Raw genomic sequence first — 461,373 nt, 5'->3', positions numbered from 1 at the left:
ACCTGACCATGCAGGGAGAAGCCGCACGCGCCGAGACTTTCTCGGTGGAATTCATTCCGTCTTCCCTGATGTCCGGCGATTGCGCCCGCCTCGCAAATCGTTCAGTGCCGTCGCTGCGGTTTACGTCGGCCGGCTTCTACCGCAACGGCATGTTCGAAGGGGATCCGAACGATGCGGCCTACCCCGGGAACCGGGTCGTCGCAGTGCAGTTGAGCAACGGTGCGCAAGCCGTGCAGGGAGCCAACTTTGGCGATCCAAGTACCCGGGGATATCTCACGTTCGAAGAAAGAACGCCACGACGCTTTACCGCCACGCTGAAACGCAAGCCGGGCGCGACAAATCAGCCGGGCCGGTTCCTTATCCCGGTCACGCTGGAAGCGTTTTATTACTGAACTGATGCGGGGCGGTGCCTGCCCCGTCAGATCAAGCCGCTTTCGTAGGCGTAGCGGATCAGTTCGGCACTGGACCGCACGTTCAGTTTCTTCATGGCGGTGTGCTTCTGCGACGACACGGTGCTGACGGACCGCGACAGGCGGTCCGAGATGGCCAGCAGTCCATGGCCGGCGGCGAACAGGCGCACCACTTCCATTTCCTTGGCCGTCAGTTCCGCCACCTTGGCTGACGGCGTTGCGCCGGCGTCATCCAGCAGGTGGCGCACGGTGGGCGAGCAATAGGCGCTGGGCAGTGTCTGCACATGGCGGCAAGCACGAAGCAGTTCGTCCATGCCGTCTTCCTTGCTGACAATGGCGCGCACGGATTCCTTCAATGCGCAGGCAAGGACGCCCGGGTGGGCCTGCGCCGTCAAGAGCACGATGTGCGCCGCAGCGGCTTGCCGCCGCACGCGTTTGAGCAAGGCCAGTCCGTCGATCGACCTGTCGTGACGACTCATGCTGAAGTCCATGACGATCATCTCGGAAGGCTGCTGCGCCAGCTTGTCGAGCAGGTCCTGGCCCGACAGGCATTCGTGCACAATGGTGTAGTCCTGCGCGCCGCGCAAGGCGCCGCTGACGGCTTGCAGGACCAAGGGGTGATCGTCAGCGATGGCGACGGTGGGTTTCATGTTGCGGGTCCAAAAGCATCGGGTGTGGCGGTTGTGGATGGCGGTCTGTCCTGGGACACATCGGCCAGCATGTCCTGCAGCGATGCGCATTGCGGTATCCACTTCACGAGCAACTGCGCCGCAGTCGCCTTGCGCATCGGCTTGAGGGCGTGTTCGTTCATGCCGGCTTCCAGCATGCGGGCGACCCTTTCGGCCGACGCGAATCCGGTCACCGCAATGATGGGCACCAGGCCGCCGGCACCGTCCAGCGCGCGAATGTGGCGGGTGGCTTCGACACCGTCCATTTCGGCCATGTCCACATCCATCATCACCAGGTCGAAGCGGCGTTCGCTGCAGTAGCGGACGGCGTCCAGGCCATGTTCGGCCAGGGTCACCTGGCAGCCCAGGCTTTCAAGCATCTTGCCCAGCACCAGCAGGTTCATCGGCATGTCATCGACGACCAGCACGGACACGTCCTGGCGCCCGAGCGGGGTGCCCGGGCGATCGTGATGGACCGCGCAGGTGTCGGTTTGCACGGCGGCCAGCGGCAAGGACATGCTGAAAGCGGCGCCTTGTCCAGGCTCGCTATGCACGGTAATCGTCCCTTGCATGAGACCCACCAAGGACGAGGAGATACTGAGTCCGAGGCCCCACCCTTTTACCCCAGGGCGCGAGCCAGGCCCGGTCACCTCGGTGACTCGTGAAAAGCGTTCGAACAGGGTCCGTTGCTGCGCCAGCGAGATTCCCGGACCATCGTCGATAACCGCCAGATCCAGCCACCCCCGGCCATCGGTGCGCCGGTAGCTGGCTCGTACAACGACGGTGCCGCGCATCATGACCTTGATCGCATTGCTGACCAGATTGACGATGATCTGGCGGACACGGCCGGCGTCGCCTGCCAGGCGCAACGGCACGGAATCATCGATGTCGCTGACCACGGAAATCGGCCGGCGGCGGATGGCGGCCGACGTCGACACGATCGACAGCCTGACCACTTCGCGCAGATCGAACGGCTGGACGGACAGCGGCACACGCCCTGCATTCAGGCGGGCGACGTCGAGCAGGTCACTGAGCAGCGTGAGCAGCATGCCGCTGGCGTCTCGCGCATTGGTCAGCAGCGTGTGCTGTTCCCGCTCGGACAATGTCGATTCAAGCGCGATGTCGAAATAGCCCACCACGCCCGACACGGCATTGCGAATTTCGTGGTTCAGGTTTTCCACGAAGGTGGCTTCGGCCTGCCGCGCCGCTTCGGCTTCTTTGCGCAGCGCATCCAGCGTGCGGTTGCGGCTGACCAATTCCTGGAAGTTGATCCAGTTCACACGCAGCATGATCAGGACGCTCCCGTTCATGAACAGGATCGCCCAGGCAAGCGTGCCGCCATCTTCGTGGCGCGCCATAAACGAGAAGTAGCAGCTCAGAAGGATCATGGGCCCGGCATAGACGGCGAACGCCCTGGGCACGGCCTGCAGCACGCCCGCCGCGCCCGCGCAGGTAAAGCAGGCGCAACCCATCAAGAAGCGCGTCCGCTCGAAATCGGCGCCGGGCAGGTAGATGATCATCAGCAACGCCCAGTACATGCCCAGGCAGAAGGCATTGATCGTCACCCGGTTCAGCACATGGTCGGTCCACCCGTCTGCGTCGGGATCGCCAGCACTCCCGAGCCAGAGGCGAGTGGGCATGATCTGCAGCAGCAGCATGAACAACGGAATGGGCGTGAGCTCGGCCCACGTGTAGTTCCCGTGCAGCACTGCGGCGGTGATGGTGCAGGCGCCCGTGTTGCCGATCCCGCTGATCGGCAATTGACGAAACACGTTCTGGGCCTGAGCAAGCTTCGACTCGTGCGGCATCAGGTCAACCACTCATCAGAGGTGACCCCGTCCTGCGGCACGACGTCCTTCGACAACACACTTTGCGGCACCCACTTTGCCAGCAGTTGCGCCGCGGTGGCCTTGCGCATGGGCTTGAGAGCGTGTTCGTTCATGCCGGCCGCCAGCATGCGGGCCACCTGTTCCGATGACGCAAAGCCGGTCACGGCAATGATGGGCACCAGCGCGCCTGCCCCGTCCAGCTTGCGGATATGACGGGTGGCTTCCATGCCGTTCATTTCCGCCATGTCCACGTCCATGAGCACCAGGTCGAAACGCTGCTCGCTGCAATAGCGCACGGCGTCCAGCCCGTGTTCCGCGCGCACCACCCGGCACCCCAGGCTTTCGAGCATCTTGCCCAGCACCAGCAGGTTCATCGGCATGTCGTCGACGATCAGCACGGACACATCCTGTCGGCCCAAGGTCGTGATGTGGGCATCGCGCAGGGCCGCGTCCACCGGAATCTCGGCGGGTGCGAGGGGTAAAGACAGGCTGAACGCCGCGCCGTGTCCGAGGGCGCTGCGTACCGTGATCGTTCCTTTCATGAGGCCGACCAGCGACGCCGAGATATTGAGGCCCAGTCCCCAGCCCGTGGTGCCGGCGCGCGATCCCGGACCGGCCAGTTCTGTGAGACGCGAAAATCGTTCGAACATTGCCTGCTGTTGCGCTAGAGGGATGCCGGGCCCGTCATCGATCACCGACAGGTCCAGGCATCCGCCGCCTTCGGTCAGCCGGTAGGACGCCTGGACGACCACGGTGCCCCGCGTCATGACCTTGATCGCATTGCTGACCAGGTTGACGATGATCTGGCGGACCCGTCCGCCGTCCCCCGCCAGGCGCAGCGGCACGGATTCATCGATCGCGCTGACGACCGAGATCGGGCGCCGGCGGATCGCTGCCGAGGTCGACACGATCGACAGCCGGACCACCTCGCGCAGGTCGAACGGCTGGATGGAAAGCGGCACCCGTCCCGCATTGAGCCGCGCCACATCCAGCAGGTCGCTGAGCAGCGTCAGCAACATGCTGCTGGCATCCCGCGCGTTGCTCATGAGCGTGCGCTGTTCGGCGTCGGACAGATTCGATTCGAGGGCAATGTCGAAGTAGCCGACGACGCCGGATACCGCGTTCCGGATCTCATGATTGAGGTTTTCAACGAACTTGGCTTCGGCCTGGCGCGCGGATTCGGCTTCTTTCCTGAGTGCATCCAGCGTGCGATTGCGGCTGACGAGTTCCTGGAAATTGAGCCAGTTGATGCGCAACATCCACAGCGCGCTCGAGTTCATGAGCACGACGACCATAGCAAGCGCGGCCTGCCCGGTGCCTTGCGCCGTGAAGGAAAAATAGCAGCTCAGAAAGATGAGGGGGCCTGCGTAAGCAGCGAACGCGCGCGGAATGGCTTGCAACACGCCGGCTGCCCCCGCACACAGAAAGCAGGCGCACACCATCAGGAACCGCACTTTTTCGAAATCGGTCGCCGGCAGGTACACGATCATCGCCGTGCCCCAGAACAGGCCCAGACACACCGAATCTTTCATGACCTGCTTGAGGACGATATCCGCCCATTGCGGATCGTCGTGCTCGTGCCGTCGACCCAGCAGCAGGCGCACAGGCGTGACTTGCAACACCATCATCGTGATCGGGAGCGGCGCAAGCTGCATCCACGTAAAGGTGCCGTACAAGACGATCACGGTAACGATGCAGGCGCCCAGGTTGCCGACGATACCCAGGGGTATCTGGCGAAACGCGTTCTGGGCTTGAGCGAGTTTGGACTCGTGCGGCATGGGTGTCGGAGCTTGGGAACCATGCAGGAAGCCGCCCAGTATAGGCAGCGGAACCTGATGGTTTGCCGGCCGATCGCCCGACGTGCGTAGAACTCCGGACCGGACTTCCGGCTATTGCAAAAACAGTTCCGCCACCACCTTTCGCAGCCACTGATTGGCCGGATCTTGATGGCTGCGTTCATGCCAGAACTGCTTGACCTCGAAACGCGGCACGTCGATCGGCAGCGGCAGCGTTTTCAAGCCGGGCATCGGCTTCATGTAGGCCATGACATAACTCGGCACGATGGCCAGCAGGTCGGTCTGCTGCACGATGCTGGGCACGACCATGAAGTGCGGCACGCGCAGGGCAATGCGGCGCTTCATGTTCTTGCTGGCCAGGTAGCGTTCGATCAGCGAGGTGGTGGAATGTTGTGCGCTGGCGTGGCTGTAGCGCGAGCCGGCCGGCTCGATCAACACGTGCGATTCGGCGGCGAATTGCTTCAGCGTCAGGCGCTTGCCAACGCGCGGGTGATCGGCGCGCGCCAGGCACACGTACGAGTCGTCGAACAGCCGCTGCTGGTAGAAGCCCGCCTGCAGGCTGGGCAGGAAACCCATGGCCAGGTCGGCGTTGCCGGCGATGAAGGCGTCGCGGTAGGACTCGCGGGGCAGTTGCAGTACGCGCAGGTTGGCGCCGGGGGCGATCTGCGACAGCCGCACGATCAGCTGGGGCAGGTAGACCAGTTCGCCAATGTCGCTGAGCAGCAGCTGGAAGGTGCGATCCGTGGTGGCGGGGTCGAAGTGGGTGACTCGGTTCAGGCCGGCCTGCATCAGCGCCAGCCCTTCGCGGATGGGCGTGTCGATCTGCAGTGCGTACGGCGTGGGTTCCATGCCGCCCGGCAAGCGGACGAACAGCGGGTCGCCCGTCAGTTTGCGCAGCCGGGTCAGTGCGTGGCTCATGGACGATTGCGACAGCCCCAGACGCAGCCCGGCACGGGTCACGTTGCGGTCCTGCATCAAGGCCTGGAAGGCGGTCAGCAGGTTCAGGTCCATATCGGTCACATCGATTTTGGTCATAGTGTGTATGAAGCGCTTCGATTGTTGAGCGTGCTCAGCGAATGGTACCTTGCGGAAAAATACAGCGCGACCGGAACACCGGTCGACCGCGCAAGGCCACCGAGGAGACACGATGCAATCAGGCCGATCCCCCATGCGATCCGCCATGGGCCGCAGTGACGCGACCACCATTACGGTGCAGGGACTGGACCTGTGTTCCGAAGTGCTGGGAACGCTGAACCTGGGCGATTTCGCCTTTCTGGAAATCACGGGCAAGCGGCCGGATGCGCACCAGTCCATCGTGTTCAACGCCATGCTGGCAACGCTGGTGGAACATGGCATGACGCCGATGGTGATGGCCGCGCGGCTGACCTACCTGGGCGCGCCGGAGTCGCTGCAGGCGGCGGTGGCTGCGGGGCTGTGCGGCATCGGCAGCACGTTTGCCGGCACCGCGGAAGGCGCGGCCAGGTTGCTGCAGGCGGCGTATGGAACCCCGGGTGGGCTGGCAGGCGGGCGGGTTGGTGGGGAGCCTGTCAGCCCCGCTCCTGGCGCGCCGGCCGACGGGGTCGACGCGGCCGACCAAGGGGTGATTCCCGGCAATGACGCCGCGGCTTCTGGTAACGCTACCCACGTCCTGGCCGCGCGCATCGTTTCCGAGCACCGCGCCGCGCGCCGCCCCATTCCCGGCCTGGGCCACAACCTGCACAAACCCGTGGACCCGCGCACCACGCGCCTGTTCGACCTGGCCAGGGAACATGGTCTGCATGGGCGTTATGTCGACTTGATGATCGCGATCTCGGCCGAGGCGGAACGTGCCGCGAACAAGCCGGGCCAGTTGCCTGTGAACGCGACGGGTGCGCTGGGCGCCTTGTGCTGCGAGCTGGCGATTCCGTGGCAGCTGTGCCGGGGGCTGGCGGTGATCGGTCGATCGATCGGTATCGTCGGCCATCTGGCCGAGGAGCTGCGCAATCCCATTGCGCGGACACTGTGGGAACGCACCGAGGCCGAGACCTCGGGCGTCGACGAGGCACCCGGAGGAGACCAACCATGAACCCCCTGTTCACCCAACGGCGGCGCGTGCTGCGCGCGGCCGCGATCGGACCGCTGTCCCGCATGGCGACCTTTGTGGCGCCGCTGTCGCTGACGCTGGCAACGCAGCCCGCATCGGCTGCCGAGACGTCCGCGGAAAGTGCGGCCGGAAACGCTGCGAGCACGGCCGGCAAGCCCGCCGACAAAACCTCCTGGCCCACGCGCCCGGTCCGCGTCATCGTCCCCTTCGCCCCCGCCGGCACCGTCGACATGCTGGCCCGGTATGTCGGCAACCAGATGCAGAAGCAGACCGGCCAGGCCTTCGTGATCGAAAACCGCCCCGGGGCGGGCGGCAATGTCGGCACAGAGCAGGCCGTACAGGCACCCGCCGATGGCTACACGCTGTTGGTCAGCGGCCTGCCGACGCATATTTTCAATCCTTTCCTGTACGCCAGGCTGCCGTTCGACCCGATGCGGGACCTGACGCACATTGCCATGCTGGCGTCGGCGCCGAACCTGCTGATTGTCAACCCGGCACTCGACATAAAGACGGTAGGCGAGCTGGTCGAGCGGGCACGCGCGCAGCCCGGCAAGATCAGCTTTTCATCCGCCGGCAATGGCACCAGCGGCCACTTGGCGGGCGAGCTGTTGCGGGGACAGGCCGGTGTTGCCGTCCAGCACGTGCCCTACAAGGGGCAGTCGGATGCGATCTCGGCCGTGGTGCGCGGTGACGTGGCGTTCGCGTTCGTGACGATTCCGGGCACGTTGGCGCTGGTCAACGACGGCCGCCTGCGCGCGATTGCCGTGACGAGCAAGACGCGCAGCAAGCTGGTGCCTGACGTGCCCACCGTGGCGCAAGCCGGCTACCCGGATTTCGAGGTGCTGGCCTGGTATTCGATGGCCGCGCCTGCCCGCACAACGCCCCAGGTGATCGACACCCTGGCCGCCACCATGACGCGCATTCTGGGCACCGACGAATCACGCGACTGGCTGGCTGCGCAAGGCCTGGAACCGAACGTGTTGACCAAGGATGCCTTCCTGGCCTACATGCGTGCCGAGACCGCCAAGTGGGGCCCGATCATCCGTGCCTCGGGCGCGGTCGCGAACTGAGCGGCCGCCATGCGTATTGTCGACCACACCATCTACCGCTACCGCCTGCCTTACGCGCGCGCCGTCAAATGGTCGGACATTGTCGAAGATGGCGCCGACTTTCTGCTGCTGCGCCTGACAGCGGATACCGGAAATGAAGGCGTCGCCGAAACCGTCCTGAAGCCGACCTGGAATGGCGCAAGCGCCAGCACGATGACCGCGGCACTGGAAGACGTGCTGCTGCCTTGGTTGAAGGACCAGGATGTGTCCGACCCGGCTGGAGTTGCGGCACGGCTGGCCATGATCCCCGGGCAGCAGGCGGCCTGCACGCTGCTGGACAACGCGTTGTGGGACTTGCGTGCCGCCTCGGCTCGCACACCGTTATGGCACTACCTGGGCGGGCGCGACACGGTGGACCTGTCATGGGTGCTAACGCGTCAGGCGCCGTCGCTGATGGTGCAAGAAGCAGAAGACGTCATCGCCCGCCATGGGTTCCGTGCCGTGAAGATCAAAGGCGGCCAGGGTCTCGACGTGGACGTACAGGCGGTGCGGGAGATTCGCAAAGCAGTGGGCGACGACGTGGCGCTGTATGTCGATGCGAACGGCGCCTATCCGTTGCACGCGGCGCAATCGTATGTGGACGCCATGACGGATGCGGGCGCAGCCCTGGTCGAAGACCCGAGCCCCTTGCATCCCGATGCGGCGTTTGAATCCCTGCAGGCGTCGCTGGCGTCCCCCGTCCTGGTCGACTTTGGCAATACCTGTCTGCGGGACACGGCCTTGTTCCTTGAACGCGGCGCGCGTGCGATTAGCCTGAAACCCGGGCGCTTTGGCCTGACGGCGACCCGGCAGATGGCCACCCTGGCCGCCGCGCACGACGCGTTGACGGTGGTCGGCATGTTCGGGGAAAGCGCGCTCGGCACCCTGACCGCACTCGCCCAGGCTGCGTGTCTGCCCGACAGCGCCCTGCCCGCCGAGACCACCTGGTACCTGGCCATGACGACGCAGATCGTGGACCTGCCCGCGGTCCGCGAGGGGCGCCTGCGCTTGCCGGCCGCCTGCGGGCTGGCGCAGCAGGTGGACTGGGACCGCCTGACTTCTTTGACACGATCTTAAGGACATACGCACCATGCAGCAGTTCGGGCTCAATGAAGACCAACGTCTGATCAGCGACGCCGTGCGTACGCTGGCCAAGGAAAAGTTTGCGCCGGGCGCGGCACAGGCCGACCGGAAGTACCGGCCCCCCGTCGAGAATCTGCAGGTGCTGGCCGAGCATGGCTACACCGGCCTGTTCCTGCCCGAAGCCTACGGCGGCGCCGGACTGGGCCTGATGGACACGGTGCTGGTCATCGAGCAACTGGCGCGGTCCTGCGCCAACACCGCCATCCTGTTTTCGTGCACGGATGGCGCCACGCCGCGTGCCCTGCTCCACCTGGGCAGCGATGCACATAAAGACCGCTATCTGCACCGGATCGCCAAGGGCGAAGTGCTGACGGCATGGAGCATGTCGGAAGCCAACGCCGGATCGGACGTGGGCAACGTGCAGACGCGGGCCGTGCAAGACGGAGACTATCTGGTGCTGAACGGCAGCAAGCTGTGGTGCACGGCCGCGCAGGTGGCAGACCTGTTCCTGGTGCTGGTCAGGCTGACGCCGGCGCCCGGGCTGGCGGGCGTGGGCGCCGTGCTGATCGACAAAGACACGCCGGGTTTCACCGTGAGCAAGCACCTGGATCTGCTGGGCTTGCGCGGCACCGGCATGGCCGAACTCGTGTTCCAGGACTGCCGCATTCCGGCCAGCAATCTGCTGTTGCCCGCGGGTGGCATGCGTCAGTTGTTCCAGGTGCTGGATGCGGATCGTATCGCTGGCAATCCGCCCATCTGCCTGGGCGTAGCCGAAGCCGCACTGGAACACATCACGGCGCATCTGCAGGAGCGCACGCAGTTCGGCAAACCGCTGGCCGAACAGCAGGGCCTGCAGTGGAAGCTGGCCGACATGGCAATCGATGTGGAAGCCGCGCGGGCCCTGCTCTATCGCGCTGCTGCCCGCGTCGATGCCGGCGAACCCAGCATTGTCGACACATCCATCACCAAGACCTATGTGAACCAGATGGCGGTGCGCGTCACCAACGAAGCCATGCAACTGGCTGGCGCCTACGGGCTGTCGGAAGAGTATCCGTACGAACGCCATTTCCGTGACGTGCGAGGCATGTCCATCGGCTACGGCACCACTGAAATCCACCGCAGTTCGATCGCCCGCGAACTGCTCAAAGGCAACTACGCATTCTGAGGATGCCCATGACTTCCGTATCAGCCGCTGCTGCATCAACGTCCGATGTATCGACTTCTGCTGTCTCTACCGTGACCGTCCCTGCTGGCGACGGGCAAACGTTCCAGGCCTACGTCAGCCGCCCCGCGCACCCGAACGGCCGCGCCATTGTCATCCTGCAGGAAATCTTTGGCGTGACCCATGCCATCCGCGAGGTGGCCGACCAGTACGCGGACGAGGGCTATCTGGCCCTGGCCCCCGACCTGTTCTGGCGCATTCGCCCGGGCATCGAACTGTCGCATTCGAAAGAAGACATCGCGCTGGCCTTCGACGCCTTGAAGCAGTTCGACGAGTCCCTGGCGGTGCAGGATATTGCGCTCGTGGTCGAGCATGTTCGTGACGAGCTTGGCGCCGATGCCCCGGTGGCCGTGCTGGGCATGTGTCTGGGTGGCAAGCTGGCCTATCTGTGCGCGGCGCGGATCGACGTCGATGCCGCCGTGTCGTTCTACGGTGTGGGCATCGAAAAGAATCTGGACGAAGCGGACAAGGTGTCCTGCCCCCTGCTTCTGCATATCGGTGCCAGAGACAACTATATCGACGCGATGGCGCGCGAGCAGATCGCCCACACGCTGGCCACGCGGCCCGGTGTCGACCTGCACGTGTACGAGCAGGCCGGCCATGGCTTCTACACGCGCGAAGCCTCAACGTCGCGCGAGACGGCGCATGCCCGCACCACGGCCTTCCTGGACGCCAGCCTGGGCAGCAGGCCATGAGCGGGGTGCAGACCTTTGACACGCTGGAGGTGGGCATGACGTGGCAGTGCGCGGCCCGCACGCTGACGGAAGCGGAATTGGCATGGTCCTGCATGAGCAGTGGCGACTGGCACCCCATCCATGCCGATGCCGCGTTTGCGGCCACGACGGCCGCCGGCCAGCGCATGTTCCAGGGCAGCTACGGCATCCACCTGGCGCTGGGCATGGCGACGCACCTGCCCGAACTGGGCGACTCGGTCATTGCTGCGCTGGGACTGAACGACTGGACCTTCCGTTCACCGCTGTTCGTCAATGACACGGTGCATGCTGAAGTCGAACTGACCGGCAAGCGCGAGACGCGTGACGGCGCGCGGGCCGTGATCGACCGCCGTGTGCGCCTCGTGAAGTCGACCGGCGACATCGCGCAGGAAGGAAAGATCTCTACGCTTATCCACCGACGGAGCGCTGCGACATGAATATGGGAGACGTGTTCATCCGGAACGCACAGTGTTTTGGCGATCATCCGGCCGTGCGCTTCGAAGGGCGAACCACGACCCATCGCGAGCTGTTCGGCCGTATCCGCCAAGTATTGAGCGCGCTCGAAAAGCGGGGGCTGAAGCGCCAGGATCGTATCGCGGTGCTGTCGCGCAACTGCGTCGAGTATCTGGAGATCTATGGCGCGGCGGCGGTGGGTGGACTGATAGGTGTCGGTATCAACTATCGCTTATCGCTGCCGGAACAGACTGTGATCCTGCAGGACGCGGACCCGGCGGTCGTCTTCTTTGAAGACTGCTATGCCGATCGCGTGGAAGCCCTGCGCGCCAGTCTGGATCCGTCGGTCATCTACGTGTGCATCAGTGGGCCCGATGGTGCAACGTTGGGGCACGCAAAGGCGTCTCGAAAGGGGCCGGACATGTCGGGAACAGGGATTTCACAGCCCGACACCTCGCCGTCCGAGACGGTTTGGTCCGAGACTTCCTGGTTCATGACCTACCCAGCGCTGCTGGCAGCGGGTGCCGACGAGTCCACCACCCTACGCGCTCGCGACGACGACACCTTCCTGTTGATCTACACCAGCGGCACCACGGGTCTGCCCAAGGGCGTGATGCTGGGCAGCGCCGGGCAGTTGGAGCAGACACGCTCACAAGCCATCTCGCATCTGGCCAGCCAGACGGACCGCATGCTGATCGTGATGCCCTTCTATCACATTGGCGGCCCGACCGAACTCTTTACTTACCTGATCACGGGCAGCACGATCGTGCTGCATCGGACCTTCGATGCGGTGCAGATCCTGGACAGCATTGCCGCCGAACGGTTGACCGTGGCACATCTGGCGCCCACCATGATCCAGATGCTGCTGGATGCGCTGACGCTCCATACGTGTGATCTGTCCTCGCTGCACACCATCGTCTACGCCTCAGCGCCGATGTCGGTCGCGCTGTCGCGGCGCGCGCGCGCGGCCTTCGGGCCGATCTTCATGCAGATCTACGGCATGACTGAAGTCGGCCTGGGCAGCGTGCTGCAGAAACATCAGCATGTGCTGGATGGCCCGGCCGATCAGGTCAAACGCCTGGCTTCTGCCGGACAGCCCTACTTCGATACCGACATGCGCATCGTGCGCGACGACTTCACCGAATGCGACGTGGGCGAAGTCGGCGACATCTGGGTACGTTCTCCCGCCTTGATGCAAGGGTACTGGCGGCGGCCCGACGCGACCGCGGCCGCGTTCCACGACGGCTTCCTGAAAACGGGCGACATGGGCTACTGGGACGATGACCACTTCCTCTTCATCGTGGACCGGCGCAAGGACATGATCGTGTCGGGCGGCGAAAACATCTATTCGCGTGAAGTGGAAGAAGCCCTGCTCATGCATCCGGCCGTGGCCGAGGCCGCCGTGATCGGCGTGCCCGATGCGCAATGGGGCGAATCCGTCATGGCAGTGGTGGTCTTGCGGCCCGGCGCCGAGCTGACCTTTGACGACGCCGTCACGCATTGCCGGTTACTGATCGCCAGCTACAAGAAGCCGAAGATCCTGCAGATCGTGGAGACCATGCCGCGGGTGGCGAGCACCAACAAGATCGACAAGAAAACCCTGCGCGAGCCGTATTGGCGCGACCAGAACCGACAGATCGCCTGAAGGCGACGACACTCGAGGAGACATCCATGCGTATTCCGCTTCGCGGCCTGGCGGCTGCTGCCCTATTCCCTGCCGCCCTGCTCCCTGCCCTGCTTGCCTTGCCCGCGCACGCCCAGACTGCTCAGTCGGCACAGACCCCTGCCCCCGCCTCGGCTTGGCCGGCCAAGCCGGTCCGCGTCATCGTCCCGTTTACCGCGGGGGGACTGACGGATGTGTTGATGCGCGGCATTGGCCAGGAACTGGGCCAGCAATGGGGCCAGGCAGTCATTGTCGAAAACCGGCCAGGGGCCAACACCATCATCGGCGCGGAGGCTGCCGCCAAGGCCGCGCCCGATGGCTACACGCTGCTGATGGCCAACGACCCTACCCTGTCCGCCAACCAGCAGCTGTACAAGAAGTTGCCGTATGACCCGGTCAACGACTTTGTACCGGTCATCAATCTGGTGGCGACCGAGGGCCTGCTGGTAGTGCGGGAAGACTTTCCGGGCAAGTCCGCGCAAGACCTGATCGAGCAGGCCAAGGCCCGGCCGGGCCAGGTCACCTATGGCACCTTTGGCCTGGGGAGCAAAGCGCACCTGGACGCGGAAGCGCTGGCCCGCGCGACCGGCGTCAAGTTCAACCACATTCCGTACAAGGGCGTGACCGAGGTCATGGCCGCGCTGTCGGGCGGGCAGATCGACTTCACGATTGCCGGTCCGCCCTCGGCCATTCCACTCGTCAAGGGCGGCAAGATCCGGGCGCTGGCCGTGGCCGCGACCCAGCGCCACCCGCTGTTCCCCGACGTGCCCACCTTTGCCGAGTCGGGCATTGCAGGCATGACGTCCAGTTCCTGGTTCGGGCTGGTCGCACCACGCGGAACGCCCGCGCCCATCGTCTCTAAAGTGGCGGCTGACATCTCACGCATCATCCGCCGTCCGGAGTTTCAGCAGCGCTACATTACGGGCGTGGGACTGACCGTGCTGGACATGGACCCGACCGCGTACGCGACGTTTCTGGACGGTGACCGCCGCAGGTATGCGGACCAGATCAAGGCGGCCGGCGTGTCGCTGGATTGATCACCAAAAAAAAAAGGCCTGCCCGGTTTCCCAGGCAGGCCTTTCTTGGTGATGCCTTCCGCGAATGGCAAGGCATCGGCTTCTTCATCGACATGGACCGACGCAGAACGCCGGCCCCTTCGGACTTAGAAGTTCAGCGCGCGCTTGTCGACCGCCAGAGCGGCTTCCTTGACGGCTTCGGACAGCGAAGGATGCGCATGGCAGATCCGGGCGATGTCTTCAGACGCAGCGCGGAATTCCATCGCAACCACGCACTCCGAAATCAGCTCGGAAGCTTGCGGGCCCACGATGTGCACGCCGAGGATTTCGTCGGTCGTGGCATCGGCCAGGATCTTCACCAGACCGGTCGTGTCACCCAACGCACGGGCGCGGCCGTTGGCCAGGAACGGGAAGGTACCAGCCTTGTAGGCACGGCCTTCGTTCTTGAGCGACTGTTCGGTCTGACCCACCCACGAGATTTCCGGGTTGGTGTAGATGACCCAAGGCACGGTGTTGAAGTTGACGTGACCGTGCTGGCCGGCGATACGCTCGGCCACGGCAACGCCTTCTTCTTCGGCCTTGTGCGCCAGCATCGGGCCGCGGACCACGTCACCGATTGCCCAGACGTTGGGCAGGCCGGTCTTGCAGTCGGCGTCGACTTCGACAAAGCCGCGCTCGTCCAGCTTCAGGCCCACGCCTTCGGCATTCAGGCCGGCGGTGTGTGGCACGCGGCCGATCGACACGATCAGCTTGTCCACCATCAGGGTTTGCGCAGCGCCGGCAGCGTCGGTGTAGTTGACCGTGATGGTGTCGCCCGACTGGATTTCGCCAATCTTCACGCCCATCGTGATCTTCAGACCTTGCTTGGTCAGCGCCTTGAAGGCTTCCTTGGCAACCTGTTCGTCGGCAGCGCCGAGGAAGGTTGGCATGGCTTCAAGAATGGTGACATCCGCACCCAGGCGGCGCCACACGCTGCCCATTTCCAGACCGATCACGCCCGCACCGATCACGCCCAGACGCTTTGGCACGTCGGGGATCGTCAGTGCGCCTTCGTTGGACAGGATCTGCTTTTCGTCGAAGGGCATGCCCGGGAAGGCGCGCGGGCTGGAGCCCGTTGCGACCACCACGTGCTTGCCGACCAGGTCTTCGGACGCATTGCCGGTGACCTTAATGGCCCAGCCGCCTTCGACCTGACCGGCAAATGCTGCCGTGCCATGGAAGAAGGTGACCTTGTTCTTCTTGAACAGGTACAGGATGCCGTCGTTGTTCTGCTTGACGACATTGTCCTTGCGACCCAGCAGCTTGGCCAGATCCAGACCCAGGCCTTCCACCTTGATGCCGTGATCGGCAAAGTGGTGACCGGCCTGTTCATAGTGCTCGGACGATTGCAGCAGCGCCTTGGACGGGATGCAGCCGACGTTGGTGCAGGTGCCGCCAGGAGCAGGACCGCCCTTGGCGTTGGACCATGCGTCGATACACGCGACCGACATGCCCAGCTGGGCTGCGCGGATCGCGGCGATGTAGCCGCCAGGGCCCGCGCCGATGACGACGACGTCGAATTGTTTAGCCATTATTCCGTGACTCCTCAGATGTCCAGCAGCAGACGCTGCGGATCTTCCAGGGCGTCCTTGATCGCGACCAGGGCCAGGACGGCTTCACGGCCGTCAATGATGCGGTGGTCATACGACAGGGCAAAGTAGTTCATCGGGCGGATGACGATCTGGCCCTTTTCGACCACGGCGCGTTCCTTGGTGGCGTGCACGCCCAGGATGGCCGATTGCGGCGGGTTGATGATCGGGGTCGACAGCATCGAACCGAACGTACCACCGTTCGAGATCGAGAACGTGCCACCGGTCAGGTCGTCCATGCCCAGCTTGCCGTCCTTGGCCTTCTGGCCGAATTCGGCGATCTTCTTTTCGATCTCGGCCAGGCTCAGCTGGTCGGCGTTGCGCAGGATCGGCACGACCAGGCCGCGCGGGCTGCCCACGGCGATACCGATGTCGAAGTAGCCGTGGTAGACGATGTCCTTGCCGTCGACCGACGCGTTGACGACCGGGTAGCGCTTCAGTGCGGCAACCACGGCCTTCACGAAGAACGACATGAAGCCCAGCTTGACGCCGTGATCCTTCTCGAACTTCTCTTTGTACTTGTTGCGCAAGTCGATGACGGCTTGCATGTTGATTTCGTTGAACGTGGTCAGAATCGCGTTTTCGGATTGCGATTGCAGCAGACGTTCGGCAACGCGGGCACGCAGACGGCTCATTGGCACGCGCTGTTCCGGACGGCCATTGACCAGCGTCGTGGCGTCGGCAACCGGAGCCTTCGGCGCGGCAGGCGCGGCCGGGGCAGCGGCAGGCGCCGAGGCGTTCAGGGCGTCGCCCTTGGTGATGCGGCCACCACGGCCCGAACCGTCGACCGATTCAGGCGCGATGCCCTTTTCGGCCAGCAGCTTGGCAGCGGCAGGCGATGGGATCGACCCGGCAGGTGCCGACGACGCAGCAGGTGCGGCGGCCGGTGCGGCAGCGGCAGCGGCAGGCGCGGCGGCAGCGGCTGCAGGAGCCGGTGCGGCAGCAGCCGGGGCGGCGCCAGCGGCGGCAGCGGTGTCGATCTTGGCCAGCAGTTCGCCCGAAGCGACGGTGCTGCCGTCAGCTTTCAGGATTTCGGTCAGCACGCCGGCCGACGGAGCCGGCACTTCGAGCACGACCTTGTCGGTTTCGATTTCGATCAGGATCTCGTCGACGGCAACGGCTTCGCCTGGCTTCTTCTTCCAGTTGAGCAGGGTGCCTTCGGACACGGATTCGGAGAATTGGGGGACTACAACGTCATGAACAGCCATTTCAGTATCTTCCGCAAAAATTATTCTGGTTTGCAATCAGGGCGAGGGGTGCCTGCGGGACTCGCACTTGGGCGAGCCCCGGTCATTCCTTACTTCGTGAGGAACACCCCTTTCATCTTGCCGAACGCCTGGTCCAGCAAAGCCTTGAGCTGCTCCTGGTGCTTGGCGTAGTAACCCACTGCCGGCGATGCCGATGCGGCACGGCCTGCGTAACCGAGCTTCTGACCGGTGGTCATGTTCTCGTACAGATGATGCTGTACGTAGAACCACGGACCCTGGTTTTGCGGCTCGTCCTGGCACCAGATGACGTCGGTCAGGCCGGGATACTTCTTCATTTCGGCAGCGACCATCTTGTGCGGGAACGGATACAGCTGTTCGACACGGGCGATCGCCACGTCGGTGGCGGCGCGTTCGGTGCGCGAGGCCATCAGGTCATAGTAGACCTTGCCCGAGCACAGCACGAGGCGCTTGACCTTCGAGGCGTCGAGCGTCTCGTCGGTTTCACCGATCAGGGTCTGGAAGCCACCCGACGTCAGGTCGGACAGCGGCGACGAGGCAGCCTTGTTACGCAGCAGCGCCTTCGGCGTCATGATGATCAGCGGCTTGCGGAACTGGCGGATCATCTGGCGACGCAGCACATGGAAGATCTGCGCTGCCGTGGTCGGCTGCACGACTTGCATGTTGTTGTCGGCGCAAAGCTGCAGGAAGCGTTCGATACGGCCCGACGAGTGTTCAGGACCCTGGCCTTCGTAGCCATGCGGCAGCATCAGCACGAGACCCGACTGACGGCCCCACTTGGCTTCGCCGGAGCTGATGAACTGGTCGATTACGACCTGGGCGCCGTTGGCGAAGTCGCCGAACTGGCCTTCCCAGCATACGAGCGTGTTCGGCTCGGCAGCAGAGTAGCCATATTCGAAGCCCATCACGGCTTCTTCGGACAGCAGCGAGTCGATCACGCGGAACGGAGCCTGCGCTTCGGACACGTTCTGCAGCGGCACGTAGACGCCTGCGTCCCAGCGCTCGCGCTTCTGGTCATGCAGGACAGCGTGGCGGTGCGTGAAGGTGCCGCGGCCCGAATCCTGACCGGTCAGACGCACCGGGTAACCCGATGACACCAGGCTGGCGAACGCCAGATGCTCGCCCATGCCCCAGTCGAGGTTCAGTTCGCCGCGCGCCATGGCGCGACGATCGTTCAGGACCTTTTCGACGATCGGATGGACCTTGAAGTCTTCCGGCACGGTCGTGATGCGTTCGCCCAGGCGCTTGAGTTCAGCCAGCGGCATGGCGGTGTCGCCCACGTCGGTCCACTTGCGGTTCAGGAACGGCGACCAGTCGACGGCGTACTTGTTCTTGTAGTTGGTCAGGACGGGGTCGACCGTGTGGCGGCCTTCGTCCATGGCGGCGCGGAAGTTCTTGACGAACTCGTCGCCCTCGCCTTCGGTCAGCACGCCTTGCGTGACCAGCTTGTCGGCGTACAGCTTGCGCGTGCCAGGATGCTGGCCGATGCGCTTGTACATCAGCGGCTGCGTCAGGGCAGGCGTATCTTGTTCGTTGTGACCCAGCTTGCGGAAGCAGACGATGTCGACCACGACGTCCTTGCCGAATTCGGCGCGGAAGTCCATGGCCATCTGCGTGGCGAACACGACGGCTTCAGGATCGTCGCCGTTCACATGGAACACGGGCGCTTCGATCATCTTGACGACGTCGGTGCAATACAGGGTCGAACGGGTGTCGCGGGGGTCGGACGTGGTGAAACCGATCTGGTTGTTGATGACCAGGTGCACCGTGCCGCCCGTGCCGTAGCCGCGGGTTTGCGCCAGGTTCAGCGTTTCCATCACGACGCCCTGGCCGATGAAGGCCGCGTCGCCGTGCACCAGCACCGGCAGCACTTCCTTGCCACCTTCCATGCCGCGGCGTTCCTGGCGGGCGCGGGCGCTGCCTTCGACGACGGGGTTGACGATTTCAAGGTGCGACGGGTTGAACGCGAGCGACAGGTGGACCGGGCCACCGCGCGTGGTGACGTCGCTCGAGAAGCCCTTGTGGTACTTCACGTCGCCGGCAGCCAGGCTGTCGTCGTTGTGCTTGCCTTCGAATTCGGCAAACAGGTCCTTGGGCATCTTGCCCAGGGTGTTCACCAGGACGTTCAGGCGGCCGCGGTGGGCCATGCCGATCACGATTTCCTGGATGCCGCGCGTGCCGGCATGCTGAATCAGTTCGTCCATCGACGCGATGAAGCTTTCGCCCCCTTCGAGGGAGAAACGCTTCTGGCCGACGTATTTGGTGTGGAGATAGCGCTCCAGGCCTTCGGCGGCGGTCAGGCGATCCAGGATGTGTTTCTTCTGGTCGACCGTGAACGACGGCGTGGCCTGGGTGCTTTCCAGGCGTTGCTGGATCCAGCGCTTGATGACCGGATCGGTGATGTGCATGAATTCGACACCGATGCTGCGGCAATACGTGTCGCGCAGCGCCTTCACGATCTGGCGGAGCGTCATGTGCTCGGCGGTCGTGAAGTAGGTGTTGGTGGCCGAGTAGACCTTGTCCATGTCCGCTTCGGTCAACCCGTAGAAGCTGGGCTCCAGTTCGGGAATGGCCGGACGTTCGGTGCGCTGCAGCGGGTCGAGATCGGCCCAGCGTGCACCCAGGAAACGGTACGCGGCAATGATCGATTGGACATGAACCTGCTTGGACGCGACGGCGAGGTCGGTGTCGGCAGCGCGCGGCAGAAAGCCATTGCTTCGAGCGCGTTGGGCAAACGATTCGACGACGGGGGCGTGAGCCTGATCGCGGGTCGATTCGTTACCGTCGACTGCTGGCATGTGCTGCAGCTGGTCGAAATACGTACGCCAGTTATCGGGGACCGATCCTGGGTTGTCGAGGTAGGCCTCGTAGAGCTCTTCTACGTAAGGCGCATTACCCCCAAACAGATACGAGGTACTGGATTCTTGTAGGCTGGACATGATGTGCGCTTCACCTTGCCGGGTGTTTCACCCGTTCGATGCAGGACGTACCTTCCGCGACACGGCTTTGCCGTTCAGCGGATAGCGAGTGCGGGCAGAAGGTGGTGGATGGGAAACCGTGGCCGTTCGCAACCCTAAGCAAGTCGCTCACGTGACGATTCTTTGTGGTCTTCGTAAACCGATCAAGAATAGCATTTAGTATTTGATACCGCACCTGCATACGCATCAAAAAACACCACTCTTGATAGAAAAAAAGGGTTGCCGAAGCAACCCTTTCAACTTACACCAAACTTACCGTGCGTTCAAATCCGCTACGTCACGAGCCGTTTCACCGGTGTACAACTGGCGAGGACGGCCGATCTTGTAGTCGGGATCCGAGATCATTTCGTTCCACTGGGCCACCCAGCCGACGGTGCGGGCCAGCGCGAAGATCGCGGTGAACAGCGAGGTCGGGATGCCGATGGCGCGCTGGACGATACCCGAGTAGAAGTCGACGTTCGGGTACAGCTTGCGCGACACGAAGTATTCGTCTTCCAGGGCGACCTTTTCCAGCGCCATGGCCAGCTTGAACAGCGGATCGTCTTGCAGACCGAGCGCTTCCAGGACTTCGCGGCAGGTCTCTTGCATGAGCTTGGCGCGGGGATCGTAGTTCTTGTAGACGCGGTGACCGAAGCCCATCAGCTTGACGCCCGACGACTTGTCCTTCACCTTGGCCACGAATTCCGGCAGCTTGTCGACGCCGCCCTGTGCCAGCAGCTCTTCGAGCATCTGCAGCGCGGCTTCGTTGGCGCCACCGTGCGCGGGGCCCCACAGGCACGCCACGCCGGCCGCGATCGCGGCGAACGGGTTGGTGCCCGACGAGCCGCACAGGCGGACGGTCGAGGTCGATGCGTTCTGCTCGTGTTCTGCGTGCAGGATGAAGATGCGGTCAAGCGCGCGCTCGACAACTTCGTTCACCACATACTCTTCGCAAGGATTGCCGAACATCATGCGCAGGAAGTTGGCCGTGTAGGACAGGTTGTTCTGCGGATAGATGAAAGGCTGGCCCACCGAATACTTGTACGCCATGGCGATCAGCGTCGGCATCTTGGCGATCAGACGGATCGACGAGATGTCGCGGTGTTCTTTCTTGGTGATGTCGAGCGAGTCGTGATAGAACGCCGACAGCGCGCCCACCAGACCGGTCAGCACCGCCATCGGGTGCGCGTCGCGGCGGAAGCCCTTCAGGAAGGTCTGCAGCTGCTCGTTCACCATGGTGTGATGGGTCACGAGGTGATCGAAGTCCGCCTTTTCCTTTTCGTCGGGCAGATCGCCCTTCATGATCAGGTGGCAGACTTCCAGGAAGTCGCACTTGACGGCCAATTGTTCGATCGGGTAGCCGCGATACAGCAGCTCGCCCTTGTCGCCGTCGATATAGGTAATGCTGGACGAGCACGAGGCGGTCGACATGAAACCGGGGTCAAACGTAAACATCCCGGTTTGTGCGTACAACTTGCGAATGTCGACGACGTCCGGACCCACCGTACCTTGATAAACCGGAAATTCGGCGCCCTGGCTCCCATCGGAGAAGGACAGGGTCGCTTTTTTATCGGATAGTTTCATCGGTAGTTCCTCGTCTTTGTCAGTGTTCAATTGTTCGGAAAGCTGCGGCTCAGACCTCGCGCAACCGCTTGATCAAGTCCAGCATGGCCGGCGTGGCCAGATCGCCTTCGGGCTCTTTTCGGCCCAGGAGGTAGTCCATCAACTCATTATCGGTTGCCTCGAGCAACTCGGTCAGCAGCGCGACGTCGACGTCGGTCAGCGTCTCTTCGTGGGCATCGAGGAACCGGGTAAGAATCAAATCATTTTCCAGCAGGCCGCGCCGGGCCCGCCAGCGCAGCCTTGCCCTGTCGTGCGGAGACAGTTGAATCGCCACGTCGTTACACCGCGCGCCGAACCAGCAGGTCCTTGATCTTGCCGATTGCCCGAGTCGGGTTCAGGCCCTTGGGACAGACGTCGACGCAGTTCATGATGGTGTGGCAGCGGAACAGACGGTACGGATCTTCCAGGTTGTCCAGACGTTCCCCGGTCGCTTCGTCGCGCGTGTCGGCCAGGAAACGGTAGGCCTGCAGCAGACCTGCCGGACCGACGAACTTGTCAGGATTCCACCAGAAGGACGGGCACGATGTCGAGCAGCACGCGCACAGGATGCACTCGTACAGGCCGTCCAGTTCTTCACGCGCTTCAGGCGACTGCAGGCGCTCCTTTTCAGGGGCCGGCGACGTGTTGATCAGGTAAGGCTTGACCGAGTGGTACTGGTTGAAGAAGTGCGTCATGTCCACGATCAGGTCGCGGATGACTGGCAGACCTGGAAGCGGCTTCAGCACGATAGGCTGCTTCAGTTCGCGCAGGTTGGTCGTGCAGGCCAGACCGTTCTTGCCATTGATGTTCATGGCGTCGGAACCGCACACGCCTTCGCGGCACGAACGGCGGAACGACAGGCTGTCATCGCCATCGTTCTTGATGCGCACCAGCGCATCCAGCAACATCTTGTCGGTCGGCTCGAGTTCGACTTCGAGCTTTTCCATGTAAGGACGCTCGTCCTTGTCCGGATCGTACCGGTAGATTTCAAACTTAACGATTCGCTTGGCACTCATGTGATGCTCCTGCTTGCTGCAGACCGGCGCCGGCTGTTGAGCCGGCCGCCGGGGGTGATACTGTCTGGTGAAGGCGGACCGGCCGCCCTCGTCGCTTTAGAACGTCCGGGCCTTGGGCGGGAAGCTTTCCACCGTCATCGGCTTCAGGTTGACCGGCTTGTAGTCCAGGCGGTTGCCTTCCGAATAGAACAGCGAGTGGCGCAGCCAATCCTGGTCGTTGCGTTCCGGGAAGTCGCGGTGCGCATGGGCGCCGCGGCTTTCGTTACGCGCAGCCGCCGACACGATGGTCGCCTTGGCCACTTCGATCAGGTTGTCCAGTTCCAGCGCTTCGACGCGTGCGGTGTTGAACACCTTCGAACGGTCTTTCAGGGCCACCGACTTGGCGCGTTCGGCCAGTTCGTTGATCTGGACGACGCCTTCGTCGAGCAATTCCTGCGTACGGAACACGCCGCAGTGATGCTGCATCGAGTTGCGGATGTCGTTGGCCACATGCTGGACACGTTCGCCCGTTGCACGGCCTTCGATCGCCGCCACGCGCGACAGCGTTGCGTCGGTGCCGTCGGCCGGCAGCGGCTTGTGGCTGCGGCTTTTCAGGTTCTGCGACACGATGTGGTTGCCCGACGCGCGGCCAAACACGACCAGGTCCAGCAGCGAGTTCGTGCCCAGGCGGTTCGCGCCGTGCACCGACACGCAGGCGCATTCGCCGATCGCGTACAGGCCGTTGACGATGGTGTTCGGGTTGCCGTCCTTCGGCACCACGACCTGGCCGAACACGTTCGTCGGGATACCGCCCATCTGGTAGTGGATGGTCGGGACCACGGGAATCGGTTCCTTGGTCGGGTCGACGTTCGCGAACTTGAGCGCGATTTCGGCGATCGACGGCAGACGCTTGTGGATCACGTCGGCGCCCAGGTGGTCGAGCTTGAGCAACACGTAGCTGCCGTCAGGACCCGCACCGCGGCCTTCCTTGATTTCCTGGTCCATGGAGCGCGACACGAAGTCACGCGGCGCCAGGTCTTTCAGGGTAGGCGCGTAACGTTCCATGAAACGTTCGCCGTCCTTGTTGAGCAGGATACCGCCCTCGCCCCGCACGCCTTCGGTGATCAGCACGCCCGCGCCGGCCACGCCGGTCGGGTGGAATTGCCAGAATTCCATGTCTTCGAGCGGCAGGCCCGCACGAGCCGCCATGCCCAGGCCGTCACCGGTGTTGATGAAGGCGTTGGTGGACGCAGCCCAGATCCGGCCGGCGCCGCCCGTGGCGAACACGGTCGTCTTGGCTTCAAAAATGTAGATCTCGCCCGTTTCCATTTCCAGCGCGGTGATACCGACCACGTCGCCTTCGGAGTCGCGGATCAGGTCCAGCGCCATCCATTCGACAAAGAACTGGGTGCGTGCGGCCACGTTGCGCTGATACAGCGTGTGGAGCAGCGCGTGGCCGGTACGGTCGGCCGCGGCACAGGCACGCTGCACGGGCTTTTCACCGAAGTTGGCGGTGTGGCCGCCGAACGGACGCTGATAGATGGTGCCGTCGGCGTTGCGGTCGAACGGCATGCCGAAGTGTTCGAGTTCGTACACGGCATTTGGCGCTTCGCGGCACATGAATTCGATCGCGTCCTGGTCGCCGAGCCAGTCGGAACCCTTGACGGTATCGAACATGTGCCAGAACCAGTTGTCTTCGCTCATGTTGCCGAGCGAGGCGCCGATACCGCCCTGGGCCGCCACGGTATGGGAGCGGGTGGGGAACACTTTGGAGAACACGGCCACGCTAAGGCCAGCCTGCGCCAGTTGCAGGGAGCAACGCATGCCGGACCCACCGGCTCCGACTACCACCACATCGAACTGGCGGCGCGGAAGGGTTGAATTGACAGCGACCACGACTCAGATTCTCCAGAGAATTTGTGCTGCGTAGACGGCAGAGCCGACCAGCCACAGAACGGTAAATGCCTGCAAGGTCAGACGCAGGCCAGCGTGCCGCACATAGTCCATCCAAATGTCCCGCATGCCAATCCAGACATGGTAGAACAGCGACAGGAAGGTCAGCATGGCGAGCACTTTGCCCAGCGGGAAATGCAAGACTTCAAAATTGAACAGGTGCACCCAGTTTTCGTAGGTGAACGCCGGCATCATCAGCGTGCCGATCCCCAGCACCAGCGTGTAGATGACCATCACAACCGCAGTCACGCGCTGGATGATCCATTCCTTGATGCCATAGTGCGCGCCGACGACCAGGCGTTTGCGACCGATATTTTCCGAGGCAGCCATCAGAACACTCCGAACAATTTGAGACCAAACACAGCAGTCAGCAGCAGGCTGACGGCGAAAACGATGGCGGCGCTACGTGCGGCGGATGCCTTTTCAAGGCCGATATGCACGTCGAGCAGCAGGTACCGGATGCCCGCACAGAAATGATGCAGGTAGGCCCAGATCAGGATCAGCAACACGACCTTGACGATCGGGTTGGTCGCGAACTCGGCGAAGTCGGCAAAGCCGATTTCGGAGATCAGGCTGCGTTCAAAGAACGGCAGCAGGATCAGCGGCAGCGCCAGGAACAGGAGAAAGCCCGTAATGCGGTGCAGGATGGACAGCTTGCCTGCCAGGGGCAGACGGTAGGTGGCCAGCTGACCAAACGTTAGATTGCGGAACTGCGGGCGGGGTTTTGCTGCAGAGTCGGACATCACGACCTCGGGGAAAGTAACCAAACCATGGAAAGAAACCTGTCTTAGACGCGGGGCGATCGGCAAGCCACTGCTGGCCTGATCCGCCCTGCCCCGCGGATATTCTTTTGTGCGCTCTTCTTGCTCCTTCTTTCTCCCGACTGTACCTCTGCGAGCAAGCTCGTTCAGTCTTAGAACAAACGTTCGGCCTTAGAACAGACCTAGCGATGTCCATACCGGATGAAATCCGAGAAACACGCTATTTTCCCACTTTCCGGGGGGTCGTATCAAATCAGGTCGATAAGGGGTTCAACTTAGGCTGTTTCTGTAGTGGTAATGCGTCGTCAGATACAGGCCGCGACGCATCTCGACAGGCCGGTCTTCGTAGGTAAACGACACCCGTTCGATTTGCAGCAACGGCGCGCCGGCCGCGACTTTCAACAGCGCGGCGTCGCTGTCCGCGGCAGCCACCGCGCGGATCTTTTCATCGGCGCGAATCATGCGCACGCCGAATTCGGTTTCAAACAGGCCATACATGGGACCCGTGTACTCAGCCAGACGTTCAGCGGTCAGCCCGCGAAATTGCGCGCCTGGCAAAAAGATTTCTTCGATCACGGCCGGCACGCTGTCGAACGACAGCACGCGGCGGATCTGGACGACGCTGTCGCCGCCTCGCAGGTCGAGCGTACGCGCGACTTCGGACGGCGCACGCATGCGGCGGCATTCAAGGAAACGGCTGTCGGACTGGACGGGTTCACCATCGTCGGGCGTCATCCGCAGGAAGCGGAAGCGCACACGGTCTTCATGATGGGTGGCGACGAAGGTGCCCTTGCCCTGGCGGCGCAGCAGCAGGTTTTCGGCTGCCAGCTCGTCGATGGCCTTGCGCACCGTGCCCTGGCTGACCTTGAAGCGCGACGCCAGGTCGAGTTCGCTCGGAATGGCTTCGCCCGGCTTCCATTCGCCGCGGTCCAGGCTTTGCACGATAAGACCCTTGATCTGCCGGTAGAGCGGGCTGAACGCCGCGCCGGGGGCGGGCGTGCCGGCGGCGGATGCCGCGACGGACGCGGCAGGCGGCGCCGCGGTCGCAGGCTCGGAGGCCGGGCGCGCAGCAGGCGTGGCAGGGGTTATCGACATGGGACGAATTGTGTCATGGCGCCGGGTGGAGTGTCCAACCGGAATACGGATTTACATCTTATGTCTTATATAAAACATAAGATATTTTATTGCTGGCACACATTCGAGTCCGTAAACTCGATGCCCGCCATCGCTTTTCGATGTCCACCCAGGGAACGGACCCGGCCGGCATCCTGCTTGCTACCGTTGGTATCGACCCAGACGTTCCGGCGCCCTTGATGCGGAGTTACACTTGGCGCCGCGTCATTCCCACTTATCTTCCGCTTCGGAGACATACATGACTAAGCCCGCAATGCGCGTTGCCGTGACCGGCGCTGCCGGACAAATCGGCTACGCCCTCCTGTTCCGCATCGCTTCCGGCGAAATGCTCGGCAAGGACCAGCCCGTTATCCTGCAATTGCTCGAGATCCCTGACGAAAAAGCACAGAAGGCGCTGAAGGGCGTCATCATGGAACTCGAAGATTGCGCGTTCCCGCTGCTCGAAGGCGTGACGGCGCACAGCGATCCGATGACCGCGTTCAAGGACGCCGACGTCGCACTGCTGGTGGGCGCCCGCCCGCGTGGCCCGGGAATGGAACGCAAGGACCTGCTGACCGTGAACGCGCAGATCTTCACGGCGCAAGGCAAGGCACTGAATGCCGTCGCCAGCCGCAACGTGAAGGTGCTGGTCGTGGGCAATCCCGCGAACACCAACGCCTACATCGCCATGAAGTCGGCGCCGGACCTGCCTGCGCGCAACTTCACCGCGATGCTGCGCCTGGATCACAACCGCGCCCTGTCGCAACTGGCTGCCCGTACCAACGTGGCCGTCGGCGACATCGAAAAGCTGATCGTCTGGGGCAACCACTCGCCCACGATGTACCCCGACTACCGTTTCGCCACCCTGGCCGGCAAGCCCGCCCTGTCGGTGCTGAACGATGACGCATGGAACCGCGACACCTTCATCCCGACCGTCGGCAAGCGCGGCGCGGCGATCATCGACGCGCGCGGCCTGTCGTCGGCAGCCTCGGCCGCCAACGCCGCCATCGACCACGTGCGTGACTGGGTTCTGGGCAGCAACGGCAAGTGGGTCACGATGGGTGTTCCGTCGGACGGCTCGTATGGTGTGCCGGAAGGCGTGATCTTCGGCGTGCCGGTCATCACCAAGAACGGCGAATACTCGGTCGTGAAAGACCTGGAAATCGACGCCTTCTCGCGCGAACGCATTGAGTTCACGCTGAAGGAACTGATGGAAGAGCGCGACGGCGTCAAGCATCTGCTCGGCTAATCAGGACACCAGCCCCATGACGCATCCCTCACAGGTGCTGCATGAATCCGGCCGGCAGCCTGTCGTGCTGCCGGTCTGCGATCACTATGCAGGCTCCGAAAAACTGATGACCAAAAGCCTCGCGCTGCAAGCCGAGGCCGGACCGGTCTTCGATGTCACCCTCGACTGTGAGGATGGGGCTGCCGTCGGACGGGAAGCCGAGCATGCCGAAATGGCTGCCCGGCTTGCCGCCAGCGACGCGAACCGGCACGGCCGTGTCGGCGCCCGCGTCCACGACGTGCATCACAAGGCATTCATCAACGATCTCGAAACCTTGATCGGGATCGCAGGCCACAAGCTGGCCTACATTACCGTACCCAAACTCAATTCCGCCCACGACGCCGCCAACGCCGTCGAGGCTATCGAACGCATTTCGAACGAAGCGGGCCTGACACGGCCGCTGTCCGTGCATGTGCTGATCGAAACCCATGGCGCGCTGCGCGAAGTGTTCCGTATCGCCGCGCACCCGCGGATCGAGTGCATTTCGTTCGGACTGATGGATTTCGTGTCGTCGCATCGCGGCGCGATTCCGGCCGACGCGCTGACGGCGCAAGGCCAGTTCGACCATCCCCTGATCGCGCGCGCCAAGCTGGAAATCAGCGCGGCCTGTCATGCGTATGGCAAGGTGCCGTCGCATAATGTCGTGACCGAACTCGATTCGCCCGACGTGCTGTCGCGCGCCGCGACCCGGGCCAGCCGCGAATTTGCCTATACGCGGATGTGGAGCATCCACCCCGCGCAGATCAACCCTATCGTGGCGGCGCTGTCGCCCAGCGCCGACGACATCCGGAATGCCGAACGCATCCTCATGGCCGCGCAGGACGCCGACTGGGGGCCGATCCGCGACGACGACGGATCGGGCAAGGGCCGGCTGCACGATCGGGCCAGCTATCGCTATTACTGGGACGTGCTTCGGCGCGCCCATGCGACCGGGGCGAACCTGTCGCCCGCGGCCACGCAACGTTTCTTTTCCTGAGCCCCGACGCGTGCGGTGATCCAGGGCGCGCGCGGGCCATGTTCCAATAGACGCAAGCAACAGGTTTCTTTCAACTGGGGTTACGGTCTTTCCATGGAGGCATTCATGCCGCACAACACATTCGATACGCTCAAAGACTTCAAGATCGGCAAGAAAACCGGTCAGTACTATTCGCTGCCCGCGCTTGGCCAGGCGCTCGGCATTGCCGTAGAACGCCTGCCGGTGTCGATCCGGATCGTGCTTGAAGCCGTGCTTCGCAACTGTGATGGCAAGAAAGTGACGGAAGACCATATCCGTGAACTGGCTGCCTGGAAGCCCAACGCCCCGCGCGAAGAAGAAATCCCGTTCGTGGTCGCCCGCGTCGTGCTGCAGGACTTTACCGGCGTGCCGCTGCTGGCCGACCTGGCCGCGATGCGCACCGTGGCCGCCAAGCAGGGCAAGAACGCCAAGTCGATCGAACCGCTGGTGCCAGTGGACCTGGTGGTCGACCACTCGGTCATGATCGACGAGTTCGGCAAGCCCAAGGCGCTGGACCTGAACATGAAGATCGAATTCACCCGCAACCAGGAACGCTACAAGTTCCTGAAGTGGGGCATGCAGGCATTCGACACCTTCGGTGTGGTGCCCCCGGGCTTTGGCATCGTCCACCAGGTCAACCTGGAATACCTGGCGCGCGGCGTGTTCAAGCGCGACAAGGTGTACTACCCCGATTCGCTGGTCGGCACCGACAGCCACACCACCATGATCAACGGCATTGGCGTCGTGGGCTGGGGCGTGGGCGGTATCGAAGCCGAAGCCGGCATGCTGGGCCAGCCGGTCTACATCCTGACCCCCGACGTGGTGGGTGTGGAACTGAAGGGCCAGCTGCGTGAAGGCGTGACCGCGACCGACCTGGTGCTGACCATTACCGAACTGCTGCGCAAGGAAAAAGTGGTCGGCAAGTTCGTGGAATTCTGTGGGGAAGGCACGACCAGCCTGAGCGTGACCGACCGCGCCACCATCGGCAACATGGCGCCGGAATATGGCGCGACCATGGGCTTCTTCCCGGTGGACGATCGCACCATCGAATTCTTCAAGGGCACCGGCCGCACGAAGGACGAAGTCGAGGCGCTGGAGGCCTATTTCCGCGCGCAGAACATGTACGGCGTGCCAGCGGCTGCCGACATTGATTTCACCAAGCTGATCACGCTGGACCTGTCGACCGTGACCCCGTCGCTGGCCGGCCCGAAGCGCCCGCAAGACCGGATCGAGCTGGGCAACGTCAAGAACACGTTTTCGGATCTGTTCAGCAAGTCGGCCGCCGAAAACGGGTTTTCGCAGCCGCCCGAAAAGCTCGACCAGGTCTTCAAGGCCGACAATGGCGTCGAACTGCAGAACGGCGACATCCTGATTGCCGCCATCACGTCGTGCACCAACACGTCCAACCCCAGCGTGATGCTGGCCGCCGGCCTGCTGGCCAAGAAGGCGGTGGAACGTGGCATGAAGGTGCGCAAGCACATCAAGACGTCGCTGGCGCCAGGATCGCGCGTGGTGACCGAATACCTGGAACGGGCCGGCCTGCTGCCCTACCTGGAAAAACTGGGCTTCAGCGTGGCGGCGTATGGCTGCACGACGTGTATCGGCAACGCCGGTGACATCGCGCCGGAATTCAACGAACTGATCTACCTGAACAACCTGGTGTGCGCGGCCGTGCTGTCGGGCAACCGGAACTTTGAAGCGCGGATCCATCCAAACATCAAGGCCAACTTCCTGGCGTCTCCTCCCCTGGTGCTGGCCTACGCCCTGGCCGGCACGATGAAGCGCGACCTGATGACCGAACCCGTGGGCAAGGGCAAGGACGGTGATGTGTGGCTGGGCGATATCTGGCCTACGTCGGACGAAATCAACGAAGTGATGAAGTACGCCATGGACCCGGCCGTGTTCCGCGCCAATTACGCGCAGGTCAAGGAGAACCCGGGCAAGCTGTGGGAGAAGATCAAGGGCGGCGAAGGCGACGTCTACGAATGGCCGGATTCGACCTACATTGCCGAACCCCCCTTCTTCGACAACTTCGAGATGGAACCCGCCCCGATGCCGGGCGTGAAAAACGCCCGCGCGCTGGGCGTGTTCGGCGACTCGATCACGACCGACCACATCTCGCCTGCCGGTTCGATCAAGGACACATCCCCCGCGGGCAAGTACCTGATCGCCAACGGCGTGCTCAAGCCCGACTTCAACAGCTACGGCGCCCGCCGCGGCAACCATGAAGTCATGATGCGCGGCACCTTTGCGAACGTGCGGATCAAGAACCTGATGATCCCGCCGAACGCCGACGGCAGCCGGGTCGAAGGCGGCATCACGCGCTTCCAGCCGGGCGGCGAAGAACTGTCGATCTATGACGCCGCCATGAAGTACATCTCGGAAGGCACGCAGACCGTGATCTTTGGTGGCGAGGAATACGGCACCGGATCGTCGCGCGACTGGGCGGCCAAGGGCACGCAGCTGCTGGGCGTCAAGGCGGTGATCGTGCGCAGCTTTGAACGTATCCACCGCAGCAACCTGGTGGGCATGGGTGTGCTGCCGCTGCAGTTCAAGGGCGAGGACTCGGTGCAGTCGCTGGGTATCACCGGCGAAGAGACGTACGACATTTCGGGCCTGGAAAACGGCATCCGTCCGCAAATGGATGTGACGCTGACCGTGCGCTGGGCCGATGGCCGCACGCGCGACGTGCCGCTGCTCTTGCGTATCGACACGCCGATCGAAGTCGACTACTACAATCACGGCGGCATCCTGCCGTTCGTGCTGCGTCAGTTGATGGCTGCGTAAGGGCACTGATCACTGCATGATCGTGACCACGTCGAGCATGCTTTGAACGTCAACGCAGGGCCGGACCGGCAGCAGGGTCCGACCTGCAGCAAGTCCGATCTTCCCCGCCGCCCGCTCTGGTGCCTTCAAGGTGCCGGGCCGGGCGGCGGTGTCGTTATGGCGAGTCGGGGTTTTCAGGAATTCACATGAATGTTTCGCGCTTCGACCTCGTGACGCTCGCCTTGTTCGTCGCCGTCGCCCGTCACGGCAGCATCTCGGCGGGCGCGCGGCAGGTGCATCTGGCGGTGGGCGCCGCCAGCCGGCGAATTGCCGACCTGGAAGCGGCCGTCAACGCGCCGCTGCTGTACCGGCGCGCGTCTGGGATCGAGTTGACCGAGCCCGGACAGGCCTGCCTGACCCATGCGCTGCGCATTCTGAAAGATGTGGAGCAGATGGCCGGGATGATGTCGGACTATTCATCGGGCGCGCGGGGCACGGTGCGGATCTGGGCGAACACGTCGTCGATCACGCAGTTCCTGCCGGATGACCTGTCGTCTTTCATGGTGGCGCACCCGGCCATCCGCATCGAGCTGGAAGAGCAGAACAGCAGCACGATCGTGGAAGCCGTGCTGGAGAATCGCGCGGACATCGGCATCTTTGCCGACCGGACGCAGGCGCAGGGCCTGGTCACCCTACCCTATCGCGATGACGAACTGGTGCTGATCGTGCCGCGCGGCCACGCCATGGCGCGCAAGACGTCGGTGCGGTTTGTCGAGACGCTGGACAGCGATTTTGTGAGCCTGCCCGAGGCCACGTCACTGGCCAATCGCCTGCTGGAAGAAAGCAGCCGGATCGAAAAACCGCTGCGCCTGCGGATCCAGGTGCGCAGCTTCGATGCGGTGTGCCGGATGGTGGCGGCCGGCATGGGGGTGGGCATCTTGCCGCGACTGGCGGTCGAACCGCACGTCCGGTCGATGCGGTTGAAGCTGGTGCCGCTGGAAGACACCTGGGCACGCCGCAGCCTGTTGCTGGGCGTGCGAGACCCGGACGCATTGACGGTGTCGGCGCGCCTGCTGCTGGGGCATCTGGAGGCATCTTGAAAGGCTCTGGCTGCATCGGGGGCGCTTCAAGGTGGCGGTCAGCTTGCGCTTACGTCGGGCAACGTTTGCATCGTGTCCTCCATATTTGTCTCAAACAAGTTCGCTACACTCGCTGGACATCGGCGCCAGGCGTCCGTCCAAGGCGGTTGCCTGTGCTGGCGGTTGTCCGTGCAGGGCTGTGGTCTATGCAGGGCTGTCGTCCGTGTTCGGCTGTCGTCCATCCGTAGTGGTCCGCGCCGTGTGAAGCGCAATGCCCACTCTTTCAGGAATCCGTAGTCATGCGTGGGACGTCCCCCTTATTTGCCTTCGTCTTGGTCGTGCTGCTTGGCGGCGCGCTGGCCGGTTGCGCCAGCCGCAAGACGTCGATGTACGACCACGAGGACTTCGATGAATCGTCGACCTACTCGCGGTCGTATGCAGCGCCTGCTGTGAAAGCATGCGAGTCCGCGCGCCGTGCACTGTTGAGCCAGGGATATTTGATCAATAAGGCGTCGACCGACGTGGTGGACGGCCGCAAGAGCTTCCAGCAAACGGCCGAGGCGCATGTCGAGATCGAATTCCATATCGTCTGCGCGCCCGACAGCGCGGATGGGACGTCGTCGAGCGTGTTCGTGAATGCCGTGCAGGACCGGTATACGCTCAAGAAGACGGCAAGCTCGGCCAGTTTGGGTGTAAGCATTCTGGGTTCGGTGTCGATGCCTTTCGGTACCAGCGATGATTCGATGGTGAAGGTGGGCAGCGAGACGATCGCCGCGCCCCGCTTCTACAACGGTTTTTTCGGCTTGCTGGAGCAGTATCTGGCGCCGATGCAGGGCCGCGCCGCAGCGCAAGCGGCGGAAGCGGCGGCGGCTGCCTCGGCCGCGGCGGCTCGTGCGCAGGCGCCGGTCCCGCAACCGGCAGGAGCGATCCCCGCCAGCGCCACACCGGGGGTGCAGACAGCGGCGCCGAAAGCGGCTGCGCCCCAGGCGACGGATGCTCGACCCGTCGAGTTGAAGCCGGTGGAACCGGCCGCCGCGGCGGCGAAGGCGGCGGAATTCAAGGCTGCGGAATCAAAGGCGGCGGAATCGACGGCTGCGGAATCGAAGGCTGCGGAGTCGAAAGCTGTGGAGTCGAAAGCTGTGGAGTCGAAAGCTGCGGAGCCGAAGGCGGCGGAGTCGAAAGCTGCGGAGCCGAAGGCGGCGGAGTCGAAGGCTGTGGAATCGAAGGCTGCGGAGTCGAAGTCAGATGTTCCTGCGAGCGCGCCGGGATCGTCTCCCGATGCCCTGCCCTCGGCACCCGCCTCCACCCCTGCCTCGATACCCGCTGCCCCCGCTGCCCAACCCTCCGCGCCTGTCGCCGACCCCGTCGCCCCTGGTGCCGCCCCTGGCCCCGATGTCCCAACCGCCAACTGACTCCCTTCCGGCCGACGAGACCTTTGCGGTGCGCGTCGAGCCGATGGATTGGCACTTTGATGCCAGGTCCGATGAGTCCCTGTTCGAGGCCGCGCGGCGGGCCGGCATCCGGCTGCCAACCTCGTGCCGCAACGGCACCTGCCGCGCGTGCATCAGCGTGCTGGTGGAAGGGTCGATCCGGTATCGGGTGGAGTGGCCGGGCCTGAGTTCCAGCGAGAAGGAAGAAGGCTATCTGCTGCCCTGCGTGGCCGTGGCGCAGTCGCCTTTGGTGATCGACGTGCCCGAGGCGGAACGGATCGAGCCGCGCTGAGTGGGTGTGGGCACGTCAATGCAGTAGCAATATGCCGCGGCTCAATGCCGCAACCAACTACGGCAGAGGGATGCCGCAGGTGGATGCCGCAGCCTGATGTCGCACGATATTGCCTTGGCTGGATGTCGTACGGCAACACCGCAGGTCAGTGCTGCGCGGCAAATGCGGTCGGCAATCCATAGGCAAACGCAGGTAGCGCCACGGTGCCGTGCACCTCTCCTGGAAACACCCGGAACTTGCTGCGCAGGCGATCGGGCGCCAGCGCGTCCAGCCGCGCCGACAGGTCGCGATCGCTGTCCACGGATCGGCGGCGGGCGGCGCGGGCGGCGCGTTCCGCGGCGTCGGGGGCACGCAACTGTTCGGGAGACAGCGCCTGTTCGAACTCCCCCACGGTCACGACGGTTGAAATGCGATGCGTCCCGCTCTTTACCTTGGCATTGAAGCCGGGTTCTTCGGTCAATACGTAGCGCCCGTTCCAGCCCAGCGACGGGCTGGACAGCAGGTAGGTCTGGAACATGTCTGGCCGGGTGAACATCGCGTGGACTGCCAGCAGGCCGCCATACGAATGCCCGTACAGCGCCTGCCGCTGCGCATCGATCCGGTAGCTTGCCTGGATCTGCGGCTTCAGTTCTTTTTCCAGGAAGTCCAGGAAATGGTCGGCGCCACCGTAGACGTCGTCGATAATCGGGCGGCCATCGGGCCGGCGTTCGACATCGGGCGACACGGGCGAGGCGGGCAGGTAGTCATAAGACCGGCGCGAATCGCCGGGGTAACCCACGCCGACGATGATGCCGGGCGTCATCGCGCCGTTTGACGTACGAATCAGGTGGTCGGCCAGCTTCACGCCCGGATTGAAGTAATCGTCGCCGTCCAGTACGTAGACAACCGGATAGCCTTCGGCGGGCGGCGGCGTCGTCGGCACTGCCACGCGGATCCGGTACTCCCCCATGGCGCGCGATTTGACGATGCGGTCGCTGGTCGGCGCCGCGGTGTAGATGGCCTGGCGGGACGGGCCCGGTCTGGCAATGGCCGCGGCGGCGCTGGCCGACGTAAAGACGGCAAATCTGTCAGCTGGGTCAGGATCGGACGGCGCGGCGCTTGGAGCGCTTGGCGCGCTTGGCGCGCTTGGCGTGGATAAGGCGACGGACCGCATGGCGGACGACGTGCCAGCGGGTCGGGTACCCGACGCGGCCTCAGCGCTCGTTGCCGGCGGCGCCACGCGCTGCGCCGTTTCGGCAGCCGCGGCGGCGGCGGTGGGAATACTGGCCAGCAGCACGGCGCCGCACGCAGCCAGGGCGAACGCCGCGGCGGGCCGGGCGGACAGGAAAACGGACATCATGGGGAAGTCTCCAACAGGCGGGGCGGCAGGCCGGCGCGCGCCGTCGCCTGCGGTTCAGCCAACAGCCTAGCCGGGATTCGTGCAAACCACTAGTGCGGTCATGTTGGAAACTGTGGCTCGGGTAAATCCCTGTCTTCGCGAATCGGGAAAGCCCGTTTGCCGAATCGGCGCTTCCGGGCATCACCGGCTGTCGGGCACACTGCAAGCCTGCCCGATAACGGAACACACCATGACCCGCCAAATCCTTGATGGCATCAAGATCATCGAATTAGGCCAGCTGATTGCCGGACCCTTCGCCGCCAAGACCCTTGCCGATTTCGGCGCGCAGGTCATCAAGATCGAACCGCCTGGCCAGGGCGACCCCCTGCGCAAGTGGCGTCTGCTGCATGAAGGCACGTCGGTCTGGTGGGAAGCGCAATCGCGCAGCAAGCAGTCCGTGTGTATCGACCTGCGCCAGGAAGACGGCCAGGAACTGGTGCGCACGCTGGCCGCCAGCGCGGATATCCTGATCGAGAACTTTCGTCCGGGCACGATGGAAAAGTGGGGCATGTCGTGGGAAGCCCTGCATGCGATCAATCCGCGTCTGATCATGCTGCGCGTGTCGGGCTACGGCCAGACCGGGCCCAAGCGTGACGAACCCGGGTTTGCCGCGATCGGCGAAGCCATGGCGGGCCTGCGCTATCTGACAGGTGAACCCGGCCGCCCGCCGGTGCGTGCCGGCCTGTCGCTGGGTGACACGATTGCCGGCCTGCACGGCGCGCTGGGCTTGCTGCTGGCCCTGTACGAACGCGACGCACGCGGCGGCGAAGGCCAGGTGATCGACGCGGCCCTATACGAAGGCCTGTTCAACCTGAGCGAGAGTCTGCTGCCGGAATATTCGGTGTTTGGCGCGGTGCGTCAGCCTGCGGGCGGCGCGCTGCCCGGCATTGCGCCGTCGAACGCCTACCGCTGCGGCGATGGCGAGTACATCCTGATCGCCGCGAATGGCGATGGCATCTTTATCCGCCTGATGCGCAAGATGGGCCGCCCCGACCTGGCCGACGATCCTGACCTGGCCCGCAATGACGGACGCGCATTGCGCTCGGTGGAACTGGATACCGCGATCGAAGCCTGGACCACCCAGCATGACAGTGGCGCCATCCTGGAAGCCTTGCGAGAAGCGCAGGTGCCGTCGGGCCGCATTTATACCGCGCGCGATATTGCCGAAGATCCGCACTATCGGGCGCGCGACATGATCGCCAAGATCACGGCAGCCAGCGGCATCGAGGTGGAAATGCCCGGCATCGTGCCAAGGCTGTCGGCCCATCCGGGCGCCATTCGCCATCGCGCCCCCACGCTGGGGGAACATACTGACCAGATCCTGCACGAAGCGGGCCTGTCGAACGACCAGATCGCGCTGCTGCGCAGCAAGGGAGTGATTGCATGAGCCAAGGACCGACCCGCATCGAAATGAACGAGGTGGCGCCGCGCGACGGGCTGCAGATCGAAAAACGCCAGGTGCCGACCGACGAGAAGATCGCCTTTATCGACGCCCTGTCGGCCTGCGGCTTCAAGCGCATCGAAGTGACCAGTTTCACGTCGGCCAAGGCCATCCCGGCGCTGGCCGATGCCGAGGCGGTCATGCAGCGCATCACCCGCCGCCCTGGCACGATCTACACCTGCCTGGTGCCGAACCTGCGCGGGCTGGAGCGGGCGCTGTCCAGCCGCGCCGACGAACTGAATCTGGTGATGTCGGTCAGCGAAACCCACAATCGCGCCAATCTGCGCATGACGCGCGACCAGTCGACCGCACAGTTGCTGGCCATGCTGGCCGAGGCCAGCAAGGCGGGCGTGGCCTGCACGGTGTCCCTGTCATGCACCTTCGGCTGCCCGTTTGAAGGTGACGTCGACCCTGCCGAAGTGCTGCGCCTGGCCCGGACCTTCGCCGACGCCGGCGCGGCCGGCATCACCTTGTGCGACACCACCGGCATGGCTTTCCCGACCCAGGTGGCGGCGATCTGCGACGAGGTGTCGCGCGCCCTGCCCCACGTGGCCATCACGGCCCACCTGCACAACACGCGCGGCATGGCCCTGGCCAACGCACTTGCCGCCTGGCAGGTCGGCGTCATGCGTTTCGACGCGGCAGCGGGTGGCCTGGGCGGCTGTCCGTACGCGCCCGGCGCCAGTGGCAACGTCAACACCGAAGAACTCGTGCACATGTTCGAGACCATGGGCGTCGACACCGGCGTCACGCTCACGCCCTTGCTTGACGTCGTGGCCGGCCTGCCGCAACTGGTGGAACGGCCTTTGTCCAACCAGTTGCTGTCGGCCGGACCGCGCCTGCGCACGCACCCCGCGCCGGCCTGGCTGGCGGACCACTTTGGCGCGGCGTGATCCCGCTTAGCCCTGTTTTTGACCGCTGACCACGAACGCTGACCACGACCGCTGACCTCGACCGTTGACCCCCCTGACCACTGACCCGGCCGCGGCACGCCACTTCGCAGAGCACTTTCGCCGCGCCACGCATCACCCACAACAATATCGGAGACTCTCCATGCTACGTACCCTGACCCCGCTCGCGCTTGCCGTTTCCTTCGCCGTGCTGGCCCCCACGGCCCACGCCGCCGACGCCGCCTTCCCGCAACGCCCGATCACCCTGATCGCCTCGGCGGCGGCCGGCGGCACGACCGATCTGGCGGCCCGCCTGATTGCCGAACCGCTGTCCAAAGCGCTGGGCCAGCCCGTTGTCGTTGAAAACCGCCCAGGCGCATCGGGTGGCATCGCCGCCCAGGCCGTGGCGCGCGCCAAGCCCGACGGCTACACCATGCTGCTGCAGTATTCCGGCTATCAGGTCATCACGCCCGCCGTGGTCAAGAACCTGACTTGGGACCCGATCAAGGACTTTGCACCCGTGGCCAACGTGCTGTCCGCGCCGCAGGTGATCGTGGTCAACGCCAACTTGCCGATCAAGACCCTGAAAGACCTGGTCAGCTACGCCAAGGCCAATCCGAACAAGCTGAACTACGCGTCGTCGGGCAACGGGTCGCTGCAACAGGTGGCCACCGAACTCCTCAAGATGCAGGCAGGCGTGGACATCACCCACGTGCCCTACAAGGGCACCGGTCCGGCGCTGACCGACCTGTTGAGCGGCGCAGTCGACCTGACCATCACCACCCCGCCGCCGCTGATGGGCCACATCCAGTCGGGCAAGCTGCGCGCGCTGGCCGTGACCGACACCAAACGCATCGAGAGCCTGAAGGACGTGCCGTCGGCGCCCGAAGCGGGTTTTCCTGACCTGGAAGTGTCGTCGTGGTTCGCCATGTACGCGCCGACCGGCACCCCGCAACCGGTGATCGACAAGGTGGCAGGCGAAATCGGCAAGATCATGGCCACCGACGCCTTCCGCAAGAAGGCGGCGGAACTGGGCGCCGAAGCCCGCTTCATGGGCCCGAAGGAGCTGGGCGCCTACACGCAAAGCGAGCTGACGCGTTGGGCGGCTGTGGTCAAAGCCGCCAACATCCAGGAATAGCCCGGTCATTCGGACGAGCCGCCGGGAGCCGGGTCCGGGACGGAGATACACTAGCGGGTTGTTATCCCCCGCAAGCGAATCAGATCCTCCATGGCCCGACCCCGCAACAAAACCAACGCCCGCTACACCCGTGACGCCGAACGGCTCGTCGCACTGTCGTTAGCCCTCAATGGCTCCGGCAGCCGTGTGGAAGACCGTTACTGGGAACGCGAGATCGAAACCCTGCTGGGCAAGCTGCTCCACGCCGGGCAGGACGGCGCGGTCGAAGCGGCGCTGGACGCGCTGCTGGAAACCGATGCGGGCGGCTACGAAATCCTGGTCGAACAGGCCGAGACGCTGTCCGAATCCACCTTCATGGAAAAGGATGGCGAGTCCTATGACGTGCTGCTGGTGGTCGCGCCCGTGGTGGCCTGGACGCGATTCACCATCCCGTCGGGCCGCATCCGCCAGGAATCGCTGGACGCGCTGAGCGCGCACCTGCATGGCCACATCCTGGCCGCCGACGTCCGCCTGGCGCTGGCGTCCGAACTCTACAGCGTGGACCAGATGCCCCGGTCGTTCAGCGCCACGCTGCAGTGGCTGACGCGCCTGGGCGCGCGGGCCCTGGAACTGCCCGTGCCGCGATCTACCCTGGCGTCGTCCGACGTACCCAATTTGTTGGCCGACACGCGTTATGTGGTGGGCGCCGTGGCGGTGCCGCGCGGCAAGCCGGTATTCCGCTGGCAGGAAGGCGTGGGCGCCGCTGGCCCGGCCGCGGCCACCACCGGCCGTGATGAATGCCTGGACGCCTGGGTCGCCCAGGCCACGCCCATCTTTGCGGACCTGCTGCCCGGTTGCGGCTTTGAATGCCTGTTGCCTGACGCCTATTACGTCAACAACCGTGAAGCCGACCGCCGGGTCCGCCCCTTGTCGATGCAGGCAGCCGTCAGCTGGATCGAAACGGCGCTGAACATGCCGCCCGCGCAGTTGCGGGCAGTGATTGCCGGCTGCGGCGAGACGGATATCGAGGAATATCGCGTGGGTTTCACCGCCCGCAACCGTAACGACGTGATCTACGGCGCGACGTGGCCGGTGTTCGGCCGGGACGACGATACCGAAGAGTCGCCCACCATTGAACAGATCGCCAGTATCCTGAAGGAACTGGGCGTGGATGACATCCGACGCCTGCCGGGCCTGATGCCGCTGGAATTCTGCGAAGACTGCGGCGCGCCCTACTTTCCGAATCCGCTGGGCGAGATGGTCCACGCCGAGCCGCCCGAAGAAGCGGATACGTCGCCGACGCATTTCCACTGATCGGGGCGCAGCACAGCGCCTCACGCGCCATCCCCGCAAAGCCATAAAAAAAGTCCGCATCGGCCAACGCCGTGCGGACTTTTGTATTGCCGGGCCGACCGGGCCTACCGGTCAGGCCGCTGGCTTGACCTTCGGCGCTTCGACTTCCAGCGGCTCTTCCACCCGCGACGCGTACCGGCGCGCCAGCACCGCGCACACCATCAGCTGCATCTGGTGGAACAGCATCATGGGCAGCACGATGGCGCCCACGGCGCCGCTCGAAAACAGCACCTTCGCCATCGGGATGCCCGAGGCCAGGCTCTTCTTGGATCCGCAGAACACGATGGTGATCTCGTCTTCTTTCGAGAAACCCAGCGCGCGGCTGATAAAGGTCGTGAACAGCAAGGCGATGAACAGGATGACGGCGCACACCGCCAGCAGACCGGCCAGCACCGTGCCCGACACCTGGCTCCACAGGCCACCCACCACGGCTTCACTGAAGGCGGTGTACACGACCAGCAGGATCGAGCCCTGGTCCACGTACTTGAGCATGGCGCGGTGCTTGGTGACCCAGCCGCCGATCCAGCGGCGCGCGATCTGGCCCAGCACAAAGGGCAGCAGCAGTTGCAGCAGGATCTTGCCGATGGCGTCGAACGACATGGCGTGCGTGCCGCTGGTTGTCAGGATCACGCTGACCAGCAGCGGCGTCAGGAAGATGCCCAGCAGGCTGGACGCCGACGCGCTGCAGATCGCGGCCGGGATATTGCCCCGCGCGATGGACGTGAGCGCAATCGCCGACTGCACCGTGGCCGGCAAGGCGCACAGGAACAGGATGCCGGTGTACAGCTCGGGCGTGACCATGGGCGACAGCAGCGGCTTGAGCGCCACGCCCAGCACCGGGAACATGGCGAACGTGCACAGGAAAATCAGGATGTGCAAGCGCCAGTGGGTGATGCCCGCCACGATGGCTTCGCGCGACAGCTTGGCGCCATGCAGAAAGAACAGCAGGCCGATGGCGATGTCGGTGATCCACTCGAACACGACCGCGGTCTGGCCGGAACAGGGAAGGAAACTGGCAATACACACGGTCGCCAACAGGCTGAGCGTGAAGTTGTCGGGAAGAAAGCGGGGACGGGTCATGGGAAGGTTCTGGGACGGGACAAGCGCACGCGGCGGATAGCCCGGTATTATCCCCCGATCACGCCTATACCGGAAACGTGGTTACCAAGAAAGCCCGGTGAACCCCGGGGTTATTGGTGCAAAACCGCAAACGATTCCCTGATAATCGGCGTTTGACATCCTGCGCAGTCTCTTAGCGCACGCCTCTTGACGGAGTAGTGAATGACGACACCCCGCGCCCAGCCGGCCCAGCAGCAACCGATCGAGGTCCATACCTGGCCAACGCCCAACGGCCACAAAGTGCACATCATGCTCGAAGAGTGCAAGCTGCCGTACACGGTCACGGCGGTCAACATCGGCGCGGGGGATCAGTTCAAGGAAGAATTCCTGGCGATCAGCCCGAACAACAAGATCCCGGCGATCATCGATCCGGAAGGTCCGGACGGCAAGCCGATTTCGCTGTTCGAATCCGGCGCTATCCTGCTGTATCTGGCAGGCAAGACCGGCAAGTTCCTGGGCAAGACCGACCGCGAACGCTACAACACGCTGCAGTGGCTGATGTTCCAGATGGGCGGCTTGGGTCCGATGCTGGGCCAGGCGCACCACTTTCGCATGTATTCCCCTGAAAAGATCGACTATGCGATCAACCGCTATACCAACGAGTCGCGCCGCCTGTACGGCGTGATGGACAAGCAGTTGTCGCAGCACGCCTTCCTGGCCGGGCGCAACTACACGATTGCCGACATGGCCTGCTGGCCCTGGACCCGGTCCCACGCCAACCAGGGCGTGGACCTGGCCGACTTCCCGAACGTCAAGCGCTGGTACGACGAGATCCAGAGCCGCCCGGCCGCCCAACGCGGCGTGGCGGTGCTGGCCGACCAGCGCAAGCCGCAGGATGCGACGTCATTCGAGAACATGTTCGGCAGCAAGCAGTACGAAAAGCGGTAACGCGCGGCGGCGGCAGGATCCCGCGACGAGCAGGTTTCGGATCACTGCCGGTCAGGCAGTAGCCTGAGCCTACTTCCCGGCGATCGCCGCGGGCGCCGCATACGCCTTCGACGCGTCGCGCACGAAGGACTGCACCGCTTGCACATACGCCGGCCCGCTGCGGCTGGCGTTCGAGTGCGACGCCCCTTCCACCTTGAGCAGACGGCGCAGATCGGGCGGCGCCGACGTGGCGGCCGCCAGCAACTGGTCGCTCATGGTGTGCGGAATGACCGAGTCGCTGGTGCCATGGATGATCAGCACCGGCGCCGTCACCCGCGACATCTTCTTTTTCGAATTGAAGTCCTGCGTCACCAGAATGGGCAGCCCGGGGATCCAGCCGTACTTGGTCGTCTGGACCATTTCACCGATGCTGGTAAAGCTGGATTCGACGATCAGGCCGGCAAACGGCGCGGCGGGCGTGGCCTGCGAGGCCAGTTCGACCGCCACGGCGCCCCCCAGGCTGTGGCCATACACAAACCGTTTGGACGGGTCCGGCTGGCGGCGCGCCAGTTCGAGCAGGGCGGCAGTCGCGTCTTCGTAGGCCGACGTTTCGGACGGCAGGATTTCGGTGGACTTGCCGAACCCCCGATAGTCGATCGCCAACACTGAAAAGCCCATGTCGGCCCAGCGTTCGATCCGGAACGCGCTGCCATTCAGGTTCCACCGCGATCCATGCAGATACAGCACGGCGGGGGCCTTGGGGTCGGGGTTCTGCCAATACCAGGCGTGGACTTTGTCGCCGCTGGCAAGAGCCAGGTCGAACTGGTCGGTGCCCGCCAGGGGCTCGCGATACCAGCTGCCGTCGGTGCGGGCTGGCGCGAATATCTTTTCGCGTTGCCACGTGTCCCAACTGGAGCAACCGGTGACGGCCGCAAGAAGGCTGCCAAGCGCGGCCAGGCTGCGCCAGAGAGGAAAGGATCGAGTCATGGACCGTCAGACCTGTGAACGCGGCCCGGGGTTCCAGGCCTAGACGAACAAACGCGACAACACGGGCAACAGGGCGACCATCAGCAATCCGCTGAAGATCATGAGCAGGCTCGCCATCACGCCGGTCTGCTCGGAATGTTCCCGCGCCTTGACCGTGCCCAGCGCATGCGCCGTGGCGCCGTAGCTGGCCCCGCGCGAAAGGGAAGACTTTCTTGGCAGCAGCGCCAGGATCAGTTCACCGGTAATGATGCCGGCCAGGCCGGTAAACACCACGAACATGGCCGTCATGTCGGCGCGGCCGCCCATCTGCGTGGCCATTTCCAGCGCGAACGGGGTGGACACCGACCGCAGCAGCAGGCTGTGCGCCACATCTGGCGGCAGTTCGAACACCTGCCCGAGCCCCCACGACGTGGACACCGCCACCGTCACGCCGATGACCGTGCCGGCCGCCAGCGCCATCCAGTGATCGCGGATCAGGGTGCGATGCTGGTAGATCGGCACCGCAAACGCCACGGTAGCCGGGCCCAGGAACCACAGCAGCCAGTGCGTATCGCTCAGGTAGGTATCGAACGGAATGCCGATCACCACCAGCGCCATCACGATCAGGGCCGGGGTCAGGATCACCGGGCTGAACAGCAGACGCGGATAGCGGCGGTACAGCTGCTTGTTCGCGAAGTACAGGGCAACCGTCAGCAGCACGCAGAAGGCTGCGAGCATCATGCCGGCTGCTCCTGCGGCGCGGCGGGCAGGCCGCGCCCTGGCCCGCCCCGGCGCACGATGGCCTCGACCGCAAATGCCGTCAGGAACATCACACAGGCATTCCCGATCACGATCAGCGCCATCAGTTTGACGCCGCTTTGCAGCAGCAGGTCCTGGTAGCGCACGATGGCGACCACGGCGGGGATGAAGAACAGGATCATTTCGGTCAGCAGCAACTGCGCGCCCAGCTTGACGCGGTCCACGCGCAGCACGCCTGAAAACAGCAGCGCCAGCACCACGCCCAGCCCGAGCACGCCACCCGACAACGGCAGATGCAGCAGGTGCACGACGACGTCGCACGCCCACCAGATGCCGATGAGCAATGCCACCTGAAAAACCATGTGGACTAGCCGGGTGAAAAACGTAGGGGTCATGCTGCTGCTCGATGAATGCGGTCTAGGGTTTTCCCTCAATATCGTCATTCTAGACACTGGTTTTGCATTAACAAAATGAATAATATGAATGGAAAACATTCCATGGCGGCATGAATGGACCTGCGTGAACTGCGGTATTTCCTGGAAGTGGTCAACCTGCAGAGCTACACGGCAGCCGCCGAGGCCCTGTTCGTGACCCAGCCCAACGTCAGCAAAATGATCAAGCAGATGGAAGCCGAGCTGGGCGCGCCCCTTCTGGTCAAGGAAGGCCGGCGGATTTCTCTGACTGACGCCGGCCGCGTGATCTACCAGCGCGGCCAGGAAATGCTGGCCATGCATGCGCAGATGCTGGCCGAAGTGGCCGACCTGGACCAATTGACCCATGGCGAACTGGTCATGGGCATTCCGCCCCTGTCCAACGGACTGCTGGCCCCGCTGATCGCCAGTTTTCATCGCAAATATCCCGGGATCGAACTCAAGCTGTTCGAAAAAGGGTCGCGCACGGTAGAAGACGAACTGCGTGCGGGCACGCTGGAAGTCGGCGCCATGCTGCTACCCGTGGACGACGAATTCGACACCCTGCCGATCTGCCGCTATCCGCTGCAGCTGATCGCACCCGCCGACTCGCCCTGGGCGGGCCGCACGTCCGTGCGGCTGGCCGATCTGGCGCAGGAACCGTTCATTTTCTATGGCGAAGGCTTCGTGCTGAACGAAGTGGTGCACGCGGCCTGCGTACGGGCCGGCTTCACGCCCAGGATCGCCGGGCGCAGCAGTCAGTGGGACTTTGTCGCCTCGATGGTGGAGGCGGGTGTCGGTATCGCCCTGCTGCCCGAGCTGTTCGGGATGCAGCTGAACCGGTCCCGCTTCGTGGTGCTGCCGATCGACTCGCCGCAGATCTGGTGGAATATGGTGCTGGCGTGGCGCAAGAACAAATACCTGTCGTTCGCCGCGCGGGCGTGGCTGGAACTGGCGCGTGAAGCGCTGGACGGGCCGGGCCTGAACATGGCGCCGGCCGGGCCGCGGGGATCGCCCCTGCAGGCCCCCTAGCCCGCGCCCCGCCCCGTCATCGGCGTTCCGCGGCGCGCTATCCTGGCGGCCGATGGTGCGTCGGGGGTCATCGTACGGTCGGGCCCTCTTTATCGGTCGCCCTTATCGCCTGAAAAGCTGCGGAGAAACCAATTGCGCGTGGATGTGTTCTGTCGGGTGGTCGACAATTTTGGCGATATCGGCGTCTGCTGGCGGCTGGCCCGGCAACTGACCGCCGAAGGCTGGCCGGTGCGGCTTTGGGTGGACGACCTGGCCTCGTTCGCCCGGCTGGAACGGCGCGTGTCGGCCCGGCTGCCGGTGCAGTCGGTCGATGGCGTCGACATCCTGCACTGGACCCTGCCCGCCCCCGACGTGGTGCCTCACGAGATCGTGATCGAAGCCTTTGCCTGCGATCCCCCGCCAGGCTTTGTCCACCGGATGCAGGACCTGGTGCAGCGGCCGATCTGGATCAACCTGGAATACCTGTCGGCGGAATCGTGGATCGACACCTGCCATGGTCTGCCGTCGCCGCAGCCCAACGGCATCGTCAAGACCTTCTTTTTTCCGGGATTTACCGAGACCAGCGGTGGACTGCTGCGCGAGCCCGGCCTGCTGGACGCCCGCAACGCCCTGCAGGCCGACTCGCAGGCGCAGGCGGATTTCCTGGCGCGTATCGGTGTGCCGCCGCGCCAGCCCGGCGAACGGCTGGTTACCCTGTTCTGCTATCCCGACGCTCCTGCCTCGGTCCTGGCGCAAGAACTGGCGAACGCCGACACGCCCACCCTGCTCGTCATTCCCGACGGCGTCGCCCCGTACCTGGGCGCCGGGCAGCGTGGGGCCTTGCGCATTGCGCGCATGCCCTTCGTTGCGCCCGCCGACTACGACCGCCTGCTGTGGTGCGCCGACCTGAACTTCGTGCGCGGAGAAGATTCCTTCATCCGCGCGCACTGGGCCGGCCGGCCCATGGTCTGGCACATCTACCCGCAGGACGACGCCGCGCATGTCGACAAGCTGTCGGCCTGGCTGGACCGCTGCGCCCTGCCCTCGCACGCCCACGACATCCACCTGGGCTGGAATGGCGAAACCACCCTGGAAGGGTTTGCCGAACAACTGCGCTACGCCCTGCAGCCGGAACCGTGGGCGGCCTGGGTGCAGCGCGCGCGCGGCTGGAGCGACGCCCTGGCCGTCCAGCCGGACCTGGTGGCGCGGCTGCGACGCCTGTGCCTGTCCCGGCGGCCGTGAAGCTGGCGGGGAGTCGTCACTCCGGGCTATACTTGTTGGCTTTTCGTGATTTCCAAGCCGCTCCTTGACTGACTACCTTGCGACGCTGGCTTGATACCAAATTCGACTTGGTCGACGGCTCCCCCCGCAGTCACTCTGCCCGGTCCTCCGGCACCGCGATGTTTACCGCAGAGCCCCGGGGCAGATCGTCAGAACCAGTCTCTCGCTAAGGTTGATTCAAGTATGAAAACCGCTCAGGAACTGCGCGTCGGCAACGTGATCATGGTCGGCCAGGAACCCCTGGTCGTGCAAAAGGCCGAATACAGCCGCTCGGGCCGCAACGGCTCGGTCGTCAAGTTCAAGCTGAAGAACCTCTTGTCCGCTTCGGCGTCCGAGACCGTCTTCAAGGCCGACGAAAAATTCGACGTCCTCGTGCTCGAGCGCAAGGAATGCACGTACTCGTATTTCGGTGACCCCATGTACGTCTTCATGGACTCCGAATACAACCAGTACGAAATCGAAGCCGACAGCATGGGCGACGCCCTGAACTACCTCGAAGAAGGCATGCCTGCCGAAGTGGTGTTCTACGAAGGCCGCGCTATCACCGTCGACCTGCCGAACATGCTCGTTCGCGAAATCATCTATACCGAACCGGCTGTCCGTGGCGACACGTCGGGCAAGGTCATGAAGCCTGCCAAGCTCGCTACCGGCTTCGAACTGCCCGTGCCGCTCTTCTGCGCCATCGGCGACAAGATCGAAATCGACACCCGCACTGCCGAATACCGCAGCCGCGTGAAGTGATCGACGGCGGGAGTCATCCCGCCAGCAAAAAAGGCCAGTGCGATGGGTTCGCACTGGCCTTTTTTTCGTCTGCGTGGAACGGGGCGTGTGTTGACCGTCGTGGGCTTCAGCCCACTTCGCGCTGCAGATACGCCCGCAACGCATCGGGCGGGATCGGCCGCGAAAACAGATAGCCCTGCCCCTTGTCACAGCCGCCCTCTGCCAGGCGCTCGGCCTGCCATTCGGATTCGATGCCTTCGGCCAGCACTTCACGATCGGCCGCGTGGCACAGCTCGATGATGGCATTGAGCACCTGCCACATCCGTTCGTCGCCATCTTTGGGCAGCAGGCTCTGGTCGATCTTGATCTTGTCGACTTCCAGCCGCGTCAGGTAGCTGAGCGACGAATAGCCGGTGCCAAAGTCGTCGATGGCCGTGCGCACGCCAATGTTGCGCATGTTGCGGATCGCCTCGATCGCCAGGGTCAGTTCGCTCATGGCGGCCGTCTCGGTAATCTCCAGTTCCAGCCGTGACGGCTTGAGCTTGGACGCATGCAGGGCGGCATCGATGGCGTCCAGCAGCCCCGGATCGCGGAACTGCACGGTGGACACGTTCACGCTCATGCGCATGGACGGGGGCATGTGTTCGGCCGCGAATCGTGTGGTCTCGGCAATCACCCACGCGCCGATCGGCACGATCAGGCCGTTCTGCTCGGCCATCGGAATGAACAGGTCAGGCGGCACGGGCGGGCGGCCCGGCGGATTCCAGCGCAGCAAGGCTTCGACCCCCGACGGCCGGCGCGACGGCAGCAGCACCTTGGGCTGGTACACCAGCGAAAATTCGTTGCGTTCCAGCGCACCCATCAGGGCCGTTTCGATCACCAGCAAATCTTGCGCGCGTCGCGCCATGTCGGGGTTGTAGACCCCCACCCAGCTTTCGCCCCCGGACGCGCGACGGGCCTGGCGCAGGGCCAGGTCGGCGGCGTGCATCAGCCCTTCGGCCTCGCGGATTTCACCGGCGGCCCACGCGACCCCTGCCATCGCGCGCGGCAGAATGCGGCGATCGCCCAGCACCACTTCCTTGCCCGTGATCGCCCACAGCAGTTCTTCGGCCTGGCTCATGGCGTGGCGCGCCGATCGCACGCCAGTCAGCGCGACCGCAAAACGGGCGCCGCCGATCCGGGCGATCCGGGTGGACTCGCCCGCCGCTGCCCGCAGGCGACCGGCGATCTCATGCAGCACCAGGTCGCCAAACGCATGTCCCAGCGCTTCGTTGATGGTGGCGAAGTCGGCCAGGTTGATGACGACCAACGCCAGCTCGGCATCTTCGCCCCGCGAGATCAGGCCATCCAGGTAGGAAAAGAAGAAGCGGTCGGTGGACAGCCCGGTCAGTTCGTCGCGGGCGGCTTGCTCCTGCAGCAGCTGCATGGCATTGGCCAGTTGCGACATATTGGTCACGACCACCACGAAGCCGCGAAAGTCGCTGGCATCGACCCGGTTGATATTGGCCAGCACTGAGAATTCGATGCCGTTGGTCCGTTTGGCGCGCAGCGGGTGCGTGCGCCCACTGACGGCGGGCTCCAGCGCCTCGCCACTGTGCCGCGCGTCGCCTGCCACGGGCCGCAGGGCGCCGGGCAGGACGTCGTTCAGGCACAGCGCCACCAGGGTGTCCTTGTCGCGCCCAAACAAGGCGCAGGCCACCGGGTTCACTGCACAGATGCGCCCGGCATCGTTCACCGCAAGCAGGCCTTCGCCAATGGCGTCAAGGAAGGTGACCGCGATGTTTTCCAGCATCGTATCTGGGCGTTCGTGGGCGTCGGAACGTCCTTGAGGGGACGAAGGGCTGGAACGAGTCAAGATATCAGCTTCAGGGCAGAAACGATTGGCGGCGAGTCAGGGGCCGCGCCCGTGCGACGCCAGGCGGCGTCGTCGGGTCCAGTACCCTAACGGCAGCGATGGCCGAGACTTGAGGGCACTGTAGAGCAAACCGAGAGTATTTGTGAGAATCAGGCAGCGGCCCGAGCGGCCAGCATGCACCACGACTCCATCGTCATGGCCATTTCCCCGTGCTGGTTCACCGCCGTCACCTTGGTCAGGATCGACCCCTGCCCCGGCTTGCTGCGCGACGGCCGCGTTTCCAGGATCTCGACCTGCACCGTCAAGGTATCGCCCGCGCGCACGGGCTTCTTCCAGCGGATGTCTTCCACGCCGGGCGAACCGATGCTGGCGCTTTCGAGCAGATAGGCATCGCACATCAGCCGCATGATGGCCGCGCAGGTGTGCCAGCCGCTGGCGATCAGCCCGCCGAACGGAGACGACGCCGCGGCCTGTTCGTCGACATGAAAGGATTGCGGGTCGTAGCGGGTGGCGAATTCGATGATGGCGGCGCTGTCCAGGGTCACCTGGCCGAGCGGCAGGATCTGGCCGACGGAAAAGTCTTCAAAGTAGAAACGGGGCATAGGTCGCTTATTGGAGGCGGTCGTCGTCGAACATCGCCGGGATGGGCGCCACGGCAATCCCCTCGTCGGTCAGGGACTGGCGTTCGTCGGCGGTCGCGACGCCGCGGATCGGACGTTCCGGCGCATCACCATGATGGATGCGGCGGGCTTCATCGGCAAACTGGGTGCCGACGTTTTCGGTATTGCGGATCACCTGCCGCAGGTGCTGCAGCATCTGCGCCTGCACGGCGGCAGACGGGGCCGCCCCGGCTGCGGGCGCCGATGAGGTGGCCTCAGGATGCGCCTGCGAAGGCGACGGCATCGGCGGCTTGCCTTCCCGCAGGCCCGACACATTCAGGCGCGGCGCCGACAGCTTCTTTTCGATGACGCCATTGCCGCACAGCGGGCAGGTGATCAGGCCCCGCGAATGCTGCGCGTCGTAATCTGCATGCGAGCCAAACCAGCCCTCGAACACGTGGCCTTGCGCGCACTGCAAATCGAAAACCTTGAGAGACATGAGGACGGTTGCGGGAAGTGTTGCGGCGAAAGCGCCATGGTAACGCAAGGCCGTCGCAGGGTCCTGCGGCGCACGCAAGGCGCGCGGGCCGCGGCGCCGTTCCCGATTCCCTTCCAGTCAGGGCGTGGCTGTCTCGGGAAGTGCCTGCCCCTGGAAGTGACAGCTGCGATTGCGGCCGGCATGCTTGGCGGCATACAGGGCCGCGTCCGCGCGCTTGACCAGATCGGCGGCGGACTGCCCGTCGGCCGGCGCCAGGCTGTACACGCCGATGCTGACCGTCATGACGCCTTCGGTGCCCTTGACATGGGGGATGCGCGCGTCATGGACGGCGCAGCGGATCTTTTCGGCAATGATCAGGGCGCCGTCGGTCGATGTCCGCGGCAGCAGCACGGCAAATTCCTCGCCGCCGTATCGCGCCGCCATGTCGCCCGGCCGCCGGATGCATTCCTGGATGATGCCCGCGATCGACTTCAGATAGACGTCGCCCTGCTGGTGCCCGTAATAGTCGTTCAGCGCCTTGAAGTGGTCCGCGTCGATCAGCAGCAAGGCCAGCTCGGTGCCATCGCGGATCGACCGCCGCCACTCGCGATCCAGCGTTTCGTCAAAGCGCCGGCGGTTGGCCAGGTTGGTCAAGGCATCGGTCGCGGCCATGGCCTGCAGCTGGGCGTTCGCTGCTTCCAGCGCCTGCTCGGCCTTCTTGCGGCCCGACACATCCCGCACATTCGAGATGTAGCTGGCGCCGTCGATGTCGCCGGACAGCCGGCGTACGCGCGCTTCCAGCCAGATCCATTCGCCATCACGATGCCGCGCCGGAAAGGTCAGCGTGGCGGGTGCGCTGTCGTCGGTATCCTGATCGTCCAGCACCATCAGGTGGTCCTTGTGGACGAAGTCGCTGATGCGCTTGCCTTCGATGTCGGCGGGCGTCCATCCCAGTACGTCCACGATGGCCGGCGAGATATAGCTCACCCGCCCATCCGCACCGCTCATCACGATGGTGTCCACCGAATTTTCAGCCAGCAGGCGGTATCGCCGTTCATTGCGGCTGGCGGCGCGCTCGGCCGCCACGCGCCGCTGCAATTCGCTGCGCAGCAGCCAGACCAGCACCACGGTGGCGATCAGGGACGCCGCCATGATCAGGCCGATGATCAGCGCCTTGACGTGCCAGGCTGCATAGATGTCCGACTGCGCCAGCCCGACCACCACGACCAATGGCAAGGTACCCACCGAATGGTAGGCATACAGGCGCGCCACGCCCGTCAGCCGCCCGGGCCCGTCGAAATGGCCGGTGGATCGAGTGGGATACTGGTTGAACAAAGCCACATTCTGCAGGCGCACGCCAAGCTCGCTGCTCGCTTCCGGAAAGCGGGCCATGATCGTGCCGTCCGATCGCATCAGCTTGAGTGACCCGGCGCTGCCCAGTTCCAGCTGATCGAACATCCGTTCCATGTGCGCAACCCGCATCGACCCGACCACCAGGCCGCCAAAGCTGCCGTCGTCCAGCGTGATGCGGCGCGCGACCGGAATCACCCACAGGCGCGTCAATTCGGAGTGGATGGGCGGCGCGATGTATAGCGCGTGCGATTGCGCATTGCGCAGTGCCTGGAAGTAGTCGCGCTGCGCCAGGTTGAGTTTGGGGCCGCGCGGCGTTGACGAGTTGTAGATGACGTCGCCCTTCGCATCCACGACCAGCACCGCCCCCAGGCCGCGGGTGTGATCGATGCGGTCGAACAGCACCAGGTGGCGCAGCTCGTCACTCAGTCCCTGGATGTCGGGCCGGCGCAGATTGTCGATCACGGCCTGCAGCGAAATGTCGATGCGTTCCACATCGCGCTCGATGTTGGTCGCAACCATCAGGGCCAGATTGGCCGACGCGTCGCGCGCGGCCTGGCCGGCATCCTGTCGCGTGCCATAGAGCGCCGACGCGGAAATCGCCGCGAAACACACGGCTAACAAGGTGCCCCACAGTGCTAACCAGCGCATGGACTGACGGTGCTGCTGCTTGGAGTGCAAGGGGGGCAACATCCTTGTGGGGGTGCCAGACCCTTGGGGTGAGGCGGGTGGGATCAGACGGTTTCGAGTGACGCGGGCGTTTCGATGGTTTCCGATACGCCGCGGATGGGGCGCAGGAAGCGGTCCAGCAGGCCACAGATATGCGGAGGATCGTCAAATGACGACGTCACCCAGCTGGGCGCGAGGCGCCCGCTGCGGTCCACCATCTTGAGCGGCCGGCTGGCGCGCTCGAACGCCCACCGTCCGTTCTCGGCGCCCAGGGGCTCCACGACGGTGACAAATGTGCCGATATTGCATTCCGAGCCAGGATGGCTGGAGACGATGACGGCCAGATCGCCAGGCTTGCAGTTCACCGATACACCTTTCGCTGAAACGGTCTAGTTGGGGGATTTGGTAACGAGATAATTTTATCTCATCCCGATGGATTAGGCTTCCCCCAACGTTCACCAGAGCGTTTCAAGGGGAAAGTCCTTGTATCGACGCCATTAAAGGATGAGTTCGAAAGGCTGAACGTTGTTGGCTGACAACGATGAGCCGACTACGACTGGTCACAACCCTGTCAGGACCCGGGGTTGCCAGCCGCGATGAGGTCGGCGTTGTCGCGCAAACGGTCCCGCAGCGCCATCATCAGCGGCGTCCATGCCGCCCGCGGCCGGCTGATCAGGATCCAGTCGCGCGGCGTATCAAGCGCCGTGAAGGGCAACGGTTTCAGGCGGTCTGCCATGCGGCGCAGAAACAGGTCGGGCACGAAGCACAACAAGTCGGTCTGGGCCACGATGGCCAGCGCGGCTTCGGTGTTGTGTTCGATCTCCAGGACGACAGTGGGCGCGGCCAGCCCTTGCGCGGCATAGTGCTGGTCGACCTGCGTGCGCGCGGCGCTGGCGCGGCTGGGCAGCGTCCAGCCGTAGGGAAGCAGGTCGTTCAGCGCCAGGTCTGTATTGCGCCGGCGCCGGACGGCGAATAGCGGATGGGTGGGGCTGGCGGCGACCACCAGCCGGTCGCCGCCGACGACGGTGGGTTCATCGGTGGATTCGTCGGTGGATTCTTCGGTAGGTTCGCCGGTGTGAGCGAGGGCGCGCGGCGCGGCATGGGGTGACCGCGCCCTCGCCTGCCCGGGATAGGCCGGCACGACCGCCAGATCGAGCAGCCCCTGCTGCAAGGCGCGCTCAAGATCGTCGGACTTGGCGATCTCGAGCTGGATGCGCAGTCCGGGCCGATGGCGCAGCAGGTCTGCCACCGCGCGCGGCGCCGTTCCTTCGGACGTCGCCTGGGTCAGCCCCAGCCGCAGCAGCCCGCTGTGTTGCGCACGGATGTCCCGTGCCGCCCGCAGCGCGGCGTCGTGCTGCGCGATCAATGGGCGGACGTGATCCAGGAACAGATGGCCGCTGGCGGTCGGCACCACGCCATGTGCGCCGCGTTCAAACAGCGGCATGCCAACGGCTTTTTCCAGCCGCTGGATCGTCTTGGACACGGCGGGCTGGCCCACTTGCAGGGCGGTGGCGGCGCGGCCGATGTGACCGTGGTCGACCACGGCCCGGAAGCACAGCAGGTCGGCATAGGCGAAGGCCATGAGACAGCTCTTTAAGTGAAATGCAGAGAAGGGCCCGCGACGGGTTCGCTGGAAGCACGCCAGGGCATCCGTGCCGGCCAGGATCGCTGGCCTGACAGAGCGCCGGAGCCCCCCTGCACGCGACAGTCCTGACCATAACGTCATTCCGGGCGGGAATCCATATCGGTGTAATGTGGAATGAACGGAGCCTGCCGCATCGTTTACTTTGTCTGGACACCCCTGTTTCCGGAGCTGCCCATGCCACCCAATATCGTTTTGATCCTTGCCGACAACCTGGGGTGGGGCGAACTGGGCTGCTATGGCGGCGGCGCCTTGCGGGGCGCGCCCACGCCGCGCATCGATGCCCTGGCCCGGCAAGGCATGCTGCTGCAGAATTTCAACGTGGAAAGTGACTGTGTGCCGACGCGGTCCGCGCTGATGACGGGCCGCCATCCCATCCGCACCGGCTGCCTGCAATCCGTGCCGCCCGGGCTTCCCCAGGGGCTGACCCGGTGGGAAGTCACGCTGGCGCAGGTGCTGTCGCAGGCAGGCTACGCCACCGGGCATTTCGGAAAATGGCATCTGGGCGACGTGGAAGGCCGCCTGCCGTCCGACCGGGGGTTCGACGAGTGGTACGGCATCCCCCGCACGACCGACGAAAGCCAGTTCACGTCCACCCTCGGGTTCGACCCCAGTGTGGTCGACACCCCGTACATCATGCAGGGGCGCGCAGGCGAAGCGTCGACGCAGGTGCAGGTGTACGACCTGGAAAGCCGCCGCGGCATTGACGAAACCCTGGTGGATCGCGCCATCGGCTTCATGCAGACCCATCATGCGGCAGCCACGCCCTTCTTCCTGTATCTGCCCCTGGTACACCTGCACTTCCCTACCCTGCCGCACCGGGACTTTGCCGGACGGACGGGTGCCGGGGACTTTGCCGATGCCATGGTCGAAATGGATTACCGCGTCGGCCAGATCGTGGACGAAGTCGACCGGTTGGGTATGGCGGATGACACGCTCTTCATTTTCTGCAGCGACAACGGTCCGGAATTTCGTGCGCCGTATCGCGGCACGGCGGGCCCCTGGCGCGGCACCTATCACACGGCCATGGAAGGGTCCCTGCGGGTGCCTTTCATTGCGCGGTGGCCCGGCAAGATCCCCGCCAATGTTGTCAGCAACGAGATCGTGCATGTGACGGATTTGTTCACGACGCTGGCCGCGGTGGCCGGCGCAACCCTCCCGGCCGATCGCCCGATCGATGGCGTCGACCAGTCGGATTTTTTGCTGGGCAGGCAGGCCAAGTCGGCACGCGAAGGTTTTCTGTTCTACATCAAGGGCGACCTGCGGGCGGCCAAATGGCGCGACTGGAAGCTGCACTTCTACTGGGAACCTGAAGTCAACGAAGGCAAGGGAAAGCTGGAGTCGCCCTACCTGTTCAACCTGACCCGCGACCCCAAGGAAGAGACCGACGTGCTGGTGTTCAACACGTGGGTGATGGGCCCGGTGCTGCGGATGATGCAGGGCTTCAACCAGAGCTGCGCCGCGCATCCGAACACGCCGCCAGGCAAGGCGGATGGATCATGACGACGGCCTTGTCCTCGCCCGCTGCACCGACCTTCTTCCACCGCTGGAGCACATGCATGAACGCCTCGAAGCCTGTTGTCCGCGCCGCCATGGCCTGCGCCGCGTTGCTGCTGGCGTTGCCGTCAGCCGGTGCGCTGGCCGCGTCCGCCGCCGACGCCGCGCCCTGGCCTGCTGCCAGGCCGATCACCTGGATCGTCGGCTTCCCGCCGGGCGGGTCGCTGGACGTGCTGACCCGCGTGGCCGCGCGCAAGCTGGCTGAAAAGACAGGCCAGAGCGTGGTCGTCGAAAATCGTCCGGGGGCATCGGGCCTGATTGCCTTGCAGGCCGCGGCGCGCGCCGCGCCCGACGCTTACACGCTCATCACCATCCCCGGGCCCCTGCTCTTCACGCAGCGCGTGCCGGAACTGGGCCGCGAACTGACCGCCGTCGCGTCGCTGGCCCAGGGCCCGATGGTGCTGGTGGGCCCGGCATCGAATGCGGCGTCCACCGTGCAGGAACTGATCGCCGACATGCGCAAGGACCCCAAGGCATGGAGCTACGCCAGTTCCGGCAACGGTACGTCGCAGCACCTGGCGGGCGAACTCTTCAACATGGCGGCGGGCACGGCCATGACGCACATCCCGTACAAGGGTGGCGGGCAGGCGGTGGCTGACGTGGTGGGTGGCCAGATTCCGCTGGCAATGCTGGGCGTCACGCCCGTCGTGCAGCAGATCAAGTCCGGCAAGCTCAAAGCCTACGCGGTGACCACCACGTACCGGATCGACAGTCTGCCCAACGTGCCGACCTTGCAGGAAGCCGGCTTGAAGGGGTACGACGCGTCGCAGTGGTACATCGTCGGCGCGCCGGCCGGCACACCCGTGGACCGGATCGAGCGCCTGAATCAGTGGATCACCGAGATTGCCGCCTCACCGGACATGAAACCGGCACTGGAAGCCAGCGGGTCGATCGCCGGGACCGGCAGTGCGCAGGCCGTCCATGATTTCGTGACGAAAGACCTGCAGAAATGGCGGAACCTGGCAGACAAGGCAAGGCTGGACCTGAACTGAACGATCGACGGGCGCAGATGGACTAAGCTGGGTGTTCTCACCTTCCCTGCTTTCTGGACCCACCATGCCTTTCGCTCATCATGAATGATCCCTTCAAAGACCCCGTCGAGCTGCGCCACTACCTGGTGATCATGTCCGCGTCGAAAGAAAGCGCGTCGACCGTGCAACGCGCCCTTCGCAACCTGCAGGAAAAAGTCGACAACCGGGCGGCGCCGTTGTGGATCGATTCACGTGGCGTCGGCGTGTTCGTTGCCAGTGATTTTCCTGCCTGCGACATCTACGCCTGCATGTTCGACGCGGCGGCCAAGACGGATTTCGAAGACGCGAAGGACGCGTTGATTGTCGAGCTGGGCAAGGATTGGCACGCCAAGAAAGACGGCAAGCCGGCCGACTGGCTGACGACGCATCTGGAAGCGCCAATGCCATCGCAGCGGGTTGCCAAACCCCGCCGCTGAAGAAGAAGTGGTGCGCCTGACCGGAGTCGAACCGGTACGCCTTGCGGCGGCGGATTTTCTTACCTGCTACAGCTCGCGCTGCCGGCGCCGCTGAACTGCCGCGATCGCCGTTTGGGGTCTGGACTTTGTCTTGACCATCGCCGGACCCGTCCGATAAGCATCGGTCACGCCCGACATTAGGCCCTCGCCGTCAAGTCTCTACACACGCCCAGCCGTTCGAAAACAAACGACCTGCTTGGCTCGGCGTTCCCGTGCCAGGGGTTCACCGAATTTGACGAGTTCTACTCCCGGCCTTTCGCCCGGGGCACTCCGCATTGCTGGAAGTCCGCTACGTCTACCTGTTTCGTCACAGGCGCACGGCGCGTATTGTCGCACAGCCCGGCGCGGCGTCCAGCGCCGCGCCGCGCCGGCGGCTCAAAGCCCGTAGGTATCGCGCAGCACGTTCTTCTGCACCTTGCCCATGGTGTTGCGCGGCAGCTCCTTGACCACGTGCAGCCGCTTGGGCACCTTGAAGTTGGCGATACGGGTCTTGAGCACTGCCAGCATGTCGGCTTCGACCAGGTCCGCGCCGGGCTTGGCCACGACCACGGCAACCACCGCTTCGCCGAAGTCCTTGTGCGGCACGCCGATCACCGCGCTTTCCAGCACGCCGGGCATGTCGTCGATCAGCGTCTCGATTTCCTTAGGGTAGACATTGAAGCCGCCTGAAATGATCAGGTCCTTGCTGCGGCCGACGATTGCCAGATAGTTGTCGGGCACCACCGCCCCTGCCCCGTCACCACCCCAGCGTCCCACGTCGCCCGTCTTGAACCAGCCGTCGGCCGTGAATTCCTGGGCGGTTTTTTCCGGCATGCGCCAGTAGCCCTTGAACACGTTCGGACCCTTGACCTGGATGTTGCCGATCTCGCCTGCCGCGCATTCCTGGTCGGCGTCGTTCACGACACGGACCGAGACGCCCGGCAGCGGCATGCCCACCGTGCCGCCGATCCGTTCGCCCAGCGACGCATCGTACGGATTCGAGACCAGCATGGCCGTTTCGCTCATGCCATACCGTTCCAGGATGGTGTGGCCGCTGCGTTCGCGGAAATCGTTGAATGTCTCCATCAACAATGGCGCCGAGCCGGACACGAACAGGCGCATGTTGCGGCACACCTCGCGGTTGAAGCCAGGCTCGTCCAGCAGGCGCACGTAGTAGGTGGGCACGCCCATCATCACGGTGCAGCGTGGCAATTCGCGCAGCGTGCGCGCCACGTCCAGCTTGGGCAGCCAGATCATCTTGGCGCCCGCCAGCAACGCGCCATGCGCGGCCACGAACAGGCCATGCACATGGAAGATCGGCAGCATGTGCAGCAACACGTCGTCGCTGCGCCAGCCCCAGAATTCGTGCAGCACCTTGGCATTGGAGGCCAGGTTGTCATGCGTCAGCATCGCGCCCTTGCTGCGGCCCGTGGTGCCTGACGTGTACAGGATCGCGGCCAGATCGTCATCGGTCACCGCGACGGTGTCGAAGCTGTCGGCATGCGTTTGCGCGGCGTCCAGCAGCGAGCCGGTGTGATCGTCATCCAGCGTGAAGACGTGGCCCGTGCCGGCCTTGGCCGCGGCTGCGCCGACCCATGCCAGATTCTTGCTGCTACACACGACCACCGACGGTTCGGCATCGCCCAAAAAGTAATCCACTTCGCTGGACTGGTAGGCCGTGTTGAGCGGCAGATATACATAGCCGGCGCGTAGGGTGGCCAGGTAGAGCATCAGCGCTTCGGGGGATTTTTCGACCTGCGCGGCCACGCGCGCGCCCTTGGGCAAGTCGAGCGCGGCAAGCAGGTTGGCGATGCGGGCCGTCATGGCGTCGACGTCCTGCCACGTGAAGTTCACCCCGTCATGGGCTTCGATGGACAGGCTTTGTCGGTCGGCGGGAAAGCCCGAGGACAGCAGGGAGTACAGGTTGCCGTTCATGGAGACGTCGCTATGAAAAGAGTCGGTGAAAGAATCATCAGAAAATGGGGAATCGCGAATGCCGATGCGTCGCATGGGGGCGCAGAGTTCGTCGATGCAAAGTCCGTCGATGCAGATCGTTGCCCACGATTCATCGCCCGGTAAACACGGGCGTGCGCCCGGCCAGGAAGGCGGCCACGCCTTCCACATGGTCGGCCGAATTCCAGTAGGCAAAACATTCGCGCCGTTCGGCCTCGGTCAATGGGGCGGGTTCCGGGCTCAATCGCCGCACGGTTTCCTTGTTGATACGGGCGGCCAAGGGAGCGCCGGCGCTGATCCGGTCCACGCAGCGCCGGGCCTCTTCCAGCAATGCGTCGTCATCGACGACACGAGTCAGCATGCCTTTGGAATACGCTTCATCGGCGCCCAGCAGGCGCCCTTCCAGCAGCAGTTCCAGCGTGACCGCGCGGCCCACCAACGCGAGCACACCTTGCATTTCGCCGGGCGCCATCGGGAAGCCCAGGCGATTGATCGGCACGCCGAAGCGCGATGATCTTGCGGCAATCCGCAAGTCGCAGTGCGCCGCAATCTCGAGCCCGCCGCCCACGCAGACGCCCTGGATCGCCGCCACCGTTGGATGCTTGCATTGCGCCACGGCCTGCAATGCCGGGGCCAGGATGGCGTCGTGGTAATGCAGCAGGCCATCCAGATCGCCGCGCTGGTCGGGAAATTCCGAGATATCGGCGCCCGCGGCAAAGTTGCCGTCCGCGCCCTGCAGCAGCACGCAGCGCAGGCTGTCGTCATCCGACAGATCGTCGAGCATGCGCCGCAACGTCAGCCACATTTCAATATTGAGCGCGTTCAATTTTCCCGGGTGGGACAAGGTGATCGTGGCGACAACCCCGTCGCGTGACAGCAGCACATCGCCGTGCGCAGGCGCGGCAGGCTGGCCTTGTGTTGCGGGCTGGGCCGTTGCCGCAGGCTCGGTCGTCGCTGCAGGCAAGGCCGTTGCGGCGGACGCCGCCTCGCCCGCCTCCCCTGGCTGCTGCAACGAGGTCGTCGTCATGCCGTCAGTCCGCCTTGACGCCGGCGTCTTGCGACACCTTGCGCCAGCGCTGCACTTCACTTTGCAGATAGGTCGCAAATTCCGGCTGCGTATACCGCGGCGTGTCGGACCCGTTGGCCAGCCACGTCTTTTTCAGTTCCGGCGTATCAAGCGCCTTGCGCAATTCCGCGCCCATGCGGTCGACGGCTTCTTTCGGGGTGCCCTTGGGCGCAAAAATGCCGTACCAGGTCGACACTTCATACCCGGGCAGCCCGGCTTCGCTTGCTGTCGGGACATCGGGGAACGCGGCCGACCGCTGGGGCGCCGCCACCGCGATCGCCTTGATCTTGCCGCTGCGGATGTGCTGCGCGCTGGATCCCAGGCCGTCGAACGCCAGGTTGACCTGATCGCCCATCAACGCCAGCAGCATGGGGCCGGCGCCGGTGTACGGCACGTGCGCCATGTCGGTCTTGGATTGCAGCTTGAACAATTCGCCCGCCAGATGGTGGGTCGTGCCATTGCCGGCCGAACCAAAGTTCAGCTTGCCCGGGTTGCTGCGCGCGTAGGCCACCATGCCTTTCAGATCCTTGAATGACGATGCCGGACTGGCAACGATCACCTGCGGCGGCTGGGCAACGACCGTGACCGGAATGAAGTCCTTTTCGATGTCATAGCTCAGCCCCTTGTAGAACGACGGCGCGATCGCATGGTGCGCGCTGCCCATGAAGAAGGTGTAGCCATCCGGCGCCGCGCGCGCGGCAATCGCCGCGCCCACCGTGCCCCCCGCCCCGCCACGATTGTCGACCACGACGGTATGGCCCAGCTGCGTGGACAACTGCTGCGCCAGCGGCCGCGCAAACGTGTCGGTGCCGCCACCGGCGGGAAAAGGAACGATCAGCACGACCGGTTTGGAAGGCCAGGCGTCGGCAGCAAAAGCCGGCCCCGCGCAGGCCAGACCGGCCAGTACTGCAACTACCGTCAAGCGTCGTGCCATGAGTGTCTCCTCGATGTCATCGGGTGGATGTCGGGCTGGCTTTGCCGCCAGTTTCCCTGTTGTGGTCATGCGGGATTCATGCGTGCTCCGCGGCAGCACCTCTGTGGGTCCTTGCCGCGAAAGGCTGCGCCATCGCGTCTGCCGTTACAGCAGGCGGGCGATCGCGCGGCTCATCTCCGGTTTACCGTAACCGAGTTTGCTGAGGTTTGCATCCAATTCGTCCAGGTCATACAGGTAGTTGACCATCATGGAGCAGGATTGGGCCTTGCCCTTCTTGGACAGGTCGGCGCCCCACACCAGCCGTTCGATCCGCGCGCCGTTGCCCAGGTGGAAACGCGCCACCGGGTCCACCGGCTGCCCGCCCGGGTTGCCATGCACCAGGTAGTGCGCCGCCAGCTTCAGCGCCAGGCTTTGCGTGTCGGCATCGTCGTTCTGCTGCAGCCGCGTCAACACCTGCGGTCCGGTCAACGCGCCAAGGTCTTCCTGCACGTCGGACGACTTGCGGCGTTTTTCCGCCAACTCCGTCAGGCGTTGTGCGGGCAGCTTCTTGAGCCAATCCGCAAAGCCCGGAATGGGCGAGAGCGTCGCAAATTTCTTGATCTTGGGCAGATCGCGGTTCAGCTCGTCAATCACCCGCTTGAGCAGGAAGTTGCCGAAGCTGACGCCGCGCAGTCCCGCCTGGGTGTTGGAGATCGAATAGAAAATCGCCCACCGCGCCTTGTCCAGGTCTTCGAGCGGCGCCGACTCATCCAGAATGCTTTGCACGCTGTCGGCCATCTCGGCGCAGAACGCAACCTCGACGAAGATCAACGGTTCGTTGGGGATCTGCGGATGGAAAAAGGCGTAGCAGCGCCGATCCGAATCCAGGCGGTTGCGCAGGTCGGTCCACGACGAAATCTCGTGCACCGCTTCATAGATCATCAGCTTTTCAAGCAAGGACGCGGGCGAATCCCACGTCATGCGCTGCAGTTCCAGCATGCCCACATCGAACCAGTGCGACAGCAATTCCTGCAGATCGGCATCCAGCGGCGCAATGCCCGGCAAGGCCTTGCGCCAGTGCAGCAGGTCCGCCCGCAGGCCCAGCAGGAAACGCAATCCGTCGGGCAAGGCATTCAAGCGCTTGAAGAAGCGGGTGCGGCCTTCGCTCAACAGCTTGGCCAGCGCCGCGCCTTCCGGCGTCGGGCCCGGTGCGGCAGGCGGCGTGTTGGCGATCTCGGTCAGCACTTCGATCATGGCGCGGCGGTGCACCGCGTCGGCAGCCTGGTATTGCTCCTGCCATGCCAAGGCCGACCGGTTGGCCGCCACGTCGGTCAATCGGGCCTGGAAACACGGGCGCAGCAGATTGCGCCACCGCGTCAGGTGCCGCGCAGCGACCGCGGGCGGGGCACTGGCCTCGGCCTTGGCGGCGCCGTCGGCCTTGGCCGCGCTGTCCTTCTTGCCCCACCATTTGCCCCACCGCGCCAGGATCGACTGTGGCGAAGGATCCGGCCCCGGCAGGTTGGCCGATGGACGGCTGTCGGTGTCGCCGGTGGTGTCCCGCACGGCGTCGCGAACGTTCTCGCTGTCGCGGGACATGTCCAGGGATTCGTTGGCACTCATGTCAGGCTTCCTCGGATAAGGGTTGAAAGGGGCGGCGGCGTCGTCATGCGCTGCGGGGCAGCGAGGCCATCAGGTCGGCAAAACGCTGGCCTTGCACGACGACATGGGCGCGGGCGCGTTCTGCGCTGGTCTCGGCATCGCCGGACAGCAGCGCATCGACCAGGCCGCCGTGTTCGTCATACGACGTGGCGATCCGGTCGCGCACCCGCAGTTGCAGGCGCCGATACGGGGCCAGCCGCCGGTGCAGCTTGGTGGCCTCTTCCGCCAGGAAATCGTTGTGACTGCCCAGGTAGACGGCGCGGTGGAAGGCTTCATTGAGGTAGTAGTAAGCGTCGGTGTCGCCCGCATCGCGCGAGGCCTTGCAGGCTTCATGCGCCGCCTGCAGCGCGGCCTGCTCAGACGGGCTCATGCGGCGCGCGGCAAGCCGGGCGCACATCGCTTCCATTTCCGCCATGACCTCGAACATCTCGACCAGGCGGTGCGGCCCGATCTGCGCGACCAGCGCACTGCGCCGGGGCCGCATGTCGACCAGACCCGCCGACGCCAGCTGGATCAGCGCTTCGCGGATCGGCGTGCGCGACACGCCAAAGCGCTGCGCCAGCACCGTCTCGTCCAGCGCATCGCCCGGCGACAGTTCACCAACGGCGATCAGTTCCTCGATCGTTTCGCGCAGACTTGCCGCGCGATTCTTTTCGACCAGCATGGGGCACCACCGCGTCTATCCAGTGAACAGATATTTTCACAAAGCGGTCGTGTATACAAGAACTTTATTGCCGTACACAAAGTAACCTGTTTGGATGAACCTTTGCCGGGGCGTGCCTTGCCGGCTTACGCAGGCGTGCTCTTTTGCAAGGTCTGCAGCAGCACGCGCGTTTCTGTCGGAATGGCGGTGGGAGTCTGCGTGGCTCGCTCCACATAGACGTGAACGTAATGGCCCTGCGCCGATGCCTGGACTTCATCATTGCGGAACACGCCCAGTTCGTAGCGCACGCTGCTGGTGCCCAGGTGCGCCACACGCAGGCCGATGGTGACGCGGTCGGGATAGCTGATGGACCGGTAATACTGGCATTGCGTCTCGACCACCAGGCCAACCACGGGGGATGACGCAATGTCGAGCACGCCGGCGTCGAGCATGTGGCGGTTCACCGCCGTATCAAAAAACGAGTAGTAGACGACGTTGTTCACATGGCCATAACCATCGTTGTCGCTCCAGCGGGTTTCCATTTCCAGGAAATGCACATAGTCGTCGCGTTGGGTGGGTGTGGCTTTCATGGGGCACCTTGAAGGGATATCCCCATCACTCTATCGGGCCGCGCGCCGCTGCGTCCAGAGCGTGACCGTAAGCATCAGCGACGTGGTCACCAGGACGGTGACCACACTCATGGCCATGCCCTGCCCCACGGACCCTTGTTCAAACTGCCGCCAGATGAACAAAGACACGGTCTGCACGCCGGTCGGCGCCAGCAGCAGGGACGCGACCAGTTCACGCGACGCCACGGCAAACACCAGCAACATGGCTGCCAACAAGGAAGGCGCCAACAAGGGCAACAGAATGCGGACCAGCGCCGTCACCGCGCCCGCGCCATGCACGCGCGCCGCGGCTTCCAGGCTGTCCCCGATCTGCTGCAGCGCGGCCTGCGCGTAACGCACCGGGTAGGGCAACAGCAGGCAGCAATAGGCCAGCAGCAGAATGCCCCAGGTGTTGTACGGCGTGGCCGGCCACCACTTCTGGTTCCATGCCAGGATCAGGCCAACGCCCACCACAATGCCCGGCAAGGTGTTTGGCAGCATGGCCAGGGCGTCCAGCAACACGCGCCCGCGCGTGCGGGTCTTGACGACGCAATAGGCCACCAGCAGGCCCAGCACGCCGGTCAGCAGTGCCGCGCCCAGCCCCAATGCCAGGCTGGTGCCGAGCGCCTGCATGGCGTCGCCGCCCGTCTGCGCGATGGCGCGAAAGTGCACCCACGACAGGTTGGACAGGGCCAGCCCCCCCGACAAGGTGCGGCTGAAGGCGGTGGCGACGATGGCGCACAAGGGCGCGACCGTGGCGACCAGGGCAACGAGGGCGAACAGTGCAGTCACCGGCAGACGCCAGGGACCCAAGGCCCGCAGTTCGACATCGATGGGCTTGCCGGTGGCGGTTTCGAACGTGCGCCCACGCATCAGGCGGCGCTGAAACATGAAGGCCAACATGGCCAGCGCAACCAGGATCAAGGACAGCGTCGATGCGCCCGGCAGGTCGATCGGCCATTCGGAAAAACGCCGTTCGATGCCCGTGACCAACACAAAGAATCCGGCATTGGCCGCCAGGGCCGCGGGCGTGCCGTACTCTTCGATCGCCATCGCGAACACCAGCAGCAGGCTGGCCGCAATACCCGGCGTGGCCAGCGGCAGGCTGATGCGCCAGAAGCAGCGCCACGCGCCGCCGCCGCAGACCCTGCCCACGTCGGCCAGCCGCGAGCCCGATGCCGCCATGCCCCGCGACACCGCAAAATAAACGACGGGCAGCACGTTCAGCGTCATGACGAACACCACGCCGCCAAACGAAAACAGCAGCGGCCCCGCGTGCACGCCCACCAGTTGCTGCACATAGCCACGCGGCTGCAGCAACATGATCCAGCCAAGGGCTGCAATGTAGGGCGGGATCATGAATGGCACCAGCAGCACCACGTCCCACACCCGCGCAAACGGCACGTTGAACAGACCACGCAGGGTGCCGAGCGGGATGCCGATCAGCGCCGCCAAGGCCACCACACACGCGCCAAGTTTGAGCGTGTTCAAGGTCAGCTCAAGCAATGCCGGATCGCCCAGGGTGCGGCCAAGATGGCCGAAGGGCTCGGTAAAGCGCCCCTGCGCCAACGCAGGAAAAATGGCCTGCAGAAAGACGAACGCGAGCGGCAGGGCCACCAGCACCGCCAGCGCTGCAATGGTGGCGCCCGTCAGGCCGAAGCTGGCACGGATCGCGGTGGTCCGGGTTGCCGTGGGCCGGGTTGCCTTGGGCTGGGTTGCCGCGGGCCGGGTTGCAGTCGTCCGGGTGGCAGCTTCCATTACTTGCGTTGATAGAGCGTCGAAAAGCGTTCGAGCAGCGCCTGGCGGCCCGCGCGATCGGCATCGTTTTCAGCCGGCAATGCCTTGATGTCCTTTACGCTCGGACGGCGCGACGGCACGTCGGTACGGGCCGGAACCAGGAAGGTGGCGGCGACGCGCGCCTGGCCTTCGTTCGACAGCACGAAGTCGATGAACCGTTTGGCGTCGGCCGCCGCCTTGCTGGATTTCAGGATCATCATGGGGCGGGCGGCGATCACCGTGCCGCTGCTCGGGAAGATGACTTCAATGGCCTCACCCGACGCCTGGCTGCCCAGCGCCACGTAATCCACTGCGCCAAACACCGCCGCCTTGGCCCCCTGCAGCACCGGGTTCATGGCCTGCGCGTTCGGGCCGGCAATCGCCATGCCATTGGCCTTCAGTGCACTGAAGAGTTTCCAGGCGGTGTCGTTTTGAGCGGCCTGCAGACCCGACAGCAGTTCCAGCGCCGTGCCCGACTGCGCCGGGTCGGGCATGTTGACCTTGTCCTTGAACGCGGGTTGCGTCAGGTCGTTCCAGTCTTTCGGACGCGGCGTGCCGCTTTGTGTGTTCCAGACAATGGCGAGCGCCGACAGCCCCTGCGCGACGTAGCTCGGTCCCTTGTAGGCGGCAGGCACCGTCGCTGCATTAGGGCTCACGTACGGCAGCAGCCAGCCGCGCTTGTCCAGGTCCAGCGCGCTGTCCCACGAAGCCGAGATCACGATGTCCGCACGCGGGTTGCCGGCCTCGGCTTCCAGCCGCGCCATGACCTTGCCGGTGTCGGCCTGGAACACATCCACGGTAATGCCAGTGGATTTCTTGAAGTCATCCGCCAGTTGCTTGGCGAGCCCGGCCGGGCCGGCGGTATAGACGGTCAGCGCGTTGGCGGCAGGGCTGGCTACGACGGCGCCCAGGGTCAGGCACAGGCCAAGCACGGAGTTGCGGATTTGCATGGGTGATCCAGAGGAAAGAGGGCTAATGATTTCGGGAAGGCGGTGCGGCCCTAGGCGGCCAGGGGGAACCAGCGCAGGCGCGTCCAGTCCAGTTCCAGCCCGATGGGCGCGTGCAGCGGCAAGCGGGCGTGGGTCAACAAAGCGAGTTCGATGCCGCCGGCTTCGGGGCCCACGCGCACCGTGGTGGCGTAATGGCCACTGCGGTAGCGCTGCGACATGACGGTGCCGCGTAGCGGCGCGGCGTCGGCCGGGCGCAGCGCGGAATGGGGGATGAAGAGATGGCCGCGGCCGGGGGCGTGCTGCGCTGGGTGCGCGGATGGGGATGCCTGTTCATGCCATCCTATGCCCGGCGGCGATAGCAATTCGATGCCATGGCCCAGCCGCCATCCGTTCGGGGTCCGCTCACCCGCCGCAACGGCGCCGAGCTTCAGGAACTCGGCCACGGCCAGCGAGGCCGGGTCGTTCATCAAGGCGTCGGGCGACGCCATCTGGTGGATGCGTCCCCCTCGCATCACCGCGACCGTATCGGCCAAGGTAAACGCTTCTTCATGGTCATGCGTGACATAGACGGCAGTGGTGCCCAGCTCGCGCAACAACGCGCCGATCTCGCCGCATAACGACTCGCGCAGATCGCGATCCAGGTTGGACAGCGGTTCGTCGAACAGCAGCAAGTGCGGCCGCGCAACGATCGCGCGGGCCAGGGCTACCCGCTGCTGCTGACCGCCCGACAGGCTTCCGGGTTGCCGTGCGTCGTAGCCCCCCAGGCCGACCAGGTCCAGCGCATGGGCCACCCGGGTAGTGGCTTCGCGGCGGCTCACGCCGCGCATCTCCAGCGGGAACGCAACGTTGCGGCCCACCGTCATATGGGGCCACAGCGCGTAGTCCTGGAACACCATGCCCAGGCCCCGTTTTTCCGGCGGCAGGAAATGGTTGGCATCGACAACGGTCTGGCCACCGATGGCAATGCGGCCTTCGGTCGGCCGCATCAGGCCCGCCAGCAGTTTCAGCAGCGTCGTCTTGCCGCAGCCCGACGGCCCAAGCAAGGCGAGCACGTGGCCCGCCGGCACGTCAAGATCGACCCGGTCAAGGACGGTATGGGAAGCGAAACGCTGCACCAGGCCGGCAATCGATACGGCGGCGCCGGTGGGAGTGGGAACGGGCATTGGGGCAGCAGTCAGGCGAACAGTCAAAGGGCGAAGATATCGGCTTGGGAAAGCTCCCCGGCGCGCCATGCGTCGCGGCAGTCGTTGGTGACAACGACGCCAGCACGGCGGCCTGATGAGCAGGCGCAGAGTCTAAGACGGTCAGATGACGGTTCCGTGACGGTCGGGGGTGAAGCCGACTCAGCCCTTCAGTTTTTCCTCGGCATCGCGAAACGCATCGCGCACGCCTTCTTCAATCACCGGGTGGTACACCGGCATCTGCAGAATGGTTGCCACCGTCAACTTCTGCTGCACAGCCCACGACAGCAGATGCGCGACATGTTCGGCCGCCGGGCACACGCCTTCTGCGCCCAGGAACCGTCCCGTCTTGCGATCCGCATACACCCGCAGCAGACCTTCATTCTTGAGCATGACGCGGCTGCGGCCCTGGTCCTTGAACGAGATCTCGCCAATCACGACCGCCTTCTCATCCACGTCCGAGAAACGCTCGCCCACCATCAACAGCGCCGGGTCGCTGAATACGATCGCCAGCGGCGCCCGCCGCAATCCCGGCTTTACCGCCGGGAATCGCGCAGCATTGACGCCGGCGATACGGCCCTCGTCAATCGCTTCGTGCAGCACCGGCGGATCCGAATCGTTGTCACCCGCAACGAATATCGGAAGCTTGCCGACCTGCATGGTGCGGCGGTTGTACGACGGGATGCCCTTGTCGCCCAGCCTGGCTGACGTCATCTCCAGACCCAGTTGCTTCACGTTTTGCGAACGCCCGATGGCCACCAGCACGAAGTCGAAGTTCTCGGTCGTCTTCCTGCCGTTCGGCTTTTTGAAGGTGATGTCCACCGAATCGCCCTTGCGGGTCTTTTCCAGCACCTTGGCATCGGTGTCCAGCGCAAAGGCCTGGCCGAATATCGAACATGCTTCGGTAATCACGGCGTCGTCCGTCAACGGTCCGATCTTTCCGCCCTCCCCGAACATGCGCACGCGCACGCCCAGACGGTGCAGGGCCTGCCCCAGCTCCAGGCCGATCACCCCGGTGCCAAAGACGGCCACGCTGCCGGGCAAGTCGGTCCAATCGAACACATCGTCATTGGTGACCGCGCGATCGCCCAGTGCCTTGAAGTCATCGGGAATGATGGAGGACGACCCGGTAGCCAGCACCACGGCACGCGCCTGGATCTCGGTGTGGCCATCGATGCTCAGCGTGTCGTGCGACACGAATCGCGCGTGTCCATGCACCTTGCGGGACGCCGGAATCTTGTCGACCTCTTCCACCGCCAGCGACACAAAACGGTCCCGTTCCTTGCGCACCCGGTTCATGACCGCCACGCCGTCGACCTTGACCTTTCCTGTCCGCACGCCAAACGCATCGGCACGGTGCGCAGCGTCCGCCGCGTCAGCCGCCGCAATCAGCAGCTTGGAAGGCATGCAGCCGACGCGTGCGCAGGTGGTTCCGTAAGGCCCGCTTTCGACCAGAATGACATTGGCGCCCTCTTCCCGGGCCGCGCGGAACGCAGACATGCCGGCCGTTCCCGCGCCAACCACCACCACATCCGCTTTCCTTCGTTTCATGCCGTGCCTTGAGAATGGTTGTTCATTCCGCAGTGTCCGGGAGACCCGCCACCACGTCCAACGCAAGGTGCAAGCAATTTTCTCGGCACGTGAGAGTGACCGTGGGAGGCAGTGAGTGTTGGCAAATGATCGTCATGCGTTTGACACGCATAATTTCGATTTGCTATAGTCTTGTTCTCGCAACGACGCGCACAAAACTGCAGCGCAAGCAGCAGTGGAAGAAAGCGGTCGTTGAAGCAGTGTGCAGTCGTAGTTTTGCAGTACGTAGTCATGGAGTACGTAGTCTTGCAGTATCCCAAGCGGGAGTAGCTCAGTTGGTAGAGCGCAACCTTGCCAAGGTTGAGGTCGCGAGTTCGAGCCTCGTCTCCCGCTCCAGTTTTGCAGTAAGCGTCTAGCAGTACAGAAGTACCCAAGCGGGAGTAGCTCAGTTGGTAGAGCGCAACCTTGCCAAGGTTGAGGTCGCGAGTTCGAGCCTCGTCTCCCGCTCCACATTCAGTAAGAAAAAGGAAGCTGTCCGCAGCTTCCTTTTTTTTCGTCCGGCGCCGGCGTCGCGCAGCGATTGCCAGGTCTTTCGCCAAAGCAGAGTCAACATTACCTTGCCAGCCGGCAATCCAGGACGCGAGTCCCCTCGCCCCGATACCCTCCGACCCCATCACGCATGAGCCTGCCAGCCGCCTCGCACGCGCCTGGCTCGGAAAAACGCGACCCGTCCAGCCCGCCCGGCGCAAAAATTGCTTACCTCGTCAGGTACTACCTAGTGACGAGTGACAATGACCCCTTCCCCTCGATGCATCGTAATTGGCGCGTCTGCCGGCGGCGTAGATGCCATTCTGAAGATCGCGGCACAGCTGGCGCCTGACTTTCCGGCGCCGATCCTGTGCGTGCAGCACATCGGCGCCCACCGCAGCCGCCTGGCCCAACTGATCAACTCCAAGGGCACGAACCATGCGCTGCCTGCGGTCGACGGCATGGTGCCGCTTCCTGGCACCATTTATGTCGCGCCGCCCGACCGGCACATGATCCTGGATGAACAAGGCGTCATCCGGCTATCCGCGGCAGCAAAGGAACATCATGCCCGTCCAGCGATCGACCCCCTCTTCCGTTCCGCCGCCCTGGTCTACGGGCCACGCGTCATTGGCGTCGTCCTTACCGGCCTGCTCGACGACGCCACCTCCGGCCTGCGCGCGATCAAACAACTCGGCGGCACCGCCGTCGTTCAGGATCCGTCGGACGCCTATGCGCCAAGCATGCCGGAGAGCGCGATCGCCAACGTCGATGTGGACCACATCGTGCCCCTGGAAGTCATGGCCGACCTGCTGCACCGCCTTGCCCAGCAACCGATTCCTTCAGTCGATGAAGCCGGCCTTGCAGAGGTACGGCAACGCATCCATGACGAGCATTCGATAGGTATGGAAGCCCCTACCTTGAAAAAACTCAAAGCGATCGGCGCACCGTCTACCTTCACCTGCCCGGATTGTGGCGGCGTCCTGTTCGAACTGCACGACAAACGCCGGTCCGCTATCGCTGTCACACCGGCCATGCCTTCAGCCTGCGAACGCTGGCCTACACGCAGGAACAGGTAACGGATCAGGCGCTATGGACCAGCCTGCGATCGCTGCAGGAAAAGGAGTCGATCTTGCGGCGGCTGGCGGAGGCCGACGACGGCACGTCAAGCACACTGGCGCACGACGCGCTGCGGGAAGCGGACGAATTGGCGGCGGCCGCATCGACCCTGCGCAAGCTCGTGGAGCATGCACCCCGACCGCAAAGTTACGATGAGCCGGCGGTGCAAGGCGCGGCGGAATATGCGGATGGGAATTCGAACGGCAGCGCGCAGGACTGATAAGGCTGCAGGTCCCTGCTGACGCCGGGCGCCTGAACGAATGCATTGACATATCGAATAATCTAGATATGATGACTGCATGGACCTGATCGACATCTTCAAAGCCCTTTCCAACCCGACACGCCTTCAAATCCTGCAAGGCTTGAAAGATCCTGCCAAGAACTTTCCCCCGCAGGACGAAGGTGACGTGCACACGGTCGGCGTCTGCGTCAGCAGCATCCAGGAAGGGATCGGGCTGTCGCAGTCGACCGTGTCCAGCTATCTGGCCACCCTGCAACGGGTGGGCCTGGTTGAAGTCCGGCGTATCGGTCAGTGGACCTATTACAAGCGGAACGAAGCCACGATCAGCGCCCTTGCCAAAGTCATCGGAAAAGAGCTCTGAAGTTTTTCCCCCGGTGTTTTTTTATCCCGTTATATCTAGTTATTTCGATATCCCTTTTTATCGATACAAGGAATCATCATGAAAGCCATGCAACTCACCGCCTTTGGCGGTCCGGAATCCTTCAAACTGAATGACGTCCCCAAGCCCGTGCCGCACGCGGGACAGGTGCTGGTTCGGGTGTACGCGACGTCCATCAACCCGTTGGACTACCAGGTCCGGCGCGGCGACTACGCGGACCTGGTCCCCCTGCCCGCCATTACCGGCCACGATGTGTCAGGCGTGGTCGAAGCCGTCGGCCCGGGCGTCACGAACTTCGTTCCCGGCGACGAAGTCTGGTACACCCCGCAGATCTTCAACGGCCCCGGCAGCTATGCGGAGTACCACGTAGCCGCCGACAGCATCATTGCCAAGAAGCCGGCCAGGCTCAGCCACCTTGAGGCCGCCAGCCTGACCTTGGTCGGCGGCACGGTCTGGGAAGCCTTGGTGGTGCGGGCAGCCCTCAGGGTCGGCGAAACCATCCTGATCCACGGCGGCGCCGGCGGCGTCGGCCACGTGGCAATCCAGGTCGCCAAGGCCATGGGCGCGAGGGTGTTCACCACCGTGCGTGAGTCCAACTTTGACTTCGCGCGGAGCTTTGGCGCCGACGTGGTGATCGACTACACGACAGAGGATTATGTGGACGTCATCATGCGGGAAACCGGGGGCCGTGGCGTGGACGTGGTGTTCGACACCATCGGCGGCACCACCCTCTCGCGCAGCGCCGATGCCCTGGCTCAATTGGGTCGCGTAGTGTCAATCGTGGACACCGCCCAGCCGCAAAACCTGATTCAGGCCTGGGGCAAGAACGCGAGCTACCACTTTGTCTTTACGCGGCAGAACCGTGGCAAGCTGGACGAGTTGAGCGCACTGGTCGAGCGGGGCCAACTGCGGCCGCACATTGGCGCCGTGTATTCGCTGGCCGACATTCCGCGTGCGCATGCGCGACTGGAAAGTCCCGACAACGGGCTGCAAGGGAAGATTGCGATCGCGGTGGATGCGTCGCTTGTTCCATAAGGGGGCGGACAACCACGCCGCCCCTCAAAGAAGACTCCAGCGCTTCACGGCGCTGGAGGCAACCACAGCGCTACACAGCGCCGGAAGCGCCTACAACGCTTCGCGGCTCAGGGCGAGCAGGATATGCTCGCCCACCATCTTGGCAAAAGCGTCAGGTTGCACGTCGGCGCCCTCGCGGCCCACCGTGAAGAACTCGCCAACATCGCCGGCGATGAACCTGAACTTTGGCGTGGCCTGGTACTGGATCTCGAGCACCTTGTGCAGGCACTCGCGATGCATGGCGCTTGCCGGTCGTTTCACCTCGAACACGATCGCGCCAATGATGCCCGCGTCGGTGCGACGCACCGCGAAACGCGTCGTGGCGGACACGGCAAAGGCCGTCGCCGCCAGGCCGCCTTCGCCCGTCCTGACGTAATACAGCCCGCATGCGGCTTGGGCCTTGACCCAGTCTTCTTTGGCGAACCGGTCGATCATCTCGGGGTACTGAAGACGGAGCTGATTCGCGATCCGCGCCTCTTCAACGAGCCGCTTCGCCTGGCCTTCGGTCACTAAGGTATGCATCGCGCTCTCCTGAGAAAAGAGGCAGCTTGGCATATTGGACGGCACTAATCAAACGCGCTTGGCGGGAACGATTTGGGTATAGCCGGCACGCTGTTTTCCCAGTGCAAGATGAGCCGAAAGCTCGTTGTGCCCGCTGTCCGGCGTGCGATCTTGAGAAATGGATTACCCCCCGAAACATTACTGTCGAGTTTCCTCATGCAAGGATGGTTGCTTCAAGGAGGAGACACGTGATGCCGACACGGCTATACGACCGATGGCCCTGCTATGTCGGCCAGCAAGTACGAATCGATTTGGCGCAAGGAACCGTAGAAGGAACGATGGTGGGCGTTCGGTCCATGTACCCACGCAACGACGACAAGCGCGGCATCGAACCGCCCTGGGCATTGTCAGACAGTGACGGCCACATTCACTACGTGGACCCGGATAACGACGGGCTGGACGTATTTGCCGATGGACTGCAAATATCGAAGGCACGACGCACAGTGATCGACAAGCCAAGGCGGTCCGTTGGAGAGCTGCTGAAGCGATCCAACGATGTGGTCGCAAATGCGCTGAGTCTGACGGCCCGACTGGTTGGTGCTCGATCGTGGCACCGACGGCCGACCCGCCGTAACTCACCTATGAACTGAACGGCATCAGCGCTGCAACCTACTCCGTGACGCCGTCGATCATGCGCCTGGCCTCGGCCAATGCCGCCATGTTGGCACTCAGCTCGGTCTCCTTCCTGCACACCACCGTGACCGATGCCTTGCCATCGCCAACAAACGTTGCAGACGCGGTCCACCCGGATGCGCTCGGGAATGCGCTGACATCAATCGGGCAATTTCGGTGCAGGGTCCGCATGGAGGCTTAGGGCGACTGGTAAGTGATGAGCAAGTGCTGAAGCATAACCCGGAACTGTATGGATATACAGTATTCACGTGCGGATTCAAACGTCCGCCTACGCTGGCAACGCGACGCCTGTGTGGACAGACTGGGCCGCAGCGGCTTCCGCCCAGGGACGATGTACGGCGGATCTCGGGGCGCCCCGCAGCGAACACGCGTGCATCAGCGCGGCCAGTGTCGCGGCAGGCGCGCCGGCCGAAGCGGGATGCGCACGGGGCGCCTGGTTGATGGCAAAACAACTTGTTGTGCGCGGCGCACCATTGCCAGGCCCGGCCGACAACGCGGAAATTTGGCGCTTCATGTCTCTGACCGAATGCGTGAACGCCTCAAACTCGGTGTCGTAGGTCTTGCGCGCCTCCGATTGCAACAGCGCAAGACCTCCATCCAGGCCGGCTTCTACCCGTGCAGTCCACCCATCCCGCACCTGACTGCAGTCGGTGACCGCAAGCCAATACCCTCGATAACTGATCTGCATATCGCCCCATTCATTCTTGGGCACAAGCTTATTGGTTGCCTGTTTCAGGAGGTTCACTAACTCTCACAGATCCTTGGTCGTGTTGTTGGAACAACAAGAAACCGTATACGAAGTGTGATCAGATGTGAACTGACGGCAGTTAGCCAGGCGCCACATCGCCTCGGGCCGCGCGACCCCAGACCGACTACAGCGACAGGCGCGCGGCCAGAGCCGCAAGCGTCATCAGCAAAACCGGAACGGTCAGCACCACCCCCACCCTGAAGTAGTACGCCCAACTGATGCGGATCTGCTTGCGCGCCAGCACGTGCAGCCAAAGCAGCGTCGCCAGACTGCCGATCGGCGTGATTTTCGGACCCAGATCGCTGCCAATCACATTGGCGTAGACCATGGCTTCCTTGATCACCCCACTCGCCTGACTTGCGTCGATGGACAGCGCCCCGATCAACACCGTCGGCATGTTGTTCATGATCGAAGACAGCACTGCGGCAATGACGCCAGTACCGACCGTTGCCATCCACAACCCCTGTCCGGCAAGCCAGGAAAGTGTTTGCGCCAGCGCATCGGTCAGGCCCGCATTGCGCAGGCCATACACGACCAGGTACATCCCAAGCGAAAAGATCACGATCTGCCACGGTGCACCGCGCAGGACCTTGGCTGTATCGATCACATGCCCACGCGCCGCAACGGCAAGAAGAATGGCCGCCCCGACCGAGGCCACCGCACTGACCGGCACACCCAATGGCTCCAGGCCAAAGAAGCCGACCAACAGCAGTCCCAGCACGCCCCAGCCGGCGCGAAAGGTCGCACGATCACGAATGGCCTTTGAAGGGGCCGCCAGTTGCGTGGCGTCGTATCGTGCCGGGATCGACGACCGGAAGTAGAGAAACAACACAAGCAATGTCGCCAGAACAGAGACGACGTTGACCGGCGCCATGACCGATGCATACCGGTTGAACCCAATCCCAAAGAAGTCGGCCGACACGATGTTGACCAGGTTGGATACGACCAACGGCAGGCTGGCTGTGTCGGCAATGAATCCTGCTGCCATCACGAAGGCCAGCGTGGCAGCGGCCGAGAAGCCGAGCGCTGACAGCATGGCGATCACGATCGGTGTCAGGATCAGCGCCGCGCCGTCATTAGCAAACAGGGCACTGACGGCGGCCCCCAATAACACGATCAGTGCGAACAGCGCGGGTCCCCTGCCCTTCCCCCACCGCGCCACGTGCAGGGCTGCCCATTCAAAGAAACCGGCTTCGTCAAGCAGCAGGCTGATGATGATGACGGCAATGAAGGTCGCGGTGGCGTTCCAGACGATGTCCCAGACGACAGGGATATCGGACAGCTGAATGACGCCGGACAGCAGGGCAACGATGGCCCCACCCAGTGCGCTCCAGCCGATGCCCAAGCCGCGAGGCTGCCAGATGACCAGGACAAGCGTGGCGACAAAGATGGCGAAGGCAAGGATCATGAGGTTTGACAGCGCTTCAGCCGTGGGTCAAGCCCGGGGAGCGCTCTGGGTATTGCAACACTGCTCTGCAACCGGCATGCACGGGTTGCCGCCACAACAGTTGTCAGTCAGGAATCCGATCAAGTCAGTCATGGTCTGATACTTCGCGGCGTATATGACAAAACGGCCTTCCTGCCGCGACTCCAACAGATCTGCGTGAACCAGTTCTTTGAGGTGAAAAGACAGGGACGATGGCGGCATGCCTGCCAACTCGGCCAGCTTGCCGGCAGCCAACCCTGCCGGACCGGCTTCGATAAGCATGCGATAGACCAGAAGGCGCGACTCGTTGCCGATGGCGGTGAGCGCTCTCGCTGCGGTTTTCATTTCCATATTTCTAGTATATTCGAATAAACGATTAATGAGGCAAGCGAAGCATGTCGTCCACCACGATTTACCACAACCCAAATTGCGAGACGTCGCGCAACACGTTGGCCCTGATTCGGAACGCCGGCATTGAGCCGGAAGTGATCGAATACCTGAAGACGCCCCCTGATCGGCACACTCTGGTCGCATTGATCCAACGCGCCGGCCTTACCGTTAGAGAGGCACTGCGCGAAAATGGAACGCCGTACCACGAGCTTGGCTTGGGCAATGAGGCCCTGACCGACGACATGCTGCTCGACGCCATGCTGGCGCATCCTATTCTTATCAATCGCCCTTTCGTCGTCACATCTAACGGCGTGTGCCTGAGCAGGCCGTCAGAAAGGGTTCTTGACATCCTTCCCACAGCGCAGCGTGGGGCGTTCACCAAGGAAGACGGGCAACCCGTCATTGACGCGCTAGGCAAGCGTATCGGCTGATACATGATTGGTCATTGAGGGCGGCGCAGTCTTATCGACGAAGCTATCGGCTGCATAGCAACAGTCATGAGCCCGCCTACCTGGCGATCGCTGCGTTCGCTGCATTCGCTGCACTGCCTACGCTGGCGTTCTGGCTTGCCGCCGCAGCCCATCACATCAGCCTGAAAAATCAACTTGGTACCTGCTATGAACAACTTCGCATCCGACCTGACAGTTCCCGCGCTGGAAGAAGCGCTGCTTCCGGCGCCTACGCTGCAAGACCTGCAGTTGGCACAAGGCTCGCAACACGCACCGCGCATCCTGCTGCTGTATGGGTCGTTGCGCGAGCGCTCCTTCAGCCGATTGCTTGTCGAAGAAGCCGCAAGAATCTTGATCCATCTTGGCGCCGAGGTTCGTATCTACCATCCTGCCGGGCTGCCGCAACCCGACAGCGTGCCAGGAGACCATCCGAAGGTAGCCGAGCTGCGTGCGCTGTCGCTATGGTCAGAAGGCCAGGTGTGGTGCAGCCCGGAACGGCATGGCACCCTCACCGGCATCTTCAAGAGCCAGATTGACTGGCTGCCGCTGGAGACAGGAAGTGTGCGGCCGACACAAGGTCGCGCACTGGCCGTCATGCAGGTGTCTGGCGGCTCGCAATCCTTCAATGCCGTCAACGCCTTGCGGGTGCTTGGCCGCTGGATGCGGATGGTCACGATCCCGAATCAATCGTCGGTTGCCAAAGCCTTCCAGGAGTTCGATGACAACGGCCGCATGAAGCCTTCCGCCTACTACGATCGCGTCGTCGATGTCATGGAGGAGTTGGTGAAGTTCACTCTGCTGATTCGAGACCGCAGCGACTACCTTACCGACCGGTATAGCGAGCGGAAGGGCATCGCTGCCGACCGCCCGTCTTGCAGCAGAAGCCATGCGTATTGAACCGCGGAGGTAATGGGTGCGTTTGGGCCCGAGCTGCACGGTCAGGCCTGACCTTGACAGCCGCCGACCGTCAGAACTTGTGGCGGATGCCAGCAATCAACTGAGCTTGCGACTTCGAGTCCGAGGGCCCCGTCGCAAAGAGCTGAGCAAAATGCGCGTCGCCAGCTGCTTTCTGATACAGACCCACCAGATACACGTCGGTCCGCTTCGAAAAGAAGTAGTCTGCAGCCAGGTTCAGCTGGTGCCACTTCGGCTTGTTGCCGTTGCTGTCGTACTTGCCGTCGGTAAAGACATAGCCACCCCCTACCTGCAGCGCTGTCGTCAGGAAGTGAGTCACCGACGCTTCGTAGTTCGACAACTTCAAGCCGGTGTTGTCGATGTACTTGAAGTCGGTGTGGGTGAACAACAGAGACACCTTCGTGCCCGCAGCCAGAGCATAGGAGCCGCCAGCGCCGCTGGTGGTCTGGCGAGCAACCCCCGCGCCGGAGGTCGGGCTGGCGATGAATGGAGAGAACGCGCCGTAGTCCCCTGACACCGCGCCGGCAGTGTTGGTGCTGCTGCCCGGACGACGCAGGTCGTGCAGGGCGGCGCTCAGTGCCCAAGGGCCTTGCGCCCATGTTGCACCGATACTGAAGCTGCGGTTGTCGCTGGGTGCACCCGCACGGTCGGACGAACCGTACACGGTCTTGACGCCCAGACCGCCGAACTGACCCGAGTACTGGACCGAATTGCTGATGCGAGCCGTCGGGAACAAGTTGTCGTTGTCACCGATGTGGGTGCCGGTGGCGGCGATCTGGATGGCGGACTCGTAGCCTTGCAGGGTCTGCGACATCGCGTCGGCTTGACGGCCGAAGGTGACCGTCCCCCAGGTCTTGTTCGACAAGCCGACGACGGCTGCGCGGCCAAACAGGCGGTTGCCCTGGGCCGACGTGCCGGTGTCCGGAGAAAACCCGCTTTCCAGCACGAACAGTGCGCTGTTGCCGTTGCCCAGATCTTCGGTACCGCGCATGCCCCAGCGCGATCCTTGCTGCAAGTTGCCCTTCAACTCGGACATGCTCTTGCCGCCAACGTTGTTGGTGTAGACATAGCCTTCCGAGATCAGGCCGTACAGGGTGACATTGCTTTGCGCGAACGCAGCGGGGGCGGATAGCGTTGCCAAAACGGCCAACGACAGGGTGCGTTTTTTCATTCGAGTTCTCTGAAGGTGAGTGGGTGCGGTTACTGAAGTTTTGCGCCCGATTCCTGGACAAGCTTGGTGTGCTTGACCAGTTCGGATTGAAGGTACTTTGAAGCGTCAGCAGGAGAATTCCCGACCAACTCAAAGTCCTGCGCGGCAAACCACTCCTTCACCTCAGGCAGCGCCAACGCCTCAAGCACCTGGCGATTTTCCCGCTGTACGACATCGGCAGGCATCCCGGCGGGGCCGAGTATCGCCATCCAGCTGCCCAGATTGAAATTGGTCAGGCCCTGCTCTGCCAGCGTAGGCACGTCCGGCAAGATGCGCGAGCGGCTGGTTGTGGAGATGCCGATCGGGCGCAGCGTTCCCGCTTTCACCAAAGGCGCTGCGGCAGCTGTGGACTGAAACGCCAGCTGCACTTGGCCACCGATCAGGTCAGCGAGCAAAGGCGCATTGCCCTTGTATGGCACATGCATCATCTCGATCTTCGCTTCCTGAGCAAGCATGACCGCCAGCAAATGCAGGCTCGTTCCGTTGCCAGACGACCCATAGTTAAGCTGTCCCGGGTTCGCCTTGGCGTAGGCGATAAGTTCCTTCAGGTTGTGCACCGGAAGCTTGGGATTGACCAGAAGAATCCCGGGCGAGCCGCCGATGATGCTGATCGGCGTGACGTCCTTGATCGTGTCGAAGGACATGTTTTTGTAGATGTTGGGATTGATGACATGGGTGCTGGTCACCAGAGCCAAGGTCGATCCGTCCTTTGCCGCACGCACCATTTGCGCCGTGCCGAGCATTCCGCCCGCGCCTGGAATATTTTCAACGACGACCGGCCGGTTCATTGTTTTGTTCAATGCCTGTCCCAGGGTCCGTCCGACCATGTCACCCGTGGATCCGGGGCTGAGCGGCACAATGAATCGCAGCGGGCGGTCGCTGTCTTGAGCGTAAACAGGTGCCAAGGTAGAGAGGACACTGGCGGCAACAAGCGCCTGGAAGCAACGACGGCGGAAAGGCGTTTTCATGAAAGACCTCACTGAAGGCAAAGGAAGCGATGGGCAGAGAAAGGAAGGCGTGTTTGGCACTGACAGGCCGAGCACAGGGCGCGCTCCGTTTACCGGAGTCTTTCGAGAATTTCGTGGGTATGTTCGCCAATGGCTGGCAATGCATGACGCACACCCGGCCGGCGCCCGTCCATCGTGAACGGCAGCAACACGACATCGGTCGTTTCGCCGGTATCGGTGACCATCGGAACCAGGCCACCGCTTGCTTTCAGGTGGGGATCATCCATCAGTTGGTCCGGGCGGCGGATCGGGGCATAGGGCAATCCCGCGGCTTCAATCTGGGCCGAGAACGCGTCGATCTCAAGGTGTTGCAGCGAGTCGCCCAATTGCGCGAGCAGGGTCGGGCGTGCCGCGACGCGTTGCGCGTTGGTCTGAAGCGCCGGATCCGCAAGAAGGTCCGGTCGATCCAGCAATTGGCACAGCTTGACCCACTGCTTGTCACTGACGGCGCCGATGAAAAGCTGTTCGCCATTTTTCAAGGTGAAGACGTCATAGACGCCCCAGGCCGCAATACGCGACGGAATGGGCGGGGGCGCCTCGCCGCTCATGGCGAATTGCTGCATGTGTTGGGCAGACAGCAGGACGCAGTTTTCGAACAGGGCGCTCTGGATCTCCTGCCCCCGCGAGGTCTTCTTGCGCTCGTACAGTGCGGCAATCACGCCGATCGCACCGAACATGCCGCCCATGATGTCATTGACTGAACTGCCCGCGCGCAGCGGGCGACCGACGGGGCCCGTCATGTACGCAAGGCCTCCCATCATCTGCACGACTTCGTCCAAGGCAAGACGGTTCTCATAGGGGCCAGGCAAGAACCCTTTGTGAGCGACGTAAATCAGCTCAGGAAAACGTTCACGCAAAGACAGGTGATCCAGCCCCAAGGCGGCCATGCGGCCCGGCCTGAAATTTTCGATCATCACGTCGGACTGACCGATCAAGGCGAGTGCCTTCTCCCGATCTTCGGGTGTGTCGATATCAAGAACAACGCTCTTCTTGTTTCGATTGAAGGTGCGGAAAAAGCCCATGCCAAGGCCCGGCAGCTTACGCGTCTTGTCGCCGCCTGGCGGCTCGATCTTGATGACCTCGGCCCCGAGGTCGGCCAGAATCATGCCGCAGGTCGGCCCCATGACCATATGGCTGAATTCGATGACGCGAATGCCATCGAGGGGCAACGCGGAGGAGGACGGAGTTGTGGTCATGAAAGGAATTCCAGGTCAGGCGTGAGCAGGCGTTGTCGAGGCGAACGGATAGATTTTTGGCAGACCGGCTTGCCAGATGACACCGCGCAGGGTCTCGTGGGGCAGCCAATCGGCGATGCGCTGGCGCAAGGCCAACAGCTTTTCCATCGAGAGGCCTGTGGAGATGCCCATGCTCGTAAACAGGTAGTTGAGATCTTCAGTCGAGACGTTGCCGCTGGCCCCGGGTGCGTGCGGGCAGCCGCCCAGACCGCCCAGGCAGGCATCGAAGCGTGTAGCGCCAACGTCCATTGCGGCCAAGACATTCGCGATGCCCAGGCCCCGCGTATCGTGAAAGTGGGCTGACCAGAACTGGTCGCCCGCGAGTCGCACCGCCTGATCGAACAAGTCATGAACCACATCCGGCGTGGCATATCCGACGGTATCGGCCAGACTGATGCGATCGGCGCCAGCGTCCAGGAGTTGCCCCACAAGCCGCACGACCTCGGCAGGATCCACTGCGCCCTGGATCGTGCAGCCGAATGCGGTGCCAACACCGCCTTCGATCAACGTTTTCGATCCACTTGCGTCGCGGGCGGCACGGATACGCGCGACCTCGGCCACGACCTCGTCAGGCGCTTTGCGAAGGTTGGCAAGACTGTGTGCATGGCTCGCGGAGAGCGGCAGGGTCATCATGTGTGCGCCACTGGCCATCGCCATCTCAGCGCCCCGCAAGTTCGGCACAAGGACTGAGACAAACAGGTCAGGCAGGGTCCGCGCCTCGGCAACAACGTCGGCGGTCCCTTCCATCTGCGGAAGCAGACGCGCTGGCACGAATGATCCGACTTCGATCTCTCGCAAGCCTGCTGCGTAGGCCTCCCGCAACCAAGCCAGCTTGTTCTCGATCGGAACGATTGTCGCCACACTTTGAAGTCCGTCGCGTAAGCTAGCCTCTCGAACGACGACAGTGGAAGGAAGGTTGGTGAGCATGTTAAGCACCTCGATAGCCAATAGCGGAGCGGGTAAGGCAACTCGCCCCTGCTTCGTTGCCAGGTACTGTAAGCAAACGGCAACATCCGTAAAAGCGGTAGTTTGGCAGCCTGGTCGTTCCGGTTCGGAAGCACCTTTCCTTGTGGAGGGGAGCGATGCGAGAATTTGATCTGGTGTCGCTACGGCTTTTTGTGGCCACCTGCGATGCGCGCAGCATTGCGCGCGTTGGCGAGAAGTTCAACATCGTGCCGTCGGCGGTGAGCAAGCGCCTGCAGCAGTTGGAAACCCATACCGGCGTCGACCTGCTCGTTCGCAGCAAGTCCGGCGTGTTTCCCACGCCGGCAGGTGAAACCCTGCTTGAGTACGCGCGATCGATGCTGTTCGATGCCGACCGCGCAGTCCGCGACATGGACGCTTTCGTCTCAGGCATTCGCGGCAAGATCAGGCTGCTGGCAACGCTTTCTGCCGTTGCCGAATCACTACCTGAGGACGTGGCGAACTTCATGCAAGAAAAGCGCCATCAAGGTGTCCAGGTAGACATCGAAGAGACCTTGAGTCGGGATATCGTCCGCAACCTGCACGCGGGCGTGGCCTCGGTGGGCATCTGCTGGGATGCCGCTGAACTTGACGGCGTAAAGACGCGCCCCTACCGACGCGATCATCTTGGTGTCGTGACGCATCCATCGCACCCACTTGCCACGCTGCGCAGTTGCTGCTTCGAAGACACGCTGGACTACGAACAGGTAGGTCTCCACCCGCAAACCGCGGGATACCGGCTGTTGGCCCGCGCAGCTGAGGCGGCCGGAAAGCAGATCCAATACCGGTCCTTGCTGTCGACCTTCGACGCCGTGCTTCGCATGGTCCGCGCCAAGCTTGGCATTACGGTCGCGCCGATTGAAATTGCCGCGACCTATGCGGCCGCGTTGGGATTGAAGGTGATTCCCTTGACGGATGACTGGGCTATTCGCCAACTGGTCATCTGTTATCGCGACGAGGCCATTCTGTCGCCTGCGGCAAAGTCCCTGGTCGACTACCTCGCGCTTCAAGGCGAGTCAGACGCACCGCCACCAGTTACGCAATCTGTTTGAGATCAATGATGACGACCGAAAAAAGCAACGCCGAAGACCTGCAATTTCAATATGTGGAGGGTCAAGGCCGCCCGACCTACCCCGAGTTGCTCGACAGCTATAAGGCTGCAAGCGATGCAGTTCTTCTGTCCGAGGCGTGCACGATCGACGTCCGTTATGGGCCGCTCGAACGGCACACCTTCGACTTTTTTGTCGCACACGGCGCGCCGGTCGCCACGATGGTTTATTACCATGCAGGCTACTGGCAAGCGCGCGACAAATTCTGGTTTCGCTTTCTTGCGCCTTCGTACACCCGCCGCGGCGTGAACGTTGTGTTCGTCAACTATCCGCTCTGCCCCACCGTCACGCTCACGGACCTGGTGGCCGGCGTGCACGCTTCCATCTCGCGGGTACTCGAGCACGCGCACGCGCTAGGTCAGCCCAGGTTGCCGCTGATTACGGCGGGACATTCCGCCGGCGCGCACCTGGCGGTCGAAATGGCGCTGAGTTTCGGATCAGCGACGGATTCCCGACCGCCAGCGATTGACGGCGTCATTGCGTTGAGTGGTATCTACGACCTCGTCCCACTGGTGTCGACGTCAATCAACACGAAACTCGGACTGGATGCAGCAACAGCAAAAGCCAACTCTCCCATCCATCGCCTGCGACAGAACCTGCCTCCGGCCCTGTTCATTGTCGGGGCCGAAGAGACGCCAGCATTTATTGCCCAGAACAGCGTCATGGCTGATGCCTGGCACCTAGCCGGCAATGAAAGCTTCATTGACGAAGCCGCAGCGGCCGACCACTTCAGTCTGCTGCAACCGTTCAGCGCCGACAACGGAGCGACGCGATCTGCTGTTGACCGGCTGTTGGAGCTGGCTCAGGTGCGATTTCGTGATGCCAGGGGTAATGCGCAGATTCATCGCTCGACGCCCTAGGGCTTGCGCAATTCGAGTGCACGTGGCGCGTGCGCCCGTTATCAGTCAGGGCAACTGCATCACCTTGATGTGTCGTGGCCTTAGGTTGGTCGGGTAAAGAGGCGTGCGCAGGGCGATGCACGCATTGCCGGCAGATCCTGCACCGTCGGCCGAAGGACACCGGTCTTGCTTGACCGTGGAGGGGAATTAAATCGTCCATACTTCGGGCAAAAAAACGCCGCAATCTCTCGATTGCGGCGTTTTTCTTCGCATCTAGAGGCGAGCGCCGGAGTCGAACCGACCTACACGGATTTGCAATCCACAGTTTCCCAGTCGAAACATTAGGTTAGCCATAAATCACTCGGACCAGAGCACTAGGGATCACGGTCGCGCCGGAATAGTTGAACTCAGGCACGGTGCTGTCTGGGACTAGCACTTTCAAAGCACGTCCCCATTCACTATTTCCAGGCCAGCAACATCCGAGAGTGTGGAAAAAAGCACTTCCATGAAAACATGTACGGCCGGGGCAAGTTCCTTATGTCTTGGCCATGTGGCAACAACACTGCGGCGTGTAAGTGGTTGAATAAGTTGCACGCTCTTGAGTCGATTTCCAAAAGACTCAGGTAAGACCGTTGTTGAAGGGACAATGGACAACCAGCCAGGGCGAAGTGCCAGCTGCAACAGACTTTGCAGTGAGTCGATTTCCATGCGAGGTTGCAGAGTGAGGCCGTGAAGGCCAAACTGCGAATCTATGAGATTTCGAAGTGATTTATGACGTGACGGCAAAATCAGCTTGAATGCTGAAAGCTCGTTACCCTTCAGCACATCACGCCCCGCAAGTGTCTCGCAATGACCTACCACGACTAGATCCTCACGCGAAACCATCCTTGTATGCATGTTTAGCAGATCCTGCGTGGTGCTTAATAATGCGAAATCCAATTCTCCTTGAATTAGCCATTCAATGAGATCACTACGATATCCATCGCGGGCGAGTATGGCAACGTCGGGGCATAGCTGATGAAAGGTAGCGAGCGTCTGCCCCATCACGTACTGATTGAACGATGCTTGGCTGCCCACAACCAATTTTCCGCCAAGATGATTCGATCCCTGACTGAGGACTGCCCTTGCCTGCTCCAATTCAGTTAGCACACCGATGCAATGATGATAAAACCGATGCGCCAGTGCGTTAGGGGTTACTCCATGCGGATCCCGCTCGAACAACTGGACATCAGCATTGGCCTCCAGGCGTTTGATCTGCTGGCTGATCGCAGGCTGCACGACATGCATGCGCTTAGCAGCTTTTGTGATACTGCCCTCTTCGTATAGGGCCACAAAATATTGAATTTGACGTATGTCCACGGCAGCACCTTGTCAAAGATTGCGTATGACCGATGCTACGCTGATCTTTAGCCGCCCGGAACCACGCCAGGAGGAAGCGCGGTGACATGCTCCGCAATTGCTTGAGGTGTCGTCAACCAAATTCGATCGCGCTGCTGGCTGATGTGTTCCAGGATTCGGCGCAGCTGGCGAATACGATGAGGCTGACCTGTCAAGAAAGTATGCAAGGACAGGCAATAAACTTGTGGGTAATTTTCGGATTCGGCCAGTTGTTCGTCGAAAGCATCAATCGCCATCCGACTAAACTCTTCGTCACTAGCACCTCGATTGACATACGCAGGCAGGTCATTCAGCTCCATTGAAGGATAAGGCACCGCTAGAATTGGACCGTTGTCTGTCCTAAACCACATAGGCTGGTCGTCAAACCACCAATCCAACATGTATTTAAAGCCCTGTGCTTTCAATAATTCGGGCGTGCGTGAACTTTGCGAAATGAACGGTCCGAGCCATCCAGCCGGCGGCTTTCCTTCATATCTTTGAATCAATGCGCAAACGTCCTGAAGCATCGATCGTTCGGACTCCTCGCTCATATCCGCCTGCTTTTCGGAATTAGTCCTTCCATGACCAACGATTTCGTCTCCACGCTTGCGAAACGCGTCGAGCACCTCGGGGCATACGTCATAGACTGAGCCATTAGCAAGCACTGCCAATGGCATTCCAAATTGTTCGAACAGAGCATGAATGCGCCAGACGCCAACGCGGTTGCCATAGTCCCGGTAAGCGTACCCGCGATGGTAAGGTGCCGACGGCATAGAAGTGAAGTCGTTACCCGGATTTCGCCCGAATTCAAAACCTTCGATATTTAGTGCGAAGTAGACGGCCAAACGTTTGCCATCTGGCCAATCGTACACCGGACGCGTAGTGATCGCGCTGTAATCGTACCGATCATTTCCATTCTCAAATTTTTTCATCGTAGCTCCAAATCATCGATCGGCGAGTTGCGCCAGCGCACACAGTGTTGCTTCGGTCGTCATGACATCTGCATATTTTTCGGACATGTCGTACAGGTTCACAACATGTGACGCATGATTTCGGTCGTAAACCGCATCCTCGGGCACTGTGACCCGGTAGTTATAAGAGAACGCGTCGACCACACTTCCGCGTACGCAGCCCGACGTGGCGCATCCAGTGACGATCAGCGTGTCAGCTCCGCTGTTAATCAGATAGCTCGCCAACGCCGTGCCAAAAAAAGCGCTTGGGTGCTTTTTGGGTATTAATACATCGCCTGCTCGAGGTGCGATTGATTCGACGAACTCGTAGCCTGCGGGCGCTATGTCCATCATTGTTGGAACTTTTTCAGTCAATCTCCCAGTGTCGAATGCAAACTTTTGCGCCACATGCGGATATAGCACCGGCCAGCCTTGTTGGCGAAAGACCGTCAAGAGTTTCTCGATGTTGCCGATCGCATCCCAGGCAACTTGGCCACATGCAGTAGGAAATTCCTTCATTGCTTCTACAAGCGGCAAAGGCTTAGTCCCTGCTGTGCGGTATTGAACATCAATGATCAGTAATGCTGGCCTGCTTCCCATCCCTGAAGAGCGGCCAAAACCTGCGCGATGGGAAGCAATGCGGTCTGCTTCAGGAACTAGCTCATCCCAGATTCTTGGACTCATATCGTTTCCGCCATATGAAGATCCGCTCCGCGGACGATGTCTAGAATGCGCCCTGCGTCAGTAATGTCGGCGCCGCGCCAAGCCACATGGCCGTCCGGTCTGACAAGCACCATTGGTGAACCGTACAGCTCAGCAACTTCCGGTTTGTCGATTTGAGTAACCGCCAACGGGACTTCCCGATCCTGAGCAGCAGACAATAGGCAGTCAATTGCCTTTTTGCGTCGATGGTCAAAAACCAGCAGTGCAAAACCGCGGCCGAACAGGTCGAGCGTGGATAGGCCATCAGCAAGCCAAGCATGAGGTGCACGCGATCCCGGCCTTGCTGTCGGGACGTAAGTCGAATAATCATCTGGTGTCGGAGGCGTTCCATCAAAAACGCAAATTGAACTGCCTTCGTACCGATAACCCACTTGCAGGCCCCAAGATTGCCATTCAGCTTGGGTCGCTTTCTTTAAATTCATTCCGACGGTGCGCCTTGCTTCAATCGCGCGATCGGAGTCCTCAAGCAAGAAATCGCACGGAGCTGGGGAAGTCCATGTTTTGAAATTGTGCGTTGAATAAGCGGCGTTGCGTGTTGCGATGGGCTTGCGCTCTTCTTCGTACGACGCAATCAGACGGTTTCCACCCCACCCCTTAATTACTGCCTCTAACTTCCATGCGAGGTCTGTCGCGTCACACAAACCCGTGTTCATGCCCATGCCGCCCGTCGGGGACATTGTGTGTGCGGCATCGCCAGCTAACAGAATGCGATTGGTGCCGTAGCTTGAGGCAATTAGCTCAGTTCGTTTCCAAGGCAATACGGATAGCACTGTGAAATCGATCTGGTCAGTGCCAAGTGCGCGGCGTATCCATTCTTCGGCGTTGAAATTTTCCATGTCGAACTTCGCGGCACTGCCATACACGGTCAGGCGCCATACAGCACGGCCGTCAATTACCGTCAAGTTGCCCCAGGTACCCTCTGGACCAATAAATAGAAAACGCTCTGCAGTCGCTTTCCCGCAGCGCTCCAGCAGATCAGGACTTTCAAACAAAATGCCCATCGAATAATTAAGATGGGCATTTCCCTCCATAGAAATACCCAGCAGTGTGCGCACAGTACTCGTAGCACCATCGCAACCGACCACATACTTTGCGTGCACAGTAAGTGGAGCGCCTGTTTCGGTGTTAACTGCCGACACGGTCACACCGTCAGCCGACTCTTCTAGGCCATGTACAGACGCATTCAGCTCTAAGCGTGCCTCAGAAAAGTCGGCCAACCTGCGTTTCAGAATTGGGTCGAGCCAATGCTGAGGACACCGTTGCTTTTTTTCTGGCGTCCACGAAGGTGTTTCCATATCCCGGATGCTCGGATAATTGTCGCGTTCCAGGAGGTGGCCCGTCATGCTCGTGCAGAATTCGATGGAAAGGCCAAAATCGTCCGGAAATCCGCAGTGGCGGACGTCGGAGGTCAATCCCCAGCGCCGGAAGAACTCCATTGTTCGCACGGCAATCAGTCCAAGTCGTGGATGGTCGACTTTGCCATCGCTTTTTTCGAGCAGCACGACGTCGACACCACGCCATGCAAGATCAATGGCAAGGCTCAAGCCTATCGGGCCGGCACCGACAATAGCAACCGAGGTGTTGATGGTGGTGGACATGTAGTGTCTCCTGCTTGTGTTTATTCGACGTGGACTTTGGCTTGCGTTACGACCTCGCGCCATTTGGCACCCTCGGTACGTATAGCCTGCGAGAACTCTTCTGGTGACTCATCGACCGCAAGATATCCCAGCTTTGCAATGCTTTGACGTAGCTCAGGACGCTTGCTGGCGTGGCGGAATGCGAGGTTCAACTTGTTCAAGGCTTCAGGAGGAATACCTGTGGGAGCAACCAGTCCAAACCACTCCATGGACTCAAAACCGGGAAAGGCTTCTGCTACTGTCGGCAGATCGGGCACGAGTGGATTACGCTCGACGCTGGTAATCGCAATTGGTCGTATCGCACCATCTAGCATATGGGGCAGCATGTGCCCAAGAGCGACGAAGGCCAGTTGCAAAGTTCCGCCAGAGAGGTCGGTCATGACTTGACCGTTCCCTTTGTACGGAACGTGAACGATGTCGATTCCCGCCTTGAAGCGAAGCATCTCGCCTGTCAGATGAATAATTGACCCGACCCCTGCCGAACCGTAGTTGAGTTTGCCTGGATTTTCACGAGCGACTTTTACAAGATCGGCCATTGTGTTTACGGGAAGCTTCGCATTAACCACTAATACGAGTGGGCCGCGAACCGCTCGACTTACGGGCTGGAACGATTTCAATGGGTCATAAGGAAGCTTTGCAAACAGAGAAGGAGCAACAGCTAAGGTGCTTGTCCCACCCCAAAGCAGGGTGTGTCCATCCCGTGTCGCTCTGGCTGCTGCACCGCCGCCTGTCATGCCGCCTGCACCTGGTCGGTTATCTACTATGACCGGCTGACCCAATTCGGTTGAGATTTCCTTGGCAAATAGCCGGGCTGTGGTGTCAGTTGGGCCACCTGCGGCAAACGGTACGATCAAGGTAATTGGTTTAACCGGATAGTCGGCTGCGTTGCTGCACATCGGGGCGATCAGTGCCGCCAAGACAAGCGTCATAGTGAAATGGACGTGACGAGGCAACGCGTACTTTTTGAGTGCGTTCATGCCGAGCTCCAGGAAGGCTAATTAGTGCCACTTAACGCGGCGTTAGACGGGGATGCGGGTCGACCAACCACCGAACAGTGGCTCCCCTGGACCAGGAGGGGTTAAGTAATCTTCCCCACCGCAGGCTTTAACCAATGCCCATGCCAAACAAAGATTAGATGACAGAACAGGTTTTCCGGTCAGCTTGCTGACCTCGGCGATAGCTCGCAGCGTTGGCATGCCAGTACCAGTAAATACGATTGCGTCAGCGTCTTGCCAACGGAGCGCTTGGAACGACTGCAATGCCATTGGAGTGGTTATTGAATAAATATCGCGTGTGTCAGTTGTGTCGAACGCGATCGACGCGCACGATGCGATATCCATGCCGCGCTCCACCCAATATGCTTTGCTAAGCTCGACCATCCAAGGCGGGTATGGAGCAAATACCGCGATTCGGCGCGCACTCAGGTGTTTAATTGCGGCCAGGATCGCCTGCGCTGAGGAAATGATTGGATAGCCGAATTTCTCGGCCGCGTCGGAAAGCGCGCGATTTTCCGCTTCCGCGCCGACGACATAAGAGCTACCAGTGCAGGCATATCCCACAGCGTCTGGCTTTGCAGTGTCATATGCATCCAAACTCATTGGGAGATTGGTCAGATAGTCGACCATGCGTTGCCGGGAATCCGTGCGACTACCGCTAAGTCGCGTTACCATCATAGAAAACCCTGCAGGCAGCAACGCTGCAAATTCGGGTTCAACAACAGGATTGGCCTGAGGAACGGCAATTCCGAGGATTGCACCGTTCCCATATTCACGCGTCGCCTGGGACTCGTGGAATTGACCAACTCCTTTGTCGTGATAGTCGTTTTTCACCTTGGGCCTCAGCGGTTAATGGCAGAGGCTTCATTATTGTCAGGGTGCACCAATCCTTCAATTAACTAAATTTGATAGGGGGTATCACAGCGAGGTAGACGGATTCAGTCGAAGCAGCTTGGTGGTGGCAGGGCGGCAGTTCGGTGGATAACGAGGCGATGCGCCGAATGCGTACTACGGTTGATCAGGCCGGCTGACGGAGGTATAGGTACCTCGATACGTCGGAAGACTTAAACTGGGTCTAATGGAGGCGAAATCTCTAAGCGCTTCAGCGGTTTCCGGTCGCGCAGACTGACATTGACTAGATGCACTGCGGCCCAAACGAGGCGTTGCAGCACAGAAAAAGCCTGAAGCAGCGGGCTCTTTTAATATGTCTGGCCACGGTTACGCAAAGCAAACCCTGTCGGAAGTTAATTAAGGATCCTGGCGCAATGACGAAAAGGATTCGTATCTACAACGCTTTTGCTGAAAGTCAGAATGCTAGGCAGGACCGCACTCATGTTCTCGCCTTCATCCGACATGCGATGAAGCCCGCGCGCTATAGCCGCGAGCCTGACAGATATGAGCCGCTGCGCGCGCTGCTAAACCAAGCACTTGAGTTTGCGGGTCTTGCGGTGAGCCAAGCCGGAGTACTGCAACATGTCGACGCAGTGCAGACCCTGCCGGAAGCGATATTTCGCGCGCGCGAACTGCGGGCCGACTTCAAGGGCGCAACGTCCATCCAGACGTTCTTAGGTTCTGCCGAGCCGAACTATTAGCAGACAATTATTTTCACGCTGTTCAAGAGGCAGTGAAGAGTGTCGCCGACAAAATGCGGACAAGGACCGGCTTAACCGACGACGGCGCAGCACTGGTCGACCGGGTGCTTGGCGGTGAGCCGCCTTTGCTATCAATCAACCCCCCGTTCGACGCCAAGTGAAAGGAGCGAGCAATCGCCCAGATCCTTACGAATCTGAACCATGGCATGTGTCCATCTTCACACCCAAACGCTGTGCTTCGTCGCTTCTGGTGATGGCACAACGATCATTGTTGGAGAGCACGATGACTGGAACGCCGTTCTCCGGCTTGCGGAAGCACAGGCTTGGGCTTGGCAGGGTATTCGCCGGAGGCATAGCTTTAAGTCGCATCCTGCAGGCAAAAAAAATCGCCGCAACCTTTCGATTGCGGCGATTTTCTTCGTATATGGAGGCGCGAGCCGGAGTCGAACCGACCTACACGGATTTGCAATCCGGTGCATAACCGCTTTGCTATCGCGCCATTGCCGAAGCAGCCTGCGATTCTAGTATTTCCAGACGAAGAGTGCAACTCGTCTGCCAAGGTTTTTTGCCGCATCGACGCACTGCGGATACGGGACCGCTAGCAAGCGCTTGCTCTAGCCACCCCGAACGCCCGCAGCCACGCCACATATCGTCAACTCCCCACTTACAGACACGCCTCCAGCACAGCGATCCGCTTGGCCATGCCTTCATCATCCCCCGACGCCATCCGGTACAGGCTGACTTCGGTGTTGACGGGGCCGGGCCGCAGTTCCAGGCGTTCGCGCTGGCCTTCGGACAGGATCTGCTGACCGTTGTCGTTGGACGCGACGATTGCCGCGGCGCGGCTGTTTTCTGCCTGATGGCGCCAGCCCCAGGCGATGCATTCCGCCAGTCCTTCCATGGGCTTGCGGGATACGAAAAATGCATCGGGCTTGGCGGTGGATGGAGTCAACGACGACACCACCCCGCCGTTCTTGTCGACCATGTCCGATGGTTTCAATGACCCCGAAGGGCCATGACCGCTGCATGCGGTCAGTGCTGCAAGGCTGGCTGCGCCCAGATAACGTCTCATGCTCCCCCCCGGGAAAATGCGTCGGTCGATCATAACCCGGGGTAATGGGGTGGGATCAATCGCAATTGTGCGACGACCCGGTGGCCTGTTGTTTCAGGTGATATCCAGCGATTCCGGCCATTCGCGCACGCGCTGAACGGACGTGGTGCCCATGACCAGGTACACGGCCATCAGGCCGGCCTTGTTGCGGACCAGCACGTAGCGCTGGCCGTCGGCTTCGCGGATCAGTGAGTCTTTGCCGGGCTGGTCGGGGGACCCGCTGCGCAGGTATGCCTTGATCGCGCGCTTGATCAGCGCGGCGTCACTTCCTTGTTCCATTGCACTCTCGTTCTGGGAAAAAACTACACATTGCACGGTTTGGCGCAGAGCGCCAGATCAGCCGTGCATGACAAAAAAATGAAGAAAAAGCCGGTCTACGCCCGGTAATGACGAGCTGATGACGGTTCATGTCGCCCCTCTTCGCTGCACGGCACAAAAATTGCTGTGGGCACAGTATCACGGAGATTGACATGTCCACCGCTCTACCCGCCTACGACATCTACTATCGCGCCATGCTGCTTGCCGCAGAGATGGCCCTGCCCTATCACGGTGTGCCGGATCCGGACGAGACCGATTCGGACCAGCCGGTGGAGCCGGATTCGCCAGAGCCGTCGCCGAACAGCCCTGTTCTGGGCTGATACGCCGACCCCTCAGGCCACCAGACTGTCCAGCGCCACGCTACAGGACTGCTGAACTTTCAGCGTCAACAGATCGTCGGCGCGAGTCTGCCCCAGATTCACCGCACAAATCGGAATGCCTAGCCGCGACGCCATCTGCGCGTAGCGGTAGCCCGAGTGCACCATCAGTGACGACCCCACGACCAGCATGCCGTCCGCGCTTTCCAGTGCGCCGATGGCTTGTTCGATGCGTCCGCGCGGCACCGTCTCGCCAAAGAACACGACGTCGGGCTTGAGGATGCCACCGCACACCTGGCAGCGTGGCTCCCGAAATTGCGAGAAGTCCTGATTGTCGAGGTCTGCATCGCCGTCGGGCGCGTCGCTGGCCGCAAGGTGCACCCATTCCGGATTGGCGCTTTCCAGCATGACCTGAACGTCCGGCCGGGGAATGACGCGTTCGCAGATCATGCAGCGCACCCGATCCAGCCGCCCATGCAGGTCCAGGACGTTGGTGCTGCCGGCGGCCTCGTGCAGGCCGTCCACGTTCTGGGTCACCAGGAGGACGATGTGCCCCTGGTGTTCCAGCCGCGCGAGCGCGGCGTGGGCGGCGTTGTAGCGGGCGCGGCCAAAGCTGCGCCAGCCGATCATGCTGCGTGCCCAGTAGCGGGCCCGGGCGACCGAGTCGCCCATGAAGACTTGGTAGGTCATGGGGGGACGGCGTTTCCAGCCGCCTGCTTCGTCGCGATAGTCGGGGATGCCTGAATCGGTGCTGCACCCTGCCCCGGTCAATACGAACAGCCTGGGGTGGCGGGCAATGAAATCCTGAAGTGCGTTGTCGTTCACGGTCATCGGAGACCTTCACCTCTTGTCTGATCGGTTGATTCTAGTGGCTTTTGCGCCGCGTTCCGGCCGCGCGTTTTGGACGACGTAAGCGAGTGTGCGCTACCATTGGCCGCGTCCAAGTGAGCCTTGTCCATGAAGAAAATTTTCCAATACACCCGCCGGGCGGCCCAGCGCCGCCTGTATGCGTTCGAAATGTCGGCCCGTCACCACGCGGCCACCCTGCAGTCCGAGCTGGATCTGGGTGAGCCGTCGTATGACAAGGCGCCCAACCCGACGCTGGTGGAAGGCCCGGTACTGCGCCGAAAGATCACGGATACCGAGTACGACGGCCACGTCGGCTGAATCCCAAGCCGCCGTTCTGACAGATTTGGTTACGCTCAAACCATTTTTGCTCCACATTGCGGGGCCAGAATGATTTCATCCGCAAACACCGCGGAGCTGGAGATCACTATGAAACGCGTCGCAACCGGACTTTTGCTTATCGCTACCCTGACCATGGCGGGCCAGGCCTCCGCCTGGGGCGGTGGCCGGGGGCATGGCGGCTATGGTGGCGGACATCGTGGCGGCGGCAACGTCGCGGGTGCGTTGATCGGCGGCGCCGTGATTGGTGCGCTGCTCGGGTCGGCCGCCACCCGCTATTACGAACCGCCTGTCGTCTATTCGGCGCCGCAGCCGGTGTACGTGCCCCCGCCCCAGGTGGTGTACGAAGCGCCCCCACCGGTGGTGTATGCCCGCCCGCGTGAACGCTGCTTTGATACCTATCTGCAGGAATACGTGCCGTGCTATGCGCCGCGGCCACGCCATCGCGACTACCCGCCGGCAGACTATTACTACGGCCGGTGATCCGCGACCCGTCATCTACCCCGAGTAGATGACGGCGGGTCGGCAAAAACAAAGGGACCGAAAGGTCCCTTTGTTGCGTGCGCTTCCACGGGCGCGGCCGCAGCACACACGGCCAGCCTGCAAACCCGGGCTTACTTCTTCTTTTTCTTTTTTTTCTTCGACTCGGTGTCGTCCGACGCATCGTTGGACGCTTCGGTCTCGACTACCAGCGCCGGTTCGAATTCGATATCGATTTCGTCGTCCAGCGTCTGTTCGTAGACCGTTGCGCAGAATTCGCCCCACAGTGCCACGGCCGCCTTGCGCGCGGCGCTCAGGCTCTGGCCCGAGACTTCTGGCGTGCCCAAGGGGTCCAGGACCTGATGGGTCGTCGTGTCGTTCACGACGATTTCGATGATTGCCGCTGCGCCGCTGTCATACCAACCGACGATCCGTGCAATGGGTGCCGTTGTCGTATCGGTCCGCGATGTATCCGCCATGTGCTGCTCCACCTAAGATGAGCCGTGACTGTAGCGCGTCCGTGTTGCAGCCACCACCTTGCCCGCCATCTGGTTACGACGTTACTCCGACGCTGCCGCCGCACGGCGAATGGCGCGTGTCTTGGCATGCGCAAGTGCATCGCTTTCGGTCATCGAAATGCCGATGCGTTTCCAGGCACCGCCGTCCAGTTCGATCTCGGCGCTCCACAGGCCGTCTGTCATGTGCGTGGCGCGGTAGTTGCCGACGGGCGAGTCGCGCAGGATCGCGTGCACCACGCCGTCCATGGCTTGCCTGGCGGCGCCTTCGCGGTCCCACGCGTGGCGCAGGATCTCCAGTGCACTGACGGATTGTTCGCGCGACACGCGCTGCATGGCATCGAGCACATCGGCGTGCGCGTGCACCCATGTGTCTATGGTGTCCTGGTCGTCATCGGTCTGCCGCATGATGGGTGCCCTTTCAAGAATGAGATGGATTCGGCGGGTTGGAGGCAAAGTCGCCATCGGACAGCAGCAGCATGCCGTCGCTGGGGACCTTGACGGTAGCGACCTGATGGATGCGGGCCTGGTGGTTGACGTACGCGTCCAGCAGGTCGTCGGGCGCATCGCTGCGGGCCTGAAATATGCGACGCAACGTGCTGCGAGCGATTTCGACGACGACGGGTCCGCGGGTGTCATGGAACAAGGTGAAGCGCACGCCGGTTCCATCGACGACGGGCGTGTTGCCGGCAGCGGTCTGGTTGGTCATGGGAGGTGTCCTTTGCAAGGTATCGAAGGCGTGTCAGTGGTTGATGGCGCTGATGCCTATCCTGGCCGGTTTGGCGCAGGTGGCGTCGACGCACTTGCCGGTGAACCACACCTGCCCCGATCCGATCATCAGTCCATTGCTGTTGGAAAACAGGGTCTCGTAAGTTTGCGCGGCGATGGCTGCGCGGACCTTGGGCGTCATGATGTCATCGTAGCGGGCCAGAAAGGCCTTCGGGGTTTTCAGCACCTTGCGGCGCGCCGCCAGCATCGTCGAAAAAGGATAGTGGACCATGTTGGCGATCGCCTGCTTGTCGTTGGCGGCAGACGCCTTTTGCAATGCCGCCAGGAAGTCGGCGTAAGGTTGGTGCGCGCCATAGAGGCGGTCCAGTCTGGCGTCGACGTCGGCCTTGGTGGGCAAGGCGTCGGGCGTGGCAGCCTGGGGGGTGGACGGCATGGCCGCGGCCGCATTCGGTCCGGCGCTGCCAGGTGCATCTACCGGTGCGCTGCCTTGCGCATCGGCCTGCGCGCTTGCCTGTGCATCGGCCTGCGCGCTTGTCTGTGCGTTTACCTGCCCATTCACCCGCGCATTCACCTGCGCATTGACCTGTGCATTCACCTGCAACGCCAGACACATCAAGGGCAGCGCCCACCATCGCACGTTCACGTTCATGTGTCCCCGCATCAAGAGTCATCACGCCCGCTGGTTCAGCGGGTTCAGGCGTAACGCTAGCACCGAAAACTCATCCGGCTCCGGCCATTCACTGCCAAGGACGTAACCTAATGAATCCCGACCAATCCGACCAATACGACGCCGGCACGGCCGTCATCGCCGATTCGCAGCAGCAGCAACAGCAATCCGACGCGCCGCAGCAGCAGCCCGGCCCGTTCAGCACCAACCCCACCGTGAACGACCTGGTGCTGTACCACGCGCCGAATACACGGTCCGCGGGCGCCCGCATCCTGCTGGAAGAATTGGGCGTGCCCTACCGGTTGCACGTCCTGAACATGAAAGCGAACGAACAGCGCAGCCCGGCGTTCCTGGCGGTCAACCCGATGGGCAAGGTGCCTGCTCTGGTGCATCAGGGGGTGCTGATTACCGAACAGGCAGCCGTGTATCTGTATCTGGCCGACATGTTCCCGCAAGCCGGGCTGGCTCCGGCCGTCAATGACGTGATGCGCGGCGCCTATCTGCGGTGGATGGTGTTCTATGGGTCCTGCTTCGAGCCGGCGCTGATCGACCAGGCGATGAAGCGGGAGCCCGGTCCGCCGTCAGCCACCCCGTATGGCAATGTGGAAACCACGATCGCCACGATCTCCGATCATCTGGAAAAGGGTCCCTACATTCTGGGCGACCGCATGACCGCCGTGGACATTCTTTGGGGCACGTCGCTGCAGTGGGTCACGCGCTTCAAGCTGATGACGCCGACGCCTGCGGTGCAGGCGTATATCGATCGCATGGCGGCACGGCCGTCGTTCGCCAAGATCCGTGATGAAGACGCAGCGTTGTCGGCGCAGCACGCGTCGGAAGCCGATCCGCAAAAGGGGGCGGCGCCCGCCAGCAGTTGACAACAGCGCCCTGCCCCCAAGGGCAAACAAAAACGGCTGCCTGGGAAGGCAGCCGCTTTTTGTTGATCAAATCAAAGAATCAGACCAAGGTGGCGTCCAGCTGCCGCGAAAACAGGCGCGTGGCCAGCAGACCGGGCTCCGTGTGATGCAGCGCCGGCGACATCCAGGCGATCAGGTGCGCGCGTGCTTCGGCCGGGGTCGATGCCGACGCCAGCTGATCTTCGAACTCGCGCAGTTCCTCGGACGCGCCATCGGCACCTGGTTTGCCCGCATAGCCCTTGCCACCGTCCGCCGATGCCATGCCAGTGGCTTCCTCGTCGTGCACGGCCAGGGTATTGAACAGACGCTGGCGGGCGCGGAACGACAGCTGGCGGGGCGGGAACGTCGGCGCAGGCTGACCTTCGACGCGCGGCGCCGGGTGCGTCAATGCATCCCCCGCGATCCAATCGTGGATGACCTGACGCTCATAGCCGTCGAACACGCCGAACATCTCCGCACGTTCGCCTTGCAGCAGTTTCCAGAAACGGCTGTTTTGCGGATCCTGGTTGCGCTTGATCCAGCCGTGCTTTTCCATCGCGGCCAGAAAGCCCGGGATCTGGTCCGGTTCGGCCAGCCAGTCCGTCACGCTGCGGCCACCTACCCGGCAGTAATCGGAATGCACCAGCTTGCCTACGTCGGCCTTGCGCACCATGACGTCCAGCATCTCGGCATCCAGGTTGTAGTTCCTGATGACGGATTCGGTGCTCGCGCCCAGCGAATTCAACATATAGCCGTTCACGACGCGCTGGTAGTAGGCATCCCGGTCGCCCATTTTCGGCGCGGCGGCCAGCATGCCCTGCACCGCGCGGTGGGCGTGCCCCGTGCTGCCGTTGTCGATGGTCACGTGCAGAGTGAAGTAGTAGGGGTCGATGCCCAGTTCGTTCAGTTCGTAGGACGTGATCAGCAGGTGCAACGGCAGCTGTTCGTAACCCAGATTGAAGCCGATGATCTCAGGCAGAAATTCTTCGGCGTGGCTCGCCAGGGCCAGCTGAATGGCCCCCTGGACGAAATGATCGTCGTTCAGGGTCTGCCAGGTGTTGCAGTCGTTCGAGTCCAGCAAGGCGTTGTACAGCACCACGTGATTCTTGCCGGGTACACCGTCACCCAGCTCTTCAAGATAGGTCTTGACCAGCGGCGTATAGCGCGCATCCCCGCTACGGTTGAGCAAACCATACAGCCACGCGCCATCCACCAGCTTGGTAGGGGCAACACCGCGGATGAAGTTCAGCGCGTGGGCCCGGGTGGTGAAATAGCGCCGCGGGGCACCTGCCTTGCGTTCGGCCAAATAGTCGCGGTATTGCAGACCCACCCTGTCGGCCTGATCGGCCAGCGCATCGGCGACGTCATGCATATCCCCGGGCAGTTCCGGGGCCAGATCGCGCGCCAGCGCCAGCTGGTCCTTCAGGTAGTCCCGGGCCGCATCGGCTTGGCGGGAGGAAAAACCGGCTTGCGACAGGGCGTCGTAAATCCGTCGCGCGGGGCCCACTCGCGGGGGTCGTCGTGACGTAACAACTGGCAAACTTTCCTGAACGTCATTGAGCATGATCATTTTTCCTGTGCCGCACCGCCTGCGTCGGATGCCGACGCGGATGCTGTTTTATCGATGGATACCCTCACGCAAAGACCGTTCCTGCCCTCTGTTGCCCAAGCGTTTCGCGACCAACCGCTTATGGTTGAGCAGGCCGCCGTGTATGCTTTGCGTCCCCGACGGCAGAGGCGCACACCATGGTTGAACACCCCGCGATCCAGGAAGACGACGAACTGCGTATCGACGCATTGATCGCCCTCACCTCCTATCTGAAGGATGGTGGCTACCGGTTCATCACGCCGAGCCCGGCGACCCACGCGCGGGTCAATAACCGCCCGGTCAACGCGCTGGCGAACCGTCTGGAAGACGTGTTCGGCTGGAGCCGGCCCTTCGAAGAAGGATTGCTGCCCGACGTGGTGTTCGCGATGATGGATCATGCCGGCGTCGCGCTACGGGAAGGTGACGACTGGCGCAGCGCGATCCGTGTGTCAACGCTGGATGGCTTGTGGCTGATGCATTCGGCGTATCCAACCACCGAGGCCGACGCCGTCTTTTTCGGGCCGGATACCTACCGGTTCGCCATCGCCCTGCGCCAGATGATGGATGCGCGGCGCGAGCCGGTGCGCCGCGCGGTGGACATTGGCACCGGCAGTGGGTGCGCCGCGCTGATGGTCGCGCGCCAGTGGCCCGACGCCGAAGTCTGGGCGGCCGATATCAACGCCGCCGCCCTGGAAGCCACGCAGGTCAACGCGTCCGTGAATGGCACGCCCAATGTCATTCCTTGCGAAAGCAATCTGCTGGCCGGCGTGGAAGGGGACTTTGACCTGATCGTTGCCAACCCGCCGTATCTGGTGGACGCCAGTGAACGGGCCTATCGCCATGGCGGCGGGCCGCTCGGCGCGGGTTTATCGCTGGCGATTGTTGAAGCGGCCTTGGCGCGGCTGGCACCGGGCGGCACGCTGTTGCTGTACACCGGTGTCGCCATCGTCCAGGGGGACGACCCCTTTCTGGAAGCCGCCAAGCCGATGCTCAAGCGGGACGACATCACGTGGTCATACCGGGAGATGGACCCGGACATCTTCGGTGAAGAGTTGTTGTCCGCGTGTTATGCCGAAACGGACCGGATCGCGGCAGTGGTGCTGACGGCGACGCGTCGGGGGGCGTAGGCGCCTTGGTGCCTCGTCAATCTGCATAGACGAAAAAAAAACGGCGCAGGGCATGCGCCGGTTTTTTTCATTGCACTGCGGTTATCGCAGCACGATCACTGCAGGGTGCGCGTAAACACGAACCCGTCGTCGTGCCAGTCCACCGGCACCACGTCGTTCGGCCCGAACTTGCCTTCCAGGATCAACTTGGCGACCGGGTTTTCGATTTCCTGCTGGATGGCACGCTTCAAGGGGCGCGCGCCAAACACCGGATCAAAGCCCGACCGTGCGATCTGCGCCACGGCGTCGTCCGACACTTCCAGACGCATTTCCATCTTGGCCAGGCGGTCGGCCAGGCGTTGCAACTGCACCTTGGCAATCGACTGGATGTGTTCGGCGTCCAGGGCATGGAACACCACAACCTCGTCAATCCGGTTCAGGAATTCAGGACGGAAGTGGTTCTTGATTTCGTCCCACACCACGGCCTTGATCTCGCCATAGGGCTGACCCGCCATCGCCTGGATCTGATGCGACGCCAGGTTCGACGTCATCACCACCACCGTATTCCGGAAGTCCACCGTCCGGCCCTGCCCGTCCGTCAACCGCCCGTCATCCAGCACTTGCAGCAGGACGTTGAACACGTCCGGGTGGGCCTTTTCGACTTCGTCGAGCAGGATCACGCTGTACGGCTTGCGACGCACGGCTTCGGTCAGGTAGCCGCCCTCTTCGTAGCCCACGTAGCCCGGGGGCGCACCGATCAGGCGAGCCACCGAATGCTTTTCCATGAACTCGCTCATGTCGATGCGGATCAGGTGATCTTCGGAATCAAACAGGAAGCCGGCCAGCGCTTTCGTCAATTCGGTCTTGCCCACGCCCGTCGGGCCCAGGAACAGGAACGACCCATACGGGCGCTGCGGATCCGACAGACCCGCACGCGACCGGCGGATGGCGTCGGACACCAGGCGCACGGCCTCGTCCTGGCCGATCACCCGCTGATGCAGACGATCCTCCATCGCGAGCAGCTTGGCGCGTTCGCCCTGCATCATCTTCGACACCGGAATGCCGGTAGCGCGGGAAACGACCTCGGCAATCTCTTCGGCGCCCACTTGCGTGCGCAAAAGACGCGGCTTGTCGGACGGCACGCCGCCGTCTTCATTGCCGACTTCAGCGGACTTCAGGCGCGCCTCAAGCTCGGGCAGCTTGCCGTATTGCAGTTCCGCCAGCTTGTCGAACTGGCCTTTGCGCTGCAGGTCGGCCATGTCGGCGCGCACCTTGTCGATCTCTTCCTTGATCGACTGGGTGCCCTGCACGGCGGCCTTTTCGGACTTCCAGACTTCTTCGTAGTCGTTGTACTCGCGGCTGAGCTTGCTCAATTCTTCTTCAAGCAGCTGCAGGCGGCGGCGCGACGATTCGTCGGTTTCCCGCTTGATGGCTTCCCGCTCGATCTTTAGCTGGATCATCCGGCGTTCCAGGCGGTCCATCACTTCCGGCTTGGAGTCGATTTCCATGCGGATGCGCGCGGCGGCTTCGTCGATCAGGTCGATCGCCTTGTCGGGCAGGAAGCGGTCCGTGATGTACCGGTTCGACAGTTCGGCCGCGGCCACGATGGCCGGGTCGGTAATGTCGACGCCATGGTGCAGTTCGTACCGTTCCTGCAGGCCGCGCAGGATTGCGATGGTCGCTTCCACGGTGGGCTCGCCCACCAGCACTTTCTGGAAGCGGCGTTCCAGCGCGGCGTCTTTTTCGATGTACTTGCGGTATTCGTCCAGCGTGGTCGCGCCGATGCAATGCAGCTCGCCACGAGCCAGCGCGGGCTTGAGCATATTGCCTGCGTCCATCGCACCTTCGGCCTTGCCCGCGCCGACCATGGTGTGCAGCTCGTCGATAAAGACGATGTTGCTGCCGGCGTCTTGCGACAGTTCCTTGAGCACGGACTTCAGGCGTTCTTCAAACTCGCCGCGGAATTTGGCGCCCGCGAGCAGGGCCGCCATGTCGAGCGACAGCACCCGCTTGCCCTTGAGGGACTCGGGAACTTCGTCGTTGACGATACGCTGCGCCAGGCCTTCGACAATGGCGGTCTTGCCCACGCCAGGCTCGCCGATCAGCACCGGGTTGTTCTTGGTGCGGCGTTGCAGGATCTGGATGGCGCGGCGGATTTCGTCGTCGCGGCCGATGACCGGGTCGAGCTTACCCTGGCGGGCGCGCTCGGTCAGGTCCATCGTGTATTTCTTGAGGGACTCGCGGTTGCTTTCGCCTTCCTGGGAGTCGACCGACGCGCCGCCACGGACGGCGTCGATCGCGGCTTCCAGCGCCTTGCGCTGCAGGCCGGCGTCGCGCAACAGGCGGCCAATTTCGCCCTTGTCGTCGGCGGCGGCGAGCAGGAAGAGTTCGCTGGCGATGAAGTCGTCACCGCGCTTGTGCGCTTCCTTGTCGGTCTTGGTCAGCAGCGACTGCAGGTCGCGGCTGGGCTGCAGGGTGCTGTCGCTGCCCTGCACTTGCGGCAGACGCGAGACGGCATTGGCCAGATCGGGCGTCAGCTTGCTGACCGCCACGCCGGCGCGCGCCAGCAGGCTGCCCGCACCGCTTTCCGGATCGGACAGCAGCGCCGACAGCAGGTGGACCGGCTCGATATAGGGGTGATCGTTACGGGCAGCCAAGCTCTGGGCGTCGGCCAGAGCCTGCTGGAACTTGGTGGTCAGTCGATCGAATCGCATGATGGGTCACAGTAGGTTAGTGAGGCCTATCGGCCTGATAGGCAGCACGTATGGGCATACGGAGCGAATTCAAGCACATGTGACCAGGGTACGACGTTTTGCGGCGCTATACCCCGCGCAGCTTGTCCAGGGCGGCGTCCAGGCGGTCCACTGCCCAGATTTCCAGCCCTTCGATCGGTTGGCGGGGCGCGTTGGCCTTGGGGATCAGCGCAATGCTGAAGCCCAGCTTGGCCGCTTCGCGCAAACGTTCCTGGCCCCGCGGCGCGGGCCGGATCTCGCCCGCCAGACCCACTTCACCAAACGTGATCAGGCCCTTGGGCAAGGCGCGATTGCGCATGGACGAAGTAATGGCCAGCAGCACCGGCAAGTCGGCAGCGGGCTCGGTGATCTTGACGCCGCCCACCGCGTTCACGAATACGTCCTGGTCAAAGGCCGCCACCCCGGCATGCCGGTGCAACACGGCCAGCAGCATGGCCAGGCGGTTGCCTTCCAGACCGACCGACAGGCGGCGCGGATTGGGCACGTGCGCCGTGTCGACCAGCGCCTGGATCTCGACCAGCAAGGGCCGCGACCCTTCCTGGGTCACCATCACACACGACCCGGGCACCTGCTGGTCATGCTGCGACAGGAACAGCGCCGACGGATTCGGCACGCCGCGCAAGCCGCGGTCCGTCATGGCGAACACACCCAGCTCGTTGACTGCGCCAAAGCGGTTCTTGAACGCCCGGATCAGGCGGAAAGACGAATGCGTATCGCCTTCGAAATACAGGACGGTATCGACGATGTGTTCGAGCACACGCGGACCCGCCAGCGCGCCTTCCTTGGTCACGTGACCGATCAGGACGATGGTGATGCCGCGCTGCTTGGCAAACCGCGTCAGCTGCGCCGCGCACTCGCGCACCTGCGCGACCGACCCGGGCGCCGAGGTGAGCTGTTCCGAATACACCGTCTGGATCGAGTCGATCACGGCGACTTCGGGTGCGACGTCGGTCAGCGCGGCCTGGATGGCTTCCAGGCGGATCTCGGCCAGCAGGTCGACATTGCCGGTTTCCAGGCCAAGGCGGGTAGCGCGCAAGGCAACCTGGTCTCCGGACTCTTCCCCCGAGACATACAACACGCGGCGCGATGCCGACAAGGACGCCAGCGCCTGCAGCAGCAGCGTCGACTTGCCAATGCCCGGATCGCCGCCGATCAGGATCACGCCGCCGGCCACCATGCCGCCGCCCAGCACCCGATCGAACTCGTCAATGCCCGTGGGGAAGCGCGGCGTTTCGCGGGCTTCGATTTCGGACAGCTTGCGCACCGGCGACGACGCCGCCAGCGGCGCATAGCGGTGTGCCGCGCCGGTGGGCGACGCCGTGGGTGCAGTGGTTTCATCCAGGGTGTTCCAGGCGCCACAGTGCGGGCACTTGCCGGCCCACTTGGGGCTGGTGCCGCCGCACTCGGAACACACGAACATCGATTTCAGTTTGGCCATGGTTATCTTGTCTTGCTTACGCCTCGGATCGAACGGCAACGCGGGGCGCCACCGCGCACAACAGTTCATAGCCGATGGTGCCGGCCGCGTGCGCGACCTCATCCACCGACAGCCCTTCGGCGCCCCACAGCGTGACCGGGGTGCCGACATGGGCGCCCGGCACCGGGGTCAGGTCAACCGCCAGCATGTCCATCGAGACGCGGCCGACTAGGCGCGTTCGTACGCCGCCCACGACGACCGGCGTGCCGGTGCCTGCGTGCCGCGGGTAGCCGTCGGCATAGCCGCAGGCCACGACGCCAATGCGCATGGGCGATGGCGCGCGGAAGGCGGCGCCATAGCCGACCGATCCGCCCGCGGGCACGTCTTGCGTGCCGATGAGCGCCGAGCGCAGAGCCATCGCCGGCTTCAGGCCATAGGATTCGGCGGAACGGTCATCGAAGGGGGTGGAGCCATACAGGGCAATGCCGGGACGCACCCAGTCGGCGGCGACCTCGGGGTAACGCAGGCTGGCCGCGGAATTGCACAGGCTGATGGGCCCCCGCAGACCGTGGGTGACGCTGCGGAACACGCCAAGCTGCTCGCTGATGCCATCGGGGCCGTCGGCCGTCGAAAAATGCGTCATGTGGCCGACAGTGGCGATCTTGCCGCGCTGTGCGAAACCTGACAGGCGCTGGAACGCGTCCCGGTAGTCAGCCGGCACGAAACCCAGCCGGTTCATGCCGCTGTTCAGCTTCAGGAACACGTCGACCGGCCGGGCGAAACGGGCATGCTCGATCATGTCGAGATGTTCGTCGGTGGTGACGGCGATGGTGAGGTGGTAGCGGCCCACGATGTCGAGGTCGGCCGGCTCGAAGACGCCTTCCAGCAGCAGGATCGGACCGACCCACCCGGCCTCGCGGCAACGCACGGCTTCGGCCAGGTCCAGCATGGCCAGCCCGTCGGCATTCGAAAACCCGGCCATGGCCCGTTCGATGCCGTGGCCGTAGGCGTTGGCCTTGATGACCGCCCAGATGCGGGGCGGCGCCGATGCCGGGGCGGATGCCGTGGTCGCGGCGGGGGCCGCTTCGCCGAATCTGCTGGATGGGCTCGATGGGTGGAATGCGCCCGAAGCGTCCGCCCGCAACGCCTCGCTGCCTGCGGCCCCGCCCGCCACGCCGCCCACGCCGCCCACGCCCCCTGCGCCCCCTGCGCCTCCCGCAGCCTCCCCCGGCGCCGACGCCAGGTGCTGGCGGACGGTGGCCAGATTATGCGCAAGGGCGGAGCGGGAAACGGTGGCGTAAATGGGACGAGGCATATCGGATTACTGTGAGGCTGAAGACATCGAATTCAAGCTTGACCGCAGTCAAGCCTGGCGCGGCGCGTCGGGGCGCTTGACCCGGAAGCAGGCCGCGTAAAGGGCCGGCAAGAATAGCAGGGTAAGAAACGTGGCGACGATCAGGCCGCCCATGATGGCAACGGCCATCGGCCCCCAGAACGTGCTGCGCGACAGAGGAATCATGGCCAGTACGGCCGCGGCCGCGGTCAACATGATGGGACGCGACCGCCGGACCGCCGACTCGACGATGGCTGTCCAGACCGGTTCGCCTTCCTTCACGTGCTGTTCGATCTGGTCGATCAGGATCACGGAATTGCGGATGATCATGCCGAGCAGGGCAATCACGCCCAGTTGCGCGACGAACCCGAAGGGCGCCTTGAACAGCAGCAGCGCCAGCGCTGCGCCGATGATGCCCAGCGGCCCGGTCAGGTACACCAGCACCGCGCGCGACAGGCTGTGCAGCTGCGCCATCAGCAGCGTCATGACCAGCACCAGCATCAGCGGCACATTGGCCACGATCGACGACTGCGCCGTGCCGGATTCCTCGGTCGCGCCGGCCACGGCGATCTCGTAGCCGGCCGGCAGCGTGCGCCGCAGGTCGGCCAGCTTGGGGTCGATCTGCGCCGTGACCGTCGGCCCCTGGATACCGTTGCGCACATCAGACTGCACGGTGATCGCGTAGTCGCGGTTCTGGCGCCAGATCACGCCTGGCTCCCAGACCAGATGCGGCGTCGCAATCTGCGACAACGGCACATAGCGGCCCGATGTGGTCGGCACGCTGGCTTCGGCCAGCCGGGTCATGGCGGCACGTTCGTCAGCAGGCTGGCGCACCACGATGTCAATCAGCTTGTTTTCTTCGCGGAAGGTGCCAATCGGCGCGCCGGTCAGCAGCAACTGGGCGGTGCGTTGCAGATTCTGCGACGTCACCCCCAAGGCCCGCGCCTTGTCCTGGTCGATTTCCAGGCGCAGTACCTTCACGTTCTCGTTCCAGTTGTCGTTCACGCCCACGGTATTGGGGTTGGCGCGCACGATGTCTTTGACCTGATCGGCAATGCGCCGGACCACCGCGATGTCGGTCCCCTGCACCCGGAACTGGACGTCGTACGGCACGGGCGGCCCGCTGGACAGCAGCTTTACCCGCCCGCGCACGTTTGGAAAATCGTTGTCGAACAGGGTCTGCAGGCGCGCGCGCAAGGCATTGCGATCGGCCAGCCCACGCGACGTGACGACCACCTGCGCCAGGTTTACCTGGTTCAGTTGCAGGTCCAGTGGCAGATAGAAGCGCGGGCTGCCCACGCCAATGTAGGTCAGGTAGCCCGACACTTCGGGCTGGGCCGACAGCCACTTTTCCAGCTTGAGCGCCTCGGCCTCGGTCGCCTGGAAACTCGCGCCTTCCGGCAGCCACAGGTCCACGGTCAATTCCGGGCGATTGGACTCCGGGAAGAACTGCTGTTCGATCACGCTGAAGCTGGCGGCCCCCAGCACCAGCATGACGGCCGTGATGCCGATGACCACCCAGCGAAACCGCAGGCAGGCATCGACCAGCCGGCGCAGGCCGCGGTAGAACCGGGTGTCGAACACATCATGTTCGTTGGCATGGCCTGTGGCGCCATCGCCGTCCGTGCCGGTCGCGTGATGCGGCTTGATCCGCAGCAGCAGGAAGCCGATATACGGCGTGAAGATGACGGCCGCGATCCAGGACAGGATCAGCGCAATGGCGGTCACGGCAAAAATCGAAAACGTGTATTCGCCGGCCGACGACTTGGCCATTGCGATCGGCAGGAATCCCGCCACGGTGATCAACGTGCCGGTCAGCATGGGGAACGCGGTGGACTGGTAGGCAAAGGTGGCGGCATCGAGCCGGTCCATCCCCTCCTCCATCTTCCGCACCATCATTTCGACCGCAATGATGGCGTCGTCCACCAGCAGCCCCAGCGCGATGATCAGCGCGCCCAGCGAAATCTTGTGCAGGTTGATGTTGAAGATGTACATGCACAGGAAGGTCGCGGCCAGCACCAGCGGGATGGTGAGCGCCACCACCAGCCCCGGCCGCACATCGAGCCGCAACGGCCGCGTGTGCAGGCCAAGCGCCAGGAAACTGACGGCCAGCACGATCACCACGGCTTCGATCAGCACATGCACGAACTCGCCGACCGACTCCTTGACCGCGCTGGGCTGGTCGGCCGTCTTGACCATCTCGATGCCGACCGGCAGGCTGGCGTTGATGCGGCGTTCGACTTCGGTCAGGCGCTCGCCCAGGCCGACAATGTCGCCGCCCTTCACCATCGACACGCCCAGGCCGATCACTTCCTGGCTGCCCGCCGCGGTGCCATGACGCATCTTGCTGGTGGGCGGATCGACATAGCCGCGCTCGACGGTCGCGATGTCCCCCAGCCGGACTGTGCCGCCCGCCGACACGCCGGCCGCGTTCTGCGCACTGGCCGCGACCCGGATCGGCAGATTGCGCAACCCTTCCACGTCCTTGATCTGGCCAGTCACGCGCACCCACAGGCGTTCATCGGGCAGCACCAGCACGCCCGACGGCTCGATCGCGTTCTGGCCGGTCAGCTGAGCCGATACCCCGTCCAGCGAAATCCCGTACTGCGCCAGCTTGCGCTGCGGGATCTCGATGTAGACCTTTTCGTCCTGGACGCCGAACAGCTCGACCTTGGCCACGTCCTGCACGCGCAGCAGTTGCTGGCGCACGTCTTCGACGTACTTCTTGAGCTCGGCATAGTTGAAGCCGTCGGACGAGAACGAGAAGATGACGCCGAAGGTGTCGCCGAATTCGTCATTGAAGAACGGGCCGACCGTGCCTGCCGGGAAGGTGCCCTGGATGTCGGATACCTTCTTGCGCACTTGGTACCAGCTGTCGGCCACCGCCGACACCGGCGCGCCCTCTTCCAGCTGCAGGATCGTCAGCGTCTCGCCAGGTTTGGCGTAACTGCGGATCTTGTCGGCGTACGGCACGGTCTGCAGCGCGCGTTCGATGCGGTCGGTCACCTGTTCGATTGTCTGTTCCGCCGACGCGCCCGGCCAGTAGGCCCGCACCACCATCGCACGGAAGGTGAAAGGCGGGTCTTCGTCCTGGCCCAGTTGCAGATAGGAAAACACCCCGCCAAGCAGCAGGACGGCAATCAGGTAACGGACAATCGGTTGGTGTTCAAGCGCCCAGCGGGACAGGTTGAAGCGGTGCGGTTGGGACCCCGACATCAGCGTGGTGCTCCGCGGGTGGAGGTGGCAGGGGTGGAGGCTGCGGGGGTGGAGCTTGCGCCGCCTGCCGGCATGACGGACGCCGCGCCGTTGGTCGCAGACGATGAAGGAGATGCCGAGGTTGATGTCGATGCCGAGGTCGATGTCGATGCCGACGGCGCAGCAGCGACGCCCGGCGCAGCGACCGTTTCCAGCCGTTTGACGCGTTGCCCTTCACGCAGCAGATGCACGCCAGCCGTGACGATTTCCGCCCGCGCGGGCAAGGTGCTTTCCAGCAACGCTTCGGTGTCGGTGACCGTAGCAAGGCGCACCGGCGTGCGGGTCACCGCGCCGGTATCGGGCGAAAACACCCAGACCCAGGTCTGATCATCCTGCCGCAACAAGGCGCTGAGCGGCACGCGCACCAGGGGCTGCGCACTGCGGCCGGCAAACCGCACCGTGGCCGTCATGCCGAACCGCACGCTGGGCGGAGGGTCGATCAGGCGCAGGCGCGCCGCGAATGCCCGGGTCGACGGGTCCGCCGACCCGCTGATCTCGCGGATGACGCCCTTCATGGGCGGACCGCCCGACCACAGAGTGACGTCGGCCGTGTTCAGGCCACGTACCTGGTCGACACGGTTTTCGGGGATCTGGAAGGCCGCTTCCTTGTCGGCCGATCCGGCCACGTGCATGACGGACTGCCCGGCCGCCACCACCTGCCCGACTTCGGCATCGACACTGGTCACAACGCCATCGGCAGGCGCCGTCAGCACGGCGTAATCGGCTTGATTGGTCTGCACCGACAGCCCGGCACGCGCCTGCTCGTACTGCGCCTGGGACGCCTCTGCCGCCGTGCGGCGCGACTCGAATTCGGCGGCGCTGATGAAGCCCTTGCGCCGCAGTTCGTCGTAGCGCGCCAGGTCGGCCTGCTTCTGCTTGCGGTCAACTTCGGCCGCGGCCAGCTGCGCGCGCGACGCGCTTTCGTTCAATCGCAGGTCGGACGCGTCGATACGCGCCAGTACCTGCCCCCGTTTGACTTCCTGACCGGCCTGCACGCGCCGTTCCAGGATCTTGCCCGCTACCCGGAAGCCCAGGGCCGAGTCGACACGCGGACGGATTTCGGCCGGGAATTCGCCCACCAGATTCACGTCACCCGCTTCCAGCACAAGTGTGCGAACCGGCCGCAGCACCTCGGCTTCGGCCGGCGCCTTGTCCTTGCACGCGGTCAGCCCGGTCGCGGCGGCCAGACCCAGCAGCAGGACCCCAGCGGTCCGCAGCATCCGCCTGGCAGACCTGGACACAGGTTGCAGGCGTGGGTGGCGCACGGTACGGGCATCGGACATGGCAAAACTCAAGAGTCGTGGGTGCCCCATTATCGGCCACCTGAAGGCAAATCACTAACCGTCAACCTGGACAGTTTCATCCTTGCGAAATCCTGTCTTCGATCTGTCGGTATGATGCCTGCCTGCCCTTCCGAGCCCCCATGCCCGTCGACCACTACGAAAACTTTCCCGTCGCGTCCTTCCTGCTGCCGCCCGCCTTGCGCGCGTCGGTCACCGACCTGTACCGTTTCGCGCGCAGCGCCGACGATATTGCGGACGAAGGCGATGCCACCGATGCCGAGCGGCTTGCCGGTTTGGCGCGGTATCAGGCGATGCTGGACCGTATCGACGCGTCGCGACAGGACCAAGGCAGCAACGACGCCGACGGCTTGCACGACCCGGCCAACGCGCGCGATGCGTCTGCGACACGCGCGTTCGACCCCGATCTTGCCCCTATTTTTGTTCCGCTGGCCGCCACGATCGACCGCCACAACCTGCCCCTTGCGCCCTTCCGCCGCCTGCTGTCGGCCTTTGCCCAGGATGTGACGGTAAAGCGCTATGCGGACTATTCCTCACTGCTCGACTACTGCCAACGTTCCGCCGACCCGGTGGGTGAATTGATGCTGCGGCTCTACGGCGCCGCTACGGCGCAGCACCTGGCCTGGTCCAATGCCATCTGCTCTGGACTGCAGCTGACCAACTTCTGGCAGGACGTGGGCGTCGACTGGGACAAGGGCCGGATCTATCTGCCGCAAGACGACCGCATCCGGTTCGGCGTGACCGAAGAGGCCATTGCCGCACATCGCGCCGATGCACCGTTCCGCGCCTTGATGGCGTTCGAGGTCGAACGCGCACGCGCGCTGCTACACTTCGGGGCACCCTTGGCCCTGGCGCTTCCAGGCCGGATCGGTTGGGAATTGCGCCTCGTGCTGCTGGGCGGTCTGCGCATCCTTGAACGCATCGACGCCGTCGGCTACGACGTGTTCCGCCACCGCCCCGTGCTCGGCAAATCCGACTGGCTCCTGCTGGCCTGGCGCGCGTGCCGCCTGCCGCACACCCTGCCCGCAACCTCCTCCTCACTATGACGCCTGATCAGTACTGCCAGGAAAAGACCGCGCAGAGCGGTTCCAGCTTCTACTACAGCTTCCTGTTCCTGCCCCCGGAGCGCCGCCGCGCGATCACCGCGCTGTATGCCCTGTGCCGGCAGCTGGATGACGCTGTCGACGAAGCCAGCGACGCTTCCGTGGCCCGCATCAAGCTGGCCTGGTGGCGCACCGAAATCCAGAAGCTGTTTGACGGCAAACCGGATCATCCGGTCACCAAGGCGCTGCAGCCGCACTTGGCAAGCTGTGGAATCACCCAGGCTCGTCTGGTTGCGATCGTTGACGGCATGGAGATGGACCTGGACCAGACGCGCTACCTGGACTACGCGGGACTGCGTAAGTACTGTTGGCATGTGGCCGGTGTCGTCGGCGAATTGTCGGCCGGCATCTTCGGCTACAGCGATCCCGCCACCCTGGTCTATGCCGACAAGCTGGGACTGGCTTTTCAATTGACCAACATCATCCGCGATGTGGGTGACGACGCGCGCAAGGGCCGCATCTACCTGCCCGTGAACGAGCTGCAGCAGTTCGACGTCAAGGCGTCCGAGATCCTGAATGGCAAATATTCGGACCGGTTCACCGCGCTGATGCAGTTCCAGTGCGACCGCGCCCGCGCGGCCTACCGGGACGCCCTGGCCGCCCTGCCGGAACAGGACCGCCGGCCCCAGCGCCCCGGCCTGATGATGGCCGCGATCTATTACGCCCTGCTCGACGAGATCGAAGACTCGCAATTCCAGGTGCTCCATCAGCGCATCTCGCTGACGCCCGTGCGCAAGCTCTGGCTCGCGTGGCGCACCTATGTCACTGGCGGCAAATACGTACAGCGCCGCATCGGCGCCTGAGCAGTGACCCCAAGACGGCCATGGATCGCGGTGGTCGGCGCCGGCTGGGCCGGCCTGGCCGCGGCAGCACGTCTGACGCAGCGCGGATGCGATGTCACCGTATTCGAAAGCGCCCATGAGCCCGGTGGGCGGGCGCGGCGGGTGGTGGTAAGCCCCGGGGGCGTCGCGTCGGCGGTCGGGAGCGGAAGTCATGTCGGCACGATCGGCAGAAGTCCTGTCACCGGGGCCGTCAGCGATCGGAGTGGTGAAGGCAATGCTGTGTCACGACCTGCTGCCGCCGATCATGGTGCCACGGGCGGTTCTGCTGCTGGCCACGGATTCGCGGCCAACCTCGACAACGGCCAGCACCTGCTGCTGGGTGCATACACCGAAACGCTGGCCTTGATGCGCAGCCTGGGTATCACGCCGGAAACAGCCCTGAAGCGGTCGCCGCTGCGTCTGGTCAGTGCCAACGGCCAGTTCGCGCTGAAGGCCCCCGCCTGGCTGCCTGCACCCCTGCATGTCGCTGCGGGTCTGCTGACCGCGCGGGGTCTGGCGTGGGCCGACAAACGTGCCGCGATTCGCCTGCTGAATGTGTTGAAGGCATCCGGGTTCCGGCCCGCGCAGCGCACGGTGTCCGAACTGTTGACGGCCACAGGCCAGACCGATCGCGTGATCGAAACGATGTGGCGTCCCTTGTGCCTGGCAGCTTTGAACACGCCCCTGGACGACGCGTGTGCGCGGCTGTTCGCGGTCGTGCTGCGGGACAGCCTGGCCACGACGCGCGCCGACAGCGATCTGTTGATTCCGAAGGTTGACCTGTCCGCGTTGTGGCCGCAAGCCGCGGCTGAGCGATGCACCATGCGGTATGGGCATGCGGTCAGGTCGATCAGGTTGGTGGAAGACAGCGGAACCAGAGAGAATGAGGGCAGGCCTGCGGGCATGGTCGACTCGGGCAAGGTCGACTCGGGCAAGGTCGACGCAGGCACGGTCGACCCAGGCAAGGATTGCGTCGAAGTCGACGGACTCGTCTTCGACCAGGTTGTCGTTGCGGTACCGCCGGTCGCTGCTGCCCGGCTGCTCGTGGGCCTGGCGGACTCAGCCACCCTGTGCGACACGCTACGCGCCTTCACCTATCTGCCCATCGCCACGCTGACCGTGCGGCTGGCGGGCCCCTACCGCCTGCCGTCGCCCATGATGATGTTGTTCGACGACCCCGCGTCCGGCCGCGATGGGCAGTGGGTGTTTGACCGCGGCGCATTGCTTGGCCTGCCGCCCGACCACGCGGAACTGACCATCGTGATCAGCGAAGCCAGTGCGCTGGCAGACCGTCCGCGCGACGCGGCGATCAACCAGCTGATCCAGCAGCTGCGTGATCACCTGGCGGCCCACCCCGGCCGCCTGCCCGACCTGCCCGACGTGACGGACACGTCGTTGATCATCGAAAAACGCGCGACCTTTGCAGCCGTGCCGGACCTGGTACGGCCCGGCAATCGTACGCCGTGGACCGCGGTGACGCTGGCCGGTGACTATACGGACACGGGCTACCCGGCAACGCTGGAAGGCGCCGTGCGCAGCGGCCTGGCGGCAGCGGATAGGGTGTACCGGCAGATTGAAAGGGTCCGAGATGCAGCTGACGCCCGGAACTGAAGCCCGGAACTGAAGCCCGGAACTGACGGCCGAAAGCGTGTGCCCCGCCCCCCCCGGGATACCCACGGCGGTTCCGCACCTGACCGCTCAGCGGATCAAACCTGCCCCGGCAAACCCCAACGCTTCGCTGCATCGTGATCGCTGTCGCGCGCGTCCACCCAGCGCGCGCCTGCCGCCGTTTCTTCCTTCTTCCAGAACGGCGCCTGCGTCTTCAGGTAATCCATGATGAACTCGCAGGCCTGAAAGGCATCGCCCCGATGCCGGCACGCCACGGCCACCAGCACGATCTGATCGGTCGGGCGCAGTTCCCCCACCCGGTGGATCACCCGCACTGCGTTCAGTGTCCACCGCGCGTGAGCCTGCTCGACGATCTCGGTCAGGGCCTTTTCCGTCATGCCCGGGTAATGCTCCAGGGTCAGCGAGGCCACGCCGTCGCCCGCGTTGATGTCGCGCACCGTGCCAACGAAGCTGGCGATGGCGCCCACCGACGGGTCCTGCCGCAGCGCCGTCAGTTCGGCGCCCACGTCGAAGTCTTCCTGCTGCACGCTGACGGACATGGTCAGCCCCCCGTGACCGGCGGAAAGAACGCCACCTCGGCGCCGTCGTGCAAAGGCGCGTCGGCCGTCACCATCGTCTGGTCCACCGCTGCCCGCACAGGGCGCGTACCACCCAGGGCGCTCTCCCAGTCGTCGCCGCGCGCGACCAGCCAGGCCCGCAAGTCACCTACCGTTTGCACGTCCGGTGGCAGGGTCGCGCGTTCGCGATCCTTGCCCAGCGATTCGCGCAGCGACGCGAAAAAGCGCAATTCGATGTTCATGTCAAAAGATCCGCAAAACTGATGAACTGGACCGTGTCGCCCTGGGCGATGGTCTGGCCGGGCGGGTTGTCGATCACGCCATCGCCCCAGACCGTTGACGTTAGCACGTTGGACAATTGGTTCGGAAACAGGTCGAGCCCGCCCTGCGCATTGCGCCGCACCCGCAGGAATTCGCGGCGGCGATCGCCCTTGTGCCAGACGAAATCCGCGCGCATCGGCACGCGCACCGGGGTGACATCGGCCACGCCGGCCAGGCGCAGCAGCAACGGCCGCACAAAGAACGCGAAGGTGACAAGGCTGGACACCGGGTTGCCCGGCAGTCCGATAAAGGCGGCTTCGGACGCGTCGCTGCGGCGCACGCCACCAAAGGCCAGCGGCTTGCCGGGCTTGATGGCCAGGTTCCACAGGTCCAGATGCCCTTCGGCTTCGACGGCGGGCTTGACGTGATCTTCTTCGCCAACCGACACGCCGCCGGTGGTGATGACCAGGTCGTTGTCCGCGGCCGCGCGGCGCAGGGTGTCGCGCGTGGCTTCCAGCGTGTCCGGCACGATGCCGAGATCGACGTGTTCCACGGGCAATGCCTGCAACAGGCCGCGCAGCAGGTAGCGGTTCGAGTTGTAGATCTTGCCCGGGGCCAGGGGCTCGCCCGGCATGGCAAGTTCGTCGCCCGTAAAGAAGGTCGCGACACGCAGGCGCGGCCGCACGGTCAGGGTCGCCACGCCGACCGACGCAGCCAGCGCCACATCCTGCGGACGCAGGCGCATGCCCGCGGTCAGGATGCGCGAGCCCGCTTCGATGTCACAGCCGATCGTGCGCACCCACTCGCCCACCGCCGGGGTGGCCGTGAAGCGCACACGATCGCCGTCGACGACAGCCTGTTCCTGCATGATGATGGCGTCGGCGCCGGCAGGCACTTCAGCGCCCGTAAAGATCCGGGCGACGCTATCGGGGGCCAACGGCGTGGGCACGGAACCGGCAGGAATGCGCTGCGAGACCGGCAACCCTTGCGCCAGCGCCGCCGCGTCGGCGGTCCGCACGGCGTAACCGTCCATCGACGAGTTGTCGACTGACGGCACGTTGATGGTCGAGGTGATGTCGGCGGCCAGCACACGGCCGGTGGCGTCCATCAGGTCGACGTCCTGCGTTGCGTCGGTCGGCGGCGTTGCGCGTGCCAACAGGCGATCGAGCGCCTCGTCCATGGTCAGCAAGGGGGGGGCAACGGGTTTCACAACGTCTCCTTCGTGCCGCTAGCGCGCGGCAGGCAATCGGTTCAGGGTATCGAGCAGCCAGAGCGCGATCTGCGCCGGCTGGTCGAGGTCCAGCACGTCCCGTTCCCCCGGGTCGGGGATCGTGTCCGGACAGTCGGTCGCGATAGCGACGACCGACGGATCATCGGGGTACATGGGCGGCTTGCCCGTGGCCGCGCGCCACACTTCCAGCTTGGGCAAAGGCCAGCGTTTGTAGCCTTCCACCAGCACCACGTCGCAAGGCGAGAGCACGGCCAGTTGCGCGTCCATGCCGGGCTCCGCCTCGTCACGAGATTCGTGCATCAGCACCCAACGATGCGCCGACGTCAGCAGGACTTCGCTGGCGCCGGCTTCGCGGTGCCGGTAGGAATCCTTGCCCGGCCGGTCGATATCGAAGCGATCATGCGCGTGCTTGATCAGCGACACCTTCAGCCCGTGCTGGACCAGGATGGGAATGACACGTTCGATCAGCGTGGTCTTGCCCGCCCCACTGTGGCCGGCAATCCCGAAAACTTTCATCGGCCGATCAGGCAGCGCCATGCTTGACGATGAAGTCCTTGATCGTCTGCACGTCGGCGTCAAGGATCTGCACCCGCTGGGGCAGCGCTTCGATACCTTCGAATGCAGGCGGACGCGGCGCGAGTTCGCCCAGGGCTTCTTCGATCGTCTCGCCGAACTTGATCGGCAAGGCGGTTTCCAGCACCAGCATGGGAATGCCGCTTTCGACGAAGGGCCGCGCGACTTTCACGCCATCCGCGGTATGCGGATCAATGACCAGACCCGTCTCGGCCTTGACCTGGCGGATGGTGGCCAGACGATCGGCATGGGTGCTTGCACCCGATACGAACCCAAAACGCGTTTCGAATTCGGGCTTGTGCAGCGACAGGTCGAAGCTGCCTTCGGTCGCCAGTTGATCCCACAAGGCCTTGACCTTGGCGGCATCGCGATCCATCAGGTCATACACGAAGCGCTCGAAGTTCGAGGCCTTGGAAATGTCCATGGAGGGGCTGGACGTCTGGTGCGTTTCGGCCGACGCGCGCGGACGGTAGATGCCCGTGCGGAAGAATTCTTCAAGCACGTTGTTTTCATTGGTGGCGAGCACCAGGCGGCGGATCGGCAGGCCCATGCTGCGGGCGAAGTGCCCGGCCAGGATGTTGCCGAAGTTGCCCGATGGCACCGCGAACGACACCTGCGGCAGTTCGCCACCGTTGGAGGGCTGCGTGGCGATGCGCCACCCATGGAAGTAATACACCACCTGCGCGGCGATACGCGCCCAGTTGATCGAATTGACCGCACCGATGCGATGTTCGATCTTGAACGACAAGTCGCCACTGACCGCCTTGACGATATCCTGGCAGTCGTCGAACACCCCCTGCACCGCGATGTTGTGGATGTTCTCGTCCTGCAGCGAATACATCTGCGCCCGCTGGAATGCGCTCATGCGGCCTTGCGGCGACAGCATGAAGACCGACACGCCCTTCTTGCCTCGCATGGCGTACTCGGCGGCCGAACCGGTGTCGCCCGACGTTGCGCCAAGGATGTTCAGCGTCGAGTTGCGACGGCTCAATGTGTATTCGAAAAGGTGGCCCAGCAACTGCATGGCCATGTCTTTGAATGCCAGCGTGGGGCCTTCGGACAGACCGAGCAGCGACATGCCGCCTGCCAGCGGCTTGAGCGGAACGATCACGGCGCTGCCGAACACGTCCGGCCGGTAGGCGGCGTGCGTCAGCGTGCGCAGGTCGTCGGCCGGAATGTCGGTCAGGAAATGCTGCAACACCTCGAACGCCAGATCGGCATACGACAGGTCGCGCCACGATTCCAGCTGCTTGGCAGAGATCTGGGGAATGCTTTCGGGCACGGCCAGGCCGCCGTCGGGCGCCAGGCCTTCGAGCAGCACGTCGGTGAACGGTTGCGGCGCCATGCCGCCACGGGTGGAAAGATATCGCATTCGGGTCTCAGGCCAGGTTTTCGAGTCGCAGGCGGGTCACCTTGGACTGGACGGTGGTCAGTGCTTCGATACGGGCAATGGCGGCATTCACATTGCGTTCGATGGCTTCGTGCGTCAGGAAGATGATGTCGGCCTGGGTAGACCCTTCGCGCGGCTTCTGGATCATCGAACCGATGGAAATCGACGCGTCCGCCAGGATGCGGGTGATCTCGGCAAGGACGCCTGGCACATCGTCGACCGTCAGGCGCAGGTAATACGATGTGGTGACGGCTTCGATCGGCAGGATCGGCTTGTCGGACATCGATTGCGGCTGGAAGGCCAGATGCGGCACCCGGTGTTCCGGATCGGCCGTATGCAGGCGGGTCACGTCCACCAGGTCCGCCACCACGGCAGACGCGGTCGGCTCTTCGCCGGCGCCCTTACCGTAATACAAGGTGGCGCCCACGGCGTCGCCCTGCACCAGCACCGCATTCATGGCGCCTTCGACATTGGCCAGCAGACGCTTGGCCGGGATCAGCGTGGGATGCACGCGCAGTTCGATGCCGTCCGGCCGTGCCTTGGTCACGCCCAGCAGCTTGATCCGGTAACCCAGTTCTTCGGCATACGAGATGTCGGTCTGCGACAGCGACGAAATGCCTTCGATGTAGGCCTTGTCGAACTGCACCGGCACGCCAAAGGCGATGGCGGACAGCAGCGTTAGTTTGTGCGCGGCGTCGACGCCTTCGACGTCGAAGGTCGGATCGGCTTCGGCATAGCCCAGCTTTTGCGCTTCGGCCAGCACGTCGGCAAACGGCAGGCCCCGGGCGCGCATCTCGGACAGGATGAAGTTGGTCGTGCCGTTGATGATGCCGGCGACCCATTCGATCTGGTTGGCGGTCAGGCCTTCGCGGATGGCCTTGATGATCGGGATGCCGCCGGCAACGGCCGCTTCGAACATCACCATTACGCCCTTTTCGCTGGCGAGCGCGAAGATTTCGTTGCCATGCTTGGCCAGCAAGGCCTTGTTGGCGGTGACCACATGCTTGCCATGGGCGATCGCCTCGAGCACGAGTTCGCGCGCCAGGCCATCGCCGCCGATCAGTTCCACCACGATGTCGATGGACGGATCGCGAACGATCTCGAACGGGTCGGCCACGACCTGCGCGGCATCGCCGACGCGGCTCTTGGCCTTGACGAGATCACGTGCGGACACTTTCGTCACGACGATATGGCGCCCGGCACGGCGGGCGATTTCTTCGGCGTTGCGCGCCAGCACATTGAATGTGCCGCCGCCAACCACGCCAAGGCCCAGGAGGCCTACTCGGATGGGTTCCATGCTGCTTCCGGGGGAATTGCTGAAAAGAGATCGCGGGGATTACGCGACAATGACGCCAGTTTAACGGACGCCGGGGCTTGCCCGGCGCCCATCAGGACAAATCAGGCCATCCGGATCATGCCGGACGCTGCACCAGCCCGTCCTTGCGGAACATGTCCTTGATCCCGCGCACGGCCTGGCGGGTGCGCTGTTCGTTCTCGATCAGCGCAAAACGGACGTGATCGTCGCCGTATTCGCCAAACCCGATGCCCGGCGACACCGCCACGTGGGCGTCCGCAAGCAGCCGCTTGGCAAATTCGAGCGAGCCCAGTTCCGCATAGGGCTCGGGAATCTTGGCCCAGATGTACATGGACGCCTTGGGGTTCTCGACCATCCAGCCGGCTTCGTGCAACCCCTTGACCAGTACGTCGCGCCGGCGGCGGTACTGTTCGACCACCTCGGCCACGCATTCCTGCGGACCTTCCAGGGCGGCGATCGACGCCACCTGGATCGGCGTGAAGGTGCCGTAGTCGTGATAGCTCTTGATCCGGGCCAGCGCGTTCACCAGGTCCTTGTTGCCCACCATGTAGCCGACCCGCCAGCCGGCCATGTTGTAGCTCTTGCTCATGGTAAAGAACTCGACCGCCACATCGCGCGCGCCAGGTACCTGCATGATGGACGGCGCCACGTAGCCGTCGAAGGTAATGTCGGCGTAGGCCAGGTCATGCACGACCAGGATGTCGTGCTCGCGAGCCAGGGCCACCACCCGTTCGAAGAACGACAGGTCCACGCACTGCGCCGTCGGGTTGCTTGGAAAGCCCAGAATGATCATTTTGGGCTTGGGGATCGACTCCTTGATCGCGCGTTCCAGCTCGACAAAAAAGTCGATGCCCGGCGTCATGCGGACCGACCGGATGTCGGCGCCTGCGATCACGGCGCCGTAGATATGGATCGGGTAGCTGGGATTGGGCACCAGCACGGTATCGCCGCGGTCCAGCGTGGCCAACATCAGGTGCGCCAGGCCTTCTTTCGACCCGATCGTCACGATCGCCTCGGTTTCCGGATCGATGTCCACGCCATACCGGCGTCCATACCAGTCCGCGATGGCCTTGCGCAGCCGCGGGATTCCCTTGGACACCGAATAGCCATGGGTGCCAGGACGCTTGGTGGCTTCGACCAGCTTGTCGACAATGTGGGCAGGCGTGTCGCCGTCGGGATTGCCCATCGACATGTCGATGATGTCCTCGCCTCGTCGACGCGCCGCCATCTTCAGCTCCGCCGTGATATTGAACACATAGGGCGGCAAACGCTGAATGCGCGAAAACTCGCGCGATGGGGTCGACATGGTGATTCCTTGTAGGTGACGAAAAAGCGGCCAGAGACAGGCATCGGGGTGGGCAAAACCGTCCCACCCGGGGCTGTACCAAACCGCATAAACCTATAATCTAGCTAAACGGGCTGCCCCTAGCAAATCGCTGGCGGCGCCTTCCCTGGCGGCCTTCCGCGTACCGGTGCGTTGTCCATCCCCGGCACGGCGTCGACCCGCCGCCCGCCCCTCCTTTTTCCGGAGCCGAACGTGAAGTTGCATTCCGACCCCAATACGTCCTTGAACACCGTCACCGGCTATGGCGACGGCTATATCGAAGTCAACAAGACCGAATACGCCCATGCCGTCGTCTTCGGCCCGGAAGGCGATGTCGTGCGCTGGTCGCCCGAGTCCGTCGAACAGATCGATGCGGCCGCCATGGCCCAGCTGGTCGACCTGGAAACCAAGCCCCTGCCCGAAGTGCTGCTGATCGGCACCGGCAACAAGCAGCGCTTCCTGTCGCCTGCGCTGCTGCGGCCGCTGCTGAAAGCGGGGGTGGGCGTCGAAATGATGGATAGCCAGGCAGCCTCGCGTACCTACAACATCCTCATGTCCGAAGACCGCCGCGTCGTGGTCGCCCTGCTGCCGGGCTGACCGGCCCGCGGCGCGTCTGCCGCGCTCTGCTGTTCTGCGTTGCGCCGCTCGCTGCGGATTCCGCCTATTGCGCTGTACTGCCTTCTGATTTTGCCCGACACGTTTTCCCAAGGATCCCATGACCATCGCTATCGACAGCCCCGCGCCCACCTTTACCGCCCCCAGCACCGACGGCGAATTTTCGCTGGAAGCCCTGAAAGGCCAGATCGTGGTGCTGTACTTCTACCCGAAAGACAACACACCGGGGTGCACGACGCAGGGCCAGAACTTCCGGGACCTGCATGCCGAATTCGAAGCCGCCGGCGCGCGCATCTTCGGCATCTCGCGCGATACGCTGTCGTCGCACGTCAAGTTTCGCGAAAAACAGGAATTTCCGTTCGCCTTGATCGCGGATCCCGACGAAAAGGTATGCGAACTGTACGGTGTCATGAAAATGAAAAACATGTACGGCAAGCAGGTGCGCGGCATTGAACGCAGCACCTTTCTGATCGACGCCGACGGCGTGTTGCGCAAGGAATGGCGCGGCTTGAAGGTGCCCGGCCACGTTGATGCGGTACTCGCCGCGGCACGCGAACTGGGGTGACGCAAGAGGCCGCGGGTGAACGGCGCGGACGGTCACATATTTTAATCGGCTCGGCGGGACGAAACGGCGACCGAAGTGCAGTATCGTTAGGATTCCCATACGAGGAGATACGCGCTCATGCCGCTTCCAAAGATGCCCACCCGGCCCGCAGCTATTTTGTCGTTTCCCACGGGTGAACCCGCGCGACCCGCAACACGCACCAAGAAGTCGGATACCGCCGCGCCCCAGGCGTCTTCTTCCCTCCCGCTTGAAGTCCAACCTGAACTCTCCGGCATCCAGGCCGCGCCCGCCAAGACGTCGCGCACGCGCGCCGGCAAGTCGGCGTCGGCCAAGTCGGCAACCGCTGCGCCCGTAGGCGTGCTGCTGACGCCCGACGCGCCATCGGCGTCGCCGTCCATGGCCGCAGCGCCGGCCCCTGCACCCCTGGCTGCCGTCCCTGCCGCCGCGCCGTCCGACGCGCCGCGCGCACCCCAGGCACGCAGTACACCTGCGCCAGCCGAACCTGCCAGCAAGGCGACAGCCGCTGGCAAGAAAACGCCTGCCGCCAGGCAAGGCGGCGCGACCGCGCGCGCCAAGGCCAAGGGGTCCCAGAAGACCAAGATGTTCGTGCTCGACACCAACGTGTTGCTGCATGATCCGAGCTCGCTTTTCCGGTTCGAGGAACACGATGTGTTCCTGCCGATGATGACGCTCGAAGAACTCGACAACCAGAAAAAGGGCATGTCGGAAGTGGCGCGCAATGCGCGCCAGGTCAGCCGGTCGCTCGACATGCTGGTCAGCGATGTGGACGACATCGAAAACGGCATTGCCCTGAACAAGCTGGGCAGCCGCGAAGCGCTTGGCCGCCTGCGGTTGCAGACCACGCTGGTCGAAACCGTGCTGCCGGCGAGCCTGCCGATCGGCAAGGCCGATAACCAGATCCTGGGTGTCGTCCGGTCCTTGCAGGACCAGTATCCCGACCACGACGTCGTGTTGGTGTCCAAGGACATCAACATGCGCGTCAAGGCGCGTGCGCTGAGCCTGCAGGCCGAAGACTACTTCAATGACCAGGTGCTGGAAGATTCCGATCTGCTCTATACCGGCATTCTGCAGTTGCCTGCCGACTTCTGGGACAAGCACGGGAAAGGCATCGAATCCTGGCAACAGGGCGGCAGCACCTTCTATCGGATCACCGGTCCGCTGTGCACTCAGTTCGCGATCAACCAGTTCGTGTACTTCGAAGGCAGCATGCCGCTGTACGCGCAGGTCAAGGAAGTCATCGGCAAGACGGCGGTGCTGCAGACTCTGCGGGATCACACGCATTCAAAAAACAACGTGTGGGGCATTACCGCCCGCAATCGCGAACAGAATTTCGCGCTGAACCTGCTGATGAATCCGGACTGCGATTTTGTATCGCTTCTTGGCCAGGCGGGTACCGGCAAGACGCTGCTGGCATTGGCGGCCGGCCTGACCCAGGTGCTTGAAACCAAGCGCTACACCGAAATCATCATGACGCGTGTCACGGTACCGGTTGGCGAAGACATCGGTTTCCTGCCAGGTTCGGAAGAAGAAAAGATGCTGCCGTGGATGGGCGCGCTCGAAGACAACCTTGACGTGCTGAACATGGGCGAGTCCGACTCTGGCAATCACGGCGGCGACTGGGGCCGCGCGGCAACGATGGACCTGATCCGGTCTCGTGTGAAGGTCAAGTCGCTGAACTTCATGCGCGGCCGCACCTTCCTGAACAAGTTCCTCATCATCGACGAAGCGCAGAACCTGACGCCCAAGCAGATGAAGACCCTGGTCACGCGGGCGGGTCCGGGCACCAAGGTGATCTGCCTGGGCAACATCGCCCAGATCGACACGCCTTACCTGACCGAAGGCAGTTCGGGCCTGACGTACGTGGTCGACCGTTTCAAGGGATGGGCCCACTCGGGCCACGTCACCCTGCAACGCGGCGAACGCTCGCGTCTGGCGGACCACGCGGCCGAAATCCTCTGATCGCTCGGCCCGTAAAAAACCCGGCTACGTCAGTTTGCGTAGCCGGGTTTTTTTACGTCCGGCGCGACAGCGCACGCTTGCCGCGTCGTGGCGCTAATCGAACCGACGCCCTTCCGACGCCAGACGCACCAGGAGCGGCGACGGCACCCAATCGTGCGTTTCGATAGGACAGGACTCACCATGTTCCAGCAGACTCGCCACCATGCAGTCCAGGCCGCGTTCATGCGCATAACAGAGCGGTCCACCCGTGTGCTCCGGAAAGCCATAACCTTTCAGGCAGACGAGATCGATATCCGATGCGCGTTGAGCGATGCCTTCGTCCAGCAGGTGCGACGCCTCGTTGACCAGACCGCACATCAGGTATTCCACGATCTTGGCGTCATCGATGCCGCTGGTGTCGGGGGCCACGGCTTCGGGCGCCATGTCGGGCAACAACGGTGGCGGGTCAAAACCGAACGCGCCCAGTGCATGGATGATCCGCGCCAGCGGCACGCCGCGATCCTGCAGCGATTCGACATGGCGGCCATACCGGCGGCGCATGCGTTCGCCGATCAGTCCATTCAGCCCGACGCACACGATTGCCGGCAGTTCCACTCGCTTGGCGAACGCCAGCACGGTGGCAATTGTTTTGTCGTCGGTATGTTTGCCGCGGCCCACTTCAAGCACGCCCACGCCCCGCGACGATCGGCAGCCATGCAAAGCCACGACCTTGTCCGGGCGCTGCGTAAAGGACGCCAGGGCATCGATGTCGGTGGTGGCCGCATCGGCCGCCAGGATCGCATCGGGCTTCATGAGTTCGTCAAGATCTTCGAACAGGGGCAGATCCGGATCCATGCCGGGCTGCGAGGTCACGATCACCAGGTCCGCATCGGCCAGGGCGGCCAATTCGGTAACGTGCGTCAGGCTGTCAAACGTTTCCGGCACGGTGCCGGTCGCGTCACCCGCCGCCGTCCCGGCCGCACCCGCGTTGGCCGAATCGGCGGCGGCAGCTGCCGCCGCGGACACGGTCACCGCGCCTTCGGCGGTGTTGAACCACAGCACCGTGCACCCGGCGCGCGCGGCAACCTGCGCCAGGTCCAGGCCATGTCCGCCCTCCCCCACTACCGCGATCACATCCAGCGGTCCGGCGGTCACGTCGGCAGGCAGGCCATCGACCTTGCCTGCCTCCCGCTCGCTCATCAACCCGTGCCGGAAAGCCCGTGATTGCGGCGATTCCAGCAGGGTCAGGAAGGACTCGCGTTCACGGCGCATGCCTTGCTCGAAAGGGTCGGTGGTTGCCGCCTCGATCGCGTCGATGCAGTGAGCGGGAGCAAGCAGTTCCGGCGACGTGTTCGCAATGCCCGCGCGTGCCTGCTCGATGGCCAGCGCCGCGCCGCTGGTGTCCACGTCAAGGTCACGCAAGCGCGGTACTTGCCCGTCAGCGGCGGCCGGAATGACGACCCGGCGCGCGAAGTCACAGGCGCCGTCGACCAGGTCACCTTCGATCAGCGCCTGGATCAAGGGCGTATCGGCAAAGTCAGTCGCTGGCAGGGGATCACCGGACAGGATCATGGCCAGCGCGCGCGGCACGCCGATGGCGCGCGGCAAACGCTGCGTGCCGCCGGCGCCGGGCATCAGACCAAGCCGCACTTCGGGCAGGGCCAGGCGCGCGTCAGGCGCGGCGACGCGGTAATGGCAGCCCAGGGCCAGTTCGAGTCCCACGCCCATGGCCACCCCGTGGATCGCGGCGATCACGGGCTTGGTGGACGCTTCGACCTGATTGATCGTCGACAGCACGATGGGTTCCTGAAGCGCCTTGGGGGTGTTGAATTCCTCGCTGTCCGTTCCGCCGGAAAACGCCTTGCCGGCCCCGGTCACGATGATGGCCCGGATGGCGCTGTCTTCACAGGCGCGCTGAACGCCTTCGACCAGGTCGCGGCGCGTGATGAATCCCAGGCCGTTGACCGGCGGGTTATCGAGGGTAATGACGGCGATGTCCTCTCGGACCTCGTAGGCGGCAGCCATGGTTATCCTTGTCGTAATGTCTGCTCGGGATCGTGCCGACGCCGGCAACGCGGCATCGCACGTGTGTCTGCTACAGCTCGATCCAGTCGCGACGCACCGCGGCATCCAGGCGCAGGGTGTCGGGACTTCCTTCGAACACGATCTTGCCATGTCCCAGCACATACAGACGACTGGAAATTTGCAAGGCAATGTCCAAACGCTGTTCGATCAGCAACACGGATCGCCCGCGGTCCCTCAGCGCTTCCAGACAGCGCGCGACCTGCTCCACCAGCATCGGCGCCAGGCCCTCGGTCGGTTCGTCGATGATGACCAGCGCGGGATCGCCCATCAGCGTGCGGCTCAGCGACAGCATCTGCTGTTCGCCGCCCGACAAGGCATGCGCGGGCGTGTGGGCGCGGCGCTCGAGCTGGGGGAACTGCGTCCACGTGTCGGACATGGTCCAGGCCGACGGCGGGCCGCCGCGTCGCACGCCCAGCGCCAGGTTTTGCAGTACTGTCAACGTGGGAAACACATCCCGGCTTTCCGGTACGTAGCCGATGCCGGCACGCGCGATGTCGAACGTGCGGCGTCCGAGCCACTGCTCGCCCCGCCATTGCATCTTCCCGCGCGCCCGGACCATGCCCATCAACGCGCGCGCTGTCGTGGAACGGCCCGCGCCATTGCGGCCAAGCAAGGCCACGATTTGGCCAGGCTGCACGGTCAGGTTCACGCCCTGCAGCACATGACTTGCGCCATACCAGGCGTGCAGGTCTTGCACGATCAACGGGGACACGGCGTGATCAGGACGGCTCATGGTGTCGCCTGTCATGATGTCGCCCTGTCATGCCGCCGGCCCCTTGCCATGCAGGGACGAGACGGTGCCGCCGTCGCCATCCCGCGCCTGTCCCAGATAGGCTGCCCGCACCGCCGGATCCTGGCGGACGACATCGGGCGCGCCAGACGCAATCACCTCGCCTTGCACCAGCACCGACAGCCGATCGGCCAGCGCAAACACGACGTCCATATCGTGTTCGATGATCAGCAGCGATCGCCCCGCCGCCGCCCCGCGCACCAGTTCGACCATGCGCGCGGCTTCGGCGCGGTTCATGCCGGCGGTGGGTTCATCGAGCAGCAGCACTCGGGCGTCGGTCGCGATGGCCATGCCAAGTTCCAGTGCGCGTTGCTGCGCGTAGGTCAGTTCGCCCGCCAGGCGCAGGCGGTCAGCGTGCAGGCCCAGGCGATCGGCCAGGTGGTCGGCACGGTCGTTGATCGGGCGCTGCGTCGACGCACGTCGCCAGAACGCATACCCCGCACCCAGCGACCAGGACGCAGCGCACCGCAAATTGTCGATCACCGTCAATCGGGGAAAGACGTTGGTCACCTGGAAGCTGCGTGACAGCCCGCGCCGGTTGATCACGTGCGGCGCCAGGCCGCCAATGTCGCGGCCATCCAGCTGGATGCGGCCGCGGGTGGGCGAGGTCAGACCGGAGATCACATGGAAAAGAGTCGACTTGCCGGCCCCATTGGGACCGATGACGGCGTGGCGTTCGCCGGCAGCGACCGACAGCGACACCGATCGCAGCACGTCGACCTTGCCCCACCGTTTGGAGACATCGGTCAGTTGCAAGGCGGGTGCGGCGGGTGCGGCGGGTGCGCCAGACGATACGCGCGATGGCCGACCGCCACCCAGCGCCGCATCCGCAGCGATCTCCCCGACACCCCGCTGGATCGCCCGCGTCATCAACTCGCCCTCCGGTCCGACACCGCCGAGCCATGATCCTGGCCGCCCTCAGCCCGGGCCCTGAACCGGCGCGCCAGCACCAACATGCCAATCCCCGCAGCCATCACCACCACCGCCATCCACCACGGCATTCCGCCCCCGATCTCCCACCCTCCGGACGCTGCAGCCGCCGCGTCTGGCACCGGCGCCGCCTGCCCGAGCCGCAAGCGCTCGCGATACAGCGGCTCGACCAGTTCAACCGTGCCGAACACCAGCACCAGCACGCCCGACGCCGCCAGGACATACGGAACCGACAGCATCCGCCAGCCGCGTTCCCGCCACTGCCGGCCCTGATCCGCGGCGAACCCTGCGATGCCGCCCGGCACAAACATTACGGTCGCGGCAAATCCGAGCCCAAGGTACAGCTGCCAGGCCGGCGTGTGGCGCGACAAGGCCATCGCCATCAGCGTGACGGTGATCGCGCCGAGCACCGGCCCGACAAAGTAGGCCGACCCGCCGATCACCACCGCCAGCAGCACCATGCCCGATCGCATCGACCCCAGGCTTTCGGCGCTGACCACTTCGACATTCAAGGCCGTCAGCGCGCCCGACATGCCGGCAAAGAACGCGGCGGCAACCAGCATCGTGCAGCGCACCCGCTTCGGGTCGTAGCCAATGAAGCCAACGCGCTGCGCGTTATCGCGCACGGCGCTGGCCATCCGTCCAAGCGGCGTACGGGTCAGTCCGTACATGGCAAGCGCGGCGGCCAAGCTCCAGGCCGCCGTCAGGTAATAGATTTCGATGTCCGGGCCGAAAGTGATCCCCCACACCGGATCGCCCACGACCCGATTGGTGGCGATGCCTGCCTCGCCGCCGAACCAACCGGGGAACATGGCTGCAAGCGCGTACATCAACTCGCCAATTCCCAGCGAGATCATCGCGAACGGCGTGCCGCCCCGCCGCGTGGTCAGCAGCCCGAACAGCAGACCAACCACCGCGCCCCCCAGTCCGCCGACCAGGGGAACCAGCGAGACCGGCAAAGGCAGTCCGTCGCCGGCCAGGTTCAGCGCGCGCACCGCGACCCACCCGCCCATGCCGGCATAAACGGCATGGCCAAATGACAGCAGCCCGGTCTGGCCCAGCAGCAAGTTGTAGGACAGCGCGAACACCGTCATGGCGCACAGGTGCGACAGCAGGGTCACCGCGTAGGCATTGCCGGACGCGCCGCCCAGCAGCCACGGCGCCAGCAGCAACACCAGGGCGGCGCCGCCCCAAATCATCAGCGGCCACCCGGCCCGCGCCATGGCACGCCCCGGCCCGGGCATGGCCGGCAACGCGCCGCCAGAGGACTCCACCGCACCTTCCTTCACGACTCGCGCCTTCCCAGCAAACCGAACGGCCGCCAGATCAGCACCCCCACCAGCACCAGATACGGCAGGACGGGCGCAATCCGCGACAGGGGCAAGGCCAGCAAGGGCGCGAAGGATGCGGCCAATCCGTCGGCGGCCGATCCCGCGGTCACGCCGATCAGATCCCCCACCGACGTATCGAAACCGACCGCCAATGTCTGCAGCACACCGATCAACAGACTGGCCACAAACGCCCCGGTCAACGACCCCAGGCCGCCCACCACGGTCACCACGAACACGATTGGCCCCACCGCCAGCGCCATGCCCGGATCGGTCACGAACACACTGCCGCCGACCGCGCCGGCCAGCCCCGCGAGCAGGCACCCGCCCGCAAACACCGCCATCAGCACCCGCGGCACGTCGTGCCCCAGCGCTTCGACCATGGAAGGATGCGTCATGGCCGCCTGGATCACCAGCCCCACTCGCGTGCGATGCAGCAAGATCCACAGCGCCAGCAGCATGCCGCCCGCCACCGCCATCATCAACGCCCGGTAGGCCGGAAACTGCGTGCCATCCACGACAAATAGCGGCTGCTGCAGCGATTCCGGCAGCCGGTAGGGCACGGCGGATCGCCCCCAGATCAGTTGGACGACCTCGGCAATCACGTAGGCCAACGCAAAGGTGAACAGCAGTTCGGCCACGTGGCCCTGCCCGCGCACCCGCCGCAAGCCAAACCGTTCCACCAGCGCGCCCAGCACGCCGACCCCCAGCGGCGCCAGCACCAGGGCAGCCCAGAAGCCGGCCCCGGCCCAGGCAGGCGAGGCATCGATCTGAGTCGCGATGGCGTAGGCCGCATACGCCCCCACCATGTAGAAACTGGCGTGGGCGAAATTGATCACACCCATCATGCTGAAGATGAGGGTCAGTCCTGCCGACAGCATGAACAGCAACAGCCCATAGCTGATGCCATTGAGCAGCGCAACGATCCCGCCTTCCAAACCCGAACTCCCCCCCGAATACCGGCAACCGGCGCACAAAAAAACGACGCGCAATCCACGACCGGAACGCACGATACGCCCGGCAACACCTTGCGACGAAGCCCACCGTCGCCACCAGACAAATAGGTTAACCTTCTTTTATCGAGTCACCCCGCCCTAGCCCTGGCCATGACTACCCCTCTTGCTCCTACGCTCGACGCCCTGAAGGTTGTCAATTCCTTTGCCGACGCGTCACCCGATTTCTACACCCGGGTCACTGCCCAACCCCTGACCGACCCGTGGCTGGTCCACGCCAATGCCGACGCCGCGGCGCTGATCGGTCTGTCGCCCGACGTGTTCACCACTCCCGAATTCCTGCGCGTGTTTTCCGGCGCCGCCCCCCTGCCGGGCGGCGTGTCGCTGGCGGCCGTCTACAGCGGGCATCAGTTCGGCGTGTGGGCTGGCCAGTTGGGTGACGGGCGCGCGTTGCTGCTGGGTGAAGTCGACACACCCGCTGGCCCCTGGGAACTGCAACTGAAGGGTTCCGGACGCACTCCCTATTCGCGGATGGGGGACGGCAAGGCGGTGCTCCGCTCATCGGTACGCGAATATCTGGCGTCAGAAGCCATGGTGGGCCTGGGCATTCCGACCACCCGCGCGCTCGCGCTGGTGGCGTCCGACGATCCGGTCCGCCGCGAAACGATGGAAACCGCAGCCGTCGTGACCCGCATGTCGCCGTCGTTCGTGCGCTTCGGGTCGTTCGAACACTGGGCCAGCCGGCAGCAGATCGAACCGCTGCGCGTCCTGGCGGATTATGTGATCGATCACTTCTACCCCGAATGCCGGACGGCGCCGGAAGGCGCGGCCGACGTGGCGGGCGGCCCGTACCTGCGATTGCTGGCCGAGGTTACCCGGCGCACGGCGGCGCTGATGGCGCAGTGGCAGGTGGTGGGCTTCTGTCATGGGGTCATGAATACCGACAATATGTCGATTCTTGGCCTGACGCTGGACTACGGCCCTTATGGCTTCATGGACGCGTTCGATGCCCATCACATCTGCAACCACACCGACAGCGCGGGCCGTTATGCCTGGGACGCACAGCCGGCGGTGGGCCACTGGAACCTGTACAAGCTGGCCGGGGCCTTGTTCCCGTTGATCGAGGACGAAGACGCCATTCGCGCGTCGCTGGACGGCTACGAAGCCACCTTCCTGGACACCTTCCATGGCCTGATGGCCCGCAAGCTGGGGCTGGCTGCCTGGCGTGAGTCGGATGCCGATCTGGTCAACGCCCTGTGGGCCGTCATGCACCGCAACGGCGCCGACTTTACGCTCAGCTTCCGCCGCCTGGCGCAGGTGCACAAGGATCCGGCCACCGAAGCGGCGGCATCGGCCGGCCGGGAAACGTTTGTGGACCTGTTCGCGGACCGTCCGGCCGCCGAAGCCTGGCTGGACACCTACCGGGCCCGCCTGCGCGAGGATGATCTGGATGACGCCGCGCGGGCCGACGCGATGAACCGGATCAACCCGCTCTATGTATTGCGCAATCACCTGGCTGAAACGGCGATTCGGGCCGCCACGCAGCGCGACACCTCGGAAATCGAGACGCTGGTGATGCTGTTGAAGGATCCGTATACGGAAAGACCGGGATTCGACGCCTACTGCCGTATCCCGCCCGACTGGGCGAGCCATCTGGAAGTCAGTTGTTCTTCGTGAGGACCCCCGCATGACAGCTCCAAAGAAAGTGAACAAATCCGACGCCGAATGGCGCACCCTGCTGACCCCGATGCAATACGCGGTCGCACGGGAAAAGGCGACCGAGCGCGCCTTTACGGGTGAATACTGGGATCACCACGAGCCGGGCATCTACCGCTGCGTCGCCTGCAACACGCCGCTGTTTGCGTCGGACACCAAATTCGATTCGTCTTGCGGCTGGCCCAGTTACTTCAAGGCGCTTAATCCCGACAACGTGCGCGAGGAGCGGGACACCACCCACGGCATGGTTCGCACCGAAGTACTGTGCAACGTGTGCGACGCCCATCTGGGCCACGTGTTTCCCGACGGCCCCCCGCCGACCGGCGTGCGGTATTGCATCAACTCCGTCTCGCTCAAGTTCGAACCGTTCAGCCCGGCCGCGGGCGCCTCGCGCTGATCCGAACGGGATGTCGCGGCTCCCTTGCAGGCCGCGACCTCCCGATCCAACTCGTCCACCACGCGGTACAGGCCCAGCGCGCCGGCAATGCATGGCTGCACCGACCCACCGGCCAGTTAGCACGCTGCGCCCCGACAGCCGGGCCGCTTGAAATCCCACCCCTCTATATATAGAGCACCTCTATATATAGAGGGCGCTCACAAGACCGCCGCCATACGAAGCGGACCGCGCCGATTCCCTTCCCGCGCCGATCCGCGATAAGCTCCCTTCCCTTGCCACCGCGCGCGCCCCGGGTGCACCGCGGCCAAGGCCCGTTTCCTGACTATCGAGCCCCAATGAAACTTCTGTTCGATCTATTTCCCCTCCTGCTCTTTTTTGGCGCCTACAAGTTTGCCGACCTGTATGTCGCGACCGGCGTCGCCATGGCCGCCAGCGTGCTGCAGATCGTGTGGCTGGTCGCCCGGCGCAAGAAAATCGAGCCCATGCACTGGATCAACCTGACGATCATCGTCGTGTTTGGCGGGGCAACGCTCTTCCTGCACAACGAACTGTTCATCAAGTGGAAGCCCACCGTGCTGTACTGGCTGTTCGCCGTGGTGTTGCTGGGCGGACAGTTCATTGCCAAGAAAAACCTGATGCGCAGCATGCTGGGCGCGCAGATCCAGTTGCCCGACGCGATCTGGAACCGCCTGAACACGGCATGGGCGCTGTTTTTTGCCGTGGTGGGCTGCGTCAACCTGTACGTCGCCTACAACTGGCCGACCGAAACCTGGGTGACCTTCAAGGTATTCGGCATCTTCGGCCTGCTGCTTGCCTTCGTGATCATCCAGTCGATCTATCTGGGCCGGCACATGAAGACGCCGACCAAGGAAGGCGCGGCGGAAGTGATCAAGGCGGAAACCGACGCCGGGGCGGAACGGTCATGACCGCCGCCCGCGTCGCCACCATCCGCAGCCTGCTGGGCGGACTCGATCCGCAGGCCCTTGACGTCATCGACGAATCCCACCTGCACGCCGGTCACGCCGGCGCCGCGGGGGGCGCCGGACACTTCCGGGTACGCGTCGTTTCGGACCGTTTCACGGGCTTGTCAAGGGTGAGCCGACATCGCCTGGTGTATGATCGATTGAAGGATCTGATGCCTGACGAGGTGCATGCGCTCGCCATTACGGCGCTCACTTCCCAAGAAAATTCCGACAAGACCTAACAAATCAGGCTGGCTTCCGGCCGATCTATTCATAGTAAGGATTTCCCTGATGAAGCGTGTTTTGATGTTGACGGCTGCGCTGGCCGTGGCAGTTCCCGCCTTTGCCCAAAACGCTGCCGTCGTGAACGGCAAGGCCATCCCTTCTTCGCGCGTTGATCAATTCGTCAACCTGCTGACCAAGCAAGGCCAGCCCGACTCGCCGCAACTGCGCGAGCAGATCCGCGAAGAACTCATCAACCGTGAAGTCTTCCTGCAGGAAGCCGACAAGCGCGGCATCTCCAAGCAGCCGGAAGTCCAGGCCGAAATCGACCTGACGCGCCAGAGCGTGCTGATTCGCGGTCTGTTCAACGACTACCTCGCCAAGAACGCGATCACGCCGCAGCAAGTCCAGGCCGAATACGACCGCGTCAAAAGCGCCCAGGGCGACAAGGAATTCCGCGCGCGTCACATCCTGGTCGAAACCGAAGCCCAGGCCAAGGACATCATTGCCCAGCTGAACAAGGGTGCGAAGTTCGAAGACCTGGCCAAGCAGTCGAAGGATCCGGGCTCGGCCGCCAACGGTGGCGATCTGGACTGGGCGCCGGCAAGCACGTACGTCAAGCCGTTCTCGGACGCACTGGCCGGCCTGTCCAAGGGTCAGACCACCACCAACCCGGTGCAGACGCAATTTGGCTGGCACGTGATCCGTCTTGAAGACGTGCGCGACAGCCAGTTCCCGCCGCTGGATCAGCTGCGTCCGCAGATCGAAGAGTCCCTGCGCCAGGCCAAACTGCGCGACTTCCAGGCCAGCCTGCGCCAGAAGGCAAAAATCAACTGATGGCAAACGTTGGTTTGAACCAACACTAAAACTAATCCTGGCAGGTTAATTTTCCGCTATCAGGGTTTGCCTTAGTTGTATGAAACGCCCCATTGAGCACTGACGTCACGTCACTGCAACATGGGGCGTTTTTACTGAAACGTGTTTTGAGGCATTACGCAGTTTTCCGTCCCTATTCCAAGCTTCGGTTGCAAGGATGTCACAGCGTTTAGGGCAAATCGCAACACATCAATGTTGCAGCGGAATTAAGAGTTGGCACGCGTTCGGCTTTTCTGGTGAAATTCATTCCAGATTTCTCGCAGCCAGCACCATCGCTCACTGAAATCGAGAGCAAGGCCGCCGCGGCACATATACAAAGGTTCGGCCCTAGCCGAGCGCTTGTGTATGACGCTGTTGGCTTATCGTGTTATTCACTCCGTTGGAGACCTAATTAAATGAAGAAGACCCTTCTCGCCGCCGCTCTGTTGGCTGGCTTTGCCGGTGCAGCTAACGCCCAAAGCAACGTTACGTTGTACGGTATCGCTGACGTTGGTTTCTTGAATGACAAGACTGAAGGTTCGAAGGCCCGCAACGGCATCGACAGCGGCCTGGGCGCCCAATCGCGCTGGGGTATCCGTGGTTCGGAAGACATCGGCAACGGCCTGAAGGCAATTTTCCAACTGGAAAGCGGCTTTGACATCGACACCGGTGTTTCGACCCAGCAAAACCGCCTGTTCGGCCGTTATGCATTCGTCGGTCTGGAAAGCGCACGCGCTGGCCGCCTGACCTTGGGCCGTACGACCAACCTGGGCTTCATGTGGGCTGCTGGTATCGTCAACCCGTTCGGTCTGTCGTACTCGCGTTCGTCGATCGGCACCACGTTCGGCTACAACCAGGGTGACTTCGGCGCCGGTTCGCGCGTGAACAACTCGGCTTACTACTACTCGCCAGTTATCGCCGGCTTCCAAGGCGCCGTGGGTTACAGCTTCCAAGCTGGCCAAGGCACCGTGAACGAACAAGAAGTTGCTGGCAACGGCAACAACAACCGTCTGATCGACGTTGGCCTGAAGTACGAAAACGGCCCGTTGAAGGGTGTCGCTACGTACTCGTACGCCAACCTGTCGGACGCCAACCAGGCTCTGAACGGCGGCGAAAAGCCCCAGAACCTGATCGTCGGCGCATCGTATGACTTCGGCGTGGTCGCAGCTTACGCTGGCTGGTCGCACATGAAGAACCCGCTGAACAACGTTGGCGGTGCTCTGGTTTCGCCTACCGGCGCTAACTACACCAACAACTTCGCTGGCCTGTACGGCAACGACAACGCCTATACCGTTGGCCTGAGCGCACCTCTGGGCGCCGGTAAGGTGATGGCTGCCTACCAAAAGACGACGAAGTCGGAAATCGACGGCTACGCAGTCGGCTACGTGTATGACCTGTCGAAGCGCACCAACGTGTACGCTTTCTTCAACGACTACGATCAGCGTCAGTTCGTTACCCGCACCAACTACACGGACGTGAGCCGTCGCCAGCTGGCCTTTGGCCTGCAGCACAAGTTCTAAGCATCTGATTCGGGCGCAAGCCTGATTCCGGGAACGTCGCAAGGCGTTCCAATGCTTACCGTGTTGAACAAAACCCCCAGGCAAGCCCGGGGGTTTTGTTTTGTGGGGTACCGTACGCAAACGTGGCCACCGGTCCGCAAGGATGCGCGGTGTCAGCCACAAAAAAAAGCCTGTCCGTCTTGCGACGAACAGGCTTTTTATCGAACTGCCCTGACTACCAGGGCGGCTCCTCTTCTGTTGGCGGGCTCAGCCCACCCAGACTCGCGCGTTGCGGAACATGCGCATCCACGGCGAAAACTCGCCGCCGCTGTCCTGCTCGCCCCAGGTTTTTGGCGCCCACGACATCTGCACATTCCGGAAGACACGTTCGGCGTGCGGCATCAGGGCCGTGAAGCGGCCGTCAGCGGTCGTCACGCCCGTTAAACCGCCCGCGCTACCATTGGGGTTGTACGGGTAGGTTTCGGTCGCCTGGCCGCGGTTGTCGACGTAACGCAGGGCACCCAGCACCTTGCCTGCATCGCCCTGTTGCGTGAAGTTGGCGTAGCCTTCTCCGTGCGACACGGCAATCGGCACCTGCGAGCCGGCCATGCCTTGCAGGAAGATGGACGGTGAGTCCATGACTTCCACCATCGCAAAGCGCGCTTCGAACTTTTCCGACTGATTGCGCGTGAAACGGGGCCAGTGCTCGGCACCCGGGATCATCGACGCCAGGGCCGCCAGCATCTGGCAGCCATTGCAGACGCCCAGCGCAAACGTTTCCTTGCGGCCGAAATAGGCCGAGAACATGTCCGCCAGCATGGCGTTGAACTGGATGGTCTTGGCCCAGCCTTCGCCCGCCCCCAGCACGTCGCCGTAGCTGAAGCCGCCCACGGCGACCAGGCCGTGGTACTCGTTCAGGTCCACCCGGCCCGCCAGCAGGTCGGTCATGTGCACGTCGTGCGACGCAAAGCCCGCCTTGTCGAAGCCATAGGCCATCTCGACATGGCTATTGCACCCCTGCTCGCGCAGGATGGCCACACGCGGGCGCTTGCCCGTTGCGATCATCGGCGCCGCCACGTCGGCTTGCGGATCGAACGTCACACGGGGCGACAGGCCCGGATTGTCCTTGTCGGCCCAGATGGCCAATTCGGCCTTGGCGCTGGCCGGGTTGTCGCGCAGAGCCATGATGCGGTGGCTCACTTCGCTCCAGGCCTGCGCCAGTTCGACGCGCGGCTTGGACCAGATCTTCTTGGCGTCGCGGTAGATGTCGATCGTGTCGGTGGTGTTCAGGCTGCCGATCACGTGGGAGTGTTTGGACAGTCCCGCACCGCGCAGCACCTCCATGACCGCATTGCGGCTGGCCGTCGGGACCTGGATCACGGCGCCCGCCTCTTCCGAGAACAAGGCCTTGAAGGTCAGTTCGGCGCGCTGCACGGCCACCTGGTCGGCGCGAATCTTGAAGTCGCCCCAGTCCGAGGCATGCGGGTCGAGCGTAAGCATGTCGATGTTCAGCGTGACGCCCACGCGGCCGGCGAACGCCATTTCGGACACGGTGGCGAACACGCCGCCATCGGAACGGTCGTGGTAGGCCAGGATGACGCCGCTTTCGGCAAGCGTGCGGACCGCGGCAAAGAAGGCGACCAGCTGGTCGGCCGATTCCAGGTCGGGCACGCTGTCGCCCACCTGGTTGATCACCTGCGATAGCACCGAGCCGCCAAGGCGGTTGCGGCCCTGGCCCAGGTCGATCAGGATCAGCGACGTATCGCCTTCATCGGTGCGCAGTTGCGGGGTCAACGACGGGCGGACATCTTCGATCGAGGCAAACGCCGTCACGACCAGCGACACCGGCGAGACCACCTTGCGGTCTTCGCCATCCACCTGCCAGCCCGTACGCATCGACAGCGAGTCCTTGCCGACCGGGATCGACAGGCCGACTTGCTGGCACAGCTGGCTGACGGCGTCGACCGTGTCATACAGGGCAGCATCCTGCCCCGGTTCGCCGCAGGCGGCCATCCAGTTGGCCGACAGCTTGATGTCTTCCAGGCGCGCCACGGGGGCCGCCACGATGTTGGTAATGGCTTCAGCCACCGCCATGCGTCCGGACGCGGCCGCGTCGATCACGGCCAGCGGGCTGCGTTCGCCCATCGCCATGGCTTCGCCGCGAAAGCCGCGGTAATCGGCCAGGGTCACAGCGCAGTCAGCCACCGGCACTTGCCATGGGCCAACCATCTGGTCGCGCGACGACATGCCGCCCACCGTCCGGTCACCGATGGTGATCAGGAACGTCTTGTTGGCGACGGTGGGATGACGCATCACGCGCAGCGCAATGTCGTCCAGATCCAGGCCGACCACGTCGATCGGTTCGCGCACGCCCGGCAGGCGCGCCACGTCGCGCACCATGCGGGGCGTCTTGCCCAGGATCACTTCGATTGGCACGTCGACCGGGCGGGAGGTGCGGGCCCAGTCTTCCGCCGACGTGTCGGCGGCATCAAAGCCTTCGCCGTTGACGACGCGCAGCTGACGCTGCTCGGTCGCGACGCCTACAACGCCATACGGGCACCGTTCACGGCGCGCCAGGGCGTCGAAGCGTTCCAGGTCCTTGGGCGCGATCGCCAGGACATACCGTTCCTGCGATTCGTTGCACCAGATTTCGGCAGGCGACAAGCCGGATTCTTCCAGCGGCACCTGCGTCAGGTCGAAGGTGGCGCCGCGATTGGCGCCGTCCACCACTTCGGGGAAGGCATTGGACAATCCGCCCGCCCCCACATCGTGGATGGACAGGATGGGGTTGTCGGCGCCCAGCTGCCAGCAGCGATCGATCACTTCCTGTGCGCGCCGCTCGATTTCGGGGTTGCCACGCTGCACCGAATCAAAGTCCAGGTCAGCCGTATTGCTGCCGACGCCCATGCTCGATGCCGCCCCGCCGCCCATGCCGATACGCATGCCCGGGCCGCCCAGCTGGATCAGCAGCGAGCCTGGCGGCAGGTCCAGCTTGTGGGTGTAGCCATCGTCGATGCTGCCCAGCCCGCCGGCGATCATGATGGGCTTGTGATAGCCCCACCGCGTGCCGCCGGCCGTCTGTTCGTAGCTGCGGAAATAGCCCACCAAGTTCGGGCGGCCGAATTCGTTGTTGAATGCGGCGCCACCAATCGGGCCTTCCAGCATGATGGACAGCGGCGACGCGATGCGGTCCGGCAGGCCATGCGAGTCGGTTTCCCAGGGCTCGGGCGCCTCCGGAAAGCGCAGGTTGGACACGGTGAACCCGGTCAGGCCCGCCTTGGGCTTGGAGCCGCGGCCGGTCGCGCCTTCGTCCCGGATTTCGCCGCCCGCACCGGTCGATGCCCCCGCGAACGGAGAAATGGCCGTGGGGTGGTTGTGCGTTTCCACCTTCATCAGGGTGTGGACGATGGTGTCCCGCTTGCCGTAGGCCAGCGTCGTGTCCCCCGCCTGCACATGGAAGCGTTCGGCCGGGCCGCCCTGCATCACGGCGGCGTTGTCGGAATACGCGACCACGGTGCCCAGCGGCTGCGCGGCGTGGGTCGCGCGAATCATGCCGAACAGGGTGTTTGGCTGGTCGGCGCTGTCGATGCGCCATTGCGCATTGAAGATCTTGTGGCGGCAGTGCTCGCTGTTGGCCTGCGCGAACATCATCAGTTCGACGTCGGTCGGGTTGCGGCCCAGCGTGGTGAACGACGTGACCAGGTAATCGATCTCGTCGTCGGACAGCGCCAGCCCCATCGTCAGGTTGGCCGTGGCGAGCGCGGCGATGCCCTGTTCCAGCACGGGCACGGTCTGCATGGGCTTGCCGGGCAGCGTCGCGAACAGCGGCGCGCCATCGAATTCGCCGTCGACCACGGTTTCCGTCATCCGGTCGTGCAGCACCGAGGCCACGGCAGCCAGGTCTTCAGGACTCAGCGTCTTGGTGCCGGTGAACCCGCTGAGCAGGCCGCGTTTGGGCGACAGCGTGTACAGCACCCCGCGTTCGATCCGCCGCACGCCGTCCAGGCCGCAATTGCGCGCGATGTCGGTGGCCTTGCTGGCCCACGGCGACAGCGTGCCCAGGCGCGGAATGACGAGCAGCGACTGGCCCGCCGGGCCGGCCACGAAGGGCTCGCCATAGTGCAGGAGCTGATCGAGGCGCTTGGCATCGGCGTCCGACAGCGGCCCGTCGGTGTGCACGAAATGCACGTAGCGCGCCGTGACGTCGGCGATCGCGCCAGGCAGCGACTGCAGGCGTTCGAGCAGGCGTTCGCGACGGAAAGAGGAAAGGGCGAGGGGTCCGGGCAGGCGCAAAATGGAGGCCACAATAAGAGACGACACTAGAATCGAGGGAGGGGAAACGCGGTTTCGCCCATCATTTTACTTCGATGCGGGCAATCAAGGGAAAACGCGAAGAGCAAGGACCATTTCACGGGCGTCGCCCTGGGGAGACAGCGGCTTCGGGCCCTCCTGGAACCGCGTACAATCCGGTGCCCGCCGGCGCCCCGCCGAGCCCGTGTTCCGGCTTGCAGGCAACCGCGGTACCCGTACCTCCTCCCGGCCACCGGGCCACCCCACAACGTTCAAGAGTCAATCAGGTTTTTATGCATGTGATAGTGGTGGGTGCAGGGATCGTGGGGGTGTGCACCGCCTATTTCCTGAGCCAGGAAGGCATGCGGGTCACGGTCATCGACCGGCGCAGCGGCGTGGCGCAAGAGGCGAGCTTCGGCAACGCCGGCTTCGTGGCGCCAGGCTACACGTCGCCTTGGTCTGCGCCGGGCCTGCGCGCTAGCCTGCTTACCGGACTGTTCAAGCCCGAAGCGCCCGTGCTGCTGCGCCCTTCCCTGGATCCTGCGGTGTGGCGCTGGGTGCGGCAGTGGCTGGGCCAGTGCCGCGCCGACCGGTCCCTGGCCCATCACGAGATCATGCAACGGCTGGCCCGCTACAGCGGCGACCAGTTGCGCGGACTGCGCGAGACCCACACGCTGGAATACGAGCAACGCACCGGCCTGCTGCAATTGCTGCGCAGCGACCGCGATGTGGCCGCGTCATTGCACACGCGCCGTGTGCTTGAAGCCACCGGTGTCGTGCACACCGTGCTGTCGCGCGACGAGACGGCGCAGCTCGAGCCCAGCCTGGCGCGCGCCATCGAGATTGGTACGCCGCTGGCCGGCGCCATCCACTTTCCGAATGACGAGTCGGGCAACTGCCCGTTGTTTGCGCGTCAGCTGTCCAACCTGGCTGAAGAGGCCGGCGTGACCTTCCTGTTCAATGCGACGGTCCGGCAACTGACGGCGCAGGCCGGCGCCGTGCAGGGCGTGCGCCTGACCGAAGGACGCACGCTGTCGGCCGACGCGGTCGTGATGTGCGCCGGGGCCGATTCGGCCCGGCTGATGCGGCCAATGGGCGTGCGCCTGCCCGTCCTTGGCATCAAGACCTATTCGGCAAACGTCGCCCTGCGCCCCGACACGATTGGTCCGCGCCAGACGGTCATGGACGAGGCATACAAAACCAGCATCACGCCCTTCGGGCAGCGCCTTCGCATCGCCGGCACGGCCGAAATCGGGTCGCGCGACGCGACTTTGCGAAACAAGGCGTTGCGGACGCTGTCACGGGTCGGCATGGATTGGCTGCCCGGGCGGCTCGATATGTCGCGAACCGCCTGGTGGTCAGGCGTGCGGCCCATGACCCCCGACGGCCCGCCCGTGCTAGGCCCCACGGGCATGCCACGGCTGTTCATCAACTCGGGGCATGGGTCCCAGGGGTGGACGTTTGCAGCCGGCGCCGGACGGATCGTGGCCGATCTGGTGGCGGGCAAGGCTCCGGCCATCGATCTGACCGGATTGGACATCGGGCGGTACACGCGCAAGAATTAAACGCTTGACGACCTTTTCGGAGTCCTGCGTATGCCTGCTTCCCCTCTTCTGCTGACTTCGACCGCCCTGCGCCGCATTGAAACCGACGCGGCCGCCACCCTGCCCCCCGGTACCCTCATGGACCGCGCCGCCCGCAGCGCCGCCGCCCGCATCGCCACGTCGTGGCCCAGCGGGGCCGTGGTCGTGCTGTGCGGACCCGGCAATAACGGGGGCGACGGCCTGGTCCTGGCCCGGATGCTGCACGAGGCCGGCCGCCATGTGAAGGTGTGGGCCCTGCCTGCGTCCGACGCCGGCCGGCCGGAGGACGCCCAGCGCGCGTGGGACGCCTTGCCGGCAGGGCTGTTGCAGAGCGGGGAACCGGTGTGGCCGGTGGGAAATGCGGGAACGGAGGGCGCAGGCGGGGCGGGCGGCTTTGGGCAGGTCGAGTCTGCGGCCGGCGGCTTTGGGGAAAACGACTCTGCGGCGGGCGATCCCGGGTTGAGGTCGGAAGCGCTGAGCGCTGCCCTGCGTGATGCGGCAAGCGCGGCCGAGATCGATACTGACGCGGGCGCCGCACTGGATGCCACCGCCGGCGACGTCACGCCAACGGAAGTCACTGCTGACGACGTGACGGCTGACGATGTCACCGCGGCTGACCTGGCAGGCGATGTTGCGTCGCGCGAGCCAGTGGAACGGGGCGACACCGTATCCACAGATTTACTTGCGGACCGGTCTGACGCCGACCTGCTTGCGGACCCGTCCGACAGCAATTCCTTGTTCGCCGAGGGCGACCCGGCCGATGACCTGTCGAACGAACCGCTGTCCACCGGCACGCTGTTCGATGCCCCGCTGCTGGATCAGGGCCGCATTACCGACGGCCTGTTGCTGGACGGTGATGTCCCACGTGGCGTCATTGTCGACGCCCTGTTCGGCATCGGCCTGACACGCCCCTTGGACGCCCAGGCGCAGGCCTGGATCACGTGGGCCAACGCGCAGCCGGTCGCGCGACTGGCGATCGACGTGCCGAGCGGCCTGAACGGCGACACGGGCGCCGCGCAGGATGCCTGCGTGCAGGCAACCCACACCCTGACCTTCATTGCCGACAAACCCGGCCTGCACACCCGCGCAGGCAGCGACGTGGCCGGCACGATCGAGGTGGACGATCTGCAGTTGGCGGCGTTTGTTGACGCGAGTGCGGAGGCGGGTTTGGGGGCGGGTTTGGGGGCGGGTTTGGGGGTCGACGCGAAGGCCGACGCGAAGGCCAACGCGGACGTCGGCCTGGAAATTGGTCTGAATATCGGCGCCAATGCGGGTGCTGGCGACGACGTGACCGCTGCCGCGCCTTCCAGCACCGACCTTCCCACCAATGACATCGGCCATCTGATCCGGAAAGCCGACGTTCCATCGCTGTTCCAGTCCCGCAAGAACGATACGCACAAGGGCAGCTACGGCACGCTGGCGGTGCTGGCCGGCGCACCCGGCATGACCGGCGCGGCCCTGCTCGCCAGCCGCGCTGCGTTGCTGACCGGCGCCGGCAAGATCTTCGTGGCGCTGGCCGACACGCCGCCGCTCAGCCTGCCGTGCGATCCCATGCATCCGGAATTGATGGTGCGTGACGCGGCCGGCGTGCTCGATGCCGCCGATGCCTTGGGCGTCGACACATGGGTCGCGGGCTGCGGCCTGGGCACCGACGACGCCGCCAAAGGCTGGCTGACGCGCGTGCTTCAGGAACGTCCGGACGCCAACGTCGTACTCGATGCCGACGCATTGACCTTGCTGGGGGGCGATCAAGTCATGCAGGCAGCCTTTCGCCAGCGCAAGGGCATCAAGGTGCTGACGCCGCACCCACTGGAAGCGTCACGGCTGCTGGGCAGCGACACGCACGCCGTGCAGGCGGACCGCATTGCCGCGGCGTGTGCGATCGCAGCCCGGTATGGCGCCTGGGTGGTGCTGAAAGGCAGTGGGACGATAGTCTGCAGCCCATCGGGCGCCTGGCGCATCAACACCAGCGGCAATCCCGGGCTGGCTACGGCCGGCACGGGCGATGTCCTGTCCGGGATGCTGGGTGCACTCCTTGCGCAGGGCCTGCTGCCCGAGGAGGCCGTTGCGGGCGGTGTCTGGCTGCACGGGGCCGCCGCCGACCGCCTGGTGGAACAGGGAATCGGCCCGATAGGCCTGAGCGCCAGTGAAGTCGCGCAGGCCGCGCGCTGGATCCGCAATCAGGGGTGAGTGAGCCCGGCAGACTGGCCCAAGGGAGTCGCTTGCCGGCCAGCCTCAGGTTGCCAGCCTCAGGTTGCCAGCCTCAGATTGCTTGCCTCAGGTTACTTGCCTCAGATTGCTTGCCTCAGGTTACTTGCCTCAGAGTGTTTGCCCCAGATTGCTTGCCTGAGGTTGATCGCCTCAGACGACTTGCCTCAGACGACTCGCCTCAAACAGCTTCCACCGCCGAGTCCCGCACCAGCCGTCCCCCGGCGATGACCAGCTGACGGCCGCAGCGCTGCGCCAGCTTCAGGTCATGCGTGACCATCAGCAGCGTCGTGCCGTTTTCGCGGTGCAGGTCGAACATCAGGTTGATGACCGCTTCGCCGGTGGCCGAATCCAGGCTGCCCGTGGGTTCATCGGCAAACAGCAGATCGGGCTGCACGACAAAAGCCCGAGCCAGCGACACACGCTGCTGCTCGCCGCCGCTCAGCGTCTTGGGATAGTGGCGCAGGCGTTCGCCCAGGCCGACGCGTTCCAGCATTTCGCGGGCTGGATCGTGCGCCGGCAGTCCGGCCAGCTCCAGCGGCAGCATGACGTTTTCCCAGGCGGTCAGATGCGGCAGCAGCTGAAACGACTGAAAGACGAAACCGACATGCCGCGCGCGCAGCCGGGCACGGTCGTCTTCACTCAAGGCATACAGATCGTTGCCGGCCAGTTCCACCCGGCCGGCCGAAGGCACGTCCAGTCCGGCCAGCAATCCGAGCAAGGTGGATTTGCCCGATCCCGAACTCCCGGTGATCGCAACGGTCTCTCCCTTGGCCACCGTAAAATCGACGGCATCCAGGATGGCGAGCCGTCCGGTGGTATCGGTGACATGTTTGGCCAATCCCTGCACGGCAATGGCGGGCGTCGCGCCCACCGCGGCCGCGCCCGTTCTGCCGGCTCCCGCCAGGCCTGACGGCTCGCCCGGCCCGACCACCGTGGTGGTGCCTGGAAGCGTGCCGACGTGAGCCGGTGCAGAGTGCTGCAAAGAATCGTCGCCCCGGGTGTCATTACCCAGGGGCGCGCGGGTCTGTCCCGTCATAGTGGATCGCCCATTAAAAGGAAACTCATGATAAAGCCTTGCCCCCTGCCCATCGACGAAAGCAACGTGCGAGCGACCACCTCCTTGCGGCGTGGCCTGGGACGCGTGCTGGCGCTCTGTTGCCTGGCCTTGCCGGCCGTGATGCCGGCAACAGGCGCCTTTGCACAGACCGCTGCCGCCGCCGGGGGTTCCGCACCGGTGCTGATGGTGCTGGGCGACAGCCTGTCGGCAGAATACGGCATCGTGCGGGGGACGGGCTGGGTGCCCCTGCTCGAACAGCGCCTGAAGGAACGCAAGATCGACTACCGGGTGGTCAACGCCAGCATCAGCGGGGACACGACCAGCGGCGGGCGCAGCCGCCTGCCGGCCTTGCTCAAGCAGCATCAACCCAAGCTGGTGATTGTGGAATTGGGCGCCAACGATGCGCTGCGCGGCCTGGCGTTGAACATGACCGAAGACAACCTGAACGAGATCGTCTCGTCATCAAAGCGCGCGGGCGCGCAGGTAGTGGTGGTGGGCATGCAGATCCCGCCCAATTATGGCCGCGACTACACGCAGCGCTTCAAAGACCTGTTCGGCAAGGTCGCCGACAAGCAGAAGGTGCCCCTGGTGCCCTTCCTGCTGGAAGGCGTCGCGCAGCAGCCCGCGATGTTCCAGGCCGACCGCTTGCACCCGGTGTCGGCGGCGCAGCCCACGATACTTGAGAATGTATGGCCAACCCTTGCGCCGCTGCTGACGAAGAAATAAGGCGCTGCGGAAATAAGGCGCTGCGGAAGGCAAGATCGGCGCCGACAGAAATACGCTAGGTAAACGCATTGCACCTTACGCCTGACGCGGTTCACGCCCATGCAAGACGTGGCCGCCCCTCATCTGCCTGGCCCAAAAAAAACGCCCCATCTCTGGGGCGCTTTTTCTGTCGACTTCCGGCGTTGCGACTCACGAGGCGGCCAGCCTGGCCCGCCTCAGGACGCAGGCTTCAGGACGCAGGCTTCAGGACGCATGCCTCAGGACGCATGCCTCAGGACGCACGCCTCAGGACGCACGCCGCATCAGGGCTGCGCCGTCGTGACCGTGGTCAACGCCGTGCCGTCGGCCGTCAGCTTGACGCCGTACTTGTCACGCAGCGCCTGCAGCACGGCCAGTTGTTCGGCTTGCGCGTAGCGGCGGTCCAGCGTGGACTTTTCGTTCTCGACCACGTTCGTGGCCGGACGCGGTGCGGCTTCCACCTTCGAAACGCGTGCGATCACGTAAGCGTCACCGGTCGAGACCCCCACGAACGTTGGCAGCTTGTCGGTCGGCGCACGCATGACCGCGCCCAGCACCGTTGACGGCATGCCTTGCGGTGCGTTGCGGGCCACCGTAACGGCCGGGGCAAACCCGGTCTGCGAGTCGGCGGCCTGCAAGGCCTTCAGACGCGTTTCACCTGCCGCACGGGCCATCTCGGCCGCCTTCTGCTGCTTGAGCTGATTGGTGATCTGGGACGACACGTCGGCCAGCGGACGCACCGTCGCGGGCTGGTACTTGGCGGCACGCACGGCCACCAGCGTATTCGGCGCCAGTTCGATCACGCCCGAATTGCGCTTTTCCTTCAGCACTTCTTCGGAGAACAGCGCCTGCAGCACCTTGGGATTGCTGCGGATATCGGCAGCGGCATTCGGTGCCTGCGGCGGCGCGGTGCGGGTCACGCCTTCGGCCGTCTGCAGCTTCAGGCCGAACTTGCCTGCGGCAGGTTCCAGCGTGTCACTTTGTTCGTAGACCAGGTTGGTGAACTGCTCGGCGGCTGCGGCGAACTGGCGCGCGGCCTGCTGCTGGCGCACTTCGGTCTGGATCTGCGACTTGACCTCGGCCAAGGGCTTGACCACCGCCGGGCGCACGCCCGTCAGCTTAATGATGTGGAAGCCGTAATCGGTCGGCACCACGCCCGAGATCTCGCCGTTCTTGAGGCCGAATGCGGCATCTTCGAACGCCTTGACCATCTGACCTTTGCCGAACCAGTCCAGGTCGCCGCCGTTGGCAGCGGATCCGGGGTCTTGCGAGTTGGCACGCGCAAGCTTGGCAAAGTCGGCGCCGGGCGCCTTGACCTGGGCGGCCAGATCGTCGGCCTTCTTGCGTGCCGCCTCGCGGTCGGCAGCCGACGCGCCGCTGTCCACCGTGATCAGGATGTGGCTGGCGCGGCGTTGTTCTTCCTGGCGGAATCGCGCCTGGTTCTGGTCATAGAAGCTTTGCACGTCGGCGTCCGACACCGAAATCTTGGACGTGACGGCGTTCTGGTCCAGCACCACGTACTGCGCGTCCACGCGTTCGGGCAGCTCGAAGGCACGGCGGTTCGCGTCGTAGAAGGTCTTGACGTCGGCGTCGCTGATCTTGACCTGCGGCAGGTAGGTCGACGTGTTGATCGACAGGGTCTGCACCTGGCGGCGTTCCGTCGCAATCGCGATCAGGCGATCCAGCACGCTGGACGGCATGATGACCGATTCGGCCACCGGAGCAAGCACTTGCTGCAGCGACAGATCGCGGCGCAGCTGGCTTTCGAACATGACCGGGGTCATGCCCTGCGCGGCCAGCGCTTCGCGGTAGCGCGTGTTGCTGAAACGGCCGTCTTCCTGCACGGCGGGGATGGCCTGGATCGTGTCACGCAGGCGTTCGTCCGATGCCGAAAAGTGCGCCTTGGACGCCTCGGTCGCGATAAGGCGCGTGTTGATCAGTTCGTCGAGGACAGCCTTGCGCATCACCGGCGTATCGAACGCGGCCGGGTCGAACTGCGGGCCCATCATCGAACGCAACTGGTCCAGACGGCTGCGCACGGCGGCGTCGTATTCCTGCTGCGAGACGGCTTCGCCGTCGACCTTCGCCAGCGACTTGTCATTGTTCATGAAGCTGGAATAGCCCTGAACGCCAACAAACACAAAGGAAGGCAGAATCAAGAGCAGCAGGACGAACTGCATCCAGCGGCGATGATTTCGGATAGTTTCAAACATTCACGCGTACTCCGATCGATTGCTCACAGCAAGGCGGGGCAACAAACAAAGTGCCCATAGGCAGCACGCCGATGGGCACTCTTTGACTGGCCAGATTCTAGCATGCGCCGCTGAGCCCGCCGGGGCGTGGCGCCGCCGCCGCACCCAGGGAAAACGCCGGTAGGACAAGGGCCTGCGACGCCTTCAGTCCCGATCCGCGAACACCATGCACACCGGACTGCCGCAGGCCACCGACTGCCCGGTGTCCGCCAGTTGCCCCGTTGCGCCGTCCACGGCAAAGGTCACGATCCGGTCCGTGTCTTCATTCAGCACGAACATATGCCGGCCGCCGGGCGCCAGAGCAAAGAAGCGCGGCGTGCGGCCGCCGGATGGCGTGGCGTCCTGGAAGGTCAGCCTGCCGGTGGCCGGGTCGATGCGGAACACGGCAATACTGTCGTGCGCCCGGTTCGATGCGTACAAGTTGCGCCCGGCCGCATCGATCGTGATGCCGGATGCGCGGCTGTCGCCAGTCCAGGTATCCGGCAATGCCGACAGGACTTGAAAAGCTACCAGCTTGCCGGTGTCAGCCGCGTAGTGATACGCCGTCACCGTCGAATCCAGTTCGTTGATGACGTAGGCATACGGCGCCGACGGATGGAAGGCAAGGTGCCGGGGCCCGGCCGTTTCACGGGTATCCACCCACGGCGTCGCCGCCGGGGTGAGCACGCCCTCGTCGAACCGGAACACGAAGACACGGTTCACGCCCTTGTCGGGCACGACGACATGACGCCCCGCCGGATCGAAGGGGTTGAAGTGCGGCTTGGCAAAGGGCTGCTCCACCCGGTGCGGTCCGGGCGAACCCGGCAGGGTCACGATCTGCGACGGCCCCGACAATTCGCCTGACGCCGCAACCGGCAATACCGCCAGGTTGCTGCTCAGGTGGTTCGAGACGACCAGATGGCGTTCGGTAGGATCCAGGGCCAGATGCACCGGATTGCGGCCGCCGCAGGGCACGGTGCCCAGCAGGGACAGGTTGCCGTCCGCCAGCACTTCAAACGCACTGGCGTCTTCACTGTCGCCATGCACGGCATACAGGCGATCGGCCCGGCGATTCAAGGCCAGGTAGGACGGATTCTTCAAGCCACCGACAACATGCAGCAAGGTCAGCGAAGCGGTTTCGGCGTCCACCCGAAACACGCTGATGCCCTCCCCGCGCGCATTGCGCTCGCGCGTCGTACGCGAACCCACGTAGGCCAAAGTCATGCGGCCTCCGGCATGCCCAGAGTCTCGTGCAGGATGGCCGGGATGACGCCGCCTTCGCGCAGCAGGCGCACTTCCAACTGCGTCTCCACGGCGGCCTGCGCAGTGAACGCGTCGATATCGCCATTGGCGCGCAGCACCCGTACCGGAACGGCAATCCGCGGCGCAATGACGTCAAACGGTGCATCGATCTCGATACGGTCCCCCGGCAACAGTGCCAGGGTCGTCGGGTTCACGCCGTCGGGCATACGCAACGGCAGAATGCCCATGCCAATCAGATTGGACCGGTGGATCCGTTCGAAACTGACCGCCAGCACCGCGCGGATGCCCAGCAGGCGCTGCCCCTTGGCGGCCCAGTCGCGCGACGATCCGGTGCCATACCGCGCGCCCGCGACCAGCACCACCGGCTGCCCGGCATCGCGATACTGCTGCGCCACATCCCAGATCGGCTGCACCGTGTTGCTGGGCACATGCAAGGTGTGCGCGACCGGCATGCCCGGTTTCAGCAAGTTGACCAGCGTTTTGGAGTGGAAGGCGGCGCGCATCATCACTTCCCAATTGCCGCGCCGCGACGCAAACACATTCAGGTCGTTGCGATCGTCGCCGCGCGCCACCAGGAAATCCGCGACCAGGCTGTCGGGCGGGATCGCGCTGGCGGGCGAGATGTGGTCGGTGGTGATGTCATCGCCGACCACCATCAACGGATAGGCCACATAACGTCCCAACTGACTGCCTTCCGTTGCTGACGCAAACGGCGGGCGGCGCAAGGCGGTGGATGCGGGATCCCACGGATACAGCGGTGTGTCCGGCGCGGCCAGGGCGTACCACAGCGGATTCCGGCTGGCGATCTCGAAGTCGCGGCGGTAGTCCGCCGGATCCAGCGCCTCGTGCAAGTGAGCGGCCACCTCTTCACGCGTGGGCCACAGGTCGGACAGCATGACGGACCGGCCATCGGCGGTGACCTGAACAGGCTCCGTGCGCAGATCACGCTCGGCATCGCCCGCCAGCCCGAAGGCGATCACCAGTGGCGGCGACATGATGAAACCCAATTCCAGGTCCGGATGCACCCGCCCCGGAAAGTTGCGGTTGCCCGACAGCGCCGCGACCGGCAGCGCGGTGCCCGCCGAGATCGCCGCGCGGATCGGCGGCGTCAACGGGCCCGAATTGCCGATACAGGTCGTGCAGCCATAGCCCACGATGCCGAAGCCCACGGCTTCCAGGTCGTCGAGCAGGCCGGAACGTTGCAGGTAGGAGGCCGCCGCAGGCGAGCCCGGTCCGAGCGACGTCTTGACCCACGATGGCACCCGCAAGCCCAGCGCACGCGCCTTGCGCGCCAGCACCCCGGCCGCGATCAGCAGCGCGGGGTCGGACGTGTTGGTGCAGCTGGTGATCGCAGCGATGGCCACCGGGTGGCGCGGCAGCGCGGGGGTGGGCGCCAGGGATGCTGCGGTGTTCACTGCAGTCGAGTCTGCGCCATCGCCCCGCACGGCAGCCACGTCGGCTTCCTTGCCTGCCGGCACGAAGCCCAGGGCGGCCAATACCTCTTTTGTCTGCCCCGCTTCCAGCAGGTCCTGCGGCCGCTTCGGCCCGGCCACGTGGCAGCCGATCGTGTCCAGGTCGATATGGATCGCGCGGGTGTAGCGGGGTTCGGCATCGGGATCGAACCAGATGCCCAGATGCTGGCTGAATGCCTCGACCCGCGCCACGTGTTCCGCGGTTCGGCCTGTTGCCCGCAGATAGGTCAGCGTGGTTGCATCGATGGGGAAGTAGCCCGTCGTCGCGCCGTACTCGGGCGCCATGTTGGCCACCACCGCCCGGTCACCTGCCGTCAGCGTGCTCACGCCGGGGCCAAAGAACTCAATGAATTCCCCCGAGACCGACAGGGCCCGCAACCGCTGCGTGACCGTCAGCGCCAGGTCAGTGGCCAGCACGCCGGGCTTCAAGGCGCCGGTCAGTTTCACGCCGATCACGTCCGGGATACGCAACAGGGTCGGCATGCCGAACATCACGGTCTGCGCTTCCAGTCCACCCACGCCCCATCCCAGCACGCCGATGCCGTTGATCATGGGCGTGTGGCTGTCGGTGCCGATCATCATGTCGGGCACCAGCCAGGTCGCGCCATCACGCGCTTCGGTCGTCACGACCGTGGCCAGCTGTTCCAGGTTGATGGTGTGCATGATCCCCGTGCCGGGCGGGTGGATCCGCACGCCGCGCATGGACTTGGACGCCCACCGCAGGAAGCGGTAGCGCTCGGCATTGCGGCGGATTTCATGCTGCAGGTTGGTCGTGGCGGCGCCGGGTTCGGCAAACGCTTCGACCGCCAGCGAGTGATCCACCGACACGTCCACCGGCAGCATTGGATTGAGCAAGGACGGATCGGCGCCGGCTTCGGCCAGCACATTGCGCATGGCGGCAATGTCGATCAGGGCAGGCGTGCTGGTCGTGTCGTGCATCAGCACACGGCCGGGCTGGAACGCCAGTTCGGCCTCGCTCGTGCCGGTGTCCAGCCAGGCAAACAGCGCCGCGATGGCGTCGCTGCGTTCGGCGCCGCGCATGTTGCGCAGCGCGTTTTCCATCAGCAGACGCAGCACGACCGGCAAGCGATCCAGGCGCGATCCGCACACGCCGCGCAGGTCTGCGCACGCGTAAGTCTGCCCGTCATGCGTGAACGATGCGGCAGAAAAGTCGTTGGTGTTTTCCATAGGATTGATTTTGCATATTTATTCAATAAAATGCAATTCCGTGCAAACCCTAGACCTGCCGTACCCACCACAATTCTGCACTCGGAGACACGTCATGCCCTCGCGCCATTCCTTCGTTCTATCCACGTTCGCCCTGGGCGTGCTCGGCGCCACGGCAAGCCTGCCTGCCCAGGCACAGACACCCTACCCGTCCCGCCCCATCACCATCGTCGTGCCGTTTTCGGCCGGCGGCGGGGTGGACGCCGTGGCACGCCTGCTGGGTGACCGCATGCGTGTTGCGCTCAAGCAGTCGGTGGTCGTGGAAAACAAGGGTGGCGCCAGCGGCATGCTCGGCGCAGCCGCAGTGTCGAAGGCAGCGCCTGACGGATATACGCTGCTGATGGGGTCGGCCGGCGAAACGGCCATCAACCCGCTGATCTACAAGCAGATGCAATACCAGCCGGAAAAGGATCTGGCGCCCATCTCGCTGGTGACGCGTGTCCCGAATGTATTGCTGGCCAGCCCGACCCTGCCGGTCAAGAACGTGGAAGAACTGGTGACCTACGCCAAGGCCCACCCCGGCGTTACCTACGGCACCAGCGGCGTGGGCAACCCGCAGCATCTGAACGGCGAATTGCTGGCGTCGCTGGCCGGCGTCAAACTCAGCCATGTTCCGTACAAGGGCGCGTCAGCGCAGCTGGTCGATGTGGCGTCGGGCAACGTCAACCTGACCTTCGTGAGCATGGCCGGCGCCCTGCCCTTCATCAAGGGCGGCCGCGTCAAACCGCTGGCCGTGACGTCGGCCAAACGCGCCAGCTTTGCCCCGGACATCCCGGCCATTGCCGAATACGCGCCATTGGCTGCCTACACGCTGGAAAACTGGTTCGGCCTGTTTGCGCCCGCTGGCACCCCTGCCGACGTCCAGGTCAAGCTGAACACGGTCGTGAACCAGGTGCTGCGCGACCCCGAAGTGATCCGCCTGCTGCAGGAACAGGGCGGTGAAGCCACCCCCATGACGCAAGACGCTTTCCGCGACTTCATCAAGACCCAGACGGCGCAATATGCGCGGATCGTCAAGAGCGCCAACATCACGGCGGAATGATCGGTCGAGCCAGGCAGCGGCAGGCGGACGGACGCGATTCCCGAACCCGCATTGCCGCGGAATGACGCCACCGGCGGCGTACCGCGCCTCAGGACGCCAGCAGCCCTGCGATCCGTTCCAGGTTGCGTAGCGTGCTGGACAGGTGCATGCGCAGCGCGTCCGACGCCGCCTTGAGCTTGCCCGCCTCGATCAGGCTCAGGATTTCAAGGTGCTGGTGGCAATGCTCGACATAACGTTCCCTATCCTTCATGGACCGGTACGACAGCAGCCGCCGCACGCGGTTGACGCGCTTGATCGTCTCGATGAAGAAAGGGTTGCCTGACGCTTCCACCAGCGATTCGTGGAAACGCACGCCCCGCTCGTGGATCTGCGCCGCCGAGTCGGTCTCGATGCCCCCTTCCAGCAGATGTTCTTCGGCCGCCCGGCACCGCGCCAGCACCGCCGCATCCATCCGGAACCCGGGTTCCAGCAAGGCTGCCGGCTCCAGCGCCAGGCGCAGCCGGTAGGACTGCAGCAGACTGTCGGGCGTGCGCAGCATGGACGAAAACGTCCAGCCATACCCCGGCTTGCGCGACACCCAGCCTTCCTGCGCAATGCGGTTCAGCACCTGGGTCATCTGCGCGCCGGTCAGGCCGTACTTGGCGCGCAGCATGGTCTCGGTCACGTCGATCGGCAGGCGATCCTGCAACACATCTTCGGCAATCCGGAAATAGGTATCGTCCAGCGCGTTGCTGTCGTCGAGCTGCAGGCCCTGTGCATCGGCTACCCCGCTGTCCGCCAATGCCCCCGACACGAAATACCCCCGGTTCGGCACCCGTTGCAATACGCCGCGATCATGCAGCAATTGCAAAGCCTGATTCACCGGCGAACGCGACACCCGCAAGCGGTCCGCGAGCATCTGCGCGGGCAGATGGCTTCCTTCGGCAAGATTCTCGGTTCGCACGAACTCGTAGATCTGCGCGGCAATGGCGTGTGTGGAGGGCATAGGACGTGATTGTCGCACCCGCTGCGCGGGCCGATCAACCAAAGCCGCTGCGCATGGGAGCCCCGGCCCCGGTCAGGCCGCATCCCCTGGCATGCCTGAGCAGCTACCTGGCGCAGACCATGTCACGCCTCGCCCCAGCATGCTAGGCTTTCGGTCCAGGTTTCCATCCTTCAGGAGTCAGCATGTACCAGGATCTCGCGCTCTATATCGACGGTGAATTCATCAAAGGCGGCGACCGTCGCGAGCAGGACATCATCAACCCCGCCACGCAGGAAGTGCTCGGCAAACTGCCGCACGCCACGCCCGCCGATCTGGACCGCGCCCTGGCCGCCGCGCAGCGCGCCTTCGAAACCTGGAAGAAGACGTCGCCGCTTGAACGCTCGCGCATCCTGCGCAAGGTGGCCGAACTGACCCGCGAACGCGCCCAGGAAATCGGCCGCAACATCACGCTGGACCAGGGCAAGCCGCTGGCCGAGGCGGTAGCCGAAATCATGGTCTGCGCCGAACACGCCGAATGGCATGCCGAAGAGGCCCGCCGCATCTACGGCCGCGTGATCCCGCCCCGCAACGCCGACGTCCGCCAGATCGTCGTGCGCGAACCCGTCGGCGTCTGCGCGGCGTTTTCGCCCTGGAACTTTCCGTTCAACCAGGCCATCCGCAAGACCGCCGCAGCACTTGGCGCCGGCTGCACGCTGATCCTGAAAGGCCCCGAAGACTCGCCCAGCGCCGTCGTCGCCATCGCCCAGCTGTTCCACGATGCCGGCCTTCCGCCGGGCGTCCTCAACATCGTCTGGGGCGTGCCCAGCGAAGTGTCGACGCATCTGATCACCTCGCCCATCGTGCGCAAGATTTCCTTTACCGGCTCGGTGCCCGTCGGCAAACAACTGGCCGCCCTGGCGGGCCAGCACATGAAACGCATCACCATGGAACTGGGCGGCCATTCCCCCGTCCTGGTGTTCGATGACGCCGACATCGAACCGGCTGCCGAAATGCTCGCCCGGTCCAAGATCCGTAACGCCGGACAGGTGTGCGTGTCCCCTACCCGCTTCTACGTGCAGGAAAAGGCCTACGACAAATTCCTGGCCAAATTCACCGACGTGATCGCCTCGATCAAGGTCGGCGACGGCCTGGCCTCCGACACGCAAATGGGTCCGCTGGCCCATGAACGCCGCGTGCTGTCGATGGAATCGTTCCTGGACGACGCCAACCAGCGCGGCGGCACGGTAGTGACCGGCGGCTCGCGCCTGGGCGACAAGGGCTACTTCTTCTCGCCCGCGGTCATTACCGACCTGCCCGACGATTCCCGCCTGATGACGGAAGAACCCTTCGGCCCCGTCGCCCCCGTGGTCCGCTTCAAGACCACCGACGAGGTGCTGCGCCGCGCGAACAGCCTGCCCTTCGGCCTGGCGTCCTACGTGTTCACCAACTCCTTGAAGACGGCGCATCAGGCATCGAATGGGCTCGAAGCCGGCATGGTCAACATCAACCACTTCGGCATGGCGCTGTCCGAAACACCATTCGGCGGGATCAAGGATTCCGGCATCGGCAGCGAAGGCGGCACGGAAACCTTCGATGGGTATCTCGTGACGAAATTCATTACGCAGATCTGATCGGCCAAGCAGCGCTCAGGCTTTCCCGCTGAGCGCTTGCACAAGAATCTTGGCCGGACCCTCGATATGCTCCCGCGCAAGCTTCAGGGCGAGCGGCACATCCCGTGCAAGCGCCGCTTCCATCACCGCACGGTGATCATCATCCGGGTCGGCCACCAGCACGCGTCGGGCGTAGTAGCGATAGCGTTCGGCGTGAACGAACAGCTGCTCGAACAACTGGATCATTCGTGATGAACCACAGGCGCTGATCAGCGCAGTGTGGAAGGCCTTGTGGGGATCGTCGTAGTCGATGTTTCCGATGGGGGGATCCATGCTCGCATAGCGGGGCACCTTTTTCAGGCGGTGGTAGCTCAGCACCACCCGCTCCTCCCAAGCATCGTCACCTTGCTCGATCGATGCACGCAACGCCGACTCGGACATCAACACGCGGGCCTGGCAGATATCCAGCGCGTCTGTCGCGCTGACGGCCGCGGCAGAAAACCCACGCTGCTCCGAATACGTGACCAATCCGTCGGAGGCCAGCCGGTTGAGCGCCTCCCGAATCGGAATCACACCACACTGGTAGCGCTCGCTCAATTCCTGAATGCGTAAACGTTCGCCCGGTTCAAGGCTCGCCTGAATCAGATCCCGGCGTATTGCATGATAGACCAGGCTGACACTGGTCATGCGCCCTTTTTGTGCAAGTATGAGGTTCACCTTGGCGGAACCACCGGCAGCAACAAGAAGGACGCCTGGTCGCCACCCGTGAACAAGGTGGATGTACCTGAAAAATCGTCGTGACCGCGGTCCAGCGGATGATTGTGCAACAGACGTCCGGCCTTGCCCGGGAACTCGAAGTCTTTGCCTTGCAGCGTCAGCGTCAATCGGTAGCCGGCGGGAATCACGATAGACGTTGGCCAGACCTCGACATCCAGCGCATAGGACTGGCCCGGCTCGAGCTTCTGCACTTCATCGTGCGCATGGAAGACCCGGTAGGGCAGCGACTGGGCCTCATCGATCTTGCGGTGCGACGCCCGGAGCCAGCCCCGCGTCAGCGGCGTGGGTTCATGCGCACCGTCAAATACCACTTCTTTGCCGTCGGGATCAAAGAGCCTGAGGATGGCAAACAGATCCAGGTCGGGCGTCGAGGACGCCACCCAGATTTTCAGCGTGACAAACCCTGTCAATTCCGTTTCCTGCGCAAAGGGCGCTGTCGTGAAGTCCACGCCATCCCCCGTCGCGTCAAAACTTGTTTCGGCCGCGGATCCCGGCGTCTCTGGCGCCAGGCTTCGCGTCGCGGCGTCCAGATAGAACGCTGTCCATACGGTGCGCGCCAAGGGAAATTCGTTTTCCGTCCGCGTCGCGGAACCTTCGACGTGACGGACCGCCAGCTTGACCGGCGGCTCATCCTCCCAGCCGTTTTGATCGCCTCGTAGATAAAAATTGAAGAAGCGCTTTTGCATGGCCACGTAGTCGGGCAGATAGAAGCTTTCGTAGTGCGTCCCGATATGCATGGACAGCCATTTCTTTTTGGCGCCCGCCCGCAGGTACCCCTCGATGTTCCCCCGAAGGTGGTTGCCCGGCCCGCCCCAATTGCCAGCGGATAACACGGGCACGTCGATCCGGGACAGATCCGGCGAACGTTCACGATGCCATGCGTCGCACAGGGGGTGCCGCGCCATTTCGGCGGGGTAATCACTTCGATTACCGAGCAGCAGAGGCGCACTCAGTGCGTCGCCCGTGGTGGGCAAGCCGGTATCCCGATCGCGATACGGCGTGCCACCGCTGCCGTGCTGGTTGGACAGCACCTGCTTGGGCCACCAGGCCTGCAGGAACCCATTGCTCATGATCCCGCCGTGAAAGCCATAGTCACGGTAATGGTCCGAACGTCCTTCCCACGGCACGATGGCGGCCAGATAAGGAGGACGCAGCGCGGCAACCCGCCATTGCGTCGCTGCGTAATACGAAATGCCGATCAACCCGACTTTGCCGTTGCTCCAGGTTTGTGTCCCCGCCCACGCAATGGACGCCACGTAATCTTCGATCTCGCGTGCTGACATCGGATCAAGGAAGCCCGGAGACTTGCCGCTGCCTCGCGAATCGACATGGATCACCACGAAGCCATCCGGCACCCAACGCTCCGGATCGACGGTTTCCCATCGCATGTATTTGCCGGTGGACCCGTTGCTGCACAGGTCCGGATGCAGCTTCATCAACTTTTCCCACTGCGGCTTCCAGCCATCGGCAAAGTGCACGTCCTTGCCATAAACGCCTTGCGCCATGACGACCGGATACTGGCCGGGCGCGTCCGGCCGGAACACATTGGCGCGCAAGATGGCGCCGTCGTCCATAGGAATCGCAACGTCTTTCTCGAACACCATTGCATGGGAACGTAATGGGGTGATGCTCATGGGGGGTCTCCTGCCGGATGATGGACACACTGAGGCGAACGCGATGGCACGTCGCCCTGCGATTCATTCTTTTTGAATGTTTGCCGCCGCGGCGATCTGCGTGTACACACTGGTTTCCTTGTCCAGATGCGACGCCATGTCCTTGGGCGGGCCTCCCACCACGTCAAGGCCCATGGACGCGAACCGCTGCGTCATCTCGGGTGACTTCAGGATGTCATCGAGCGTTTTGTTGAGCTTGGCAACGACATCGGGTGGCGTGTTCGCCGGAGCCAGAAAGCCCTGCCAACCGCCGTCGACTTCAAAGCCGGAAACGCCTGCTTCCTTCACCGTCGGCACGTCCGGCAACTGCGGAATACGCGAGCTTCCGGTCACCGCCAGGGCTTTCAACTTGCCTTGCTTGACCTGCTCGATGGCCGACACGGGATTCAGGAAGGCCACCTGCACCTCGCCTGCAATGACCGCATTCATTGCCGGTGCGGCGCCCTTGTAGGGAATGTGGACCAGATGCGTGCCCGCCTTGCTGTTGAAGTATTCAGCGACCATGTGCATGGTGTTTCCAACGCCGGCGGACCCGTACGTGATATTGGACTGGGCTGGCCGAGCCAACGCGACCAGTTCCTGAACATCCTTGGCCGCCAGGCGCGGATTGGCGACCAATACCTGACCGCGCGTCACGCCCACGAGCGACACCGGCACGAAATCTTTCGCGGTGTCGTAGGGCAGCTTCTTGTACAGCAGGGGATTGATGACGTGCGAGCCGGTGGTGTACAGCAGCGTATAGCCGTCGGCCGGCGCGTTGGCGACCGCTTCTGTCGCGATGATGCCATTGGCCCCTGCCCGATTATCGACAACGACCGTCTGGCCCATGCGCTTCGTCAGTTCCTGGGCAAGGATGCGTGCGACGGTGTCCGGGTTACCGCCTGGCGAGAATGGCAGCAGGATTTTGATGGGCCGGTCGGGATAGGTCTGCGCTTCGGCTGGGCTAGCCGTGGCCATCGCCGCCACAGCAAGGACGGCAGTCAGCGTGCCGCTCAAGGTTCGCAACATGTGTCTTCTCCATTGGGTGGATGGCATGGCCTTTGGCCGCTTGCCATATCGCGTCTCTGTTGGACGCGTTCGAAGATCATATATTATTTGGTTAAATGAGCGTGAATTTATAATTATCCGTGCTAATTCCGATCAGATCGCGGGCATCGTGCACGCGTGGCTGGTGAAAAAGGGGATGCTCGATTAGAGCAAGGTTCGGCGAGTGCGGCGGTCCGTCTGAGCAATAAAAAAAGCCCCTTGAGGAAGGGGCTATTTTTCATTCGTCGTCGAAGACCGCTTTGCACCGGACAATAAAAAAGCCCCTTCACGAGGGGCTTCAATCATTCTTGACTACAGTCACACCGAATCTGGAACTCCACCAAATACTTGGTGGGCGCTGAGGGGTTCGAACCCCCGACCTACGCCTTGTAAGGGCGCCGCTCTACCAGCTGAGCTAAGCGCCCGAGGGCGTTCGTTCAGTGCGAAAACGATTATATCGGAAGCGAAAAACTTTTGCAGGGCCGACGGGCGAGATGCGCGCGGCCTGCAGTCTGGCGCAGATCAGTTGACGGCGTCTTTCAGCGCCTTGCCCGGACGGAACTTTGGCACTTTGGCTTTCTTGATTTTGATGGCTTCGCCGGTGCGCGGGTTGCGGCCCGTGCGGGCGGCGCGCGCGGTGACTGCAAACGTGCCGAAACCGACCAGTGTCACCGTGCCACCCTTCTTGAGGGTGGTCTTAACCGCTCCGACCAAGGCGTCCAAGGAACGGCCTGCTGCTGCCTTGGAAATATCGGCATGCTTGGCGATATGGTCGATAAGCTCGGTCTTGTTCATTAGGCCCCTCTCAAGGTCTGTCTATGGATAATGGAACGGACATCTCGACACCGTCAAGGGTCGAGTTCCAGGCGCATCGATACCGGTGAAACGTCGGTTTACCGGGGATAGGCAAAGGACTATTTAAGCCTTGCGTGGAAATACGTGTCAAGGGAAAACGGGCCGTCTTCCCAGGGGAAATGGGTGTTTGAGACAGGGGTCGAAAAAAAAGGGAGTGCTTGCGCACTCCCTCTATTGACGAGCAGGCCAGAGCCTGATTAGACCGTCGATTGAATCCGTGGATTAATGCTTCAACCCGGGATCCGCCACGCCGGCCGCGGCAGGCGCCGCAGCAACGTGGCCTTCGACCTTCTCGCCTTCCTTCACCGCCGGCGTGGCCTCTTCTTCAGGCAACGCGTCGGGGAAACGTTCCAGCGCCAGTTCCAGCACGCGATCGATCCAGCGAACCGGAATGATCTCGAGGTGGTTCTTGACCGAATCCGGAATCTCGGCCAGATCCTTGGCGTTTTCTTCCGGAATCAGCACCGTCCGGATGCCGCCGCGATGCGCCGCCAGCAGCTTTTCCTTCAAGCCGCCAATCGGCAGCACTTCACCACGCAGCGTGATTTCGCCGGTCATGGCCACGTCGGCCCGCACCGGGATACCCGTGAGCGCCGACACGATCGCAGTCGTGATGGCGGCGCCGGCGGACGGACCGTCCTTGGGCGTGGCGCCATCCGGAACGTGCACGTGGATGTCGCGCTTTTCCAGAATCGACTGCTGGATGCCGAGGCGACGGGCGCGTGCCCGCACGACCGACCGTGCCGCTTCAACCGATTCCTTCATCACGTCACCCAGCGAACCGGTGCGCTGCACCGCGCCCTTGCCGGGCATGACCGCGACTTCGATCGCCAGCAGATCGCCGCCGACTTCCGTCCAGGCCAGGCCGGTCACCTGACCGATCTGGTTTTCCTTCTCGGCCACGCCGAACGAATACCGGCGAACGCCCAGGTAGTCGTTCAGGTTGTCGGACGCCACGGTCACACGTTCCTTGCCGCCCTTGAGCAGCAGGTGCTTGACGACCTTGCGGCAGATCTTGCTGACTTCACGTTCCAGCGCACGCACACCGGCTTCCCGCGTGTAGTAGCGGACGATGTCGCGCAGCGCCGATTCTTCGATCAGCAGTTCTTCCGGCTTGAGGCCGTTGTTCTTCATCTGCTTGGGCAGCAAGTGCTGCGAAGCGATGTGCACCTTTTCGTCTTCCGTATAACCGGACAGGCGAATCACTTCCATCCGGTCGAGCAGCGCCGGCGGAATGTTGAGCGTGTTGCTGGTGGCCACGAACATCACATCGGACAGGTCGAAGTCGACCTCGACATAATGGTCCTGGAAGGTGTGGTTCTGTTCCGGATCCAGCACTTCAAGCAGGGCCGAGGCCGGGTCGCCGCGGAAGTCCATGCCCATCTTGTCGACTTCGTCGAGCAGGAAGAGCGGATTGCGCGTACCGGTCTTGGACAGGTTCTGCAGGATCTTGCCAGGCATCGAACCGATATAGGTCCGGCGATGGCCGCGGATCTCGGATTCATCGCGCACGCCACCCAGCGCCATCCGCACGAACTTGCGGTTGGTCGCCTTGGCGATCGACTGGCCGAGCGAGGTCTTGCCGACCCCTGGAGGTCCAACCAGGCACAGAATCGGCGCCTTGACCTTGTCCACGCGCTGCTGGACTGCCAGGTATTCGAGGATGCGTTCCTTGACCTTGTCCAGACCGTAGTGGTCGTCGTCGAGCACGCTTTCGGCGTGCGACAGCGAATTGTTGACCTTGCTCTTCTTTTTCCAGGGCAGGCCGATCAGGGTGTCGATGTAATTGCGCACCACGGTAGCTTCGGCCGACATCGGAGACATCAGCTTGAGCTTCTTCAGTTCGCCGTCGGCCTTCTTCTTGGCCTCTTTGGGCATGTGCGCGGCGATGATCTTTTTTTCGAGTTCCTCGAAATCCGCGCCGTCTTCGCCTTCGCCCAATTCCTTCTGGATGGCCTTGACCTGTTCGTTCAGGTAGTACTCGCGCTGGCTCTTTTCCATCTGCTTCTTGACGCGGCCACGAATGCGCTTTTCGACCTGAAGAATGTCGATTTCGGCTTCGAGCTGGGTCAGCAGGGATTCAAGGCGTTCGGACGTGGAAAAGACTTCCAGCATCTTCTGCTTTTGTTCGAGCTTGAGCGGCAGGTGAGCGGCGATGGTGTCAGCCAGGCGGCCGGGTTCGTCGATACCGGCGAGCGATGTCAGGATCTCGGGCGGGATCTTCTTGTTCAGCTTCACATACTGATCGAATTGCGACACGATCGCGCGGCGCAGCGCTTCGGTTTCGGAGCCTTGACCACGGTCGGGATCGATCGGCACCAGTTCGCAAGCGAAGTGGGCGCCGACGTCGTCGATACGGGTGATGCGGGCGCGCTGCGCGCCTTCGACCAGCACCTTGACGGTACCGTCGGGCAGCTTGAGCATCTGCAGGATGCTGGCAACGCAACCGATTTCATAGATGTCATCAGCGGACGGTTCGTCCTTGGCCGCGGATTTTTGCGCGACCAGCATGATGCTCTTGCCGGCTTCCATTGCGGATTCCAGCGCTTTGATGGACTTAGGGCGTCCCACAAACAACGGGATGACCATATGCGGGAACACGACCACGTCGCGCAGCGGAAGCAGCGGCAACTCGATCGGTTCTGAAGGCAGTATCAGGCTCGCAGACATGGTTCGTCCTCGGATTCGAATGCTTACAGGATGAGGGCGGATCCGTGCAATTCAAGCCATCGAGGCGGATGTTTCGGTCTGCGTGGCAACGATGCGCAGAAAGTGCATCCCCAAGGCCAGGATTGCTGATTGCACGCCGTTAAAACCACTGTAGCACGGCAGGAAGATCCTGCCGTGCTACAGCGTTACTGCAATGGAGCGAAGGTTCAACCGGGTGTTACACCGGCGGAAGGATCAGGGCGTAAGCCTCAGTGCTTGGCGGCAGACGCCGCCTTGGCTGTGGCTTCGCCGTAGATCAGGAGCGGTGGGCCCTCGCCATTGATGGCGTTCTCATCCAATACGACTTTGGTGACGTTGCCCTGGCTGGGCAGGTCGTACATCGTATCGAGCAAAGCCGCTTCAATGATGGACCGCAGACCCCGTGCACCCGTCTTGCGCTTGAGTGCGCGCTTGGCGATGGCGTGGAGTGCCTGCGGACGCACGTCGAGTTCCGCGCCTTCCATGGACAGAAGCTTCTGGAACTGCTTGATCAGCGCGTTCTTGGGCTCGACCAGGATCTGGATCAGCGCTTCTTCGTCCAGCTCGGCCAACGTGGCGATCACCGGCAGACGACCGACCAGTTCGGGGATCAGCCCGAACTTGACCAGATCTTCGGGCTCGGCGTCCCCGAACAGCTCGCTGGTCGACCGTTCGGATTGGGCCTTGACCGACGCACCGAAGCCGATACCCGACTTTTCGGTGCGGCCGCGAATGACCTTTTCCAGACCATCGAATGCGCCACCGCAAATGAACAGAATGTTCGTCGTGTCGATCTGGACGAAATCCTGGTTGGGGTGCTTGCGCCCCCCTTGCGGCGGCACGGATGCAACCGTGCCTTCGATCAGCTTGAGCAGGGCCTGCTGCACGCCTTCACCCGATACGTCGCGGGTGATGGACGGGTTGTCGGCCTTGCGCGAGATCTTGTCGATTTCATCGATGTAGACGATGCCGCGCTGCGCCTTTTCAACGTCATAGTTGCAGTTCTGCAGCAGCTTCTGGATGATGTTTTCGACGTCCTCACCCACGTAACCGGCTTCCGTCAGCGTGGTCGCATCGGCGATCACGAACGGCACGTTCAACAGCCGCGCCAGCGTTTGCGCCAGCAACGTCTTGCCCGAACCCGTGGGCCCGATCAGCAGGATGTTGCTCTTGGACAGTTCGACCTCGTCGGTCTTGCTGCCGCCAGACTGGCGAATGCGCTTGTAGTGGTTGTAGACCGCCACCGACAGGATGCGCTTGGCGCGCGTCTGGCCGATCACGTACTGGTCGAGGATCTCTTTGATCTCGGCCGGCGTGGGCAACTCCGACTTGGCGCCGGTTTTCACATCCGCGGCGACTTCGTCGCGGATGATGTCGTTGCACAGGTCGATGCATTCATCGCAGATGAACACCGATGGACCGGCGATCAGCTTGCGAACTTCGTGCTGGCTCTTGCCACAAAACGAGCAATAGAGCAGTTTTTCGTTCGACCCTTTCTTTTCCGACATGCTCAACCCTGTTCAGTTCGGCTCGTGAACACTTTATCGATCAAACCATACCCGAGCGCGTCGGCTGCCGACATGAAGTTGTCGCGTTCGGTATCGAGCGCAATTCGTTCGATCGGCTGGCCGGTTTGGTCCGCCAGGATACGGTTCAGACGCTCGCGCAGATAAAGGATTTCCCGTGCGTGGATTTCGATATCGGTGGCCTGACCCTGCGCACCGCCCGAAGGCTGGTGAATCATGATGCGCGAATTCGGCAGCGAGAAACGCTTGCCCTTCTGGCCGGCGGCAAGCAGGAACGCGCCCATGCTGGCTGCCAGACCCGTGCACAAGGTCGAGACCTCTGGCTTCACGAACTGCATCGTGTCGAAGATTGCCATGCCCGCGTAGATCGAACCCCCGGGGGAATTGATGTACAGCGAGATGTCCTTGTCGGGGTTTTCCGATTCAAGGAACAGCAACTGGGCCACGATCAGGTTGGCCATCTGGTCTGCGACCGGGCCAACCATGAAGATCACCCGCTCTTTCAGCAGACGCGAGTAGATATCGTACGATCGTTCACCCCGACCAGACTGCTCGACAACCATCGGAATATAGCCGAGAGCTTTCGGGCCGAGCGACTCGGACCCGTACATCGATGCGTAGAAATCTACAAAGCGCTGCATTATTGGGCGGTTCCCATCAAGTCGTCGAAGGATACTTGCTCTTCAGCCACTTTGGCCTTGGCAAGGACATGCTGGACTACGTTGTCTTCCAGAACGATGGATTCGACTTCGGCCAGACGCGCCTTGTCGGAGATGTAGTAACGCACCACTTCTTCCGGACGCTCGTAGCTTTGGGCGAATTCTTCGATCTTTGCGCGGATCTGTTCCGGCTTGACTTTCAGGCCTTCGGCCTGGATCAGTTCGTTGATCAGCAGACCCAGGCGCACGCGGCGCTCGGATTCTGCGGTAAACGCGTCGGCCGGGATCGGCATTGTGTCGGCGTTCGGCACGCCGCGCTGCTTCAGGTCTTCACGGGCGGCGGCGATACGCTTTTCGGCGTCTTCGTTCACCAGCGCCTTGGGCACGTCGAACGAGACAGCCTTGGCCAGGGCTTCCATCACGCTGGCCTTGGTGCGGGCCAGCGTGCGGCTGCTGACTTCACGTTCCAGGTTGCCACGGATGTCGGCGCGCAGCTTTTCCACGTCGCCTTCGGCCTGGCCGAGCTGCTTCGCGAATTCGCTGTCGAATTCAGGCAGCACGCCTTCTTCGACTTTCTTGATCGTGATCGTGAACTGCGCGGTCTTGCCAGCGACGTCGGCCGAGCCGTAGTCAGCCGGGAAAGCCAGCGGGAAGGTCTTGGTTTCGCCAGCCTTCAGGCCACGGGCAGCTTCTTCGAATTCGGGAAGCATGCGGCCCTGGCCCAGCACGAACGCGAAGTCTTCGGCAGTGCCGCCGTCGAATGCGACGTCGTCGATCTTGCCTTCGAAGTCGAGCGTGACCTGGTCGTTGTCTTCTGCGGCGCGGCCTTCACGTTCGACGAACGTGACGCGCTGCTTGCGCAGAATGTCGATGGTGCGCTGGATTTCGGCGTCGCCCACGTCGCTCTTGGCCTTCGACACGTCAAGCGTCGACAGGTCAGGCAGTTCAACGTCGGGGTACACCTCAAACGTGGCGGTGAATGCGACGACGCTGTCGTCGTTGCCTTCGGTCTTGGGCGCCACGTTGGGCGAGCCAGCCAGACGCAGCTTGGATTCGCTCACGGTTTTTTCCAGTGCGTCGCCAATCTTGGCGTTCAGCACTTCCATGCGCAGCTCGGGGCCATACGACCGCGACAGCATGGACATAGGAACCTTGCCTGGACGGAATCCAGGCATTTTGGCGGTGCGAGCCATACGCTTGAGACGCGAATCGACTTCTTTTTCGATGTCGGCTACCGGCACGGAAAGATCCACGCGACGCTCAAGACCCGACAGGGTTTCAACCACAGGCTGCATGCAAAAACCTATATGAGTGTTATGTAGTAATCAATGGGACGGACCCCGGACAAGCCCGGGAAGGCGCTTGATGCGGGACGGGATTCGTCCGGGCATCCTTGAATTGTGCCACAGCGCGCCATAGAAGCCCTTGCGCGGCGCACCATGACAGTGTTCGCTTGCGCCCGAACTGGGAAGATGAGGCTGACGCCGTGGATAACAAGTACTAGGGTACAGCGCACGGGGTCATGCAATGGTCATGGAGCAGAAGACCGGGGTGGTATGGCACCACCCCCTGCACCAATCACCTGGTGCGACCGAGAGGAATCGAACCTCCACAGGATTTCTCCCGACAGGACCTAAACCTGTTGCGTCTACCAATTTCGCCACGGTCGCGTAATTCGGCATTCTAACCTGAACTTGAAACGTTTCCAGGGCAGGATGGACCGAAGGACCCCACGAAACTCACGGACGAGGCTGGCACAGCAAGGTTACAATGCTGCCCCATGAACCCACGCCTTGGCGCTCTGCAGCCCTATCCCTTCGAAAAACTCCGTGCGCTGCACGCCGGGGTCGTCCTTCCCGCCGACCGGCGGCCGATCAACCTGTCGATCGGCGAGCCCAAGCACCCCACGCCCGCGTTCATCGAAGACGCCGTCCGCGACAACCTGAAAGGGTTGTCGGGTTATCCGCTCACGCGCGGAACCGACGCCTTGCGGTCGGCCATCGCCAACTGGCTGATGCGCCGCTACGACCTGCCCCGGATCGACCCGGCCACCCAGGTGCTGCCGGTGCTGGGATCCCGCGAAGCCCTGTTTGCGTTTGCGCAGACCGTGCTGGATCCGGACGCCAACGCCCGGGTGCTCTGCCCGAACCCGTTCTATCAGATCTACGAAGGTTCGGCCTTGCTGGCGGGCGCCCGTCCGACCTTCATCAATGCCGACGCCAGCCGCGACTTTGCGGCCGACTGGGACAGCGTGTCGGACGAAGTCTGGGCCGAGACGCAACTGATCTATGTGTGCTCGCCGGGCAATCCGGCCGGCAATGTGATGACGCTGGACGAATGGCGCATGCTGTTCGACCGGGCCGATCGCCACGGTTTCGTGATCGCGGCCGACGAGTGCTATTCCGAAATCTATTTTGACGAAGCCCATCCGCCGCTGGGCGCGCTGGAAGCGGCGCACCGCCTGGGCCGCACCGACTTCCATAACCTGATCTGCTTTTCCAGCCTGTCGAAGCGGTCCAACGTGCCGGGCATGCGCTCGGGCTTTGTGGCGGGCGACGCCAACCTGATCAAGCAATTCCTGCTGTACCGCACTTACCACGGCAGCGCCATGAGCGACGTCGTGGCCGCCGCCAGTGTTGCGGCCTGGAATGACGAAGCGCATGTGATCGACAACCGCCGCATGTACGCCGAAAAGTTCGACGCCGTGCTGCCCATCCTGCAGCCTGCGCTGGACGTGACCCGCCCCCAGGCAGCGTTTTACCTGTGGCCGCGCACGCCCGGGTCGGACACCGACTTTGCGCGCGCGCTGCTGGAACAGGAAGCCGTGACCGTGCTGCCCGGCAGTTTCCTGGCCCGCGACGCGTCGGCCGATGGCCGCGGCGGCAATCCGGGCACGGGCCGCATCCGGATCGCGCTGGTCGCGCCGCTGGACGAATGCGTCGAGGCGGCCCACCGCATTGCCCGCTTTGCCAAGGCGTACGCAGCGCGCTGAACGACCGCCCTGCCCCCGTCCGCCCAGCCCCTTTTTACCGCGCGGGGCCTGTTGCCGCCGCGCCGCTCACCTTATCGAACTACCGGAATCCATCATGACGCAAGCCTTGCAGAACACCATCGAACAAGCCTGGGAAGACCGTGCCTCGCTGTCGCCCGCTGGCGCCCCGAAGGACGTCATCGACGCCGTCGAACACGTGATCGAATCGCTGGACAAGGGCCGCCTGCGCGTGGCCGAAAAGATCAACGGCGACTGGGCCGTGCATCAGTGGATCAAGAAGGCCGTGCTGCTGTCTTTCCGCCTGAACGACAACGGCGTGCAGAGCGCCGGCGGCCCGCTGCAGTTCTACGACAAGGTCGAAAGCAAGTTCGCCAGCTATACCGAAGAAGACTTCAAGCAAGGCGGCTTCCGCGTGGTGCCGCCTGCCGTGGCGCGCCGCGGTTCGTTCATTGCCAAAAATGTCGTGCTGATGCCGTCGTACACCAACATCGGCGCGTATGTCGATGAAGGCACGATGGTCGACACGTGGGCCACCGTCGGATCGTGCGCCCAGATTGGCAAGAACGTGCACCTGTCGGGCGGCGTGGGCATTGGCGGCGTGCTGGAACCCCTGCAGGCCAACCCCACCATCATCGAAGACAACTGCTTCATTGGCGCGCGTTCGGAAGTGGTCGAAGGCGTCGTGGTCGAAGAAAACTCGGTGCTGTCGATGGGCGTGTTCATCAGCCAGAGCACCAAGATCTACAACCGTGAAACCGGCGAGATCACCTTTGGCCGCGTGCCGTCGGGGTCGGTCGTGGTGCCGGGATCGCTGCCGTCGGCCGATGGCAAGTACAGCATGTACGCCGCCATCATCGTGAAGCGTGTCGACGCGCAAACGCGTGCCAAGACCAGCATCAACGATCTGCTGCGCGCCTGATCGTTCGCGGCGGACCTGAAGCAAGGCCAGGCGGCGGACGTCGTCCGGCTGCGTGACCCGCCAGGCCACCGACGGCCTGGCACAGCATGACCCGGCAGGCGTCACCGGAGCCTGCCAGCCGGTGCAAGCCACCTTGCCTTTCCCTGCCCTGCCGATGCGACCTGCCCTGGCAGGCGCCCGGGCCCGACGTGATCGGCCGCCCGACCTTCCGATTTCCCTCGATAGTCGCAACTGATTCCTAGAACATGACCTCGCCTGCCTCGCCCGTGCTGTCCCTGGTGGAAGACCTGATCCGCCGTCCTTCCGTGACGCCTGAAGACGAAGGCTGCCAGGCCGTGCTGGTCGCGCGGCTGTCGGCTGCCGGCTTCGTGTGCGAAACGATCGCCAGCGGCGGGGTCGTCAATCTGTGGGCGCGCCGCGGCACGACCGCGCCGCTTGCCATCTTTGCCGGCCATACCGACGTGGTGCCGCCGGGGCCACGCGATCAGTGGCGCACCGACCCCTTCGTGCCGACGATCACCGACGGCAAGCTGTATGGCCGCGGCGCCGCCGACATGAAGAGCTCAATCGCGGCGTTCGTGGTGGCGGCGGAAGAGTTCGTGGCGGCGCATCCGGACCATACCGGGTCGATCGGCCTGCTGATCACGTCCGATGAAGAAGGCCCGGCCACCGACGGCACGGTCAAGGTGTGCGAACTGCTGGTGGCCCGCGACCAGAAGCCGGACTTCTGTATCGTGGGCGAGCCGACATCGGCCACGGCCTTTGGCGACACCATCAAGAATGGCCGCCGTGGTTCGATGTCGGGCAAGCTGACGGTCAAGGGCAAGCAAGGTCATGTGGCCTACCCGGAAAAGGCCCGCAACCCGATCCATCTGGTGGCGCCGGCCCTGGCCGAACTGGCCACGACGGTCTGGGACAACGGCAATGAATACTTCCCGCCAACGACTTTCCAGGTGTCCAATTTCCACAGCGGCACTGGCGCGACCAACGTGGTGCCCGGCGACGCCGTGATCGATTTCAACTTCCGGTTTTCAACGGAAAGCACTGCCGACGGCTTGAAGGCGCGCGTGCAGGAACTGCTGGACCGCCATGGACTGGACACGCAGATCGCCTGGAGCCTGAGCGGCCTGCCCTTCCTGACGCCCAAGGGCACGCTGTGCGCGGCGCTGACCGATGCGATCGCCGCCGAGACGGGTGTGACCGCTGAACTGTCCACCACCGGCGGCACGTCGGACGGCCGCTTCATTGCGCAGATCTGCCCGCAGGTGGTGGAGTTCGGCCCCATCAACGCCACCATCCACCAGATCAACGAATGCATCGCGATCGCCGATCTCGATCCGCTCAAGAATATCTATCGCCGCACATTGCAGACGCTGCTGGCCGCCCAACCCTGAACGGAACGACAACGATCATGACCTTCCTGGCTCCTGTTGCCGAGACTGCCGCGCTGCGCACCGTGCGCGATCTGCTTCGTTATGCCGTGTCGCGGATGAACGCGGCAGGCGTGGTATTCGGGCATGGCACGCTCGACGCTTACGACGAAGCGGCCTACATCGTGCTGCATACCCTGCATCTGCCGATCGACCGGCTCGAACCGTTCCTGGACGCCGCCGTGCTGGACAGCGAACGCACGAAGGTGCTGAACCTGCTGCAACGGCGCATTGACGAGCGCCTGCCCGCGCCCTATCTGACCAATGAAGCGTGGCTGCATGGCCGCCGCTTCTACGTTGACCAGCGCGTGATCGTGCCGCGTTCGTTCATCGCGGAATTGCTGAATGACGCGCTGTCGCCCTGGGTCGAAGATCCGTATCAGGTCGAATGGGTGCTCGACATGTGTACCGGTTCGGGTTGCCTTGCGATCGTTGCGGCCGAGACCTTTCCGCATGCGCAGGTCGATGCCGTGGACCTGTCGCCGGATGCCCTGGAAGTTGCCCGCCGCAACGTCGACGACTATGGTCTGCAAGAACGGGTGATGCTGCATGAATCGAACCTGTTCGAAACCCTGCCGCCCGCGCGCTACGACGTGATCCTGTGCAATCCGCCGTATGTGAATGCGTCGTCGATGGCCGCCCTGCCCCCGGAATATCTGCACGAGCCCGACATGGCGCTGGCGGGCGGCACGGATGGCATGGACCTGATCCGCGTGTTGCTGGATCAGGCAGCAGCCTACCTGCAACCGCACGGCATCCTGATCCTGGAGATCGGGCATGAACGCGCGTTCTTCGAGCAGGCGTTTCCTGAACTGGAACCGGTGTGGCTGAGCACGTCGGCCGGCGACGACCAGGTGCTGATGCTGCGCCAGGACCAGTTGCTGTAAACACCCCCTTTTCTTCCCTCAGGCATCTTTTAAAAGCAGTCCGTTGACGTGATACGAGCATCTGGCATTACCCTCAGGCGCGGCACCAAGGTGCTGCTGGAGAACGCGGAATTTGTCGTGCATCCGGGCGAACGCGTCGGCATTGTCGGCGCCAATGGCGCGGGCAAATCGACGTTGTTCGCCTTGCTCAACGGGCACCTGGATACCGATGCCGGACAGGTGGTGATTCCGGCCACCTGGCAGATTGCGTCGATCGCACAAGAGATTGACGACACCGATCGCCTGGCCATTGAATTCGTGATGGACGGCGATACACGACTGCGTCGTCTGCAGCACGAACGAGCCACGGTCGATGCCGACCATGACGGACTGCGGCTGGCCGAACTGGAAGCCGAACTGTTCGACGCGGGCGCGTTTTCGGCCCAGTCGCGCGCCGAACAATTGCTAGTCGGGCTGGGTTTTGCGTTCGACGAATTCACGCAGCCGGTCGCAAGCTTTTCAGGTGGCTGGCGCATGCGCCTGAACCTGGCGCGCGCGCTGATGGCGCCGTCCGACCTGCTGCTGCTGGACGAGCCGACCAACCACCTGGACCTTGACGCCATGCTCTGGCTGGAGCGCTGGCTGGCGAGCTATGCAGGCACCGTCATGGTGATCTCGCACGACACGGAATTCCTGGATTCGGTCGCCAAGACCATTCTGCATTTCGATGACGGCAAGCTGGTTCGCTACAAAGGCGGCTACGAAGACTTCCTGGAGCAACGCGCCGAACGGTTGCGCCAGACGCAGATCGCCTTCGATCGCCAATCGCGTGAAGCCGCGCACTTGCAGAAATTTATCGATCGCTTCAAGGCCAAGGCAAGCAAGGCCAAGCAGGCACAGAGCCGCGTGAAGGCGCTGGCCCGGATGCAACTGCTCGCGCCTGTGCGCGCCGCATCGGGCATCCACATCACGATCCCGTCTCCCACGCAGATGCCGGACCCGCTGCTGTCGCTGGACAAGGTCAGCGCCGGCTACGGCGACGCGCCGATCCTGCGGGACGTGAAGCTCTCGGTGCGGGCCGGCGCCCGCATCGGCATTCTGGGCGCGAACGGCGCCGGCAAGAGTACGCTGGTCAAGACGCTGGCCGGCGAGCTGGCGCCCTTGAGCGGCCAAAGCAAGGAAGCCCGCGGCCTGGAGGTCGGGTATTTCGCGCAGCACCAGCTCGACATCCTGGATCCCGAAGCGACGCCCATGCAGCACCTGGCGCGCATCGCACCGGATACCCGCGAGCAGGAACTGCGCAACTACCTGGGCGGCTTCGGCTTTTCCGGTGACTTTGCCACGGCCAAGGTCAAGCCCATGTCGGGCGGCGAAAAGGCACGCCTGGCGTTGGCGCTGGTGGTGTGGAAAAAGCCCAATCTGCTGCTGCTGGACGAGCCGAGCAACCACCTGGACGTCGATACCCGCGAAGCGCTGACCGAAGCGCTGGCCGAGTTCGAAGGCACGATGCTGCTGGTATCGCATGACCGGCATCTGCTGCGCACCACCGTCGACAGCTTCTGGATCGTTGCGGATGGCAACGTTCAGGAATTCGACGGCGACCTGGAAGACTACCGCGACTGGCTGGCCACGCGGCGGTCCGAAGCGCCGCCGCCCGCGAAGCTGGACGGCAACGGCGACGACGCATCACCGGAGCTGGATCGCAAGGCCCAGCGCCGCGCCGATGCCGAAAGCCGCCAACGCATGTCGGTGCTGAAGAAGCCGCTGGAAGCCCGGCTGAAAAAGGTCGAGACCGCCATGGCGACGTTCGAGGCCCGGAAAAAAGAACTGGATACGCTGATCGCCGACCCCACGCTGTATGACGACGCGCGCAAGGAAGAACGGCGCAAGGTGCTGCTGGAACACGGCGAGGCCGGCAAGCAGCTCGAAATGCTGGAAGAAGAATGGCTGACCCTGCAGGGGGAACTGGAGGCCATTGACGGCTGATCGGCCACGGGTTCAGGGTCGAACCCGCCGATGACAAACCAAGCGCACCACTGCCGCGGGCGCTTTTTTTTCGCCTGCAGCTGTAGGTCGTGTGGCGCCCGGTCATGGGCCCTGGGGGGCCTGGTCGCTGTGAAACATGGGTGCTGAGGACCAATTGGTTCACTTCAAAGTGCGCCGTCACTTCTTTGGTTCCGCATATTTTTCCTCTCATTTCCTGATTGACAAACGCTCGAGCTAGTACCAAAGTGCGCCTATTGGTTAGATATCGAACCAATTTATACCAATTCACAATAATGTCGGCACGCACGGGCGTCGCCACGAACAGGAGACAGGCACATGAGCGCAACCCCATCGGTGGTGTGGACGGGTGGCACGGAGCATTGGATCAAGAAGGGCGACGTCAAGCTGTTCCTGTGGAACAAGCCGCGCGCCGAAGGCACGAAGCCTGCCGGCACCCTCCTTTTTGTTCACGGCTCGTCGATGGCCGGCCAACCCACCGTTGACCTGACCGTGCCTGGACGTCCGGATTCGTCGGCCATGGACTGGTTCCGTGAACGGGGCTTTGACACCTGGGTCATGGACAATGAAGGCTACGGGCGATCGGACAAGAGCCGCCCGATCAACTTCGATATCTCGAACGGCGCCGACGATCTGGAAGCTGGCGCCAAGTACATCGAGCAGACCACGGGCGCCAGGAAGTTGCACCTGTACGGCATTTCGTCGGGCGCGTTGAAGGCCGCCCTGTTTGCGCAGCGCAATCCCGACCGCGTGGCGCGCCTGGCGCTCGACGCTTTCGTCTGGACCGGCAACGGCAGCCCGACGCTGGACGAACGCAAGAAGAAGCTGGCCGACTTCCAGAAGAACAATCGCCGCCCGATCGACCGCGCATTTGTGCGCAGCATCTTTTCGCGCGACCACGCGGGTTGCGCCGATGATGCGACCGTTGAAGCCTTTGCCGACGCGATCCTGACGCTGGACGACTCCATGCCCACCGGCACGTATGTGGACATGTGCTCGAAGCTGCCGCTGATCGATCCCAAGAAACTGAACGTGCCGACCTTGCTGATGCGCGGCGAGTACGACGGCATTGCGAGCATTGAAGACCTGATCGACTTCTTTGCGCTGCTGCCCGACATGGACAAGCAGTTCACCGTGATGAAGGGGATTTCGCACGCCAGCTTCCAGCAGAAGAACTACCGCATGGTCTATCACATCCTGCATGGATTCCTGACGCAGGAAGACCCGGTCTATGTCGGAGACCATGCATGACCGCGGCCAGGGTCGGGGCTCCCCGTAGCAGCCCTTGCAGCAGCGTCCGTCGTACCGTGTTGGCGCTGGCCGCGCTGTGCGCCAGTACCGCCGCATCGATCAGCGTTGCCCAGACGGTGGTCGAACCGGTGCAGAACTACCCATCGCGGCAGATCAAGATCGTGGTGCCGTTTTCGCCCGGCGGCTTTACCGACGTGGTGGCGCGCATCCTGTCCATCAAGCTGGGGCAGTCGCTGGGCCAGACCATCATCATCGACAACCGGCCGGGCGCCGGGTCGACCATCGGCGCCGACCTGGCGTCCAAGGCCGCGCCCGATGGCTACACCTTGTTGATGGTGTCAACGACCCACGTGATCGGCCCGTTCCTGTACAAGTCGCTGCCGTACGATGCGCTGAAAAGCTTCGTGCCGGTCGGCAAGATGGTCGAAGCACCCTACGTGCTGGTGACCAATGCCACCGTGCCGGCCTCGTCAGTCAAGGATCTGGTGGCCTACACCAAGTCCAAGCCGGGCGAAGTCAACTATGCATCGTCGGGCAACGGCAGTACGCAGCACCTGGCCGGCGCGTTGTTCGCCAACATGACCCAAGCGCCGATCAACCATGTGCCCTACCGCGGCAGCGGCCAGGCCACGGCCGACCTGGTCAGTGGTCAGGTGCAGATGGGCTTTGTGGGCATTCCGATCGCCATCCAGCAGGTCAACGCCGGACGCCTGAAGGCACTGGCGGTGACGACGGACGCACGGTCGCCGCAAATGCCGAATGTGCCAACGCTGAACGAGTCGGGCCTGACCGGCTACAACGCATCGGTCTGGCTGGGCCTGCTGGCCCCGGCTGGCACGCCGCCCGAGATCGTGACCCGCATCAACAGCGAAGTCGCCAAGGCACTGGCTGCGCCCGACACGGCCAAGCAGCTGGCCGAAGCCGGCGTGGAACCCACGCCATCCACGCCACAGGCCTTTGGCGAGTTGCTGGCGGCCGAGTACGTGAAGTGGGGCAAGGTGACGAAGGACACGGGGGCGACGATCAACTGACCCTTCGTGTAAGGCGGGTAAAAGCCTGCGCTGGCCTGGATCGGGATCCGGGTGGGGGCAGGCTTTTTTTTGACCATGGTGTGGTCATTGCCATGGATGTCGCTGGCTTGGTTTCCGCCGACCCGGTTCCCGCGAGCCGGAGAGGTTGTGCTGAATACGTATAACGCACCCGAAACGCCGCGACGTGCTTTCCCCCCAGGGAGACATGAGGCATGCTCGAGCGTTCGGGCTCAACGGACTTGCGTCACCACCGTCCGGACAAAGAAAAGGCCCGCCAACGGCGAGCCCTTCCAACTATCGTCTGTCCGCAGGGGGAGGCTTTCGCCCGCGAGTCCTACGGCTAGTGGCTCGATACTACAACCAAGGCCTCCATGACGTCAACGCTGAATGACCTGACCATCAAACAGGCACTGACCGCCGCCCGCATCAGTACCTATGAGGCCGCAACAGCGGGCGTGCCATCACTTGCCGGTGCCCTTGCCCTGTACGCCTGGAATGCACAGGTGTCAGCTGCACTCATGGCCCCCCTGCACATCTGCGAAGTGGTCGTCCGCAACGCGGTGGCCGACGCCCTTGACGCCGTGTACGGTTCGGACTGGCCATGGCAACAAGTGTTCATCACAAGCCTGCCAAACCCGACGAGGGGCTACAACCCCAGGGCCGACATACTGAAAGTGCGTGTCGGCCAGCCCACCACTGGCAAAGTGATTCCTGAACTGAAGTTCGTGTTCTGGCAGACGCTTTTTACCAGCCGTTTTGATGATCGCATCTGGCAGCCGCACATGCGTACGGTGATGCCCTGCCTTGATCCCGACCAGACGATCGCCCAGCTGAGAGGATCGATATACGGGGAACTGGATCAGCTGCGCCGGCTGCGCAATCGCATTGCGCACCACGAGCCGATTTTTACCCGACACCTTGCCGACGAATTCCAGAAGATCCAGCAACTGATCGCGTTGCGGTGTCCCATCACGTCAGCGTGGATGATGGAGAATCAGCACGCGTCCGAATTGATTGCTCGCAAACCACGACCGGCTTGATCAAACCAGAGGTCGCGCCCGGACGGTACCGCCCGCGCTGTTGTTGAGACGCCTACGCTTTCGCGGCGGCCTTGCCGTCTGTCGTCAGTGACGCTGGCGCGGCGGTGGAGCCGCGCACGATCAGTTCCGGGCGCAGCACGATGCTGACGCCGTCGGATGCGGGTTCGGCGATGCGTTGCAGGATCAGGCGGCCGGCGTGCGCGCCCATCTCGCGCAGCGGGATGCGGATGGTGGTGAGCGCGGGGTACAAGGCGTCGACGAAGGGCATGTCGTTGTGGCCGACAACGGAAATGTCTTCGGGGCACCGCAGCCCCTTGTCGCGCAGCACGTCGTAGCACCCCAGCGCGACCAGGTCGTTGCTGGCGGCAATGGCTGTCAGGCCGGGCAGTTTGTCGAGCAAGGCGGCGCAGGCGACTTGTCCGGCTTCACGGGTGTACGCGGTGCTGTCGATGCTGACCCACTGCGCTTTTTTCAGGCCGTTGGCCTTGACTGCGTCGATGAAGCCTTCCTTGCGCAGAAAGCCGGTGGACAAGGTGTGGGGACCGCTGATCTGGCCGATCTTGCGGTGGCCGAGGCCGACCAGGTGATCGACGGTGAGCCGCATGGCCAGGCGGTTGTCGCTGACCACGCAGGACACGCGGCCGATGTCTTCGCCCCGGTTGACGATGACAACCGGTATGCCTTCCTTCACGCAGTGATCCAGGATCGCGTCGTCGCGTTCGGCGGTGGCCAGGATGAGGCCGTCGACCTGGCGGCCGACCATCTGATCGATGATAAAGCGTTGGCGCTGGGTATCGGCGCCGACGTTGACGACGATGGGCACATAGCCCTGCTCGGCCAGGACCTGTTCCAGGCCCCACAGAATGGACGGGAAGATGGGGTTGCCGATGTCGGGCAGGACGACGCCTACCAGGCGCGAGCGGCCCGTGCGCAAGCCGGCCGCAATACGGTTGGGCCGGAAGCCGAGGTCGTCTGCCGCCTGCATGACGCGCGCGGCCACGTCGACCGCCACCATGTGCCGCGTGGCCGGATTCATGACGCGCGAAACGGTCGAGTAGTGCACGCCCAGCTGATGGGCCAGGTCTTTCAGAGTCAACCGCTTACGTTGCATAGATGATGCGCGTCTCCCGCCGCTGTGCCGTTACGGGGATCTGCCCCGCCCGACATTCTAATGCGGCGGGCGGGTGGGCATCGCTGCGATCAGTTCGAGGCCGATGCGCCGGACTGACGGACGACCGGCGCGAGCTTGGTGACTTCGGACGCGATGAAGGTGTCGAAGGCTTCCGGTGTCGACGGCGTGGCTTCGGCACCCAGGGTCAGCAGCTTTTCCTTCACATCAGGCAAGGCCAGCGCCTTGATGACTTCGGTGTTGAGCCGCTTGATCACGTCGCGCGGCGTGCCGGCCGGGGCCAGGATGCCGAACCATGAATCGAAGGCGTAGTTGGGCACGCCGGCTTCGGCCAGGGTCGGCACGTTGGGCAGCGCCGCGGCGCGCTTTTCGGTGGTGACGCCGAGGGCGCGCAAGCGACCCTGTTCGACGAACGGCACGGCCGACACGGTGGGCGCGAGCATCAGCTGCACGCGGCCGGCCATGACGTCGGTCAAGGCTTCGCCCGTGCCTTTGTACGGAACGTGGACGATGTCCACTTTCCCCAGGCTCTTGAGCAGTTCGCCGCTCAGATGCGTGGAACTGCCGGTGCCGGCCGATGCGAAGTTGATGGTGCCGGGCTTTGCGCTGGCCGCAGCCAACAGGTCTTTCACGCTTTTGTACGGGCTGGCGGCATCGACGACCAGCACGTTCGGGATGGACGCTACCAGCGACACGGCGGAAAAATCCTTGACCGTGTCATACGGCAGCTTGGGATAGAGCGTAGCGTTGATGGCATGGCCGGCCGACACCAGCGCCAGCGTGTAGCCATCGGCCGGCGCCTTGGCCAGCACGCTGGTGCCGATCGATCCGCCTGCGCCCGGGCGGTTTTCCACGACCAGCTGGATGCCCGCGTCGCTCAATTTCTGGCTGAGGATGCGCGCCAGGATATCGGTCGCGCTGCCCGTGCCGAACGGCACGATCATGCGGATCGGGTGATTGGGATAGGGATCGGCGGCGTGGGCCGTGCCGGTGGCGGTTGCGGCCAGCGAAGCCAGGGCTACCGCGGCGGCGGCGCGCGTCGACGTGACGACGAAGGGGATGCGGTGGGTCATTGTCTCTCTCCAGGGAACAGGTGGCCGCGTCTGCGCGCGCGCCTCCCCCGTTCGTTGTGTGCCGGCGGCAGTATCCGCCGGGGTGGACTGCGAAAGCGTCGAAAATGAAGCGTGGAACTTGAGGCGTCGGAAGAAAACTTCCATCCCGACGCATCCACGATCTACAAACGTTTGCAGATCAGCGCGTTGAAGGCGTCAATACGATTCGGTCAGGCGCGCCGGCAAGGACCGCACGGTAGGCGTCGGTCGCTTTGTCCAGGCTGAACACGCCGTGCGGAAAGACTTCGAAAGGACGCAATGCGCCGCTGTCGAACAGGGGGGCAAGTTCGTCCAGGATCAGCGCACCGGCCAGGCTGTCGAGCGCGAGCGTATCGATGCCGACATAGGTGTGCTGGCCGCGGTAGAACGAAAAAATGTCGAACGGGACGGCGCGATCAAAGGTCGAGATGAAGATCTGTCGCGCACCGATACCCATGGCGCGATTGGCCTCGGCAAAGTACGGACTGCCCACGGTGTTGTAGACAATGTCCGCGCCCTTCCCGCCCGTGGCGTCGAGCACGGCATCGGCAATGCTGCCCGCGCTGGCGTCGAGCATGGTGACCTCGCTGCTGGCATGGCCGCGATAGGGCTGCGCCGTGCGCTCCACGCCAAAGACGCGTGCGCCGCGTGCGGTGGCGATCTGTGCGGTGGCCTGGCCGACCTTGCCGTTGCCGCCCAGTACCAGAACGACTTCGCCTTCCTTGGGCAGACCGGCGCGGCGCAGGCCTTCGTAGGCGGTAATGAAGGGCACGCCGATGGCGCCCGCTTCGAGCAACGTCACGTTGGCGGGCTTGACGCGCAGCGATTTGGCGTCGAGCACCAGGTAGCCCGCATGCGTGCCGTCGCGGCGGATGCCGAGTTCGCCGCCGCTGCCCCACACTTCCTTGCCGACCATGTCGGACGGCCCATCGACCACGACGCCCGCAAAGTCGCGGCCCGGGGTACGGGGCCAGACGGCATGGGGCATGGCGCCCAGCGTGGCTTTCACGTCGCTGGGATTGACGCCGGCGCTGTGCACTTCAACCAGGCACTGGCCGGCGGCCAGGACCGGACGGGGTGCATCGTGCGCGGGCAACTGAAGCGCGTCGATGTCGGCGGCTTTTTCGGTGACTCGAAGGGCTTTCATGAAAGACTTCCTGTAATCAAGCTTGCCATTGGACTGGCAAAAAATAGGTGATGACGGCGGATCTGCATGACTGCAGGTAGGGAGGCTTGCAGATCTGCCTGAGTAGAGGGCTGAACGACTAGGGACTGAACGACCAGGGGACTGAACGACCAGGGACTGAGCGACCAGGGACTGAACAATCAGGGGACCGGACGACAATCAGGCGCTGCGGCGCTGCAGTTGCAGCAGATCGCGGGCTTCCGCCGGCGTGGCCAACTCTCCGCCCAGTGCTTCCAGGATCCCGCGCGCCTTGGCGACCAGCGACGCGTTGTCCGGTGCGAGCACGCCCTTGGACAGATAGATGTTGTCTTCCAGGCCCACGCGCACATGCCCGCCCGCCAGCCAGGCCTGCGCCACGATCGGGAATTCCGCGCGGCCAATACCGAATGCAGCCCAGCGCGCACCGGCCGGCAGCAGGTTGCGGGCGTACATGAGCGCCTCGGGCGTCGCACCAAAGCCGTACTTCACGCCCAGCACGAAGGTCCACAGGCCGGGGCCTTCCAGCGTGCCGTCCTGGATCAGGTCGAGCGCCAGCGCGATGTCGCCGCTGTCGAAGATTTCCAGTTCCGGCATCACGCCGGCTTCGCGGATCACATGCGCCATCTTGCGCACGTTCTTGGGGGTGTTGATGACCACGTCACCGCCCGAGTTCATGGTGTTCAGATCCAGCGAGCAGATGTCTGGACGCAGTTCGGCAATGTGCTCGACACGCAGTTCGGGCCGCAGCAGGGTCGAACCCGGCGCCGCGACACGCGGATCCTCATCGCTGGGAATGAAGCGGCCGCCGGGGCCGGTCGTCAGGTTGATGATGAGCTCGGGATTCTCGGCGCGGATCAGCGTGATGACTTCGCGGTACAGCGCGACATCCATCGACGGCTTGCCCGTGGCAGGATCGCGCACGTGGATGTGGGCGACGGCTGCGCCTTCGCGGGCGGCGCCCAGGGCGGCATCGGCGATCTGGCGCGGCGTGACGGGCAGGCCCGGATGCTGCGCGACGGTGGTCAGGTTGCCCGTGACGGCGCAGGTCAGAATGGTTTTGCGTGGATGCATGAGGGACCTCAACCGAGACGGCGCCCGCCGTCGACGACGAGCGTGGTGCCGGTACTGAATCGCAGGGACACCGCGCAGGCCAGGACGGCGTCGGCGATGTCATCGGGTTGCCCGACGCGCTTGAGCGGCGTCGTGGCAGCGGTCTTGTCGTTGAAGGCCTGGTCGCGGCCTGCAACGAAGTCGGTCTGCACCACGCCGGGCGAGACGTTCAGTACACGGATGGCCGGCGCCAGCGCGCGGCCGAGCGACATGGCCATCACATCTAGGCCTGCCTTGGCGGCGCAGTAGGCAATGTTGCTGCCGGTGCCGGTCGTTCCGGCGATCGACGAGATGTTGACGACCAGGCCGTCATTGTTGGCGCGCAGCAGCGGTGCAAAGCTGCGGATCGCGGCGAACTGACCGCGCCAGTTCACTTCGAACATGCGGTCGATGAAATCGTCCGTCAGCGCGTCAAGGTTGGCGTGGGCGATCGGCTGCGTGAACCCTGCCGTGTTGACAAGGATGTCGGCGCGGCCGTACTTGGCTTCGACCGCGGCGGCGAGGGCCACCAGCGACGCGGTGTCTTCGACCGCGGCCAGCATGCCGGCGTGGCCGGCGGCATTCGAGATGGCCGGCAGCGCGGCGGCCAGCGACGCGGCCTCGTCCAGCTTGCTGCGGCTGGTCAGCACCACCGCGGCGCCGTGCTCGGCCAGGCGGCGCGCGGTGGCCTGGCCGATGCCGCCCGTGCCGCCAAGAATGACGGCGACCTTGCCGTCGAGTGCGAGAGGAGTGTTCATGATGAACCTATGCAATGGGGGGAGTGGGATAGGTTGGCGTGCCGGCCGCCAACGTGAAGTCGAAGTCGAGGGTGTAATGCGGCCCGGCCCCATCGCCCCAGGGGAAGGCGCCGTCGTCGTGCCATTCGAAATGGCCGACCAGTCCACGCTGCACGCCAAAGACGACATCGGTTTCCAGGTACTCGGAATCGTCGGCAAACACCTGCGCCACCAACGTGTCGTGATCGGCCGCCGACACGATGAAGTGCACATGCGCCGGGCGATACGGATGGCGATGCTGCATCTTCAGCAGCGTGCCGATCGGGCCGTGCACCGGCACCGGATAGCCGGCCGGGCGCACGCTGCGGATTTCGTAGCGGCCGTGTGCATCGGTGCGGAATTGACCGCGCAGATTCTTGTCGGGCTGGTTGGGATCCTGGTTGTCGTACAGGCCGACCGGCGATGCCTGCCACACGTCGAGCAGCGCATTGGCCAGCGGCTTGCCCGTGGTGTCGCGCACCACGCCGCGCATGAACAGGGGCACGCCCGGCGTGCCGTCGCGGGCAATGTCGGCGCCGCAATCGCATTCGGGCGCATTGCCGCGATAGAACGGGCCCAGCAAGGCGCCCGGTGTGCGGTCGCCCTGCCCGGTCGTATTCAGCACCGTGACCAGGGTCGAGATGCCCAGCACGTCGGCCGCCAGCACGACCTCATTGTGCGAGTCGGTATTGGCCTGGCCGACGGCAGCGATGAACTGCAGGCCCTTTTCGAATTCCTGGTCGGTCAGCTTGACCTCGCGCAGGAAGGCATGGGCATGCTCGACGAAGGCGTCGACGATCTGCTTGAGGCGCGGGTCGTCATTCAGCGCCATCGCGGCCTTGACGATCGGGGTGACCGACGCTGCGTCGTCGATCAGCCGCAAGCCCTCCCCCCGGTTTTCTGTGAGCGTGGTGTTCATGATTTTTGCTGCCGTCTCCATTGCAAACGTTTGCATTATGCGAGCTTTTTGCTTAGAGTCAAGCATCGATTTGCGGATTTTTTCGGGCGCCCGCGCCCATCCCTGTAGCAACATCAAGGAGACACACCATGCACGTGACCCGCTTTTCCCAGGCGCCCGCCTACCACCCTCCACGTCATGACAACATGGCTTGCGTGCGCCTGCAGGGGCACGAGGCGGGACCGTCGGAGTCGATGTGGCTGGGGGTGTCGCACGTGCTGCCCGGCGGGCAGACCGACCTGGCCGCGTCGCCGGTCGAAAAGATGTACGTGGTGCTGGAAGGGTCGGTGTCGATCGGCAACGGGACCGAGGAAGTCGAACTGCACTTGCACGATTCGGTGCGGCTGGCGCCGGGCGAATCGCGGCAGGTAATCAACCGGGGGGCGCGGACGGCGATGGTGTTGCTGGTGATGCCATATCCGAAGGCGTGATCGTTGTGCTCTTCAACGATCGTGCAGCGACCAGCCCAGCAGTTGCGCCGCCACCGCCACGGCAATGACTTCCGGGCGTTTGCCCGGCAGGTCGGCGATACCGATCGGGCACACCATGGCCGCAATGCGGTCGTCCGCAATGCCGCGGGCGGCCAGCCTGCGCTCGAATGTGGTCCGCTTGGTGGCGGAACCGATCAGCCCGCAGTACCCGGCATCGCCGCGCGCCAGCACGGCCTGCACGATGTCGAAGTCGATGGCGTGGCTGTGCGTCATCACCAGGTGGCAAGCGCCCGCCGGCGCCTGCCTGGCTTCCGCCGCGGCGTCGTCGGTGTGATGCAGGACGACGTGCGGCGGGAACGGTCCTTCGGGTAGCATTTCGTCGCGCGTCTCGACCCAGTGGATCTCGAACGGCAACGGCAGCAAGGCGTAGACAATGGCCCGCGCAACGTGGCCGGCGCCGTAGAGCCAGACGGCTCGGCGGGGCGGCTCAAGGGCCGCAAGCGCAGGCAGATCGGCATCCGCCAATGGCGAGAAACGCAGTTCGACGGCGCCCCCACAGCATTGACCCAGCGACGGTCCCAATGGAAAGCGGCGTTCGTCGGCGGGAAAACTGGCATCGGCGGACAGCTTTTCCCGCGCGAGCCGGATGGCTTCCAGTTCAAGATGCCCGCCGCCTATCGTGCCGCCAAATCCCTGTGCATCCACGACCAGCGACGCATCGGTGGCACGCGGCACGCTGCCGTGCACGGCGGTGATCCGCACCACACACGCCGGGCGCGATGCGCCGCGGCAGGCAGACGCATACGCGTGCGCCGAGACAGGCAACAACGAATCGTTAAGCATGGACTGCCGAGATCGCACGCAACACGGCTTCTGGCGTGGCCGGGGCAGACAGCGAGACGCGAGCGTCCGCTGCAGCGTCAGCACTGTCCACACGCGCCGCAGCCACCGCTTCCCGGATTGCAAAGAACGCGGCAAAGCCCAGCATGAAAGGCGGTTCGCCCACGGCCTTGGATCCGAACACATTGTCTTCGCGATTGGCCTCGTGCCACAGCGTCACGGAAAACTGTTCGGGCACGTCGGCCGCGGTCGGGATCTTGTAGGTGGACGGCGCGTGCGTGGCGAGCAGGCCGTCGGCCTTCCACACCAGTTCTTCGGACGTCAGCCAGCCCACGCCCTGCACGAAACCGCCTTCGATCTGGCCGATGTCGATGGCCGGATTGATGGAGCGGCCCACGTCATGCAGGATGTCGGCGCGCAGCAGGCGGGTCTCGCCCGTCAGCGTATCGATGGCCACTTCGCACGCCGCTGCGCCATAGGCAAAGTAGTAGAACGGGCGGCCGCGCATGGTCACGCGGTCGTAGTGGATCTTGGGCGTCGCATAGTAGCCGTCGGACCACAAGGACACGCGCGCGGCATAGGCCTGCTGGACCACCTGCACAAAGGGCAAGGTCTTGCCGGGCAGGTGCACTTCATTCGCGCGGATGCTGATGTCTTCCAGCGACACGCCATGCGCCTGCGCCACGTAACGACGCAGCCGTTCGCGGATTTCGATCGCGGCAAATTCGGCCGCGCGGCCGTTCAGGTCCGTGCCACTGGATGCGGCAGTCGCCGACGCGTTCGGCACGCGGCCCGTGTCGGTGGCGGTGATGCGCACCTTGTCGAGGCTGATGCCCAAGGTGTCCGCCACGATCTGGCAGACCTTGGTGTGCAATCCCTGCCCCATTTCGGTTCCGCCATGATTCACCGTGACGGAACCATCGGTATAGACGTTCACCAGGGCGCCTGCCTGGTTGAACATGGTGGCCGTGAACGAAATGCCGAACTTGACAGGTGTGATGGCAATGCCGCGTTTGATCACCGGTTGGGTCGCGTTCCAAGCCGCGATGGCGGCGCGGCGTTCCGTGTACTGACAATCGACCGCCAGGCGGGGCAGCAGGTCGGGCAGGATGTTGTCTTCGACTTCCATGCCGTAGTGCGTGCGGTTGCGCGGCGCATCGCCATACAGATTGACGGTGCGTACCGCCAGCGGATCCAGGTTCAGATGGCGCGCGATGTCGTCCATGATGGCTTCGATCATCGCCACACCTTGCGGTCCGCCAAAGCCGCGGAACGCGGTGTTCGATTGCGTATGGGTCTTGCAGCGATAGCTGTGGATGGCGATCGCGGGCAGGAAATAGGCGTTGTCGGTATGGAAGATGGCGCGGTCCGCGATCGGACCCGACAGGTCGGCTGAAAACCCGCAACGCGCGGCCTGCAGCATGTCGATGCCGAGCACCTTGCCGTCGTCGTCGAAGCCGACGGTCCAGCGGCCTATGAAGTCATGCCGCTTGCCGGTGATCAGGAAGTCATCGTCACGATCCAGCCGCATCTTGCAGGGCGCCTGCGTCAGCCATGCGGCCACCGCTGCCCACACTGCGATCTGTCCGGCCTGCGTTTCCTTGCCGCCAAAGCCGCCACCCATCCGCCGGCATTCCACCTGCACCGAATGCGTCGGCACGTGCAGGGCATGCGCCACCCAGTGCTGGACTTCGCCGGGATGCTGGGTGGACGACAGCACTTTCATCGTGCGGTCTTCGCCAGGCAAGGCCAACGCTATCTGGCCTTCCAGATAGAACTGTTCCTGTCCGCCAACGGCGAATTCGCCTTTCAGCACGTGGGCCGATGCGGCAAGCGCCGACGGCACATCGCCTTCCACCAGATGCACCGGCGGCAGCACATAGGCTTCGGCTTCCAGTGCGGCGTCGATGCTCAGGATGGGCACGAGGGGTCCGATATCGGCCACCACGGCCCGTGCCGCGACCCGCGCGGCCTTGGCGCTGCGCGCGACCACCAGCGCGATGGGTTGGCCGACATAGTCGACGGTCTCGGCGGGCAGCACCGGTTCGTCTTGCGCCGAGCCCAGCAGGTTGGTGCCGGGCAGATCGGCGGCAACGATGATGCGCACCACGCCGGGCAAGGCCTGGGCCGCCGCCGTGGCTATCCCACGCAAGCGGCCGTGCGCAACCTTGGACAGGACAGGCGCCACGAACAGCGTGCCTTGCGGCTCGGCCACATCGTCGACATACAGCGCGCGGCCGCTGACGTGCAGATGCGCGGCTTCATGCGCCGGCGATGTGCCGCAACTGCGCGCGTCGACAGGCAGCGCGAGGACGCCGGGGCGGTCAGGTGCGTTCATGGCGTGATCTCCATCAGGATGGGCGACAGGTCGGCAAGGGAATGGACGGAATGCGTGGAGGACGCGCGGCCCGATGGGGTCGACGGCGCGGCGCCCGATGCAGCCGTTGCAGCGGTTGCAGCGGTTGCAGCCGATGACACCGCGCCAGCCGCATCCGGTGGCGTAGCGCTTTGCAGGGCGAGCCACGATCGCTGCAACAGGTTGGCAGCGACCTGGCGACGGTAGGCCGCGCTGGCGCGCAGGTCGTCCAGCGGTGCGAATTCGTTGCGCAGGGTCTGCAAGGCAGTTGCCAGAGCGCCTTCTTCCGACACCTCCAGCCCCAGCAATTCCGCTTCGGTCTTGGGGGCGCGGCTGGGCACGGCGGCCATGCCGCCCACGCCGATGCGCACGGCCGCAACCTTGCCCTTGGTCAGGCGGAAAGCCGTGGCCACGGCCACGGCGCTGATGTCCTGTTCCAGCCGCTTCGACACCTTCCAGGCATGGACGACGACACCCGCCGGCAGCGGCACGCGCACCGCGCGCACGAACTCGCCGGCTTGCAGGCAGTTTTTCTGATAACCCAGATAGAAGTCATCAAGCGGTACGACCCGTTCCACGCCGTCCCGATGCAGCACCAGGCTCGCGCCCAGGGTCAGCATCAACGGCGGGCAATCGCCGATGGGCGAACCGTTCGCCAGATTGCCGACCAGCGTGCCAGCGTTGCGGATGGGAGTGGATGCAAAGCGATCGAAGTAAAGGGCGCAGTTGGGCAGGTGCGGCAGCAAGGCGTCGAGTGCGTCACTGAGGCTGACCGCCGCGCCGATCTCGAGCACGGGCGTACCGTCGCCCCACACTTGCGCCGCGACAGCATCACCCGGCTGCGACTGCATGCCCTGCAGTTCTTGCACCGCGCCCAGCCACACCACATCGCCCACGGCGCGATGCTGTTTGGTGACCCACAGGCCGACATCGGTCGACCCTGCCACGATGCGGGCCTGCGGCCGTTCGGCCAGCACCGCGCTTAACGATGACACGCTGCGTGGCGCGTAGAAGCGGCCGGCCGTGTGACCCGGCCATTGCGCGGCGACGTCGGCGCCCGACGCGAAGATCGCATCGCCGTCTGCGGCGACCTGGGCCAGACGGGTCTTCCATAGGTCCATGTCAGGCCCCTGCCAAGGCGCCGCGCACATGGCGCGGGTGGCATCGACGATCGGACGGTAGCCGGTGCAGCGGCACAGGTTGCCGGACAGGGCGCGCAAGGCGTCGTCGCGGCTGATGTCACGGCCAGGTTCGTGACTGCTGTCGCTACCAGGCTGTCGGCTGTCGTTGCCACCGAGGCCACGGCCGGCGGCGGCGCGGCGGGTTTCATACAGCGCAAACATCGACATGACAAAGCCCGGCGTACAGAAGCCGCATTGCGAGCCGTGGCAGTCGACCATGGCCTGCTGCACGGGGTGCAGGGCGTCGGCAGTTGCGATGTCTTGCGCGCTCTGTACGGCCTTGCCGTCCAGCGTGCCCAGGAACTGGATGCAGGCATTGACGGCGCGGACTTGCGGTTCGCCGTTGGCGTCCAGGTCGGTGACGGCCACGGTGCATGCGCCGCAGTCCCCTTCCGCGCAGCCTTCCTTGACCGAGGCACAGCCGCCGCGTTCGCGCATCCATTCGAGCAACGTGAGCGTGGGCGGCGCGTGGTCGACGCTGACCTGCCGGTCGCCCAGCCAGAAGCGGATGGGACGTTCGGAACCCGAGGCAGACGCCGAAGACGGCGCCGAGTGCTGGGACGACGACGTGGATGCAGGCGGCGATGACATCGATGGCGACGCGGCGTTGACGGAAGAATCGGAGGAAGCAGCAGTCATGGCGGGCACCGGAGGTCCGCCAGAATCGGCGGCAAGCTGGAAAAAGGACGTGCAGTCCCACAACATACGCTGCCAGCGCAGCGCTATCATCCTGTTTCAGTGATAACCATCATCACCGTCCGATGATGACCCCATTGCACAGACCGGTTCGAGCGACAAAACTCCCTCCATGCCCACGCCTTCCAATCCCTCCCCCACCACGCCCCGCAGCGATCTGTCCCGCCTGAGCCTGGCCGACGTGCAGGCTTTTTTGACGCTGCTCGACACCCTGCACGTATCCCGCGCCGCCATCCGGCTAGGGGTCGGGCAACCGCAGCTGTCGGCGCGGCTGGCGAGGCTGCGGCAATTGACCGGCGACACGCTGTTCGTGCGCGCCGCAGGCGGGGTGGTGCCTACCGCTACGGCGCTATCGCTGGAAGCGCCTGCGCGCGAACTGTTGCTGCAGGCCGACCATTTCCTGGCCCCGCCGCCGCGCTTCGATCCGCAGCGCGCCGAAGGCGAATTGCACTTGGCCGCGCCGGATTATCTGGACCCGATGCTGCTGCCGCGCCTGGCGGGACGCCTGCGCCAGCTCGCGCCTGATGTCCGATTGACCGTACATCCGCTGACCGACGACCAGGACTACGCGGAAAAACTGGCGGATGGCCGGCTGGACCTGGTGATCGCCAACTGGCCCGACCCGCCGGCGCAGTTGCACCGCTTGCCGATCATGGACGATGAACTGGTGGTGATGCTGGGCAGCCACCACCCGCTGGCGGACCGGCCGCTGACGGCCGCCGCCTACTTCCAGGCGCAGCACGCGGCACCCACGGCCATGCGGCCGGGGCTGCGCAGCACCGTGGATACGCTGCTTGCGCGCGCGGGTCATACCCGTCGCATTGCCCTGGAGTTTCCAGTGTTCAGCGTGATTCCGTATGTGCTGACGCAGACCGATCTGCTGTTGACGACGGGTCAGCGCTTCACGCAGTTCTTTGCAAGCACCTTGCCCGTCAAGGTGTTGCCCTTGCCGATCGCCCTGCCCCCGTTGCAGTACTGCCTGCTGTGGCATGCGCGAGCACGGCGGGAAGCGCCGGTGCGCTGGCTGCGGGAACAGATCGTGGCGTGTATCGGGCCCGCGGTGAGTCTGCAGCGGGGACCGTCGGGCTGAACGGGTGTGCACCCGCGCGCTGCATGCGGGGGCCCGTGCGCTGCACGCATGCGCCCCCGGGTCGGGCTCGATACCGGGACGTCAACTGCCGCGATACGTGCTCCAGCTCCACGGGCTGACCAGCAGCGGCACGTGGAAATGCTGGCTGGCGTCGGCAATGCCGAAGTTCAGCGCCACACGATCCACAAACCGCGGTTCGGGCAGGTCGATGCCGCGCGCGGCGAAATAGGCACCGGCAGCAAATACCAGGCGGTAGGCCGCCACGACGAAGTCCGGGCCTTCCAGCAGGGGGCCGTCGACCCGCCCATCGTCATTGGTCACGACCCGCTTCACCAGCACGGCCGACGCGGGGTCGGCAGCGTCAGTCAGGCGATACAGATAGATGGCCAGCCCGGCGGCGGGGCAGCCGTGCGCGGTGTCGAGAACGTGTGTGGTCAATTTGCCCATGGGATTCCTGAGTGGATACAACGAAGTGGACGCGACGGGGTGGGTGCGACCAAGCCAAAGGCGGTTCGGCGCCAGGCAAAAAGTGTATATAGTTTCAGGTCGCTCAGCACCCACCTTCGTCCATGACTTCCTATCCCCGCGATCTCGTCGGCTACGGCCGCACTCCCCCCGACGCCCGTTGGCCCGGTGGCGCACGCGTTGCCGTGCAGTTCGTCCTGAACTATGAAGAAGGCGCCGAAAATTCGGTGCTGCATGGCGATCCGGCGTCGGAACAGTTCCTGTCGGAAATCGTCGGCGCGGCGGCCTACCCCGACCGTCACATGAGCATGGAGTCGATCTACGAATACGGCTCGCGCGTGGGCGTCTGGCGCATCCTGAAAGAATTTGAAAAGCGCGGCCTGCCCCTGACCGTGTTCGGTGCGGCCATGGCGCTGGAACGCCACCCGGAAGTCACCCAGGCTTTCGTGGACCTGGGGCACGAGATCGCGTGCCACGGCTGGCGGTGGATCCATTACCAGGGCATGGACGAAGCCACCGAACGCGAACATATGCGCATCGGCACCGAGATCGTTCGCCGCTTGACCGGGGGCCAGTGGCCGCTGGGCTGGTACACCGGCCGCGACAGTCCCAACACGCGCAAGCTGGTGGTGGAACATGGCGGCTATGTGTACGACAGCGATTACTACGGGGACGATCTGCCGTTCTGGACCCAGGTGGAAGCCGCGCAGGGCGGCACAGTGCCGCACCTGGTGGTGCCGTACACGCTGGACACCAACGACATGCGGTTTGCCACGCCGCAGGGCTTCAATACCGGCGACCATTTTTTCGATTACCTGCGTGACAGCTTTGACGTGCTGTACGAAGAAGGCGCCGAGTCGCCGCGCATGCTGTCGATCGGCATGCACTGCCGCCTGCTGGGCCGCCCGGGGCGCTTCCGCGGCCTGCAGCGTTTCCTGGACCATCTGGAAAAGCACCCCGACGTGTGGGTGTGCCGCCGCATCGACATCGCGCGCCACTGGCAGCAGCACCACCCCTACCCTTCTACCGCCCTGTGATGACCACGCCTTCTGCCCCGACCCCCTCGACCGCCTCACCCGCATCCGCATCCATCGCGGCCCCGGCGCCGCTGACCCTGGACGTGCTGAACGCGGCCAGCATCGGCGACTTCACGCAGCGCCTGGACGGCCTGTACGAACACAGCCCGTGGGTGATGGAACGCGCCGCTGCCCGGCGGCCGTTCCGGTCCGCCGCCGCGCTGAAGTTCGCCATGGCCACTGCGGTGCGCGAGGCGACCCGCGAAGAACAGCTGGCCCTGATCCGCGCGCACCCGGAACTGGCCGGGCGTGCCGCCATCGCGGGCGAACTCACCGCCGACTCGGCCGGCGAACAGGCGCGGGCCGGACTCAATGCCTGCTCGCCCGAAGAGTTCGCCACGCTGCAAGCCTTGAACGCCGATTACCGTGCACGGTTCGGTTTTCCCTTCATCATCGCGGTGCGCGGTCCGACCGGCGCGGGACTGACACGCACGCAGATCATCGCGGCCTGGCAACGGCGGCTGCGGCATGCGCCCGATCAGGAATTCAATGAGGCGCTGCGCCAGATCGACCGCATCGCCGAGATCCGCCTGGCCGACCGCCTGCCGCAGCCGCGTGCCTTTGGCGAGCAGATCATGCAGTGGGCCGAGACCCTGGCCAGCCATTCGGATTCGCCGGACGACCTGACCTGCACCTACCTGACGCCGGCGCACCGCGCGGCGGCGGCGCAGATCGCCGCCTGGATGCAGGCCGCCGGATTCGACAGCGTGCGCCACGACGCCATCGGCAATGTGGTGGGGCGCTACCGCGCCGATCCGGCCGTGGACGCGCCCGCGCTGGTGTCCACCGGCAGCCATTACGACACCGTGCGCAATGGCGGCAAGTACGACGGCCGGCTGGGCGTGCTGCTGCCCATCGTGCTGGTCGAACACCTGCACCGCGCCGGCCGCCGCCTGCCCTACGACCTGGACGTGGTGGCGTTTGCCGAAGAAGAAGGCGTGCGCTACGGCAGCACCTTCCTGGGATCGTCAGCCTATGTCGGCCGCTTCGATCCGGCCGTGCTGGACGCGGTCGATGCACAAGGCATCGCGATGCGCGACGCGCTGCGGGCCGCGGGCCTGGACCCCGAAGCCATTGACGCCGCCGCGGTGGACGTGGCGCGGCTCAAGCATTATTTCGAGGTGCACATCGAACAGGGGCCCGTGCTGTTCGAACGCAATCTGCCGGTTGGCGTGGTGACGTCGATTGCGGGCAGCGTGCGGCGGATGCTGACGCTGCGCGGCGTGGCCAGCCACGCCGGCACCACGCCCATGAACATGCGGCGGGATGCGGCAGCCGCGGCGGCCGAGATCGTGCTGGCGGTGGAAAGGCGCTGCGGCAGCACGCCGTCGCTGGTCGGCACGGTGGGCGTGCTGACCGTGCCGAACGGGTCGGTCAACGTGATTCCGGGCGCGTGCACGGTGTCGCTGGATATCCGCGCGGCCGACAACGCCGTGCGGGACGCGGCCGTGGCCGATCTGGAAACCGAGATCGCGGCGATCTGCGCGCGCCGCCAGATCACCGTGGTGACCGAAGAATTGATGCGCGCCGCCGCCGCCCCCTGCGCGCCGCACGAAATGGCGTATTGGTCGGACGCGATTGCCGCGCGGGGCCTGCCCGCCCATGCCCTCCCCTCGGGCGCCGGACACGACGCCATGAAGCTGGCCGACGTGGCGCCCATCACCATGCTGTTCACGCGCTGCGGCAATGGCGGGATCAGCCACAACCCGCTGGAAATCATGACGGCCGACGACGCACAGCTGGCCGCGGACCTGACCCTGGATTTCCTGGAACGGCTGGCCACCGACGCGTGAACGCACCATAACGATGCGCCAGCGCCGGCTGGCGCATCAAACTGGTGCGCCGTCCACAAATACCTTCAATTCGCCCGGTGCGAACGGCAGCCAGGTTTCGTTCGCGGTCAGGGGCTCCGTCACGATGACGGCCACCCGGTCATCGGGCGTCGTGACCTCGGCAAAGTTCACCGTGACCTCGTCGTCGGACAGGCTGGCCGTGGCGAACGGATGCTGCCGCACCAGGTAATGCAGGCGCGTCGAGCAGTGGGCATACAGCTCGGTGCCATCCGACAACATCATGTTGAAGGTGCCGTGCGTGGCAATGTCGGCGCACAGGCCCCGCAGCGCCTCGGCAAGCACGTCGCGCGACGGCCGCTCGGCAAAGCGGGCCCGCAAGGACTGCAGGATCCAGCAGAAGGCCCGTTCGCTGTCGGTGGAGCCGACGGGCTGGTACGGGCCGTCCAGCACGGGCTCGTAGGCCTTCAGGTCGCCGTTGTGGGCGAAGACCCAATAGCGGCCCCACATCTCGCGGATGAAGGGATGGCAGTTCTCGAGGATGACCGAGCCGACCGTGGCCTTGCGGATGTGGGCAATGACGTTGGTCGATTTGATCGGGTAGCGCCGGATCAGGTCGGCAATCGGCGAGACCAGGGCAGCCTGGTGATCCACGAAGTGGCGCACGGCGCGTCCTTCGAAGAACGCGATGCCCCAGCCATCGATATGTTCGCCCGTGCGGCCGGCCCGGTACGCAAAGCCGGTAAAGCTGAAGACGATGTCGGTCGGGGTATTGCAGTTCATGCCGAGAAGCTGGCACATGGTCGGGATCCTGGAAGGCTGAGCCGCAACGATACCGCACCCGGCGCATGGGCGAAGGTGGTGCGCCGGGCCTCGGACACGGATGGGCACGGTTCCTGCTTTTAACACCTTGCAATACTCTCTGGCACCAGCCTGGTGACTGCGATGCACCAGGACGGGGATCCGTCCCGGGGCGCCCGAGGGTGACAACCCATTCAGAAAACCTGACAGCCGGCGGCAGTGTCCAGCCGGCGCGACTTGAGGAACGACCACCATGAAGCAATTCTCCCGCACCCAGGGCCGCCGCGCCGTGCTCGCCAGCCTGGTCGTCGCGATGGCCGGCGCGTGGGCGGCGCCCGCCGCGGCGCAGGACACCAAGATCCGCTTCCAGCTCGACTGGCGTTTCGAAGGCCCCAGCGCCATCTTCCTGGTGGCTGCCAAGAAGGGTTACTTCAAGCAGGAAAAGCTCGACGTCACGATCGACGCGGGCAACGGTTCGGGCGGCGCGGTCAACCGCGTGGCGTCGGGCGCCTATGAAATGGGCTTTGCCGACCTGGCCGCGCTGATGGAATTCCAGGGCAACAACCCCACCGCGCCAAACCAGCCGACGGGCGTGATGATGGTCTACAACAACACGCCGGCCGCCGTGTTCTCGCTCAAGAAAGCCGCCATCAAAACCCCCAAGGATCTGGAAGGCAAGAAGATCGGCGCACCGTCGTTCGACGGTGGCCGCCGGTCGTTCCCGATCTTTGCGCAGGCCAACAAGATCGACGACAAGAAGGTGAACTGGGTCAGCATGGAACCGGCCCTGCGTGAAACGATGCTGGCGCGCGGCGACGTGGATGCCATCACCGGCTTCTACTTCACGTCGCTGCTGAACCTGAACGCCCGCGGCGTGAAGGACAGCGACATCAACATCATGCTGTTCCCGGAATACGGCGTGAAGCTGTACGGCAACGCCATCATTGCCGACCGCGCATTCGCCAAGAACAACCCGGAAGCGGTCAAGGGCTTCCTGCGCGCCATCACCAAGGCCACGCGTGACGTGATCGCCGATCCGGCCGCGTCGATCAAGTCCGTGAAAGAGCGCGACGGCATCATCGACGAGCCGCTGGAACTGAAGCGCCTGCGCCTGGCGATCCAGACCGCGATCGACACGCCGGACGCGCGCGCCGAAGGCTTCGGCGACATCAACCCGGGCCGCATGGCCCTGATGGCGTCGCAAGTGGCGAGCACCTATGCCACCAAGACGCCGGTCAACCCCGACCTGGCGTTCGACCGTTCCTTCCTGCCCGCCAAGGACCTGACCGCTGGCGTGCTGCGCGCCAAGAACTGAGCGTCTCACCCCTTCGCCGTCCGCCCCGCCATCATGGCGGGGCACCTTTTGCGTAGCTTTCCATGACTCCTTTTGTCGATTTCCAGCACGTTTCGCTGGCCTATACCGACGCGTTGGCGCGCGCCGGCGAATATGCCGTCGAGGACGTGACGCTGTCCATCACGCAGGGCGAATTCGTCGCCATCGTCGGCCCGTCGGGCTGTGGCAAGTCCACGTTCATGAAGCTGACGACCGGCCTGAAGATGGCCACGCGCGGCTCGGTGAAGGTCGAAGGCCAGCCCGTGACCGGCCCGCTCAAGATTGCCGGCATGGCCTTCCAGGCGCCAACGCTGCTGCCCTGGCGCACGACCATCGACAACATCCTGCTGCCGCTCGAGATCGTCGAGCCGTATCGTTCCACCTTCCGTGCCAAGCGGGACGAACACATGGCCCGCGCCAGCAAGCTGCTAGCGACCGTGGGATTGTCCGGTTATGAAGACAAGTTTCCGTGGGAACTGTCAGGCGGCATGCAGCAGCGCGCCTCGCTGTGCCGCGCGCTGATCCATGAACCCAAAATGCTGTTGCTGGACGAGCCCTTCGGCGCGCTGGACGCCTTCACTCGCGAAGAGCTGTGGTGCGTGCTGCGCGACCTGTGGACCGAACAGCGGTTCAACGTGATCCTGGTGACGCATGACCTGCGCGAAGCCGTGTTCCTTGCCGACACCGTCTATGTGATGAGCAAGCGTCCGGGCCGAATCCTGTCGCGCCGCGAAGTCGAGCTGCCGCGCCCGCGCGAACTCGAGACCACCTACACCGACGAATTCAACCGCATCGTTCTTGAACTGCGGACCCAGATCGGCCACGTCCGTTCGACCTGAGAGCCATTCCATGACCCGTTTCGCCGAACGTACCGCGCCCTTTGCCCTGCTCGTGGCCGTGATCGCCCTGTGGGAGATCATCTGCCGCGTCTTCAACGTGTCCGAGTTCATCTTTCCGAGCCCGTCGCAGATCCTGCAGGCCACGATCGACTATGCCCCGGTGATTGCCGGCCACGCATGGCGCACCTTCTGGGTGACCATGACCGGCTTCGGCATTTCGATCGTGGTCGGTGTGCTGCTGGGCTTCCTGATCGGCAGTTCGCGCATGGCCTACACCGCCGTGTACCCGCTGATGACCGCCTTCAATGCCCTGCCCAAGGCGGCCTTCGTGCCAGTGCTGGTGGTGTGGTTCGGCATCGGCATCGGCCCCGCCATGCTGACTGCCTTCCTGATCTCGTTCTTTCCCATCATGGTCAACATCGCGACCGGCCTGGCCACGCTGGAACCCGAACTGGAAGACGTGCTGCGCGTGCTGGGCGCCAAGCGGATGGATGTGCTGATGAAGGTCGGCCTGCCCCGTTCCATGCCCTACTTCTTTGCGTCGCTCAAGGTGGCGATCACCCTGGCTTTCGTGGGGTCGACCGTGTCCGAAATGAACGCGTCGAACGAAGGCATCGGCTACCTGCTGGTGTCGGCCGGGTCGTCCATGAAGATGCCGCTGGCCTTCTCGGGCCTGATGGTGATTGGCGTGATGGCCATGGCCATGTACGAACTGTTTGCCGTCATCGAAAAGCGCACAACGGCCTGGGCACACCGCGGCCAGCGTTGAGCATTGAAGGATCCTCACCAAATCCTTTCTTATCGGTAACAAGACACACAATTTTTAGCGTCAAAACGTGTCGAAATCGCCAAGGCCGCTGGAGCGCATAAGGGATATTTCTTATCATTAGCGCCTCTCCAAGGCCTTGGCGATTTTCTTAGTGACCCAGACCAGTCGAACACTCAGTACGGTCGAACTGGACAACTGCGCAAACGAACCGATCCGGATCCCCGGCAGCGTGCAACCGCACGGCTTCCTGCTGGTGCTGGATCGTGTCTCGTTGGCGGTCGTCCAGACCAGCACGTCGATCGAGACCCACCTTGGCATGAAGGCCGAGGCGGTGATCGGCCGCTCGCTGGCCGAACTGATGCAGCGCGATACCGCGACGCTGGCTGTCGAACTTGAACAGCTGACGGCGGGCAGTCTCACGCCGCATCACCTGAGCACCTCGCTGCGCCACGCCGACGGCGCCCTTTACGAATTCGACATGGTCATCCATGCCATCGGCAATCTGCTGATGGCCGAGTTCGAACCGGCAGCCGTCCGCATGCTGGGCGCCGCGGCCATGTATCCCTCGCTTATCTCGTTCGTGACCCAGCTCCAGCAGGCGCGCACGACCGACGCCGTGTGCGAATTGGCGGTGGCCGAGGTCAAGCGCGTGACGGGATTCGGCCGGGTCACGGCGTATGCCTTTGACGAGGAAGGCCATGGCCGCGTCAATGCCGAGCGCGTGGATCGTGGCTACGACGCCTTCCTGGGACTGCAGTTTCCGGCGTCCGACATCCCGGCGCAGGCCCGCGAACTGTATGTGCTGAACCGGATCCGCGTGATCCCGGACGCCATGTACACCCCGTCGCGCCTGGTGCCGCCCGAGTGGCCGGCCGGCGGCCCGACCGACCTGAGCAACGTGGCGCTGCGCAGCGTGTCGCCGGTGCACCTGGAATACATGCGCAACATGGGCACGATGGCGTCGATGTCGATTTCGATCGTCGTCGAAGGCCGCCTGTGGGGCATGATTTCCTGCCACAACACGGACCCGCTGACCGTTCCTGTGCAGACGCGCGTCGCCTGCGATCTGCTGGGCAAGATGGTGTCGCTGCAGGTCGAAGCGCGCGAAGCCCATGCCGATACCGAACGCCGGCTGGAATTGCGCCAGCTGCTGGTCCGCATGCTGTCGTCCATGGCCGACCACGACAGCGTGGCGCGCGGGCTGTATCACATGCCCGAGACCTTCCTGAACTTTGCGCAAGCCGCGGGCGCCGCCATTGTGTCGGGCGACGAATGCCTGACCTTTGGCGAGACGCCCGATCGCATGACGATCAAGGCCCTGTGCACCTACATTGCGTCGCAGCCCGAGCGCGATGTGTTCCACACCGACCGGCTCACCCTGATCGAACCGGACTTCGAGCCGATCATCGAAGATGCCAGCGGCGTGCTGGCCGTGTCGATTTCCGAGCTGCACGCGAACTTCATCCTGTGGTTCCGGCCGCAGCAGCTGCGGACCATCGAGTGGGCGGGTGCGCCGACCAAGCAGGACGTGAAGGAAGAGAACGGCACGCTGCGGCTGCATCCGCGCAAAAGCTTCCAGTCCTGGCAGCAGGAAGTGCGCGGCCAGTCGCGCCGCTGGGATCGCGCGGTGGTGGATGCCGCCGCCGAGCTGCGCGCCGCCGTGCTGGGCATCGTGCTGCGCAAGGCGGAAGAGCTGGCCGACATGGCGAACGAACTCGACCGGACCAACAAGGAACTCGAAGCGTTTTCGTACAGCGTGTCGCACGACCTGCGCGCGCCGCTGCGGCACATTGCCGGCTATGCCGAACTGCTGGACGAATACGAGGGCGGCAAGCTGTCCGAAAAGGGCGTGCGCTTTCTAAGCAATATTGGCGATTCCGCCCGCTTTGCCGGCAACCTGGTCGACTCGCTGCTGACCTTTTCGCAGATGGGCCGCAATGCGCTGCGGCCGTCCAATGTCGATCTGACGCCGGTGATCGACCAGATCGTGCGCGAGTTCCAGCCGGACATCCAGCACCGCAACATCGAATGGGTGATCCACCCGATGCCGCGCACCTATGGCGACGCGGCCTATCTGCACCTGGCGCTGCGCAACCTGATTTCCAATGCCATCAAATACACCCGCAAGCGCGACGATGCGCGTGTCGAAATCGGCGCCATGCAGGGCGACGGCGAGACGGTGTTCTATGTGAAAGACAATGGCGTGGGCTTCGACATGAAGTACACGCCGAAACTTTTCGGGGTCTTCCAGCGTCTGCATCGTATGGAAGATTTCGAAGGGACGGGCATTGGCCTCGCGAACGTACGCCGCATTGTCGAGCGTCACGGCGGACGCGTGTGGGCCGAAGCAGAGATCGACAAGGGCGCGACGTTTTACGTCGCGCTCCCGGATCCGGGGTCGGCAGCCGCCGCCACACGGACCCAGAAACGAGGTTGAACATGCTCAAACCGATCCTGCTGGTCGAAGACAACCCGCATGACCTGGAACTGACGCTGATTGCGCTTGAAAAAAGCCAGTTGGCCAACGACGTCATCATCACGCGCGATGGCGCGGATGCGCTCGACTACCTGCAACGCCGCGGCGCGCATGCGGATCGCGACGAGGGCAACCCTGCCGTCGTCCTGCTCGATCTGAAGCTGCCCAAGGTGGACGGGCTTGAAGTGCTCAAGGTGATCCGCGGCGATGCCTCGCTCAAGGCCACGCCGGTCGTGATGCTGACGTCGTCAAACGAAGAAAGCGACCTGGTTCGCGCCTACGACCTGGGCGTGAACGCCTATGTGGTCAAGCCCGTGATCTTCCAGGATTTCGTCCGCGCGATCGGCGACCTGGGGGTGTTCTGGGCGGTGCTGAATGAACCGCCGCCAGGGTCGCTGCGCCGCGCCCGCTCCACTGCCAACGGATAAACGATTGGGCAAAGCCGAAGCCGCGTTGAACACGGGAGTCATCCGCATACTGATGGTGGAGGATGACCCGCGCGATGCCGACCTGTCGCTGCAGCGGCTGGAGCTGGCGATGCTCGACGTGCAGGTCACGATTGTCGATACGGCCGAAAGCTTTACTGCGGCGCTGGATACCGGTGATTTTGACCTGGTGCTGTCCGACTTCCACCTGCCGCAGTTTTCGGGTCCGGAAGCGCTGCGCATCCTGATGTCCCGGCCGCATCCCCTGCCCTTCATTTTTGTGTCGGGCGTGCTGGGCGAAGAACATGCGGTCGACATGCTCAAGGAAGGCGCGACCGATTACGTGCTCAAGCAGCGGCTGGAACGCCTGCCTATCGTCGTGCGCCGCGCGCTGGCCGAGGCCACCGAAAAGCGGTCGCGGCAGGACGCCGAACGCAAGCTGCGCGAACGCGAAACCTACTTTGGCCAGCTGATCGACGCCCTGCGCGATTACTCGGTGATTGCCATGTCCACCACGGGCGTGATCGAAAGCTGGAATCAGGCATCGGAATGGATCTTCGGCTACAGCGCCGACGAAGTGCTGGGCAAGACCTATGACATGTTCTTTGTGCCCGACGACACGCCGCGCGGCTCGCCGCAGGCCGTCTCGCAGGCCATGTCGCAGGCGCTGAACCAGGAACTGGCGCTGATCGGCGCCATGCGCAGCACGTCGGAAGAACGCTGGCTGCGCCGCCGCAACGGCACGTCGTTCTATGGGTCGGTGGTGACCACGGCGATCTTCGGGGATGACGGCGAGGTGCGCGGGTTTTCGCGCATCGTGCGGGACATGACCGACACGCGCGTGGCCGCCGACCTGCTGCAGGCCGCCAAGGAACAGGCCGAAAACGCCAACCGGGCGAAAGATCACTTCCTGGCGGTGCTGTCACACGAATTGCGCACGCCGCTGGGCCCGATCTACGCCGCCGCGCAGGCGCTGGACATGCAGACCGACCTGCCGCCCAAGGCGCGCCGCAGCGTGGAACTGATCAAGCGCAACGTGGAGATCGAGGCGCGCCTGATCGACGATCTGCTGGACATCTCCAAGATCGTCAACGACAAGCTGACGCTGCACTTCGAGCCGACCGATCTGGTCACGCTGCTGGGCGGCATGGCCGACGTCTTCCGCGACGAAGCCGCCGCGCAGGGCATCGAATTGCTGTACACGCCGCTGCCGGCGCCGGTCATCGTGCAGGCCGATCCGGCGCGTCTGCAGCAGGTGTTGTGGAACCTGCTCAAGAACGCGATCAAGTTCACACAGAAGGCCGGCACCATCCGCATCACCCTGCTGCCGCCCCGGCGCGACAAGGTCACGGTCGAAGTATCGGACACCGGTATCGGCATCCAGCAGGAAGCGCTCAAGCGCATCTTCAATGCCTTCGACCAGGGCGACAACGAACCCGGGGAAATGCGCGGCGGACTCGGCTTGGGACTGGCGATTGCCAGTTCGCTGGCGCAGCGTCACGGCGGCACGCTGAACGTGCACAGCGACGGCGCAGGACGGGGTGCAACTTTTACCCTGACCCTGGACTACGCGGGCGATGCGCGCGAGGGCGCCTCTGGCGTGGCGGCACCCATGACCGCCGGATCGCGGCGCACCCCGGTGCGACTGCTGCTGGTCGAAGACAACGCGGATACGGCCGAAGCCATGCAGTTCCTGCTGAGCGAGCTGGGCTACATCGTGAAGGTGGCCATTTCGGTGGCGGATGCGCGCAACACGCTGGCCTCGAACACCTTCGACGCCCTGGTCAGCGACATGGGCCTGCCCGATGGCGACGGCATCGACGTGCTGCGCATGTTCGATCGCACCGGCGGCAAGCTGGCGATCGCGCTGACCGGCTACGGCATGGAAGCCGATGTGCAGCGCTGCCTGAAGGCTGGCTTCGACCAGCACCTGACCAAGCCGCTCGACATCGACCGGCTGACGGCGTTGCTCAGCGGCGGAGCGACCTAGTTACACTGGGCCGCATGGACCGCTTCAAACAGATCGAAACTTTCGTGGCCGCCGTGTTGCGCGGCAGCCTGTCGGCGGCTGCCCGCCTGGAAGGCGTTGCACCCGCCGTGATCGGACGGCGCATCGACGCGCTGGAGGCCCGCCTGGGCGTCAAGCTGCTGCAACGGACCACGCGGCGCATTTCGCTGACCGCCGAAGGCGGCGCCTTCTTTGAAGAATGCCAACGCATCCTGGCCGCCATGGAAGGCGCCGAAAACGCCGTATCGGCGGGCGGCGGCACGCCCAGCGGACCCTTGCGCGTGACAGCGCCGGCTGGCTTCGGGCGGCGCCATATCGCACCGCTGCTGCCGCGCCTGATCGACGACTACCCAGGCATTACCGTGACGCTGGACCTGAGCGACCGGCTGGTGGACCTGATCAGCGACAACTTCGACTGCGCCATCCGGATCGGCGACCTGGAAGACTCCAGCCTGGTCAGCGTGCGCCTGGCCGATAACCGGCGGATGGTGGTGGCCGCGCCCGCCTATCTGGCGCAGCACGGCACGCCCGAACATCCGGACGACCTGGCGCGGCACAACTGCCTGTCGTTCGGCACCGGCGGCAACCAGGCGCGGGGTTGGCTGTTCCGTATCGATGACAAGGTCGTGGCCCACCGGGTCTCGGGCAATATGGAATGCACGGATGGCGCGGTGCTGCATGCGTGGACGCTGGCGGGCCGCGGGCTGGCGTGGCGGTCGATGTGGGAAGTGGAAGCCGACCTGGCGCAGGGCCGCCTGGTGACGGTGCTGGACGCCTATGCCGCCCCGCCCAATGGCATTCACGCGGTGTTCGCGCAGCGCAAGCATCTGCCGCAGCGGGTGCGGGTGTTCATCGACCTGCTGCGCGCCACCCTGGGTGATCCCGAGTACCGTTGGACGGGATCCGCCGGGGACTGATGCCGAACCGTGCTTCTGTTCGCGTACAAACTTGTACACAACTGGTACGCGCCTTGCTTGTGATGATCACCTTTAGAACGAGAACATCATGTCCGCCTGGATCCGCCATTTCGCCGCCCCCATTCAAACCCTGACCACCGGTCCCCTTGCCAACCGACGGGTTGCCGTGAAGGACAACATCGACGTGGCCGGCATCCCGACGACCTGCGGGGCGCCGGAATTTGCCTATACGCCGCACAAGAGCGCCGATGTGGTGCAGAAACTGCTCGATGCCGGTGCGGCCATCGTGGGCAAGACCAACCTGGATCAATTCGCCTGCGGCCTGAACGGCACGCGCTCGCCCTACGGCGCGGTGCCCAATGCGCTGCGCCCGGAATATGTCAGCGGCGGATCCAGCAGCGGATCGGCCTGGGCGGTTGCCACGGGCGCCGCCGACATCGCGCTAGGCACCGATACGGCCGGGTCGGGCCGCGTGCCTGCCGGATTCAACAATATCGTGGGCCTCAAACCCTCGCTCGGACTGCTCAGCGCCACCGGGGTCTACCCCGCGTCGCGCAGCTTCGATACCGCCAGCATCTTTGCCCGCACGGTCGCTGACGCGGTCGACGCCCTGAACGTGATGGCCGCCGGCACCGCCCTGCCCTATGACCTGACGGCCATGCCCGCGACCTTCCGCTTCGGCGTGCCTGCCGTTCCCGACTTTGCCGGCGACACCGTGTCCGAAGCCGAATTTGCGGCCGCGTGCGCCAGGCTGGTCGAGCTGGGCGGCACGGCAGTCGCCATCGACGATGCTCCGCTGAACGAAGTCGCGCTGTGGCTGTACGAAAGCGCGCTGGTGGCCGAACGCTATCAGGCCATCCAGGCATTCTTTGACGCGCAGCCCGACGCCGTGATCGAGCCGGTCCGCACGATCATCGGCGCGGGCACCCGCTACACCGCGGCCGATGTCCTGGACATGCAGATCAAGCTGGAAGACGCGCGCGTGCGGCTCGCGCCGATATGGCAGGACATCGACGTGCTGGTGGTCCCCACCGCGCCCAACCATCCCACCATCGACGAGATGCTGGCCGACCCGATCAACGCCAACCGCCGTCTGGGCCGCTACACCAACTTCGTCAACCTGCTGCAGTGGGCCGCGCTGGCCGTGCCGGCATCGATGCGGCCCGACGGCCTGCCCTTCGGCATCACCCTGATCGGCAAGGGTGGTTCCGACTGGCGGCTGGCGCAATTGGGACAACGTTTCCATCATTCGACCGGCCTGACGCTCGGCGCGACCGGCGAACCGCTGCCTGAACCGCGTCCGATTATTCCTCCGATGCCACTCAGCCTGCCGATTACCGTTGTCGGCGCGCACCTGACGGGCATGCCGCTGAATTGGCAGCTGACCGACCTGGGCGCACAGTTCGTGGAAGCCACGACAACGGCGCCCACGTACAAGCTCTACGCCCTGCCCAATACCGTCCCGCCCAAGCCGGGCCTGGTCAAGGTGGAAGAAGGCGGCGTGGCGATCGCGGTGGAGGTCTGGCAACTGCCGTTGACGCAGGTAGGCGCCTTCCTGAAGCAGGTCCTTGCGCCACTCGGCCTGGGCAGCCTGACCCTGGCGGACGGCAGCCAGGTGCACGGTTTCATTTGCGAGCCCTGGGCCGTCAACGGCGCACGGGATGTGTCGGAGTTCGGCGGCTGGCGCGCCTTCGTGGCAAGCCTCAACGCCCCGCCGCAGCCCTGATCGGTGAGTATCTGGCCAAACCGGTCTGGTGAGATTCCTTCTCTTGCCAGACCGGTTTTGTCATTTATTGATACATATTCCTGAAACGGATACGTTCCCTGCGCCGGCCATGATGTCGGGGTTAACCTGTAGGCGTAGTTCTTACGGATGATGGTCAGGCACCGGAAACAGTGTTGTAAGGCTGCTGAAATGTAAAAAATGCTCTGCCATTCAAGGGCTTACAAGCGGATCGTAAATATATCGATGATCCGGCGTGACACAGCCAGTTACGGCTTTGCAATTTTTTACCTAGGGTTTACCCCAAGCCATTTCACGTAACTTTTCGTACGAACTTTCACGTATTCACAAGACCGGCCGATTAACCTTCGAACGCATCCTCACCTAACGCCCTCGTGGCAGGAGCTGTTTTGAAGGTCCAGACATTCGCCGGTTCGGCATTGCTTTGCATTTCCACGTCCGCGCTTGGTCAAGCGGTTCCCGATGCCGGTACGCTTTTGCGAGGCATCGAACAGCAGCAGCCACGGACCACGGCGCCGGCCCCGGATGCCGCCATCGACCGCCCCACCCCTTCCGCCACGCCCACGGGTACGTCCTTCCTGCTGCAGCGTGTCGTCCTGCAAGGCGTGACCTTGATGGACGAAGCGGTCCTGATGAACGCCCTGTCGGGCCTGATCGGCCAGCAGGTCACGCTGGTCGACCTGGAAAAAGCAACCCAGGCGATCATGGAGAGTTACCGGGCGTCGGGCTACCTGGCCCGGGCCTTCCTGCCCCCGCAAAAGATTGCCGATGGCACCGTCATCATCCAGGTCATTGAGGGCCGCTTTTCATCGGTCCGCGTGGAAGCCGGCGACCCGCCTGCGCGCTTCGATACCGACCGCGCCGCACGCTACCTGACCTCGCGCCAGCAGCCCGGCCAGCCCTTCCGCAGCGATGCCGTCGAACGCGCCATGCTGCTCCTGAACGACCTGCCGGGCGTGCAGGCCAGCGCCACGCTGGATGCCGGCAAGCAACTGGGCGACACCGACCTGATCCTGCGTCTGGCCGACGGCCCGCGGGTCGATGGCTTTGTGGATGCGGGCAACACCGGCGCGCGCAGCACCGGGGAATTCCAGGCATCGGGCGCCCTGAACCTGAACAATCCGCTGGGCTTTGGCGACCAGGCCAGCGTGCGGGTGCTGGCCAGCGAAGGCCTCAAGTACGGCCGGGTGGCCTACGTGGCGCCGGTGGGTGTGGAAGGCCTGAAGCTGGGCGTGAACGCATCGCGGCTCGACTATGAACTGAAAGGCGACTTTTCGCGCCTGAATGCGGAAGGCGATTCGACCACGGCCGGCCTGACCGCCAGCTACCCGCTGCTGCGCGGCCGCCTGCACAACCTGAACCTGATTGGCGCGGTCGACCAGCGCGACTACGACAACGAAGCCCAGGGCCTGACGGTCAGCGACAAGCGCACCCGCAGCGCCAGCGGCGGCGTGACCGGCAGCCGCTACGACAGCTTCCAGGGCGGCGGGCTGACGTCCTACTCGGCCATTTTGACGGCCGGGCGCCTGCGCCTGAATGACGTGGGCAGTTCGCAGACCGATGCGATCGGTCCGCGCGCGGCAGGCAGCTACCAGAAGCTGTACTGGAACCTGACCCGCCAGCAGACCCTGACGCCGCGCCTGGCGCTGACGGCCGCGCTGACCGGCCAGTTCGCCAGCGACAACCTTGACTCGTCCGAAAAGTTTTACCTGGGCGGTCCGGCCGGCGTGCGCGCCTATCCGGTCAACGAAGCCGGCGGCGATGAAGGCTGGCTGTTGAATGTCGATCTCAACTATCGCGTCACCCCGGAATTCCGCCTGACCGCCTTCGCCGATACCGGGTCGGTGCGCACCGCCCGCAACAGCTACGCCACGTTTACCGGCCCGCGCCGCGTGCAGCTTTCGGGCGCGGGCGTAGGCGCCGGGGCCAGCTTGGGCGGCTGGAATGCCCGCCTCAGCATCGCCTGGCGCATTGGTGACAACGAGCTGGCCAACCCGGCCACTGGCAAGGACACCGACGGCACCCGCCACGTGCCGCGCATCTGGCTGCAGGTCGCCAAGGCCTTCTGACCGCGCGATCCGCGCACCGATTTCCCACCAGACACCACGAATCAAACCGGCCTCCTGCAGCGAGGCCGTACCGCCCTCCGGGCAGGACTGCCATCATGAGCAAGCAAGACACTCAAGCCAAACCCCGCGTCGTTCACATCCGCATTGGCGGCCGCAAGGCGACGCTGACCTGGCGCCCCCGCAAACGGTTGTCGGCTCTGCTGCTGCGCATGATGTCGCGGGCACGTGAAGCGCTGGTGGCAGCGATCCTTGCGGGGGCCACCGGTTCGGTGTTTGCCGCGCCGCCCGCCGTCAACGCGCTGCCCACCGGCGGCCAAGTGGTCGCGGGCCAGGCCACCATCACGCAGGCCGGCAACGGCATGACCGTGGTGCAAGGCACCGACAAGGCCATCCTGAACTGGGGGTCGTTCAACATCGGCAGCCAGGCCTCGGTCGACTTCAAGCAGCCCGGCATGGGCTCGGTCGCGCTGAACCGCGTCGTCGGCAATGATGCCAGCCAGATCTTCGGCAGCCTGACCGCCAACGGCAGCGTGTTCCTGGTCAACCCGAACGGCGTCATGTTCGGCGCGGGTGCGCGCGTGGACGTGGGCGGCCTGGTCGCCAGCACACTGAACATCAAGGACGACGATTTCCTGAAGGGCAATTACCGGTTTGCGCGGGATGGCGCGACCGGCTCGGTCGTGAACCAGGGTGAACTGCATGCGGCCGACGGCGGCTACGTGGCCCTGCTCGCCCCTGAAGTGCTGAACGAAGGCGTGGTGGCTGCCAAGCTCGGCACCGTTGCCATGGCGGCTGGCGAAACGATCACGCTCGACATGGCCGGTGACGGCCTGGTCAGCGTCAAGGTCGACCCGGCCACGGTGCGCGCGCTGGTCGAAAACCGCCATTTGGTGCAAGCCGACGGTGGCCGCGTGATCATGGCCGCATCGGCAGCCAATGCGCTGCTGGGGGCTTCGGTCAACACGCAAGGGACGATCCAGGCGCAAGGCCTGGTCGAGCGTGACGGCGCCATCTACCTGGACGCCGGCGTGAACGGCGACGCCGTAGTCACCGGCAAGCTGGATGTGTCCAGCGCCACCGGCAAGGGCGGCACGGTGCAGGTCACCGGTCAGCGCGTCGGCCTGTTCGATGGTACGGACATTGATGCAAAGGGCGCGGCGGGCGGCGGCACGGTGCTGGCCGGCGGCGACTGGCAAGGCGGCAACGTGTCGGTCGCGAACGCGCAAAAGACGGTGGTGGGCCAGCAGGTGACCATCGACGCGTCGGCCACCGCGCAGGGCGATGGCGGCAAGGTCGTGATGTGGGCCGATGGCGACACGGTGTTCGCGGGCGGCATTAAGGCACGCGGTGGCAAGGCCGGCGGCGACGGCGGCAAGGTCGAAGTGTCGGGCAAGGAAAACCTGGGTTTTGCGGGCATCGTGGATGCCGGCGCGGACCAGGGCAAGGCAGGTTCGCTGTTGCTGGACCCTAAGAACCTGACGGTGGTAACCAGCGGCGGCGATATCGCCCCGGCCAGCGGCACCGTGGGCTTCGACACGTTGCCCTCGGCCGACAGCAACGTCAATGCGGCCGCCATTACGGCCATCACCAACGCAGGCACGGCAGTCGTTCTGCAGGCCAACAATGACCTGACCGTCAACAGCAGCATTACGACGTCCCCGAATAACGGCGTCACCACGGGCGGGGCCCTGACCTTCCAGGCAGGCCGCTCCCTCGCCGTCAACGCAGCCATCTACAGCGCCGACGGCGACATCACGTTCAAATTCAACGACACCGCCGCGACGTCCAATCGCGATGCAGGCGATGCGTCGTTCAGCAATACCGGCAGCATCGATGCGGGGTCCGGCAAGGTCACCATGACCAACGGCGGCAAGGGGGCATCGTCCACCCTGTCTACCGGCAAGGTCAGCGCGGCGCTGCTCGATGTGACGCAACTGGGTTCCGCGACCGGCGCTGTGGACCTGGGCGAACTGTTCGTGACAGGCGCGCTCAATGTCACGTCGAACGGGCGCGACATCACGGGCAACACGCGGTCGATCGTGAACCGCAACGTCGCTACCTTCAATGCGGGCAGCGGCAACATCACGCTGAACAATTCGAACTCCGACTACAACATCGTCAGTGCGGTCGGCAACAACGTCGTCGTGCGCGACCAGAACGCGGTACAGCTAGGTGCATCGACCGTCGCGGGCAACCTGTCGGTCACGACCAGTGGCGCCGTGGGCTCGACGGGCGTCGTCACGGTGGTCGGAGCAACCACCGTCAACGCCGGCAGCGGCGGCTTTGGCGCGGCTCCGTCCGACGTCACGCTCACCTACGCCAACAATTTCCAGGGCGACCTGTCGGTCACGTCGGGTAACGGGTCGGTGAACGTCCGCGACGCCAACGCCCTGGCACTGGGTTCGATCACCGGCGCCAACGTCACGCTCGTCGCCGGCGGCAATATCTCGCAAAGCGGCGTGTACACCGCGACCGGCTACAGCAACATCACGACGACCAACGCGGGCACGGTCGTGCTCGGCAATGCAGGCAACGACTTCGGCAGCTTCCTGCAGGTCAACACCGCCGGCTCCGCCACGTTCGTGGACAAGAACGACTTGATGTTCGGCACGGGCGCGAGCACCGTCACCGGCAACCTGGCGGTCACGGCCGCCGGCAACATCAGCCAGTACAACAACGAGTACAGCAGCGCGCCGCTGACCGTTACCGGGGACGCCAGCTTTACGGTTACCGCAGCGAACAAGAACCTGTTCCTTGGATCGTCGAATCTGCAAGACGGCAACCTGACCGGCGCGTCCAACAGCATTGGCGGCACCGTCACGCTTGCCACGGCCGGCGCCGGGACGTTCCAGGACATCCAGCTGCGCAACACGAACGCCAATGCAGCCGTCATCAACGGCCTGACCACGGTCGGCCAGTTGCGCAACGTCAAGCTGCGCTACGACAACGCACCCAGCGTCTCGCTGCCCGGCATGACCCTGACCGGCAACCTGCAGGTCTACGCGAACAGTGGCAGCATCACGCAGACGGGCGCGATCGTCGTCAATGGCACCGCGACAAACGGGTACTCGACCTTCCTGGCTGGCGGCGCGAAAGACATCGTGCTGACCGACACGGGCAACGACTTCAACCACATCACGGTGGCCGGCGGCGGCACGGCAACGATCTACGACAAGAATGCGATCGACCTGTCGTCGACCAACGGCACGTTCAGCGTGGGCACCCTGTCGGTGGCGACCAACAACGGCGCCATCACGCAGAGCAGCAACTGGAACACGGTCGTGTCCACCGCGACCAACCTGAATGCCGGCACCGCCGACATCACGTTGAATACGGACTACGGCAACACGTGGACACGGCTCGCGATCGCCGCGGCCCGCAATGCCACGGTGCGCAATACGTCCGGCACGCTGACCCTGGGCGATATCGCCCTGTCCGGCAACCTGAACCTTTCGTCCTATAACAACGGCACATTGAATCAGGCGTCGAACACGTCGGTCACGCTGGGCAGCAACACTACAACGTCGTTCGGCAGCTTTACCAACATTGCCCTGAACAACGCCAATAACGTGCTTGGCAACATCGCCATTTCCAATGGGTCGACGATCTCCCTGCGCGAGAACGACGCCATCACGCAGAGCGGCGCCTGGTACACGCCCAGTTCCGTGTCGGTCACCACCACTAACGACCAGGCAATCAATCTGAACCATTCGGGCAATGTGTTTGGCGGCTTGACGGTGACCCAGGAAAACACCGGCGCCACGACAGCCGGCGCAGTCACCATTGTCGAAGCGGACAATATTGCGCAGAACCTGGCGTGGACCACGCACGGCAACACCACCCTGAATGCACAGGGCTACGTGGTCACGCTCGGCAACGCCAACAACGTGCTGGGCGCCCTGCAAGTGTTGGGTGGCGGGACGACGACCATTTCCGCCAAGGACACGGCCGGCAAGGACGCGATCACCGACTTTGCGGCGTGGAACGCCGGTCAGACCACGCTCAACGCGTACAACAGCACGGGCATCGTCAGCGGCGGCGGCAACATTTCGCTGACCCAGGCAGGCAACGTGCTGGGCGATATCACGCTGCGCGGCAACACCGTGACCATCACGGAAAACAGCAGCATCACGGATAACGGTCAGTGGGTGACGACGGGCACGACGACCCTGAAGGCCACCAACGGGCCCATTGCGCTCGACAACCTGTCCAACGTGCTGGGCAACATCGCCATCGAGGGCACGCCGTCGTATGTCTTCATTACCGAAGCCGATGCGATCACGCAGGCTGCGGCCTGGAAGGTGGGCACCGCGCCCGTCACGCTGAACTCGCGCGCCTTCGGCATTGACCTGACGGCATCGGGCAACGTGCTGGGTGCCATTGACATCATCACGACGTCGGGGGTGCCGACATCGGTCAAGATCACTGAAGACGACGCGATCACGCAAGGAAGCGCATGGTCCTTGGCCGGAAAAAGTGTCGACCTGGTTGCCGAGAACAACAAGGCCATCACGCTGAACAACGTCGCCAATCAGATGGGCAACCTGACGATCACGGGCGGCGCCGTTTCCATTACCGAAAACGATGTGATCACCCAGGGCAACGCCTGGACCACGACCGGCACGACGTCGCTGACGACCACGGCCACCAACGCCGGCATTACGCTGACCCATTCGGCCAACGTCCTTGGCAACCTGGCGATCGCTGGCGCCACCAGCGTGGCCATCACTGAAAATGACGACATCACCCAGGCCAGTGCCTGGACCCTTGGCACCGCGTCGGTCGCGTTGAATGCCGGCACGCATGATGTTGCGTTCACGCAAGCACTGAACAAGGTGGGTGACCTGACGGTGACGGCTGCCAACGCGGCCATCACCGAAAACGATCTGATTTCCGATGGCAACGCCTGGAACGTCAGTGGGCTGACGACCCTGACGGCGGGCACGAACAAGATCGTGCTTGATGCCAATCCGCGCAGCGACTTCGGCACGGTCAAGATCGTGTCGGCCGACACCGCCGACATCCTGGCCAGGAACGGCATTGTGTTCGATACGTCGACCGTGACCAATGGCATGACCGTCAACGCGGGCGGCGCCATTACCCAGGTTAGCGCGATCCGCGCGGATTCGCTGCTGCTCAGCGGCACGGGTCCCGTTACGCTGACCAACGCCGGCAACCATGTCACCAAGCTGGCGGCGGGCCTGTCCGGTGCGCTGAGCTATACCGACAGCGGCACCTTCGATATCGCGAACCTCGGCAATACCACCGGCATCAACGTGGGCGCCAATACCGTCACGCTGAACGCGGGCGGCACCGTCACCAGCCTGGGCAGCGTCAGCGCGGCCAGCACCGGCCTGTCGGTCACGGCGGGCAGCGTCCTGGCCTTGCCAGCAATGACCATCGCGGGCGCGCAGTCGTACACCTCGGCGGCCGGCATCACGATCAATGCCAACGTCAGCAGCACGGCGGCCGGCGCCATTACCTTCACCGGCCCGACCACGCTTGCCAATGATCTGACGGTGCAGTCCGTCAATTCGGCCATCACGTTCGACGGCGCCGTGGCAGGCGCCAACAAACAGCTGATCGTGAATGCCGGCACGGGCGCCGCCAACTTCCGCGGCGCCGTATCGAATATCGGCAATGCCGCCAGCGCGAGCACCGTCCTGCAATTGACGTCGGGCAACGCCACGTTCGACTCCACGGTGCAGACCAACAACGGCGTGTCGATGACGGGCCCGGTCACGTTCAAGAATGACGTGACCCTCGGCTCGGCCATCAGCAATGCCAGCTCGCTCTTCACGGGCGAAGTGACGCTGGCCAAGGCCACCGCACAGAACGTCTCAGCCTTCAATGGCCTGACCTTCCGCAACGGCCTGGCGCTGCAGAACGCCGCGGCCACCGTGTCGACCAACAACAGCGCCCTCGCCTTTGCCACCGCAGGCACCGTGCATGGCGCACGCGGCCTGACCTTGAACGCGGGCACCGGGGCCATCACCGGCCTGGACCGCATCGGCTCGGACCTAACGTCCCTGTCGGTGACCGGCAACGCCTTGGCCCTGCCTGCGGGCGGCATCGCGATCAATGGCGCGCAGTCCTACACCGCCACCGGCGGCTCGTCGATCATGCTGAACGGCAACGTGACCAGCACCGCAGCAGGCGCCATCGCTTTCAATGGCCCGGTTGTCCTGGCAGGTACGTCCGCCGTGACGGCGGTCGACTCGGCCGTCAGTTTCACCAGCAGCATCGACGGTGCGCGGGATCTGACGATCGCCAACGGCACCGGCGTCAAGAATTTCGTGGGCCCCATTGGCGGCACGACCGCCCTGGGCGACGGCACGGGCGCGGCACTGACCCTGTCGGGCACCGGGGCGGCCAGTTTCAGCGACACCGTCAACGCCCGCAGCGGCATGACGGCTGCCGGCGCAGTCACGTTCGCCAAGGCGGTCACGCTGGCCGACGGCACCGTGGGCTCGGCCTTTGCCGGCCCCGTGGCCATCGGTGGCACCTTCAGCGGCTACGACGGCATCGCCTTCAATGGCGGCATGGCCTTGTCGGGCGCCACCACCATCACCTCGAACGGCAGCACCATTGCCCTTGGCGGCGCCGTGACTGGCGCGCAGACCCTGACGCTCAATGCGTTGGCGGGCGGCGCCGGTGCAATCACCGGCCTCAACAACATCTCGCCGCTGCTGACCGGCCTGACGCTTAGCGCGCAGACCTTGACGCTACCCGCCAACCTGGGGGTGGCCGGCGCGATGACCTTCACCGCGCCCGGCGGCATTACCGTGGCGGGCGCCTTGGGCAGCGCCACGCAAGGCGGCGCGATCACGTTCAACAACGCCGTGACCTTGAGCGGCGATTCCACCATCGCCACCTTGAACAGCGGCGTCACCTTTGCCGACACGTTGGCGGGCGGCGGACGCGACCTGATTGTCAGCACTGGCACAGGCACGAAAACGTTCACCGGCGCTGTCAGCAACCTTGGCGCCGGCGCGGACGCTGCGCTGACGCTCCAAGGCTCCGGCGCCTCGACCTTCGCCAGCACGGTCAACGCCAACTCGGGTCTGCTCGTCCAGGGCGGCGGCGCGACGCGCTTCCAGAACAATGTGACGCTCGGCAACGGCCTGACCGGCACCAACCTCGGCACGGGCCTGGTCACCATCGGGCGGTCGGGCGCCACCACTACCTTCAGCTCGTACGGCGGCGTTCAGACGCAAGCGATGGACCTGGCCGGCGACACATCCATCATCTCCAACAGCAGCGGTGTCGTGATCGGCGGCGCGCTCAACGGGGCCGCCAATCTTTCCGTCAATTCGGGAGCAGCGACCACGACCTTTGCCGGGCAGGTTGGCAACACGGTCCAACTCGGTAGCGGCGTGGGCGCCGCCATCACATTGACCGGCGTCGGTACCACCTCGTTTGAAAACACCCTGGCTACGCGCGGCCACCTGGCCGCGACAGGCAACGTCACGCTCAAGCAAGCCACCAGCCTCGGCGGTGCGGCCGCCAGCACCATCGGCGGGCGCCTGACCCTGAATGGCGCAACGAACGTGCTGGCAGCCGGCGGCCTGACGGTCAACGGCGGCACGACGCTGTCGACGAGCACCACGGTGACCACGACCAACCGCGGCATCGTCCTGCACGGCGGGATCGACGGCGCACGCGCGCTGACGCTCGATGCGGGCACGGGAGGCATTCAGCTCAGCACGACGGGCGGCACGACGGCACTGACCTCCTTGACCGCGACCGGCGGCGCCCTCGCCCTCGGCGATGTCACCACGACCGGCGCGCAGGTCTACACCGGCTCGACCACGACGGCGTCCGGTGCGCTGCAAGGCGTGGGCGTGCGTGTCAACGGTGCGCTGGTCACGGCAGCCGGCACGTCGCTCAACGCACGCACGGGCACCCTGAATCTGAACGGAACGGTCAACGCAGGCGCCAACGCGCTGCGCCTGATCGGCGACGATATCGACCTGGGCGGCGCGATCACCAGCACGGGCGCACTGGCCGTCGAGACCTTCTCGGCAGGCCGTGCGATCACCCTGGGCGCCTCGACACCCACGGCCAACACGCTCAGCCTGACGGCCAGCGAACTGGGCCAGCTGCCGGCCAGCCTGGCCTCGCTGTCCATCGGTGTCGCCAACTCGGGCAATATCGCCCTGGCCGGCAACCTGGCAGCCGGCACCACCGCGCTGGCGCTGACCACCGGTGGCGCGATTCAACAGACGGCAGGTGGCATCACCTCGGGTGCGCTGACCGTGTCGGCGCCCGGCGCCGTATCGTTGACAAGCGCAACCAATGCGTTTGGCGCGGTGACCGTATCGACCGCCCCATCGGCCTTGGCGCTGACCAATACCCGCGACATCCTGCAAGGCAATACCTGGGCCCTGGGCAACGCGGCCGTCACGCTGAATGCGGGCACCAACAACATCACGCTGGACCGCAGCGGCAATACCTTTGGCGTACTGAGCCTGACCGGCAAGAACGCCACCGTGCTGGAAAGCGCGGCGACCACCCTGGGCGCCACCGCGCTCAGCGGCAACCTGACCGCAACGTCGACCGGCGGAATCTCGCTGGGCGCCACGACAGGCGTGGCCGGCAATGCCGCGCTGAATGCCGCTGACCTGATCACCCAGGCCAACGGCGCAAAGCTGACCGTGGGGGGCGACCTGTCGCTTACCACGACGCACACCGCTGGCAACGTGGCCATCGACAACCGGGGCGCCGCAAGTACCGTGCTCGGCGACACGCTGGTCGGTGCCGACTATGCCTTGAATGCCGCTGGCCAGACCGTGAGTCAGGCCGCAGGCACCTCGGTCAAGGTCGCAGGCACGTTCTCGCCTTCAGGCGCGTCGATCAACCTGGGCAATACCGGCAACCTGTTTGGCACGCTTGCCATTTCGGGCGCCACCGGTACGACCGTCGTCAAACAAAACGGCGTCGTCACCTTGGGTGACCGCGTCGAGACAGGCAATCTGACTGTCATCAGCGACGCCAGCAGCGACGTATTCGGCGGACCGACCATCGCCGGCAACGCCGTTGCCCTGGCCGGCGCGCAGAACGCGATCGGCGGCAAGATCTCGGTCACCACTGCGGCGCCGGCCATCGTCAGCGGCGGCGCCGACGTGCAGACCGGTATCGTGCAGGCCGCCAACACCACGCTGCAGATCACGGGCGACGCCAGCTTTACGGCAATGCCTTCGACCGCCGGCACGTTGGGCATCAACCTGAGCAACACCGGCAATACCTTCGGCAGCCTGACCCTGTCGGGTGACACCATCAAGGTGGCCAGCAGCAATGCCGCGGTCATCAAGGGCGCGACCGCCGTCAACGGCGTGGACATCGTCAGTGACGGCGCCGTGACCGTGACGGGCGCGGTGCGCAGCACCGCGGGCGACACCCTCATCACGTCGGGCAGCGACCTGACGATCGCCGCGGGCGGCAGCGTCGCGGCCGCCAACGGCAACGCCGTGCTGGCCACGGGCACCACCGGCCACTTCATCAACAACGCGGGCGCAAGCGCCGTGACAACCGACGCGGGCCATCGCTGGCTGATCTATGTGGGCGACAAGGCCGGCAATACCTTCGGAAACCTGAACAGCCAGAACACCGCTGTCTGGAACGCGACGCTGGCAGGCCTTGCGCCCGCATCGGTCACGGCCACCGGCAACCGCTACCTGTTCAACGCCACCCCGGTGCTGACCTTCAGCGGCAAGACGCTGACCAAGACCTATGGCGACGCGCTGGACGTCTCGTCCGCCTTCACCATTGGCGGGCTGGAAACCGGCGTCACCAACGCCTATGTGGGCGACTCGCTGGCCACCGTGCTGGCCGGTTCGCCCGTCGTGACGTCGGACGGTTCGGCCGCAACCGCCGTGGTAACCGCATCGCCTTATGCCATCAAGCTGGATGGCGCATCGCTGGTGACGGCCAACGGCTACACGCTGGGCGCCGTCACCGATGGCACCTTGACGGTCGACCAGCGCGTGCTGACCGTCAATGCCACTGGCAGCAAGGTTTATGACGCCACCACGGGTCTGACCGGCGCGACGTTCACGTTGGGCAACACCGTCAACAGCGACGAGGTTGCCGCCAGCGGCACCACGGTCTTTGCGACCAAGGATGCCGGCGCGGGCAAGGCGCTGACGCTGTCGGGTGTTCAGCTCAGTGGCGCCGCAGCGGGCAACTACCGCGTCGGCACTACCTCTGGCACGGGCACGATCACCAAGGCCGCGCTGACCATTGGCGCGACCGGCAATGACAAGACCTACGACGCCACACGCGGCGCCACCGTGGCGCTGACCGACAACCGCCTGGGCACCGACGTGCTGACGCTGGGGTATGGCCAGGCGACGTTTGCCGACAAGAACGCCGAGGCGAACAAAGCCGTGGCTGTCACGGGCATCACCCTGGCCGGAACGGACGCAAACAACTACACGTTCAACACCACGACCGCCACGACGGCGACCATCAACAAGGCCGTGCTGACGGTGGGCGCCACCGGCACGAACAAGACCTATGACTCCACCACGGGCGCCACGGTCACGCTGAACGACAACCGCCTTGGCAGCGACGTGCTGACGCTGACCCATGGCGGCGCGGCGTTCTCAGACAAGAACGCGGGCAACGGCAAGACGATTACGGTGTCCGACATTTCCGTCACGGGCGCCGATGCTGGCAACTACACGGCCAACACGACCGCATCGGCGCAGGCCAACATTGCCAAGGCCAACCTGAGCATTACGGTCGACGGCGTCGACAAGGTGTACGACACGACGCGTAACGCCACGGTCGCCTACACCGATGGCCGCTTTGCCAATGACCAGCTGACGATTACCGGCACGGCCACGTTTGCGGACAAGAACGCCGGTAACGGCAAGGCCGTGACTGTCACCAACATTGCAGTAGGCGGTATTGACGCAGGCAACTACACCACGTCCACCACGGGCGCACTGACCACGGCCAACGTGACCAAGGCGGCGCTGACCGTTGGCGCGGCCGGCGTGGCCAAGACGTATGACGCGACCACCAACGCCGCCGTCACGCTGAACGACAATCGCCTGGGCAACGATGTGCTGACCCTGGCGTATGGCCAGGCGGCGCTGGCTGACAAGAACGCGGGTGCCGCCAAGGCGGTCAACGTGACAGGCATTACGGTCACGGGCACGGACGCCGCCAACTACACCGCGAACACCACCACTACGACGACGACGTCCGTGGCGAAGGCCAGCCTGACGGTCGGCGCAACCGGTGTCGACAAGGTGTACGACGCCACGACCGTTGCCAGCGTCAACTACACCGACAGCCGCTTTGCGGGCGACCAGCTGACCCTGTCGGGCAATGCCGTGTTCGCCGACAAGAACGCGGGCGCGGGCAAGGCCATCAGCATTTCCGGCATTACCGCCGGCGGTACTGACATGGGCAACTATGTGCTGGCGAACACCACGGCATCGACCACCGCGTCGATCTCGAAGGCACAGCTGACCGCCACGGCAACCGGCGCCGACAAGGTGTATGACGGCACGACGGTGGCCAACGCCACCCTGGCCGACAACCGCCTGGGCACGGACCAGCTGACGCTGGGCTATGCCTCGGCCAACTTCCTGGACAAGAATGTCGGGACCGGCAAGCTGATCAACGTGACGGGTGTCACCCTGTCGGGCGCGGATGCCGGCAACTACACCGTGGGCACGACGGCCATCGGTTCGGGCGCGATCAGCAAGGCGCTGCTCGCCGTCTCGCTTCTGGGCACGGATAAGGTGTACGACGCCACCACGGCGGCCACGGTCAGCCTGGTCGACAACCGCGTGTCCAACACGGACGCGCTGTCGATCAGCTACGCTGGCGCAGCATTTGCGGACAAGAACGCGGGCGCCAACAAGGCGATCACCGTGACGGGTCTGCGTATCGTGGGCGCCGATGCCGACAACTACACGATCGACACGTCGGGCGTCACCAACGCCAAGGCCAACATCGCCAAGGCCACATTGACCGCCAGCGCAACCGGCATCGACAAGGTCTATGACGCCACCACCGGCGCCACCGTGTCCCTGGCCGACAATCGTATCGGCACCGACCAGCTCACCCTGGCCTACGGCGCAGCCGCCTTTGCGGACAAGAATGCGGGCGCGGGCAAGGCCGTGACCGTATCGGGCATCACCCTGTCTGGCGCGGACGCCGGCAACTATGTGGTGAACACAGGCGCGGCCACGACCGCCACCATCAACAAGGCCGCACTGACTGTTGGCGCAACCGGCATCGACAAGGTCTACGACACGACCACGGCCGCCACGGTGAACCTGACCGACAACCGCCTGGCCAACGACGCCCTGACGGTCGCCTATGGCAGCGCGTCCTTTGCGGACAAGAACGCCGGCGCGAACAAGGCGGTGACGGTGTCGGGCCTGACCATTGCCGGCGCCGACGCGAGCAACTACGTCATCGACACCAGCGCCGCCACGCAAACGACGGCCACCATCGCCAAGGCTGCGTTGGCCATCGGCGCAACCGGCAACGGCAAGGTGTACGACACCACGACTGCTGCCACCGTCAACCTGAACGACAACCGCCTGGGCGCCGATCAATTGACCGTGGCCTACGGCAGTGCGTCGTTCGCCGACAAGAACGCCGGCAACGGCAAGACGGTGTCGGTGGCGGGTCTGACCGTGACCGGCGCCGATGCAGGCAACTACCTGGCCAACACCAGTACGTCGACCACTGCCGATATTGCCAAGGCACAACTGACCGTGGGCGCGGCGGGCATCGACAAGGTGTACGACACCACCACCGTTGCGACCGTCAACCTGAGCGACAACCGCCTGGGCGCCGATCAGCTCGTTCTGGGTTACGGCAATGCGGCCTTTGCCGACAAGAATGCCGGCACTGGCAAGACGGTGTCGGTCGCGGGCCTGACCGTGACCGGGACCGACGCCGGCAACTACGTGGCCAATACCACTGCCACCACGACCGCCACGATCGCCAAAGCGTCGTTGAACATCGGCGCGACCGGCATCGACAAGGTGTACGACACCACGACGGTTGCCAACGTCAACTTGAATGACAACCGCCTGGGCGCCGATCAACTGACGGTGGGCTATGGCGCGGCCGCGTTTGCCGACAAGAATGCCGGCGACGGCAAGACGGTGTCGGTGGCGGGTCTGACCGTGACCGGTGCCGATGCGGGCAACTATGTGGCCAACACGAGCACTGCGACGACGGCCAACATTGCCAAGGCGCAGCTGACGATTGCCGCATCCGGCATCGACAAGGTGTACGACGCCACCACCGTTGCCAACGTGAACCTGGGCGATAACCGCCTGGGCACCGACCAGCTGACGCTGGGCTATGGCAACGCCGCGTTTGCCGACAAGAACGCCGGCAACGGCAAGACGGTCTCGGTCGCGGGTATCAGCGTGACCGGTGCGGATGCCGGCAACTATGTCGCCAACACGACCGCTGCCACCACTGCCAACATCGCCAAGGCTTCGTTGACCATCGGCGCGACGGGCATCGACAAGGTGTACGACACCACCACCGTTGCCACCGTCAACCTGAACGACAACCGCCTGGGAACCGACCAGCTCACCCTGGGTTACGGCGACGCGGCGTTTGCCGACAAGAATGCCGGCAACGGCAAGACCGTCTCGGTAACGGGTTTGACCGTGACCGGGTCGGACGCGGGCAACTATGTGGCCAACACCGGCACCACCACCACCGCCAACATTGCCAAGGCGCAGTTGACGGTCGGCGCGGCCGGCATCGACAAGGTGTATGACACCACCACCGCTGCCACCGTCACGCTGAACGACAACCGCCTGGGTGCCGATCAGTTGACCGTGGGCTACGGCAACGCCGCCTTCAGCGACAAGAACGCGGGCAACGGCAAGACGGTGTCGGTGGCCGGGATCACGGTCGTGGGCGCCGACGCCGGCAACTATGCCGTCAACACTGGAACCACGACCACGGCCAGCATCGCCAAGGCGCAGTTGACCATTGGCGCCACCGGCATCGACAAGGTGTACGACGCCACGACCGTGGCCAACGTGACCCTGGGTGACAACCGCCTGGGCGCCGACCAGCTGACGCTGGGCTACGGCAACGCCACGTTCGCCGACAAGAATGCCGGCAACGGCAAGACGGTCTCGGTCGCAGGCATTACGGTGACGGGTGCCGATGCCGGCAATTACGCCGCGAATACCACGGCCGCCACCACGGCCACCATCGCAAAGGCGCAATTGACGGTGGGCGCGGCTGGCATCGACAAGGTGTACGACACCACGACCGTTGCCAACGTCAACTTGAATGACAACCGCCTGGGCAACGATCAGCTGACGCTGGCCTATGGCAATGCCGCGTTTGCCGACAAGAACGCCGGCAACGGCAAGGCCGTGAACGTCGCGGGCATTGCCGTCACGGGCGCGGATGCAGGCAACTACATCGCGAACACCACGGCCGCCACCACGGCCAACATCGGCAAGGCCGCGCTGAACATTGGCGCGACCGGCGTCGACAAGGTGTACGACGCGACGACCGGTGCGAGCGTCACCCTGAACGACAACCGCCTGGGCAATGACAGCGTGTCGCTGGCCTACGGCAACGCGGCGTTTGCGGACAAGAACGCGGGTGCGGGCAAGAGCGTGTCGGTGGGCGGGATTACGGTCACGGGCGCCGATGCAGGCAACTATGTGGCCAACACCACGGCATCGACCACGGCCAACATTGCGAAGGCAGCGTTGACCATTGGCGCGGCCGGTATCGACAAGGTGTACGACGCCACGACGGTTGCGAACGTCAACCTGAACGACAACCGCCTGGGCAGCGACAGCCTGACGCTGTCGTACGGCAACGCGGCGTTCGCGGACAAGAACGCGGGAGCCGGCAAGGCCATCACCGTGGCAGGCATTACCGTGGCAGGCGCCGATGCAGGCAACTACATCGCCAACACCACGGCGGCCACGACTGCCAATATCGCCAAGGCGCAACTGACCGTTGGCGCAGCCGGTATCGACAAGGTGTACGACACCACCACCGTTGCCAACGTCAACCTGAATGACAATCGCCTGGGCAACGACGCCCTGTCGCTGTCGTATGCCAACGCTGCCTTTGCCGACAAGAACGCCGGCAGCAACAAGGCCGTCAACGTGGCAGGCATTACCGTGGCGGGCGCCGATGCAGGCAACTACATCGCGAACACCACGGCTTCCACAACCGCCACCATCGCCAAGGCTGCGCTGACCGTCGGCGCAGCCGGCATCGACAAGGTGTACGACGCAAGCACCAACGCTGCCGTGGCGCTGAACGACAACCGCCTGGGCAGCGACAGCCTTACGCTGTCGTACGGCAATGCGGCGTTCGCGGACAAGAACGCCGGGGCCGGCAAGGCCATCACCGTGGCGGGCATTGCCATCGGTGGCACCGACGCAGGCAACTACGTCGCGAACACCACCGCGTCGACCACGGCCACCATTGCGAAGGCAGCGTTGACCGTTGGCGCGGCCGGTATCGACAAGGTGTACGACACCACGACCGTGGCTGGCGTGACCCTGAACGACAACCGCTACGGCACCGATCAGTTGACCCTGGGCTACGGCAACGCCGCCTTTGCCGACAAGAATGCCGGCAGCAACAAGGCTGTCAACGTGGCAGGCATTACGGTGACGGGCGCGGACGCAGGCAACTACATCGCGAACACGTCGGCTGCCACCACCGCCAATATCGCCAAGGCGCAATTGACCGTGGGCGCGGCCGGCATCGACAAGGTGTATGACACCACCGCCGTTGCCAACGTCAACTTGAACGACAACCGCCTGGGCGCCGATCAGTTGAGCGTGGGCTACGGCACTGCCGCCTTCGCGGACAAGAACGCGGGCAACGGCAAGACGGTGTCTGTGGCGGGCATTACCGTGACGGGCATCGACGCAGGCAACTACGTCGCCAACACCACGGCAGCCACCACCGCCACCATCGCCAAGGCGGCGTTGACGGTCGGCGCGGCTGGCATCGACAAGGTGTACGACGCCACCACGGTTGCCAACGTCAACCTGAACGACAACCGACTGGGCGCCGATCAACTGACGCTGGGCTATGCCAACGCCACATTCGCGGACAAGAACGCCGGCAGCAACAAGGCGGTCAATGTGGCGGGCATTACCTTGGGTGGCGTCGACGCAGGCAACTACGTCGCCAACACCTCGGCATCCACCACGGCCAACATTGCCAAGGCGCAACTGACGGTGGGCGCGACCGGCATCGGCAAGGTGTACGACACCACCACCGCCGCCAACGTCGCCCTGACCGACAACCGCCTGGGCAACGACAGCCTGTCGCTGACCTACGGCAACGCGGCCTATGCCGACAAGAACGCCGGCGCCAACAAGCTGGTGAACGTGGCGGGTATTTCCGTCACGGGAGCGGACGCGGCGAACTATGTCGCCAACACCACGGCCACCACCACCGCCACCGTTGCCAAGGCAGCGTTGACGGCAACGGCCACCGGCATCGACAAGACCTACGACGCGTCCACCGCGGTCGCGGTGGCATTGGCTGACAACCGCCTGGGCAATGACAGCCTGACGCTGTCTTACGCCAACGCGTCGGTGGCGGACAAGAACGCCGGCCAGGACAAGCAGGTGCTGGTGTCCGGCATCAGCGCCACGGGTGCGGACGCCGCCAACTACACCGTCAACGGCACGGCGTCGACCACGGCGGATATCGCCAGGGCCACGCTGGTCGTCACGGGCACGGGCCTGCCGAAGGTCTATGACGGGTCCACCGTGGGCATCGTGCAGTTCAACGACAACCGCGTGGCCGGTGACAACGTGACGATCGTGAACCCGATCGCCGCCTTCCTGGATGCCGAAGTGGGCACCGGCAAAACGATGAACGTGTCGGGCTTCTCGCTCGGTGGCGCCGATGCCGGCAACTACCTGCTGGCGTCCAACAGCTTCACGATCACCGGGGACATCATTGCCGCATCGGCCCTGCCGCCGGTACTGCCGCCGGCCGTGCCCGCGCCTGTGGTGGCGACGCAGACCCAGGCCGTGCTGACCCCGCCGCCCGCGGCGACCGAAACGCTGCCGGTCGTGAGCGACCTTGCCATGACCTCGGGCGGCAGCAGCAACGGCATCGTGATCGCCGCGGCCACCGTGCCGGCAACGGCCACGATGGGCTCGGCCGCGAATGTCGTTGGCGCGACCGCGGACGGCCGTGCCGTGACCGGTACACTGACGCTGGTGCCGCGTGGCGAAACGTCCACGATGGACTTCGCGGTCCAGACCGGCAACAGCACGAGCTGGTCGTTCAAGGTGCCTGCCGAAGCCGTCAAGGCAGTGCTGCCGGCCAACGCGGTTGCCGTCGATGCCGTGCTCGACAACGGCCAGCCGTTGCCGGCCTGGCTGCAGTTCGATGCCAAGACGCTGACGTTCCAGGCGGTCGACGCACCGGCCGGCGCCCTGCCCCTCAAGGCTGCGGTACGCTTCAACTCTACGAGCCAGGTGATCGACGTCCTGGTCACCAACTGATCTACGCAAGGATTCTTCATCATGACAACCGACAAGGTCGAAACCGCCGAAGCCGCCGCCGTGCAGCTGTTCCAGCAGGCGGCCCCGCTCGACCCCGCGCGCCATCAGGACCTGAAGCTCGACCGGTCGGTCGGCTTCGCCTTCGCGCGCAACCAGACCGCCGTGCCGATCGTGGCCACCGAATTTGCCATGGCCGCGCGCGACCTGCCCATCGTGTTCGCCGGCGAAGGCCGCCTGCCGATGGCCGTGCTGGGCATCCGTTCCGGTGAAAACCTGCTGGTCGGCGACGACGGCGCCTGGGTGGCCGGCCGCTACGTGCCCGCCCACCTGCGCCGCTATCCCTTCATCCTGCAGGAAGACGAGGCGCAGCAGCGCTTTGCGCTGTGCATCGACGAAGCCGCCCCGCACTTCCAGTCGCAAGACAAGGGCGAGCCCCTGTTCAACGACGCCGGCGCCACGCCCCTGGTGACCGAGATGCTGCAATTCCTGGGCGAGATCCAGGGCGGCTTCGCGCAGACCCAGGCCTATGCGGCCGCGCTGGTCGCCGCGGACCTGCTGATCGAACGATCAGCGGTGGTCGAACTCAAAAGTGGCGAGCGCGTGACGCTGGAAGGCTTCTTTGTGGTGGACGAAGAGAAGTTCTCGCGCCTGCCGATCGAAACGCTGGCGGAATGGGCGCAGAAGGGCTGGCTGCCCCTGACCTACTTCCACCTGCAATCGCGGCTGAACTGGACCCACCTGGTGGATCTGGCCGTCTGACCGTCAGCGTGGGCCGGGTCCGTCCCGGCGGCAGGGGTATCCGAACACGGCAAGCTGGCTTGCCGTGTTTTTTTATTGAGTCGGCAAGCTCTGTGTCCTACACCGTGATCAGTTCCCGCACCTTGTTCTGCTGCATCTCGGTTCCCCTCCCATTTGCCACGATTTCCCCGCGGCTCATCACCCAGTAGCCATCGGCGATTTCTTCGGCAAAGTCGTAGAACTGTTCGACCAGCAGCACGGTCATGCCGGACTCTTCGACCAGGCGCCGCAGGGTGCGGCCAATATCCTTGATGATGGACGGCTGGATGCCTTCGGTGGGCTCGTCCAGGATCAGCAGGGTCGGCTCGCTCATCAGGGCGCGGCCGATCGCCAATTGCTGCTGCTGGCCGCCCGACAGGTCGCCGCCGCGCCGGTGCTTCATGGTGTGCAGCACCGGAAACAGTTCATAGATCCGGTCGGGCACGCCCTTGGGCGCGGCCTTGCTGGCGGCGCCCACCAGCAGGTTTTCTTCCACGGTCAGCCGCGAAAAGATATCGCGGCCCTGCGGCACGTAGCCGAAGCCGCCGGCCACGCGCGCCGGTGTGGGCAGGCCATCAAAGGCCTTGCCCTGCCACGCGATGCGGCCACTGCGGGCGCGCACCACGCCCATCAGGCATTTCAACAGCGTGCTCTTGCCGACGCCGTTGCGGCCCAGCAGCACGGTCAGCTCGCCCGTCGGCGCCGACATCGTCACATCGCGCAGGATGTGGCTGCCGCCGTAGTATTGGTTGAGCTTGTCGACCTCGAGCATGCGCTCATCTCCCCAGATAGGATTCGATCACGGTGTCATTGGCGCGCACGGTGTCCAGCGTGCCTTCGGCCAGCACGCTGCCTTCGGCCATGACCGTGACCTTGCCCGTGTCGCCGGCCAGCGCGCCCACGAAGTCCATATCGTGCTCGACCACCATCATCGAGCACGACCCGCGCAGGCCGTTCAGCAGCGCCGCCAGTTCCATGGTTTCTTCATCGGTGATGCCGGCGGCCGGTTCGTCGAGCAGCAGCAGGCGCGGCTGCTGCATCAGCAGCATGCCGATTTCCAGCCGCTGCTTCTGCCCGTGCGACAGATCCCCCGCCAGGCGAAACGCGTCCTGCTCAAGGTTGAGCAGGCTCAGGATTTCTTCGACGCGGGCCTGCGCTGGCCGCGTGAAGCGCGAGCGCAAGGACGGCCACCAGCCCTTGTCGGTCTTCATGGCCAGCTCCAGGTTTTCCCAGACCGGGTGGCTGGCGAACACCGTGGGCTTCTGGAACTTGCGGCCGATGCCGATGCGCGCGATCGACGGTTCGTCCATGCGCCGCAGGTCGATGGTCTGGCCCAGGAACACCTTGCCGGTCTGGCATCGGGTCTTGCCGGTGATCACATCCATCATGGTGGTCTTGCCCGCGCCATTGGGCCCGATGATGCAGCGCAGTTCGCCTTCGTCGATCGACAGTGTCAGCTTGTTGAGCGCCTTGAAGCCATCGAAGCTGACGGTCACGTCCTCCAGGTACAGGATGGGTCCGTGCGAGACATCGATTTCGCCGGGCCGCAGGATGTGGCCCAGGCCGGTGGTGCTGCCGCTGGCGTTGGTGCCTTCGTCATCGTCCTTGTCACGCGTCAGATAGGGATTCATCGCGCGCTCCGCTTGCGGTGGGATGTCATCGCGCCGCTCCCTTCCGGAACAGCCCCACGATGCCATTGGGCAGCAGCAGCGGAACCAGCACAAAGATCGCGCCCAGGAAGAACAGCCAGTATTCGGCAAAGAAGGTGGTGAAGAAGCTCTTGGCGCCGTTGACCGCAAAGGCGCCGATGATCGGCCCGATCAGCGTGCCGCGTCCGCCCACCGCCACCCAGATGGCCATCTCGATCGAATTGACCGGCGACATTTCATTGGGGTTGATGATGCCCACCTGCGGCACATACAAGGCCCCCGCGATGCCGCACAGCACCGCCGACACGGTCCAGATGAAAAGTTTGTAGCCCAGCGGGCTGTAGCCCAGGAACATGAGCCGCGACTCGGCATCGCGCACCCCGGTCACGACCCGCCCGAGCTTGGACGTGACGATCGCGCGCGCCGCCAGGAAGGCCAGCACCAGTACAAGAAACGTGACCAGGAACAGCACCGTCCGGGTACCCGGCTGCGTGATGCCATAGCCCAGGATCCGCTTGAAGTCGGTGAACCCGTTGTTGCCGCCAAAGCCCGTCTCGTTGCGATAGAACAGCAGCATGGCCGCGAAGGTCATGGCCTGCGTGATGATCGACAGGTACACGCCCTTGACCCGGGACCGGAAGGTAAAGAAGCCGAACACCCAGGCCAGCGCCGCGGGCACGACCACGACCAGCAACATGGCATACGCGAAGTTGTCGGTGCCCTGCCAGAACCACGGCAGTTCCTTCCAGTCCAGAAAGACCATGAAGTCCGGCAGGTCGCTCTGGTAGGACCCTTCGCGGCCTATCGACCGCATCAGGTACATGCCCATGGCATAGCCGCCCAGCGCAAAGAACAGCCCATGCCCCAGGCTCAGGATGCCGCAATACCCCCACACCAGGTCCAGCGCCAGCGCGGCGATGGCATAACACATCAGCTTGCCGGCCAGCGTCATGCCATAGGCCGACAGGTGCAACGGATGGTCGGCGGGCAGCCACAGCGCGCACAGCGGCACCGCCACCCCCACCACCACGATCAACACCAGCAAGGCGATCCACGCGGGCCGGCTGAGCAACGCCGGCCGCGGTGGCAAGGCCAGTGCGAAGGGCAAGGTCGCGGAAGGCAAGCCCGTCGCTGGCAAGCCCGCCACAGGCAACCCGGCCCCCGCCCGCACGTCCGGGACGGCCCCGTTCACGGTGGTCGTCATATCAAGCCTCCGCGCTGCGGCCCTTGAGGGCAAACATGCCCTGGGGACGCTTTTGAATGAACAGGACGATGAGCACCAGGACCGCGATCTTTGCCAGCACGGCGCCCCAGAAGGGTTCAATGAGCTTGCTCAATATGCCGAGCCCCATCGCGCCAACCACGGTACCGGCCAGTTGCCCCACTCCGCCCAGCACCACCACCATGAACGAATCGATGATGTAGCTCTGGCCCAGGTCGGGCCCCACATTGCCGATCTGCGACAGCGCGCAGCCACCCAGTCCGGCAATGCCTGCGCCGAACGCAAAGGCATAGCTGTCGACCTTGTGGGTCTGCACGCCCACACATGCCGCCATGGTCCGGTTCTGCGTCACGGCACGCACGAACAGCCCCAGCCGCGTACGGTTCAGCACCGACCACGCGATCGCCAGAACCGCAAAGGAAAACACCAGGATCACGACACGGTTGTACGGCAGCACCAGGTTGGGCAGGACCGCGAACCCGCCGCTCATCCACCCCGGATTGGTCACCTGCACGTTCTGCGCGCCGAACAGCATGCGGGTCGCCTGGATCAGCAGCAGGCTGATACCGAAGGTGGTCAGCAACGTTTCCAGCGGCCGGCCATACAGATGCCGCAGCACCAGCCGTTCCAGGATGAAGCCCGCCAGGGCCGCCGCGGCAAACGCGACCGGCACGGCCGCCAGCGGGTACCAGTCGAAGCCCGCCGGAAGGTAGGCGCGAAACAGGTTCTGCACCGAGAACGTGGCATAGGCGCCGATCATCAGGAATTCGCCGTGCGCCATGTTGATGACGCCAATCAGGCCATAGGTGATCGCCAGCCCCAGCGCGGCCAGCAGCAGCACGCTGCCCAGGCTCAATCCCGCGAACGCCGTGCCGGCCAGGTCGCCCCAGCGCTGCCGGCTGTCCAGGGTGTCGATGCCGGCCTGGGCGGCCTTGCGCACCTGTTCGTCAGGTTCGGCATAGGTGCCATCGGCATTGCGCACCAGTAGCGGCAGCAGCAATTCGCGCATCTGCAGATCGTTGCGCGCAGCCACCAATCGCACGGCCTCATACCGCAGGGCCGCATCGGGATCCTGCAGGGACGCCATGGCCCACAAGGTATCCAGGCGTTCCCTGGTCGTCGTGTCCTTTTCCCGATCGCGCGCGGCGTCGATCTGTTTCTTGAATGCGGGGTCGGGGCTTTGCAGCAAGGCATCGACCGCGGCCCGCCGTACGGCCAGGTCGGGTGATGCAAGCTTGGCCGCCGCCAGGCCGCCGGACACCAGTCCGCGCAGCCGGTTGTTCAGACTGACAGGATCCGCTTCGGACCCCACCGATTCGGGCACTTGCCGGCCCGTGACGGCATCGGTGAACCGGTCGCCCGATTGCAGCAGGATCTGGCCCGACGACGTCGCCACCACGGTGTCGTCATCAAGCGCCTGCAGCACGGCCAGCGCGGGCGCATCGCCCGCTTCGACCAGCCGCTGGATCGCCGCTTCCTTGTCGGCGTAATCGTCCTGCGCAAGCGGAGCCACATCGGCGGCGGTCATCGCGACCGCCCCGACATGCCACACCAGCGCCAGACTTGCCGCGAACGCAAGCCAGCGCGTCGTCATCAGGCCGTCCGGCGCAGCGACGACTCGAGTTCCTGCAGGCGCGCCGCCGCAACGGTATCCGGCTTGCCCTTGTTGCCTTCAATGAACGGGCTCCACGGTTGCGCGCGGATCGGCCCCTTGGTCTGCCACACCACGTTGAACTGACCGTTGGCGCGGACTTCACCGATCATGACGGGTTTGTGCAGATGGTGGTTGCCGTCCATTTCCAGCGTGAAGCCCGACGGGGCAGCGACCTTCTGGCCGATCACGGCCGGACGCACCTTGTCGACATCCGTGCTCTTGGCCTTTTCCACCGCCTGCTTCCACATCTTGATGCCCACGTAGGTGGCTTCCATCGGGTCGTTGGTGACCGACTTGTCGGCGCCTGGCAGCTTCTGTGCCTTGGCCCATGCCGCCCACTGTTTCTTGAACGCGTCGTTGGTCGGGTTCTTGACCGACATGAAGTAGTTCCACGCGGCCAGGTGACCCACCAGCGGCTTGGTGTCGATGCCGCGCAGTTCTTCTTCGCCCACCGAGAACGCCACCACCGGCACGTCCTTGGCCTTCAGGCCCTGGTTGCCCAGTTCCTTGTAGAACGGCACGTTCGAATCGCCGTTGATGGTCGACACGACCGCGGTCTTGCCGCCTTGCGAGAACCGCTTGATGTTCGCAACGATCGTCTGATAGTCGCTGTGGCCGAATGGCGTGTACACCTCTTCGATATCGCTGTCCTTGATGCCCTTGGTCAGCAGGAAGGCGCGCAGGATCTTGTTGGTGGTGCGCGGGTAGACATAGTCAGTGCCCAGCAGGAAGATGCGCTTGGCCGCCCCGCCCTCCTTGCTCAGCAGATATTCGACCGCAGGAATCGCCTGCTGATTCGGCGCTGCGCCGGTGTAGAACACGTTGCGCGACATTTCTTCGCCTTCGTATTGCACCGGGTAGAACAGCAGACCGTTCAATTCTTCAAACACCGGCAGCACCGACTTGCGCGACACCGACGTCCAGCAACCGAACACGGCAGCCACCTTGTCTTGCGTCAGCAGCGCGCGGGCGCGTTCGGCAAACAGCGGCCAGTTCGACGCCGGGTCGACCACCACCGGCTGGATTTGGCGGCCCATGACGCCGCCGCTTTTGTTGATTTCGTCAATCGTCATCAGGGCCACGTCTTTCAACGACGTTTCCGAAATGGCCATCGTCCCCGACAGGGAATGAAGAATGCCGACCTTGATCGGCGACTTGTCCTGCGCCCACAGCACGGACGGCGCACCGGCCATCGACAGGGCGCCGGCGATCGAACCCATTTTCAGCAACTCGCGTCTGTTCATCTTCATTCCTCGGGGGGTGTGGGTGGGAAAACGGTGGATCAGGCTGCCGCGTCGAGCGATATCAGCGGGTCACCCGCGCTGACGAGCATGCCGGGCTGGCAGTAAATCGATCGCACCACGCCGTCATGCGGCGCGACGATCTGGAACTCCATCTTCATGGCTTCAAGAATCAGCAGCGGGTCCCCCGCCTTGACGCTTGCGCCGGGTTCGGCAATCAGCTTCCACACATTGCCGCTGATGTCGGCGGTAATCGCATCGCTGTCGACCGCGCCGGGGTCGATCACCGGCGCACGCGACGCGGCTTCGACCTGCGCGTTTTCATCCTCGGTTTTCCAGTGCGCGACCTCGGTCTCGAACGCGGCCTTCTGTTTCGTGCGGAAGGTCTGCAGTTCGGGTTCGATCGATGTCAGGAAGGCGTTGTAGGCCGCAAGGTCAAAGATTTCTTCGGTGATCGTGATGCTCTGGCGGCCGGCACGGAAGTCGGCGCGCAGGGTGTCGAGTTCGGCTTCCGTCACCGGATAGAAACGCACTTGGTCAAAGAACTTGAGCAGCCACGGCTGCTGGTTCACGAACACCGGGTTCTTCAGGAACTTGTTCCAGATCGGCAGCGTGCGGCCCACCAGCTGATAGCCGCCGGGCGAGTCCATGCCATAGATGCACATGTAGACGCCGCCGATGCCGACCGTGCCTTCGGCCGTGTAGGTGCGTGCCGGGTTGTACTTGGACGTGAGCAGGCGATGGCGCGGATCGATCGGCACGGCGCACGGCGCGCCCAGGTACACGTCGCCCAGGCCCAGCACCATGTAGCTGGCGTCGTACAGGATCTGGCGGACCTGATCGATGGAATCGAGGCCGTTGATGCGCCGCATGAACTCGGTATTGCTTGGCAGCCAAGGCGCCTTGTCGCGGACCGACTGGCGGTACTTGGCCACCGCATCCAGCGTGGCCGAATCTTCAAAGGCCAGCGGCAGATGCACGACGCGGCTCGGCACTTTCATGTTTTCGACCGGGGGCAGCGTGGCTTCCAGCGCCAGCAGCCCTTCGAGCAAGGCGCGTTGCGACACGATGCGGCTGTCGTAGCGGATCTGCAGCGACCGCACGCCCGGCGACATTTCCTGCACGCCGTCAATCGGCGTGGCGCGCAGGGCTTCCATCAGTGCATGGATGCGAAAGCGCAGGTTCAGATCAAGGACGTTGTCGCCATATTCGATCAGCACATACTTGTCGCCCGCCTGCCGGTACACGGCCTTGGGCACGGTGCCGGCGGCTTCGGTCTCGGCAAGAATCGTGGGTGACACCGGACGGCCAACGACCGGCACCGGAGCGTCCATCGTCGCGGTCAACACGGGCAAGGTTTCTTCGGCCAGCGTGTCGGCAATGCGGTCCTGCGCCAGTTCCAGCGCCAGGGCCTGTTCGAAGGTGATGGGCACAAAGCGGATGGTGTCACCCGGCTTGACCTGGCCCACCTTCCACAACTCGGCCTTGGCAATGGTCGCCGCGCAGACGAAGCCGCCCAGGCTGGGACCATCGCGCGTCAGGATCACCGGCATGTCGCCCGTGAAGTTGATGCTGCCGATCGCGTATTCGCAATCATGGACGTTGGACGGATGCAGGCCGGCTTCGCCGCCATCGGTCCGCGTCCACGACGGCTTGGGACCCGTCAGCCGGATGCCCAGGCGGTTCGAGTTGTAGTGGACTTCCCAAGGCGACGCAAAGAAGGTGGCGATCGATTCGTCGGTAAAGAAATCGGGCGCGCCATGCGGGCCGTACAGCGCACCGATTTCCCAGGTGGTGCCGTAGGTCGGCACCAGCGACGCGGGCAACGCGGCGGGGGTGGCCACCGGCGCGGGCGTGCCGCTGCCGATCAGGTCGGGATTGTTGATGGTCAGCATGTCCGACGGGCGCAGCGGCCGGCCGGCATGGCCGCCGAACTGGCCCAGCGCAAAGGTGGACTTGCTGCCCAGGTAGTCCGGCACGTCGATGCCATTGCGGATCGCAAGGTAACTGCGGCAGCCGCTGGCGACGCGGCCTACCGTCAGGACCTGGCCCGCCTTGACCGTGACAGGCGCCCAGAACGCGACCGGCTCACCGTCCAGCAGGGCGGACGTGGGGGCGCCGGTCAACGCGAACACGCTGTCGGAATGAAAACGCAGGGTCGGTCCGATGACGGTGCATTCAAGGCCCGCCGCACTGGCATGGTTGCCGACAATGCGGTTGGCCAGCCTGAATGCCCAATCATCCATCGGACCCGACGGCGGCACGCCAATGTCCCAATAGCCGACGCGGCCGGGGTAGTCCTGCACCGTGGTGTAGGTGCCGGCCTCGACCACTTCCACCGTGGGCGCAACAAAATCAAAGGTGTCCAGAAAGCGGGTCGACAAGCCGGCCTGATGAAACGCCGGGCTTGCGACGATCTGCCGCAGGTATTCCAGGTTGGTCGAGATGCCCGCCAGACGCGTGGCCGACAGCGCCGCCTGCAATTTGGCGATTGCGTCGTTCCGGTCCGCGCCATGCACGATCAGCTTGGCCAGCATGGGGTCGTAATAGGGCGAGACTTCGGTGCCCTGCTCTACCCAGCCGTCGATGCGCGCATCGTCAGGAAACACGACCTGCGTCAGCACGCCGGGCGAAGGCTGGAAAGCCTTGAGGGGGTCTTCGGCATACAGACGCACTTCGATCGACGCGCCGTTGGGCGTCGGCGCCACGTCCAGCGCCGGTGCATCGCCCGCCGCCGTGCGGATCATCCACTCCACCAGATCAACGCCCGTGACGGCCTCGGTAATCGCGTGTTCCACCTGCAGGCGGGTATTGACCTCAAGAAAGTAGAACGCGTCTTTCGCGCCGTCGTAAATGAATTCCACCGTGCCGGCAGACCGGTAGGACACCGTCTCGCCCAGGCGCTGCGCGGCGTCCAGCAGCGCGGTGCGCGTGGCTGCGGGCAGCCCTGGCGCCGGGGTTTCTTCCACCACTTTCTGGTTGCGGCGCTGGATCGAGCAGTCCCGTTCACCCACGGCCAGCACCTTGCCCTGGCCGTCGCCAAAGATCTGCACTTCGACATGGCGCGCGTGGTCGACAAAACGTTCGACGAAGACGCCGCCGTCGCTGAAAAAGCTTTTGCCCAGACGCTGCACCGATTCGAACGCGGTGGCCAGCGCCGGTTCGTCGTTGCAACGGGTCAGCCCGATGCCGCCGCCCCCCGCCGTGCTTTTGAGCATGACGGGATAGCCGATGCGGGCGGCCCACTCGCGCGCATCGTCCAGATCCTTGAGCAGGCCCGAGCCGGGAGTCAGGGGCACGCCGGCCTTTTCCGCCAGTTCGCGCGCCGCATGCTTCAGGCCGAAGTCGCGCATCTGCTGCGCGGTCGGACCGACAAACGCGATACCTGCGTCTTCGCAAGCCTGCGCGAATGCCGCGTTTTCGGACAGGAAACCGTAGCCGGGGATGATGGCCTGGGCGCCCGTGTCGCGCGCGGCCTGGATGATGGCATCGCCCCGCAGATAGCTTTCGGTGGGCGCGGCCTTGCCGATGGCCACCGCCACGTCGGCCTGACGGACATGCGCGGCATCGCGATCGGCGTCGGAATACACCGCGACGCTTTTGATGCCCATGCGCCGAAGCGTGCGAATGATGCGGACCGCGATTTCGCCGCGATTGGCGATCAGAACTGTATGGAACATAAATCCTTCCGGCTTCGTGAGAAGACTGCCCGGGAGCCAGGCGCATGGAAGGATTTAGCAATAGCTGTGCCATGATGGCAGGCCGATTCGGCACCACCTTAGCGCCGTTTACAGGGTGCCGGCACCAAGGTGGCGCACCAGTCGATGCACTTGATGGTGCACCGACTGGTATACAAGTTGGGGGCTCAGTGCCCTCGCGCGTCGGCCGTCGCGGCGTCCAGCAAGGCCCGCGCGCGGCGCACTTCGGGCAGCTCTTCTCCGCCCTGCATGTCGGCCAGTGCGTTCTCGAGCAAGGCCAGGGCGTCGGGCGTGCCGCCGTCTGCCGAATACCGGATCAGGCTCAACACGGCGCGCAGCATGAGCGGGGGCGACCCGCAGGCCTGCGCCGTGGCGACCGCGCGGCGCAGCCACGGCAACACGACCGACGCCGGCTGCCCCTGCGCGAACAGGAACTTGCCCTTGTACCGCTGGAATTCGGACAGGTAGTGGACGTCCTTGCTGTCGGTGGCGGCGCCCAGCCCGCGCGCGGCGACCTGCATGCCGGTCTGGATGTCGCCCACCAAGTCGCAGGCTTCGACCCATCGGGTGATGGCAAAGGGCACGAGCCCGCGTGCGATGGTGCTGACCTTGTGCACGCCCAGCGCCAGTTCGGCCACGGCCGACACGTCGCCCCGCGCCGCATTGGCCCAGGCTTCGCTGCCGGTCAGGATCTCGGACCACAGCGGCGCCTGCATGTCTTGCGCCAGCGCCAGCCCTTCGTTGGTCAGGCGCGTGACGGCATCCGGATCGCCGCACAGGCGCTGCAGCTCGGACACGATGGCCAGGGTCTGCAACAACGAATAGCGGTGATTGAGCTTGCGGGCCCGCACGATGCCCGCCTCGCCCGCCGCCTGCGCCGAATCGTATTGGCCCAGGTACCAGAGCGAGATCGACATGGCCGCATGCGCGACCGAGGTCAGGTCTTCGCCCAGCGTCAGGTCGGGCTTGGACGGATCGCAGGCCGCAATGGCCTTGCGATACTGGTCCACCGCGGCGTCGTGATCGCCAAAGAAGAAATACGAGTAGCCGCGCGCATACATGGCGTGGGCCATCAGGTTGCGATCGCCCGATGCCTGCGCGAGCCGCAGCAGGGTTTCGGACAGCTCGTAGGTCATGTCGAAATCCGACCACGAACTGGCGCTGGCCCACAGTCCCCAATACACCGGGAACAGCCGGGGGTTGTCGCCCAGCGGCTTGGCCATGCGCAAGGCGGTCTGGAAACATTCCACCACCTCGGGCGCGCCGGGGCCGTGCACCATGCCAAGCTGGATGCCGAGTTCCATCAGGATCTCGAGCTGCAGCATGTCGGTATCGCCGGGGTCACCCACCTCGGTCACCTTGCCGACCTTGCCCACCAGTTCCAGCGCCGTACGGTAATGGCCGACGGCTTCATTCGACGCCGCCTTGGCCGCCGCCTTGCGGGCCGCGATCAGGGCATAGCGCAGCGCCAGCCGGTCTTCCCCGGCGCGGCTGTAATGCCAGGCCAGCGCTTCCGGCGCTCGCAGCGTGGTGGACGTGTCGGCCGCCAGCACGTCGGCCAGGCGCCGGTGCGCGTCCACGCGCGCGGCACGGGCCTGCGACTGATACGCGGCTTCGCGCAGCAAGGCATGGCGGAACGCAAAGCGGCCGTCGTCCAGCTTCACGATCAGGTTCTGCCGCAGCAGGGTCGCAATCGCTTCCATCAGATTCGACTTGGGTTCCTGCATGGCCGCGGCCAGCAGTTCCAGAGTGAATTCGCTGCCCGCGGCCGCCGCGAATTGCGCGATCGGCTTGATGCGGCCCACGCTGTCGATCCGCGACATCAGCAGATCGTGCAAGGTGCGCGGGACGCGCTCCGACAGGTTGTGCGCATCGCTGTCACCGGCTTCCAGCACGGCCGCATTGCGGTCGCTGACCAGCTCGCGCGTCAGTTCTTCGGCATAGAGCGGCACGCCTTCGGACAGCGACAGGATCTGGTTCATGAGCGGCTGCGGCAGATTGACCTGCCCCGCCACCGAATGCACAAGCTCCGTCATGGCCGCCGAATCCAGCGGCGTCAGTTCCAGCGTTTCGACCGACGTGGTATTGCGCCAGGGCGCCAGGAATTCATTGCGTGCGGTAAATACCTGCAGGCGCTGGGCAAGCGGCTTTTCGGCGATCAGCGCGATCAGGTCGCGGGTGGACGGGTCGGCCCACTGCACGTCGTCGAAATGGACAATGCCGCCGCGCGGCACGTACATGCCGATCAGCCGGCACAGCCGCCGCGGCAGCAATTCCTTGGCCGACGGCAGGCCCAGCCGTTCCGCGCTGGATGCGGTCGGCGACGCGTGCAGCAGGTCGGTCACCGACTTGATCAGTTCCATCCGTTCGATATCGACGGACGTTTGCGGTTCGCCCGTCAGCGCCGCCTCGGCACGCAGGCCTTCCACCCAGCGGACCAGCGGGTGGAACGGCATCTGGCGCAGTTCGGATGAACACTTGAACGTCACGCCTGGCATGGCGTTCACGGCGCGAAAACGGTCCACCAGAAAGGACTTGCCGATGCCCGCTTCGCCCAGCAACAGAATCGTATGTTCGGGGTTGGCTTCCCACAGCTGCGCCAGGTGTTGCAGCTCGCCTTCGCGGCCGCAAAAGGTGTGTTCCAGACGGTGCGCGGATGGCGTCAGCGCGCGGCTGTTGTCGACCACACGGAAGGTATCGATCTGGCGGATCTGCGAACGGTCGTACATCCGCCCGGCGAATTCAATGGCAAAGGCGCCGCCCAGCAAGCGGCGCGATTCATCGCTGATGATGACTTCACCCGTCACGCCCTGCCCGCCCAGCTGGGCCGCCAGGCGCGACACCACGCCGCCCGCATCGGGCACGCCGTCGCGCACGGAGCTGATCACGACGCCGGTATGGACGCCCAGGCAGACTTCCACATACAGCCGGTCGTCGATGCCGGCGCCCGGGTCGCGCGCCTGGCCGATGCGGCTGCAGGACAGCGCCGCGCTGATGGCGCGTTTAAGCGAACCTTCTTGCGCAGTGGGATACCCGAAGTAGGCCAGCAACCCGCCGCTGGGCGTGCGCACGGTATGGCCCGACGCTTCACGCAGCAGCGCTTCGCATTGGGCGACCGGGCCGCGCATGGCTTCGACCACTTCTTCGGGTTCGCCCAGCACCACGAATTCACAGGACACCACCGTCAATTGCCGGCGGTCCGGATGGCCAGCCGCAGGCTCGGGCAGATCAGGCGCGGCGGCGGTCGGCGCGTTGATCAACGCGGTCAGGGCGGGCGACGGTTCCGTGCCCAGCTCCATTTCCAGGATGCCGCGATAGCGTTCCAGTTCCTGGTGAGCCAGTTCGCGCTGGCCCGACCGCACCAGCAGTCGCAGCAGGTTGTGCCAGGCCGCGTCGTCCAGCGGCGCCGCCTGGGTCCATTGCCGCACGCGTTCGATGGCGGCATGCACATCGCCATCGCGCTCATACCCTTCGGCCAGCAGACGCACGGCCTGCAGGTAGCGCAGACGGCACTGTTCGCGGCGCACGTCCACCCAGTTGGCGAAATCCGGTGCGTCGTCGAGTTCCAGGCCTTGCAGGAATTCGCCGCGGTACAGGGCGATGGCGTGCGACAGGCGATCCAGGTCGGCCGACGCACCGACCGAGAAGGTGCGCTGCGCGACATCGACCGCGGCATTGAAGTTGGCAAAGTCGGTCCAGAGGCCGGCTTCGGCGCGCAGGCGGATGACGTCACGATTGCCTTCGAGCAGGCCCGCACCCAGAGCCTCTTTCAACTCGAACAGCATACGCTTGAGCTTTTCACGGCCCTGCTGCAGGGTGGCCTCGGGCCATAGCAGAAAGGCCAGCGACTCGCGCGTGTGAAAACCGCTTTCGAGCGCCAGATACGCGAGCAAGGCCCGCGCCTTGTTATATCGGAGGGACAGGGTCTTCGCGCACGTTTCGATTGCGAGGGGGCCCAGCAGATACAGGGATAGTGAGGGTGCCATAGAACTGAGGACGCTCCGTGTATTGCCTGACAACGCAGCGCCTGAACCGATCTTTCTGAGTAGATTCTCTCAAAAATATCACTTGAGCATCCGCATTCCCATCGACAAAAGCGAAAACCGGCAAATTACGTGCGATTTCCGGGTTGCTGTCTCATCTCGTATACGTAAAGGACATAGCAGCTATCCTACTATTGACATAAACCCATACGGCTACGCATTTACCCTAGTTCTTGTAAGCGCATGCGAGGATTAATCCCATTGCGCAAAATACCCCTGGATTGCTCATACTCTTGGTGTAGGTATAAACCCGTCAAGCTCGCGTTCTGGCATGGCGGGCAATCCAGGCTGCCAGCACGGCAGCCACGATAAAGGCCAGCAAGGCCCCGAAGTACGGCGCCTGGCGCAGTCCTGCGTCGAACAGCGCCCCAAATGCCAGCGGCGCCAGCGCCGATCCGGTGTCCATGCCGGAATACACCAGGCCATATACCGACCCCGTGGCCCCCTTGGGGGCAACCTTGCGGACGAGCATGTCGCGGGACGGCCCCGCCACGCCCGCGCAGGCGCCCGCCAGGACCACCAGCGGGACGGCGTAGGCCGACGGGACCACCTGCATCGCAATCAGCGCCAGGACGCCGCCAGCGGCCACGAACGACGCGGCCACGATCTTTTCGCTGTGGGGCCCGGCGGACACCAGGAAGCCCCCGGCGATCATGCCGATTGCCCCGCCCACCATGTAGCCCGACAACGCCGTGCTGGCGGCCACTGTGGCGATGCCATACAGGCTGCCCAGCAGCGGCACCGTGTAGTTCTGCACGGCCGACAGCGCCGCCGACGTGCACAGGAAAAAGAAGAACGCGCCCCACAGGACGGGGCTGCTGATCAGGGCCTTGAGCGAACCGCCGCCGGCCGGCCGGGGCTCGGCGGCGGCACTCGCGTTCGGACTTGCATCGGCAGGGGCACCCGCTGCGGCAGCGATGGCCGAGTCGTTGGTCACCACCGGCCGTACCACGTCCACGGTCAGCAGCCGCCGGCCGATCACCGTCATCGCCAGCACGGCAGCCAGCAGCAGGGCCGCGCCAAAGGCCGCCACCCGCCAGTTGAAGAAATAGGTCAGCGTGGCAATGAACACCGGCGTGGCCGCCCACCCCAGGTTGCCCGTGATCCCGTGCGCACTGAACGCGTGCCCAAGCCGCGGCGCGCTGACCCGCCGGTTCAGGATGGAAAAGTCGACCGGATGGAACACGGCATTGCCCAGCCCCGCGATCGCCGCGGAAGCCAGCAGCCACAGATAGCCCTGCGCCGCCCCCAGCACACAGCCGGCCAGCACGAAATTGCCAAGGCCGAACCACAGCATCGGCTTGGCGCCGAAGCGGTCCACTGCAAAGCCCGAGGCGGCCTGCCCCAGTCCCGACAGCGCATAGAACACGGCCACGACTGCGCCCAATTCGGCAAAGCTCAGGCCGAATTCCAGCGACAGCGGCACGTACAAGGAGGGGATGACGAGCTGGAAGAAGTGCGACGACGCGTGGGCGATCCCCACGAGGGTGATGACTTTCCAGTCAAAGTGACGACGGGCATACCGGTGGCCCGGCGCCCTCAGGACTTGCTGCACGATGTCTCCATGGCGGCTCGCCGAAAGGCGTAGGTGGCGCGCCGCGCTTCTTGTCGGACCGGCGTCGAGGCCGGGCCGCGAAATTCACATTGCCGGGTTCAGGCCGACTTCTTGATGATCGGCCACGCCCGACGCAGGTAATACATCATCGACCATACCGTCAGCACGGCCGCGACCTCGATCAGGCGCGAACCCCACCAGTGCGTGTCGATCACGCCGAACAGGCGGCGGTCGTACAGCAGGCAGGGAATCGCCACCATTTGCGCAATCGTCTTGAACTTGCCCAGGCGGTGCACCGCCACACTGGCGCGCGCGCCGATCTGCGCCATCCATTCCCGCAGGGCCGAAATGGTGATCTCACGCCCGATGATCACCAGCGCGATCATGGCGTCGACCCGGCCCAGGTTCAGCAGCACCAGCAAGGCGGCGCTGACCATCAGCTTGTCCGCCACCGGATCCAGGAACGCCCCGAACGACGAGGTCTGGTTCCACAGGCGCGCCAGCCAGCCGTCGAGCCAGTCGGTCAGCGCCGCGAACACGAAAATCGCCGTGGCCAGAATGTCGCGCAAGTGCAGGCCGAGCACGCTTTCCGGCACATAGTAAAGACCTACTACCAGGGGGATCATGACGATCCGCACCCAGGTCAGGATAATCGGCAGATTAAGAGGCATGGTGAATGCTAACAGGCTGGTCGCCAGGTGAAGGGTGGGTCATGCTCAATGCAATTGACGGTAGATACGTTCGGCCAGATCGAGCGAGATGCCATCGATCGTCGCCAGGTCTTCGACGCTTGCCGCCAGTACCCCGCGCAGCCCTCCGAATCGCGCCAGCAGGCGCTGACGGCGCTTGGCGCCGATCCCCTCGACTTCTTCCAGCCGCGACACGTTCCGGGTCTTGGCGCGCCGCGCGCGCATGCCGGTGATCGCGAACCGGTGGGCCTCGTCGCGAATCTGGGCAACCAGCATCAGCGCCGCCGATTCGCCGCCCAGCACCAGCGGCGGCCGGCCGTCCGGAAAGACCAGCGTTTCCAGTCCGACCTTGCGGCCCTCCCCCTTGGCGACGCCGACCAGCAATCCGATATCCAGGCCCAGTTCTTCAAAGACCTGACGCGCCGAACTGATCTGTCCCTTCCCGCCGTCGATCAGGACTATATCCGGCATGACCCCCTCGCCGTGAGAGTTTTTTTCGTAACGACGCGTCAGCACCTGACGCATGGCGGCGTAGTCGTCACCGCCCACGATGTCATCGATGTTGTAGCGCCGGTATTCCTTCGGCTGCGTGGCGTGGTGATGGTAGACGACGCAGGATGCCTGCGTGGCCTCCCCCGCCGTATGGCTGATGTCGAAGCATTCGATGCGCAGATTTTCCAGCGCGGCTTCATCCGTATCCATGCCCAGCACCTGGGCCAGCGCCAAGGTCCGGGCCTGCTGCGAGCCGGCTTCGGCCAGCACCCGCGCCAGCGCCAGCTCGGCGTTCTTGCGCGCCTGTTCCAGCCAGCTTTTGCGCACGCCTTGCGGCTGCTTGAGCACGGTCAGCTTGGTGCCTGCCTGCTCGGCCAGCATGTCGGCCACTTCGGGATCGGGCAAGGCATGCGACACCACGACCACCGGCGGTAGCGCCCGTTCGATGTAGTGCTGAGACATGAACGCTTCCAGCACATCGCCCGGCGAATCCCCATCCGTATGGGTCGGAAAGAAGGGCTTGTCGCCCAGATGGCGTCCGCCCCGCACCATGGCCAGGTTCACGCAGGCGCGGCCGCCCTGCAGGGCAATCGCGATGATGTCCGCATCCTGGTCGCCGATGCCTTCCATGGTCTGCTGGCGCAGCACGCTGGACAGCGCCGACATCTGGTTGCGCAGCACGGCCGCTTCTTCGAAGCGCATGTCGCTTGACGCCTGGAACATGCGCGTCTCGATGTCCGTCAGCACGGCCTGCGTATGCCCGCGCAGGAACTGCGTCGCACGGTGCACGTCCTGGGCATAGTCTTCCGGTTTGATCAGGTCCACGCAGGGGCCCGAGCAGCGCTGGATCTGATGCAGCAGGCACGGCCGCGAACGGTTCGAAAACACGGTGTCTTCACAGGTGCGCAGCCGGAAGACCTTTTGCAGCACCTGGATGCTTTCACGCACGGCCCACGCGCTGGGAAACGGCCCAAAGTACTGGTTGCGCCGGTCGGTCGACCCCCGGTAGTAGGCGATGCGCGGAAACTCGTGCCCCGTCACCTTCAGATAGGGGTAGGACTTGTCGTCGCGGAACAGGATGTTGTAGCGCGGCGAGAGCGACTTGATGAGGTTGTTTTCCAGCAGCAGCGCTTCGGCTTCGGACCGCGTCACGGTCACGTCGACCTTGGTGACGCGCGCCACCATGTGGGCGATGCGTGGGCTGGACGGCTGCTTCTGGAAGTAGGACGAGACGCGCTTTTTCAGGTCGCGCGCCTTGCCGACATACATGACCTCGCCTTCCGCGTTGATGTGACGGTAGACGCCCGGCAGATGCGGCAGCTGCGCCATCAGGCGCTTGGCGTCGAAGGGCTCGGCGGCGCGGGGGGTGTCGGGCGTGGCGGGGGCGGCCGCTTTCGCGCGCGATTTGCGGGCGGGGGCGGTGTCGGCTGCTGCGCCGTCCGCTACCGGGTCGGCGTCCGTATCGGTATCGGTGTCGGTGTCGGTGTCGGTGTCGGTGTCGGTGTCGGTGTCGGTGTCGGTGTCGGTGTCGGTTCCAAGATCCCCAGCCAACTCCGCCTGCTGACCATCCACCCGATGTTCGGGCAGCGGCGGCTGGGTGCCGGCGGGCAGGTCGCAACCCTCTTCCACCGGAGCAGGCGATGCCGCCGGCTGCACGGTCGAAGGCGTGGCCGCAGGTTCCGTCCCCGGCGCGGGCGCCTGGGGCAGCGATGAAGTCGGGTCCGGCTCGGTACCGGCGCCGGGAGGAAGTTTGCTCCGGCTCATGGACGGGTCTCGGGTTGCGCGAATAAAGGAAAGCGCCGCCGTGCCGTGACGTCAAAAAAGCGTTCGACGCCGATCGAGGCGAATCAGGCTGGATTGTACCGAGGCAAGGCCAGGATACGGTCGCGCGCCCGGGTATAGACCGAATCGGTTACCAACCCATCCCAGTCCGGGGCGTCAAAGCGGGGCATCAGGCGCGCCACCCGGGCCGCGGACCCGGCGGTGCTTGACCCGGCGGTGCTTGACTCGTCACTGCTTGACTCGGCCGTGCTTGACCCGACACTGCTTGACCCGCCACTGCCTGCCCCTGCAGTGCTCGGCCCGGCTTCCAGCCGCGCCAGCAGGTCGTCCGCCATGTCCGGCCGGTTGCACACCAGCACCATGTCGCACCCTGCCCCCAGGGCCGCCGTGGCGCGCCCCAGAATGTCCCCCGCCACCGTGGCGCCTTCCATGGTCAGGTCGTCTGAAAACACCACGCCCTGATAGCCCAGCCGGCCGCGCAGCATGTCCTGCACCCACACCCGCGAAAACCCCGCCGGGTGCGCGTCCACCTTCGGATAGATCACATGCGCCGGCATGACTGCCTGCAGCACGCTGTCGCCCAGCCACGCGTACGGCATGGCATCTTCGCCGAGCACCTCGTCCAGGCTGCGGTCATCCACCGGAATGTCGATGTGCGAATCCGCCTGCACGAAGCCATGCCCTGGAAAATGCTTGCCGCAGTTGCTCATGCCCCGCAGCGCCAGCCCTTGCACCAGGGCGCGCGCCAGCATCGTCACGGCCTTGGGATCGCGATGGAAGGACCGGTCGCGGATCACGCGGCTGTCGCCATAGTCCAGATCCAGCACCGGGGTGAAGCTCAGGTCCACACCCGACGCGCGCAGCTCGGCGGCCAGCACCACGCCCACGTCGGTGGCCAGACGCATGGCCTCCATCGGGTCTGTGTCCCACGCTACACCCAAGGTGCGCATGGCCGGCAAGTGCGTGAATCCATCGGTGCGAAACCGCTGCACCCGCCCGCCCTCGTGGTCCACAGCGATCATCAGCGGTCCGTTGCGGGCCGCATGGATGCTGGCTGTCAGCGCACACAGCTGCGCACGGCTTTCAAAGTTGCGGGCAAACAGGATCACGCCGCCGACGAGCGGATGCTGCAGGCGAGCAACCTCGGCGGGCGTCAATTCGAAACCGGCTACGTCGACGATGACCGGGCCGGGGGGCAGCGCGGCGCGCTCAGGAAGGGAAGACACGCTCATGGGATCACAAGGAAATCAGTTGAAAATAAAGGGAGCACGCGGCGGCGGTGCACCTGCGGCACGACCCGGCAATCACAGCGCAGTGAGGGGCCTTACCGCGCGAAGCCACGATCAAGCGGGCTGTCACAGCGACCGAGGGATGCCAGCGCTCGCCGCATTGCTGCCTGCGTTGCTGGCCGGCTCGGCCGGCAACATCTCAACCACGACGTACGCCGCCGCCATGTCCGATTCGTCGGTGATCGACACATGCGCCGCCCCGAAGCGCGCGTCATACCAGCTGCGCAGGGGCTCGGCCAGCACGACCATCGGCTTGCCGCTGGGGGCATTCAGCGTCTGCATGCGGGTCCACACCATGGGCATGCGCATGCCCAGGCCGATCGCCTTGGAGAAGGCTTCCTTGGCGGCAAAGCGTGTGGCAAGGAATCGGATGCCGCGCTGGGGATCGCGCGCGCGGCGGGCGGCGAACTTGGCCAGTTCCTGTGGCCCGAGGATCTTGCTGGCGAAACGATCGCCCCGGCGCGCCAGGGCGCGTTCGATCCGGTCGATGCGCAGCAGGTCGATGCCGACACCGGCAATGGCCGCCGGCCGCGCCTGGGGCGGTCCGTCGTTCCGCGCGCTGCCTTTGCTAGCCGACATGCTGGAAGACGTCCCGCCCGCCGCACTGGCTGCAGCGAGGCTTGCCGTGCCATCCGCCACGCCGACCGAAGTGCCGCTCGCAGGACCACGCACGTTGCCGTCCGTCCCCTCGCCCATGGCTTTGCTCAATGCGCCGGCCGCAGCAGCACGCCGCGCTGCGCATGCTGGCGCGCCGTCACCATCAGCGCCTTCATGTCACGCACGGCAGCGGTCCAGCCGCTGAACACTGCCTGGGCCACGATGGCGTGGCCGATATTCAGTTCGGCGATGCCATCCAGCTCGGCCACGGCCTGCACGTTTTCATAGTGCAGCCCGTGCCCGGCATTGACGCGCAGGCCGTGCCGCACGCCCGCCGCGATGCCCTCGCGGATACGCGCCAGCTCCAGCGCCGCGCCCGTGCCTTCCTGCTCGGCATAGGCGCCGGTATGCAATTCAATGACGGTGGCGCCCGCGCGCTGCGACGCTTCGATCTGCGCCGCATCGGGATCGATGAACAGCGACACACGGATGCCTGCGTCTTGCAACTGGGCAACGGCTGCCCGCACGGTGTCGAAGTGGCCCAGCACATCCAGCCCGCCTTCGGTCGTCAGTTCCTGGCGCTTTTCGGGCACCAGGCAGACGTCATGCGGCTTCACCCGGCAGGCGATCGCCAGCATTTCCGGCGTGATCGCGCATTCCAGGTTCATGCGGGTGCGCAGCTGGCCACGGATTGCGTCCACGTCGGCGTCCTGGATGTGGCGCCGGTCTTCCCGCAGGTGCAGGGTGATCAGGTCGGCGCCCGCATCTTCGGCCATCAGCGCGGCGCGCACCGGGTCGGGATAGGAGACGTGGCGCTGCTGGCGCAGCGTCGCAACGTGGTCGATGTTCACACCCAGATCTATCATGTCTATCACTGCTCTGTGGTCTATCCGGCGCGTCGGTCCGAACGCGTCAGGGAAGGTAATCCTGCAAATCGCGCAGCACCTGCCGTGTGGTCAGGGGGCGGCCGCTCATATGATAGTCGAGCCGTTCCCGCAGCAGGCGGCGCAGCTCGGGTTCCACCAGTGCATCATCGAAGCGGTGCTCGGTCAACGCCTGTAACACCCGGCCACTGACCGCCATGGCGGACCGCGACGCCCAGTTGTCCTCCATGGCGTCATCGATGCGCGATGGCCCCGCTTCCAGCGGCAGGCGGTACTGCTGGTCCGGATCGATGGCCTCGCCCGCATCGGTCATGGACGGATCGAAGGCATAGCCAATCTCGCGCAGCAGGATCCATTCGAACTCGCGCAGTCCGGCCGACAGCCGAGGCTGCTCGGCCAACCGTGAAATCGCATCCACATAGGCGTCGTACAAGGCTTCGTGGGGATCGTCGCGCGTCAGCAGTCGCAGCAGCAGTTCGTTCAGGTACCAGGCCGACATGGCGGACGAGCCCTGCAAGCGCAGCGGCGCGCCCGACCATTCGGCGCGGATCAGCGTCTTGATGTCGCCCGCCCCGCTCCACGACAGATTGAGCCGCTGGAATGACACCAGCACCGACCGCAGGGCCGAATGCGGCCGTTTGGCGCCCTTGGCCACCAGGGCCACGCGCCCGTGGGACCGCGTGAAGACGTCCAGGATCAGCGACGTTTCACGGTAAGGGTAGCTATGGAGCAGGAAGGCAGGCCGGTCTTCGACCCGGTTGGTCACGCGCGGCGCGCGCCGGGCCGTCTTTTTGGGCGAGCCAACGGCATCGGCGCCGTCGGCCGGCGCCAGGCCTACCGGAGAGGCGTCGAACGGAACCGAAAAGATCGGCTCATCATTCATAACCCAGATCGCGCAACTGGCTTTCGCGGTCCGCCCATCCCTTTCTGACCTTGATGTAGATCTCGAGGTGGACCGACGAGTCGATCAGCTTGGCAATGTCCTGCCGCGCTTCGGTGGCGATCCGCTTGATGCGGTCGCCATTGGTGCCCAGCAGGATGGGCTTGTGGCTGTCGCGTTCCACGATCACGCACGCGGCGATGCGGGTCAGCTTGGGCGTTTCTTCCCACTGCTCGATCACCACGGTGGACCCATACGGCAGTTCGTCGCCCACCAGGCGGAAGATCTTTTCGCGGATCAGCTCGCCGGCAATGAAACGCACCGGGCGGTCGGTCAGGGTGTCGGCCTCGAACATGGGTTCGTTTTCGGGCAGGCCGGCGGCAATCTCGTTCAGCAGGTCGTCCAGCTGGCGCGACTTGGCGGCGCTGACTGGCACGACCGCATCGTACGCGTGCTTGGCCATGACCTTGCTCACGAACGGGTACATCGCTTCCCGATCCTTGAGCAGGTCGGTCTTGTTGACGGCCAGCACCGTGCGCGCCTGCGACTTCATCAGGGGCAGCAGGTTGGCATCGCCATCCGACCACTTGCCCGCTTCGATCACATGCACCACCACGTCCACGTCGGACAGGGTCTGCGTGACGACGCGGTTCATCATCTTGTTCATGGTGCCGCCATGGCGCGTCTGGAAGCCCGGCGTGTCGACGAAGACGAACTGGTCATGCTCCCGGGTCAGGACGCCGTGAATGCGGTGCCGCGTGGTTTGCGCCTTGCGCGACACGATGCTGACCTTGGCGCCGATCAGCGCATTCAGCAACGTGGACTTGCCCACGTTGGGCCGCCCGACGATAGCCACGAAACCACAACGGAAGGCGGGGGAGGATTCTTCGGACATGCTCATTTCTTGGTCAGCGTAAGGGAGGCCTGGCGGTCATCGGCCGGGCGGTCGTCGGAAGGCGCGGGCGCGGTGGTGCGCGCATCGGCAGGCGAGTCGGCAGGTGCATCGGCAGGTGCATCGGCAGGCGTATCGGCGTGTGCATCAGCATGCGCGTCGGCCGCCAGGGCCAGCTGCGGCGACGGCGCATCGGCCGCCGAAGCACCGGGCATGTCGTCGGACGCGGCCTGGGCCACGGCCACCGGCAGCGACAATTGCGCCGTCTTGCGGGCGCGCGGCGTGCGTTTGGCGGGCGCCGGGGCGGCCGTCAGGGCCACTTCCAGCGCCTGCTTGGCAGCCGATTGCTCGGCCGCGCGCCGGCTGCCGCCAATGCCGACCACCTGCACGTCCAGCTTCGGAATCGCACATTCGACTTCAAATTCCTGGCTGTGCGCCGCGCCGTGCGTGGCCACCACCGTGTACACCGGCAAGGCGATCTTGCGGCCCTGCAGGTATTCCTGCAGCAGCGTCTTGGCGTCCTTCCCCAGGGTTTTCGGGTCGACCGTTTCCAGCACCGGCTTGTACAGCTTGGCAATCGCCTTGCTGGCCACGTCAAAGCCCGCGTCCATGTAGATGGCGCCAAAAATGGCTTCCAGCGTGTCGGCCAGGATGGACGGACGGCGGAACCCGCCGCTCTTCAGCTCCCCTTCCCCCAGACGCAGGAAACGGGACAATTCCAGGCGCTGGGCGATGTCGGCCAGCGAGGCCTGCTTGACAAGATTGGCCCGCAGCCGCGACAGGTCGCCCTCGTCGATGCGGCTGAAACGGTCGTACAGCAAGGAAGCGATCGCGCAGTTCAGCACGCTGTCGCCCAGGAATTCCAGCCGTTCGTTATGTTTGCTGCTGTGGCTGCGGTGCGTCAAAGCCTGCTCAAGCAGGCTTTTGTTCCTGAAGCTGTAGTCGATACATTTTTCGAGCGTACTCAAGCTCATTCATGGGCCTTAGCGCCCGCCGCCGGCACGGAACCGGCGGGGGTGGTGATGAAAGAGATCAATGGAAGCGGCCTATCCGTTTGAGGTCGCCGAAGTTCATCCAGACGAAGAATGCCTTGCCGACAATGTTGGCTTCGGGCACGAAACCCCAGTAGCGGCTGTCGGCACTGTTGTCCCGATTATCGCCCATCATGAAGTAACTGCCCGCCGGCACCTTGCAGCGTACCCCTTCCCGCGAGTAGGTGCACTGGTCCTTGTTCGGGAAGCTGGGGAACGGTTCGATCTCGGCCGGGCGGCGTTCTTCGATCAGGATTTCGTGCGGCACGCCGCCCAGAGTCTCGCCGAACAGGCCCGCGTAGGACACGCGATCCGGGTCGAAATACTCGCCCTTGGACACGGTCGGGACCACCTGGCCGTTGATCGTCAGCCGCTTGTTCAGGTAGGCGACCTCGTCACCCGGCACGCCCACGACGCGCTTGATGTAGTCGACCTGGGGATCGGCCGGGTAGCGAAACACCATCACGTCGCCGCGCTTGGGGTCCGACACGGGAATGATCTTCTTGTCGATGATGGGCAGGCGGATGCCGTACGAAAACTTGTTCACCAGGATCAGGTCGCCGATCTGCAGGGTCGGCATCATGGAACCCGACGGAATGCGGAAGGGTTCGACCACGAAGGACCGCAGCGCGAACACGAACAGGATGACCGGAAAGAAGCTGACCGAATATTCGACCCACCACGGCATCTTGGCCGCGCGGTCCACGGCTTCCTGGCGGCGGCGCGCCGCTTCGGCCTGGCCGCTGGACGCGCGGATGGCATCGCCCTGCTGGCGGTCGAAATCGGCGGCAGCCGCGTTCATGCGGGCCTGGCGGGCGGGCCGCAAGGACCAGCGGTCCAGCGACCAGACGATGCCGGTCACGATCAACAGCACGAACAGGATCAACGCGAAGTTCAGGCTCATGCCGCCGCTCCGGCGGTGCGGGAAACACCGATCACGCCACTAAGGATCACGCCACGCATCATTTGTCCTCGACCTGCAGAATGGCCAGGAAGGCTTCCTGGGGAATCTCGACGCTGCCGACCTGCTTCATGCGCTTCTTGCCGGCCTTCTGTTTCTCGAGCAGCTTCTTCTTGCGCGAAATGTCGCCGCCGTAGCACTTGGCCAGCACGTTCTTGCGCAGCGCCTTGACGTTTTCGCGTGCGATCACCTCGGCGCCGATCGCGGCCTGGATCGCCACGTCGTACATCTGGCGCGGGATCAGTTCGCGCATGCGCGCCGTGACGTCGCGGCCGCGGTAGCGGGCGTTGGCCCGGTGCACGATCAAAGACAAGGCATCGACCCGGTCGCCGTTGATCAACAGGTCCACCCGCACCACGTCGGCGCTGCGGTATTCCTTGAACTCGTAGTCCATGGACGCATACCCGCGCGACACGGACTTGAGCTTGTCAAAGAAGTCCAGCACGATTTCGGCCAGCGGGATTTCATACGTCAGGTGCACCTGGCGGCCGTGGTAGGCCATGTTCAGCTGCGTGCCGCGCTTGGCGGTACACAGCGTCATGACGGGGCCCACGTATTCCTGCGGCATGAACAGAACGACCGTCACGATAGGCTCGCGAATGTCGTCCAGCTTGCCGACCTCGGGCATCTTGGACGGGCTGTCCACCATCACGACGGTGCCGTCGCGCTGCACGACTTCGTACACCACCGACGGCGCGGTGGTGATCAGGTCCATATTGAATTCACGTTCCAGGCGTTCCTGCACGATTTCCATGTGCAAGAGGCCCAGGAAGCCGCAGCGAAAGCCAAAGCCCAGCGCCTGCGACACTTCCGGTTCGTACATCAGCGCCGCGTCGTTCAGCTTGAGTTTTTCGAGCGAATCGCGCAGCTGGTCATATTCGCTGGATTCGACCGGGTACAGGCCGGCGAACACCTGCGGTTTGACTTCCTTGAAGCCCGGCAGCATCTCGTCGGCCGGCTTGGCCGCGTGCGTGACGGTGTCGCCCACCTTGGCGTTCTTCAATTCCTTGATGCCGGCGATGATGAAGCCCACTTCCCCCGCCGACAGCTGCTGGCGCGGCTGCGACTTGGGGGTGAACACGCCCAGGTGCTCGCTCAGGTGCGTGGCGCCCGATGCCATCAGCAGGATCTTTTCCTTGGGCTTGAGCACGCCGTTGATCACGCGCACCAGCATCACGACGCCAACGTAGTTGTCGAACCACGAATCGACAATCAGCGCCTGCAGCTTGGCATCGGGGTCGCCCTTGGGCGCCGGGATGCGTTCGATGACGGCTTCCAGAATGTCATCGATGCCCATGCCGGTCTTGGCGCTGGCGGGAATCGCGTTTTCGGCGTTGATGCCGATGACTTCTTCGATCTCGCGCTTGGCGCCTTCGGGATCGGCCTGCGGCAGGTCCATCTTGTTCAGGACCGGCACCACTTCAACGCCCAGTTCGATGGCGGTGTAGCAGTTGGCCACGGTCTGCGCTTCGACGCCCTGCGAGGCGTCAACCACCAGCAGCGCGCCTTCGCACGCCGATAGCGAGCGGCTGACTTCGTACGAAAAGTCGACGTGCCCCGGGGTGTCGATCAGGTTCAGGTTATAGACCTTGCCGTCGCGCGCCTTGTAGCTGAGCGACGCGGTCTGCGCCTTGATCGTGATGCCCCGCTCGCGCTCGATATCCATCGAATCGAGCACCTGGGCTTCCATCTCGCGGTCGGACAATCCGCCACAACGCTGGATCAGGCGGTCGGCGAGCGTCGACTTGCCATGGTCAATGTGGGCGATGATGGAGAAATTGCGAATGTGCTGCATGCGATCCGTTATGAATGAGGTAGCGGGCGGCGAAAAAAGGGGGCGCTACGCGCCCCGCCTGCGTGGTGTCGACCGGAAAGCCGGTGGACACCCGCCAATTTCCTGCCGCGACACGGCATTTTAGCCTTGCGCGGCGATGTGTGCCGGTTTTGCCGGCAGCAGGCGCCCTGGCCCTAGCGCGCCGGGCGCAGCGGCACCCATTGCGTCAGCTCGTCGCGGCGCACCAGCACGCCGTGCACCTTGCCCTTTTCGAGCTTGGCGACGATGCCGTTGAACTGCGACACGCCCGTGATTTCCGTATTGTCGAGCGCCAGCAGTATATCGCCTGCCTTGATCCCGGCACGGGCAGCCGCGCCGTCCACCGCGTCAACCTGCACGCCGCCGCGGATCCGCAGTTCCTTCTTGCGGGCGGCCGGCACTTCTGACACCACCACGCCCAGGGCGTTGGTCTTCTGCGCCGGAGCCGGTTCCTTCTCTTCGCCACGCCCTGCGGCCGACGCGGTCTTGTCTTCCAGTTCCGCCACCGTGATGGTCAGGTCCTTGGTCGCGCCACGGCGCCACACCTGGATCGTGGCCTTCGAGCCGGGCTTGGTTTCGCCAACGGCACGCGGCAGGTCGGAAGACCGGTCGATCGTCTTGTTGTTGAACTTGAGCACGACGTCGCCCGGCTCGATCCCGGCCTTTTCGGCGGGGCTGCCCGGCTCGACCATGCCAACCGATGCGCCGGCAGTGCGGCCCAGGCCGATCGCGTCGGCGACTTCCTTGGTGACTTCGCTGATCTGCACGCCGATACGGCCCCGCGTGACGCGGCCCGTGGTGCGCAGCTGTTCGACCACACGCATGGCGTCGTCGATCGGGATCGACAGCGAAATGCCCATGAAGCCGCCGCTACGCGAAATGATCTGCGAGTTGATGCCGACCACTTCACCGCGCATGTTCAGCAGCGGACCGCCCGAGTTGCCGGGGTTGACGGCCACGTCGGTCTGGATGAACGGCAGGTAATCGCCGGTATCGCGGCCCTTGGCGCTGACGATGCCCGCGGTCACGGTCGAATCCAGACCGAACGGCGAACCGATCGCCACGACCCACTCGCCCTTGCGCAGCACGCTGGGGTCACCGATCTTGAGCGGCGTCAGGCCGGTGGCGTCGATCTTGATCAGCGCCACGTCGGTGCGTTCGTCGGACCCGATCACCTTGGCCTTGAATTCGCGGCGGTCGGTCAGGGTGACGTAGATGTCGTCGGCGTCTTTCACCACATGGTGATTGGTCAGTGCGTAGCCGTCCGCCGAGATGAAGAACCCCGAGCCCACGCCACGCGGGACTTCCTGGCCTTCACCACTGTCCGGAACCTGGCCGCGCGGCGTGCGCGGGGCTTGCCCGCCGCCACCACCACCGCCACCGCCCGGCGGGTTGAAGTCCGGGCCGAAGAACCAGCGGAAGAGTTCATACGGGTCTTGCCCGCCCGGCGCGCCGGGGACGCCGGACGGACCGCGCGCCACGGCTTTCGACGTCGTGCGGATGTTGACGACCGCGGGGTCGGCCCGGTCCACCAGATCGGTAAAGTCGGGCAACCCGCGCGCCTGCGCGTGCACCGTGGGAGCCACGCCGACGAACAGGGTCAATGACGTTACGACGGCCAACAATGCCTTGCGCATATCGAGACGCGCCATCGGCAAGGACAACTCGAGCATGAAACACTCCGGCGAAGAAGAGAAAGCGGATACGGGTCAGCTGGACGGCAGGCGCACTGCGCCCGCCGGTTCAGGGACGACGCGAGACAGGGTGATAGTCGACGGACGCGGCAACGCGCTGAATGGTTCCCAGCGGAGCTTCGCCGAGCACCGTGATCCAGTAATCACCCAGCCTGCGGCCCACCACGTGAATGGCGCCGCGGGAACTCGACCCGACCTGTTGGGGATGTGCGTTGCTGAAGGGCTCGATGAAGATGGAAATGGCGGCGAGCCCGTCGGACAGCATGATCTGCTTGACGTTCTGCTTGCCGCCCATCGAGCGCTGCAACTGCGTGACAGTATGGAAGCCCGCGGTTTCGGCCACCGACCAGCCATTGGCGGCCAGATCGGTCGGCGTCAGTTGCGCGCGGATGACTTTCCAGTCCTTGGTGGACCACTTGGGCTTGAGCTGGGCGGCATCCACGTCGGACCCCACCTGCAGCGTCATGAACGCCACCTGCTCGACCACACCGGCTTCGCTCGACAGCGTCTGCGCACGAAGCAGCAGGCCGGAGCTGGTGTCCGCACAGAGGCGGTAGCCGTAGCGGTCGTTATCCTTGGGCTGGACGTTGATGACCTGACAGTCCCGGTCGGCAACGCGTTCGGACTGGGGGTCCACCGTGACGTTGTAGTTGGCGGCCAGTTGATCGGCCTTGCCCAGCATCAGCCCGGGAAACCGGTCGCGCGTGGTGCGCTTTTCGACAAGGATCGCCTTCTTGGCCGGTATCAGGCACTGGATATCGTCGTTTTCGCGCAGGAATTCGAGCGGCTGCCCATCGAGAATCTCGAGGCGCTCATGCTCGCCCTTGCTGTCGGCGATATGCGTGACGCGCGACGATTGCATCGACGCGCCCTGCTGATAGGTGAAGACACCTGTGTAATTCAGCTGCTGCGCCGAATTCTGGATACGTTGGAGCAACGAGACGTTGGCCGCCGCGGCGGTATCGCCCTGCCCCTGCCCTGCGATCCCCTGTGCGTGGACCGCTACCGCCAGCACGCAGGTCAGCACCGCCACGAGGGGGCGTGCCGACTGCAACACCGGCTGAACCCTGCCGATCCGGCTCGCCGCACTCGATATCAACGCTGTCCTGCCTCGGTGTCGTAAGAGGTCGTCGAAACTTCCCGGATGGCGCTTTTGCCAGAGACCTGACGGTGTGCGTCAAGGTAGTCGGCCAGCGACAGGTCCGCCCCGGTGGATCCGTCCATGGGCACGATCCCGCCGTTCTGCGGCGCTGCGGGCGCCACTGGCGACGACACCTGCGACACCATGCCCTGACCGGGAATGAACGACGATGCGGTGAATTCGGCAGTGCCCGGCGCGGTCGGCTGCGAGCCGAAGTAAGGCTGCGCCATCCACGTCACGGACGCCACGGCGGCAGCCGCCGCCAGGCCAGGCAGGCCGTAACGCGTCATGAAACGGCGCTGCGGCGCGCGGCGCGGCGCGGCAATGATCGGGGCTTCCTCTTCGAGCGCGTCAAGGAAACGGGCATGGAAACCGGCGGACACGGGCTGCGCCAGATCAGGCGTGCGCAGCACGTCGCCGATCAGGTGGTAGGCGTCCCAGCGGGCCAGGCCGTCGGCGGTCGACAACGAGGCCGGGAGGCTGTCGTCATCGAGTTCGGCTTCGGCGTCGATGTACGCGGACAACCATTCGGCCGACGACAGGGGATCTGACGAAGACAAATACGGCGCTGCCGTTGCGCCTTCAGCGTGAGTCGGACGTTGTTCCCGACGCGGTGTTACCTGCATTTGTTTACCCTCCGCCACCGGCGCCAACCGATGTGCTTGTTGCCAGTAGTGCTTGCCTGCACCCTCGTGACGTCAGCCGGCCTACCACCGCTTGTCGTCCTTGGTGCCCAATAATGGCCTGAGCCGCGTCGCTATCGCTTCGCGCGCCCGGAAGATCCGGGACCGCACGGTGCCAATGGGGCAGCCCATCGACTGAGCGATATCTTCATAGCTCATGCCTTCGATTTCACGCAGGACGATCGCGGTTCTCAGTTCCTCGGGCAAAGCCTCGATGGCAGAGTTGACGGTTTCCGCGATTTCCCGCGAGGCCATCATCGATTCCGGCGTGTTGATATCACTTAGGTTGTCGGTTTCGTCGAAAGTTTCACCGTCTTCGTTTTCATATTCAGATGGCGAGCTTGGACGACGCCCTGACGCCACGAGATGGTTCTTCGCGGTGTTGATGGCGATCCGGTACAACCAGGTGTAGAACGCGCTTTCACCGCGAAATTGCGGCAGTGCGCGGTAGGCCTTGATGAATGCTTCCTGGGCCACGTCTTCGACTTCGCCCGGGTCCCGGACGAATCGCGACAGCAGGCGCAGGATCTTGCGCTGATACTTCAGCATCAGCAGTTCGAACGCTTTTTTGTCCCCGCGCTGGACGCGGGCGACCAGTTCGGCGTCGATTTCGCGTTCCGTCATGACGTTCCCAGCAGGCGGGGGTCGGCGGCGGATGCAGGCACGACGAGGCCATCGGGGCGCTGCGCCAGCCAGCCCGCGGCGATGCGCAAGCGGCGCCAGACGGGGGCGGAGACGCTGTCGGACCAGATGGCCAGGCGAATCGGGCCGTGCCGCGCGTCGCCGGCTAGCGACATCCAGCCAAACGGCGAGACGGAAATGGAATGGGGGGTAAAACGGAACCAGCCGCGGGCTGACTGAAGATGCCAGTGGCCTCCGGCGTCGATGGCCAGGGCGGTGTAAGCGACCGGCACCGGGCGGGACGGCCGGCTGGCCGCCACCAGACCGGCGGCAGCCATGGCCAGGGCCAGGGCCCACGCGGTGGCCTGGCCGGCGCCGATGGCGATCACCACCCAATACAGGCTGATCGCCACCGCGGCCGACGCCGCCACCGTGGCGAGCCGGACCGACGTCTCTGCACGCAGAGACGGTACTAACGACGTATGAACCTGCAAGCCGGCAAACGCCGCGGAATCGTTCAAATCAGACCTTACGCACGATCATGGTGCCGTTGGTGCCACCGAAACCGAACGAATTCGAGATCGCCACGTCGATGTTCATCTTCCGGGCTTCGTTCGCGCAGTAGTCGAGATCGCACTCGGGGTCCTGGTTGAAGATGTTGATCGTCGGGGGCGAGATCTGGTGGTGCACGGCCAGCGCCGTGAACACCGCTTCGATACCGCCCGCGGCGCCCAGCAAGTGGCCCGTCATCGACTTGGTCGAGTTGATCACGAGTTTCTTGGCGTGGTCGCCGAACGCCAGCTTGATCGCTTCGGTTTCGTTCCTGTCGCCCAGCGGGGTCGAGGTGCCGTGCGCGTTCACGTACTGCACTTCGTCGCCGTTGAAACCGCCATTGCGCAGCGCGTTCTGGATGCCGCGGCGGGGGCCGTCGCGGTCAGGCGACGTGATGTGATAGGCGTCGGCGCTCATGCCGTAGCCTGCCAGTTCGCCGTAGATCCGCGCGCCACGCGCCTTGGCGTGTTCGTATTCTTCCAGCACCAGCACGCCGGCGCCTTCCCCCAGCACGAAGCCGTCACGATCCTTGTCCCACGGACGCGACGCCGTGGTGGGATCGTCGTTGCGGGTGGAAAGCGCGCGAGCCGCGGCGAAACCGCCGATGCCCAGGGGCGACACGGTCGATTCGGCGCCACCCGCCAGCATGATGTCGGCGTCGCCGTATTCGATCAGGCGGCCGGCATCACCGATGCAATGCAGGCCGGTCGTGCATGCCGACACGATCGAATAGTTCGGACCCTTCATCCCGTAGCGGATGGAGATCTGCCCCGAGATCATGTTGATGATCGACGCGGGCACGAAAAACGGAGAAATCTTGCGAGGACCACGATCCACGAAATCCTGGTGGGTCTCTTCGATACGGGGCAGACCGCCGATGCCGGAGCCGACGACCACACCGATACGGTCGGCGTTTTCTTCGGTGACCGTCAGGCCGCTGTCTTCCCATGCCTGGACGCCCGCCGCCACGCCGTAGTGGATGAACGTATCCATCTGACGGGCTTCTTTGGTGGACAGGTACTTGGTCAGGTCGAAATTCTTCACTTCACCCGCGATATGGCAGTTGAAGTCGGTGCTGTCGAAACGGGTGATACGGTCGATGCCGGACCGGCCGTTGACGATGTTGTCCCATGCAGTAGCGATGTCGTTGCCCACTGGGGAAACGATACCGAGGCCGGTGATGACGACGCGTCGCTTCACTGAAGACTCCTCAAGTGCGCGGAGAAAAAAGCGCGTTCGGCAACAGCCCAAACCGCCAGAGACGGGAATGAGGCCGCGCGCGGCCGAGCCGCAATAAAAAGATGAAGGCGGCCAACGGGCCGCCCCCTGTCATGTGAATGACGGATGCTTACTTCTTGATGTTCGAGCTGACGTAGTCGATCGCCTGTTGAACAGTCGTGATCTTCTCGGCTTCTTCGTCTGGAATCTCGGTTTCGAATTCGTCTTCGAGGGCCATCACGAGCTCAACCATATCGAGCGAATCGGCACCGAGGTCGTCGACAAAAGAAGATTCGTTCTTGATCTCGGCTTCGTTGACGCCGAGCTGCTCAGCGACGATCTTCTTGACGCGCTGTTCGATGCTATCCATGGAGATCCTCCAAAAGGGTCTATTTATCTTACTGATTATAGCCAAGCTCGCTTGGGATCAAGCGGACCGGCCGGGACAAATACATATCGCGGATGCAATATGCGGTAACTTAGTTCATGTACATGCCGCCGTTCACATGCAGCTCGGTACCGGTCACATACCCTGCGGCCGGGGACGCCAGATAGGCCACGGCGTGGGCGATATCTTCCGGGCGGCCAAGGCGGCCCAGCGGAATCTGGCCCAGCAACGCGCTGGTCTGGGTATCGCCCAGCGACTTGGTCATGTCGGTATCGATGAAGCCAGGCGCCACGCAGTTTACGGTAATGTTCCGGCTGCCGAGTTCGCGGGCGAGCGCGCGTGTCAGTCCTGCCACACCGGCCTTGGCCGCCGCGTAGTTGGCCTGGCCTGCGTTGCCGCTGGCGCCGACCACCGACGTGACGTTGACGATGCGGCCCCACTTGGCCTTCATCATCCCCCGCATGACCGCACGGGACAAGCGGAAAACGGCGCTCAGGTTGGTGTCGATCACGGCCGTCCAGTCGTCATCTTTCATGCGCATCGCGAGCGTATCGCGGGTGATGCCGGCATTGTTGACGAGAATGTGCGGGCCGCCCGACTCCTTGACCAGCGCGTCGATCAGTGCATCGACCGCCGCGGCGTCATTGACTTCCAGCACCACGCCGCGGCTGCCGTTCTGGCCGGCCAGCGCTTCGGTGATGCCCTGGGCGCCGGCTTCGCTGGTGGCGGTGCCGATCACGCAGGCGCCGCGTGCTGCCAGTTCGGCCGCAATCGCCTTGCCGATACCCCGCGATGCGCCGGTGACCAGCGCGACCTTGTCCTGCAAATCCATGTTCTTTTCCTTGTAATCGAGATCAGGCGGCCGCGTCGGGCGTATTGACCGCGGCCAAAGCGGCGGCCAGCGACGCTTCGTCGGTGATCGCCAGACCGACCATGCTGCTGTCGATGCGCTTGACCAGGCCGGCGAGCACCTTGCCCGGGCCGCATTCGACGATATGGGTCACGCCCGCTTCCTTCATGGCCTGGATCGTCTCGACCCAGCGTACCGGATGCCAGGCCTGGCGGGTCAGAGCATCGACGATCGCGGCCGGTTCATCGGGCGTGGCGACGTCGACGTTGTTCAGGACCGGGATCATCGGGCGCTTGACCTCGATGCCGGCCAGGGCCTTGGCCAGGACGTCGGCCGCGGGCTGCATCAGGCTCGAATGGAATGGCGCCGACACGGGCAGCGGCAACGCGCGCTTGGCGCCCGCAGCCTTGGCGGCTTCGCAAGCGCGTTCCACGGCGGCCTTGTGGCCGGCGATCACGACCTGGGCCGGGGCATTGAAGTTGACGGCTTCGACAATTTCGTCGTCCGCGGCGGCGCTGCAAGCCAGGCGCACGGTGTCGTCATCCAGGCCAAGAATGGCGGCCATGCCGCCGGTGCCGACCGGCACGGCCGATTGCATGGCGTCGGCGCGCACGCGCACCAGGCGCACGGCGTCTTCCAGCGTCAGGCTGCCCGCGGCAACCAGCGCGGCGTATTCACCGAGGCTGTGGCCGGCAACCAGGGCAGGCACCGGGCCGCCCGCGGCGCGCCAGGCGGCGTAGAACGCCACGCCGGCCGTCAGCATCACGGGCTGGGTGAACGTGGTCAGGTTCAACTGGTCGGCCGGGCCTTCGGCCATCAGCTTGCCCAGGTCGTCGCCCAGCGCAGCGCTGGCGCGGGTCACGACGTCCTGGACGGCCTCATTGCCGGCAAAGCCATTGAGCATGCCGACGGCCTGCGAGCCCTGTCCGGGAAATACAAAAGCGATTTTCATGAAATGACGATTCCGTGTCGTTCTAGTTTTACATGCGGGCCAGGACGGCGCCCCAGGTGAAGCCGCCGCCCACGCCTTGCAGCATGACGAGCTGTCCTGGCTGGATGCGGCCATCACGGCGCGCGACATCCAGCGCCAGCGGCACACTGGCGGCCGACGTGTTGGCGTGGCTGTCGACGGTCACGACCACGCGTTCCAGCGGGATGCCCAGCTTGCGCGCGGTGGAATTCAGGATACGGACATTGGCCTGGTGGGGGATCAGCCAGTCGACGCTGTCGAGGCTGACATTGGCTTCGTCGCAGACTTCGCGCGCCACCTTGTCCAGGACCGTGACGGCCTGCTTGAACACGGCCTGCCCTTCCATCCGCAGGAAAGGGTCGCCGGTCACTTCGCCATAGGCCACGTTGCCGGCGGCGCAAAGGATTTTCATCTGGCTGCCGTCGGAATGCAGCTTGGCCGACAGCACGCCAGGTTCGTTCGACGCGCGCAGGACGACCGCACCCGCGCCGTCACCGAACAGGACACAGGTGCCGCGATCGTTCCAGTCCAGGATACGCGAGAAAACTTCCGTTCCGATCACCAGCGCGCACTTGGCGCGGCCCGCCTGGATGAAGCTGTCGGCGGTAGTGAGCGCGTACACAAAACCGCTGCACACGGCCTGCACGTCGAAGGCCGCGGCATTCGATGCACCGAGCTTGGCCTGGATCAGGCACGCCGTGCTGGGAAATACGAAATCGGGGGTCGAGGTGGCGACGATGATGAGGTCGACTTCGGACGCATCCACGCCGGCGTCGGCCAAGGCGCGTACGCAGGCCTCGAAGCCGAGTTCGCTGGACGTGACGCCCTTTTCGGCCAGGTGCCGCTGCCGAATGCCGGTTCGTTCGACGATCCACTGGTCGGACGTCTCGATGCCCCGTTCGGCAAGGTCCCTGGCCAGCTGGTCGTTCGACACGACGCGCTCGGGCAGGAAGCTGCCGGTGCCGACGATCTTCGACCAGCGCGCAGGCGCGGCGGCCCGGGCAAAGTCGGACGCGGTTGCACTCATGCATTATCTCCGTGCGTGGAAGTCTCCAGCGTTGCCGCCGGGGTCGCTGCTGATGGGGTCGATGCGGGGGCTGCCGCGGCGGCCGATGCCGGGGCCGATGCAGTGGTCGCCGCGCCCGTCGCCGAGGCGCCTGTCAGCGGGGCTGCCACGGCCGGCTCGCCCGGGGCTTGCGCCACGCGCGTCAGCTGCTGCACGGCCAGGGTCGTCTTGGCCAGCAGGCCGGTCGACACCGCGTCGTACGCATCGCGCAGCGCCCATTCAAATGAATGGGCGTCGGCCGACCCGTGGCTCTTGATCACCACGCCCCGCAGGCCCAGCAACGACGCGCCGTTATACCGGCGGGGGTCGACACGGCCGCGGAAGCGGTTGAGCACCGGACGGGCCACCGAGGCCATCAGAAGCGAGAAGAAGGAACGCGTGAATTCTTCTTTCAGGAAGCCGCCCAGCAGGCGGGCCATGCCTTCGGAAGCCTTGAGCACGACATTGCCGACAAAACCGTCGCAGACGATCACGTCAACCGTGCCCTTGTAGATGTCATTGCCTTCCACGTTTCCATGGAAGTTGAGGGAACTGGCGCGCAGCAGTTCAGACGCCTGCTTGACGACCTCGTTGCCCTTGATGGCTTCTTCACCGATATTGAGCAGTCCCACGCTTGGCCGTTCGACGTGTCCGACGGCGGACATCATGGCGGAACCGAGAATGGCGAACTGCAGCAGGTGTTCGGCGGTGCAATCGACGTTGGCGCCCAGGTCGAGCACCACGGTCTTGCGGCCCGCCTGGTTCGGGATTGCCTTGGCGATCGCCGGACGGTCGATGCCGTCCAGCGTCTTCAGGACGAATCGCGAGATGGCCATCCACGCGCCGGTATTGCCCGCGGACACGCATGCGTCGGCCAGGCCATCCCGCACCTGGGCCGCGGCGACCCGCATGGAAGAATCTTTTTTGCGACGCAGGGCCACTTCGACCTTGTCGTCCATCGTCACGACTTCGGACGCAGGGACGATCGTCAGCCGCTCGCGTTGCGCCGCGGTTGCGCCGCATTCCGCCAGCCGTGCTTCGATTTGGTCGGGGAGACCGGTCAGGAGCAAGCGCACGTCGGGTTGACGGTCGCAAAACGCCAGCGCGGCCGGAATTGTCACGGGAAGGCCGAAATCGCCACCCATGCAATCGATCGCGATTCGGATCATAGCCATGGACACAGAAAAGCCTGCTTCCGGCCACTATAGCCGACCGAGCAGACAAACCCTGAAAAAAGGATTCGCAAGTGCCCAGGGGTGAAATGCCGATGCATGTGTCTTGCGACGATCCGCAATCCACCCCTGAGTAACGGCCCTGTCGGGACTAGTCTCATAACAAGGACTTGCCCCCTGGGGCCGTCAATCATCACTCGTCGTTCTTGGTCTTGAAGATCTTGCGACCACGGTAGAAACCGTTAGGGCTGATGTGATGACGCAGGTGCGTCTCGCCCGTCGTCGCTTCGGTAGCGGTCGGCGGGTTGGTCAGGAAATCGTGTGCACGGTGCATGCCACGCTTGGAAGGCGACTTCTTGTTTTGCTGAACGGCCATGTTAGATGACTCCTTGGAACGGCGCGCGCATTGTAAGCCATATCGGCTCAGGTCATGCCGTCGCGAGTTCTGATGCCTGCTTTCAATGAAGATAACGGTGGCCTGCGCAGGCTTGCCCGACACACCGTTCTTTGGACCCAACGTCAACTACATACTGCTACTGCACTACATCGACCCGCATCGTCGTGCATCGCAGGTGTGTCACCTGCGGCGCCGCGCTACGGACAAATTCTGGACTTCAGCCGGAGGATGGTGCCCCCGATCCGCCGGGGATTGGTGCCCCCGACCCGCCGGGGATTGGTACCCCCGATCCGCCGGGGATGGTGCCCGGCATGGCAGTCTGCCGGCTCAACTGGCCAGGTCAGGCTTGCCTTTCAATTTCGCCAACGCCGCAAAGGGCGATGGCTCACGCTCTTCTTCGCTGTCGGTGTCCGCATCCCCCAGGCCTGGCGGCAAAGCGCCTTCGGGGCACACGTCGTGCTTGGGCACGTACGGCACGCACAGGATCAGCTCGTCTTCGACCTGTTCGAAAAGATCGAACTTGCGGGTGCCAAGCACCTTGTCAAAGGCCTCGCCCGCTTCGAAGGCGTCGAGTTCCGACACATCGAAGCTGTCGGGATCGTCAAGCTCGGCTTCGGTTTCGACCAGCTGCAGCGGCACTTCGGACGCCAGATGCACCGGCATCGGCCCCAGGCAGCGCTCGCATTGTACGGTCAGAACCGTATCGACCCCAAGCACGATCAACGGCTCGCCCAGCGGACCCTTGTCGGCGTGGGCCGACCACGACACCATGGCGCCCGGTTGCTGCTCGGGCATGTCTTCCACCAGTCGCTCGAACCAGGTGATGGGAGCGGAACCCTGGGTGGACTTGCCCAGCCGGACAAATTCAAAGGCATCGATGTAGCGGCCTGGCGCTGCTGCTGCCGCCACCTGTTCAGGCGTGGGCGCGTCGTCGGAATCGCTGTGCTTGTCGTGCTGGGTCATGGCTGGCCGGGTCAGGGATAAGTGTCACGTCGCAGATATCTTGGTCGCGTCTGGGGGCATTCCGGGCAATGGCATGTGGCCTGCCCGCAGTTCGCGCGCTGCAATCGATCGATGCGTGGTGTGAAATTCCGTAATGTGGATCTGGTGGCAGGGGCTGGGGCTGGGTTACAGGCCGAACTTCAGGCCGAACTTCAAGCCCGAACCTCAAGCCCCATTCGACCGGTAGTCAGGCGGCCAAAGGGCCATACCCGATCGGCAAGTGCTTGGGGCCAGGGCTTGGAACCAGTGCTTGGAACCATCGCTTGGACCAGTACTTGAAGACCATTCATCGGGCCAATGCCCGATCAACTGACCCTGGCCTTCAATGATGCCGCCGCTGCCAGCGCATTCCCAAGAGCAAAAGCCCGCCGGGAAAACGTTGGATAATAGCGTGGAAAATCCAAGCGAGTCAAACACTTACCTGGGCAAAACCCTGATTCATGGCCATTCCAACTCCCCTGCCCCGCCCGCTCATCCTGGCATCCACGTCCATCTACCGGCGTGAGCTGCTCGAGCGTCTGCGGCTGCCCTTTTCCGTTGTCTCGCCGGGCGTGGACGAAACACCACACCCTGGCGAGCCGCCCGTCGACCTGTCCTTGCGCCTGGCGTGCGCCAAGGCCCGTGCCGTGGCCAGTCTTCACCCCGGCAGCGTGGTGATTGGGTCCGACCAGGTGGCGACCATCGACGGCAGCCCGATCGGCAAACCCGGCAGCTTCGATGCCGCCCTGGCCCAGCTGCAATCCATGCAGGGCAAGGACGTCATGTTCCACACGGCGCTGGCCATCGATGACGGCGTGACGGTGCGCACCGCCGTGGTAGATACGCGCTGCCGCCTGCGAGCCCTGACGACCCGCGCGCTGACCGCCTACCTGCACGCCGAAACGCCTTACGACACCGCCGGCAGCGCCAAGGCCGAAGCGTTGGGCATCGCCCTGATGGAACGGATCGACAGCGACGATCCGACAGCGCTGATCGGCCTGCCCCTGATTGCCACCACCCGCCTGCTTGCGCAGTTCGGCCTGGACCCCCTGGACCACCTTTCTACTGGAGACGCGGCGTGAGCGGCATCCTGCATCTGATTCCCGTATCGCTGGGCAACGCGCCCCCGGAACGCTGGCTGCCAGCCGACGTTCGCAGCCTGGCCAGCCGCCTGGACACCTATATTGCCGAGAACGCCAAGACGGCGCGCGCCTTCCTCAAAGCCATCGGCACGATACGCCCGCTGCAGGAAATCACCATCCACACGCTGGACCAGAAGGCCCGGCCCGACGACATCCGCGCGTGGCTGGCGCCCATCGCCAAGGGTGGCGAGATCGGGCTGGTGTCCGAAGCGGGCTGCCCCGCCGTGGCGGACCCCGGCGCGACGGTGGCGCGGGCGGCGCACGCCATGGGAATCCAGGTACGCCCGTGGGTGGGGCCGTCGTCCATCCTGCTGGGCCTGATGGCGAGCGGACTGGACGGGCAGCGCTTCGCCTTTCACGGCTACGCCCCGGTGGACGCGGCTGAACGGCTGAAACAGCTCAAGGAGTGGGAGACGCTGTCGGCGCGCCACGACCAGACGCAATTGCTGATCGAGACGCCCTATCGCAATGGCGCGATGTTCCAGACGCTGATCGACGGCCTGCGCGGCGATACCTTGCTGTGCGTGGCCCGGTCACTGACGACCGATGAGGAATGGGTGCAGACGCATCCGGTGTCGGCTTGGAAGAGCCGGCCGGCACCGTCATTGGACAAACAGCCGACCCTGTTCCTGTATCTGGCGCACGGCAAGGGGAAGTAAGCAGCCGCCTGCGTGCGGTGTCGCGTCGGTCAGGGACCGCGCCGCCCTGGACCGCATTGCGGTGCACCGCGCGGCACCGTGCCGACCCCGCTGCGTCTTACCGCCAGCTGTACCCGCGCTGCGTCGCGCCCAGGCTGGCGTTGACCGCGCCAGCGCCAAACGACATGCCGACGCGTTTGGCCACGCGTTCGGCCAGGTTTTCCTTGACCGTGTAATCCACGACCGTTTCGGCCTTGATCACGTCGCGAGCCACGCTTTCCACGGTGCCCAGGCCGTCGGTCAGGCCCAGTTCCACGCTTTTGGCGCCGGTCCAGATCAGCCCGGTGAACATGTCGGGCGTTTCTTTCAGGCGATCGCCCCGGCCGGTTTTGACGGCGGTGACGAACTGCTGATAGATCTCACCCACCAGCTGCGACGCATATTGCTGCTGAGCCGGATTGGGCGGCGAGAACGGATCGAGCAGCGCCTTGTTTTCACCCGAAACGACCAGGCGGCGGTCCACGCCCACCTTTTCCATCAGGCCGGTAAAGCCGAAACCTTCCATGATCACGCCAATGGAACCCACGATACTGGCCCGGTTGACGTAGATCTTGTCGGCCGCGGCGGCGACGTAATACCCGCCCGACGCGCAGATTTCCTCGACCACCACATACAGCGGCTTGTCGGCGTGCAGTTCGCGCAGGCGGCGGATTTCGTCGTAGATGATGCCGGACTGTACCGGGCTGCCGCCCGGGCTGTTGATACGCAGGATCACGCCTCGCGTGCCGGCGTCTTCATAGGCGGCCTGCAACGCACCCACCACCTTCTCGGCGCTGGCTTCGCCTTCGGCATCGATGACGCCGTCCAGCGTGACCAGCGCCGTATGGGCTTCGGGCACGCTGGCCGACGAACCACGGCTGAACAGGTCCGTCATGGAAAACAGGATGAACAAGACGATGGCGATGAACAGCAGCCGGAAGAAGATCGTCCAGCGGCGCCTGGCGCGCTGCTCTTTCAACGACGCGAAAACGAGCTTTTCAAGCACTTCCCGCTCCCACGGCTCGGCCAGGACCGGCCGCGCGGCGTCCGGATAGGCCGCGGCGGACGACGATGAGGGCGGATAGACATCCTGGGACATGAACAGTGCTCGCTATGACGGGACAGACATTAAGGACATTAGGATAGGCGATTCCACCTGACGGCAATACCGTGCGGCCGATGGAGATGCGTGACCTGTGGTGTAAAGGCCATGAAGGCCGGCGGCCGCCGGGCGGGCGGTGCCATCGCTCGCTCCGCCCGGAAGCGCCCCGCGATCAGGCCGCGCCAGCCGGCGTGCCGGTGACCGGACCGCCGATGACATGACCGATCAGCCAGGCATGCAGCTCTGGCACGGTGTGAACGACCACTTCGGGCCGGCAGGGCAGCAGTTCGCTGATCGGATGGGCGCCATAGGCCACGCCCAGTCCGGCCACGCCCGCATTGCAGGCCATGTTCAGATCGTGTGACGTATCACCGATCATGATGACTTCTTCGGGGATCGTGCCAATTTCTTCCATCAACTCCAGCAACATGCCCGGATGCGGCTTGGAGAACGTCTCGTCGGCGCAGCGCGTGGCCGTGAAGTACGGCCGCAGGCCAGTGGTTTCCAGCATGCGTTCCAGGCCCAGGCGGCTCTTGCCGGTAGCCACCGCCATCTTCACGCCTTTGCTCCGCAGGGCATCCAGCATCTCCTGGATGCCCGGAAACAGCCGCAGTTCGGGATCCTTGGTCAGGTAATGGAAGCGATAGCGTTCCAGCAGCTTGGGGATCTGTTCTGGCTGCAGCGTGGGAATGGCCGTCGCCAGCGCTTCGGTCAGGCCCAGGCCGATCACCCAGCTGGCCGCGGCGTCGGGCGGCACGGGCAGACCCAGGTCGCGGCAGGACGCCTGGATCGCGTTGACGATGGTGGGCGTCGAGTCCATCAGGGTGCCGTCCCAGTCGAACACAACCAGGGAATACGTAGGGCGGGCGGCGGAAACCGGTGCCGGATGGAGCGCGTTCATGGCGTGGCAAGTTCCTCAAGGAAGGCAACACAGTCGGGCGGCAGCGGCGCCTGCAGTTCAAGCCGCTCTCCGGTCAGGGGGTGCAACAGGCTTAGCGTATGCGCATGCAGGAACATGCGCTTGAAGCCGCTGCTGGCCAGGCGGGCATTCACGTCGTCATCGCCATATTTGTCGTCCCCGATGATGGGAAAGCCGCTGCTGGCGAGATGGACGCGGATCTGGTGAGTCCGCCCGGTCTTGAGTTCGGCGTCGAGCAGGCTGAACGCGCCGTAGCGCTGCTTGAGCGAAAAGATGGTGTGCGCCACCTGGCCATCGGGGTCCACGCGCACGCGGCGTTCTCCGGACTTGGTGGTCCACTTGGTCAGCGGCAGGCGGACGTGCTGGCGATCGTTGACCCAGTCGCCCGACACCACCGTCAGGTAGTGCTTGCTCCAGCCGCCGTCGCGCAGGGACTGGTGCAGACCCACCAGCGCGCTGCGCTTCTTGCCGATCATGAGCAGGCCCGACGTGTCGCGGTCGAGCCGGTGGACCAGTTCAAGAAACTTGGCCTGGGGACGGGACTTGCGCAGCTGTTCGATCACGCCGAAGTCGACGCCGCTGCCGCCATGGACGGCGACGCCGGCGGGTTTGTCGATGACCAGCATGGCTTCATCTTCGAACACTACGGGAAACTCCCCGGGTGGCACGAAATGGACCTTCTGTTCGGGCAGGCGCAGCGGCGGAACCCGCACGATGTCGCCCACGGCCAGACGATGGTCGACCCCCACCCGGCCCTTGTTGACCCGGACCTCGCCACCCCGGATCGCCTTATAGATATGGCTCTTGGGTACGCCCTTGCACAGGCGCATGAGGAAATTGTCGAGTCGCTGGCCGTCGTGGTCGTCGTCCACCTCGACCTGCCGCACGACCAGAGGGGCCGGCGCGGAGGGCGTCGGCCGGGCTGGCGCAGGCTTGCGGGCCGAGGTTGGAGCGGAGGATTTCGCTTTGCGCAATAGGGGTACCGACATATAATCCAGAAGCCTGATCGAGTCAGGTGGGTTGCAACACCGGGGTGCAGCACGTATGCGTCGAGACGCGCTTTTTCGCGGCGTCTCCGCCTTGTGTGCCACAGGTGTTTGCTAAGTGTGCCGGAATTGTACCCGCCCCTCCCACTTGATTCTTCGGGCCGTCACGGTCGCCTGTCGACCGCGCCGCCAGCATCCGCACCTAACGGGTCTTGCCGCGCAGTCCACAGAAGTACGCTTCCGCAGACGCCTGTAGAGGAAACCGTCGTATACGCAATAACGGCGCGCTTAGACAAGCGCGCTGGTCTGGCTCGCAAAATCCGTGAACATAAACTATTCGATCCCGCGCCACTTCATGTCCCCCACCGCCGATTGCGGTGCAGGGGCGTCGGCTGCGGCATTCACGGTGCAAGCGCTCTTCCTTGACCCTGCGCATTCCACGCCCGGCTGGCCACATTGACCTGACCCGTGGGGTGCGCCCTTCGCGCACCGGCTTTCTTTCTGCTCGCCCTGCGTGATGCATTCTTCCTGATGGCCCGAGGCTGCGCGCCGATTCCGGCGCGATATGACCACGGAGAACTTCATACATGAAGCGCATGCTGTTTAATGCAACGCACCAGGAAGAACTGCGCGTTGCCATTGTCGATGGGCAAAAACTCATCGACCTCGACATTGAAACTGCCGGCCGCGAACAGCGCAAAGGCAATATCTACAAGGGTATCGTCACCCGGGTCGAACCCAGTCTGGAAGCGTGTTTCGTCAACTACGGCGAAGAACGCCACGGTTTCCTGCCCTTCAAGGAAATCGCCCGCGCCTACTTCAAGGAAGGCGTCGACGTCCGCACCGCCCGCATCCAGGACGTGCTGCGTGAAGGCCAGGAACTCATCGTCCAGGTCGAAAAGGAAGAGCGCGGCAACAAAGGCGCCGCCCTCACCACCTTCATTTCGCTGGCTGGCCGCTATCTGGTCCTGATGCCCAACAATCCGCGCGGCGGTGGCGTTTCGCGCCGCGTGGAAGGCGAAGACCGCCAGGAACTGCGCGAGACCATGGAGCAATTGTCGGTCCCGACCGGCATGAGCATCATCGCCCGCACCGCCGGCATCGGCCGCAATGTCGAAGAACTGCAGTGGGACCTGTCCTATCTGCTGCAACTGTGGACCGCGATCGACGGCGCCGCCCGTGACAACACCGGCCCGATCCTGATCTACCTTGAATCCAGTCTGGTGATCCGCGCGATCCGTGACTACTTTTCGCCCGACATCGGCGAAATCCTGATCGACACCGACGACATTGCCGACCAGGCCTGCGCCTTCATGGGCGTGGTGATGCCGGACAACGTCAGCCGCGTGAAGCGCTACCAGGACGACGTTCCCCTCTTTTCGCGTTTCCAGATCGAACACCAGATCGAAACCGCCTACGCGCGGACCGTGCCGCTGCCTTCGGGCGGCGCCGTGGTGATCGACCATACCGAAGCCCTGGTGGCCGTCGACGTGAACTCGGCGCGCTCGACCAAGGGCAGCGACATCGAAGAAACCGCGGTGCGGACCAACCTTGAAGCGGCCGACGAAGTCGCCCGCCAGCTGCGCTTGCGCGACCTGGGCGGTCTGATCGTGATCGACTTCATCGACATGGAAGACAGCAAGAACCAGCGCGCGGTGGAACAACGGCTGCGCGAGGCCCTGCACTTCGACCGTGCCCGCGTCCAGATGGGCAAGATTTCGCGTTTCGGCCTGATGGAACTGTCGCGCCAGCGCCTGCGTCCGGCCCTGAACGAGGGTTCGCACATCACCTGCCCGCGTTGCAACGGCACCGGCGTGATCCGCGATACCGAGTCGAGCGCGCTGCAGGTGCTGCGCCTGATCGAAGAAGAGTCGATGAAGGAAAACACGGCGGCTGTGCATGCACAGGTGCCGGTGGAAGTCGCGACTTTCCTGCTGAACGAGAAGCGCACCGACATCGCCAAGATGGAAGCCCGGCTCAAGGTCAACCTGATCCTGATCCCGAACAAGCATCTGGACACCCCGCATCACACGCTCGAGCGCCTGCGTCACGACGACCCGCGCCTTGAGAACGCCAAAGCCAGCTTCGAACTGGCCGAAGCGCCCGAAACGAACCTGGCTTATTCGCTGCAGGAATCCGAGGTCAAGGCCAAGCCCGAAGCGCTGGTCAAGGGCATCACCCCATCGCAACCGGCGCCTGTGTCGTCGACGCCCACCACCGTGGACGAGGCCGGCAATGTCACGCCGCTGCGTCCGCGCCGGGGTGCCGCCGCCGCCGCACCCGCGCCCACGCCTGCGCCCGCACCGGTGGTCGAGCCGGCTGCCGGCCTGCTGTCGCGCGTGATGGGCTGGTTCCGCAGCACGTTCGCCGATCCGGCGCCGGTCGCACCGGCTCCGGCTCCGCGTCCGGTCGCCACGCCCGACACCGCCGCCCGCGATGCCAACCGCAATCGCAACCGCCGCACCGGCAGCAATGGCAGCGGCAACAACCGCGGCCGCAGCGAAGGCCGTGACAATCGCGAGCCGCGTGCGTCCGACGACGTGACCCGCATCGACGGCGACCTGGACGGCCGCAAGGAAGGCCGTGGCCGCCGCGACGGCCGCCGTGACGACCGCGCCCCGCGCGCCGACACGGCCCGCCAGCGTCCGGAAGAAGTCCGCCACGCCGCCCTGTCGACCGCGCCCTACGCCGCCGACGACGCCGATGCGCTCGACCCGCGCGGTCCGCGCAGCCGCCGTGGCCGCCGCGGTGGCCGCCGTGACGACGTGCAGATCGACGAGACCGCACTGACCACCGCTGCCGTCGTGACGCAGGTCGCGATCGCTGAACCGGTTGCCGCACCTGCCCCGGCACCCAAGCCGGTCATCGTGCCGCATCCGGACGACATGACGCGCCCGCTGGCCGATGCCATCAATGCGCCGCAGGAAATGGGTCAGGCGATCGATGCCGGCACCCCCATCCTGGATGCCGATGGACTGGCCCCGGGTGAAACCGACGATGGCGTCGAAGGCGAACCGGAGCGCAAGCGCCGCCGCCGTCGTGGCCGCCGCGGCCGCCGTACCAACGAGGCCGGCCAGCCCATGCAGGAAGATGGCATGAGCGACCTGGATGACGACGACGCCAGCGCCGATGACCGCGACGTGACCCTGCTGTCGCCTGCGGTGACCGAAGCGGCCGTGGTCGAAAACGCCGTGGCGCATGCTGGGCCTGCAACGCCAGTCGCGCCAATCGCTGCGGAAGCCGTGACCGACGCCAAGGCATCGTCGCCGGTGGATCTGGGCGTGCCGGTGCCCGTGGCGGCGCCTGCCGCCGATGTGCCGGTCACCCCGGCCGCATCGATTGCTGATCCGTTCCTGACCCCCAGCGCCCCGAAGGCGCCGGTGGATCCGTTTGCTGGATCGGCTTCGGCATCGTCTGACGCTGCCGTGCCGTCGCAACCCGTGGCTGCTGCGCCGTTTGTGGCACCTGCACCGGTTGTGGCACCTGCGCCAGTGGCTCCGGCTGCCGCGCCTGCCGCTGCGGCTGCCGCTGCCGATGCCGTGAACACCGCACCTGCTCCGGTGGCTGCGCCTGCCGAGCTGCCGGCCGAGACCGAAGACCGCCTGGTCAAGGTCGAAGCCGCGAAGGGCGAAGCCACGGTCGAAGCGCTGGAACCCGACGCGTCGGTGCCTGCACCGGTCCAGGCGGCGGCGCCGGCCGTCGTCCCGGCCCTGGTGCCGGCCCCGGCTGCTGTTGCCCCGGCTGCTGTTGCCCCGGCTGCTGTTGCTCCGGCTGCGGTTGCTCCGGCTCCAGTTGCTCCGGCTGCTGTTGCCCCGGCTCCGGTGGCCGAACCTGCCGCCGAGCCGGAACCCGTTGCCGTGTCGCCGGCGTTCATCGCCGACGTGCCTGTGACGGCCGTGGCCGAAGCACCGGTTGCGCCGGCCGAGGCTCCCGCCACGGTCACGCCTGCCGCTGCGCCCGCACCGGTGGCGGCTCCGGCAACGGCTCCGGCACCTGCCGCTACACCTGCTCCGGCACCCGCCGCAGCAGCGCCTGCCGCCGCGCCCGCCAAGGCCGATCTGGTCCAGGTGGTCGAACAGGCCGGCATGCAGTGGGTCGAGACGGACCGCAGCAAGCTGGTGGCTGCCCAGGAAAAGATGGCGTCCACGCCGGCGGTCAAGCTGGGCCGTGAACCCAAGGTTCGCGCGGCCGTGGCCGACGAGCCGCTGGTGCAGGTCGAAACCCGCGGTTAAGGGGTCGGCAACCTGCCCTGGCGTTCGCGCCAGGGGGTAAAGACAATGCCGCACTTTCGAGTGCGGCATTGTCGTTTTCGGTCCTATCATTCGTCCTCGGCCGGATGCTGCGGCATCCCCGGAAGCGACACCGCATCACCGCACCACAAGAACGACACGACAGAACGACACGACACAACGACAACACGACACGAGACTCACCATGACCACGACTTCCCTTCTTCCTTCCCTGCGCACGCTCGCGGCAAGCGCACTGCTGGCCTCGGCCACCCTGGCCTTGCCCATGGCGGCATCGGCCCAGGCAGCCTTCCCCAACAAACCCGTCCGCCTGATCGTTCCGACCGCGCCTGGCGGCGGCACGGACTTCATGGCGCGCGTGCTGGCGCAGAAGCTGACCGACAAGCTGGGCGTCAGCGTGGTGGTCGAAAACAAGGGCGGTGCAGGCGGCACCATCGGATCGGATTACGTCGCCAAGGCGCCGGCGGACGGCTACACGCTGTTGATGGGCTACATCGGCACCCACGGCACCAACCCGGCGCTGGAAAAGCTGCCGTATGACGCCGTCAAGGATTTCGCGCCGATCACGCAGGCCGCCGTCGCCCAGACGGGGTTGCTGGTCAACCCTGCCGTCAAGGCGCAGTCGGTCAAGGAACTGGTCGCGCTGCTGAAGGCGGAGCCCGGCAAGTTGAACTACGCGTCGTCGGGCAAGGGGTCGATGCCGCACATTGCCGGCGCGCTGTTCGCGCAGCTGACCGGCACGGATATGACGCCGATCCACTATCGCGGCGCCGCGCCAGCCCTGGCCGATACCGTGGCTGGCCGCACGCAGCTCATGTTCGGCACGCTGGTCAGCGGGTCGGGCCAGATCAAGAATGGCACCGTGCGCGCGCTGGCCATTACCGGCAAGAAGCGGTCGCCGCTGTTCCCCGACGTCCCGACCTTTGCCGAAGCCGGTCTGGCCGACTTTGAAGTGCCGCAGTGGTATGGCGTATTCGCGCCAGCCGGCACGCCCAAGGACGTGGTCGCCAAGCTGTACCAGGCGTCGCTTGAAGCGCTCAAGGATCCCGAACTGCAGAAGCGGTTTGCCGAGCAAGGCGCCGATGTGGTGACCAGTTCGCCAGACGCATTTGCTGCGCTGGTGCAATCGGAAATTGCAAAGTGGACGAAAGTGATACGCGCCGCGCAGATTACCGCTGAGTAATCCATCGGACTACTGCAGAGCGGACCGCGCCGGGTTAATGTAGCGCGGTCCTCTCCTCGCGCCCTCGTCCGGCGCCCGCCCGATTCATGAAACTCCACCAAACCTGGCTTGGCGACGTCTCGTTGCTGGCCAAAGTCTCGCTCGTTGTCGGCCTTCTGATCGGTCTGTTCGCCCTGTCTTCCGCGGGCACCGCCCTGGTCGAAAAAGAGCAGCAGGACATCCAGCAGGCGACGCGCGATACCACCCTGCTGCTGCGCGAAGTGAATCGGGCCACACGTTTCCTGTTCGAGCGCCAGTACGAAATGCGGCAGATCCTGTTTTCGGGCCTGTCGCCGGACACCACGCTGTATGACGCGGCCGACCAGGGCTTCCACGACGTGCTGCACAAGATCATCGAAGCGGCACGCGGCGATGCCTTGCAATCCAGCCGGCTGGACCGGGTGGTGGAAGTGGACCGCCGCTGGATCAGCACCGTATCGACCCCCATCATTACCGCCGTCAAGGCCGCCTGGCAGCAGGACGGCAGCCTGTCGGTGACCGAGCGCGAACGTATCTTCCAGACCGCGTCGGCCAATTCCACGACCCGCACCCCTGACATCATTCAGCTGATGGACCAGGTCGCCCAAGTGGCCCGCGACGGACTGGAAGAACGGGAACGCCGGCTGGACGACACCGAAATGCAGCGCCGCTGGCTGAGCTACGGTTCGCTGGTGCTTGCGCTGCTGGGCGGGGCCGCGGCGCTGTGGCTGTCGGTGTCGCTGATCACGCGGCCGCTGCGCCAACTCGCCGACCTGATGACCCGGCTGGCCCGTCATGATCACGACATCGACATTCCCGCAGTCGGCCGCCGCGACGAAGTCGGCGTGATTGCGCGGGCGCTGGAAGCCTTCAAGGCCATGGCCATCGAAACGGCCGACCAGAACTGGATCAAGTCCGGCATTGCCTCGGTGTCGACCCGTCTGCAACGCGTGGACACGCATCGCGACTACGCCAACACCCTGCTGTCGGAAGTCGCGCCGCTGCTCAACGCCGGTGCAGGCCTGCTCTACCTGCATGACACGACCGAAGAACGCCTGGTGCGCACCGGCAGCTACGGCTACCGCGCGCAAGGTGACCGACCGGACCACTACGCCATTGGCGAAGGCCTGGTAGGCCAGTGCGCCGCCGAACGCAAGCCGCTGGCCATTGCCGACGTGCCACCCGGCTACCTGGACATCCATTCGGGCAGCGGCCAGGCATCGCCCCGCCATGTGCTGCTGCTGCCCGTGGTGTCGCGCGAGCGCCTGCTGGCCGTGATCGAACTGGCCAGCTTTTCGCATCCCACGTCGCGCCAGCAGCGCTTGCTGGACGCCTTGGGTCCGCTGGTGGCCCTGTCGCTCGACAACATCACCCGCGCCGTGCGCACCCGCGAATTGCTCGAGCAGACCCAGGCCCAGGCCGGCGAGCTGCGCGCGTCCGAAGAAGAATTGCGGACCCAGCAGGAAGAACTGCAGGCGTCCAACGAAGAACTGCGGCAGAAGTCGGACACGCTCAATCAGCAGAAAAGCATTCTGGAAACCCTGCAGCAGGAAACGCAAAGCAAGGCCGAAGCGCTGACCCGCGCGAACCAGTACAAGTCGGAATTTCTGGCGAACATGTCGCACGAATTGCGCACGCCCTTGAACAGCCTGTTGATCCTGTCGAATGACCTGGCCGAAAACGGTGACGGCAATTTATCGGGCGATCAGGTGGAATCGGCGCGCATCATTCATGAAAGCGGGTCGAACCTGCTGCGCCTGATCAACGACATCCTGGATCTGTCCAAGATTGAAGCGGGCAAGATGGACCTGCTGCTGGAACCGGTGGACCTGACGCGCTTTGCGTCCACCCTCAAGCGCAACTTCAACCGCATCGCCAAGGACAAGCAGGTCGACTTCACGGTGCTGGTCGATGACGGCATGCCGCCGTCGGTGGTGGGTGATGGCGGCAAGCTGGAACAGGTTGCCAGCAACCTGCTCAGCAACGCCTTCAAGTTCACCCGGCTGGGCGCGGTACACATGCGCATCGGCCGCCCCTACAAGGACTATCCGGGCTTTGACAGCCGCAGCACGGTCGCGATCGAAGTCACCGATACCGGCATCGGCATTCCGGACGACAAGCTGGGCCGCGTGTTTGGCGCGTTCGAGCAGGTGGATGCCAGCACCAGCCGCCAGTACGGCGGCACGGGCCTGGGCCTGGCCATCTCGCGGCAGCTGATGAAGCTGCATCATGGCGACATCGTGCTGCACAGCGAACTCGGCCAGGGCAGCACCTTCACGATGCTGCTGCCCGACACGCAGCCGGCCACGCCGCAGACGGCCACCGGCCAGGGCGACGGCAACAGCCCCGCGACGGCTGACTCCCGCACCGCCCCGCGCGCGCATGCGCGATCCGAAGGCGCACGCTTTCGTCCCATGCCCGCCGCGCCGTTGCCCACCCTGTCGGCCACCGCCGTCACCGGCATCATTGTCGAGGACGACCGCCAATCCATCACGCCCGGCGACACCGCCATCCTGGTGATCGAGGACGACCCGGCGTTTGCCCGCATCCTGACCGACCTGATCCGCCGCAAGGGCCTCAAGGCGCTGGCCGCGGGCGATGGCGAAGCAGGCCTGCATCTGGCGCGCACCTATCGACCCACGGGCATCCTGCTCGACGTCATGCTGCCCAGCATGGACGGCTGGAGCGTGATCGAACACCTGAAGGCCGACCCGGCCGTGCGGCACATTCCCGTGCACTTCATTTCTGCGCTGGATGAAAGCGCCCGCGGCCGCGAACTGGGCGCCGTGGGCTTCCTGACCAAGCCGGTCACGTCCGAAGCGCTGACCGGCGCGTTCGAGCGCCTGCTGCACTTCAAGGCCGACAACACCCGCCGTCTGCTGGTCGTGGATGACGATCCGATTTCGCGCGCAGCCGTGCGCAAGCTGGTGGCTTCGCCCACGGTGGAAGTGATCGAGTCGGCGTCGGCCGAAGACGCGCTGGCCAAGCTGAATGTGTTGGCCTACGACTGCATCGTGCTGGACCTGGGCCTGCCCGGCATGTCGGGCTTCGACTTCCTGGAACAGATGCGCAGCGAAGCCGGCCAGGCGCCGGTGGTGGTGTATTCGGCCCGTGAACTGACGCGTGAAGAAAGCCTGCGGATTCGTGAGCACACTGACAGTATCGTGATCAAGGGCGCGCGGTCGCCGGAACGCCTGATCGATGAAGTCAGCCTGTTCCTGCACAGCATCAACCAGCAGGGCGGCGCCGCGCGCGAAGATACCGGCGAAGAACTGGTGGGCCGCAAGGTGCTGGTCGTGGACGACGACATGCGCAACATCTTTGCGCTGTCGAAGGTGCTGCGGGCCAAGGGCCTGGAAGTCAGCCTGGCGCAAGATGGCCAGAAGGCGCTGAAGGTGCTGGACGAATCCCCCGACATCGAACTGGTCCTGATGGACGTGATGATGCCGGTCATGGACGGCTACGAAACCATCCAGGAGATCCGCAAGGACCCCCGCTTTGGCAAGCTGCCGATCATTTCGCTGACCGCCAAAGCCATGCGCGGTGACCGCGAAAAAAGCCTGGCCGCAGGCGCCAACGATTACCTGTCCAAGCCCATCGACATTCCCAAGCTGCTGTCCATGATGCGGGTGTGGTTGCCATGACCGCGGCGCAGAACGGCCGGCCCCCGGTCAGCGCCGACATCCAGGACCTGGAAGTGGACCTGTTCGTGCAGGCGCTGCAACGCTGCCACGGGTACGACCTGAGCGACTACGCCAGGGCATCGCTCAAGCGCCGCGTGATCCACCTGGCCGACCAGCAAGGCGCGGCCAGCGTGAGCGACCTCATTCCGCGCCTGCTCCATGACCCGGCCTTTTTGCCGACGGCGATATCGGGCCTGTCGGTGCCGGTGTCGGAACTGTTTCGCGACCCGCAGGTGTTCGCCGCCCTGCGTGAACAGGTGTTCCCGCTGCTGGCGTCCTACCCGCAGATCAACATCTGGCAGGCCGGGTGCGCCTTTGGCGAAGAGACCTATTCGCTGGCCATCCTGCTTGAAGAAGCCGGCCTGTACGACCGCTGCCACATCTATGCCACCGACATTTCCGACGCCGCGCTGACGCGGGCGCGCGAAGGGATCTTTCCGGTGCGCGATGCGCGGGCGGCGGCGGTGCGCTATCTCGCCGCCGGCGGATCGCGGTCCTTGTCGGACTACTATCACGCGCGTTACGAGCTGATCAAATTCGATGCGGCCTTGCGCCGCAACGTCACGTTTGCCAACCACAACCTGGCAGGCGATGGCGTGTTCTGCGAAGCGCACCTGATCGTCTGCCGCAATGTGCTGATCTACTTCAACGACGCCTTGCAGAACCGCACGCTGGGCCTGTTCGCGGCCAGCCTGGTGCGCGGCGGCTTCCTGTGCCTGGGCACGAAGGAAAACATTTCGTTCGCGCCCGCGGCCGGTGAATTCGTTGGCGTGGATGTGCCTTCGCGCATCTTCCGGCTTGCGCGGCCAGCCTAGGCGCAGGGAAAGGACCGCATGCCTCCCCTGCCTGAACTGATCGTGATCGGCTGCTCGGCCGGCGGTCTGCATGCCATGCAGGTCGTGCTGGGCGGACTGGACCCGCGTTTGCCCGTGCCCGTGGTGATCGTGACGCATACCGCATCCAACGAAGTGGATCTGATCTGCGACCTGCTGCGCCGGCACACCGCCCTGCCCGTGATCGAGGCCGCCGAGCGCTGCGCGCCCGCGGCAGGCGTCGTCCACATTGCGCCTTCGGGCTATCATCTGCTCATCAGTAGCGACGGCCGCTTCGAATTATCGGTCGATGCCAAGGTGTGTTTCGTTCGCCCCAGCATCGATGTCCTCTTTTCTTCTGCGGCGTTTGCATCCAGGGGGATGCTCATCGGTGTAGTGATGACTGGCGCCAATCAGGACGGCGCCGAAGGCCTGCTTGCCGTGCGGCGGGCTGGCGGCCTGGCTATCGTGCAGGACCCTGCCGAAGCCGAAGTGCCGGTCATGCCGCAAGCCTGCCTGGACCTGTCAGGCGCCGACCATTGCCTGCGCCTTGCCGACATTGCCCCGTTGATCAACCGGATATTTCACCCTTGAACGTGCCTGCCTCCCGACCAAAGATCCTGGTCGTCGATGACACTCCCGCCAACCTGTTCGCCATGCGCCGGCTGCTCGCGCAGGTCGATGCCGACGTGATCGAGTGCGCGTCCGGCAACGAGGCGTTGTCGCTGTGCCTGGATCACCAGTTCGCGCTGGTGCTGCTCGATGTCAACATGCCCGACATGGACGGCTTCGAAGTCGCCGACATCATGAGCGACGAATTGCACCTGGAAGAAACGCCGATCATTTTCGTGACGGCCGCCTATGCCGACGACCTGAGCCGCCTGAAGGGCTACCGGTCGGGCGCGGTCGACTACATTGCCAAGCCGGTGAACGATGCGATCCTGTTGTCCAAGGTCAAGGTGTTCCTGGAACTGTATGGCAGCAAGGCCCGGCTGACGGATGCGCTGGCGTCACTGGAGCAACGCAATGAACAGCTGCGGCTCGAGATTGCCGAACGCCGGCGGATCGAAGCGCAGATGCGCCACCAGGCCACCCACGACCTGCTGACCGGCCTGCCCAATCGCGCGCTGTTCATCGAAACGCTGGACCAGGCGCTGAGCCGCGCGCAACGCCACGACGAAAAGTTCGGCCTGCTGTACATCGACATCGACGGGTTCAAGGCGGTGAACGACAGCTTCGGCCATCAGGCCGGCGACATGCTGCTGGTCGAGATCGCGCAGCGGCTGCGTGCCATCTTGCGCGTGGAAGACACGGTGGCGCGGCTGGGCGGGGACGAGTTTGCGGTGGTGGTGGATCACGCCGGCGACCCCGACGCCCTGATGCGCAAGTGCATGGAGATCTGCGCCAGGCTGGGTCAGCCCTATCAGCTGACGGCCAATGGCGACGCGTTCGAGGCGCGGGTCGGCGCCAGCATCGGCGCGGCCGTCTACCCGCAGCACGGTGCCACGCGCGACAGCCTGATCCAGGCGGCGGACGACGCCATGTACGCCGCCAAGCGGGCCGGCAAGAACAGCGGGCAGCTGGCGGTCACGCAGCGCGGGTGACGTCTAGACCCGGGCGGTGCGCAGGAAGGCCGTCGCGTCGGCCAGCGGCATGGGCCGCGAACACAGAAATCCCTGCCACGCATCGCAGCCCATCTCGCGCAGGATGTCGTACTGCTCCTGCGTTTCCACCCCTTCGGCGATGGTCGCGATATTGACCTTGCGGCCAAATTCGATCACCGCGCGAATCATTTCCATGTCGTAGGGATCGGTCATCATGTTCGCCACGAACTGGCGTTCGATCTTGACTGCCTGGAACGGGGCCGCTTTCAGGCGCACGAAACTGGAATAGCCGGTGCCGAAATCGTCCAGGCTGAAGCTGATGCCCATCTCGGCCAGCTGGCCGGTGATCGCCAGGGCTTCTTCGGGGTGCGCGATTTCGGTCGATTCGGTCAGCTCGATTTCCAGCTGATTCGCCTCGGTCTGGTATTCAGCCAGCATGTGCCACACGATGTCGACCAGATCGCCCTGCAATTGCGCGGCGCTCAGGTTCACCGCCACGCGCGGGCAATGCAGCCCCTCGGCCCGCCAGGCCGAAATCTGCTGGCAGGCCTTGCGCAGCACCCACGACCCCAGAGCGGCGCTCAGGCCGGCAGCTTCGATGGCCGGAATGAAGTCGCCCGGCGGCACGATGGTATCGCCGCGGCGCCAGCGGATCAGCGCTTCCATGCCGCGCAGGCGGCCGCTGCCCATTTCCAGTTGCGGCTGGTAATAGAGTTCGAATTCGTCGCGCTCCAGCCCCTGGATCACTTCGGTGGCCAGCGTGTCTTCGCGCGTCAGCACCACACTGTCGACGTCGTCGGGGCCGTTGCTCCAGCACACCCAGCGGGCGTGCGTGCGGCTGGCGTAGCGCGCGGCCTGCTCGGCCCGCTGCACCACGTTTTCGGGCTGCGACAAGTCACTGGGCAGCATGACGATGCCGAACGACACGAAGGCGTCGTCGGCCGATACCCCGATCGACTGCAGCAGCGCGCAGCGCTGGAACAGCCGCTGGGCCGCACCGATGGCGCTGGCCTTGTCGCCCAGATCCCGCAACACCACGATCAGATTGCCGTCTTCGAGCAGGCACATCAGGTCGTCCAGGCGCACGTAGGGCCGGATGCGGCGAACGATGTCGTCCCGCGTCGGGGCGTCCGTCTGCTGGGGAATGTTGACGGCCAGGACGGCCGCGCGCCGCCGCTCATTGATAAGGACGGATAGCTCACGCAACAAGGCCCGTCGTTCGGTGACGGCGCCAAGCTGCTGGGCAAAACTCGAGATGCTTGAGGGTTGAAGCATTGAGTCGGACGTAGAAGACGGCATCGGGTAGGGATTCATCCGCGCGGGCGCAGAATTCTCACCCCGACTTTGGACGAATGATCGCATATCCGGGTGCGGTGAAAGCCCGGATATGCCGTCAAATGTACGAAATTCATCATTGCACGCAAAGTTTGCGGGTGTAATTCGGTGGTAAGACTAACAGATAGTAAGCGTCCACCTTTAGCGTACAGAAATACGACACTTTTGTACTAATCACTATTGGAAGGTGATTAATTGTTTCTGGTACGCTTGGCGGTCAACTGATGGGCCCAACAAAGGATCTCCGGGTGGATCAAACGATCGTCGACTATCTGATCGACAGCCGCTGCTCGCGGCAGTGGAAAACCTTCCTTGGCGTCATGGCCGAAGAATTCGCGTCGCAGCTGCCCGCCGACGATCTGCGTGCCCTGATGCAGCGCATTGGCGGCCGGTTTGCCGACGCCGTCCCGCTCACCCCGTGCGCCACCCTGGACGACCTGCAACTGGCCATGGGCAAGGTGTGGGTCGGCATGGATTGGGGCTGGGTCACGATCGAAGAAGCCCCCACTTCCCTGGCGATCCGCCACAACTGCGCCCCGCTGAACGCCGCGTTCGGGCAGCAGGCCAGCGGATGGACACCGGCCTTTCTGGAAGGCGTGTACCAGCGCTGGTTTGCCCAGGTCGGATCCGGCGGTGAACTGGTCGTGTCCCAGGCGTCGGACATCGACGCGCTGGGATGCATCGACTTTCGCCTCAGCCGATAGACCCACCCCGCGTCCGCATAGAAGCCAAGCATGACTGATTCCGACGACATCGCGAACCTCTTCAAACACTTTGGCGGCCAGCCCGACCAGTACCGGGAAATCGCGCGCAGCAACGACGCCAAGATGTCCCGTGCGCGGTGGCCCCTGCTGACCGCGGTCGAGGCCACCCAGGCGTCGGACGCGCCACCGGTGCAGCAGCAGCTGCGCGGGGCGCCTCAGGCCGACGTTGCGCCGGCGCCGTCGATGCCAGCTGCGCTGGCGGCCGCCCCTGCCCCGGCCACCCCGCCGGCCGCGCCCCAGGCGCCTGCGCGCCAGGAACCGGTGCTGCGCAGCGTGGAACCGGCGGCGGCGTCCGGCCCCAGCGCCGAATTCATTCCCCCGCGCCCGCGTACGCCGGCCCGCTTCGAGCCCCGGCCACCCGCCGACGTGGCCATGCCTTTCGGGCGCATGGTGCCCGAAGCGCCCGCAGCAGCGCCCCCGCAGCCCGCATCGGCGCCGGCTTTCCTGGCAGGATCTTCCGCCGCGGCCCCTGCGGCGTCGGCGCCACCGGCTGCTGCCGTCGCCGCCCCATCGCCGCTGCCCGTCATGGCGCCGCCCGCCCCCGCCGGCCTGCCTGCGCAATCGGCCCTGGCCGCCGCGCCCGCGACCGAACTGCAGACCGTGTTCGCCCGCCTGGCGCAGCCGCTGCCGGACACGCCGCCCACCCCCGACAAGAACGCCAGTCTTCTCCAACGTCTTCGCCGATTGTGAAAATAGTCGCTGTTGTGTCAGCCAAGGGGGGCGTCGGCAAGACCACCGTCACCGCCAACCTGAGTACGGCGCTGAAGTACGGCGGCCACCGGGTGCTGACCGTCGACCTCGATCCCCAGAACGCGCTGCGTTTCCATCTCGGGCTTGATCCCAACGACATCGTCGGCACATCGCGCGCCACGCTGGCCGGCCAGGACTGGTCGGAAATCGTCACCACGACGGCATCGGGCGTCTACACCCTGCCCTACGGCATGGTGAATGAAGCGGACCGGCAATCGTTCGAGCAATACCTGGAAGCCAACCCGGACTGGCTGGTGCGCAACCTGAGCGGGCTCGGCCTGGCCGAGAACGACCTGGTGGTGCTCGACACGCCGCCAGGACCGTCCATCTACATGCGCCAGGCGCTGTCGTCCGCCAACCTGGTGGTGATCGTGACGCTGCCCGACGCGGCGTCCTACGCGACCATGCCCATGATGGAAAACCTGGTGCAGACCTACTGCGTGGGGCGCCCGGGATTCATCGACTACACGTACGTCATCAATCAGCTGGACAGCGCCAAGCAGCTCGCCAAGGACGTGACGCAGGTCATGCGCGTCAACTTCAAGGAACGGGTCGTGGGGCTGGTGCACCAGGACGAGTCCGTCAGCGAGGCCCTGGCCTATGACAAGAGCGTGCTGGACTACGACAGCCAGTGCCAGGCCACGCAAGACTTCGTCGCCTGTGCCCATGTGATCTCCGAACGACTCCAGGCAGGAAGCCCGCTGTGACGCCCTCCCCGTCCCCCACCGGCCGGCCCGCTGCGCCCGCCACCGCATCAGGCTCCACTGCATCAGGTTCCACTGCATCGGGCCTGACCGGCCTGGCGTCGCGGCTGCTGGAATCCCCGCTGTGGGACCACGCCGTCGTGCGGATCCTGACCCTGCTGATGGCCACCGCCCTGGTGCTGCTGGTCATTACCGTGCCGCTGACGCTGACGCAGCAACTGCTGTTTGCCGCGGCAAGCTTTGCGGTGGCGATGCTGCTGAGCAAGACCGAAGGCCGGCTGCCCACGCTGATCATGATCGTGCTGTCGGTGTCCGCATCGATGCGCTACATGTACTGGCGCGTGACGGACACGCTGGGCTTCGAAACGCTGGTCGACACCTTCTTCGGTTTTGGCCTGCTGGCCGCCGAAATGTATGCGCTGATCGTGCTGCTGCTGGGCTACTTCCAGACCGCGTGGCCGCTGCAGCGCAAGCCGATTGCCATGTCGACGCCGCCCGAAGAATGGCCCGAAGTCGACGTGTTCATCCCGACCTACAACGAACCGCTGGACGTGGTGAAGCAGACCGTGTTCACCGCCATGGGTCTGGACTGGCCGACCGAAAAGCTCAAGGTCTATGTGCTGGACGACGGGCGCCGTCCGGAATTTCGCGCCTTCTGTGAAGACGTCGGCATCGGCTACGTGACGCGCGACAACAACCGTCACGCCAAGGCTGGCAACATCAACGAAGCGCTCAAGGTCACCAGCGCCGAATACGTGGCGATCTTCGATTGCGATCACGTGCCGACGCGGTCCTTCATGCAGATCTGCATGGGCTGGTTCCTGAAGGACCCCAAGCTCGCGATGCTGCAGACGCCGCACTTCTTCTTTTCGCCCGACCCGTTCGAAAAGAACCTGGACACCTTCCGCCACATCCCCAACGAAGGTGAACTCTTCTACGGTCTGGTGCAAGACGGCAATGACCTCTGGAACGCCACCTTCTTTTGCGGATCGTGCGCACTGATCCGCCGCAAGCCGCTTGAAGAAGTCGGCGGCATCGCGATCGAAACCGTGACCGAAGACGCGCACACCGCGCTCAAGCTGAACCGCCTTGGCTACAACACCGCCTACCTGGCGATCCCGCAGGCCGCGGGGCTGGCCACCGAAAGCCTGTCGGGGCATATCGGCCAGCGGATTCGCTGGGCACGCGGCATGGCGCAGATCTGCCGTCTGGACAACCCCCTGTTCGGACCGGGCCTGAAGCTGGGCCAGCGTCTGTGCTACCTGAACGCCATGCTGCACTTTTTCTATGGCCTGCCGCGGCTGATCTTCCTGACCGCGCCGCTGGCCTACCTGATCTTTGGCGCGCACGTGTTCGAATCGTCGGCGCTCATGATCGCGGTGTACGCCATGCCGCACCTGATGCACGCCAGCGTGACCAATTCGCGGATGCAAGGACGCTTTCGCCATTCGTTCTGGAACGAGGTGTACGAGTCGGTGCTGGCCTGGTACATCCTGCGGCCGGTGCTGGTGGCCTTCATCAACCCCAAGCTCGGCAAGTTCAACGTCACGGCCAAGGGCGGCGTGATCGACGAAGCCTACTTCGACTGGACCATCGCGCGGCCCTACATCATCCTGATGCTGGCCAACCTGATCGGCTTCGTGGTCGGCATCGGCATGCTGATCTTCGGCACGAATGACGAAGCCATCACGGTAATGATCAACCTGTTCTGGACCGTCTACAACGTCGGCATCACCAGCGCCGCCATCGCGGTCGCCAGCGAGACGCGCCAGGTGCGCGCCAGCCCCCGCGTGGCCGCCAACCTGCGTGCCGGCCTGCGCTTCACCAACGGCAAGACGCTGTCGTGCGAAACCGAAGACTTTTCGCAGACCGGCCTGGGCCTGCGCATCCCGGCGGATGTGGACGTGCCCATCGGCCAGCAAGTGCTGGTCTCCATTTTCCGCAATAACGATGAAGGCGTGTTCCCGGCCACTGTGGCGTTCCGCAACGGCGAGCACCTGGGCGTGCGCTTTCATGAATTGAACACGCAGCAGCAGGTGGAATTGGCGCAGCTGACATTTGCGCGCGCCGACAACTGGGCCAGCGGCTGGGGCCAGGGCGATCGGGATACCCCGCTGACGGCACTGCGCGGCGTGATGCGCGTGGGCGTGCGCGGCTTCGGCATGTTCTTCAAACACCTATACAGCATGGCCAAGACGCCACGTTCGGCGCGCAAGGCAGCGCAACCCAAACTCGACACGGGGGATTGATGATTCAGCGGCCTGTACGACCTGGCGGCCCATGGCCTGCCCGACCACGGACCCTGCCTGGCCTGATCGGTGGCCTGTTGCTGTTGACCACGCCCGCCACCGTGCCGTCGGCCCTGGCCGCCGATGCCGGCCGCACCCTGCCGCCCCTGCCCGCGCCCACGACCGGCTATACCGGACCGGCTTCCGGCGCGTCCGCGTTCGGGGGGTCTGCATTCGGGGGGTCCACGAACGCCGCCGGGTCGTCCACCACGGCGTCCTTGCCGGGCGGATCGCGTACGTACAGCCTGTCGCTCAAGCAGCTGGGCGCCCTCTACCCGCTGCAGTTGCGCGGCGTGGAAGGCAGCAGCGGCGTGCCTTTCAGCATCCGTGCCGACGAGATCGTGACGGGCGCCAAGCTCAAGCTCAATTACGCGTTTTCGCCTGCCCTGATCAGCGAACTGTCGCACATCAAGGTGCTGGTCAACGATGAAGTCGCCGCGACGATCCCGGTGCCGAAAGAACAGGGCGGCGCCGCGCAGATGCGCGAGATCGCCATCCCGCCGCGCCTGATCACCGAATTCAACCGGCTCAACCTGCAGCTGGTCGGCCATTACACGATGGAATGCGAAGACCCTGCGCATTCCAGCCTGTGGGCCAATGTCAGCAACAACAGCACGCTGGAACTGACGGTATCGCCGATCAGCCTGGAAAACGACCTGTCGCTGTTGCCGCAGCCCTTCTTCGACCGGCGCGACGTGCGCCGGCTGGACCTGCCCTTCGTTTTTGCGTCGGCGCCCGACACGGGAACACTTGAAGCCGCAGGCATCCTGTCGTCATGGTTCGGCGCGCTGGCGGGTTACCGCGGCGCCACGTTCCCGACCACGGTCGGCCAGATTCCGGCACGCGGCAACGCCGTCGTGATCATGGCCGGCGGCGCGCGCCTGCCGGGCGTGGCGCTGCCGCAGCCGGGCGGCCCGACGCTGTCCATCGTGCCCAATCCGAATGACCCGTCGGGCAAGCTGCTGCTGGTCAGCGGCCGCGACGTCAAGGAATTGAAGACCGCTGCCACGACCCTGTCGGTGGGCGCGCCGACCCTGTCGGGCCCGACGGCCCTGATCAGCGAGCTGACCAACCTGAAGCCGCGCGAGCCGTACGATGCGCCCAACTGGCTGCCCAACCATCGCGCCGTCAGTTTTGGCGAGCTGGCCGCGGCCCAGACGCTGAACGTGTCGGGCTACACCCCCGACCTGATCCGCATCAACTTCCGCATGCCGCCCGATCTGTTCGCGTGGCGCGAGAAAGATATCGCGATCAAACTGAAGTACCGCTACACACCGCGCCCGACCATCGACAAGTCCACCTTGAACGTCAACGTGAACGAACAGTTCCTGACGTCGCTGCCCCTGCTGGCCGCGGACCGCAATGGCGGCAAGATCGACCAGTTGCTGACGCGCGTGATGCCCGATGGCCAGACGCCTGCCGAAGCCACCCTGAACATTCCGCTGTTCAAGCTGCCCTCGCAAACCCAGCTGCAGTTCCACTATTACTACGACTACCAGAAGCAAGGCGCCTGCAAGGACGTGATTCTGGACAACGTGAAGGGCGCGATCGAACCGGATTCGACCATCGATATCTCGGGCTTTTCGCACTTCATTGCCATGCCCGACCTGGCCGCCTTCAGCAATGCCGGCTTCCCGTTCACGCGCATGGCCGACCTGTCGCAGACGGCCGTCGTGCTGCCTGACAACCCCGGCCCGATCGACTATGGCCTGTACCTGGCGCTGCTGGGCCGCATGGGCGATTCGACCGGCTATCCGGCCACGGGCGTGACCGTGACGCAGGCGCAGCAAGTCAACAGCGTGGCCGACAAGGACCTGCTCGTGCTCGGCGCCACCGGCAGCCAGCCGCTGGTGGCGGAATGGGCCGAAGACATGCCCGTGGCGCTGAACGGCGACACCAAACGCTTCCAGGTGTCGGACCTGATGTCCAAGATGCTGACGTGGTGGGATTCCGTGCAAGGCAACGCCAGCCGCCCTGCCCGTGGCCAGGTGGCCTTCAGCAGCGCCGGGACCGATGCCATGATCACCGGCTTTGAATCGCCGCTGGCAGGCGGACGCAGCGTGGTCGTCATTTCGAGCAATCGCCCGGCCGGCATGACCAACGCCCTCGACGCATTGCAGGACCCGGATGCCGTCAAGAAGATCCAGGGCAGCCTGGCCGTGATCCGCGGCAAGCAGGTCGACAGCCTGGTGTCGGAACCGTCGTATTACGCCGGGCGCCTGAATCCGGTCACCCACGCGCAGTGGTTCCTGTCGCGCCATCCGCTGATGCTGATGCTGATGGGCGTGGGCAGTGCGCTGCTGTTTGCCATCGTGCTGTATCTGTCGCTGCGGGCCCGGGCGCGCCGCCGGTTGACGCTGTGATCATGCGGCATCTTCTGGCCCGTGCCGCCCTGGCGGCCACCGCGCTGGGCCTGTCCTGGACAGCGCAGGCCGCGGGTGCGCCTGCGTCCGCGGCACCGGGTCAGGACAACGGCGGCAGCCTGCCCGCCGCGTCATGCACGACGCCGTGGCCCATGTACCAGACCTTCCTGGACCGCTTCCTGCAGGCCGATGGCCGCGTGATCGACCCCAGCGTGCCGCAGATGCACACCACGTCCGAAGGCCAGTCCTACGGCATGATGTTCGCGCTGGTGGCCAACGACCCGGCCACCTTCGAGCGCCTGTGGCGCTGGAGCGTGGCGAACCTGGCGGGCGGCGATATCGCCAGCCGGCTGCCCGCGTGGCAGTGGGGGCTCAAGCCCGACGGCACCTGGGGCGTGCTGGATCCGAACGCCGCGTCGGACGCCGACCTTTGGTATGCGTATGCCCTGCTCGAAGCGGGCCGCGTCTGGAAGCGTGACGACTACCTGCGCGATGCCCGGACATTGATGACGCGTGTCGCGCGCGAAGAAGTGGCCGATCTGCCCGGTCTGGGCAAGATGCTGCTGCCGGGCCCGATGGGGTTCCAGCGCGGCGGGCCGACTGGGGCGGCACCGAATGGGGCGGGATCAAATGGGGCGGGATCTAACGGGAATGGATCGAACGGGACCGGACCCGCTGGGGCCGGCGGTCCGAACCACGGCGCGGCGGGCATGGCGGCGGCGTCCCCCATCCTGTGGCGCCTGAATCCCAGCTATATGCCGGTGCCGGTGCTGCGACGGCTGGCGGCCGAAGACCGCCAAGGCCCGTGGACCGCGATCGCCACGGCCACCGCCAAGCTGGTGGCGCAGTCATCTCCCAAGGGCTACGTGCCTGACTGGGTTGCCTATACGGCCACACCCGGCATGCCCCCGGACACCCCTGCCGGCGCGGTCGTCGTCGATCCCGACAAGGGTGACGTGGGCAGCTACGACGCCATCCGAACGTATCTGTGGGCGGGCATGACGCCGCCGGCCGATCCCCTGGCCGGACCGATGCTGCGCGCGCTGGCCGGCATGACCGCCGGTACCCTGCCCTCGGGCGTGCCGCCGGAATCCGCGCGCGCGCTGACGGGCGCGGTGCAAGGCAGCGGTCCGGTCGGATTTTCCGCGGCGCTGCTGCCCTACTTCACAGCCAACGGCCAGACCCGGCTGCTGGCCGCGCAACGTGACCGCGTCCAGGCGCAATTCTTCAATTCCACGCTGCCGCCCCAGGCGATGCCGCGCTACTACGACTATGTTCTCGGTCTGTTCGGAACGGGTTGGGCGGAACAACGCTACCGCTTCCTGACCACCGGGAAAATCCAATTACGCTGGGAGAACGCATGTCCACGCGCCACCACACGCTAGCAGTCGGACTGCTGGCCGCCCTGCTCCACCAGGCGGTCTGGGCTCAGGACGACCCCATCAAGGTATTGATCGAGCAAGGCCAGTACTGGCAGGCGCGCGGCAACGGCGTGCGGGCGCAGGAAGCCTGGCAGAAGCTGCTGCGCCTGAATCCGAACCAGCCTGATGCGCTGTCGGGCATGGCGCAGATCGAACTGGACGGCGGCCGCACGGACGCGGCCCGGCGCTATCTGGATCAATTGAAACGCGTGGCGCCGGCCAGCCCCTTGGTCGCGCGGCTGGAACAGAGCATCAACCTGGGCTCGAACGCGCCGCAACTGCGGGATGCGCGCCAGCAGGCGCGCGCCGGACAGTCCGCCGAAGCCATCGCCAGCTACCAGGCCGCCCTGGGCGGCAAGGCGCCCGAAGGTCCGCTGGCGCTGGAGTACTACCAGACCCTGGGCGGCACCCCGCAAGGCTGGGATGAAGCCCGCCGCGGCCTGGAACGCCTGGCCCGAGACAACCCGAGCGACAGCCGTATCGCGCTCGCGCTGGCGCAACACCTGACCTATCGCGAAGCCACGCGCCGCGACGGCATCAACCAGCTGTCTCGCCTGGCGGCGCAGCCCGCGACACGGACCGAAGCGACCGACAGCTGGCGCAAGGCGCTGGCGTGGATCGGCACGCGTCCGGCCGACGTGCCCCTGTACGAGTCGTATCTGGCCGTCAATCCAGACGACAACGCCATCAAGGGCCGGCTCGACGACATCCGCAAGCAGCAACAGGAATCGCGGCAAGCCGCGGTCGTGACGACCGATCCCCTGCGTGCGCGCAGCACGTCGGGCTTCAAGGCGCTGGAAGCCGGCGACCTGGCCACGGCCGAAACCGACTTCCAGGCCGTCCTGGCCTCGCGGGCCGGCGACTCCGACGCCCTGGGCGGCCTCGGTGTGCTGCGGCTGCGGCAGGAAAACTTTGCCGAAGCGCGGTCCTTGCTGGAACGCGCGTCGCGTAGCGGATCGCCCGCCCGGTGGCGCGGCGCGCTCACTAGCGCGACCTACTGGACCCTGGTCGAACAGGCGGCTGGCGCCCGCAGCGCCGGCAATCGCGACGGTGCGCGCCAGTTGCTGGAACAGGCCGTCAAGCTCGACCCGAAAGAACCCACGGCAGAAAACGCCCTGGCCGACGTGCTGGCCGACAGCGGCCAGTTCGACGCGGCCGAAGCCGCCTACCGGCGCGTGCTGGCCTTGCAGAACGACAACCCCGACGCCATCCGCGGATTGGTCGGCGTCATGGCGCAGAACAACAAGCCCGATCAGGCCTTGCAGTTGATCGAGCGGCTGAGCCCGACGCAGCAGGCGCAGATCGGCGAACTTGGGCGTTTGCGTGCGGCGCAAGCCGTGGGCGTGTCGAAGTCGGCCATGCAGCGCGGCGACGACAACACGGCGCGGCTCGCGCTGGAAGACGCCCTCCTCAACGATCCGAACAGCCCCTGGATCCGCCTGGATCTGGCCCGCCTGTACATGAAGCTGGGCGCGTTGAATGAAGCGCGCGGCGTCATGGACGGCCTGCTGATTTCCAATCCGAACATGCCCGAAGGGCTGTATGCCAGCGCCCTGCTGGCCTCGGAAATGAAGGACTGGCGCGGTGCGTTGGCCACCCTGGACAGCATCCCGCCACAGAACCGTACCCGTGACATTGCCACGCTGCAGAAGCGGGTGTGGGTGCACGCTCAGGCGGACATGGCGTCGGCGCTGGCGCAGCAAGGTCGCGGGCAGGAAGCCCTGGCCACGCTGGCGCAGGTCGAGCCCTTTGCCGGCCAGGATCCGGAACTGCTGGGCGCGGTCGCAACGGCCTACACCGATGCCGGCGATTCCACCCGCGCACTGGGCATGATCCGGCAGGTCATGGCGCGCACGACGCGGCCTGACACCGGCCTGCGCCTGCAGTACGCATCGATCCTGCTTAAGACGCAGCAGGATGTGGAACTGGCAGGCATCCTGCGGCAATTGCAGGGCGCGCAAATGACGACGGCGGATCGCGCGTCGTTCGAATCCTTGCGGCTGGCCTACATCGTGCGGCAGGCGGACAGCCTGCGCGAACGCGGTGACCTGGTCAGCGCCTACGACACGCTCGCGCCCGTGCTGGCCGAGCGCCCCGATGATCCGCAAGTGATCGCCTCGCTGGCACGCATGTACGCCGCGGCGGGCGATCACGCGCAGGCGATGGGCCTGTACGACCGATTGCTGCAGAAACGTCCGGACGACGTCGACACCCTGGTCGCCGCGGCGACCACGGCCACCCAGGCCAAGGAATACGGCTACGCCGAGCGGGCCATCGACGTCGCGATCGCCCGCGCGCCCAACAATCCCGAGGTGCTCGCCACCGCCGGACGCCTGTACCGGGCCCAAGGCAAAACCACGAAGGCGACGCAGTACCTGAGCGCCGCCGTCAGCGTGCAGAACCTGGCCGCGACTCCGCCAGGCTATGGCCGCCAGACCGCACCGGCTGCGGCCGCGGGCCGGCCGTCCAACGGCAACCCGTTCGCGGGCCGCAACGGGCAACGCGCCGCGCCGGGGCTGCCGCAGTCCATGGGATCGGCGGCAGGACAGCCGGCGGGGTACGGCGCCGCGCCGCCTTATGGCGGACAGCCTGGGTACGGTGGGCAGCCTGGGTATGGTGGTGGACAGCCTGGCTACGGTGGACAACCGTCCTATGGTCGGCAGCCGGCATCCGGGGCGCAGCCAACGTATGGCGCACAGCAAGCCTCCGGTTCGCAACCGGCGTATGGCGAGACGGTGTACGGCGCGTCCCAATCGAATGCCACGCAGGAACCCGTGGGCACGCAGCAGCGGGCCGGCACGCAACTGGCCTATGGCGCGCAGGCCTACCGTGCCATGGCGGTGCCCGGACAAGGCGCGCGCGCCATGCCGGTGCAGGCCACCTATGGACAGCAAGGCCAGGGCGGCCAGCAGGGGTATCCTCAGGGCTACCCGCAGCAAGGCGGCGCGCCCTCCTATCCCGCCCAAGGCGGACAGAATTACGGTGGGCAAAATTACGGCGCGCCGCAGGGTGGCGAGGCGTACATTCCCCCGCCCGCCGGTGCCCCGCAGGGTTATCCGCAACCGGGGTATCCGCAGCAAGGCTACCCGCAGCAGGCGTACCCTCAACAGGGCTACCCGCAGCAGGCTTACCCGCAGCAAGCGTACCCTCAGCAAGGCTACCCGCAGCAGGCCTATCCTCAGCAGGGCTACCCTCAGCAAGCCTACCCGCAGCAGAACCTTCCCCCGCAAGGCTACGTGCCGCCCGGCTACAACCCTTACGGCGGGCCGCAATACGCACCGCCCAACCCGGCGGGCTATTACAACGAGGCCAACCCGGCGCCGCCCGCGGGCGGTGGCTACTCCCCGTCCGGCGCGCCGACGGGGCCGGCGCCCACGCCCGCCACGCGGCAACCCGCGCCGCGAGGCACGACATCAGCCGCCAATGCCGGCAGCGGCCGCGCAGCAACGGCCAACTCGGCGTCGCGCAATGCGTCATCGGCGGGGTCATCGGCGGCATCATCGGCGGCGTCATCAAACAACCCGGCCCGCGCCGCCAACTCCGCACGCCCGGCCGGCAACGCGCCGGTCTACGGCACCCCCGCCGCGCCCGCACCCATGTATGCGCAGCCGGGCCAAGGTGGCTACGGCGCACCGCAAGGGGGCTATGGAGTTCCGCCGGGGGGCTATGGCGGCCCGCAGGCCTATATTCCCGCCCCGGTGAATGCGCCTGGCCAGGCCTACGCGCAGAACGGTGGCTACCCGCCGGCGCCCTACCCGAGCGGTCCTAACCCGAACGCGCCCTACTTCAACGGTCCTTCGCCCAACGCCTCCGGCCAGGGGCCCAATGGCGCACCGCAGTTCGGCGCGAATCCTGCGGCGTACGCCGCCGCGGCATCGCTGCCCTGGAATTCTCGTGACGACGCCGGGGGCGCAGGCAACCGCCCGCGCACGATGCAGGACGAATTGAACGAACTGCGCCAGGATCGCACGCCCACGATTTCGGTCGGCGTCGTCGGCCGTTCACGTCAGGGCGAAGCGGGCCTCAGCCAGCTCAGCGACGTGCAGGCGCCGATCGAATACCGCATGCCCGCTGGGGACGGCAAAATCGCGCTGCGTGTGACGCCGGTCACGCTGGATGCTGGCAACGTCTCCAGCAACTACAACACCAACAGCCGCTTCGGCGGCGGCCCGGCGGCCGCCCTGGCCACGGCGGCGGGCGGCTCGTCCAACATCGGATCGCAGAACCAGTCCGGCCTCGGCCTGGGCGTAGCCTATGAAAGCGCCCGCCTGCAGGCCGACCTGGGCACGACGCCACTCGGCTTTCGCTACACCGACATCAACGGCGGCGTGAAGGTCAAGGGTCCGATCACCAATGAAGTGTCCTACACGGCCGACCTGTCGCGCCGGGCCGTGACCGACAGCGTGCTGTCATTTGCCGGCGCCCGCGACGATCGCACCGGCCAGACCTGGGGCGGCGTGTCGGCCACCGGCGGCCGGCTGGAAGTGGGTTGGGACGACGGCGTCTACGGCGTCTACGGCTACGGATCCTTCCATGCCGTGACCGGTAATAACGTGGTGTCGAACAGCCGGCTGGAAGGCGGCGGCGGCCTGTACTGGCGCCTGGCCAAGACGGCGGGTTCCGATCTGACCACCGGGGTCAACATCACCGGCCTGGGCTACGACAAGAACCTGCGTTACTTCACGTACGGCCATGGCGGCTACTTCAGCCCGCAGGAATTCCTGTCGGTCAGCGTGCCTGTGTCGTGGTCGCAGCGCGCAGGCAAGCTGTCGTACCAGGTCAAGGGTTCGCTGGGGATCCAGTCGTTCAAGGAAGACGCCGCCGACTACTACCCGGGTGATTCCGCGCAACAGTCCGCCGCGCAACAAGCCGCCAACGATGCGGCCGCCTTCGGCCTGAGCAGCAACACCAGCGCTACCTATGCCGGGCAGACCAAGACCGGTCTGGGCTACAACCTGGCGGCCGCGATGGAATACCAGTTGTCGCCGCAACTGTTCCTGGGCGGGAACCTGGCCATGAACAACGCCAGCGACTACCGCCAGCTGATGGGCGGCCTGTATCTGCGCTACGCCCTGCAACCCATGACGGGTCCGGTCGCCTACCCGGTCAGCCCATATCAGTCGCCGTTCATGTATTGATGGCGTGAAGTCGTCGTTGTCCGCGCAGTAAAAACAAAGGCCGCATGAGGTGACTCATGCGGCCTTTGTATATGCGGTCTTCGTGTATGCGGTCTTTCGTGTCTGCGGTCTTTCGTGCGGACAGCTTTTGTGCGGCCCGTCTCGCGGTGGAAGCCGCAGCGTCTCAGCGCCGTGCATCCCGATCCAACGACGCCGGGACGTGCAGCCCCGGCGCCGACGGAGTGGGTGCTTACGATGTCGTCGTGACCGGTGTGGTCGCAGCCGGCGTCGTCACCGGAGCGGTCACCGGCGTCGCCGTGCCCGGCCCGCTGATGAACACGGTCGTATACCGCGCCTGATTCGCCTCGCTATACCCGGCGGTCAGGATGCGCAGGCCGCCATTGGCTTCGGCAATCGCCACGCCCCCTTCGCGCGGACGGTTGATCCCCGTGCACGTCGTGCCGCCATAGATCAGCGTGACGGTGTACAGATTGGCCGTCGACGGCGTCGTGTACGGCGCGATGGTCCCGCCCACCGTGCAGTTGTCGCTGTTGCTGCCGGTAATGGTGCCGGCGGCATCGATCGCGATCTCCATCGACCGTCCGCTGAAGTTGCCGTTCTGGCGGTACGTCTTGCCGGCCAGCACCGACAGGTCAGCGGCGCGCGCATCGAACAGCGTCGAATACGTCGTCGTGATCTGCGCGACCGAATTGCCGGCGGTGGGATCAGCAAAGCTGCCGGTCAAGGCGCCACGGGTGCGCACGTCGCCGGTGAACACCACGCCGCCGGTATAGGTGCCGGCAGCCGACGCGTAGTAGATGCCATTGTTCGACGAGAACACGCTGGACGCCGGCGCCACGCTCAGGGACCCGTACAGCACGTCGTAGCTGCTGCCCTTGCTGCGATAGAAGAAGTACTGATTGTCGGGCAGCACGACGCCATTGAAGCCGTCCGACGTGGCGCCCGAAGCTACCGTGCCGGTGAACAAGCCCGTGGCCACTTGCGGCGTCGTGGCGGGCGGCGGAGTCAAGGGTTCAGGATCGGGCACCGCGTTGATCACGAACGTGTTGCGGGTCGACGTGGCTGGCGCCGTCGTGAAGATCCACAGTGCCTGCTTGGCGCCTGCGGCGTCATAGGCGACCACGGCAATGCCCGACTCGGAACTGCCGGTACGGGGGCAGTTGGCGGCTGTCCCGCCCAAAGTCAGGGTCACGTTGTAGATGCCGCGCTGCGGATTGGGCGTGCGCGCCGTGCCCGTAAAGGTGCAGCCCACATTGGTTCCGGTCACGTTGCCCAGCGCGTCGACCGTGACCACGGCAGCGTTCGAGCCGAACGCGCCCCCGCTGCGGTAGGTGCCCTTCAGCAGCGCCAGGCTGGACGGGTGTTCGGTCAGCGCGGCGCTGTAATTGAGCGTGAATGGCACGACCTGCGTGCTGGTCGCTGCCACGGTCCCGGCCGGATTCGCGTAGCTGCCGACGATGCGGGCGTTGGTCTTGACGTCCGCCGCCGCGCCCGACACCGTCCCGGTCACCAGAATTGGCGACGTCGCGAACTTGCTGTCGAGGGTGGAAAAATAGGTGGAGTTGGGCGCGCGCAAGGCAGTGCCCGTGACCGTGAGGGTGCCATACAGGCCATCGTAGCCCTGGCCGCCCGAGTCTTTCGCAAAGTAGTAGAGGCCGCCCGTTCCGGTGCTGCCGCCGTCGATATAACCGATGAATTCGCGCTGCGCGGACAGGGGGCCGGCCAGGCCGGTATAGACGCCTGCCGGGTATTGCTGCGCGGAAGATGGCGCGCCGGTGGAACCGCCGTCGTCGCCGCCACCGCCGCCGCAACCGGCCAGAACGGCGCAAAACGCCGCGGAACATGCCACACGGGCGGTGAAATTACGCTGTTGACCAGATTGCACGTCGTCTTCCTCTGTAGCCCGTCCGGGCGATAGCGTCGTCACAGGAATCGGCGTAACGGCGCGCGGCCATTGTAGCGTGCACCACCTCTTGTCCCGCGGCGTAAAACCCACATCTACTGGGTAGTGCGTGGACACTTGCATACCGTTCGGAACACGTGCAACCGTGCCCGCCACCCCGGCGCGTTGCGGATTTCCGCTAGTATGGAAGCTTGGTGAACCCTGATCGAAGAAGCCGTCGTCGTGACCGATAACGTTGTGCCCCTGACCGATTTCCGTGTGCGTGATGCCGTGCCCAAAGTGCCTGGCGTGCTGGTCGCGCCCACGGGCCGCCTGCTCGACGCCCGGTCGCGTCCGCTGCACGACCTGCGTATCTCGGTCACGGACCGGTGCAACTTCCGGTGCGTGTATTGCATGCCGAAAGAAGTCTTCACCAAGGATTATCCGTACCTGCCGCATGCGTCCTTGCTGTCGTTCGAAGAAATCCGCCGCCTGGCCGCCCTCTTCCTGGCCCACGGCACCGAAAAGATCCGGCTGACCGGCGGTGAACCGCTGCTGCGCAAGAACCTGGAATCGCTGGTCGCACAACTGGCGGACCTGCGCACGCCGTCGGGCCGCGCGCCCGACCTGACCCTGACCACCAACGCGTCCTTGCTGGCGCGCAAGGCCAAGGCGCTTGCCGACGCCGGACTGACCCGCGTCACCGTCAGCCTGGACGCCCTGGATGACGCCACCTTCCGCCGCATGAATGACGCCGACTTTCCCGTGTCCGACGTGCTGCGCGGCATCGACGCGGCCGCCGACGCGGGCCTGGGACCGGTCAAGGTCAACATGGTCGTCAAGCGCGGCGTCAACGACGATCAAGTGGCGCCAATGGCGCGCTACTTCCGCAATTCCGGCCACATCCTGCGCTTCATCGAATACATGGACGTGGGGGCATCCAACGGGTGGAAGATGGACGAAGTCGTCCCGTCTGCCGACGTGCTGGCGCGCCTTCACGCCGAATGGCCCCTGGAATCGCTTGAACCGCATTACAGCGGCGAAGTCGCGCAGCGCTGGCGCTATGCCGACGGCGGTGGCGAAGTCGGTGTCATTTCCAGTGTCACCCAGGCCTTCTGCGGCACCTGTAGCCGCGCGCGCCTGTCGACCGAGGGCAAGCTGTACCTGTGCCTGTTCGCCCAGCGCGGCCACGATCTTCGCGCGCTGGTGCGGGGCGGCGCCAGCGATGCGGAACTGTCTACCGTGATCGGCCAGATCTGGGCAGGCCGCAATGACAACTACTCCGAAGTCCGCACGGCGGATACGGTTCGGGAACAGAAGATAGAAATGAGCTATATCGGCGGCTGAAATCGCTACCGCAAGCAATGAAAAACGCCGGAGGATCGCAAGATCTTCCGGCGTTTCTGTCTGGCAGGTGGCATCGGCATGCCCGCGCCGCGCCGGTCACCCGACGCGCGGCCCCGCCGCAAGGTTCAGAACGTCGTCGCGATATTGATGGCGATGTTGTTGATCCCCGGGTTCGGACGCTTGATGCTCAGGTTCGAGAAGTGCGACACGCGCAGACCGATACGGGTGTTGCGCGTCAGCTGATAGCCGGCGCCCACGTGGTCGCCGAACTGGAAGGACGTGCTGATGTTCTTGTCGTGAAACCGCGTATCGCTGAAGAAGGTGGCGCCGACACCGGCTTCCACGTAGATCTGCTGCGTTGGCCAGTAGCGGAACATCGGGATCGCGTTGGCCTGCCACACGCTTTTCTTGGCGCCCGGGTCCACGTCCTGCGTGGTCCACCAGTACGACAGACCCAGTTCACCCACCAGTTCAATCCGGCTGGAACTGAAGTTGTGGGTCCACAGCGGCGCGGTTTCGCGGTTGATGGTCAGGCGCTGATTGCCCTCACCCGTACCAAACTGGACACTCCAGGCGCCGCCGTCAAACGGATTGCTGGATTCGCCGGGACCGGCCGCCATCACCTGTCCGCACATCAGCAAGGCAGCTACCGCACCAAGGATCTTTTTCATGTTCGCGCTCGTCGTCAATCGTAGATGCAGAACATTTGAATGTGTCCTGCGGAGTAGGGGCTAACTATAAATGCTGCAAGGCCAAAATTGCGGCCTAGCCCCATACCCACTCGAAAGAAGGAAGATACGCTTACAACATTAACAATTCGTTAGTCAGGACGATGTCAGACCGACCCGCTTTTGAACGCGCTGCAAAGCGACGATCATTCAGGTCGTGACCACCACCACGTCGGCGGATTGATTCGTCAACAGCGCCAGCAGCTGCGCCACTTCTTCGCGCAGTTTGCGGCGGTCCACGATCATGTCGATCGCGCCCTTTTCCAGCAGGAATTCGGCGCGCTGGAAACCTTCCGGAAGCTTTTCCCGCACGGTCTGCTCGATCACTCGCGGACCGGCAAAACCCACCAGCGCCTTGGGTTCCACGATGACGACGTCACCCATGAACGCAAAGCTGGCCGACACGCCACCCATGGTGGGATCCGACAGGATGCTGATGAACGGCAGGCCCTTGGCGGCCAGCTGGGTCAGGCCGGCCGTGGTCTTGGCCATCTGCATCAGGGACAGCAGGCCTTCCTGCATCCGCGCACCGCCCGAGGCCGCCACGCAAATGAAAGGTACTTTTTGTTCGATCGCGGCCAGCACGCCGCGCGCGAAGCGTTCACCCACGACCGAGCCCATCGACCCGCCCATGAACTCGAATTCAAAGGCGGCCAGCACCACCGGCACGGTATGGATCGCGCCACCCATCACCACCAGCGCATCGGTTTCGCCGGTCTGCGTCATCGCATCCTGCAGGCGGTCGGTGTACTTCTTGGAGTCCTTGAACTTCAGGCTGTCCACCGGCAAGGTGCCGATACCGATCTCGTAGCGGCCTTCGGCATCGAGCAGCGAGTCGATACGCTGACGCGCGCCGATCCGCATGTGATGGTCGCACTTCGGGCAGACGTTCAGGTTCTTGTCGAGGTCGTCCCGATACAGCACCGCTTCGCACGATGGACACTTGACCCACAGCCCTTCCGGGACGCGACGCGACGCGCCATCGGTGGTTTTGATGCGGGGTGGGAGCAGCTTTTCGATCCAGCTCATGCGGATATCCTTGTTTCAGTAATCACGGCTCGCGGGGGCAATTCGTCGAGCGCGTGCCGGATTGTACGCAACCAGTCCCCTGCTGCGCGAGCGGCAACGTCCGCCAGCTGCTCGGCCGGGACACCCGCTACCGCCGCTTCGATCTCCTGGATCAGCTTGCTGCCGATCACCACCGCATCGGCCACCGCGCCCAGCGCCGCGGCACTGGCCGCATCACGGATGCCAAAGCCCACGCCGACCGGCACCAGCACGTGCTTGCGGATGGTCGTGATGCGCTCGGACACTTCCTGCACGTCGATATTGCCCGCGCCCGTCACGCCCTTGAGCGAGACGTAATAGACATACCCCTTCGCGATCGACGCGATGGCCTGGATGCGTTCCGTGGTGGACGTCGGCGCCAGCAAAAAGATCGGGTCGATGTGATGCTGCGCGAGCAGCGCCGCAAATTCCACGGTTTCTTCAGGCGGGTAATCCACCACCAGCACGCCGTCCACGCCCACTTCCTGCGCGGCAGCGGCAAAGGTAGCCTGCCCCATGCGTTCAATGGGATTTGCGTAGCCCATCAACACGACGGGCGTCGTGGTGTCGGTCTGACGGAATTCCCGGACCATGGCCAGCACGTGGCGCAGGCCCACGCCCAACGCCAGTGCGCGCTCGCTCGCCCGCTGGATCACGGGGCCGTCGGCCATCGGGTCGGAAAACGGCACGCCGAGTTCCAGGATGTCGGCGCCCGCCGCCACTAGCGCATGCATGACCGGCACCGTCACGGTAGGCGACGGATCGCCCGCCGTGACGTAGGGAATCAGCGCCGGACGGCCCTTGGGCAACTGGGCACGGCGCGCGAAGGCGGCCGCGATGCGGGACGTGGACGTCGAAGCGACCGAAGCGGCCGGTGCCGACGACGGGGTCGACGACACATCAGGGGTCTGTGGAGTGGTCAGGGTCATGGCGGGCTCAGAACGTGATGCCGGAACGGTCGGCTACGGTATGCATGTCCTTGTCGCCACGGCCCGACAGGTTGACCAGCAGGATCTTGTCCTTGGGCAGCGTGGGCGCCAGGCGCACTGCGTGCGCAATGGCGTGCGCCGATTCCAGCGCCGGAATGATGCCTTCCAGGCGGCAGCACTGATGGAAGGCGGACAGCGCTTCTTCGTCCGTGATGCCCACATAAGTGGCGCGCTTGGAATCCATCAACCATGCGTGCTCGGGACCCACGCCCGGGTAATCCAGCCCGGCCGACACCGAATGCGTCTCCATGACCTGACCGTTTTCATCTTGCAGCACGTAGGTGCGATTGCCGTGCAGCACGCCCGGCATGCCGGCAGCCAGCGATGCCGAATGACGACCTGTGTCCATGCCATCGCCGGCGGCTTCGACACCCACCAGCGCAACGTCTTCATACGGCAGATAGGGATGGAAGATGCCCATGGCGTTCGAGCCACCGCCCACCGACGCAATCACCACGTCGGGCTGGCGGCCGGTCATTTCCGGCATCTGCACCAGGCATTCGTTGCCGATCACGCGCTGGAAGTCGCGGACCATCATGGGGTACGGATGCGGGCCCGCCACCGTGCCGATGATGTAGAACGTGGTGTCGATGTTGGCGACCCAGTCGCGCATCGCCTCGTTCAGCGCGTCTTTCAGTGTCTTGGAACCGGATTCGACAGGGATCACCGTCGCGCCGAGCAGCTTCATGCGATACACGTTGGCGGCCTGGCGGCGCACGTCTTCGCTACCCATGTAGACGATGCATTCCATGCCGTAGCGCGCAGCCACGGTCGCGGTCGCCACGCCGTGCTGGCCGGCGCCGGTTTCGGCAATCACGCGCTTCTTGCCCATGCGCCGGGCCAGCAAGGCCTGCCCGATGCAGTTGTTCACCTTGTGCGCGCCCGTGTGGTTCAGGTCTTCGCGCTTCAGGTAGATCTGCGCGCCGCCCAATTCATCGGACCAGCGCTTGGCGTGATAGATCGGGCTGGGACGCCCCACGAAATGCTTGAGTTCGTAGTGGTACTCGGCCACGAAATCAGGGTCGTTCTGGTACTTTGCGTAGGTATCGCGCAGTTCGTCGAGCGCATGCATGAGCGTCTCGGCAACGAACACGCCGCCATAGGGGCCGAAATGCCCGCGGGCATCTGGAAATTCGTAGGTTTTCACTGGATGGTCTCGATCTGCTTGCGGGGCCGGAAACCGGCCCGGCGTGGGATGCTGAAGGCGAGGGGCTGAAGGATCAGCCCGCGTCGGCCTGTCGTACCGCGGCAATGAATCGGGCGATCTTTTCCGCCGATTTGATGCCGGGCGCCTGTTCTACGCCGCTGCTTACGTCAACGGCAAACGGACGCAGGGTCGCCACGGCGGCTGCCACATTTTCGGCATGCAACCCACCAGACAAAACGACCGGACGCGCGTTTGCGCTTTGCACCAGAGACCAATCGAACGTTCTCCCGCTGCCGCCGTACCCATCAGAGTGGCTATCAAAGAGCCAACCGGCGGCAGAACTGTATTCGAGACAGGATTTTAGCAAACCTTCGGGCGTGTCCATTCCCGGGGCACCCACACGCAGCGCGCGCAGGTAACGGCGGCCATGGCGTTCGCACTCGGCCGGCGTCTCGTCACCGTGGAATTGCAACAGTTCGGGCTGCACCACGTCGACCACCTTGCTGACTTCTTCCGGGGTCGCATTGACGAACAAGGCGACCACATCGACAAAGGGCGGAAGGCGAGCACGCAACGCGGCCGCGCGCTCGGGCGTCAACGCGCGGGCGCTGCGGGCGTAGAACACCAGGCCGATGGCATCAGCGCCAGCCGCTACGGCGGCATCGACGTCTTCTTCGCGGGTCAGGCCGCAGATCTTGATACGGGTACGAGGCATCCTGCAATGATAGCCCGGAGTGACGGGGCGATGCGGCGCCGGGGCGGGTTGCAGTGGGCTGAAGGGGAGTGCCTACAGCGCCAGCTGGACCTCGTCGCTGCTGTCGGTGCATGGCAGTTCCGGCACGTCGGGATAGCCGACCGCGGTCAGATACAAGCCGTCGGGCGAGAAAGTCGGCGCGGCGCGGCGACGGTCGCGTTCCACGATCAGTTGCGCGATCCATTCCGGCGGATGGCGCCCCTGCCCCACGTACACCAGCGCACCGATGATGTTGCGCACCATGTGATGCAGGAAGGCATTGGCGCGCAAGGTAAAGACAAAGAAACGCCCGCGGCGGGTGATCTCCAGCGACGTCATCGTGCGCACCGGCGACGCGGCCTGGCACTGCGACGACCGGAAGCTGCTGTAGTCATGCTCGCCCACCAGATGCTTCGCCCCTTCGCGCATGGCGTCCAGGTCCAGCGGCCGGAAGGTCCAGCCCGCCTTGCCGACCCACGCGGGTGGGCAAACGGCGTCTTCAATCAGCAGATACACGTAGGCGCGCGAGCGGGCCGAGAACCGGGCGTGGAACGTGTCCGGCACCTGCGCCGACCAACGCACCGCGATGCTGGACGGCAAGTGGGCATTCACACCGCGTATCCAGGCCTGCAGCGACCGTTCGACGGGCGCATCAAGGTGCACAACCTGCTGCACCGCGTGCACGCCTGTGTCGGTGCGGCCGGCGCATACCGTGGGAACCGGCTGGCCGACGAAGGTGGCCAGTGCCTGTTCCAGCGTGTCTTGCACGGTTCGGCGATGCGGCTGGGTCTGCCAGCCTTGCCAGGGCGCGCCGTCGTAGGACAGCCCCAACGCAATACGGGACATCAGGTTCTCGGAGTCGAGGGGTGGCGGCGGGCGGTACGGTGGCCAGGAGCGATGCACGCGACGCCATGGACATCGTTGCCTAAGACGAGGCGTACGACGCACCGTACGACGCGCCGCGCGTTGGCGAGGCAAGCCAGGCGTTCGATACGAGCCGCGAGCGTCGCGCTCGCGGAACCCATGACGGCAGCATCAACGCGGCCTGCCCCTGCAGCGACCACCCAGCGTGAAGAAGACACCGCTGGGCTCACAGCGTGGCCAGCATGTCGCGGGCGCGGTGCTTCTGGCTTGTGTCGCCCGTCTTGACGATCTCGTTCAGCAACTGACGCGCCGCCGTGCGGTCACCCAGGTCGATGTAGGCCTTGGCCAGATCGAACTTGGATGTCGTGGTGGCCGAGGGGGTGTCCGTGTCGAACGACAGCACGGTCTTGGGCGGAACGGGTTTGGCGGGTGCAGAGGGTGTTGCGGATGCAGGTGCAGCGGGCGTTGCGGATGCGGGTGCGGATGCGGATGCGGATGCGGATGCGGGTGCTGCTGGCACGGCGGACGCTGCGGGCGTCGCGGCTGTTGCGGGCGTCGCGCCTGTTGCGGCTGGCGTGCCGGTCGTTCCTGCAGGCGCGGCGGAAGCGTCCGCAGGCTTCGCGGTATCCGGTGCCGGCGTTGCAGGCGCGGGCGTCGGTTCCGGCAGCAACCCAGGCGTCGCGGGCGGCGTCACGACCGGCATCACCGGCGTGCCGGGTGCCGCCTTCTCGGGCGTGATGGGCGGCTGCAGTGGCGCATCGCCGTCTGGAATCACTGGCGACACGGCCGGCGTGGTGACGGACGGCGCTGCGGGTGGCGCGTCAACCGCAGCGTGTGCTGGAGGCGTTGCGGCTGGCGTGCCCGCCACTGCCGGTACTGGAGGTACTTGCGCCGGTGCTGTTGCTGTTCCTGTTGCTGTTCCTGTTGCTGTTCCTGTTGCTGTTGCTGGTGCTGTTGCCGTTGCTGGTGCTGTTGCCGTTGCTGTTGCTGTTGCTGTTGCCGTGGCCGCCGCAGTTGCAGCCGTCGCTGCAGCATTTGCCGCCAGTGCAGCCTGGAGTGCGGCCGCCGATTTCGACACTGGCGCATCCGCAGCGGTCGACGCTGCGCGGGTGTGCGGCTTCGGGGCGCTGCCCGGGGCACTGCTCACTGGCTCGTCAGCCGTTGGCGACGCCAGCGGCGCAGCAGAAGGCTCAGGCGAACTTGCCGCCTTGTCGTAGATGTCAGTCGCGCTGGAAGCCGCCGTAGCGGGCGTGCCAGCCGTAGCGGGCGTGCCAGCCGTAGCGGGCGTGCCAGCCGCCTTGCCGGCCGACCCTGCGCCCTTCACCGCATCCGTCTTCGCGCCATTCTTGTCGGCCCCGAACGCCGACGCAGCGGCACCCGCCGTTGCATCCTCATGCCCGGGCGCGGCCACGGCCTTGACCGGAGCGGCTACCGGCGTCGCCGCTGCAGCACCGGCTGCCGCCGCGGCACCTGCCAACGGCAACGCAGCCGCCACAGCAAATCCGTCGGCCAGCGATTCGCGCGTCGAGCCCTCGGGCACCGGCGCGGTCGCGGCGGCCTGGCTCACGTGGGGATCGTAGGCGCCCTGCCCCACGCTGCCCGCGGCACCGAGGTCGGCGCTTAGCGGCGTGACGTGGAAGCCGGCGGCGTCGTTCGACGGGGTGGGTCCGGCTGCGTAGACCATGTCGGTCAGCGGCAGTACGGCCAACGGCTCGGCAGGCAAGCTGCTGTCAACTGGCTTGTCCAGGTCCAGATCAAAACCGAAGTCGATGGGCGCGATCGGCGCCACATGCGCCGGGGGCGGGCCATCGTCTTCCAATGGGCCGTATTCATCGTCATCGCTGGTGGATGCCACGTAGGCGGCCGCGGCAGCCGCAGAAGCGGCGGCGCTTGCACCCGCCGCGCCCACCACAGGCCCGCCCACGGCGCCGCCTGCAGCAGACGCAGCCGGCGTGGATGCCGGCAAGGCCGAATCCGCCGGCAGCACCGGCAGGCCGGCCATATTGGGTTCACGTGCCGAGTCGGTTACGTCGAATCGGGTGCTGGGCCGCGCACGACGGCGCAGCGTGATCACGGCCAGGCCGACCGCCAGGACCGCAAGCAGGCCGCCGAACAGCGCGATCACCTTTTCATTCGCCCACGCCGGCGTCGGGGTGTCTTCACCCAAAGGCGCCGCAGCCGCAGCCGCGGGATCGGCCGCTGGATCCGCCGGGGCATCCGCCGCAGGCGGCGCGTCAGCCGCCGGGGCATCCGGCGCAGCCGCAGCCGCAGGATCGGCCGCCGGGTCCGTACCCGCAGCGGCGGCAGCAGCAGCACCCACAGGATCAACCGCCGCAGGGTCCGCGCCCGGCGTCGCCGGCGCACCCGCAGCAGCATCCGCAGCAGCATCCGCATTGGCCCGCTGCTCCATCCCTGCCAGCGCCGAGTTCTGCGATTCCAGCAGTCCACGCATCGCATTGATGTTCGCTGTCAATTCCTTGACCCGCGATTCGGACTCGTCGATCGCGCGCTGCGTGGCCGCGCGTTCTTCTTCCAGCCGATCCCGCACGGCCTGCGGATTGGTGGCGTCCGACGCCGCCGAACCCTGGGCCGACAGCTTCAGTGCATCGCCCTGGCTTTCGGCCGGCGCCGGCTCAGATGGGGCCGGCGCAATCGCCCCCGCACTTGAATTGGCAGGCGGCGTTGCTTCGATCGGCGTGGCGACCGCAGCGGCCTGGGCCACGCGTTCGCGATACAGCGCAAACGATTCGTTTTGCGTGCGCAGCGTCTGCCGCGCCTGGGTGTCGCTTTCGGCCAGCACCTGCGATGCCGGTGGCACCTGCAGCGTCGCGCCCGCACGCAACAGATTCATGTTGCCATCGATGAACGACTGCGGGTTCGCATGGAACAGCGCCAGCAGCGTCTGGAACACCGTGGCGCCTTCGGGCCGCAGCCGCGTGGCCAGATCAAACAGCGTGTCACCCGGCTGCACGAGCGTGGGCGGCACGGCGGCCGACGACACGGCAGGCGCGCGCGCTTCCGCCGGCGGCGACTTCAGCACGAAAGAATATTGGCGAATGTAGCGGCCCTGGTGCCACGTGACTTCGACCAGCAGGTCCAGCACATGGGCATCCACCGGACCGGCCGACACCACTTCGACCACCTTGCGGCCGTTGGGGCGATCGGCCACCTTGAGCGTCAGGCCCGCCAACCCTTCGGGATAGGCCACCTTGGCTTCGCGATAGATATCGGCCGACGCCAGATTCACCTGCAGCGTCGTGGATTCTTCAGGCGTGAAGGCGCTGATCTCGATCTCGGCGCGCAGCGGATCGCCCGATGCCGACAACACGCGCAAGGGGCCCAGGTCGGCGGCGCCACTGGCGCTTGTGAACACAAGGGACAGACTCAGCAGCCATGCCGGTCGAAGCACGAAAGGCAGCGACGCGCGCAGGCGCGTCGGCTGGGTGCCCGCGGTCGAGCTGTCGATTCCGGAAACTGCAGGCGACGGCGCGCGATGGTGGTTGGGCAACAAGCTACTCTATCCCCGATTTTTTGAGCGTTGACCATACCATCTGGCAGGGGACGCGGCAAGCTACGTGCCTAGCCTGACAGGTGGACAAAACGGGCGTACAACGCCATGACAACGGGCCGGCGCAACGTGGCGGGCCCAAAGCAAAGGGGCGGACACCTTGCAGCATCCGCCCCTTCCCTTTCCGTGCGATCGCGTCCAAAGCCGGACGCAATCAGCCAGAGTCTTACAGCTCGCCCAGCACGATCCGAAGCATGCGGCGCAGCGGTTCAGCAGCGCCCCACAACAACTGGTCGCCCACCGTGAACGCGCTCAGGTAATCCGGACCCATCGACAGCTTGCGCATGCGGCCCACCGGAATCGTCAGGGTGCCCGTCACGGCCACCGGCGTGAGCGAGCGCATCGAGTCTTCACGCGTGTTTGGCACGACGCTGGCCCAGGGATTGGCCGATCGCAGGATGTCGTCGATCTCGTCCAGCGGCACGTCTTTCTTGAGCTTGATCGTCAGTGCCTGGCTGTGGCAGCGCATGGCGCCGATCCGCACGCACAGACCGTCGATCGGCACTTCCCTGGAACCGCCAAAGCCCACGCCCAGACCCAGGATCTTGTTGGTTTCGGCGCCGCCCTTCCACTCTTCCTTGGACATGCCGTTGCCCAGGTCCTTGTCGATCCACGGGATCAGGTTGCCGGCCAGCGGCACGCCAAATTGCGCCTGCGGCAGCGACGGATCCTTCTGCAGCGCCAGCACGTTGCGGTCGATGTCCAGAATGGCCGATGCCGGGTCGTCCAGCAGGCCCTTGACCTGGCCGTTCAACAGGCCGAACTGCGTCAACAGCTCGCGCATGTGCTGCGCGCCGCCGCCCGATGCCGCCTGGTAGGTCATGCTGGTCATCCACTCGACCAGGTCGTGCTTGAACAGCCCGCCCAGGCCGATCAGCATGCAGCTGACGGTGCAGTTGCCGCCAATGAAATCGCGCACGCCCTTGGCCAGCGCCGCGTCGATCACGTGACGGTTGACCGGGTCCAGCACAATGATGGCGTCATCTTTCATGCGCAGCGTGCTGGCCGCGTCGATCCACGTGCCGGTCCAGCCGGCCGCGCGCAGCTTGGGGTAGACCTCGGACGTGTAGTCGCCGCCCTGCGCGGTCACGATGATCGGCAGCTTTTTCAGCGCGTCGATGTCGTACGCGTTCTGCAGGGGGCCTGCGCCCTCTGCCCATGCCGGCGCCTTGCCACCCTGGTTGCTGGTGGAAAAGAACACCGGTTCGATCAACGCAAAGTCGTTTTCATCGCGCATGCGCTGCATCAGTACGGAACCGACCATACCGCGCCAGCCGACCAGACCCACTGCTTTCATTGTTGACTCCATATCAGGGTTGGTTACCCGGGCGTATCACACCCGGGGGCGCGACACGCGTTGCGTTTACTTCAGTGCTTTGATGACGGCGTTGCCCATCTCGGTGGTACCCACCTTGGTGGTGCCGGCTTCGAAAATGTCGGCCGTGCGCAGGCCCTGGCCCAGCACGGTCTTGACGGCGGCTTCGATACGATCGGCCTGCGCCGCCTTGTCGAGCGAATACCGCAGCATCATGGCCGCCGACAGGATGGTCGCCAGGGGATTGGCGATGTCCTGGTTGGCAATGTCGGGCGCCGAACCGTGGCTGGGCTCGTACAGACCCTTGCCCGACTCGTTGAGCGAGGCCGACGGCAACATGCCGATCGAACCTGTCAGCATCGATGCCTGGTCGGACAGGATGTCGCCAAACAGGTTGCCGGTCACGATCACGTCGAACTGCTTGGGCGCGCGCACCAGTTGCATGGCTGCGTTGTCGACATACATGTGGCTCAGTTCGACGTCGGGATATTCCTTGCCGACTTCGGTCATGATGTCGCGCCAGAACTGGAAGGTTTCCAGCACGTTGGACTTGTCCACGCTGCACAGCTTGCGGTTGCGCTTCTGCGCGGTCTTGAAGCCGACGTGGGCGATACGGCGGATTTCGGACTCGGCATACCGCATCGTGTCGAACCCTTCGCGCTCGCCTGCGAACTGGCCGTCGGGCGCCGTGCGCATGCCGCGCGGCGAACCGAAATAGATGTCACCCGTCAGTTCACGGATGATGATGATGTCCAGGCCCGCGACCACTTCCGGTTTGAGCGACGATGCGTTGGCCAGTTCCGGATACAGGATGGCCGGACGCAGGTTGGCGAACAGACCCAACTGCTTGCGCAGGCCCAGGATGGCCTGCTCGGGGCGCAGCGAACGCTCCAGCGAGTCGTACTTCCAATCGCCGACCGACCCGAACAGCACCGCATCGGCGCGTTTGGCCAGGTCCAGCGTGGCGGGCGGCAAGGGATGGCCCGACGCGGCATAGGCCGCGCCGCCCACCGGCTGTTCTTCGATACGGAAGTCTTCGCCCAGCGACGTCAGCACGCGCACGGCCTGTTCGATGATTTCCGGTCCGATGCCGTCGCCCGGCAGCACTGCAATGTGTTGGGTCATGTCGATCTGTTCAGGTTAGTGGGTGGCGCGCAGCGCAGGCGATTCAAGCCAGGGCTGCTTGGCCAGTCGATCCGCTTCGTAGGCGCGGATCTTGTCGGCATTGCGCAGGGTCAGGCCGATTTCGTCCAGGCCATTGAGCATGCAGTACTTGCGGAATTCGTCGATCTTGAACGGCATTTCTTCACCCGACGGCGTCACCACGACCTGACGTTCCAGGTCGATGCGCAGGCGGTAGCCTTCGGTCGCCTCGGCTTCGTCGAACAGACGCGCCACCTGATCTTCGGGCAGCACGATCGGCAGAAAGCCGTTCTTGAAGCTGTTGTTGAAGAAGATGTCGGCAAACGACGGCGCGATCACGCAGCGAAAGCCGTATTGATCGAGCGCCCAAGGCGCGTGTTCCCGGCTCGACCCGCAGCCAAAGTTCTTGCGGGCCAGCAGTACGGAAGCGCCCTGGTAACGCGGCTGGTTCAGCACGAATTCCGGGTTCAGCGGCCGCTTGGAATTGTCCATGCCGGGCTGGCCTTCGTCCAGGTAACGCCAGGCGTCGAACAGGTGCGGGCCAAAACCCGAACGCGTGATGGCCTTCAGGAATTGCTTGGGAATGATCTGGTCGGTGTCGACATTGGCGCGATCCATCGGCGCCACCAGGCCTTCATGTACGGTAAATGCTTGCATGATGTTTTCCTGATTCTTTACGCGTTGCGCACGTCGACAAAGTGGCCTGCCACCGCAGCCGCTGCCGCCATGGCGGGGCTGACCAGATGGGTGCGGCCGCCCTGGCCCTGACGGCCTTCGAAGTTGCGGTTGGACGTGGACGCGCAACGTTCGCCGGGGCCCAGCTTGTCGTCGTTCATGGCCAGGCACATCGAGCAGCCCGGATCACGCCATTCGAAGCCGGCGTCCAGGAACACCTTGTCCAGGCCTTCCTTTTCGGCCTGCGACTTGACTAGGCCCGAGCCCGGCACGGCCAGCGCGAGCTGGACGTTCGAAGCAATCCGCTTGCCGCGCAGCACGTCGGCCGCGGCGCGCAGGTCTTCGATCCGCGAGTTGGTGCACGAACCGATAAAGACCTTGTCGATCATGATGTCGGTGATCGGCATGTTGGCGGTCAGGCCCATGTAGGCCAGCGCGCGTTCGATGCCTTCGCGGCGCACTTCGTCGCTTTCCTTGGCAGGATCGGGAACAATCGCGTTGACTGGCAGCACCATTTCGGGCGACGTGCCCCAGGTGACCTGCGGCTGGATGTCGGCGGCGTTGATCTCGACCACGCGGTCGAAATGCGCGCCTTCGTCGGAGTGCAGCGTCTTCCAGTAGTCGACGGCGGCGTCCCACTGGTCTTCCTTGGGCGCGTACGTGCGGCCCTTGAAGTAGTCGATCGTCTTTTGATCGACGGCCACCAGGCCCGACCGCGCACCGGCTTCGATCGCCATGTTGCACATCGTCATGCGGCCTTCGACCGACAGGTCGCGCACGGTGCTGCCCGCGAATTCGATCGCGTGGCCCGTGCCGCCAGCCGTGCCGATCACGCCGATCACATGCAGGATCACGTCCTTGGCCGTGCAACCGGCAGGCAGCGCGCCTTCGATGCGGACCAGCATGTTCTTGTTCTTTTTCATGTTCAGCGTTTGCGTGGCCATGGTGTGCTCGACTTCGGACGTGCCGATGCCGAACGCCAGGGCCGCAACGGCGCCGTGCGTGCTGGTGTGCGAGTCGCCGCAGACGACCGTCATGCCTGGCAGGGTCGCGCCCTGTTCCGGGCCGATCACGTGGACGATGCCCTGACGATGGTCGTTCATGCTGAATTCGACGATGCCGTGTTCTTCGCAGTTGGCGTCGAGCGTATCGACCTGCAGCCTGGAGACGGGATCGGCGATGCCGCTTGCGCGGTTGTGCGTGGGAACGTTGTGGTCAGCCACCGCAAGGTTGGAGCTGATGCGCCAGATGGGGCGGTTTGCGATCTTGAGGCCTTCGAACGCCTGGGGGCTCGTCACTTCGTGCACGAGATGGCGATCGATGTAGATCAGACAGGTTCCGTCTTCATCCTGGTGGACGACGTGAGCGTCCCACAACTTGTCGTAAAGAGTACGAGCCATATTCGCCATGATTCCGGTCAAAAATTGAACGGGCTCAATTTAGCTGGCGGCACAGTTGGCGCGGGGCACGCGCCTGGTCGTCACTAAGGACCCGCTCGGGTGAAGGTAGCGTTAGATTATGCCACAGGCCGCGCCCTGGCTTGCTGCGCGGCCTGCTCTTGCCCTGCGGGTTTCCGCCGAATCGCCGGCGGAATGACTTACTTGCGCGCCTGGTACAGCGGCAGCACCTTTTCGGACGCGACCTTCAGGTCGGCAATACGGGACTCGGCCGACGGGTGGGTCGACAGCAGTTCCGGCTGGGCGGACCCGCCGCTGAGCGCGCCCATCTTGGTCCACAGCGTGACGGCGGCGCGGGGATCGTACCCGGCGCGGGCGGCCAGTTCGACGCCCATGCGGTCGGCTTCGGTTTCGTGCAGACGGCTGTTCGGCAGGCCGAACATGACGTTGGCCAGGGTGCCGCCCAGGTCGGACGTGGCCTGGTTGCCGGTCACCACCGACAGCACGCTCAGGCCGACGCTGGTCGCCATCTGCTGGGACGCACGTTCACGGGCGTGTTCACGCAGCGCATGCGCAATTTCGTGGCCGATCACGGCAGCCAGTTCGTCGTCGGTTGGCTTCACGGAGTTGATCAGGCCGGTGTACACGGCGATCTTGCCGCCGGGCATGCACCAGGCGTTCACTTCCTTGCTGTCGATGACGTTGACTTCCCACTTCCACGACGCCGCTTCCGGACGGAAGGTGCCGACCTGGGCGATCAGGCGCTGCGAAATCGTGCGGACCCGCTGGGCCTGCGCGGCGTTGGCGTTGAGCTGGCCCTTGGCTTTGGCATCGTTCAGCGTCTGCGCGTACAGCTTGACGGCTTCCTGATCCAGTTGCGCTTCGGGCACCAGGCTCGACATGCGCTGCGTGCGGTCGATGCCGATCGCGCCGCCCTGGGTCGTGTTGACGCTCTGGCAGCCGGCCACGGCCGTGAACGCCAGAATGGCGGCAGTACGCATCGCGGTGCGCTTGAATGTCGGCGTAATGAAAGTGGTCATGTGGCTCCCCCGGTAAGTGAACTGCCGTGATTCTGCCCGAATAGGACGTAACTGTGCGTTAGGGAAGCACGGCAGGCTGCGGGGATGTCTGCCCGGGATCAGCGATGAGCCGGAATCGCAGGCGTATCCACGTGCACGTCGGCGTTCTGCGCGCGGTGGCGCAGCGCCTGGTCCATCAGCACGATCGCCAGCAGCCCTTCGGCCACGGGAGTCGCGCGGATGCCCACGCACGGATCATGGCGCCCATGCGTTTCGACGACGGTCGGCGTGCCGGCCTTGTCGATCGACTGGCGCGGCGTGCGGATGCTGGATGTCGGCTTGATCGCAATCGACACCCGGATGTCCTGCCCCGTGGTGATGCCGCCCAGCACGCCGCCGGCGTGATTGGTGCCGAAACCGGTCGGATCGAGCTCGTCGCCATGTTCGCTGCCGCGCTGCGCAACGCTGGCGAAACCGGCGCCGATTTCCACGCCCTTGACGGCATTCAAGCCCATCATGGCATGCGCAATGTCGGCATCCAGGCGGCCATATATCGGTTCACCCCAACCCACGGGCACGCCTTCGGCCACCAGGTCGATCCGCGCGCCCACCGAATCGCCATCCTTGCGCAGCTGGTCCATATAGGCTTCCAGCTCGTCGATCTGCGTGGCGTTGGCGGCAAAGAAAGGATTGGCGTGGACGTGGTCCCACGACTGGAATTCGATCGGGATCGGACCGAGCTGGCTCATGAACCCACGAACGCGGATGTTGAATCGCTGCTTGAGCCACAGCTTGGCCACGGCGCCGGCCGCCACGGTCGGCGCCGTCAGGCGGGCGGAAGAACGCCCCCCGCCGCGCGGATCGCGCACGCCAAACTTGTGCCAGTAGGTGTAGTCGGCGTGGCCCGGACGGAAGGTCTCGGCAATGTTCGAATAGTCCTTGCTGCGCGCGTCCTGATTGCGGATCAGCAGCGCGATGGGCGTTCCGCTGGTTACGCCCTGGTACACGCCGGACAGGATTTCAACCTGATCCGGTTCCTGGCGCTGCGTGACGTGGCGCGAGGTACCCGGGCGGCGGCGGTCCAGTTCGATCTGGATGTCGGCTTCTGTCAGTGGCAGTCCCGGCGGGCAGCCGTCGATCACGCAGCCGATCGCAGGGCCGTGGGATTCACCAAAGTTGGTGACGCGAAACAGTTCACCGAGCGTATTGCCAGCCATAGGATCGTGCCCGGGGACGCCGGGTGTAGTGAGCGGAAAACGCGATTATCGCACTGGCGGCCGATCGGGGTAAGCCAGCCGCCTGCTGCCGGCCTGGCCGGCCTGGGCCGGCTCGGGCGGGGCTGGCCCGGGAGCCTCAGGCCATGCCTTCTTCGGCTTCGCGCTGTTCACCCGGCCAGTCGCGAATGTAGGCCTTGAGCATGCGGTTTTCGAAGCCTTGCGCTTCCAGCACCGCCTTGGCCACGTCGTAGAACGAAATCACGCCCAGCAACATGCGGCCATCCATGACCGGGATGTAGCGCGCGTGCTTGTCGAGCATCAGGCGCCGAACTTCGTTCACTTCGGTATTGGGGGACACCGTGACAGGCGCATCGTCCATGATCGAACGGATGGTGGACGTGCCCAGCGATCCGGCATTCTTTTGCAGATGGCGGATGATTTCGCGGAAGGTCAGCATCCCGACGAGTTCGCCGAATTCCATGACCACGAGCGACCCGATATCGTGGACCGACATGGTGTCGACCACTTGAGTGACCGGCGTATCCGGGCTGACGGTATAGAGCGCATCGCCCTTCACACGCAAAATTTCGCTGACTTTGATCATGGTTGTCTCCTCGGACTTGGCTCCATCCTAGCGCGCAACGCTACGCGCTTCAACTGCAATGCCACGCGCGGCCACGATCTCGCGGGCTTCCAGCCGCAGCACATCCATCAGCCGGACCATGGCGGGCGACGGCGCATCGCCCCACAACATGCCCACGTCCTGCGGCACATCGTCCAGCCACAGGGGCAGCCGGCACAGCAGCCCTTCCCGCTCGAAACTGGCAATCGCGTCTTCCGATGCCACGAACAGGCAGTCGGCGCGCTGGGCCACGGCGCGGTTGGTCAGCAGCGCGGCCGACTCCATCATGGCTTGCGGCAACGGCAGCCCGGCGCGCGAAAACGCCAGATCCAGGCTGATGCGCATGGGGGTGTTCCACGGCGGCACGATCCAGGGGAAAGACGCCACGTCCTTCCAGGTCACGCGGCGCCTGGCGGCCAGCGGATGCCCGGCGCGGCCCGCCACGCAGACCGGCTCTTTGTAGAGCACCTCGCTCTGCAGCCCCAGGTTCAGAGCATCGCCTTCCAGCCGGCCGATCACCAGGTCCAGCTCGCGCCGTTGCAGCAGGGGCAGCAGGCGGTCCAGCGTGCCTTCATGCACCTGCACCTGGGCTTCCACCCGTGGCCGGTGCAGCCGGGCCAACGCCCCCGGCAGCAGGATGGGCGCGGCCGCCGGCAAGGCGCCGACCACAATCCGGCCGGCCGTCCCGAGCTGGGCGGCATCGATCTCGCTGCGGGTGCGCTCCATGTCGCCCAGCACGCGCTCGGCATGCCGCAGCACGATGCGCCCGTATTCGGTCAGCACCACCCGCCGCGTGGTGCGCTCGAACAGCGACACGCCCAGCGACGTTTCCAGGCCCTTCAGCCACTTGGACAGGGCGGGCTGCGACAGCGCCATCAGGTCAGCCGTGCGGCTCATGCTGCCGGTGCGGCCGATCGACACCAGGATTTCCAGGTGACGCAGCTTGAGCCGGTGTATCCAGTCTTGGGTGGAACGAACCATGGGGCCTCCTGGCTGCCGCGCCGTTTATTCATGACCTTTACAGCATAAATCATCGCGGATTATTCATTTGAAATGAATGGCTGCGTCCCCTATGCTTCGCTTCGGATCACCCCCCGCCCGGGACTGCCCGGCGCGATGCGCCGTCTGCGCGCACCACGGGACACCGGCGGGGCCTCCGCCATCACAGGAAATCAAGCATATGAGCAAAATCTGGGAGACACCCCCCACCATCGAATTCGACCGGGCCGCGCCGGGCTACACCAGCACCGTGCTGCGGGCGCCCCGCCAGCCGCTGCTGCGCGTGCCCGAGGGTCCGCTCGAGTTGGCCGCCCCGCGTTTCGACAAGTCGGTCCTGTTCTCGAACCATGACGACCTGACGCGTCAGTGCGCCGGCGAAGCCATCGGCGAACGCATCATCGTCGAAGGCTGTCTGCGCGACCGCGAAGGCGAGCCCGTCCGCAACGCCTTCATCGAAATCTGGCAGTGCAACGCCACCGGCCGCTACGCGCATGACCGCGACCAGCACGACGCCCCGCTCGACCCGAACTTCACCGGCAACGGCCGCGTCTTCACCGACGAAAACGGCAACTACAAGTTCACCACGATCAAGCCCGGCGCCTACCCCTGGCGCAACCATGAAAACGCCTGGCGTCCGGCGCACATCCACTTCTCGGTCTTCGGCAACAACGTGCTGCAGCGCCTGGTGACGCAGATGTACTTCCCGAATGACCCGCTGCTGGGCTACGACACCATCTTCGGCGCCCTGCCGTCCGACAAGGTGCGCGACCGCCTCGTGTCGAGCTTCGACCTGTCCCTGACCCAGCCCGAGTGGGCCCTGGGCTACCGCTTCGACATCGTGCTCGACGGTCCCGACGCCACGCCTGCCCAACCTGACTGAGCGAACCATGTCCAATCTGATCCCCACCCCCTCGCAAACCGTCGGCCCCTTCTTCAAGCACGGCCTGAAATGGGATTCCGCCGGCCAGGTACTGAGCCAAGTCCAGAGCGGCCGCGTGCGTGTCACCGGCATCGTCACCGACGGCGCCGACGAACCGATTCCGGATTGCTTCCTTGAGGTCTGGCAAGCCGACGCCAGCGGCAAGATGTCGCAGTCGCCCGTGCACGAAGACGGCACCGCCGCCTTCGCCCGCGCGTCCACCGACGCCGAAGGCCGCTTCGTGATCGACACCGTCATGCCCGGCCGCATCGCGATGGCCGACGGCAGCCTGCAGGCGCCCTACCTGCACATCACGATCTTTGCGCGCGGCCTGCTGCGCCACCTGTTCACGCGCTGCTATTTCGAAGGCAGCGACGGCGTCGACCAGGACCCGGTCCTGTCGTCGCTGGGCGCCCGCGCCAAGACGCTCGTGGCCCGCAAGACGGCCGATTCCACCTACGAGTGGGACGTCGCCATGCAAGGCAGCGAAAGTGTCGAGACGGTGTTTTTCGACATCTGATGTCTTGAATGGAAAGCCGCGGCAGTGTTTGCCGCGGTCATGAACAAAGCGCCCCGCGGTGGTCTACGCGGGGCGCTTTTTTTGTTTTGTGGCGGGGGCTTCAGCCGGCATTACGCACCGAGCCATTACCGTGCGTCGAGCGCCTTCAAAATATTCTGCGCCGTGCGTTCGATGTGTTCCTTCAACAGCGCGGCGGCGACGTCTTCGTTGCGGTCAAGGATGGCGTCGACCATGTTCTGGTGTTCGTTCGGCACGTCGTGGTCGAAGGGCTGGTAGGCCAGGAACAGGCGGCGATAGCGGGCGCTGAAGTGCTGCAGCGACTCGCACATCAGCAGTAGCAACGGCATGTTGCAGGCCGAAATCAAGGCCAGATGAAAACCTCGGTGGTGGGCTTCCCATTCGTCCACATCGCGCCCTTCCTTGCGTTCAGGCCGCTCGTAGCGCGACAGCCGGTGGTGGGTCAGCACCACCGCTTCTTCCCATGCGGTGTCGCCCAGGCGAATCGATTCGCGCAGGGCCATGGGTTCCAGCGTGGATTGCAGCCGGGCGACTTCCTGGCAGTTTTCACGCGACACGGGCGCCACGCGAAAACCTTTCTTGTCTTCGTTGACGACGAACCCTTCGGTGGCCAGGCGGGCCAGCGCTTCGCGCACGGGGGACAGGCTCACCCCGAAATCATTTTTCAGTTCGTCGATCGACAGTTTGCTGCCGGGGGGCCGCCGGCCGGAAACGATGTCGGTTCGCAGGCGGGTGGCGACGGTGTTGGCCAGGTTCTGGCCGCCCTCGGTCAGGCCGGTGACGTTGGGGACTGCTGCCGCGGGTCTCATGGTTTTCCTTGCGCGTGCGGAGGGCGTTTCAACGCCACTTCGATGGCGGATCGTAGCATGGGGGCAAATAATCGATTCTTTGGGCACGCGCCTTTGGCAGCCTCAACTCGCGAGAGCACTGGCGTTACGACGTATACGGCCTAGCCGCCAACGGCCCCGACGAACCCGACCACCACCCTCTTCAATAATTAATCGATTATTTTTCGTTGACGCTGTTTTAATCGATGCGTATATTTCAAATCGATTACCTAGCCCATCGGAGCCCAGCGTGCCGCAGGAATCTTCCACGTCGTTGTCGTTGTTGGATCGCCTTGCCCCCTGCCGCAGCGCGTTGGTGGTCATCGATATGCAGAACGATTTTTGCGCGCCCGGCGGCTACGTCGATGCGGTCATGGGCAAGGACGTTTCGGCGGCCGCGGCACTGCTCCCGGTGCTGAACTCCTTGATTGCTCACGCCCGAGGCGCCGGCGTTCCGGTGGTCTGGGTCCGCGCCGACTACGGGCATGGCGCCATCCCCTCGTCCATGCTCGCCAAACAACTGCGCGCCGGCATCCATACCGAATGCTGCGCGGCCGGCACCTGGGGCGCGGACTGGTTTGGCGTCGCCCCGCTGCCCACGGAACCGGTCGTGACCAAGCACACCTACAGCGGCTTTCACGACACCGACCTGGACGCCGTCTTGCGTGGCAAGCAGATCGAGACGCTGGTGTTCGCAGGCGTGCAGACCCAGATCTGTGTGGAGTCCACCGTGCGCGATGGCCATTCGCGCGGCTATGACTGCATCGTGCCGGCCGACGCGGTGGCATCCCACACGCCCATGCTGCACGACGCCACCTTGATGAACGTGCGCTTTCTGTTTGGCGACGTGTCGGACAGCGCAACGATCCTTGCCGCCTGGACGCCATCCGCGTCCACCGCCACCACTGCCTTCGCCTGATTCCTTCCTACCCCCAGGAGCCGCCATGGACGTTTCCCGCAGCGCCGAGTTGTATGACGTTGAAGCATTCACCCCGGGTTTCATGGAACACCTGCAGCGGTCGATCACCGCCAGCCAACACACCCGCGCGCACTGGCCATCGCAACTCGATGTGGCCTATGGCGACGGGCCCGCGGAAAAGCTCGACATCTTCCTGACGGAAACGCCGAACGCGCCCATCGTGATCTATCTGCATGGCGGATTCTGGAAAGCGTCCAGCAAGAATGACCGCGCGTTTCCGGCGGAGGCCTTTGGTCCGGCTGGCGCGATATGGATCTCGCAGGAATATCCGCTGGCGCCTGCCGCCACGCTGGATGACATGGTGGCCTGCACACGGCGCGCGGTGGCCTGGGTCCATGAACACGCTGCACGCTTTGGCGGTGACCCGTCGCGGATCTTTTTGTGCGGCAACTCGGCAGGCGGACATCTGGTGGCGATGGCCGCGGCAACGGATTGGGCCGCGCAAGGCCTGCCCGCCGACCTGGTCAAGGGTGTGACGACGCTGAGTGGCCTGTTCGACCTGATCCCGCTCACGCACACCCGTGCGAACGGCTGGCTGCATCTGGACCTTGCCGCCGCCGTGCGCAACAGCCCGATGTTCCATCTGCCTGATCTGCCCTGCCCGCTGATCTGCGCGGTGGGCGAAGCCGAACCGCCCGAGTTCATCGCGCAGTCGGCCACCTTTGCCGAAGTGTGGCGGCAGAAGGGGCACCCATCGGCCTACCTGCCGATGCCGGGCCTGAATCATTTTTCCATCGTCACCGAATTGGGCAATCCCCAAAGCCCGCTGACCCGGGCCATGTTCGAGCAGATCGGCGTGGCGACGTAACGCCCCCTGCGGCGAGATGGCAGCAGTTCAACCTGTGTTTGCATCACCGGAGAAAACGATGACTAGTTGTGCGCAACAACCTTCCGCCGTACTGACGATCGCAGCGACGACCACAGCGATGACCACGACCTCGCGCCTTCTGCGAACGACCGTCTTGCGCGCCCTTGCCGCGCTGGCGTTTGCCGCCACGGCAGCCGCCCTGCCCGCCCATGCCGCCGACAAGGTGATCCGCATCGGCGTGGTCTCGGAATTTTCCGGCACCTATGCGTCGGCTGGCCAGTCCATCGAAAGCGGCCTGCGTGCCTACCTCAAACTGCACGGCGATCAGATCGAAGGCAAGAAGGTCGAACTGGTCATCCGCGACACAGGCGGCATCGCGCCCGAAACCGCCCGGCGCCATGCGCAGGAACTGATCACGCGCGACAAGGTGGACTTCCTGGCCGGCTTCAACTTCACGCCCAATGCGCTGGCCGCCGCGCCCGTGGCAACCACCGCCAAGAAACCGATGCTGGTGTTTGCGTCGACGTCCATCGTCACGGAAAAGTCGCCCTACATTGTGCGGACGTCGTCCACGCTAGCGCAGACGTCGGCCCCGATGGCGACGTGGTCGGCCAGGAACGGGCTCAAGCGCGTGTTCACGCTGGTGTCCGATTACGGCCCTGGCCACGATGCCGAAAAGGCGTTCAAGGATGCGTTCAAGGCGGCGGGCGGCGAGATCGTCGGCGAGATCCGCATGCCCGTCAGCAGCATGGATTTTTCGCCCTTCCTGCAGCGCGCCCGCGACGCCAAGGCCGATGCGATCTTCGTGTTCGTGCCGGGCAGTGAAGCGGCCATTTCGTTCATGAAGTCGTACAACGAACGGGGCTTCAAGCAGGCGGGCGTCAAGCTGATCGGCACCGGCGACATGACCGATGACGATTCCCTCCAGGCGATCGGCGACGTGGCGCTCGACACCGTCACCGCCCATCACTATTCGGCGGCGCACGATTCGCCGCAGAACAAGGCCTTTGTGCAGGCGGTGCGCGACGCCAGCAAGAAGCGTCCGAACTTCCATGCGGTGGCCGCCTACGACGCCATGGATGTGATCTACCAGGCGCTGCGCAAGACCAAGGGCGACACCAACGGCGATGCCTTGATCGCCGCCATGAAAGGCCTGAAAGTCGACAGCCCGCGCGGCCCGTTCACCATCGATCCGGCCACGCGCGACATCGTGCAGGACGTCTACATCCGCAAGGTGGAAAAGGTCGGCGGCGAACTTTATAACGTCGAGTTCGACAAGGTGACGGCGGTCAAGGATCCCGGGAAGGAATGAGTTCATGCTCGTCAACCTGATCGGCGTATTCATCGACGGGCTGTCGTATGGCGCCATGCTGTTCGTGATCGCCATCGGCCTGTCCATCACCCTGGGCCTGATGGGCTTCGTCAACCTGGCCCATGGCGCGTTCGCCATGTTCGGCGGCTACTTCATGGTGACGCTGGTGGGCCGCTACGACTGGCCTTTCTTGCCCGCGATCATTGCCGTGACGCTGGCCGTTGCGCTGTTGAGCGTGCTCATTGAACGGGTGGTGTATGCGCCGTTCTACCGTGCCTCGCAACTGGACCAGAGCCTGCTGACATTCGGCGTGATGTTGATGGCGGGCGGCATCGCCCATTACTTCTGGGGTCCGTCGCAGCAGGCCGTGCGCATCCCTGAAGTTCTGACCGGACGGTGGGCGCTGGGGGACCTGAGCATTTCGAAATACCGCGCCATGTTGCTGGCCATCGGCGTGGCGCTACTGGTGCTGCTCAAGGTGGGGCTGGACAGCACGCGTTTTGGCGCCATGATCCGCGCGTCGGTCGACAACCAGCGTGTTGCCGGCGGCCTGGGCGTGCCGGTCCGGCGCGTGTTCATGATTGCGTTCGCGGTGGGGTGTGGACTGGCGGCGCTTGGCGGCGCGCTCGGGGCCGAAGTGCTGGGCCTGGACCCGGCTTTTGCCGCGCGCTATCTGGTGCTGTGCCTGCTGGTCGTCGTGGTGGGGGGCGCCGGGTCCATCAATGGCACCTTCTTTGCGGCCATGCTGCTGGGCGTGGCAGATGTCGCCAGCAAATACTACGTGCCGCAATTTGGCGCGTTCATGATCTACGTGATCATGGTCCTGGTCCTGCTGTACCGCCCCAAGGGTCTGTACAGCCTCTTTGCGCGCAAGGGGTAACGATAAATGGATGCAAGCAACGATCGCGACCTGCGCCCGTTCCTGGATCGCGCACGGTGGCAACCCGCCGAAGTGGCGTTCTGGCTGGTGGTGGTGGGGGCTTTCTTTGTGTTCGGCGACTACCGGACGCTGGGCGCGCAAGTCCTGGTCATGGGGTGTTTTGCGCTGTCGCTGGACCTGCTGCTGGGCTTTGCGGGCATCGTCACCCTGGGCCAGGCCGCGTTCTTTGGCATTGGCGCCTTTGTCGCCGGCTGGCTGGGGAAGTACGGCTGGCACGAACCGATCTCGGGCCTGCTGATTGCCGGACTGGTGGCGGGCGCGGCCGGTGCGATCACCGCGCGGCTGATCGTGCGCGGCACGGACCTGAGCCGGCTCATGGTGACGCTGGGCCTGGGTCTGGTGTTGTACGAAGCGGCCAACAAGGCGACCCATCTGACCGGTGGCATTGACGGGCTGCAGGGCATTTCCTTTGCGCCCCTGTTTGGCGTCTTCGAGTTCGACTTGTACGGCAACGTGGCGTATGTCTATGCGGCCGTGGTGTCGTTCGTGCTGCTGTGGGTGGCGCGACGCCTGGTGAACTCGCCGTATGGCATGACGCTGCAGGCGGTGCGCATGAATGCCCGCCGCGCCATGGCCATGGGCATTGACGACGGGCGCACCCTGGGCATCGCCTATACCGCCGCCGCCGTCATTGCCGGCATGTCGGGTGCGCTGCTCACGCAGATTACGCAGTTCCTGACCATTGACGCGCTGGGCTTCGGACGGTCTGCCGACATCCTGATCATTGCGGCCCTGGGCGGCGCGGGCTACCTGTACGGCGGCTTTGTGGGCGCGGCGGTGTTCGTGATCGGACGCGACCTGCTGTCCGGGATCAGCCCCGCCTATTGGCATTTCTGGCTGGGCCTGGTCCTGGTATTGACGATCTTTTTTGCGCGCGGCGGCATCGTCGGCAGTGGTGTCGTGTGGGCCCGCCGGCTGGCCGCGCGCCGGGGAGCCAGGCAATGATCGCAACCCGCCATCTGCATAAAAGGTTTGGCGGCTTCACTGCCACCAACGACCTGACGTTCCGCCTGGAACCGGGTTCCCGTCATGCCCTGATCGGGCCGAACGGCGCAGGCAAGACAACCCTGATCAACCTGCTGACCGGCATGCTGCAGCCCACGTCGGGCGACGTACTGCTGGGGGACGTGTTGCTCAACGGCATGCGGCCCGAGGCGCGCGTCAAGTTGGGCCTGGTCCGCACCTTTCAGATCAACACACTGTTCCTGGACATGACGCCGCTGGAGGCCGTCTCCCTCGTCATCATGACGCGCGAGGGGGCCACGTCGTCGCTGTTCGGTTCCTTGCGCAAGCAAGGCCCGGCGGCCCGGGAAGCGCTGGCGCTGCTGGACCGCATGGGGCTGCGCGCCGACGCGCATCGGCTGACCCGGCATCTGCCCTATGGCCGCCAACGCCTGATCGAGATCGCCCTGGCGCTGGCGCGCAAGCCCAAGGTCTTGCTGCTGGATGAACCCGCCGCGGGCGTGCCGTCCGCCGACAGCAAGCAGGTCTTCCAGATTCTTGACGAGTTGCCCAAGGACGTTTCGATCCTGCTGATCGAACACGACATGCGCCTGGTATTCCGCTTTGCGCAGCAGATTTCGGTACTGGTCGGCGGCGCGCTGGTCGCCAGCGGCACTCCCGATGCGATTGCGTCCAACCCCCGGGTGCGCGAGGTCTACCTCGGCCAGACCCGTCTCGATACGGTGACCGCATGATGGACCCCGCGATGGACCGCACCAGGCCTGCCGGCACCGCCTCGCCAGCCGGCGCGGTATTGCTGGAACTCGATCACGTCGACGCGGGATATGGCGATGCCATCGTGCTTGAACAGCTTTCCTTGCGGATCGAAGCCGGCCGCAGCCTGGCCGTGCTGGGCCGCAATGGCGTGGGCAAGACGACCTTGCTGGAGACGATTGTTGGCAACACGCGGTTGATGGGTGGCGCCTTGCGGTGGCAAGGACGGGACATCACATCCATGGCCCCCAATCAGCGCGCGCGCGGCGGCATTGGCTGGGTGCCGCAGGAACGCGAAGCCTTTCCCTCGTTGACCGTGCAGGAAAACCTGACGGTGGTGGCCTGCCCCGGTCCATGGACGCTGGCTCGGGTGTACGACCTGTTTCCGCGCCTGCGGGAACGCCGCCGCAACTTCGGCAATGAATTGTCGGGCGGCGAGCAGCAGATGCTGGTGATCGCCCGCGCGCTCATGACCAATCCCAAACTGCTGCTGCTGGACGAACCGATGGAAGGCCTGGCGCCGATCGTGGTCGAGGAACTGTCGGCCGCCATCCGCCGCCTGCACGACGAAGAAGGGCTGACATCCATTGTGGTCGAGCAGCATCCCATCATTGCCCTGGCCATGACGCAGGACGTGATCGTCCTGGAACGCGGCCAGATCATTCATCACGCCCCGAGCGCGGAACTGGCGCGCGACGGGGAAGCGCTCGACCGTCTGCTTGGCGTGACGGCCTGAGCCCCGGCGCCCCGCCCCAACCTTTTTTAGAGAGTCCACATCATGGGAATCCAGGATACCGACAAGACGCTGCCGTCGAACCGCATGGTGTTCGAACTGCGGCGCGACTTGAGCCGCTTCCAGGCCTTTCAGCAGGACATGGAAGCCTGCATGACGCAGTACGGCCTGACCGATGCCGAGAAGGAAGCCTGGCGCAACATCGACATCGAAGCGTTGGCGCGCATGGGCATGCACCCCTATTTTCTGCCGCAGGTGGCGCGGCTGTTCCGGGGTGGCAGCCGCAATCACAACGACAGCGATGCCGCACGGCTGTACGCCGAAAAGATGCGGATCCCGACGTGACGGGAATGGCGGCATCTGCACGCTGCATCTGCATGCGTCGGCTGACCGCATCGACTCTTTGAAACCGACCATTCAAGCAAGGACCTGCCATGGCCAAACTCATTGCCGCCCTGGGCGTCGCGCACGCACCGGGTGTGACCGGCTGGATCGACAAATCCCCGCAGCACGAGCAGGACGCCGTGCTGGCCGGCTACGCCGAATTCGCGCGCCGCATGGAAGCACTCAAGCCCGATGTGATCATTGGCGTCGCCAACGACCACCTGCTCAATTTTTCGCTCGATAACGTGCCCGACTTTTGCGTGGGGCTGGGTGATCAATGGGCGGGTCCGGCCCCGTGGTTCAAGGACTGGCTGAACGTGCCCGACTACACGATCACCGGCCACCGCGAACTGGGCCGTGCGCTGGTGCGGGATGCCGCCAAGGCGGGCATCAACCACGCCTTTGCCGACCAGCTGCTGTTTGACGATAACTGGTCCGTGCCGCTGAAGTTCCTGGTCCCGCGTTATGAACCGCGCTTCGTTCCCATCCACATGAATCCGATCGTGCCACCCGTGCCGAGTGCGGAACGATGCCTGGCCGTCGGTGCGCAGATCGCGCGCACGGTGGCCGCCTTCCCTTCAGACGAACGCGTCGTGCTGATGGCCACCGGTGGCCTGTCGCACGACCCGGGCGGCAAAGACTACTTTACCGTCCATGAAGGCTTTGACCGCTGGTTCATGGAACTGCTGGAAGGTGGCGACCTGGACCGGGTGCGGCAGGAACTGACGTTCGAGAAGCTGCTGACGGGCGGTGACGGCGGCGCAGGCGAACTGCTGGCGTGGATCGTGGCGATGGGCGCCGCCGCGGAGTGCGGCAACGCCAAGGCCGAAAGCGTGTTCTACGTGCCGTCCGTGCAGATGCGCTGCGGCATGGGCGGCTCGTACTGGTCGCTGGATCAGTAGGCGGGCCGGGCTGGGGTGGCACCGGGCCCGGCGGGCGCGGGCGTTTGGGGCTTCGGCCCGGCGGACTCGGGGGCGGGCTCAGACCCGGGGGCGGGCTCAGACCCGTGCGCGGGCGCGTCGTTCCCCGGCAGCACCTTGGGATCCACGGTGGCCAGCGGATCGTGCAGCAAGGCGTGTTCGTCGGGCAGGTCGTCCACTTGTTCCAGCGCCTGCGATAGCGTGACCTTGGGGTTCGCCCAGGCCGCATTGGCGGCGGTCAGCAAGGGGGCGGCGCCTTCCTTGATGAACTGGTGGCGGTCGAGCAGCAGGCGGTCGAACACGGGTTCCAGCGTGGCCGTCTCCGGATCGCACACCAGGGCCCACCGTTCGCGCGACGTGCCGGCGTCGCCCACGCGCACGATGTAGCCGACGTCGGACAGGGTGTCGAGCACGGTCATCAATTCTTCGTGATGCAGGTGCAGCCGGTTGCGCAAGCTGCGGGTGCTCAGGCCCACTTTCTTGGCGGCGCGGGCCGCGATCAGCGCGCGCAAGATGGCCATCGCGTCAATGAATGGCGCACCCGAGTGCCGTTCGTCGGCCCATCGGCCCATGCGGATCAGCGGCAGGCTGGCGGCCAGGATGGCGCCGAAGAGCGTCACCAGCCACGACAAGTAGACCCACAGCAAAAAGATCGGAAGCGTCGCGAAGGCGCCGTAGATCACCGTGTAGGACGGGAAACGTGTCAGGTAGAAGGCAAAGCAGGCCTTCATGATTTCGAGCACGACCGCCGCCGCAAAGCCGCCGGTCAGCGCATCGCGCGCTTCGACCTGGCGGTTCGGCACGACAATGAACAGCGCGGCAAACGCCAGACCCGTCAGCACCATCGGCAGGAAGGACAGCAGGACTTCCAGCGGGGCAATCGTGTTTCCGACCAGGCCCATCGATTCGCGAGCCAGGAACGACGTGGCCCACAGGCTGGCGCCCATCAACACGGGCCCGAGCGTAAGTGTGGCCCAGTAGATCAGCACCCGCTGCGGCAGCGCGCGAGCCTTGCGTACATGCCATATCTCGTTCAGCGCGTGGTCGATGGTCAGCATCAGGGACAGCGCGGTAAAGACCAGGAAGACGCCACCGATCGCAGTCAGGCGGGACGCCTTCTGCGCGAAATCATTCAGGTAGCCCATGATGTTCTGGGCGACCGATGGCGGCATCAGGTTGGTGACCAGATATTCTTCCAGCGCGCCCTGGAATTGATTGAACAGCGGAAACGCGGTGAACAGGGCCAGCGCCACGGCCAGCAGCGGCACCATGGACAACACGGACGTAAAGGTCAGGCTGGACGCGACCTGGGTGATGCGTTCTTCGTCGGCGCGCTTGGCGGCGAACCGCAAAAGGCGTCCAATACGGCTCAGCATCGACTCTTTGGCCGTCCACCGGGCGCGCAGCGCCGCGCGGCGGGCCGCAATACCCCGCGGCGTTTCCGAATGGGCGTCCACTGGAGCGGCGTCGGACGGGCCTGGGGCGGGTGCGGGTGTGGGTGCTGCGCCCGGTGCAGGCACGGGCGCCGCGTGCAGGGCGGAATCGGGGTACGGATCTGGCCGGGTTGCGGGTTTTCCGGCGGGGGTGCTCTCGGTGGATATGCGCTCAGTCATGACGAGAGATAATACAGGCCTATGAATATTCTCATTTTGTACTACAGCCGCCAGGGCGCCACGCGCCAGCTGGCCGAACAGATCGCGCTGGGCGTCGAACGGGTGCCGGGCATGACGGCCCGGCTGCGGACCGTACCGCCCGTGTCCGCCGTCTGCGAAGCCACCGCGCCGGCCATCCCTGACGACGGTCCCCCGTATGTGGAGCAGAGCGACCTGGACGACTGTGTCGGCCTGGCGCTGGGATCCCCCACGCGCTACGGCAATATGGCGGCGCCGCTCAAGCACTTCATTGACAGCACCACTTCGGCCTGGCTCAGCGGCACGCTGGCGGGCAAGCCGGGGGCGGTCTTCACGTCCACCGGGTCGATGCACGGCGGGCAGGAAGCCACCCTGCTGTCGATGATGATTCCGCTGCTGCACCATGGCATGGTCATGGTCGGCCTGCCCTATTCCGAGCCCGCACTGATGGGCACGCGCACTGGCGGCACGCCGTACGGCGCGTCGCACGTGGCGGGGGTTGACAACACCCTGCCGATCAGCGCGGACGAAAAGCACTTGGCGCAGGTGCTGGGGACGCGGCTCGCGCAGACCGCGCGGGCGCTGCATCTTGGCCGGCAACGCGGCGACGCATGAACGATAACCGCACGAACCATGACCGCATGAACCATGACTGCATGAACCATGACCGCAGGAACATTGAACGCAGGAACATTGAACGCATGACCATGACCGCATGAACCACGACCTGCCCCCCGGCGCGCCGCAAAGCCCCCCACCCCGCCTGCCCGCCCAGCTGAGCCCTGGCCTGCGCCTTGGCGCTTCCGTGTCCCTGATCGCGTTGATCGTGCTGTGCGTGTTGTGGGAAACGGTGCTGGCGCCCGTGCGGCCGGGGGGCACGCTGCTGGCGCTCAAGGCGTTGCCGCTGCTGCTGCCGCTGCGCGGCGTGCTGCGCGGCAATCTGTACACGTTCCAGTGGGCGTCGATGCTGATGCTGCTGTACTTCATGGAAGGCATCGTCCGCGCCACCAGCGACCCGGGATTCTCGGCCAACGTGGCGTGGGTCGAAGTGCTGCTGTCCACCGTGTTTTTCTGGTGCGCGGTGTTGTACGTGCGGCCGGCCAAACGTGCGCACAAGCAGGCAAAAAGCGCCGCGGAAACGGCTGCCAAAGCGGCGACTGCAGCGGCTGCGGCGACGGCAGCGCCTGCGGCGGCTACCGATTCATTCCCGACGGCGTCTCCTTCCGCGGCACCGGCTGCATCCGCCTCCCAGGCGCCTTTGGTTCCAGCCCCCCGGAACACGCCGGACTGACCGGCCGATGATCCCGACATCTGCGCCCTGCCCGTCCGCCCTCCCCCTTCTTCCTGCCACCTTGTCATGACTTCTTCAACCTCCCTGCTACAGGCGCTGACCGACCGCATCGGCGCTGATCACGTGCTGACCGGCGACGCCGCCGCGCCCTACCTGACGGACTGGCGGCAGCGTTACACCGGCGCTGCCCAAGCCGTCGTGCGGCCGGGATCGACCCAGGAAGTCGCCGCGGTCATGGCCTGCTGCGCCCAGCATGGCGTGCCGGTCGTGCCGCAGGGAGGCAACACGGGTCTGGCCGGCGCCGCCACACCCGATGCGTCCGGCAAAGCGGTGGTGATCTCGCTGCAGCGCCTGCAGCAGATTCGCGCCATCGACACCGACAACGACACCATGACCGTCGAAGCCGGCTGCATCCTGCAGAACGTGCAGCAGGCCGCGCGCAATGCGGACCGCCTTTTTCCGCTCAGCCTCGCGTCCGAAGGCAGTTGCACGGTCGGCGGCAACCTGGCGACCAACGCCGGCGGCACCCAGGTGCTCCGTTATGGCAACACCCGCGAGCTGGCGCTGGGCCTGGAAGTCGTCACGCCCGATGGCGAGATCTGGGATGGCCTGCGTGGACTGCGCAAGGACAACACCGGCTACGACCTGCGCGACCTGTACATTGGCAGTGAAGGCACCCTGGGCATCATCACCGCGGCCACGCTGCGCCTGTACCCATTGCCGGTCGCGGTCTGCACGGCATTGGTCGCACTGCGGTCGATGGACGACGCCGTCGCCTTGCTTGCACGATCGCGCGCGGGGTTCGGCGCCTCACTGACCGGCTTCGAAGTCATGTCTGGCGTCAGCCTTGAACTGGTCGTGCGCATGTTCCCGCAGCAGTCGCTGCCCCTGCCCACGTCACCCTGGTTTGCGTTGCTCGAAGTGTCCGACAGCGAAAGCGAGGCCCACGGCCGCGAGCGTTTCGAGACCGTCCTGGAAGGCGCGCTGGAAGCTGACCTGGTGCAGGATGTGGTGATCGCCGCCAACATCGCGCAGGGCCGAGCCTTGTGGCACCTGCGTGAAAGCATTTCGCTTGCGCAGTCGGCCGAAGGCAAGAACATCAAGCACGATATTTCCGTGCCGATCTCGAAGATCGCCCAGTATGTCCGCACCACCGACGCCCTGCTGCAGGACCTGATCCCCGGTGCACGGAACATTACGTTCGGCCACCTGGGCGACGGCAACCTGCACTACAATCTGACCCGCCCGGAAACCATGACCGAGCCAGACTTTCTGGCACGGCAATACGACGTCTATCGTGTAGTGCATGACAGCGTGCATGCCCACCAGGGCTCGATCAGCGCCGAACACGGCATCGGTCAACTGAAGCGCGACGAATTGCTGCGCTACAAAAGCCCGCTGGAAATGGCATTGATGCGTCGGATCAAGGACGCGCTGGATCCCAAGGGACTGATGAACCCTGGCAAGGTGCTGGTGGGAACGGGGGATGGCGACAGCGCAGTAACGGGCGACTAAACGCCCCGGCCCGTCAGGCCCCGCTGCGGAGGATTTGCGGTGCGGGTTTCGAGGTTTTTTTGGCTGCCGCTTTCGACGACGCCGGCTTGGCCTGCACCGCCGACGTCGCTGTCCCGGCCGGCACCGAATCATCGGGCAGGCTTTCGAAGTCCACCCCCAGCAGTTCAAACACCTGCATCGCAAGAATGCGACAGGCGCTGTTCAAGGCTGCGGGCAACCGGGCCGGCACGTCGTCCTGCAGCAGCAGCTTGGTCGACGACAGCGCGGGAATCGGGTCCAGGATCCGGTCCTGGTAATGCCCCATGAACATTTCGACCGACTTGTTGGCCGCATCGCGCGACCACGCATTCGTCGGCCACTGGAACGGCAGGGCCCAGGCGCGCGGCAGCCATTCCAGGTCGCGCAGCACCGTGCGGATATCTTCGTGCGAATCCCGGAAGGGCAAAATGACCAGGTCCGCCAGGGATGCCAGGTGGCTGTCCATGTCCGACCGGTTGCCGCCACCATCGATCACCCCGAACCACTCATCGACATGGTTCAGCGTCGTGATCACCTGCCCCAGCACTTCCGGTTCGCGCGCATCGAACGGCAGGTACTTGCGGCCTTCCTTGGAAAGACGTTCCCGTTCGATGTCGGTCAGCACGCACACGACACGTTTGCCCAGCAGCCCCATGCCATGCGCGATCATGTGCGACAGCGTCGTCTTGCCGGTGCCGCCTTTGTTGCCGAGCACGCAAACGATCTGGGCCATGAAGTGTCCTTGTACAGGGAAGTGGGTAGCCTGACGGCCGAATGATCCGGCAGTATCGCCTGGCCTCATCCCCCTTCAAGCCCGAAAAAGCCGCTACATTACGTACGACTTTTGCCGATCGGCCGCGGAAACGGGCTGGAACGCAGGAAGGAGGCGCCATGAGCTGGGACGCAACACCGCCCAGCTGCTGGGCAACCAGAACTACATGGTTGTCGAAAGCATCTCCAGCTATCTGTCCGACCCCGACAAGACCGAAGCCAAATGGCGGCCCATCGTCGCCAACTTCGAAAAGACCCTGGTTTCCGTCAACACCCTGCTTGCCGACGTCAAACAGGAAAAAGGCGATTTTGTGCTGGAACCGGCCTACGTCAAGCTGCAGGAAATGTTGAACGGGCGGGTGACGTTGCTGACGCGGCTCAAGGCGATGGACGCCCCGACTACCGCCGAAGAGGTCGCCCTGCTCAAAGAGATCAACGCCCGCTACATGACGCTGGTAGCCAGCACCCGCAAGGCGCTGGCCGAATTGAACGCGTATCTGAAGGACCAGAAAAAGTAGCGGAATCGCAATCGGCGCCCGTCAGACACCCGACGACATGGCATCCGGCTGCGCAGCCCCCAGCATATACTCGCGCTTTTCCGCCGCCCGATCGCGGCCCGCCGCCACCACCGTGTCGTAGGCTTGCCGGATCAGCTGCGCGTCGTTGCCGTTCAGCAAGCGATTATCCGACAGCATCTGCCGCCAGCGCCGCGCGCCGTCCTGGCCATTCACCAGATTCAAGATATGCCGCGCCACGCAGCGCAGCGGCTCGCCCGCAGCAATACGCTCTGCCGTGTAGGCCGTCATCGCGTCCACCACCTCTTCATCGGACGGCAACGGCACGTCAGGCCACAGGCGTGCCGACATCTCCGACAAGGATCGGGGGCGCTGGTAGGCCTCGCGCCCGATCATCACGCCATCCAGCGTCACGCCATCATGCGGCGCCAGTTCTTCCACGATCTGATCCGCCGTGCGCAACCCGCCATTCAGCACGAACACCGCATCCGGAAAATCCCGCTTCAAGCGCCGGGCCACGTCGTAGCGCAGCGGCGGGATTTCGCGATTTTCCTTTGGCGACAGCCCCTTCAGGATCGCGTTGCGCGCATGCACGATGAACACGCGGCAACCGGCGTCGTACGATGCGCCCACAAAGTCCCGCACAAAACCGTAGGACTCGTTCTTGTCCAGCCCGATCCGGTGCTTGAGCGTGACCGGGATATCCACCGCGTCGCGCATCGCCTTGTAGCAGTCCGCCACCAACATCGGGTCGGCCATCAGGCAGGCGCCGAACGATCCCTTCAGCACCCGTTCGGACGGGCAACCGCAATTCAGGTTGATCTCGTCATACCCCCACCGCTCGCCCATTCTGGCTGACGTGGCCAGCGCGTCCAGTTCGCTGCCGCCCAGTTGCAGGGCGATCGGATGTTCGGACGCGTCGAAGTCAAGGTGACGTTCCGGATCGCTGTACGCCAGCGCGCCGGTGGTGATCATTTCGGTGTACAGCCGTGCACGAGGCGCGAGCAGCCGATGGAAGTAACGGCAATGCCGGTCTGTCCAATCGATCATGGGTGCGACGCACAGGCGCCAATCCCGCCCGTCGGGCGGAAGGTGTGAAGGTGTCAAAGCATTCTGCCAGGTGAAGCGCGGACAACCCGCAAGTTTACTGCGTGCGTGACCGCTGCTGTAACGGCCGTTGCGCCGCGGCACCAACAGCCCACGCAACAGCCGACCCAGCCGGCCCCCTACCGCACCTTGCACGCCCCCTTGCGTGCATCCCCTGGCGGGCAGAAATTGCTGTCGCGATCGGGGGTGCAGCTGCCGCTGGACTGGCCGAACGGGCATGCCGGGGCGGGAGTGGGCGAGCCGCCGGCAGGCACCGAAATGCATCCCGCGCAGCACATCAACGCCGCCATCAACGCGCAGGCTGTCTTCATCATCGATCCATCCCGGTTCTGTATGCCAACCCGCATTGTGCTACAGGCACTCGACCCGATCGCGTCCCAGGGTCTTGGCGCAGTACATCGCCTTGTCGGCCTGCCGCAAAGCGTCGGCAATGGGCGTGCCGCTGGTCCAGACCGTCACGCCCGCGCTGACCGTGATGCGCCCGGCCACCGGATGGGCCGCCGCGAAGATCACCGCACGAATGCGCTCGGCCAGTTGCACGGTGCCGTCATAGCCCACGCCCACCGACACGACCAGCAGCTCTTCGCCGCCCCATCGGCCCAGCACATCGGTCGAACTCAATTGATCGTTGATGTGGCGGACCAGGAAGATCAGCAGCTCGTCGCCAACCAGATGGCCATAGATGTCGTTGACGCGTTTGAAGTGATCCACGTCGACCAGGATCAGGCCGACCATGACGCCCGGTTTTTCCGACAGCCCCGTGAACACCTGGTCCAGTCCGCGGCGATTGGCGATGCCGGTCAATCCGTCCGTCAGGGCCGCCGTTTCCATGCTGCGCGCCAGCAAGGCCGCGCGTTCGTATTCACGGTCCAGCACCGCGACCAAGGACAAGGCAATCAGGATCAGGATATGGGCGGTGTAGGCGTTGATCAGCAGGCCGGCCACCGTCACGTCCCAATAGCCCGGGCCATACAGGGCCAGGATGACGACGCTGGGCAGCATGGCCAGCACGAAAATGCTGACCGACATGATGATGGCGACGCGGTGGCGGAACAGCACGAAGGCCGCCACATACATGATGGGCATCCACTGCAGGGTGTTCGCGACGGTGTAGATGCGGTTGTCGGCCTGGATGACCGTGAACGAAAACAGCGCGCCAATGAAGTAGATCGACGCGCCCGTGTACACGATGACTTCGGCATGGCCGCGATAGCGCGGCGCCGCGACGATGGTGATCATTCCGCCCCCGAACAGGGCAAGCAGAAAGGGATAGCCGTAACGATCGAAGGGCGAGATCAATCCCGCACTCGATTCGAACACCCACAACAGCCCGACGACCACGCCGGCACATGCACACATCGCGCTGATGATCAGGCGACGGCGGCGGCCCAACAATCCATTCATGAACCGGTTTCTCGACTACGCCCAGCCGACATACTAGCCGCTAACACGTAGGTCCCGGAAGACAGCACCGCCGATAAATTCGCATGGCGCTGCGGGGCAGGTTCTAGGGTGAGAGTCTTGCAGAATTCTTACGTCATGCGTCGCAGGATCGCCGGCACGCAGGACTGAAAGGCGTCGCGATCCCGATCCCGTTCGGCATACAGTTCGCGCAGCGTGAAAGGCAGGCCGACCGACGCGGCGATCTCGAGCAATCGATTGGGCGCATCGGCCGCGTCGGGAATGTCGTGCACCCGTTCGGCCAGATGCGGATCGTCGTGCAGCAGCCGAAAAAAGGCCTGTACGTGTTGCTGTGACATGGTCGCGCTCCGGGGCATGAATGCCGGATTGTAGGAGCGCAACCGCTGCGTCAGCAACGCGCGTAAACGGTGTCCATGAAAGGCGAGCCGTCCGGGAAGTTCACGGTCATGCGGATCGCGCCCCCGGCGTCGATGAACGGTCGCGACGCAGGTGCGCACGCACTCTGGCGGCCGGCCTGGATCATGTCTTCACGTGCCTGGTCCAGTGTCTTGCCCGACGAGGCAAAGCCCTGGGCCATCGCGACCGGGTCCGACGCCAGTTGGCCGACGAGCACGACCTGGTTGCTCTGCGCGTAGATGCGCGTGTAGCGCATGGCCTGCGTCGCGCCTGGCGGGGTGGCCGGGGGCGTGGCAGGCGTCAACTGGGCCGACGTCTTGCTGGCGACGTCGCGCGCCACATCGCAGATGCTGATGCCGTTGAGCGTCTTCTGGCAGACCTGATCAACGGGTTGTGCGTAGGCGGCGGCACCCGTCATGACGGCAATGGCCGCGCCCAAACCGGTCAATGCCTGACGGACGGACGGGGCGATGAAAAAGACTTGAGACATGGGACACCCTTCGGGGAAGAATCCAGCCTGCATTCTAGGGGGCCAACCGTATCCGCAAGGCAAGCGCTTGTGTGGGACTGCAACTTGCTCAGACAACAACAGGGCCACTTTCATCGGCAATGAGAGTATTTGTGAGATTCATAACCGCCGGTTATGCACCAACGCAGGGAAAGCTTGGTGAAAGCCCTTAATCCTGTGGTGGCAGATTGTCTTCACCCTGTAACAACTACAGGGAAGTCCCGAGCAGCGCCCGAGGGCAGGCGGGTCTATATTGGAATCGCACCATCACAAAAAATATGAGGAGCGAGACATGCATGCATCAACATTCTTGGTCATAGCGCTCATTGCAGTTTCTTTTCCGGCAATGGCACTTCTCTTGGCCCTGGGACTCTGTAAAGCGGCAAAGACCGCGGATATTCAAGAGCGCAACGCGTCTGACGCTTTGATGCGGATGACCATGGGCGGCTAGTCGCCTTTTTTGATAAGCCGGGGCATTCCCGGCGGCATCCACCGCGCTGGACTTGGCAAGGGATGTCACCCCAACGGGCCGAAAGGCCCGTTCTGCTTTTTGGGGGCCCGGCAGGATCAGCGGCCAACCGCCGCCGCCGAGTTCATGTCGTCGACGATCACCTTGTCGCGCAGCTGCAGGAAAATGATGGTCTGCGTGTCGAGCCGCGCCGCGCAGCGCGCGGACTGCGGCGCACGCGTGTTGTCGCCTTGCAGGAAATAAAAGCTGCCGTCCGGCCATTCGAAGGTGATGCGCCCTTCCTGACGCGTGCCCACCGCGGGCCCGGGCCGGTCCGAATCCCCGAAGCGGGCCAGGCTGCGAATCGCGTTCTGGCACTGGCGCAAGATTGCGGCGTCCACCCGCTCGGCATGTTTTTCGGGCGTGTCGGCCAGCAGCACGCTGGCAATCCACCCAACGATAGCCAGCGCGACGACGGCCACGATTCCCTTCATCACACGCCCCATGCCTATCCCTTTCACGCCAACTGATGCGGCTTTCTGCTCATCCATGATGCGCCGCGCGAAGCTATGAAGTGCCTGCGCAAAACAAAACGGCCTTGATGCAAAAGCATCAAGGCCGTTCTGAAAATCTGGTTGCGGGGACAGGATTTGAACCTGTGACCTTCGGGTTATGAGCCCGACGAGCTGCCAGACTGCTCCACCCCGCGTCTGAGAAATGAATATTACACCATTTTTGCATCGGCTGCTTGAACCAGGGCAGTCGCCTGCCCTGTCTGCCGTGCAATGACGATCAGGTTGCCATTGCCGCCTGCATCAGTTCTTCCTTGCGAGCCTTCATCTGCTCGCCCAATTCTTTCAGGTCCACCTTCTTGCTCACGACCTTCGTGAACATCTCTTCCTCTTCTTCTTCGACGTGGTGGCTCACGTACTCGCCCAGCACGGTGACCTTGGCGTCGTACAGGTCGTCGCCGGGGTGCATGCCTTCAACCTGGGCAATCAGGTCCTTGGCGCTGGCGTGTTCCACCTCAGCTTCGTCGAGCATGTCGGCAAACACCTCGTCTGCCTTGCGCAGCGCGGGATAGAAAAGCTCTTCTTCCAGCTGCGTATGCACCGTCAATTCCATACAGACTTCACGTGCAATGCTTTCCTTTTCCGAATCGTCCTTGGCGTCCTCGAAGGCCTTGAACAGCTTCTTGGCCTTGCGGTGATCGTCGAGCAGCAAGCTGAGGGCGACCTTCTGACCTGCGGGGATGGAAGACTTGTTCATGGAATGCTCCAGAGTAGGTTTTGACACAACTCCTACAGCAATCGGCGTGCCCGCCCTGATCCCCGGTAGCCCTCACATCATTGCAACATCCAACCAAATTTCCTTTTTCTTTTCAATGTCTTAGTCCTATGATGGGAGACCGGCTCGTAGCAGCCCGGCCATCTTCTCTTTCCCCGCCATCACAAGGTATTGAATGACGACGATTCGCCGTATTGCCCTGACGTGCACGCTTTCCGGCGTGTTCGGACTTGCCGGACTCCCCCTTGCCACCGCCCAGACCGTTGTTGCGGTCAACGCACCCCCTGCCAGCCGGCCGGCGGTCGATACGCGCTGGGACGCGAGCTTCGCGGCGTTTGCCGAAGAAGACAAATTGCATGCGCCCAAGCCGGGCGGTGTGCTGTTCGTGGGCAGCTCGTCGATCCGGATGTGGAGCGACCTGGAAACCGACTTCAAGTCGTTGCCCGTGGTCGTCAAGCGGGGCTTTGGCGGCTCGCGCATGCTGGACTGTGCGACCCACCTGCAGAAGCTGGTCACGCCCTACAAGCCGAAGGTGGTGCTGGTCTATGCGGGTGACAACGATCTGGCCGAAGGCCTGACCCCGCAAGACGTGCTGAAAAGCTTTTCGAATTTCGTGGAAGGCGTGCGGGACACCCTGCCCGATACCCGTATCGTCTACATCTCGATCAAACCCAGCCCGTCCCGGATGCAGCTGCTGCCGCAGATCCGCGAAACCAACACGATGATCCAGTCGTATACGCAGTCGGTGGCCAACGCCGATTACATCGATATCTTCACGCCCATGATGAACGCATCAGGCAAGCCGCGCGGCGAACTCTTCCGCGAAGACGACCTGCACCTGAATGCGTCCGGCTATGCCCTGTGGCGCAACATCATCTCGGCGCATCTGGATTCGCCGGCGACGGCGACGGCCCAGCAGGCGGCACGCTAGCCCGCGCACTTCCCGCTGCATCCGCCGGCTCCGAGCCGGCTTTTTTACGCGGTGCGCGGGACTCGAAGGCCAGCACCAGCCTGGCCACGACATACAACACCACGATGCATCCCACGAACATGACCGGATCGATCCACATCGGCCGGCCGGGATTGGTCTCGCCCAGCAGCGCCAGCGCGAGCAGCACCAGCACCAGGTGCGCGCAGAACACCGGCAACGACGCGGCGCCCATGGTCTCCAGCCACTTGAGCCTGGGTGCGTGGGACTTGAGCCAGGATTCGAAGTGAATCACCAAGATCATCAGCGCAAAGAAGTCGACCAGGCGCATCGGACCCAGGTGCCATTTGTCGAAGACAAAATTGATGGGGTGCCCCATCGGGAACGGTTCCTGGCCGGTCAGGTGCCGCCAGATGAAGAACACCACGGCAACCACGATCGACGCGTTGACCAGCCAGCGCGGAAACTCGCCGCGCTTTTCGGCAGGCGTCTGCGCATGCCGGGCGCCCATCCACAGGCCGAAGATCCACAGGGCCTGCCACGCGAAGGTTTCGAACGAACCGGTTTCGCGGAACGGCACGGACAGCCCCGTCATGGCCACCAGCCAGTCGTACAGCACCTTGGACAGGCCGAACTGTGTCGCCACCCACAAGGCCCCGCTAAGGGCCGCGATGGCCCGCCAGCCGTGCTGCAGGCCGTAAGCCAGCACCCAGGGACTCAGCAACATGAACATCACGTAGATCGGCAGGATATCCAGCAGCGGCGGGTTGTAGATCAGCAGCAGCGAGGCCCACAGTCCAGTCGTCGGATGCGCGAGATAGAACGAGATCAGATTGCGCGCGGCCGCCTGGTCAAAGGTCATGCCTAGCCAGGCAATCACCGTGAACAGGAACAGCAGCGACGCCGCCTGGCAGAGGTAGACCACCATGGCGCGGCGCAGGAAGGCCTTGCGCATGGCGGGAATGCCTTCTTTCATGGAGCGCTGCGTGTACACCAGGCCGGCCATGTAGGCCGACAGCATCACGAAACCTTCCGCCGCCGACACGAATCCGAAGGGCTGGCCCAGCGGCAAGGCAAAGAAGGTCGGCAAGTGCGTCGACAGCATCAGCACCAGCATCAGGCCGCGCAGCGCGTCGAGCTCCCAACGGCGTGACCGTCCCGCCGTGGGCGGTGCGGCCATGCCGACGGTAGCGGACGCGGCGGAATGGGAAGGTGTTGCGGAAGTCGGCATGGTCACAGGCAAAAGGGGGTCTCGGTCAAACCGCAGGCGGCAGGGGTCAGCCAGCCTGCTTCATTTTCTTGGCGCGCGCTTCGGTCACCGCATAGGCCACCGTGCCGATCACCAGGGGAATGAGATAGTAAATCGCCCGGTAGGCCAGCAAGGCCGCCAGCAGGGCCGACGCCGGCATGCGGTCGCCAAGCATGGCGATGAAGACCGCTTCCAGCACGCCCAGGCCCGCAGGCACATGGGTCAGCACGCCAGCCACGGCGCTCATGAGCAGCACGGTCAGCACGGCCGTGAACTCGATCTTCTGCTGCAACAGCAGGTAGATGATGCTGGCCATGACGGACCAGTTCACGACCGAGATCACGCATTGCGTGGCCGCCAGGCGAAAACTGGGCAGCGTCAGTTCCTGCTTGCGGATCGTGTAGGTGCGCTTCTTGGCAAATGCACACAGGCAGAAGTACACCGCGGCGATCGCCAGCAGCGCCGCGCCCAGCACCTGCAAGGCCGTTGATCCGACCTTCCAGCCATCGGGCACATCAATCGGGGCGAACAGGAACGCCGCGCCGCCCAGCACGAAGTAGCCCAGCCAGTTGGTGATCACGCTCAGGGCATACACCCGCGTGATGACGCCCTTGTCCAGGCCCAGCCGTGTGTAGAGCCGATACCGGAAGCCTACGCCGCCCACCAGCGCCCCCAGGTTCAGGGTGAACACATAGCTGATCGACGCCACCAGCAGCACCTTGAGCTTGCTCAATCCGTGCTGCGTGTAGATACGTCCCAGCAGATCAAAGGAACTGAACAGCAGGTGACTGGCCGCGGCAAGCAGCACGGCCAGCGCCAGCGTCGACGTCTTGTACGCCGTGATGGACTCGCGCACTTCTCCCCATTCCACGGCTCTGGCCTGCGTCACCAGCAACCAGATCACAAGGATGAAGAACACGCCGGTCAGGATACGTTTGGCCCAGGGCCACCACGCCTTCTTCGCGCCCTGCCCGGTTTGCGGATGGACCGCTTCGGTCATGGCTTGTGCCCTGTCATCAAGATTCGCATGTGGCCCCCCGCTCGGTATCGGCCTTTTCGGCCAGCGCCTGCGGAGGCGGTGTCACACGCGCCAGACGCGGCGTGTGCGCCGGCAGCCAGCCTATCCACGCCGGGAAACGGCGCAGCACGTGGAACACCAGGAAGCCGAGTGTCAGGCGCCAGATGGATCGGCGGCGGCCGGGCTCGGGTTCGATCTTCTTGCAGTGATGGGCAATCAGGTACTGCAGCCGTTCGCGCAGCACGGAATTGAACGGCTTGTCCCGAATGATCAGGTTGGCCTCAAGGTTCAAGGACAGGCTGAGCGGATCCAGGTTGCTCGATCCGACCGTCGACCATTCATCGTCGGCGTACGCCACCTTGCCGTGCAAGGGCCGCTCGCAATACTCGTAGATCGTGACGCCCGCCGACAGCAGGTAGTCGTGCAACAGGTGCGCCGCCACTTTCACGATCGGCATGTCGGGCTCGCCCTGCAGGATCAGCGTGACCTTCACGCCCCGCCTGGCGGCCTTGGCCAAGTCCCGCAGCAATCGGTAGCCCGGAAAGAAATAGGCATTGGCAATCGTGATCTCCTGCCGCGCGGCACGGATCGCGATGCGGTAATGCTGTTCGATATCGGTGTGATGACGTTCGTTGTCGCGCGTCACGAACAGGGTTTGCGCTTCGCCCGCGGTTTCGCGATTTGCAGCGACCGGCGGCGTATCGCCACGGCCCCGCCATCGGCGGCGGCGGTCGGGCTGCGTCAGCACGGCGCGCGCAAACCGGTGGATGGTGTCAACGATCGGGCCTTCGGCTTCGACCGCGTAGTCCTGCTTGGCCTGCGGGCCGAAGTCGCCCAGGTGCTCGGCGGAATAGTTGATGCCGCCAATGAACGCGATTTCGCCATCGACCACGACGATCTTGCGGTGCATGCGCCGGAACACGTTGGTCCGCATCCCCAGCACCTTAGGGCGGGGGTCGAACACATGGAAGCGCACGCCCGCCGTCGTCAGTGACGCCAGGAATTCCGGCGTCAGTTCGCTGGACCCGTAGCCGTCCACCGTGACCAGCACTTCCACACCGCGCTGGGCCGCCGCGACCAGAACGTCGCGCAGTTCATACCCCACCTTGTCTTCAAACAGGATGAAGGTCTCGAGCAGCACTTCCTTCTTGGCGTTCGCGATCGTTTCAAACACGCGTGGAAAGAACGCCTCGCCGTTTTCCAGCAGGCGGATCCGGTTGCCCGGCACCCATTCCCATTTCATAACGTCAACTCCGCGGCTAGCGGCGCATGGTCGGACAGATGCGACCACGGGCGCATGCTCAGCTTGATCGGCTGGTGGATGCGCACGTTACGCACGTAGATGCGGTCGAGCGCCAGCAAGGGAAAGCGCGCCGGAAAGGTCTTGCGCTCGCGTCCATGGGCTTCGACAAACACCTCTTCCAGGCCTGCGCCCTGCTTCAGGATCTGTCCGGCGCGCATGCGCCAATCGTTGAAATCGCCGGCAATGATCAACGGTGCGTTGTCCGGCACTTCGGCGCGGATCAATTCGCACAGCATCTCGAGTTGCTGGCGGCGGTGCCCTTCCTGCAGTCCCAGATGCACGCAGATCGCGTGGATCTCGATATCGTTCGGGCCCTTCAGCACACAGTGCAACAGGCCGCGACGCTCCGGTCCGCTGATCGATGCATCGCGGTTCTCATAGCGCAGGATGGGAAACTTCGACAGCAAGGCATTGCCGTGGTGACCTGCCGGATAGACGGCGTTGCGGCCATAGGCAAAGTCCGTCCAGATGGTGTCCGCCAGGAATTCGTACTGCGACACCTCGGGCCAGTTGGTGTACCGGTTCGAATGCTTGTCATGCGTGCCTAGCACTTCCTGCAGGAACACCACGTCGGCCGACACATTGCGCACGGCATCACGCAGCTCATGCAAAATGAACCGCCGATTGAAAAAAGTGAACCCCTTGTGCGTGTTGACCGTCAGGATACGGATGGTCAAGGGCTGGGTAGTCTCCGACATAAGCCTCGCTCGGTAAAAGTGGCACGACGGCTCTGCGCAAGAAACATTCCTGCTCAACAGTAAGGGCTTCGTCGGTAAATTTGACCGCGGTCGCGGAAGGCGAGGACGTCCGGATGCGTGACGGCGTTCAGCCCGCCGTCAGCGCTGCCGACGATAGCATGGACTTCGCGCCCTTACGCCGTGCGGCGGTGGCCCTGCAGACCGCCGGCCAGGATCTGCGCCTTGATCAGTTGCATGGTGCCCTGGGCGAGCCGGGTCAGGGGCCGCTGGGCCGACGAGGCAATCACCAGGCGGCTGACCAGATTGGGCGACACGATATGCGCGGCGCGAAGGTTGGGCCGCTGGGCGCGGCCGAAGATCGCGTTGCGGGACAGGATCGCGTAGCCCATGCCCCGGTCGACCAGGTCCAGCAGGGATTCGATGGAATCGACTTCCAGCGTGATATCCAGCCGGACCCCCAGCCGCGCGCATTCGACTTCGGCCAGGTTGCGCAGCGCATTGGGCTGGCTGGGCACGATGACCGGCCATGACGGCAGGTCGGCCATCTGCACTTCGGCCGGCATGGGGCGATGCGGCACGTCGGCGCCGATCAGGTACAGGTCTTCGGACCACACGTGTTCGGTGATCACCTGCTGGCTGACCGGCGGGTTGTAGAGCAGGGCAAAGTCCAGGCGGCCCAGCAGCAGCCATTCATGCATCGACACCGTCAGCGCTTCGATCACGCCCAGCGAAGCTTTCGGATAATGTTCGCGAAACTGGGTCACCAGATTGACGGTCATGGCCTTGCCCACGCTTGGGGGCATGCCCACCACCACCTTGCCGCTTGGCGATGCGCGTTGCTCTTCGACTTCCTGCTTGGCCAGCTCCACCTGGTGCAGGATGCCCTTGCCACGTTCCAGCAGACGCCTGCCGGCATCGGTGGGTGCGACGCCCCGGCCGTTGCGCGACAACAGGTGTTCCTTCAACTCGACTTCCAGCTGCCTGACGTGGCGGCTGACGACCGGTTGCGACAGGTTCAGCGTGATGGCCGCCCGCGTGACGCTGCCCAATTCGACGACGCGGACGAAGCATTCCAGCTGCCGCAAATCCATGGTGTGCTCCGAAGATGACCCGCGCAGAGAGGATCGTTCAATTTAAACATATCAGATAGTAGAGGATTGTCTATTATGAAGGGTGATAACAGTCCACAATCGCGGTATTGACGACCCGTCTATCGAAGACAACCGTTTCGAGAATGTCGGCAGGACCATGCTCTGCACAGGATCCATGCCGGCGTCCATCAAAAGAGGAAGACATGAAACGCTCTATGCTCGCTCGCCTGTGCGCAGGCCTCGCCCTGGGAATGATTGCCACCACCGGCGCTGTCGCCCAGGACTTCCCCAACAAGCCGCTGCGCATTGTTGTGCCCTTCGGCCCGGGCGGTGTGGCGGACGTGACCGCGCGCGTCGTGGCGCAAGGCCTGGCTGAAAAGCTGGGCAAGCCCGTTGTGGTTGAGAACTACGCCGGCGCGGGTGGCATCAGCGGCGCGCAAAACATGCTGCGCAGCGACGCCGACGGCTACAGCCTGTTCCTGGTCAGCAACCAGAGCGCCGTCAGCCCGTCGATGTTCCGTTCGCTGCCTTACGATCCGGTCAAGCAGTTCCAGATGGTGTCGTTGATCGGTTCGTTCGACATCGTGGCCGCGGTGGATGGCAAGAGCCCGATCAAGACCATGGCCGATGTCATGGCCAGCGCCCGCAAGAACCCCGACGGCTTCAATATCGGCACGATCGGTGTCGGCAGCACGCAACAGCTGTCGGCTGAACTGTTCCGCACCACGTCCGGCCTCAGCGTGCCGGTGGTGCCCTTCAAGTCCAGCGGCGAAGTGCTGTCGGCGGTTCGCGGCAACAACGTCCAGGTCATGTTCGAAACGGTGCCCGCCATCATCGGCAACATCAAGAGCGGCGACCTGCGTGTGATCGGCATTGGTTCGACCAAGCGCAACCCGATGTTCCCGGACGTGCCCACCATTGCCGAATCGGGCGTCCCGAACTATGTGGCCACCTCGTGGAACGGTATTGCCGTCAAGCAAGGCACGCCGCCCGCGATCGTTGCCACCCTGAACAAGGCCGTGCGTGAAGTGGTGGCTGATCCCGCCACCAACAAGAAGCTGACCGAACTGGGCCTGACGCCGCAGACGACGACGCCGGAAGAATTCTCGAAGTACCTCGTCACCGAAATCGACAAGTGGCGCAAGGTGATCGACACCGCCAAGATCGAAAAGCTCATGTAATGCGTGTTGCCCGCGCCGCAATCCTGGCGCGGGCAGTTTGAATCGCACCATCGCTCTACCCCCGCTGTCTGCATCACCTCATTCAAGTCCCCCATTCAATTCGCCGCCGGAACGCCTCCGGCGCGCGCCACCCTCAGTGACCTCGGAGTTGCCATGATCGGAGTCGCAGTCAAGAACAAACCCGCCCTGCCCGAAGGCGCCGCCGCCAAGCTGGCCAAGCTCGGCTCGGCCACGGTGCACGAAGCCATGGGCCGCGTAGGCCTGCTCAAGCCCTACATGCGTCCGATCTACCCGGGTGCATCGATCGCCGGCGCCGCCGTGACGGTACTGGCCCAGCCGGGCGACAACTGGATGCTGCACGTTGCGGTCGAACTGTGCTCGCCTGGCGACGTGCTCGTCGTGGCCTGCACCACCGACAACAGCGACGGCATGTTTGGCGACCTGCTGGCGACGTCCCTGCAGTCGCGCGGCGTGGTCGGCCTGATCATCGATGCGGGCGTGCGCGACATCGCGACCCTGCAGGAAATGAACTTCCCGGTCTGGTCCAAGGCCGTCAACCCGCGCGGCACGGTCAAGGCCACGCTGGGCTCGGTCAACATCCCCGTCGTCTGCGCCGGCGGCCTGGTCACCCCGGGTGATGCGGTCGTGTCGGACGATGACGGCGTGGTGATCGTGCCGAACGGCCAGATCGCCGCCGTGCTGGCCAAGGCCGAAAAGCGCGCGTCCGAAGAAGAAGGCAAGCGTGCCCGCCTGGCATCCGGCGAACTGGGCCTGGACATCTACAAGATGCGCCCGAAGCTGGAAGAAGCCGGCCTGAAGTACTACGACTCGCTTAACGACGTGCCACGTTGATGGATGGCGGGCGGCACGCGCCGCCTGCCCTGCCTGCCTGACGGGCGGCGCTGATGATGTCAATGCCTGGGGCGATTCAGCCCGGGATTCCGCGATGTCGGACTCCCTGATGCCGAACTCGCCGCGGCGACGCCCGCCCTCCCTTTTCATTTCCCTTTTTTTGCGGACCCGATCATGAAGACCTGCGCTGCTCCCGATCCCAATCCCGTCAAGCCCCGCGAAGCCCTGCCTACGGGTGCCTGCGATGCCCACTGCCACGTGTTCGGCCCGGCCGCCGTGTTCCCGTATGCCGACGACCGCAGCTACACGCCGCCCGACGCGCCCTTCGAAAGCCTGATGGCCCTGCATGACTACCTGGGTCTGTCGCGCGCCGTGATCGTGCAGGCAAGCTGCCACGGCACCGACAACACCGCCATGCTCGACGCCATTGCGCGCAGCGGCGGCCGCTATCGCGGCGTGGCCATTGTCGACGGCGACACGACCGACGAAGAACTGCAGGCCCTGCATGACGGCGGCGTGCGCGCCGTGCGCTTCAACTTCGTGCAGCACCTGGGCGGCGCCCCCGATCTGGACGTGTTCGACAAGATCGTCGGCAAGCTCAAGCCCCTGGGCTGGCACGTCGTGCTGCACCTGGACGCGCAAGACATCCTGACCTACAGCGATCGCATCAACACGATCAACGTGCCCTTCGTGATCGACCACATGGGTCGCGTGCAGGCTGCCAAGGGCCTGGACCAGGCTCCGTTCAAGAGCCTGCTGGAGCTGATGAAGAATCCGCTGGCGTGGGTCAAGGTGTGTGGCGGCGAACGCGTGTCGGTGGGCAAGCGCCCGTTTGCCGATGCCGCGCCGTTTGCGCGCGCGCTGATCGAAGCCGCGCCCGACCGCGTGTTGTGGGGCACCGACTGGCCGCATCCGAACATCTCGAAAGACATGCCGAATGACGGTGAACTGGTCGACCTGATGCTGGACTTCTGCGACACGCCGGAACTGCGCCAGAAGCTGCTGGTGGACAACCCGCAGCGTTTGTACGGGTTCGATCCGCTGTAAGGGATTCGGGCGGACTATTCGGCCCGGTTGGAATAGTTGGCAGTACCCGTTTTCCAGACGCCCGCCCGGTGGTATGCCGCGGTGGGCGTCGTCGTTTGCGGTGTCGTTGTTTGGGGTGTCGTTGCTTTAGGCGTCGTTGTTTGAGGCGTCGTTGCTTGTGGCTGCGCGCGCCTAGCGCATGACCAGCCCGCCGTCCACGAACAGCACCTGGCCTGTCATGAAACGGCTCCAGTCGGATGCCAGGAACAACACCGGGCCGGTCACGTCTTCGGGCGTCGCAATGCGCCGCAATGGCGTCTGGCTTGCGATCTGTTCGCGTATCGATTCCCGCGTGCCGGCACTGGCATGCGTTGGCCACACCAGGCCTGGCGCCACGCAGTTCACGCGAATATTCGACGGCCCCAGGTCGGCGGCCAGATGCCGGCTGAAGCCCGTCAACGCGGCCTTGGCCGTGGCGTAGTCGTGATACGGCACTACCGGTTGTTCGACCAGGTCACTGCTGATGTTGATGATGCTGCCGCTTGCCCGCTCGCGCATGTGCGGCAGCACAGCCAGGCACACGTTGCAGGCGCCCTGCACGGCACCGTCGAACTGGTCGCGATACGCCGTCCAATCCAGTTCCGCAAAGCGCCGACGCGTGTCCGGATCGAAGCGATACGGCCGGAACGCATTGTTGACGACGACATCTATCTTGCCAGCTTCCAGCAGCACCTCGTCCACCATGGTCTGCACGGCCTGGGCATCGGTCACGTCTGCCTTGACAGCCCACGCGTCGCCGCCCGCGGCAATACACCGGTCCACCGTCGCACCCGCCGCCGCATCGTTCTGCAGATAGTTGACGGCAACAACGGCCCCCTCTTTCGCAAAGGCTGTGGCAATGGCCGCGCCAATGCCGCGGCTTGCGCCAGTCACCAGTACGACCTTGTTCTTGAAGTCCATCAGCGGGCCTTTAGGTAAGAAACGGATTGCGGTGCTTGCACGTGCTTTGGCGCGTCGTCCTCGGCTTCGCTCACCGCGTCGGCAACAGGTCGGTGCCGATCACATCGCTAATACGAATGTCGCGCTCGATCAGCCCCAACTTGCGATACGCGTCGGCGGCTGCCTGCAGGCTCTTCTCATCCAGGGTGCCCAGCCCGCGTTCCTTGGTCAGCGGCGACACTGCGGAACGGTTGCGGATATCAATGATCTCGCGGTTCAGTGCCGGATCCTGCCCGTCGATCGCTCGCTTCACGGCCAATTGCGCGGCTTCGGCCGGCTGATCGATCATCCATTGCGCACTGCGGCGATAGCCGGCCAGAAAGCGGCGCAGTACGTCCTTGTTCTGCTGGTAGGTCGACTCGCGCACCACCAGAATGTCGCTGGAATAATTCAGGTAGTCACCGACTTCAATCACCTGCGGGTCGCGCACGCCACGGCGGCGCGCCAAGGCCAGGCCGGTATCGGTGGCGGCGGTAGCGTCAACCTGCCCCTGGATCAACGGCGCGAAATTCAGCAGGCCGGTCACGACCACCGTCACGTCGTCCTTCTTCAATCCTGCCTGCTGCAGCAAAATCTGCAGGTTCTGCAGCGTGCCGCTGGACAAGCTGTAGACCCCCACACGTTTGCCCTTCAGGTCCGCCGGCTTGCGGATATTGCTGGTCGGCAAAGACACGACGTTGAACACGTTTTGCGGGTAGATGTCGTACACGGCGCGCAGCTTCTCGCCCTTGTCCAGGGCTGCGAAAAACGAACCCGGATCGGTAAAGGCGATGTCTGCCTGACCGCTGAGCAGATTGCGCAAGGCATCCCCACCGCCCGCGCCCGGCAGGTAGTTCAGCGCCAACCCTTCGCTGCGGAAAAAGCCCTTCTCTTCTTCGACCAGCAGGTGCGTGATCTCGGTAATGGGCTTGCTCCACCCGGCCAGCGTGAAAGGCTGGGGTGCGGTGGGCTTGGCGGGCGCGGCCTGCGCGTGCACGGCCGCCGTTGGCCATAGCGTCAGCGTCAGCGCACCCACGGCCGACGTCAATGCAGCAGCCGCCGCCAGGGCGCCTGTGCGGCGCAGGAATGTTCTTCTCATGGTTCCACTTCCTTAAGTCAGGTGCCCGAATTCGGATCACCTGAGTTCGATTTACCTGGGTTCGGCGTATCTGGATTCGGTCCAGCTTCGCCCGGTTCCCCCGTTCAGTTCTCCGACGCGGACGGGGCGACGTAGCGGCGCAGCAGAAACTGCTGCAGCCCGACCACGCCGTGATACAGCACCAATCCTTGCACCGTGATCAACGCCAGCACGGCGAACATCAACGGCGTATCCATCGATCCTTGGGCAGCAATGATCAGGGCGCCCAGCCCCACGCTGCCGCCAATGAACTCGCCCACCACCGCGCCTACCAGCGCCAGCACCACGGCCATGCGCAGCCCGGCCAGAATGCCAGGCAGCCCGGTCGGCACCTTGAGCCGCCACAGCGTCTTCCACCGCGACGCGCCCAGCATGCGAAACAGTTCCAGCCGGGCGGGATCGGCTTGGCCGATGCCGGTCAGCGTGCTTTCCAGCAACGGGAAAAAGCACACCATCGCCGTGATCACGACCATGGGCAAGGTGCCAAAGCCTAGCCACACCGTCAGCAGCGGCGCCAGCGCCAGCTTGGGCATGACCTGGCTGGCGACCACATAAGGCATGACCACGCGGCGCACGAAAGCCGATTCGCCCAGCGCGAGTCCGCAAGCAAAACCGATCGCGCCGCCAAGCGCCAGGCCCAGCAGCACTTCGACCGTGGTCTGCCAGATATGCGGCCAGAAGTAGCCCGAGGTAAAGCCGCGGTACAGCGACGCGGCAACGACGCCGGGCGATGGCAGGACGAGTTGCGACCAGTCAAAGACAGTGACTGCGCCTTGCCATAGCAGCAGCGCGGCAAGCAACAATGCGGCCGACCACAGGCCGGGGGACCGCGCCCATGTGGCGGTATTTTTCGTTTCCAGTGTCACCCCGTTTCGCTTCGATTGTCCGGTCATCCGATCATCCCGATTCCGGCCGCACGCTCACCTGCTTCCATCACTTCCCGCAGCTGCATGCAGACGGCATTGAAGTCGGCACGATGCCGCACGCCAGACGTTCGCGGCCGGCCCACCGTGACCGGGATATCGCAGCGCAGGCTGCCCTGCTCCACCACCATCACGCGGTCACCCAGGTACACCGCTTCGGCAATGTCATGCGTCACAAACAGCACCGACACCCCCTGCGATGCGCACACCGCCAGCAAGGCATCCTGCAAGGCTTCGCGCGTCAGTGCGTCAAGGGCGGCGAACGGCTCGTCCATCAGCAACAGGCGCGGTTTCGGCAGCAAGGCGCGTGCGATCGCCACGCGGCTCTGCTGCCCGCCGGACAGTTGATGGGGGAACCGATGCAACAGGTCGGCCAGGCCCAGTTGCCCGAGCAAGGTCTTCGCCTCGGCGATGTCCTGGGCGCCCGGCTTGCGATGCAGGGACACTGGCAACAGCACGTTGTCGAGCACGTCCAGCCACGCGAGCAGTGTCGGGGACTGGAAGACAAAACCGGTCGCTTGATCCGGCTCGCGTACCGGTTCGCCGCCAACCGTAATCGTCCCGACGTCGGGGCGCAGCAAGCCAGCCGCAAGCTTCAGCAGCGTCGACTTGCCGCAGCCGCTGCGGCCCAGCAGGCAATGGATCGCGCCGGCCGGCAACGCCATATCGATGTGCTCGACCACAGGATGCAAAGACCCGGCGTACGTGAAGCGCACGTCGTTCATGCTCAGGAAAGCGTCGGCACCGGGTCGCGACGCGTTGTCAGGGTCGGCTTCCCGGCCAGCGTCATCCCGCGCGTCGACCAAGGGACGCTGCCCCCTGTTGGCTGTCAGCGGCGCGGCATGCCCGGCAGTCGCGCCTCCGGAAACGTCCCTGCTGTCGCTGTGCGTATCGCGTGTCATCGCATCAATCGCGGTACGAGGCATGTGCTTCGGCAAGCGTTTCCGCCGACGCTTCGATGTCGACCATGCGCACCAGATCCAGCAGGCTGAACCGCCCGTCGTGATGCCAGCCCACGTCGGGCGTCGCCATGGCCCCCAAGCCGCAGATGCGTGTTGCACCGGCCGCGGCCAGTTGCGGCGCCAGCCGGAACAGCCGTTCCGGGCTGGCCGCCACGCCCACGGTCTGCAAATGCGCGCGATGGTGCGCCAGCAATGCAGCCACGTCGTCCAGTCTATCGACCGCGACAACGCAGGCACTGCGGTTCAACGCGCTGGGCGGCGGGGGTTGCGGCAGGTCGAGGAAGGCCAGGCTCCAGGGCGCGTCGGCCGGACCGATCAACGACACGCGGTCATCCTGCATGGCCTGGAAATCCAGCCGCTGCCGCCACGCCGCCATGCCGGCTGTTTCTTCCAAGGACAGCCCGCGGCGGCCATACCGATACTGCTGCGCCGCCAGTTCCCCCGCCACCAGATGGGCAAAGGCACGCGGCGCCACCTGCGCACCGCGTTCGACATAAAACACCTGCGGCGAATAGCAGCCCTGCTGATCCCACCGCACCATGTCGAGCGCAGCCAGCCGCGCGGTCGCCTGCGACTGCCGCGCATCCAGCGCCGAAGCCGCCACCAACCCCGCGCTGATCTTGTGCCCGTGCGGCAGGAAGCGCACGCCAGGCGGCACATGCTGCTGCCACGCAGCCAATGCCGAATCACCGCCGTAGACCATCAGCACATCGACTTTGCTACACAGCGCCTGCGCCATCGCAGCATCACTGCCGGGCCACCACAGCACGGCCAGGGCATCGGCCAGACGCGGCTCCACCTCGGCCAGCACACGTGCAAAAACACCGGCGAATAGCGGCTCGTCACTCGATACCTTGCCTACGTTGCCGCCCTTGACGAGCAGGCCAGCCACCATGCTCCAGAGGGGCAAGGCCGGCACATTGCCTGCCCACACGTGCCCCAACAAGCGCGGGCCGCAGGCTTTCGTCCAACCGCCTTTGACGCGTGGCCGAAAGTCATCCAGCAGACCGGGATCGCCAAAGTCTTCGACCAGAAAGCGCAGCAACTGCGGACGGCGGAATGACTTCAGCGCGGCGTTCAGACCCGATCGAACCATCTCGCGGTCAAAGCCGGTGATGACGGGCAGCAGGTGTTCAAGCAATTGGCGATCGGCGTTATTAACGTCGAGCAAGCGTGCAACGGCGCGGTCGATAGCATCCACCACATCCATCACCGGCAGGGTCGTCATCACGTGTTGCGACGACAGGGCCACACGGTCCGCCACGGCTGTGAGTTGCTCCGGCGTCAGGCGCGGCACGGAAAGGTTGACCCGCTCGCCGTGCGCGTCGAAGGACAAGGTCTCCCAAGCCATGGCGTCCGCAGCAAGACCGGGAACGTGGCAGGCAACAGCGATTAAAGGTAATCGCGTCGTGGGCGGATTCGATGCGGATCGACAAGCACGGGGTGCCGGTTGGCTTGCCGCGTCGCCAAGCCCCTTCCTGTTCATGCCCGCGCCGCCTGCAAAAACGCATCCACCGCCATCGAACACCCCTTCGCCTGCGCACCTTCCGCCCGGCCCAGCAGCAGGAACCCGCCGTCTACGGTAATCCCAACATCTTCGGTCAGGATGGTCGTGACCGAATTGAAGTTGGCCAGGTCGCAATGCGTCAGCACGCCCCGCTCGCCCTTCGGGACATCCTGCCCCGTCATCGGGTCCACCGTGCGGGATCGAATCCAATGCGGCCCGGACTTGATCGCCGGCAACGTGGCATTGCCATCGTCATAGAACTGCGTGCTCAGTTCCGTCATGCCGTACATGTTGATGCACCACTCGGCCGGCACGCCGAACATCTCGGTCAACTGGTTGTAGAAATCATCCATTGCCAATTCGCGCGACTGGCCCTTGAAGCCACCCGTATCAAACAACCGGCTGCCCGGCGGCAGCTTCACGCTGACGCCCTGCTCACGCAGCGCATCCATGGCATGCACCAGGCTGTAGCTGGCGCCCAGCAAGGCATACGGCTCGCCCTTCTGCACCACGTCCAGCAAGGTATCGCGCAACGCGTCGGCATCCAGCCCGTCAGGCCCGACAAAGTAGGCGCTGTCGTCCGTTCCGAAATGCGTCTTGGCCAGCGCAAGATAATGCGCGAGCGACGAATTCGGCATCATCGCTTCGGTTGGAAAGACAATGCCCATCCGCATGCGCGGCACGCCTCGCATCACGCGCTCGGCAAAGTGCCGGCGCATCGACAGGTCGTACACCTGCAGGTGCGGATGGTAATGACGGCCCTTCACATCGCCGCGCGTCGTGCCGCTGGTCATGAACACCCGTTCGCATTGATCGGGCGGCACGCAGCTCAGCGTCAGATCCTTGAAGGCATTGATCGGCACTGCCGGAATGTCGCGCCAATGGCGCACGGTGCGCGCGGTCTTGCCCTGCTGCTGGCAATAACGGCGGAACGCGGCGTTGTGCTGGAACTGATGGGCGAACAGACGCAGCGCCAGCGCGTTGAAGGCGGCGTCGGCGTCAGTGTCGGCCTTGGCAGCAGCCTGCGGCGTAGCTATGAATGCGAGGAGATCCGCAAGCAGGTCGGGCGCAATGCCCGGTGCGGCGGGGTCGGCGTGTGTCACAGGGTGCCTCGTCGGAGCCTTGGCGTTCTTGGCCGGTCGAAACCGGAACCTTGCTCCGAAAGCGTGGCAGACACTCGCCATTCGCTGCCGATCCTGCTTGGCCCGACGTCCCGTCACACCAAGATCGGGGAAGTCGTGCAGGGTGCGGCCCGGGGGCCGCGGTTCGGCAGACAGCTCTTCTTACGTCGGTATGAACCGAGTCAAGTTCGCGGGTTCGGTATGGTCATCTCAGCGTCCGCTAACAACTGCGCGGACACACCCCGGAGCAGCAGGCAGTATACCCCTGCCCCGAGGCGGCGTCTTTTTACGTCGGAGCGTCTATGACCTGGTGATGACAGCGCGCGGTGATCGCATCGCCGTCACTCGGCGAAGCAATGTGCACGCTCTGGTCGCCCCGCGGCTGCCGCCGTGCTGTCACTGCGACAGCATGCTCCGCGCGGGAACAGCCGGCCGCCGGCCTGACCTTCAAGCCGCTGCGCTTAGACCTGCACGACGTTCGGAATCTGCACGTCGGGATTCACGTCGGCGTTGTAATCCACACCCTCAATCTCGAAGCCGAACAGCCGCAGAAAGTCCTTCTTGTAGCCCGCAAAATCCGTCTGGCTATAAATGGTCTCGGTCGTGACCTCATCCCACAGCTTCTGTACTTCTTCCTGCACTGCCGGATCCAGTTCCTTGTAATCCGCGCGCAAACGCCCTTCGTCATCCACATGCGGCGCGTTGCCGTACAGGCTTTCCTTGTACAGACCGTAGACCTGCTCGATACACCCTTCGTGCGTGCCCTTGGCCTTCATCACCTTGAACAGCAACGACAGGTACAGCGGCATGACCGGAATGGCCGAGCTTGCCTGCGTCACAACCGCCTTCAACACCGACACACGCGCGTCGCCACCCGTCGCAGCCAGTTTTTCGCGAATGCTCAACACCTTCTGGTCCAGGTCCTTCTTGGCGGCGCCGATCGAACCATTCCAGTAGATGTCGTGCGTGACCTTCTCGCCCAGGTAAGTGAACGCCGTCGTCTTCGCGCCTTCGGCCAGCACGCCCGCTTCCTGCAGCGCGTCGATCCACATCTGCCAGTCCTCGCCACCCATCACGGCGACCGTGTCGGCGATTTCCTTCTCGCTGGCAGGTTCCAGCGTCACGTCCTTGACCACTTCCTTGTCGGTATCGATACCGCGCACGGTAATCGACTTGCCGACCGGCTTGAGCGTCGAATTGAAGACCTCACCCGTCTTGGGATGCGTGCGGCGCGGCGACGCCAGGCTGTACACGACCAGGTCCACTTGACCCAGGTCTTCCTTGATCACGGCTATCGTGCGCTGCTTTACGGCGTCCGAAAACGCGTCGCCATTGATGCCCCGTGCGTACAGGCCCTTGGCCGTCGCAAACTTTTCGAAGGCGGCCGTGTTGTACCAGCCCGCCGTGGCCGGCTTCGATTCGGTACCCGCGCGTTCAAAGAACACGCTCAGGGTTGCGGCGTCAGACCCGAACGCGGCAGAAATGCGAGCAGCCAGGCCATACCCCGTCGACCCGCCAATCACCAGCACGCGCTTCGGCCCATTGGCGATCGGACCCTGAGCGGTCACGTAATCGATCTGTTCCTTGACGTTGGCTTCGCAGCCAACCGGATGGGTAGTCACGCAGATGAATCCACGCACGCGCGGTTTGATGATCATGGGGAGGCCCTTTTTATCTGGAATGCCGGGCTCGCCGTGGTGGCGAGACATGCCGGGCATTGTAAATGACGAGGGCGGCCCGGAAGCCGCCCTCGATTTGCGCCTGGGAAGGCGCGATGGATAAGTGTGTTGACTACTTCGGCGCAGGCGCCCCGGCCAGGAACCACCGGCCCAGCAGCGCCCGTTCCTCATCCGTCATGCCGGTCGCATTCGCCATCGGCATCGTCTTCTGCACCACCGCCTGCTGGTAGACAGCCTGGGCATGCGACGTCAGCGTGGCTGGCGTATCCAGCTGGATACCCTTGTTCTGCACCACCGCGTTATGACACATCGCGCAGCGCTGCGCCACAATCTGCTGCACCTGCGCCGTATCGGCTTCCGTGAATGCCGTCTTGGCCGGCGCCGGCGCCGTTACCGATGCCGGTGCAATCCACACCGCGATCGCGACAATCAGCGCCACACCCGCAATCGGATAACCGATCTGATTCACACCCTTGTGCCGCAGCACAAAATACTGGCGAATCAGCGCGCCCGACAGCATCAGCACAACCAGCACGACCCAGTTATGTTTGGCGGAATACACCATGCTGTAGTGATTCGACAGCATCGCGAAAATCACCGGCAGCGTGAAATACGTGTTGTGAACGCTGCGCTGCTTGCCCAACTTGCCATAGATCGGATCGACCGGCTGCCCCGCCCGCATCGCCGCCACCACCTTGCGCTGCCCCGGAATGATCACCATCAGCACGTTCGCGCTCATGATCGTCGCGATCATTGCGCCCGTCAGCAGAAACGCCGCGCGGCCCGAAAACAACTGACAGGCCACCCACGACGCCAGCACGATAAAGATGCTGACCGCGATACCCACCTTCAGGTCCGACCCTTCTTCCGTCCCGGCCATCGTACAGATCAGGTGATACACCACCCAGCCCACCACCAGCATCGCCAGCGCCGCGCTGACTGCAGCCGCCGGGCTCCAGTCGAACACGTTCTTGTCGATCAGATAGGTCTGCGCGTTGAACAGGTACAGCGCGATAAAGAGCGCAAAACCCGACATCCACGTGAAGTAGCTTTCCCAGTAGAACCAGTGCAGGTGCTCGGGCAACTGCTTGGGCGCCACCATGTATTTCTGGGGATTGTAGAAACCGCCACCGTGGACGGCCCACAGCTCACCCGACACGCCTTTGTTAAGGAGCGCAGGGTTTTGCGGCTTGAGGAGGCTGTTGTCCAGCCAGACGAAGTAGAAGGAAGAGCCTATCCAGGCGATGGCCACAATGATGTGGAGCCAGCGCAGCAGAAGATTGGCCCAGTCAAGAACATAGGCTTCCATGCCGATCCTGTCTGAGAGTCAATCGCTCACCACTGCGGGCGCTGTGAGCTGGATAGGTCGCGCCGAAGGTTGAAGCGCCGCGGCGACCGGGAACAAACATGCGCGGCACCGGCAAACTGGTGCACTGCGTCATCTGGACCGATATTCGCGCGGGTGCCGCTGCGTGTCAACCCGCAACACCACAGCCATCCGGTAACGTTGTGGCAGGCCGACGCAGGACCATTGGGCAAAGCGACGGTCCAGACGTGCCGGCTTGGCTGCATTCGGACAGCGCCCCGGCGCGGTGGAATCAGGCGGTCCTAGGCCTTGCAGTTTGAGGTCGACCCGTTGAAATGGCTTTCTCCCGGCGTTCCTGAAGCAGCCTCGCCCGCCGCTTCTTCGCCCAGATCACAATCCCCGTCACCGACAACATCGCCACCAGCAACCCCATCAGCGACATCATGATCCGCCCGGGCATTCCCAGAATCCGGCCGGAATGGAGCGGGAACTGCAACTGCACGAACACATCCGCCACCGTCCCCTTCCACGGCTGGTTCTCGCTCAGCACCGCGCCGGTGTTCGCATCCAGATAAAGATTCGACAGGCCCATCCCGCCCTGGTCATGATCCCCGCCGGGATTGAAGAACGACACGTTATAGAACCCATACCGCCCTTCGTAATACACGCCACCCGGCGGTGTGGCGAAGCCGCGTTCTTTCGCAGCAAATGCCGCGATCGGCACGACTTGCGCAAAACTCAGTTTGGGTTCAATGAAGGTCCCTAGCGGCGCCATGGTGCGCGTCTCATACGGCCCCGGCGTGGTCTTGGAAACCAAAGACAGCACCGGATAAAACACCTCGCGGTACAGATTCAACGAAAATGAGGTGAAGGCCACGACGATGATGATGCCCCACACCCACAGGCCGCCCGCGCGGTGCAGGTCGAAGTTGAGCTTGTAGCCCCCTGCCCTCCACCGCACCATCCACGCGGGTTTCCATCTTTGCCACCAGGTCGCGGGGTCACGTCGGTGGGGGATCGAAGGCAACCGCAGTTTGCGGGGCGTGGTCAGGTAGAAACCGACAAAGCTGTCGATCAGCCAGATCAATGCAACGGTGCCCATGATCCAGTAGCCGATGCGGTCGGTGCCCCACATGCTGGGGATGTGCAGGCTGTAGTGCACGGTCCGCAGGAAGGGCATCAGGTTTTCGCGGGTGAGGGACACGGCGGTGGTGTCGCGGCGGCCGGCGATGTTGGCGGTGACGGGGTCGACGAAGACGGCGTTGTAGCCAAGCGCGTAGGGGGCGCCCGTGGCGGGGTCGATGCGGGGTTCGACGAAATAGCCGGCGTTGTGGCCTTCTTCGAAGTTCAGGGCGACGTAGGTGACGCGGGCGCGGGGGTCGGCGGCTTCGATCGCAGCGGCGAGTTCCAGGGGGTCCCGGAATTCGCCGCGGCTTTCGGTTTTATATAAATCCTCGTTCAACCACTCGTCGAGTTCGTGGTCCCACGAGGTAATCGCACCGGTCAGCCCGGCGACGATGAGGAATAGCGCAACCGTCAGGCCCGCCCATCGATGAATAAGGGTCAAGGCCCTGCGCATGCGTGTGTTTCCTTAGAAGTCGATGGTGCCGGTCAGCATGAAGGTGCGCGGGGCGCCCAATACCAGATAGCCCGAACCGGGATAGCCGCCGACGGAAGCCCAGTAATTCTTGTCAAACAGGTTGTCGACGCGGGCGCGCATGGTCAGCGTGCGGTTGTTGCCGATATCCATCAGATACCGGGCGCCCAGATCGAAGCGGGTCCATGACGGGACGCTTTGGGTATTGGCTGCGTCGGCATACTGTTTGGACGTATATACCATGCGGGCGTTGACGGCCAGGTTGTTCACACCCGGGATGTCCCATTCGGCGCCCAGATTGAATTGGCGTTTGGCAACGCCAATGGCGTCTTTGCCGTTGGTGATGCCGTCTTGCGTTTTGGTTTGTTCGGCGTCGAGCAGGGTCAGGCCGCCCAGGACGCGCACGCCCCGGACCGGTTGGCCGAATACGGATAGTTCGAGCCCGCGGTTGCGTTGTTCGCCATACGGGCCGTACACGGCGAACGCGCCGGTGCGCTCGAACGCGGTAATGGGTTTGTCGGTCTGGAAGAACGCCAAATTGCCGCCGATGCGCCCGCCATCGTATTTGACGCCGATTTCTTTCTGCTTGGACTTGTAGGGCGAGAAGATCTGCCCGCCGTTGGTCACCACCAGGCCACCGGGAGTGGTGGTTGGTGCGACGTCGCCGCGGACCAGGCCTTCAATGTAGTTGCCGTACAAGGATGTGGCTGGTGTGAGCTTGAAGACGATGCCAGCGACCGGCGACGTCTTGGATTTGTCGTAGCTGCTTTCCTGGAATCCAGTGTTGACGTTGTAGGCGTTCTGCTCGATCGTCTGGCGGCGGGCGCCGATGGTCAGCAAGGCGCGGTCATCGAAGAACGACAGCGTGTCGGCGATCGCAAAACTGCGGGTCTCGACCTTGTTGGTTTGCACTGGATCGGTCAGCGATCCGCCCACCAACGCATTGGCGACCGGGGCGGCGACGTTGATCGGGGAGTACAGGTTGCTGGCAAAGCCGCCAAAGTCCGAGAACGCATAGGCATTGCGTTCGCGGCCGTTGTAGGTGGCGACCGATGCGACGAGCGTATGGCCGACGCTGCCGGTGCGCAGCTTGGCGCGCAGGCCGATTTCGCCGGTGCTGATGCGGTCTTCGCGGTGGTTGTCGAAGCGGTAGGCCGTGGTGTCGCCGGCCGCGTTGGTGACGGTGGGGTTGGCAAGCGAGTTGGATTCGCTGCCGCGACGGACACCGCCGGCGGCCCACGCCGTGACGTTGTCGGTGATGTCGTATTCGCCGCGCACGGTGGCGAACAGGTTGCGTTCCTTGGAGTAGGTCCAGGGTTGCGCGAAGTTGGACGACGCATCGGGCGCACGCGGGATCGGCAGGTTGGCGCCCGGCGTGACGCTGGGGCGGCCATTGCGCAGGTCGTTGTTCTGGTAGCCCACGTCGGCCGACAGACGCGCCCGGCTGCTGCGCCAGTCGAGGCCCACGCCCATGGCGGACAGTTCGCGGTCTTCACCGCGGACACCGGTGCCGCCGTCGCGGCGGGTGCCGTACAGGCGGATACCCAGGCTGTCGTCGGGGCCGAAACGGCGCGCCAGATCGAATTGCAGGGATTTCTGGCCGCCCGTCTGGATGCCGAAGCCGACGCGGTTCAGGGGCTCGTTCGGTGCACGTTTGGGCAGCAGGTTGATGGCGCCGCCGATGCCGGATCCGCCGGGGGCTGCGCCGTTCAGGAAGGTATTCGCACCCCGGAAGACTTCGACGCGTTCAAAGAATTCGGACGAGATGTACTGGCGCGGCAGCATGCCGTACAGGCCGTTGTAGGCGACGTCATCGGAATAGACCGGAAAGCCGCGCACGACGTACAGCTCCTGGAAATTGCCGAAACCGCGTGCGGTGCGCACCGACGGATCGTTGAGCAATACGTCGGCTACGCTTTGCGCCTGCTGGTCCTGGATCAGTTCGCTGGTGTAGTTGGTGCTGGAGAACGGCGTGGCCATGTAGTCCTGGTTGCCCAGGATGCCGACGCGGCCGCCCCGGGCGACCTGGCCGCCTGCGTAGGCTTCGGGCAGGCCTTCTGCCGACGCGTCCGCGCTGGCGTTGACGTTGACTGTGGACAGTGTCGTGGCAGGCGCGGCGGGGGCCGCCGGGTCGGCCGATGAGCCGCCTGTGGTCTGGGCGTACGCGCCCATGGCGTGCAGCGCAAGCAGGGTAGCCAGCACGTGCGGGCGGTAGGCAAAGCGGCGTTGGGGCATGACACGGTCCACAGGGAACGAAAATGAGAACCGTTATTGTTGCTGAAAAGGCGTCCGCAAGTAAGTGCTGTCGCGTAGGTGAAACGCCTAAATCGAAAGGCTTACGCGGAACTCCATGGCTAGCGCGCGGCAGTCGGCGTGCCTCTGCCGATCCGCACACACGCCCCAAGCAATCTCAGAAGTCGATCGTGCCCGTCACGTAGAACGTACGCGGCGCGCCCACCACCAGATAGTTCGATCCTGGCGAGCCCCCTGCCGATGCCCAGTAGTTGCGGTCGAACAGGTTGTCGATGCGCGCCCGCAGGGTCAGCGTCCGGTTGTTGCCGATGTCGATCAGGTAGCGTGCGCCCAAGTCGAAGCGGGTCCATGAGGGCACGGTTTGTGTGTTGGCGGCGTTGGCGAACTGCTTGGACGTGTAGACGGCGCGGGCGTTGACGGCCAGGTTGCGGATGCCTGGGATGTCCCATTCGGCGCCGAGGTTCAGTTGGCGTTCGGGAACGCCGACCGCGTCCTTGCCGTCTGTCGCGCCGTTTTGCGTCTTGGATTGTTCTGCATCGAGCAGGGTCAAGCCGCCCAGCACGCGCACGCCACGGACCGGCTCGCCATATACCGAGAATTCCAGGCCACGGTTGCGCTGTTCGCCGTAGGGGCCGAAGTTGACGGCGGTGCTGCCGGCAATACGCTCAAAGCCCGTGATCGGTTGGGTCGTTTCGAACACCGCAACGCTGCCGCCCATACGGCCGGAGTCGAATTTCAGGCCGGCTTCTTTCTGCTTCGCGACGTACGGCGACAGGATGGCGCCCACGTTGGCGACGGCCAGCCCGCCGGTCGTGGCCGGGGCGATCGGCCCGCGCACCAGGCCCTCGATGTAGTTGCCATACACCGACATCCAGTCCGTGGCCTTGAAGACGATGCCGGCCACCGGTGTCGTCTTGGTCGTGTCGGAAGTCGGTGCCGGCGCAAGCGTGTTGTAGGCGTAGCTGGTCTGCTCCAGGGTCTGGCGCCGCAAGCCAAGGGTCAGCAGGACGCGGTCGTCATAGAAGGAAAGCGTATCCGCCAACGCGAAGCTGCTGGTTTCGACCTTGTTGGTCAACGACGGATTGGTCATGTCGTTGGACTGCGCGCCCAGCGCGGTCGCCACGCGGTCAGTCGGCGAATAGATGTTGCTCAGCGTCGTGCCCGTGCCGCGAACAAACGCATTGGCCGACCGCGAGTTGTACGTCGTAGCCGACGCGACAATGGTGTGCCCCACACTGCCCGTGCGCACCTTCGCGCGCAAGCCGATCTCGCCGGTGCTGATCCGATCTTCGCGGGCGTTGTCGAAGCGGGTGGCAGTGGTGTCCCCTGCCGCATTGGTGATCGTCGGATTCGCCAGCGAATTGAATTCGCTGCCGCGCCGCACGCCCCCCGCCGCCCAGGCCGTCACCTGGTCCGTAATGTCGTATTCCCCACGCAAGGTCGCGAAGGTGTCGCGTTCCTTGGCGACCGTCCATGGCTGTGCGAAGTTGGACGAGGCATTCGGCGCGCGCGGGATCGGTGCGCCTGCCAGCGGCGTGACGCTCGGCCGGCCTGCGTTCAGGCTGCTGTTCTGGTAGCCCACGTCAGCTGACAGACGCGCCCGCGAGCCGCGCCAGTCCAGGCCAATACCGAGGGCAGACACTTCGCGTTCTTCGCGATCCACCCCCGTGCCACCGTCGCGGCGCGCGCCGATCAGGCGCAGGCCAACGCTGTCGTCCGGACCAAAGCGCCGGGCAACGTCGAAGTTGACCGACTTTTGCCCGCCGGTCTGCAAGCCAAAGCCGACGCGGTTGAGCGGTTCGTTGGGCGCGCGTTTGGGCAGCAGGTTAATGGCGCCACCGATGCCGCTGCCCGCCGGGGCCGCGCCGTTCAGGAAGGTGTTCGCGCCGCGCAGCACTTCGACGCGTTCAAAGAATTCCGACGCGATGTATTGGCGGGGCAGCATGCCGTACAGGCCGTTGTACGAGATGTCGTCGGAATACACCGGGAAGCCGCGCACGACATACAGTTCCTGGAAATTGCCGAAGCCGCGTGCGCTGCGCACCGACGGATCGTTGAGCAGAACGTCAGCCACGCTTTGTGCCTGCTGGTCCTGGATCAGTTCGCTGGTGTAGCTGGTGCTGGTGAAGGGCGTGCTCATAGTGTCGAGGTTGCCGAGGATGCCGACGCGGCCGCCGCGCGCAACCTGTCCGCCCGCGTAGGCGTCGGGAACGCCCTCGGCGGACGCGTCGGCGCTGGCGTTGACGTTCACGGTAGACAGCGTGGTCGCTTCTGCCGGCGGCTGCACAGAGGTTGGGGCGGCGGATGACGCAGGCGACTGCGCGTGGGCGCTCAGCGTTTGCAAGGCGAGCAAGGTCGCGATCACGTGAGGGCGGAAAACAAAGTGGCGAGCGGGCATGAACGCGTTCCGGGACGAATGGAAATGAGAACGCGTATTGTTACCGAAAGAGGGAATGCCTGTCATACTTTTACGTACGCGGCGTATCCCAGGGACATTGCCATGGTGCAACGCCAGGCGTCAGCTAGAATCTGACCCCTCCCCCCACTCGTCCCCAGCACCATGTCCGCCCTCCCCGCCCAGCTCGTCCGCACCGCCACCCCTGCCGATGTCGGCCCCATCACCGACCTGATGCGCGGCCTGGCCGAGTACGAAAAGCTCACGCATCTGTTCATCGCGACGGACGAACTGCTGCACGACGCGCTGTTCGGCCCCCACCCGGCGGCGGAATGCCTGGCGGCCGAAGTTGATGGCGCCGTGATCGGTTACGCCCTCTTCTTCCACAACTACTCGACCTTCCTTGGGCGCAAAGGGCTGTATCTGGAAGACCTGTACGTGCACCCCGATCATCGCGGGAAGGGGCTGGGCAAGGCGATGCTGACGCGGCTAGCGGCGCTGGCCGTGGAACGCGGCTGCGCCCGTTTCGAGTGGAGCGTGCTGGACTGGAACCAGCCGGCCATCGATTTCTACGAGGCGATGGGCGCGGTGGTGATGCCGGAATGGCGCATCGTGCGCATGACGGGTGATGCGCTGACGTCGCTGGCAAAGAAGGACTGACCCAACGTCGATCACCCCGGCAAGACGAAAAAAAGCCGACTCAACCGAGTCGGCTTTTTCGTCATCCGTTCAACGCAATCACACCTTAAACGTACCCACCAGGCGATCCAGGCGTTCCGCCATGTCGCGCATTTCCTGCGCCGACCGGGCCGTCTCACCCATCGCAGCGGTCGTCTCTTCCACCATCTGCGCAATGCTTTCCACCTGCTGCGCGATCGACGTGCTGGCCGCCGACTGTTCCTTGGTGGCATTGGCCACTTCGCGCACCCGTTCCAGCGACGCATCGGCGCTCAAGCGGATTTCGCGCAGCGACACGGCTACCTGATCGGCCAGTTGCGTGCCTTCCGTCACCATCGGCAGGATGTGCTCCATGGTTTCGGTCGATTCCGACGTCTCGCGCTGCACGGCGCTGACCATCTCTTCGATTTCCACCGTGGCGGACGAGGTCCGCTCGGCCAGCTTGCGCACTTCGTCGGCCACGACACTGAAGCCACGGCCCTGCTCGCCTGCACGGGCCGCCTCGATCGCGGCGTTCAACGCCAGCAGATTGGTCTGGCCCGCGATTTCCTTGATCGACGCAGCAATCGAATTGATCTGCAGCGCGCGCGCTTCCAGGCCACGGATCTTTTCCGAGGCTTCGCCCACGGCGGTGGCGATGCGCTTCATGCCATCGGCAGCACCCGTCACCTGCACTTCGCCGTCGCGGCACTTTTGCGCCACGCCTTCGGAATTGCGCTGCGTTTCGGTGGCAGCGTCGGAAATGTGCGCGACCGATACGGTCAGCTCTTCCACGGCAGCGGCCATCGACGACGTGGCGTCGCTTTGTGCCGACGACGCGGCCGTCACTTGCGCGACCGACTCGGCAATACGCTGCGAGTCCCGCTTCATTTCGACGGCTTCGTCACGCACCTTGGAGATCAGGCCACGGACCGAACCCGACATGGTCGAAAAGCCATGCAGCACGCTGCCCGGCGTCGAGTCCGGCAGCGGTTGCGACAGGTCGCCATGCGCGGCGCGGTTCATGACGGCAATCACGTCGCTCGGCTCGCCGCCGATCTGCGACAGCACCTTGCGCGAAATCACCCAGCCGCCGGCCAGCAGGATCAGGGTCAGGATCACGGCCAGGATGGCGCCGTGGATGATGCGTTCACGCACCATTTCCTGCAGGTCGTCCATGAAGACGCCGGTGCCGATGGCCCAGCCCCACGGTTCATGCAGCTTGTAGATGTTCAGCTTGGGCGACGGTTCGGTGCCGCCCGGGCGCACGAACTGGATGTTGATGAAGCTGGTGCCGCCACCGGCGCGCATGGCCGCCATCCGTTCCGCCATGACGGCTGTCGGATCGCGCTTGTCGCCGCTGCGGGTAATGGAATTGGAGCCGGCAAACGACGGGTTGCCGCCGTTCATGACGATGATGCCGCTTGATGCCGTGACGAAAATGTATTCGGACCGGCCGTCGACGCCGCCGTAGCGCATGCCCATCAGCGATTCGATGGCAGCGGCCTGGGCCGCTTCCTGCGACAGCTTGCCGGCTTGTTGCTGCTGGTAGAAGTGATTAACGACGCCCCAGGCCGATTGGGCCACGGACGTGATTTCGGTCCGCTTGGTGGCGACCATCAATTCGCGTTCGCTGTAGATGGACCATGCCTGCACGCCCACCAACAACACCACGGCCAGTGCGACCATGGCAAAAAGCTTGGTGCGCAGGGTGGATCCACCCGTGCGTGGCGCCTTGGCCGCCCGCGGCTCCGCGGCCATGGAAATTCCCGAATCGTGCAGTACTGCGCTCATGCCATCCCCTGTTGCCTGCATGAACATCCCCGCCAGGGCGGCGGTGGATGTTCGTGCTATTACGTATTCATGTACGGGGGTTATCGGCAGCGCGTCAAAGATCTGTAGCGCGAATCATCACGCCACTTTCACCTGCTCCCCGATCGCGGTGCCGCCCATGGCCGGGTCAGACACGGAGTCCTTGCCGGTTTCCAGGCGGCCTGCAAAGCGGCGGCTGTAGCCCGCCACGCCCGGCACCGTCACGGTAAAGTCGTACCAGCCGCCGCTGTCCGCCAGCGTCCAGCTCTGCACGCCCTCGCCCTGCGGCGCAACCGACAGCGTCCACGGACCATCGGTGCGGTACGCGTTGGACTTGATCGACACGCTAGCTGCGGCCGTCCCGGTGTTGTGCACCTTGACCCAGACCTGATTCTCGGCTGGCGCGTAGCAGACCTGCACTTCCGGATTGGCGCCGGACGCGGCCACAGTGCCCGTGAAGTGGCGATGGAAACCGTTCGGTCCCAGCACCCACAGATCGTAGGCGCCCTTGTCGGCGGCCACATCCCACGACCCGGTCAACTGCTTAGCGGCTTCGACCGTGTAGCGGCGGGGCGCGGCGTCCAGATGCTTGCGGTCATACACGTGAAAGACGGCGGCGGCTGCGCCGCTGTTGGCAAAGATCAGATCGACCTTGCCTGCCCCCACGGCAGCGACGCTGCTGGTGTGCAGCTCGTACGGCAAGGCGCGCGACTTGCGGGTGCCGGTCGCCTGCACGGGCAGCACCACCTGGGCCGACGGAGCCGGTGTCGTGGTCTTGCCAAGCGCGCGGCTGGCGGCATCGCGGGTGGCGGTTTCCGGGAAGGTCTTGACCACATCGTCGTCATTCGGGTTGACGAAGTTGAAGCAGGACGTCAGGTCGCCCACCACGGCACGGCGCCACGGGCTGATGTTGGGTTCCTTCACGCCAAAGCGCGCTTCGACAAAACGGATGGTCGATGTCTGGTCGAACACCTGCGAGTTGACCCAGCCGCCCTTGCTCCACGGCGAGATCACATACAGCGGCACGCGCGGGCCGAGGCCATACGGACGATGCTTGTAGTTCTCAACGGCTTTGATGCCGCCGATGTCTTCGCCCAGGTATTCATCGCTGGCGTCCACGGTGGTGGCGCCGGCCAATCGGGCGATCGCCGGGCTGGCGTCGTATTGCAGATAGGACGGCGGCGCGGGCGGCGGCATGTGATCGAACAGGCCGTCGTTCTCGTCGAAGTTCAGGATCAACACCGTCTTGCTCCACACCTCCGGATTGGCGGTCAGCGCGTCCAGCACTTGCGCGGTATAGGCCGCGCCTTGCGCCGGGCTCGACGCGCTGGGGTGTTCCGAACCGGACGAAGTTGCGCAGACCCAGCTCACCTTCGGCAGCTTGCCGGCGATCACATCCGCCTTGAGCAGGTCCAGGTCGCGCGTCTTGATGCCCTTTTCGTACAGGGCCTGCTGACGCGGCGTGCGGGTGGGCGACACGGTGGGCGTGCTGGCCGCATTGGCCTCGCGGAAGGTCTTGAAGCCGAACAGCGAGTTCAAGGCATAGAACTCTTTTTCGTTGTTCTGATAGACCTGCCAGCTCACCCCTGCGTCTTCCAGGCGTTCGGCATACGTCATCCAGGTATAGCCGGCGCCGATCGTGCCGTTCTTGAGCGTGTTGTACGAGTTGTCCACGGCCGGGCCGTTATAGACGCCGGGCTTGGTCGGGTCGTCCTTGCCGTGGTTGGTGCCGGTGTACAGAAAGCAGCGGTTCGGGTTGGTGCCGCCACTGAATGACGAGTGGTTCGCGTCGCCCACCGTAAACGCGTTGGCCAACGCGAACTGGAACGGAATGTCCGCTTCCTTGTAGTACACCATCGACGCGGGGCGCTTGTAGTCGGGCCAGTTGGTCATCTTGCCGTCGTCCCAGGCGTCTTGCGCGTCGGGGAACAAGTGCGGCGTGCCGGCCGTGCGGATCAACGCAAAGTTCTGCGTGGTGTCGTTGTGCTGCGGCGCCAGCACGCGCGGCGCGCCGGTGGCGGCCGTTTCATAACGTTGGTACCAGACGGTCTTGTTGCTGAAGTCGGGCGAGTCGGCTACCGGGATCGGGAAACGATCGGCAAAGCCGCGCACGCCTTGCATCGTGCCGAAGTAGTGGTCGAACGACCGGTTTTCCTGCATGAAGATAACGATGTGCTCGACGTCCTGGATCGTGCCGGTGCGGTTGTTCGCAGCAATGGCCAGGGCCTTGCGGATGGACGGCGGAAACATCGAGAACGCCATGGTCGCGCCTGCGGCGGTGGCGGTGTTGCGCAGGAAGCGGCGGCGTGAAAGCGATTCGGTCATGGGTGTCTTTGGGTCTGGGCAGCGCACGGGGCGCGCGGGTGAACGGGTAGTCAGTCAGTCGAAGCGCACAGCCTGAGTGCGGCGGCCGGGGAGCGTCCCCTGGCCGATCAGGGCGCGCATTTCATCTGCGGCGCCGGGCTGGTTGCGGGCGTGCCGCCGTTCGATCCTGAATCATCGTCCCCACCACAGGCAGACAGGGTAAGGCATAGCGGAAGTACCAGCGCCATCAGCGCGCGCTTGAAGGCGTCGGCCGGCGGGCGGGACGGCGTGGAAGGGACAAGGCAAGGCGTGGACATGAAGTGCGGTCTCCGGGACGGGTCGTGTCGTGTTGTGTGAACAACAAGGCTCGCAGCGTAGACATCCACTGTTGCATAAAAATGAACATGCTCATTAATGAGCGATGACGGTTCACTGACGGGGTCCTGAACACCGTCTTACCGTCGAGCATGAAAGCACGCTGCATCACCAACCGTACATGACGGACGCCCGGCCCTTGCGCCGCCGGGACGCCGCAAACAGACGAAAAAAAAGAGGCCGAAGCCTCTTTCTTTTCTACCCGACAACCCAAGGATCAGTTCGATTCGCGGCTGGCGCGCTTGCGATCATGTTCCTTCAGGTGGCGCTTGCGCAGACGGATGTTCTTTGGCGTGATTTCCACCAGCTCGTCGTCCGCAATGAATTCCACTGCGTATTCGAGCGACATCTGGATCGTCGGCACCAGGCGCACGGCTTCGTCGGTACCCGACGCGCGCACGTTGGTCAGCTGCTTGCCCTTGATCGGGTTCACGACCAGGTCGTTGTCGCGGCTGTGGATGCCGATGATCATGCCTTCGTACAGCGCATCACCCGGCTTCACGAACATGCGGCCGCGATCCTGCAGCTTCCACAGTGCGTAGGCCACGGCATCGCCGTCGTCCTGGCTGATCAGCACGCCGTTGTGACGATCGCCCACGCCGCCTTCGCGGACCGGTGCGTATTCGTCGAACACGTGGCTGGCCAGGCCAGTACCGCGCGTCAGCGTCATGAATTCGCCCTGGAAGCCGATCAGGCCCCGTGCCGGCACGCGGTATTCCAGACGCGTGCGGCCCTTGCCGTCGGACGCCATGTCGAGCAGTTCGCCCTTGCGGCGGCCCAGCTCTTCCATCACGCCGCCCTGATGGGCGTCTTCCAGATCGATGGTCAGCAGTTCGAACGGCTCGTGCTTCACGCCGTCGATTTCCTTGAACACCACGCGCGGGCGCGACACGGCCAGCTCGTAGCCTTCACGGCGCATGTTTTCCAGCAGAATCGTCAGGTGCAGTTCGCCGCGGCCCGACACTTCAAAAATCGTATCGTCGCCGGTGTCACGCACACGCAGGGCCACGTTGGCCTTGAGTTCGCGGTCCAGACGTTCACGCAGCTGGCGGCTGGTAACGAACTTGCCTTCACGGCCAGCCAGCGGCGACGTGTTGACGCAGAAGTTCATCGTCAGCGTCGGCTCGTCAACCTTCAGCATGGGCAGCGCGTCCTGCACGTCGGGTGCGCACACGGTGCAGCCGATGCCCAGTTCTTCGATACCGTTGATCAGCACGATGTCGCCCGCTTGCGCTTCTTCGACGATCTCGCGTTCCAGGCCACGGAACTTCAGCACCTGGTTGATGCGGCCCTTGATGGGCGCGCTGTCCGGACCGAACTTGACGACCACGTCTTGCAGGGCCTTGACCTTGCCGCGCGAGATACGGCCCACGCCGATCTTGCCGACGTAGGTCGAGTATTCCAGCGAGATGATCTGCAGCTGCAACGGACCGTCGAGGTCGTCGTCACGCACCGGCACCTTGCTCAGGATCGTTTCGAACAGCGGCTTCATGTCGCCCGAGCGCACATCTTCGGTCAGACCGGCATAGCCGTTCAGGCCCGATGCATAGATGATCGGGAAGTCGAGCTGTTCTTCGGTCGCGCCCAGCTTGTCGAACAGGTCGAACGTCTGGTTGATCACCCAGTCGGCACGCGCACCCGGGCGGTCGACCTTGTTGATCACGACGATAGGCTTCAGGCCCAGGGCCAGCGCCTTGCGCGTCACGAAACGCGTTTGCGGCATCGGGCCTTCAACGGCGTCCACCAGCAGCAGCACGCCGTCAACCATCGACATCACGCGCTCGACTTCACCGCCGAAGTCGGCGTGTCCCGGGGTGTCGACGATATTGATGTGCGTGCCTTCGTATTCCACGGCACAGTTCTTGGCCAGAATCGTGATCCCGCGTTCTTTTTCGAGATCGTTCGAGTCCATGATCCGCTCGCCCATCTGCTGGTTCTCGCGGAAGGTGCCGGATTGGCGAAGCAGCTGGTCCACCAGCGTGGTCTTGCCGTGGTCGACGTGAGCGATGATCGCTACGTTGCGCAGTGCGCGTGTCATGTCGTTTCCTTGAAAGAAATCAATCTGTCGGGCTGCAGCCAACCGCCTATGCAGCGTGCCGTTCCCAGAAATTTGCTGTCAGGGCCGTGCACACGCGCCCTTGTCAAAATCGTTTCCGCATCCGGCCCGGTGATCGCCGTAGCGTCGCCTGCCGTCTGCCCTTCTGTCTCGATCTGTAGTTTTTGGCCCTGCATGAACTTCGCTGCCCTGGCCTGATCGATGGTGACCACCGGCAGGGGCGCGAGCAGGGCTTCGATGGGCATCAGCGCCGTCGCCGCCACGTCCAAGGCTTCAAGACCTTCCAGCGTGACTGCCTGGCCGATGTCGAAACCCGCCGTGCGGGTCCTGCGCAGCGCGCCAAGATGCGCGCCGCATCCCAGCATGCGACCGATATCCTGCGCCAATGTGCGGATATAGGTGCCCTTGCTGCAACTGACTTCCATCGAAAAACCGGATTCGGTGCAAGACAGCAATTCAATCGAAAAAATGGTGATGCGCCGCGTCTCGCGTTCCAGCTCGATGCCCTGCCGCGCGTATTCGTACAGCGGCTTGCCATCGCGCTTGAGCGCCGAATACATCGGCGGCAACTGATCGATGCTACCGACGAAGCGTGACAGGACGGCGCGGATCTTTTCCTCGTCCACCGGGGCGTCGACCACCTGGCCGTCGTAGGTCACCGGCAGACCGGTCCGGTCGCCCGTGTCGGTCTCTTCCCGCAGCACCACATCGGCCACGTAGGTCTTGTCGGCATGGAACATGTCGGCGGAAAACTTGGTGGCCTCGCCGAAACACAGGACCATCAATCCAGTGGCGAACGGGTCAAGTGTTCCCGTATGCCCCGCCTTGCGCGCATCCAGGATGCGCCTTGCCCGCTGCAATGCGTGGTTGCTCGACAGGCCTTCTGGCTTGTCCAGCAACAACACACCGTCGAGCGCACACCCGCGTCGGGAAGCCATCGGAATCGTCGAGAAAAAATGGACGCAGCGACGGCTTAGCCGCGCTGGTCGTCAGGGACGTGAGGTTCCGCCGGAGAAATCTCCAGACGCGCATCGTCGTCGGTCGCATCCATCGGGCCGGCAGGCATGACCTCGTCAGCCAGCACGCCGGGCGTGTTGGCCTGGTTGATCAGATGCGCCATGACCATGCCGCGCGACCGTTGTTCGTCGTAATGGAAATGCAGGGTCGGCACCGTGTGGATGTGCAGACGCTTGAACAGCAGCGAATGCAGGTAGCCGGCCTTTTCGTTCAAAGCCGCGACAGCGACGTCGGGTTCGGCGCCCATCACCGTGAAATACACCTGGGCGTGGGCATAATCCGCCGACAGCTCGACTTCGCTGAGCGTGATCAATCCTGCACGCGAGATCGGAATCTCGCGCTGAATCATTTCGGCCAGATCCTTCTGGATCTGGTCGGCGAGCCGCAACAGGCGGCCGCCGGGGATTTTTTTCTGTTGCTTGTGACGACTCATCTTGATGGGCGGGACGCTTCTTACAGCGTACGCGCCACTTCCTTGACTTCAAACACTTCGAGCTGGTCACCCACCGCGATGTCATTGTTGTTACGCAGCGTGATACCGCAATCGAAGCCGGACTTGACCTCGCGCACGTCATCCTTGAAGCGACGGAGCGATTCGATCTCGCCAGTCCACTGCACCACGTTGTTGCGCAGCAGGCGAACCTGCGAGCTGCGACGCACGAGGCCGTCGAGGACCATACAACCGGCGACGTTGCCGATACGGGATACCGCATAGACTTCGCGGATCTCGACCAGGCCGATGATCTCTTCGCGCTTTTCTGGCGCCAGCATTCCCGACATGGCGGACTTCACTTCGTCGACCGCGTCGTAAATGATGTTGTAGTAGCGCAGATCCACGCCGTTGTTTTCGGCCAGCTTCTTCGAGCCTGCATCGGCACGCACGTTGAAGCCGATCACGACTGCCTTCGAGGCGATAGCCAGGTTGACGTCGCTTTCCGAGATGCCGCCCACGGCCGCATGCACGACCTGCACACGGACTTCGTCGGTCGACAGCTTGGTCAGTGCCTGCACCAGCGCTTCCTGCGAACCCTGCACGTCGGTCTTCACGATCAACGCCAGCGTCTGCACGCCTTCGCCGATGTTGTCGAACAGCGTTTCGAGCTTCGCGGCCTGCTGGCGAGCCAGCTTGACGTCGCGGAACTTGCCCTGACGGAACATCGCGATTTCGCGCGCCTTGCGCTCGTCGCTCAGCACAATCAGTTCGTCACCTGCGGCCGGCACGTCAGTCAGGCCCTGGATCTCGACAGGGATCGACGGACCCGCTTCCGAAATCGGCTTGCCCAATTCGTCCAGCATGGCGCGGACACGGCCGAAGCTTGCGCCGGCCAGCACCACGTCGCCGCGCTTGAGCGTACCGCTCTGCACCAGGATCGTGGCGACCGGGCCGCGGCCCTTGTCCAGCTTGGCTTCGATGACCAGGCCCTTGGCGGCGGTTTCGACCGGCGCTTTCAGTTCCAGCACTTCGGCTTGCAGCAGCAGCTGTTCCAGCAGATCGTCGATACCGGCACCGGTCTTGGCCGACACACCCACGAAGGGCGCATCGCCGCCGTACTCTTCCGGCACCACTTCTTCGGCAACCAGTTCCTGCTTCACACGTTCCAGGTTGGCGTCCGGCTTGTCGATCTTGTTGATCGCCACCACGATCGGCACACCTGCTGCCTTGGCGTGGTGAATGGCTTCCTTCGTTTGCGGCATCACGCCGTCGTCGGCCGCCACGACCAGAATCACGATGTCCGTTGCCTTGGCGCCGCGAGCACGCATGGCCGTGAAGGCCTCGTGACCCGGGGTGTCAAGGAAGGTGACCATGCCGCGCTCGGTCTGCACGTGGTACGCGCCGATGTGCTGCGTGATCCCGCCGGCTTCACCCGACGCAACCTTGGCGCGACGGATGTAGTCCAGCAGCGAGGTCTTGCCGTGGTCGACGTGGCCCATGACGGTCACGACCGGTGCACGAGGCATCTCGACCACTTCCGACGACACAGGCGTTTCGTCCAGGAAAGCTTCCGGATCGTCCAGCTTCGCGGCGATGGCGGTGTGGCCGAGTTCTTCGACCACGATCATGCCGGTTTCCTGATCGAGCACCTGGTTGATGGTGACCATCTGGCCCATCTTCATCAGGACCTTGATCACTTCGGCAGCCTTCACGGCCATCTTGTGAGCCAGATCCGAGACGGAAATGGTTTCCGGCACGTGCACTTCGCGCACGATGCTTTCGGCAGCCGGCGCCGAACGGTTGTCCTGCTGATGACGGCTCTTGCCGCGGCCACCCCCACGCCAGCCGTCACGGCTGGTGCCCGAGGATGCGTCGCCGCGTGTCTTGAGCGCCTTCTTGCGTGCGGCGTCTTCCGACCAGGTCGAGGCCACGGCACCGGTCTTGATGACCTTCTTGCCAGGCGCTGCGGGCTTGTCGTCTTTCTTGACGGCTTCCTTGGTTTCCTGGCCCGGCTTGCCGGCAGGCTTGTGCAAGGTGCCGGCAATCGGCGCGGCGGGCGCAGCAGGTGCTGCCGGCGGCGTCGGCGCAGGGGCATGCAGCACCTTGTTGCGCGGACGGCTCAGCATCTGGCGCAACGCGGCGGCTTCGGCTTCTGCAGCCTGGCGGGCGTTGGCGCGCACTTCCTGCGCCTTGGCGTCCGCCTTGCGGATTTCGTCGGCGTTCTTGCGGGCCTCGTCGGCCTTGATACGCGCGGCTTCCGCACTGGAAACCGCCTTGTTCACTACGACATCGCTCACTGCAGCCCCTCCCTCGGGCGTGGCAGGCTGGGTGGAATTGACCGGGGCCGCCGGAGCAGGTTGCGCCTGCTCGCGGGCGGCAGCGGCCGCAGCGGCGGCCTCTGCTTCCTTGGCGGCGCGCTCGGCGGCTTCAGCTGCGACGCGGGCCTGTTCTTCCGCTTCGCGCAGCCGTGCTTCGGCTTCTTGCTGTTCCCTGGCTTCGGCTTCGGCGCGTGCCTTGGCTTCGGCTTCTTCCTTGGCCTGACGTTCAGCCTCGCGCGCCAGCAGCGCGCTATCGTCTTCTTCCGGCACGGCCGCGACGTCGTCGTCGCGCACGGCGGCAGCGCCGTCGAGTTCCGTACCATCAGGATTGTCACGCTTGATGAACACGCGCTTCTTGCGAACTTCCACCTGGATCGTGCGTGCCTTGCCCGTGGCGTCCGACTGCTTGATCTCGGACGTTTGCTTGCGAGTCACCGTGATCTTCTTGCCTTCGGTGGCGCCGTGGGCACGGCGCAACGATTCGAGCAGTTGTGCCTTGTCGCTTTCGGTGACGGTATCGTCAACCGACTTGATGCTTACACCAGCGGCGCGCAATTGATCCAACAGCACGTTTGCAGGCAGTTTCAGCTCGGTGGCGAACTGGGCGACAGTGTTACTCGACATTCGTTTCTCTTCCCCGGTGTGGCTGATCGACGCTATAGACAAATTCAAGCCTGTTCGAACCAGTGCGCACGCGCACGTACGATCAATTGCTTGGCTTCTTCTGCATCGATGCCGGTCAATTCGGTAAGCTCATCGACGGACAAATCCGCCAGGTCGTCTCGGGTGAACACCTGACCGGCAGCCAGACTGGCCGCCAGTTCGGGGGTCACACCTTCGAGCGTGAGCAAATCCTGCGCCGTCTCGACCCGCTCTTCCTGAGCAATTGCTTCAGTGAGCAGTGCATTGCGAGCGCGATTGCGCAATTCGTTGATGGTGTCCTCATCGAAGGCCTCGATCTCGAGGAGCTCCTGGATGGGCACATAAGCAATTTCTTCCAGACCCGTGAAACCTTCCGAGATCAGGATGTCGGCGACTTCTTCGTCGACGTCCAGCTTGCTCATGAAAGTATCGCGCAGCGCGGTCTGTTCCTGCTGCTGCTTGGCCTGGCTTTCGTCCGGCGTCATGATGTTGATCTGCCAGCCGGTCAGCTCGGACGCCAGGCGCACGTTCTGGCCACTGCGGCCGATCGCGATCGCCAGGTTGTCCTCGTCCACCACGACGTCCATCGCATGGCGGTCTTCGTCGACCACGATCGATTGCACGTTGGCCGGCGCAAGCGCGCCGATGACGAACTGGGCCGGATCTTCGGACCACAGGACGATATCGACCTGCTCACCACCCAATTCGTTCCGGACGGCCTGCACGCGCGAACCGCGCATGCCGACACACGTACCGATCGGATCGATGCGGCGGTCATGGGCCACGACGGCGATCTTGGCGCGCACGCCCGGATCCCGCGCAGCACCCTTCAGTTCGAGCAGACCCTGCTCGATTTCCGGCACTTCGTTTTCGAACAGCTGACGGATGAAGTCAGGCGCCGAACGCGACAGAATGACTTGCTGGCCGCGGGCCTGGCGATCGATGCGGGCCAGGTAGGCACGCACGCGGTCGCCAATCCGCAGGTTTTCCTTGGGGATCATTTCCGAACGCGGCAGGCGGGCTTCCACCTTGCCGATTTCGATGATGGCATCGCCCTTGTCCATCCGCTTTATCGAACCCGAGACGATGGACTCGCCACGCTCGAGGAAGTCGTTCAGGAGCTGTTCACGTTCCGCGTCACGAATCCGCTGCAGGATGACCTGCTTGGCGGCCTGCGCGCCGATCCGGCCGAATTCGATCGGCTCGAGCGCTTCCTCGATGAACTCTTCGAGTTCGATCTCGGGCTCGACATCACGGGCTTCCGACAGCAGGATCTGCTGGTCGGGCAGTTGCAGACCGGCTTCGTCGGGCACGACCTGCCAGCGACGGAACGCTTCGTGGTCGCCCGAGTCGCGATCGATCGCCACGCGGATGTCCACTTCTTCTTTGTAGAGCTTCTTCATGGCGGAAGCCAGCGCACTTTCAAGCGCGCCGAACACCACGTCGCGCGTGACGTTCTTTTCGCGCGCCAGCGCGTCCACCAACAACAGAATCTCGCGGCTCATTGTTTTTTGCCCCTGAAATTCAGAACCGGATCCAGTTTTGCACGCTCGAGTTCATCGATCGTGAAATTCAATACCTGGATGTCGCCTTCCTTTGCTTCGAATTCGATGCCGAATACCTCGGCTCCTTGTACTTCTTTATTCGGTGCTGCCGCATCGGCAGTGTCGCCGGTGGCCGGCTCCGGCGCGACGAGCGTGCCGGTGAATACCTTGCGTCCGTTGAACGGGAGGCGCAGCTTGATCTCGGCGCGCTCGCCGGCGAACTTGATGAAGTCCTTGGCGCGGCGCAGCGGCCGGTCGGTACCGGGCGAGCCGACTTCCAGGCGCGAGTAGTCGATGTTTTCCACTTCGAACACGCGCGACAGCTGCTTGGAGACCGCTTCGCAGTCTTCAATGCGAACACCTTCGTCGCGGTCGATCGTCACGCGCAGCAGACCGCCGCCGGCGCGTTCCACGTCGACCAGTTCCACCCCCAGTCCTGCCAGGGATTGTTCCGTAAGCTCGAAAATATCTGCCATGCCTTATCGTGCGATCTAGTGGTGCGACTTGCATCGCAAACCTGAAAACCAAAAAAAAATGGGCTGTACTGTCCAGCCCATTTTGCGACCTTGCCTAAGCTCGATACGCCGCAATCGCCAGCCCGGACCTCCGGACCCCGTTGCGCGTGTCACCCGCCGCCCCTGACATCCTGCCGGCGCGTAGCCAAACTTCGGCCGCACACAGCGCTCTGTCCACAAGGTTCTGTCCGTATCCTGAAGGGGAATATCGGGGCAGCTCCACCACTCCGCAACTGTGTTTTTTACAACACTGGAGTCAGCGCGAAGCGGGAACTGCCTGAACGCAGGGCCAACGGAGATGGCCGCGAGGGCAGATGCTGCTGCCCGGACCCTCTCCAGATCGGTGTACCGGAAAGCTTGATCGCTCGATGCAACAACTGTGCAGAGCGACTTTCCTGAACCCCGACCCAGCCCGTGACGCTTGAGTCCGGAAAGAGATCCAAAGAATGCGGGCCACGTTTGAAACGTGAAACGCGTTCTTCCAGATCCAAACCCCGGAAGTGCCGAAGGCTTCGCCAGCCCCTTTTCTAACCTGCCCCGCTTTGACTGGCATATTGCCGAATCAGCTTGGGGCGTTGGGAAGCGGGTGCTTAGCTTGTTGATCATAAGCCATTTAGGCCTATTTTTCAAGTCACGCGTGCATTCTGCTCATAGGCGCCGCCGGTGCGTCACGCCAGTCAGCCGCGGCCACGCCGGGCACGAGGCGCACCGGCAAACGCCAATGCGGACTCGTGCGCCGCGGCGCCGCGAGGCTGGGCCTCGTCACCGCCCGATCGCCCGCCGCCACCGCCTGCGCCACGCGGACCACGACCGGCGGTTTTGCCCGGTGCACGGTTGCCGCGCGGTGCGCCGGCAGCCGACCGCGGCGCCGACGGACCGTTGCCGCCCGCCCCTGCGCCAGCCGCGCGGCCGCGCGGTGCACGGCCCTCGCCTGGCGCCGCGTTGCCGGCTTCGGCACGTGGCTTGGCGGTGCGCTTGCGCGCGCCCTTGACGGGTTCGGCGTATGGGTGATTCGCCGGCACGGCGCCCTGGCCACGGCCCACATGGGCGCCCGGCCCACGCTTGGGTCCGCGGCGGGCCGGCGTGCCGGGTGCTTCACGGCCCGGACGCGCGTTGCCGACATGCGGATGGCCGTTGGCCAGGCCGCCGGCAAAGCTCACACCGGTACCGTACGGATCGGACGGAAACACCTGGCCCGCCAGCGGGCTGACCGCCGACCGGGGCGCGCCCCGCGCGCCGCCCTGCACCTGGCCGCGGCGGCCGACGCGCGCGCCGTGCATGCCGTTCTGGTCCAGGGTGCCATAGCCCGGCGGCAAGGCGCCTTCATGCGACAGCGGTTGCGCGCTGCGGCCATTGCGGCGACCGCTGGCTTCGTCATCGTCGCCGCGGATCAGGCCCAGCTGGACCTGCATGGCGGTGACCATGGTGGCGTCAAGTTCTTCCCAGCGGCCGCGGCGCAGCGCGCGCGGCAGCGTGACGTCGCCAAAGCGGGTGCGCAGCAGACGGCTGACGATCACGCCCAGCGATTCGAACATGCGGCGCACTTCGCGGTTGCGGCCTTCCTGCAGGGTGACGCGGTACCAGCGGTTGCTGCCTTCGCCGCCCAGGTAGTCCAGGGCGCCGAACGCGGCCATGCCGTCTTCGAGCTGGATGCCGGTCAGCAGCGATTCGCGCTGTTCTTCGGTCATTTCGCCCAGCACACGGACTGCGTATTCACGCTCCATGCCATAACGGGGGTGCAGCATGCGGTTGGCCAGATCGCCGGACGTGGTGAAGATCAGCAGACCTTCGGTGTTCAGGTCGAGACGGCCGACCGAAATCCACTTGCCGCTCTTGATCTTGGGCAGGCGCGAAAACACGGTTGCGCGGCCTTCCGGATCATCTTGCGTCACGATTTCGCCCGCGGGCTTGTGATACAGCACCACCCGTGGCGGACGCGACAGATTGCGGCGCACCACCAGCTTGCCGTTCACCCGCACGTTGTCGTTCGGGGACACGCGCTGGCCGATATGGGCTGGCTCGCCATTGACCGACACGCGGCCCGCGACGATCAGTTCTTCCATCTCGCGGCGCGAACCGATGCCGGCATCGGCCAGCACCTTGTGCAGCTTGGGGACGACGGCGTCGCTGGACAGGTACTTGCCCAGGCGGCGCTTCAGGTCGGGCGCCTTGTCGAGGAAGGACAGGGCCTGTTCGGCTTCCTTCTCGGCAGCGCGCAATTCGTCGGGCGACAGGTCCGGACCGGCCACATCCAGGTCTTCGCCGCCGGTCACGGCCACCACGGCAGGCGCGGCGCGGCCCCGGGTCTTGGCAGGTGCGCGGCGGCCATTGCGGGCCGGCGCAGCGGCGTCTTTCTGTTCCTTGTGTTCTTTTTGCGCGGCGGCGGCACGGGGACCGCGCGGCTTGCGGCGGTTCTGCGCCGGTGCGGGGGCAGCGTCGCCCTCGCCTGCCGCGGCGGGTGCAGCGGCTGCCGATTCAGCGCCTTCGGCGCCACCCGCGGCAGCGGCTTCGTCAGCGGGGCGGCGACGGCGGAACGGCGTGCGCAGATTGCGCCGGCCGCGGGCCTTTTCGGGCGCGCCGGCGTTCCGGCCCTCGCCAGTGGCGTCGGGCGCGCTCGTGGCGTCGCTCTTGTGACCTTCAGGGGTGTCGTTCATGTGTCAGGACTTATCGTTCTTGCCAGTCTGGCGTAAAGAGGGATCGTCATCCTCGGCATCGGGCGCCACGGTGGGCGCGTCGGCACGAGGCTCAACGACATCGGACTCCGGCCCATCCTGCGGGGCGCCTGCTTCTTCGGGCGACTCGGTCGCATCCGTTGCAGGGGCCTCGTCAGGCATCGTAGGTCCGGAGACCGCAGTGACAGGAGTGGCGTCAACGGCAGCATCGCCGTCAACGTCAGGGGATTCAGGGTCGGCGCCCGAGGCGTCGACGGCGGGTGGTTCGGTCATGCTGGGCAAAGCGGTGACATCGTCAGCAGCCGGGCCGAAGGCCAGGCCTTCCGGTTCGCCCAGGCCGCTCAGCGCGGCCACGGCTTCGGTGGTTTCCAGCGGCGGCAGTTCATCCAGCGCTTTCAGGCCCAGGTCGTCCAGGAAGTGCCGGGTCGTGCCGAACAAGGCGGGGCGGCCTGGCGCGTCGCGGTGACCGATCACTTCAATCCAGTCGCGGTCTTCCAGCGCCTTGATCACCTGCGTCGACACCGTCACGCCACGAATTTCTTCGATATCGCCCCGCGTGACCGGCTGGCGATACGCCACGATGGCCAGCGTTTCCATCACCGCCCGCGAATACCGCGGCGGCTTTTCCGGACTCAGGCGTTCCAGATACGGCCGCATCGACAGGCGGCTCTGGAAGCGCCAGCCACTGGACAGCGCGACCAGTTCGATCCCGCGGTCCTGCCAGGCGATGCGGATGTCGTCGAGCAGGCCACGCAAGGTGTCGTTGCCCACTTCGTCGGCGAAAAGCTTGCGCAATTCGTAAAGCTGGAGAGGTTCCTGCGCGCATAACAGCGCGGTTTCCAGAACGAGACGTGCCTCGCTGGTATTCATGTGCGTTTGATCAAACGAGCGTCATCCGTACAGGGTGAAATACGGTTCGAATAGCATTCAGCCATTGATGCGCCGGGAACTTGCGATCCCTGACGCCCTGCCTGCGAGCAAGCCGCAGGTGCAGGCTGGTCTCGCATGGCGAGTCGCATGCTGAACAAGATGTCGTTGGGTGCGTGTGCCGTAGCAGCCGCTGGATACCGGACTGAGCCTGGACGTCGGGCTGAGCCTAAACTTTCTGGGGACCACCTGGGGATCACGTTCGGGAGCGTGACCGGGCGAGGTGCCTGGGCCGGGCCAATGACGATTGCCCGGTGCCGGTAGAGGCCTTGCCCGGGCGATCCGGATCGGACCGGGCCACAGGAAAGGCGCAACACCTCGTACAGCGAATCCTAGTGTAGCCTCAGCGGGGCAATGTCACAAGCATTGTCCCGCCATCGTTGCGTTCCTTCCGTTGCATCCACCCGGAGTCCCATGCTTGCGTTGACCACCACCACTGCCCTTTTCGTGCTGACGGCGCTTGCCGAAATCGTCGGCTGCTACCTGCCGTGGCTGGTGCTCAGGCAGGGCAAGCCCGTCTGGCTGCTGCTACCCGCCGCCCTGTCGCTGGCGCTGTTCGCCTGGCTCCTGACGCTGCACCCCACCGCGGCCGGACGCACGTACGCCGCCTATGGCGGCGTGTACATCGTGGTGGCGCTGGGGTGGTTGTGGCGGGTGGACGGCGTGGCGCCGACCCGCTGGGATGTCGCCGGCGGCGTGGTTGCCCTGGCCGGAATGGCCATCATCATGCTGCAACCCGACGCCGGCTGACCGGTTGGCGCGGGACGGCGTTCCGCCGTGCCCGCAACGGCCGCTTACTCCGTGAAATCGCCCGTTCCAAGGGGCACGATGCCCGTCGTGGGCGTGCTGCTGGCTTCGCCGGCGGCCTTCAGGATCTCTTCACGGCCGTGCTTGAACGCCGCCAGCAGGTCGTCATCGCTGCGGCTGGCCGCGCCAAAGTGTTCTTCGAGCACGTCGCCCGAAATCTCGAAGTCCTGGCTCTTGCGGCCTTCGAATCTTGCGGTGAATCGCACTGCGCCATCCACCACGGTGGGTTGAACCTCTTTTGCCAGTTCTGTCGTCATTGTTGTCACTCCATTAAGACGGGGCCTCGCGCTGCCCCGTGGCCTGCAGAGTCTCCACTCTAGGCGCGAGGCCGGTGACAGTCCATCCGGTTGCTGTAAAGCCCCGTGTCAGGTGCAACCGGTAAATACCCGCCTGGGGGCGCCTGCGGGACTACACCAAGGCTTGCGCCCAACACAACCCCAACCGTCGATTCCCGCGCTGCAGCGTCTTATTTGCGCCATCGCCCAGGGCAGTGTTTGCTAGGGCCACCGCCCCCCTGCACAATTGCCGAGGGTGTAAGCCGGTATCAAGAAAAGGAATGAGATGGCCATGTTGGGTCTGCGCGGCAAATCGCTGGTCGCGCTGTTGTTGAGTTGTGCACTTGCCTTGATTCCCGCGGCGTTCATCGCCTGGCAGGGGGTCGAGACGGTTCGGAACCACTTTGGCCTGGCCTACGCCCGCAATCACACCCTGCTGCATCGCGAACAGATCTTCGCCCCCGTGTCGCGGGAACTGGCCCTGGCCAGCCGCCTGGCCAACTCTGTCGTGACCCGCCGCTGGCTGTCCAACCTGGATGATGCCGCCGCGCGCGACCTGTTCTTCGAAGAAGCCGAAGGCTACCGTGCCGACCTGCGGGACCACTCCTACTTCGTGGCCGACAGCCAGGGGCACTACTACTACAACGACAGCAAGGCGCCGGTCTCGACCACGCCGCGCTACACCACGGCCCCCGACAAGGCCAGCGACAACTGGTACTACGCGACCATGCGCAGTCCCGACGCCTACAACATCAATGTCGAGCTCAGCGCCCAGCTCAAGATCACCAACGTCTGGTTCAACGTGGCCGTGCAGGACGGCGGCCGCCGCCTGGGCGTCGTCGGCACCGGCCTGAACCTCAGCAAGTTCCTGAACGACTTCCTGGCCACCAACGAAAGCGGCGTCACCCCGATCATCATCGACCGCAACGGCGCGATCCAGGCCCATCCGGATACCCGCCGGATCGCCTACGGGTCGGTGTCCGAAAAGGCGACGGAACAGCAGACGGCGTTCGGCCTGCTCGGCTCGGATGCCGAACGCGCCTCGCTGCGCACGGCCATGGCCGCGGCGGAGGCCAAACCGGCCAACCCGGTCGACCTGTGGGCCACGGTGGACGGCAAGCGCCAGCTGCTGGTGCTGGCCTACATTCCCGACCTGCGCTGGCACGTGCTGTCGATCGTTGACCTGCGCGCCGCCCAGGTGATCGACCCGGGCTGGGCCACCCAGGCCCTGATCGCCTTCGTCCTCTTGCTGGCCGCCCTGCTGATCGTGTTCGGTTACGCGGTGGAACGCCTGGTGCTCAAGCCCCTGCGCCGCCTGCAGCAATCCGCGCAGGCCATCAGCGCCGGACGCTACGACACCGCCCTGCCCGACGAGACCGACGACGAAATCGGCGAGTTGAGCCGCGCCTTTGGCGCCATGGCCGCCAAGGTGCAGACGCACACGGCCGAGCTGGAAGAGCGCGTGCGGGAACGCACCAAGGAATTGCAGGCCGCCAATTCAAGCATGGCGGCCGCCCACAAGCAGATCGACGATTCGATCGACTACGCCAGCCTGATCCAGCGCGCGATCCTGCCCGACCGCCAGATGGTGCAGTCGCTGGGCGCGCACCACTTCGTGATGTGGCATCCGCGGGACGTGGTGGGCGGTGACTTCTATGTGTTCCTGCCCGATGGCGACAACTGCCTGCTGGGCGTGGTGGACTGCGCGGGCCATGGCGTGGCCGGCGCGCTCATGACCATGCTGGCACGGGCCGCGATCGACCACGCCATCAAGGAAGTGGGCGCGCGGGACCCCGCCGCCATCCTTGCCCGCACCGATGCCGCCATGCGCGCCATGCTGCGGGACACCGAAATGCCGCGTTCGCTGGCCACCAACATGGACGCGGGCCTGGTGTATGTGGACCGGGCGACGGGCCTGGCCCACTTTGCGGGCGCCAAGATGTCGCTGTACGCCAGCGACGGCGTGACCACCCAGGAATTCCCGGGCGGACGCCGCGCGCTGGGCGAGCGCCGCCTGGGCGAGTACACGAATATTGTGACCGAACTGTCGGGCCGGACCTTCTACATGATTACCGACGGCGTGCTGGACCAGGCGGGCGGCGAGCATGGCTATGGCTTCGGCAGCCGGCGCTTTGCCGAACTGCTGCAGTCGATCGCCGGCGAGTCCCTGCAGGATCAGGCTGCTGCGGTTGAGCAGGCCTTGGTAAACTACCGTGGGGATCTCCCGCAGCGCGACGACATCACCATTCTGTCCTTCCGATTTGAATGAGCCCAATTTCCAAACAGACCGGAGCTTCCATGGATTCGACTGACCTGTTCGCCATGCGCGAGATGTTCAATCGCCAGCACATCATGTTGTGCTTCAACGGCCCGATTTCGCGCAGCCTGATCGAAGAGATCGGCAACGCCCTGAAGAACTATCTGCAGGCGGAACATGCGCAACCGTCGGCCGCCATGGACGTCTTCGGCACGTATATCGAAATGACGCAGAACATTCGTCATTACGCCGCCCAGAACGGTTACCAGGAGCACGAAGCGGCCGCCACGGTCGTGGTCGCCCGCGATGATGGCGACCATTACGTGGTGTCGGCGGGCAACCTGGTGGAACGGGAAGACGGGCGCGCCCTGCTCCAGCGCGTCGAATCCCTGGCGGGACTCGACAAGGCCCAGCTCAAGGCCAGCTACAAGGAACAGTTGCGCAAGCCGCGCGATGCGGGCGCCAGCACCGGCGCCGGGCTTGGCCTGATCGACATGGCGCGCAAATCGAGCGCGCCCCTGATGGCCAGCCTGCGTGACACCCCCGACGGCCGCGCGTTTTTCAGCCTGCGCGCGATCATCTGACCCATTCAAAAGCGAACAGCATGAGTAACCTGACCATCCCTGGCAGCCAGTCGACACCGGAAATCACGGCCGACTGGGACGCGGGCCAGCTGAGCATGCAAGGCGATTCCTATCCCGAAAATTCGTTCGACCTGTTCGGACCGATCATCGACTGGGTGGAACGTTTCCTTGCCGACTCCAATCAGCCGCTGCGGCTCGAATTGCGCCTGCTGTACCTGAACACCAGCAGCATCCGCGCCGTCATGGACATTTTCGACACGCTGGAAGAAGCCCATCAGCGAGGACGCGACGTGGCCGTGAACTGGCATTACGATCACCGTAATGAACGGGTGGCCGAACTCGCCGAGGAGTTCAAGGAAGATTGCAGCTTCCCGTTTTCCATCGTTTCCTATTCATAAGGTCAGCCTGGTCCGCCATGCCCCGCGACAATTCGGCTTTTGACGAGCGCATCGAGCAATTGCTGGCGGATCCTGCCCACAGCGACCATCCCCTGCGCGGCGCGCTGGGCGAACTGTGGCAGCTGCACCTGGAAGAGCGCTATCGGCTGGAACGCGTCACGCATCTGTCGGACGCTTACCAGCAGCTGGCGCGCCAGCGCGAGACCCACCTGGGCGAACGGTTCAACAAGCAGCTGCGCCAGCTGGAAAAGCTCGCGCGCATTTCCGACCGCTACCAGCAGATGATGCGCGACCTGAATCTTGCGTTGAATGAGGCGTCCAACCGCGACGTGCTGACCGGCCTGGGCAACCGCCGGCTGCTGATGGACCGGCTGAAAGAAGAATCCGAACGCGCCACGCGGCGGGGCCAGGGCTACGCGCTGGCCATGCTGGACGTCGACCAGTTCAAGCATGTCAACGACACCCACGGGCACGAAACCGGCGACCGCGTGCTGATCGCGATCGCCACCACCCTGCAGGCTGGCCTGCGTGAATACGATGTGTGCGGCCGCTGGGGTGGCGAAGAATTCCTGGTGCTGCTGCCCGAAACCAGCGCGGCCGAAGGGCTCGTCGTCATGGAACGGGTGCGGCAGAATATCGCCGAACTGGCGGTGCGTACCGACAACGACGCCATCTGCGTGACCGCCAGCATCGGCGTGAGCCAGCACGTGCCGGGCGAAACCTTTTCGCTCACGATCAAACGCGCCGACGCGGCGCTGCTGGACGCCAAGCGGGCAGGCCGCAACCGTGCCGTCGTCGCTGCCGTGGCGGGCTGATCACGGTGTCGTCGTCTGCCCAGGATCCCCGTGATGCCCGCCGGCTGGCCGCCCTGGCCTACTACCAGATCGTCGACACCCCGCGCGAAGCCTCGTTCGATGAACTGGCCGAACTGGCCGCCGACCTATGCGGTGCGCCGATTGCCGTCGTCAACCTGATCGCCAGCCACCGGCAGTTCTTCAAGGCCGAAGTCGGCCTGGGCGTGCGCGAGACGCCGCTCGACAATTCGTTCTGTATCCACGCGCTGCTGGAAGACGAATTCCTGCTGGTGCCCGACGCCACGCAAGACGCACGGTTTGCCTGCAACCCCCTGGTGACGGGCGAACCGCATCTGCGCTTCTATGCGGGCGCCTTGCTCAAGACCGCCGACGGCGTGCCGATCGGCACCCTGTGCGTGCTGGACTACCAGCCGCGCACCCTGACCGCCCTCCAGCAGAAATCGCTGCGCGTGCTGGCCCGCCAGGTCATGGCGCAACTGGAACTGCGCCGCGAAGTGATCGAGCGCGATCGCGGCAACGACGAACTGACCCGGACCCGCAACGAGGCGGTAGACAGCGAAGCGCGCTTTCGCAACATGGCGGATTACGCGCCCGTCATGCTGTGGGTGACCGATGCCAACGGCGCCTGCACCTACCTGAACCAGCGATGGTATGACTTTACCGGCCAGACGCCGGCCGAGGCCGAAGGCCTGGGCTGGCTGGCCGCCACGCATCCGGACGACAGCCAGCGGACCGGGCAGATCTTCCTGGACGCCAATGCGACCCGCGTGCCGTTCCGCCTGGAATACCGGCTGCGGCATGCCGATGGGTCCTACCATTGGGCGATCGATGCTGCGCTGCCGAGATTTGGCGCCGATGGCACCTTTCTGGGCTACATCGGCTCGGTCATCGACATCCAGGACCGGCGCCACGCCGAAGAGCAGCTGCAGGCCAGCGAAGCGCGATACCGCACGCTGTTCAACTCGATCGAATCGGGGTTCTGCGTGGTGGAAGTCGATCTGTCGGGCGATCAGGTCGATTACAGGGTGGTCGAAGCCAATCCGGCGTTCTTCCAGCAGACCGGTTTTCCGCAAGCCATCGTCGACCAGTGGCTGCGCAAGGCGCTACCCAACCTGGAAGAGCACTGGTACGACGTGTACGGACGCGTGGCCCGCAGCGGCGAACCCATGCGGTTCGAGCAGGGGTCGGCTGCGCTGGAACGCTGGTTCGACGTGTTCGCGTTCCGAACCGGCCACGCGAGCGAGAGCCGTGTCGCGATCCTGTTCAACGATATTTCGGCCCGCCGCAAGGCCGAAGAAGCCCTGCGACAATTGAACGAAACGCTGGAACAGCAGGTGGCCGAGCGGACGGCCGAGCGCGACCGGATGTGGGCGACGTCGCCGGACCTGATGCTGGTGATTGATTTCAGCGGCGTGTTCCGCCAGGTCAACCCGGCCTGGACCACGATGCTGGGGTATGAGGCTGCGGAACTGATCGGCCGCCACGTGACCGAATTCGTCGTCAACGACGACCACGATGACACGATCCAGTCCTACCGGTCCGCCGCGGCGGGTGGACGCACCACCATCGTCAACCGTTACCACCACAAGAACGGATCGACGCGCTGGATTTCCTGGGTGGCCGCGCCCGCGGGGGACGTGACCTACGCCACCGGCCGCGACATTACCGCCGAACGCGAACAGGCGCTGGCGCTGGCCCAGACCGAAGAACAACTGCGGCAGGCCCAGAAGATGGAAGCCGTGGGCCAGCTGACCGGCGGCATCGCGCACGACTTCAACAATCTGCTGACCGGGGTCATCGGCTCGCTTGATCTGCTGCAGCGCCAGCTGGCGCGTGGCCAGACCGACAAGCTGGCGCGTTACGCCACCGCCGCCACCACGTCGGCCAATCGCGCGGCCGCCCTCACCCACCGCCTGCTGGCGTTTTCGCGCCGGCAGCCGCTGGACCCGAAGGCCGTCAACGCCAATCGGCTGGTCAGCGGCATGGAAGACCTGCTGCGCCGGACCATCGGCGAAAACATCGCTTTGGAAATCGTGACGGCCGGTGGCCTGTGGCAGTCCTTGTGCGATCCGCACCAGCTGGAAAGCGCCGTGCTGAACCTGGTGATCAACGGACGGGATGCGATGCCGGGCGGCGGCACGCTGACCATCGAAACCTGCAATGCCCACATCGACCTGGCCTACTCGGCGCGCCTGGGCAATGTGCGCCCCGGGCAGTACGTGTGCGTGTGCGTGACCGACACCGGTACAGGCATGACGAAGGAAACGATCGCGCGGGCCTTCGAACCCTTCTTTACGACCAAACCCATCGGCCAGGGCACGGGCCTGGGGCTGTCCATGATCTACGGATTCGCGCGTCAGTCCGAAGGCTACGCAAAGATCTATTCGGAAGTCGGCCAGGGCACCACCGTCAAACTGTATCTGCCCCGCTTCTATGGCGATGCCGACAGGCTGGATGACGAGCAGCGCGGCCTGGGCACCGCGCACGGCACCGATGCCGGCGAAGTCGTGCTGGTGATCGAAGACGAGACCGTGGTGCGCGACCTGGTGGTCGAAGTCCTGCAGGACCTGGGCTACCAGACGATCGAAGCCGCCGACGGCCCGTCCGGCCTCAAGGTGCTGCAGTCGGCCGCGCGCATCGACCTGCTGATCACCGACATCGGCCTGCCCGGCCTGAACGGCCGCCAGGTCGTCGACGCCGCGCGCCAGCAGCGGCCCGAACTCAAGGTGCTATTCATGACGGGGTACGCCGAAAACGCCACCATCGCGAACGGCTTCCTGGAACCCGGCATGCAGATGATCACCAAGCCGTTCGCGATCGATGCGCTGATGCTGCGGATACGGGACATGATCAAGGGTTGATCATGTCCCACGTTGTTGATGCTCGGACATGATCAAAGGTTGATGGGCCAACCATAAAAAAACCGCCCCAAGGTTGAAGACCTTGAGACGGTTTTTTGTCGAGCATTTGGTTGCGGGGACAGGATTTGAACCTGTGACCTTCGGGTTATGAGCCCGACGAGCTGCCAGACTGCTCCACCCCGCGTCTGAGAAAAGAAGTATATACCAACCGGTCCTTCGGGGCAAGCCGGCGGGCAGATCTCGCTAGTTACGCCCCTGACCTGACGCGTTCGGCCCACCCTGAGCGGGAAGTCTGCCTTAGATGGGAAGTCTGCCTTATATAATGCCGCCGGGCCGTCACCACGCCGTGGTTCCGCCTTTACAGGAGTCCTGCGCATGACGACCGCCATTTTCGCCACGGTCGCTTTTCTGGTGCTCGCCACGTCCTTCATGTCCGGCATTTTCGGCATGGCGGGCGGCATGGTGTTGATGGGCGCCCTGCTGCTGATGCTGCCGGTGGCGTCGGCCATGGTGCTGCAAAGCGCGATGCAGCTCACGTCCAATGGCTGGCGCGCCATTCTGTGGCGCGGGCATACCGAATGGCGCATCGTGGGCCGCTTTGCGATTGGCGCCACCCTGGCTTTTTGCGCCTTCCTGGCGGTGCAACTGGTGCCTAGCCGCGGCGTGGTGCTGCTGATCCTGGGTATCAGTCCCTTCGTGGCGCTGTTCGTGCCGCCGCGTTTCGCGCCGCAGGCCGAAGCCAAATGGGGCGCCGAAATCTGCGGATTCGTCTGCCAGACCTTGCAGTTCCTGAGCGGCGTGACGGGCCCGATCCTGGATATCTTTTTTGTGCGGTCGACCACCATGGACCGGCGCAAGGTGGTGGCGACCAAGGCAACCTGCCAGGTGCTGGGACACGGATCGCGGCTGATCTACTTTGGCGGCATCATGAACCAGCAGACCGTCACGCTGCACTGGCTGCAATGGGCGATACTGTTGGGATGCGCAGTAGCCGGCACCAGCCTGAGCCGGGTCGTGCTCGAACGCATGAGCGACCAGCAGTTCCGCAAATGGACGCGCGGCATTGTCCTGGGCGTGGCGTCGGTTTATCTTGTGCAAGGCGTCGCCAGTTTTTTATGAACACCCGTTCGCCGGATACCGCGGTTCACATTACCCGCGGCCATCGGCCAACGCTCACAGGGAACTTGCCATCCGGGCAACCGCCCGCTTGGATATGACATGACTGCTCCCCTTCGTACGGTCACCTATTTTCCCGCCCCGCGGGCCCAGCGCTTCTGCTCGCAGTGCGGCAGCGTGCTTGCGCGCCGCATTCCCGACGACGACAACCGCGTGCGCGATCTGTGCGACAACTGCGGCGCGATCCACTACCAGAATCCCCGCATGGTGCTGGGTACCGTGCCGATCTGGGGTGACCAGATCCTGCTGTGCCGCCGCGCGATCGAACCGCGCCACGGCTACTGGACCCTGCCGGCCGGCTTCATGGAACTGGGCGAAACGACCGAAGAAGGCGCCGCGCGCGAAACGCGCGAAGAAGCGGGCGCCACCTTCACGATGGGCGCCCTCTTCAGCATGATCGACATCCCGCATGTCGACCAGGTGCATATCTTCTACCTGGCCAACCTGACGCACGACCGGTTCGATCCAGGTCCGGAAAGCCTGGAAGCCAAGCTGTTCACTGAAGCCGAGATCCCCTGGGACGACCTGGCCTTCCGGTCGATTTCGACGACCTTGCGGCTGTTCTTTGCCGATCGGGCCGCCGGGCATTTCGACGTGCACAGCCAGGCGCTGAGTCACGGCATGATCCCGACGCCCGAAGAACCTGCATGAGGGCATCGTGAGTCAGGCTTCGCTTCGCCAACGGATGCCCGCGCTGCTGGGGCCCGATACGCCGTTTCCGCCGCTGGACTGCGCGCTGGTGTCCCCGGCGGGCTTGCTGGCGGTGGGCGCCGACCTGTCCGTGGCCCGGCTGCGCGATGCCTATTCGCACGGGATTTTTCCGTGGTTCCTGGAAGGCGAGCCTATCCTGTGGTGGAGTCCGGATCCGCGCATGGTGCTGTTTACCGACCGGTTTGCGCCGTCGCATTCGCTGCGCAAGAAGCTGCGGCAGGTGGACAGGGACGCGCGCTACGAAATCCGGGTCGACACCGCCTGCGCCGAGGTCATGCGCGCCTGCGCCGCCCCGCGCGACGGTCTGCAGCCCGCCACCTGGATTTCTCCGGCCATGCAGGCCGCCTATCTGGCCTGGCACCAGGAAGGCGGCGTGCATTCGATCGAAACGTGGATCGACGGGGAACTGGCCGGCGGCCTGTACGGCGTCAGCATCGGCCAGGCGTTTTTTGGCGAGTCGATGTTCACCCGGGTTCCCGACGCGTCCAAGATCGCCCTCGCCTACCTGGTTCGTTTCCTGTCCTTGCATGGCGTGCGCATGATCGACTGCCAGCAGGACACCCGGCATCTGACGTCGCTGGGCGGCGGCACAATTTCCCGCAGCGAATTCGAGTCCAAGCTTGTAGAATCGATAGGGATGCCGGGCGTGCCCTGGCATCCGGGCAGGATACTCGCCGATGGCCGGCTGATCTCCCTGTCTTCCGCGGTCCCTGCCGCGGCTTCCTACGGGGTTGACCAGTGACGTACCTCCGAGACCTGCCCTTCTCCGCTTTGCAGTTCTATGCGACGGCGCCGTATCCGTGCAGCTATCTCAGCGACCGCCTGGCGCGCTCGCAAGTCGCCACTCCCAGCCACCTGATCAACGCCGACGTGTATGCCGAGCTGGTGCGCGTGGGGTTCCGCCGCAGCGGCGTGTTCACCTACCGCCCGCATTGCGATGGCTGCCGGGCCTGCGTGCCCGTGCGTATTCCGGTGCACACCTTCACGCCGCGGCGCACCCAGCGCCGCACCTGGCGCAAACATGCCGACCTGCAGGTCTTCGTGGCCGAACTGGCGTACTCGGCCGAACACTACGCGCTGTACCTGCGTTACCAGTCCACTCGCCACAAGGGCGGCGGCATGGACCAGGACAGCCGCGACCAATACGCGCAGTTCCTGCTGCAAAGCCGGGTCAACACCCGCCTCGTCGAATTTCGCGACGCCGACGGCAAACTGCTGATGGTGTCGATCATGGACGTACTGGCCGACGGCCTGTCGTCCGTCTATACCTTCTACGATCCCGACCTGCATGGCAGCCTCGGCACGTGGAACATCCTCTGGCAGATCGAACAGTGCAAGCTGCTTGACCTGCCCTACCTGTACCTGGGCTACTGGATCGCCGAAAGTCCCAAAATGGCGTACAAGACGGCCTTCCAGCCCATCCAGGTCCTGGTCAATGGCGAATGGCAGACTTACGAGCCCGACTTCGCCCCCCTCCCGCCCACGCCTGCGTCACCCTCCGTGGTGACCATCCCCGTCTCGCACGTCGTCCATCCGCCTCGCGGCGGTCCGGGCGCCGACGGCAACCCTTCCTGATCGAACCCTTTCCTGATGTCCTTGCTTTTCCAAGCCTATCCGCTGGTCCGTCCCGCGCTGTTCTCTCTCGAGCCTGAAACCGCGCATCGCGTCACCATGACGTCCTTGCACACGGCGCACGACCTGGGTCTGACCCGCCTGTTCGGCGGCGCGCCCCACCAGCCCCGCCAATTGATGGGATTGACCCTGAAGAACCCGGTCGGCCTGGCCGCCGGCCTCGACAAGAACGGCGACCACATCGACGCATTGGGCAGCCTGGGCTTCGGCTTCATGGAAATCGGCACGGTCACGCCGCGTTCGCAGCCGGGCAATCCCCTGCCCCGCATGTTCCGCCTGCCGGCGGCGCACGCCGTCATCAACCGGATGGGGTTCAACAACGACGGGCTCGACACCTTCCTGGCCAACGTGCAGCGCAGCCGCTATCGCGCGCAGGGCGGCATCCTGGGCCTGAACATCGGGAAGAACCTGACCACGCCGATCGAAAACGCGGTCGACGACTACCTGACCTGCCTGGCCGGCTGCTACGACCATGCCGACTACGTGTCGATCAATGTGTCGTCCCCGAACACCAAGAATCTGCGCGCGCTGCAGGGCGCGGACGAACTGTCGTCCTTGCTGCAGCGGGTGCATGAAGCGCGGGAACGCCTGGCCGACCAGCATGGCCGGCGCGTGCCCCTGGTGGTCAAGATCGCCCCCGACCTGGACGACGGCCAGATCGACGCCATTGCCGACCTGCTGCCGCGCTACGGCATCGATGGCGTGGTCTCCACCAACACGACCCTGGGCCGCGATGCGGTCAAGGGCCTGGAACACGCGGCCGAAGCCGGCGGCCTGTCGGGTGCGCCAGTGCGCGACCTGTCGCTGCGGGTGATCTCGCGGCTGCGGGCGCAGGCCGGCAAGGGCCTGGCCATCATTGGCGTGGGCGGCATCCTGACGGGCAACGACGCGGCGGACAAGATTGCCGCTGGCGCCGACGCTGTCCAGATCTACACCGGCCTGATCTACCGCGGCCCGGCGCTGGTGCGCGAAAGCGCCAATGCGATCGCGACGCTTTCGGCCGACCACTGACACCTCGCATTCAAGGGACATCATGCAGACCACCCGGCTTGGCAACACCGACATTACTGTTTCGCGCATCTGTCTGGGCACGATGACCTTTGGCCAGCAGAACACCGAGGCCGACGCCCACGCGCAACTGGACTACGCCGTGGCGCAGGGCGTGAACTTCATAGATACGGCCGAAATGTACCCCGTGCGCCCCAGCGCCGAGACCTACACGCTGACCGAGCAGTACATCGGCCGCTGGATCGCCACGCAGCCGCGTGACAGCGTGGTGCTGGCCAGCAAGGTGGCGGGCCCGTCGCGGGGCATGCCCTGGGTGCGCAATGGCAAGCTCGACGCCGACAACATCCGCCAGGCCATCGACGCCAGCCTGAAACGCCTGCAGACCGATCACCTGGACCTGTACCAGATCCATTGGCCGGCGCGGAACGTGCCGAACTTTGGCCAGACGTCGTTCAATCCCGACAACGAACGCGAAGCCGAGAGCATCGACGCCCAGTTGCGGGTGATGGACGAACTGGTGCGCGCGGGCAAGATCCGCCACTTTGGCGTGTCCAACGAAAGCGCGTATGGTGTGATGGAATTCCTGCACCTGGCCGACAAGCACGGTCTGCCCGTCGTTGCGACCATCCAGAACCCGTACAGCCTGGTCAATCGCAGCTTTGAAGAAGCCCTGGACGAGGTGTGCTTTCGCACCGGCGTCGGCCTGCTGGCGTACAGCCCGCTCGGCTTCGGGCAGCTGACCGGCAAATACATCGACGATGAAAATGCCCATGGCCGCCTGAACGTGTTCGGCAAGGACTGGAGCCCGCGCTACCTGCGCGACAAGACGCTGGCCGCCACCCGGCGCTACATCGACATTGCGCGCCGCCATGGCCTGACGCCTACGCAACTGGCGCTGGGCTGGTGTTATTCGCGGTGGTTCGTCAACAGCACGATCATCGGGGCGACCACGCTGGCACAGCTCAAAGAGAACATCGACGCGCAGCACGTGGTGCTGACCGACGAGATCGTTGCGGAAGTGAACGCCGTCCACGAGCAGATCCGCAACCCGGCGCAGTAAAAGGGCAGGTTCCCGCAAGGGGGCCGGCTCCACCCAATGGCTTATCCTGTTTCACGATATGAGATAGAATTTGCGATTATTCGTGCAAAGACCTAGAGACACATGGCTGGACACTCTCCTATGACATCGGAAGGTCCTGCCGCGCCCGCGGCGGAAACCCGACCTCCGATCACCATCCAGGTCCTCGAGCGCACCATGCTGCTGCTGGATGCGCTGGCCAATCAGCCCGACCCGGTCAGCCTCAAGGAACTGGCGCTGACCACGGGCCTGCACCCGTCCACCGCTCACCGCATCCTGAACGACCTGGTCGCCGGACGGTACGTCGATCGTGTCGACAGCGGCATGTACTGTCTGGGCATGCGGCTGCTTGAACTGGGGCACCTGGTCAAAGGCCGCCTGAACATCCGCGACGCCGCGCTGGCGCCCATGCGCACCCTGCACCGGCTGACCGGCCAGACCGTCAACCTGTCGGTCCGCCAGGGCGATGAAATCGTCTACATCGACCGCGCCTACAGCGAACGCTCCGGCATGCAGGTGGTGCGCGCCATTGGCGGCCGCGCGCCGCTGCACCTGACGTCGACCGGCAAGCTGTTCCTGTCGGCGGACGACACACGGTCGATCCAGGCCTATGCGTCGCGTACCGGGCTGGTGGCGCATACCGACAACAGCGTCAAGGACCTGGGCATGCTGGAAGAAGAACTCGGGCAGGTCCGCGACCACGGCTACGCGCGCGACAACGAAGAACTGGAGCTGGGCGTGCGCTGTATTGCCGCGGGCATTCACGACGACTCGGGCAAGCTGATTGCCGGCCTGTCGATCTCGGCGCCTGCCGACCGCCTGCAGGACGCGTGGATCGACGCCCTGGTGGAAACCGCCAACCGGATTTCGGACGCCTTGGGCTACGAGCCTTCCACGCACGGCTGACCCGGCGGTCTGTCCGCCAACAAAAAGCCCCGCGGCACTGTCATGCCGCGGGGCTTTTTGCTGGATGGCGGGATCGCCGGGATCGCTGAAATCAGAGCGTGTTGTTGTGCGCCACTTCGCGCTGCAGCCACTGACGCACGCGGACGGCGTCGGCCGTGCGGGTGAACGAGCCGGCGGAATCCAGCAGCACGATGGCCAGCTGGCGGCCTTCGATGTTGGCCAGCATGACCAGGCAACGGCCTGCTTCGTTGATGAAGCCGGTCTTGGACACGGTAATGCCCCAGTCGGGCTTGCTGACCAGCTGGTTGGTGTTGCGGAAGGTTTGCGTGCGGCCGCGCACGTCGACCGAGTAGCTGGTGCTGGTGGTGTATTCGTGGATCAGCGGACGCAGCGCGGCGGTCTGCATCAGGCGGACCAGGTCACGCGCGCTGGACACGTTGCTGCTGGACAGACCGGTGGGCTCGACATAACGCGTGTCGTGCATGCCCAGCAGGCTGGCTTTGGCGTTCATGGCCTGCACGAAGGCCGGCAGGCCGCCCGGATAATTGCGGCCCAGGGCGCTGGCGGCACGGTTCTCGGAAGACATCAGCGCCAGGTGCAGCATGTCGGTGCGCGACAGACGCGTGCCGATGGCCAGGCGCGAGCCGGTGTTCTTGTACGTGTCGATGTCTTCGGTCGTGATCTCGAGCATTTCTTCAAGGTCGAGATTGGCGTCGACAACGACCAGCGCCGTCATGAGCTTGGTGATCGACGCGATCGGCACGATGGCGGCGTCGTTCTTGGCGAACAGGACGTCGGACGAGTTCAGGTCCTGCACGAAGGCAGTGCTGGAACGCAGCGAGAGCTGGCCGCTGGAGACCGATTCATCGTGGTCCAGCGACGACATGGGACCGAAAGAGGCGCGGCGCACCGAAGCGACCACGGCGGCCTGGCCGGCGCCCTTGGCGGACGCCACGGCGCGGGACGACTTCTTGACCACGACGGCCGTCTTGCTGGCCGCCTTGGCGGTGGTTTTCTTTGCGACGACCTTGGCCTTGCTGGAAGCAGGCGTTGCCGTGGCCTTGGCCTTGGACTTTTTTGCCGTTGCCTGGGAAGACGACGTGGCAGCGGTGGAAACGGCCGGCAAGCCGACCGCAATACTCGACGCGCAAAGCAATGCGATTGCGAAAGCCCGATTCAAACTGCGCGCCATGTGTCCTCCGGTAACGATTCTGTCCAGGCGACGCAGCTTATCAGATTTCGAACCGGAATTGTCCATGAAATGAACGACTTACAACGCTATTTTTATAACTTGCTTGATCCCATGCGTGCTTAAAAAAATGGCGGAACGGGTCAAACCCGGTCCGCCATCCTTCAAACCTCAATCAAATCAAGGCGATCAGTCGGCGTAGACGCCGGCTTTCTTGATGATCGCGCCCCACTTGGCGGTCTCGCTCTTGACATGCTTGTCGAGCGCAGCCGGGCTGGCCTGGTCGGCCAGGACGATCGCGCCCAGTTCGGTCATGCGGTTCTTGAAGGCCGGATCGGCCAGGCCTGCCTTGAGCGCGGCCTGGACCTTGTCGACCACCGGCTGCGGCGTGCCCTTGGGCGCCCACAGACCGTGCCAGATACCCACTTCAAAGCCCTTCAGGCCGGATTCGTCCATGGTCGGCAGGTCAGGCAGGCTTGGCACGCGGGCCTTGCTGGTCACGGCATAGGCCTTGACCTTGTTGGCCTTGATCTGGCCAGTCGTGTTGGTCGTCTGGTCGCACATGAAGTCCACCTGTTTGCCCAGGATGTCGTTCATGGCAGGCGCCGTGCCCTTGTACGGGATGGTCTGCAGTTCGGTGCCGATCGTGCTGGTGAAGATCAGGCCGCACAGGTGCGAGGCCGAACCGATACCGGCGTTGGCCATCGACAGCTTGGCGTTGTTGGCCTTCACGTAAGCCAGGAATTCGGCAAAGTTGTTGGCCGGGAAGTTGTCGCGCGCGATCATCGTCATCGGCACGTCGACCGTCAGGCCCACCGGCGCGAAATCGTTCGCGGCGTCATAGCTCAGCTTGCGATACAGCGCGGGCGCCGTCGAAAAGCCGATGTGCATCAACAGCAAGGTATAGCCGTCGTTCTGGGCCTTGGCGACACGCGCCGTGCCGATCGTGCCGCCGGCGCCGGCGACGTTTTCCACCACGATGGTCTGGCCCAGCGTCTTGCGCATGGATTCGGCCAGCGAGCGCGCCACGACGTCGGTCGGACCGCCTGCGGCGAATGGCACGATCATCGTGACCGGCTTGGATGGATAGTTCTGGGCCATTGCCAGCCCTGGCGCCAACGCCGCCACACCCGCTGCCATGACCGAGGCAACCGCCACGGACATCATCTTTCTACGCAATGTCATCCCACTTCTCCGCTTATCGAATTTATTGACTGGAGCACGTAGTGCCTACAGCCTTGCGTGGGAGTTTACGGGAAGCCCGACCGGTTGACGGCTAGCTGAACACTATCGTTTCCCCTGAGCCCAGGCCACCCCGACAGCGGACACGACCAGACCCAGGATCATCACCAGCGTCAACGGCTCTCGGAAGAGGAGCCACGCCATCACGGCGGTCACCCCGGGCGTCAGATACATCAGGCTGGCGACACGTGTGGCGGCGCCGCGACGAATCAGCAAAAAGAGCAGCGACACGCTGCCGATCGATAGCGCCAGTACCGACCACGCCAGCGCGCCGATGAACTGCGGCGTCCACATCACGTCGCGGGTTTCGAACAGGAAGGCAAAGGGCAAGGTCACGACCAGCGCGGCGCCGAACTGCAGCGCGCTGCCCACCCGCAGGTCGATCGCGGGGCAAAAACGGCGCTGGTAGATCGTGCCGGCGGTGATGGACACCAACCCCAGGATCGCCCACGATAGACTGACCGGCGTCAGTTCGTTACCCAGGCGATTGCCGACCACCATGGCGACGCCCACCAGGCCGAGCGCCAGGCCGGCCCACTGACGCAGGTTGGGACGGTCGCCCAGCCACTGCCCCAACACGGCGGTCAGCACCGGCTGCATCCCGACGATCAGCGCGGCCAGCCCCGCGCCCATGCCCAGCTTGATGGCCGCCCAGACGCCGCCCAGATAGCCCGCCTGCAGCAGGATGCCGGCAATCGCCATGTGCATGCCTTGCCGCCGCGACGGCCACGCGCTGCGCGCCAGCAGGGCCAGGGGCGCCATGATGATCAGCACGCCAATGAAGCGCAGCGCCAGGAAGGTGGCGGGCTCGGCGTAAGGCAGGCCGAAACGCGCGACGACAAAGCCGGTGCTCCAGGTCAGGACGAAGAATGGAGAAACCAGGCGGGACAGCAGCGTATCGGCCACGATGGACCTCAGGCGACAGGGAGCCGGAAGTGTAACGGGGTGCGCAAACGGCTGCTCAGCCAGGCTGAATGCAAGCTGAACGCGCTGCGTTCTCGCGATGCAACATAAAATTCATCGAACGCAAAAAAAAAGTTTTCGGACCGGGGATCTGGCTTCAGTGCAGGGTCTTCCCAGGGAGAGGGCCCCCGACCGGGCGTGGGCAACCTTGTAGCTGTTGCCGGGACCACGGATAGCGACCCTTGACACCGTGGTTTCCGTCCCTAAAATGGGTATTGTGCATTGCAACATCGCCGGTTCAGACCAGGGTGTGGCAGGCAACGCGGTCACCGAGAGCGTGACCACCAACATATGTAGATCGGGGATTTCGGGATGACCGGATGCTCTCATGACCGATCTCTGAAATCCACGACCGACCCAGGAGTCAACATGTCCGCTACCCCAGAACGCGCCCTCGCCAGCCAGAAAGCCCTTTTCGATGCTTTCCTGGTCGCCAACAACACCGCCTTCGCCGGCTTCGAAAAGCTGGTCGACCTGCACGTGAAGGTTGCCAAGGCAACGCTCGACGAAATGTCGATCAAGGCACAGGAAGCGTTCGAACTGAAGGATGGCCAGGAAGCCATGGCCTTCACCGCCTCGCTGGCTCAGCCTAACGCCGAAAAGGCGCTGGCCTACAGCAAGCATGTCTATGACATCATGGCTGGCGTGCAAAGCGAATTTGCCAAGCTGAGCGAAGCCCAGGTGGCCGCCCAGCAACAACAGATGATCGACGTCGTCGACCAGATGTCCAAGTCGGCCCCGGCCGGTTCGGAAAGCGCCATCGCCATGATCAAGTCGTCGCTGGCTACCGCCACGTCGGCCTATGATTCGGTCAGCAAGGCTGCCAAGCAGGCCGCCGAAGTTGCCGAGTCGAACATGACCGCCGCGACCAACGCCACGTTCAAGGCTGCCAGCGATACGGCTGCCCGCACGTCGCGCGTCCGCAAGGCCGCTACCGCCGCAGCGTAATTGCCACGGCCGGATTTGCGCGGGGTAAGTCACTGACTTGCAACGCGCAGAACCAAAGAAAAAGACCCGCCTCGGCGGGTCTTTTTTTGTGTCCGGATTGCGTCGCGGCGGATGCGCGCCACGGCGGGCGCGCGTTCCGGTCAAGCCGCCCCGAACGTTCCGCCCAGGCGCCTGGCTTCGTCCTTCAGGAACTCTAGCGCCACGGCGGCCTGTTCGGGCTCGCCCTTCACACCCAGTTCGATGTGGTTGCGCCCTGCCCCACCCATGCTCGGCAGGCTGAAGGCCTTGATGGCGGGCCAGCGCGTTTCCAGCGCTTCCATCACGGGCGTGATGGTGGACTCGGCCAGCTCATACACCAGGAAGGAATGTTCCACATGCGGAGCCTTGTGGTGCAGGTCGGCGTAGCGGTGGTCCAGCGTCCATTCGATCATCGGCCAGGCCATGACCGGAAAGCCCGGCACGAAGGTGTGGTCGTGAATGAAAAAGCCGGGGATCTTGTTGTACGGGTTCGGCACGATCTCGGCGCCCTGGGGGAACTCGCCCATGCGCAGACGCTGGCGGTTTTCCGGCGTGGTCATGTCGGCGCTGCCCTTGCCTTGCGCGGCGGATTCGGCCATGCGCTGGCCGATCAGGTCGGCGGCTTCGGGGTGCAGCACCGTTTCGACGCCCAACGCGGCCGCGACGGCCTGGCGCGTGTGGTCGTCGGGGGTGGCGCCAATGCCGCCGCACGAGAAGACGATGTCGTCGCTGGCCAGGCTGCGGCGATAGGCGTCCACCAGCTTTTCGCGGTCATCGCCAATGAACTGCGCCCATGACAGCTGCAGCCCGCGGGCACTGAGAAGTTCGACGACCTTGGCAAAGTGCCGGTCCTGGCGACGACCCGACAGGATTTCGTCACCGATGATGAAGAGCCCGATCTGACGTTGAGCGGGCGATGATGTTTGTGTCATGGTTGTGTTTCGCTGCGCAGACGACGCAGCGCCTCGAGGCCAAAGTGCGAAAACATGAGCGCCGATAGGACCGGCAGCAGGAACCATGCAGGCGGCACAAGGAAATTGATCAGGGCGCAAATGGTGCCTAGCGCCCAGAAGCCCCGGTTGTGCCGTGCCTGCAGAATCTTACGCTCTTGTGGCGTCGCGTGATCGGCCAACGCGTCCAGCCGCATGATCTTGGTGAAGGCAAATGCCCACCAGCCCACGTGGGCCACGATGGCCAGCGGCGGGACCATCCACAGCGGCAGCGACAATACCCATCCCACCGCGAAGACGACCATGACCCAGGTGGCGTTCCACAGGCTGGGGAAGAACACGTGGCCACCCAGGCGCTGCAGGCCGGGGTAGTCGCGTTCGTTCAGGTGCCGCAGCACAAGAGGCATGACGAAGATCGCCGCGGCGACCAGACCAAGGATGCCCGCGATGGGCAGCAGGATGATGCCGACCACGATGGGGATCAGCATTCCGTCCACCGCGCCAAGCGTGACGTTGTAGCTTGACGCCGCGCTTTGCAGCCAGTCGCTCAGGGTGGCGCCAAAGAACCAGAGGAGCGCGATGGCGCTGATCACCGCCACGAAGAGCGGCAACAGCAGGGCCAGCAGCATGGGCCCGCGGCACTGCGACCTGAGCGCGCGGCCGATCGCCAGGCCGACGCCTTCGAAACCGGCGGACCGAACGACCACGGGCAAAGCTTCAGGGTGAGTACTCATTGCGCGCTGTCATCCGTACGAGTCAGGGGAACGCCAGTATGCCGCACTGCACAGGCATAATAGCTGCAGAAACGTAGCCTTCCGTTACCCCGCCAATGACCGCTTCCGCGCCTGTTTACCTGCCCGATACCGATACCGACCTGATTGCTGAAAAGCTGTCTAGCGAAGCGTCTTTGCTCGTTGCGTGCCTGTGCGCCGAGTGGTGCGGAACCTGCCGGGAATACCTGCCCCGTTTTACCGACCTGGCGGCATCGCTGCCGCAGCATGTGTTCGTCTGGGTGGATGTCGAGACACATCCTGAATTGCTCGATGACGATGACATCGAAGATTTCCCGACGCTGTTGATCCAGGACGCCACGCGGACCCGGTTCTATGGGCCGATGCTGCCGCACATCGGGCACCTGGAACGGATGATCGAGGCGATCATGGCGGATCCCACCGGTGTTGACGTAGCTCCGGCTGCGCCGAGGCTACGCATGAAGTTGAGCCCCGAGTAAGCTTCGCATTAACGTTGGATGGCTTCCCATGCTTTTTGCAGGCGTTTGACGGATACGGGCATGGGGGTGCGCAGTTCTTGCGCGAACAGGGCGACGCGCAGTTCTTCGATCATCCAGCGGAATTCGTCCAGGCGGGCGTCGTCGACGCCTTTGCGGGCGGCTTTGGCGCGCTGGTAGGGCGTGAGCAACTGGCCGAGTTCACCCAGCAGCTTGGCATCGCGGGCCGGATCGGCGCGCAGTTTGTCGACGCGGGCCTGGGCGGCCCTCATGTAGCGCGGGTAGTGCACCAGCTGCGTATACGGCGTTTCGCGTACGAACCATTTGGGCATCAGCGCCCGCATCTGCTGTTCGATATCGGCATGCGATGCCGCGTGGCCCCGTGCCTGCGGCAGCTTGCGCATGACGGCGGCCCACTCGGTCAGGATGGTCGACACCAGCCGCGCGATTTCCTGCGCGAGCAGGCCCAATCGGCCCTTGCCTTCGTTGCGGCGGGCCGTGAACGAGGCGGCATCGGTCGGCCACGGATCGCCCAGGCAGGCCTGCGCCAGGGCGGTGTCGATGATCTGGTCGCGCAGTTCTTCCTGCGTTCCCAGCGGCAGATACAGCATGCTCATTTGCGTGAGCCCGTTCAGGTTCTTTTCCAGGAACTTGACCTGCTCTTTCAGTTGCAGGCGGAACAGGCGCAGCAAGCCCGCGCGGTGATGACGCAGCGCTTCGGCCGGATCGTCGAACACGTCCAGGTCGCACGATGTGCCCTTGTCCACCAGTGCCGGATAGCCGATCACCGACAGGCCGCCGCGCTTGATCTCCAGCAGTTCCGGCAACGGGCCAAAGGTCCAGTCCGTCAGGCCTTCGTGGGCCAGGGCCTGCGCCACCTGCTTGTCGCGCGACGCCACCTGCTGGAAGGTGGCCTGCGCCTCGCGCCCCAGTTCACCTTTCAGCTGCGCCAGGTTCCGGCTCATGGACAGCATGCGGCCATTTTCATCCAGCACGCGGAAGTTCATGAACAGGTGGGCCGGCAACGTTTCCAGCTTGAAGTCGGGCGGCGCGAGCTGAAGGGTTTTCTGTTCGCGCACGTCGGCAATCAGCGTCTCGATCAGGCCACGGTCGGGCTTCACGGCGACTTCGAACCAACGGTCGAAAAAGCCCGCGGCATACTCGGGCAAGGGCACGCAATGCCGGCGCAATTTCTGCGGCAAGGACTTCAGCAGCAGATGCACCTTTTCCTTCAGCATGCCCGGCACCAGCCATTCACAACGGGTCGCGTCCAGTTGATTGAGCGCGAACAGCGGCACCGACAGCGTCACGCCATCGCGCGGGGACCCGGGCTCGAAGTGGTAGTCGAGCGCCATGTCGATGCCATGCAAGGACAGCATCTTGGGAAACACGTCGGTCGTCACGCCGGCGGCTTCATGCCGCATCAGCTCGTCACGCGACAGGAACAGCAGCCGGGATTTGTCACGCTCGGGCGTGGCGGTCTGGTCCCGATACCACTTTTCCAGCGTGGCCAGCTGATGCACGTCGGCCGGAATTTGCCGGTCGTAGAAGGCGTAGATCAGTTCATCGTCGACCAGAATGTCGGGCCGGCGCGACTTGTGTTCCAGCTTTTCGATCTCGGCGAACAGCTTCTTGTTGTGCGCAATGAAGGGCAGCTTGGTGTCGATGTCGCCCGTCACCAGCGCCTGGCGAATGAACAACTCGCGCGCATGCGACGGGTTGATCCGCCCGTAGTTCACGCGGCGGCCGGAATAGATGATCAGGCCATACAGGGTCGCGCGTTCGTTCGCGACCACCTGCCCTTCCTTCTTTTCCCACCGCGGATCGGACCAGTTCTTGTTCAGCAGATGCTTGCCGGCCCGTTCGATCCAGACCGGGTCGATCTTGGCGATCGTGCGCGCGAACAGGCGGGACGTCTCGACCAGTTCACCCGCAACCACCCAGCGGCCCGCCTTGCGCGCCAGCCGCGAACCCGGATGAATGTAGAAGCGGATGCCGCGCGCGCCCAGGTACTGCGCGTCTTCTTCAGCCTTGTAGCCCAGGTTGCCCAGCAGGCCCGCGAGCAGGGCCTGGTGGACTTGTTCCAGGGTGGCCGGGGCCTCGTTCAGGCGCCAGCCCTGCTCGCCCACCACCGACGCCAGTTGCGCGTGGATGTCGTGCCATTCGCGCATGCGCACCGGCGACAAAAAGCTCTGGCGCAGCGTGTCGACCAGCTTGCGCTGCGACTGCTTGTGCGCGACCGCGTCGTTGTACCACTGCCATAACTTCAGGAAAGCCATGAACTCGGAACGTTCGTCGGCAAACTTGGCATGCGCCTGGTCGGCCGCTTCCTGTGCTTCTTGCGGGCGATCGCGCGGGTCCTGTACCGACAGGGCCGACGCAATGATCAGCATTTCGGACAGGCACGCGTTTTCGCGGGCGGCCAGGATCATGCGGCCGATGCGCGGGTCCACGGGCAGGCGCGCGAGTTCACGTCCTACCGGCGTCAGCGTATTGCTGTCATCGATGGCGCCCAGTTCCTGCAGCAGGTGGTAGCCATCGGCAATCGCCCGGCCCGGCGGCGCTTCGACAAAGGGGAAGTCTTCAATATCGTCGAGCTTGAGCGCCTTCATCCGCAGAATGACGCTGGCCAGCGACGCGCGCAGGATTTCGGGGTCCGTGAACGGCGCCCGCAACGCAAAGTCGTCTTCTTCGTACAGACGGATACAGACGCCCGGCCCGAGACGGCCGCATCGGCCGGCCCGCTGGTTGGCGGAAGCCTGGCTGACCGGCTCGATATGCAGCTGTTCGACCTTGTTGCGCCACGAATAGCGCTTCATGCGCACCAGGCCGGTGTCGACCACGTAGCGGATGCCTGGCACGGTCAACGATGTTTCGGCCACGTTGGTGGCGAGCACGACCCGCCGGCCGCTGCCCTTGGGGTGAAAGACTTTTTCCTGGTCGGCCTGCGACAGGCGCGCAAACAGTTGCAGCACTTCGGTGCCGGGCGGATGGTGTTTGCGCAGCGCCTCGGCCGCCTCGCGGATTTCGCGTTCGCCCGGCAGGAAGACCAGGATGTCGCCGGCGCCGTGGCGCGCGCACTCGTCCACCGCGTCGACGATCGCGTCGATCATGTCCTTTTCTTCGTCGCGCGACAGGTTTTCCTTTTCGCGCTTTTCCTTGCGGGGGGCGGTGTCGGGGTTGCCGCTGGCGTTAGGATCCTGGCCGCGCGGCGTGTCGATGCCGCGATAGCGGACTTCGACCGGGTACAGGCGGCCCGACACTTCAATGACCGGCGCGCGGTCATGCCCTGGCGACGCAAAGTGGGTCGCAAAACGGTCGGCGTCGATCGTCGCCGACGTGATGATCAGCTTCAGGTCCGGGCGGCGCGGCAGCAGTTGCTTCAGGTAGCCGAGCAGAAAGTCGATGTTCAGGCTGCGTTCATGCGCCTCATCGATAATGATCGTGTCGTAGGCCCGCAGCCAGGGGTCGCGCTGCGACTCGGCCAGCAGAATGCCGTCCGTCATCAGCTTGATCGATGCGCCCGCTTCGGTGCGATCGTTGAAGCGCACCTGGTAGCCAACCACCTGGCCGAGCGGTGTGTTCAGTTCCTGGGCGATGCGGCGGGCGACGGACGTGGCGGCCAGCCGGCGCGGCTGGGTGTGGCCGATCATGCCGGTGCTGCCGCGGCCCAGTTCCAGGCAGATCTTGGGCAGCTGGGTAGTCTTGCCGGACCCGGTTTCGCCGGACACGATGATGACCTGATGCGCCGCCAGGGCCTTCGCGATGTCGTCGCGGCGGGCGCTGACGGGCAGTTCCTCGGGGTAGGTGATCGCGGGGACGGGATTGCGGGTGCGCGGCGGGCGGGGCGCGTTGCGGTCGGCGCGGTCGACGCGGTCGCGGCGAGGCTCACGCGGAGCTTTCGGGTCGCGTGGCGGGCGGGGATCGCGCGACGCGTTGGGATCGCGCGGCGGACGCGGTTCGCGCGGCGCGTTGGGATCTCGCGGCGGACGCGGTTCGCGCGACGCGTTCGGGTCGCGCGGCGGGCGGGGCTGACCCTCGGGGCGGCCCGTGCGCGCGCCGCGGCCGGCGCGATCGCCCCCGGGTGTCGTGGCGTCACCGCCAGCAGGCGCACGCGCCGGGGTGGCAGCGCCCGCGCCTGCGCTTGTGATCGTCGTCGCGCCTACCGTGTCCGGATTGCGTCGGGAAGGGTCCTGCTTGCCTGAGTGTTCTGCCATAACCGCTACTTTTGATAACCCCTCATTATAAATTTCCTGGGCGCCGCGTCGAACCCACACGCTAGTGTCCCGCATCATATAATTCCGCGATGACCGCCCCTGCCCTGACTCCGCCCCTGACTCCCGCCGACCCCGACGTGCACGCCCAGTTCGTGCAATGGTTCCGAGAGGTCGCGCCCTATGTGCACGCCTTCCGAGGCAAGACCTTCGTGGTGGCGTTCGGCGGGGAACTGGTCCAGGCCGGCGCCCTCAGCGTGCTGATCCAGGATCTGTCGCTGCTCAGCGCCCTGGGCGTCCGCCTGGTGCTGGTGCACGGCTCGCGTCCCCAGGTCAACGAACAGCTGCGGCTCAAGGGCATCGACTTCCAGTTCGACCGCGGCCTGCACATCACCGACGCCGCGGCGCTCGAGTGCGCCAAGGAAGCCGCCGGCGAAATCCGGCTCGACATCGAAGCGGCGTTCAGCCAGGGCCTGCCCAACACCCCCATGTCGCACGCGCACATCCGCGTCGTCTCGGGCAACTTCATTACCGCGCGGCCAGTCGGCGTGATCGACGGCATCGACTACCGCCACACCGGACTGGTCCGCAAGGTCGACGCCGAAGCCCTGCAATTCGTCATCAACCACGGGTCCATCGCCTTGCTGTCGCCGCTGGGCTTTTCGCCGACCGGTGAAGCGTTCAACCTGGCGATGGAAGAACTGGCCACCAGCGTGGCCGTTGCCCTGCGCGCCGAAAAGCTGATCTTCCTGACCGATGCGCCTTCCATCATGGACCCCGAAGGCAATGTCGACACCGAACTGGCGCGCGACGACGCCGACGCGCTGGTCGCGACCGGTGACATCGACCCCGGCACCACGGTTGTGCTTCGCCACGCGTCCCGCGCGGTCAAGCTTGGCGTGGCCCGTGCCCATCTGATCCCGTTCGACATGGACGGCGGCGTCCTGCTCGAGATCTTTACGCATGACGGCGTCGGCACCATGGTGGTTGAAGACCTGCTCGACGACCTGCGCCCCGCCACCATCGACGATGTCGGCGCCATCGTGCAGCTGATCGAACCGCTGGAAACCGACGGCACCCTGGTGCGACGCGGCCGCGGCAGCATCGAACGCGACGTTGAAAAATTCTCGGTTGCCGAGCACGACGGCGTGATTTTCGGCTGTGTGGCGCTGTATCCCTACCCCGCCGAAAAGATGGCCGAAATGGCCTGCCTGACCGTCAACTCGCAATGGCAGGGCACCGGCGAAGGCGACAAGCTGCTGCGCCACGTCGAATCGCGCGCCCGCGCCGTCGGCATTACGCGCCTGTTCGTGCTGACGACCCGCACCGCGCATTGGTTCATCAAACGCGGGTTTGTTCCTGCAAGTGTGTCCGATCTGCCAAAAGACAAGCAGTCGCACTACGATCGCAACCGTAACAGTCAGGTGTTCATCAAACGGCTGGGGTGACGCGGCGGCCAGCTGCCCTGCCCTTGGCGCGGCTCGCCGCTATCACCTTTCCCCGCGCGAGCCGATGCGGCTTCACAAAATCGCAGGTCTGCCGCACCGCGCTGAAGAGTGCGCGGGCGACGCCGCTGGTTTCGTCGGGCCGGTGCACCAGGTAATAGTCGAGCCAGGGCACCTTGCGTGCCGTGCGCAACTGGCACAGGTCGCCGCGATCGCGCAGCGGTGAAAAGTGCGCCACCGGCAAAAAGCCGATACCCAGTCCCGCAACGACCATATCGGCAATGGCGGCCAGGCTGTTGCTGGCCAGGGTGCGGTGGATCGACAGGCCATTGCTGTGGGACCACGCGTCAAAGATCGGCGTGAGCCCCGACCCCGCGCTTTGCACCAGCACCGGATGCGTGGCCAGCAGCGCCGGCGTCAGGGATGCGCGTTCACCTACCAGTTCCGGTGATGCCATCCACGCAAATTCCACCTTGCTGAGCGGTTCGCTGACCAGGCTGCGGTCGGGCGAACGCATGGGCATGACGGCAAAGTCGATGGCGCCCGCCAGCAGCTTCTCGTGCAGGCCCATCGACACATCCACATCGGGCTCGAGCACCACCCCCGGATGCTGGTCGCGCAGCGACGCGACCAGTTCGGGCAGCCAGGTCATGGCCACCAGTTCGGTAATGCCGAAGCGGCAGTCGCCGACCAGCTCGGCCTGCGCGCCATCCATCTCCTGGATCTCGGTTTGCAACGCAAGCATGCGGCGTGCTTTCTCCAGCAGGCTGCGCCCCTGCGCGGTGACTTGCGGCCGATAACCGTCGCGGTCGAACAAGCGCATGCCCAGCACGCTTTCCAGTTCGGCCACCCGTTTGGACAACGCCGATTGCGTCATGTGCAGCTTGACCGCGGCGGCCGAAAAGTTGCCCAGCACGGCCGACCAGTAGAAGGCTTCGAGTTGCCTGAGCGTCATGACAGTCTTCCTTTTTTTCTTAGTGTAGTCCGACTTTTAATCGCTTTTTTTATTGGCTCGGGCTGACCTATATTGGCCGACATTCTTATAAATTTGCATGGAGACACCGTGTCGAACGGCTTTCGCGTCCTCCCCCGCGTCCCTGGCGACCCCGCCCTGGTTGAACTCTTTCGTGACCTGCCGGTTGCCAACATCAGCGACAGTCTGCATCGCATGTCGGGCGCCCTTGGCCTGCAACCGCGGCATCGCGGCGGCTACCTGCTTGGAACGGCCCTGACGGTCAAGGTGCGGCCTGGCGACAACCTGATGATCCATCGCGCCCTGCAACTGGGCCAGCCCGGCGACGTGCTGGTGGTCGATGGCGGCGGCGTGGTCGAACGCGCGCTGATCGGCGAAATCATGAAACGCGTGGCGCAGGCCCGCGGCTTTGCGGGCTACGTCATCGATGGTGCGATTCGCGACGCGCAGGCCTTTGCCGATGACGACTTCCCCTGCTATTCGCGCGGCATCACCCATCGCGGCCCGTACAAGGATGGCCCCGGGGAAATCAATGTGCCCGTCAGCATTGGCGGCGCGGTCGTGCATCCGGGTGACATTGTCGCGGGCGATCGTGACGGCGTGGTGTTCATCCCGCCGGCCGATGCGCGCGAAGTCGCCGCAGCGACCCGCAAGAAAGGCAGCGACGAAGTCGCGACCATGGCCAGCATTGCCGATGGCACGTATGACGATGCCTGGGTGCAGGAATTCCTGGCGAGCAAAGGACTGCGCTGATCTGCACCCCCAACAATAATTGACGGAGACCCCATGACCTTGCGTTGCCCCACCCTGCTTTCCCCGACCCTGCGACTGAACCTGACACGCGCCGTGCTGGCCGTGTCGACGGCCGTGGCCCTGCCGCTGGCCGCGACCCTGCCAACCCTGGCGCACGCCCAGAGCTACCCGAACCAGCCGATCCGGCTGGTCGTGCCGTGGCCCCCGGGCGGCGCGACGGACGCCATCGCGCGCTTCATTGCGCAGCCGCTGTCGCACCGCCTGGGCCAGACCGTTGTGGTTGACAACAAACCCGGTGCGGGCGGCAACATCGGCACCGAACAGTTCGTGCGCTCGCGCAACGACGGCTATACGTTGCTGATGGCAACCAGTTCGACCAATGCCGCCAACCCCAGCCTGTACGCGCGCCTGGGCTTCGATCCGGTCGCCGACTTTGCGCCCATCGTGTACGTGGCCACCGTGCCGAACATCCTGGAAGTGCCGGAAAACTCGCCGCATAAAACGGCCAAGGACCTGATTGCCTACGCCAAGAAGCATCCAGGTGAACTGACCTACGGGTCGGGCGGCGTCGGCTCGTCGCAGCACCTGGCCGGGTCCATGCTCAAGAACGCAGCCAAGATCGACATCCTGCACGTGCCCTACAAGGGCAGCGCGCCGGCGGTGGCCGACCTGATGGGTGGCCAGACGTCGATGATGCTGGATACCGGTTCGCTCGGACAGGTGCGTGCCGGCAAGTTGAAGGCGCTGGCCGTTGCGTCGAAAACGCGCCTGCCCATGCTGCCCGACGTGCCCACCTTCGACGAGATCGGCGTCCCGGGCATGCACGCCGGGGCCTGGTACGGCTTCATGGCCCCGGCTGGCACGCCCGCGCCCATCATTGAACGGCTCAACACCGAGATCAATGCGATCCTGAAGACGCCCGAAACCCGCAAGCAGTTGCTGGAACTGGGCGCCGAGATCGGCGGTGGCACGGCGCAGGAATTCGGCGCGTTCTCCAAGGCCGAGATCAAACGGTACGCCGACATCGTCAAGCAGTCGGGCGCCAAGCTCGAATAAACGTTCAGCAAAGGCCGGCGCTCATTGCTCCGGCCGCAGCGCCTTGGCGATCTCCTGGATCGCCGTCCGAAACCAGATATGCCCCGGGTCGCGATGGCTCAGTTCGTGCCAGTACATGCTGATGTCCGGGTCAGCCAGCTTGAACGGCGGCTTGACGATACGGATCGGCAACGAACTGGCGGCTTCGTTGGCGATGCGGATCGGCACGGTCGCGATCATGTCGGTGGCCGCCACCACGGCCGGCACGATCAGGATGTTGGGCACACGCATTGCGCTGGGCAGGTAGTGGTGCCCGGTGGCCAGCGCCTGGCTGACCGACGCTTCCATTGACCGGTAGGACACCGTGTCGGCCCCCCACAGCACGTGCGGATACTTCAGATATTGCTTGATGGTCATGCGCGCGCGGATCTCGGGATGCGTTGCGCTGACGATGCAGCACGCGCGCTGCGGGTAGACCAGCGTCTTGCGCAGGTCGGGCGGCGCGTGATGGATGTTGCTGATGGTCACGTCGCATTCCTGGTCACGCAGCGCTTCCACGGTGTGCCGCATGTCGGCCGGTTGCACCAGCAGGCGCACGCCCGGCGCCTGCTTGCGCAGGAAGGCGGCAATCGGCGGCGTGAACAACAGCGCCAGGCCTTCGGTGGCCAGGATGCGGAACTGGCGCGTGGACGTGGCGGGATCGAAATCCTTGCTGCGCACGCGGTTGGGTTCCAGCAGTTCCAGCGCCTGGTGCGCGCGTTTGGCCAGTTCCAGCGCCTTGGGGGTGGGGACCATGCCCTTGGCCGTGCGCACCAGCAAAGGGTCGTCGAACAGGATGCGCAGGCGGGCCAGCGCGGCGCTCATGGTGGACTGGCCCACGCCCATGCGTTCCGCCGCGCGGCTGACATGACGTTCCTGCACCAGGGCTTCGAACTGCGCCAGCAGCTGAAGGTTGATGGGCGTTACCGCAGACGATCGCACCATGGCCACGCTCCGCAAGGGCACCGCGTTATCGATTGCAGTCGATATTACTATTGACCCGGCCCTATCGATTCGCCGGCCCGCGCGCGCTTAAATCCGGTCCATGGCCCCTTGGGGGCCGATTACCGGAAGCTGCCGTGGCCCGTATCCCCTACGTCGATGAGACGACCAACCCCGAACTGGCGCCGGCCATCGGGCGGATCCGCGCGGAACGCCGCGGCAAGCTGATCCCCGTCTATGGCCTGCTGCTGCACAGCCCGGCAATTGCCGAAGAGTGGCTGGCGTTCATCAATGCGGTGCGGTGGAAGACGCAGCTGGGCGCGCGCCTGCGCGAAATCGTGATCTTGCGGGTGGCCGTGCTCAATCACGCCAGCTATGTGGTCGACGTGCACCGGCAACACTTCACCGGCAAGGATGGCCTGGATGACGCCGCGTGCGATGCGCTGCTGGCCGACACGGTCGACAGCGACGCATTCAGCCCGACCGAACACGCCGTGATCGCCTATGTCGATGCGTTGACACGCGAGGCACAGGTGCCCGACGCCGTGTTTGCCCGGCTGCGTCCGAAGTTCGACACGCGCCAGATCGTCGAACTGTCGGTGCTGATCGGCGCCTACAACATGCACACGCGCGTGCTCAATGCGCTGCGGATCGATCCGGAATGATCCGGCGTCCAACCTCTTTTCCACTGGAATGACCGTGACCTCACGCCCGCATCTTGTCGTCGAGCAGGACGTCTTCACCCGCGTGATCGATGTAGTTCTCAACGATCAGTGCACTGCGGACCGCCGCGCCGCCTTTGCCGATTTCTTTGCGCATGACGTGCCCGATTTCGAAGGCTGGCGGCAAGGCTTGCGGGATCGCTGCACCCGCGTCGCCCCGTCGCGCGTCACCTTTGTCGAGACGGTTGAAGAACTGCACCGGGCCTTGCCCGACGCGGATGCGGTGGTGGTGGAATCGCTGCCGATCGGCGCCAGCGAACTGGCGTTGGCGCCGCGCTTGCGCGCGGTGCAGAAGTTCGGATTCATTACCCGCAACATCGACCTGCAGGCCTGTGAAGCGCGCGGCGTGCCCGTGCTGCCGCTGCGCCGCCGCGCCAATGTGGCCTGTGCCGAACAGGCCCTGATGATGATGCTGGCTTTGGCCAAACGCCTGCCGGAAGTCAACGGCAAGACCAGTGTGGCCTTGCTGAAGGCCGCAGGCTTTGCACCCGCGCCCTTCGATCGGCGGCACACCCCCAGTTCGAACTGGGCGCGGATTCCGGACATTGCCATGCTGCAGGGGGCCACGCTGGGCATCATCGGTTTCGGCGAGATCGGCCGCGAAGTCGCGGCGCGCGCGCAGGCTTTCGGCATGAAGATCGTTTACACGCAGCGCACGCAACTGGATGCGGAAACGGAGCGGACCTGGCACGCGGAGTATCGTGACATGGACACGCTGCTCGGCATGTCGGACTGGTTGCTGGCGCAACTGCCCGCCACGCCGTCCACCGAAAACCTGCTGGACGCCGCGGCGTTCAAGAAGATGAAACGTGGCGTGCGTCTGATCAATGTGTCGCGCGCGCAGGTCATGTCGCGTGATGCCGTGCTGGGCGCGCTGCGCGACGGCACGCTGGGCGGCATGGGCCTGGACACCCTGTGGACCGAACCGGGCGATGATGATGACGAATTGCTGCAGTACCCGCAGGTAGTGCTGACGCCGCATCTGGCGGGCAGCCCGCGCTTGAATGCGACCGGGGATTTCGAAGAACTGATTTCCGGACTGGATCGGGCGCTGCGGCCCTGACGCCAGCCATCGCGGCAACAATCACAACAACCACAACGACAATAACGACAACACCGCCGCGGTCACGCGCGGCAGGGAGACTTCCATGCACGCCTTTACCGCCCACCTTCCCCGGCTCGCCTGCGCGGGATTATTCGGACTTTTGCCCGCCCTGGCGCCCAAGGCTGCGATGGCCCAGGACGCCTACCCCAACCATCCCATCCGGCTGATCGTGCCCTTCCAGGCCGGCAGCGCCACCGACGCGGCCGCCCGAGTGGTCGGGCAGAAGATGTCGGCGAGCCTGGGCCAGACCGTGATCATCGACAACCGTGTCGGCGCAAGCGGGTTCATCGGCGCCGAAGCCGTGGTGCGCGCCGCGCCCGATGGCTACACCATGCTGCTGGGCACCGTCAGCACGCAGGCGGTGGGCCCCAGCCTCAACAGCAATCTGTCGTTCGATCCGGAAAAGGACCTGACGCCGATCGGCCTGATCGGCTCGTCACCCTATGTGCTGGTGACCGCGTCCAAGATGCCTTACGCCGACCTGCCCGCCTTCATAGCGCAGGCCAAGGCGCAGCCCGGCAAGCTGACCTACGCCTCGGCCGGCACCACCAGCATGGCCAACTTGTCGGCACAGTTGCTGTCGACGCTGGCCAAGATCCAATTGACCCATGTGCCCTACAAAAGCTCGGCGCAGTCGGTCACGGACACCCTGAACGGCACCATCGACATCCAGTTCGCGTCGGTGATGCCGGTGCTGCCGCACGTCAAGACGGGGGCGCTGAAGGCGCTGGCGGTCTCGGGCGCGCAGCGGATGCCGCTGCTGCCCGACGTGCCGACCGTGGCCGAACTTGGCCTGAAGGGTTACGAGACCGGCTTGTGGATGGGGCTGTTCGCCCCCAAAGGCACGCCGGCTCCGGTGCTCGATCGCCTGTCGACGTCGCTGACTGCCGCCTTGGCGGACCCGGAAGTCGACAAGGCCCTGCTGGGTCAGGGCATCCAGGGCATGCGCGTCGGCCGCGGCGAGCTGACCGGCTTTGTGCGCAGCGAAACGGAAAAATGGAGCAAGGTGGTAAAGGCGGCCGGGATCACTGCGGAATAAGCTCTGCCCGCACTTCGCGCACGCGCTCGTCCACGTAATAGCCGCCGTATTCCGTATAGCGCAGGAACAGGCAGCGGCAGGTCAGGCAGCGCCACACATCGCATCGGTTGTAGGGAAACCAGTCCGGGGCGATGGGGGCGTCAGCCGACCAGCTGTGCGTGCCGTCGGGGTGGAATTCTTCGACCGTGGGGGACTCATCGTCGGGGGCCCGCAGGGTCGCCACCCGTTCCAGGCGGGTCTGGTCAAAGTACACGGGCAGCGATTCCCAGCCCGGGCAGACCAGCGCATGGCAGGACAGGCAAGCCGTTGAAGCGGCCGCGTCCGGGCCATCGTGACGGGAAATGTGTGCGGCATGGGCGGCCTGACGAAGGTCGGCGGCGGTCCAGCGCAAAAGAGAGGCAGCGTCCATGCGGCATTGTAGGCGGTCGACTTCGCTACAATCGACAGATCGCAACTCTCTTTTTGCAGGTGCCCCATGGCTCGAATGATTCAATGCGTCAAACTCAAGCGCGAAGCCGAAGGGCTGGATTACGCCCCCTACCCCGGTGAACTGGGCGCGCGCATCTACCAGAACGTGTCCAAGGAAGCGTGGGCCGACTGGGTGCAGAACCAGACGCGCCTGGTCAACGAAAACCGCCTGAACCTGGCGGACAGCCGCGCCCGCAAGTACCTGGCGCAGCAGATGGAAAAGTTTCTGTTCGAAGACGGCACGGTTGACGTGCACGGCTACGTGCCCCCGACGGCCTGACCGCCGCCACGCTGGCGTTTCCATCCCGCCAGCCCAAAAAAAAACCGATGCGCTCGATACGCATCGGTTTTTTTTTGTCCTGCCGCAACGATCAGTTGGCGGCGGCTTCGCGTTCCACGTTGTCCACGCCCGTGTGACGCACGTCCCGACCCTTGACCATGTAGACCACCAGTTCGCACATGTTCTTGGCATGGTCGCCGATCCGCTCCAGCGCCTTGGCGATGAACAGCAGTTCGATCGACCGCGAAATGGTGCGCGGATCTTCGATCATGTAGGTCACCAGCTGCCGGATCACGCCTTGCCACTCGGCATCGACCACCTTGTCCTGGCGCACGACCTGGGCCGCGGCTTGCGCGTCCAGGCGGGCGAAGGCGTCCAGCGCCTTGCGCAGCATCGTCACGACGCTGTTGGCCATGTGCCAGAGTTCCACGGCCGGCATGTTCATGCGGCCGGCTTCATGGATGAGCTTGGCCATCCGCGCGATCTTCTCGGCTTCGTCGCCGGCGCGTTCCATGTCGGTGATCATCTTGATGACCGTGATCATCATGCGCAGATCGCCCGCGGTTGGCTGGCGGCGCGCCAGGATGTGGCTGCAGGCCTCATCCAGTTCGACTTCGAAACGGTTCACTTCGGCGTCGCGCTGGACCACGGCGTCGAGCGCCACCAGGTCGCCGTTCGCCAGGCCGTCGATCGCGCCGGTAATCTGGGACTCGACCAGGCCGCCCATCTGGAGGAAGCGCGAGCGGACCTCTTCGAGTTCAGCGTCGTATTGTTTATTGGTATGTTCAGTCATGCCGGCTCCTTACGAGACAGTGGCAGAGTAGCGAGGGCGAAATCCAGCAAGCAGTTTATGAACATCATGTGACCGGAATATGTCGCCGCGCAAGGCGTCGCTTCCGGACCACAGGCGCGGCGCCCGTGGCGGATCCATGATGCTCAGGCGTGGCGGGGCTTGTCGAGCCGGCGCACGCCGGACTGGGTCGCCAGCAGGGCCACGTCGGCGCCGCGCAGGGCGAACAGGCCATTGGTGACGATGCCTGGAATGTCGTTGAGCACCTTTTCGAGCCCCTGGGGTTCGGTGATGCGCATGCCCTTGACGTCGAGGATCATGTTGCCGTTGTCGGTCGTGAATCCGGCGCGCAGGTTCGGTGTCCCGCCGAGCAGGCGCACGATGCGCGCGACGGCTTCACGCGCCATCGGGATCACTTCGATCGGCAGCGGGAAGGTGCCCATGTGCTCGACCAGCTTGGATTCGTCGGCAATGCAGATGAATTTTTCGGCCACCGACGCCACGATCTTTTCGCGTGTCAGCGCGCCGCCGCCACCCTTGATCATGTGCAGATGGTCGTCGATCTCGTCGGCGCCATCGACATAGATGGGCATCCATGCCACATCGTTCAGGTCGAACACTTCGATGCCGTGCGAAGCTAGCCGCGCCGCGCTGCGTTCGGAACTCGCGACCGCGCCGCGGATGCGGCCCTGGTAGGCGGCAAGGCCATCGATGAACAGGTCGGCGGTCGAGCCCGTGCCGACACCGATCACGACGTCGGGCGCGGCGACTTCATCGACGAATTGCAGGGCCGCATCGGCCGCCTGCTGCTTGAGTTCCTGTTGAGAAAGCATGGCATCTAAGTAAAAAGTGCGGGCGCAAGGCGCGCGGATTGGACTGGAGCGGACACTGTAGCAGAGGCGCCCGCGGGCCTGACGAGAAAGCCTGCGACCCAGGACAACTGCCTGCCGGGCTCAGGCCGGATCGTCGGTCAGCGTCGTCTCGGGCGCGACCACCACTGACGGTGGCCACGCCCGCGCAAGAATCGGATCAACCAGCGCCTCGGGCACGCCGCCATCGCCCGCCAGCCAGCTCGATGCGCCCAGTCGCGCCGCGATAAAGGCCTGCGACACCGCCAGGGGCGCATGTCGCATCAGGATCGCGCTTTGCAGCAACAAGGCCAGCAGGCTGGCGGCGCGGCGGGCCTGGTAGGGGGACGCCTCGGCGCACAGCACCAGGCATTCATCCAGCGCCCGGTCGTAGGCGGGGTAGATGCCGACGCTGTTGCGAAGCTCGGCCACCAGCACCGCAAACGACTCGGGCTCGCGGGCGATCGCGCGCTGCACATCCAGGCACATGACGTTTCCCGACCCTTCCCAGATGGCATTGACCGGCGCTTCGCGATACAGGCGCGGCATAGGCCCGGTTTCGACATAGCCATTGCCGCCCCAGGTTTCCAGGCATTCGCCAATCGCGGCCACCGCACGTTTGGTCACCCAGTATTTGGCCGCGGGCGTGACGATACGGCGGATCGCGCGTTCCAGCAGATCGTCGGGCCGGTCGAATGCGCCGGCCAGCCGCAAGGCCAGGGCCGTGGCCGCTTCGCTTTCCAGCGCCAGGTCAGCCAGCACATGCCGCATCAGGGGTTGGTCAAGCAGCCGTGCGCCGAATGCCTTCCGTCCGGCGCAATGGTGCATGGCCTGCACCACTGCCTGCCGCAACAGCGCGGCGCTGCCGGCCACGCAATCGAGCCGCGTCAGCGTGGCCATGTTCAACAGCACCTGCAGGCCTCGCCCGGGTTCACCGACCATCACGCCCCAGGCATCGCAAAATTCCACTTCGGCGCTGGGATTGCTGCGGTTGCCCAGTTTGTCTTTCAGCCGCTGGATGTGCACCGCATTGCGCGTGCCGTCGGGCCGCCAGCGCGGCACGAAAAAGCAGCTTAATCCGCTATCGGCCTGTGCCAGCACCAAGTGTGCGTCGGACTGCGGCACGGAATAAAACCACTTGTGGCCGACCAGCCTGTAGGCCTGGCCGCGGCCCGCTGTGCCGGAGGCGCCGGACGCGCCGGACGCGTTCAGGGGCGCCGCGCGGGTGCGCGTGTCGCGCAGGTCGGAACCGCCCTGCTTTTCGGTCAGGCCCATGCCGATCAGCGCCGATCGTTTGTGCGAGATGGGTTGGTCCGACGGGTCGAAGTCGGTGGACCGCATCGCAGGCAGCCAGTCGCGTGCAAAGTCGATCTCGCCAGCGGGTTCGTCTTCGAGCACGACGTGCGCCGCGAAGGTCATGGTGGTCGGGCACAGGGTGCCGGCTTCGACCTGGCCCTGCATCAGGTAGCCGGCGATGCGCGCCACGTGCGATCCCGGGAAAGTTGCGGCCTTGCTGGCCGGGCCGTTCGTTGCAGAGGGGCTGCTCGGGCTGCTCGGCTCGCCGGGACTGTGCGCGGCGGTGGAACGGGTGTGCAGTCCTTGCGTCCACATGCCCGTGAGCAAAGTGGTCCACGCGGGATGGCATTCGATTCGATCGACACGGCGCCCGACCTGGTCGAAGGCAATCAATTCCGGCGGATGGCGATTGGCCAGCCTGCCCGCGTCGCGGGTCGATGCCAGTCCCAGCCACGCGCCGTGCGCTTCCAGCGCTGGCACGAAGGCCGCGGCGCCTTCGCGATGCACGCCCTCACGCAGGGCGTCATCGCTCGTGAACAGGGAATAGTCGGGAAGCGGATCGACCTGGTTGTCGATCTCGTGGGTACTGAAGCGATCCATGCTGCCTCCTTGCCGTGATCCACGACATGGTTGTCCATGGCAACGATGCGATCATCGCAGGAATGGCGTCAACCGGGGCTGGCCGCGGCGTCGTCCGCTTCTTCGCTTGCCATATCTTCGGGCCGCGTGCCGAGCAGACGCTGTGCTTCGGTCTCCGGCAGGGCCTCCACGCTCTTCAAGTTGCGAAGCATCGCACGAGTCCGGGTTTCCGTCTGGCCGATCTTGTTGCTGGCGGTTTCGAGCGTTTTCTTCACGCTGGCCAGGGCCTCGCCAAACTTGCCGAACTCGGACTTGACCGCGCCCAGCACGTTCCAGACTTCGGACGACCGTTGCTCGATGGCCAGGGTGCGGAATCCCATCTGCAGGCTATTGAGCAGGGCCGACAGATTGCTCGGGCCGGCCACGTTGATACGCAGGGCCTGCAGCCGGTCCATCAGGGCCGTGCGCCGAAGCACCTCGGCATACAGGCCTTCGGTAGGCAGGAACATGATGGCAAAGTCGGTGGTGTGCGGCGGCGCGACGTACTTGGTGCCGATGCGTTTGCCTTCGAGTTCGACCCCCCGTTCAAACGCCACGCCGGCTGATCGCACCGCTTCCACGTCGGCGCGGTCTTGGGCATCCACCAGGCGCTCATATTCTTCTTTCGGAAACTTGGCATCGATTGGCAGCCACACGGGCACGCCGCCGTCACCCCGGCCCGGCAGGCGGATGGCAAATTCGACCAGTTCGTCGCTGCCCGGGATGGGCTTGACGTTGCGGCCATATTGAGCCGGCGTCATGATCTGTTCGATCAGCATGCCCAGCTGCACTTCCCCCCAGGTGCCGCGCGATTTCACATTGGTCAGCACACGTTTGAGATCGCCTACCCCGGCCGCCAGGGTCTGCATTTCGCCCAGCCCCTTGTGCACGGATTCCAGGCGGTCAGACACCAGCTTGAACGATTCCCCAAGCCGCTGTTCAAGCGTGGCGTGCAGCTTCTCATCGACGGTGCGGCGCATTTCTTCAAGCTTGACGCCGTTGTCGGCCTGCATGTCTTTCAGGCGCGTTTCGACCACGTTGCGCACGTCGGTCATGCGGCGCTCGTTCGCTTCGGTCAGCACGCGCAGCTGTTGTTCGAAGCGATCGGCAAAGCCTTGCAGGGACGCAGCGCCCTCTTCCCGGGCCGCCACGGCATCGCGCGCCAGCGACGTGCGCAGGTGATCGAACCGTTCCTGCAGATGCGCGGTGAGCGTGCTCAAATTTTGCGAGAAGGCGTCCAGCTGCTGATGCAGCAGCTGCGCCTGTTGGGCCTGCTGGCCGCCCAACGCCTGCTGATTCTGGGTCAGGCTGTGCGTCAGTTCCGTGCGCAGCCCACGCATGGATTCCGCGATTTCCGTGCGCAGGGCGCGTTGCGTGTCCTGCAGGTCGGCGCGCAACTGGCGCTCCAGATTGTCCTGCCGATCCAGCATGGCTTCGGTGGCGTCGATCGACTGTGCATCCGTGCCTTGCGGCTGGCGCACCACCGCCACCCACGCACCAATCGCTGCCAACACGGCAGCAGCTGCCGTCACCCACCCTACGATTTCGGTCAAACCAGGCCCCTTCGAAAGACGGCATTCTAAAGGAAGCGGCGGGGCCGATTGAACGACGCGGCAAGGCCGATCACCGCAGCGGCAACCGTCAGGTGTTGCGGTTGCGCATCCAGTCGGCGGTATTGAAGAACGACGCCAGCAGCCGTTCGGCCAGGCCTGGTTCCACGCCGACGTCCTGCATCGCGCGGCCCATGCACAGCACCCACTGGTCGCGTTCCTGGCTGCCGATGGCAAACGGCATGTGCCGCATCCGCAAGCGCGGATGGCCGAACTGGCTGACGTAATGGTCCGGGCCGCCCATCCAGCCGCACAGGAACCAGAACAGGCGGTTGCGGGCGTTTTCGAGCGACGGCCCATGCGCCGCGCGCAGTTCCTTCAGATCGTTGTCCAGGTCCATCAAGTCGTAGAACCTGTCCACCAATTCCTTGACGCGCGCTTCACCGCCGATCAGCTCGTACACCGTGCGGGTGTGGTCTGTCGGGGTCATCGGCTGCGTGGCCGGAATGGTGCTTGTCGTGTCGTTCATATCCTCTTGTCCGTACGTGTCTTCACGCTTCGCGCAGGGTGGCCAGCGGCGGCTGGCGCAGCACACCGCGCAGGCCCATCCAGCCGCCAATCACCGCGCAGCCGATGCCGATGCCCAGCCCGGCAAACCATACCCACACATTGGGCGACAGCGCGAAGTTGAACACGAAACGCGCCAGGGCCCAGGCCACCGCCGTCGCACCGACCGATGCCAGCAGCCCGGCCAGCGCGCCTATGGCCGACAGTTCCAGCCACTGTGCCATCGACAACTGCCGGCGCGTGGCGCCCAGCGCCCGAAGCAGGCCGGCTTCGCGCACGCGTTCGTCGCGCGTCGAGGCCAGCGCCGCATACAGCACCAGGCACCCGGCGGCCAGCGTGAAGAGGAACAGGAACTGCACGGCGGCGATCACCTGATCGAGCACCGACTGCACCTGGCGCAGAATGGCGCCGGTGTCGAAGATGGTCAGGTTCGGAAATTCCTTGATCAGCGCGTTGGTAAAGCCCACCTTCGACTCGGGCAGATGGATCGACGTGATCCAGCTTTGCGGCATGGGTTCGAGCACCTGCGGCGACATGATCGCAAAGAAATTGACCTTCATGGAATCCCAGTCGAGCGCGCGCAGGCTGGTCACCTTCACATCGACGATATTGCCGGCAATGTCGTACTTGAGCTGGTCGCCCAGCTTCAGGTTCAGGGTCTTGGCAATGCCGGTTTCCATCGATACCTCGGCCTGCCCGGGCGCGAGCCACTGACCCGCTTCCACCCGGTTGTGGCCCGGCAGATCACGCATGTACGACAGATTGAATTCTCGATCCACCAGGCGCTTGGCCCGTTCGTCTTCGAACTGGTCGGGGCCGATGGGCGCGCCGTTCACTTCGATCAGGCGGCCGCGCACCATGGGGTAGAGCTCGACCTGCGGCAGCCCGGCTTCTTTCAGGCGCTGGGCGATCAGATCGCGCTGTTCCGGCTGGATGTTGATCACGAACCGATTGGGCGCGTCGGCCGGCGCCGACCGACGCCACCCTTCGACCAGGTCGGTCCGGGTAATGGACAACAGCAACAAGGCCATCAGGCCGATCGCCAGGGCGCACACCTGCGCCACCGTGGCGCCGCGGCGGCGTACCACGCCGGCCAGCGCGAAGCGCAGCGCCACCGACCCATGCCGCCAATGGCGCACCGGTTCCAGCAGCCGGACGCCAAACCACGCCACGCCCGCGAACACGGCAAAGCCGCCCAAAAAGCCACCGGCGATCATGAGGCCCAGGCGCAGGTCGCGTGCGAACCAGACCAGCAGCAGGCAGAAGCCCAGCGCCCCCAACGCATAGCCCAATGCCGTGCGCGCCTGCGGAACGCCCGTGTCCCGGCGCAGCACGCGCACGGGCGGCACATGGCGCAGCTGCGCCAGCGGCGGCAACGCAAAGCCCAGCAGCAGCCAGACGCCCGCCAGGAAACCCTGGAAGGCTGGCAACGGGGACGCCGGGGGAAGGTCGGACGTGATCAGGCCGCCCAACGCAAAGATCAGCCCTTCATGCGCGGCATAGCCGATCGCGCTGCCGACCGCCGCAGCAATGACCGCGACGATAAAAAATTCCACCGCAAACAGCCGCGTCAGGTGCGACTGGGTGGCCCCCAGGCAACGCATGACCGCCACGCTTTCAATGTGACGCAGCGTGAACCGGCGAGCCGACAGGGCCACCGCAACCGCGGCCAGCAACGCCGCCAGCAAGGCCACCAAGGACAGGAATTGCTGTGCGCGGTCGATGGTCTGGCGCATTTCCGGGCGGCCCGATTCGATCGAATCGACGCGCTGACCGCGGCTCAGGTGCTCGTTCAGCCAGCTGGAAAAACCGCGGATGTCGCCGGGCTTGCCGGCGATCAGGGTGCGGTAGGTGACGCGGCTGCCGAAAGCGATCAGTCCGGTCGCGGCCACGTCATCGGTACGGATCATGACGCGGGGCGCCACATTGATGAAGTTCATGCCCTTGTCGGGCTCGATCACGATTACCCGATCGATTTGGAAGGACTTGTCACCCAGCGTGATGGAATCGCCCATCTTCACATCCAGCAGCGCCAGCAACTGGCCGTCCACCCAGACCTTGCCGGGTGGGGGAACGTCGCGGGTGACCTGGTCCGGGCCATCGGGCGCCTGCGCCACCCGCAAATTGCCCCGCAACGGATACCCTGGCGCCACCGCCTTCAGCGACGCCAGCTGGGAGCGCTGGGCGTCGCCCTGCCCCGCACTGGCCATGGACGGAAACTGCAGCGTATCAGCCACCGTCAGGCCGGCCGCCTGCGCGCGTTCCCGCAGTTCGGGCGACACGGGCGCATCGGCGTTGATCACCAGGTCGGCGCCCAGCAACTGGCCCGCGTCACGTTCCAGCGCAAGCCGGATCCGGTCCGCCAGGAATCCCACGCTGGTGACCGATGCCACGGCAATGACCAGTGCCAGTCCCAGCAGTTTGAGTTCGCCCGCGCGCCAGTCGCGTGTGGTCATGCGCCATGCCTGCAGGAAGACGGCAAAGGGGGAGCGGCGTGCACGTGCGGCAGTGGTCATGGACAGGTCGAACCCGGGAGGAAATGCGGACTATGAAGGAAGGCATCGCGGACAACATCGCGGTCCCCATCGTATCGGACCGTGTACCGCTTGCAGGGTTCACCGGCGCGTGAGACTGTAACCGGCGCTATTGTCGCGCTGTAGCCACATGCTATGCCAGAATCAGCACCGATAAGACATGCCTATCGGCGCCATCGGAACTATTCATTTTACGGTCGCCCCGGGCATCGATATCGTTGAGCCCTGACAGTACTGCGCGACGTCCCGACGTGTCTTGCGAACCGGCCCACGGCGCAGGCTGCCCCCAGTTTCCATGGAGAATCCGAGAATGACCAAGCTCACCACCGCCACCGGCGCCCACGTCGCCGACAACCAGAATTCCCGCACTGCCGGCGCCCGCGGTCCTGTGCTGCTCGAAGACTTCCACCTGCTTGAAAAGCTGCAGCACTTCAACCGTGAACGCATTCCCGAGCGTGTCGTGCACGCCAAGGGGTCGGGCGCCTATGGCGTGTTCGAAGTGACCAAGGACATCAGCCAGTACACCTGTGCCGACCTGTTTTCGGGCATCGGCAAGAAAACCGACGTGCTGTTCCGCTTTTCCACCGTCGGCGGCGAGAAAGGCTCGGCCGATACCGATCGCGACCCGCGCGGCTTCGCGATGAAGTTCTATACCGAAGAAGGCAATTGGGACCTGGTGGGCAACAACACCCCCGTCTTCTTCATTCGTGACGGCATCAAGTTTCCCGACTTCATCCACACGCAAAAGCGCGATCCGCTCACCAACCTGAAAAGCCCCACCATGAAGTGGGACTTCTGGTCCTTGTCGCCCGAATCGCTGCACCAGGTCACCATCCTTTTCTCGGATCGCGGCACGCCGGACGGCTATCGCCACATGCACGGTTTCGGCAGCCACACGTTCAGCCTGATCAACGCCGAAGGCCAGCGCGTCTGGTGCAAGTTCCACTTCCTGACGCTGCAAGGCATCAAGAACCTGGACCCGGCCGACGCCACCCGCCTGGCCGGCACGGACCCGGACTACGCGCAGCGCGATCTGTTCGAGTCGATCGAAGCCGGCAACTTCCCGCGCTGGAGCGTCAACATCCAGGTGATGACCGAAGCGCAGGCCATGAGCACGCCGTTTGATCCGTTCGACCTGACCAAGGTGTGGCCGCATGGCGACTTCCCGCTGATCGAAGTGGGCGTCGTCACGCTGAACCGCAACCCCGAAAACTTCTTTGCCGAGATCGAGCAGGCCGCGTTTTCGCCGTCGTCCATCGTGCGCGGCATTGGCTTCAGTCCCGACAAGATGCTGCAGGCCCGCCTGTTTGCCTACCACGATGCGCACCTGTATCGCGTCGGCACCAACTACCAGGCCTTGCCGGCCAACCGGTCGAAGGTGGAAGTTCGCAACTATCAGCGTGACGGCGCGATGCGCTTCGACGGCAACAGTGGCCGCGCGCCGAACTACGAGCCGAACAGCTACGCCGATGCGCCCAAGGAAGACCCGGCTTACCGTGAAACGCCGCTGGCGCTGGATGGCCCGGCCGACCGGTACAACCACCGCGTGGGCAACGACGATTACACGCAAGCCGGCGATCTGTACCGCCTGATGAGCCCGGAACAGAAGGCGCAGCTGATCTCGAACATCGTAGGCGACATGAAGACCGTGCCGCGCGAGATCCAGATCCGCCAGATCGCCCACTTCACCAAGGCCGACCCGGCTTATGGCGCGGGTGTTGCGCAGGGTCTGGGCATCGATCGTTGATGCTGGCAACGTTGATGTCCTCAACGTTGCAGGTGTCAACGACCCGGCGGTCCATCACCTGAGGGTGGACCGCCATGTCGTCAAAGCCTTCCCGGTTCGCACCGGGAAGGCTTTTTTTCATGATGCGAACCTTTTCGCGCCCGCCACGCAGCCCACGGCGCACAGGGTCACGGCCAGCATCATCGCGCTGACCGCTTCGTGCAGCAGCAAGGCGGCCAGCGCCAGGCCAAAGAAGGGCTGCAGCAACTGCAGTTGCCCGACACCGGCAATGCCGCCCATGGCCAGCCCGCGATACCAGAAGATGAAACCGATCAGCATGCTGAAGACGGACACGTAGCCGAAGCCCCACCAGGCCGGCGCGGTCACGTGGGCCCATGACGACGGCAGCGTCCACAGTGCAACGGGCACCATGACTGGCAAGGACAGCACCAGCGCCCAGCTGATCACCTGCCAGCCGCCAAGCCGGCGGGACAGCCGCGCGCCTTCGGCATAGCCCAGGCCGCAGACCACAATCGCAGCCAGCATCAGCAGGTCACCTTGAATGACGTTGCCGCCACCCGACGCGCTCAAGGCGCCCTTGGCCGGCATCGCGCCGGCGATGGCAAATCCGACGACACACGCGCTGCCTGCCAGCGAAAACGCCCAGAACGCGGCGCGAGGCCGCTCGCCACCGCGCAGCACGCCGAACAGCGCCGTGAAGATCGGCAGCAAGCCGATAAAGACGATGGAATGCGCCGACGACACGTGCTGCAAGGCCAGCGCGGTCAGCAGCGGAAATCCGAGCACGCAGCCGAGCGCCACGATGGCAAGCGGCGCCAGGTCCTTGAGCGCGGGCCGGCGCTGACGCAGGCCGATCAACAGCAACCCGCCAAGCGCAGCGGCGATCGTCGCTCGAGCACTGGTCAGAAACAGCGGGTCGAACGCCGCGACCGCCACGCGCGTCGCCGGCAGGGACCCTGCAAAAATGACCACGCCGATCAAGCCGTTCACCCAGGCGCCGGTTGCTCTGTCCATCGTCTGCTCCATGTTGTCGTGGCAAGCAGTAGAGCATCGGCGTAGGGCCTTTTCCAGGCACACTCCAGTACAATTTGCAGGAACTGTTATGGTCGATCGACACACACAGCCGCCACTCGCACGGCCGCCGCCCGCCCTCCTCCCTGCCCTTGTCCATCCGCCCATGCCCACCCCACCTTCCGCTGCAACCCGCATCGACACCGTCATGGCCGCCATCCGTGCGCGAATCAGCTCGCGCGCCTGCCTGCCCGGGAGCCGGCTGCCGTCCGTCAGGGCGCAGGCCCAGTCCATGGGCGTCTCGGTGTCCACCGTGGTCGAAGCGTATGACCGTCTGGTCGCGGACGGCAGCATCAGCGCCCGCCCGGGATCCGGCTTCTATGTGGCCGGTCCCGTCGCGCCGCTTGCCCTTGCGCAACTCGGTCCGCCACGCGATCGCGACGTCGACCCGCTCTGGGTGTCGCGGCAGTCGCTCGAAGCCGATCCCGACGTGTTGAAACCGGGCTGCGGCTGGTTGCCGGCCTCATGGATGTACGAAGCCGGCATGCGCAAGGCGCTGCGCGCCGCGGCCCGCGCCGACGTAGCCACCTTGGCGGATTACGCCACGCCCCTGGGCCACCCGGCCCTGCGGCAATTGCTGGCCCGGCGCCTGGCGCAGCAAGGGATCGACGTGCCGGCCAGCCAGGTCATGCTGGCCGAATCCGGCACGCAAGCCGTCGACCTGATCTGCCGGTTCCTGCTGCAGCCCGGCGACACGGTGCTGGTGGACGACCCGTGTTATTTCAACTTTCATGCGCTGCTGAAAGCGCATCGCGTCACGGCAGTTGGCGTGCCGTACACCCCGACCGGGCCGGACCTGGAGGCATTCGCGGCCGCGCTGCAGGCGCATTCGCCCCGGCTCTACATCACCAACGCAGGCATCCACAACCCGACCGGCGCCACCCTGTCACCCGTCACCGCACACCGGCTGCTCAAGCTGGCCGACGCGTCCGACCTGGTGATCGTCGAAGACGACATCTTCGCGGACTTCGAGGAGACCGCCGCGCCCCGGCTGGCGGCCTACGACGGCCTGACCCGGGTGATCCAGATCGGCAGTTTTTCCAAGACCATCTCGGCGTCCTTGCGCTGCGGCTACATCGCGGCCCGGGGCGACTGGATCGACAGCCTGGCCGACCTGAAGCTGGCCACCAGCTTTGGCGGCGGGCGGCTGGCCGCCGACGTGCTGTACACCGCGCTGACAGACAGCGGCTATCGCAAGCACATGGAATCGGTGCGCCGCCGCCTGGCCCAGGCGCGCAGCACCACCTTGTCGCGGCTGGAAGCGATCGGCATCACCCCGTGGCTGGTGCCGCAGGCAGGCATGTTCCTGTGGTGCGCCCTGCCCGATGGCAACGATGCAGCCACCCTGGCCCGGGCCTGCCTGGCCGACGGCGTGGTGCTGGCGCCCGGCAATGCCTTCAGCCTGTCGCTGCGGGCTGGCGGCTTCTTGCGATTCAATGCGGCGCAGGCAGGCGATCCGCGCGTGACCGAGGTGCTGGCGCGCGCGATGCAGGCGTGACCTTCACTTTGCTGCTACGAGTTATGTCCCGTCGGGCACGCCCCCCGGCCCATGGTCTACAGTAGCTGTCAGCCCAGACCGCACCGGTTTCGACGAGACGTCCCATGCACATTCCCCTTTTCCCCCTAGGCAACCCCCTGTTTCCCGATGGGGTGATGCACCTGCAGATCTTCGAGGTGCGCTACCTCGACATGATCAAGAAAAGCATCGCCAACGAAACCCCCTTTGGCGTGGTGCCGCTGCTGAGCGGCCGCGAAGTCCGCACGCCCGAAAGCGGCGAAGTGCTGGCATCGGCCGGCACGCTGGCGCGCATCGACGAATGGGCGGCGCCCATGGCCGGGCTGATGCAGCTGCGCTGTTCAGGCACCCAGCGTTTCCGGCTGACATCCACCGAGCAGGGCAAGTTCGGCCTGTGGATGGGCGAAGCCGAACTGATCGAGGCCGAGGAAATCATCACCACCCTTCCCGGTTCGCTGATGCCCACGGTCAATGCCCTGGGCAAGCTGATCGCCGACATGCAGCACCGCGGCGTGCCGGTCAGCCAGATGCCCATCGGCACCCCGTACCGGCTGGACGAAGCCGGCTGGGTGGCCAACCGCTGGTGCGAACTGCTGCCCCTGCCCGTGCCGGAAAGCCAGGCGATGCTGCTGGAACCCGATCCCCTGGTTCGCCTGCAGCAGGTGCAGGACTTCATGAACGAGCGCGGTCTGCTGTCATGAGCGGTACGGCCGTGGTGGTCATGGGCGTGTCAGGCTGCGGCAAGTCCACTGTGGGCAAAGCTTGCGCCGAGGCCCTGGGCTGGGACTTTGTCGACGGCGACGATTTCCATTCCGACGCCAGCATTGCCAAGATGCGCGCCGGCGAACCCCTGACCGACAGTGACCGCGCCGAATGGCTGCACCGCCTGTCCGAATTGCTGGCAGACGCCCATGCGGAACATCGGCAGCTGTTCCTGCCCTGCTCTGCCCTGCGCCGTGCCTATCGTGAACAATTGCGCAGCGCCCATCCGGGCCTGCGCTTCGTCTTCCTGTCGTTGACGCAAGACGATTCGCTGGCCCGGGTCAGCCAGCGCCATGGCCACTTTTTTGCGCCTGCCCTGGTCGCCAGCCAGTTCGCCACACTGGAAGCGCCGGCCAATGAAGACGGTGTGTTGACGGTCGACGCCATGCTTCCCGTCGAAACCCTGGTCGATCAAGTGAGCACCTGGCTCAATCGCGCGTAAGACGCGCGCTGACCGCGCGTCCACGCCCGACAACGGTGCGACGTAACGTTCGTGTAGCGTTCCCCGAACCAAGGCACACTGACGAGTCGCTGAAAAAATAGTGTGATTTGAGACACTGGGCACACATTTTGAGACGTCGGGCAAAGTGCCTGAATGGGTGATCTTCTAAGCTGTAAGACCGCCTTATCACAGGGATGATAGAGCGCGTCTTCAGACAGACGCGTCGCCGTTGCTTGCGTGCTGTCCAGGCGGGCCGCAAGTTGTGAGCCGTGTGACCGAGAGGAGCCATGACCAAACTCGTTGATGAACTTGCGCTGTTGAGCCGCAACCGCAAGGCGCCCGCACGCCCTCCCTGGTACCGCGGACGAGAACAAGGTCTGGAACGCCTGCGCAACTGCCTGCGCATGCGCGCCCATGCATCGCTGTGCAATGCCACGTTCGGCTTCGTCGCCGGCGCCGATCAGGCCGACTTCGCCTGCGCCATGCTCGGCGCCGAAGGCCTGCGCTGCCGGCTGGTCGAAGACGGCACCACCGCCCTGCTGGTGGTCGAATGGCTGGACGCCCCGCCGCCCACGTTGCCCCTCAAGGCGCAGTACGTGGTCGACGTCTTCTGGAACGTGACGGTGGTTCGCAATGACGACATGCCGTCGGTGTCGGCCATGGGGTAGCGCCCACGTCATCACGAAGGGCGGACGAAAAAAAGCGGGGACTGTTCGACACAGTCCCCGCTTCTTTTTTGCCGCGCCCGACGGATCGGACGCTGCCGGGCCACCGTGGTGACCCGGCCCGCCCCTTACTGCTGGGGCGCGGGCTCGGCAGCTTCGGCCGCCACGGCGATCGCCTTGATCGACAGGCGCAGACGGCCCTTGTCGTCAGCTTCGATGACCTTCACGCGGACCTGCTGGCCCACCTTCAGGACGTCGTTGATGTTGGCGATGCGGTGGTTCGCGATTTCCGAGATGTGCAGCAGACCGTCACGGCCTGGCAGCACCTGGACGATCGCGCCGAAGTCCAGCAGACGCAGCACGCTGCCGTCGTAGACCTGGCCCACTTCCACGTCGGCCGTCAGGTCGGCGATGCGGCGCTGGGCTTCCTTGGCGCGGTCCAGATCCACGCTCGAGATGACGATGGTGCCGTCATCCGAGATGTCGATCTGCGTGCCGGTTTCTTCGGTCAGTGCACGGATGGTGGCGCCACCCTTGCCGATCACGTCGCGGATTTTTTCCGGATTGATCTTCATCGACAGCATGCGCGGCGCAAAGGCCGACAGCTCGCCGCGCGACGAATCGATGGCGTCGCGCATCTTTTCCAGGATGTGCAGGCGGCCTTCACGGGCTTGCGCCAGTGCGACCTGCATGATTTCCTTGGTGATGCCCTGGATCTTGATGTCCATCTGCAGTGCGGTCACGCCATTGGCGGTACCGGCCACCTTGAAGTCCATGTCGCCCAGGTGATCTTCGTCGCCGAGGATGTCGGTCAGCACGGCAAACTTGCCGCCGTCCTTGATCAGGCCCATGGCCACGCCGGCCACGTGATCCTTGACCGGCACGCCGGCGTCCATCATGGCCAGCGAACCGCCGCAGACCGATGCCATCGACGACGAACCGTTGGATTCGGTGATTTCCGACACGACGCGGATGGTGTACTGGAAGTCCTGCGGCGCGGGCAGCAGCGGCGTCAGCGCGCGCTTGGCCAGCTTGCCGTGACCGACTTCACGACGCTTCGGCACGCCGATGCGACCGGTTTCGCCGGTGGCGAACGGAGGCATGTTGTAGTGCAGCATGAAGCGGTCGCGGTACTCGCCCATCAGGGCGTCGATGATCTGCTCGTCCTGCTTGGTGCCCAGCGTGGCGATCACCAGCGCCTGGGTTTCACCGCGGGTGAACAGCGCGCTGCCGTGGGCGCGCGGCAGCACACCCAGGCGGACGCTGATCGGACGAACGGTGCGCGTGTCGCGGCCGTCGATACGCGGTTCGCCGTTCAGGATCTGGCTGCGAACGATCTGCGATTCGAATTCGAACAGGATGTTGTCGACGTCGACCGAGCTGTACTCGGCGATGGCGCCCGACGAAGCCTGTTCGGCCAGCGCGGCCTTGACCTGCGACGACACGTCACGCAGCTTGGTGGTGCGAGCCTGCTTGTCGCGGGTCTGGTAGGCGGCTTCCAGCGCGGCGTAGCCGGCGTTCCGGACGGCGGCGATCAGCGGCTCGTTGCGGGCCGGCGGCTGCCAGTCCCACTCGGGCTTGCCAGCCTCGCGGACCAGTTCGTCGATCGTGCTGATCACGACCTGCATCTGTTCGTGGCCGAACACCACGCCGCCGAGCATGACTTCTTCGGACAGCTGCTGGGCTTCGGATTCCACCATCAGCACGGCGTCGCGCGTGCCGGCGACCACCAGGTCGAGGGCCGAGGTCTTGAGCTGGCTGGCGGTAGGATTCAGCACGTACTGGTCATTGATCCAGCCCACGCGCGCGCCACCGATCGGGCCGGCGAACGGCAGACCGGAGATGGCCATGGCGGCCGATGCGCCGATCATCGCGGCGATGTCGGGATCGATCTCGGGATTGACCGACAGCGTGTGGATCACCACATGCACGTCGTTGTAGAAGCCTTCGGGGAACAGCGGGCGCAGCGGACGATCGATCAGGCGCGAGGTCAGCGTTTCCTTTTCGGACGGCTTGCCTTCGCGCTTGAAGAACCCACCCGGAATACGGCCGGCAGCGTAGGTCTTTTCGATGTAGTCGACGGTCAGCGGGAAGAAATCCTGGCCCGGCTTGATGCGCTTGGAGCCGACGACCGTGGCGAGCACCACGGTGTCTTCGATGGACACGACGACGGCACCCGACGCCTGGCGAGCGAGTTCGCCGGTTTCGAGGGTGACGGTATGCTGGCCATACTGGAATGTTTTTGTGACTTTATTGAACATGACAGGCATCCTTTACGGTTGCCCCTCCGGAAATGAAAATGCCTGTGACAGGTGTTCCTGACACAGGCACTCTCCAATTCAGGAGGGAGTAGTTTTGGTGCCAGTCCGGCGCACCGCGCCAGACTGGAAACTCACGGAAAAGCCGACCAACGCCGGGCGGGAAACCACCGCAGCGCGGGACAACCTTCCGTGCCCCCCGACAATCACTTGCGCAGACCGAGTTTCTCGATCAGACCGCGGTATGCATCGGCGTTGCGGCTCTTCAGGTAGTCGAGCAGCTTGCGGCGACGGCTCACCATGCGCAGCAGGCCGCGGCGCGAGTGATGGTCTTTGGTGTGGGCTTTGAAGTGACCGGTAAGTTCGTTGATACGAGCGGTCAAGAGCGCAACTTGCACTTCTGGCGAACCGGTGTCGCCTTGAGCACGTTGGAATTCGGTAACGATGGTAGCTTTATTGATGTCAGCGACGGACATGATTTCCTCTCCAGACAGGCGGCGAAGCCGAGGCGCCTCGCCGTGAATGTTTGATTGCGATGGTGTATCTGATGCAGATCCGCCCCGAAAGGTTCGAGGCAGCCCGAGAGTATACCCCAATCAGGGCAATGTCGGCATCACGCAGCGCGTGGGCAACGTCAGGTCCTGCGCGCTTACCTTCAGGGCCGTCTCGAACCCGTAGCCGCTGCCTTCCACATCCAGCCGCGCCGTCCCGACGCCCTGCTTCTGCATGGTGAACACATAAAGCGGCTTGATCGCCTGGTGGTCGGCCGGGCGCATCCACAGATCGGCCCCTTCCTGCGTCCAGCGCATGCCCGACAGCTGACGCGCGATCGTGACCGCATCGGTCGACCCGCCCTTTTCCAGCGCCGCGGCCAGCATGTCCACCATGTGCAGCATGCGGGCGTTCAGATAGTCGTCGGCCGGCCGCGGAAACTGCTTGCGATAGGCGGCATACGCCGCGTCCATGCCCGGTTCGCCCGCGTTGTAGTGCCATTCGGCCACCGCGCGGACCTTGCCCACCCCGGCGTCGCCAATCGCCGCCGGCGCACCCAATGCATTCGCATAGAAGGTATAGAAGTTGGCGTTGACGCCGGCTTCGCGCGCCGCCTTGATCAGCAGCGTCAGGTCATTGCCCCAGTTGCCGGTGATGACGGTGTCGGCGCCGCTTGCCACGATCTTGGCGGCGTACGGCGCAAAATCCTTGACCTTGCCGATGGCATGGAACTCGTCCGCCACGATCTGCACGTCGGGCCGCTTGCTGGCCAGCGCGCTGCGCGCCGCCTGTGCCACCTGCTGGCCAAAGCTGTAGTCCTGGTTGATCAGGTAGACCTTGCGCACGCTCTGGTCGCGTTTCATGACTTCAGTCAGCGCGGCCATCCGCATGTCGGAATTGGCGTCGAACCGGAAATGCCAGGGGCTGCACTTTTCGTTGGTCAACGCGGGGTCGACGGCCGAATAGTTCAGGAACACCATGCGCTTGGCGGGATTGCGCTGGTTATGCCGGTTGATGCCTTCAAGCAGGCCTGCCGCCACGGCCGAGCTGTTGCCCTGCAGGATGATGGACATGCCCTGGTCGCTGGCCGCGCGCAGCAACAGCAGCGCTTCATCCACCTGATTCTTGCTGTCGAAACTGACCAGTTCCAGCGGGTGCCTGCCGTCTGGCAGCGCGACGCCGCCGCGGGCATTGATGCGGTCCACCGCGAACCGCAGGTTGCGCATGATCGCGTCGCCCGTGTTGGCGAAGGGGCCGGACATGGCTTCGATCACGGCCAGCCGGACCGGCGGCAGCCGCGGAGCAGCCACTGAAGCCGACGCTGGGGACGCCGCAGGGGACGCCGCTGGGGCACCCGACGACGCCGCCGCGGCCGACGCACCGACCGGCGCGACCGCCGCCACCACCGTCATCACACTTACAATCCGGGACAGGAACCCGAAGCTGCGACTAGAGGTCACACGCTTCTCCACCAAATCAAAAAAGGGGATTGTATGGGTATCAGTCAAGGTATGCGCCGCGGCGTTCCGCGGGTGCTGGCCGCCGCCGCGCTGGCCGCGCTGCTGGGCGCCTGTGCAAGTCCGGCCACCATCCAGCCCGGCGAAACCCAGGCTGCCACCATGGCGCGCCTGGGCAAGCCGGTGGCCGAGTTGCCATTGCCGAACGGCGGCACGCGGCTCATCTACACGTCGCAACCCATGGGCCAGTACACCTGGATCACCGACTACGACACCAATCATGTGGCCGTGTCGACCGTGCAGGCGCTGACCAGCACCCGCTTCGAGATGATCAATAACGGGCTGGAAGAAGGCAAGTGGAACCGCGATCGGATGCTTTTCGAATTCGGCCCGCCCGCCGAGATCCGCCGCGTGGCCTTCCCTGCCGATCAGGCAGTGTGGGGTTACCGCTTCCGTCAGGATGGCGTCTGGAATTCGCTGATGTACGTGTACGTGCGCGACAGCGACGGCGTGGTGACGCGTTTCCACCCGGGCCCCGACCCGCTGGCCGACCCCCGCGAAGGCTTCGGCCGGTAGGCAGGAAGCGTCCTCAACTGACGTGATGGACAGACAAGGCCGCGCCGCAAGGTGCGGCCTTGTTGTTTGTGGAGACGGTGCGCCCAGGGTCCGAACTGACATAGAATGATACGCATTCTCATGGAGGAGACCATGGCCGGCGCGCACGCCCTTGGACACGACCAGATCACCACGCTCTACCGCCACCATCACGCCTGGTTGTGCGGGTGGCTGCACGCGCGCCTGCGCTCGCGCCAGGATGCCGACGAGATTGCGCAGGACACCTTCGTGCGCATCATCGAAAAGCGGGACGCGCTGTATGTGGACGAGGCCAAGGCACTCCTGACTACCATTGCCAAGGGACTGCTGATCGACCACTTCCGGCGCGCCGCGCTGGCGCGGGCCTACGTGGCGGCGCTGGAAGCCATGCCGCCTGCGCAGGCGCCGTCCCCGGAAGCCCGGGCGCTGGTGCTGGAAACGCTGGTGGCCGTGGACCGGTTGCTGCGGCGCCTGCCCGCCAAGGTGCGGCAGGTGTTCCTGATGGCGCAGCTGGACGGGTTGGCCTATGCCGATATCGCGGACCAGATGGGGATATCGGTCCGGACCGTGCAGCACTACATGACGACGGCGTGGCGGCTCTGCTACGACGCGGCATGAGCGACAGCCACGGCGGCCGCCGGGTCGACCGCCTGCGGGACACCGCCATCGCCTGGAAGGTGCGCCTGCAATCGGGCGCCGCGTCCCCCACCGACTTCGACTCCTTTGCACGCTGGCGCGATGCCGATCCCGCGCATGCACGGGCCTGGGACCGGCTCCAGCACATCGGCGCCCTGCTCACCGTCATGCCGCCTCGCGCGCTGCGCAGCACCCTGGCGCGCGCCGACGCGGACCGCGCCCGCACCGGGCGGCGGGCCGTCCTCAAATCGCTGTTGCTGGCGGGCGGCACCGCGACCGGCGCGGGCGCCACCTGGTCCGGCTACCGGTGGCTGCCCTGGCAGGATCTGGTCGCCGATTACCACACGGCCGTTGGCGAACAGGCGCAGGTGACGCTGGACGACGCCAGCCGCGTCACGCTCAACACCAACACGGCGATCGCGGTGCGGCTGGACGCCAGCCACCGCGCCATCGACCTGCTGCGCGGCGAAATCCTGCTGCGCGTAGGCGACCGCGGCCGACCGCAGCCGCTACAGGTGCGCGATCCGGCAGGTATCGTCAGTTCCACGGAAGGCCGGTTTTCCGTCAGGCGAACACCGGCCGGCACGCGCGTCACGGTCTACGACGGCCAGGTCCGGATTGCTTGTGCCGAGGGCGCGGGCGGACGGGTGCAGGCAGGCAGCGTGGCCTGTTTCACGGCCAGCCGGATCGGGCCGCTGGAACCCCTGACCGACAGCGACGGCGCCTGGACCGACGGCGTCATCGTCGCGCAGGCCATGCGGCTCGGGGACCTGGTGGCGGAACTGTCGCGATACCGCGCCGGCCTGGTTCATTGCGCGGACGATATTGCCGGCCAGCGCATTTCGGGCGTGTATCCCGTCGTGAACACCGATCATGCGCTCGACGCGATTGCCCGGGTGCTGCCCGTGGCGGTCCATCGGCGCACCCGGTATTGGGTCACGGTGACGGCGGCGTGAAGGCTGGGACGGCGGACACGTCGCGACCGGGTAACGGTCTTCCGGAGCGAACGACGCCCGACGCGCGCCGCCGTTACACCTTCCTTTGCGTGTTTGGCGATCTCGTCCGGTATCCAGGCATCCGCTTCACGAACCCAGGACGCCCATGACTCGCCCCACCCCACGCCGCCTCGCGGCCGCCCCTGCACCGCTCCTTCCACCCACGGTCCCGCACGCGTTGGCGTCTCGCGCGGTGCCCGGGACACCCCGGCAGCCGCGCATGCCTTGGTCGTCGGCACGCCGTTTGTTGCGGGCCGGCCCTGCCCTGTCGCTGCCGCTGGCGCTGGTGGGCACGGTCGCGCCGGTCTCGCCGGTTGCATTCGCCGTCGTGGTGCTGGCATCCCTTGCCGCGCCAACCGCCCATGCGCAAGACGCCACCTATCCGCTGGACATCCCCGCCGGCGACCTCGGGCCGGCGCTCAACCGGTATGCCCGCAGCACGGGTGTGCTGCTGTCCTTCGACCCTGCCGTGGTCGCGGGCAAGACGGCGCCTGCGCTGCGGGGCACCTATACCGTCGGCCAGGGCTTTGCCGTGCTGCTTGCCAATGCGGGCCTGGCCGCGGTGCCCGACGGCCGGGGCGGCTATGCCCTGACCGCCCGCACGGCCACCCCGGCAGGCCCTGCCGGCGCTGGCGCCGCGGCGACGACCCTGGGCACCATCGCGGTGTCGGCCCCCGCCCTGGGCAGCGACATCGCACCTCGCGGCTTCGTGGCCCGGCAGGCCGAATCCGCTACCAAGACGGGCACCCCCATCAACGAGACGCCGCGCGCGATCGCCGTGATCACCCGCGACGAGCTCGATGTGCGTGGCGCGCAAAGCCTGCCCGAAGCCGTCCGCTACACCGCCGGCGTGGTCACGGGCGCCTATGGCTACGATCCCCGCTTCGACCAGATCAGCATTCGCGGTTTTCCGGTCAACACCTATGGCGACTATCGCGATGGCTTGCGCCAGGGGCAAGGGTCCTATGCCTACTTCAAGTCCGAGCCCTACGGTCTGGAACGCATCGATGTGGTGAAGGGACCGGCGTCCGTGCTGTATGGGCAAAGCACACCGGGCGGCCTGATCGATCGCATCAGCAAACAGCCGGCCGCCACGCCCCTGCGCGAACTGGAGGTGCAGGCAGGCAACCATGACCGCAAGCAGGTCGGCGGCGACTTTGGCGGCGCGCTGGACGCCGAGGGCAAGGTACTGTGGCGCGTGACCGGCATCGCTCGCGATGCCGATACCGATGCCAAGGCCGCCAACAACCGCTACTACCTGGCGCCATCGCTGACCTGGCAGGCAAGCGACAAGACCAAAGTCACTGTGCTTGCCCATGCGTTGAAAGACGAAACTGACAGCAGTGTCGGCGTCTACCAGGAGAACGGCCGCGCGTCCCGCAACCGGGTCAGCGACTACGGCTATGACTACCAGAAACAGGAGCAATACCAGCTGGGCTATCGCCTGGACCATACCTTCAACGACAGCGTGTCGTTCACGCAAAAGGCCCGGTATGGCGTGATCAACGTGCACGCGCGCTACCTGAGCGGCGCGGGGCTGGTGCCCGGCACCCGGCTGCTCCGGCGCACCGCCTACGCCATCGAAAACAAGGTCGATACCTTTGTGATCGACAACCAGTTCCATGCCAAGGCCCGCACCGGGCCAGTCGATCACCGCCTGCTGTTCGGCATCGATTACCAGAAGGTCGCGTCGACCTTCGGCCTGGGCGTCGGCAACGCGGCGGACTATCCGGTCTTGAATCTGGATAACCCGGTCTACGGGAATGTGAATGCGCCGACCCCCGCGCTGGCGCCCCGCACGGGCACGTTTGTCGATCAGTTGGGCGTGTACGCGGCGGACCAGATGTCGTGGAATCGCTGGCGCTTCAATGTGGGCGTGCGGCGCGACGGGGTCGAGCACGAAGCGCGCAACCTGGGCACGGCTGCCGTCACGACCGACAAACGCAGTCATGCCATCACGACGCAGGCCGGCGTGCTGTACGCCTTCGACAATGGCGTGTCACCCTACGCCAGTTACGCCACGTCGTTCCAGCCAAACACGTCGCTGTCGGTAAGCGGGTCGCCGCTCGATCCGACCAAGGCGCGCCAGTTTGAAGTGGGCGTCAAGTTTCAGCCCAGGAACGAAGATGCCTTCCTGACCGCGTCGCTGTTCGACCTGACCGAACAGAACGCCGTGCGCAGCATTCCGGGCACGGCGTTTTCCGAGTTGACCGGACAGGTCCGCTCGCGCGGGCTCGAATTGCAGGGCAAGGCCAGCCTGGCCCGCGACGTGAACCTGACGGCGTCCTACACCTATAACCAGACCGAAGTCACCCGGTCCACCGATCCCGCAGAGATCGGCAAGGAATTGCCCGTCACGCCACGCCACACGGCATCGCTGTGGGCGGACACGGTGATGCGCAGCACGCCACTGGCCGGGCTGGGCCTGGGCGCGGGCGTGCGCTTCATCGGCGCCAACAAGACCGACAAGGTCAACGCGTCCAGCAACCCCAGCGCGACCCTGGTGGACCTGGCCGTGTATTACGATCTGGCCCGCCTCGACGCCAGCATGAAAGGCTGGCGCGGCGCGGTGAATGTGCAGAACCTGTTCGACAAGGAAATGGAGGTGTGCAATGCCGGCTTCTGCTATCGCGGACAGCGGCGCACCGTGATTGCATCCTTGCGGTATCGCTGGTGAATGGAACGCCGAATGGAAAGCCCAACAAAGGACACATGTTGATATCGACCCTGCCTGCCCGGACCCCGCCGCTGAAACACGGCGGTTTTGCGAGACGGCTCACGACGTTGACACGGCGGCTGGCGCTGCTGGCCGCGCTGATCGGACCCGCCATATCCATGGCCGCCGAGCCCGTGCAGGTCCCCGACGCGGCCCCGCCCGTCGCGCTGCCCGGCACTCGCCATCTGGCCATGCAAAGCGCCAAGGGCCGCGATTACCGCATCATGATCACCGAAGCCAAGGACCCGGCGCCGGCCAATGGCTACCAGGTGCTGTATGTGCTGGACGGCAATTCAGTGTTTGGCGCATTCAGCGACACCCTGCGCCTGCAGCGTTTCGAGTTCGACAAGGCCATGGTGGTTGCGATCGGTTACCCGACCGAGCAGCCCTATGACTTCAAGGGGCGATCCTACGACTACTCGCCCCCGGCGCCGCAGGGCCGCGAACGCCCGCCGAATGCACCCGCAGTGGGCGGGCATGACGAGATGCTCGACTTCATTGAGCACCAGTTGCAGCCCGAGATCGCGCGCCGCTACAAGGTGGACCGCACGCAGCAGAGTCTGTTCGGCCATTCGTTCGGCGGCATGTTCACCCTGCATGCGCTATACACACGGCCGTGGCTGTTCACTCACTACATCGCGGCCAGCCCGTCGATCTGGTGGCAGGACCGCTACCTTTTGCCCGAAGAACGCGGCTTCACGCAGCGCGCGAACGCCGGTCAGGTGAACCTGACGCAGACCACGCTGATGCTGTTCGCGGGCGGCCGCGAATCGCCCATGATGCTGCGCGATGCGCAGGCCTTGCACGGCCGCCTGCAAGCCCTGTCGGGGCTCGGGCTGACAACGTCGTACGAAACTCTGGCGGACGAAACCCATGCCACCGTGCCCATCGCCGCGGTCACCCGCGTGATGCGGCATGTGTTCACCGCGCGGACGCGCTGATTTCGCAAGAAAGCGTCCCTCCCAATGACAAACGGCCCGCAGATTGCGGGCCGTTCATCATTCACCAAGCAAGATCGATCAGTACTTGCCCGAGAGCAGCGAACCGCAGTTCGGCACGCGCGTTTCCAGGTTCAGCACCTTGAGCATGCGATACACGGTGGCCACGGCCGCCGAGATCACCGGCTTGCCCAGACGGTCTTCAACCATCTGGATCGAATCGAGCGACGGCATCTGCACGCACGCCGACAGCACGACCACGTCAACGCCGCTGGTGTCCAGGCGCTTGACATGCTCGGCCGGGGCCAGCGACGGCTGACGGCCGACTTCCAGGTTGTCCGAGATTTCCAGCGACACGCTGTCCTGCACTTCGAAGCCTTCGTGCTCGATGTAGTCGACGACCATGCCGGTCAGCGGCTTCATGTACGGGGTCAGCACCGACACCTTCTTGGCGCCCATGGCCTGCAGGCCTTCGATCAGCGCGCCGGCGCTCGACACCACGGGCGCGGCGGCGTTGTTGCCCACCGTGACCTGGTGCAGGCGTTCCTGCGATTCACGGTGATAGCCGCGGCCCATGCTCATGATGGCGACCAGGCAGGCGTAGCCCAGCACGTCCACACGGGCGTCCGACAGTTCAAGTGCGCAGCGGTCCGATTCCTTGTCCATCAGCACCAGTTCTTCCTTGGTCACCTTCTTCATGCGCATGCGGCTCGAATGGAAGGTGAAACGCTCGGGCAGAATGGTCTGGCGGCGCAGCAGCATCGCCGGGATTTCCGTTTCCATCGTGGTGTTTGAGCTGGGGACGATCTGACCGATACGGTAGACGCGCGATTCGTTGTTTTCCATGAGTTTCTCCAGTGATCAATAATCTTCAGTGTACTGATGGTTAGGGCCCGACGAATCGGGAAAACCTGCGTTGCTCGCCAGGCAACGGCATCGGGCATGACGCCGTCTGCGCTGCCTGACTCGGCATCGTTTACTCCGGCGTAATTCCCGCTGCCTTGACCGTCTTGGCCCAGTAGGCCAGGTCGGTGCGCACGCGCTGCGCCAGCGCTTCCGGACCTTCAAACTTCACTTCGATCCCGGCGCCTTCCGCACGCTTCACGCTTTCTGGCGTCGCCAGCGCTTTCTGCACATTGGCGGCCAGCGTGGCGATCACCGGTTTGGGCGTTCCGGCCGGGGCAAACAGCGCGACCCACGATTCCAGCTGGAAGGCCGGCAGGCCGGCTTCGGCGCTGGTCGGCACGTTCGGCAGCATCGGATGACGCTTCTGGCTGGTCACGGCCAGGGCCTTTAGCTTGCCCGTCTGCACATGCCCCATGACCGACGGCGGCGTGGTGATGAAGAGCTGCACGTTGCCGGCCAGCACGTCCTGGATGGCCGGGCCCGAGCCGCGATACGGCACGTGCGTGATCTGCGTGCCGGTCTGCTGCTTGAAGATCTCGGTACCAATGTGCGACATCGATCCGATGCCCTGCGACGCGTAGTTGTACTTGCCCGGCGCCTGCTTGAAGTAGGCCGACAGTTCCTGCAGATTGTTGGCCGGCACGCTGGTGGGCACCGTCACCACATTGGTTGCCACCGTCAACAAGGCGACCGGCTCGAAGTCCTTGAGCGGATCCCACGGCAGCTTGGCGGTGATCGCCGGATTGCCGACGTGATAGGCCGAATACGAAATCAGCAGCGTGTAGCCATCCGGCTTGGCGCGCGCCACGTACTGGTAAGCGATGTTGCCGCTGCCGCCGTCCTTGTTCTCCACCACGGCGGTCTTGCCGATCACCCGGCTCAAGGGCTCGCTCAGCACCCGGGCCGACGTATCGACCAGGCCACCCGGCGGGTTGGGCACGATCAGCGTGATCGGCCGGCTCGGGAATTCGTCCGCTGCCATCGCCATCAGGGGTGTTGCGAGCAAAGCCACGGCCGCAGCCGCTTTCAATCGGGTCATGAGAGTCTCAAAGTTTGTCGTTATGTGAACGCTATTCTTCACGGTATATTCGATATACGCCAATATCGTTTTCGTCTAGATCGATACGGCGCGCGTATGGATCATACCTGGAGCCTTGCCGTGGAACTTCGCCAACTCCGCTACTTTTCCGTACTGGCCGAAGAACTGAACTTCACCCGTGCCGCCGCCCGCCTGCACATTTCGCAACCGCCGCTCAGCATGCAGATCGCGCAGCTGGAAACCGAGCTGGGCGCCGCCCTGTTTCGCCGCACCAGCCGGCGGGTGGAGCTGACCGAAGCCGGCGTCTGCTTCCTGCACGACGTGCGCGCCGTCCTGGCCCGGCTGAAGGATGCCGGCGTGCGGGTGCGGGCCGTCGACCAGGGGCTGGCGGGCCGGGTCGAGGTCGGCCTGTCGGGCTCGCACTTCCTGGGACCCCTGCCCGACCTGATCGCGCGCTACGCCACGACGCACCCGGACGTGTCCGTCATCCTGAATGAAATGAAACCCAGCGACCAGATCGATGCGCTGCGTGAACACCGGATCGACGTGAGCTTTACCCGCGCCTGCATCACCGATCCGCTGCTGGACTGCGTGCCGCTGTGGCCCGATCCCGTCCTGGCCGTGCTGCCCGCCGGCCACCCGCTCGCCGCCAAACGGCAACTGCGCCTGGCGGAGCTGGCCGACGAACATTTCGTGGTCCTGCGCCGCGACACGTCCGCCTTCGCGCAGCATATTTTCGACTGCTGCGCCAAGGCCGGCTTTACGCCCCGCGCGTCGCAAGCCGTCTCCGAAGTCCCGGCGCAGCTCAACCTGGTCGAAGCGGGCCTGGGCGTGGCCCTGGTGCCCGCGTCGACCTGCCAGCGCCTCAAGGCCGGTGTCGTCACCTGCACCTTGACCGATCCCACGCCGCAAGCCAATGTGTTCGCCATCGTGCGCAAGGACAGCCCGACCAAGGCGCGCGAAACCTTCCTGGCGTCGATCGCCGCGCCACTGGAGGCGTGACCCGTCGCCAGCCATAAAAAAACGAGGCCGAAGCCTCGTTTTCCAACGTCAGTCCATGCCGTTGCGCCGGCGCCGCTGCTGCAGCTTGCGCGCCTTTTGCCAGCGCCACGCCCACATCACATAGCCCGACAGTCCGTAGATCACGAACAGGCCGAACAGCACGATTGGCGGATCGCTGGAAATGAACACAAACGCCGCGACCACCACCAGAATCATCCAGAACGGCACGCTGCGGCCCAGCGCAAACGACTTGCCGCTGAAGAACAGCGCGTTCGACACCATGCTGACCCCCGCATAGATTGTCAGGCCGAACGCCACCCACGGCATCCACAGCTCGCGGATCGGCAACTTGTTGTCGATCGCCAGCCAGACAAAACCCGCCACCAGCGCGGCCGACGCCGGACTGGGCAGCCCCTGGAAGAAGCGTTTGTCGACCACGCCGATATTGGTGTTGAACCGCGCCAGCCGCAGCGCCGCCCCGGCCACATACACAAAGGCCGCCAGCCAGCCCCACCGCCCCAGCGGATTCAGGATCCATTCATACATGACCAGCGCCGGCGCCACGCCAAACGAGCACATGTCCGACAACGAATCGTACTGTTCGCCAAACGCCGACTGCGTATTGGTCAGCCGGGCCACCCGGCCATCCATGCCGTCGAGCACCATGGCCACGAAAATCGCGATCGCGGCCATCTCGAACTGGTCGTTCATGGCCTGCACGATCGCATAGAAACCGGCGAACAGAGCCGCCGTGGTGAATGCATTGGGCAGCAGGTAAATGCCGCGGTGACGAGGTTCTTGTGTGTTCATGGACGAAAGGTTAACCGATGGCGCGGGGGCCGCCAATCGAGGCGGAACGCTGTGTCATCAACCTGGGTACAGTAGAGCCTTCGCGCGCCCACCGCCGGTGCCTTTTCCTTCCACGGAACCCTTATGTTCGCCCTGACCGACCTGAGCTTCACCGTTGCCGGCCGCTGCCTGCTGCAGCCGCTCACCCTGACCATTGCCCCGCGCCAAGTGACGGGCCTGATCGGCCACAACGGATCGGGCAAGTCGACGCTGATCAAGCTGCTGGCCCGGCAACAGACAGCCACGGGCGGTTCGGCCATGCTGGAAGGCGTGCCGCTGGCGGACTGGACCGATCGCGATTACGCCCGCCGCGTGGCCTACCTGCCGCAGCAGCTGCCGGCCGTTGAAGGGCTGACCGTGCGCGATCTGGTCGGCTATGGCCGCTACCCATGGCATGGCGCGCTGGGCCGCATCGGCAGTCAGGACATCGACCTGATCGAGCAGGCCATGCGGCATGCCGACGTGTCCCGCTTTGCCGACCGCTGGGTCGACAGCCTGTCGGGCGGCGAACGCCAGCGCGTCTGGCTCGCGATGCTGCTGGCGCAGGATTGCCGCTACCTGCTGCTGGACGAACCCACGTCGGCACTCGACATCGCGCATCAGGTCGACGTGCTGGCGCGGGTGCGCGAATTGAGCCGTGACCTGGGCCTGGGCGTGCTGGTCGTGCTGCACGACATCAACATGGCGGCACGTTACTGCGACCACCTGGTGGCACTGCGCGGCGGACATCTGTTGTCGCAAGGCGCGCCGGCCGACCTGCTGCACAGCGACATGCTGGCGTCGATCTATGGCGTTCCGATGGGCGTGCTGGCGCATCCGCACGATGGAACCGTGCTGACGTATATCCGGTGATCCCGGCAGGAGTCGTGTACGTGCGGTGTACGTGCGTCAACGCGCGGGCGGCGTGGGTTCCGGCCCGGTGTCGGACGGCGGCGCCGACAGGAGCGGACAGTTGGCGCACAGCGGGCGGTCGGGCAGCAGGTAGCGCACGCAGCACACGCGCCGCTGCCGCCAGCGCCGGTCAGGCGCGCGCGACATGACCAGATCATCGCCATCGTGGCCTCGGCTGGGCGGCGCGTCCGGTCGGTCGCGATACCGCACCGTGTTGAAGAAGGGATTGGCCCGGCCGTCGGGTCGATAGGTCTGATTGACGACATCAAGCACAAACGCCGCGCCTGGGTGCTTTGCGACAGTCATCGCGTCTGCAGCGCCACGGTGCTTCTCAACCTCCAACGCATCCGCGGCGCTGCGCGGTGCCGTCGCCTGCGCGGATCCGGCGCCCTCGATCGCCAGGACGCGCACCACCGCCTCGACGTAGTTGCCGGCGTTGCTCCAGAACACGCGCGGCGACAGGCGGCTGTACGCGGACAGCGCCGCAATCACCGGCGTCAGATGCTCATCGATCAGCGGCGCCAACCGCGCCAGCGCGCCGCCGGAGGGCGGCATCGTACAGGAGCCGGCCCCAGGCAGCGCGAATGCAAACGGGGCCCCGTCCTCATCCAGCACCACATCGATGCCGGCAGCGCGCAGGGGCAAGCGGTAGTCCAGCAGCAGCGTGGCCGCCAGCACCGGCGGCAACAGCCGCACAAAGTAGCGCTTGGACCATTCCGACGCCAGGGCACGCGGATCGCCCCCCGGCGTGTCGCGCCCAAAGCTTGCAATACACCGCGCCAGTTCGCTGGGGTCGTCATCCAGCAACCGGGCCAGGCGCACGACGGGGCGGCCGCCGGACGTCAGCACCAGAGCATCACGCCAATCCGCCAGCGGTCCGGTAAACAGCGGGGCCAGCGCCGCGATCATCGCCCGGCTCCAGGCATCGCACGCACCGCCTCGGCGACCTGCCCCGCCAGCCGCGCGACCGATTCCGGGCCGCCAAACGTCCAGTAGGGATGCGGCAAAAAGGCAAAGCGCCGGGCAAGCGCCACGGGCAACGCCTGCCACAGCGGCGTCTTGAACAACGGAGCGCCTTCCTGCCCGCCCACGAACAAGGCCGTCAGATCAGTCCGGCTGGCAATATCGCGCACTCCAATGCGTCGATGCAGGGCATGACCCGATGCCAGGCGCCAGGGATTCGTGACGTCCAGCCGGTTCATCAACGCCGCGATCATCGACTGATCATTCGACACGATAAAAGTGCCTTCCCGCGACAAGGGGTAGAACGGAACGACCGGCGTGCCCGCCAGCCCCTTGCCAGCGATCGCTGCCCGCGCCTGGCGCACGGCCACGGCTGATGAGGCCAGCACGCGCCGGGCGACGTCTTCCCGGCCGGTCATCCTGCCCAGGGTCTGAAGCATGGCCGCGCCAATGTCCACACCGTCCGGCGAGCCGGGCGTCAGCGACACCTGGAACAGCAAGGTGGGCGCGATCCGGCGCAGTCGGTCGAACAAGGGGGCATGCAGATAGGACACCCCGACGATCAGGTCCGGCTGCAGTCGCACCAGGGCTTCCAGATCAGGCTGCTGGGGACTGCCCAGCGGTTGGCTGTCTTTCAGCAGGTCGGCGTGCAGGTCGACATAACGCCGATAGCTGTCCAGATTGGCCGCAGCCCGTGGCGCCATGCCCAGTGACACGAGGATCTCGGTGCTGAGGTCATCGAGACTGACAATACGCTGCGCGCAGGTGGGCAGGTTGCCCGACTGCCGGGCGATCACGGGGCCGGACGGTGCCGCGTTCGACGCGTAAGCGGGCATCCCGCCCAGCGCAGCGGCACACCCGGTTCGCCATGCCGCCGCACAAAGCGCACGCCGCGACGGATTGATCCTGTTGTCGCCCATTACGCCCCCGCCCCGCCGCGCTGGAAATACGTCCGGCTTAACAACAACAGGAAGCACGGCGTCCCGAGCGCGGCCGTGGCAATCCCCAGCGGTATGTCGATTGGCGCCATCACGGCGTGCCCAAGCAGATCCGCCAACACCAGCAGACACGCGCCCAGCAGCGCCGCCGCCCATAGCCGCTGTCGGCTTCGATAGAACCCGAGCAGACGCACCCCGTGCGGCACCAGCAAGCCGACAAAACCGACCGGGCCGACCACCGCCACGGGCACCGCCACCAGAAAACTGGCCATGACGACCAGCAGCATCCGCCGCCGTGCCACAGGCATGCCCAGGCTGCCTGCCACGCCGTCTCCCAGCTGCAGCAGATCCATGCCGCGCGAGACGAACAGGCCAGCCAAGCAACCGACCGCCATCCAGGGCAGCATGGCCGTCACGTCGCCCCAATCCCGGCCATAACTGCTGCCCACCATCCAGATCAGCGCCTGGGCAACATTGGTCGTGAACTGCGCGATGACCATGCCGATCAGTGCCAGCGCCGCGCCACCCAGTGCAAAGCCGGTCAGCGTCAGGCGCAGCGGTTCCAGGCCATGCCGCAGATTCAGTCCGATCACCCCGGCCAATGCCAGGGCGGCGCCGCCCCAGGCGATCGGGAAGCGCCATGCCGGCAGCACGTCCGGCATCAGGACCAGCGTCAGCAATACCGCCAGGGCCGCGCTCTGGCTGACCCCGAGGATTTCCGGACCGGCCAGCGGATTGCGCGTCACCGTCTGCAGGATGACACCGCTCAACGCCAGGCAGGCGCCTGCCATCGCGTCGACCAGCAGACGCGGCAGCCGCAGATCGGCCAGCGCCCAAGCTTGCGCATCCCCTCCCGCCAGCGCGCGCGCATACGCAAGCGGATCGTTGCCGGTGCGATAAAACACGCCAACGCCGATCAGCAGCAGAGTCGCCATACCCATGATGAAAGCAAAGCGCGGCAGGCTCACCCATTGCCGCAGCGACCGGCCGTCGTTCCGGGTCAGCGCGGTCGCTGGCGCGGCCGGCACGATACGCAGCAGGACCAGGATGGCCGCCGACCCCAGCAGGGCGGACAGCACGCCCAGGGGGACCGTGACCCCACTGCCCCAGGCGCCCGACAGGGCAAGTGTAGACGCCACGTTGTCGGCAAACAGCGTCAGCGCCGCGCCCCACAGCGCGCACAAGGGAAGCAGTGTCGACGGGCGTGCAACGCCCAGCCCGAGCCGCAGCAGATTGGGTGCGATCAGGCCAATGAACCCGAGCGGCCCGGCAAGCTGAAATGCCAATGCCGTCAGTACACTGCCGATTCCGACCACCAGCACTTTCAGGCGTGGCGGCGACAGGCCCAAGGCGCGCATCTGTGCATCGCCCAGCAGGGCCAGATTGAGCGGCCGCGCCAGCGCCAGCAGGACCAGCAAGGCCAGCGGCGTCAGCACCAGCGACGGCGCCAGGGCCTGCCAGCCGAACTGAGTCAGCGACCCCGTGTTCCATAAGGACACCACCATGGCGGCACGGTCGTTCAGGCTGAGGAACAGCGCAATGAGCGCGCTCAAACATTGCGCGATGCCCACGCCCGCCAGGGTCAGCCGCAGCGGCGACGCAAAGCCGCCGCCCGCGGCCGCAAAGGTCAGGCCGGCCGCCGCCAACCCGCCTGCGACGATCAAGGGCAGGCCCATCGCGGCAGGCAAGGTCGCGCCAAGGATCAAGCCCAGTTGTGCGCCTGCGGTCATGCCAAGCAGATCGGGCGACACCAGGGGATTGCGCGTGACCAGTTGCATCAGCGCGCCCGCGACGCCCAGGCTGGCGCCCACCAGGATGCCGGCAGCCAGCCGGGGCCAGACGGTCCAGTCCCGCACCAGGTGTTCCAGGGCATCGTCCAGCGGGGCGCTCGTTGCGTCCCCGACCAGCCGCAGCGCGACCAACCAGACGATCATTGCAAGCAGGCCGACGACGCCCCACCCCGCCGCCCGCTTGGCGGCGGAACGCGACGACACGGAGGCAAGCGAAGCCGCCGATGCACTCACCCCGCGCGATGCACTCGGCAATGCCCCCGAGTCGGGCAAGTCCACGGAGCCCGGCGAACCGGGCGTCCCCGGCCGTGTCGTGCGTCCTGCCGCATCCATTCAGCGAGGCTCCCCAAGCGGCTCGCCGCTGCCGTCGATTTCGGCCAGGGCATCCTTGCCCGCGCGCTGCCGCGATGCGCCCGTCAGTTCCGTCATGCGCCCGCTATCCATTTTCAACAGGCGATCGGCCTGCGCAAAGTACCGGTCATCATGGGTCACCACGATCACCGTCACGCCGGCACGTTTCAGCCGCGGCAACAGTTCCAGATAAAAGACCCGGCGGTACAGCGGATCCTGGTCAGCCGCCCATTCGTCGAGCAGAAGAATATCGCGTGCTTCCAGCAGGCTGGCCAGCAGCGCCAGGCGCTTGCGCTGCCCCTGCGACACCTTCAGATTGCCAATGCGCGCGCCGGTCGTCGCGACCTTGTGCCGCATCTGCAGCACGTCGAGCCAGTCATCCACCAGGTCCTGCCGCGCGCCGCGTCCCTCTGGCCCAAGCAGGTCGGCAAACAGATGGAAGTCCGTGAACACGGCCGAAAACAGCTGCCGGTAGTCGGCCTGATAATCCGCCGCGCGGACCGAATCGTCGAGCACAATCTGGCCTGACGAGGGCGGATACAGGCCCGCCAGCAACTTGGCCAGGCTGGACTTGCCGCTCCCATTGCCGCCGATCACGAACACGGTCTCGCCCCGGCGCAAGGTGACGTTCAAGGGGCCGACGGCAAAGCCCGGGTCATCCGGCTTTGGGGGATAGGCGAAGCAGACATCCTGCAATGACAGCGTCTGCCATTGTCCGGCCAATCGGACAGCCGCGGTGGAGGATGCATGCGCAACGGAAGGCGCCACCGCCTCCCCGTCGAACCCCGCCTTGAACCGCGCCAGCGCCAGCGCTTCCACCTTCGCAAGCGCCACCGCGCCGGCCATCTGCGCCGGAATCGCCGACACGGCCGACACCAGCGGCGTGCGCATGAACAGCAGTGTCAACGCATAGGTCGCCGCCGTATCCGCGTCCGACCAGCCCAGTCCCTTGGCCAGATAAAACGCCAGCCCGATGGTGCCCAGCACCATGATGTTGGCCCAGTTGCTCGCAATCCCGTGGAACCGATCCGCCTTGATGAAGTGATCGCGATAGCCGCGTGCATAGGTGTCGAAGTCGCCGTCATACACGTGCCGCGCGCGATCCCGGTTCAGCGCCAGTTCCTTGAAGCCATCCAGCACCGCATGGTATTGCCCATACAGTCCGTCTTCCGCCTCGCGCAGCAATGCGAGATGACGCCGCAGCCGCGACAGCAACAGCCAACCGATACCCAGCGTGAACGCCATCCACGCCGCGGTCGCCAGGAACATGGAAGGCGACAGCCAGGCCAGATAGGCAAACGACGCGGCGCTCAGCACACCGCCGTAGATCAGTTCGGGCAAGTGCACAAAGGCCAGCGTCACGCTGCGAATGTCGCTGGACAGGCTCGCAAACACGGCGCCCTGCCCCAGCCGTTCCACGTCTCGCAGCTCGGTATCCAGCAGGCGCTTGACCATCTCGCGCCGCAGCGCATACACAAAACGATGGCCCAGCGCCGTCAGCCCCAGCTGCGTCCCCGACGTGATCGCCAGCAGCACAAGCAGCAGGCCACCAAACTGCCACAGGGTCGTGTCGGGCAGATCGGTGCGCTGGATCATCTGCCGGTTCACGAACGCAATGACGCCCACGCTCAGCAAGCCGCTGAGCGTGCTCAAACTCAGCACCAGTAGAACCGGCCACCGAGATGACCGGAAGATGCGGGTGATCAGGCTCACCACCGGTAGCGCAGGTTCGCAACCGCGGTGCGTTCGGTACCCCAGTAGCACGCCGTCGCCGCCAGGCAATTCACCACGTATTTCTTGTCGAAGAGGTTCGAAAAGTTCACGCTCAGGTCCGCGCCTTTCAAGGTGTCGTCCAACCGGCCCAGGTCATACCGTAGCGCCGCGTCCACCAGGGTCACACCGCCCACTTCCTGCGAATTGGCCAGGTCGCCGAACACGCTGCCGCGATACCGCACCCCCGCTCCCATGCCGAGCCCGGCCAGCGGCCCGGTCTGCACCGTGTAGTCCGCCCACACCGACGCCTGATGACGCGGCACGAAATTCAGGCGATTGCCTGCCCGCCCGGCCGACGCCGCCGTCGAACTGGCCCGTGTGATCTCGGTGTCCATATAGGTATAGGCCAGGGTCAGGTTCAATGCTCTGGTCACGCTGCCCTTGGCCTCGAGTTCAATGCCGCGCGAGGTGACCTGACCGACCTGGATGCTGTAGTTGGTGTTGGCCGGATCGGTCGCGCTGACGTCATCCTGCTTGATGTCGAACACCGCCGCCGTCAGCAGCGCATTCCGATTGGCGGGCTGGAACTTGACGCCCGCTTCCACCTGCTTGCCGGTCGAAGGCTTCAGGTTCGTGCCGTCCGCCCGGATGCCGGCCAGCGGTTGGAAGGACGTCGAATAGCTCACGTAAGGCGACACCCCGTTGTCCATGGCATAGGCCAGCGCGGCGCGGCCGGTAAAGCGGTTGGCATCGATGTCGGTACGGCGGAACGTGGCGGCGCCGGACGCGGCAATGTTCGTTGTGTTGGTATCCGTATTCGTCCAATCCTGGCGCCCCGCCAATGTCAGACGCCACTTGTCGATCGACACCTGATCCTGCAGGTAGACCCCCAGTTGCTCGCGCGTCTGATGAATACGCAGGGCGTCCGGCGGCACGGCCACGGCGCGATCGCCATACACGGGATTGTAGAGATCGAAGAATTCCGGCGTCGTCGTCCCTGGCCGATAGAAAATGCCCAACTGGCTTTCGGTGTAATCGGCGCGGTCGCGCAAATAGTCGACGCCCGCCGTGATCCGATGCCGGGTCACGCCCCAATCCAGGTCCGCATTCAACTGGTTGTCGATCTGGATCGTCGTTGCCTTTTCGGGAAAGGACCACGCATATCGCGCCGCCTGCGTATCGCCAAACACCGCGCCCACCTGCACCCGCCGCGAGTTCGTGTCGACCTGCGTCACACGCGCCGTCTGCTTGAAGCCGACCCGCTCATTCAATTGGTGTTCCAGCGTGTAGCCCAGCATCTTCTGTTCGTTGGTGAACAGGTCGTAGTTCGGATCGCCCACGAAGCGGCCGCGCGAAATCGTGCCCAGCGCGCTTGGAACGACGGTGCCCACCCGCGGCAGCACCGGCGCTCCGCCACCGCCCGGCGACCGGATCTTCTGGTACTGCGCCATCAGGTTCAGCCGCGTCGCATCCGACAGGTTGAAGGTCAACCCGCCCTGCAGGAACACCTTGTTGTCCTTCACGTAGTCGTACTGCGTGCCACTGTCCTTGACCAGACCGGTCAGCCGATACAGCACGGCGCGGTTCTCGTCGACCGGCCCGCCAAAGTCAAAGGCGGCCTGCTTGCGGTCGAAACTGCCGTATTGCAGATCCACTTCACGCAGCCGTTCTTCGGACGGCTTTTTGCTGACCATGTTGACAAGGCCACCCGGCGCGGTCTGCCCGAACAGCCCCGACGACGGGCCTTTCAACACTTCGATGCGTTCCAGCCCGAACACTTCCACGCGCGGCTGCGCATACCCGCGCACGCCAAAGGGCAGGACCAGACCATCCAGATACCGCGCGGGCGTAAAGCCCCGCACCGTCAGCCAGTCATAGCGCACATCGTTGTCGCCGTACTGCCCCACCACGCCCGGCGTGTAGCGCAGCGCCTGCGCCACCGACACCGACCCCTGCTGTTCCATTTCCGTGCGCGTGATCACATTCACGGCCTGCGGCGTCTCCAGCAGCGACGTATTCGATTTCATCGCGGACCGCACGCGCGTGGCGGCATACCCGGCATCCACCGGATCGGCCAAGGCGGATCCGGCCGCCTCGACCTGAATGGCGGGCAGGCGCGCCGGGGCCTCGGCGGGCGACTGCTGCGCCAGACCGGTCAGCGGAAAGGCCACGGCCAGCGAGGCGGCGACAACGGTAAATCGGTGGTGGATCATGCGTACCCTCCAGGCGCCAAAGCCTGTAAACTCGAACGAGAACGATTATCAATCGTGAAACAGAGCGAGTATCGCGGGATTCGGCCAACGTCGTTGACGGTTTTTCGGCGCGGATTGACGGACTTGCGGCTGCGCCACACTTCCCTGCGCCACACGTCCCTCCCAACCCATGCCAGACGTCGCCCGTCACGCCTATCTGCCCGATCGCCCGCGCCAGCCGCACGAGTGGTGGCGTGCGACCTTGCCGACCGTGCCTGTCACGCCGGACTGGGAAAAGACGATCGCATTGCTGACGCGCGTGGACGAAGGCATCAGCCTGGCCGTGCTGCGCGGCCGCCCCGACGCCGACCTCACGCTCCCGTCTCCGGGCACCCAGGTCTTCGGCATCCAGGTGTTGCTGGCCGGCATGCCGCGCTTCGAACTGGATCGCGGCGCGGTCTGCATGCCGCGCGCGGGGTCGCTGGTGTTGTCGCAATACTCCGACAGTCTGGGCAGCCAGGTCAGCCTGCCGGCCCGCCACGACGTGCACATCGTGGATGTGCGACTGTCGGCCGACGCGCTGCGCCGGCTCACAACCTTCCCGATCGCCGAACGGATGGTGGCGCGCTTTGCGTCCGACGCATCATCGGAAGAGTCCCCCGGGCGGGTCGTGTCCTGCGGCGCGAGTCACGCCGTGCTGCAACTGGCGCAGTCACTGTCATCGACACCGCTTGCCGACCCGCATGCACTGGCCTTGTAGCGCCGCGCCCGCGCGCACGAATTGCTCGCGCACGTGATCGACGTGTTGGCGACGCCCGATGCCGTGACGCCGCATGCCGTCACGCCCGCTGCGTCCACGCCGCTCACGGCACTGGAAAACGAACGCCTGCTGCGCGCCTTTGCCTTGCTTGAAGAGCGCTTTGCCGAAGCGTGGCCCGCCGCGCGGCTCGCCAAGGCCGTAGGCCTGCCCGAAAAAAAGCTGCAGTCAGGATTCCGCGTCCGCGCCGGCACGTCGGTGCACGCGCACCTTCGCACGCTGCGGTTGCATCACGCCGCGCAGCGCCTGGCCAGCGGCGCCAGCGTGACCGACGTGGCGTTCGATGTCGGCTATGACAACCTCAGCCACTTCGGCAAGGCGTTTCGCGCGCAATTTGGCGTGCTGCCCAGCGACTATCGAAACCTGCGCGGCGCACCGAATCACGCCCCGCCAGCCACGCAAGCCCGATAACAAAAAACCCCGCCACGCGTTGCCGCGGGCGGGGTTTTGATCCAGCTACTGCCTGAACGATCAGTTCTTGGTCTGGTCGACCATCTTGTTCTTGCTGATCCAAGGCATCATGGCGCGCAGCTTGCCGCCCACTTCCTCGATCTGGTGCTCGGCGGTCAGACGACGGCGCGAGATCAGGGTCGGGGCGCCAGCCTGGTTTTCCACCAGGAAGCTCTTGGCGTATTCGCCGGTCTGGATGTCCTTCAGGACCTGCTTCATGGCCTGCTTGGTCTCGTCGGTCACGATGCGCGGGCCCGTGACGTACTCGCCGTATTCGGCGTTGTTCGAGATCGAGTAGTTCATGTTGGCGATGCCGCCTTCATAGATCAGGTCGACGATTAGCTTCAGTTCGTGCAGGCATTCGAAGTACGCCATTTCAGGGGCGTAGCCGGCTTCCACCAGCGTTTCGAAACCGGCCTTGATCAGTTCGACCGTACCGCCGCACAGCACGGCCTGTTCGCCGAACAGATCGGTTTCGGTCTCTTCACGGAAGTTGGTTTCGATGATGCCGGCACGGCCGCCGCCGTTGGCCATGGCGTACGACAGCGCGACGTCGCGAGCCGAACCCGACTTGTCCTGGTACACGGCGACCAGATGGGGCACGCCGCCACCCTGGGTGTACGTGGCACGCACGGTGTGGCCCGGGGCCTTCGGCGCGATCATGATCACGTCGATGTCTTCACGCGGAACGACCGCGCCATAGTGCACGTTGAAGCCGTGCGCGAAAGCCAGCACGCCGCCCTTCTTCAGGTTCGGCGCCACGTTTTCCTTGTAGACCTTGGCGATGTTTTCGTCAGGCAGCAGGATCATGACCACGTCCGCGCCCTTCACGGCGTCGTTGACTTCGGCAACCTTCAGGCCGGCGTTCTTGGCCTTGTCCCACGACGGACCGTCCTTGCGGACGCCGACCGTCACGTTGACGCCCGACTCGTTCAGGTTCTGGGCATGGGCGTGGCCTTGCGAACCGTAGCCGATGATCGCAACGTTCTTGCCCTTGATGAGGGACAGGTCGCAGTCTTTGTCGTAGAAAACTTTCATGGGTAGCTCCGAATCTTATCTATGTAGGCAATGTTCAAATCTTGAGTACGCGCTCGCCGCGGCCAATGCCGCAACTGCCCGTACGCACGGTTTCCAGAATGGCGGTGCGATCCAGCGCTTCGATGAAGGCATCGAGCTTGGTTTTATCGCCGGTCAGTTCGACCGTATAGCTCTTGTCCGAGACGTCGACGATGTGGCCGCGGAAAATGTCGGCCATCCGCTTCATCTCTTCGCGCTCCTTGCCGACCGCACGCACCTTGATCAGCATGAGCTCGCGCTCGATGTGCGGGGCTTCGGTCAGGTCGACCACCTTGACCACTTCCACCAGGCGATTCAGGTGCTTGGTGATCTGCTCGATCACGTCATCGGAGCCCGACGTGACGATGGTCATCCGCGACAGCGTGGCGTCTTCGGTCGGCGCGACGGTCAGGGTTTCGATGTTGTAGCCGCGGGCAGAAAACAGTCCCACCACGCGCGACAGCGCGCCGGCTTCGTTCTCGAGAAGCACAGATATGGCGTGTCTCATGCGTGCTCCTTAGAGATCTTCCGAACCGAGCAACATCTCGGTCAGGCCTTTGCCCGCCTTCACCATCGGCCAGACGTTTTCGGTCTGGTCGGTAATGAAGTCCATGAACACCAGGCGGTCCTTCAATTTGAAGGATTCGCGCAGCGCGCCTTCGACGTCGCCCGGCTTCTCGATCCGCATGCCGACGTGGCCATAGGCCTCGACCAGCTTCACGAAATCGGGCAGCGAGTCCATGTAGGACTCGGCATAGCGGCCGCCGTAATCGATCTGCTGCCACTGCCGGACCATGCCCAGGTAGCGGTTGTTCAGGCAGAGCACCTTGGGGGACAGGTGGTACTGCTTGCAGGTCGACAGCTCCTGGATGTTCATCTGGATCGAGCCTTCGCCCGTGATCACCGCGACATCGGCGCCCGGGTTGGCCATCTGCACGCCCATGGCGTACGGCAGGCCCACGCCCATGGTGCCCAGGCCACCGGAATTGACCCAGCGGCGCGGCTTGTTGAAGCGGTAGTACTGCGCGGCCCACATCTGGTGCTGGCCCACGTCGGACGTCACAAAGGCTTCGCCGCCCGTGATTTCACACAGCTTTTCAACCACGTATTGCGGCTTGATCAGCGTGTCGGACGTGGCGTACTTCAGGCAGTCCTTGCCGCGCCACGCATCCACCTGCTTCCACCACGGCTTGATCCGCTCGGGATCGGGCCGGTTTTCGCGGATGGCGTTTTCGTACTGGGTGATCAGGTCGTGCAGCACGTCTTTCACGTCGCCCACGATCGGCACGTCGACCTTCACCCGCTTCGAGATCGACGACGGGTCGATGTCGATGTGGATGATCTTGCGTGCGTTCTGCGCAAAGTGCTTGGGATTGCCGATCACACGGTCATCGAAGCGCGCGCCCACCGCCAGCAGCACGTCGCAGTGCTGCATGGCCATGTTGGCTTCGTAGGTGCCGTGCATGCCCAGCCAGCCCACATAACGCGGGTCGGTCGCAGGCAGTCCGCCCAGACCCATCAGCGTCAACGTCGTGGGGGCATCGACCATCTGCACCAGCTTGGTCAGTTCTTCGTTGGCATCCGACAGGATCACGCCGCCGCCCGCATAGATCATGGGGCGTTCGGCCTGCAGCAGCAGTTGCACGGCTTTCTTGATCTGTCCCTGGTGGCCCTTGACGACGGGCGAGTAGGAACGCATCTTGATTTCGCCGGGCGGCTGGTATTTGCAGCGCGCGACCGTGATGTCTTTCGGGATGTCGACCAGCACCGGACCCGGACGGCCCGTGCGCGCGATGTAGAACGCCTTGTGCATCACATCGGCCAGGTCTTTCACGTCCTTGACCAGGAAGTTGTGTTTCACGCAAGGACGCGTGATGCCGACCGTGTCGGCTTCCTGGAAGGCATCCTGGCCGATCGCGGTCGTCGGCACCTGGCCGGAGATCACGACCATCGGGATCGAGTCCATATAGGCGGTCGCGATCCCGGTCACGGCGTTGGTCACGCCCGGACCGCTGGTGACCAGCGCGACACCTACCTTGTTGGACGAGCGCGAATACGCATCCGCCGCGTGAACGGCCGCTTGCTCGTGCCGCACGAGGATGTGCTTGAATTTGTCTTGATTGAAGATCGCGTCGTAGATGTACAGCACCGAGCCACCGGGGTAGCCGAACACATGTTCGACACCTTCGTCAGCAAGGGCGCGCACGACGATCTCTGCGCCACTGAGTTCCATTGGATTTTCGTCCATTCAAAGTCCGCGCGTTCATCCCGGGTGGTGCTGCCTATGAATCCATAGAGCAGGAAAACCTGACTTGCACCGGTATCGGCAACATGCGGCGACGCTTTGCGGTTCACGGAACCGTTCCGCTCGGGCACCCTGACGACCTCGGTACGCGTTCACCGGAACGTGCACTGAAGGTTGAAACGGAAGGCCAAGACCGGACTGATCCCGCTGTTGACGGGCCAGGCACTGCGCTTGTGGCGCGGACTTGGGCTAGATTGTTGTCGTGTCACGGTGCACCAAGGTATGGCGCGGCCCGTAAAGACGGTTACCCATCCACATTTGTATCGTTTTTGGGTAGCCCGCAAGGCTAGCGCGTTGCTGCAGCGCGGTCAAGTCACGGCGGGGCTGTCAAGGGCCTTGTACAAGGGTTCCTGTGGTTTCGTGCGCACGCGGGTCTCGGGTATCGTACGGCCCATGTCTGATGCCCCCCGTTCCAAAGTTATCGACGCCCGGTCAGCCGCCATGGGTGATTCCGCCTCCGCCACGTCTCCGGCCACCCGCCAGGCCGCCTACGCTGCTGCCCCCACGCCTGGCAAATGGACCCGCTTCGCCTGCATGATGTACGAAGCCATCCTGCTGTTTGGCGTGGTGTTCGTGGCCGACTACCTGTTCGATACGTTGACCCAGAGCAAGCACGCGCTGGCCTTGCGCCACGAGCGCCAGGCCTGGCTGTTCGTGGCGATCGGCGCCTACTTCATCCTGTGCTGGCGCATGGGCGGCCAGACCCTGCCCATGAAAACGTGGGACATCCGGCTGGTGGACGGCAATGGCGGCCGCATCCCCATGTGGAAGGCCATCGTGCGGTACGTGTTGTCGTGGCCGATCACCTTCACGGGGATCGGGTATGTCTGGGCCTGCTTCGACAAAGACCGCCAGTTCCTGCATGACCGGCTGGTCGGGACACGGTTGATCGTCAGCAAGGCGGTCAAGCGGCCCCGCAAGAAGTAGCAGATCCGGGCCGGCACCCGACTGCTGCCCTGCCGACGGCGCCTTCCCGGGGCGCCGTTTTTGTTTGCGCCGTGGCGGCGAGCACCGGTGGTCAACTGGCGCTGCACCGCCGCTGCACCGCCAGATTCGGCCGTTGCATGTTGTAAAAACGCCGAATCCGCACGACGTTCAGCCAACCGTAAGTAAGCGCGTACTAGCCTTCGTTACGAATAAGAATCGTTCTTTGTATCGTTGCGAATGCGCGCGATCGCCTTTGGCTGAACCGCCCTTCCCGACCTTGCATCAGCACGACTCGTCTGCACGCCCGTGCACCACAGCAAACAGGAGAAGTACGGTGAATCACCCGGATACGGCCCGGCCGAAGTCCCTGGCAGCCCCCTTGGCTGTCCCATTGGCAGCCGCCTTGGGCGGCGTGCTTGCCGTCAGCGGCGCAGCCCACGCCCAGACCACCCCGGAAGCGTCCCGCCAGCCGGCGCAGTTGACGCCGATCGCCGTCGAAGGCCAGGCCGACGCGCCCTACAAGGTCGAACAATCGTCCAACAGCAAGTTCACCGCTCCCCTGGTCGATACGCCCAAGTCCGTCACCATCATCCCGCAGGAACTGATCAACAGCACCGCGTCGAGCACGCTGGTCGAGGCGCTGCGCACCACCCCCGGCATCACCTTCGGCGCCGGTGAAGGCGGCAATCCGCTGGGCGATCGCCCCTTCATCCGCGGCTACGACGCCCAGGCCAGCACCTTCATCGATGGCCTGCGCGACATCGGCGCAACGTCGCGCGAAGTGTTCAACCTGGAACAGATCGAAGTCACCAAGGGCCCGGATGGCGCCTATGGCGGCCGAGGCGGCGCGGGCGGCAGCCTGAACCTGATCAGCAAGACAGCCAAGGCCGAAAACTTCGTGTCGGGCAGCCTGGGGCTGGGCACCGACAACTACAAACGCGGAACCGTGGACGGCAACTGGCGCCTGGGCGACAACGCCGCCTTCCGCCTGAACGCCCTGGTGCACGATGCCGATGTGCCCGGCCGCGATGCCGTGGACGTGTCACGCTGGGGCATTGCACCCACCCTGACCCTGGGGCTGAACTCGCCGACCCGCGTCATCCTGAGCTACTACCACATGCAGACGGACGACCTGCCCGATTCGGGCATCCCGTTCCGTTACGGCACTGCCGCCAGCATTCCGGCCGGCGTGACCGAGATCAGCCCGGTCAGCGTCAACCGCCACAACTTCTATGGTCTGGCGAACAGCGACTTTCGCAAGACGCGGTCCGACATTGCCACCGCCCGCATCGAACACGACTTCGACAACGGCCTGCACATCCGCAACACCACGCGCTACACCGACGCCACGCAGCGTTATGTGTACACCCAGCCTGACGACAGCCAGGGCAACGTGAACCGTGGCCTGGTCTGGCGCCGTGCCAACACCCGCAACAGCGACACCGACAGCATCGCCAACCAGACCGAAATCTACGGCAAGAAGGAACTGTTCGGCTTTGAACACAGCTTCACCACCGGCGTGGAATTTTCGCGCGAAGAAAGCCACGTCGGCAGCTACATCATCAACACCCGCGGGTCGGGCAGCGGCGCGACCAACGCCTGCGCCGTGGGCTCGGGCGCGGTGTCGGGCTACAACTGCGCAAGCCTCTACAACCCGAACCCGAATGATCCCTGGACCGGCACCATCAATCCGGGCGACAAGACCACCACGGCGCGTGTGACGTCCGCCTCCATTTACGGCTTCGACACGATCAAGTGGTCGGACCAGTGGTTGACCAACATCGGCCTGCGCGTCGACGACTACCGCACCCGCTACAACAACACCGCGGGTACGACGCCCCAAGGCACCAATGCCCGCCGGGACGACACGCTGTTCAACTACCAGTTGGGACTGATCTACAAGCCTGCGCCCAATGGCAGCGTGTATGCCTCGTACGCAACTTCGTCCACGCCAGTCGGGTCGAACCTGACCGAAGGCGCCGGCGACAACGGCATCACCCCGGGCCGTGGCAACGTCGGTCTGAACGCGGCCGACCTGGCGCCGGAAAAGAACAAGTCGCTGGAATTCGGCACGAAGTGGAACCTGCTGAACAACAACCTGGCGGTCAACGCCGCGGTGTTCCGCATCGAAACCACCAACGCCCGCGTGACCAATCCCGACAATACCTATTCCATGAGCGGCGGCCGGTCCATCAACGGCTTTGAACTGGGCGCCTCGGGCAACATCACCAACAAGTGGCAAGTGTTCGGCGGCTACACCTTCCTGAAAAGCAAGATCACCGACAACGGTCCGGTCCTGGCCAACCAGGGCGCGGTCGGCCAGGAATTCCCGAACACGCCCGAGCACAGCTTCAGCCTGTGGTCGACGTATAACGTCCTTCCGGATCTGTCGGTCGGCGGTGGTGCGTTCTACACCGGCAAACAGTACGGTTCCGCTGCCGCCGTGCGCCGCTACATTCCGGGCGCCCTGCGTTTCGATGCCGTCGCCACGTACCGCATCAACCGCAACCTGACCGCGCAGCTAAACGTGCTGAACCTGACCAACAAGTTCTACTACACGTCCACCTACAGCACGCACTACGCGTCGGTAGGCAATGGCCGCGCCGCCATCGCCAGCCTGAATTTCAGGTATTGATGGGAGGGGGCGGCGCCGGGGATCGGCGCCGCCCTTGGTTATGGCGCTCAGAGGGCGCGCTCCGCCGCCGTGTCACCGCAAGAAATCCTGACGTGGTTTATCCTGTACCGGCTACGAGCCGGTTTTTTTCCGCCAGGTTTTTTCGCCAGGTTCTTTTCCGCCGGATGCTTTTGCTCCGGATCTTTTCCGCAAATACCTTCCGCCTCTTTCAGCCAGACACTGCATGCCCCCGGTCACTCCCAAAGACATCAACGCCGTCACCCCCGAAGAACTGGCCCAGATCCTGGCCGGCCCGCCCGAACGCGCTGCCGCCTGGCTCCATGCCGCGGCAGAAGGCGGTATCACCCAGGCCCAGCTCGTGTACGGCCAGATGCTGCTGGACGGCCGCGGTGTGGACCGTGACCCCGAACAAGCCGTCTTCTGGTTCAAACGCGCCGCCCGCAAAGACGACCCCATGGCCATGAATCTGCTGGGCCAGTGCTACCAGCACGGCCGGGGCGTCGCGCCCAATGACGTCATGGCCGCCTACTGGCACCGCCTTGCCGCCCAGGCCGGCCTGGACTGGGGCATGTACAACTACGCCACCGCACTGGCATTAGGCGCGGGTGTGGACGCCGACCGCAAGGAAGCCTTTGCCTGGCTCAGCAAAGCCGCCGCACTGGGCCACGCCAAATCGATCAACATCGTCGGCGGTTTTTATGAAGACGGCTGGGAAGTCGACGTCGACCTGGACACCGCGCTGGACCACTACCTGCGCGCAGCCGAAGGCGGCGACTTTCGCGGGCAATTCAACGCCGCGCGTCTGCTGGCCGACCGCGGCCGCATGGACGACGCCATCCGCTGGCTGCGCCGCGTGCCCGACACCGCCACCCTCGCCTTCAAGGAAAAGACCCGCGACTTCCTGCAGCAATCGCCGCATCCGGAATTCCAGGCGCTGAGCGGCTGGTTCGAGTCGCGCATGCTGCGCGCCGCAAGCGCGGTCAGTGCTGGCAGCGCAGGCAGTCCAAGCAACGCGGGCGACGCTAGCGCCATGGGCGTCGACAGCGGTAACGCCAGCAAGACGGGCAGCGCAGGCTCTTCGGCGAAGATTGCTGGCAGCACGGACGACGCAGGCTTTGCTGCCGATAACGCTCGCCCCGTCGGATCTTCGTCCAACAACATCGGGACTGCGCCCTCTGGCGCTTCCGACGCCTGACGCCCGTCAGAGTTCACAACCATGCTGCTGCATCTACCGCAGGTACTCACTTCCGAGCAAGTCGCCACCTTTCGGCAGGCCATCGACGCCGCCGAATGGATAGACGGCAACGCCACGTCCGGCGTCCAATCCGCGCAGGCCAAACGCAATGAACAGCTGCCCGAAGGGTCGCCCGTCGCCCGCCAGGTCGGTGACGCGATCCTGGACGCCTTGGGCGCCAACCCGCTCTTCATCGCCGCCGCCCTGCCGCTCAAAGTCTTCCCGCCGCTGTTCAACCGCTACGCCGGCGGCCACGAATTCCGCAACCACATCGACAACGGCGTGCGCACCCTGCGCGGCAGCAACTTCCGCATCCGCAGCGACCTGTCGGCCACGCTATTCCTGTCCTCCCCCGAGGACTACGACGGCGGCGAACTGTCCATCGAAGACACCTTCGGCACCGAACGCGTCAAACTCGCAGCCGGCGACATGGTGCTCTATCCCGCGAGCAGCCTGCACCACGTCACCCCCGTTACGCGCGGCGTGCGCGTCAGCTCATTCTTTTGGATCCAGAGCATGATCCGGTCCGACGCCGACCGCAGCACCCTCTTCCAGCTCGACCAGACCATCCAGCAACTCGCAACCGAAAAAAGCCAGAGCGACCCCGCCGTGATTCAGCTCACCGGCATCTATCACAACCTACTGCGGCGATGGGCGGAACTGTGACGAACGGGTCCTGTGTCCTGCATCCCCTGAATCTGCTGCATTCCCTGCATCGCGCCGTGGCTGGCGAACACAGGCCGGGATTCGACTTTCTTGAAAGCTTCGGAATGGCTACAGCGACTGCCCCGCGTCCGCTGTGCACCGCGGTGCCAGCATGACCAAAGCCACCTGCCAACGTCTGATTTTCACCCTGGTGCCAGCATGACCATGGCCACCGGCCTGCGCTTCTTCCTGGTTGGCGTGCTCATTCTCGGCGCATTGGTCACCACGGCATTGATGCAAGGCCTGGGCCTATCGCTGCTGGCAGCCGTGATCGTCAGCATACTGATCGCCATCGTCATTCATGCGGCCATCGTTGGTGCCGGCTTTCTGCTGGCCTGGCGTCTCAGCCATCGTCCCGGCAGCGCCGCGCCCCGTGGCTTCCTGCGCGCCTGGCCCGGCGAAGTCGCGATCTCGTTGCGCAACATGTATGTGGACATACCGTGGCGTGGCGGCTGGCGCGCAGTCGCCCCGGCCCAGCCGCGCGGCGCCATCCTTCTGGTGCACGGCTACGGGTGCAACCGCGGCGTGTGGCGGGGCTTTTTCGGGTGGCTGGGTGCGCTCGGCTGGACGGTCGACGCCATCGACCTGTCGCCTCCCCAGGCCAGCATCGACGACTTCGGCAAGCAGGTGCTGGCCGGCGCGCGCAGCCTGTGCCAACGTGCTTCGGTCGATCGCGTCGTCATCATCGCGCACAGCATGGGCGGCCTGGCCGCGCGGTCGGCGTTGCGTCACGATCCGCAGGCGCCCATCCAGCATGTGATCACCATCGCCACGCCGCACCTTGGCACCTACCACGCCCGCATGGGGCGCGGCATCTGTGCAACAGAAATGGTCCCCGATGGCATCTGGCTGACGCAGTTGAACGCCGCGCTGCCCGTCCACGATCCGTCGATGTTCACCTGTGTCGCTTCGCGTCACGACAACATCGTGTCGCCCGTTGCGCAGGGGCTGCTACCAGGCGCCGAGTCCTTTGTATGCGAACGCGTGGGACACATGCGCCTGATGTTCAACCCCGCCGCCCGCCGCTACATTGCAGCGCGTCTGGATGCCATCCAGGAAGCCTGAGCCGGCACTGTCACGGTACTGACATCCCCTGGTCACAATGCGGTCACTGCATCGTGGTCCCATGCTAGTCATGGATAGGGGGACTGTCAGGTGACACATTCGATGCCGACCCACTGGCGCGCGATTTGGATTTCGGATCTGCATCTGGGCACGGCCGGCTGCAACGCCGCGCACCTGCTCGACTTCCTCAAACACAATGACGCAGACACCATCTACCTGGTCGGCGACATCATCGACGGCTGGCAGCTACGCAAGAACTGGGTCTGGCCCCGCGCGCACAATGACGTGGTGCAAAAGATCCTGCGCAAAGCCCGCAAAGGCTCCCGTGTCGTCTTCATTCCTGGCAACCATGACGAATTTGCGCGTCAGTTCATCGGCTACGCGTTTGGCGACATCGAAGTCCAGGCCGACGCCGTTCACGTCACTGCCGACGGCCGACGGCTCTGGGTCACGCACGGCGACCAGTTCGACGGCGTCATCCAGCACAGCAAGTGGCTCGCGCACCTGGGCGACACGCTGTACACCTTCACGCTCTGGTTGAATCTGCACTTCAACCGCGTGCGGCGCCGCATGGGGCTCCACTACTGGTCGCTATCGCAGTACCTCAAGCACCGCGTCAAGAACGCCGTCTCGTTCATTACCGATTTTGAAGAGGTGCTGGTGAGTGAAGCGCGGCGGCAAGGCTACGACGGCGTGGTCTGCGGCCATATCCATAAAGCCGAGATGCGCGAGATCGACGGCCTGCTGTACTGCAATGATGGGGACTGGGTAGAGAGCCTGTCAGCCCTGGTCGAAGACCAGGATGGCAAGCTGCAGCTGTTGTTCTGGACCGATGCCTTGCAGCACGAAGTTGCGCCAACAAAAAGCCGCCGGCGACGGGCCGTGGAACTGCCTGCCCTGCCGTCCGCTGTCCATCCACGTTGCATGGAGAGGGACGATGATGACGATGCAGAGCATATGGACCCGTCGCACCCTGCCAGCCCCACCCGACCCGCTCACCTTGCACGGCGAGTTCGGGAAACTGCGGACGCCTGACTTAGCGGCGACGGCCGGCCACGATCACCACGGCACCCAACACGATCGATGCGATGGCGGCCCAGGCAGGAATGCCCACCGTCTTGCGGGTGTTGGCAGTCGCCTCGATGGGTCCCACCTTGAGCAGGGTCTCTTCCGACGTATACGAGAAGCTCTTGTAGCCGAAAGCCGCCACACCCAACACGATCAACAACACGCCGACGATCAACGAAGCTTTCATGGGATTCCCATCAAGGTAAGGCACCGCCCGATGGCGATCGCACTGGGAGGCATCATAGACGCGTTCCGCCTGAACCCATCTTCCAATAATGCATCTTCCAATAACGCATCCCACAATAATGCGTTCCCCAAAAGCAAAACCCCCCGCAGCGTTCGCTACGAGGGGTTCTGGGTATAACTAGCCTGACAATGACCTACTTTCACAGACGTCCGTCCACTATCATCGGCGCAAAAGCGTTTCACTGTCCTGTTCGAGATGGGAAGGAGTGGTACCACTTTGCTATGGTCGTCAGGCATTAACTTGTTGGCTCGCTGGCAAGCAGTCACGATGCGGTCGCACGGTGATGCTCGGGCCAGGTCGCCCAATTTGGAAAGAAGCACAACAGATTCGAGTGTTTGGGTGCACGACGCGCTGGCGTCGTGACTTGTGATTGCGTGCACTGAACACTACAACCGCCAGGGTTATAGGATCAAGCCGCACGGGCAATTAGTATCAGTTAGCTTAACGCATTACTGCGCTTCCACACCTGACCTATCAACGTCCTGGTCTCGAACGGCCCTTTAGGGGGGTCAAGCCCCCGGGAAATCTTATCTTTAGACGAGTTTCCCGCTTAGATGCCTTCAGCGGTTATCTCTTCCGTACATAGCTACCCGGCAA

At 64.6% G+C, this 461,373-nt stretch carries 374 protein-coding genes, 7 tRNA genes, 2 rRNA genes and 5 pseudogenes (1 of these 388 only partly in view); 163 read left to right on the top strand and 225 right to left on the bottom strand.

Annotation, left to right across the window (positions count from 1 at the left end):
* Positions 1-392, top strand: the 3' portion of a protein-coding gene (locus HD883_RS01925) for a hypothetical protein (protein ID WP_179588083.1). It extends 808 nt beyond the left edge of the window; the window shows 392 of its 1,200 coding nt (coding positions 809-1,200); the start codon falls outside the window, past its left edge; it ends in the stop codon at positions 390-392.
* Between the two features lie 26 nt (positions 393-418).
* Here the strand turns inward: HD883_RS01925 and HD883_RS01920 are convergent, their stop codons facing one another.
* The 4 genes from HD883_RS01920 to HD883_RS01905 form a co-directional block, all read right to left on the bottom strand.
* Positions 419-1,060 (bottom strand): response regulator transcription factor, encoded by a 642-nt coding sequence (locus HD883_RS01920; RefSeq protein ID WP_179588084.1) that lies wholly within the window; start codon positions 1,058-1,060, stop codon positions 419-421.
* Complete coding sequence (locus HD883_RS01915; protein ID WP_179588085.1) at positions 1,057-2,886, bottom strand: ATP-binding protein; 1,830 nt, start codon at positions 2,884-2,886, stop codon at positions 1,057-1,059. Before HD883_RS01915 ends, HD883_RS01920 begins: the two co-directional genes overlap by 4 nt.
* Positions 2,886-4,685 (bottom strand): response regulator, encoded by a 1,800-nt coding sequence (locus tag HD883_RS01910; RefSeq protein WP_179588086.1) that lies wholly within the window; start codon positions 4,683-4,685, stop codon positions 2,886-2,888. The genes HD883_RS01915 and HD883_RS01910 overlap by 1 nt, the downstream gene beginning before the upstream one ends.
* A gap of 111 nt (positions 4,686-4,796) precedes the next feature.
* Complete coding sequence (locus HD883_RS01905) at positions 4,797-5,738, bottom strand: LysR family transcriptional regulator (RefSeq protein ID WP_179588087.1); 942 nt, start codon at positions 5,736-5,738, stop codon at positions 4,797-4,799.
* A 112-nt stretch (positions 5,739-5,850) separates the two neighbouring features.
* Between HD883_RS01905 and HD883_RS01900 the strand changes: the two genes are divergently transcribed.
* The 8 genes from HD883_RS01900 to HD883_RS01865 are packed head-to-tail and all read left to right on the top strand — an operon-like array spanning position 5,851 to position 14,045.
* Positions 5,851-6,768: a citryl-CoA lyase gene (locus HD883_RS01900; RefSeq protein ID WP_179588088.1), complete on the top strand. Its 918-nt coding sequence runs from the start codon at positions 5,851-5,853 to the stop codon at positions 6,766-6,768.
* A complete protein-coding gene (locus HD883_RS01895; protein WP_179588089.1) occupies positions 6,765-7,856 on the top strand; it encodes a Bug family tripartite tricarboxylate transporter substrate binding protein in 1,092 nt (363 codons plus the stop codon). Before HD883_RS01900 ends, HD883_RS01895 begins: the two co-directional genes overlap by 4 nt.
* Before the next feature lie 9 nt (positions 7,857-7,865).
* Positions 7,866-8,951, top strand: coding sequence for a mandelate racemase/muconate lactonizing enzyme family protein (locus HD883_RS01890; protein ID WP_179588090.1), 1,086 nt, complete (start codon positions 7,866-7,868; stop codon positions 8,949-8,951).
* A gap of 13 nt (positions 8,952-8,964) precedes the next feature.
* On the top strand, positions 8,965-10,122 hold the full coding sequence (locus HD883_RS01885; protein ID WP_179588091.1) for an acyl-CoA dehydrogenase family protein: 1,158 nt from the start codon (positions 8,965-8,967) through the stop codon (positions 10,120-10,122).
* An 8-nt stretch (positions 10,123-10,130) separates the two neighbouring features.
* On the top strand, positions 10,131-10,874 hold the full coding sequence (locus tag HD883_RS01880; RefSeq protein WP_179588092.1) for a dienelactone hydrolase family protein: 744 nt from the start codon (positions 10,131-10,133) through the stop codon (positions 10,872-10,874).
* Entirely contained in the window at positions 10,871-11,329 is a 459-nt protein-coding gene (locus HD883_RS01875; RefSeq protein WP_179588093.1) for a MaoC/PaaZ C-terminal domain-containing protein, read from the top strand. Before HD883_RS01880 ends, HD883_RS01875 begins: the two co-directional genes overlap by 4 nt.
* Positions 11,326-12,990 (top strand): class I adenylate-forming enzyme family protein, encoded by a 1,665-nt coding sequence (locus HD883_RS01870; protein WP_179588094.1) that lies wholly within the window; start codon positions 11,326-11,328, stop codon positions 12,988-12,990. The genes HD883_RS01875 and HD883_RS01870 overlap by 4 nt, the downstream gene beginning before the upstream one ends.
* Positions 12,991-13,016: 26 nt before the next feature.
* A complete protein-coding gene (locus tag HD883_RS01865; protein ID WP_179588095.1) occupies positions 13,017-14,045 on the top strand; it encodes a Bug family tripartite tricarboxylate transporter substrate binding protein in 1,029 nt (342 codons plus the stop codon).
* 125 nt (positions 14,046-14,170) lie between these two features.
* On the opposite strand, the gene lpdA is transcribed toward HD883_RS01865, so the two are convergent.
* The 10 genes from lpdA to HD883_RS01815 form a co-directional block, all read right to left on the bottom strand.
* On the bottom strand, positions 14,171-15,595 hold the full coding sequence (gene lpdA / locus HD883_RS01860) for a dihydrolipoyl dehydrogenase (protein ID WP_179588096.1): 1,425 nt from the start codon (positions 15,593-15,595) through the stop codon (positions 14,171-14,173).
* Between the two features lie 14 nt (positions 15,596-15,609).
* The gene (gene odhB / locus HD883_RS01855; RefSeq protein ID WP_179588097.1) at positions 15,610-16,860 is read right to left on the bottom strand and encodes a 2-oxoglutarate dehydrogenase complex dihydrolipoyllysine-residue succinyltransferase; all 1,251 of its coding nucleotides are present in this window, start codon (positions 16,858-16,860) and stop codon (positions 15,610-15,612) included.
* Between the two features lie 89 nt (positions 16,861-16,949).
* Positions 16,950-19,817, bottom strand: coding sequence for a 2-oxoglutarate dehydrogenase E1 component (locus HD883_RS01850; RefSeq protein ID WP_179588098.1), 2,868 nt, complete (start codon positions 19,815-19,817; stop codon positions 16,950-16,952).
* Between the two features lie 291 nt (positions 19,818-20,108).
* Positions 20,109-21,419 carry a citrate synthase gene (locus HD883_RS01845; RefSeq protein WP_179588099.1) on the bottom strand — a complete coding sequence of 437 codons (1,311 nt, stop codon included), beginning with the start codon at positions 21,417-21,419 and terminating at the stop codon, positions 20,109-20,111.
* A gap of 49 nt (positions 21,420-21,468) precedes the next feature.
* Positions 21,469-21,732: an FAD assembly factor SdhE gene (locus HD883_RS01840; protein WP_179588100.1), complete on the bottom strand. Its 264-nt coding sequence runs from the start codon at positions 21,730-21,732 to the stop codon at positions 21,469-21,471.
* A gap of 4 nt (positions 21,733-21,736) precedes the next feature.
* Positions 21,737-22,453: a succinate dehydrogenase iron-sulfur subunit gene (locus HD883_RS01835; RefSeq protein ID WP_179588101.1), complete on the bottom strand. Its 717-nt coding sequence runs from the start codon at positions 22,451-22,453 to the stop codon at positions 21,737-21,739.
* 96 nt (positions 22,454-22,549) lie between these two features.
* Entirely contained in the window at positions 22,550-24,328 is a 1,779-nt protein-coding gene (gene sdhA, locus HD883_RS01830; RefSeq protein ID WP_179588102.1) for a succinate dehydrogenase flavoprotein subunit, read from the bottom strand.
* A gap of 3 nt (positions 24,329-24,331) precedes the next feature.
* Complete coding sequence (gene sdhD / locus HD883_RS01825) at positions 24,332-24,715, bottom strand: succinate dehydrogenase, hydrophobic membrane anchor protein (RefSeq protein ID WP_179588103.1); 384 nt, start codon at positions 24,713-24,715, stop codon at positions 24,332-24,334.
* Positions 24,715-25,128, bottom strand: coding sequence for a succinate dehydrogenase, cytochrome b556 subunit (sdhC, locus tag HD883_RS01820; protein ID WP_179588790.1), 414 nt, complete (start codon positions 25,126-25,128; stop codon positions 24,715-24,717). The genes sdhD and sdhC overlap by 1 nt, the downstream gene beginning before the upstream one ends.
* A gap of 288 nt (positions 25,129-25,416) precedes the next feature.
* Positions 25,417-26,241 (bottom strand): GntR family transcriptional regulator, encoded by an 825-nt coding sequence (locus tag HD883_RS01815; RefSeq protein ID WP_179588104.1) that lies wholly within the window; start codon positions 26,239-26,241, stop codon positions 25,417-25,419.
* 277 nt (positions 26,242-26,518) lie between these two features.
* Between HD883_RS01815 and HD883_RS01810 the strand changes: the two genes are divergently transcribed.
* The 6 genes from HD883_RS01810 (at position 26,519) to HD883_RS01785 (ending at position 34,108) form a co-directional block, all read left to right on the top strand.
* The gene (locus HD883_RS01810; RefSeq protein ID WP_179588105.1) at positions 26,519-27,508 is read left to right on the top strand and encodes a malate dehydrogenase; all 990 of its coding nucleotides are present in this window, start codon (positions 26,519-26,521) and stop codon (positions 27,506-27,508) included.
* A 16-nt stretch (positions 27,509-27,524) separates the two neighbouring features.
* Complete coding sequence (locus tag HD883_RS01805) at positions 27,525-28,523, top strand: HpcH/HpaI aldolase/citrate lyase family protein (RefSeq protein ID WP_179588106.1); 999 nt, start codon at positions 27,525-27,527, stop codon at positions 28,521-28,523.
* A 105-nt stretch (positions 28,524-28,628) separates the two neighbouring features.
* Entirely contained in the window at positions 28,629-31,328 is a 2,700-nt protein-coding gene (gene acnA / locus HD883_RS01800; RefSeq protein WP_179588107.1) for an aconitate hydratase AcnA, read from the top strand.
* 185 nt (positions 31,329-31,513) lie between these two features.
* Positions 31,514-32,407 carry a LysR family transcriptional regulator gene (locus HD883_RS01795; protein ID WP_179588108.1) on the top strand — a complete coding sequence of 298 codons (894 nt, stop codon included), beginning with the start codon at positions 31,514-31,516 and terminating at the stop codon, positions 32,405-32,407.
* Between the two features lie 278 nt (positions 32,408-32,685).
* A complete protein-coding gene (locus tag HD883_RS01790; protein ID WP_179588109.1) occupies positions 32,686-33,798 on the top strand; it encodes a DUF2242 domain-containing protein in 1,113 nt (370 codons plus the stop codon).
* A complete protein-coding gene (locus HD883_RS01785; protein ID WP_179588110.1) occupies positions 33,779-34,108 on the top strand; it encodes a 2Fe-2S iron-sulfur cluster-binding protein in 330 nt (109 codons plus the stop codon). The genes HD883_RS01790 and HD883_RS01785 overlap by 20 nt, the downstream gene beginning before the upstream one ends.
* A gap of 145 nt (positions 34,109-34,253) precedes the next feature.
* Here HD883_RS01785 and HD883_RS01780 read toward each other — a convergent pair whose 3' ends face one another.
* Positions 34,254-35,447: an alpha/beta hydrolase gene (locus tag HD883_RS01780; protein WP_179588111.1), complete on the bottom strand. Its 1,194-nt coding sequence runs from the start codon at positions 35,445-35,447 to the stop codon at positions 34,254-34,256.
* Between the two features lie 229 nt (positions 35,448-35,676).
* Here HD883_RS01780 and HD883_RS01775 point away from each other — a divergent pair, with 229 nt between their 5' ends.
* The 4 genes from HD883_RS01775 to HD883_RS01760 all read left to right on the top strand — a co-directional run bounded on the left by HD883_RS01775 (position 35,677) and on the right by HD883_RS01760 (position 40,248).
* On the top strand, positions 35,677-36,873 hold the full coding sequence (locus HD883_RS01775) for a CaiB/BaiF CoA transferase family protein (RefSeq protein WP_179588112.1): 1,197 nt from the start codon (positions 35,677-35,679) through the stop codon (positions 36,871-36,873).
* Positions 36,870-37,820 carry a hydroxymethylglutaryl-CoA lyase gene (locus tag HD883_RS01770; RefSeq protein ID WP_179588113.1) on the top strand — a complete coding sequence of 317 codons (951 nt, stop codon included), beginning with the start codon at positions 36,870-36,872 and terminating at the stop codon, positions 37,818-37,820. The genes HD883_RS01775 and HD883_RS01770 overlap by 4 nt, the downstream gene beginning before the upstream one ends.
* Before the next feature lie 160 nt (positions 37,821-37,980).
* Positions 37,981-38,955 carry a Bug family tripartite tricarboxylate transporter substrate binding protein gene (locus HD883_RS01765; RefSeq protein ID WP_179588114.1) on the top strand — a complete coding sequence of 325 codons (975 nt, stop codon included), beginning with the start codon at positions 37,981-37,983 and terminating at the stop codon, positions 38,953-38,955.
* Positions 38,956-39,045: 90 nt separating this feature from the next.
* Positions 39,046-40,248, top strand: coding sequence for a DUF2863 family protein (locus HD883_RS01760; RefSeq protein WP_179588115.1), 1,203 nt, complete (start codon positions 39,046-39,048; stop codon positions 40,246-40,248).
* Positions 40,249-40,359: 111 nt separating this feature from the next.
* On the opposite strand, the gene HD883_RS01755 is transcribed toward HD883_RS01760, so the two are convergent.
* The gene (locus HD883_RS01755; RefSeq protein ID WP_179588116.1) at positions 40,360-41,367 is read right to left on the bottom strand and encodes a bile acid:sodium symporter family protein; all 1,008 of its coding nucleotides are present in this window, start codon (positions 41,365-41,367) and stop codon (positions 40,360-40,362) included.
* Between the two features lie 201 nt (positions 41,368-41,568).
* Between HD883_RS01755 and HD883_RS01750 the strand changes: the two genes are divergently transcribed.
* Positions 41,569-42,294 (top strand): glutathione binding-like protein, encoded by a 726-nt coding sequence (locus tag HD883_RS01750; RefSeq protein WP_179588117.1) that lies wholly within the window; start codon positions 41,569-41,571, stop codon positions 42,292-42,294.
* A 69-nt stretch (positions 42,295-42,363) separates the two neighbouring features.
* Here the strand turns inward: HD883_RS01750 and HD883_RS01745 are convergent, their stop codons facing one another.
* The 3 genes from HD883_RS01745 to HD883_RS01735 are packed head-to-tail and all read right to left on the bottom strand — an operon-like array spanning position 42,364 to position 44,393.
* Entirely contained in the window at positions 42,364-43,260 is an 897-nt protein-coding gene (locus HD883_RS01745; RefSeq protein WP_179588118.1) for an alpha/beta hydrolase, read from the bottom strand.
* A gap of 39 nt (positions 43,261-43,299) precedes the next feature.
* On the bottom strand, positions 43,300-43,980 hold the full coding sequence (locus HD883_RS01740; protein ID WP_179588119.1) for an LrgB family protein: 681 nt from the start codon (positions 43,978-43,980) through the stop codon (positions 43,300-43,302).
* Positions 43,977-44,393: a CidA/LrgA family protein gene (locus tag HD883_RS01735; RefSeq protein WP_257021951.1), complete on the bottom strand. Its 417-nt coding sequence runs from the start codon at positions 44,391-44,393 to the stop codon at positions 43,977-43,979. Before HD883_RS01735 ends, HD883_RS01740 begins: the two co-directional genes overlap by 4 nt.
* Before the next feature lie 114 nt (positions 44,394-44,507).
* Between HD883_RS01735 and HD883_RS01730 the strand changes: the two genes are divergently transcribed.
* From HD883_RS01730 to efp, 3 genes are all read left to right on the top strand, one after another.
* Entirely contained in the window at positions 44,508-45,440 is a 933-nt protein-coding gene (locus HD883_RS01730; protein WP_179588121.1) for a LysR family transcriptional regulator, read from the top strand.
* Between the two features lie 132 nt (positions 45,441-45,572).
* Positions 45,573-46,661, top strand: coding sequence for an elongation factor P maturation arginine rhamnosyltransferase EarP (gene earP, locus HD883_RS01725; protein WP_179588122.1), 1,089 nt, complete (start codon positions 45,573-45,575; stop codon positions 46,659-46,661).
* Positions 46,662-46,883: 222 nt separating this feature from the next.
* The gene (efp, locus tag HD883_RS01720; protein ID WP_179588123.1) at positions 46,884-47,441 is read left to right on the top strand and encodes an elongation factor P; all 558 of its coding nucleotides are present in this window, start codon (positions 46,884-46,886) and stop codon (positions 47,439-47,441) included.
* A gap of 106 nt (positions 47,442-47,547) precedes the next feature.
* Here the strand turns inward: efp and HD883_RS01715 are convergent, their stop codons facing one another.
* From HD883_RS01715 to HD883_RS01690, 6 genes are all read right to left on the bottom strand, one after another.
* On the bottom strand, positions 47,548-49,212 hold the full coding sequence (locus tag HD883_RS01715; protein ID WP_179588124.1) for a putative bifunctional diguanylate cyclase/phosphodiesterase: 1,665 nt from the start codon (positions 49,210-49,212) through the stop codon (positions 47,548-47,550).
* A 212-nt stretch (positions 49,213-49,424) separates the two neighbouring features.
* A complete protein-coding gene (locus HD883_RS01710) occupies positions 49,425-49,877 on the bottom strand; it encodes a MaoC family dehydratase (RefSeq protein WP_179588125.1) in 453 nt (150 codons plus the stop codon).
* A 7-nt stretch (positions 49,878-49,884) separates the two neighbouring features.
* Positions 49,885-50,373: a DUF1178 family protein gene (locus HD883_RS01705; protein WP_179588126.1), complete on the bottom strand. Its 489-nt coding sequence runs from the start codon at positions 50,371-50,373 to the stop codon at positions 49,885-49,887.
* Positions 50,374-50,490: 117 nt separating this feature from the next.
* Complete coding sequence (locus HD883_RS01700) at positions 50,491-52,353, bottom strand: diguanylate cyclase domain-containing protein (protein ID WP_179588127.1); 1,863 nt, start codon at positions 52,351-52,353, stop codon at positions 50,491-50,493.
* 83 nt (positions 52,354-52,436) lie between these two features.
* Positions 52,437-52,736, bottom strand: coding sequence for a hypothetical protein (locus HD883_RS01695; RefSeq protein WP_179588128.1), 300 nt, complete (start codon positions 52,734-52,736; stop codon positions 52,437-52,439).
* A gap of 206 nt (positions 52,737-52,942) precedes the next feature.
* The gene (locus HD883_RS01690) at positions 52,943-53,953 is read right to left on the bottom strand and encodes a LysR family transcriptional regulator (RefSeq protein ID WP_179588129.1); all 1,011 of its coding nucleotides are present in this window, start codon (positions 53,951-53,953) and stop codon (positions 52,943-52,945) included.
* Positions 53,954-54,190: 237 nt separating this feature from the next.
* On the opposite strand from HD883_RS01690, the gene HD883_RS01685 reads away from it, so the two are divergent.
* The 3 genes from HD883_RS01685 to HD883_RS01675 all read left to right on the top strand — a co-directional run bounded on the left by HD883_RS01685 (position 54,191) and on the right by HD883_RS01675 (position 57,017).
* Positions 54,191-55,516 carry an arylsulfatase gene (locus HD883_RS01685; protein ID WP_179588130.1) on the top strand — a complete coding sequence of 442 codons (1,326 nt, stop codon included), beginning with the start codon at positions 54,191-54,193 and terminating at the stop codon, positions 55,514-55,516.
* A gap of 56 nt (positions 55,517-55,572) precedes the next feature.
* On the top strand, positions 55,573-56,562 hold the full coding sequence (locus tag HD883_RS01680) for a tripartite tricarboxylate transporter substrate-binding protein (protein ID WP_179588131.1): 990 nt from the start codon (positions 55,573-55,575) through the stop codon (positions 56,560-56,562).
* A gap of 80 nt (positions 56,563-56,642) precedes the next feature.
* Positions 56,643-57,017: a hypothetical protein gene (locus tag HD883_RS01675; protein WP_179588132.1), complete on the top strand. Its 375-nt coding sequence runs from the start codon at positions 56,643-56,645 to the stop codon at positions 57,015-57,017.
* Between the two features lie 414 nt (positions 57,018-57,431).
* Here the strand turns inward: HD883_RS01675 and HD883_RS01670 are convergent, their stop codons facing one another.
* The 10 genes from HD883_RS01670 to HD883_RS01625 form a co-directional block, all read right to left on the bottom strand.
* Positions 57,432-58,970 (bottom strand): malonate--CoA ligase, encoded by a 1,539-nt coding sequence (locus HD883_RS01670; RefSeq protein WP_179588133.1) that lies wholly within the window; start codon positions 58,968-58,970, stop codon positions 57,432-57,434.
* A gap of 130 nt (positions 58,971-59,100) precedes the next feature.
* Entirely contained in the window at positions 59,101-60,015 is a 915-nt protein-coding gene (locus tag HD883_RS01665; RefSeq protein ID WP_179588134.1) for an enoyl-CoA hydratase/isomerase family protein, read from the bottom strand.
* 4 nt (positions 60,016-60,019) lie between these two features.
* The gene (locus tag HD883_RS01660; RefSeq protein ID WP_179588135.1) at positions 60,020-60,988 is read right to left on the bottom strand and encodes a Bug family tripartite tricarboxylate transporter substrate binding protein; all 969 of its coding nucleotides are present in this window, start codon (positions 60,986-60,988) and stop codon (positions 60,020-60,022) included.
* Positions 60,989-61,132: 144 nt separating this feature from the next.
* Positions 61,133-62,563 carry a malonyl-CoA decarboxylase domain-containing protein gene (locus tag HD883_RS01655; RefSeq protein WP_179588791.1) on the bottom strand — a complete coding sequence of 477 codons (1,431 nt, stop codon included), beginning with the start codon at positions 62,561-62,563 and terminating at the stop codon, positions 61,133-61,135.
* Positions 62,564-62,630: 67 nt separating this feature from the next.
* Positions 62,631-63,290, bottom strand: coding sequence for a GntR family transcriptional regulator (locus HD883_RS01650; protein ID WP_179588136.1), 660 nt, complete (start codon positions 63,288-63,290; stop codon positions 62,631-62,633).
* A 125-nt stretch (positions 63,291-63,415) separates the two neighbouring features.
* Entirely contained in the window at positions 63,416-63,859 is a 444-nt protein-coding gene (locus tag HD883_RS01645; RefSeq protein ID WP_179588137.1) for an acyl-CoA thioesterase, read from the bottom strand.
* A 30-nt stretch (positions 63,860-63,889) separates the two neighbouring features.
* The gene (locus HD883_RS01640) at positions 63,890-65,635 is read right to left on the bottom strand and encodes an ABC transporter permease (RefSeq protein WP_179588138.1); all 1,746 of its coding nucleotides are present in this window, start codon (positions 65,633-65,635) and stop codon (positions 63,890-63,892) included.
* Entirely contained in the window at positions 65,635-66,603 is a 969-nt protein-coding gene (locus tag HD883_RS01635; RefSeq protein WP_179588139.1) for an ABC transporter substrate-binding protein, read from the bottom strand. Before HD883_RS01635 ends, HD883_RS01640 begins: the two co-directional genes overlap by 1 nt.
* A gap of 50 nt (positions 66,604-66,653) precedes the next feature.
* Positions 66,654-67,766: an ABC transporter ATP-binding protein gene (locus HD883_RS27985; protein ID WP_179588140.1), complete on the bottom strand. Its 1,113-nt coding sequence runs from the start codon at positions 67,764-67,766 to the stop codon at positions 66,654-66,656.
* Positions 67,767-67,946: 180 nt separating this feature from the next.
* The gene (locus HD883_RS01625; RefSeq protein ID WP_179588141.1) at positions 67,947-69,335 is read right to left on the bottom strand and encodes a dihydrolipoyl dehydrogenase; all 1,389 of its coding nucleotides are present in this window, start codon (positions 69,333-69,335) and stop codon (positions 67,947-67,949) included.
* 299 nt (positions 69,336-69,634) lie between these two features.
* On the opposite strand from HD883_RS01625, the gene HD883_RS01620 reads away from it, so the two are divergent.
* The 6 genes from HD883_RS01620 to HD883_RS01595 all read left to right on the top strand — a co-directional run bounded on the left by HD883_RS01620 (position 69,635) and on the right by HD883_RS01595 (position 72,613).
* Positions 69,635-69,710 (top strand) — tRNA-Gly (locus HD883_RS01620).
* A gap of 38 nt (positions 69,711-69,748) precedes the next feature.
* Positions 69,749-69,824 (top strand) — tRNA-Gly (locus HD883_RS01615).
* Positions 69,825-70,105: 281 nt separating this feature from the next.
* Positions 70,106-70,918, top strand: coding sequence for a chemotaxis protein CheB (locus HD883_RS01610; RefSeq protein WP_179588142.1), 813 nt, complete (start codon positions 70,106-70,108; stop codon positions 70,916-70,918).
* Positions 70,919-70,971: 53 nt separating this feature from the next.
* Positions 70,972-71,178, top strand: a complete 207-nt coding sequence (locus HD883_RS01605; RefSeq protein WP_179588143.1) for a hypothetical protein — start codon at positions 70,972-70,974, stop codon at positions 71,176-71,178.
* Positions 71,179-71,257: 79 nt separating this feature from the next.
* Positions 71,258-71,560 (top strand): ArsR/SmtB family transcription factor, encoded by a 303-nt coding sequence (locus HD883_RS01600; RefSeq protein WP_179588144.1) that lies wholly within the window; start codon positions 71,258-71,260, stop codon positions 71,558-71,560.
* A 78-nt stretch (positions 71,561-71,638) separates the two neighbouring features.
* Positions 71,639-72,613 carry a zinc-dependent alcohol dehydrogenase family protein gene (locus tag HD883_RS01595; RefSeq protein ID WP_179588145.1) on the top strand — a complete coding sequence of 325 codons (975 nt, stop codon included), beginning with the start codon at positions 71,639-71,641 and terminating at the stop codon, positions 72,611-72,613.
* 90 nt (positions 72,614-72,703) lie between these two features.
* Here the strand turns inward: HD883_RS01595 and HD883_RS01590 are convergent, their stop codons facing one another.
* The 4 genes from HD883_RS01590 to HD883_RS01575 all read right to left on the bottom strand — a co-directional run bounded on the left by HD883_RS01590 (position 72,704) and on the right by HD883_RS01575 (position 76,371).
* Positions 72,704-73,174 carry a hypothetical protein gene (locus tag HD883_RS01590; RefSeq protein ID WP_179588146.1) on the bottom strand — a complete coding sequence of 157 codons (471 nt, stop codon included), beginning with the start codon at positions 73,172-73,174 and terminating at the stop codon, positions 72,704-72,706.
* Positions 73,175-74,114: 940 nt separating this feature from the next.
* Positions 74,115-74,591 (bottom strand): hypothetical protein, encoded by a 477-nt coding sequence (locus tag HD883_RS01585; protein ID WP_179588147.1) that lies wholly within the window; start codon positions 74,589-74,591, stop codon positions 74,115-74,117.
* Between the two features lie 127 nt (positions 74,592-74,718).
* Positions 74,719-76,002, bottom strand: coding sequence for an arsenic transporter (locus HD883_RS01580; RefSeq protein WP_179588148.1), 1,284 nt, complete (start codon positions 76,000-76,002; stop codon positions 74,719-74,721).
* A 27-nt stretch (positions 76,003-76,029) separates the two neighbouring features.
* Positions 76,030-76,371: an ArsR/SmtB family transcription factor gene (locus HD883_RS01575; protein WP_179588149.1), complete on the bottom strand. Its 342-nt coding sequence runs from the start codon at positions 76,369-76,371 to the stop codon at positions 76,030-76,032.
* Between the two features lie 44 nt (positions 76,372-76,415).
* Between HD883_RS01575 and arsC the strand changes: the two genes are divergently transcribed.
* Both arsC and arsH read left to right on the top strand, forming a co-directional pair.
* Positions 76,416-76,841, top strand: coding sequence for an arsenate reductase (glutaredoxin) (gene arsC, locus HD883_RS01570; protein ID WP_179588150.1), 426 nt, complete (start codon positions 76,416-76,418; stop codon positions 76,839-76,841).
* Between the two features lie 186 nt (positions 76,842-77,027).
* Complete coding sequence (gene arsH / locus HD883_RS01565; RefSeq protein ID WP_179588151.1) at positions 77,028-77,756, top strand: arsenical resistance protein ArsH; 729 nt, start codon at positions 77,028-77,030, stop codon at positions 77,754-77,756.
* A 70-nt stretch (positions 77,757-77,826) separates the two neighbouring features.
* On the opposite strand, the gene HD883_RS01560 is transcribed toward arsH, so the two are convergent.
* From HD883_RS01560 to HD883_RS01545, 4 genes are all read right to left on the bottom strand, one after another.
* Complete coding sequence (locus HD883_RS01560) at positions 77,827-78,945, bottom strand: porin (protein ID WP_179588152.1); 1,119 nt, start codon at positions 78,943-78,945, stop codon at positions 77,827-77,829.
* Positions 78,946-78,974: 29 nt separating this feature from the next.
* Positions 78,975-79,952, bottom strand: coding sequence for a Bug family tripartite tricarboxylate transporter substrate binding protein (locus HD883_RS01555; RefSeq protein ID WP_179588153.1), 978 nt, complete (start codon positions 79,950-79,952; stop codon positions 78,975-78,977).
* A gap of 89 nt (positions 79,953-80,041) precedes the next feature.
* Positions 80,042-81,187 carry a CaiB/BaiF CoA transferase family protein gene (locus tag HD883_RS01550; protein ID WP_179588154.1) on the bottom strand — a complete coding sequence of 382 codons (1,146 nt, stop codon included), beginning with the start codon at positions 81,185-81,187 and terminating at the stop codon, positions 80,042-80,044.
* A 15-nt stretch (positions 81,188-81,202) separates the two neighbouring features.
* Positions 81,203-82,153 (bottom strand): hydroxymethylglutaryl-CoA lyase, encoded by a 951-nt coding sequence (locus HD883_RS01545; RefSeq protein WP_179588155.1) that lies wholly within the window; start codon positions 82,151-82,153, stop codon positions 81,203-81,205.
* A gap of 155 nt (positions 82,154-82,308) precedes the next feature.
* Here HD883_RS01545 and HD883_RS01540 point away from each other — a divergent pair, with 155 nt between their 5' ends.
* Entirely contained in the window at positions 82,309-83,241 is a 933-nt protein-coding gene (locus HD883_RS01540; RefSeq protein WP_179588156.1) for a LysR family transcriptional regulator, read from the top strand.
* Between the two features lie 5 nt (positions 83,242-83,246).
* Positions 83,247-84,158, top strand: coding sequence for an alpha/beta hydrolase (locus HD883_RS01535; protein ID WP_179588157.1), 912 nt, complete (start codon positions 83,247-83,249; stop codon positions 84,156-84,158).
* A gap of 417 nt (positions 84,159-84,575) precedes the next feature.
* On the opposite strand, the gene HD883_RS01530 is transcribed toward HD883_RS01535, so the two are convergent.
* The 6 genes from HD883_RS01530 to HD883_RS01505 are packed head-to-tail and all read right to left on the bottom strand — an operon-like array spanning position 84,576 to position 90,653.
* On the bottom strand, positions 84,576-85,496 hold the full coding sequence (locus tag HD883_RS01530; protein WP_179588158.1) for a LysR family transcriptional regulator: 921 nt from the start codon (positions 85,494-85,496) through the stop codon (positions 84,576-84,578).
* Between the two features lie 47 nt (positions 85,497-85,543).
* Positions 85,544-86,446, bottom strand: coding sequence for a polysaccharide deacetylase family protein (locus HD883_RS01525; protein ID WP_179588159.1), 903 nt, complete (start codon positions 86,444-86,446; stop codon positions 85,544-85,546).
* A 12-nt stretch (positions 86,447-86,458) separates the two neighbouring features.
* Positions 86,459-87,148: an isochorismatase family protein gene (locus HD883_RS01520; protein WP_179588160.1), complete on the bottom strand. Its 690-nt coding sequence runs from the start codon at positions 87,146-87,148 to the stop codon at positions 86,459-86,461.
* The gene (locus HD883_RS01515) at positions 87,145-88,785 is read right to left on the bottom strand and encodes an FAD-dependent monooxygenase (protein WP_179588161.1); all 1,641 of its coding nucleotides are present in this window, start codon (positions 88,783-88,785) and stop codon (positions 87,145-87,147) included. Before HD883_RS01515 ends, HD883_RS01520 begins: the two co-directional genes overlap by 4 nt.
* A gap of 20 nt (positions 88,786-88,805) precedes the next feature.
* Complete coding sequence (locus tag HD883_RS01510; protein ID WP_179588162.1) at positions 88,806-89,801, bottom strand: Bug family tripartite tricarboxylate transporter substrate binding protein; 996 nt, start codon at positions 89,799-89,801, stop codon at positions 88,806-88,808.
* 42 nt (positions 89,802-89,843) lie between these two features.
* Entirely contained in the window at positions 89,844-90,653 is an 810-nt protein-coding gene (locus HD883_RS01505) for a maleate cis-trans isomerase family protein (RefSeq protein WP_179588163.1), read from the bottom strand.
* Between the two features lie 431 nt (positions 90,654-91,084).
* Here HD883_RS01505 and HD883_RS27420 point away from each other — a divergent pair, with 431 nt between their 5' ends.
* Entirely contained in the window at positions 91,085-91,411 is a 327-nt protein-coding gene (locus HD883_RS27420) for a hypothetical protein (protein WP_218863287.1), read from the top strand.
* The gene (locus HD883_RS27980; protein ID WP_373563413.1) at positions 91,327-91,572 is read left to right on the top strand and encodes a TIGR02391 family protein; all 246 of its coding nucleotides are present in this window, start codon (positions 91,327-91,329) and stop codon (positions 91,570-91,572) included. Before HD883_RS27420 ends, HD883_RS27980 begins: the two co-directional genes overlap by 85 nt.
* Positions 91,573-91,836: 264 nt before the next feature.
* Here HD883_RS27980 and HD883_RS01495 read toward each other — a convergent pair.
* The 3 genes from HD883_RS01495 to HD883_RS01485 all read right to left on the bottom strand — a co-directional run bounded on the left by HD883_RS01495 (position 91,837) and on the right by HD883_RS01485 (position 92,801).
* Positions 91,837-91,910: transfer RNA gene (locus HD883_RS01495), tRNA-Cys, on the bottom strand.
* Positions 91,911-92,075: 165 nt separating this feature from the next.
* Positions 92,076-92,396: a hypothetical protein gene (locus tag HD883_RS01490; RefSeq protein WP_179588164.1), complete on the bottom strand. Its 321-nt coding sequence runs from the start codon at positions 92,394-92,396 to the stop codon at positions 92,076-92,078.
* A gap of 180 nt (positions 92,397-92,576) precedes the next feature.
* A complete protein-coding gene (locus HD883_RS01485; protein ID WP_179588165.1) occupies positions 92,577-92,801 on the bottom strand; it encodes a hypothetical protein in 225 nt (74 codons plus the stop codon).
* A gap of 191 nt (positions 92,802-92,992) precedes the next feature.
* Here HD883_RS01485 and HD883_RS01480 point away from each other — a divergent pair, with 191 nt between their 5' ends.
* On the top strand, positions 92,993-93,160 hold the full coding sequence (locus tag HD883_RS01480; RefSeq protein WP_179588166.1) for a hypothetical protein: 168 nt from the start codon (positions 92,993-92,995) through the stop codon (positions 93,158-93,160).
* A 12-nt stretch (positions 93,161-93,172) separates the two neighbouring features.
* On the opposite strand, the gene HD883_RS01475 is transcribed toward HD883_RS01480, so the two are convergent.
* Positions 93,173-93,988 (bottom strand): NAD-dependent protein deacetylase, encoded by an 816-nt coding sequence (locus HD883_RS01475; protein ID WP_179588167.1) that lies wholly within the window; start codon positions 93,986-93,988, stop codon positions 93,173-93,175.
* Between the two features lie 126 nt (positions 93,989-94,114).
* Between HD883_RS01475 and HD883_RS01470 the strand changes: the two genes are divergently transcribed.
* Together HD883_RS01470 and HD883_RS01465 are read left to right on the top strand one after the other, a co-directional pair.
* The gene (locus HD883_RS01470) at positions 94,115-94,324 is read left to right on the top strand and encodes a hypothetical protein (RefSeq protein WP_179588168.1); all 210 of its coding nucleotides are present in this window, start codon (positions 94,115-94,117) and stop codon (positions 94,322-94,324) included.
* A gap of 108 nt (positions 94,325-94,432) precedes the next feature.
* Positions 94,433-94,825: a hypothetical protein gene (locus HD883_RS01465; RefSeq protein ID WP_179588169.1), complete on the top strand. Its 393-nt coding sequence runs from the start codon at positions 94,433-94,435 to the stop codon at positions 94,823-94,825.
* A 131-nt stretch (positions 94,826-94,956) separates the two neighbouring features.
* On the opposite strand, the gene HD883_RS01460 is transcribed toward HD883_RS01465, so the two are convergent.
* The 4 genes from HD883_RS01460 to HD883_RS01445 all read right to left on the bottom strand — a co-directional run bounded on the left by HD883_RS01460 (position 94,957) and on the right by HD883_RS01445 (position 96,715).
* Positions 94,957-95,301, bottom strand: coding sequence for a hypothetical protein (locus HD883_RS01460; protein ID WP_179588170.1), 345 nt, complete (start codon positions 95,299-95,301; stop codon positions 94,957-94,959).
* An 81-nt stretch (positions 95,302-95,382) separates the two neighbouring features.
* Positions 95,383-95,745: a hypothetical protein gene (locus HD883_RS01455; RefSeq protein WP_179588171.1), complete on the bottom strand. Its 363-nt coding sequence runs from the start codon at positions 95,743-95,745 to the stop codon at positions 95,383-95,385.
* Between the two features lie 13 nt (positions 95,746-95,758).
* Positions 95,759-96,046, bottom strand: coding sequence for a hypothetical protein (locus HD883_RS01450; RefSeq protein ID WP_179588172.1), 288 nt, complete (start codon positions 96,044-96,046; stop codon positions 95,759-95,761).
* A 33-nt stretch (positions 96,047-96,079) separates the two neighbouring features.
* The gene (locus HD883_RS01445; RefSeq protein ID WP_179588173.1) at positions 96,080-96,715 is read right to left on the bottom strand and encodes a hypothetical protein; all 636 of its coding nucleotides are present in this window, start codon (positions 96,713-96,715) and stop codon (positions 96,080-96,082) included.
* A gap of 110 nt (positions 96,716-96,825) precedes the next feature.
* On the opposite strand from HD883_RS01445, the gene HD883_RS01440 reads away from it, so the two are divergent.
* Positions 96,826-97,611, top strand: coding sequence for a glutathione S-transferase family protein (locus tag HD883_RS01440; RefSeq protein ID WP_179588174.1), 786 nt, complete (start codon positions 96,826-96,828; stop codon positions 97,609-97,611).
* Positions 97,612-97,690: 79 nt separating this feature from the next.
* Here HD883_RS01440 and HD883_RS01435 read toward each other — a convergent pair whose 3' ends face one another.
* Positions 97,691-99,136 (bottom strand): iron-containing redox enzyme family protein, encoded by a 1,446-nt coding sequence (locus HD883_RS01435; RefSeq protein WP_373563294.1) that lies wholly within the window; start codon positions 99,134-99,136, stop codon positions 97,691-97,693.
* A gap of 239 nt (positions 99,137-99,375) precedes the next feature.
* Here HD883_RS01435 and HD883_RS01430 point away from each other — a divergent pair, with 239 nt between their 5' ends.
* Complete coding sequence (locus tag HD883_RS01430) at positions 99,376-100,344, top strand: methyltransferase (RefSeq protein ID WP_179588176.1); 969 nt, start codon at positions 99,376-99,378, stop codon at positions 100,342-100,344.
* Between the two features lie 95 nt (positions 100,345-100,439).
* Here HD883_RS01430 and clpB read toward each other — a convergent pair whose 3' ends face one another.
* The 5 genes from clpB to HD883_RS01405 all read right to left on the bottom strand — a co-directional run bounded on the left by clpB (position 100,440) and on the right by HD883_RS01405 (position 110,364).
* Entirely contained in the window at positions 100,440-103,037 is a 2,598-nt protein-coding gene (gene clpB / locus HD883_RS01425) for an ATP-dependent chaperone ClpB (RefSeq protein ID WP_179588177.1), read from the bottom strand.
* A gap of 106 nt (positions 103,038-103,143) precedes the next feature.
* Positions 103,144-104,514 (bottom strand): DNA repair protein RadA, encoded by a 1,371-nt coding sequence (gene radA / locus HD883_RS01420; RefSeq protein WP_179588178.1) that lies wholly within the window; start codon positions 104,512-104,514, stop codon positions 103,144-103,146.
* A gap of 16 nt (positions 104,515-104,530) precedes the next feature.
* Positions 104,531-105,808 (bottom strand): alanine racemase, encoded by a 1,278-nt coding sequence (gene alr / locus HD883_RS01415; RefSeq protein WP_179588179.1) that lies wholly within the window; start codon positions 105,806-105,808, stop codon positions 104,531-104,533.
* 48 nt (positions 105,809-105,856) lie between these two features.
* Entirely contained in the window at positions 105,857-109,042 is a 3,186-nt protein-coding gene (locus tag HD883_RS01410) for an efflux RND transporter permease subunit (RefSeq protein ID WP_179588180.1), read from the bottom strand.
* Complete coding sequence (locus tag HD883_RS01405) at positions 109,042-110,364, bottom strand: efflux RND transporter periplasmic adaptor subunit (RefSeq protein WP_179588181.1); 1,323 nt, start codon at positions 110,362-110,364, stop codon at positions 109,042-109,044. Before HD883_RS01405 ends, HD883_RS01410 begins: the two co-directional genes overlap by 1 nt.
* Positions 110,365-110,504: 140 nt before the next feature.
* Between HD883_RS01405 and hpnC the strand changes: the two genes are divergently transcribed.
* The 4 genes and pseudogenes from hpnC (at position 110,505) to hpnE (ending at position 113,917) form a co-directional block, all read left to right on the top strand.
* Positions 110,505-111,428: a squalene synthase HpnC gene (hpnC, locus tag HD883_RS01400; RefSeq protein WP_179588182.1), complete on the top strand. Its 924-nt coding sequence runs from the start codon at positions 110,505-110,507 to the stop codon at positions 111,426-111,428.
* The gene (gene hpnD / locus HD883_RS01395; RefSeq protein WP_179588183.1) at positions 111,425-112,288 is read left to right on the top strand and encodes a presqualene diphosphate synthase HpnD; all 864 of its coding nucleotides are present in this window, start codon (positions 111,425-111,427) and stop codon (positions 112,286-112,288) included. Before hpnC ends, hpnD begins: the two co-directional genes overlap by 4 nt.
* Positions 112,289-112,312: 24 nt before the next feature.
* A pseudogene (locus tag HD883_RS27975) lies at positions 112,313-112,435 on the top strand (FAD-dependent oxidoreductase); the annotation flags it as partial.
* Between the two features lie 111 nt (positions 112,436-112,546).
* Positions 112,547-113,917 carry a hydroxysqualene dehydroxylase HpnE gene (hpnE, locus tag HD883_RS01390; RefSeq protein WP_373563412.1) on the top strand — a complete coding sequence of 457 codons (1,371 nt, stop codon included), beginning with the start codon at positions 112,547-112,549 and terminating at the stop codon, positions 113,915-113,917.
* Between the two features lie 95 nt (positions 113,918-114,012).
* On the opposite strand, the gene moaE is transcribed toward hpnE, so the two are convergent.
* From moaE to alaC, 7 genes are all read right to left on the bottom strand, one after another.
* The gene (moaE, locus tag HD883_RS01385; protein WP_179588185.1) at positions 114,013-114,474 is read right to left on the bottom strand and encodes a molybdopterin synthase catalytic subunit MoaE; all 462 of its coding nucleotides are present in this window, start codon (positions 114,472-114,474) and stop codon (positions 114,013-114,015) included.
* A gap of 2 nt (positions 114,475-114,476) precedes the next feature.
* Positions 114,477-114,734: a molybdopterin converting factor subunit 1 gene (moaD, locus tag HD883_RS01380; protein WP_179588186.1), complete on the bottom strand. Its 258-nt coding sequence runs from the start codon at positions 114,732-114,734 to the stop codon at positions 114,477-114,479.
* Positions 114,731-115,942 carry a molybdopterin molybdotransferase MoeA gene (locus HD883_RS01375; protein ID WP_373563411.1) on the bottom strand — a complete coding sequence of 404 codons (1,212 nt, stop codon included), beginning with the start codon at positions 115,940-115,942 and terminating at the stop codon, positions 114,731-114,733. Before HD883_RS01375 ends, moaD begins: the two co-directional genes overlap by 4 nt.
* A 39-nt stretch (positions 115,943-115,981) precedes the next feature.
* Positions 115,982-116,500: a molybdopterin-guanine dinucleotide biosynthesis protein B gene (mobB, locus tag HD883_RS01370; RefSeq protein WP_179588793.1), complete on the bottom strand. Its 519-nt coding sequence runs from the start codon at positions 116,498-116,500 to the stop codon at positions 115,982-115,984.
* A gap of 7 nt (positions 116,501-116,507) precedes the next feature.
* A complete protein-coding gene (thrC, locus tag HD883_RS01365; RefSeq protein ID WP_179588187.1) occupies positions 116,508-117,929 on the bottom strand; it encodes a threonine synthase in 1,422 nt (473 codons plus the stop codon).
* Between the two features lie 7 nt (positions 117,930-117,936).
* The gene (locus HD883_RS01360; RefSeq protein WP_179588188.1) at positions 117,937-119,244 is read right to left on the bottom strand and encodes a homoserine dehydrogenase; all 1,308 of its coding nucleotides are present in this window, start codon (positions 119,242-119,244) and stop codon (positions 117,937-117,939) included.
* A gap of 115 nt (positions 119,245-119,359) precedes the next feature.
* Positions 119,360-120,568: an alanine transaminase gene (gene alaC / locus HD883_RS01355; protein ID WP_179588189.1), complete on the bottom strand. Its 1,209-nt coding sequence runs from the start codon at positions 120,566-120,568 to the stop codon at positions 119,360-119,362.
* 231 nt (positions 120,569-120,799) lie between these two features.
* On the opposite strand from alaC, the gene HD883_RS01350 reads away from it, so the two are divergent.
* The 3 genes from HD883_RS01350 to HD883_RS01340 all read left to right on the top strand — a co-directional run bounded on the left by HD883_RS01350 (position 120,800) and on the right by HD883_RS01340 (position 123,746).
* Positions 120,800-121,183, top strand: a complete 384-nt coding sequence (locus HD883_RS01350; protein ID WP_179588190.1) for an Mth938-like domain-containing protein — start codon at positions 120,800-120,802, stop codon at positions 121,181-121,183.
* A 118-nt stretch (positions 121,184-121,301) separates the two neighbouring features.
* Complete coding sequence (locus HD883_RS01345) at positions 121,302-121,766, top strand: peroxiredoxin (RefSeq protein WP_179588191.1); 465 nt, start codon at positions 121,302-121,304, stop codon at positions 121,764-121,766.
* Between the two features lie 117 nt (positions 121,767-121,883).
* Positions 121,884-123,746, top strand: a complete 1,863-nt coding sequence (locus tag HD883_RS01340; protein WP_179588192.1) for a PhoH family protein — start codon at positions 121,884-121,886, stop codon at positions 123,744-123,746.
* A 93-nt stretch (positions 123,747-123,839) separates the two neighbouring features.
* Here HD883_RS01340 and HD883_RS01335 read toward each other — a convergent pair whose 3' ends face one another.
* The 5 genes from HD883_RS01335 to HD883_RS01315 form a co-directional block, all read right to left on the bottom strand.
* On the bottom strand, positions 123,840-125,750 hold the full coding sequence (locus HD883_RS01335) for an enoyl-CoA hydratase-related protein (protein ID WP_179588193.1): 1,911 nt from the start codon (positions 125,748-125,750) through the stop codon (positions 123,840-123,842).
* A gap of 70 nt (positions 125,751-125,820) precedes the next feature.
* Positions 125,821-126,543: an ABC transporter ATP-binding protein gene (locus HD883_RS01330; RefSeq protein ID WP_179588194.1), complete on the bottom strand. Its 723-nt coding sequence runs from the start codon at positions 126,541-126,543 to the stop codon at positions 125,821-125,823.
* A gap of 27 nt (positions 126,544-126,570) precedes the next feature.
* Positions 126,571-127,470 carry an ABC transporter ATP-binding protein gene (locus HD883_RS01325; protein ID WP_179588195.1) on the bottom strand — a complete coding sequence of 300 codons (900 nt, stop codon included), beginning with the start codon at positions 127,468-127,470 and terminating at the stop codon, positions 126,571-126,573.
* Entirely contained in the window at positions 127,470-128,819 is a 1,350-nt protein-coding gene (locus HD883_RS01320) for a branched-chain amino acid ABC transporter permease (protein WP_373563293.1), read from the bottom strand. The genes HD883_RS01325 and HD883_RS01320 overlap by 1 nt, the downstream gene beginning before the upstream one ends.
* Positions 128,816-129,739: a branched-chain amino acid ABC transporter permease gene (locus HD883_RS01315; RefSeq protein ID WP_373563410.1), complete on the bottom strand. Its 924-nt coding sequence runs from the start codon at positions 129,737-129,739 to the stop codon at positions 128,816-128,818. The genes HD883_RS01320 and HD883_RS01315 overlap by 4 nt, the downstream gene beginning before the upstream one ends.
* A 225-nt stretch (positions 129,740-129,964) precedes the next feature.
* Between HD883_RS01315 and HD883_RS01310 the strand changes: the two genes are divergently transcribed.
* From HD883_RS01310 to HD883_RS01285, 6 genes are all read left to right on the top strand, one after another.
* Positions 129,965-131,488, top strand: a complete 1,524-nt coding sequence (locus tag HD883_RS01310; RefSeq protein WP_179588197.1) for a protein adenylyltransferase SelO — start codon at positions 129,965-129,967, stop codon at positions 131,486-131,488.
* Positions 131,489-131,498: 10 nt separating this feature from the next.
* Positions 131,499-131,924: a peptide-methionine (R)-S-oxide reductase MsrB gene (msrB, locus tag HD883_RS01305; RefSeq protein WP_179588198.1), complete on the top strand. Its 426-nt coding sequence runs from the start codon at positions 131,499-131,501 to the stop codon at positions 131,922-131,924.
* 335 nt (positions 131,925-132,259) lie between these two features.
* Positions 132,260-132,850, top strand: coding sequence for a septation protein A (locus HD883_RS01300; protein WP_179588199.1), 591 nt, complete (start codon positions 132,260-132,262; stop codon positions 132,848-132,850).
* The gene (locus HD883_RS01295) at positions 132,847-133,128 is read left to right on the top strand and encodes a BolA family protein (protein ID WP_179588200.1); all 282 of its coding nucleotides are present in this window, start codon (positions 132,847-132,849) and stop codon (positions 133,126-133,128) included. Before HD883_RS01300 ends, HD883_RS01295 begins: the two co-directional genes overlap by 4 nt.
* A 49-nt stretch (positions 133,129-133,177) precedes the next feature.
* On the top strand, positions 133,178-133,945 hold the full coding sequence (locus HD883_RS01290; protein WP_179588201.1) for a peptidylprolyl isomerase: 768 nt from the start codon (positions 133,178-133,180) through the stop codon (positions 133,943-133,945).
* Positions 133,946-134,379: 434 nt separating this feature from the next.
* Positions 134,380-135,483, top strand: a complete 1,104-nt coding sequence (locus HD883_RS01285; RefSeq protein ID WP_179588202.1) for a porin — start codon at positions 134,380-134,382, stop codon at positions 135,481-135,483.
* Positions 135,484-135,729: 246 nt separating this feature from the next.
* On the opposite strand, the gene purL is transcribed toward HD883_RS01285, so the two are convergent.
* Positions 135,730-139,782 (bottom strand): phosphoribosylformylglycinamidine synthase, encoded by a 4,053-nt coding sequence (gene purL, locus HD883_RS01280; RefSeq protein ID WP_373563292.1) that lies wholly within the window; start codon positions 139,780-139,782, stop codon positions 135,730-135,732.
* A 263-nt stretch (positions 139,783-140,045) separates the two neighbouring features.
* On the opposite strand from purL, the gene HD883_RS01275 reads away from it, so the two are divergent.
* From HD883_RS01275 to HD883_RS27500, 3 genes and pseudogenes are all read left to right on the top strand, one after another.
* Positions 140,046-141,317 (top strand): D-amino acid dehydrogenase, encoded by a 1,272-nt coding sequence (locus HD883_RS01275; RefSeq protein WP_179588203.1) that lies wholly within the window; start codon positions 140,046-140,048, stop codon positions 141,315-141,317.
* 30 nt (positions 141,318-141,347) lie between these two features.
* Positions 141,348-142,397: pseudogene (locus tag HD883_RS27505) on the top strand (NAD(P)H-hydrate epimerase); the annotation flags it as partial.
* A 225-nt stretch (positions 142,398-142,622) separates the two neighbouring features.
* Positions 142,623-143,525: an NAD(P)H-hydrate dehydratase gene (locus HD883_RS27500; RefSeq protein ID WP_373563409.1), complete on the top strand. Its 903-nt coding sequence runs from the start codon at positions 142,623-142,625 to the stop codon at positions 143,523-143,525.
* A 199-nt stretch (positions 143,526-143,724) separates the two neighbouring features.
* Here the strand turns inward: HD883_RS27500 and HD883_RS01265 are convergent, their stop codons facing one another.
* Positions 143,725-144,582 carry an ABC transporter ATP-binding protein gene (locus tag HD883_RS01265; protein ID WP_179588205.1) on the bottom strand — a complete coding sequence of 286 codons (858 nt, stop codon included), beginning with the start codon at positions 144,580-144,582 and terminating at the stop codon, positions 143,725-143,727.
* Between the two features lie 141 nt (positions 144,583-144,723).
* Between HD883_RS01265 and HD883_RS01260 the strand changes: the two genes are divergently transcribed.
* Positions 144,724-145,329: an arylesterase gene (locus HD883_RS01260; RefSeq protein ID WP_179588796.1), complete on the top strand. Its 606-nt coding sequence runs from the start codon at positions 144,724-144,726 to the stop codon at positions 145,327-145,329.
* Between the two features lie 302 nt (positions 145,330-145,631).
* Here HD883_RS01260 and HD883_RS01255 read toward each other — a convergent pair whose 3' ends face one another.
* From HD883_RS01255 to acnA (HD883_RS01245), 3 genes are all read right to left on the bottom strand, one after another.
* Complete coding sequence (locus HD883_RS01255; protein WP_179588206.1) at positions 145,632-147,560, bottom strand: SurA N-terminal domain-containing protein; 1,929 nt, start codon at positions 147,558-147,560, stop codon at positions 145,632-145,634.
* Between the two features lie 183 nt (positions 147,561-147,743).
* Entirely contained in the window at positions 147,744-148,802 is a 1,059-nt protein-coding gene (locus HD883_RS01250; RefSeq protein ID WP_179588207.1) for a lactonase family protein, read from the bottom strand.
* Positions 148,799-151,501: an aconitate hydratase AcnA gene (gene acnA / locus HD883_RS01245; protein WP_179588208.1), complete on the bottom strand. Its 2,703-nt coding sequence runs from the start codon at positions 151,499-151,501 to the stop codon at positions 148,799-148,801. Before acnA (HD883_RS01245) ends, HD883_RS01250 begins: the two co-directional genes overlap by 4 nt.
* A gap of 94 nt (positions 151,502-151,595) precedes the next feature.
* On the opposite strand from acnA (HD883_RS01245), the gene HD883_RS01240 reads away from it, so the two are divergent.
* Positions 151,596-152,582, top strand: coding sequence for a Bug family tripartite tricarboxylate transporter substrate binding protein (locus HD883_RS01240; RefSeq protein ID WP_179588209.1), 987 nt, complete (start codon positions 151,596-151,598; stop codon positions 152,580-152,582).
* An 88-nt stretch (positions 152,583-152,670) separates the two neighbouring features.
* On the opposite strand, the gene HD883_RS01235 is transcribed toward HD883_RS01240, so the two are convergent.
* Positions 152,671-153,567, bottom strand: a complete 897-nt coding sequence (locus tag HD883_RS01235; protein ID WP_179588210.1) for a GntR family transcriptional regulator — start codon at positions 153,565-153,567, stop codon at positions 152,671-152,673.
* Positions 153,568-153,749: 182 nt separating this feature from the next.
* Here HD883_RS01235 and HD883_RS01230 point away from each other — a divergent pair, with 182 nt between their 5' ends.
* Positions 153,750-155,177: an NAD-dependent succinate-semialdehyde dehydrogenase gene (locus HD883_RS01230; protein WP_179588211.1), complete on the top strand. Its 1,428-nt coding sequence runs from the start codon at positions 153,750-153,752 to the stop codon at positions 155,175-155,177.
* 15 nt (positions 155,178-155,192) lie between these two features.
* On the opposite strand, the gene HD883_RS01225 is transcribed toward HD883_RS01230, so the two are convergent.
* From HD883_RS01225 to HD883_RS01180, 10 genes are all read right to left on the bottom strand, one after another.
* A complete protein-coding gene (locus tag HD883_RS01225) occupies positions 155,193-155,873 on the bottom strand; it encodes a GntR family transcriptional regulator (protein WP_179617606.1) in 681 nt (226 codons plus the stop codon).
* A complete protein-coding gene (locus HD883_RS01220) occupies positions 155,870-157,567 on the bottom strand; it encodes a CocE/NonD family hydrolase (protein WP_257021947.1) in 1,698 nt (565 codons plus the stop codon). Before HD883_RS01220 ends, HD883_RS01225 begins: the two co-directional genes overlap by 4 nt.
* Positions 157,568-157,630: 63 nt before the next feature.
* Positions 157,631-158,614, bottom strand: coding sequence for a Bug family tripartite tricarboxylate transporter substrate binding protein (locus HD883_RS01215; RefSeq protein ID WP_179588213.1), 984 nt, complete (start codon positions 158,612-158,614; stop codon positions 157,631-157,633).
* Between the two features lie 367 nt (positions 158,615-158,981).
* Positions 158,982-159,057: transfer RNA gene (locus HD883_RS01210), tRNA-Val, on the bottom strand.
* A 97-nt stretch (positions 159,058-159,154) separates the two neighbouring features.
* Positions 159,155-159,427, bottom strand: a complete 273-nt coding sequence (locus HD883_RS01205) for an HU family DNA-binding protein (RefSeq protein WP_179588214.1) — start codon at positions 159,425-159,427, stop codon at positions 159,155-159,157.
* A gap of 282 nt (positions 159,428-159,709) precedes the next feature.
* Positions 159,710-162,157, bottom strand: a complete 2,448-nt coding sequence (gene lon / locus HD883_RS01200) for an endopeptidase La (protein WP_179588215.1) — start codon at positions 162,155-162,157, stop codon at positions 159,710-159,712.
* Positions 162,158-162,405: 248 nt separating this feature from the next.
* On the bottom strand, positions 162,406-163,683 hold the full coding sequence (gene clpX / locus HD883_RS01195) for an ATP-dependent Clp protease ATP-binding subunit ClpX (protein ID WP_179588216.1): 1,278 nt from the start codon (positions 163,681-163,683) through the stop codon (positions 162,406-162,408).
* A gap of 2 nt (positions 163,684-163,685) precedes the next feature.
* The gene (gene clpP / locus HD883_RS01190; RefSeq protein ID WP_179588217.1) at positions 163,686-164,342 is read right to left on the bottom strand and encodes an ATP-dependent Clp endopeptidase proteolytic subunit ClpP; all 657 of its coding nucleotides are present in this window, start codon (positions 164,340-164,342) and stop codon (positions 163,686-163,688) included.
* Positions 164,342-165,655 (bottom strand): trigger factor, encoded by a 1,314-nt coding sequence (tig, locus tag HD883_RS01185; RefSeq protein ID WP_179588218.1) that lies wholly within the window; start codon positions 165,653-165,655, stop codon positions 164,342-164,344. The genes clpP and tig overlap by 1 nt, the downstream gene beginning before the upstream one ends.
* A gap of 288 nt (positions 165,656-165,943) precedes the next feature.
* Positions 165,944-166,030, bottom strand: a tRNA-Leu gene (locus HD883_RS01180).
* 110 nt (positions 166,031-166,140) lie between these two features.
* Here HD883_RS01180 and dapC point away from each other — a divergent pair.
* The 8 genes from dapC (at position 166,141) to HD883_RS01140 (ending at position 175,893) form a co-directional block, all read left to right on the top strand.
* Positions 166,141-167,352, top strand: coding sequence for a succinyldiaminopimelate transaminase (dapC, locus tag HD883_RS01175; protein WP_179588219.1), 1,212 nt, complete (start codon positions 166,141-166,143; stop codon positions 167,350-167,352).
* Positions 167,353-167,446: 94 nt separating this feature from the next.
* The gene (gene dapD, locus HD883_RS01170; RefSeq protein ID WP_179588220.1) at positions 167,447-168,271 is read left to right on the top strand and encodes a 2,3,4,5-tetrahydropyridine-2,6-dicarboxylate N-succinyltransferase; all 825 of its coding nucleotides are present in this window, start codon (positions 167,447-167,449) and stop codon (positions 168,269-168,271) included.
* Between the two features lie 245 nt (positions 168,272-168,516).
* Positions 168,517-169,665: a succinyl-diaminopimelate desuccinylase gene (gene dapE / locus HD883_RS01165; protein WP_179588221.1), complete on the top strand. Its 1,149-nt coding sequence runs from the start codon at positions 168,517-168,519 to the stop codon at positions 169,663-169,665.
* Positions 169,666-169,682: 17 nt separating this feature from the next.
* Positions 169,683-170,588: a 50S ribosomal protein L3 N(5)-glutamine methyltransferase gene (prmB, locus tag HD883_RS01160; protein ID WP_179588222.1), complete on the top strand. Its 906-nt coding sequence runs from the start codon at positions 169,683-169,685 to the stop codon at positions 170,586-170,588.
* A 48-nt stretch (positions 170,589-170,636) separates the two neighbouring features.
* On the top strand, positions 170,637-172,553 hold the full coding sequence (locus HD883_RS01155) for an ABC-F family ATP-binding cassette domain-containing protein (protein WP_179588223.1): 1,917 nt from the start codon (positions 170,637-170,639) through the stop codon (positions 172,551-172,553).
* 336 nt (positions 172,554-172,889) lie between these two features.
* Positions 172,890-173,822, top strand: a complete 933-nt coding sequence (locus tag HD883_RS01150) for an alpha/beta hydrolase (RefSeq protein ID WP_179588224.1) — start codon at positions 172,890-172,892, stop codon at positions 173,820-173,822.
* Positions 173,819-174,853, top strand: a complete 1,035-nt coding sequence (locus HD883_RS01145; RefSeq protein WP_179588225.1) for a Bug family tripartite tricarboxylate transporter substrate binding protein — start codon at positions 173,819-173,821, stop codon at positions 174,851-174,853. The genes HD883_RS01150 and HD883_RS01145 overlap by 4 nt, the downstream gene beginning before the upstream one ends.
* Positions 174,854-175,224: 371 nt before the next feature.
* On the top strand, positions 175,225-175,893 hold the full coding sequence (locus HD883_RS01140; protein WP_218863291.1) for a hypothetical protein: 669 nt from the start codon (positions 175,225-175,227) through the stop codon (positions 175,891-175,893).
* A 52-nt stretch (positions 175,894-175,945) separates the two neighbouring features.
* Here the strand turns inward: HD883_RS01140 and HD883_RS01135 are convergent, their stop codons facing one another.
* From HD883_RS01135 to HD883_RS01110, 6 genes are all read right to left on the bottom strand, one after another.
* On the bottom strand, positions 175,946-177,004 hold the full coding sequence (locus HD883_RS01135; RefSeq protein WP_179588226.1) for a LacI family DNA-binding transcriptional regulator: 1,059 nt from the start codon (positions 177,002-177,004) through the stop codon (positions 175,946-175,948).
* A gap of 89 nt (positions 177,005-177,093) precedes the next feature.
* Positions 177,094-178,095, bottom strand: coding sequence for a tripartite tricarboxylate transporter substrate binding protein (locus HD883_RS01130; protein ID WP_179588227.1), 1,002 nt, complete (start codon positions 178,093-178,095; stop codon positions 177,094-177,096).
* A gap of 178 nt (positions 178,096-178,273) precedes the next feature.
* Positions 178,274-179,260: a quinone oxidoreductase family protein gene (locus HD883_RS01125; protein WP_179588228.1), complete on the bottom strand. Its 987-nt coding sequence runs from the start codon at positions 179,258-179,260 to the stop codon at positions 178,274-178,276.
* Positions 179,261-179,458: 198 nt separating this feature from the next.
* Positions 179,459-180,349, bottom strand: a complete 891-nt coding sequence (locus tag HD883_RS01120) for a 3-keto-5-aminohexanoate cleavage protein (RefSeq protein WP_179588229.1) — start codon at positions 180,347-180,349, stop codon at positions 179,459-179,461.
* 8 nt (positions 180,350-180,357) lie between these two features.
* Complete coding sequence (locus tag HD883_RS01115; protein WP_179588230.1) at positions 180,358-181,125, bottom strand: SDR family NAD(P)-dependent oxidoreductase; 768 nt, start codon at positions 181,123-181,125, stop codon at positions 180,358-180,360.
* Between the two features lie 7 nt (positions 181,126-181,132).
* The gene (locus HD883_RS01110) at positions 181,133-182,062 is read right to left on the bottom strand and encodes a dioxygenase family protein (protein WP_257021945.1); all 930 of its coding nucleotides are present in this window, start codon (positions 182,060-182,062) and stop codon (positions 181,133-181,135) included.
* A 128-nt stretch (positions 182,063-182,190) separates the two neighbouring features.
* Between HD883_RS01110 and HD883_RS01105 the strand changes: the two genes are divergently transcribed.
* Complete coding sequence (locus tag HD883_RS01105) at positions 182,191-182,532, top strand: cupin domain-containing protein (protein WP_179588231.1); 342 nt, start codon at positions 182,191-182,193, stop codon at positions 182,530-182,532.
* A gap of 12 nt (positions 182,533-182,544) precedes the next feature.
* On the opposite strand, the gene xdhC is transcribed toward HD883_RS01105, so the two are convergent.
* From xdhC to xdhA, 3 genes are read right to left on the bottom strand one after another with little or no spacing between them, the layout of a single operon-like run.
* Positions 182,545-183,375, bottom strand: coding sequence for a xanthine dehydrogenase accessory protein XdhC (gene xdhC / locus HD883_RS01100; RefSeq protein ID WP_179588232.1), 831 nt, complete (start codon positions 183,373-183,375; stop codon positions 182,545-182,547).
* Positions 183,368-185,710, bottom strand: a complete 2,343-nt coding sequence (xdhB, locus tag HD883_RS01095) for a xanthine dehydrogenase molybdopterin binding subunit (RefSeq protein WP_179588233.1) — start codon at positions 185,708-185,710, stop codon at positions 183,368-183,370. Before xdhB ends, xdhC begins: the two co-directional genes overlap by 8 nt.
* Positions 185,707-187,548 (bottom strand): xanthine dehydrogenase small subunit, encoded by a 1,842-nt coding sequence (gene xdhA, locus HD883_RS01090; protein WP_179588234.1) that lies wholly within the window; start codon positions 187,546-187,548, stop codon positions 185,707-185,709. The genes xdhB and xdhA overlap by 4 nt, the downstream gene beginning before the upstream one ends.
* A gap of 169 nt (positions 187,549-187,717) precedes the next feature.
* Between xdhA and HD883_RS01085 the strand changes: the two genes are divergently transcribed.
* Positions 187,718-188,695 carry a LysR substrate-binding domain-containing protein gene (locus tag HD883_RS01085; RefSeq protein WP_179588235.1) on the top strand — a complete coding sequence of 326 codons (978 nt, stop codon included), beginning with the start codon at positions 187,718-187,720 and terminating at the stop codon, positions 188,693-188,695.
* An 81-nt stretch (positions 188,696-188,776) separates the two neighbouring features.
* On the opposite strand, the gene uraH is transcribed toward HD883_RS01085, so the two are convergent.
* Positions 188,777-189,142: a hydroxyisourate hydrolase gene (gene uraH / locus HD883_RS01080; protein ID WP_179588236.1), complete on the bottom strand. Its 366-nt coding sequence runs from the start codon at positions 189,140-189,142 to the stop codon at positions 188,777-188,779.
* A gap of 122 nt (positions 189,143-189,264) precedes the next feature.
* Here uraH and puuE point away from each other — a divergent pair, with 122 nt between their 5' ends.
* Complete coding sequence (gene puuE, locus HD883_RS01075; RefSeq protein WP_179588237.1) at positions 189,265-190,197, top strand: allantoinase PuuE; 933 nt, start codon at positions 189,265-189,267, stop codon at positions 190,195-190,197.
* The gene (locus HD883_RS01070; RefSeq protein WP_179588238.1) at positions 190,197-192,029 is read left to right on the top strand and encodes an allantoate amidohydrolase; all 1,833 of its coding nucleotides are present in this window, start codon (positions 190,197-190,199) and stop codon (positions 192,027-192,029) included. Before puuE ends, HD883_RS01070 begins: the two co-directional genes overlap by 1 nt.
* 36 nt (positions 192,030-192,065) lie before the next feature.
* Here the strand turns inward: HD883_RS01070 and HD883_RS01065 are convergent, their stop codons facing one another.
* Positions 192,066-192,827, bottom strand: coding sequence for a class II glutamine amidotransferase (locus HD883_RS01065; protein WP_179588239.1), 762 nt, complete (start codon positions 192,825-192,827; stop codon positions 192,066-192,068).
* Between the two features lie 313 nt (positions 192,828-193,140).
* On the opposite strand from HD883_RS01065, the gene HD883_RS01060 reads away from it, so the two are divergent.
* From HD883_RS01060 to HD883_RS01010, 11 genes are all read left to right on the top strand, one after another.
* Entirely contained in the window at positions 193,141-194,142 is a 1,002-nt protein-coding gene (locus HD883_RS01060; protein WP_257022366.1) for an ABC transporter substrate-binding protein, read from the top strand.
* A gap of 62 nt (positions 194,143-194,204) precedes the next feature.
* The gene (locus HD883_RS01055) at positions 194,205-194,999 is read left to right on the top strand and encodes an ABC transporter ATP-binding protein (RefSeq protein WP_179588241.1); all 795 of its coding nucleotides are present in this window, start codon (positions 194,205-194,207) and stop codon (positions 194,997-194,999) included.
* Positions 195,000-195,009: 10 nt separating this feature from the next.
* Positions 195,010-195,768, top strand: coding sequence for an ABC transporter permease (locus HD883_RS01050; protein WP_179588242.1), 759 nt, complete (start codon positions 195,010-195,012; stop codon positions 195,766-195,768).
* Between the two features lie 151 nt (positions 195,769-195,919).
* Positions 195,920-198,205, top strand: coding sequence for an ATP-binding protein (locus HD883_RS01045; RefSeq protein ID WP_179588243.1), 2,286 nt, complete (start codon positions 195,920-195,922; stop codon positions 198,203-198,205).
* A gap of 2 nt (positions 198,206-198,207) precedes the next feature.
* Positions 198,208-198,672 (top strand): response regulator, encoded by a 465-nt coding sequence (locus HD883_RS01040; RefSeq protein ID WP_179588244.1) that lies wholly within the window; start codon positions 198,208-198,210, stop codon positions 198,670-198,672.
* A gap of 4 nt (positions 198,673-198,676) precedes the next feature.
* On the top strand, positions 198,677-200,659 hold the full coding sequence (locus tag HD883_RS01035; RefSeq protein ID WP_257021943.1) for a hybrid sensor histidine kinase/response regulator: 1,983 nt from the start codon (positions 198,677-198,679) through the stop codon (positions 200,657-200,659).
* 14 nt (positions 200,660-200,673) lie between these two features.
* Positions 200,674-201,594, top strand: coding sequence for a LysR family transcriptional regulator (locus tag HD883_RS01030; RefSeq protein WP_179588246.1), 921 nt, complete (start codon positions 200,674-200,676; stop codon positions 201,592-201,594).
* A gap of 88 nt (positions 201,595-201,682) precedes the next feature.
* Positions 201,683-203,320, top strand: a complete 1,638-nt coding sequence (gene atzF / locus HD883_RS01025; protein WP_179588247.1) for an allophanate hydrolase — start codon at positions 201,683-201,685, stop codon at positions 203,318-203,320.
* Positions 203,321-203,814: 494 nt separating this feature from the next.
* A complete protein-coding gene (locus HD883_RS01020) occupies positions 203,815-205,407 on the top strand; it encodes a ShlB/FhaC/HecB family hemolysin secretion/activation protein (RefSeq protein ID WP_179588248.1) in 1,593 nt (530 codons plus the stop codon).
* 95 nt (positions 205,408-205,502) lie between these two features.
* The gene (locus HD883_RS01015; RefSeq protein ID WP_179588249.1) at positions 205,503-222,926 is read left to right on the top strand and encodes a YDG domain-containing protein; all 17,424 of its coding nucleotides are present in this window, start codon (positions 205,503-205,505) and stop codon (positions 222,924-222,926) included.
* 21 nt (positions 222,927-222,947) lie between these two features.
* Positions 222,948-223,685: a SapC family protein gene (locus HD883_RS01010; protein ID WP_179588250.1), complete on the top strand. Its 738-nt coding sequence runs from the start codon at positions 222,948-222,950 to the stop codon at positions 223,683-223,685.
* A gap of 97 nt (positions 223,686-223,782) precedes the next feature.
* Here the strand turns inward: HD883_RS01010 and urtE are convergent, their stop codons facing one another.
* The 31 genes from urtE to HD883_RS00855 form a co-directional block, all read right to left on the bottom strand.
* Positions 223,783-224,475: an urea ABC transporter ATP-binding subunit UrtE gene (gene urtE, locus HD883_RS01005; protein ID WP_179588251.1), complete on the bottom strand. Its 693-nt coding sequence runs from the start codon at positions 224,473-224,475 to the stop codon at positions 223,783-223,785.
* Between the two features lie 4 nt (positions 224,476-224,479).
* Positions 224,480-225,334 carry an urea ABC transporter ATP-binding protein UrtD gene (gene urtD, locus HD883_RS01000; RefSeq protein WP_179588252.1) on the bottom strand — a complete coding sequence of 285 codons (855 nt, stop codon included), beginning with the start codon at positions 225,332-225,334 and terminating at the stop codon, positions 224,480-224,482.
* Between the two features lie 25 nt (positions 225,335-225,359).
* Positions 225,360-226,556: an urea ABC transporter permease subunit UrtC gene (gene urtC / locus HD883_RS00995; RefSeq protein ID WP_179588253.1), complete on the bottom strand. Its 1,197-nt coding sequence runs from the start codon at positions 226,554-226,556 to the stop codon at positions 225,360-225,362.
* A 1-nt stretch (position 226,557) separates the two neighbouring features.
* Positions 226,558-228,168, bottom strand: coding sequence for an urea ABC transporter permease subunit UrtB (gene urtB, locus HD883_RS00990; protein ID WP_179588254.1), 1,611 nt, complete (start codon positions 228,166-228,168; stop codon positions 226,558-226,560).
* Entirely contained in the window at positions 228,168-229,472 is a 1,305-nt protein-coding gene (gene urtA / locus HD883_RS00985; protein ID WP_179588255.1) for an urea ABC transporter substrate-binding protein, read from the bottom strand. The genes urtB and urtA overlap by 1 nt, the downstream gene beginning before the upstream one ends.
* Before the next feature lie 38 nt (positions 229,473-229,510).
* Entirely contained in the window at positions 229,511-233,149 is a 3,639-nt protein-coding gene (uca, locus tag HD883_RS00980; protein WP_179588256.1) for an urea carboxylase, read from the bottom strand.
* A 185-nt stretch (positions 233,150-233,334) separates the two neighbouring features.
* The gene (locus tag HD883_RS00975) at positions 233,335-237,060 is read right to left on the bottom strand and encodes a BTAD domain-containing putative transcriptional regulator (protein WP_179588257.1); all 3,726 of its coding nucleotides are present in this window, start codon (positions 237,058-237,060) and stop codon (positions 233,335-233,337) included.
* A 403-nt stretch (positions 237,061-237,463) separates the two neighbouring features.
* The gene (locus HD883_RS00970; RefSeq protein WP_179588258.1) at positions 237,464-238,765 is read right to left on the bottom strand and encodes an MFS transporter; all 1,302 of its coding nucleotides are present in this window, start codon (positions 238,763-238,765) and stop codon (positions 237,464-237,466) included.
* A gap of 98 nt (positions 238,766-238,863) precedes the next feature.
* Complete coding sequence (gene pgsA, locus HD883_RS00965) at positions 238,864-239,436, bottom strand: CDP-diacylglycerol--glycerol-3-phosphate 3-phosphatidyltransferase (RefSeq protein WP_179588259.1); 573 nt, start codon at positions 239,434-239,436, stop codon at positions 238,864-238,866.
* 45 nt (positions 239,437-239,481) lie between these two features.
* Positions 239,482-241,275, bottom strand: coding sequence for an excinuclease ABC subunit UvrC (gene uvrC, locus HD883_RS00960; RefSeq protein WP_257022364.1), 1,794 nt, complete (start codon positions 241,273-241,275; stop codon positions 239,482-239,484).
* A 518-nt stretch (positions 241,276-241,793) separates the two neighbouring features.
* Positions 241,794-242,960, bottom strand: a complete 1,167-nt coding sequence (nagZ, locus tag HD883_RS00955; protein WP_179588261.1) for a beta-N-acetylhexosaminidase — start codon at positions 242,958-242,960, stop codon at positions 241,794-241,796.
* A 123-nt stretch (positions 242,961-243,083) separates the two neighbouring features.
* Complete coding sequence (acpS, locus tag HD883_RS00950) at positions 243,084-243,596, bottom strand: holo-ACP synthase (protein WP_179588262.1); 513 nt, start codon at positions 243,594-243,596, stop codon at positions 243,084-243,086.
* Between the two features lie 125 nt (positions 243,597-243,721).
* Positions 243,722-244,480, bottom strand: a complete 759-nt coding sequence (locus tag HD883_RS00945) for a pyridoxine 5'-phosphate synthase (RefSeq protein WP_179588263.1) — start codon at positions 244,478-244,480, stop codon at positions 243,722-243,724.
* A 46-nt stretch (positions 244,481-244,526) separates the two neighbouring features.
* Positions 244,527-245,381, bottom strand: a complete 855-nt coding sequence (gene recO, locus HD883_RS00940; RefSeq protein WP_179588264.1) for a DNA repair protein RecO — start codon at positions 245,379-245,381, stop codon at positions 244,527-244,529.
* Entirely contained in the window at positions 245,374-246,273 is a 900-nt protein-coding gene (gene era, locus HD883_RS00935; RefSeq protein WP_179588265.1) for a GTPase Era, read from the bottom strand. The genes recO and era overlap by 8 nt, the downstream gene beginning before the upstream one ends.
* A 2-nt stretch (positions 246,274-246,275) precedes the next feature.
* The gene (gene rnc, locus HD883_RS00930; protein ID WP_179588266.1) at positions 246,276-247,244 is read right to left on the bottom strand and encodes a ribonuclease III; all 969 of its coding nucleotides are present in this window, start codon (positions 247,242-247,244) and stop codon (positions 246,276-246,278) included.
* Positions 247,245-247,302: 58 nt separating this feature from the next.
* Positions 247,303-248,205 carry a signal peptidase I gene (gene lepB, locus HD883_RS00925; protein ID WP_179588267.1) on the bottom strand — a complete coding sequence of 301 codons (903 nt, stop codon included), beginning with the start codon at positions 248,203-248,205 and terminating at the stop codon, positions 247,303-247,305.
* 58 nt (positions 248,206-248,263) lie between these two features.
* Complete coding sequence (gene lepA / locus HD883_RS00920) at positions 248,264-250,057, bottom strand: translation elongation factor 4 (RefSeq protein ID WP_179588268.1); 1,794 nt, start codon at positions 250,055-250,057, stop codon at positions 248,264-248,266.
* A 173-nt stretch (positions 250,058-250,230) separates the two neighbouring features.
* Positions 250,231-251,748, bottom strand: coding sequence for a DegQ family serine endoprotease (locus HD883_RS00915; protein WP_179588269.1), 1,518 nt, complete (start codon positions 251,746-251,748; stop codon positions 250,231-250,233).
* A gap of 70 nt (positions 251,749-251,818) precedes the next feature.
* Positions 251,819-252,802 (bottom strand): MucB/RseB C-terminal domain-containing protein, encoded by a 984-nt coding sequence (locus tag HD883_RS00910; RefSeq protein ID WP_179588270.1) that lies wholly within the window; start codon positions 252,800-252,802, stop codon positions 251,819-251,821.
* 62 nt (positions 252,803-252,864) lie between these two features.
* Positions 252,865-253,470 carry a sigma-E factor negative regulatory protein gene (locus HD883_RS00905; RefSeq protein WP_257021942.1) on the bottom strand — a complete coding sequence of 202 codons (606 nt, stop codon included), beginning with the start codon at positions 253,468-253,470 and terminating at the stop codon, positions 252,865-252,867.
* 147 nt (positions 253,471-253,617) lie between these two features.
* Complete coding sequence (gene rpoE / locus HD883_RS00900) at positions 253,618-254,217, bottom strand: RNA polymerase sigma factor RpoE (RefSeq protein ID WP_179588272.1); 600 nt, start codon at positions 254,215-254,217, stop codon at positions 253,618-253,620.
* Positions 254,214-254,735 carry a hypothetical protein gene (locus tag HD883_RS00895; protein ID WP_179588273.1) on the bottom strand — a complete coding sequence of 174 codons (522 nt, stop codon included), beginning with the start codon at positions 254,733-254,735 and terminating at the stop codon, positions 254,214-254,216. The genes rpoE and HD883_RS00895 overlap by 4 nt, the downstream gene beginning before the upstream one ends.
* A 1-nt stretch (position 254,736) precedes the next feature.
* On the bottom strand, positions 254,737-255,966 hold the full coding sequence (gene fabF, locus HD883_RS00890) for a beta-ketoacyl-ACP synthase II (RefSeq protein ID WP_179588274.1): 1,230 nt from the start codon (positions 255,964-255,966) through the stop codon (positions 254,737-254,739).
* A 148-nt stretch (positions 255,967-256,114) separates the two neighbouring features.
* Positions 256,115-256,354, bottom strand: coding sequence for an acyl carrier protein (gene acpP, locus HD883_RS00885; RefSeq protein WP_179588275.1), 240 nt, complete (start codon positions 256,352-256,354; stop codon positions 256,115-256,117).
* A gap of 109 nt (positions 256,355-256,463) precedes the next feature.
* Entirely contained in the window at positions 256,464-257,204 is a 741-nt protein-coding gene (fabG, locus tag HD883_RS00880) for a 3-oxoacyl-ACP reductase FabG (RefSeq protein WP_179588276.1), read from the bottom strand.
* Positions 257,205-257,226: 22 nt separating this feature from the next.
* Positions 257,227-258,174, bottom strand: coding sequence for an ACP S-malonyltransferase (fabD, locus tag HD883_RS00875; protein ID WP_179588277.1), 948 nt, complete (start codon positions 258,172-258,174; stop codon positions 257,227-257,229).
* 28 nt (positions 258,175-258,202) lie between these two features.
* A complete protein-coding gene (locus HD883_RS00870; RefSeq protein ID WP_179588278.1) occupies positions 258,203-259,219 on the bottom strand; it encodes a beta-ketoacyl-ACP synthase III in 1,017 nt (338 codons plus the stop codon).
* The gene (gene plsX, locus HD883_RS00865) at positions 259,216-260,406 is read right to left on the bottom strand and encodes a phosphate acyltransferase PlsX (protein ID WP_179588800.1); all 1,191 of its coding nucleotides are present in this window, start codon (positions 260,404-260,406) and stop codon (positions 259,216-259,218) included. Before plsX ends, HD883_RS00870 begins: the two co-directional genes overlap by 4 nt.
* 196 nt (positions 260,407-260,602) lie before the next feature.
* Positions 260,603-260,785, bottom strand: a complete 183-nt coding sequence (gene rpmF, locus HD883_RS00860) for a 50S ribosomal protein L32 (protein ID WP_179588279.1) — start codon at positions 260,783-260,785, stop codon at positions 260,603-260,605.
* Positions 260,786-261,133: 348 nt separating this feature from the next.
* Complete coding sequence (locus HD883_RS00855; protein ID WP_179588280.1) at positions 261,134-261,769, bottom strand: YceD family protein; 636 nt, start codon at positions 261,767-261,769, stop codon at positions 261,134-261,136.
* 479 nt (positions 261,770-262,248) lie between these two features.
* On the opposite strand from HD883_RS00855, the gene HD883_RS00850 reads away from it, so the two are divergent.
* Together HD883_RS00850 and HD883_RS00845 are read left to right on the top strand one after the other, a co-directional pair.
* A complete protein-coding gene (locus HD883_RS00850) occupies positions 262,249-262,869 on the top strand; it encodes a Maf family nucleotide pyrophosphatase (RefSeq protein ID WP_218863296.1) in 621 nt (206 codons plus the stop codon).
* Positions 262,866-263,588, top strand: a complete 723-nt coding sequence (locus HD883_RS00845; RefSeq protein WP_179588281.1) for an SAM-dependent methyltransferase — start codon at positions 262,866-262,868, stop codon at positions 263,586-263,588. Before HD883_RS00850 ends, HD883_RS00845 begins: the two co-directional genes overlap by 4 nt.
* A 97-nt stretch (positions 263,589-263,685) precedes the next feature.
* Here HD883_RS00845 and HD883_RS00840 read toward each other — a convergent pair whose 3' ends face one another.
* From HD883_RS00840 to HD883_RS00830, 3 genes are all read right to left on the bottom strand, one after another.
* On the bottom strand, positions 263,686-264,705 hold the full coding sequence (locus HD883_RS00840; protein WP_179588282.1) for a S49 family peptidase: 1,020 nt from the start codon (positions 264,703-264,705) through the stop codon (positions 263,686-263,688).
* A gap of 175 nt (positions 264,706-264,880) precedes the next feature.
* Positions 264,881-265,609 (bottom strand): HAD-IA family hydrolase, encoded by a 729-nt coding sequence (locus HD883_RS00835; RefSeq protein WP_179588283.1) that lies wholly within the window; start codon positions 265,607-265,609, stop codon positions 264,881-264,883.
* Positions 265,606-266,616 (bottom strand): RluA family pseudouridine synthase, encoded by a 1,011-nt coding sequence (locus tag HD883_RS00830; protein ID WP_179588284.1) that lies wholly within the window; start codon positions 266,614-266,616, stop codon positions 265,606-265,608. Before HD883_RS00830 ends, HD883_RS00835 begins: the two co-directional genes overlap by 4 nt.
* 584 nt (positions 266,617-267,200) lie before the next feature.
* Between HD883_RS00830 and HD883_RS28070 the strand changes: the two are divergent.
* The 6 genes and pseudogenes from HD883_RS28070 to HD883_RS00800 all read left to right on the top strand — a co-directional run.
* Positions 267,201-268,920, top strand: a pseudogene (locus tag HD883_RS28070) (Rne/Rng family ribonuclease); the annotation flags it as partial.
* Positions 268,921-271,047: 2,127 nt separating this feature from the next.
* The gene (locus HD883_RS00820) at positions 271,048-272,046 is read left to right on the top strand and encodes a Bug family tripartite tricarboxylate transporter substrate binding protein (RefSeq protein WP_179588286.1); all 999 of its coding nucleotides are present in this window, start codon (positions 271,048-271,050) and stop codon (positions 272,044-272,046) included.
* A gap of 86 nt (positions 272,047-272,132) precedes the next feature.
* A complete protein-coding gene (locus tag HD883_RS00815; RefSeq protein WP_179588287.1) occupies positions 272,133-275,708 on the top strand; it encodes a hybrid sensor histidine kinase/response regulator in 3,576 nt (1,191 codons plus the stop codon).
* Entirely contained in the window at positions 275,705-276,562 is an 858-nt protein-coding gene (locus tag HD883_RS00810) for a CheR family methyltransferase (protein ID WP_179588802.1), read from the top strand. The genes HD883_RS00815 and HD883_RS00810 overlap by 4 nt, the downstream gene beginning before the upstream one ends.
* 18 nt (positions 276,563-276,580) lie before the next feature.
* Complete coding sequence (locus HD883_RS00805; protein ID WP_179588288.1) at positions 276,581-277,153, top strand: chemotaxis protein CheB; 573 nt, start codon at positions 276,581-276,583, stop codon at positions 277,151-277,153.
* A 2-nt stretch (positions 277,154-277,155) separates the two neighbouring features.
* Positions 277,156-278,163, top strand: coding sequence for a diguanylate cyclase domain-containing protein (locus HD883_RS00800; RefSeq protein ID WP_373563408.1), 1,008 nt, complete (start codon positions 277,156-277,158; stop codon positions 278,161-278,163).
* Positions 278,164-278,166: 3 nt separating this feature from the next.
* Here HD883_RS00800 and HD883_RS00795 read toward each other — a convergent pair whose 3' ends face one another.
* Entirely contained in the window at positions 278,167-279,438 is a 1,272-nt protein-coding gene (locus HD883_RS00795; RefSeq protein ID WP_179588290.1) for a putative bifunctional diguanylate cyclase/phosphodiesterase, read from the bottom strand.
* A gap of 308 nt (positions 279,439-279,746) precedes the next feature.
* Here HD883_RS00795 and bcsD point away from each other — a divergent pair, with 308 nt between their 5' ends.
* From bcsD to HD883_RS00760, 7 genes are all read left to right on the top strand, one after another.
* Positions 279,747-280,202 (top strand): cellulose biosynthesis protein BcsD, encoded by a 456-nt coding sequence (gene bcsD / locus HD883_RS00790; protein ID WP_373563291.1) that lies wholly within the window; start codon positions 279,747-279,749, stop codon positions 280,200-280,202.
* Positions 280,203-280,232: 30 nt separating this feature from the next.
* Complete coding sequence (gene bcsP, locus HD883_RS00785) at positions 280,233-280,952, top strand: cellulose biosynthesis protein BcsP (protein ID WP_179588292.1); 720 nt, start codon at positions 280,233-280,235, stop codon at positions 280,950-280,952.
* The gene (bcsQ, locus tag HD883_RS00780; protein WP_179588293.1) at positions 280,949-281,719 is read left to right on the top strand and encodes a cellulose biosynthesis protein BcsQ; all 771 of its coding nucleotides are present in this window, start codon (positions 280,949-280,951) and stop codon (positions 281,717-281,719) included. The genes bcsP and bcsQ overlap by 4 nt, the downstream gene beginning before the upstream one ends.
* Entirely contained in the window at positions 281,716-283,965 is a 2,250-nt protein-coding gene (gene bcsA / locus HD883_RS00775) for a UDP-forming cellulose synthase catalytic subunit (RefSeq protein ID WP_373563290.1), read from the top strand. Before bcsQ ends, bcsA begins: the two co-directional genes overlap by 4 nt.
* 77 nt (positions 283,966-284,042) lie before the next feature.
* On the top strand, positions 284,043-286,367 hold the full coding sequence (gene bcsB / locus HD883_RS00770) for a cellulose biosynthesis cyclic di-GMP-binding regulatory protein BcsB (protein ID WP_257021940.1): 2,325 nt from the start codon (positions 284,043-284,045) through the stop codon (positions 286,365-286,367).
* A gap of 2 nt (positions 286,368-286,369) precedes the next feature.
* The gene (locus HD883_RS00765; RefSeq protein ID WP_179588295.1) at positions 286,370-287,752 is read left to right on the top strand and encodes an endoglucanase; all 1,383 of its coding nucleotides are present in this window, start codon (positions 286,370-286,372) and stop codon (positions 287,750-287,752) included.
* Entirely contained in the window at positions 287,728-292,926 is a 5,199-nt protein-coding gene (locus tag HD883_RS00760; RefSeq protein ID WP_179588296.1) for a cellulose synthase subunit BcsC-related outer membrane protein, read from the top strand. Before HD883_RS00765 ends, HD883_RS00760 begins: the two co-directional genes overlap by 25 nt.
* Positions 292,927-293,155: 229 nt before the next feature.
* Here the strand turns inward: HD883_RS00760 and HD883_RS00755 are convergent, their stop codons facing one another.
* Complete coding sequence (locus HD883_RS00755) at positions 293,156-294,811, bottom strand: hypothetical protein (RefSeq protein WP_179588297.1); 1,656 nt, start codon at positions 294,809-294,811, stop codon at positions 293,156-293,158.
* Between the two features lie 240 nt (positions 294,812-295,051).
* Between HD883_RS00755 and moaA the strand changes: the two genes are divergently transcribed.
* Complete coding sequence (gene moaA / locus HD883_RS00750; protein ID WP_179588298.1) at positions 295,052-296,155, top strand: GTP 3',8-cyclase MoaA; 1,104 nt, start codon at positions 295,052-295,054, stop codon at positions 296,153-296,155.
* 125 nt (positions 296,156-296,280) lie between these two features.
* Here moaA and HD883_RS00745 read toward each other — a convergent pair whose 3' ends face one another.
* The 15 genes from HD883_RS00745 to HD883_RS00675 form a co-directional block, all read right to left on the bottom strand.
* Positions 296,281-296,826, bottom strand: coding sequence for an acyloxyacyl hydrolase (locus HD883_RS00745; RefSeq protein ID WP_179588299.1), 546 nt, complete (start codon positions 296,824-296,826; stop codon positions 296,281-296,283).
* A gap of 207 nt (positions 296,827-297,033) precedes the next feature.
* Positions 297,034-297,912 (bottom strand): acetyl-CoA carboxylase, carboxyltransferase subunit beta, encoded by an 879-nt coding sequence (gene accD / locus HD883_RS00740; RefSeq protein WP_179588300.1) that lies wholly within the window; start codon positions 297,910-297,912, stop codon positions 297,034-297,036.
* Positions 297,909-298,859, bottom strand: a complete 951-nt coding sequence (gene trpA, locus HD883_RS00735) for a tryptophan synthase subunit alpha (RefSeq protein ID WP_179588301.1) — start codon at positions 298,857-298,859, stop codon at positions 297,909-297,911. Before trpA ends, accD begins: the two co-directional genes overlap by 4 nt.
* Before the next feature lie 7 nt (positions 298,860-298,866).
* Positions 298,867-300,066, bottom strand: coding sequence for a tryptophan synthase subunit beta (gene trpB, locus HD883_RS00730; protein ID WP_179588302.1), 1,200 nt, complete (start codon positions 300,064-300,066; stop codon positions 298,867-298,869).
* Between the two features lie 73 nt (positions 300,067-300,139).
* Positions 300,140-300,781 (bottom strand): phosphoribosylanthranilate isomerase, encoded by a 642-nt coding sequence (locus tag HD883_RS00725; RefSeq protein ID WP_179588303.1) that lies wholly within the window; start codon positions 300,779-300,781, stop codon positions 300,140-300,142.
* Between the two features lie 72 nt (positions 300,782-300,853).
* On the bottom strand, positions 300,854-301,645 hold the full coding sequence (gene truA, locus HD883_RS00720; protein WP_179588304.1) for a tRNA pseudouridine(38-40) synthase TruA: 792 nt from the start codon (positions 301,643-301,645) through the stop codon (positions 300,854-300,856).
* 244 nt (positions 301,646-301,889) lie between these two features.
* Positions 301,890-305,174 carry a FimV/HubP family polar landmark protein gene (locus tag HD883_RS00715; RefSeq protein WP_179588305.1) on the bottom strand — a complete coding sequence of 1,095 codons (3,285 nt, stop codon included), beginning with the start codon at positions 305,172-305,174 and terminating at the stop codon, positions 301,890-301,892.
* Between the two features lie 223 nt (positions 305,175-305,397).
* Positions 305,398-306,528, bottom strand: a complete 1,131-nt coding sequence (gene asd, locus HD883_RS00710) for an aspartate-semialdehyde dehydrogenase (RefSeq protein WP_179588306.1) — start codon at positions 306,526-306,528, stop codon at positions 305,398-305,400.
* 66 nt (positions 306,529-306,594) lie between these two features.
* The gene (gene leuB / locus HD883_RS00705) at positions 306,595-307,671 is read right to left on the bottom strand and encodes a 3-isopropylmalate dehydrogenase (protein WP_179588307.1); all 1,077 of its coding nucleotides are present in this window, start codon (positions 307,669-307,671) and stop codon (positions 306,595-306,597) included.
* A 15-nt stretch (positions 307,672-307,686) separates the two neighbouring features.
* On the bottom strand, positions 307,687-308,346 hold the full coding sequence (gene leuD / locus HD883_RS00700; protein ID WP_179588308.1) for a 3-isopropylmalate dehydratase small subunit: 660 nt from the start codon (positions 308,344-308,346) through the stop codon (positions 307,687-307,689).
* A 17-nt stretch (positions 308,347-308,363) separates the two neighbouring features.
* Positions 308,364-309,764, bottom strand: a complete 1,401-nt coding sequence (leuC, locus tag HD883_RS00695; RefSeq protein ID WP_179588309.1) for a 3-isopropylmalate dehydratase large subunit — start codon at positions 309,762-309,764, stop codon at positions 308,364-308,366.
* A gap of 197 nt (positions 309,765-309,961) precedes the next feature.
* Complete coding sequence (locus tag HD883_RS00690; RefSeq protein ID WP_179588310.1) at positions 309,962-310,801, bottom strand: M48 family metallopeptidase; 840 nt, start codon at positions 310,799-310,801, stop codon at positions 309,962-309,964.
* 98 nt (positions 310,802-310,899) lie between these two features.
* Positions 310,900-311,997, bottom strand: coding sequence for a chorismate synthase (gene aroC, locus HD883_RS00685; protein WP_179588311.1), 1,098 nt, complete (start codon positions 311,995-311,997; stop codon positions 310,900-310,902).
* A gap of 136 nt (positions 311,998-312,133) precedes the next feature.
* The gene (locus HD883_RS00680) at positions 312,134-312,598 is read right to left on the bottom strand and encodes a CBS domain-containing protein (RefSeq protein ID WP_373303031.1); all 465 of its coding nucleotides are present in this window, start codon (positions 312,596-312,598) and stop codon (positions 312,134-312,136) included.
* Positions 312,599-312,628: 30 nt separating this feature from the next.
* The gene (locus HD883_RS00675; RefSeq protein WP_179588313.1) at positions 312,629-313,600 is read right to left on the bottom strand and encodes a LysR substrate-binding domain-containing protein; all 972 of its coding nucleotides are present in this window, start codon (positions 313,598-313,600) and stop codon (positions 312,629-312,631) included.
* Between the two features lie 199 nt (positions 313,601-313,799).
* Between HD883_RS00675 and pcaH the strand changes: the two genes are divergently transcribed.
* Positions 313,800-314,498 (top strand): protocatechuate 3,4-dioxygenase subunit beta, encoded by a 699-nt coding sequence (pcaH, locus tag HD883_RS00670; protein WP_179588314.1) that lies wholly within the window; start codon positions 313,800-313,802, stop codon positions 314,496-314,498.
* A 7-nt stretch (positions 314,499-314,505) separates the two neighbouring features.
* On the top strand, positions 314,506-315,057 hold the full coding sequence (gene pcaG / locus HD883_RS00665; RefSeq protein ID WP_179588315.1) for a protocatechuate 3,4-dioxygenase subunit alpha: 552 nt from the start codon (positions 314,506-314,508) through the stop codon (positions 315,055-315,057).
* A gap of 125 nt (positions 315,058-315,182) precedes the next feature.
* Here pcaG and HD883_RS00660 read toward each other — a convergent pair whose 3' ends face one another.
* Positions 315,183-315,884: a GntR family transcriptional regulator gene (locus HD883_RS00660; protein ID WP_179588316.1), complete on the bottom strand. Its 702-nt coding sequence runs from the start codon at positions 315,882-315,884 to the stop codon at positions 315,183-315,185.
* A gap of 268 nt (positions 315,885-316,152) precedes the next feature.
* Between HD883_RS00660 and HD883_RS27970 the strand changes: the two genes are divergently transcribed.
* From HD883_RS27970 to HD883_RS00615, 9 genes are all read left to right on the top strand, one after another.
* On the top strand, positions 316,153-316,821 hold the full coding sequence (locus tag HD883_RS27970; RefSeq protein WP_179588317.1) for a cysteine hydrolase family protein: 669 nt from the start codon (positions 316,153-316,155) through the stop codon (positions 316,819-316,821).
* Positions 316,822-316,846: 25 nt separating this feature from the next.
* Positions 316,847-317,689 (top strand): alpha/beta hydrolase, encoded by an 843-nt coding sequence (locus HD883_RS00650; RefSeq protein ID WP_179588318.1) that lies wholly within the window; start codon positions 316,847-316,849, stop codon positions 317,687-317,689.
* A 118-nt stretch (positions 317,690-317,807) separates the two neighbouring features.
* A complete protein-coding gene (locus HD883_RS00645; protein ID WP_179588319.1) occupies positions 317,808-319,001 on the top strand; it encodes an ABC transporter substrate-binding protein in 1,194 nt (397 codons plus the stop codon).
* 4 nt (positions 319,002-319,005) lie between these two features.
* Entirely contained in the window at positions 319,006-319,881 is an 876-nt protein-coding gene (locus tag HD883_RS00640) for a branched-chain amino acid ABC transporter permease (protein WP_179588320.1), read from the top strand.
* A gap of 6 nt (positions 319,882-319,887) precedes the next feature.
* Positions 319,888-320,886, top strand: a complete 999-nt coding sequence (locus HD883_RS00635; RefSeq protein ID WP_179588321.1) for a branched-chain amino acid ABC transporter permease — start codon at positions 319,888-319,890, stop codon at positions 320,884-320,886.
* Positions 320,883-321,638, top strand: coding sequence for an ABC transporter ATP-binding protein (locus HD883_RS00630; RefSeq protein ID WP_179588322.1), 756 nt, complete (start codon positions 320,883-320,885; stop codon positions 321,636-321,638). Before HD883_RS00635 ends, HD883_RS00630 begins: the two co-directional genes overlap by 4 nt.
* Complete coding sequence (locus tag HD883_RS00625; RefSeq protein WP_257022351.1) at positions 321,638-322,393, top strand: ABC transporter ATP-binding protein; 756 nt, start codon at positions 321,638-321,640, stop codon at positions 322,391-322,393. The genes HD883_RS00630 and HD883_RS00625 overlap by 1 nt, the downstream gene beginning before the upstream one ends.
* A 42-nt stretch (positions 322,394-322,435) precedes the next feature.
* Entirely contained in the window at positions 322,436-322,735 is a 300-nt protein-coding gene (locus HD883_RS00620; protein WP_179588323.1) for a hypothetical protein, read from the top strand.
* A gap of 89 nt (positions 322,736-322,824) precedes the next feature.
* A complete protein-coding gene (locus HD883_RS00615) occupies positions 322,825-323,676 on the top strand; it encodes a hypothetical protein (RefSeq protein WP_179588324.1) in 852 nt (283 codons plus the stop codon).
* On the opposite strand, the gene HD883_RS00610 is transcribed toward HD883_RS00615, so the two are convergent.
* Positions 323,670-325,151, bottom strand: coding sequence for a YihY family inner membrane protein (locus HD883_RS00610; protein WP_373563289.1), 1,482 nt, complete (start codon positions 325,149-325,151; stop codon positions 323,670-323,672). The genes HD883_RS00615 and HD883_RS00610 overlap by 7 nt on opposite strands.
* Before the next feature lie 177 nt (positions 325,152-325,328).
* Here HD883_RS00610 and wrbA point away from each other — a divergent pair, with 177 nt between their 5' ends.
* The 3 genes and pseudogenes from wrbA to HD883_RS00595 all read left to right on the top strand — a co-directional run bounded on the left by wrbA (position 325,329) and on the right by HD883_RS00595 (position 328,131).
* Positions 325,329-325,940: an NAD(P)H:quinone oxidoreductase gene (gene wrbA / locus HD883_RS00605; protein ID WP_179588325.1), complete on the top strand. Its 612-nt coding sequence runs from the start codon at positions 325,329-325,331 to the stop codon at positions 325,938-325,940.
* A gap of 148 nt (positions 325,941-326,088) precedes the next feature.
* Positions 326,089-326,454, top strand: a pseudogene (locus tag HD883_RS00600) (DUF2069 domain-containing protein); the annotation flags it as partial.
* Between the two features lie 228 nt (positions 326,455-326,682).
* Positions 326,683-328,131 carry an FAD-binding oxidoreductase gene (locus HD883_RS00595; RefSeq protein ID WP_179588326.1) on the top strand — a complete coding sequence of 483 codons (1,449 nt, stop codon included), beginning with the start codon at positions 326,683-326,685 and terminating at the stop codon, positions 328,129-328,131.
* Positions 328,132-328,144: 13 nt separating this feature from the next.
* Here HD883_RS00595 and HD883_RS00590 read toward each other — a convergent pair whose 3' ends face one another.
* Complete coding sequence (locus HD883_RS00590) at positions 328,145-328,882, bottom strand: hypothetical protein (protein WP_179588327.1); 738 nt, start codon at positions 328,880-328,882, stop codon at positions 328,145-328,147.
* A gap of 205 nt (positions 328,883-329,087) precedes the next feature.
* On the opposite strand from HD883_RS00590, the gene HD883_RS00585 reads away from it, so the two are divergent.
* Positions 329,088-329,438 carry a hypothetical protein gene (locus tag HD883_RS00585; protein ID WP_179588328.1) on the top strand — a complete coding sequence of 117 codons (351 nt, stop codon included), beginning with the start codon at positions 329,088-329,090 and terminating at the stop codon, positions 329,436-329,438.
* A 21-nt stretch (positions 329,439-329,459) separates the two neighbouring features.
* Here HD883_RS00585 and dusA read toward each other — a convergent pair whose 3' ends face one another.
* From dusA to HD883_RS00545, 8 genes are all read right to left on the bottom strand, one after another.
* A complete protein-coding gene (dusA, locus tag HD883_RS00580; protein WP_257021937.1) occupies positions 329,460-330,542 on the bottom strand; it encodes a tRNA dihydrouridine(20/20a) synthase DusA in 1,083 nt (360 codons plus the stop codon).
* Positions 330,543-330,661: 119 nt separating this feature from the next.
* On the bottom strand, positions 330,662-330,853 hold the full coding sequence (locus tag HD883_RS00575) for a hypothetical protein (protein WP_257021936.1): 192 nt from the start codon (positions 330,851-330,853) through the stop codon (positions 330,662-330,664).
* A gap of 40 nt (positions 330,854-330,893) precedes the next feature.
* Positions 330,894-331,946: a GGDEF domain-containing protein gene (locus HD883_RS00570; protein WP_179588330.1), complete on the bottom strand. Its 1,053-nt coding sequence runs from the start codon at positions 331,944-331,946 to the stop codon at positions 330,894-330,896.
* Between the two features lie 128 nt (positions 331,947-332,074).
* Positions 332,075-332,302, bottom strand: coding sequence for a Nif11-like leader peptide family natural product precursor (locus tag HD883_RS00565; protein WP_179588331.1), 228 nt, complete (start codon positions 332,300-332,302; stop codon positions 332,075-332,077).
* Between the two features lie 50 nt (positions 332,303-332,352).
* Positions 332,353-332,850, bottom strand: a complete 498-nt coding sequence (locus tag HD883_RS00560; RefSeq protein WP_179588332.1) for a hypothetical protein — start codon at positions 332,848-332,850, stop codon at positions 332,353-332,355.
* 585 nt (positions 332,851-333,435) lie between these two features.
* On the bottom strand, positions 333,436-333,867 hold the full coding sequence (locus HD883_RS00555) for a hypothetical protein (protein WP_179588333.1): 432 nt from the start codon (positions 333,865-333,867) through the stop codon (positions 333,436-333,438).
* Positions 333,868-333,948: 81 nt separating this feature from the next.
* A tRNA-Met gene (locus HD883_RS00550) sits at positions 333,949-334,025 on the bottom strand.
* 83 nt (positions 334,026-334,108) lie between these two features.
* Positions 334,109-334,585, bottom strand: a complete 477-nt coding sequence (locus tag HD883_RS00545) for a hemerythrin domain-containing protein (RefSeq protein ID WP_179588334.1) — start codon at positions 334,583-334,585, stop codon at positions 334,109-334,111.
* 193 nt (positions 334,586-334,778) lie between these two features.
* On the opposite strand from HD883_RS00545, the gene HD883_RS00540 reads away from it, so the two are divergent.
* Positions 334,779-335,534 carry an SGNH/GDSL hydrolase family protein gene (locus HD883_RS00540; protein WP_179588335.1) on the top strand — a complete coding sequence of 252 codons (756 nt, stop codon included), beginning with the start codon at positions 334,779-334,781 and terminating at the stop codon, positions 335,532-335,534.
* Here the strand turns inward: HD883_RS00540 and opgC are convergent.
* From opgC to HD883_RS00515, 5 genes are all read right to left on the bottom strand, one after another.
* Positions 335,476-336,762, bottom strand: coding sequence for an OpgC domain-containing protein (gene opgC, locus HD883_RS00535; RefSeq protein ID WP_257021935.1), 1,287 nt, complete (start codon positions 336,760-336,762; stop codon positions 335,476-335,478). The genes HD883_RS00540 and opgC overlap by 59 nt on opposite strands.
* A 46-nt stretch (positions 336,763-336,808) precedes the next feature.
* Positions 336,809-337,780 (bottom strand): lysylphosphatidylglycerol synthase domain-containing protein, encoded by a 972-nt coding sequence (locus HD883_RS00530; protein ID WP_179588336.1) that lies wholly within the window; start codon positions 337,778-337,780, stop codon positions 336,809-336,811.
* 16 nt (positions 337,781-337,796) lie between these two features.
* Entirely contained in the window at positions 337,797-339,041 is a 1,245-nt protein-coding gene (gene clsB / locus HD883_RS00525; RefSeq protein ID WP_179588337.1) for a cardiolipin synthase ClsB, read from the bottom strand.
* On the bottom strand, positions 339,038-339,799 hold the full coding sequence (locus tag HD883_RS00520) for an endonuclease/exonuclease/phosphatase family protein (RefSeq protein ID WP_179588338.1): 762 nt from the start codon (positions 339,797-339,799) through the stop codon (positions 339,038-339,040). Before HD883_RS00520 ends, clsB begins: the two co-directional genes overlap by 4 nt.
* Before the next feature lie 173 nt (positions 339,800-339,972).
* Positions 339,973-340,890, bottom strand: a complete 918-nt coding sequence (locus tag HD883_RS00515; protein ID WP_179588339.1) for a LysR substrate-binding domain-containing protein — start codon at positions 340,888-340,890, stop codon at positions 339,973-339,975.
* Positions 340,891-341,093: 203 nt separating this feature from the next.
* Here HD883_RS00515 and HD883_RS00510 point away from each other — a divergent pair, with 203 nt between their 5' ends.
* The 3 genes from HD883_RS00510 (at position 341,094) to HD883_RS00500 (ending at position 343,970) form a co-directional block, all read left to right on the top strand.
* Positions 341,094-342,071: a Bug family tripartite tricarboxylate transporter substrate binding protein gene (locus HD883_RS00510; RefSeq protein ID WP_179588340.1), complete on the top strand. Its 978-nt coding sequence runs from the start codon at positions 341,094-341,096 to the stop codon at positions 342,069-342,071.
* 153 nt (positions 342,072-342,224) lie between these two features.
* Entirely contained in the window at positions 342,225-342,923 is a 699-nt protein-coding gene (locus HD883_RS00505) for a 4-carboxy-4-hydroxy-2-oxoadipate aldolase/oxaloacetate decarboxylase (protein WP_179588341.1), read from the top strand.
* Positions 342,924-343,097: 174 nt separating this feature from the next.
* Positions 343,098-343,970, top strand: a complete 873-nt coding sequence (locus HD883_RS00500) for an amidohydrolase family protein (protein WP_179588342.1) — start codon at positions 343,098-343,100, stop codon at positions 343,968-343,970.
* 171 nt (positions 343,971-344,141) lie between these two features.
* On the opposite strand, the gene HD883_RS00495 is transcribed toward HD883_RS00500, so the two are convergent.
* From HD883_RS00495 to HD883_RS00445, 11 genes are all read right to left on the bottom strand, one after another.
* Entirely contained in the window at positions 344,142-344,909 is a 768-nt protein-coding gene (locus tag HD883_RS00495; RefSeq protein WP_179588343.1) for an SDR family oxidoreductase, read from the bottom strand.
* Positions 344,910-344,979: 70 nt separating this feature from the next.
* The gene (locus tag HD883_RS00490; protein ID WP_179588344.1) at positions 344,980-346,026 is read right to left on the bottom strand and encodes an ABC transporter substrate-binding protein; all 1,047 of its coding nucleotides are present in this window, start codon (positions 346,024-346,026) and stop codon (positions 344,980-344,982) included.
* Between the two features lie 104 nt (positions 346,027-346,130).
* Positions 346,131-346,931, bottom strand: a complete 801-nt coding sequence (locus tag HD883_RS00485) for an ABC transporter permease (protein WP_373563288.1) — start codon at positions 346,929-346,931, stop codon at positions 346,131-346,133.
* Between the two features lie 23 nt (positions 346,932-346,954).
* Positions 346,955-347,914: an ABC transporter ATP-binding protein gene (locus HD883_RS00480; protein ID WP_306455908.1), complete on the bottom strand. Its 960-nt coding sequence runs from the start codon at positions 347,912-347,914 to the stop codon at positions 346,955-346,957.
* Positions 347,895-349,301 (bottom strand): acyl-CoA reductase, encoded by a 1,407-nt coding sequence (locus HD883_RS00475; RefSeq protein ID WP_257021933.1) that lies wholly within the window; start codon positions 349,299-349,301, stop codon positions 347,895-347,897. Before HD883_RS00475 ends, HD883_RS00480 begins: the two co-directional genes overlap by 20 nt.
* 131 nt (positions 349,302-349,432) lie before the next feature.
* Complete coding sequence (locus tag HD883_RS00470; protein ID WP_373563287.1) at positions 349,433-350,560, bottom strand: LuxE/PaaK family acyltransferase; 1,128 nt, start codon at positions 350,558-350,560, stop codon at positions 349,433-349,435.
* 479 nt (positions 350,561-351,039) lie between these two features.
* Entirely contained in the window at positions 351,040-352,236 is a 1,197-nt protein-coding gene (gene fabV / locus HD883_RS00465) for an enoyl-ACP reductase FabV (RefSeq protein WP_179588348.1), read from the bottom strand.
* A 133-nt stretch (positions 352,237-352,369) separates the two neighbouring features.
* Complete coding sequence (locus tag HD883_RS00460) at positions 352,370-353,566, bottom strand: urate hydroxylase PuuD (RefSeq protein WP_179588349.1); 1,197 nt, start codon at positions 353,564-353,566, stop codon at positions 352,370-352,372.
* 289 nt (positions 353,567-353,855) lie between these two features.
* Entirely contained in the window at positions 353,856-355,142 is a 1,287-nt protein-coding gene (locus tag HD883_RS00455) for a PepSY-associated TM helix domain-containing protein (RefSeq protein WP_179588350.1), read from the bottom strand.
* A 12-nt stretch (positions 355,143-355,154) separates the two neighbouring features.
* Positions 355,155-357,395 carry a TonB-dependent receptor gene (locus HD883_RS00450; RefSeq protein ID WP_179588351.1) on the bottom strand — a complete coding sequence of 747 codons (2,241 nt, stop codon included), beginning with the start codon at positions 357,393-357,395 and terminating at the stop codon, positions 355,155-355,157.
* Positions 357,396-357,570: 175 nt separating this feature from the next.
* A complete protein-coding gene (locus HD883_RS00445) occupies positions 357,571-359,811 on the bottom strand; it encodes a TonB-dependent receptor (RefSeq protein WP_179588352.1) in 2,241 nt (746 codons plus the stop codon).
* A gap of 162 nt (positions 359,812-359,973) precedes the next feature.
* Between HD883_RS00445 and HD883_RS00440 the strand changes: the two genes are divergently transcribed.
* Complete coding sequence (locus tag HD883_RS00440; RefSeq protein WP_179588353.1) at positions 359,974-360,468, top strand: GNAT family N-acetyltransferase; 495 nt, start codon at positions 359,974-359,976, stop codon at positions 360,466-360,468.
* Between the two features lie 78 nt (positions 360,469-360,546).
* Here HD883_RS00440 and HD883_RS00435 read toward each other — a convergent pair whose 3' ends face one another.
* The 10 genes from HD883_RS00435 to scpB form a co-directional block, all read right to left on the bottom strand.
* Complete coding sequence (locus HD883_RS00435; protein ID WP_179588354.1) at positions 360,547-362,259, bottom strand: methyl-accepting chemotaxis protein; 1,713 nt, start codon at positions 362,257-362,259, stop codon at positions 360,547-360,549.
* A 117-nt stretch (positions 362,260-362,376) separates the two neighbouring features.
* Positions 362,377-364,602: a phosphocholine-specific phospholipase C gene (locus HD883_RS00430; RefSeq protein WP_179588355.1), complete on the bottom strand. Its 2,226-nt coding sequence runs from the start codon at positions 364,600-364,602 to the stop codon at positions 362,377-362,379.
* A gap of 571 nt (positions 364,603-365,173) precedes the next feature.
* Positions 365,174-366,994, bottom strand: a complete 1,821-nt coding sequence (gene typA / locus HD883_RS00425) for a translational GTPase TypA (RefSeq protein WP_179588356.1) — start codon at positions 366,992-366,994, stop codon at positions 365,174-365,176.
* Complete coding sequence (gene truB, locus HD883_RS00420) at positions 366,991-367,950, bottom strand: tRNA pseudouridine(55) synthase TruB (RefSeq protein ID WP_179588357.1); 960 nt, start codon at positions 367,948-367,950, stop codon at positions 366,991-366,993. The genes typA and truB overlap by 4 nt, the downstream gene beginning before the upstream one ends.
* A 35-nt stretch (positions 367,951-367,985) precedes the next feature.
* Entirely contained in the window at positions 367,986-368,462 is a 477-nt protein-coding gene (gene rbfA, locus HD883_RS00415) for a 30S ribosome-binding factor RbfA (protein WP_179588358.1), read from the bottom strand.
* 20 nt (positions 368,463-368,482) lie between these two features.
* The gene (gene infB, locus HD883_RS00410) at positions 368,483-371,404 is read right to left on the bottom strand and encodes a translation initiation factor IF-2 (protein WP_179588359.1); all 2,922 of its coding nucleotides are present in this window, start codon (positions 371,402-371,404) and stop codon (positions 368,483-368,485) included.
* 44 nt (positions 371,405-371,448) lie between these two features.
* Positions 371,449-372,927, bottom strand: coding sequence for a transcription termination factor NusA (gene nusA / locus HD883_RS00405; protein ID WP_179588360.1), 1,479 nt, complete (start codon positions 372,925-372,927; stop codon positions 371,449-371,451).
* Entirely contained in the window at positions 372,924-373,442 is a 519-nt protein-coding gene (gene rimP, locus HD883_RS00400; RefSeq protein ID WP_179588361.1) for a ribosome maturation factor RimP, read from the bottom strand. The genes nusA and rimP overlap by 4 nt, the downstream gene beginning before the upstream one ends.
* Positions 373,443-374,158: 716 nt before the next feature.
* The gene (rluB, locus tag HD883_RS00395) at positions 374,159-376,135 is read right to left on the bottom strand and encodes a 23S rRNA pseudouridine(2605) synthase RluB (RefSeq protein ID WP_179588362.1); all 1,977 of its coding nucleotides are present in this window, start codon (positions 376,133-376,135) and stop codon (positions 374,159-374,161) included.
* Between the two features lie 3 nt (positions 376,136-376,138).
* Entirely contained in the window at positions 376,139-377,023 is an 885-nt protein-coding gene (scpB, locus tag HD883_RS00390; protein WP_179588363.1) for an SMC-Scp complex subunit ScpB, read from the bottom strand.
* 471 nt (positions 377,024-377,494) lie between these two features.
* Here scpB and HD883_RS00385 point away from each other — a divergent pair, with 471 nt between their 5' ends.
* Positions 377,495-377,830, top strand: coding sequence for a YnfA family protein (locus HD883_RS00385; protein WP_179588364.1), 336 nt, complete (start codon positions 377,495-377,497; stop codon positions 377,828-377,830).
* Between the two features lie 44 nt (positions 377,831-377,874).
* Here the strand turns inward: HD883_RS00385 and HD883_RS00380 are convergent, their stop codons facing one another.
* Entirely contained in the window at positions 377,875-378,144 is a 270-nt protein-coding gene (locus HD883_RS00380; protein ID WP_179588365.1) for a DUF1488 family protein, read from the bottom strand.
* Positions 378,145-378,454: 310 nt separating this feature from the next.
* Between HD883_RS00380 and siaA the strand changes: the two genes are divergently transcribed.
* Genes siaA through HD883_RS00355 form a run of 5 tightly spaced genes read left to right on the top strand, consistent with a single transcriptional unit; the run spans position 378,455 to position 385,077 of the window.
* Positions 378,455-380,431, top strand: coding sequence for a biofilm regulation protein phosphatase SiaA (siaA, locus tag HD883_RS00375; protein ID WP_306455909.1), 1,977 nt, complete (start codon positions 378,455-378,457; stop codon positions 380,429-380,431).
* A gap of 29 nt (positions 380,432-380,460) precedes the next feature.
* Positions 380,461-381,003 (top strand): biofilm regulation protein kinase SiaB, encoded by a 543-nt coding sequence (gene siaB, locus HD883_RS00370; RefSeq protein ID WP_179588367.1) that lies wholly within the window; start codon positions 380,461-380,463, stop codon positions 381,001-381,003.
* 20 nt (positions 381,004-381,023) lie between these two features.
* Positions 381,024-381,401, top strand: coding sequence for a biofilm regulation phosphoprotein SiaC (gene siaC / locus HD883_RS00365; protein WP_179588368.1), 378 nt, complete (start codon positions 381,024-381,026; stop codon positions 381,399-381,401).
* Between the two features lie 17 nt (positions 381,402-381,418).
* Entirely contained in the window at positions 381,419-382,216 is a 798-nt protein-coding gene (gene siaD, locus HD883_RS00360; RefSeq protein WP_179588369.1) for a biofilm regulation diguanylate cyclase SiaD, read from the top strand.
* A gap of 5 nt (positions 382,217-382,221) precedes the next feature.
* The gene (locus HD883_RS00355) at positions 382,222-385,077 is read left to right on the top strand and encodes a PAS domain S-box protein (RefSeq protein WP_179588370.1); all 2,856 of its coding nucleotides are present in this window, start codon (positions 382,222-382,224) and stop codon (positions 385,075-385,077) included.
* Between the two features lie 107 nt (positions 385,078-385,184).
* Here the strand turns inward: HD883_RS00355 and HD883_RS00350 are convergent.
* Positions 385,185-385,261: transfer RNA gene (locus tag HD883_RS00350), tRNA-Met, on the bottom strand.
* Between the two features lie 191 nt (positions 385,262-385,452).
* On the opposite strand from HD883_RS00350, the gene HD883_RS00345 reads away from it, so the two are divergent.
* The 7 genes from HD883_RS00345 to HD883_RS00315 all read left to right on the top strand — a co-directional run bounded on the left by HD883_RS00345 (position 385,453) and on the right by HD883_RS00315 (position 391,588).
* Positions 385,453-386,196 carry a sulfite exporter TauE/SafE family protein gene (locus HD883_RS00345; protein ID WP_179588371.1) on the top strand — a complete coding sequence of 248 codons (744 nt, stop codon included), beginning with the start codon at positions 385,453-385,455 and terminating at the stop codon, positions 386,194-386,196.
* A 99-nt stretch (positions 386,197-386,295) separates the two neighbouring features.
* Complete coding sequence (locus HD883_RS00340; RefSeq protein ID WP_179588372.1) at positions 386,296-386,904, top strand: NUDIX hydrolase; 609 nt, start codon at positions 386,296-386,298, stop codon at positions 386,902-386,904.
* 34 nt (positions 386,905-386,938) lie between these two features.
* Positions 386,939-387,706, top strand: a complete 768-nt coding sequence (gene aat / locus HD883_RS00335) for a leucyl/phenylalanyl-tRNA--protein transferase (RefSeq protein ID WP_179588809.1) — start codon at positions 386,939-386,941, stop codon at positions 387,704-387,706.
* Entirely contained in the window at positions 387,703-388,539 is an 837-nt protein-coding gene (locus HD883_RS00330; RefSeq protein WP_179588373.1) for an arginyltransferase, read from the top strand. Before aat ends, HD883_RS00330 begins: the two co-directional genes overlap by 4 nt.
* A 15-nt stretch (positions 388,540-388,554) precedes the next feature.
* On the top strand, positions 388,555-389,607 hold the full coding sequence (locus HD883_RS00325; RefSeq protein ID WP_179588374.1) for a quinone-dependent dihydroorotate dehydrogenase: 1,053 nt from the start codon (positions 388,555-388,557) through the stop codon (positions 389,605-389,607).
* Between the two features lie 22 nt (positions 389,608-389,629).
* Positions 389,630-390,664 carry an aldo/keto reductase gene (locus HD883_RS00320; RefSeq protein ID WP_179588375.1) on the top strand — a complete coding sequence of 345 codons (1,035 nt, stop codon included), beginning with the start codon at positions 389,630-389,632 and terminating at the stop codon, positions 390,662-390,664.
* A gap of 120 nt (positions 390,665-390,784) precedes the next feature.
* Entirely contained in the window at positions 390,785-391,588 is an 804-nt protein-coding gene (locus HD883_RS00315; protein WP_257021932.1) for an IclR family transcriptional regulator, read from the top strand.
* A 91-nt stretch (positions 391,589-391,679) separates the two neighbouring features.
* Here HD883_RS00315 and pbpG read toward each other — a convergent pair whose 3' ends face one another.
* The 3 genes from pbpG to HD883_RS00300 form a co-directional block, all read right to left on the bottom strand.
* Complete coding sequence (pbpG, locus tag HD883_RS00310; RefSeq protein ID WP_179588377.1) at positions 391,680-392,780, bottom strand: D-alanyl-D-alanine endopeptidase; 1,101 nt, start codon at positions 392,778-392,780, stop codon at positions 391,680-391,682.
* 186 nt (positions 392,781-392,966) lie between these two features.
* Positions 392,967-393,962, bottom strand: a complete 996-nt coding sequence (locus HD883_RS00305) for a tripartite tricarboxylate transporter substrate binding protein BugD (RefSeq protein ID WP_373563286.1) — start codon at positions 393,960-393,962, stop codon at positions 392,967-392,969.
* Between the two features lie 102 nt (positions 393,963-394,064).
* Entirely contained in the window at positions 394,065-394,925 is an 861-nt protein-coding gene (locus tag HD883_RS00300) for a DMT family transporter (RefSeq protein WP_373563285.1), read from the bottom strand.
* Between the two features lie 426 nt (positions 394,926-395,351).
* On the opposite strand from HD883_RS00300, the gene HD883_RS00295 reads away from it, so the two are divergent.
* Positions 395,352-395,930, top strand: coding sequence for a phasin family protein (locus HD883_RS00295; protein ID WP_179588378.1), 579 nt, complete (start codon positions 395,352-395,354; stop codon positions 395,928-395,930).
* A 140-nt stretch (positions 395,931-396,070) separates the two neighbouring features.
* Here the strand turns inward: HD883_RS00295 and HD883_RS00290 are convergent, their stop codons facing one another.
* Together HD883_RS00290 and HD883_RS00285 are read right to left on the bottom strand one after the other, a co-directional pair.
* Complete coding sequence (locus tag HD883_RS00290; RefSeq protein WP_179588379.1) at positions 396,071-396,880, bottom strand: competence/damage-inducible protein A; 810 nt, start codon at positions 396,878-396,880, stop codon at positions 396,071-396,073.
* Complete coding sequence (locus tag HD883_RS00285; RefSeq protein ID WP_179588380.1) at positions 396,877-397,632, bottom strand: EI24 domain-containing protein; 756 nt, start codon at positions 397,630-397,632, stop codon at positions 396,877-396,879. Before HD883_RS00285 ends, HD883_RS00290 begins: the two co-directional genes overlap by 4 nt.
* A gap of 95 nt (positions 397,633-397,727) precedes the next feature.
* Here HD883_RS00285 and HD883_RS00280 point away from each other — a divergent pair, with 95 nt between their 5' ends.
* Positions 397,728-398,129 (top strand): thioredoxin family protein, encoded by a 402-nt coding sequence (locus HD883_RS00280; protein WP_179588381.1) that lies wholly within the window; start codon positions 397,728-397,730, stop codon positions 398,127-398,129.
* 8 nt (positions 398,130-398,137) lie between these two features.
* Here HD883_RS00280 and hrpA read toward each other — a convergent pair whose 3' ends face one another.
* On the bottom strand, positions 398,138-402,343 hold the full coding sequence (hrpA, locus tag HD883_RS00275) for an ATP-dependent RNA helicase HrpA (protein ID WP_306455910.1): 4,206 nt from the start codon (positions 402,341-402,343) through the stop codon (positions 398,138-398,140).
* 89 nt (positions 402,344-402,432) lie between these two features.
* Between hrpA and argA the strand changes: the two genes are divergently transcribed.
* Positions 402,433-403,788 (top strand): amino-acid N-acetyltransferase, encoded by a 1,356-nt coding sequence (gene argA / locus HD883_RS00270; RefSeq protein WP_179588383.1) that lies wholly within the window; start codon positions 402,433-402,435, stop codon positions 403,786-403,788.
* Here argA and HD883_RS00265 read toward each other — a convergent pair.
* Positions 403,772-404,740 carry a LysR family transcriptional regulator gene (locus HD883_RS00265; RefSeq protein ID WP_179588384.1) on the bottom strand — a complete coding sequence of 323 codons (969 nt, stop codon included), beginning with the start codon at positions 404,738-404,740 and terminating at the stop codon, positions 403,772-403,774. The genes argA and HD883_RS00265 overlap by 17 nt on opposite strands.
* A 108-nt stretch (positions 404,741-404,848) precedes the next feature.
* On the opposite strand from HD883_RS00265, the gene HD883_RS00260 reads away from it, so the two are divergent.
* The gene (locus tag HD883_RS00260) at positions 404,849-405,511 is read left to right on the top strand and encodes an RraA family protein (protein ID WP_179588385.1); all 663 of its coding nucleotides are present in this window, start codon (positions 404,849-404,851) and stop codon (positions 405,509-405,511) included.
* 33 nt (positions 405,512-405,544) lie between these two features.
* The gene (locus tag HD883_RS00255; protein ID WP_179588386.1) at positions 405,545-406,567 is read left to right on the top strand and encodes a Bug family tripartite tricarboxylate transporter substrate binding protein; all 1,023 of its coding nucleotides are present in this window, start codon (positions 405,545-405,547) and stop codon (positions 406,565-406,567) included.
* A 21-nt stretch (positions 406,568-406,588) separates the two neighbouring features.
* Here the strand turns inward: HD883_RS00255 and HD883_RS00250 are convergent, their stop codons facing one another.
* Positions 406,589-407,530: a LysR family transcriptional regulator gene (locus HD883_RS00250; RefSeq protein WP_179588387.1), complete on the bottom strand. Its 942-nt coding sequence runs from the start codon at positions 407,528-407,530 to the stop codon at positions 406,589-406,591.
* Positions 407,531-407,664: 134 nt separating this feature from the next.
* Between HD883_RS00250 and HD883_RS00245 the strand changes: the two genes are divergently transcribed.
* The 3 genes from HD883_RS00245 (at position 407,665) to HD883_RS00235 (ending at position 410,393) form a co-directional block, all read left to right on the top strand.
* Complete coding sequence (locus HD883_RS00245; RefSeq protein ID WP_179588388.1) at positions 407,665-408,192, top strand: carboxymuconolactone decarboxylase family protein; 528 nt, start codon at positions 407,665-407,667, stop codon at positions 408,190-408,192.
* 34 nt (positions 408,193-408,226) lie between these two features.
* Positions 408,227-409,312 (top strand): NAD(P)-dependent oxidoreductase, encoded by a 1,086-nt coding sequence (locus HD883_RS00240; RefSeq protein ID WP_179588389.1) that lies wholly within the window; start codon positions 408,227-408,229, stop codon positions 409,310-409,312.
* Between the two features lie 85 nt (positions 409,313-409,397).
* The gene (locus HD883_RS00235; protein WP_179588390.1) at positions 409,398-410,393 is read left to right on the top strand and encodes a Bug family tripartite tricarboxylate transporter substrate binding protein; all 996 of its coding nucleotides are present in this window, start codon (positions 409,398-409,400) and stop codon (positions 410,391-410,393) included.
* Here the strand turns inward: HD883_RS00235 and HD883_RS00230 are convergent.
* Positions 410,380-410,802 carry a hypothetical protein gene (locus HD883_RS00230; protein ID WP_179588391.1) on the bottom strand — a complete coding sequence of 141 codons (423 nt, stop codon included), beginning with the start codon at positions 410,800-410,802 and terminating at the stop codon, positions 410,380-410,382. The genes HD883_RS00235 and HD883_RS00230 overlap by 14 nt on opposite strands.
* Positions 410,803-410,868: 66 nt before the next feature.
* Between HD883_RS00230 and HD883_RS00225 the strand changes: the two genes are divergently transcribed.
* Positions 410,869-411,141 carry an oxidative damage protection protein gene (locus tag HD883_RS00225; protein ID WP_179588392.1) on the top strand — a complete coding sequence of 91 codons (273 nt, stop codon included), beginning with the start codon at positions 410,869-410,871 and terminating at the stop codon, positions 411,139-411,141.
* A gap of 91 nt (positions 411,142-411,232) precedes the next feature.
* Here HD883_RS00225 and phoU read toward each other — a convergent pair whose 3' ends face one another.
* The 6 genes from phoU to HD883_RS00195 form a co-directional block, all read right to left on the bottom strand.
* The gene (phoU, locus tag HD883_RS00220) at positions 411,233-411,934 is read right to left on the bottom strand and encodes a phosphate signaling complex protein PhoU (protein ID WP_179588393.1); all 702 of its coding nucleotides are present in this window, start codon (positions 411,932-411,934) and stop codon (positions 411,233-411,235) included.
* A gap of 143 nt (positions 411,935-412,077) precedes the next feature.
* On the bottom strand, positions 412,078-412,764 hold the full coding sequence (gene rpiA, locus HD883_RS00215) for a ribose-5-phosphate isomerase RpiA (protein WP_179588394.1): 687 nt from the start codon (positions 412,762-412,764) through the stop codon (positions 412,078-412,080).
* 120 nt (positions 412,765-412,884) lie between these two features.
* Positions 412,885-414,675, bottom strand: coding sequence for an acyl-CoA dehydrogenase family protein (locus tag HD883_RS00210; RefSeq protein ID WP_179588395.1), 1,791 nt, complete (start codon positions 414,673-414,675; stop codon positions 412,885-412,887).
* A 68-nt stretch (positions 414,676-414,743) separates the two neighbouring features.
* Positions 414,744-416,033 (bottom strand): DNA recombination protein RmuC, encoded by a 1,290-nt coding sequence (locus HD883_RS00205; protein ID WP_444964358.1) that lies wholly within the window; start codon positions 416,031-416,033, stop codon positions 414,744-414,746.
* A 301-nt stretch (positions 416,034-416,334) separates the two neighbouring features.
* Positions 416,335-416,772, bottom strand: coding sequence for a group II truncated hemoglobin (locus HD883_RS00200; protein WP_179588397.1), 438 nt, complete (start codon positions 416,770-416,772; stop codon positions 416,335-416,337).
* A gap of 22 nt (positions 416,773-416,794) precedes the next feature.
* Positions 416,795-419,266 carry an ABC transporter permease gene (locus tag HD883_RS00195; RefSeq protein WP_179588398.1) on the bottom strand — a complete coding sequence of 824 codons (2,472 nt, stop codon included), beginning with the start codon at positions 419,264-419,266 and terminating at the stop codon, positions 416,795-416,797.
* A 388-nt stretch (positions 419,267-419,654) separates the two neighbouring features.
* On the opposite strand from HD883_RS00195, the gene HD883_RS00190 reads away from it, so the two are divergent.
* Entirely contained in the window at positions 419,655-421,091 is a 1,437-nt protein-coding gene (locus HD883_RS00190; RefSeq protein ID WP_179588399.1) for a catalase, read from the top strand.
* A gap of 117 nt (positions 421,092-421,208) precedes the next feature.
* Here HD883_RS00190 and HD883_RS00185 read toward each other — a convergent pair whose 3' ends face one another.
* Entirely contained in the window at positions 421,209-422,105 is an 897-nt protein-coding gene (locus HD883_RS00185) for a DMT family transporter (RefSeq protein ID WP_179588400.1), read from the bottom strand.
* Between the two features lie 163 nt (positions 422,106-422,268).
* Here HD883_RS00185 and HD883_RS00180 point away from each other — a divergent pair, with 163 nt between their 5' ends.
* From HD883_RS00180 to HD883_RS00165, 4 genes are all read left to right on the top strand, one after another.
* Complete coding sequence (locus tag HD883_RS00180; protein ID WP_257021927.1) at positions 422,269-423,660, top strand: aminotransferase-like domain-containing protein; 1,392 nt, start codon at positions 422,269-422,271, stop codon at positions 423,658-423,660.
* A gap of 104 nt (positions 423,661-423,764) precedes the next feature.
* Positions 423,765-424,379 carry an LON peptidase substrate-binding domain-containing protein gene (locus HD883_RS00175; protein ID WP_179588401.1) on the top strand — a complete coding sequence of 205 codons (615 nt, stop codon included), beginning with the start codon at positions 423,765-423,767 and terminating at the stop codon, positions 424,377-424,379.
* Positions 424,376-424,882, top strand: a complete 507-nt coding sequence (locus HD883_RS00170; RefSeq protein ID WP_257021925.1) for a gluconokinase — start codon at positions 424,376-424,378, stop codon at positions 424,880-424,882. The genes HD883_RS00175 and HD883_RS00170 overlap by 4 nt, the downstream gene beginning before the upstream one ends.
* Positions 424,883-425,169: 287 nt before the next feature.
* A complete protein-coding gene (locus HD883_RS00165; protein WP_179588402.1) occupies positions 425,170-425,550 on the top strand; it encodes a hypothetical protein in 381 nt (126 codons plus the stop codon).
* 125 nt (positions 425,551-425,675) lie between these two features.
* On the opposite strand, the gene pnp is transcribed toward HD883_RS00165, so the two are convergent.
* From pnp to HD883_RS00150, 3 genes are all read right to left on the bottom strand, one after another.
* Complete coding sequence (gene pnp / locus HD883_RS00160; RefSeq protein WP_179588403.1) at positions 425,676-427,808, bottom strand: polyribonucleotide nucleotidyltransferase; 2,133 nt, start codon at positions 427,806-427,808, stop codon at positions 425,676-425,678.
* Positions 427,809-428,011: 203 nt separating this feature from the next.
* Entirely contained in the window at positions 428,012-428,281 is a 270-nt protein-coding gene (rpsO, locus tag HD883_RS00155) for a 30S ribosomal protein S15 (RefSeq protein ID WP_179588404.1), read from the bottom strand.
* A gap of 120 nt (positions 428,282-428,401) precedes the next feature.
* On the bottom strand, positions 428,402-429,709 hold the full coding sequence (locus tag HD883_RS00150; protein WP_179588814.1) for a branched-chain amino acid ABC transporter substrate-binding protein: 1,308 nt from the start codon (positions 429,707-429,709) through the stop codon (positions 428,402-428,404).
* Between the two features lie 81 nt (positions 429,710-429,790).
* Here HD883_RS00150 and HD883_RS00145 point away from each other — a divergent pair, with 81 nt between their 5' ends.
* The 5 genes from HD883_RS00145 (at position 429,791) to HD883_RS00125 (ending at position 435,636) form a co-directional block, all read left to right on the top strand.
* A complete protein-coding gene (locus HD883_RS00145; RefSeq protein WP_179588405.1) occupies positions 429,791-430,330 on the top strand; it encodes a hypothetical protein in 540 nt (179 codons plus the stop codon).
* 105 nt (positions 430,331-430,435) lie between these two features.
* Positions 430,436-430,966, top strand: a complete 531-nt coding sequence (locus tag HD883_RS00140) for a sigma-70 family RNA polymerase sigma factor (protein ID WP_257021923.1) — start codon at positions 430,436-430,438, stop codon at positions 430,964-430,966.
* On the top strand, positions 430,963-431,940 hold the full coding sequence (locus HD883_RS00135) for a FecR domain-containing protein (RefSeq protein ID WP_179588406.1): 978 nt from the start codon (positions 430,963-430,965) through the stop codon (positions 431,938-431,940). Before HD883_RS00140 ends, HD883_RS00135 begins: the two co-directional genes overlap by 4 nt.
* Positions 431,941-432,199: 259 nt before the next feature.
* The gene (locus HD883_RS00130; RefSeq protein ID WP_179588407.1) at positions 432,200-434,656 is read left to right on the top strand and encodes a TonB-dependent siderophore receptor; all 2,457 of its coding nucleotides are present in this window, start codon (positions 432,200-432,202) and stop codon (positions 434,654-434,656) included.
* A gap of 35 nt (positions 434,657-434,691) precedes the next feature.
* Entirely contained in the window at positions 434,692-435,636 is a 945-nt protein-coding gene (locus HD883_RS00125) for an alpha/beta hydrolase (RefSeq protein ID WP_218863301.1), read from the top strand.
* A 78-nt stretch (positions 435,637-435,714) separates the two neighbouring features.
* Here HD883_RS00125 and HD883_RS00120 read toward each other — a convergent pair whose 3' ends face one another.
* Entirely contained in the window at positions 435,715-436,479 is a 765-nt protein-coding gene (locus HD883_RS00120) for a maleate cis-trans isomerase family protein (RefSeq protein ID WP_306455911.1), read from the bottom strand.
* Positions 436,480-436,609: 130 nt separating this feature from the next.
* Positions 436,610-437,578, bottom strand: coding sequence for a Bug family tripartite tricarboxylate transporter substrate binding protein (locus HD883_RS00115; RefSeq protein ID WP_179588408.1), 969 nt, complete (start codon positions 437,576-437,578; stop codon positions 436,610-436,612).
* Positions 437,579-437,698: 120 nt separating this feature from the next.
* Between HD883_RS00115 and HD883_RS00110 the strand changes: the two genes are divergently transcribed.
* The gene (locus HD883_RS00110; protein WP_179588409.1) at positions 437,699-438,580 is read left to right on the top strand and encodes a LysR substrate-binding domain-containing protein; all 882 of its coding nucleotides are present in this window, start codon (positions 437,699-437,701) and stop codon (positions 438,578-438,580) included.
* A gap of 48 nt (positions 438,581-438,628) precedes the next feature.
* Here the strand turns inward: HD883_RS00110 and pssA are convergent, their stop codons facing one another.
* Complete coding sequence (gene pssA / locus HD883_RS00105) at positions 438,629-439,390, bottom strand: CDP-diacylglycerol--serine O-phosphatidyltransferase (protein ID WP_179588410.1); 762 nt, start codon at positions 439,388-439,390, stop codon at positions 438,629-438,631.
* A 123-nt stretch (positions 439,391-439,513) separates the two neighbouring features.
* On the opposite strand from pssA, the gene HD883_RS00100 reads away from it, so the two are divergent.
* A complete protein-coding gene (locus tag HD883_RS00100; RefSeq protein WP_179588411.1) occupies positions 439,514-440,281 on the top strand; it encodes an ATP-binding cassette domain-containing protein in 768 nt (255 codons plus the stop codon).
* 36 nt (positions 440,282-440,317) lie between these two features.
* On the opposite strand, the gene fhuF is transcribed toward HD883_RS00100, so the two are convergent.
* The 5 genes from fhuF to HD883_RS00075 all read right to left on the bottom strand — a co-directional run bounded on the left by fhuF (position 440,318) and on the right by HD883_RS00075 (position 448,288).
* Positions 440,318-441,229, bottom strand: coding sequence for a siderophore-iron reductase FhuF (gene fhuF, locus HD883_RS00095; RefSeq protein ID WP_179588412.1), 912 nt, complete (start codon positions 441,227-441,229; stop codon positions 440,318-440,320).
* A complete protein-coding gene (locus HD883_RS00090) occupies positions 441,226-442,119 on the bottom strand; it encodes an ABC transporter substrate-binding protein (RefSeq protein ID WP_179588413.1) in 894 nt (297 codons plus the stop codon). The genes fhuF and HD883_RS00090 overlap by 4 nt, the downstream gene beginning before the upstream one ends.
* 83 nt (positions 442,120-442,202) lie before the next feature.
* Positions 442,203-444,215: an iron ABC transporter permease gene (locus HD883_RS00085; RefSeq protein WP_218863305.1), complete on the bottom strand. Its 2,013-nt coding sequence runs from the start codon at positions 444,213-444,215 to the stop codon at positions 442,203-442,205.
* A gap of 129 nt (positions 444,216-444,344) precedes the next feature.
* Positions 444,345-446,075 carry a multidrug ABC transporter permease/ATP-binding protein gene (locus HD883_RS00080; RefSeq protein WP_179588414.1) on the bottom strand — a complete coding sequence of 577 codons (1,731 nt, stop codon included), beginning with the start codon at positions 446,073-446,075 and terminating at the stop codon, positions 444,345-444,347.
* Positions 446,072-448,288, bottom strand: a complete 2,217-nt coding sequence (locus HD883_RS00075) for a TonB-dependent siderophore receptor (RefSeq protein ID WP_179588415.1) — start codon at positions 448,286-448,288, stop codon at positions 446,072-446,074. The genes HD883_RS00080 and HD883_RS00075 overlap by 4 nt, the downstream gene beginning before the upstream one ends.
* 169 nt (positions 448,289-448,457) lie before the next feature.
* On the opposite strand from HD883_RS00075, the gene HD883_RS00070 reads away from it, so the two are divergent.
* Complete coding sequence (locus HD883_RS00070; RefSeq protein ID WP_179588416.1) at positions 448,458-449,027, top strand: hypothetical protein; 570 nt, start codon at positions 448,458-448,460, stop codon at positions 449,025-449,027.
* Positions 449,028-449,060: 33 nt separating this feature from the next.
* Complete coding sequence (locus HD883_RS00065) at positions 449,061-449,495, top strand: helix-turn-helix domain-containing protein (protein WP_179588417.1); 435 nt, start codon at positions 449,061-449,063, stop codon at positions 449,493-449,495.
* Between the two features lie 60 nt (positions 449,496-449,555).
* On the opposite strand, the gene ilvC is transcribed toward HD883_RS00065, so the two are convergent.
* Genes ilvC through HD883_RS00050 form a run of 3 tightly spaced genes read right to left on the bottom strand, consistent with a single transcriptional unit; the run spans position 449,556 to position 452,823 of the window.
* The gene (gene ilvC / locus HD883_RS00060) at positions 449,556-450,572 is read right to left on the bottom strand and encodes a ketol-acid reductoisomerase (RefSeq protein ID WP_179588418.1); all 1,017 of its coding nucleotides are present in this window, start codon (positions 450,570-450,572) and stop codon (positions 449,556-449,558) included.
* A gap of 34 nt (positions 450,573-450,606) precedes the next feature.
* Positions 450,607-451,098, bottom strand: a complete 492-nt coding sequence (gene ilvN / locus HD883_RS00055) for an acetolactate synthase small subunit (RefSeq protein ID WP_179588419.1) — start codon at positions 451,096-451,098, stop codon at positions 450,607-450,609.
* A gap of 9 nt (positions 451,099-451,107) precedes the next feature.
* The gene (locus HD883_RS00050; RefSeq protein WP_179588819.1) at positions 451,108-452,823 is read right to left on the bottom strand and encodes an acetolactate synthase 3 catalytic subunit; all 1,716 of its coding nucleotides are present in this window, start codon (positions 452,821-452,823) and stop codon (positions 451,108-451,110) included.
* Between the two features lie 513 nt (positions 452,824-453,336).
* On the opposite strand from HD883_RS00050, the gene HD883_RS00045 reads away from it, so the two are divergent.
* The 6 genes and pseudogenes from HD883_RS00045 (at position 453,337) to HD883_RS00020 (ending at position 460,496) form a co-directional block, all read left to right on the top strand.
* Positions 453,337-453,822 carry an RDD family protein gene (locus HD883_RS00045; RefSeq protein WP_179588420.1) on the top strand — a complete coding sequence of 162 codons (486 nt, stop codon included), beginning with the start codon at positions 453,337-453,339 and terminating at the stop codon, positions 453,820-453,822.
* Between the two features lie 379 nt (positions 453,823-454,201).
* The gene (locus HD883_RS00040; protein ID WP_257021922.1) at positions 454,202-456,457 is read left to right on the top strand and encodes a TonB-dependent receptor; all 2,256 of its coding nucleotides are present in this window, start codon (positions 454,202-454,204) and stop codon (positions 456,455-456,457) included.
* A gap of 223 nt (positions 456,458-456,680) precedes the next feature.
* Positions 456,681-457,397: pseudogene (locus HD883_RS00035) on the top strand (tetratricopeptide repeat protein); the annotation flags it as partial.
* Positions 457,398-457,673: 276 nt separating this feature from the next.
* Entirely contained in the window at positions 457,674-458,357 is a 684-nt protein-coding gene (locus HD883_RS00030) for a Fe2+-dependent dioxygenase (protein WP_179588422.1), read from the top strand.
* A 198-nt stretch (positions 458,358-458,555) separates the two neighbouring features.
* On the top strand, positions 458,556-459,461 hold the full coding sequence (locus tag HD883_RS00025) for an esterase/lipase family protein (protein WP_179588423.1): 906 nt from the start codon (positions 458,556-458,558) through the stop codon (positions 459,459-459,461).
* A 102-nt stretch (positions 459,462-459,563) separates the two neighbouring features.
* Positions 459,564-460,496 carry a UDP-2,3-diacylglucosamine diphosphatase gene (locus HD883_RS00020; RefSeq protein WP_179588424.1) on the top strand — a complete coding sequence of 311 codons (933 nt, stop codon included), beginning with the start codon at positions 459,564-459,566 and terminating at the stop codon, positions 460,494-460,496.
* Position 460,497: 1 nt separating this feature from the next.
* Here the strand turns inward: HD883_RS00020 and HD883_RS00015 are convergent, their stop codons facing one another.
* From HD883_RS00015 to HD883_RS00005, 3 genes are all read right to left on the bottom strand, one after another.
* Complete coding sequence (locus HD883_RS00015; RefSeq protein ID WP_179588425.1) at positions 460,498-460,716, bottom strand: hypothetical protein; 219 nt, start codon at positions 460,714-460,716, stop codon at positions 460,498-460,500.
* 180 nt (positions 460,717-460,896) lie between these two features.
* A 5S ribosomal RNA gene (gene rrf, locus HD883_RS00010) occupies positions 460,897-461,009 on the bottom strand.
* Positions 461,010-461,181: 172 nt separating this feature from the next.
* A 23S ribosomal RNA gene (locus HD883_RS00005) occupies positions 461,182-461,373 on the bottom strand; the annotation flags it as partial.

It is taken from the genome of Pigmentiphaga litoralis, assembly GCF_013408655.1.
GTDB lineage: Bacteria > Pseudomonadota > Gammaproteobacteria > Burkholderiales > Burkholderiaceae_B > Pigmentiphaga > Pigmentiphaga litoralis_A.
This window is presented reverse-complemented; position numbering and strand designations above follow the sequence as displayed.

What these genes read in the sequence shown, in the direction of transcription:
- HD883_RS00645 (WP_179588319.1), top strand. Translation starts at nt 317,808, where the DNA reads ATGACCACGACCTCGCGCCTTCTGCGAACGACCGTCTTGCGCGCCCTT.
- HD883_RS01140 (WP_218863291.1), top strand. Translation starts at nt 175,225, where the DNA reads ATGACGTCAACGCTGAATGACCTGACCATCAAACAGGCACTGACCGCC.
- uvrC (WP_257022364.1), bottom strand. Translation starts at nt 241,275, where the DNA reads ATGGCGCAGCTGCCGCATCTGCCGGGCGTCTACCGTCACATCAACGCG.
- HD883_RS01880 (WP_179588092.1), top strand. Translation starts at nt 10,131, where the DNA reads ATGACTTCCGTATCAGCCGCTGCTGCATCAACGTCCGATGTATCGACT.
- HD883_RS00630 (WP_179588322.1), top strand. Translation starts at nt 320,883, where the DNA reads ATGATCGCAACCCGCCATCTGCATAAAAGGTTTGGCGGCTTCACTGCC.
- efp (WP_179588123.1), top strand. Translation starts at nt 46,884, where the DNA reads ATGAAAACCGCTCAGGAACTGCGCGTCGGCAACGTGATCATGGTCGGC.
- HD883_RS01905 (WP_179588087.1), bottom strand. Translation starts at nt 5,738, where the DNA reads ATGACCAAAATCGATGTGACCGATATGGACCTGAACCTGCTGACCGCC.
- HD883_RS01625 (WP_179588141.1), bottom strand. Translation starts at nt 69,335, where the DNA reads ATGAAACGAAGGAAAGCGGATGTGGTGGTGGTTGGCGCGGGAACGGCC.
- HD883_RS01315 (WP_373563410.1), bottom strand. Translation starts at nt 129,739, where the DNA reads ATGCTGTCGGCAGGACTGACCCTCATCTTCAGCATGATGGGTGTGATC.
- HD883_RS00175 (WP_179588401.1), top strand. Translation starts at nt 423,765, where the DNA reads ATGCACATTCCCCTTTTCCCCCTAGGCAACCCCCTGTTTCCCGATGGG.
- typA (WP_179588356.1), bottom strand. Translation starts at nt 366,994, where the DNA reads ATGACACGCGCACTGCGCAACGTAGCGATCATCGCTCACGTCGACCAC.
- HD883_RS01335 (WP_179588193.1), bottom strand. Translation starts at nt 125,750, where the DNA reads ATGGCTGCCGCCTACGAGGTCCGAGAGGACATCGCCGTCATTACCCTC.
- urtC (WP_179588253.1), bottom strand. Translation starts at nt 226,556, where the DNA reads ATGACGACCACCGTGAACGGGGCCGTCCCGGACGTGCGGGCGGGGGCC.
- plsX (WP_179588800.1), bottom strand. Translation starts at nt 260,406, where the DNA reads ATGATCCGAATCGCGATCGATTGCATGGGTGGCGATTTCGGCCTTCCC.
- HD883_RS00565 (WP_179588331.1), bottom strand. Translation starts at nt 332,302, where the DNA reads ATGTCACAGCAACACGTACAGGCCTTTTTTCGGCTGCTGCACGACGAT.
- HD883_RS00555 (WP_179588333.1), bottom strand. Translation starts at nt 333,867, where the DNA reads ATGGATGAGCAGAAAGCCGCATCAGTTGGCGTGAAAGGGATAGGCATG.
- HD883_RS01110 (WP_257021945.1), bottom strand. Translation starts at nt 182,062, where the DNA reads ATGAACACCACGCTCACAGAAAACCGGGGGGAGGGCTTGCGGCTGATC.
- clpB (WP_179588177.1), bottom strand. Translation starts at nt 103,037, where the DNA reads ATGCGATTCGATCGACTGACCACCAAGTTCCAGCAGGCTCTGGCCGAC.
- HD883_RS00820 (WP_179588286.1), top strand. Translation starts at nt 271,048, where the DNA reads ATGACCACGACTTCCCTTCTTCCTTCCCTGCGCACGCTCGCGGCAAGC.
- HD883_RS01835 (WP_179588101.1), bottom strand. Translation starts at nt 22,453, where the DNA reads ATGAGTGCCAAGCGAATCGTTAAGTTTGAAATCTACCGGTACGATCCG.
- rpsO (WP_179588404.1), bottom strand. Translation starts at nt 428,281, where the DNA reads ATGTCCGTCGCTGACATCAATAAAGCTACCATCGTTACCGAATTCCAA.
- HD883_RS00810 (WP_179588802.1), top strand. Translation starts at nt 275,705, where the DNA reads ATGACCGCGGCGCAGAACGGCCGGCCCCCGGTCAGCGCCGACATCCAG.
- HD883_RS00615 (WP_179588324.1), top strand. Translation starts at nt 322,825, where the DNA reads ATGGCCAAACTCATTGCCGCCCTGGGCGTCGCGCACGCACCGGGTGTG.
- HD883_RS27985 (WP_179588140.1), bottom strand. Translation starts at nt 67,766, where the DNA reads ATGCCCGTTCCCACTCCCACCGGCGCCGCCGTATCGATTGCCGGCCTG.
- HD883_RS00450 (WP_179588351.1), bottom strand. Translation starts at nt 357,395, where the DNA reads ATGCCCCAACGCCGCTTTGCCTACCGCCCGCACGTGCTGGCTACCCTG.
- HD883_RS00025 (WP_179588423.1), top strand. Translation starts at nt 458,556, where the DNA reads ATGACCATGGCCACCGGCCTGCGCTTCTTCCTGGTTGGCGTGCTCATT.
- clsB (WP_179588337.1), bottom strand. Translation starts at nt 339,041, where the DNA reads ATGAAATGGGAATGGGTGCCGGGCAACCGGATCCGCCTGCTGGAAAAC.
- HD883_RS01790 (WP_179588109.1), top strand. Translation starts at nt 32,686, where the DNA reads ATGCGTGGGACGTCCCCCTTATTTGCCTTCGTCTTGGTCGTGCTGCTT.
- HD883_RS01900 (WP_179588088.1), top strand. Translation starts at nt 5,851, where the DNA reads ATGCAATCAGGCCGATCCCCCATGCGATCCGCCATGGGCCGCAGTGAC.
- HD883_RS01265 (WP_179588205.1), bottom strand. Translation starts at nt 144,582, where the DNA reads ATGACGGGACAGACCCGCGCGCCCCTGGGTAATGACACCCGGGGCGAC.
- infB (WP_179588359.1), bottom strand. Translation starts at nt 371,404, where the DNA reads ATGTCGAGTAACACTGTCGCCCAGTTCGCCACCGAGCTGAAACTGCCT.
- HD883_RS00170 (WP_257021925.1), top strand. Translation starts at nt 424,376, where the DNA reads ATGAGCGGTACGGCCGTGGTGGTCATGGGCGTGTCAGGCTGCGGCAAG.
- HD883_RS00255 (WP_179588386.1), top strand. Translation starts at nt 405,545, where the DNA reads ATGACCTTGCGTTGCCCCACCCTGCTTTCCCCGACCCTGCGACTGAAC.
- HD883_RS00765 (WP_179588295.1), top strand. Translation starts at nt 286,370, where the DNA reads ATGCGGCATCTTCTGGCCCGTGCCGCCCTGGCGGCCACCGCGCTGGGC.
- siaA (WP_306455909.1), top strand. Translation starts at nt 378,455, where the DNA reads ATGTTGGGTCTGCGCGGCAAATCGCTGGTCGCGCTGTTGTTGAGTTGT.
- siaB (WP_179588367.1), top strand. Translation starts at nt 380,461, where the DNA reads ATGGATTCGACTGACCTGTTCGCCATGCGCGAGATGTTCAATCGCCAG.
- HD883_RS01915 (WP_179588085.1), bottom strand. Translation starts at nt 2,886, where the DNA reads ATGCCGCACGAGTCGAAGCTTGCTCAGGCCCAGAACGTGTTTCGTCAA.
- HD883_RS01885 (WP_179588091.1), top strand. Translation starts at nt 8,965, where the DNA reads ATGCAGCAGTTCGGGCTCAATGAAGACCAACGTCTGATCAGCGACGCC.
- HD883_RS01345 (WP_179588191.1), top strand. Translation starts at nt 121,302, where the DNA reads ATGACCATCGCTATCGACAGCCCCGCGCCCACCTTTACCGCCCCCAGC.
- HD883_RS00120 (WP_306455911.1), bottom strand. Translation starts at nt 436,479, where the DNA reads ATGGAAAACAACGAATCGCGCGTCTACCGTATCGGTCAGATCGTCCCC.
- HD883_RS01670 (WP_179588133.1), bottom strand. Translation starts at nt 58,970, where the DNA reads ATGAACGGCAACCTGTACTCCCTGCTGTCCTCGGGCTTTCCCGCCGAC.
- HD883_RS00590 (WP_179588327.1), bottom strand. Translation starts at nt 328,882, where the DNA reads ATGGCCCAGATCGTTTGCGTGCTCGGCAACAAAGGCGGCACCGGCAAG.
- puuE (WP_179588237.1), top strand. Translation starts at nt 189,265, where the DNA reads ATGACTTCCTATCCCCGCGATCTCGTCGGCTACGGCCGCACTCCCCCC.
- fhuF (WP_179588412.1), bottom strand. Translation starts at nt 441,229, where the DNA reads ATGATCGCGGCGCTGGCCCCGCTGTTTACCGGACCGCTGGCGGATTGG.
- HD883_RS00745 (WP_179588299.1), bottom strand. Translation starts at nt 296,826, where the DNA reads ATGAAAAAGATCCTTGGTGCGGTAGCTGCCTTGCTGATGTGCGGACAG.
- HD883_RS01065 (WP_179588239.1), bottom strand. Translation starts at nt 192,827, where the DNA reads ATGTGCCAGCTTCTCGGCATGAACTGCAATACCCCGACCGACATCGTC.
- HD883_RS00455 (WP_179588350.1), bottom strand. Translation starts at nt 355,142, where the DNA reads ATGCGCAGGGCCTTGACCCTTATTCATCGATGGGCGGGCCTGACGGTT.
- HD883_RS00125 (WP_218863301.1), top strand. Translation starts at nt 434,692, where the DNA reads ATGTTGATATCGACCCTGCCTGCCCGGACCCCGCCGCTGAAACACGGC.
- HD883_RS01215 (WP_179588213.1), bottom strand. Translation starts at nt 158,614, where the DNA reads ATGTTGCGAACCTTGAGCGGCACGCTGACTGCCGTCCTTGCTGTGGCG.
- HD883_RS00560 (WP_179588332.1), bottom strand. Translation starts at nt 332,850, where the DNA reads ATGTCTCAAGTCTTTTTCATCGCCCCGTCCGTCCGTCAGGCATTGACC.
- HD883_RS00265 (WP_179588384.1), bottom strand. Translation starts at nt 404,740, where the DNA reads ATGACGCTCAGGCAACTCGAAGCCTTCTACTGGTCGGCCGTGCTGGGC.
- HD883_RS01325 (WP_179588195.1), bottom strand. Translation starts at nt 127,470, where the DNA reads ATGACGCGGGCGATCCAGCGGGGTGTCGGGGAGATCGCTGCGGATGCG.
- rnc (WP_179588266.1), bottom strand. Translation starts at nt 247,244, where the DNA reads ATGAGCTTGAGTACGCTCGAAAAATGTATCGACTACAGCTTCAGGAAC.
- clpX (WP_179588216.1), bottom strand. Translation starts at nt 163,683, where the DNA reads ATGTCGGAAAAGAAAGGGTCGAACGAAAAACTGCTCTATTGCTCGTTT.
- moaE (WP_179588185.1), bottom strand. Translation starts at nt 114,474, where the DNA reads ATGTCCGTCAGCGTGCAGCAGGAAGACTTCGACGTGGGCGCCGAACTG.
- HD883_RS00340 (WP_179588372.1), top strand. Translation starts at nt 386,296, where the DNA reads ATGACTGCTCCCCTTCGTACGGTCACCTATTTTCCCGCCCCGCGGGCC.
- HD883_RS01700 (WP_179588127.1), bottom strand. Translation starts at nt 52,353, where the DNA reads ATGCGCTGGTTAGCACTGTGGGGCACCTTGTTAGCCGTGTGTTTCGCG.
- HD883_RS01330 (WP_179588194.1), bottom strand. Translation starts at nt 126,543, where the DNA reads ATGAGCCGTCCTGATCACGCCGTGTCCCCGTTGATCGTGCAAGACCTG.
- HD883_RS00530 (WP_179588336.1), bottom strand. Translation starts at nt 337,780, where the DNA reads ATGACCGAAGCGGTCCATCCGCAAACCGGGCAGGGCGCGAAGAAGGCG.
- HD883_RS00510 (WP_179588340.1), top strand. Translation starts at nt 341,094, where the DNA reads ATGAAACGCTCTATGCTCGCTCGCCTGTGCGCAGGCCTCGCCCTGGGA.
- HD883_RS01875 (WP_179588093.1), top strand. Translation starts at nt 10,871, where the DNA reads ATGAGCGGGGTGCAGACCTTTGACACGCTGGAGGTGGGCATGACGTGG.
- phoU (WP_179588393.1), bottom strand. Translation starts at nt 411,934, where the DNA reads ATGACTGAACATACCAATAAACAATACGACGCTGAACTCGAAGAGGTC.
- HD883_RS01635 (WP_179588139.1), bottom strand. Translation starts at nt 66,603, where the DNA reads ATGCAAATCCGCAACTCCGTGCTTGGCCTGTGCCTGACCCTGGGCGCC.
- HD883_RS01055 (WP_179588241.1), top strand. Translation starts at nt 194,205, where the DNA reads ATGACTCCTTTTGTCGATTTCCAGCACGTTTCGCTGGCCTATACCGAC.
- HD883_RS01890 (WP_179588090.1), top strand. Translation starts at nt 7,866, where the DNA reads ATGCGTATTGTCGACCACACCATCTACCGCTACCGCCTGCCTTACGCG.
- HD883_RS01510 (WP_179588162.1), bottom strand. Translation starts at nt 89,801, where the DNA reads ATGAACGCACTCAAAAAGTACGCGTTGCCTCGTCACGTCCATTTCACT.
- HD883_RS00435 (WP_179588354.1), bottom strand. Translation starts at nt 362,259, where the DNA reads ATGAGCGCAGTACTGCACGATTCGGGAATTTCCATGGCCGCGGAGCCG.
- HD883_RS01150 (WP_179588224.1), top strand. Translation starts at nt 172,890, where the DNA reads ATGAGCGCAACCCCATCGGTGGTGTGGACGGGTGGCACGGAGCATTGG.
- HD883_RS00280 (WP_179588381.1), top strand. Translation starts at nt 397,728, where the DNA reads ATGACCGCTTCCGCGCCTGTTTACCTGCCCGATACCGATACCGACCTG.
- HD883_RS00945 (WP_179588263.1), bottom strand. Translation starts at nt 244,480, where the DNA reads ATGATAGATCTGGGTGTGAACATCGACCACGTTGCGACGCTGCGCCAG.
- HD883_RS01660 (WP_179588135.1), bottom strand. Translation starts at nt 60,988, where the DNA reads ATGGCACGACGCTTGACGGTAGTTGCAGTACTGGCCGGTCTGGCCTGC.
- HD883_RS00180 (WP_257021927.1), top strand. Translation starts at nt 422,269, where the DNA reads ATGCCCACCCCACCTTCCGCTGCAACCCGCATCGACACCGTCATGGCC.
- HD883_RS00650 (WP_179588318.1), top strand. Translation starts at nt 316,847, where the DNA reads ATGGACGTTTCCCGCAGCGCCGAGTTGTATGACGTTGAAGCATTCACC.
- HD883_RS01295 (WP_179588200.1), top strand. Translation starts at nt 132,847, where the DNA reads ATGACCGCCGCCCGCGTCGCCACCATCCGCAGCCTGCTGGGCGGACTC.
- urtB (WP_179588254.1), bottom strand. Translation starts at nt 228,168, where the DNA reads ATGACGACGCGCTGGCTTGCGTTCGCGGCAAGTCTGGCGCTGGTGTGG.
- HD883_RS01015 (WP_179588249.1), top strand. Translation starts at nt 205,503, where the DNA reads ATGAGCAAGCAAGACACTCAAGCCAAACCCCGCGTCGTTCACATCCGC.
- HD883_RS01515 (WP_179588161.1), bottom strand. Translation starts at nt 88,785, where the DNA reads ATGTCCACCACCATCAACACCTCGGTTGCTATTGTCGGTGCCGGCCCG.
- HD883_RS00285 (WP_179588380.1), bottom strand. Translation starts at nt 397,632, where the DNA reads ATGAGTACTCACCCTGAAGCTTTGCCCGTGGTCGTTCGGTCCGCCGGT.
- HD883_RS01050 (WP_179588242.1), top strand. Translation starts at nt 195,010, where the DNA reads ATGACCCGTTTCGCCGAACGTACCGCGCCCTTTGCCCTGCTCGTGGCC.
- HD883_RS01750 (WP_179588117.1), top strand. Translation starts at nt 41,569, where the DNA reads ATGACGACACCCCGCGCCCAGCCGGCCCAGCAGCAACCGATCGAGGTC.
- HD883_RS01480 (WP_179588166.1), top strand. Translation starts at nt 92,993, where the DNA reads ATGTCCACCGCTCTACCCGCCTACGACATCTACTATCGCGCCATGCTG.
- HD883_RS00295 (WP_179588378.1), top strand. Translation starts at nt 395,352, where the DNA reads ATGTCCGCTACCCCAGAACGCGCCCTCGCCAGCCAGAAAGCCCTTTTC.
- HD883_RS00595 (WP_179588326.1), top strand. Translation starts at nt 326,683, where the DNA reads ATGACTTCTTCAACCTCCCTGCTACAGGCGCTGACCGACCGCATCGGC.
- odhB (WP_179588097.1), bottom strand. Translation starts at nt 16,860, where the DNA reads ATGGCTGTTCATGACGTTGTAGTCCCCCAATTCTCCGAATCCGTGTCC.
- HD883_RS00570 (WP_179588330.1), bottom strand. Translation starts at nt 331,946, where the DNA reads ATGAATGGATTGTTGGGCCGCCGCCGTCGCCTGATCATCAGCGCGATG.
- HD883_RS01910 (WP_179588086.1), bottom strand. Translation starts at nt 4,685, where the DNA reads ATGCCGCACGAGTCCAAACTCGCTCAAGCCCAGAACGCGTTTCGCCAG.
- HD883_RS00090 (WP_179588413.1), bottom strand. Translation starts at nt 442,119, where the DNA reads ATGCCCGCTTACGCGTCGAACGCGGCACCGTCCGGCCCCGTGATCGCC.
- HD883_RS01405 (WP_179588181.1), bottom strand. Translation starts at nt 110,364, where the DNA reads ATGTCCGATGCCCGTACCGTGCGCCACCCACGCCTGCAACCTGTGTCC.
- HD883_RS00235 (WP_179588390.1), top strand. Translation starts at nt 409,398, where the DNA reads ATGCACGCCTTTACCGCCCACCTTCCCCGGCTCGCCTGCGCGGGATTA.
- HD883_RS01285 (WP_179588202.1), top strand. Translation starts at nt 134,380, where the DNA reads ATGAAGAAGACCCTTCTCGCCGCCGCTCTGTTGGCTGGCTTTGCCGGT.
- ilvC (WP_179588418.1), bottom strand. Translation starts at nt 450,572, where the DNA reads ATGAAAGTTTTCTACGACAAAGACTGCGACCTGTCCCTCATCAAGGGC.
- HD883_RS00140 (WP_257021923.1), top strand. Translation starts at nt 430,436, where the DNA reads ATGATACGCATTCTCATGGAGGAGACCATGGCCGGCGCGCACGCCCTT.
- HD883_RS01310 (WP_179588197.1), top strand. Translation starts at nt 129,965, where the DNA reads ATGACTACCCCTCTTGCTCCTACGCTCGACGCCCTGAAGGTTGTCAAT.
- HD883_RS01705 (WP_179588126.1), bottom strand. Translation starts at nt 50,373, where the DNA reads ATGTCTCTCAAGGTTTTCGATTTGCAGTGCGCGCAAGGCCACGTGTTC.
- HD883_RS01120 (WP_179588229.1), bottom strand. Translation starts at nt 180,349, where the DNA reads ATGCATCCACGCAAAACCATTCTGACCTGCGCCGTCACGGGCAACCTG.
- HD883_RS00070 (WP_179588416.1), top strand. Translation starts at nt 448,458, where the DNA reads ATGCCAGACGTCGCCCGTCACGCCTATCTGCCCGATCGCCCGCGCCAG.
- HD883_RS00050 (WP_179588819.1), bottom strand. Translation starts at nt 452,823, where the DNA reads ATGGAACTCAGTGGCGCAGAGATCGTCGTGCGCGCCCTTGCTGACGAA.
- HD883_RS01920 (WP_179588084.1), bottom strand. Translation starts at nt 1,060, where the DNA reads ATGAAACCCACCGTCGCCATCGCTGACGATCACCCCTTGGTCCTGCAA.
- urtD (WP_179588252.1), bottom strand. Translation starts at nt 225,334, where the DNA reads ATGAATCCCTATCTGACGCGTGACAAGGACGATGACGAAGGCACCAAC.
- HD883_RS01115 (WP_179588230.1), bottom strand. Translation starts at nt 181,125, where the DNA reads ATGAACACTCCTCTCGCACTCGACGGCAAGGTCGCCGTCATTCTTGGC.
- uraH (WP_179588236.1), bottom strand. Translation starts at nt 189,142, where the DNA reads ATGGGCAAATTGACCACACACGTTCTCGACACCGCGCACGGCTGCCCC.
- HD883_RS00725 (WP_179588303.1), bottom strand. Translation starts at nt 300,781, where the DNA reads ATGCCTCGTACCCGTATCAAGATCTGCGGCCTGACCCGCGAAGAAGAC.
- leuC (WP_179588309.1), bottom strand. Translation starts at nt 309,764, where the DNA reads ATGGCTCGTACTCTTTACGACAAGTTGTGGGACGCTCACGTCGTCCAC.
- HD883_RS01610 (WP_179588142.1), top strand. Translation starts at nt 70,106, where the DNA reads ATGACCCCTTCCCCTCGATGCATCGTAATTGGCGCGTCTGCCGGCGGC.
- HD883_RS00130 (WP_179588407.1), top strand. Translation starts at nt 432,200, where the DNA reads ATGCCTTGGTCGTCGGCACGCCGTTTGTTGCGGGCCGGCCCTGCCCTG.
- HD883_RS00165 (WP_179588402.1), top strand. Translation starts at nt 425,170, where the DNA reads ATGACCAAACTCGTTGATGAACTTGCGCTGTTGAGCCGCAACCGCAAG.
- HD883_RS01895 (WP_179588089.1), top strand. Translation starts at nt 6,765, where the DNA reads ATGAACCCCCTGTTCACCCAACGGCGGCGCGTGCTGCGCGCGGCCGCG.
- HD883_RS00540 (WP_179588335.1), top strand. Translation starts at nt 334,779, where the DNA reads ATGACGACGATTCGCCGTATTGCCCTGACGTGCACGCTTTCCGGCGTG.
- HD883_RS00115 (WP_179588408.1), bottom strand. Translation starts at nt 437,578, where the DNA reads ATGACCCGATTGAAAGCGGCTGCGGCCGTGGCTTTGCTCGCAACACCC.
- moaD (WP_179588186.1), bottom strand. Translation starts at nt 114,734, where the DNA reads ATGAACATCGAATTGCGCTTTTTCGCGTCGCTGCGCGAATCGCTGGGC.
- rbfA (WP_179588358.1), bottom strand. Translation starts at nt 368,462, where the DNA reads ATGAGTCGTCACAAGCAACAGAAAAAAATCCCCGGCGGCCGCCTGTTG.
- hpnC (WP_179588182.1), top strand. Translation starts at nt 110,505, where the DNA reads ATGCCCGTCGACCACTACGAAAACTTTCCCGTCGCGTCCTTCCTGCTG.
- HD883_RS01710 (WP_179588125.1), bottom strand. Translation starts at nt 49,877, where the DNA reads ATGCCCCGTTTCTACTTTGAAGACTTTTCCGTCGGCCAGATCCTGCCG.
- HD883_RS01040 (WP_179588244.1), top strand. Translation starts at nt 198,208, where the DNA reads ATGCTCAAACCGATCCTGCTGGTCGAAGACAACCCGCATGACCTGGAA.
- HD883_RS00490 (WP_179588344.1), bottom strand. Translation starts at nt 346,026, where the DNA reads ATGAGAAGAACATTCCTGCGCCGCACAGGCGCCCTGGCGGCGGCTGCT.
- HD883_RS01545 (WP_179588155.1), bottom strand. Translation starts at nt 82,153, where the DNA reads ATGCTCACCAACCTTCCTTCCACTGTCGTCGTTCGAGAGGCTAGCTTA.
- HD883_RS01715 (WP_179588124.1), bottom strand. Translation starts at nt 49,212, where the DNA reads ATGCTGGAAAACATCGCGGTCACCTTCCTTGACGCCATTGGCGAAGGC.
- HD883_RS00500 (WP_179588342.1), top strand. Translation starts at nt 343,098, where the DNA reads ATGAAGACCTGCGCTGCTCCCGATCCCAATCCCGTCAAGCCCCGCGAA.
- HD883_RS00635 (WP_179588321.1), top strand. Translation starts at nt 319,888, where the DNA reads ATGGATGCAAGCAACGATCGCGACCTGCGCCCGTTCCTGGATCGCGCA.
- HD883_RS01085 (WP_179588235.1), top strand. Translation starts at nt 187,718, where the DNA reads ATGCCCACGCCTTCCAATCCCTCCCCCACCACGCCCCGCAGCGATCTG.
- HD883_RS00225 (WP_179588392.1), top strand. Translation starts at nt 410,869, where the DNA reads ATGGCTCGAATGATTCAATGCGTCAAACTCAAGCGCGAAGCCGAAGGG.
- aat (WP_179588809.1), top strand. Translation starts at nt 386,939, where the DNA reads ATGCCCGCGCTGCTGGGGCCCGATACGCCGTTTCCGCCGCTGGACTGC.
- HD883_RS01465 (WP_179588169.1), top strand. Translation starts at nt 94,433, where the DNA reads ATGAAACGCGTCGCAACCGGACTTTTGCTTATCGCTACCCTGACCATG.
- HD883_RS01290 (WP_179588201.1), top strand. Translation starts at nt 133,178, where the DNA reads ATGAAGCGTGTTTTGATGTTGACGGCTGCGCTGGCCGTGGCAGTTCCC.
- HD883_RS01650 (WP_179588136.1), bottom strand. Translation starts at nt 63,290, where the DNA reads ATGCTGGTCGAAAAGAATCGCGCGGCAAGTCTGCGCGAAACGATCGAG.
- siaD (WP_179588369.1), top strand. Translation starts at nt 381,419, where the DNA reads ATGCCCCGCGACAATTCGGCTTTTGACGAGCGCATCGAGCAATTGCTG.
- HD883_RS01250 (WP_179588207.1), bottom strand. Translation starts at nt 148,802, where the DNA reads ATGACTTTGGCCTACGTGGGTTCGCGTACGACGCGCGAGCGCAATGCG.
- HD883_RS01760 (WP_179588115.1), top strand. Translation starts at nt 39,046, where the DNA reads ATGGCCCGACCCCGCAACAAAACCAACGCCCGCTACACCCGTGACGCC.
- HD883_RS01640 (WP_179588138.1), bottom strand. Translation starts at nt 65,635, where the DNA reads ATGGAAGCTGCCACCCGGACGACTGCAACCCGGCCCGCGGCAACCCAG.
- xdhB (WP_179588233.1), bottom strand. Translation starts at nt 185,710, where the DNA reads ATGAACGCACCTGACCGCCCCGGCGTCCTCGCGCTGCCTGTCGACGCG.
- HD883_RS01010 (WP_179588250.1), top strand. Translation starts at nt 222,948, where the DNA reads ATGACAACCGACAAGGTCGAAACCGCCGAAGCCGCCGCCGTGCAGCTG.
- HD883_RS01240 (WP_179588209.1), top strand. Translation starts at nt 151,596, where the DNA reads ATGCCCTCGCGCCATTCCTTCGTTCTATCCACGTTCGCCCTGGGCGTG.
- HD883_RS00690 (WP_179588310.1), bottom strand. Translation starts at nt 310,801, where the DNA reads ATGACCACTTTCATTACGCCGACATTCAAGCGCACCGCGATGCGTACT.
- pgsA (WP_179588259.1), bottom strand. Translation starts at nt 239,436, where the DNA reads ATGCCTCTTAATCTGCCGATTATCCTGACCTGGGTGCGGATCGTCATG.
- bcsP (WP_179588292.1), top strand. Translation starts at nt 280,233, where the DNA reads ATGACTGATTCCGACGACATCGCGAACCTCTTCAAACACTTTGGCGGC.
- HD883_RS01775 (WP_179588112.1), top strand. Translation starts at nt 35,677, where the DNA reads ATGACCCGCCAAATCCTTGATGGCATCAAGATCATCGAATTAGGCCAG.
- HD883_RS01770 (WP_179588113.1), top strand. Translation starts at nt 36,870, where the DNA reads ATGAGCCAAGGACCGACCCGCATCGAAATGAACGAGGTGGCGCCGCGC.
- lepA (WP_179588268.1), bottom strand. Translation starts at nt 250,057, where the DNA reads ATGCAGCACATTCGCAATTTCTCCATCATCGCCCACATTGACCATGGC.
- HD883_RS00145 (WP_179588405.1), top strand. Translation starts at nt 429,791, where the DNA reads ATGGGTATCAGTCAAGGTATGCGCCGCGGCGTTCCGCGGGTGCTGGCC.
- urtA (WP_179588255.1), bottom strand. Translation starts at nt 229,472, where the DNA reads ATGAACAGACGCGAGTTGCTGAAAATGGGTTCGATCGCCGGCGCCCTG.
- clpP (WP_179588217.1), bottom strand. Translation starts at nt 164,342, where the DNA reads ATGCAGCGCTTTGTAGATTTCTACGCATCGATGTACGGGTCCGAGTCG.
- pcaG (WP_179588315.1), top strand. Translation starts at nt 314,506, where the DNA reads ATGTCCAATCTGATCCCCACCCCCTCGCAAACCGTCGGCCCCTTCTTC.
- HD883_RS00250 (WP_179588387.1), bottom strand. Translation starts at nt 407,530, where the DNA reads ATGGTGCGATCGTCTGCGGTAACGCCCATCAACCTTCAGCTGCTGGCG.
- tig (WP_179588218.1), bottom strand. Translation starts at nt 165,655, where the DNA reads ATGCAGCCTGTGGTTGAAACCCTGTCGGGTCTTGAGCGTCGCGTGGAT.
- lepB (WP_179588267.1), bottom strand. Translation starts at nt 248,205, where the DNA reads ATGAGCCTGAACTTCGCGTTGATCCTGTTCGTGCTGTTGATCGTGACC.
- HD883_RS00515 (WP_179588339.1), bottom strand. Translation starts at nt 340,890, where the DNA reads ATGGATTTGCGGCAGCTGGAATGCTTCGTCCGCGTCGTCGAATTGGGC.
- truA (WP_179588304.1), bottom strand. Translation starts at nt 301,645, where the DNA reads ATGTCCCGTATTGCGTTGGGGCTGTCCTACGACGGCGCGCCCTGGCAA.
- HD883_RS01485 (WP_179588165.1), bottom strand. Translation starts at nt 92,801, where the DNA reads ATGGAACAAGGAAGTGACGCCGCGCTGATCAAGCGCGCGATCAAGGCA.
- HD883_RS01550 (WP_179588154.1), bottom strand. Translation starts at nt 81,187, where the DNA reads ATGACCACAACTCCGTCCTCCTCCGCGTTGCCCCTCGATGGCATTCGC.
- HD883_RS01740 (WP_179588119.1), bottom strand. Translation starts at nt 43,980, where the DNA reads ATGATGCTCGCAGCCTTCTGCGTGCTGCTGACGGTTGCCCTGTACTTC.
- atzF (WP_179588247.1), top strand. Translation starts at nt 201,683, where the DNA reads ATGTCCGCCTGGATCCGCCATTTCGCCGCCCCCATTCAAACCCTGACC.
- rpiA (WP_179588394.1), bottom strand. Translation starts at nt 412,764, where the DNA reads ATGCTTTCTCAACAGGAACTCAAGCAGCAGGCGGCCGATGCGGCCCTG.
- HD883_RS01475 (WP_179588167.1), bottom strand. Translation starts at nt 93,988, where the DNA reads ATGACCGTGAACGACAACGCACTTCAGGATTTCATTGCCCGCCACCCC.
- lpdA (WP_179588096.1), bottom strand. Translation starts at nt 15,595, where the DNA reads ATGGCTAAACAATTCGACGTCGTCGTCATCGGCGCGGGCCCTGGCGGC.
- HD883_RS00100 (WP_179588411.1), top strand. Translation starts at nt 439,514, where the DNA reads ATGTTCGCCCTGACCGACCTGAGCTTCACCGTTGCCGGCCGCTGCCTG.
- HD883_RS01590 (WP_179588146.1), bottom strand. Translation starts at nt 73,174, where the DNA reads ATGCATACCTTAGTGACCGAAGGCCAGGCGAAGCGGCTCGTTGAAGAG.
- fabG (WP_179588276.1), bottom strand. Translation starts at nt 257,204, where the DNA reads ATGGATTTGCAGGACAAGGTCGCGCTGGTCACCGGCGCATCGCGGGGT.
- urtE (WP_179588251.1), bottom strand. Translation starts at nt 224,475, where the DNA reads ATGCTCGAGGTCGACAAGCTCAACCAATACTACGGCGGCAGCCACATC.
- acpP (WP_179588275.1), bottom strand. Translation starts at nt 256,354, where the DNA reads ATGGATAGCATCGAACAGCGCGTCAAGAAGATCGTCGCTGAGCAGCTC.
- HD883_RS01430 (WP_179588176.1), top strand. Translation starts at nt 99,376, where the DNA reads ATGGTTGAACACCCCGCGATCCAGGAAGACGACGAACTGCGTATCGAC.
- radA (WP_179588178.1), bottom strand. Translation starts at nt 104,514, where the DNA reads ATGGCCAAACTGAAATCGATGTTCGTGTGTTCCGAGTGCGGCGGCACC.
- HD883_RS27420 (WP_218863287.1), top strand. Translation starts at nt 91,085, where the DNA reads ATGACGAAAAGGATTCGTATCTACAACGCTTTTGCTGAAAGTCAGAAT.
- ilvN (WP_179588419.1), bottom strand. Translation starts at nt 451,098, where the DNA reads ATGAGACACGCCATATCTGTGCTTCTCGAGAACGAAGCCGGCGCGCTG.
- HD883_RS00440 (WP_179588353.1), top strand. Translation starts at nt 359,974, where the DNA reads ATGTCCGCCCTCCCCGCCCAGCTCGTCCGCACCGCCACCCCTGCCGAT.
- dapD (WP_179588220.1), top strand. Translation starts at nt 167,447, where the DNA reads ATGACGCAAGCCTTGCAGAACACCATCGAACAAGCCTGGGAAGACCGT.
- HD883_RS00445 (WP_179588352.1), bottom strand. Translation starts at nt 359,811, where the DNA reads ATGCCCGCTCGCCACTTTGTTTTCCGCCCTCACGTGATCGCGACCTTG.
- recO (WP_179588264.1), bottom strand. Translation starts at nt 245,381, where the DNA reads ATGAATGATGAGCCGATCTTTTCGGTTCCGTTCGACGCCTCTCCGGTA.
- HD883_RS01300 (WP_179588199.1), top strand. Translation starts at nt 132,260, where the DNA reads ATGAAACTTCTGTTCGATCTATTTCCCCTCCTGCTCTTTTTTGGCGCC.
- thrC (WP_179588187.1), bottom strand. Translation starts at nt 117,929, where the DNA reads ATGCGATATCTTTCCACCCGTGGCGGCATGGCGCCGCAACCGTTCACC.
- truB (WP_179588357.1), bottom strand. Translation starts at nt 367,950, where the DNA reads ATGGCTTCCCGACGCGGGTGTGCGCTCGACGGTGTGTTGTTGCTGGAC.
- HD883_RS00045 (WP_179588420.1), top strand. Translation starts at nt 453,337, where the DNA reads ATGGGTGATTCCGCCTCCGCCACGTCTCCGGCCACCCGCCAGGCCGCC.
- HD883_RS01850 (WP_179588098.1), bottom strand. Translation starts at nt 19,817, where the DNA reads ATGTCCAGCCTACAAGAATCCAGTACCTCGTATCTGTTTGGGGGTAAT.
- HD883_RS00835 (WP_179588283.1), bottom strand. Translation starts at nt 265,609, where the DNA reads ATGAACGCGCTCCATCCGGCACCGGTTTCCGCCGCCCGCCCTACGTAT.
- HD883_RS00075 (WP_179588415.1), bottom strand. Translation starts at nt 448,288, where the DNA reads ATGATCCACCACCGATTTACCGTTGTCGCCGCCTCGCTGGCCGTGGCC.
- HD883_RS00320 (WP_179588375.1), top strand. Translation starts at nt 389,630, where the DNA reads ATGCAGACCACCCGGCTTGGCAACACCGACATTACTGTTTCGCGCATC.
- dapC (WP_179588219.1), top strand. Translation starts at nt 166,141, where the DNA reads ATGAACCCACGCCTTGGCGCTCTGCAGCCCTATCCCTTCGAAAAACTC.
- msrB (WP_179588198.1), top strand. Translation starts at nt 131,499, where the DNA reads ATGACAGCTCCAAAGAAAGTGAACAAATCCGACGCCGAATGGCGCACC.
- HD883_RS01785 (WP_179588110.1), top strand. Translation starts at nt 33,779, where the DNA reads ATGTCCCAACCGCCAACTGACTCCCTTCCGGCCGACGAGACCTTTGCG.
- arsH (WP_179588151.1), top strand. Translation starts at nt 77,028, where the DNA reads ATGAACAACTTCGCATCCGACCTGACAGTTCCCGCGCTGGAAGAAGCG.
- xdhA (WP_179588234.1), bottom strand. Translation starts at nt 187,548, where the DNA reads ATGACTGCTGCTTCCTCCGATTCTTCCGTCAACGCCGCGTCGCCATCG.
- HD883_RS01455 (WP_179588171.1), bottom strand. Translation starts at nt 95,745, where the DNA reads ATGCGGCAGACCGATGACGACCAGGACACCATAGACACATGGGTGCAC.
- HD883_RS01440 (WP_179588174.1), top strand. Translation starts at nt 96,826, where the DNA reads ATGAATCCCGACCAATCCGACCAATACGACGCCGGCACGGCCGTCATC.
- HD883_RS00815 (WP_179588287.1), top strand. Translation starts at nt 272,133, where the DNA reads ATGAAACTCCACCAAACCTGGCTTGGCGACGTCTCGTTGCTGGCCAAA.
- HD883_RS00230 (WP_179588391.1), bottom strand. Translation starts at nt 410,802, where the DNA reads ATGGACGCTGCCTCTCTTTTGCGCTGGACCGCCGCCGACCTTCGTCAG.
- HD883_RS00915 (WP_179588269.1), bottom strand. Translation starts at nt 251,748, where the DNA reads ATGCTCGAGTTGTCCTTGCCGATGGCGCGTCTCGATATGCGCAAGGCA.
- HD883_RS01130 (WP_179588227.1), bottom strand. Translation starts at nt 178,095, where the DNA reads ATGACCCACCGCATCCCCTTCGTCGTCACGTCGACGCGCGCCGCCGCC.
- HD883_RS00185 (WP_179588400.1), bottom strand. Translation starts at nt 422,105, where the DNA reads ATGGACAGAGCAACCGGCGCCTGGGTGAACGGCTTGATCGGCGTGGTC.
- rpoE (WP_179588272.1), bottom strand. Translation starts at nt 254,217, where the DNA reads ATGACGGAACGCGAAATCGACGCCGAACTGGTCGCCCGCGTCCAGCGC.
- HD883_RS00675 (WP_179588313.1), bottom strand. Translation starts at nt 313,600, where the DNA reads ATGGTTCGTTCCACCCAAGACTGGATACACCGGCTCAAGCTGCGTCAC.
- HD883_RS01235 (WP_179588210.1), bottom strand. Translation starts at nt 153,567, where the DNA reads ATGCCCTCCACACACGCCATTGCCGCGCAGATCTACGAGTTCGTGCGA.
- siaC (WP_179588368.1), top strand. Translation starts at nt 381,024, where the DNA reads ATGAGTAACCTGACCATCCCTGGCAGCCAGTCGACACCGGAAATCACG.
- HD883_RS00830 (WP_179588284.1), bottom strand. Translation starts at nt 266,616, where the DNA reads ATGTCGGTACCCCTATTGCGCAAAGCGAAATCCTCCGCTCCAACCTCG.
- HD883_RS00660 (WP_179588316.1), bottom strand. Translation starts at nt 315,884, where the DNA reads ATGAGACCCGCGGCAGCAGTCCCCAACGTCACCGGCCTGACCGAGGGC.
- hpnD (WP_179588183.1), top strand. Translation starts at nt 111,425, where the DNA reads ATGACGCCTGATCAGTACTGCCAGGAAAAGACCGCGCAGAGCGGTTCC.
- arsC (WP_179588150.1), top strand. Translation starts at nt 76,416, where the DNA reads ATGTCGTCCACCACGATTTACCACAACCCAAATTGCGAGACGTCGCGC.
- HD883_RS00325 (WP_179588374.1), top strand. Translation starts at nt 388,555, where the DNA reads ATGTCCTTGCTTTTCCAAGCCTATCCGCTGGTCCGTCCCGCGCTGTTC.
- acpS (WP_179588262.1), bottom strand. Translation starts at nt 243,596, where the DNA reads ATGTCGGCTAGCAAAGGCAGCGCGCGGAACGACGGACCGCCCCAGGCG.
- sdhC (WP_179588790.1), bottom strand. Translation starts at nt 25,128, where the DNA reads ATGTCCGACTCTGCAGCAAAACCCCGCCCGCAGTTCCGCAATCTAACG.
- fabD (WP_179588277.1), bottom strand. Translation starts at nt 258,174, where the DNA reads ATGAAAATCGCTTTTGTATTTCCCGGACAGGGCTCGCAGGCCGTCGGC.
- HD883_RS00870 (WP_179588278.1), bottom strand. Translation starts at nt 259,219, where the DNA reads ATGAGTGCAACCGCGTCCGACTTTGCCCGGGCCGCCGCGCCTGCGCGC.
- HD883_RS00315 (WP_257021932.1), top strand. Translation starts at nt 390,785, where the DNA reads ATGACATCGGAAGGTCCTGCCGCGCCCGCGGCGGAAACCCGACCTCCG.
- HD883_RS01665 (WP_179588134.1), bottom strand. Translation starts at nt 60,015, where the DNA reads ATGACGACGACCTCGTTGCAGCAGCCAGGGGAGGCGGGCGAGGCGGCG.
- HD883_RS01145 (WP_179588225.1), top strand. Translation starts at nt 173,819, where the DNA reads ATGACCGCGGCCAGGGTCGGGGCTCCCCGTAGCAGCCCTTGCAGCAGC.
- HD883_RS01540 (WP_179588156.1), top strand. Translation starts at nt 82,309, where the DNA reads ATGCGAGAATTTGATCTGGTGTCGCTACGGCTTTTTGTGGCCACCTGC.
- pnp (WP_179588403.1), bottom strand. Translation starts at nt 427,808, where the DNA reads ATGTTCAATAAAGTCACAAAAACATTCCAGTATGGCCAGCATACCGTC.
- argA (WP_179588383.1), top strand. Translation starts at nt 402,433, where the DNA reads ATGACCGCCCCTGCCCTGACTCCGCCCCTGACTCCCGCCGACCCCGAC.
- dapE (WP_179588221.1), top strand. Translation starts at nt 168,517, where the DNA reads ATGACCTCGCCTGCCTCGCCCGTGCTGTCCCTGGTGGAAGACCTGATC.
- HD883_RS00575 (WP_257021936.1), bottom strand. Translation starts at nt 330,853, where the DNA reads ATGAAGACAGCCTGCGCGTTGATGGCGGCGTTGATGTGCTGCGCGGGA.
- HD883_RS01810 (WP_179588105.1), top strand. Translation starts at nt 26,519, where the DNA reads ATGACTAAGCCCGCAATGCGCGTTGCCGTGACCGGCGCTGCCGGACAA.
- HD883_RS01870 (WP_179588094.1), top strand. Translation starts at nt 11,326, where the DNA reads ATGAATATGGGAGACGTGTTCATCCGGAACGCACAGTGTTTTGGCGAT.
- HD883_RS01360 (WP_179588188.1), bottom strand. Translation starts at nt 119,244, where the DNA reads ATGGAACCCATCCGAGTAGGCCTCCTGGGCCTTGGCGTGGTTGGCGGC.
- HD883_RS00385 (WP_179588364.1), top strand. Translation starts at nt 377,495, where the DNA reads ATGCTTGCGTTGACCACCACCACTGCCCTTTTCGTGCTGACGGCGCTT.
- HD883_RS01410 (WP_179588180.1), bottom strand. Translation starts at nt 109,042, where the DNA reads ATGTCGGGGTCCCAACCGCACCGCTTCAACCTGTCCCGCTGGGCGCTT.
- HD883_RS01555 (WP_179588153.1), bottom strand. Translation starts at nt 79,952, where the DNA reads ATGAAAACGCCTTTCCGCCGTCGTTGCTTCCAGGCGCTTGTTGCCGCC.
- HD883_RS00200 (WP_179588397.1), bottom strand. Translation starts at nt 416,772, where the DNA reads ATGAACGACACGACAAGCACCATTCCGGCCACGCAGCCGATGACCCCG.
- fabV (WP_179588348.1), bottom strand. Translation starts at nt 352,236, where the DNA reads ATGATCATCAAACCGCGCGTGCGTGGATTCATCTGCGTGACTACCCAT.
- prmB (WP_179588222.1), top strand. Translation starts at nt 169,683, where the DNA reads ATGACCTTCCTGGCTCCTGTTGCCGAGACTGCCGCGCTGCGCACCGTG.
- HD883_RS01125 (WP_179588228.1), bottom strand. Translation starts at nt 179,260, where the DNA reads ATGAAAGCCCTTCGAGTCACCGAAAAAGCCGCCGACATCGACGCGCTT.
- alr (WP_179588179.1), bottom strand. Translation starts at nt 105,808, where the DNA reads ATGCCTCGTCCCATTTACGCCACCGTTTCCCGCTCCGCCCTTGCGCAT.
- HD883_RS00210 (WP_179588395.1), bottom strand. Translation starts at nt 414,675, where the DNA reads ATGGATCGCTTCAGTACCCACGAGATCGACAACCAGGTCGATCCGCTT.
- HD883_RS00290 (WP_179588379.1), bottom strand. Translation starts at nt 396,880, where the DNA reads ATGACACAAACATCATCGCCCGCTCAACGTCAGATCGGGCTCTTCATC.
- HD883_RS01685 (WP_179588130.1), top strand. Translation starts at nt 54,191, where the DNA reads ATGCCACCCAATATCGTTTTGATCCTTGCCGACAACCTGGGGTGGGGC.
- HD883_RS01260 (WP_179588796.1), top strand. Translation starts at nt 144,724, where the DNA reads ATGCCGGCAACAGGCGCCTTTGCACAGACCGCTGCCGCCGCCGGGGGT.
- HD883_RS01765 (WP_179588114.1), top strand. Translation starts at nt 37,981, where the DNA reads ATGCTACGTACCCTGACCCCGCTCGCGCTTGCCGTTTCCTTCGCCGTG.
- leuB (WP_179588307.1), bottom strand. Translation starts at nt 307,671, where the DNA reads ATGACCCAACACATTGCAGTGCTGCCGGGCGACGGCATCGGACCGGAA.
- HD883_RS01595 (WP_179588145.1), top strand. Translation starts at nt 71,639, where the DNA reads ATGAAAGCCATGCAACTCACCGCCTTTGGCGGTCCGGAATCCTTCAAA.
- uca (WP_179588256.1), bottom strand. Translation starts at nt 233,149, where the DNA reads ATGTTCCATACAGTTCTGATCGCCAATCGCGGCGAAATCGCGGTCCGC.
- leuD (WP_179588308.1), bottom strand. Translation starts at nt 308,346, where the DNA reads ATGCAAGCATTTACCGTACATGAAGGCCTGGTGGCGCCGATGGATCGC.
- HD883_RS00480 (WP_306455908.1), bottom strand. Translation starts at nt 347,914, where the DNA reads ATGCCTCGTACCGCGATTGATGCGATGACACGCGATACGCACAGCGAC.
- HD883_RS00495 (WP_179588343.1), bottom strand. Translation starts at nt 344,909, where the DNA reads ATGGACTTCAAGAACAAGGTCGTACTGGTGACTGGCGCAAGCCGCGGC.
- HD883_RS01205 (WP_179588214.1), bottom strand. Translation starts at nt 159,427, where the DNA reads ATGAACAAGACCGAGCTTATCGACCATATCGCCAAGCATGCCGATATT.
- HD883_RS01730 (WP_179588121.1), top strand. Translation starts at nt 44,508, where the DNA reads ATGGACCTGCGTGAACTGCGGTATTTCCTGGAAGTGGTCAACCTGCAG.
- pbpG (WP_179588377.1), bottom strand. Translation starts at nt 392,780, where the DNA reads ATGGCGCGCAGTTTGAATCGGGCTTTCGCAATCGCATTGCTTTGCGCG.
- lon (WP_179588215.1), bottom strand. Translation starts at nt 162,157, where the DNA reads ATGTCTGCGAGCCTGATACTGCCTTCAGAACCGATCGAGTTGCCGCTG.
- HD883_RS01755 (WP_179588116.1), bottom strand. Translation starts at nt 41,367, where the DNA reads ATGACCCGTCCCCGCTTTCTTCCCGACAACTTCACGCTCAGCCTGTTG.
- HD883_RS00850 (WP_218863296.1), top strand. Translation starts at nt 262,249, where the DNA reads ATGGCCATTCCAACTCCCCTGCCCCGCCCGCTCATCCTGGCATCCACG.
- HD883_RS01445 (WP_179588173.1), bottom strand. Translation starts at nt 96,715, where the DNA reads ATGAACGTGAACGTGCGATGGTGGGCGCTGCCCTTGATGTGTCTGGCG.
- nusA (WP_179588360.1), bottom strand. Translation starts at nt 372,927, where the DNA reads ATGAGCCGCGAGATTCTGTTGTTGGTGGACGCGCTGGCGCGCGAAAAG.
- pcaH (WP_179588314.1), top strand. Translation starts at nt 313,800, where the DNA reads ATGAGCAAAATCTGGGAGACACCCCCCACCATCGAATTCGACCGGGCC.
- HD883_RS00795 (WP_179588290.1), bottom strand. Translation starts at nt 279,438, where the DNA reads ATGCTTCAACCCTCAAGCATCTCGAGTTTTGCCCAGCAGCTTGGCGCC.
- HD883_RS01070 (WP_179588238.1), top strand. Translation starts at nt 190,197, where the DNA reads ATGACCACGCCTTCTGCCCCGACCCCCTCGACCGCCTCACCCGCATCC.
- HD883_RS01030 (WP_179588246.1), top strand. Translation starts at nt 200,674, where the DNA reads ATGGACCGCTTCAAACAGATCGAAACTTTCGTGGCCGCCGTGTTGCGC.
- HD883_RS00380 (WP_179588365.1), bottom strand. Translation starts at nt 378,144, where the DNA reads ATGACGACAGAACTGGCAAAAGAGGTTCAACCCACCGTGGTGGATGGC.
- HD883_RS00430 (WP_179588355.1), bottom strand. Translation starts at nt 364,602, where the DNA reads ATGACCGAATCGCTTTCACGCCGCCGCTTCCTGCGCAACACCGCCACC.
- nagZ (WP_179588261.1), bottom strand. Translation starts at nt 242,960, where the DNA reads ATGAGCGTGTCTTCCCTTCCTGAGCGCGCCGCGCTGCCCCCCGGCCCG.
- HD883_RS01805 (WP_179588106.1), top strand. Translation starts at nt 27,525, where the DNA reads ATGACGCATCCCTCACAGGTGCTGCATGAATCCGGCCGGCAGCCTGTC.
- rimP (WP_179588361.1), bottom strand. Translation starts at nt 373,442, where the DNA reads ATGGCAGATATTTTCGAGCTTACGGAACAATCCCTGGCAGGACTGGGG.
- HD883_RS01450 (WP_179588172.1), bottom strand. Translation starts at nt 96,046, where the DNA reads ATGACCAACCAGACCGCTGCCGGCAACACGCCCGTCGTCGATGGAACC.
- HD883_RS00475 (WP_257021933.1), bottom strand. Translation starts at nt 349,301, where the DNA reads ATGGCTTGGGAGACCTTGTCCTTCGACGCGCACGGCGAGCGGGTCAAC.
- HD883_RS01135 (WP_179588226.1), bottom strand. Translation starts at nt 177,004, where the DNA reads ATGCAACGTAAGCGGTTGACTCTGAAAGACCTGGCCCATCAGCTGGGC.
- HD883_RS00015 (WP_179588425.1), bottom strand. Translation starts at nt 460,716, where the DNA reads ATGAAAGCTTCGTTGATCGTCGGCGTGTTGTTGATCGTGTTGGGTGTG.
- HD883_RS01845 (WP_179588099.1), bottom strand. Translation starts at nt 21,419, where the DNA reads ATGAAACTATCCGATAAAAAAGCGACCCTGTCCTTCTCCGATGGGAGC.
- HD883_RS01675 (WP_179588132.1), top strand. Translation starts at nt 56,643, where the DNA reads ATGAATGATCCCTTCAAAGACCCCGTCGAGCTGCGCCACTACCTGGTG.
- HD883_RS01460 (WP_179588170.1), bottom strand. Translation starts at nt 95,301, where the DNA reads ATGGCGGATACATCGCGGACCGATACGACAACGGCACCCATTGCACGG.
- alaC (WP_179588189.1), bottom strand. Translation starts at nt 120,568, where the DNA reads ATGTCGACCCCATCGCGCGAGTTTTCGCGCATTCAGCGTTTGCCGCCC.
- HD883_RS00195 (WP_179588398.1), bottom strand. Translation starts at nt 419,266, where the DNA reads ATGACCACACGCGACTGGCGCGCGGGCGAACTCAAACTGCTGGGACTG.
- xdhC (WP_179588232.1), bottom strand. Translation starts at nt 183,375, where the DNA reads ATGCTTAACGATTCGTTGTTGCCTGTCTCGGCGCACGCGTATGCGTCT.
- HD883_RS01575 (WP_179588149.1), bottom strand. Translation starts at nt 76,371, where the DNA reads ATGGAAATGAAAACCGCAGCGAGAGCGCTCACCGCCATCGGCAACGAG.
- HD883_RS01780 (WP_179588111.1), bottom strand. Translation starts at nt 35,447, where the DNA reads ATGATGTCCGTTTTCCTGTCCGCCCGGCCCGCCGCGGCGTTCGCCCTG.
- HD883_RS01655 (WP_179588791.1), bottom strand. Translation starts at nt 62,563, where the DNA reads ATGTCCCGCGACAGCGAGAACGTTCGCGACGCCGTGCGGGACACCACC.
- HD883_RS00840 (WP_179588282.1), bottom strand. Translation starts at nt 264,705, where the DNA reads ATGTCCCAGGATGTCTATCCGCCCTCATCGTCGTCCGCCGCGGCCTAT.
- HD883_RS00135 (WP_179588406.1), top strand. Translation starts at nt 430,963, where the DNA reads ATGAGCGACAGCCACGGCGGCCGCCGGGTCGACCGCCTGCGGGACACC.
- HD883_RS01230 (WP_179588211.1), top strand. Translation starts at nt 153,750, where the DNA reads ATGTACCAGGATCTCGCGCTCTATATCGACGGTGAATTCATCAAAGGC.
- HD883_RS01745 (WP_179588118.1), bottom strand. Translation starts at nt 43,260, where the DNA reads ATGACTCGATCCTTTCCTCTCTGGCGCAGCCTGGCCGCGCTTGGCAGC.
- era (WP_179588265.1), bottom strand. Translation starts at nt 246,273, where the DNA reads ATGTCCGAAGAATCCTCCCCCGCCTTCCGTTGTGGTTTCGTGGCTATC.
- HD883_RS00345 (WP_179588371.1), top strand. Translation starts at nt 385,453, where the DNA reads ATGACGACCGCCATTTTCGCCACGGTCGCTTTTCTGGTGCTCGCCACG.
- wrbA (WP_179588325.1), top strand. Translation starts at nt 325,329, where the DNA reads ATGAATATTCTCATTTTGTACTACAGCCGCCAGGGCGCCACGCGCCAG.
- HD883_RS00545 (WP_179588334.1), bottom strand. Translation starts at nt 334,585, where the DNA reads ATGAACAAGTCTTCCATCCCCGCAGGTCAGAAGGTCGCCCTCAGCTTG.
- HD883_RS01815 (WP_179588104.1), bottom strand. Translation starts at nt 26,241, where the DNA reads ATGTCGATAACCCCTGCCACGCCTGCTGCGCGCCCGGCCTCCGAGCCT.
- HD883_RS00805 (WP_179588288.1), top strand. Translation starts at nt 276,581, where the DNA reads ATGCCTCCCCTGCCTGAACTGATCGTGATCGGCTGCTCGGCCGGCGGT.
- HD883_RS01535 (WP_179588157.1), top strand. Translation starts at nt 83,247, where the DNA reads ATGATGACGACCGAAAAAAGCAACGCCGAAGACCTGCAATTTCAATAT.
- mobB (WP_179588793.1), bottom strand. Translation starts at nt 116,500, where the DNA reads ATGAAAGTTTTCGGGATTGCCGGCCACAGTGGGGCGGGCAAGACCACG.
- HD883_RS01520 (WP_179588160.1), bottom strand. Translation starts at nt 87,148, where the DNA reads ATGAGTCCAAGAATCTGGGATGAGCTAGTTCCTGAAGCAGACCGCATT.
- HD883_RS00520 (WP_179588338.1), bottom strand. Translation starts at nt 339,799, where the DNA reads ATGTCGGAGACTACCCAGCCCTTGACCATCCGTATCCTGACGGTCAAC.
- rpmF (WP_179588279.1), bottom strand. Translation starts at nt 260,785, where the DNA reads ATGGCCGTTCAGCAAAACAAGAAGTCGCCTTCCAAGCGTGGCATGCAC.
- HD883_RS00855 (WP_179588280.1), bottom strand. Translation starts at nt 261,769, where the DNA reads ATGACCCAGCACGACAAGCACAGCGATTCCGACGACGCGCCCACGCCT.
- HD883_RS01060 (WP_257022366.1), top strand. Translation starts at nt 193,141, where the DNA reads ATGGCCGGCGCGTGGGCGGCGCCCGCCGCGGCGCAGGACACCAAGATC.
- asd (WP_179588306.1), bottom strand. Translation starts at nt 306,528, where the DNA reads ATGAAAGCAGTGGGTCTGGTCGGCTGGCGCGGTATGGTCGGTTCCGTA.
- opgC (WP_257021935.1), bottom strand. Translation starts at nt 336,762, where the DNA reads ATGCCGACTTCCGCAACACCTTCCCATTCCGCCGCGTCCGCTACCGTC.
- HD883_RS01470 (WP_179588168.1), top strand. Translation starts at nt 94,115, where the DNA reads ATGAAGAAAATTTTCCAATACACCCGCCGGGCGGCCCAGCGCCGCCTG.
- HD883_RS00505 (WP_179588341.1), top strand. Translation starts at nt 342,225, where the DNA reads ATGATCGGAGTCGCAGTCAAGAACAAACCCGCCCTGCCCGAAGGCGCC.
- sdhD (WP_179588103.1), bottom strand. Translation starts at nt 24,715, where the DNA reads ATGGCTGCCTCGGAAAATATCGGTCGCAAACGCCTGGTCGTCGGCGCG.
- HD883_RS01580 (WP_179588148.1), bottom strand. Translation starts at nt 76,002, where the DNA reads ATGATCCTTGCCTTCGCCATCTTTGTCGCCACGCTTGTCCTGGTCATC.
- HD883_RS01255 (WP_179588206.1), bottom strand. Translation starts at nt 147,560, where the DNA reads ATGTTTGAAACTATCCGAAATCATCGCCGCTGGATGCAGTTCGTCCTG.
- trpA (WP_179588301.1), bottom strand. Translation starts at nt 298,859, where the DNA reads ATGACCCTGACCACTCCACAGACCCCTGATGTGTCGTCGACCCCGTCG.
- HD883_RS01340 (WP_179588192.1), top strand. Translation starts at nt 121,884, where the DNA reads ATGCCGCTTCCAAAGATGCCCACCCGGCCCGCAGCTATTTTGTCGTTT.
- HD883_RS01560 (WP_179588152.1), bottom strand. Translation starts at nt 78,945, where the DNA reads ATGAAAAAACGCACCCTGTCGTTGGCCGTTTTGGCAACGCTATCCGCC.
- HD883_RS01645 (WP_179588137.1), bottom strand. Translation starts at nt 63,859, where the DNA reads ATGAAAGCCACACCCACCCAACGCGACGACTATGTGCATTTCCTGGAA.
- HD883_RS01690 (WP_179588129.1), bottom strand. Translation starts at nt 53,953, where the DNA reads ATGGCCTTCGCCTATGCCGACCTGCTGTGCTTCCGGGCCGTGGTCGAC.
- accD (WP_179588300.1), bottom strand. Translation starts at nt 297,912, where the DNA reads ATGAGCTGGATCGAAAAGCTGCTCCCACCCCGCATCAAAACCACCGAT.
- HD883_RS01735 (WP_257021951.1), bottom strand. Translation starts at nt 44,393, where the DNA reads ATGACCCCTACGTTTTTCACCCGGCTAGTCCACATGGTTTTTCAGGTG.
- scpB (WP_179588363.1), bottom strand. Translation starts at nt 377,023, where the DNA reads ATGAATACCAGCGAGGCACGTCTCGTTCTGGAAACCGCGCTGTTATGC.
- acnA (WP_179588107.1), top strand. Translation starts at nt 28,629, where the DNA reads ATGCCGCACAACACATTCGATACGCTCAAAGACTTCAAGATCGGCAAG.
- HD883_RS01600 (WP_179588144.1), top strand. Translation starts at nt 71,258, where the DNA reads ATGGACCTGATCGACATCTTCAAAGCCCTTTCCAACCCGACACGCCTT.
- aroC (WP_179588311.1), bottom strand. Translation starts at nt 311,997, where the DNA reads ATGGCTGGCAATACGCTCGGTGAACTGTTTCGCGTCACCAACTTTGGT.
- pssA (WP_179588410.1), bottom strand. Translation starts at nt 439,390, where the DNA reads ATGAACACACAAGAACCTCGTCACCGCGGCATTTACCTGCTGCCCAAT.
- HD883_RS00305 (WP_373563286.1), bottom strand. Translation starts at nt 393,962, where the DNA reads ATGACATTGCGTAGAAAGATGATGTCCGTGGCGGTTGCCTCGGTCATG.
- HD883_RS00190 (WP_179588399.1), top strand. Translation starts at nt 419,655, where the DNA reads ATGACCAAGCTCACCACCGCCACCGGCGCCCACGTCGCCGACAACCAG.
- HD883_RS01795 (WP_179588108.1), top strand. Translation starts at nt 31,514, where the DNA reads ATGAATGTTTCGCGCTTCGACCTCGTGACGCTCGCCTTGTTCGTCGCC.
- HD883_RS00460 (WP_179588349.1), bottom strand. Translation starts at nt 353,566, where the DNA reads ATGGAAGCCTATGTTCTTGACTGGGCCAATCTTCTGCTGCGCTGGCTC.
- acnA (WP_179588208.1), bottom strand. Translation starts at nt 151,501, where the DNA reads ATGGAAAACACCAACGACTTTTCTGCCGCATCGTTCACGCATGACGGG.
- HD883_RS01865 (WP_179588095.1), top strand. Translation starts at nt 13,017, where the DNA reads ATGCGTATTCCGCTTCGCGGCCTGGCGGCTGCTGCCCTATTCCCTGCC.
- hrpA (WP_306455910.1), bottom strand. Translation starts at nt 402,343, where the DNA reads ATGGCAGAACACTCAGGCAAGCAGGACCCTTCCCGACGCAATCCGGAC.
- HD883_RS00020 (WP_179588424.1), top strand. Translation starts at nt 459,564, where the DNA reads ATGCCGACCCACTGGCGCGCGATTTGGATTTCGGATCTGCATCTGGGC.
- HD883_RS01275 (WP_179588203.1), top strand. Translation starts at nt 140,046, where the DNA reads ATGCATGTGATAGTGGTGGGTGCAGGGATCGTGGGGGTGTGCACCGCC.
- HD883_RS01490 (WP_179588164.1), bottom strand. Translation starts at nt 92,396, where the DNA reads ATGGTCGACAAGAACGGCGGGGTGGTGTCGTCGTTGACTCCATCCACC.
- HD883_RS00620 (WP_179588323.1), top strand. Translation starts at nt 322,436, where the DNA reads ATGGGAATCCAGGATACCGACAAGACGCTGCCGTCGAACCGCATGGTG.
- HD883_RS00150 (WP_179588814.1), bottom strand. Translation starts at nt 429,709, where the DNA reads ATGACGGTGGTGGCGGCGGTCGCGCCGGTCGGTGCGTCGGCCGCGGCG.
- rluB (WP_179588362.1), bottom strand. Translation starts at nt 376,135, where the DNA reads ATGAACGACACCCCTGAAGGTCACAAGAGCGACGCCACGAGCGCGCCC.
- HD883_RS00030 (WP_179588422.1), top strand. Translation starts at nt 457,674, where the DNA reads ATGCTGCTGCATCTACCGCAGGTACTCACTTCCGAGCAAGTCGCCACC.
- HD883_RS01680 (WP_179588131.1), top strand. Translation starts at nt 55,573, where the DNA reads ATGAACGCCTCGAAGCCTGTTGTCCGCGCCGCCATGGCCTGCGCCGCG.
- HD883_RS00625 (WP_257022351.1), top strand. Translation starts at nt 321,638, where the DNA reads ATGGACCCCGCGATGGACCGCACCAGGCCTGCCGGCACCGCCTCGCCA.
- HD883_RS00760 (WP_179588296.1), top strand. Translation starts at nt 287,728, where the DNA reads ATGTCCACGCGCCACCACACGCTAGCAGTCGGACTGCTGGCCGCCCTG.
- HD883_RS01220 (WP_257021947.1), bottom strand. Translation starts at nt 157,567, where the DNA reads ATGAGCATCACCCCATTACGTTCCCATGCAATGGTGTTCGAGAAAGAC.
- HD883_RS00205 (WP_444964358.1), bottom strand. Translation starts at nt 416,033, where the DNA reads ATGCGTGGGCTGCGCACGGAACTGACGCACAGCCTGACCCAGAATCAG.
- HD883_RS00640 (WP_179588320.1), top strand. Translation starts at nt 319,006, where the DNA reads ATGCTCGTCAACCTGATCGGCGTATTCATCGACGGGCTGTCGTATGGC.
- HD883_RS00585 (WP_179588328.1), top strand. Translation starts at nt 329,088, where the DNA reads ATGGTTGTCGAAAGCATCTCCAGCTATCTGTCCGACCCCGACAAGACC.
- HD883_RS01105 (WP_179588231.1), top strand. Translation starts at nt 182,191, where the DNA reads ATGCACGTGACCCGCTTTTCCCAGGCGCCCGCCTACCACCCTCCACGT.
- HD883_RS01525 (WP_179588159.1), bottom strand. Translation starts at nt 86,446, where the DNA reads ATGAAAAAATTTGAGAATGGAAATGATCGGTACGATTACAGCGCGATC.